General features: G+C 38.3%; 424 protein-coding genes, 16 pseudogenes and 5 riboswitches (2 of these 445 cut by a window edge). Of the genes and pseudogenes, 93 read left to right on the forward strand and 347 right to left on the reverse strand.

What is annotated here, in order from left to right; all coding sequences use genetic code 11:
• The 4 genes in view from ABOA58_RS14675 to ABOA58_RS14690 are tightly spaced (at most 22 nt apart) and all read right to left on the reverse strand, a layout consistent with a single transcriptional unit that may run on beyond the window.
• Positions 1-18, reverse strand: the 5' end (the start) of a protein-coding gene (locus tag ABOA58_RS14675; RefSeq protein ID WP_350298975.1) for a bifunctional 2-keto-4-hydroxyglutarate aldolase/2-keto-3-deoxy-6-phosphogluconate aldolase. The gene continues 603 nt to the left of window position 1, outside the view; the window shows 18 of its 621 coding nt (coding positions 1-18); the start codon lies at positions 16-18; its stop codon lies off the left edge, out of view.
• A 13-nt stretch (positions 19-31) separates the two neighbouring features.
• Positions 32-1,051: a zinc-binding alcohol dehydrogenase family protein gene (locus tag ABOA58_RS14680; protein WP_350298976.1), complete on the reverse strand. Its 1,020-nt coding sequence runs from the start codon at positions 1,049-1,051 to the stop codon at positions 32-34.
• Positions 1,048-2,070 (reverse strand): ureidoglycolate dehydrogenase, encoded by a 1,023-nt coding sequence (allD, locus tag ABOA58_RS14685; protein ID WP_350298977.1) that lies wholly within the window; start codon positions 2,068-2,070, stop codon positions 1,048-1,050. The genes ABOA58_RS14680 and allD overlap by 4 nt, the downstream gene beginning before the upstream one ends.
• A 22-nt stretch (positions 2,071-2,092) precedes the next feature.
• Positions 2,093-3,049 carry a sugar kinase gene (locus ABOA58_RS14690; RefSeq protein WP_350298978.1) on the reverse strand — a complete coding sequence of 319 codons (957 nt, stop codon included), beginning with the start codon at positions 3,047-3,049 and terminating at the stop codon, positions 2,093-2,095.
• Between the two features lie 382 nt (positions 3,050-3,431).
• Here ABOA58_RS14690 and ABOA58_RS14695 point away from each other — a divergent pair, with 382 nt between their 5' ends.
• Both ABOA58_RS14695 and ABOA58_RS14700 read left to right on the forward strand, forming a co-directional pair.
• On the forward strand, positions 3,432-4,349 hold the full coding sequence (locus tag ABOA58_RS14695) for a DMT family transporter (RefSeq protein ID WP_350298979.1): 918 nt from the start codon (positions 3,432-3,434) through the stop codon (positions 4,347-4,349).
• A 255-nt stretch (positions 4,350-4,604) separates the two neighbouring features.
• The gene (locus ABOA58_RS14700) at positions 4,605-6,341 is read left to right on the forward strand and encodes a methyl-accepting chemotaxis protein (protein WP_350298980.1); all 1,737 of its coding nucleotides are present in this window, start codon (positions 4,605-4,607) and stop codon (positions 6,339-6,341) included.
• 70 nt (positions 6,342-6,411) lie between these two features.
• Here ABOA58_RS14700 and ABOA58_RS14705 read toward each other — a convergent pair whose 3' ends face one another.
• From ABOA58_RS14705 to ABOA58_RS14735, 7 genes are all read right to left on the reverse strand, one after another.
• The gene (locus ABOA58_RS14705; protein ID WP_350298981.1) at positions 6,412-7,371 is read right to left on the reverse strand and encodes a DUF4822 domain-containing protein; all 960 of its coding nucleotides are present in this window, start codon (positions 7,369-7,371) and stop codon (positions 6,412-6,414) included.
• A 77-nt stretch (positions 7,372-7,448) separates the two neighbouring features.
• Positions 7,449-8,150: an ankyrin repeat domain-containing protein gene (locus ABOA58_RS14710; RefSeq protein WP_434547734.1), complete on the reverse strand. Its 702-nt coding sequence runs from the start codon at positions 8,148-8,150 to the stop codon at positions 7,449-7,451.
• A gap of 270 nt (positions 8,151-8,420) precedes the next feature.
• Positions 8,421-9,107 carry a response regulator transcription factor gene (locus ABOA58_RS14715; RefSeq protein WP_101225055.1) on the reverse strand — a complete coding sequence of 229 codons (687 nt, stop codon included), beginning with the start codon at positions 9,105-9,107 and terminating at the stop codon, positions 8,421-8,423.
• On the reverse strand, positions 9,104-10,552 hold the full coding sequence (locus ABOA58_RS14720; RefSeq protein WP_350298982.1) for a sensor histidine kinase: 1,449 nt from the start codon (positions 10,550-10,552) through the stop codon (positions 9,104-9,106). Before ABOA58_RS14720 ends, ABOA58_RS14715 begins: the two co-directional genes overlap by 4 nt.
• A 260-nt stretch (positions 10,553-10,812) precedes the next feature.
• The gene (locus ABOA58_RS14725; RefSeq protein WP_350298983.1) at positions 10,813-11,691 is read right to left on the reverse strand and encodes an AraC family transcriptional regulator; all 879 of its coding nucleotides are present in this window, start codon (positions 11,689-11,691) and stop codon (positions 10,813-10,815) included.
• A 284-nt stretch (positions 11,692-11,975) separates the two neighbouring features.
• Entirely contained in the window at positions 11,976-12,710 is a 735-nt protein-coding gene (locus tag ABOA58_RS14730; RefSeq protein ID WP_434547735.1) for an IS1595 family transposase, read from the reverse strand.
• Between the two features lie 305 nt (positions 12,711-13,015).
• Positions 13,016-15,274 (reverse strand): metallophosphoesterase, encoded by a 2,259-nt coding sequence (locus tag ABOA58_RS14735; RefSeq protein ID WP_350298985.1) that lies wholly within the window; start codon positions 15,272-15,274, stop codon positions 13,016-13,018.
• Positions 15,275-15,679: 405 nt separating this feature from the next.
• Between ABOA58_RS14735 and ABOA58_RS14740 the strand changes: the two genes are divergently transcribed.
• Entirely contained in the window at positions 15,680-16,135 is a 456-nt protein-coding gene (locus ABOA58_RS14740) for a DUF2690 domain-containing protein (RefSeq protein WP_350298986.1), read from the forward strand.
• A gap of 149 nt (positions 16,136-16,284) precedes the next feature.
• Here the strand turns inward: ABOA58_RS14740 and ABOA58_RS14745 are convergent, their stop codons facing one another.
• Complete coding sequence (locus ABOA58_RS14745) at positions 16,285-16,416, reverse strand: hypothetical protein (protein WP_350298987.1); 132 nt, start codon at positions 16,414-16,416, stop codon at positions 16,285-16,287.
• A 273-nt stretch (positions 16,417-16,689) separates the two neighbouring features.
• A riboswitch (Lysine riboswitch) is annotated at positions 16,690-16,868 on the forward strand.
• A gap of 135 nt (positions 16,869-17,003) precedes the next feature.
• On the opposite strand from ABOA58_RS14745, the gene dapA reads away from it, so the two are divergent.
• On the forward strand, positions 17,004-17,900 hold the full coding sequence (dapA, locus tag ABOA58_RS14750; RefSeq protein ID WP_350298988.1) for a 4-hydroxy-tetrahydrodipicolinate synthase: 897 nt from the start codon (positions 17,004-17,006) through the stop codon (positions 17,898-17,900).
• Between the two features lie 409 nt (positions 17,901-18,309).
• On the opposite strand, the gene ABOA58_RS14755 is transcribed toward dapA, so the two are convergent.
• Positions 18,310-18,780: an Lrp/AsnC family transcriptional regulator gene (locus ABOA58_RS14755; protein ID WP_350298989.1), complete on the reverse strand. Its 471-nt coding sequence runs from the start codon at positions 18,778-18,780 to the stop codon at positions 18,310-18,312.
• A 253-nt stretch (positions 18,781-19,033) separates the two neighbouring features.
• Between ABOA58_RS14755 and ABOA58_RS14760 the strand changes: the two genes are divergently transcribed.
• Positions 19,034-19,948, forward strand: coding sequence for a DMT family transporter (locus ABOA58_RS14760; RefSeq protein ID WP_350298990.1), 915 nt, complete (start codon positions 19,034-19,036; stop codon positions 19,946-19,948).
• A gap of 136 nt (positions 19,949-20,084) precedes the next feature.
• Here the strand turns inward: ABOA58_RS14760 and ABOA58_RS14765 are convergent.
• From ABOA58_RS14765 to ABOA58_RS14805, 8 genes and pseudogenes are all read right to left on the reverse strand, one after another.
• Positions 20,085-20,367, reverse strand: a pseudogene (locus ABOA58_RS14765) (DNA alkylation repair protein); the annotation flags it as partial.
• Positions 20,368-20,864: 497 nt separating this feature from the next.
• A complete protein-coding gene (locus ABOA58_RS14775) occupies positions 20,865-21,425 on the reverse strand; it encodes an HPP family protein (protein WP_350298991.1) in 561 nt (186 codons plus the stop codon).
• 183 nt (positions 21,426-21,608) lie between these two features.
• Positions 21,609-22,145 (reverse strand): GNAT family N-acetyltransferase, encoded by a 537-nt coding sequence (locus ABOA58_RS14780; RefSeq protein WP_350298992.1) that lies wholly within the window; start codon positions 22,143-22,145, stop codon positions 21,609-21,611.
• A gap of 111 nt (positions 22,146-22,256) precedes the next feature.
• Positions 22,257-23,018: pseudogene (locus ABOA58_RS14785) on the reverse strand (NAD(P)-dependent alcohol dehydrogenase); the annotation flags it as partial.
• 117 nt (positions 23,019-23,135) lie between these two features.
• Positions 23,136-24,314 carry a sulfate adenylyltransferase gene (gene sat / locus ABOA58_RS14790; protein ID WP_350298993.1) on the reverse strand — a complete coding sequence of 393 codons (1,179 nt, stop codon included), beginning with the start codon at positions 24,312-24,314 and terminating at the stop codon, positions 23,136-23,138.
• Positions 24,315-24,382: 68 nt separating this feature from the next.
• Positions 24,383-24,979 (reverse strand): adenylyl-sulfate kinase, encoded by a 597-nt coding sequence (gene cysC / locus ABOA58_RS14795; protein ID WP_350298994.1) that lies wholly within the window; start codon positions 24,977-24,979, stop codon positions 24,383-24,385.
• 12 nt (positions 24,980-24,991) lie between these two features.
• A complete protein-coding gene (locus ABOA58_RS14800) occupies positions 24,992-25,864 on the reverse strand; it encodes a sulfite exporter TauE/SafE family protein (RefSeq protein WP_350298995.1) in 873 nt (290 codons plus the stop codon).
• Positions 25,865-26,192: 328 nt separating this feature from the next.
• Positions 26,193-26,912 carry a glycosyltransferase family 2 protein gene (locus tag ABOA58_RS14805; protein ID WP_350298996.1) on the reverse strand — a complete coding sequence of 240 codons (720 nt, stop codon included), beginning with the start codon at positions 26,910-26,912 and terminating at the stop codon, positions 26,193-26,195.
• A gap of 288 nt (positions 26,913-27,200) precedes the next feature.
• Here ABOA58_RS14805 and ABOA58_RS14810 point away from each other — a divergent pair, with 288 nt between their 5' ends.
• Positions 27,201-28,982, forward strand: coding sequence for a glycosyltransferase (locus tag ABOA58_RS14810; RefSeq protein ID WP_350298997.1), 1,782 nt, complete (start codon positions 27,201-27,203; stop codon positions 28,980-28,982).
• A 256-nt stretch (positions 28,983-29,238) separates the two neighbouring features.
• On the opposite strand, the gene ABOA58_RS14815 is transcribed toward ABOA58_RS14810, so the two are convergent.
• From ABOA58_RS14815 to ABOA58_RS14850, 8 genes are all read right to left on the reverse strand, one after another.
• Entirely contained in the window at positions 29,239-29,667 is a 429-nt protein-coding gene (locus ABOA58_RS14815; protein ID WP_350298998.1) for a hypothetical protein, read from the reverse strand.
• A 705-nt stretch (positions 29,668-30,372) separates the two neighbouring features.
• Positions 30,373-32,352: a glycosyltransferase gene (locus ABOA58_RS14820; protein ID WP_350298999.1), complete on the reverse strand. Its 1,980-nt coding sequence runs from the start codon at positions 32,350-32,352 to the stop codon at positions 30,373-30,375.
• Positions 32,353-32,644: 292 nt separating this feature from the next.
• The gene (locus ABOA58_RS14825; protein ID WP_350299000.1) at positions 32,645-33,841 is read right to left on the reverse strand and encodes a glycosyltransferase family 2 protein; all 1,197 of its coding nucleotides are present in this window, start codon (positions 33,839-33,841) and stop codon (positions 32,645-32,647) included.
• Positions 33,842-33,888: 47 nt separating this feature from the next.
• Positions 33,889-34,788 (reverse strand): NAD-dependent epimerase/dehydratase family protein, encoded by a 900-nt coding sequence (locus tag ABOA58_RS14830; protein WP_350299001.1) that lies wholly within the window; start codon positions 34,786-34,788, stop codon positions 33,889-33,891.
• Positions 34,788-35,612, reverse strand: a complete 825-nt coding sequence (locus tag ABOA58_RS14835) for a dTDP-4-dehydrorhamnose reductase family protein (protein ID WP_350299002.1) — start codon at positions 35,610-35,612, stop codon at positions 34,788-34,790. Before ABOA58_RS14835 ends, ABOA58_RS14830 begins: the two co-directional genes overlap by 1 nt.
• Entirely contained in the window at positions 35,613-36,599 is a 987-nt protein-coding gene (locus tag ABOA58_RS14840; protein ID WP_350299003.1) for a polysaccharide biosynthesis protein, read from the reverse strand.
• Positions 36,592-37,683: a non-hydrolyzing UDP-N-acetylglucosamine 2-epimerase gene (wecB, locus tag ABOA58_RS14845; protein ID WP_350299004.1), complete on the reverse strand. Its 1,092-nt coding sequence runs from the start codon at positions 37,681-37,683 to the stop codon at positions 36,592-36,594. The genes ABOA58_RS14840 and wecB overlap by 8 nt, the downstream gene beginning before the upstream one ends.
• A gap of 405 nt (positions 37,684-38,088) precedes the next feature.
• Positions 38,089-39,804, reverse strand: coding sequence for an ABC transporter ATP-binding protein (locus tag ABOA58_RS14850; protein ID WP_350299005.1), 1,716 nt, complete (start codon positions 39,802-39,804; stop codon positions 38,089-38,091).
• A 218-nt stretch (positions 39,805-40,022) separates the two neighbouring features.
• Here ABOA58_RS14850 and ABOA58_RS14855 point away from each other — a divergent pair, with 218 nt between their 5' ends.
• The gene (locus tag ABOA58_RS14855) at positions 40,023-41,222 is read left to right on the forward strand and encodes an MFS transporter (RefSeq protein ID WP_350299006.1); all 1,200 of its coding nucleotides are present in this window, start codon (positions 40,023-40,025) and stop codon (positions 41,220-41,222) included.
• Between the two features lie 235 nt (positions 41,223-41,457).
• Here the strand turns inward: ABOA58_RS14855 and ABOA58_RS14860 are convergent, their stop codons facing one another.
• From ABOA58_RS14860 to ABOA58_RS14885, 6 genes are all read right to left on the reverse strand, one after another.
• Positions 41,458-42,720, reverse strand: coding sequence for a glycosyl hydrolase family 18 protein (locus tag ABOA58_RS14860; RefSeq protein ID WP_350299007.1), 1,263 nt, complete (start codon positions 42,718-42,720; stop codon positions 41,458-41,460).
• Between the two features lie 175 nt (positions 42,721-42,895).
• Positions 42,896-43,645 carry a (S)-benzoin forming benzil reductase gene (locus ABOA58_RS14865; RefSeq protein ID WP_350299008.1) on the reverse strand — a complete coding sequence of 250 codons (750 nt, stop codon included), beginning with the start codon at positions 43,643-43,645 and terminating at the stop codon, positions 42,896-42,898.
• 495 nt (positions 43,646-44,140) lie between these two features.
• Positions 44,141-45,598: a cardiolipin synthase gene (gene cls, locus ABOA58_RS14870; RefSeq protein ID WP_350299009.1), complete on the reverse strand. Its 1,458-nt coding sequence runs from the start codon at positions 45,596-45,598 to the stop codon at positions 44,141-44,143.
• A gap of 228 nt (positions 45,599-45,826) precedes the next feature.
• Positions 45,827-46,090 (reverse strand): metal-sensitive transcriptional regulator, encoded by a 264-nt coding sequence (locus tag ABOA58_RS14875; protein ID WP_034307218.1) that lies wholly within the window; start codon positions 46,088-46,090, stop codon positions 45,827-45,829.
• Positions 46,091-46,257: 167 nt separating this feature from the next.
• Positions 46,258-46,701, reverse strand: a complete 444-nt coding sequence (locus ABOA58_RS14880; RefSeq protein WP_350299010.1) for a CoxG family protein — start codon at positions 46,699-46,701, stop codon at positions 46,258-46,260.
• Between the two features lie 154 nt (positions 46,702-46,855).
• Positions 46,856-47,383: a DUF4309 domain-containing protein gene (locus ABOA58_RS14885; protein WP_350302882.1), complete on the reverse strand. Its 528-nt coding sequence runs from the start codon at positions 47,381-47,383 to the stop codon at positions 46,856-46,858.
• A 478-nt stretch (positions 47,384-47,861) separates the two neighbouring features.
• Between ABOA58_RS14885 and glpT the strand changes: the two genes are divergently transcribed.
• Positions 47,862-49,223 carry a glycerol-3-phosphate transporter gene (glpT, locus tag ABOA58_RS14890; protein ID WP_350299011.1) on the forward strand — a complete coding sequence of 454 codons (1,362 nt, stop codon included), beginning with the start codon at positions 47,862-47,864 and terminating at the stop codon, positions 49,221-49,223.
• Positions 49,224-49,502: 279 nt separating this feature from the next.
• Here the strand turns inward: glpT and aspA are convergent, their stop codons facing one another.
• Together aspA and ABOA58_RS14900 are read right to left on the reverse strand one after the other, a co-directional pair.
• Positions 49,503-50,933: an aspartate ammonia-lyase gene (gene aspA, locus ABOA58_RS14895; protein ID WP_350299012.1), complete on the reverse strand. Its 1,431-nt coding sequence runs from the start codon at positions 50,931-50,933 to the stop codon at positions 49,503-49,505.
• 23 nt (positions 50,934-50,956) lie between these two features.
• Complete coding sequence (locus tag ABOA58_RS14900) at positions 50,957-51,943, reverse strand: asparaginase (RefSeq protein WP_350302883.1); 987 nt, start codon at positions 51,941-51,943, stop codon at positions 50,957-50,959.
• Between the two features lie 230 nt (positions 51,944-52,173).
• Here ABOA58_RS14900 and ABOA58_RS14905 point away from each other — a divergent pair, with 230 nt between their 5' ends.
• On the forward strand, positions 52,174-52,548 hold the full coding sequence (locus ABOA58_RS14905) for a helix-turn-helix domain-containing protein (RefSeq protein ID WP_350299013.1): 375 nt from the start codon (positions 52,174-52,176) through the stop codon (positions 52,546-52,548).
• A gap of 401 nt (positions 52,549-52,949) precedes the next feature.
• Here the strand turns inward: ABOA58_RS14905 and ABOA58_RS14910 are convergent, their stop codons facing one another.
• From ABOA58_RS14910 to ABOA58_RS14940, 7 genes are all read right to left on the reverse strand, one after another.
• Positions 52,950-53,117, reverse strand: coding sequence for a hypothetical protein (locus ABOA58_RS14910; RefSeq protein WP_162878727.1), 168 nt, complete (start codon positions 53,115-53,117; stop codon positions 52,950-52,952).
• A gap of 247 nt (positions 53,118-53,364) precedes the next feature.
• The gene (gene mmuM / locus ABOA58_RS14915) at positions 53,365-54,327 is read right to left on the reverse strand and encodes a homocysteine S-methyltransferase (protein ID WP_350299014.1); all 963 of its coding nucleotides are present in this window, start codon (positions 54,325-54,327) and stop codon (positions 53,365-53,367) included.
• On the reverse strand, positions 54,324-55,712 hold the full coding sequence (gene mmuP / locus ABOA58_RS14920; protein ID WP_434547736.1) for an S-methylmethionine permease: 1,389 nt from the start codon (positions 55,710-55,712) through the stop codon (positions 54,324-54,326). Before mmuP ends, mmuM begins: the two co-directional genes overlap by 4 nt.
• A gap of 83 nt (positions 55,713-55,795) precedes the next feature.
• Positions 55,796-55,898: riboswitch (SAM riboswitch) on the reverse strand.
• Positions 55,899-56,126: 228 nt separating this feature from the next.
• Positions 56,127-56,735, reverse strand: a complete 609-nt coding sequence (locus tag ABOA58_RS14925; RefSeq protein ID WP_350299015.1) for a flavin reductase family protein — start codon at positions 56,733-56,735, stop codon at positions 56,127-56,129.
• Positions 56,736-56,752: 17 nt separating this feature from the next.
• Positions 56,753-57,361: an alpha/beta hydrolase gene (locus tag ABOA58_RS14930; RefSeq protein WP_137017487.1), complete on the reverse strand. Its 609-nt coding sequence runs from the start codon at positions 57,359-57,361 to the stop codon at positions 56,753-56,755.
• Positions 57,361-58,308 (reverse strand): ring-cleaving dioxygenase, encoded by a 948-nt coding sequence (locus ABOA58_RS14935; protein ID WP_350299016.1) that lies wholly within the window; start codon positions 58,306-58,308, stop codon positions 57,361-57,363. The genes ABOA58_RS14930 and ABOA58_RS14935 overlap by 1 nt, the downstream gene beginning before the upstream one ends.
• Before the next feature lie 24 nt (positions 58,309-58,332).
• Positions 58,333-59,310 (reverse strand): ring-cleaving dioxygenase, encoded by a 978-nt coding sequence (locus ABOA58_RS14940; protein WP_350299017.1) that lies wholly within the window; start codon positions 59,308-59,310, stop codon positions 58,333-58,335.
• A 245-nt stretch (positions 59,311-59,555) separates the two neighbouring features.
• Between ABOA58_RS14940 and ABOA58_RS14945 the strand changes: the two genes are divergently transcribed.
• Positions 59,556-60,155 (forward strand): nitroreductase family protein, encoded by a 600-nt coding sequence (locus ABOA58_RS14945; RefSeq protein ID WP_350299018.1) that lies wholly within the window; start codon positions 59,556-59,558, stop codon positions 60,153-60,155.
• A gap of 181 nt (positions 60,156-60,336) precedes the next feature.
• Here the strand turns inward: ABOA58_RS14945 and ABOA58_RS14950 are convergent, their stop codons facing one another.
• The 3 genes from ABOA58_RS14950 to ABOA58_RS14960 are packed head-to-tail and all read right to left on the reverse strand — an operon-like array spanning position 60,337 to position 62,667.
• The gene (locus ABOA58_RS14950) at positions 60,337-61,389 is read right to left on the reverse strand and encodes an alpha/beta fold hydrolase (protein WP_350299019.1); all 1,053 of its coding nucleotides are present in this window, start codon (positions 61,387-61,389) and stop codon (positions 60,337-60,339) included.
• Positions 61,382-61,882 (reverse strand): hypothetical protein, encoded by a 501-nt coding sequence (locus tag ABOA58_RS14955; RefSeq protein WP_350299020.1) that lies wholly within the window; start codon positions 61,880-61,882, stop codon positions 61,382-61,384. The genes ABOA58_RS14950 and ABOA58_RS14955 overlap by 8 nt, the downstream gene beginning before the upstream one ends.
• A 23-nt stretch (positions 61,883-61,905) precedes the next feature.
• Positions 61,906-62,667: an SDR family oxidoreductase gene (locus tag ABOA58_RS14960; protein WP_350302884.1), complete on the reverse strand. Its 762-nt coding sequence runs from the start codon at positions 62,665-62,667 to the stop codon at positions 61,906-61,908.
• A gap of 314 nt (positions 62,668-62,981) precedes the next feature.
• Here ABOA58_RS14960 and ABOA58_RS14965 point away from each other — a divergent pair, with 314 nt between their 5' ends.
• On the forward strand, positions 62,982-63,431 hold the full coding sequence (locus ABOA58_RS14965; protein WP_350299021.1) for an OsmC family protein: 450 nt from the start codon (positions 62,982-62,984) through the stop codon (positions 63,429-63,431).
• A 51-nt stretch (positions 63,432-63,482) separates the two neighbouring features.
• Here the strand turns inward: ABOA58_RS14965 and ABOA58_RS14970 are convergent, their stop codons facing one another.
• Complete coding sequence (locus tag ABOA58_RS14970; protein ID WP_350299022.1) at positions 63,483-63,734, reverse strand: YkuS family protein; 252 nt, start codon at positions 63,732-63,734, stop codon at positions 63,483-63,485.
• Positions 63,735-63,832: 98 nt separating this feature from the next.
• On the opposite strand from ABOA58_RS14970, the gene ABOA58_RS14975 reads away from it, so the two are divergent.
• Positions 63,833-63,967, forward strand: a complete 135-nt coding sequence (locus tag ABOA58_RS14975) for a YuzL family protein (protein ID WP_101225105.1) — start codon at positions 63,833-63,835, stop codon at positions 63,965-63,967.
• A 126-nt stretch (positions 63,968-64,093) separates the two neighbouring features.
• On the opposite strand, the gene ABOA58_RS14980 is transcribed toward ABOA58_RS14975, so the two are convergent.
• Positions 64,094-64,258 carry a hypothetical protein gene (locus tag ABOA58_RS14980; RefSeq protein WP_350299023.1) on the reverse strand — a complete coding sequence of 55 codons (165 nt, stop codon included), beginning with the start codon at positions 64,256-64,258 and terminating at the stop codon, positions 64,094-64,096.
• Positions 64,259-64,352: 94 nt separating this feature from the next.
• On the opposite strand from ABOA58_RS14980, the gene ABOA58_RS14985 reads away from it, so the two are divergent.
• Positions 64,353-64,544, forward strand: coding sequence for a hypothetical protein (locus ABOA58_RS14985; RefSeq protein ID WP_350299024.1), 192 nt, complete (start codon positions 64,353-64,355; stop codon positions 64,542-64,544).
• A 386-nt stretch (positions 64,545-64,930) separates the two neighbouring features.
• On the opposite strand, the gene ABOA58_RS14990 is transcribed toward ABOA58_RS14985, so the two are convergent.
• The 3 genes from ABOA58_RS14990 to ABOA58_RS15000 form a co-directional block, all read right to left on the reverse strand.
• Positions 64,931-65,869, reverse strand: coding sequence for a magnesium transporter CorA family protein (locus tag ABOA58_RS14990; protein ID WP_350299025.1), 939 nt, complete (start codon positions 65,867-65,869; stop codon positions 64,931-64,933).
• A gap of 319 nt (positions 65,870-66,188) precedes the next feature.
• On the reverse strand, positions 66,189-66,461 hold the full coding sequence (locus ABOA58_RS14995; RefSeq protein WP_350299026.1) for a hypothetical protein: 273 nt from the start codon (positions 66,459-66,461) through the stop codon (positions 66,189-66,191).
• 61 nt (positions 66,462-66,522) lie between these two features.
• Positions 66,523-67,602, reverse strand: coding sequence for a nitric oxide synthase oxygenase (locus tag ABOA58_RS15000; protein ID WP_350299027.1), 1,080 nt, complete (start codon positions 67,600-67,602; stop codon positions 66,523-66,525).
• Between the two features lie 265 nt (positions 67,603-67,867).
• On the opposite strand from ABOA58_RS15000, the gene ABOA58_RS15005 reads away from it, so the two are divergent.
• Together ABOA58_RS15005 and ABOA58_RS15010 are read left to right on the forward strand one after the other, a co-directional pair.
• Positions 67,868-68,191, forward strand: a complete 324-nt coding sequence (locus ABOA58_RS15005; protein ID WP_101225109.1) for a winged helix-turn-helix transcriptional regulator — start codon at positions 67,868-67,870, stop codon at positions 68,189-68,191.
• A 140-nt stretch (positions 68,192-68,331) separates the two neighbouring features.
• Positions 68,332-69,249, forward strand: coding sequence for an NAD(P)/FAD-dependent oxidoreductase (locus tag ABOA58_RS15010; protein ID WP_350299028.1), 918 nt, complete (start codon positions 68,332-68,334; stop codon positions 69,247-69,249).
• Between the two features lie 94 nt (positions 69,250-69,343).
• On the opposite strand, the gene ABOA58_RS15015 is transcribed toward ABOA58_RS15010, so the two are convergent.
• Positions 69,344-69,490 carry a lmo0937 family membrane protein gene (locus ABOA58_RS15015; RefSeq protein WP_106027466.1) on the reverse strand — a complete coding sequence of 49 codons (147 nt, stop codon included), beginning with the start codon at positions 69,488-69,490 and terminating at the stop codon, positions 69,344-69,346.
• A gap of 257 nt (positions 69,491-69,747) precedes the next feature.
• Here ABOA58_RS15015 and ABOA58_RS15020 point away from each other — a divergent pair, with 257 nt between their 5' ends.
• Both ABOA58_RS15020 and ABOA58_RS15025 read left to right on the forward strand, forming a co-directional pair.
• Positions 69,748-70,068, forward strand: coding sequence for a YckD family protein (locus ABOA58_RS15020; protein WP_350299029.1), 321 nt, complete (start codon positions 69,748-69,750; stop codon positions 70,066-70,068).
• A 169-nt stretch (positions 70,069-70,237) separates the two neighbouring features.
• Positions 70,238-72,211, forward strand: coding sequence for a S9 family peptidase (locus ABOA58_RS15025; protein WP_350299030.1), 1,974 nt, complete (start codon positions 70,238-70,240; stop codon positions 72,209-72,211).
• A 42-nt stretch (positions 72,212-72,253) separates the two neighbouring features.
• Here ABOA58_RS15025 and ABOA58_RS15030 read toward each other — a convergent pair whose 3' ends face one another.
• The 8 genes from ABOA58_RS15030 to ABOA58_RS15065 all read right to left on the reverse strand — a co-directional run bounded on the left by ABOA58_RS15030 (position 72,254) and on the right by ABOA58_RS15065 (position 80,847).
• Positions 72,254-72,685: a CBS domain-containing protein gene (locus ABOA58_RS15030; protein ID WP_350299031.1), complete on the reverse strand. Its 432-nt coding sequence runs from the start codon at positions 72,683-72,685 to the stop codon at positions 72,254-72,256.
• A gap of 80 nt (positions 72,686-72,765) precedes the next feature.
• On the reverse strand, positions 72,766-73,602 hold the full coding sequence (locus ABOA58_RS15035; protein ID WP_350299032.1) for an MBL fold metallo-hydrolase: 837 nt from the start codon (positions 73,600-73,602) through the stop codon (positions 72,766-72,768).
• A gap of 154 nt (positions 73,603-73,756) precedes the next feature.
• Complete coding sequence (locus ABOA58_RS15040; protein WP_350299033.1) at positions 73,757-73,933, reverse strand: hypothetical protein; 177 nt, start codon at positions 73,931-73,933, stop codon at positions 73,757-73,759.
• Positions 73,934-74,428: 495 nt separating this feature from the next.
• Positions 74,429-75,409: an ABC transporter permease gene (locus ABOA58_RS15045; protein WP_350299034.1), complete on the reverse strand. Its 981-nt coding sequence runs from the start codon at positions 75,407-75,409 to the stop codon at positions 74,429-74,431.
• The gene (locus ABOA58_RS15050; RefSeq protein WP_350299035.1) at positions 75,402-76,316 is read right to left on the reverse strand and encodes an ABC transporter ATP-binding protein; all 915 of its coding nucleotides are present in this window, start codon (positions 76,314-76,316) and stop codon (positions 75,402-75,404) included. Before ABOA58_RS15050 ends, ABOA58_RS15045 begins: the two co-directional genes overlap by 8 nt.
• On the reverse strand, positions 76,313-77,104 hold the full coding sequence (locus tag ABOA58_RS15055) for an SGNH/GDSL hydrolase family protein (protein ID WP_350299036.1): 792 nt from the start codon (positions 77,102-77,104) through the stop codon (positions 76,313-76,315). The genes ABOA58_RS15050 and ABOA58_RS15055 overlap by 4 nt, the downstream gene beginning before the upstream one ends.
• A gap of 344 nt (positions 77,105-77,448) precedes the next feature.
• Positions 77,449-78,645, reverse strand: a complete 1,197-nt coding sequence (locus tag ABOA58_RS15060; RefSeq protein WP_350299037.1) for an MFS transporter — start codon at positions 78,643-78,645, stop codon at positions 77,449-77,451.
• Positions 78,646-78,714: 69 nt separating this feature from the next.
• A complete protein-coding gene (locus ABOA58_RS15065) occupies positions 78,715-80,847 on the reverse strand; it encodes a PAS domain S-box protein (protein WP_350299038.1) in 2,133 nt (710 codons plus the stop codon).
• A 374-nt stretch (positions 80,848-81,221) separates the two neighbouring features.
• On the opposite strand from ABOA58_RS15065, the gene ABOA58_RS15070 reads away from it, so the two are divergent.
• A complete protein-coding gene (locus ABOA58_RS15070) occupies positions 81,222-82,136 on the forward strand; it encodes a YitT family protein (protein WP_260320902.1) in 915 nt (304 codons plus the stop codon).
• An 85-nt stretch (positions 82,137-82,221) separates the two neighbouring features.
• Here the strand turns inward: ABOA58_RS15070 and ABOA58_RS15075 are convergent, their stop codons facing one another.
• The 4 genes from ABOA58_RS15075 to ABOA58_RS15090 form a co-directional block, all read right to left on the reverse strand.
• Positions 82,222-82,416 carry a cold-shock protein gene (locus ABOA58_RS15075; protein WP_034307294.1) on the reverse strand — a complete coding sequence of 65 codons (195 nt, stop codon included), beginning with the start codon at positions 82,414-82,416 and terminating at the stop codon, positions 82,222-82,224.
• 843 nt (positions 82,417-83,259) lie between these two features.
• Complete coding sequence (locus ABOA58_RS15080; protein ID WP_061463486.1) at positions 83,260-83,466, reverse strand: cold-inducible protein YdjO-related protein; 207 nt, start codon at positions 83,464-83,466, stop codon at positions 83,260-83,262.
• A gap of 126 nt (positions 83,467-83,592) precedes the next feature.
• The gene (gene recQ, locus ABOA58_RS15085; RefSeq protein WP_350302885.1) at positions 83,593-85,719 is read right to left on the reverse strand and encodes a DNA helicase RecQ; all 2,127 of its coding nucleotides are present in this window, start codon (positions 85,717-85,719) and stop codon (positions 83,593-83,595) included.
• 156 nt (positions 85,720-85,875) lie between these two features.
• Positions 85,876-86,709 carry a LysM peptidoglycan-binding domain-containing protein gene (locus ABOA58_RS15090; RefSeq protein ID WP_350299039.1) on the reverse strand — a complete coding sequence of 278 codons (834 nt, stop codon included), beginning with the start codon at positions 86,707-86,709 and terminating at the stop codon, positions 85,876-85,878.
• 257 nt (positions 86,710-86,966) lie between these two features.
• Between ABOA58_RS15090 and ABOA58_RS15095 the strand changes: the two genes are divergently transcribed.
• The 3 genes from ABOA58_RS15095 to cotJC are packed head-to-tail and all read left to right on the forward strand — an operon-like array spanning position 86,967 to position 88,050.
• Positions 86,967-87,200: a spore coat associated protein CotJA gene (locus ABOA58_RS15095; RefSeq protein ID WP_048679115.1), complete on the forward strand. Its 234-nt coding sequence runs from the start codon at positions 86,967-86,969 to the stop codon at positions 87,198-87,200.
• Complete coding sequence (locus ABOA58_RS15100) at positions 87,201-87,467, forward strand: spore coat protein CotJB (RefSeq protein WP_063234474.1); 267 nt, start codon at positions 87,201-87,203, stop codon at positions 87,465-87,467.
• Between the two features lie 13 nt (positions 87,468-87,480).
• The gene (cotJC, locus tag ABOA58_RS15105; RefSeq protein WP_350299040.1) at positions 87,481-88,050 is read left to right on the forward strand and encodes a spore coat protein CotJC; all 570 of its coding nucleotides are present in this window, start codon (positions 87,481-87,483) and stop codon (positions 88,048-88,050) included.
• A 46-nt stretch (positions 88,051-88,096) separates the two neighbouring features.
• On the opposite strand, the gene ABOA58_RS15110 is transcribed toward cotJC, so the two are convergent.
• From ABOA58_RS15110 to ABOA58_RS15125, 4 genes are all read right to left on the reverse strand, one after another.
• On the reverse strand, positions 88,097-88,969 hold the full coding sequence (locus ABOA58_RS15110; RefSeq protein ID WP_350299041.1) for a CvfB family protein: 873 nt from the start codon (positions 88,967-88,969) through the stop codon (positions 88,097-88,099).
• A 121-nt stretch (positions 88,970-89,090) separates the two neighbouring features.
• A complete protein-coding gene (locus ABOA58_RS15115; RefSeq protein ID WP_350299042.1) occupies positions 89,091-91,925 on the reverse strand; it encodes an ATP-binding protein in 2,835 nt (944 codons plus the stop codon).
• Between the two features lie 28 nt (positions 91,926-91,953).
• Entirely contained in the window at positions 91,954-92,337 is a 384-nt protein-coding gene (locus tag ABOA58_RS15120; protein ID WP_350302886.1) for a response regulator transcription factor, read from the reverse strand.
• Positions 92,338-92,450: 113 nt separating this feature from the next.
• Positions 92,451-94,073, reverse strand: coding sequence for a GGDEF domain-containing response regulator (locus ABOA58_RS15125; protein ID WP_350299043.1), 1,623 nt, complete (start codon positions 94,071-94,073; stop codon positions 92,451-92,453).
• Positions 94,074-94,385: 312 nt separating this feature from the next.
• Here ABOA58_RS15125 and ABOA58_RS15130 point away from each other — a divergent pair, with 312 nt between their 5' ends.
• Both ABOA58_RS15130 and ABOA58_RS15135 read left to right on the forward strand, forming a co-directional pair.
• Positions 94,386-95,576 carry an alanyl-tRNA editing protein gene (locus ABOA58_RS15130; RefSeq protein ID WP_350299044.1) on the forward strand — a complete coding sequence of 397 codons (1,191 nt, stop codon included), beginning with the start codon at positions 94,386-94,388 and terminating at the stop codon, positions 95,574-95,576.
• A 371-nt stretch (positions 95,577-95,947) separates the two neighbouring features.
• A pseudogene (locus tag ABOA58_RS15135) lies at positions 95,948-97,245 on the forward strand (transposase).
• 119 nt (positions 97,246-97,364) lie between these two features.
• Here the strand turns inward: ABOA58_RS15135 and ABOA58_RS15140 are convergent.
• The gene (locus ABOA58_RS15140; protein WP_350299045.1) at positions 97,365-97,781 is read right to left on the reverse strand and encodes a hypothetical protein; all 417 of its coding nucleotides are present in this window, start codon (positions 97,779-97,781) and stop codon (positions 97,365-97,367) included.
• A gap of 77 nt (positions 97,782-97,858) precedes the next feature.
• On the reverse strand, positions 97,859-98,050 hold the full coding sequence (locus tag ABOA58_RS15145; protein ID WP_350299046.1) for a hypothetical protein: 192 nt from the start codon (positions 98,048-98,050) through the stop codon (positions 97,859-97,861).
• A gap of 140 nt (positions 98,051-98,190) precedes the next feature.
• Here ABOA58_RS15145 and ABOA58_RS15150 point away from each other — a divergent pair, with 140 nt between their 5' ends.
• Positions 98,191-98,712, forward strand: coding sequence for a GNAT family N-acetyltransferase (locus ABOA58_RS15150; RefSeq protein WP_350299047.1), 522 nt, complete (start codon positions 98,191-98,193; stop codon positions 98,710-98,712).
• A 40-nt stretch (positions 98,713-98,752) separates the two neighbouring features.
• Here ABOA58_RS15150 and ABOA58_RS15155 read toward each other — a convergent pair whose 3' ends face one another.
• Positions 98,753-101,011, reverse strand: a complete 2,259-nt coding sequence (locus ABOA58_RS15155; RefSeq protein WP_350299048.1) for a HelD family protein — start codon at positions 101,009-101,011, stop codon at positions 98,753-98,755.
• A gap of 323 nt (positions 101,012-101,334) precedes the next feature.
• Between ABOA58_RS15155 and ABOA58_RS15160 the strand changes: the two genes are divergently transcribed.
• Positions 101,335-101,574 (forward strand): hypothetical protein, encoded by a 240-nt coding sequence (locus ABOA58_RS15160; protein WP_350299049.1) that lies wholly within the window; start codon positions 101,335-101,337, stop codon positions 101,572-101,574.
• Between the two features lie 185 nt (positions 101,575-101,759).
• Here the strand turns inward: ABOA58_RS15160 and ABOA58_RS15165 are convergent.
• The 8 genes and pseudogenes from ABOA58_RS15165 to ABOA58_RS15200 form a co-directional block, all read right to left on the reverse strand.
• Positions 101,760-102,094: pseudogene (locus ABOA58_RS15165) on the reverse strand (RDD family protein).
• 332 nt (positions 102,095-102,426) lie between these two features.
• Entirely contained in the window at positions 102,427-102,564 is a 138-nt protein-coding gene (locus ABOA58_RS15170) for a hypothetical protein (protein WP_350299050.1), read from the reverse strand.
• A gap of 56 nt (positions 102,565-102,620) precedes the next feature.
• Positions 102,621-103,409: a glycerophosphodiester phosphodiesterase family protein gene (locus ABOA58_RS15175; RefSeq protein WP_350299051.1), complete on the reverse strand. Its 789-nt coding sequence runs from the start codon at positions 103,407-103,409 to the stop codon at positions 102,621-102,623.
• A gap of 12 nt (positions 103,410-103,421) precedes the next feature.
• Complete coding sequence (locus ABOA58_RS15180) at positions 103,422-104,108, reverse strand: LptM family lipoprotein (RefSeq protein WP_350299052.1); 687 nt, start codon at positions 104,106-104,108, stop codon at positions 103,422-103,424.
• Between the two features lie 127 nt (positions 104,109-104,235).
• Entirely contained in the window at positions 104,236-104,415 is a 180-nt protein-coding gene (locus ABOA58_RS15185) for a helix-turn-helix domain-containing protein (protein WP_350299053.1), read from the reverse strand.
• 767 nt (positions 104,416-105,182) lie between these two features.
• Positions 105,183-105,650, reverse strand: coding sequence for a hypothetical protein (locus tag ABOA58_RS15190; RefSeq protein ID WP_350299054.1), 468 nt, complete (start codon positions 105,648-105,650; stop codon positions 105,183-105,185).
• Between the two features lie 267 nt (positions 105,651-105,917).
• On the reverse strand, positions 105,918-106,334 hold the full coding sequence (locus tag ABOA58_RS15195; RefSeq protein WP_350299055.1) for a hypothetical protein: 417 nt from the start codon (positions 106,332-106,334) through the stop codon (positions 105,918-105,920).
• A 513-nt stretch (positions 106,335-106,847) separates the two neighbouring features.
• A complete protein-coding gene (locus tag ABOA58_RS15200; protein WP_350299056.1) occupies positions 106,848-107,372 on the reverse strand; it encodes a serine O-acetyltransferase in 525 nt (174 codons plus the stop codon).
• Between the two features lie 450 nt (positions 107,373-107,822).
• On the opposite strand from ABOA58_RS15200, the gene ABOA58_RS15205 reads away from it, so the two are divergent.
• Positions 107,823-109,442 carry an ABC-F family ATP-binding cassette domain-containing protein gene (locus tag ABOA58_RS15205; protein WP_241591034.1) on the forward strand — a complete coding sequence of 540 codons (1,620 nt, stop codon included), beginning with the start codon at positions 107,823-107,825 and terminating at the stop codon, positions 109,440-109,442.
• A gap of 570 nt (positions 109,443-110,012) precedes the next feature.
• On the opposite strand, the pseudogene ABOA58_RS15210 reads toward ABOA58_RS15205, so the two are convergent.
• From ABOA58_RS15210 to ABOA58_RS15220, 3 genes and pseudogenes are all read right to left on the reverse strand, one after another.
• Positions 110,013-110,444, reverse strand: a pseudogene (locus ABOA58_RS15210) (flotillin domain-containing protein); the annotation flags it as partial.
• Complete coding sequence (locus ABOA58_RS15215; protein WP_350302887.1) at positions 110,437-110,622, reverse strand: hypothetical protein; 186 nt, start codon at positions 110,620-110,622, stop codon at positions 110,437-110,439. The gene ABOA58_RS15215 and the pseudogene ABOA58_RS15210, both read right to left, overlap by 8 nt.
• Positions 110,623-110,744: 122 nt before the next feature.
• Positions 110,745-111,692: a PhzF family phenazine biosynthesis protein gene (locus ABOA58_RS15220; protein ID WP_350299057.1), complete on the reverse strand. Its 948-nt coding sequence runs from the start codon at positions 111,690-111,692 to the stop codon at positions 110,745-110,747.
• A gap of 41 nt (positions 111,693-111,733) precedes the next feature.
• On the opposite strand from ABOA58_RS15220, the gene ABOA58_RS15225 reads away from it, so the two are divergent.
• Positions 111,734-113,131, forward strand: coding sequence for a PLP-dependent aminotransferase family protein (locus tag ABOA58_RS15225; RefSeq protein ID WP_350299058.1), 1,398 nt, complete (start codon positions 111,734-111,736; stop codon positions 113,129-113,131).
• 221 nt (positions 113,132-113,352) lie between these two features.
• Here ABOA58_RS15225 and ABOA58_RS15230 read toward each other — a convergent pair.
• The 4 genes and pseudogenes from ABOA58_RS15230 to ABOA58_RS15245 form a co-directional block, all read right to left on the reverse strand.
• A pseudogene (locus ABOA58_RS15230) lies at positions 113,353-113,808 on the reverse strand (MarR family winged helix-turn-helix transcriptional regulator).
• 751 nt (positions 113,809-114,559) lie between these two features.
• Positions 114,560-115,270: a B3/B4 domain-containing protein gene (locus ABOA58_RS15235; RefSeq protein ID WP_350299059.1), complete on the reverse strand. Its 711-nt coding sequence runs from the start codon at positions 115,268-115,270 to the stop codon at positions 114,560-114,562.
• 87 nt (positions 115,271-115,357) lie between these two features.
• Entirely contained in the window at positions 115,358-115,996 is a 639-nt protein-coding gene (locus tag ABOA58_RS15240) for a LysE family translocator (RefSeq protein WP_350299060.1), read from the reverse strand.
• Positions 115,997-116,244: 248 nt separating this feature from the next.
• Positions 116,245-116,877 carry an FMN-binding negative transcriptional regulator gene (locus ABOA58_RS15245; protein ID WP_350299061.1) on the reverse strand — a complete coding sequence of 211 codons (633 nt, stop codon included), beginning with the start codon at positions 116,875-116,877 and terminating at the stop codon, positions 116,245-116,247.
• 134 nt (positions 116,878-117,011) lie between these two features.
• Between ABOA58_RS15245 and ABOA58_RS15250 the strand changes: the two genes are divergently transcribed.
• Positions 117,012-118,397 (forward strand): PLP-dependent aminotransferase family protein, encoded by a 1,386-nt coding sequence (locus ABOA58_RS15250; RefSeq protein WP_350299062.1) that lies wholly within the window; start codon positions 117,012-117,014, stop codon positions 118,395-118,397.
• 372 nt (positions 118,398-118,769) lie between these two features.
• Here ABOA58_RS15250 and ABOA58_RS15260 read toward each other — a convergent pair whose 3' ends face one another.
• Entirely contained in the window at positions 118,770-119,381 is a 612-nt protein-coding gene (locus ABOA58_RS15260; protein ID WP_350299063.1) for an FMN-binding negative transcriptional regulator, read from the reverse strand.
• Positions 119,382-119,946: 565 nt separating this feature from the next.
• Between ABOA58_RS15260 and ABOA58_RS15265 the strand changes: the two genes are divergently transcribed.
• The 3 genes from ABOA58_RS15265 to ABOA58_RS15275 all read left to right on the forward strand — a co-directional run bounded on the left by ABOA58_RS15265 (position 119,947) and on the right by ABOA58_RS15275 (position 121,982).
• The gene (locus ABOA58_RS15265; RefSeq protein WP_350302888.1) at positions 119,947-120,870 is read left to right on the forward strand and encodes a LysR family transcriptional regulator; all 924 of its coding nucleotides are present in this window, start codon (positions 119,947-119,949) and stop codon (positions 120,868-120,870) included.
• Positions 120,871-120,986: 116 nt separating this feature from the next.
• Complete coding sequence (locus tag ABOA58_RS15270; RefSeq protein WP_350299064.1) at positions 120,987-121,625, forward strand: HD domain-containing protein; 639 nt, start codon at positions 120,987-120,989, stop codon at positions 121,623-121,625.
• 210 nt (positions 121,626-121,835) lie between these two features.
• Complete coding sequence (locus tag ABOA58_RS15275) at positions 121,836-121,982, forward strand: hypothetical protein (RefSeq protein ID WP_350299065.1); 147 nt, start codon at positions 121,836-121,838, stop codon at positions 121,980-121,982.
• A 12-nt stretch (positions 121,983-121,994) separates the two neighbouring features.
• On the opposite strand, the gene ABOA58_RS15280 is transcribed toward ABOA58_RS15275, so the two are convergent.
• From ABOA58_RS15280 to ABOA58_RS15305, 6 genes are all read right to left on the reverse strand, one after another.
• A complete protein-coding gene (locus tag ABOA58_RS15280) occupies positions 121,995-122,132 on the reverse strand; it encodes a hypothetical protein (protein WP_350299066.1) in 138 nt (45 codons plus the stop codon).
• A gap of 345 nt (positions 122,133-122,477) precedes the next feature.
• Positions 122,478-123,521, reverse strand: a complete 1,044-nt coding sequence (locus ABOA58_RS15285) for an aldose epimerase family protein (RefSeq protein WP_350299067.1) — start codon at positions 123,519-123,521, stop codon at positions 122,478-122,480.
• A 254-nt stretch (positions 123,522-123,775) separates the two neighbouring features.
• Positions 123,776-125,170 carry a sugar porter family MFS transporter gene (locus tag ABOA58_RS15290; RefSeq protein WP_350299068.1) on the reverse strand — a complete coding sequence of 465 codons (1,395 nt, stop codon included), beginning with the start codon at positions 125,168-125,170 and terminating at the stop codon, positions 123,776-123,778.
• A gap of 310 nt (positions 125,171-125,480) precedes the next feature.
• Positions 125,481-126,905, reverse strand: coding sequence for an L-arabinose isomerase (araA, locus tag ABOA58_RS15295; RefSeq protein WP_350299069.1), 1,425 nt, complete (start codon positions 126,903-126,905; stop codon positions 125,481-125,483).
• Positions 126,906-126,957: 52 nt separating this feature from the next.
• Positions 126,958-127,653 carry an L-ribulose-5-phosphate 4-epimerase gene (locus tag ABOA58_RS15300; RefSeq protein ID WP_054395601.1) on the reverse strand — a complete coding sequence of 232 codons (696 nt, stop codon included), beginning with the start codon at positions 127,651-127,653 and terminating at the stop codon, positions 126,958-126,960.
• A 22-nt stretch (positions 127,654-127,675) separates the two neighbouring features.
• Positions 127,676-129,286 carry a xylulokinase gene (locus ABOA58_RS15305; RefSeq protein ID WP_350299070.1) on the reverse strand — a complete coding sequence of 537 codons (1,611 nt, stop codon included), beginning with the start codon at positions 129,284-129,286 and terminating at the stop codon, positions 127,676-127,678.
• 333 nt (positions 129,287-129,619) lie between these two features.
• On the opposite strand from ABOA58_RS15305, the gene ABOA58_RS15310 reads away from it, so the two are divergent.
• Positions 129,620-130,711: a GntR family transcriptional regulator gene (locus ABOA58_RS15310; RefSeq protein WP_350299071.1), complete on the forward strand. Its 1,092-nt coding sequence runs from the start codon at positions 129,620-129,622 to the stop codon at positions 130,709-130,711.
• Positions 130,712-131,533: 822 nt separating this feature from the next.
• On the opposite strand, the gene ABOA58_RS15315 is transcribed toward ABOA58_RS15310, so the two are convergent.
• The 12 genes and pseudogenes from ABOA58_RS15315 to ABOA58_RS15370 all read right to left on the reverse strand — a co-directional run bounded on the left by ABOA58_RS15315 (position 131,534) and on the right by ABOA58_RS15370 (position 143,687).
• Positions 131,534-132,499 carry a carbohydrate kinase family protein gene (locus ABOA58_RS15315; RefSeq protein WP_350299072.1) on the reverse strand — a complete coding sequence of 322 codons (966 nt, stop codon included), beginning with the start codon at positions 132,497-132,499 and terminating at the stop codon, positions 131,534-131,536.
• A gap of 117 nt (positions 132,500-132,616) precedes the next feature.
• The gene (locus ABOA58_RS15320) at positions 132,617-134,551 is read right to left on the reverse strand and encodes a glycoside hydrolase family 32 protein (RefSeq protein WP_350302889.1); all 1,935 of its coding nucleotides are present in this window, start codon (positions 134,549-134,551) and stop codon (positions 132,617-132,619) included.
• A gap of 78 nt (positions 134,552-134,629) precedes the next feature.
• A pseudogene (locus tag ABOA58_RS15325) lies at positions 134,630-135,673 on the reverse strand (glycoside hydrolase family 32 protein); the annotation flags it as partial.
• 46 nt (positions 135,674-135,719) lie between these two features.
• Positions 135,720-136,622 carry an ABC transporter permease gene (locus ABOA58_RS15330; RefSeq protein ID WP_225988884.1) on the reverse strand — a complete coding sequence of 301 codons (903 nt, stop codon included), beginning with the start codon at positions 136,620-136,622 and terminating at the stop codon, positions 135,720-135,722.
• A gap of 80 nt (positions 136,623-136,702) precedes the next feature.
• Positions 136,703-138,268, reverse strand: a complete 1,566-nt coding sequence (locus tag ABOA58_RS15335) for a sugar ABC transporter ATP-binding protein (protein WP_350299073.1) — start codon at positions 138,266-138,268, stop codon at positions 136,703-136,705.
• Positions 138,269-138,348: 80 nt separating this feature from the next.
• Positions 138,349-139,329 carry an ABC transporter substrate-binding protein gene (locus ABOA58_RS15340; protein WP_350299074.1) on the reverse strand — a complete coding sequence of 327 codons (981 nt, stop codon included), beginning with the start codon at positions 139,327-139,329 and terminating at the stop codon, positions 138,349-138,351.
• A 550-nt stretch (positions 139,330-139,879) separates the two neighbouring features.
• Complete coding sequence (locus ABOA58_RS15345) at positions 139,880-140,632, reverse strand: DeoR/GlpR family DNA-binding transcription regulator (RefSeq protein ID WP_350299075.1); 753 nt, start codon at positions 140,630-140,632, stop codon at positions 139,880-139,882.
• Between the two features lie 183 nt (positions 140,633-140,815).
• Positions 140,816-141,085: a hypothetical protein gene (locus ABOA58_RS15350; RefSeq protein ID WP_350299076.1), complete on the reverse strand. Its 270-nt coding sequence runs from the start codon at positions 141,083-141,085 to the stop codon at positions 140,816-140,818.
• Between the two features lie 259 nt (positions 141,086-141,344).
• Positions 141,345-141,632 carry a hypothetical protein gene (locus ABOA58_RS15355; RefSeq protein ID WP_350299077.1) on the reverse strand — a complete coding sequence of 96 codons (288 nt, stop codon included), beginning with the start codon at positions 141,630-141,632 and terminating at the stop codon, positions 141,345-141,347.
• Positions 141,633-142,127: 495 nt separating this feature from the next.
• Positions 142,128-142,568 (reverse strand): cell wall hydrolase, encoded by a 441-nt coding sequence (locus tag ABOA58_RS15360; RefSeq protein WP_034310898.1) that lies wholly within the window; start codon positions 142,566-142,568, stop codon positions 142,128-142,130.
• Between the two features lie 286 nt (positions 142,569-142,854).
• Positions 142,855-143,439: an NAD(P)H-dependent oxidoreductase gene (locus ABOA58_RS15365; RefSeq protein WP_350299078.1), complete on the reverse strand. Its 585-nt coding sequence runs from the start codon at positions 143,437-143,439 to the stop codon at positions 142,855-142,857.
• A 50-nt stretch (positions 143,440-143,489) separates the two neighbouring features.
• Positions 143,490-143,687, reverse strand: a complete 198-nt coding sequence (locus tag ABOA58_RS15370; protein ID WP_350299079.1) for a hypothetical protein — start codon at positions 143,685-143,687, stop codon at positions 143,490-143,492.
• A 150-nt stretch (positions 143,688-143,837) separates the two neighbouring features.
• Here ABOA58_RS15370 and ABOA58_RS15375 point away from each other — a divergent pair.
• Positions 143,838-143,978 (forward strand): annotated as a pseudogene (locus tag ABOA58_RS15375) (winged helix-turn-helix transcriptional regulator); the annotation flags it as partial.
• Between the two features lie 131 nt (positions 143,979-144,109).
• On the opposite strand, the pseudogene ABOA58_RS15380 reads toward ABOA58_RS15375, so the two are convergent.
• Together ABOA58_RS15380 and ABOA58_RS15385 are read right to left on the reverse strand one after the other, a co-directional pair.
• Positions 144,110-144,745: pseudogene (locus ABOA58_RS15380) on the reverse strand (IS110 family transposase); the annotation flags it as partial.
• A 166-nt stretch (positions 144,746-144,911) separates the two neighbouring features.
• Positions 144,912-146,171: pseudogene (locus ABOA58_RS15385) on the reverse strand (SPFH domain-containing protein); the annotation flags it as partial.
• Positions 146,172-147,256: 1,085 nt separating this feature from the next.
• Between ABOA58_RS15385 and ABOA58_RS15390 the strand changes: the two are divergent.
• Positions 147,257-147,625, forward strand: a complete 369-nt coding sequence (locus tag ABOA58_RS15390) for a VOC family protein (RefSeq protein WP_252266857.1) — start codon at positions 147,257-147,259, stop codon at positions 147,623-147,625.
• Between the two features lie 190 nt (positions 147,626-147,815).
• On the opposite strand, the gene ABOA58_RS15395 is transcribed toward ABOA58_RS15390, so the two are convergent.
• The 9 genes from ABOA58_RS15395 to ABOA58_RS15435 all read right to left on the reverse strand — a co-directional run bounded on the left by ABOA58_RS15395 (position 147,816) and on the right by ABOA58_RS15435 (position 157,949).
• Positions 147,816-151,151, reverse strand: coding sequence for a DEAD/DEAH box helicase (locus ABOA58_RS15395; RefSeq protein ID WP_350299080.1), 3,336 nt, complete (start codon positions 151,149-151,151; stop codon positions 147,816-147,818).
• Positions 151,141-151,986 (reverse strand): Hachiman antiphage defense system protein HamA, encoded by an 846-nt coding sequence (locus ABOA58_RS15400; RefSeq protein WP_252266859.1) that lies wholly within the window; start codon positions 151,984-151,986, stop codon positions 151,141-151,143. The genes ABOA58_RS15395 and ABOA58_RS15400 overlap by 11 nt, the downstream gene beginning before the upstream one ends.
• Positions 151,987-152,465: 479 nt before the next feature.
• Entirely contained in the window at positions 152,466-152,918 is a 453-nt protein-coding gene (locus tag ABOA58_RS15405) for a hypothetical protein (RefSeq protein ID WP_350299081.1), read from the reverse strand.
• A gap of 213 nt (positions 152,919-153,131) precedes the next feature.
• Positions 153,132-154,181: a stage II sporulation protein D gene (gene spoIID, locus ABOA58_RS15410; RefSeq protein WP_350299082.1), complete on the reverse strand. Its 1,050-nt coding sequence runs from the start codon at positions 154,179-154,181 to the stop codon at positions 153,132-153,134.
• A gap of 247 nt (positions 154,182-154,428) precedes the next feature.
• Positions 154,429-154,860 (reverse strand): hypothetical protein, encoded by a 432-nt coding sequence (locus ABOA58_RS15415; RefSeq protein WP_252266863.1) that lies wholly within the window; start codon positions 154,858-154,860, stop codon positions 154,429-154,431.
• Positions 154,861-155,235: 375 nt separating this feature from the next.
• Positions 155,236-155,448, reverse strand: coding sequence for a hypothetical protein (locus ABOA58_RS15420; protein WP_350299083.1), 213 nt, complete (start codon positions 155,446-155,448; stop codon positions 155,236-155,238).
• 144 nt (positions 155,449-155,592) lie between these two features.
• Entirely contained in the window at positions 155,593-156,261 is a 669-nt protein-coding gene (locus tag ABOA58_RS15425; protein ID WP_350299084.1) for a hypothetical protein, read from the reverse strand.
• A gap of 397 nt (positions 156,262-156,658) precedes the next feature.
• Positions 156,659-157,030 carry a hypothetical protein gene (locus tag ABOA58_RS15430; RefSeq protein WP_350299085.1) on the reverse strand — a complete coding sequence of 124 codons (372 nt, stop codon included), beginning with the start codon at positions 157,028-157,030 and terminating at the stop codon, positions 156,659-156,661.
• A 232-nt stretch (positions 157,031-157,262) separates the two neighbouring features.
• Positions 157,263-157,949 (reverse strand): DUF3888 domain-containing protein, encoded by a 687-nt coding sequence (locus tag ABOA58_RS15435; protein ID WP_350299086.1) that lies wholly within the window; start codon positions 157,947-157,949, stop codon positions 157,263-157,265.
• 190 nt (positions 157,950-158,139) lie between these two features.
• Between ABOA58_RS15435 and ABOA58_RS15440 the strand changes: the two genes are divergently transcribed.
• The gene (locus tag ABOA58_RS15440; protein ID WP_350299087.1) at positions 158,140-158,637 is read left to right on the forward strand and encodes a hypothetical protein; all 498 of its coding nucleotides are present in this window, start codon (positions 158,140-158,142) and stop codon (positions 158,635-158,637) included.
• Positions 158,638-158,934: 297 nt separating this feature from the next.
• On the opposite strand, the gene ABOA58_RS15445 is transcribed toward ABOA58_RS15440, so the two are convergent.
• From ABOA58_RS15445 to ABOA58_RS15455, 3 genes are all read right to left on the reverse strand, one after another.
• The gene (locus ABOA58_RS15445) at positions 158,935-159,324 is read right to left on the reverse strand and encodes a hypothetical protein (RefSeq protein WP_350299088.1); all 390 of its coding nucleotides are present in this window, start codon (positions 159,322-159,324) and stop codon (positions 158,935-158,937) included.
• 492 nt (positions 159,325-159,816) lie between these two features.
• Positions 159,817-160,485 carry a hypothetical protein gene (locus tag ABOA58_RS15450; RefSeq protein WP_350299089.1) on the reverse strand — a complete coding sequence of 223 codons (669 nt, stop codon included), beginning with the start codon at positions 160,483-160,485 and terminating at the stop codon, positions 159,817-159,819.
• Between the two features lie 199 nt (positions 160,486-160,684).
• Positions 160,685-161,245, reverse strand: a complete 561-nt coding sequence (locus ABOA58_RS15455) for a hypothetical protein (RefSeq protein ID WP_350299090.1) — start codon at positions 161,243-161,245, stop codon at positions 160,685-160,687.
• Positions 161,246-162,129: 884 nt separating this feature from the next.
• Here ABOA58_RS15455 and ABOA58_RS15460 point away from each other — a divergent pair.
• The 3 genes from ABOA58_RS15460 to ABOA58_RS15470 all read left to right on the forward strand — a co-directional run bounded on the left by ABOA58_RS15460 (position 162,130) and on the right by ABOA58_RS15470 (position 164,215).
• Positions 162,130-162,669 (forward strand): RNA polymerase sigma factor, encoded by a 540-nt coding sequence (locus ABOA58_RS15460; RefSeq protein ID WP_350299091.1) that lies wholly within the window; start codon positions 162,130-162,132, stop codon positions 162,667-162,669.
• Positions 162,659-163,591 (forward strand): stage II sporulation protein P, encoded by a 933-nt coding sequence (gene spoIIP / locus ABOA58_RS15465; RefSeq protein WP_350299092.1) that lies wholly within the window; start codon positions 162,659-162,661, stop codon positions 163,589-163,591. Before ABOA58_RS15460 ends, spoIIP begins: the two co-directional genes overlap by 11 nt.
• A gap of 273 nt (positions 163,592-163,864) precedes the next feature.
• Positions 163,865-164,215: a hypothetical protein gene (locus ABOA58_RS15470; protein ID WP_350299093.1), complete on the forward strand. Its 351-nt coding sequence runs from the start codon at positions 163,865-163,867 to the stop codon at positions 164,213-164,215.
• A 299-nt stretch (positions 164,216-164,514) separates the two neighbouring features.
• Here ABOA58_RS15470 and ABOA58_RS15475 read toward each other — a convergent pair whose 3' ends face one another.
• From ABOA58_RS15475 to ABOA58_RS15485, 3 genes are all read right to left on the reverse strand, one after another.
• Positions 164,515-165,102 (reverse strand): hypothetical protein, encoded by a 588-nt coding sequence (locus ABOA58_RS15475; protein WP_350299094.1) that lies wholly within the window; start codon positions 165,100-165,102, stop codon positions 164,515-164,517.
• A gap of 38 nt (positions 165,103-165,140) precedes the next feature.
• Entirely contained in the window at positions 165,141-166,169 is a 1,029-nt protein-coding gene (locus ABOA58_RS15480; RefSeq protein ID WP_350299095.1) for an IS1595 family transposase, read from the reverse strand.
• A gap of 309 nt (positions 166,170-166,478) precedes the next feature.
• A complete protein-coding gene (locus ABOA58_RS15485; RefSeq protein ID WP_350299096.1) occupies positions 166,479-168,218 on the reverse strand; it encodes a M3 family oligoendopeptidase in 1,740 nt (579 codons plus the stop codon).
• A gap of 286 nt (positions 168,219-168,504) precedes the next feature.
• Here ABOA58_RS15485 and ABOA58_RS15490 point away from each other — a divergent pair, with 286 nt between their 5' ends.
• Complete coding sequence (locus ABOA58_RS15490; RefSeq protein WP_350299097.1) at positions 168,505-168,786, forward strand: hypothetical protein; 282 nt, start codon at positions 168,505-168,507, stop codon at positions 168,784-168,786.
• A gap of 560 nt (positions 168,787-169,346) precedes the next feature.
• Here ABOA58_RS15490 and ABOA58_RS15495 read toward each other — a convergent pair.
• Together ABOA58_RS15495 and ABOA58_RS15500 are read right to left on the reverse strand one after the other, a co-directional pair.
• On the reverse strand, positions 169,347-169,514 hold the full coding sequence (locus ABOA58_RS15495; protein WP_350299098.1) for a hypothetical protein: 168 nt from the start codon (positions 169,512-169,514) through the stop codon (positions 169,347-169,349).
• A gap of 331 nt (positions 169,515-169,845) precedes the next feature.
• Positions 169,846-170,175 (reverse strand): hypothetical protein, encoded by a 330-nt coding sequence (locus ABOA58_RS15500; protein WP_350299099.1) that lies wholly within the window; start codon positions 170,173-170,175, stop codon positions 169,846-169,848.
• A gap of 423 nt (positions 170,176-170,598) precedes the next feature.
• Between ABOA58_RS15500 and ABOA58_RS15505 the strand changes: the two genes are divergently transcribed.
• Entirely contained in the window at positions 170,599-171,531 is a 933-nt protein-coding gene (locus ABOA58_RS15505; protein ID WP_350299100.1) for an ornithine cyclodeaminase family protein, read from the forward strand.
• A 334-nt stretch (positions 171,532-171,865) separates the two neighbouring features.
• Here ABOA58_RS15505 and ABOA58_RS15510 read toward each other — a convergent pair whose 3' ends face one another.
• From ABOA58_RS15510 to ABOA58_RS15540, 7 genes and pseudogenes are all read right to left on the reverse strand, one after another.
• Complete coding sequence (locus tag ABOA58_RS15510) at positions 171,866-172,015, reverse strand: hypothetical protein (protein WP_350299101.1); 150 nt, start codon at positions 172,013-172,015, stop codon at positions 171,866-171,868.
• Between the two features lie 1,278 nt (positions 172,016-173,293).
• The gene (locus tag ABOA58_RS15515) at positions 173,294-173,905 is read right to left on the reverse strand and encodes a hypothetical protein (protein ID WP_350299102.1); all 612 of its coding nucleotides are present in this window, start codon (positions 173,903-173,905) and stop codon (positions 173,294-173,296) included.
• Positions 173,898-175,535, reverse strand: a complete 1,638-nt coding sequence (locus ABOA58_RS15520; protein ID WP_350299103.1) for a hypothetical protein — start codon at positions 175,533-175,535, stop codon at positions 173,898-173,900. Before ABOA58_RS15520 ends, ABOA58_RS15515 begins: the two co-directional genes overlap by 8 nt.
• 6 nt (positions 175,536-175,541) lie before the next feature.
• On the reverse strand, positions 175,542-178,043 hold the full coding sequence (locus ABOA58_RS15525) for a hypothetical protein (RefSeq protein ID WP_350299104.1): 2,502 nt from the start codon (positions 178,041-178,043) through the stop codon (positions 175,542-175,544).
• Positions 178,043-179,272 carry a hypothetical protein gene (locus tag ABOA58_RS15530; protein WP_350299105.1) on the reverse strand — a complete coding sequence of 410 codons (1,230 nt, stop codon included), beginning with the start codon at positions 179,270-179,272 and terminating at the stop codon, positions 178,043-178,045. Before ABOA58_RS15530 ends, ABOA58_RS15525 begins: the two co-directional genes overlap by 1 nt.
• Before the next feature lie 388 nt (positions 179,273-179,660).
• Positions 179,661-179,939: pseudogene (locus ABOA58_RS15535) on the reverse strand (flotillin family protein); the annotation flags it as partial.
• A 22-nt stretch (positions 179,940-179,961) separates the two neighbouring features.
• Positions 179,962-180,480 carry an NfeD family protein gene (locus tag ABOA58_RS15540; RefSeq protein ID WP_350299106.1) on the reverse strand — a complete coding sequence of 173 codons (519 nt, stop codon included), beginning with the start codon at positions 180,478-180,480 and terminating at the stop codon, positions 179,962-179,964.
• Between the two features lie 315 nt (positions 180,481-180,795).
• Here ABOA58_RS15540 and ABOA58_RS15545 point away from each other — a divergent pair, with 315 nt between their 5' ends.
• Positions 180,796-181,368 (forward strand): biotin transporter BioY, encoded by a 573-nt coding sequence (locus ABOA58_RS15545; protein ID WP_230175713.1) that lies wholly within the window; start codon positions 180,796-180,798, stop codon positions 181,366-181,368.
• 282 nt (positions 181,369-181,650) lie between these two features.
• Here ABOA58_RS15545 and ABOA58_RS15550 read toward each other — a convergent pair whose 3' ends face one another.
• Together ABOA58_RS15550 and trhA are read right to left on the reverse strand one after the other, a co-directional pair.
• On the reverse strand, positions 181,651-182,136 hold the full coding sequence (locus ABOA58_RS15550; RefSeq protein WP_350299107.1) for a YusW family protein: 486 nt from the start codon (positions 182,134-182,136) through the stop codon (positions 181,651-181,653).
• A 99-nt stretch (positions 182,137-182,235) separates the two neighbouring features.
• Positions 182,236-182,880 carry a PAQR family membrane homeostasis protein TrhA gene (trhA, locus tag ABOA58_RS15555; protein WP_101225198.1) on the reverse strand — a complete coding sequence of 215 codons (645 nt, stop codon included), beginning with the start codon at positions 182,878-182,880 and terminating at the stop codon, positions 182,236-182,238.
• A gap of 160 nt (positions 182,881-183,040) precedes the next feature.
• Here trhA and ABOA58_RS15560 point away from each other — a divergent pair, with 160 nt between their 5' ends.
• Positions 183,041-183,628: a metalloregulator ArsR/SmtB family transcription factor gene (locus tag ABOA58_RS15560; RefSeq protein WP_350299108.1), complete on the forward strand. Its 588-nt coding sequence runs from the start codon at positions 183,041-183,043 to the stop codon at positions 183,626-183,628.
• A gap of 63 nt (positions 183,629-183,691) precedes the next feature.
• Here the strand turns inward: ABOA58_RS15560 and ABOA58_RS15565 are convergent, their stop codons facing one another.
• The 3 genes from ABOA58_RS15565 to ABOA58_RS15575 all read right to left on the reverse strand — a co-directional run bounded on the left by ABOA58_RS15565 (position 183,692) and on the right by ABOA58_RS15575 (position 185,416).
• Positions 183,692-184,291 carry a cell wall hydrolase gene (locus ABOA58_RS15565; RefSeq protein ID WP_350299109.1) on the reverse strand — a complete coding sequence of 200 codons (600 nt, stop codon included), beginning with the start codon at positions 184,289-184,291 and terminating at the stop codon, positions 183,692-183,694.
• 105 nt (positions 184,292-184,396) lie between these two features.
• Positions 184,397-184,972 carry a GNAT family N-acetyltransferase gene (locus ABOA58_RS15570; protein WP_350299110.1) on the reverse strand — a complete coding sequence of 192 codons (576 nt, stop codon included), beginning with the start codon at positions 184,970-184,972 and terminating at the stop codon, positions 184,397-184,399.
• A 39-nt stretch (positions 184,973-185,011) separates the two neighbouring features.
• Positions 185,012-185,416, reverse strand: coding sequence for a secondary thiamine-phosphate synthase enzyme YjbQ (locus ABOA58_RS15575; RefSeq protein ID WP_350299111.1), 405 nt, complete (start codon positions 185,414-185,416; stop codon positions 185,012-185,014).
• 187 nt (positions 185,417-185,603) lie between these two features.
• Between ABOA58_RS15575 and ABOA58_RS15580 the strand changes: the two genes are divergently transcribed.
• A complete protein-coding gene (locus ABOA58_RS15580; RefSeq protein WP_350299112.1) occupies positions 185,604-185,972 on the forward strand; it encodes a VOC family protein in 369 nt (122 codons plus the stop codon).
• A 44-nt stretch (positions 185,973-186,016) separates the two neighbouring features.
• Here the strand turns inward: ABOA58_RS15580 and ABOA58_RS15585 are convergent, their stop codons facing one another.
• The 11 genes from ABOA58_RS15585 to ABOA58_RS15635 form a co-directional block, all read right to left on the reverse strand.
• Positions 186,017-187,909 (reverse strand): PTS fructose transporter subunit IIABC, encoded by a 1,893-nt coding sequence (locus ABOA58_RS15585; RefSeq protein ID WP_350299113.1) that lies wholly within the window; start codon positions 187,907-187,909, stop codon positions 186,017-186,019.
• A gap of 4 nt (positions 187,910-187,913) precedes the next feature.
• Positions 187,914-188,834 carry a 1-phosphofructokinase gene (pfkB, locus tag ABOA58_RS15590; RefSeq protein ID WP_350299114.1) on the reverse strand — a complete coding sequence of 307 codons (921 nt, stop codon included), beginning with the start codon at positions 188,832-188,834 and terminating at the stop codon, positions 187,914-187,916.
• Entirely contained in the window at positions 188,834-189,586 is a 753-nt protein-coding gene (locus ABOA58_RS15595; protein ID WP_350299115.1) for a DeoR/GlpR family DNA-binding transcription regulator, read from the reverse strand. The genes pfkB and ABOA58_RS15595 overlap by 1 nt, the downstream gene beginning before the upstream one ends.
• 229 nt (positions 189,587-189,815) lie before the next feature.
• A complete protein-coding gene (gene odhB, locus ABOA58_RS15600) occupies positions 189,816-191,093 on the reverse strand; it encodes a 2-oxoglutarate dehydrogenase complex dihydrolipoyllysine-residue succinyltransferase (RefSeq protein ID WP_350299116.1) in 1,278 nt (425 codons plus the stop codon).
• Position 191,094: 1 nt separating this feature from the next.
• Positions 191,095-193,947, reverse strand: coding sequence for a 2-oxoglutarate dehydrogenase E1 component (locus ABOA58_RS15605; RefSeq protein ID WP_350299117.1), 2,853 nt, complete (start codon positions 193,945-193,947; stop codon positions 191,095-191,097).
• 376 nt (positions 193,948-194,323) lie between these two features.
• Positions 194,324-195,094, reverse strand: coding sequence for a dioxygenase family protein (locus tag ABOA58_RS15610; protein WP_350299118.1), 771 nt, complete (start codon positions 195,092-195,094; stop codon positions 194,324-194,326).
• A 74-nt stretch (positions 195,095-195,168) separates the two neighbouring features.
• Positions 195,169-195,936, reverse strand: a complete 768-nt coding sequence (locus ABOA58_RS15615; RefSeq protein WP_350299119.1) for a polysaccharide deacetylase family protein — start codon at positions 195,934-195,936, stop codon at positions 195,169-195,171.
• Positions 195,937-196,038: 102 nt separating this feature from the next.
• A complete protein-coding gene (gene metH, locus ABOA58_RS15620; protein ID WP_350299120.1) occupies positions 196,039-199,488 on the reverse strand; it encodes a methionine synthase in 3,450 nt (1,149 codons plus the stop codon).
• Entirely contained in the window at positions 199,481-201,328 is a 1,848-nt protein-coding gene (locus ABOA58_RS15625) for a bifunctional homocysteine S-methyltransferase/methylenetetrahydrofolate reductase (protein WP_350302890.1), read from the reverse strand. The genes metH and ABOA58_RS15625 overlap by 8 nt, the downstream gene beginning before the upstream one ends.
• A gap of 103 nt (positions 201,329-201,431) precedes the next feature.
• Positions 201,432-201,530, reverse strand: a riboswitch (SAM riboswitch).
• A 111-nt stretch (positions 201,531-201,641) separates the two neighbouring features.
• Entirely contained in the window at positions 201,642-202,292 is a 651-nt protein-coding gene (locus ABOA58_RS15630; protein ID WP_350299121.1) for an MOSC domain-containing protein, read from the reverse strand.
• Positions 202,293-202,784: 492 nt separating this feature from the next.
• Entirely contained in the window at positions 202,785-203,627 is an 843-nt protein-coding gene (locus ABOA58_RS15635) for a Ku protein (RefSeq protein ID WP_309077882.1), read from the reverse strand.
• Between the two features lie 150 nt (positions 203,628-203,777).
• Here ABOA58_RS15635 and ligD point away from each other — a divergent pair, with 150 nt between their 5' ends.
• Positions 203,778-205,625, forward strand: a complete 1,848-nt coding sequence (gene ligD / locus ABOA58_RS15640; RefSeq protein ID WP_350299122.1) for a DNA ligase D — start codon at positions 203,778-203,780, stop codon at positions 205,623-205,625.
• A 1,028-nt stretch (positions 205,626-206,653) separates the two neighbouring features.
• Here ligD and dapF read toward each other — a convergent pair.
• The 4 genes from dapF to ABOA58_RS15660 all read right to left on the reverse strand — a co-directional run bounded on the left by dapF (position 206,654) and on the right by ABOA58_RS15660 (position 210,738).
• Entirely contained in the window at positions 206,654-207,640 is a 987-nt protein-coding gene (gene dapF, locus ABOA58_RS15645; protein ID WP_350299123.1) for a diaminopimelate epimerase, read from the reverse strand.
• Positions 207,641-207,823: 183 nt separating this feature from the next.
• Positions 207,824-209,125 carry an NCS2 family permease gene (locus tag ABOA58_RS15650; protein WP_350299124.1) on the reverse strand — a complete coding sequence of 434 codons (1,302 nt, stop codon included), beginning with the start codon at positions 209,123-209,125 and terminating at the stop codon, positions 207,824-207,826.
• A 156-nt stretch (positions 209,126-209,281) separates the two neighbouring features.
• Positions 209,282-209,854: a beta-class carbonic anhydrase gene (locus ABOA58_RS15655; protein ID WP_350299125.1), complete on the reverse strand. Its 573-nt coding sequence runs from the start codon at positions 209,852-209,854 to the stop codon at positions 209,282-209,284.
• 89 nt (positions 209,855-209,943) lie between these two features.
• A complete protein-coding gene (locus ABOA58_RS15660) occupies positions 209,944-210,738 on the reverse strand; it encodes a hypothetical protein (RefSeq protein ID WP_350299126.1) in 795 nt (264 codons plus the stop codon).
• A 274-nt stretch (positions 210,739-211,012) separates the two neighbouring features.
• On the opposite strand from ABOA58_RS15660, the gene ABOA58_RS15665 reads away from it, so the two are divergent.
• Positions 211,013-211,147 (forward strand): hypothetical protein, encoded by a 135-nt coding sequence (locus ABOA58_RS15665; protein WP_350299127.1) that lies wholly within the window; start codon positions 211,013-211,015, stop codon positions 211,145-211,147.
• 103 nt (positions 211,148-211,250) lie between these two features.
• On the opposite strand, the gene ABOA58_RS15670 is transcribed toward ABOA58_RS15665, so the two are convergent.
• Positions 211,251-211,571 (reverse strand): DUF4870 domain-containing protein, encoded by a 321-nt coding sequence (locus ABOA58_RS15670; RefSeq protein ID WP_034311189.1) that lies wholly within the window; start codon positions 211,569-211,571, stop codon positions 211,251-211,253.
• 208 nt (positions 211,572-211,779) lie between these two features.
• Between ABOA58_RS15670 and ABOA58_RS15675 the strand changes: the two genes are divergently transcribed.
• From ABOA58_RS15675 to ABOA58_RS15690, 4 genes are all read left to right on the forward strand, one after another.
• Positions 211,780-212,559: an undecaprenyl-diphosphate phosphatase gene (locus ABOA58_RS15675; protein ID WP_101225332.1), complete on the forward strand. Its 780-nt coding sequence runs from the start codon at positions 211,780-211,782 to the stop codon at positions 212,557-212,559.
• 333 nt (positions 212,560-212,892) lie between these two features.
• The gene (locus tag ABOA58_RS15680) at positions 212,893-213,447 is read left to right on the forward strand and encodes a GNAT family N-acetyltransferase (RefSeq protein ID WP_034307447.1); all 555 of its coding nucleotides are present in this window, start codon (positions 212,893-212,895) and stop codon (positions 213,445-213,447) included.
• Between the two features lie 205 nt (positions 213,448-213,652).
• Complete coding sequence (locus ABOA58_RS15685; protein WP_101225222.1) at positions 213,653-214,045, forward strand: CidA/LrgA family protein; 393 nt, start codon at positions 213,653-213,655, stop codon at positions 214,043-214,045.
• On the forward strand, positions 214,020-214,703 hold the full coding sequence (locus tag ABOA58_RS15690) for an LrgB family protein (protein WP_101225223.1): 684 nt from the start codon (positions 214,020-214,022) through the stop codon (positions 214,701-214,703). Before ABOA58_RS15685 ends, ABOA58_RS15690 begins: the two co-directional genes overlap by 26 nt.
• Positions 214,704-214,747: 44 nt before the next feature.
• On the opposite strand, the gene ABOA58_RS15695 is transcribed toward ABOA58_RS15690, so the two are convergent.
• Positions 214,748-214,891 carry a DUF2639 domain-containing protein gene (locus ABOA58_RS15695; RefSeq protein WP_101225224.1) on the reverse strand — a complete coding sequence of 48 codons (144 nt, stop codon included), beginning with the start codon at positions 214,889-214,891 and terminating at the stop codon, positions 214,748-214,750.
• A gap of 52 nt (positions 214,892-214,943) precedes the next feature.
• Positions 214,944-216,032, reverse strand: coding sequence for an undecaprenyldiphospho-muramoylpentapeptide beta-N-acetylglucosaminyltransferase (locus ABOA58_RS15700; protein ID WP_350299128.1), 1,089 nt, complete (start codon positions 216,030-216,032; stop codon positions 214,944-214,946).
• A 193-nt stretch (positions 216,033-216,225) separates the two neighbouring features.
• Between ABOA58_RS15700 and ABOA58_RS15705 the strand changes: the two genes are divergently transcribed.
• Both ABOA58_RS15705 and ABOA58_RS15710 read left to right on the forward strand, forming a co-directional pair.
• Positions 216,226-217,338, forward strand: coding sequence for a mechanosensitive ion channel family protein (locus tag ABOA58_RS15705; protein WP_350299129.1), 1,113 nt, complete (start codon positions 216,226-216,228; stop codon positions 217,336-217,338).
• A gap of 963 nt (positions 217,339-218,301) precedes the next feature.
• The gene (locus ABOA58_RS15710) at positions 218,302-219,657 is read left to right on the forward strand and encodes an MATE family efflux transporter (protein ID WP_350299130.1); all 1,356 of its coding nucleotides are present in this window, start codon (positions 218,302-218,304) and stop codon (positions 219,655-219,657) included.
• Positions 219,658-219,720: 63 nt separating this feature from the next.
• Here the strand turns inward: ABOA58_RS15710 and ABOA58_RS15715 are convergent, their stop codons facing one another.
• Positions 219,721-220,494: an SDR family oxidoreductase gene (locus ABOA58_RS15715; protein ID WP_350299131.1), complete on the reverse strand. Its 774-nt coding sequence runs from the start codon at positions 220,492-220,494 to the stop codon at positions 219,721-219,723.
• 158 nt (positions 220,495-220,652) lie between these two features.
• On the opposite strand from ABOA58_RS15715, the gene ABOA58_RS15720 reads away from it, so the two are divergent.
• Positions 220,653-221,120: an Hsp20/alpha crystallin family protein gene (locus ABOA58_RS15720; protein ID WP_350299132.1), complete on the forward strand. Its 468-nt coding sequence runs from the start codon at positions 220,653-220,655 to the stop codon at positions 221,118-221,120.
• A 192-nt stretch (positions 221,121-221,312) separates the two neighbouring features.
• On the opposite strand, the gene ABOA58_RS15725 is transcribed toward ABOA58_RS15720, so the two are convergent.
• The 6 genes from ABOA58_RS15725 to ABOA58_RS15750 form a co-directional block, all read right to left on the reverse strand.
• Positions 221,313-222,050: a CAP domain-containing protein gene (locus ABOA58_RS15725; protein ID WP_350299133.1), complete on the reverse strand. Its 738-nt coding sequence runs from the start codon at positions 222,048-222,050 to the stop codon at positions 221,313-221,315.
• Positions 222,051-222,508: 458 nt separating this feature from the next.
• Complete coding sequence (locus ABOA58_RS15730) at positions 222,509-222,946, reverse strand: FixH family protein (RefSeq protein WP_350299134.1); 438 nt, start codon at positions 222,944-222,946, stop codon at positions 222,509-222,511.
• A gap of 19 nt (positions 222,947-222,965) precedes the next feature.
• On the reverse strand, positions 222,966-224,381 hold the full coding sequence (locus ABOA58_RS15735) for a sensor histidine kinase (RefSeq protein WP_350299135.1): 1,416 nt from the start codon (positions 224,379-224,381) through the stop codon (positions 222,966-222,968).
• Positions 224,378-225,064 carry a response regulator transcription factor gene (locus ABOA58_RS15740; protein WP_350299136.1) on the reverse strand — a complete coding sequence of 229 codons (687 nt, stop codon included), beginning with the start codon at positions 225,062-225,064 and terminating at the stop codon, positions 224,378-224,380. Before ABOA58_RS15740 ends, ABOA58_RS15735 begins: the two co-directional genes overlap by 4 nt.
• A 5-nt stretch (positions 225,065-225,069) precedes the next feature.
• Positions 225,070-226,032 carry a WD40 repeat domain-containing protein gene (locus ABOA58_RS15745; RefSeq protein WP_350299137.1) on the reverse strand — a complete coding sequence of 321 codons (963 nt, stop codon included), beginning with the start codon at positions 226,030-226,032 and terminating at the stop codon, positions 225,070-225,072.
• Positions 226,033-226,150: 118 nt separating this feature from the next.
• The gene (locus ABOA58_RS15750) at positions 226,151-226,417 is read right to left on the reverse strand and encodes a hypothetical protein (RefSeq protein ID WP_350299138.1); all 267 of its coding nucleotides are present in this window, start codon (positions 226,415-226,417) and stop codon (positions 226,151-226,153) included.
• A 110-nt stretch (positions 226,418-226,527) separates the two neighbouring features.
• On the opposite strand from ABOA58_RS15750, the gene ABOA58_RS15755 reads away from it, so the two are divergent.
• A complete protein-coding gene (locus ABOA58_RS15755; protein ID WP_101225235.1) occupies positions 226,528-226,770 on the forward strand; it encodes a DNA alkylation repair protein in 243 nt (80 codons plus the stop codon).
• Between the two features lie 57 nt (positions 226,771-226,827).
• Here the strand turns inward: ABOA58_RS15755 and ABOA58_RS15760 are convergent.
• The 7 genes and pseudogenes from ABOA58_RS15760 to ABOA58_RS15790 all read right to left on the reverse strand — a co-directional run.
• Positions 226,828-226,974, reverse strand: a pseudogene (locus ABOA58_RS15760) (DUF2188 domain-containing protein); the annotation flags it as partial.
• Positions 226,975-227,039: 65 nt separating this feature from the next.
• Complete coding sequence (locus tag ABOA58_RS15765) at positions 227,040-227,966, reverse strand: CobW family GTP-binding protein (protein ID WP_350299139.1); 927 nt, start codon at positions 227,964-227,966, stop codon at positions 227,040-227,042.
• Between the two features lie 1,058 nt (positions 227,967-229,024).
• Positions 229,025-229,558 (reverse strand): cupin domain-containing protein, encoded by a 534-nt coding sequence (locus ABOA58_RS15770; protein ID WP_137023436.1) that lies wholly within the window; start codon positions 229,556-229,558, stop codon positions 229,025-229,027.
• A 24-nt stretch (positions 229,559-229,582) separates the two neighbouring features.
• Complete coding sequence (locus ABOA58_RS15775; protein WP_350299140.1) at positions 229,583-230,212, reverse strand: methylthioribulose 1-phosphate dehydratase; 630 nt, start codon at positions 230,210-230,212, stop codon at positions 229,583-229,585.
• Positions 230,209-230,868 carry a 2-hydroxy-3-keto-5-methylthiopentenyl-1-phosphate phosphatase gene (locus ABOA58_RS15780; RefSeq protein WP_350299141.1) on the reverse strand — a complete coding sequence of 220 codons (660 nt, stop codon included), beginning with the start codon at positions 230,866-230,868 and terminating at the stop codon, positions 230,209-230,211. Before ABOA58_RS15780 ends, ABOA58_RS15775 begins: the two co-directional genes overlap by 4 nt.
• Positions 230,869-230,874: 6 nt before the next feature.
• Entirely contained in the window at positions 230,875-232,107 is a 1,233-nt protein-coding gene (gene mtnW, locus ABOA58_RS15785; RefSeq protein ID WP_350299142.1) for a 2,3-diketo-5-methylthiopentyl-1-phosphate enolase, read from the reverse strand.
• 104 nt (positions 232,108-232,211) lie between these two features.
• Positions 232,212-232,365, reverse strand: a riboswitch (SAM riboswitch).
• Positions 232,366-232,496: 131 nt separating this feature from the next.
• Entirely contained in the window at positions 232,497-233,669 is a 1,173-nt protein-coding gene (locus tag ABOA58_RS15790) for a pyridoxal phosphate-dependent aminotransferase (RefSeq protein WP_350299143.1), read from the reverse strand.
• 99 nt (positions 233,670-233,768) lie between these two features.
• On the opposite strand from ABOA58_RS15790, the gene ABOA58_RS15795 reads away from it, so the two are divergent.
• The 3 genes from ABOA58_RS15795 (at position 233,769) to mtnA (ending at position 237,118) form a co-directional block, all read left to right on the forward strand.
• Positions 233,769-234,551, forward strand: a complete 783-nt coding sequence (locus tag ABOA58_RS15795; protein ID WP_350299144.1) for a carbon-nitrogen family hydrolase — start codon at positions 233,769-233,771, stop codon at positions 234,549-234,551.
• A gap of 71 nt (positions 234,552-234,622) precedes the next feature.
• Positions 234,623-234,776, forward strand: a riboswitch (SAM riboswitch).
• Between the two features lie 78 nt (positions 234,777-234,854).
• Entirely contained in the window at positions 234,855-236,057 is a 1,203-nt protein-coding gene (mtnK, locus tag ABOA58_RS15800) for an S-methyl-5-thioribose kinase (protein WP_350299145.1), read from the forward strand.
• A 14-nt stretch (positions 236,058-236,071) separates the two neighbouring features.
• A complete protein-coding gene (gene mtnA, locus ABOA58_RS15805) occupies positions 236,072-237,118 on the forward strand; it encodes an S-methyl-5-thioribose-1-phosphate isomerase (RefSeq protein WP_350299146.1) in 1,047 nt (348 codons plus the stop codon).
• 91 nt (positions 237,119-237,209) lie between these two features.
• Here the strand turns inward: mtnA and ABOA58_RS15810 are convergent, their stop codons facing one another.
• The 18 genes from ABOA58_RS15810 to ABOA58_RS15895 form a co-directional block, all read right to left on the reverse strand.
• Positions 237,210-238,100 (reverse strand): LCP family protein, encoded by an 891-nt coding sequence (locus ABOA58_RS15810; RefSeq protein WP_350299147.1) that lies wholly within the window; start codon positions 238,098-238,100, stop codon positions 237,210-237,212.
• Positions 238,101-238,214: 114 nt separating this feature from the next.
• Positions 238,215-239,702: a S41 family peptidase gene (locus tag ABOA58_RS15815; protein ID WP_434547737.1), complete on the reverse strand. Its 1,488-nt coding sequence runs from the start codon at positions 239,700-239,702 to the stop codon at positions 238,215-238,217.
• A 259-nt stretch (positions 239,703-239,961) separates the two neighbouring features.
• Positions 239,962-240,666 (reverse strand): purine-nucleoside phosphorylase, encoded by a 705-nt coding sequence (deoD, locus tag ABOA58_RS15820; protein ID WP_230175687.1) that lies wholly within the window; start codon positions 240,664-240,666, stop codon positions 239,962-239,964.
• Positions 240,667-240,906: 240 nt separating this feature from the next.
• Positions 240,907-241,077 (reverse strand): YozD family protein, encoded by a 171-nt coding sequence (locus tag ABOA58_RS15825; RefSeq protein WP_064505166.1) that lies wholly within the window; start codon positions 241,075-241,077, stop codon positions 240,907-240,909.
• A gap of 178 nt (positions 241,078-241,255) precedes the next feature.
• Positions 241,256-241,963: a hypothetical protein gene (locus tag ABOA58_RS15830; RefSeq protein ID WP_214750321.1), complete on the reverse strand. Its 708-nt coding sequence runs from the start codon at positions 241,961-241,963 to the stop codon at positions 241,256-241,258.
• Positions 241,964-242,113: 150 nt separating this feature from the next.
• Positions 242,114-243,880, reverse strand: a complete 1,767-nt coding sequence (locus tag ABOA58_RS15835) for an ATP-binding protein (protein WP_350299149.1) — start codon at positions 243,878-243,880, stop codon at positions 242,114-242,116.
• Between the two features lie 14 nt (positions 243,881-243,894).
• On the reverse strand, positions 243,895-244,137 hold the full coding sequence (locus ABOA58_RS15840) for a YozE family protein (protein WP_350299150.1): 243 nt from the start codon (positions 244,135-244,137) through the stop codon (positions 243,895-243,897).
• A 425-nt stretch (positions 244,138-244,562) separates the two neighbouring features.
• The gene (locus ABOA58_RS15845; RefSeq protein WP_350299151.1) at positions 244,563-244,838 is read right to left on the reverse strand and encodes a YokU family protein; all 276 of its coding nucleotides are present in this window, start codon (positions 244,836-244,838) and stop codon (positions 244,563-244,565) included.
• Position 244,839: 1 nt separating this feature from the next.
• On the reverse strand, positions 244,840-246,243 hold the full coding sequence (gene ablA / locus ABOA58_RS15850; protein WP_350299152.1) for a lysine 2,3-aminomutase: 1,404 nt from the start codon (positions 246,241-246,243) through the stop codon (positions 244,840-244,842).
• Between the two features lie 119 nt (positions 246,244-246,362).
• Positions 246,363-247,742, reverse strand: coding sequence for a sigma-54 interaction domain-containing protein (locus ABOA58_RS15855; RefSeq protein ID WP_350299153.1), 1,380 nt, complete (start codon positions 247,740-247,742; stop codon positions 246,363-246,365).
• 82 nt (positions 247,743-247,824) lie between these two features.
• Entirely contained in the window at positions 247,825-248,673 is an 849-nt protein-coding gene (gene ablB / locus ABOA58_RS15860; protein WP_350299154.1) for a putative beta-lysine N-acetyltransferase, read from the reverse strand.
• A 78-nt stretch (positions 248,674-248,751) separates the two neighbouring features.
• Positions 248,752-250,023: a peptidase gene (locus ABOA58_RS15865; RefSeq protein ID WP_350299155.1), complete on the reverse strand. Its 1,272-nt coding sequence runs from the start codon at positions 250,021-250,023 to the stop codon at positions 248,752-248,754.
• A 9-nt stretch (positions 250,024-250,032) separates the two neighbouring features.
• A complete protein-coding gene (locus ABOA58_RS15870; protein WP_350299156.1) occupies positions 250,033-250,698 on the reverse strand; it encodes a 3-oxoacid CoA-transferase subunit B in 666 nt (221 codons plus the stop codon).
• Positions 250,665-251,303: a CoA transferase subunit A gene (locus tag ABOA58_RS15875; protein ID WP_230175994.1), complete on the reverse strand. Its 639-nt coding sequence runs from the start codon at positions 251,301-251,303 to the stop codon at positions 250,665-250,667. Before ABOA58_RS15875 ends, ABOA58_RS15870 begins: the two co-directional genes overlap by 34 nt.
• Positions 251,304-251,377: 74 nt before the next feature.
• On the reverse strand, positions 251,378-252,742 hold the full coding sequence (locus tag ABOA58_RS15880) for an aspartate aminotransferase family protein (protein ID WP_350299157.1): 1,365 nt from the start codon (positions 252,740-252,742) through the stop codon (positions 251,378-251,380).
• 181 nt (positions 252,743-252,923) lie between these two features.
• Complete coding sequence (locus tag ABOA58_RS15885; RefSeq protein WP_089364046.1) at positions 252,924-253,253, reverse strand: hypothetical protein; 330 nt, start codon at positions 253,251-253,253, stop codon at positions 252,924-252,926.
• A gap of 221 nt (positions 253,254-253,474) precedes the next feature.
• Positions 253,475-254,449 (reverse strand): S66 family peptidase, encoded by a 975-nt coding sequence (locus ABOA58_RS15890; RefSeq protein WP_350299158.1) that lies wholly within the window; start codon positions 254,447-254,449, stop codon positions 253,475-253,477.
• A gap of 282 nt (positions 254,450-254,731) precedes the next feature.
• Entirely contained in the window at positions 254,732-254,890 is a 159-nt protein-coding gene (locus ABOA58_RS15895; protein ID WP_101225277.1) for a YjcZ family sporulation protein, read from the reverse strand.
• Between the two features lie 305 nt (positions 254,891-255,195).
• Between ABOA58_RS15895 and ABOA58_RS15900 the strand changes: the two genes are divergently transcribed.
• Positions 255,196-256,284: a GDSL-type esterase/lipase family protein gene (locus ABOA58_RS15900; RefSeq protein ID WP_350299159.1), complete on the forward strand. Its 1,089-nt coding sequence runs from the start codon at positions 255,196-255,198 to the stop codon at positions 256,282-256,284.
• 51 nt (positions 256,285-256,335) lie between these two features.
• Here ABOA58_RS15900 and msrB read toward each other — a convergent pair whose 3' ends face one another.
• Entirely contained in the window at positions 256,336-256,764 is a 429-nt protein-coding gene (gene msrB, locus ABOA58_RS15905; RefSeq protein WP_101225279.1) for a peptide-methionine (R)-S-oxide reductase MsrB, read from the reverse strand.
• Positions 256,754-257,296, reverse strand: a complete 543-nt coding sequence (gene msrA, locus ABOA58_RS15910; RefSeq protein WP_350299160.1) for a peptide-methionine (S)-S-oxide reductase MsrA — start codon at positions 257,294-257,296, stop codon at positions 256,754-256,756. The genes msrB and msrA overlap by 11 nt, the downstream gene beginning before the upstream one ends.
• 188 nt (positions 257,297-257,484) lie before the next feature.
• On the opposite strand from msrA, the gene ABOA58_RS15915 reads away from it, so the two are divergent.
• Entirely contained in the window at positions 257,485-258,234 is a 750-nt protein-coding gene (locus ABOA58_RS15915; protein WP_350299161.1) for a DUF4397 domain-containing protein, read from the forward strand.
• A gap of 54 nt (positions 258,235-258,288) precedes the next feature.
• On the opposite strand, the gene ABOA58_RS15920 is transcribed toward ABOA58_RS15915, so the two are convergent.
• From ABOA58_RS15920 to ABOA58_RS15970, 11 genes are all read right to left on the reverse strand, one after another.
• Complete coding sequence (locus tag ABOA58_RS15920) at positions 258,289-258,873, reverse strand: YpmS family protein (protein WP_350299162.1); 585 nt, start codon at positions 258,871-258,873, stop codon at positions 258,289-258,291.
• Positions 258,870-259,712 carry an SGNH/GDSL hydrolase family protein gene (locus tag ABOA58_RS15925; protein ID WP_350299163.1) on the reverse strand — a complete coding sequence of 281 codons (843 nt, stop codon included), beginning with the start codon at positions 259,710-259,712 and terminating at the stop codon, positions 258,870-258,872. The genes ABOA58_RS15920 and ABOA58_RS15925 overlap by 4 nt, the downstream gene beginning before the upstream one ends.
• A gap of 278 nt (positions 259,713-259,990) precedes the next feature.
• The gene (locus ABOA58_RS15930) at positions 259,991-260,581 is read right to left on the reverse strand and encodes an SCO family protein (protein ID WP_350299164.1); all 591 of its coding nucleotides are present in this window, start codon (positions 260,579-260,581) and stop codon (positions 259,991-259,993) included.
• A 143-nt stretch (positions 260,582-260,724) separates the two neighbouring features.
• Positions 260,725-261,567, reverse strand: coding sequence for a DegV family protein (locus ABOA58_RS15935; RefSeq protein ID WP_350302891.1), 843 nt, complete (start codon positions 261,565-261,567; stop codon positions 260,725-260,727).
• Positions 261,568-261,796: 229 nt separating this feature from the next.
• Positions 261,797-262,060 carry a DUF2535 family protein gene (locus ABOA58_RS15940; RefSeq protein WP_306804680.1) on the reverse strand — a complete coding sequence of 88 codons (264 nt, stop codon included), beginning with the start codon at positions 262,058-262,060 and terminating at the stop codon, positions 261,797-261,799.
• A gap of 137 nt (positions 262,061-262,197) precedes the next feature.
• Entirely contained in the window at positions 262,198-262,944 is a 747-nt protein-coding gene (tatC, locus tag ABOA58_RS15945) for a twin-arginine translocase subunit TatC (RefSeq protein ID WP_101225286.1), read from the reverse strand.
• An 84-nt stretch (positions 262,945-263,028) separates the two neighbouring features.
• A complete protein-coding gene (tatA, locus tag ABOA58_RS15950; protein WP_034307557.1) occupies positions 263,029-263,220 on the reverse strand; it encodes a twin-arginine translocase TatA/TatE family subunit in 192 nt (63 codons plus the stop codon).
• Positions 263,221-263,414: 194 nt separating this feature from the next.
• Positions 263,415-264,683, reverse strand: coding sequence for a threonine ammonia-lyase IlvA (gene ilvA, locus ABOA58_RS15955; RefSeq protein WP_350299165.1), 1,269 nt, complete (start codon positions 264,681-264,683; stop codon positions 263,415-263,417).
• A 150-nt stretch (positions 264,684-264,833) separates the two neighbouring features.
• Positions 264,834-265,319: a dihydrofolate reductase gene (locus ABOA58_RS15960; protein WP_350299166.1), complete on the reverse strand. Its 486-nt coding sequence runs from the start codon at positions 265,317-265,319 to the stop codon at positions 264,834-264,836.
• Positions 265,316-266,110, reverse strand: a complete 795-nt coding sequence (locus ABOA58_RS15965; protein WP_350299167.1) for a thymidylate synthase — start codon at positions 266,108-266,110, stop codon at positions 265,316-265,318. The genes ABOA58_RS15960 and ABOA58_RS15965 overlap by 4 nt, the downstream gene beginning before the upstream one ends.
• A gap of 57 nt (positions 266,111-266,167) precedes the next feature.
• Positions 266,168-266,878, reverse strand: coding sequence for an anthrax toxin lethal factor-related metalloendopeptidase (locus ABOA58_RS15970; protein ID WP_350299168.1), 711 nt, complete (start codon positions 266,876-266,878; stop codon positions 266,168-266,170).
• 227 nt (positions 266,879-267,105) lie between these two features.
• Here ABOA58_RS15970 and ABOA58_RS15975 point away from each other — a divergent pair, with 227 nt between their 5' ends.
• On the forward strand, positions 267,106-267,348 hold the full coding sequence (locus tag ABOA58_RS15975; RefSeq protein WP_350299169.1) for a hypothetical protein: 243 nt from the start codon (positions 267,106-267,108) through the stop codon (positions 267,346-267,348).
• Positions 267,349-267,738: 390 nt separating this feature from the next.
• On the opposite strand, the gene ABOA58_RS15980 is transcribed toward ABOA58_RS15975, so the two are convergent.
• Together ABOA58_RS15980 and ABOA58_RS15985 are read right to left on the reverse strand one after the other, a co-directional pair.
• Positions 267,739-268,503: a TerC family protein gene (locus ABOA58_RS15980; protein WP_350299170.1), complete on the reverse strand. Its 765-nt coding sequence runs from the start codon at positions 268,501-268,503 to the stop codon at positions 267,739-267,741.
• Positions 268,504-268,704: 201 nt separating this feature from the next.
• Positions 268,705-269,322 carry a YpjP family protein gene (locus ABOA58_RS15985; RefSeq protein ID WP_350299171.1) on the reverse strand — a complete coding sequence of 206 codons (618 nt, stop codon included), beginning with the start codon at positions 269,320-269,322 and terminating at the stop codon, positions 268,705-268,707.
• 447 nt (positions 269,323-269,769) lie between these two features.
• On the opposite strand from ABOA58_RS15985, the gene ggt reads away from it, so the two are divergent.
• Positions 269,770-271,458, forward strand: coding sequence for a gamma-glutamyltransferase (gene ggt / locus ABOA58_RS15990; RefSeq protein ID WP_350299172.1), 1,689 nt, complete (start codon positions 269,770-269,772; stop codon positions 271,456-271,458).
• On the opposite strand, the gene ABOA58_RS15995 is transcribed toward ggt, so the two are convergent.
• The 9 genes from ABOA58_RS15995 to ABOA58_RS16035 form a co-directional block, all read right to left on the reverse strand.
• Positions 271,459-272,238 (reverse strand): class I SAM-dependent methyltransferase, encoded by a 780-nt coding sequence (locus ABOA58_RS15995; protein ID WP_350299173.1) that lies wholly within the window; start codon positions 272,236-272,238, stop codon positions 271,459-271,461.
• A 71-nt stretch (positions 272,239-272,309) separates the two neighbouring features.
• Positions 272,310-272,744: a BrxA/BrxB family bacilliredoxin gene (locus ABOA58_RS16000; RefSeq protein WP_350299174.1), complete on the reverse strand. Its 435-nt coding sequence runs from the start codon at positions 272,742-272,744 to the stop codon at positions 272,310-272,312.
• Between the two features lie 171 nt (positions 272,745-272,915).
• Positions 272,916-274,586 (reverse strand): dihydroxy-acid dehydratase, encoded by a 1,671-nt coding sequence (ilvD, locus tag ABOA58_RS16005; protein WP_034311212.1) that lies wholly within the window; start codon positions 274,584-274,586, stop codon positions 272,916-272,918.
• 302 nt (positions 274,587-274,888) lie between these two features.
• Positions 274,889-276,025 carry a conserved virulence factor C family protein gene (locus ABOA58_RS16010; RefSeq protein WP_350299175.1) on the reverse strand — a complete coding sequence of 379 codons (1,137 nt, stop codon included), beginning with the start codon at positions 276,023-276,025 and terminating at the stop codon, positions 274,889-274,891.
• Between the two features lie 130 nt (positions 276,026-276,155).
• Positions 276,156-278,033: an ABC-F family ATP-binding cassette domain-containing protein gene (locus ABOA58_RS16015; protein ID WP_350299176.1), complete on the reverse strand. Its 1,878-nt coding sequence runs from the start codon at positions 278,031-278,033 to the stop codon at positions 276,156-276,158.
• Positions 278,030-278,674: an HD domain-containing protein gene (locus ABOA58_RS16020; protein ID WP_350299177.1), complete on the reverse strand. Its 645-nt coding sequence runs from the start codon at positions 278,672-278,674 to the stop codon at positions 278,030-278,032. Before ABOA58_RS16020 ends, ABOA58_RS16015 begins: the two co-directional genes overlap by 4 nt.
• 53 nt (positions 278,675-278,727) lie before the next feature.
• On the reverse strand, positions 278,728-279,573 hold the full coding sequence (locus ABOA58_RS16025) for a DegV family protein (RefSeq protein WP_350299178.1): 846 nt from the start codon (positions 279,571-279,573) through the stop codon (positions 278,728-278,730).
• 139 nt (positions 279,574-279,712) lie between these two features.
• Positions 279,713-280,189, reverse strand: coding sequence for a glutathione peroxidase (locus tag ABOA58_RS16030; protein ID WP_350299179.1), 477 nt, complete (start codon positions 280,187-280,189; stop codon positions 279,713-279,715).
• 78 nt (positions 280,190-280,267) lie between these two features.
• Positions 280,268-280,801, reverse strand: a complete 534-nt coding sequence (locus ABOA58_RS16035; RefSeq protein ID WP_350299180.1) for a hypothetical protein — start codon at positions 280,799-280,801, stop codon at positions 280,268-280,270.
• 168 nt (positions 280,802-280,969) lie between these two features.
• Between ABOA58_RS16035 and metA the strand changes: the two genes are divergently transcribed.
• Positions 280,970-281,878 (forward strand): homoserine O-acetyltransferase MetA, encoded by a 909-nt coding sequence (metA, locus tag ABOA58_RS16040; protein ID WP_137017655.1) that lies wholly within the window; start codon positions 280,970-280,972, stop codon positions 281,876-281,878.
• A 107-nt stretch (positions 281,879-281,985) separates the two neighbouring features.
• On the opposite strand, the gene ABOA58_RS16045 is transcribed toward metA, so the two are convergent.
• The 4 genes from ABOA58_RS16045 to ABOA58_RS16060 all read right to left on the reverse strand — a co-directional run bounded on the left by ABOA58_RS16045 (position 281,986) and on the right by ABOA58_RS16060 (position 286,254).
• On the reverse strand, positions 281,986-282,681 hold the full coding sequence (locus ABOA58_RS16045) for an AIM24 family protein (protein ID WP_350299181.1): 696 nt from the start codon (positions 282,679-282,681) through the stop codon (positions 281,986-281,988).
• Entirely contained in the window at positions 282,681-283,376 is a 696-nt protein-coding gene (locus tag ABOA58_RS16050; RefSeq protein ID WP_350299182.1) for a class I SAM-dependent methyltransferase, read from the reverse strand. The genes ABOA58_RS16045 and ABOA58_RS16050 overlap by 1 nt, the downstream gene beginning before the upstream one ends.
• Positions 283,377-283,553: 177 nt before the next feature.
• Positions 283,554-283,982: a transcriptional regulator MntR gene (gene mntR, locus ABOA58_RS16055; RefSeq protein WP_063234342.1), complete on the reverse strand. Its 429-nt coding sequence runs from the start codon at positions 283,980-283,982 to the stop codon at positions 283,554-283,556.
• Positions 283,983-284,082: 100 nt separating this feature from the next.
• Positions 284,083-286,254 (reverse strand): DNA topoisomerase III, encoded by a 2,172-nt coding sequence (locus ABOA58_RS16060; protein WP_350299183.1) that lies wholly within the window; start codon positions 286,252-286,254, stop codon positions 284,083-284,085.
• A 505-nt stretch (positions 286,255-286,759) separates the two neighbouring features.
• On the opposite strand from ABOA58_RS16060, the gene ABOA58_RS16065 reads away from it, so the two are divergent.
• Positions 286,760-287,041, forward strand: a complete 282-nt coding sequence (locus tag ABOA58_RS16065; protein ID WP_350299184.1) for a hypothetical protein — start codon at positions 286,760-286,762, stop codon at positions 287,039-287,041.
• A 110-nt stretch (positions 287,042-287,151) separates the two neighbouring features.
• Here ABOA58_RS16065 and ABOA58_RS16070 read toward each other — a convergent pair.
• Positions 287,152-287,922 (reverse strand): annotated as a pseudogene (locus ABOA58_RS16070) (transposase); the annotation flags it as partial.
• Positions 287,923-288,197: 275 nt separating this feature from the next.
• Between ABOA58_RS16070 and ABOA58_RS16075 the strand changes: the two are divergent.
• On the forward strand, positions 288,198-289,631 hold the full coding sequence (locus ABOA58_RS16075; RefSeq protein WP_350302892.1) for a flavin monoamine oxidase family protein: 1,434 nt from the start codon (positions 288,198-288,200) through the stop codon (positions 289,629-289,631).
• A 241-nt stretch (positions 289,632-289,872) separates the two neighbouring features.
• Here the strand turns inward: ABOA58_RS16075 and ABOA58_RS16080 are convergent, their stop codons facing one another.
• The 14 genes from ABOA58_RS16080 to ABOA58_RS16145 form a co-directional block, all read right to left on the reverse strand.
• Entirely contained in the window at positions 289,873-291,075 is a 1,203-nt protein-coding gene (locus tag ABOA58_RS16080; RefSeq protein ID WP_350299185.1) for an IS110 family transposase, read from the reverse strand.
• A 286-nt stretch (positions 291,076-291,361) separates the two neighbouring features.
• The gene (locus ABOA58_RS16085) at positions 291,362-291,628 is read right to left on the reverse strand and encodes a hypothetical protein (RefSeq protein ID WP_249598207.1); all 267 of its coding nucleotides are present in this window, start codon (positions 291,626-291,628) and stop codon (positions 291,362-291,364) included.
• Between the two features lie 157 nt (positions 291,629-291,785).
• Entirely contained in the window at positions 291,786-292,328 is a 543-nt protein-coding gene (locus tag ABOA58_RS16090; RefSeq protein WP_350299186.1) for a DUF402 domain-containing protein, read from the reverse strand.
• Positions 292,329-292,495: 167 nt separating this feature from the next.
• Positions 292,496-293,050 carry a GNAT family N-acetyltransferase gene (locus ABOA58_RS16095; RefSeq protein ID WP_283906174.1) on the reverse strand — a complete coding sequence of 185 codons (555 nt, stop codon included), beginning with the start codon at positions 293,048-293,050 and terminating at the stop codon, positions 292,496-292,498.
• A 271-nt stretch (positions 293,051-293,321) separates the two neighbouring features.
• Positions 293,322-294,314: an NADP-dependent oxidoreductase gene (locus tag ABOA58_RS16100; protein ID WP_350299187.1), complete on the reverse strand. Its 993-nt coding sequence runs from the start codon at positions 294,312-294,314 to the stop codon at positions 293,322-293,324.
• 322 nt (positions 294,315-294,636) lie between these two features.
• Positions 294,637-294,912 (reverse strand): muconolactone Delta-isomerase family protein, encoded by a 276-nt coding sequence (locus ABOA58_RS16105; protein WP_350302893.1) that lies wholly within the window; start codon positions 294,910-294,912, stop codon positions 294,637-294,639.
• A gap of 28 nt (positions 294,913-294,940) precedes the next feature.
• Positions 294,941-295,642 carry an SDR family oxidoreductase gene (locus ABOA58_RS16110; RefSeq protein WP_247107469.1) on the reverse strand — a complete coding sequence of 234 codons (702 nt, stop codon included), beginning with the start codon at positions 295,640-295,642 and terminating at the stop codon, positions 294,941-294,943.
• Positions 295,643-295,933: 291 nt separating this feature from the next.
• The gene (locus ABOA58_RS16115; protein WP_247107472.1) at positions 295,934-296,512 is read right to left on the reverse strand and encodes a TetR/AcrR family transcriptional regulator; all 579 of its coding nucleotides are present in this window, start codon (positions 296,510-296,512) and stop codon (positions 295,934-295,936) included.
• Positions 296,513-296,877: 365 nt separating this feature from the next.
• A complete protein-coding gene (locus ABOA58_RS16120; RefSeq protein ID WP_350299188.1) occupies positions 296,878-297,204 on the reverse strand; it encodes a hypothetical protein in 327 nt (108 codons plus the stop codon).
• Between the two features lie 158 nt (positions 297,205-297,362).
• The gene (locus ABOA58_RS16125; RefSeq protein WP_350299189.1) at positions 297,363-297,974 is read right to left on the reverse strand and encodes a hypothetical protein; all 612 of its coding nucleotides are present in this window, start codon (positions 297,972-297,974) and stop codon (positions 297,363-297,365) included.
• A 283-nt stretch (positions 297,975-298,257) separates the two neighbouring features.
• Positions 298,258-298,479, reverse strand: coding sequence for a GNAT family N-acetyltransferase (locus ABOA58_RS16130; protein ID WP_350299190.1), 222 nt, complete (start codon positions 298,477-298,479; stop codon positions 298,258-298,260).
• On the reverse strand, positions 298,457-298,729 hold the full coding sequence (locus tag ABOA58_RS16135; RefSeq protein WP_350299191.1) for a hypothetical protein: 273 nt from the start codon (positions 298,727-298,729) through the stop codon (positions 298,457-298,459). Before ABOA58_RS16135 ends, ABOA58_RS16130 begins: the two co-directional genes overlap by 23 nt.
• Before the next feature lie 181 nt (positions 298,730-298,910).
• The gene (locus ABOA58_RS16140; RefSeq protein WP_434547738.1) at positions 298,911-299,099 is read right to left on the reverse strand and encodes a DUF2197 domain-containing protein; all 189 of its coding nucleotides are present in this window, start codon (positions 299,097-299,099) and stop codon (positions 298,911-298,913) included.
• The gene (locus ABOA58_RS16145) at positions 299,099-299,728 is read right to left on the reverse strand and encodes a TetR/AcrR family transcriptional regulator (protein ID WP_350299192.1); all 630 of its coding nucleotides are present in this window, start codon (positions 299,726-299,728) and stop codon (positions 299,099-299,101) included. The genes ABOA58_RS16140 and ABOA58_RS16145 overlap by 1 nt, the downstream gene beginning before the upstream one ends.
• A 634-nt stretch (positions 299,729-300,362) precedes the next feature.
• Between ABOA58_RS16145 and ABOA58_RS16150 the strand changes: the two genes are divergently transcribed.
• Positions 300,363-300,872 carry a DinB family protein gene (locus ABOA58_RS16150; RefSeq protein ID WP_057219379.1) on the forward strand — a complete coding sequence of 170 codons (510 nt, stop codon included), beginning with the start codon at positions 300,363-300,365 and terminating at the stop codon, positions 300,870-300,872.
• Between the two features lie 566 nt (positions 300,873-301,438).
• Here the strand turns inward: ABOA58_RS16150 and ABOA58_RS16155 are convergent.
• Together ABOA58_RS16155 and ABOA58_RS16160 are read right to left on the reverse strand one after the other, a co-directional pair.
• The gene (locus tag ABOA58_RS16155) at positions 301,439-302,890 is read right to left on the reverse strand and encodes a spore germination protein (RefSeq protein WP_350299193.1); all 1,452 of its coding nucleotides are present in this window, start codon (positions 302,888-302,890) and stop codon (positions 301,439-301,441) included.
• A 179-nt stretch (positions 302,891-303,069) separates the two neighbouring features.
• Complete coding sequence (locus ABOA58_RS16160) at positions 303,070-303,348, reverse strand: hypothetical protein (protein WP_350299194.1); 279 nt, start codon at positions 303,346-303,348, stop codon at positions 303,070-303,072.
• 404 nt (positions 303,349-303,752) lie between these two features.
• Here ABOA58_RS16160 and ABOA58_RS16165 point away from each other — a divergent pair, with 404 nt between their 5' ends.
• Complete coding sequence (locus ABOA58_RS16165; RefSeq protein WP_350299195.1) at positions 303,753-304,976, forward strand: IS110 family transposase; 1,224 nt, start codon at positions 303,753-303,755, stop codon at positions 304,974-304,976.
• Between the two features lie 149 nt (positions 304,977-305,125).
• Here the strand turns inward: ABOA58_RS16165 and ABOA58_RS16170 are convergent, their stop codons facing one another.
• The gene (locus tag ABOA58_RS16170) at positions 305,126-305,578 is read right to left on the reverse strand and encodes a GrpB family protein (protein ID WP_350299196.1); all 453 of its coding nucleotides are present in this window, start codon (positions 305,576-305,578) and stop codon (positions 305,126-305,128) included.
• 392 nt (positions 305,579-305,970) lie between these two features.
• Positions 305,971-307,359 (reverse strand): M28 family peptidase, encoded by a 1,389-nt coding sequence (locus tag ABOA58_RS16175; protein WP_350299197.1) that lies wholly within the window; start codon positions 307,357-307,359, stop codon positions 305,971-305,973.
• Between the two features lie 530 nt (positions 307,360-307,889).
• Between ABOA58_RS16175 and ABOA58_RS16180 the strand changes: the two genes are divergently transcribed.
• A complete protein-coding gene (locus ABOA58_RS16180) occupies positions 307,890-308,507 on the forward strand; it encodes a cell wall hydrolase (RefSeq protein WP_350299198.1) in 618 nt (205 codons plus the stop codon).
• A 706-nt stretch (positions 308,508-309,213) separates the two neighbouring features.
• Here ABOA58_RS16180 and ABOA58_RS16185 read toward each other — a convergent pair.
• The 6 genes from ABOA58_RS16185 to ABOA58_RS16210 all read right to left on the reverse strand — a co-directional run bounded on the left by ABOA58_RS16185 (position 309,214) and on the right by ABOA58_RS16210 (position 313,186).
• Positions 309,214-309,384, reverse strand: coding sequence for a hypothetical protein (locus ABOA58_RS16185; protein ID WP_350299199.1), 171 nt, complete (start codon positions 309,382-309,384; stop codon positions 309,214-309,216).
• A gap of 274 nt (positions 309,385-309,658) precedes the next feature.
• Positions 309,659-310,396 (reverse strand): polysaccharide deacetylase family protein, encoded by a 738-nt coding sequence (locus ABOA58_RS16190; protein WP_350299200.1) that lies wholly within the window; start codon positions 310,394-310,396, stop codon positions 309,659-309,661.
• 146 nt (positions 310,397-310,542) lie between these two features.
• Entirely contained in the window at positions 310,543-310,893 is a 351-nt protein-coding gene (locus tag ABOA58_RS16195; protein WP_350299201.1) for a hypothetical protein, read from the reverse strand.
• 404 nt (positions 310,894-311,297) lie between these two features.
• On the reverse strand, positions 311,298-311,690 hold the full coding sequence (locus ABOA58_RS16200) for a sigma-70 family RNA polymerase sigma factor (RefSeq protein WP_350299202.1): 393 nt from the start codon (positions 311,688-311,690) through the stop codon (positions 311,298-311,300).
• 345 nt (positions 311,691-312,035) lie between these two features.
• Positions 312,036-312,314 (reverse strand): YesK family protein, encoded by a 279-nt coding sequence (locus ABOA58_RS16205; RefSeq protein WP_350299203.1) that lies wholly within the window; start codon positions 312,312-312,314, stop codon positions 312,036-312,038.
• 437 nt (positions 312,315-312,751) lie between these two features.
• The gene (locus ABOA58_RS16210) at positions 312,752-313,186 is read right to left on the reverse strand and encodes an SMI1/KNR4 family protein (protein ID WP_350299204.1); all 435 of its coding nucleotides are present in this window, start codon (positions 313,184-313,186) and stop codon (positions 312,752-312,754) included.
• A gap of 208 nt (positions 313,187-313,394) precedes the next feature.
• Here ABOA58_RS16210 and ABOA58_RS16215 point away from each other — a divergent pair, with 208 nt between their 5' ends.
• Positions 313,395-314,852, forward strand: coding sequence for a S8 family serine peptidase (locus ABOA58_RS16215; protein ID WP_350299205.1), 1,458 nt, complete (start codon positions 313,395-313,397; stop codon positions 314,850-314,852).
• Positions 314,853-315,244: 392 nt separating this feature from the next.
• Here ABOA58_RS16215 and ABOA58_RS16220 read toward each other — a convergent pair whose 3' ends face one another.
• The 6 genes from ABOA58_RS16220 to ABOA58_RS16245 form a co-directional block, all read right to left on the reverse strand.
• Positions 315,245-315,511, reverse strand: coding sequence for a CPCC family cysteine-rich protein (locus tag ABOA58_RS16220; RefSeq protein ID WP_350299206.1), 267 nt, complete (start codon positions 315,509-315,511; stop codon positions 315,245-315,247).
• Positions 315,512-315,660: 149 nt separating this feature from the next.
• Entirely contained in the window at positions 315,661-316,158 is a 498-nt protein-coding gene (locus ABOA58_RS16225; RefSeq protein WP_350299207.1) for a hypothetical protein, read from the reverse strand.
• A gap of 670 nt (positions 316,159-316,828) precedes the next feature.
• Positions 316,829-317,536 (reverse strand): SDR family oxidoreductase, encoded by a 708-nt coding sequence (locus ABOA58_RS16230; protein ID WP_350299208.1) that lies wholly within the window; start codon positions 317,534-317,536, stop codon positions 316,829-316,831.
• A gap of 158 nt (positions 317,537-317,694) precedes the next feature.
• The gene (locus ABOA58_RS16235) at positions 317,695-318,864 is read right to left on the reverse strand and encodes an MFS transporter (RefSeq protein WP_350299209.1); all 1,170 of its coding nucleotides are present in this window, start codon (positions 318,862-318,864) and stop codon (positions 317,695-317,697) included.
• An 88-nt stretch (positions 318,865-318,952) separates the two neighbouring features.
• Positions 318,953-319,522 carry a cyclophilin-like fold protein gene (locus ABOA58_RS16240; protein WP_350299210.1) on the reverse strand — a complete coding sequence of 190 codons (570 nt, stop codon included), beginning with the start codon at positions 319,520-319,522 and terminating at the stop codon, positions 318,953-318,955.
• A gap of 407 nt (positions 319,523-319,929) precedes the next feature.
• Positions 319,930-321,015, reverse strand: coding sequence for an alpha/beta hydrolase (locus ABOA58_RS16245; protein ID WP_350299211.1), 1,086 nt, complete (start codon positions 321,013-321,015; stop codon positions 319,930-319,932).
• Between the two features lie 134 nt (positions 321,016-321,149).
• On the opposite strand from ABOA58_RS16245, the gene ABOA58_RS16250 reads away from it, so the two are divergent.
• On the forward strand, positions 321,150-322,058 hold the full coding sequence (locus ABOA58_RS16250; protein WP_350299212.1) for a LysR family transcriptional regulator: 909 nt from the start codon (positions 321,150-321,152) through the stop codon (positions 322,056-322,058).
• Between the two features lie 296 nt (positions 322,059-322,354).
• Here the strand turns inward: ABOA58_RS16250 and ABOA58_RS16255 are convergent, their stop codons facing one another.
• The gene (locus ABOA58_RS16255) at positions 322,355-322,900 is read right to left on the reverse strand and encodes a TetR/AcrR family transcriptional regulator C-terminal domain-containing protein (RefSeq protein WP_350299213.1); all 546 of its coding nucleotides are present in this window, start codon (positions 322,898-322,900) and stop codon (positions 322,355-322,357) included.
• Between the two features lie 188 nt (positions 322,901-323,088).
• Between ABOA58_RS16255 and ABOA58_RS16260 the strand changes: the two genes are divergently transcribed.
• Complete coding sequence (locus ABOA58_RS16260; protein WP_350299214.1) at positions 323,089-323,835, forward strand: SDR family oxidoreductase; 747 nt, start codon at positions 323,089-323,091, stop codon at positions 323,833-323,835.
• Between the two features lie 367 nt (positions 323,836-324,202).
• A pseudogene (locus tag ABOA58_RS16265) lies at positions 324,203-324,331 on the forward strand (MFS transporter); the annotation flags it as partial.
• 151 nt (positions 324,332-324,482) lie between these two features.
• On the opposite strand, the gene ABOA58_RS16270 reads toward ABOA58_RS16265, so the two are convergent.
• The 5 genes from ABOA58_RS16270 to ABOA58_RS16290 form a co-directional block, all read right to left on the reverse strand.
• Entirely contained in the window at positions 324,483-324,710 is a 228-nt protein-coding gene (locus tag ABOA58_RS16270) for a hypothetical protein (protein WP_350299215.1), read from the reverse strand.
• A gap of 238 nt (positions 324,711-324,948) precedes the next feature.
• A complete protein-coding gene (locus tag ABOA58_RS16275; protein ID WP_350299216.1) occupies positions 324,949-326,367 on the reverse strand; it encodes an aspartate ammonia-lyase in 1,419 nt (472 codons plus the stop codon).
• Positions 326,368-326,474: 107 nt separating this feature from the next.
• On the reverse strand, positions 326,475-327,677 hold the full coding sequence (locus ABOA58_RS16280) for a Zn-dependent alcohol dehydrogenase (protein ID WP_350299217.1): 1,203 nt from the start codon (positions 327,675-327,677) through the stop codon (positions 326,475-326,477).
• Complete coding sequence (locus ABOA58_RS16285) at positions 327,619-329,139, reverse strand: aldehyde dehydrogenase family protein (protein WP_350299218.1); 1,521 nt, start codon at positions 329,137-329,139, stop codon at positions 327,619-327,621. Before ABOA58_RS16285 ends, ABOA58_RS16280 begins: the two co-directional genes overlap by 59 nt.
• A 15-nt stretch (positions 329,140-329,154) precedes the next feature.
• Positions 329,155-330,522: a lyase family protein gene (locus ABOA58_RS16290; RefSeq protein WP_434547794.1), complete on the reverse strand. Its 1,368-nt coding sequence runs from the start codon at positions 330,520-330,522 to the stop codon at positions 329,155-329,157.
• A 223-nt stretch (positions 330,523-330,745) separates the two neighbouring features.
• Here ABOA58_RS16290 and ABOA58_RS16295 point away from each other — a divergent pair, with 223 nt between their 5' ends.
• Both ABOA58_RS16295 and ABOA58_RS16300 read left to right on the forward strand, forming a co-directional pair.
• Positions 330,746-331,540 (forward strand): IclR family transcriptional regulator, encoded by a 795-nt coding sequence (locus tag ABOA58_RS16295; protein ID WP_101222278.1) that lies wholly within the window; start codon positions 330,746-330,748, stop codon positions 331,538-331,540.
• Between the two features lie 333 nt (positions 331,541-331,873).
• Entirely contained in the window at positions 331,874-333,223 is a 1,350-nt protein-coding gene (locus tag ABOA58_RS16300) for an MFS transporter (RefSeq protein WP_350299220.1), read from the forward strand.
• A 401-nt stretch (positions 333,224-333,624) separates the two neighbouring features.
• Here ABOA58_RS16300 and ABOA58_RS16305 read toward each other — a convergent pair whose 3' ends face one another.
• The 3 genes from ABOA58_RS16305 to ABOA58_RS16315 form a co-directional block, all read right to left on the reverse strand.
• Positions 333,625-334,053, reverse strand: a complete 429-nt coding sequence (locus ABOA58_RS16305; protein ID WP_350299221.1) for a MarR family winged helix-turn-helix transcriptional regulator — start codon at positions 334,051-334,053, stop codon at positions 333,625-333,627.
• Positions 334,054-334,305: 252 nt separating this feature from the next.
• Positions 334,306-334,932, reverse strand: coding sequence for a fumarylacetoacetate hydrolase family protein (locus ABOA58_RS16310; protein ID WP_350302895.1), 627 nt, complete (start codon positions 334,930-334,932; stop codon positions 334,306-334,308).
• A gap of 418 nt (positions 334,933-335,350) precedes the next feature.
• Positions 335,351-335,986 (reverse strand): FMN-dependent NADH-azoreductase, encoded by a 636-nt coding sequence (locus ABOA58_RS16315; RefSeq protein ID WP_350299222.1) that lies wholly within the window; start codon positions 335,984-335,986, stop codon positions 335,351-335,353.
• A gap of 259 nt (positions 335,987-336,245) precedes the next feature.
• Here ABOA58_RS16315 and ABOA58_RS16320 point away from each other — a divergent pair, with 259 nt between their 5' ends.
• Both ABOA58_RS16320 and ABOA58_RS16325 read left to right on the forward strand, forming a co-directional pair.
• The gene (locus ABOA58_RS16320) at positions 336,246-337,064 is read left to right on the forward strand and encodes a histidinol-phosphatase (RefSeq protein ID WP_350299223.1); all 819 of its coding nucleotides are present in this window, start codon (positions 336,246-336,248) and stop codon (positions 337,062-337,064) included.
• A gap of 365 nt (positions 337,065-337,429) precedes the next feature.
• Positions 337,430-337,597: a hypothetical protein gene (locus ABOA58_RS16325; RefSeq protein WP_350299224.1), complete on the forward strand. Its 168-nt coding sequence runs from the start codon at positions 337,430-337,432 to the stop codon at positions 337,595-337,597.
• A gap of 177 nt (positions 337,598-337,774) precedes the next feature.
• Here the strand turns inward: ABOA58_RS16325 and ABOA58_RS16330 are convergent, their stop codons facing one another.
• The 18 genes and pseudogenes from ABOA58_RS16330 to ABOA58_RS16415 form a co-directional block, all read right to left on the reverse strand.
• Positions 337,775-341,701, reverse strand: a complete 3,927-nt coding sequence (locus tag ABOA58_RS16330; RefSeq protein WP_350299225.1) for a TIM-barrel domain-containing protein — start codon at positions 341,699-341,701, stop codon at positions 337,775-337,777.
• Positions 341,702-341,757: 56 nt separating this feature from the next.
• A complete protein-coding gene (gene nagA, locus ABOA58_RS16335; protein ID WP_350299226.1) occupies positions 341,758-342,906 on the reverse strand; it encodes an N-acetylglucosamine-6-phosphate deacetylase in 1,149 nt (382 codons plus the stop codon).
• A 25-nt stretch (positions 342,907-342,931) separates the two neighbouring features.
• Positions 342,932-343,348 carry a PTS sugar transporter subunit IIA gene (locus ABOA58_RS16340; RefSeq protein WP_350299227.1) on the reverse strand — a complete coding sequence of 139 codons (417 nt, stop codon included), beginning with the start codon at positions 343,346-343,348 and terminating at the stop codon, positions 342,932-342,934.
• Between the two features lie 46 nt (positions 343,349-343,394).
• Positions 343,395-344,210 carry a PTS system mannose/fructose/sorbose family transporter subunit IID gene (locus tag ABOA58_RS16345; RefSeq protein WP_350299228.1) on the reverse strand — a complete coding sequence of 272 codons (816 nt, stop codon included), beginning with the start codon at positions 344,208-344,210 and terminating at the stop codon, positions 343,395-343,397.
• A complete protein-coding gene (gene agaW / locus ABOA58_RS16350) occupies positions 344,200-344,976 on the reverse strand; it encodes a PTS N-acetylgalactosamine transporter subunit IIC (RefSeq protein WP_350299229.1) in 777 nt (258 codons plus the stop codon). Before agaW ends, ABOA58_RS16345 begins: the two co-directional genes overlap by 11 nt.
• 41 nt (positions 344,977-345,017) lie before the next feature.
• Positions 345,018-345,497 (reverse strand): PTS N-acetylgalactosamine transporter subunit IIB, encoded by a 480-nt coding sequence (gene agaV / locus ABOA58_RS16355; protein ID WP_251542738.1) that lies wholly within the window; start codon positions 345,495-345,497, stop codon positions 345,018-345,020.
• 566 nt (positions 345,498-346,063) lie between these two features.
• Positions 346,064-347,050, reverse strand: a complete 987-nt coding sequence (lacD, locus tag ABOA58_RS16360; protein WP_350299230.1) for a tagatose-bisphosphate aldolase — start codon at positions 347,048-347,050, stop codon at positions 346,064-346,066.
• A 13-nt stretch (positions 347,051-347,063) separates the two neighbouring features.
• A complete protein-coding gene (lacC, locus tag ABOA58_RS16365) occupies positions 347,064-347,999 on the reverse strand; it encodes a tagatose-6-phosphate kinase (protein ID WP_350299231.1) in 936 nt (311 codons plus the stop codon).
• Between the two features lie 330 nt (positions 348,000-348,329).
• The gene (gene agaS / locus ABOA58_RS16370) at positions 348,330-349,496 is read right to left on the reverse strand and encodes a tagatose-6-phosphate ketose isomerase (RefSeq protein ID WP_350299232.1); all 1,167 of its coding nucleotides are present in this window, start codon (positions 349,494-349,496) and stop codon (positions 348,330-348,332) included.
• 19 nt (positions 349,497-349,515) lie between these two features.
• On the reverse strand, positions 349,516-350,418 hold the full coding sequence (locus ABOA58_RS16375) for an ROK family protein (RefSeq protein WP_350299233.1): 903 nt from the start codon (positions 350,416-350,418) through the stop codon (positions 349,516-349,518).
• Between the two features lie 366 nt (positions 350,419-350,784).
• The gene (locus tag ABOA58_RS16380) at positions 350,785-351,543 is read right to left on the reverse strand and encodes a carbohydrate ABC transporter permease (protein WP_350302896.1); all 759 of its coding nucleotides are present in this window, start codon (positions 351,541-351,543) and stop codon (positions 350,785-350,787) included.
• 89 nt (positions 351,544-351,632) lie between these two features.
• Positions 351,633-352,553 (reverse strand): carbohydrate ABC transporter permease, encoded by a 921-nt coding sequence (locus ABOA58_RS16385; RefSeq protein ID WP_350302897.1) that lies wholly within the window; start codon positions 352,551-352,553, stop codon positions 351,633-351,635.
• Positions 352,554-352,640: 87 nt separating this feature from the next.
• On the reverse strand, positions 352,641-353,882 hold the full coding sequence (locus ABOA58_RS16390) for an ABC transporter substrate-binding protein (RefSeq protein ID WP_350302898.1): 1,242 nt from the start codon (positions 353,880-353,882) through the stop codon (positions 352,641-352,643).
• Between the two features lie 292 nt (positions 353,883-354,174).
• Positions 354,175-355,452: a Gfo/Idh/MocA family protein gene (locus ABOA58_RS16395; RefSeq protein WP_350299234.1), complete on the reverse strand. Its 1,278-nt coding sequence runs from the start codon at positions 355,450-355,452 to the stop codon at positions 354,175-354,177.
• Between the two features lie 85 nt (positions 355,453-355,537).
• Entirely contained in the window at positions 355,538-356,587 is a 1,050-nt protein-coding gene (locus tag ABOA58_RS16400; RefSeq protein ID WP_350299235.1) for a LacI family DNA-binding transcriptional regulator, read from the reverse strand.
• 397 nt (positions 356,588-356,984) lie between these two features.
• On the reverse strand, positions 356,985-357,716 hold the full coding sequence (locus tag ABOA58_RS16405) for a GntR family transcriptional regulator (RefSeq protein ID WP_350299236.1): 732 nt from the start codon (positions 357,714-357,716) through the stop codon (positions 356,985-356,987).
• 141 nt (positions 357,717-357,857) lie between these two features.
• Positions 357,858-357,967, reverse strand: a pseudogene (locus tag ABOA58_RS16410) (FMN-dependent NADH-azoreductase); the annotation flags it as partial.
• Positions 357,968-358,030: 63 nt separating this feature from the next.
• On the reverse strand, positions 358,031-359,020 hold the full coding sequence (locus tag ABOA58_RS16415) for an MBL fold metallo-hydrolase (RefSeq protein WP_350299237.1): 990 nt from the start codon (positions 359,018-359,020) through the stop codon (positions 358,031-358,033).
• A gap of 273 nt (positions 359,021-359,293) precedes the next feature.
• On the opposite strand from ABOA58_RS16415, the gene ABOA58_RS16420 reads away from it, so the two are divergent.
• Together ABOA58_RS16420 and ABOA58_RS16425 are read left to right on the forward strand one after the other, a co-directional pair.
• Positions 359,294-359,458: a hypothetical protein gene (locus ABOA58_RS16420; RefSeq protein ID WP_350299238.1), complete on the forward strand. Its 165-nt coding sequence runs from the start codon at positions 359,294-359,296 to the stop codon at positions 359,456-359,458.
• A 234-nt stretch (positions 359,459-359,692) separates the two neighbouring features.
• Positions 359,693-360,313, forward strand: coding sequence for an NAD(P)-dependent oxidoreductase (locus ABOA58_RS16425; RefSeq protein WP_350299239.1), 621 nt, complete (start codon positions 359,693-359,695; stop codon positions 360,311-360,313).
• Positions 360,314-360,401: 88 nt separating this feature from the next.
• Here ABOA58_RS16425 and ABOA58_RS16430 read toward each other — a convergent pair whose 3' ends face one another.
• Complete coding sequence (locus ABOA58_RS16430; protein WP_350299240.1) at positions 360,402-361,340, reverse strand: VCBS repeat-containing protein; 939 nt, start codon at positions 361,338-361,340, stop codon at positions 360,402-360,404.
• 200 nt (positions 361,341-361,540) lie between these two features.
• Here ABOA58_RS16430 and ABOA58_RS16435 point away from each other — a divergent pair, with 200 nt between their 5' ends.
• Both ABOA58_RS16435 and ABOA58_RS16440 read left to right on the forward strand, forming a co-directional pair.
• On the forward strand, positions 361,541-362,131 hold the full coding sequence (locus ABOA58_RS16435) for a TetR/AcrR family transcriptional regulator (RefSeq protein ID WP_350299241.1): 591 nt from the start codon (positions 361,541-361,543) through the stop codon (positions 362,129-362,131).
• A gap of 25 nt (positions 362,132-362,156) precedes the next feature.
• A complete protein-coding gene (locus ABOA58_RS16440) occupies positions 362,157-363,359 on the forward strand; it encodes an MFS transporter (protein ID WP_350299242.1) in 1,203 nt (400 codons plus the stop codon).
• A 156-nt stretch (positions 363,360-363,515) separates the two neighbouring features.
• On the opposite strand, the gene ABOA58_RS16445 is transcribed toward ABOA58_RS16440, so the two are convergent.
• From ABOA58_RS16445 to murQ, 10 genes are all read right to left on the reverse strand, one after another.
• A complete protein-coding gene (locus ABOA58_RS16445; RefSeq protein ID WP_350299243.1) occupies positions 363,516-364,241 on the reverse strand; it encodes a GntR family transcriptional regulator in 726 nt (241 codons plus the stop codon).
• Between the two features lie 115 nt (positions 364,242-364,356).
• Complete coding sequence (locus ABOA58_RS16450; RefSeq protein WP_350299244.1) at positions 364,357-365,223, reverse strand: MurR/RpiR family transcriptional regulator; 867 nt, start codon at positions 365,221-365,223, stop codon at positions 364,357-364,359.
• Positions 365,224-365,251: 28 nt separating this feature from the next.
• Complete coding sequence (locus ABOA58_RS16455) at positions 365,252-366,145, reverse strand: N-acetylglucosamine kinase (RefSeq protein ID WP_350299245.1); 894 nt, start codon at positions 366,143-366,145, stop codon at positions 365,252-365,254.
• A gap of 51 nt (positions 366,146-366,196) precedes the next feature.
• Complete coding sequence (locus tag ABOA58_RS16460) at positions 366,197-367,282, reverse strand: DUF871 domain-containing protein (RefSeq protein WP_350299246.1); 1,086 nt, start codon at positions 367,280-367,282, stop codon at positions 366,197-366,199.
• 15 nt (positions 367,283-367,297) lie between these two features.
• Complete coding sequence (locus ABOA58_RS16465) at positions 367,298-367,627, reverse strand: PTS lactose/cellobiose transporter subunit IIA (protein WP_101222292.1); 330 nt, start codon at positions 367,625-367,627, stop codon at positions 367,298-367,300.
• A 72-nt stretch (positions 367,628-367,699) separates the two neighbouring features.
• Positions 367,700-369,046 (reverse strand): 6-phospho-beta-glucosidase, encoded by a 1,347-nt coding sequence (locus ABOA58_RS16470; RefSeq protein WP_350299247.1) that lies wholly within the window; start codon positions 369,044-369,046, stop codon positions 367,700-367,702.
• Between the two features lie 35 nt (positions 369,047-369,081).
• Positions 369,082-369,366, reverse strand: a complete 285-nt coding sequence (locus ABOA58_RS16475) for a hypothetical protein (RefSeq protein ID WP_350299248.1) — start codon at positions 369,364-369,366, stop codon at positions 369,082-369,084.
• Positions 369,367-369,436: 70 nt separating this feature from the next.
• The gene (locus ABOA58_RS16480) at positions 369,437-370,726 is read right to left on the reverse strand and encodes a PTS sugar transporter subunit IIC (protein WP_350299249.1); all 1,290 of its coding nucleotides are present in this window, start codon (positions 370,724-370,726) and stop codon (positions 369,437-369,439) included.
• A 49-nt stretch (positions 370,727-370,775) separates the two neighbouring features.
• The gene (locus tag ABOA58_RS16485; RefSeq protein ID WP_061463755.1) at positions 370,776-371,081 is read right to left on the reverse strand and encodes a PTS sugar transporter subunit IIB; all 306 of its coding nucleotides are present in this window, start codon (positions 371,079-371,081) and stop codon (positions 370,776-370,778) included.
• A gap of 41 nt (positions 371,082-371,122) precedes the next feature.
• Positions 371,123-372,007, reverse strand: coding sequence for an N-acetylmuramic acid 6-phosphate etherase (gene murQ / locus ABOA58_RS16490; RefSeq protein WP_350299250.1), 885 nt, complete (start codon positions 372,005-372,007; stop codon positions 371,123-371,125).
• 349 nt (positions 372,008-372,356) lie between these two features.
• On the opposite strand from murQ, the gene ABOA58_RS16495 reads away from it, so the two are divergent.
• Both ABOA58_RS16495 and anmK read left to right on the forward strand, forming a co-directional pair.
• Positions 372,357-373,967, forward strand: coding sequence for a glycoside hydrolase family 10 protein (locus tag ABOA58_RS16495; protein WP_350299251.1), 1,611 nt, complete (start codon positions 372,357-372,359; stop codon positions 373,965-373,967).
• Between the two features lie 117 nt (positions 373,968-374,084).
• Positions 374,085-375,257 (forward strand): anhydro-N-acetylmuramic acid kinase AnmK, encoded by a 1,173-nt coding sequence (anmK, locus tag ABOA58_RS16500; protein WP_350299252.1) that lies wholly within the window; start codon positions 374,085-374,087, stop codon positions 375,255-375,257.
• Positions 375,258-375,349: 92 nt separating this feature from the next.
• Here the strand turns inward: anmK and ABOA58_RS16505 are convergent, their stop codons facing one another.
• From ABOA58_RS16505 to ABOA58_RS16550, 10 genes are all read right to left on the reverse strand, one after another.
• Positions 375,350-376,789: an NAD-dependent succinate-semialdehyde dehydrogenase gene (locus ABOA58_RS16505; RefSeq protein WP_350299253.1), complete on the reverse strand. Its 1,440-nt coding sequence runs from the start codon at positions 376,787-376,789 to the stop codon at positions 375,350-375,352.
• Positions 376,786-378,174: a hypothetical protein gene (locus ABOA58_RS16510; protein ID WP_350299254.1), complete on the reverse strand. Its 1,389-nt coding sequence runs from the start codon at positions 378,172-378,174 to the stop codon at positions 376,786-376,788. The genes ABOA58_RS16505 and ABOA58_RS16510 overlap by 4 nt, the downstream gene beginning before the upstream one ends.
• A 14-nt stretch (positions 378,175-378,188) precedes the next feature.
• Positions 378,189-379,340, reverse strand: coding sequence for an iron-containing alcohol dehydrogenase (locus tag ABOA58_RS16515; protein ID WP_350299255.1), 1,152 nt, complete (start codon positions 379,338-379,340; stop codon positions 378,189-378,191).
• A 133-nt stretch (positions 379,341-379,473) separates the two neighbouring features.
• The gene (locus ABOA58_RS16520) at positions 379,474-381,078 is read right to left on the reverse strand and encodes a sigma-54 interaction domain-containing protein (protein ID WP_350299256.1); all 1,605 of its coding nucleotides are present in this window, start codon (positions 381,076-381,078) and stop codon (positions 379,474-379,476) included.
• Positions 381,079-382,304: 1,226 nt separating this feature from the next.
• Complete coding sequence (locus tag ABOA58_RS16525; RefSeq protein WP_350299257.1) at positions 382,305-383,798, reverse strand: aldehyde dehydrogenase family protein; 1,494 nt, start codon at positions 383,796-383,798, stop codon at positions 382,305-382,307.
• Between the two features lie 51 nt (positions 383,799-383,849).
• Positions 383,850-384,791 carry a PDR/VanB family oxidoreductase gene (locus tag ABOA58_RS16530; protein WP_350299258.1) on the reverse strand — a complete coding sequence of 314 codons (942 nt, stop codon included), beginning with the start codon at positions 384,789-384,791 and terminating at the stop codon, positions 383,850-383,852.
• Positions 384,792-384,820: 29 nt separating this feature from the next.
• The gene (locus ABOA58_RS16535; protein ID WP_350299259.1) at positions 384,821-385,339 is read right to left on the reverse strand and encodes a hypothetical protein; all 519 of its coding nucleotides are present in this window, start codon (positions 385,337-385,339) and stop codon (positions 384,821-384,823) included.
• Positions 385,340-385,355: 16 nt separating this feature from the next.
• Entirely contained in the window at positions 385,356-386,342 is a 987-nt protein-coding gene (locus tag ABOA58_RS16540) for a heme-dependent oxidative N-demethylase family protein (RefSeq protein WP_350299260.1), read from the reverse strand.
• Between the two features lie 47 nt (positions 386,343-386,389).
• Positions 386,390-387,802, reverse strand: coding sequence for a purine-cytosine permease family protein (locus ABOA58_RS16545; protein WP_350299261.1), 1,413 nt, complete (start codon positions 387,800-387,802; stop codon positions 386,390-386,392).
• An 82-nt stretch (positions 387,803-387,884) separates the two neighbouring features.
• Entirely contained in the window at positions 387,885-388,094 is a 210-nt protein-coding gene (locus tag ABOA58_RS16550) for a hypothetical protein (protein WP_350299262.1), read from the reverse strand.
• A 189-nt stretch (positions 388,095-388,283) separates the two neighbouring features.
• Between ABOA58_RS16550 and ABOA58_RS16555 the strand changes: the two genes are divergently transcribed.
• The gene (locus ABOA58_RS16555; RefSeq protein ID WP_350299263.1) at positions 388,284-390,119 is read left to right on the forward strand and encodes a sigma-54 interaction domain-containing protein; all 1,836 of its coding nucleotides are present in this window, start codon (positions 388,284-388,286) and stop codon (positions 390,117-390,119) included.
• Between the two features lie 383 nt (positions 390,120-390,502).
• On the opposite strand, the gene ABOA58_RS16560 is transcribed toward ABOA58_RS16555, so the two are convergent.
• The 9 genes from ABOA58_RS16560 to ABOA58_RS16600 form a co-directional block, all read right to left on the reverse strand.
• Positions 390,503-391,279: a YibE/F family protein gene (locus ABOA58_RS16560; protein WP_350299264.1), complete on the reverse strand. Its 777-nt coding sequence runs from the start codon at positions 391,277-391,279 to the stop codon at positions 390,503-390,505.
• Positions 391,279-392,415: a YibE/F family protein gene (locus ABOA58_RS16565; RefSeq protein WP_434547739.1), complete on the reverse strand. Its 1,137-nt coding sequence runs from the start codon at positions 392,413-392,415 to the stop codon at positions 391,279-391,281. Before ABOA58_RS16565 ends, ABOA58_RS16560 begins: the two co-directional genes overlap by 1 nt.
• A gap of 611 nt (positions 392,416-393,026) precedes the next feature.
• Positions 393,027-393,365 carry a VOC family protein gene (locus ABOA58_RS16570; RefSeq protein ID WP_350299265.1) on the reverse strand — a complete coding sequence of 113 codons (339 nt, stop codon included), beginning with the start codon at positions 393,363-393,365 and terminating at the stop codon, positions 393,027-393,029.
• A gap of 255 nt (positions 393,366-393,620) precedes the next feature.
• Positions 393,621-395,036, reverse strand: a complete 1,416-nt coding sequence (locus ABOA58_RS16575) for an amino acid permease (protein ID WP_350299266.1) — start codon at positions 395,034-395,036, stop codon at positions 393,621-393,623.
• A 51-nt stretch (positions 395,037-395,087) separates the two neighbouring features.
• On the reverse strand, positions 395,088-395,849 hold the full coding sequence (locus ABOA58_RS16580; RefSeq protein WP_350299267.1) for a dimethylarginine dimethylaminohydrolase family protein: 762 nt from the start codon (positions 395,847-395,849) through the stop codon (positions 395,088-395,090).
• Between the two features lie 194 nt (positions 395,850-396,043).
• Positions 396,044-397,231 (reverse strand): amidohydrolase, encoded by a 1,188-nt coding sequence (locus ABOA58_RS16585; RefSeq protein ID WP_350302900.1) that lies wholly within the window; start codon positions 397,229-397,231, stop codon positions 396,044-396,046.
• 45 nt (positions 397,232-397,276) lie between these two features.
• Positions 397,277-398,620, reverse strand: coding sequence for a YfcC family protein (locus ABOA58_RS16590; protein ID WP_434547795.1), 1,344 nt, complete (start codon positions 398,618-398,620; stop codon positions 397,277-397,279).
• 163 nt (positions 398,621-398,783) lie between these two features.
• Entirely contained in the window at positions 398,784-400,400 is a 1,617-nt protein-coding gene (locus ABOA58_RS16595) for a M20/M25/M40 family metallo-hydrolase (RefSeq protein WP_350299269.1), read from the reverse strand.
• 337 nt (positions 400,401-400,737) lie between these two features.
• Positions 400,738-401,601 carry a dimethylarginine dimethylaminohydrolase family protein gene (locus ABOA58_RS16600; protein WP_350302901.1) on the reverse strand — a complete coding sequence of 288 codons (864 nt, stop codon included), beginning with the start codon at positions 401,599-401,601 and terminating at the stop codon, positions 400,738-400,740.
• A gap of 175 nt (positions 401,602-401,776) precedes the next feature.
• On the opposite strand from ABOA58_RS16600, the gene ABOA58_RS16605 reads away from it, so the two are divergent.
• Positions 401,777-402,517 (forward strand): IclR family transcriptional regulator, encoded by a 741-nt coding sequence (locus ABOA58_RS16605; protein ID WP_350299270.1) that lies wholly within the window; start codon positions 401,777-401,779, stop codon positions 402,515-402,517.
• Between the two features lie 75 nt (positions 402,518-402,592).
• Here ABOA58_RS16605 and ABOA58_RS16610 read toward each other — a convergent pair whose 3' ends face one another.
• The 4 genes from ABOA58_RS16610 to ABOA58_RS16625 all read right to left on the reverse strand — a co-directional run bounded on the left by ABOA58_RS16610 (position 402,593) and on the right by ABOA58_RS16625 (position 406,520).
• A complete protein-coding gene (locus ABOA58_RS16610) occupies positions 402,593-402,841 on the reverse strand; it encodes a hypothetical protein (protein ID WP_137019971.1) in 249 nt (82 codons plus the stop codon).
• 17 nt (positions 402,842-402,858) lie between these two features.
• Positions 402,859-403,149, reverse strand: a complete 291-nt coding sequence (locus ABOA58_RS16615) for an SAV0927 family protein (protein WP_350299271.1) — start codon at positions 403,147-403,149, stop codon at positions 402,859-402,861.
• A 34-nt stretch (positions 403,150-403,183) separates the two neighbouring features.
• Positions 403,184-404,461: a Glu/Leu/Phe/Val family dehydrogenase gene (locus ABOA58_RS16620; protein ID WP_350299272.1), complete on the reverse strand. Its 1,278-nt coding sequence runs from the start codon at positions 404,459-404,461 to the stop codon at positions 403,184-403,186.
• A 712-nt stretch (positions 404,462-405,173) separates the two neighbouring features.
• The gene (locus ABOA58_RS16625) at positions 405,174-406,520 is read right to left on the reverse strand and encodes an APC family permease (RefSeq protein WP_350299273.1); all 1,347 of its coding nucleotides are present in this window, start codon (positions 406,518-406,520) and stop codon (positions 405,174-405,176) included.
• 432 nt (positions 406,521-406,952) lie between these two features.
• On the opposite strand from ABOA58_RS16625, the gene speB reads away from it, so the two are divergent.
• Complete coding sequence (gene speB, locus ABOA58_RS16630; RefSeq protein WP_350299274.1) at positions 406,953-407,921, forward strand: agmatinase; 969 nt, start codon at positions 406,953-406,955, stop codon at positions 407,919-407,921.
• 688 nt (positions 407,922-408,609) lie between these two features.
• On the opposite strand, the gene ABOA58_RS16635 is transcribed toward speB, so the two are convergent.
• The gene (locus ABOA58_RS16635) at positions 408,610-409,674 is read right to left on the reverse strand and encodes a M14 family zinc carboxypeptidase (protein WP_350299275.1); all 1,065 of its coding nucleotides are present in this window, start codon (positions 409,672-409,674) and stop codon (positions 408,610-408,612) included.
• Positions 409,675-409,924: 250 nt separating this feature from the next.
• A complete protein-coding gene (locus ABOA58_RS16640) occupies positions 409,925-411,118 on the reverse strand; it encodes a M14 family zinc carboxypeptidase (RefSeq protein WP_350299276.1) in 1,194 nt (397 codons plus the stop codon).
• A gap of 247 nt (positions 411,119-411,365) precedes the next feature.
• Here ABOA58_RS16640 and ABOA58_RS16645 point away from each other — a divergent pair, with 247 nt between their 5' ends.
• Complete coding sequence (locus tag ABOA58_RS16645) at positions 411,366-412,124, forward strand: GntR family transcriptional regulator (protein WP_350299277.1); 759 nt, start codon at positions 411,366-411,368, stop codon at positions 412,122-412,124.
• A 38-nt stretch (positions 412,125-412,162) separates the two neighbouring features.
• Here the strand turns inward: ABOA58_RS16645 and ABOA58_RS16650 are convergent, their stop codons facing one another.
• The 10 genes from ABOA58_RS16650 to ABOA58_RS16695 all read right to left on the reverse strand — a co-directional run bounded on the left by ABOA58_RS16650 (position 412,163) and on the right by ABOA58_RS16695 (position 422,754).
• Positions 412,163-412,999, reverse strand: coding sequence for a PfkB family carbohydrate kinase (locus tag ABOA58_RS16650; protein WP_350299278.1), 837 nt, complete (start codon positions 412,997-412,999; stop codon positions 412,163-412,165).
• A 17-nt stretch (positions 413,000-413,016) separates the two neighbouring features.
• A complete protein-coding gene (locus ABOA58_RS16655; protein WP_241590391.1) occupies positions 413,017-413,823 on the reverse strand; it encodes a carbohydrate ABC transporter permease in 807 nt (268 codons plus the stop codon).
• A gap of 86 nt (positions 413,824-413,909) precedes the next feature.
• Complete coding sequence (locus ABOA58_RS16660; RefSeq protein ID WP_350299279.1) at positions 413,910-414,788, reverse strand: carbohydrate ABC transporter permease; 879 nt, start codon at positions 414,786-414,788, stop codon at positions 413,910-413,912.
• A 41-nt stretch (positions 414,789-414,829) separates the two neighbouring features.
• Positions 414,830-416,116 (reverse strand): ABC transporter substrate-binding protein, encoded by a 1,287-nt coding sequence (locus ABOA58_RS16665; protein WP_350299280.1) that lies wholly within the window; start codon positions 416,114-416,116, stop codon positions 414,830-414,832.
• Positions 416,117-416,230: 114 nt separating this feature from the next.
• A complete protein-coding gene (locus ABOA58_RS16670) occupies positions 416,231-417,217 on the reverse strand; it encodes an SIS domain-containing protein (RefSeq protein ID WP_350299281.1) in 987 nt (328 codons plus the stop codon).
• Between the two features lie 221 nt (positions 417,218-417,438).
• Positions 417,439-418,524: a GerAB/ArcD/ProY family transporter gene (locus ABOA58_RS16675; RefSeq protein WP_350299282.1), complete on the reverse strand. Its 1,086-nt coding sequence runs from the start codon at positions 418,522-418,524 to the stop codon at positions 417,439-417,441.
• A 13-nt stretch (positions 418,525-418,537) separates the two neighbouring features.
• Complete coding sequence (locus tag ABOA58_RS16680) at positions 418,538-418,771, reverse strand: hypothetical protein (protein ID WP_053535516.1); 234 nt, start codon at positions 418,769-418,771, stop codon at positions 418,538-418,540.
• Positions 418,772-418,777: 6 nt separating this feature from the next.
• On the reverse strand, positions 418,778-419,965 hold the full coding sequence (locus ABOA58_RS16685) for a Ger(x)C family spore germination protein (RefSeq protein WP_350299283.1): 1,188 nt from the start codon (positions 419,963-419,965) through the stop codon (positions 418,778-418,780).
• 25 nt (positions 419,966-419,990) lie between these two features.
• Positions 419,991-421,481: a spore germination protein gene (locus ABOA58_RS16690; protein ID WP_350302902.1), complete on the reverse strand. Its 1,491-nt coding sequence runs from the start codon at positions 421,479-421,481 to the stop codon at positions 419,991-419,993.
• A gap of 919 nt (positions 421,482-422,400) precedes the next feature.
• The gene (locus ABOA58_RS16695) at positions 422,401-422,754 is read right to left on the reverse strand and encodes a GNAT family N-acetyltransferase (protein WP_350299284.1); all 354 of its coding nucleotides are present in this window, start codon (positions 422,752-422,754) and stop codon (positions 422,401-422,403) included.
• A 795-nt stretch (positions 422,755-423,549) separates the two neighbouring features.
• Here ABOA58_RS16695 and ABOA58_RS16700 point away from each other — a divergent pair.
• The 3 genes from ABOA58_RS16700 to ABOA58_RS16710 all read left to right on the forward strand — a co-directional run bounded on the left by ABOA58_RS16700 (position 423,550) and on the right by ABOA58_RS16710 (position 425,831).
• A complete protein-coding gene (locus ABOA58_RS16700) occupies positions 423,550-424,278 on the forward strand; it encodes a GerAB/ArcD/ProY family transporter (RefSeq protein ID WP_350299285.1) in 729 nt (242 codons plus the stop codon).
• 384 nt (positions 424,279-424,662) lie between these two features.
• Positions 424,663-425,238, forward strand: coding sequence for a membrane-spanning protein (locus ABOA58_RS16705; RefSeq protein ID WP_350299286.1), 576 nt, complete (start codon positions 424,663-424,665; stop codon positions 425,236-425,238).
• A gap of 17 nt (positions 425,239-425,255) precedes the next feature.
• Positions 425,256-425,831 carry a hypothetical protein gene (locus ABOA58_RS16710; RefSeq protein ID WP_350299287.1) on the forward strand — a complete coding sequence of 192 codons (576 nt, stop codon included), beginning with the start codon at positions 425,256-425,258 and terminating at the stop codon, positions 425,829-425,831.
• A 456-nt stretch (positions 425,832-426,287) separates the two neighbouring features.
• On the opposite strand, the gene ABOA58_RS16715 is transcribed toward ABOA58_RS16710, so the two are convergent.
• Positions 426,288-426,758: a hypothetical protein gene (locus ABOA58_RS16715; RefSeq protein ID WP_350299288.1), complete on the reverse strand. Its 471-nt coding sequence runs from the start codon at positions 426,756-426,758 to the stop codon at positions 426,288-426,290.
• Entirely contained in the window at positions 426,748-427,128 is a 381-nt protein-coding gene (locus ABOA58_RS16720; protein WP_350299289.1) for a hypothetical protein, read from the reverse strand. The genes ABOA58_RS16715 and ABOA58_RS16720 overlap by 11 nt, the downstream gene beginning before the upstream one ends.
• 460 nt (positions 427,129-427,588) lie before the next feature.
• On the opposite strand from ABOA58_RS16720, the gene ABOA58_RS16725 reads away from it, so the two are divergent.
• A complete protein-coding gene (locus tag ABOA58_RS16725) occupies positions 427,589-428,035 on the forward strand; it encodes a DUF5392 family protein (protein ID WP_350299290.1) in 447 nt (148 codons plus the stop codon).
• 162 nt (positions 428,036-428,197) lie between these two features.
• Here ABOA58_RS16725 and ABOA58_RS16730 read toward each other — a convergent pair whose 3' ends face one another.
• From ABOA58_RS16730 to hmpA, 13 genes are all read right to left on the reverse strand, one after another.
• Positions 428,198-429,229: an aromatic ring-hydroxylating oxygenase subunit alpha gene (locus ABOA58_RS16730; RefSeq protein WP_350299291.1), complete on the reverse strand. Its 1,032-nt coding sequence runs from the start codon at positions 429,227-429,229 to the stop codon at positions 428,198-428,200.
• A gap of 64 nt (positions 429,230-429,293) precedes the next feature.
• Positions 429,294-430,736 carry an aldehyde dehydrogenase family protein gene (locus ABOA58_RS16735; protein WP_350299292.1) on the reverse strand — a complete coding sequence of 481 codons (1,443 nt, stop codon included), beginning with the start codon at positions 430,734-430,736 and terminating at the stop codon, positions 429,294-429,296.
• Positions 430,737-430,869: 133 nt separating this feature from the next.
• Positions 430,870-432,300 (reverse strand): amino acid permease, encoded by a 1,431-nt coding sequence (locus tag ABOA58_RS16740; RefSeq protein WP_350299293.1) that lies wholly within the window; start codon positions 432,298-432,300, stop codon positions 430,870-430,872.
• 69 nt (positions 432,301-432,369) lie between these two features.
• Entirely contained in the window at positions 432,370-433,539 is a 1,170-nt protein-coding gene (locus ABOA58_RS16745; protein WP_350299294.1) for a Glu/Leu/Phe/Val family dehydrogenase, read from the reverse strand.
• A 55-nt stretch (positions 433,540-433,594) separates the two neighbouring features.
• Positions 433,595-435,259, reverse strand: a complete 1,665-nt coding sequence (locus ABOA58_RS16750; protein ID WP_350299295.1) for a thiamine pyrophosphate-dependent enzyme — start codon at positions 435,257-435,259, stop codon at positions 433,595-433,597.
• A 79-nt stretch (positions 435,260-435,338) separates the two neighbouring features.
• Complete coding sequence (locus ABOA58_RS16755) at positions 435,339-436,832, reverse strand: sodium:solute symporter family protein (protein ID WP_350299296.1); 1,494 nt, start codon at positions 436,830-436,832, stop codon at positions 435,339-435,341.
• The gene (locus ABOA58_RS16760) at positions 436,832-437,023 is read right to left on the reverse strand and encodes a DUF3311 domain-containing protein (RefSeq protein WP_034307824.1); all 192 of its coding nucleotides are present in this window, start codon (positions 437,021-437,023) and stop codon (positions 436,832-436,834) included. Before ABOA58_RS16760 ends, ABOA58_RS16755 begins: the two co-directional genes overlap by 1 nt.
• An 86-nt stretch (positions 437,024-437,109) precedes the next feature.
• Positions 437,110-438,084 (reverse strand): hydroxyacid dehydrogenase, encoded by a 975-nt coding sequence (locus tag ABOA58_RS16765; RefSeq protein ID WP_350299297.1) that lies wholly within the window; start codon positions 438,082-438,084, stop codon positions 437,110-437,112.
• Between the two features lie 186 nt (positions 438,085-438,270).
• Positions 438,271-440,205: a sigma 54-interacting transcriptional regulator gene (locus ABOA58_RS16770; protein ID WP_350299298.1), complete on the reverse strand. Its 1,935-nt coding sequence runs from the start codon at positions 440,203-440,205 to the stop codon at positions 438,271-438,273.
• 669 nt (positions 440,206-440,874) lie between these two features.
• A complete protein-coding gene (locus tag ABOA58_RS16775; RefSeq protein WP_350299299.1) occupies positions 440,875-441,309 on the reverse strand; it encodes a general stress protein in 435 nt (144 codons plus the stop codon).
• Between the two features lie 80 nt (positions 441,310-441,389).
• Positions 441,390-442,637 (reverse strand): glutamate-5-semialdehyde dehydrogenase, encoded by a 1,248-nt coding sequence (locus ABOA58_RS16780; RefSeq protein WP_350299300.1) that lies wholly within the window; start codon positions 442,635-442,637, stop codon positions 441,390-441,392.
• Positions 442,638-442,672: 35 nt separating this feature from the next.
• Positions 442,673-443,761 (reverse strand): glutamate 5-kinase, encoded by a 1,089-nt coding sequence (gene proB, locus ABOA58_RS16785; protein WP_350299301.1) that lies wholly within the window; start codon positions 443,759-443,761, stop codon positions 442,673-442,675.
• Positions 443,762-444,095: 334 nt separating this feature from the next.
• A complete protein-coding gene (gene hmpA, locus ABOA58_RS16790; protein WP_350299302.1) occupies positions 444,096-445,304 on the reverse strand; it encodes an NO-inducible flavohemoprotein in 1,209 nt (402 codons plus the stop codon).
• 170 nt (positions 445,305-445,474) lie between these two features.
• Here hmpA and ABOA58_RS16795 point away from each other — a divergent pair, with 170 nt between their 5' ends.
• Positions 445,475-445,939, forward strand: coding sequence for an RrF2 family transcriptional regulator (locus tag ABOA58_RS16795; RefSeq protein ID WP_350299303.1), 465 nt, complete (start codon positions 445,475-445,477; stop codon positions 445,937-445,939).
• Between the two features lie 12 nt (positions 445,940-445,951).
• Here the strand turns inward: ABOA58_RS16795 and ABOA58_RS16800 are convergent, their stop codons facing one another.
• From ABOA58_RS16800 to ABOA58_RS16810, 3 genes are all read right to left on the reverse strand, one after another.
• Positions 445,952-446,929 carry an HD-GYP domain-containing protein gene (locus ABOA58_RS16800; protein ID WP_350299304.1) on the reverse strand — a complete coding sequence of 326 codons (978 nt, stop codon included), beginning with the start codon at positions 446,927-446,929 and terminating at the stop codon, positions 445,952-445,954.
• Between the two features lie 83 nt (positions 446,930-447,012).
• Positions 447,013-447,198, reverse strand: a complete 186-nt coding sequence (locus ABOA58_RS16805) for a zinc-finger domain-containing protein (RefSeq protein WP_101222353.1) — start codon at positions 447,196-447,198, stop codon at positions 447,013-447,015.
• A gap of 5 nt (positions 447,199-447,203) precedes the next feature.
• Positions 447,204-447,875: a ribonuclease H family protein gene (locus ABOA58_RS16810; RefSeq protein ID WP_350299305.1), complete on the reverse strand. Its 672-nt coding sequence runs from the start codon at positions 447,873-447,875 to the stop codon at positions 447,204-447,206.
• 220 nt (positions 447,876-448,095) lie between these two features.
• Between ABOA58_RS16810 and ABOA58_RS16815 the strand changes: the two genes are divergently transcribed.
• Together ABOA58_RS16815 and ABOA58_RS16820 are read left to right on the forward strand one after the other, a co-directional pair.
• Positions 448,096-448,509 carry a reverse transcriptase-like protein gene (locus ABOA58_RS16815; RefSeq protein WP_350299306.1) on the forward strand — a complete coding sequence of 138 codons (414 nt, stop codon included), beginning with the start codon at positions 448,096-448,098 and terminating at the stop codon, positions 448,507-448,509.
• Positions 448,493-449,401, forward strand: coding sequence for a DMT family transporter (locus tag ABOA58_RS16820; RefSeq protein ID WP_350299307.1), 909 nt, complete (start codon positions 448,493-448,495; stop codon positions 449,399-449,401). Before ABOA58_RS16815 ends, ABOA58_RS16820 begins: the two co-directional genes overlap by 17 nt.
• A 46-nt stretch (positions 449,402-449,447) precedes the next feature.
• Here ABOA58_RS16820 and ABOA58_RS16825 read toward each other — a convergent pair whose 3' ends face one another.
• From ABOA58_RS16825 to ABOA58_RS16860, 8 genes are all read right to left on the reverse strand, one after another.
• Complete coding sequence (locus tag ABOA58_RS16825) at positions 449,448-449,741, reverse strand: DUF6123 family protein (RefSeq protein ID WP_048688421.1); 294 nt, start codon at positions 449,739-449,741, stop codon at positions 449,448-449,450.
• A gap of 109 nt (positions 449,742-449,850) precedes the next feature.
• Positions 449,851-450,726, reverse strand: a complete 876-nt coding sequence (locus ABOA58_RS16830; RefSeq protein ID WP_350302903.1) for a 5'-3' exonuclease — start codon at positions 450,724-450,726, stop codon at positions 449,851-449,853.
• A gap of 85 nt (positions 450,727-450,811) precedes the next feature.
• Entirely contained in the window at positions 450,812-451,639 is an 828-nt protein-coding gene (locus ABOA58_RS16835) for a sulfurtransferase (RefSeq protein WP_350299308.1), read from the reverse strand.
• Positions 451,640-451,651: 12 nt separating this feature from the next.
• The gene (locus ABOA58_RS16840) at positions 451,652-452,413 is read right to left on the reverse strand and encodes a DNA polymerase beta superfamily protein (protein WP_350299309.1); all 762 of its coding nucleotides are present in this window, start codon (positions 452,411-452,413) and stop codon (positions 451,652-451,654) included.
• A gap of 15 nt (positions 452,414-452,428) precedes the next feature.
• Positions 452,429-456,142, reverse strand: coding sequence for a dynamin family protein (locus ABOA58_RS16845; protein ID WP_350299310.1), 3,714 nt, complete (start codon positions 456,140-456,142; stop codon positions 452,429-452,431).
• A 193-nt stretch (positions 456,143-456,335) separates the two neighbouring features.
• The gene (locus ABOA58_RS16850) at positions 456,336-456,500 is read right to left on the reverse strand and encodes a hypothetical protein (protein ID WP_350299311.1); all 165 of its coding nucleotides are present in this window, start codon (positions 456,498-456,500) and stop codon (positions 456,336-456,338) included.
• Between the two features lie 151 nt (positions 456,501-456,651).
• Positions 456,652-457,182, reverse strand: a complete 531-nt coding sequence (locus tag ABOA58_RS16855) for an isoprenylcysteine carboxyl methyltransferase family protein (protein WP_350299312.1) — start codon at positions 457,180-457,182, stop codon at positions 456,652-456,654.
• A complete protein-coding gene (locus tag ABOA58_RS16860; RefSeq protein WP_350299313.1) occupies positions 457,182-458,270 on the reverse strand; it encodes a type III polyketide synthase in 1,089 nt (362 codons plus the stop codon). Before ABOA58_RS16860 ends, ABOA58_RS16855 begins: the two co-directional genes overlap by 1 nt.
• Positions 458,271-458,625: 355 nt before the next feature.
• Between ABOA58_RS16860 and ABOA58_RS27770 the strand changes: the two are divergent.
• Both ABOA58_RS27770 and ABOA58_RS16865 read left to right on the forward strand, forming a co-directional pair.
• Positions 458,626-459,100 (forward strand): annotated as a pseudogene (locus ABOA58_RS27770) (transposase); the annotation flags it as partial.
• 131 nt (positions 459,101-459,231) lie between these two features.
• A complete protein-coding gene (locus ABOA58_RS16865; protein WP_350299314.1) occupies positions 459,232-459,684 on the forward strand; it encodes a chemotaxis protein CheX in 453 nt (150 codons plus the stop codon).
• Positions 459,685-460,058: 374 nt separating this feature from the next.
• Here ABOA58_RS16865 and ABOA58_RS16870 read toward each other — a convergent pair whose 3' ends face one another.
• A complete protein-coding gene (locus ABOA58_RS16870; RefSeq protein WP_350299315.1) occupies positions 460,059-461,372 on the reverse strand; it encodes a nucleobase:cation symporter-2 family protein in 1,314 nt (437 codons plus the stop codon).
• Positions 461,365-461,373: the end of a xanthine phosphoribosyltransferase gene (locus tag ABOA58_RS16875; RefSeq protein WP_350299316.1), read on the reverse strand. 591 nt of this gene lie beyond the right edge of the window; 9 of the gene's 600 nt are visible here — the last part of the coding sequence; its start codon lies off the right edge, out of view; it ends in the stop codon at positions 461,365-461,367. Before ABOA58_RS16875 ends, ABOA58_RS16870 begins: the two co-directional genes overlap by 8 nt.

Genomic DNA, 461,373 nt, shown 5'->3' on the forward strand with positions numbered 1-461,373 from the left:
GATTGAGTGTTTATCCATGATCCCTACCCCCTTAATTAAAAACGATGATCGCTTTTCGAACTTGTTCGGGATGATTTTCAACAAAATTAAATGCTTCCTGGATATCATCGAGCGAAAATGTATGGGTGACTAAACCTTCATGTCTGAGTTTGCCTTCATTCAAAAGTTTAACCACTTTTGGAAACTGGTTCGTTTGCAATCTAGATCCTTTCACTGATACTTCCTTTTTAGTGATCGGCAGCTGGGAAACCGCTGAAGGACGTTCATCAAAACCGAGTACGACAATCCGCCCCGCCGTTGACACGACATCGAAGGACAATTCAAATGTCATCGGCAAGCATACTGCATCAATGACGACGTTGGCACCTTCTCCATTCGTCCATTCTTTCACTCGTTTTTGAACATCTTCCTTTCCCGCATGGACAGTGATATCAGCGCCGCTTTCTTTAGCGAATTCCAAACGTTCATCACTTAAATCCGTTATCATCACTGAGGCCCCTTGAAGCTTTGCCATCTTTAATATGCAAATTCCAATAGGCCCAGCTCCCTGGATAAGCACGGTTTCCCCTTCCTCCACTTCGCCTCTCCAAACGGCCTGTGCGCCAATTGTGTATGGCTCAGCCAAAACTATTTCTTCCCAGGCTAAAGCGGAATCCACAACATGTAATTGTTTCTCGGGAAGGACGAACCATTCCCTCAACCCACCATCTTCATGCACACCAAAAACGGAAAGTTTTTCACAAACATTTTGGCGACCTTTGCGGCAGGCGTAACACTCCCCGCAATAACTGATGGGCTCAATAACAACGTGATCACCAACTTTTATGCCCGAAACGCCTAGACCTATCTCCACAACTTCTCCCGCTACTTCATGCCCAACGACCCGAGGCAAAGTTGCAAGGGGATTGGTACCATGGTAAATATGCATATCCGATCCGCAAATCCCGACGCTTTTTACTTTTACAAGGACATCCGTCGAGTTCGAAATCTGGGGTTTTTCCACTTCTTGAATGATAAGTTCATGAGCTTTACGTACTTGAACCGCTTTCATTTCCCCACCTGCTTTGTAAGAAATTCGTAAACACTTGATGCTATCGTAATACCTTGTTTCAGGTTTTTTTCTTCATTGATTTGTTCAATCTCACCCGGTACATAAACGCGATCGAACCCTGAAGCAGGTTCAACCTGTTGCAGCTCTTCGATCATTCGATCCATTTGCTCTAGAAATATATCAGTATCAGTAAAGAACGAAGGATTAATTACGCAAAAATAATGTCCCAGCTTCCGTTTCTTATCAAGATCGTCATACATTTTCCCAATGTGCGGGCCAAATGCAGCACCGGCCAATAATCCAGAAAACACATCTACAATTACGGATAGACCATAGCCTTTCGGGCCTCCGAAAGTGGAAAGGGAAACGACTTTATTCGGGTCTGTGACCGTAGCTCCATTTTCATCCACTCCCCATCCTTCAGGGATTTCCTTTCCCTCTTCGCGTGCCTGGAGGATTTTCCCCAGTGCAACATTGGATGTTGCCATATCAAGAATAAAGGGTTTCTTCGTTTTGGCAGGAACTCCGTAAGCGATTGGGTTGGTACCAAGAAATGATGTTTTTCCTCCGAACGGGACCACGATTTTATCAGTATGTGACATCGCGATGCCAATCAACTTTGCATCGGCAGCTTTTTGGACGAAATAGCTTAGTGCTCCGCAATGGCTGCTATTAAAAACAGTCACCATGCCCACGCCATTATCTCTGGCCATTTCGATTGCATGGTCCATGGCCACGTCGCTGATCACATGCCCAAAACCATCATCTCCATCAACCACACCGGTAACGGGCCCTGTCTTTTGAAAGGAAATCTGTGCATCGGGATTTATGCCTCCTGCCTGTAAACGGTTCACATAATGCTCTGTTCGCAAAACACCATGAGAATTGACATTTCTGAGATCGGCATGAACCAATACTTCCGCGATTTTCCCGGCATTTTCTTCATTTAAACCCACGTTTGTCAGCTGTTGTATGACTAATCTTTTTGCTTCCTCGGCTTGAATCGTAACTGTTGCCATTTCCTTCCCTCATTTCTTTCAGTCATCTTTCTATAACGGCCTCTTTCTGTATGAATGGCATTACTTCATCCAAATATGGTAATCCTTCATTGTCCCCTGCAACAGTTGTGACAAGAGCTCCTACACCATTTGCGAATGTCATTCTTTCTTCAATGGATAAGCCATGAAGATATCCGTAAATATAACCGGCATCATAACCATCTCCCGCACCAACAGTATCTACAGGTTTAACAGGGAAGGCTTCTTTTTCATGCCATTCATTTTTGGTATGAAGTTTTGAACCATGTTTCCCGTCCTTGATGACAAGCTGATCAATGTCATTCACCTTTGCGAATTTTGCCAAAGATTCTTTAGAGTCAGTTCCGATGATCAATCTTATTTCATCCAAACCTGTAAGCAAAATATCAACATATGGAAAAATATCACAATATACTGATCTTGCTTCCTCGATGGACCATAGCTTTAAGCGGATATTCGGATCAAAAGAAACAGGTATATTTTTTTGTTTCGCAATGTCCATTACCCTCTTGGCAATATCCACATTTTTGGGATCTATAGCCAAAAATACTCCAGTAAGGTGGACTATATCAATCTCTTCAAACATCTTTTCAGTTATATCTTCCGGTTTTAAAGTTAAAATGGGTGATTGATAGCGGTAATAAAATGTCTTTCCGGAACCATCCTCCCGGATTTCTTTAAAGTTAAGGGATGTTGGATATCCATCTACATAGGCAACATCACTCATGTCCACGCCTTCCCCACGAGCGAAATTATAGATAACTCTGCCGAACTCGTCCTTGCCTAAACGGCTTATCCATTTTGCCCGCATGCCTAGCCTTGCACAGCCAATTGCAAAATTCAGTTCAGCGCCTCCTACTTTTCGCTCAAAACGGGTTACGAATCTTAAAGGTCCTGTTTCTTCCGGATTTAGCGTAATCATGGCGTCGCCCAGCGTTAAAACACCATATTTTGATGACAATACAGTACCTCCTTCTTTCGAACAATCACAAATAAAAAGAAAAACATTTGATCATATCACTTTTTGCTAAATCGATTTAGTTAATTACTAAACCGGTTTGGTAAATCATAAGGAAATTGTAAATGAAAACCCTACCAAAAACAATAGAAAAGTTTGATAATTTGTAATTTTATTTTTATTTGCTATTTTTATATTATATTCCAGCTAAATTTACAATATTAAGGGAAATCAGAAGGAATTATTTCTTCCCTCTTTTTTTTATGATTAATAGTTTCTCATTTTTCATCCAAGGGCTTTTCAATCAAATTTTACTCTTTGCTATTAATTTGGAGAAAGTTGTATAATATATCAATTGTTAAATAAGTTTGAAAGGTTGTTTGGAATGAGTTTTTTGAAAATATACATCTTACTTACCGGAATAATGATAACTTGGGGGTTAAATGTCTCAGTTATTAAAATTTTAGTTGCGCATACGCAGCCCGTAACAATCACTTCATTGAGAATTTTCACTGCTTCTCTTGTCGTCATCCTTATCCTTTTCTTCTTTGGATTAATACGTCTTCCTAAAAAAAGTGAACTTTTTTACGTTTTTGGAGGAGCACTTTTGAGTGTCGTTTTTCATCATTATTTTTTAGCTGAGGGATTGACGAAGACTTCCGCTTCGAATGCTGGACTGATTTTGGGCATGGGGCCAATATTGACTGTCATCTTGACCATGATATTCTTTCGTAAAAAGCCCACTTTAATCCGGCTTCTTGGCTTTATATGCGGTGCTCTGGGCGTGAGTTTTACCGTTATGGCAGGAAGTGGAGGACTTCATTCTATTAATCTGGGAGATGTGGATATTTTACTTTCCATTCTTTCACAGGCATTGAGTTTCATACTCATTAATAAAGCCTCAAAAACCATGGATCCACGATTACTAACCGGCTACATGATGCTGATCGGGTCATTTATTCTTTTTGCCATCAGCTTATGGAAGGAACCAGAGGGCTTATCTTCATTGGCAACGGCACCGCCATCCATCTGGGGGGCTTTCTTGTTCTCAGCGATTTTTGCCACTGCCCTCGGGCACATGAGCTATAATTATGCCATTGGTAAGGTAGGCGCAGCCGAATCATCGATATTTCTTAACTTTAACACCTTATTCTCTTTGTTAGGTGCAGCATTTTTCCTTAATGAAGCCATTGTTCCTGCACATTTCATTGGACTTATCTTCATTGTTTCAGGAGTATTGCTTGGCTCCGGTGCAATAGAAATATGGATTCTTCAACGGAAAAATAAACGCATATCTTCATAACGGCTACAGCAAAACCTGACTTTCTTTAAAAAATAAAGGCCCTATGACACTACCATCTTTAAAAAATGGCTTAGCACTGTCATAGGGTCTTATTATTCCCCCCCTCTCCAATTCCTTCATACTCCTTTAGATTCTGCTTTAACATAAAAGTTTAAAAACTCCACCCGAAGCTTTTAAAGTCTCATTAAATATATTCAATTATTACCGATATATAAAACATGGTTAATATATAACACGGGGAAGGAATAAACAAAGATGAATAAACTCAGTACGAAAATAGGTTTTGTTCTTTTAACAGGCATGGTCATTACATTAATTGGAAGTTTACTATTGATGTATAAAAGTACAAATGATACGGTTGAGAAAACAATCGCTATGAGCAGCTTAGACATCGCAAGCAACATCGCCCAAGGAATAAATCCAACATCTTATGCCGATTTTTTAAGTAATCAATCCGAAACCTCTACATATTGGGAGATACGCGAACAGTTAGACGATTATAAACAAAAAACTGGAGCATTATATGTATATACATTGGGGATTGATGAAAGCAGCGAAAAAGTACATATTCTTATAGATGGAATGGGGAAGGAAGATAAAAAAGCATCTCCCATTTTAACCCCCACAACCGCAACTTCATATCAGGATGTAGAAAGCGTCATGAGGGGAAAGGTTTCTACCACTTCCATCGTTCACGATCCTGAATATGGTGACTATTTATCCGTTTTTGTCCCCATAAAGAAAGGGGACGAAGTCATTGGAATACTAGGGGTGGATATTGATGCCAGTAAAGTCGATGCTACGGCCAGCAAGGTACTGGGTGGCATCCTTCCCCTGATGATAATAATCAATGTAATTTTAATGGCAATCGTAGTGGGTGCATTAATATGGTTCTTGACTAGAAAGTTAAGCCCCCTTCTCAAGGTCAGCATGGCTGCAAAGGAAATTTCAAATGGAAATTTATTAACAGCCAATAAACTGATTAGCAACACAAGGGTTAAGGGGAACGACGAAATCAAGGTTTTAGTGAAATCCTTTGAAGAAATGATCACCAATACAACTATGATCGTCAACTCCATGAAAAGCTCGTCATTCCAGCTATTGGAGTCATCAAGTGATATCGAACACAAAATCAAAGAAATGGATACTTCCACACAATATATCGTTAAAGGCATTCAGCAAGTTGCAGGAGCTGCGGAAGTACAATTGCACAGAAGTGAAGAATCATCGAGGGTCATCGAGGAAATGACCATAGGAATACAAAAAATTGCCGAAGCTTCTTCAGAAGTCAGCGAACAGACAAATCATGTTTCAGCTAGAATGTCCATTGGAAATAAAGATATTAATGAACTCTCAAATCAAATTCTGCAAGTAAAAGATGTTATGCTGCAAACAAGTTCAGAAATTAAGAAATTGGACGAACAAGCAAATGAGATTGTGAATATTGTACATTTAATTACGGGAATTGCCGAGCAAACAAACCTGCTGTCATTAAATGCGGCCATTGAAGCTGCTAGAGCCGGTGAACAGGGTAAAGGTTTTGCGGTGGTATCGAACGAGGTACGGAAATTGGCAGTGGGCACGAAGGAATCTGCGATCAATATACAAGAGTCCCTACTTCATTTTAAATCCATCATAAATGAATCAGTGAAAATGATGGAAACTGGAACTAAAGAGGTGGAGGAAGGGACAAAATTTGTCCTGAATACAAGAGAAACATTTAAACAGACCATAAAATCTTTTGAGCATGTTAGTGATCAGATTCAAGAAATATCCGCCATTACAGAGCAAATGGCAGCAAGTTCTCAAGAAATCAATGCTTCGATAGAAGATTTTGCAGGGTTAACAAGGGAAACGGCAGTGGCTTCAAAGCAAGTGGCCCAATCAACCGATCAACAAGCGAAATCCATGGAGGACATCTCCTTCTCAACGTCTTCGATGGTAAAGCTCGCTAATGACCTGGAAACATCTGTTGAACAGTTTAACGCGTAATAAGCTTGAACTACATTCTATTACTATATCAAGAAAGGATTTTGCTATTAATGCAAAATCCCTTTTTTATTTACTTAGTTGATTTTAGCTTCAAATCACCTTCATAAGGTATATGTTCAACTGTTATCGTTATATCTTTGCCCTCTTTATCTTTACCGATTCGTTTATAAGTGAATTTATTTTCATTAAGCTCCGTAAGTTCAAGAACTGCACCATACTTATTTTCCCCTTGTGAAACATGGGCTCTAATCTTATTTCCATGAACAACATCGTAATAACCGTAATCACCACGGCTTTCACCGGTTTTAGCATCAAAAAATTCATACTTATTTGTTTTATCATCATATTTTGCCAGACCTAAATAATTCGAGTTATAGCTTGATACATCATTTCCCTTTTCATCCAATGCCACTGTACCTTTCCATGTGGTGCTTGATAAAATTTTGTCTCCATCAACGTCTGTAACTACATCTCCTGTGTAAGTTTCCAAATTTTTGTCTGGATCAGTAAAGGAAAGTTCTGTTTCAGTATAAGGAATATGATCGACAAACACCTCTACGTCGTTACCATTTGCATCTTTGCCCATTCTTTTATAAGTAAACATATCCTTACTCAATTCTGTTATTTCGACAACGGCTTGGTAACCCATCGATTCTGAAATTAACACTCGCATCTTCCCATTGGTAATAAAGAAAGTTCCCTTATCACCACGACTTTCTTTTGTATTTTTATCAAAAAATTCATATCTCGATGTTTCATCGTCATATTTCGCGAGACCAATAAAGTTAGCATTCTCCTTTGTTAAGTCATTATTATTCTTATCATAAACTTTTGTTCCTTGCCAATTCGTGCTAGTAAGAATTTTAGTCATTTCCTCTCCTGCGGTTAACTTATTTTCTTGTTTACTCTGTTTTGCAGTTTGTTCCTGCTTTTGAGCACTATTATTGTCTTGTGCGTTTGTGTTACATCCTGTTATGGCCAATGTTAACCCAAGTAGTATAGCTGATGAAATTTTTGCTTTTTTATTCATTTTTTTACGTCTCCTCATCATATTGTGTTTTTTTTGTAGTGCAATTGACATTACAAATTGAAAGTATAGGGATCTGGTTATTTTGCTCCTGCCGTAAGTAAAATTTGTTCGATTTCCTTAAACCCTTTCTCGCGGGCATGTTGTAAAGGGGTCATACTACTATTATCGGGGATGTTGACATCTGCCCCATGATCTATTAGCAATTGCACTGTTTGCTGCTGTTTTCCATCACCATCATTCAAAATGATAGCTTCTAGCAAAGCGGTCCAACCGAGATCATTCACATGATTCACTTCAATATCAGTTTTAGTAAGAAGTTCTTTAATAACCTCTACATAACCATGTTCAGAAGCAGGGATTAATGCCGTTCCTCCATAACGGTTGGTTATAGTGGGGTCTGCACCCGCTTCAATCGCAACTTTAAGTATTTCTATATAACCTTCAGCACCGGCATACAAGAAGGGGCTATTTTTCATGTCATCCTGTATGTTGACGTCTGCACCCGCTTCAATAAGGATTTTTGCCGTCTCTACATCATTGTTATAAGTCGCAATCATAGTGGCGGTTCGCCCTTCTGAGTCCTGTGTATTTATATCTGCACCTTGCTCAATCAAACTTCTTATTCTTTCCGTTTCTTTACGTTCTACAGCTTGAATCAATAGTTCATTCATTCCCTTTCCTGTCTCCTTTTCTTGTTTATTTAGCACTACTTCATTATCCAAGACACAGCATTGAAGGATGAAAAGGCTTCCGATGACAATCGTTAGCCGTCTCCACATGAAACACACCATCCTTTCCCTGTGTGTACTTCACAGCTGCAAAAGGATTTCCCGTCTTTCTTATGTAGCAAATCGACATGTTCTTTAGGTTCCATGATGTTTTTTCTCCCTTTTATTTTTAGTTGCTTACTTATTCCGTCTTCATAATGTTAATGCTTAACCTTAAACTCCCTCTAAACAATTTCTTAAAAAATGATTAACTTATTAATAAAATTTCTTAATGTTTATAAAAAAAACCGCCACCTTCGTGACGGGTCATTAACATGCTATTTAAACATTAAAGCGATACCCTGCTCCCCAAACGGTTTCCAAAAATTTGGGATGTGCAGGATTTCTTTCGATTTTTTCACGTAGCTTCCTGATATGGACGGTGACAGTCGAAACATCTGCAGCCGATTCCAATCCCCAAATATTTTCATAAAGCTGCTCTTTGCTTAATACTTGATTCGGATGCATGACAAAAAACACTAAAGTATCGAATTCCTTTGTTGTAAACGGGACCACTTCTCCGTTTATGTGAACTCTGCGTGCTGACTTATCTATTGAAATTCCATGAACATAGATTGAGTTAGATTTGGGGTGACTTCCTGATAAACGTTCATACCGCGCTATATGCGCTTTCACTCTTGCAACTAGTTCACTTGGACTAAATGGCTTTGTAATATAATCATCTGCCCCTAGACCAAGCCCCCGGATTTTATCGATATCTTCCTTTTTGGCGGATACAAGCAAAATCGGGATATTCTTGACAGCACGTATTTGTTTGCATATCTCAAATCCATTCAACCCTGGAAGCATGATATCCAAAATGATTAAATGATAATTTCCTTGAAGGGCCTGTTGGAGACCTGCATCACCAGTATGTTGAATATCGACACTAAAATCATTAATTTCCAAATAGTCCCTTTGCAATTCAGCAATACTGACTTCGTCTTCAATAAGTAATATCTTTTTCACATTTCCTCACCTTTCTTTATGGAAAAAAAGACACTTGTACCTTTTCCTATCTCGCTAGTAGCCCAAATATCTCCACCATGCTCGCCGATAATTTTTTTTGCAATCGCAAGTCCTAAACCACTTCCACCTGTCCGGGAATTTCTAGATTCCTCAGCACGATAAAAGCGGTTAAATATATAAGGCAAAGCAGAAGATTCTATTCCATAGCCATTATCCGCTACTTGTACAACAACATCATATAGTCCTTCATGCAGAGAAATGGAAATGTGTTTTTCATCTTTATTCATATACTTTACACAATTGCTGATCAGGTTGGCCAATACGCGTTTCAGTTTCTCTCTATCCGCTGTCACGTATATCGGTTTATTCACCTGATGAAGTTCAATCTGGATTCCTAGTTGAAGTAAATCCAGTTGAAGTTCTTCTACGTAGTCTTTTAAATACTTATCTAATCTGACCGTTTCAAAAGTAAATGGTTCTTTTTTCAAATCCAACTTGGAAAATAAAAATAATTCATCTATCAATGAATCCATATCTCTTGCTTTTAGGTATACAGTCGATAAATACTTGTCCATTTTCTGTGGGGTGTTTGCTACTCCGTCTTTAATCCCCTCAACATATCCCATAATCGAAGTGATCGGTGTCTTCAAATCATGGGAAATATTGGAGAGAAGCTCTTTGCGATTTTCCTCATACTGAAGCTGAATGTTTACGGACTCTTTTAACTTTTTTCTCATTTCCTCAAACGCTCTATTCAATTGTCCGATTTCATCATTCGAAGTCGCTTTGATTTCAAAGTTTAAATCTCCTGATTTTATCCGCTCTGCGCCTACTTTAAGAATTGAGATCGGTTTGATGATGCTACGTGAAACTAAATAATTTAATAGTCCAATAATCATTACAAACAGTAATAACAATAGAGCGAATAAAATGGGAAAGAGCTCTCGAGTCAGCTCGGCATATGAACTTGCCTTTCTCAATACAAAAATGCTTCCTTCACTTTTATCCGAAAAATAATAATCAAACTTCACATAAGTGAAAAAAGCGTCTTTCATTTTGATTGTGTCCCGCGTATTGATGTTCGTTTCTTCGAACTTGGGAAGTGATTGTAACAAGCCTAGCTTATCTAGTGTTTGAGACGCATACTCAATGTTTTTACCTTTTCTAACGACAATCTTTATATCTCCATGTTCAATCTTCTTCAGCTGTTCTTCGTTTAGAAGCTGCTCAGGGTTATTTTTGGCCAAAAGCTTTAAATCGAGGAACACACTTTCCTCTACTGCAGTCAAAGGTTTTTGGAGATAAGATTTTTTGTATAAATGCTCTATCGCTTTTACATCACCTGTTATCGCAAAAATAAGTAAAAATCCAGCTGCTAAAAACAAAGTGATGGAAATAAGAATTACGCCAACGTAGGACAACAGAAACCTCATTTTAATTGACAAATATTTTCACCCCGTATCGATCTTTCGTTTACTCTTTTATAGAAAAGTTGTTTATCTGCTGTTCTTGCATTAAAAAATGTTTCCCACGATAACTTTTCTTAGTATTTAAAAAAACATATCACACAAATCTTAAAATTTTCTAAAATACACAGAAAAAATCCTGATTTTCATCAAATTCAAAAAGACCAGTCAATATCTACTGACTGGTCTAATCTGGTTAATGAAGTTTTTACGGAATAACACTTCTGTAAATATCATAATCATCCGAGTTTATCGCTAACTTTTTTCTTTACTGGCATCCAAATTTCGCTATATACATTTTCCGATGTACCATTGTGCTTTGTAAAAGAAATTCCAGGTATATCTGCTACTTCATAATCTGAAGAAGGCAACCATTCAGAATAAATTTTTGCGGTAGTTTCTTGAAGCGTAGCAGGAAATGGTCCTTGATTAGGGAAAATTGCCCATAAACTTTCTTCAATAGAAATTTGCTCTAAATCATCGAATGGATTTTCTTTTGTAGTTGCAAAACCAATCATATGAGTTAAGTAGCCTTTTTCTTCCAAGAAACCATCATCAAAATCATAAGATACATTCAAGACTTGATGAGGATATAAATCAGCTAATTGATGCATTTCTTTTCTTTGTTGTTCGGTAATTGACTGGGCTAGTTCTAAGATAGCATTATTTTCACCTTCGAATTGAATTGGCACTCTTTTCGATACACCTACTATATTAAACTTCTCTTTTTTTTCAATTTTGAATTCCATGGATATTCCTCCTCTTATATCTATAAAGAATGAAAATTTGGGAAATGATTTTTGAATTTTGTTTTTAGCTACTTCTGAAGGTAAAAAACCACTCCATCCACGAAAGGCTCTTGAAAATCCTTCTATAGATTGATAGCCATATTTATAAGCAATATCTGTCACTTTTGCTCCGTTTATTAATTCAACATTCGCAACCGATAATCTCCTATTTTTGATATACTCATTCAATGACATTCCAGCCATATACGAAAACATTCTTTTAAAATGATAATCAGATAGCCCTACAATATTTGATATATCTTTTCCAGAGATTTCTTCCGTTAAATGTGTTTCGATGTAATCCATTAAATTATTGAATTCTTGTAACATTCATTTCCCTCCTTTACAAATACATATTATCGTTAAAATTTATTACTCACTCGATATTTTTTATACGGAATTTATCGGAACTTGTCTTCCATTATTATTATAGTCACTTAAACAATCATTTCATAACATTCTTTATTAGTCATCTATGTCGTCAAATAGCTATTAAACGTACTCAACTTGTCTTAAACGAATATCATTATTGGTATCAGAGACATTATTCATTAGCACATCCACTGCAAGCTCAAATCTTAGCTGATCAAGATAGTTGAACAATGTATGACCTTCTAGGTATTTCGTAGAAATACCATAGAAGCGATTGAGCCATCGTTAGAGTGATAGCTATTGAATTTTGGATATGGTAGATTCCTTTGACACGTTTCTCCAGTTTTGAACACATACTGTTGAATATGATGCTTCTTTGCAAGTAGTTTATAACCTCTAAGAGCATCGGAACAAAGAACAAAATCTGTTCCTAGCCGATTACCTAAATGGAGTTCTAAGCTATCTTTTGTAGGTTTTCCACGTCCAATGACTTTATAGAATGTATTTTTCTCTCGAACACGAGCAATCAGCACACAGATTTGTTCAGTGGAAAGACCTCTTTTTTTAGCACTTCCACCACGTTTTCGAGAAGATCGGTGTGTTGGGATTGCCCCTTTTTGTGATTCTAAAAAATAGGTTTCGTCAACTTCTACGATTTCATTTAGTTCTTTTGCATTGATTTGTGCAAGGGCTGTTAGGATTTTATGTCTCCAGTAGAATAGAGTGACGTAATGAACGCTAATTTCTTTGGCACTATCACGCAAGCTCATACCATCAATCAAGCATGATAAAAAGTCAATCCATTTTTCAGATTTTCGACAATGATAGAGAGGCGTATCAGCAGTTTCCGTAAATGTTTTATCACAGCATTTGCATTTATAACGTTGACGATCCTGTGCAGTTTTACCAAAGCGAACAATTTCATCCATTCCACAGTAAATGCAGCGAAATCCTTTATTAGCTTTCCGTTCATTCACTTCAAGAAATATGGATTTTGATTTAAATAATGGTGTAAGGGTAGTTTTTAACCACGCAAATACACGCTCCTTACCAAATTGGTCTAAGCGTTCAATATCAGTACGAATCTATCAAGCCATTGAAACCACCCCATAAAATTGAAGCATCCATACAATTATCACAGAACGTAAGTTCTCATTTTTCAAATATCAACACATTAGTTTCTATTTGCCCAGAGTTTGTGAGCCATAGAGAAAAAGCGAACGTCCCCATAAGGAAAGTCCGCTTTTTACAAATTTCAAAAAAAGTTCACCTGTTCTTCTCATTAATTTGGTGAAACGATCATTTGGTCATCCAATCTAATATCGTCAATCGACCAAAACCAATTATTTTTCGCATTATGCATTCTCCATTGTAATTTCATAGAAGAAGCATCTTCAGGAACCTTAATCGATTTAACTTCATACTTATTCAAAACATGTCCATTTTTATTATCCGAAGCAGCTTTATTGTCATAAACGAGAACTTGTTGTTTTTCCCCATTATCAAAGACAGCAGTTACTTCAGCTGTTTGCGTTCCTTCTTGTTTATAGTGGGATGCAAACCCTAGGTATAAATCTTTTGCATCATCAACTTTTACAGAAGGTGAAGTTAAAGTACTATCAAAAAAGCCTTTTGCTGCTGGTGAACCGTTATCATCCCATTCATCAGGATCCGCTACTGCTATAACACCTTTACCAAGTTCAAATTTATTACGCTCCTGGTCTTCTGCTTTTGTCCAAAAGTCCTTTGTTGTGAAGCTCCAACCTTGCCACTCTTCTGTACCAGCTGGCATATTCGAGCTATTTGTAACCGACCAGCCATTAGGAGCTGTATGGCTCCACCCGAGAATGGAACTTGGAATGTTTTCATTCACTGCTGGCTTTAATGCAGACTCTAATTGGTCAAAACTTTCTCCAAGCATCATGTTGACGAATACATTTATATTCTTGGAGCCAATTATTTGGCCTCCCTCGTAAGCAGTAATCTTGAATTGTGATGAACCCGAAATCTCCTTGCTAGGTGTAGCTTTTATTGGCAACATTTTTTCTTCAGTTCCTGATAGCTCATACTCAAGTTCATTGTGCTCCACACTCCAACCTTCTGGTGCATCAACTTTAATTTTCCCTTTCACACTTTTACTTCCATAATTTTTCATCTTCACTTGGAGTGCAGTCGATTCACCTTCCGTTACTAAAGCAGGAGAAGCTTGTGCCGAGACCATTTCCAGGGCTTTTGTCTGACCATCAGCCAGTAACACCCTTTTACTGCTATTGTTAAATGAATCTAGTGCTTGTACCTTAATTTCATAATCAGTACCTGGCTTAAGTCCAGCAACTGGGAACTCTAAATTCTTTGGCACAGGGTCATAATAGAATTCAGAAAATGCGGTGAAATCTGCGTCCAGCTCCCCTGTTTCCTTGTTTTTGGCGGTAATGTGATAAGAATGTACGAGTGCGTTATCTTTTGCCTGTGGAAATGTTACATTTAAACTTCTTAGTGTCGATTTTTCTTCTACAATCGAAGCCTTGTCTTTAACTGCAAAAACCGGTGGTAACTGATCTCGATCGTCTGTATATTTAAATTTATTTTTTTTAGAAGGATTTTTTATTCCCCATGGTTTTCCAGTCCAATCGTCTTTATGAAAGTCACGTTTTTTAATGACAACTTCATTATTATAAACTTCTACAATCATTCCTTGACTAATATCCCGATATCCTTCTGGATGGAACCCTTGAAGTTTGCCTGGCTCCAATTCCAAATAACTAACAGAAGACGTGCCAACTGACGTAAAGTCTTTTTGATGAATCGTTCTAGGGTCTTCAAGTGGATAATGAGAATGGCCTGAAAATGTAATAACCTGTGGATGTTTCTTTAAAGTATCATATAAAAGTTCTTTATTTTCCTGAGTTCCCCACAAGTCACTTCCATACACAGTGTCTTTAATGTGTTGATGAAGAAAAACAAAGATTGGTTGGTCCGGATTTTCTTTTTCTGCTGCAGCTAATTTTTCACCTAGCCAGTTAATTTGATTAACAGAATATAAACCATGCGTATTACCATTTTCCGGACTTAACGTAATAAAATCATATCCATTTACTTTTTTATGATAGTAAAGAGAATCCATTCCTGTTTTCTCGAGAAAACGATCTTGTGCCTTTTCAACGGAAAGTCCATTCCAATAATCATGGTTCCCCATTGTAAACATGGATTGGACATCACCTTGTTTCTTCTCATTATAAATGGAGAAGAACTTATCGTATTCAGAAGCGTATCCATAGTCCGTTAAATCCCCAACGACAACAAAAGCATCCTGTCTAGGCGCAGCTTTATTTAATTGATCCATGGCTGTTCTGAACTTGTTCATATCAGCTGTTGATCCATCATCAATATGTACATCACTGATTACTGGAAAAACGAGCTCTGGTTTACGTTTATTATCTGAATTTGAAGATTCCGAGAATGCTTGTACACTTGATAAAGATGTTGTTAATCCTACCGTTACAACTGTCAGCATCGCTGCAAATTTATATTTCCCTTTCAAAATCAATACCTCCTATTTATCGTTTAGCTAATTATGTATTTTTTTAACAGATCGACAAATATCCTCCTTGTTTATAAATTTTTATGGTGTTTACCAATTAAAATAGTAACTTTACATTATTAATAAAATATAAGACCAATGTAATTTATATATTAATAAATCCAAAAAAACTATGGCCAGTATTCGTTCCATTCACTTTTGTCTCGTTTTTGGTATTGATTTTCCTTTTCTTAATGGGAATGGGGTACTATCCCTTAACTACGTAGATACCCGTAAAATGGTAATATTTATACAGATGGTAAATGATTCCATAGTACATAGAAATACCAATTTTCATATGGTAAAGTCTAGAAGAAGGAAAGGAGAGAGGTTATTATAAAAAAATTATTAAATATTGTGATGGTAATGACTCTTGTCTTTGGAGTGTTTTTTGCGATTGCACCGATCAATAAAGCATTTGCCTTGTCCTACGATAATACAAACCCTTATTCGACAGGTTGTGCTTCTAAAAGCCCAATCACCTATGAAACAGAATATATCTATAAAAACGGTGTGAAAATTGGATATGTGCAACTAAAAGGAAGTGCGTATTGTCATACGGCGTGGGGTTACTTAAAGTTTTATTCATCTGCTCCTTACGATTATTATGCAAATGTTTGGGTTGACAGTTTTAATGGCACGACTAAGAGAGCATTTACAAGTTGTGCTAGTTCCGGTGGAAACGGATGGATAATGAAAGGGCAGACATCATGTTATACTGCACAATTATGGAATTTAGATCCGTATAATGCTTTGGCCAAAGCAGGTATTTATTCTTCAAGCGGGGCTCTCATTATTTCTGCGAACACCGGTCGTTATTAATGAGATACTAATGAAAACTTCCTGTTAACGACGGTTGAATTGCATTTTTGCCATCTTTCCCATTTTGCCTACTATGCACAATCCATTTCGCAGTTCAATGCGTGATCAATTTTCTTTGTTAACACCCCCACGAATCTTAATGGCTTTTTTCATTTCATCTCATGGATTTGGAACGAGATACGTATGCTGTTTATATGTATCTCGTTCCAATCCTGAATCAATGGTATCCTACTGACAATTGAAGCGATCGTTTTCTTGCTTCCTACGTCACGGATTTTCATATCTTGCTGTCCTCCCCCACCTTGATACCTTCTATAAGATATATCTATTGTCAAAACTGACTATAAAAGGTTGAAATCTTTCACACAGTTTGTTTTATAAATCTATAAATGTTGAGATTACATAATACTAAAAAAGAATCCAGCCCTATACCGTATCCATTTCCATTGATAATCCATGTATTCTAAAAATTATTTCTAAATTGGCCTTGCAATAGAAAGGATTCCTTGTTATATTACAGTCAATTAAATATTTTCTTACTTCATACTTTTTGAAGTGAGGATAGAGGAGCAAAGACCATTAGTACACATTTTGAGGAGAATGAGATCCTATGACTATTGTGGAAAGGGGAATTTGCCGAAGCGGAAAGAATCTCATGTTCTTGAAGCTGGTTCTGCTATTGAATAAATACAGGACTGTCATATAGGAAACTATATGGAGGGCTATCTTATGCGCGGAAACATTTTTTGGTAAATATTGTTTCTACTGCAGCAGCGAATCCTCGTTGTTGCTTTTTTGCGTTTACTCCTGAATGGCCCTAACCACCTCTGAATATTTTTTAAAAAATTATACAAAAGGGTGTGAAGTTATGAATTTTGGCCAAGTTTTAACCGCAATGGTTACCCCGTTTAATCATAATGATGAGGTTGATTTTAATGCTACGAGAACTTTAGTGAATTATTTAATTGCTAATGGTTCTGATGGATTAGTAATAGCTGGTACAACTGGAGAGTCCCCTACATTAACTCAAGAAGAGAAAGTAGAATTATTCAAATTTGTTGTAGAAGTTGTTGATGGAAGAGTTCCAGTCATAGCTGGAACTGGCTCAAATAATACGAAAGCTTCTATCAGCTTGACAAAGCATGCAGAGGAAGCAGGAGTCGACGGAATCATGCTCGTTACCCCATACTATAACAAGCCGTCTCAAGAAGGATTATTTCAGCACTTTAGCGCTATTGCCCAATCAACATCTTTACCGGTAATGCTTTATAATATTCCAGGACGAAGTGTTGTAAACATGTCAGTAGAGACGATTGTTAACCTCTCGAAAATCAACAATATCGTGGCAGTAAAAGAGGCTAGTGGTGACTTAGATGCCATGGCACAAATCATTAGCAAAACAACTAGTGATTTTACATTGTACAGCGGCGATGATGGGTTAACATTACCGGTTTTAGCCATCGGTGGAACAGGTATTATTTCGGTTTCTTCACACATAATTGGTAATGAAATGCAAGAAATGATCAATAGCTTTAAAAATGGTGATGTCCAAGGTGCTGCTTCTACGCATCGTAAACTTCTTCCAATCATGAAAGCATTATTTGCTGCACCAAGCCCGGCACCAGTAAAATCAGCATTAAATATGCGGGGGTTAAATGTTGGAGGTGTCCGCTTACCGATGGTCCCTTTAAACGATGAAGAAAAAAGAGCACTGCAAATAGCTTTACAACCTAGTAATGAAGAAGCTGTTTTGTTAAATAAATAAATAAAGATAATGATTCTTTCAGCTATACTTTAATACCGATTTTCTAATTAAAGACCATAATAAACGGGATAAAATTTTAAAAAGCAGTGCAACTCATAAAGAGTGCACTGCTTTTTAATCGATGCAAGGCTCATTGCTTAAACTAGTTGAGCAGAATGGATTTATATTTACTAATATAAATTGATAATGAATAAATAGCCTATGTTTCTCTTTAGAAAGGCTATTTTTTTCTCCAAACCCTTTTATTTCATGGCCTGATGTTGCTGTTCTTCATTTTGATCCTTGCTGCAGACTTTATGTTTCCAAATTTAAGGACTTCATTTTTTTATTCTTTCTTCTACTTCTCTCTTTCTCTTGTTCTATCAAAAACGTTCGATAATGTGTACTTTTACGAACGGGACTTTTCTTCCTATATGGGTAAAACTGTTGAATATTTAATTTCTCTGAGAGCTAGGCTAGTTTGAATTTTTGTTATACCTAGTTTATTTAACTTTCTAATAAATATTTCTAATTCCTTCCGATCTTTGTTAGCCACTTTTAGAAGATAATCATACTCACCTGTTAAACAATGACACTCTAATACTTCCGACATAGAAGCTAACGCCTTTTCCAAAACTTCCAGTTCTTCAGCTTGATGTATATTCGTACTAATAAAAATGAAACATAATAAATCAAAACCTAGCTTCTCCTGGTTTAAAATTGCTACTTGTGCATTAATAAACCCTTCATTTTCCAAACGTTTTATCCTTGAATGTATAGCTGGTGGAGATAATTTGACACGCTTTGCAAGCTCAGTATTGCTTAACTGTGCATCCTTTTGCAGTAAATCTAAAATTTGAATATCAACATTATCTAGAACCTTGCTTACGATAGATTCCACTTATAGTCACTCCTTTTACAAATGTTCCAAAAACGGTATCATCTAAAAGCCAAAACTTAATTTAATTCTGTATATCAGCAATATTTTTTAATATTATTTTAAGTTTCTTCTATTATACAAAATAACATATTAACTAACGAACTAAAATGTTAAAATTATTAGTAATTAATTATGAAAATTGAAATGTCATTGTGCACAATGGCTTCGATCTTTTTTCACTTAAACTGTGAAAGATGAAAAGGAGCAAAAAGATATGAAATATTATTATTTTTCGTTATTACTTTTAACAAGTTTATTATGGGGTGGAAACTTTGTCGTAGGTAAATCGCTTGTCGGTCATGCTTCTCCGATGACGTTGACAAGTTTAAGGTGGATCATTGCTATTAGTTGTCTTTGGCCAATTGTATGGTGGAAAGAAAAAAAGATATTTCCTCCTCGAAGTGCAATCCTTCCTTTATTTTTGATGGGAATTACAGGTGTGGTTCTATTTAACCTATTACAATTTGTAGCATTGGAGAAAACATCCGCGACTAATGTTGGATTAATATCAACATTAAACATGATTTCAATTGCTGTTTTTTCATTTTTCTTTTTAAAAGAAAGAATTAATATTCTACAAATGTTTTCTATGTTATTTTCGCTTATTGGCGTAATACTTGTACTTTCAAAAGGAAATATTGATCTTTTCCTTTCATTACGATTTAATACAGGTGATTTATATATGATGGCTGCTGTATGCGTTTGGGGAATATATTCCGTTTGTAGCAAATGGGCAATGATAACAACAACACCCATGATGTCTACATTATATTCTGGTATATTTGGACTTATAGTTCTTCTTCCGTTTAATTTTTCTAATTTTACAGTTTCTAATATAAATACTTCTTTCATACAATCTATTTTATATACAGGCGTTATCTCAACTGTAGCATGTATGGTACTTTGGAACATTGGTGTACAAAAATTAGGTACAACAACATCAGGTATTTTCTTGAATTTCAATCCTATTTTTACTGCAATTTTAGCCTTCCTATTATTAGGTGAAAAAATGACGTGGGTACAAGGAATTGGTAGTGGTATCGTGATTATAGGTTGTTATTTGTTCTCTTATTTTAAAGCGAAGGTGATTTTCAAAAAGAATTCTAGACAATCGCAGATTCAAGGATGATTTTTTTAAAAGTCTAAAAACGTAATATCTCTCGTGATTAATTTTCTATATATACAAACAAGCCTGATCCAAGGTGGATACAGGCTCATTTGTTCAAAAACTTTCCCGATAAGGAATTAATAAAAAAGTGCTTATTTTAACATCTTACATGCTTGCGTTTAAATCCAATCCTTCCTGTATCGACTTCTTTTTGAATACTTTCGTAAGCATTTAGAAAACTGCTTTTTTTCTTGTCCAATTTGACTATTCCTATTGCCTTTGCGGTCTCGACTGCCTTTTCATGGAGCGGCAAATATAAAATCCCCATTCATAGCGGATTTCGTTCGTTCTGGCGAATCGTGAATTTTATTTTTCACAAGGTCAAGCATATTGGAAATTTTGCTTTCTGAAAATTCATCGTCTAGTCGATTCCCTAAAAGCACCGTCTAGCTGAAGAGCTTTATTCCTCGGGGACCTACGATGCTATGTCCTATGAAGGCATTATTCGGATTATGATCGTTGGATGGATGCTGCGTATTTTTATCTGTCCGATTTAGTAGACGCTGTAACTTTATCAGAGTTAGATATTGCACAAGAAGTTGCTGATAAATGGAATTATTATTTTGCACTTCCTTCTTTTTGAAATTTTCCGCTGTGAGTGATGGCGAATATTTTACAAACTGATTTGATAAGAATCTCCTTTTTCTGGATCAGACATAACATTCACCTTTTTTACTGGGATTTCATCACTGCCCATCAAGCTTTATCAAATCATTATCATATGCTATTTTTTATGTAAATGTGATGGTAAGTAAGTTTTTAATTCTATTAGTAAGGAAAAGCCGCTCCTCCCCGCTTTTTGTAGTAAAGCAGTTATCAAATTAGTGAGGAGCTATAATACAGTCACAAATTAAGCGTTTGTTAATATATTAATTTTTCAAAACCAGTGCTTTGGATATTGTCTAGTTTGAAATAAGTTATTATAAATCATCGATATAAAAACTAATAATAAGGTACCTATTACAATTGAAATCAGGAATCCCCAACCAGCTTGGGAATTAATAGAAACAAGGGCACTTGCCGCTGCGGGGGGGTGAACAGTTTTGGTGAAAGTCATTATAATCAATACTATAGCCAATGTTAGACCGATAATGAGCAGGCTTTTACCAAAGATGCTCCAAATGATAAGAGCAGATGTAGTAGAGATAATATGTCCTCCAATAACATTACGTGGTTGAGACAAGAGACTTTTATGCGCACCAAAAACAATAACACAGCTCGCCCCAAGAGGAGCCAATGCCATAGGATATCCTAAATGGACAGATATGAAACTAATAATGATAATAGCAATGAGCCCACCTATAGCTGAAACAAAGGAATCCATATAATCAATTCTGTCTTTTTCTCTAGCTTCACCCTTCATTTTCTTAAAATATGCTGTTAAACCTAAATTTTGTTGATCGCTCCAACTTTTTTCAAGACTTTTTTCGAATTCCATAGTTTATGTTTTCCTCGCGTTTTCTAAGTAAGTCGACAGGGTTTTTATATATTGTTATCTTACAGGAAAACAATGAATTTTAAAATATATATCTGAATTTTCATTTTTTGTTTCCCATAAAACAGTTAACAATTTCCCTTATGTCTGTGTGCATGGCGCGAGTGTTCCTAGTACTTTGTTAATTCATTTAGGCTTTACCGTTATTAAAGAGTATAGATTAGTATCAAACGAAACATCATTTTGGTACATGTAATCTCTCAATATCCCTTCTTTTTTGAAGCCTAAATTTGTCAGCAACTTATTGGATGCTTTATTTTCAATAAAAACAATTGCTCCAATACGCGTTAAGTCAAGCTCTTTAAAACCATAAGAAATCACCTTACGGACAGCTTCTGTTGCATAACCGTTGCCCCAATATTTTGGTAAAAGTGCATAGCTCAGTTCTGCTCTCTTATGTTCATGGAACCATTCTTGAAATCCGATCGTTCCAATAATGCCATCCTTTCCTTTCAATTCAATTCCCCATTTAATACCACGTTTTTCATCGAAATTCTTTGAAAAATTCCTAATGATTTGCTTCACCTGATCTGTATTTGTTAATGGAGGTTGCCCATAATGTCGTAATACATCTGGATTGGAAAAACATTTTAATAAATCCAATGCATCCCCTTCAGCCAATTCTCTCAAGACCAACCGTTTTGTCTCTAATATCGGAAACATTTTTCCACTCCCTTTGCTAAAACTAGATTTATATCGTTCCAGAGGCACACCTCGATAATACCGTACGTACTACCGTGACATATATCAGATTTCCTTTTTTCAAAAAAAGGTCAACCAGTATACACCGGGTAACGGCTTGGCGACATTTAGATAAGTTCCGTCCTTCTTCAGCGATTTCATACAAGCTGAAAACGGACTCTTGTTTACCGCTTCAAAAATAACATCGTAGGTCTCACCATTTTTGGAAAAATCTTCTGAAGTGTAATCGATAACCTGATCGGCTCCAAGAGATTTTACCAATTCTATATTCTTTTTACTGCAAACCCCTGTAACTTTTGCTCCGAAATACTTTGCTATTTGCACTGCATAACTTCCTACACTTCCTGAAGCACCATAGACAAGAACCTTTTGCCCCCTCTGAATGTCAGCTTTTCTAAGATAAAACAATGCTGTACGTGCCCCAATTGGAATGGCTGCGGCTTCCTCATAGGATAAATTATTGGGTTTAATGGACACTGGCCCGTCTTCAGGCAGACACTTATACTCGGCATAAGCACCATAACCCACTTGGGAAGCTGCAAAAACCTGGTCACCTGCTTTAAACAGCTTAACACCTTTACCTACTGACTCAACTTCCCCGGATAACTCCAAGCCCAATATGGATTTCTTGGGACGTCTTAAACCCATTATTATCCGGGCAGGAAGCCAAACAGAGAGTGGAACTGTAAAGCTCCGTGACCGAATATCCCCCATTGTTACCGTTGTCGCTTTTACTTTTACCAGTATTTCATTTTCCTTAGGAGAAGGTTTTTCTACCTCTTTCAGTTGAAGAACGTCGGGGGAACCGTACTTGGTGTAAACGATCGCTTTCATTAATCCTCCTCCAATTCGTGATCTTCACTTAATATCTACGAATCTACAAAAACTGTACTCGGACTATACTGCTCCGCCAGTTTAAAAAATACTAAATCTAAACGCGTTTACAATAGCTTACTCGCCTTCATTTATTTTCATGCCTCTAATAAGAACTTCGGCCACTTCAGGACGTGTAAACTCAAGTGGCGGGACAAGGCCGTTCCGGAGCATTTCCCTCACTTTGGTCCCACTTAATATAAACCTATCTTCATCTTTATGGGGACATGTTTTCAAGGAAGCCATATTCAAACATTTTTTGCAGTAAAAGCTATGTTCAAAGAATAGAGGTTTTATGCCAATTTTCAGCGGATCAAACTGGTTAAAGATTTCTTGGGCATCATATGTGCCATAATAATTGCCTACACCCGCATGATCTCGGCCGACAATAAAATGTGTGCACCCATAATTCTTTCTGACAATTGCATGAAATACTGCTTCCCTGGGCCCAGCATAGCGCATTGCTGCTGGGTATATGGCAAGTAAAACCCTATCCATTGGATAGTAGCCTTTTAGTAAGGCTTGATAGCTTTCCATCCGAACATCAGCAGGTATATCATCTTTTTTCGTTTCACCGACAAGAGGATGCAATAATAGTCCATCAACGGTTTCCAATGCAGTTTTTTGCAAGTATTCATGTGCACGGTGTACTGGGTTCCTCGTTTGAAAACCGACCACAGTATTCCAACCTAAATCCGTGAACATCTTTCTCGTTTCGGAAGGGCTCATAAGAAATTCCCCGAATGGCTCATGCGATGACCCATTTATTAAATAAATTGGTCCGGCAACATAGATATCCCCTTGTCCAAACAGCTTTTTAACCCCAGGGTGATTGGGATCGTCTGTTTTATATACGAGTTTTGCTTCCTTCAGTTTATCGTATGCAAACGTTTCTTCCACCTGTATGATACCAGCAAGTTCCCCGTCATCACTGTATAAAGCGACCTCATCGCCAATGTTCAGCCGACTTGCCTCTTCCTTCGTGACAGGAAGAGTGATCGGTATCGTCCATGGCAAGCCATTTGCCAGATGCATATCTTTAATGACACTTCGGTAATCCTCTTTTCCCATGAATCCTACAAGCGGGCTGAACGCTCCGTTTGAAATCATTTCCAGATCGGAAATATTCCATTTCGAGATGGTCAGGGACGATAAGGATTTACACTTTTCCAAGTATTCCACACGGTCTTTTCCTGATAATTCACGTTGAATCAGTTTCCCGCCATGTGGATCGATACTGGTTCTTTGAACCTTCATTTATAACCCCTCACTCATTTGATTTGGTTTTTTTCATATTCTCTTTTTCAATTTCGGCCATGTAGATGTTAAAGATCATTATCCTTTAAATAGTTCATGACCTGCTGCACACATTCTTCAATGGTGTATTGACTGGTTTCAATTAGTATCTCCGGATTTTCCGGTTCTTCATATGGAGCCGAAACGCCTGTGAAAGAGGTGATTTCCCCACTTCTAGCTTTCTTGTACAATCCTTTGGGGTCCCGTTTTTCGCAGGCTTCGATGGGACACTTTACATAAATCTCAATAAACTCATCCTGTTGTACTTTTTTTCTTACATCCTCCCTGTCACTTGCATAAGGCGAAATGAAAGTGGCCAATACTACTATTCCACTATCCACAAATAGTTTGGTGACCTCTCCGATTCGCCTTATATTCTCTTTACGGTCACCAGAGCTGAAACCAAGGTCTTCATTTAATCCATTCCGTAGATTGTCTCCATCTAAAATATATGTCGATATTCCCATCGCATGCAGTCTTGCCTCGACCATGTTGGCGATGGTGGACTTACCTGACCCTGATAAACCAGTAAACCAAAGAATATAGCTTTTATGTCCGTGCTGAGCTTGCCTTAGCTCTTTCGTAATGGAAAAAGGATGTTGATGGATATTCTTTTGTCTACTCACGCTATCTCCCCTTTAATCTTTATGGAACCCCTTTTTGTTGTTCCGGATGACAAATACCAAAGAACCTGCCCACCCGATCAATATCAGCATATATATGACGGTGACCCAATGATCCTGAAGAGACCATGTGGCAAGCAGCGTTCGAGCATTCGTCAAAATGATAAAACCCCCGACAAGGACTCCCAATAAATAAGATGGCAATTTCGTAACGATCCATGCAGCAATCGGGGCAGCAATAATTCCTCCTACCATCAGGGAGGTTACCCAAAACCAGTTCACTTCCTGCCAACCTAATGCAATGAGAAACCCTAGGGTTGCGGAAACAGCAATTGCAAACTCACTAGTGTCAACTGTACCAACCACTTTTCTGGCAGGAACACCTTCTTGGGATAATAGGACTGGAGTTGTGATAGGACCCCAACCGCCCCCACCCGTTGCATCTGCGAAGCCCGCTATCAATCCCAAGGTGATCGATTTTTTTCTTGTAAGATTAATTGATTTCTTTTCACTTTTTGTCGTAGACGTTCTTAAAAAGCGGAAAAGTACATACACACCAAGAATCAGCAGAAATATCGAAATGTATGGCTTTATCAGATCACCAGGTAAGTTACTTAAAAAGCACGCTCCTGCAAATGCCCCAATAGATCCAGGTATGATTAATTTGAAAAGGGCCTGGCGGTCGACATTCCCGAACTTCATATGTGAAATGCCTGATGCGGCCGTTGTCACGACTTCTGATAGGTGAACGGATGCAGAGGCCACTGCCGGTGCGATTCCGAATGTCAGCAACATCGATGTGGATGTAACCCCATATGCCATGCCTAATGAACCATCGATCAGCTGAGCCAGAAATCCGATAAACGCAAATATAATGAGTTTTCTCATTTTCTCCTCCTACAAAGCATTCCTTTTTTTATAACGTACCTGTTGTCCCGTGTTATCAACCAATGCACTGACGCTCGTCCACTGTCGATTAACGCAATGAAGCCCTTCCTGACAAAAGCTTTAATTGGTGACAGTCCCTTTTTATTAAGGAAAAAAAATGATTTCTATAAGATATGCAAAGAGCTTTATGTATGTTATAGACTCATATATGAAATTGGAAATTTCATTTGGCCACCCTCCTGGTCCCGTGATGAAAGTCAGGCCCTTCCAACAACTAAAGGAGGTCCCTGTTTTGAAAAAACAGGGACCTCCTTTACATCATGCTCACCTATTGTTGTTTCCTAAGTTCATTTACCAATAATTGTTTCATTTTGGCATGATGTCGATTAACCACCAGCCTATTTTCCATTTTAATGAGGCCTTCATGCTTTTTAGAGCCCATTTCTGTATGAATCCTATATAGTAATAGCGGTTGAGGCACAAAGTGAAATTTGAAATTTTGCAAGATCCGCAACCATAAATCATAATCATGTGTGTATAGAAGTGACTCATCAAATATTCCGATGAGCTCAAATACCTTCCTGTGAATCATGACCGAGCAGCCATTAATAATATTTCCTCTGATCATTGCTTTAATAAGTTCAAGCTGATTAGGTGGGTATATCCCTATAATCGGAGTAATGATTTCGCCATTATCATCAATGCAGTAATAACTGGTATAACTGAATCGTGCATCTTCCCTTACCATTGCTTCCAACTGGATCTCTGTCTTCTCAGGGTAAAAGATGTCATCTGAACTAAGCCAGCATACATAATCACCTGTTGCATTTTTGATGCCGGTATTCAATGCACTGGCAGTTCCCCCATTTTCCTTTTTGATATATATTATTTCATCCAGAAACGGATCGATTTTTTCTGAATATAATGTAGAACCATCATTGACTACGATAATCTCAATATTCTTGTAGGTTTGGTTGAACAAGCTCTCCAAAGCTTTATCGATATATGGACAATTATAGAAAGGAACAACAATCGATACTTTATGCACATTCCCCCTCCTTCAAAGAACAGTGAACCCTATTTAAGGATGCATAGTTATACTCGTAATATATGAGCCCGATAAAGCGATTATTAACAGATTACGCTTTCCAATAATAACCAATAAATCCAGTCTCTTATCTGTAATACATTCTAAAAATTGGAAAAAGGACATATATTGATAAAAGCTTTCCACCATTTATAACAACTTAAGTGCTGAATTAATGTACATAAACTAGCCCCATTACATAAACATGCATTTGATTCTTTTTAAAAAAATTGCTGGAGGTTTTCAATTATGCAACACAACACTTTTCCTGCTTTCCAAAAGAATGGCACCATAACGACTAAAAAAAGACTATTCACAGAAATTCAAAATACATTTACCATAGAATTCTGGGCAAAACCAGAACTTCCTCATGAAGTCAAAAAAATAGCTACAAGCGGCTTCTCAAAAATTATTAACGAGCGATTTGCCATCGTACCGGTATTTGGAGCATACGATGATGGGGATGGTACTCGGGCAGGTGTTGGAGTATCGGTTGGAACAAATGGAATCTCAGTATATGAGCATACAATTGACCATTTACCTGCGACTTTAGTTCACGAAGCCCCAATAAATGATTGGACGCATATTGCTGTTGTATATACTAATAAAAAACCCACATTATATATAAATGGAAGATATACTAAAACGGGAAAAGTCAGTAGAAAAAAAACAGTAGTTCCTTCGGGAGTTTTTGCGGGAATGAAGGGTTTAAGCTTTTATGTTGGTGGTCTAAATGAAATACGAATCTGGAGCACAGCAAGGAGGCCCCATGAAATCCAACAAAATATGAGTAAAAAACTTACCGGGAATGAACCAGCTCTTTTTGGCTATTGGAAATTGGATGAAGGTACCGGTATAATCGCCCACGATTCAACCATTAATAAAAACGACGGGACGATTGAAGGAGCAGACTGGTACCCACCTGAAAATTCAGAAAAGCCGAAAAGAGACATGAATGTCTTGTTTACTTTTTTTGTTCCGAGCGGCGGAATTGAAACATTAAATAGACAACGCTTTTATGCACTTTCAAAAGAACAAATAAACTGTCACTTTTTATATACACAAAATGGAACGGGACTACAAAACAAAATTAATACTTCTATTTTTGTATCAAATAACGATGATGAAATTAAATCAATTATCCTAAATGGAAATTATGATGCTATTGTTGTTGCTTCCGATCTTGTGCTATTACAAACAATAAAGAATTTTGGGTACGAGGGAATTTTAATTTACGAAAATCAAGGGTTAGGTTTCAACAAAGAATATGCAAATAATTATTTACAAGTTCACGCAACCATAATAGATGATTATTGTGACGCAATTTTGTACCCCCAAACACCTCATCTTATTCAAGCATTTGAGACTTATTTTCCCAATAAGAAAAAATTTTGTTTTCATAATTGCTTCAATACAGATGATTTTAAATATCAGATACACAAAAAAAGGAAGAACCCCATTATTGGCTGGGTAGGAAGGTTGGAGGAAAATAAAAACTGGAAAGACTTTTTATCTATCGGGTCTAAATTAATCACTAAAAATCCTTCTATCCAACTTTGGATGTTTGAAGATGACACATTATCAAATCAAGAAGAGAGATTAGCTTTCGAAGAAAAAGTTAACGAATTAAACTTGAAGAGCAACCTTACCATGTATGTAAATCAGCCACATAGTAAAATGGCTGAATATTTTTCAATCATTGGTGACTCAGGTGGCTTTTTATGTTCTACTTCAAAAGTAGAAGGATTTGGATATGCAGTTCTGGAAGCAATGGTTTGTCGATGCCCTGTCCTATCAACAGACTCTGATGGGGTACGCAGTTTTATCAAACATAATCAAACAGGAAAATTTTTCGATCAGGGAAATATCGATCAGGCAGAAATAGAAGGAAATGAGTTATTGTCAAACATTCCCTTAAGAGAAGGAATTAGACGAAAGGCTGTCGAGCACATTGAAACAAACTTCTCTCCAGGTAAATACTCGGAAAACTTTATAAACATGATTCAAGAACTTAAAAATACAAATCATTGAGACCCATTCCACTTTCCAGCCTTTAGTTGGATTTAGAGGTGAGAATACACCATAAAAGGAATGACCGCTTCCATTCAAAAGGAAGCGGTTTTTCTACATGTTAATTTTTCTTTATTTATCCTGTTTTGCAGGGGCCATTAGAGCTGCCCCTAAAGAATTAACATATATTTATGGCCTCTTCAATTATATATTACGGTTCTCAATTCTCAATGTTTTATAAGATTAATAGTTTAAATCTATTTTGATATCGAATTATTTAATCTGAATATATTGTTGCATTGAAGCTTTCGGGGCCTACTCTTATAGTTCCTATTGCACTAGCTGTTATGAACGCCGTATATACAACTTGGTTATTAGCGGGAATGGGAACATTAAAATCAGAAGCTGAAAATGATAGTATCTGAGGTCCTAAAATTGATAATTCAAGATCTTCCCGTGCTGAATAAACAAGGAAATCGGTTGGATTATTTCCCCTCACTATCGTCATGGTAATAGACGTAGCAACAGGTAAAAGTGGAAGCTGAACCGTTACTGTTCCAGATATTTGAGTGCGTACAAGTCCTGTTGCACCCGCTGCATTAAGAGTTAGTCTAGCAAAAAGTTGAGGTGTTGTAGATACAAGAATTCCAATAGAGTTAGCATAACTAGCATTTTGGGAAGTTCTCGCATCAAGTAACTTAACCAATACTCATCATCCTTTCTTGATGGCTATTCAATAATATATGAAGACATTTCCTAAAATGCTTGTACATTTGAAGGATTTATTAAACAAATGTATCTTTTTGAATTTTAGCTTTAACCTCTCTTTTGATTATGATGACTGTAAATGTATTGCCTTACGAAAGAACATTTCCTCTCTTTCATACAAGGAAAACTACCAGCCCTCGTAGGAGCAATTAGTTACCTTCATTTTATTAACTATGAGCTTTAAAGCGTTTGGATAATCTATATTCTAACTAGCAAAGATTCGTTATTTATTTTTTTATGGCAAGATCCTACACCCATTTTTGTCCCCACAAGGTAATTTTCCTTTTAGCCATCGATTTTACAAATTACCCCACATATTTCTAGTAAGATATGTAGATTCTCCTTTCACACAATTTATTTTGTATGAGTAATGAAGATTCAAACACCCGGGCATTTTTAACCGATCTGTTAACCAAACAATTTTGAATCCCTATTATTCATACACTCAAAAACGGAAGCTTAATATTCAATTGGTTAAGAACATAAGCTTCCTGGAGTTTTTTGGTCATTATTCACTAAACAATCGGAAGCACATTTGCTATGTGTAAATATTCTCACTCTGAATGAGTCTTCCACAACGAAAAAACAAGTTCATACCGTTTCAAATTTCTGTCCTACTTATTTAGTAATCAGAAAATGATATTTACCAGTCATTATCTTTTTCGTATCCTAATTGAATAAGAATGTCTCCTGCGATTTCTTTAAAGGCTTTCTTATGTTCTTCATTAAACTCTATTTTCCAATCGCCTATTTTCCCTTTTCTAAATGTATCTGAAGCTTGATAATTAATATTTTGTTTCATCTTCTCTAACAGTTGTTGTTTTGTTAAATTTAATTGTTTTAGGTCTCCCCATAAAAAATTTATAATTTTCATTATCGATTCATTTTGTGAATGATTATTCCGAGTAAGTTCTTCAAAAGTAACAAAACAAACTCCTTCAGCTTTTGCCCATCCTAGAAATTGAATCGTAAATTCATAAATGCTAGGTAACATATCTATTCCATATTTCATTTCTTCTTCTTTGCTAAGCTTAACCCCTTTAATAAGTGCCATAAGTCGTTCATCATGGCTCTTTAAATGACTCTTCATATATGGATTCCAAGGGTGGTTATATTTGTTTAACATAACAAAATGAACAAGTGAAACAACAACGTCTCTCAAATCTCTACATATAAATATAGCTTTTATATCTGTTTCGCTAATCTTTTCTTCTCTTTCTGATGAATAGCCGAAATGCCCTGTGTTTACATATCCTGTTTCCATCTTTTCTAAATGCTGCTCTTCAAAGACCCAAAAGTTAGATCTTCTTATTCCAGGAATTCCAAGAATTATTTGTAATAACAGATGAGTTCCACTTTTTGGTACTGAATTCACTAATATCCTTGGTAAAAGAATGGTATTCGTATCCTTTTGTAATAAACTTTTTTTAAATATTTTTGTATCATAGAGCTCCCCAAAACCCGGTTCTTCTCCTAAAATAAGAGAGCGATAGCCTGTAAGGCGATAGCCCTTTTCGATAATTGCAAAAGGTTCCTTTTCTAAATCTAATTGTTTTTTTGTTTCAGAGCCTTTAATAATAAGATCATATAGGGAGAATGTTGATGAAGGGAAATTTCCTTTTCCATAAATCAGTGTGAAAGGCGTGTCTGCTATATTCAAACCTTTAAGAATGGCATCTTTTTCTGTAGCACCCGGTAATTTAATAAAGTAAACTCTCGGATCTTCTATGTTCTGAATTATCTTAACTGCAGAATGCTCTAAAGTTCTATCGATAATAATTAACTTATAATTACTAAATGATTGTTCCAACAATTGTTCTAACTTTTCAATTGTTTTTTCAGAACCGTCTAGAATAGGGTAAATAATTGTTAACATAAAAGGAATATTTCTTCGATTTCTGGCTTGCTGTCTAGCTAGGTTAAAAGCATATCTCCATCTACGATGTTGTGCTTTGGAATTTCTTAGCTGTGCCGACACGCTCAAAGGAGAGTCAGTTCTATATTCCATCAAAGCTTCTGCTATATAAACAATGTCACAATATTCTGTTAACCGAAGCCAGTATTCATAATCTTCAACTGGTTCTAACTTATAGCCCTCTATCATCGCGGCAATTTGTTTTTTATACATAAAGGAAACCCCTATAAAACAAACATCAAGTAAATTTTCTTTTGGTTGATCTTGGTATTTATAAAATTCCTCTAATTGAGGTTCTTTCAAAAAATGACCGTAGTGATCAATATGACGAAAGCTACTATATGATAAACCTACATTTTCTGGAGCTTTTTCCAATGCATTCCGAAGCTTTTCTACAAACGTAGGATAATAAATATTATCACTGGAAACCCAAGTGAAATATTTAATCTCTTCAACTTGCATAAAATAATCAAATCCTATATTTAATGTCTTTGCCACTCCCTCATTTTTTTCTTTCAAAATAAGGTGTACTCTATCGTCCCCTTTAGTTACCTTTTGGATTACTTCAACTGTATCAGATGGAGCCCCATCCGATACAATTACTAAGTAATAGTTTCCGTAGGTTTGTTGTAGCACCGAACGTAATGCTAATTCTAGATAATTTGGATCTTGCTTGTAAACTGGCATTACAATACCTACATCTCTCATTAAATCCACTCCCCATGCTTTTTTGAATGTTTTTCTAAGTCTTTTAATTTAGCGTTTATTTTAGCAATAAAAATATAGAATATCCTCTAAGGATGATTTTAATGAACGAACTGGTTTCAAACTTAAATTCTCTATTTCCACTGGTAAAATTTCAACCCTGTTTTCTTCCTGATCCTTTACTTAACAATTTAGGCATCAGGCTCATTTCTTTTCCATCCAACTTTTTAATTCTTTAGCATATGTTCATAAGTAGGAAACTAAAAGAAACCTTCCTTGTATTTTTTAAGGAGCACTACATTGACAGGATTTCCCTTAGCTTTTCCGTTTTATAAAGATTTCCAAAAACAGGTGCTTCTTTACTAATAATTAAACGTTTACCTACATTAAAGACATTATGATCAACAATGGCAATATCATTTACTTGTAGTTGTCTTCCTTGGATAATAAAGTTATTTAGCATTGATGGAGAGGAAGGGAAATTCCCTTTTCCATATATTAAAGCAAAAGGTGTATCGGCTTCTTTCATCCCCTCTAAGATAGATTCCCTCTCAGTAATACCCGGTAGGTTAATAAATTTTATTCTCGGGTCCTCAATATGCTGAAGTACGTTAATTGCAGATTTATCAAAGCTTCTATCAACAATGATTAATTTAAAATTACTAAATGTTTGTTCTAAAAGTTGTTCTAATTTTTCTATGGTTCCTTCCTTCCCATCCTGCACAGGGTAAATAATGGTTAGCAAAAAAGGAACCTTCCTTCGAGTTCTCGCTTCCTGCCTAGCAAGATTAAAAGCATATCTCCATCTGCGATGCTCTTCTTTTGAATTTCTCAGTTGAGCGGAAACACTCAAAGGTGAATTCGTTCGATAATGCATTAAGGCCTCAGGTATATAAACAATTTCACAATGATCTGTTAGCCGAAGCCAATACTCGTAATCCTCTACAGGTTCGAGTTTGTATCCTTCAATCTTGGCTGCAATTTCTTTTTTATACATAAATGATGTTCCAATGAAACAAAAATCTAGAAGGGATTCTTTAGGCTGATCCTGATACTTATAAAACTCCTCAAAATTTGGTTCTTTCAAAAAATCACCATTATCATCGATATGCCGGAAACTACTATAGGCCAAGCCAACATTATCTGGAGCAGTATTTAAAGCGTTTCTTAGTTTTTCTACATACGTTGGGTAATAGATATTATCACTGGAAACCCAAGTGAAATATTTAACCTCATCTAACTGCATAAAATAATCAAATCCAATATTCAGTGTCTTTGCGACTCCCTCATTTTTTTCTTTCAAAATGAGATGTACTCTTTTATCCCCTTTAGTTACCTTTTGGATTACTTCAACTGTATCGGATGGGGCTCCATCCGATACAATTACAAAGTAAAAGTTTTCGTAGGTTTGTTGCAGTACCGAACGTAGTGCTAATTCAAGATAATTTGGATCTTGCTTGTAAACTGGCATTACAATACCTACATCTCTCATTAAATCCACTCCTCAAGTGTTTATAATGTTTATATCTGTCTTTGAATTCAGGGTTTATTATTACGATAATAATAAAGAATATCCTCTAAGGATGTCTTCAATGAACGAAGTGGTTTCCACCCTAATTTCACGATTTCCAGTGGTGAAATATCAACCCTGCCTTCTTCCTGATCCTTTACTTTAGTCTTTATTTCAAAGTCAATAGTTGTTAAGTTTCTAAAACCGGTGATCACTTCTCCTAATGAGTGGCTATGCCCTGAAGCAATATCATAGATTTCCCCTGATTTCCCCTGGGTTAAAAGTATTTCATAAGCATTTACCGCATCTCTTACATCAACAAAATCCCGTTTTGCTTGCAGATTACTTACTTCAAGTACTTTTTCAGCTTTATTTTCTTCCATATCGACTATCTTTTTTGCAAATATGGAACAAACACCATTTGATATTCCGGGGCCAATCAAGTTTGAGGGCTTAGCTATAACGACATTCATGTTGTAAAGTACTCCCCATGATTGTGCAATAAGTACCTGAAGCGTTTTACTTAAACTATAAGGGTGTGTTAGAGTTGAAATATTTTGAGGGTCAAATTGCAGGGCTGAACCGACTATAACCACTTTACAGGCTGAATTTTCTTGCCTTAGTGCTTCAATTAAATAAAGCGTTGACATGGAATTTGCTTCCAGAGAAGAAACAGGATCAATCCATGATTTTCCTACATGGTTTTGCCCTGCTAAATGAAGAAGATAATCGGGTTTCACTTTCTTTATTAACTTACCTACATTTTCCTTGTTTGTTAGATCACAAAGCTCTGTCTCAACTTGACCATTTCCGAAACTCTTTCTAGACACAGCAGTAACAGCAAAACCTGCGTTTACAAAGTGATTACATGCATGCTGACCAGTGAATCCGCTTGCCCCCGTAATTAATAATTTAGGCATCTGGCTCATTACTTTTCCATCCAATTTTTTAATTCTTTTAGCATATGTTCATAAGTGGGAATCAGATAATAAAAATCGTTCCTTGTATTTTTTATTGTTCTATCCAGTACGATATGTGAGTCAGGTAAAATCTCAACATCTGTTTTATTAAAGGTCCTCTTGATTAATTTCAATAGATTATATTTTGACACTTTATTTTCAGAACCTAAATGATATAAGCCTGTTACGTTATTCTCAATCAATGCTTCAATGGCTTTAGCCAACTCAAGTGTTGTCACTCCATTCCACAGCACTTTCTCATAACCAATGATTTGATCTCTTTGCTTCATAAACCATTGAAACAACCCTATGCCATCTTCTTTTAGCTCTGGACCGATAATTGAGGTGCGAATAGTTAAATGTTTATCACTAATGATTTCTCCCAGTTGTTTTGATTGAGCATAAAAAGAAGTACCGTCAGGAATATCAACCTCCGTATAATTTCCTTTCGTTCCTGAAAACACGCAATCTGTACTAATATGGATTAATTTACCATTGTTCCGTTCAGTTAATTTGACCAGTTCATGTGGCAGTAAGCTATTTACCTGGAAGGCCAGCTTTGGATTATTGCTCGCATGATCATTTAATATACCAATACAGTTAACAATTATATCCGGCTTTATAGATTCAATGATTTCCTCCAACTTTGTTGGGATAGTAATATCTAGGTAGATACTATCCTTATCTTCGGGGTCCCTTGAAGTATAGAACACTTTATACTGTGGATTTTGTTGAAAATAAGCTGTTATTACGTGTCCTGCCATCCCTTTTCCGCCAAGGATTAGTACTTTCATTTAAATGAACCTGCCTTTTTGTAATATCTCTTTGATTTCGTCTTTACTCATCAATTCTTTGCTGGAATTGTAGTTCAATAAGTTTACAGGTTTATATTTTGAATAATGTTCCTTTAATTCTTCTGATTGGCTTGTAGGGAGAATAACAAAGTACTCATCATCAAAAGTAATCGTCGTTTTACTTTCGTATTCGGAGAGGAGGAGTTCATGCAATTTTTCTCCAGGCCTAATACCTAGGATATCCACGTCCACATTTTCCACATCAGAAGAATCAATCAATACTTGAGCAAGGTCAATAATTTTACAGGATGGCATTTTCATCACGAATATTTCTCCGCCAATGCTTTCAAAGGTTGCCTTAAATACCAATTTAATAGCTTCTTCAATGGTTAGAAAGAATCTTGTCATATTTAAGTCCGTTATACCGATTTTTCCCTTTTCTTTTATTTGCTTTTTGAATACATGAATGACACTTCCATTTGTGCCCAGCACGTTTCCGCCCCTGATACAAACAAATCTTGTTTTTGTGTTTAATGTATTAGCGTGTATGATCAATCTTTCAGCCATTGCCTTTGATAGACCATAAAAATTGGATGGATTCGAAGCCTTGTCCGTAGAAATGTTTACAACCGAGTGTACATTACAGCTTATAGCTGCCTCTATTACATTCTGTGTTCCAATTACGTTCGTCTTTAAAGCTTCAATGGGTTGATCTTCACATACAGGAACATGCTTTAATGCTGCCAAGTGGAAGATATAATCAACGCCTTGGCATGCTTCCAATAAAGCTTCCTTCTCTTTTACATCCCCGATTATGAAATTCAATTTCGGGTTATTATCAAACTCTTGTTTCATGGTAAATTGATTGGACTCATTTCTTGAAAAAATCCGTATTTCACGCGGTTCAAAATCCAATAACTGCCTTACCAATTCATATCCCCATGAGCCTGTACCGCCTGTTACCAAGATTGTTCGATTCTTAATCAATTTTATGGCCTCCCAGTATTATTTTAAGCACTTTATCTGAAACGTTTTTATGGTCGTAGCCTTCTGGAAAAGTCCAGTCTTTTTGCTGGTTAACCATAACCTTTACACAATTGACGATTTGTTTAGCATTAATTCCCGATAACATATTGCTGCCCGACTCAATTGTTTCTGGCCTTTCCGTTGTTTTTCGTATCGTAACGGTCGGTACATGGAACAAACAACATTCCTCTTGAACGGTTCCACTATCGGTCAGCACACAAAAAGCGTTTTTTTCAAGCTTTACGAAATCAAAGAAACCAAATGGCTCATGAAATTCAATTAATGGGTGCACTTCTAATTTGGGACTGAGTTCTATACGGGATTTTGTCCGGGGATGTAAACTGCATATGATTCTTTTTTGATAGGTTTCGGCAACCAAATTAATGCCGTTCATAATTTCTATCAAACGGTCTTCATAGTCAACATTTTCGGCTCGATGGGCAGTTACGAGGAAATAATCCTCCTTTTTCAAATTCATTTTATCCAAAATTCCACTTTGCTCGATCTCATTGTTATAATGGTTCAAAACCTCGAAAATAGGGTTTCCCGATAAATATATCCTTTTGCTGGGGATACCTTCTTTCAGAAGATTCTCTTTACTTTGAGGAGTGTAAGGTAAGTTCAAGCTTGATACAGCATCAATGATCTTTCGATTTTTCTCCTCTGGCACTTCCAGGTCAAAACAACGGTTCCCTGCTTCCATATGAATGACGGGGATGCCCATCCGCTCTGCTAAGATAGAGCTGAGCCCAGAGTTCGTATCCCCCAACACTAATACTTTGTCAGGCTTTTCCTTTAATATGATAGATTCTAAATTCTTATAAATGGCTGCTAACTGTTCTCCTAGAGTTTGCTGTTGATTCAACAAGACATAATCAGGGGTTCTAACCTGTAGCTGTTGGAAGAATATTTCACTTAAGGATGTAGTGAAATTTTGTCCAGTGTGCACTAGAATATGTGAATCAGCATATTGATCCAATTTCTTTATTATTAGACTTAATCTGATGATTTCAGGTCGAGTCCCTAAGATGGTCATTACTTTCACGATTTACACTCCTTACTCTTTTCTGGTTTATGGCCTCTCCGTCTACCCTTTATTGTATGCACAGCTAATCCTATTGACATAGGCTAACCTATTAGATTTCGGTCTATTTAACACAAGTAACCGCCTTTATAGACTGCACTTCCGACCATGGCCTAGACCCGTTTATAGACTTTTTTTCATAAAAAAAGACATGGAAGGACTCCAAGTCTTTTTTGGTAGAACATCTGCCTCGATAGCCATAAAGTTCGCTGAAGCATTATCATTCTTTGGAAAAGGTAAATGTTTCATCCATTTTTCAATTACCTTGTTTGTTACCCTTCGAACTATGTGAAATCATTCTGAATTGAATTCTACTCCAATCTATTAAAAAAGCTATATGTCCTTATGGGGACATATAGCTTTTTATCATTTTTGAAATTGTAATTGATGCAGATTGGCAAAAATGCCCCCCTGCTTAAGTAAGTCATCGTGACCGCCCTCTTCAGCAATTCCTTCTTCCGTAACAACCACGATCTTGTCAGCGTTTCGAATGGTTGCCAATCGATGTGCGATAATTAACGTAGTTCTGTTTTCAGCTAGTTCGGTAAGAGCCTGCTGAATTATTCTTTCCGTCTCAGTATCGAGTGCAGATGTTGCCTCATCGAGAATTAATATTGGCGGATTCTTCAAAAACATCCTGGCTATTGCAATTCGTTGTTTTTGTCCTCCAGATAATTTCAAGCCACGTTCACCTATTTGAGTTTCATAGCCTTCTGGAAGTCCTTCAATGAAAGTCTCCAAATGGGCTTTCCTTGCAGCATCTTGAATTTGTTCATCCGATGCACCAAGCATTCCGTACGCAATGTTCTCTTTTACTGTTCCTGTGAAAAGAAACACGTCTTGCTGGACTATGCCAATTTGTGAGCGCAATGACTTTTTCGTCATCTCACGAATATCAATTCCATCAATGGATATTGAACCGGTCTTAACATCATAAAATCTTGGGATCAATGAACATATTGTCGTTTTCCCAGCTCCTGAAGGCCCGACAAAAGCAATGGTCTCACCAGCTTTAATTGTAAGATCAATACCTTTTAAAACTGGCTTTTTGTCTTCATAGTTAAAAGAAACATCTTTAAAGGAAATATCCCCCAACAGGGTGGTTACCTCTATTGCATCCTTTTTATCGACGACATCAGGCGCGACATCCAGAAGTTCCGTAAAACGCTTAAAACCGGCCATCCCTTTTGGATAGAGTTCCATCAACGCACTGATTTTGTCGATTGGCTTAAACAATACGTTAACATATAAGACGAATGCAACCAGTTCACCATAAGAGAGCTGCCCATGAAAAGTTAGCCAAGCTCCAATCACCAACACGGCAAGGGTCATAAACCTCGTCATCATATAAATGCCTGATAAGCTAAAGGACATAACCTTATATCCAAGAAGTTTCGCTTTACGGAATCTGCGATTATTAGTAGCAAATCTTTTCATTTCATATGTTTCATTAGTAAAGGATTGTACAACCCTCACTCCTGAGACGCTATCTTCCACACGGGCATTTACATCTGCAACTTCTGTATACATTTTCTTCCAGGCTTTATTCATCTTTAAATTACTTATGACAATTAATAAAACGAGGAACGGTAAAATACAAACCGATACAAGTGCCAATTTCACATTGATTGTCAACATAATCCAAAATGCGCCTATAAAAGTCATGAAGGCAATGAATAAATCTTCGGGACCATGGTGAGCAAGTTCACCAATATCGAAAAGATCATTGGTTATGCGGCTCATGATATGGCCGGTTTTCGTGTTATCAAAAAAACGAAAAGATTGTTTCTGCACATGCTCAAATAATTCTTCACGCATATCAGTCTCGATATTGATACCCAATTTGTGACCCCAATACCCTACGATGAACTGTAAGAAGGTACTAATGATATAAAGGAGGAACAAACCGGCACTTACCGAAACTATTGCAGACCAATCGTCGCCAGGCAGCAGTGTATCTATGAACCACTGAACAGCTAGCGGAAATGCAAGTTCAAGTACAGCAACGACCACTGCACTGAAGAAGTCAATAATGAATAACCGCTTATGCGGCAGGTAATATGAAGCAAAACGTCGAATCATCAAATTTTTCTCCTTTTTTACATATATTAAGGAGTATAATTCCATATTCAATATTCAGCAAGCATTTCAGAACCCCCATGTTCATATTATGGTAAAATCATCTATAAAACAGCCCAACCCGGCTCAAGCAATCTAGTAAATTAAGGAGTGAATCCAGTGTAAAAATTATAACCATTCTAAATATCCAGTAACTTTATTTTCGCAAAAGGATGGTATATATGAAAAACTCATCGTTTCGATGCCTTTGGATCGGTCAGGCGTTTGCAAATCTAGGGGATATATTTTATGTAGTCGGGTTGATTTCATTATTATATACTTTGACGGGATCTGCCTTTTATTTGAGCTTGCTTCCGTTCACTACAACGATTTTTCGGTTTATCAGCAGTTTACTCTCCCCCCTTGTCATCGACAGGTTTCCTTTAAAAAGAATCCTTGTACAATCTCAATGGTGGAAGTCGATCTTACTCGTTGGCCTAGGAATATATATAACAAATTTCAATCATGGTTTTGCTGTTGCCGTCATTTGCTTCATTGCCTCCATTTCATTATTGGATGGAGTCGCTGCCCCGGTCAGCGCAGCTTTGGTTCCTCAATTAGTTCCAAAAGAAGAACGGATGAAAGCGAATGGTTTCTTGAATATGATCACCCAGACCATCTTTGTAACAGGATGGCCACTAGGTTCCGTCTTATTGATAAGTACCAACAGCAGTTTCATTATTTGGCTTACGGTCATACTTTTTGCCGTTTCAACGATCTATACAATGAGAATAGAAGTCTCAGAACGAACGACAGATTCTGTTGTTCCGTCAATCTGGGGTTCGGTTAAATCCGGATGGGTTTCGATTCGACAAATCCCAACTATCCGTACACTCATTTCCATTGATTTTATAACTACTTTGGCTTCAAGCGTGTGGGTGGCTGCCGTTATATATGTATATGTTGAACAGAACCTGCAACTGGGTGAGGAGTGGTGGGGCTATATTAACACAAGCTACTTTGTCGGCATGATATTCAGTGGATTGATTGTCATCCGTTTTGCCAAGTTACTAGAAAAATATATAGGATTCTTCATCACTTTCGGGCTATTTCTCAGTTCAATGCTAACCCTGCTTTTTGGAACTACCAGTATTCCTGCTTTGGCTTTGCTGCTGGCATGCCTGTACGGTCTCCCGGAACAAATCCGGGAAGTGATCTATACCAAGCTACTCCAAGACCATGCTTCGGAAAAGACTCTTGCAAAAATTCATGCCGTTTGGGGAGCAGTCATCAATCTTACATTTGCAGTCTCTGTCTTACTATTAGGCTATATAACGGAAACATACAATGTGAAAACAACGTTCCAATTTTCTTCCACCCTGATATTCCTTGCCTTTCTTTATGCAATTTTTAAAAAGAAAGACTTACAGGAAAAAAAATGAGCATTCGATGCCAAATCAGTCATCAAATATTCCGGGATGATGCATTCCATTCGGTTAACCGTTAAAGTAAAGGAGCCTTGGTTTTCCATGGCTCCTTTTTATTGATTCATTGCCATTCGAACGATATTGGCTCCCTTTAAATTCTTCTAGGTGTGATTGGCTTGGCCTGATAAAAGTTGCACATCCAAACAAGGGAAAAATATAACACTTCTATTAACCGCCTGCACCCATTCATCTATTTAATAATCAAAATATTCTTTTCTATAAACGCCCAATTCTGAGGGAATTCCAAACCAATCTGCCAATAAGTTGCACCTATCAGTTCATATGCATCAATCATTTCATATTTTGCGCTTATCGATCGAATATCTTCAAACCAAACCACATGATTCGAATTTTCTCTTTGATAAGTATAGGTAGGTGATGCTGCAGACGTGTCAAAAGTTATTTCAGCGCCAGTTGCTATGGCAAGATTTTGGGCATTTTGAGCTGACAAAGCTTTCGTCTCGTGGCTTGGTACTATCCAATCGTATCCATACATAGGAAATGCCGACTGCAATTTATATTCAGGTATATTCGTCAAAGCATAACGAAGAACCTCGCCCATCCACCAAAGTGGGGAAATTGGTTCAGGCGGTCCAGTAGGATACCCATAATCAATGGTCATCACGGCAACAAGGTCGGCTGCCTCTCCGATCCCCCGATAATCATGGCCGCCTACAATTCGATTATCAGGATTATCCGCTGTTTTTGCGTGTACGTTCACATGAAGGATCAGTTCGTCCAACCCCTCCTTTAATTCTTTTAAAAAAAGCACATAATCGGAACGCCGAGCAGGTGGGATGAATTCGATGTCCATACTGACACCCCCATACCCTTTCTCCCTAACGAAATTCAGCATACTATTGATTAAATTCGCTCTGTATACTGTACTAGCAAGGACATCACCCGCCAAATCAGCATCGAAATCACCATCTTGAAAGTTCCGGATCATCAGTAGGGGCGTCACCCCGGTTTGCTCGCATTTCGCGATAAGCGGGAGATCATCGCCATCAACGTATGCATTTCCTTCCCTTGTAAACGAATAAGCTACGATGGCTAAATAGGATAATTTATCACCATTCTCCTCAAGTGTTTCAAATACTGCTCCACCTGAAGTCGGAAAGGCAAAACCCAGTGTAATCAATTGATTTTTGTAAGGAGACGGAATCAAAATTTCCGTGCCGACTTTAAGCGAGTTTGCAACGATTCCAGGATTGGCTTCCATGATTGCCGCTGCACTCGTTCCAAAACGACTGCCGATTCTAGTAAGGGTATCCTGATTTTTAATTAGATACCTTCGATTCACCGCTTTTTCATCAGGTATATACAATGCCAGGCCAGGAACCAAAGCTGTTGATTCCAAACCGTTGACTTCAATTACCCTTGATGGTTCAACTTTATTTTTTCTGGCAATTTCCCAAAGGCTGTCACCTTTTTTCACAATAATGATCGTCATTCATAACCCTCCAAACTCCCTCCAAAAAAGTTTATGTTATTCAGGTAATTGGATAGAACGAATTATCATATTTCCTTGTTGATATCCTGTTTTTTTATATAATAAAGGATCACTTAAAAAAGAGGCTGTCCACAGAGACAACCCCACGCTATTTCGTTTCACATGCTTCCATTCATTAAAGTAAATTCTTAATATCGTAGAACTTACCATTCTCCAAATCTCCCGAATCAAGAAGCTGCAAAAGTTTATCTGCCACAAATTCAGGGCTTCTTAACATGCCCTTCTCTTTATATTCATGAAATTTGTCTCGATCGGAAAAGTCCCGTTCGTCTGCTGACCGGATTGTCCCTTGCATCTCCGTATTCATTACTCCAGGTGAAAAAGATATGAGAGACGTAGGGAAAGACGTTTTATCCTGCTCCACCCCTGCAACCCGTGTAAACATTTCTAGCCCCGCCTTAGTACTGCAATAAGCTGCCCAACCATGATAAGGATTTTTTGCTGCACCTGATGATATGTTCACCATTACCTTCTTTCTGTTCCAGTCCTTTGTCTGTTTAATGAATTCATCAGCCAATACGATGGGTGCCATGAAATTCACCCGCATGCTTGTTTCCAAATTTCCCATACCAAGCTTTCCTACCGGCTTTATCGGTTCAATAACGCCTGCATTATTAATGAAGTAAATGTCACTTGTATCATCGACAGCAGCAAAAATCTCATTGACTAAGGAAGGTAACTTTTCAGTTTCATTCAAGTCCATCGAAATAAATGTAAGTTTCTTCCCTGATCGGTCAGCCAGCCGCTGCATTTCAGGATTGGCTGTACGGGAAACTAAAATGCAATGATCACTCGTCTGCAAACATCCTTTGGCGATGGCAGCACCTAAACCTTTTGAAGCTCCTGTGATTATAAACGTTTTCACGGCTTTTCCCCCTTTTATGGATATAAACTATTGTACCAAAATCGAGTTCGGAATGGTCTCACCACAAACCGTGATTTTAATATAAGACTTGGTTATACTTTATGGTTTTTACTGTTTTATGAAATCAAGCTCCGTACTTGTTTTAAATTGCAGGAAACTCAATTATTGAGTTTGTGAACAAAAGAAGTTCCATCTAAATTAAAGCAATGTTGATTGGAGCGGATGTGCAAGACTCCTGCGGGAAAAGCGCATCCAAAGGAGACCCCGCAGGCGCAAAAGCGCCGAGGCGGACCCGCGGAAAGCGAGTGCCTGGAGAGGAAATCAACGATTTTTGCAAACTCAATTAATAACAATTTTGTCTACAACTGAAAGGAGCGGATTTCTGAAATCAAGCTCCGTAGTTTTTTAAATAAAAAGACTGCAGGCAAACTCCATTTCTCGAATTTGTCTACAGCCTGAGCAGACCATGTAGTAATGGTCCGTTTAGTTTTAAAATTATAATATCGGTGATACCAGCCTTGCAATGGACTCTTTAAAACGAATCCACTTTGAACGCTTTTCAAACTCTTCAATTGTAAGCTGCCTGCATACTTCGACATCCTTATAAAAAATCCTTGTCAGTGTTTCGGCCATTCCTTCATCATAAATGAAGGCATTGACTTCAAAGTTCAATTTAAAACTACGGACATCAATGTTAGCTGTCCCCACCGAGGAGACCTCTTCGTCCACCACGATCATCTTCGCATGAATAAATCCGTTATCATAGATGTATATCTTAGCTCCCGCTCTTAATAACTGCCCTGCATTGAAAGTTGTTGCCCAATAAACGAAAAGGTGATCAGGTTTATTCGGAATCATGATTTTCACATCTAACCCTGATAAGCTGGCGATCCTGAGTGCATCCAATAAACTTGCATCCGGTATGAAGTAAGGTGTTTGAATGAGAATCGATTTTTTTGCTGAAGAAATTAATTTAATATAGCCATTTTTAATTTGTTCCCATTCAGAATCCGGCCCACTTGTCACTATTTGCAAATCTATATTTCCTTGAGGCTTTACAATTGGGAAATAATGAGGCTGATAAGTTATATCATGGTGCTTTGATGCCTGATTCCAATCCAGGATGAAACGGGTTTGAATGGCTTTGACAGCCGACCCCTTTATTCGAAGGTGTGTATCACGCCAATAACCGAATTTTGGATTAAGCCCTAAATATTCATCACCAACATTAAAGCCTCCAACGTACCCTACTTTTCCATCTATGATGACGAGCTTTCGATGGTTACGGAAATTCAGTCGTAAATTTATGAATTTTAATTTGGATGGAAAGAATGCCTCCACTCGTCCTCCAGCCTGCCTAAATTCCCTGAAGAAACGTTTAGTCATCCCTCTAGAACCCAGCTCGTCATAAAGCAGCCGAACTTTGACGCCTTCATTTGCCTTTTTGGTCAAAGCTTCAATGAATCGTTTACCCAGGCCGTCCCTTTGAATGATGTAATATTGTATATGTATATGGTTTTCGGCCGCTTCAATATCTTTAAAAAGCTGGTCAAACTTATTTTTCCCTTCCGTAAAAATATCGACTTGATTATCTTCAGTAAGTACGGCATCATTGTTCCGGAGATGCATATAAATCAAATCACGATAATTACTCGAAGAAGCATTTCGAAAAGGAAAATGATTCGTTGAAAGCTCTTCCATCTGGTTATCAATGATTTCTTCGATCCCGATCTTCTTCTTATCCTCCCATTGGAATAAGTGTGCGTGCCTTAAACTTGTTCCAAAAAGCAGATATAAAATAAAACCGACTACAGGCAAAAAATATAAAACCAATAACCAAGCCCAGGTCGTGCTCGCTTCCCTTCTTTCAAAAAATATGACAATCGTGGCAAATAAAATATTTAGAATGATGACGAGGCCGAGCAAAACCGATGTAACATGCGTAAATTCCATAGCATACCCTCACTAAATTTTTATCCCTTTAAGGATACCATGCAAATTCTTTATATCAAAGGATTTGCCTATCAGAAATGAAAACAGAGAATTCACAAAAATGGACCTCTTCTTGTAGAGGTCCATTTTAAAAAATCCATCCACCCCGGACACTGAAATTTCTCAGATTGGTCAAGTTGTCTAATAATCTTTGTCTTAAAAATTCCTATTTAACAATAATATAATTGCTTACCGGCTTTTCACTAATAAATTCACAGCTTCTTTCACTAGCTCTTCGGGATTCTTTTCTCCGGATTCATTAGCCTCCCGGACGCATTCAACAAGATTGGAACTTACTATTACCCCAATTGTCCGATCGATTGCAGATCTGGTTGCAGACAACTGCGTTACTACATCCCTGCAATCTTTATTATCCTCCATCATTTTCAAAATCCCACGCAGCTGTCCTTCAATTCGCTTCACTCTATTTTTAACCTGCTTATCATATTCCATGTGAGGCCTCCTACCCTGCCTATTACTTATGAATCCGATCCAAACATCCATCATAAAACCCATTCAGTCGAAATGAAGGTTTGATAAAAATCTTACAATTTATAATACATACCACATAGGTATAATTGTCAAGTGCCAATATCCAATAAAACTCCAATATGTAATCCCTATTTTTGTACAAGGAGACTTTGTGCAACAGCCTCAGAAAACTCGATCGTCATTTGGGGAACGTAGGTTTTTAACAAAGCATTGACGATTGGGGCTTTGGCCCCTTTTGCCGTAATCACCAGGCAGCCAGTCATTTTAGTCTGTCCTATTCCGCACTGTTCCGCTAAAAAATAGCCATGCCCATCAAATTTTTCATTTAATCCCTTAAGACTAAATGTTACCTTTTCAGGTTCAATCCATTCCAATATATTCACTTCAAGTTTAATTTTCTTCTTCATTAATCCCAAATCGCTTTTAAACTCCCAAATAAGTGTCTCCTCATTAATCATCTCATGATTGATATATCCTGGGACAAGAGGTGCCCACCGGTCTATGCTACTTACAAATCCCCATACTGTTTTTATTGAAACAGGTAAAATGATACTATGCACACCTTCTGACAAAGCAAATCCCCCTTAATCATTCTACTTACATCTTTTTAATATATGGCTGAACAATATTGAATAGAACGGTAAGATTAGATTCTTAAACAAAATACTCCCGGTGGTAGTAAAAAATCGCCCCTCTGCAATAAAGGGACGATCCTTTTTTGACTTATTAATCTGACGCAAATTCAACCGTATACATATTCAATCTTGGATCTGGGTTAATCCAGGCGCTTTCAAACACGAAAACCACTTTGTAATTTGCGTAATCGGTATAAGTGACATAGTACATCCCTTCTTGCTCCACTTCACTTACAGGTTCACCGATCAATTCCTTCAGCATGGATAAATGGATGGTTTGCAATTGCGGATCAAAATCATCAATGGCGGTAATCGTCTTTCTTCCTGTTGAACCGTCATAGAGGAACCGGACATTACGGCTCCAATAATTGGCTGCAACGGTACTTAAATCTTCCGGTGCACCCCAGGCTTTTTCCACTTTCTTCAACGAATCACCTACAGAAAATGGTCCACTGCTAACGGATTGTTGGGATTCATAGGCTAAACCCATGATCTGCCTAATCAAAAGGTCTGGCGTGGATTGCGATGATATTGAATTTGATGAAGCAATTGCAGCCTGCCCACTAAACATGAGAAATGCCAGCATTAGAAATGTAACGCTTCGGATAAAACGATTCACTTGTTTCAAAGTTATCCTCCTTCTCCACCTGGAAATGACTGATTAAATTATATTAGAAGATAGCTTAATAAAGATAAAAAATTGCGAATGTCATTCCATTTGGCTTTACCTTTACCATTAATATTCATCGGAACTTTGGACACATACCATTCGTTCAAAAAAATCTTTAAAAGAAATATTAATACGGATTCAATTATTTCTATATTTATCTTGATTTTAAAACTGGTCCTAAAAATGACTTAGGCAGTTAATTTGATGGTGACTTCTTCCGTCCGAACGGGCAAAAAAAAATGTTGACAGCGTTTTCTTATGAAGATAGTATAATTATTACAAGTTAACGATGGTGGAGATTTGGAGACTCATGCTTTAATAGGACCTTTTAACATAAAGGGTTACTATTTTGGTATGAGTTTTTTTATGTATCATCATCAATACTTTACTTAAATAGTTCAAAAATATCATATTAAGGAGGAATTGGATGCTCAAATTTTTTAAGCCAGCTCTACCGGTTGAAAGATTACCTGAAGGAAAAATAGATTCTGAATATAAGAAACTCAGATTACAAGTTTTCATCGGTATCTTCATTGGTTATGCAGCGTATTATTTAATTCGTAAAAACTTTTCCATGGCGATGCCATATTTAAAGGAGGAAGGCTTTACAACTGGAGAGCTGGGTCTTGCATTATCAGCCATTTCGATTTCATATGGGATAAGTAAGTTTGTAATGGGAACTGTGTCAGACCGAAGCAATGCAAGGTATTTCTTGCCAGTTGGTTTGATACTTGCTGGAATCGTCAGCTTACTTATGGGCCTTGTTCCATTTTTCACATCGTCTGTTACGATTATGTTTATCATGTTATTCATTAATGGATGGTTTCAAGGGATGGGCTGGCCACCATCAGGCAGAGTGCTTGTTCACTGGTTCAGTGTGAGTGAAAGAGGAGGGAAAACGGCAATATGGAATGTTGCCCACAACGTGGGTGGTGGCTTAATGGCACCATTGGCGATTGCAGGTGTCTCCATCTTTGCAACAATAATGGGTCCTTCATATGCAGGTTATGAAGGGATTTTTATACTACCTGCTCTAGTTGCCATATTAATAGCAATCATTTCATTTATCTTAATACGTGATACACCACAATCAGTTGGATTACCACCGATTGAAGAGTATCGTAATGATTTTCCAAATAAAATGAAAAAAACGTTTGAAACAGAATTGACAACAAAAGAGATATTATTTAAATATGTATTGAATAACAAATGGGTCTGGGCGATTGCGATTGCAAACATCTTTGTTTATTTCGTCCGTTATGGGGTACTTGATTGGGCACCAACCTATTTAAGCGAAGAAAAAGGCTTTAACATGGACGAGTCCAGTACGGCTTATTTCTTATACGAATGGGCAGGCATTCCGGGAACTTTATTATGCGGTTATATCTCGGATAAGGTTTTTAAAGGACGTCGTGGACCGGCGGGGGTTGTCTTTATGCTAGGAGTATTAATCGCAGTCCTTGTATACTGGTTTAACCCTGCGGGCAACCCAATGATCGATATTATTTCCCTAATTGCGATTGGATTCTTAATTTATGGACCTGTAATGTTAATAGGTCTGCAAGCACTGGATTTAGTTCCTAAAAAAGCTGCAGGCACTGCAGCAGGACTGACTGGCTTATTTGGATATTTAGGTGGATCTGTAGCCGCTAATGCTATTATGGGATATGTAGTTGACTTTGCAGGCTGGAATGCAGGCTTTACATTAATAACGATTTCTTGTGTTCTGGCAGTAGTGGTATTTGCATTTACATGGAATGTTCGTGGACAGGAAGTAGTAAAGGGCTAATACAGGCATATTATTGAGCTAAAACTTCCCCATCCCCCCTTAGATATTCTAAGGGGGGATGGTTTTTTTATGAATAGTTAAACACCTACAAGATTAGATCGAGAATCAAAAATAACCGAATATTCAGTTTTTAGTACCCACAAGTAGTTGACAAACTGTTGGGGGTAACATTTCATATGTATATAATTAATGACTATGCCTAAAAAACCAACGGTCCTAAAGGCATAGTCATTACATCAAAAATCTTAGATAGATTAATGCTTTCTACTAATATACTGCTTATTGCCGATCAAAAAGAGAAGCTCCCGCTATGCCGGGCTTTGTCATCTCATAAGGATTTAGAATCAGATCCAATTCTTCCTCTGTCAGTACATCATATTGTAAACAAAGTTCGCGAACTGATTTGCCTTTTAATATCGCTTCCCGCGCAATACGTGAAACCACTTCGTATCCAAGGTGCGGATTGACTGCTGTAATCACTCCAACACTTTGTTCAACATAATCTTTTAAATGTTGCTCATTTGCTTCAATACCTTCTAAACAATAATCTGTAAAGACATTGAAAGCATTGTTCATAATGCTGATTGATTGCAATAAGTTGAATACAAGCACTGGCTCCATTACATTCAACTCTAGTTGTCCTGCTTCTGATGCTAAACAAATCGTATTATCGTTCCCGATCACTTGGAAAGCGACTTGGTTAATCAATTCTGGCATTACTGGATTTACTTTTCCTGGCATGATGGATGAACCTGGTTGACGAGCTGGAAGTGTGATTTCCCCTAATCCCGCTCTTGGTCCTGAAGCCATCAAACGTAAATCATTAGCAATTTTAGACATATTCATCATACATACTTTCAAAGAAGCTGACACTTCAGTATAAGCATCCGTATTTTGAGTTGCATCTACTAAATGTTCTGCTCCTACAAGCGGCAAGTTACTGATCTCAGCTAAATATGTAACAACATTTTCAATGTAACGCGGATCTGCGTTCAATCCCGTTCCCACTGCTGTTGCTCCCATATTCACTTCATATAAATGTTGACGTGATTGACTGATTCGTTTTATATCGCGATCCAACACACGACTGTAAGCCTCAAATTCTTGACCGAGGCGAATCGGCACTGCGTCCTGAAGATGTGTGCGTCCCATTTTGATAACATGATCAAATTGTTTTGCTTTATTCTTTAAGACCGTACTCATCTTGGTCATTGTTTGCAACAATTGCTCTAAAAGTCGTAGTGTTGATAAATGAATGGCAGTAGGGAATACGTCATTGGTTGATTGCGACATGTTAACATGGCTATTTGGACTAACATGTACATAATCACCTTTATTGTGTCCCATAAGTTCTAACGCACGGTTGGCAACGATTTCATTAATGTTCATATTCATCGATGTCCCTGCGCCGCCTTGAATTGGATCAACGATGAAATATTCATGCCACTTTCCATCGATCACTTCATCTGAAGCTTTAACGATAGCGTTTCCAATACCTTCATACAAGCGTTTGGTATCCATATTTGCTAAAGCGGCTGCTTTTTTTATCATAGCAAGTGCACGAATCATTTCTTCATTGACTTTATAACCGGTAATCGGAAAATTTTCTACAGCGCGTAAAGTTTGTATTCCATAATAAACATCTGCTGGAATTTCCTTTTCCCCAAGAAAGTCTTTTTCAATTCGGTATGTTCTCTCATCTATCAACATTTCCTCTTGCCCCTTTGTTTGTTCTAGAATGTAATGTCCTCTGCAATCGGTGTTTCCATCAATTCCTTCACCTTTTTGGGATCCTGTGTCTTTGCTAATATCCACATCAACTTAGGAACGATGGCTTCTGTATTCATATTTCTGGAACGAATGATGACATTCTTATTTACTTTACGTCCCACTTCGTATATATCCATATCCTCCCCTTCCTCTAAACATTGGGTAGTAATGACAATGGATATTCCACAATCGACCAACTCATTCAACTTCTCTAAAATATTTCTTCCTTGAAACGGAATACCCCCGCTCCCATAACTTTCAATTACAATTCCCCGGTATTGATTTTTCAGAAAATCAAAGAATTCGGGCTTAATCCCCGGATATAGCTTAACCAAAGCAACATCAGTACAAATGGAAGCATCTAACTTGGCTTCCTTATTCTTTGTTGATTGAACTGGCTTAAGATACTCAATTTTATCTTTTGATATGGAAGCAATATAAGGATAATTAATACTTTCAAACGAATCATAGCTTTTCGTTCTCAATTTAATGGCCCTTGTACCCTGGATGACTCTACCATCAAAAACTACATATACGCCTCCAATATCTTCACAAGCAAACCGAATCGCATCGGAGATATTTCTTTTGGCATCCGTCTTTTTAAAGGCAATTGGGATTTGAGAACCTGTAATAATAATTGGTTTCCCTAAGTCTTGTAACATATATGAGAGCGCAGCTGAAGTGTAAGCCATCGTATCTGTCCCATGGGTGATCACAAAGCCATCGTAATCATGGTAGTGCTCATGGATGGATTGTGCCATTTCTGTCCAATCTTCCGGCTGCATATTTGTACTATCGATATTCATCAAAGGCTTACTATCAATCTGACATAAATCTAATCCCGGAAGGTGACCTAAAATTTCGTCAGCTTTCATCCCTGGAACCAGTCCATTTTCCCCTTCTAACGATGCAATTGTACCACCGGTAGTAATTAACATCAACTTCTTAATTTTTGACTTCAATTTCTCCAATATACTACCCCCTATAAAACCTCCCTGTATCCCAATCATTCTAAGCATCTCAGAAAGGATGTATCCATTGTAAATGTTCATGTTACGCGTACATCACATGTAATTATAGTTCTGTTCAAGGTCGAAATCAAGCTAAAGTTATTCATTACGCGTACACTTTATTGTCATATGATGGTATAATGGATTTATATAAAAGGAGAGTAATAAAAATGATATTAAATAGATTAACTACATTAAGGAAGTGCAAAAGGTGGTCTTTGCAATATACGGCTGACAGGCTCGGAATCGCCAAGAGTACCTATGCAGGTTATGAATCGGGCCACCGCCGCCCTTCATTAGAAACGATTAGTTTATTGGCAGGCCTATATGATACATCCACTGATTACATTCTAGGTCGGGTAGATCATCCAGCTAAAGATATTACCACAGAGTCACCTCAAGTCATGGAATTAACGGATTTACCAAATATGGAGCTAGCCGTTGATGGAATCTCTCTTTCTGAAGAGGAGACGATTCAATTTATCGCTTTTATTAGAGCAAAACGAGAAGTGGAAATAAATCGCGATAAACAAAATGAAACATAGAAGAAATTGCGCTTAAGACTTAAATTTGGGGAACGAACCGTACTTCATCAGGTTCTTATAATATTCACGATGTACCTGGCATGTTTATTTAAAACTGTAAAATACCACGGCTTTCATCATTTAGGATAAGCCGGTTCTGATTAATTAAGATCGCCCTTTTTAGACATTACCCTTAATTTTTTCTGGTTGACAATGCAGATTATACTTACTAATCCGTCTTAGTGACTTAAGACTAATGAAGCCCTGAGCTGAGAAATTTAAGTTTTATTATTTATATAGAAGAAAGTCGGCTTATTATTTAGCATACTTCCTTTTCCAACAAGGTATGTATTAGTAATGAAAGAAAAAACCATAGCAAAAGCTCATGGTTTTCCCCCGTATATACATGAAATATCAATATATTAAGGCATCTCGTCTTCTTTTTCCCGATTTTTAAAAGCTTCATGTGTGACAATATCCTCGATTTGTTCATACTGCCGGCTGTGTTCCTTCTCTTCGCTAATTCTATTATTAGGTAAATTTCCTGGATGGCCTTTTTCTTTGTGATTAAAATTTTTCCCACGGCTCATACTCATTTCTCTCCTTTCTATTCATTGTTTGTTTAGTTTTCCCAAGCACACAAATATTATGATTTAATTTCTCCTATTACTGTTTTTGCAGCGGTTTCTTTTTCAGCTCAAGAGATAAGATAACTCGAATTTGAATAATGAACTCAAAAAGGAACAGGAACCGTCTGATTATGACGCTTCCTGTTCCTTTTAGTTAGGCTCTATATACTACCTACATACCTTATAACGTTTGATAACAGAACAAGGGCTAGGAGGATACCACCACGGAAGGTCGCCACTTTCTTGAAATGTCTCCGATATGATGTGGAGCCGTTCTGCAGCACCCTCCAATTAAACGCGCCCCTGCATGGTGCCATTCTTCAGATTTCAGGTCGAGCCTGTTACATGATTCTTGACCATGCCATGTTTTAGTTTCTGGATTATATGTTTCACCTGAATTCGGATAAACAATGATTGGTTTATCCGTGTTTGCGCGCAACACCTGGATGGCTTCCGTGATACATGATACTGGCGCACAGTTGATGCCGATTGCTGCAATTTGCTCACTGTCCCCAAACAATCTTGTACACACCTCGAGTGATGTACCGTCACTTATCGCTTTTTCATTTTTCAATGAAAAGGATAGCCAAGCATAAACTTCTGGATAATCCTTCAATAATGAATATAATACTTTTGCTTCTTGCAGGGAAGGAATCGTTTCAAATGCTAAAAGGTCAGCTCCTGCTTCAATCAACGCTGATATCCGTGAGCGATGAAATGCCGTTAAAGTTTCATCCGATACACCATAGTTTCCTATATACTCCGAACCATCTGCAAGATAAGCCCCATAAGGGCCAACAGATGCAGCAACCAATGGCTTAGGCCTAAGCGTTTGGTTTTCTTCCTTCCAAAAATCATCTCTTGCTTTTCTTGCGAGTAAAACCGTTTTCCGGATTAGCTCCAAAGCCTCTTTTTCTTGTATTCCGCGGAGGGCGAAACCTTCAACAGTGGCTTGGTAGCTAGCCGTAATCGCACAGTCCGCTCCAGCACGAAAGTAGTCAGAATGCACTTGATAAATCACTTCTGGATTTTCAAGTAATACACGTGCAGACCAGAGCGGGTCGTCCAAATCACATCCATGCCTCTCAAGCTCTGTAGCTAAAGCTCCGTCCAAAATCATGACTGAATGATCTCGTAAAATAGCGTCAATTGGGTTAGTTTTATTGTTCATGATCTACTCCTCTTTTCTTTATATGTTTTTGTCACATAATAACTTCCATAGCAAAACAAAATAAATGGAATGCCACAATATAGTGCAATTCGTTGTGTAGGATCAAATGCAATTCCTATGCAAGAAGCCAGGCATAGCATAAAAGAAACGATTGGTACGAGTGGATATAATGGCGTTCGATAAGCCAAGTCATTTACTGAATTTCCTTCTTTTATATATCGTCTGCGAAATAGAAACTGTGACACGCTAATACTCATCCAAACTACAACCACGGCTAGTCCAGAAATGGATACAAGCACTATGTAAACAGTATCCGGTGCAATAATACTCGAGAACAGGGCTAAGCAGCCGCCCAACATACTGAAAAGGACTGCAAAAATCGGAACTCCCCGTTTTGTCAATTTTGCAAATATTGGTGATATAGTTTCCTTATCTGCAAGTGACCAAAGCATTCTGGATGATGCATACAGTCCTGAGTTTGCAGCAGATAAAATGGCAGTTAATATAACAAAGTTCATAATATCCGCTGCATATGGCACACCAATCCGTTCAAGAACTGCCACAAAGGGGCTTTCTAATACGCTTGCATCCGAAATAGGCAATAATGCGGACAATACAACGATGGTTCCTACAAAAAAGATAATCAATCTCCATAATGTCATACGGATTGCCTTTGGTATCGTTTTTTCTGGATTCACAGTTTCTCCAGCTGCAATTCCGATTAATTCAGTTCCAGAGAATGCGAAATTCACCGCAAGCATCGTCATTAGAATGGCAAAAGCACCATTCGGAAATAAACCTTCACTTGTAAAATTGGAGAATAACGGAGCGGATTGTGAATGAATTATTGGAATAAAACCTAGCATTGCCGCTGCTCCCAAAATAATAAAAATTACAATGGCAAATACCTTAATAGACGCAAACCAGAATTCGGATTCAGCGAAAAATTTAACGGTCCACGCGTTTAATGCCAAGACCAATATGGCAAATAGTGCACTCCATATCCAGACATTGATTGATGGAAACCATCTCTGCATCAACAATCCTGCAGCCGTGAATTCCGATCCTAGTGCAACAGTCCAAGTTAGCCAATACAACCAGGCTACTGTATACCCTGTCCCAGGACCTATGTATTTAGCTGAGTAGCTATGAAACGCACCTGTCTCGGGCATATGTACTGCCAGTTCACCCAGACATAGCATGACTAGATAAACCACTAATGCCCCAATCAGATACGAAAGGATGGTGCCGAATGGGCCAGCCTGTTGAATCGTATAACCCGAACTTAAGAATAAACCTGTTCCAATCACCCCGCCAAGCGATAGCATTATTATATGCCGTGCCTGCATTTTCCTTTGAAAATCATGATTCCTTTTGTTCTCCATTCTTACTCTCCTTTATCTTGCACCCAGAAAAAACGAAAACGCACTCTAAAAAAGAGTGCGTTACTGACAAATAAACACGTACGGTCTTATCTATCAAGGTTTCACCCCCTGGAATTAGCACAGTGTCATTGCAGACCTGTTGCTGAGGTTTCATAGGGCCAGTCCCTCCACCTCTCTGGATAAGAAGTTATTTTTTTATAACTTTATCAATCTATGCAAAAATTGTCAAGTTTTGTTTCGGTCTGTAAAGACTTCCTTTAAAATCCATACGATCATCGCACCTTTGGCATAGATATGAACTTGTTTTTGGAACAGTCGCTTACAGTATTAGAATTGCAGATAATGCTAACCGGGAATAATTTTAAAAAAATGACGACACCTTAAAAGATGACGCCATTTTTTCTTTCTTATTCCTTAAGGTCGTTGTATTTCAAATAATTCCCCTAGTTTTGTATAAGTATGACCCGCTAATCTTGCTACAGGTTTTAGCCCATTCTGGTCAATCCGGCCATTATGGTAAATCTCCTGCTCTATATGATAGCAGACTATTTTCCCTATCAATAAATCACAACCAGGTTTATTCTTGGAACCTGCCAATGGTATCGCATGCTCCAATGTGCATTCAAAGCGTACCTTCGCTTCTTGCAATCCTGGTACCGACACCTTCTCACTAACAGCCTGAGTGAAATTGGTAAGACCCAATTCACTTTCGTCAGACGGGAGTTCCTTGGCCGTTCGATTTGCATCAGCAACATTATCTTCATCAGTGATATGAACAACGAATTCACCTGTTTGAATTGCATTTCGGGCAGTGTCCTTCGAAGCTCCTTCTTTCCGTTGAACAGAAATGGAAATCATAGGAGGATTGGAACTGACTATGTTAAAAAAACTGAACGGAGCTATATTGATTGTACCGGTTTCGGATTGTGTCGTAACCAGGGCTATTGGTCTCGGTATGATGCTTCCAGTCAAAAACTTATAATTCTCCCGTTCAGTAAGACTTTCAGGATTAACTGAAATCATCTTCATCCCTCCCATTCTTATAAAAAGTTCTTTTGAAACCATGAACTTGCTGCATCAACCTCTGAACGTGTTAACTGATGACCGTAATTTTCCCAGTGAACATCCACCGCAGCACCAGCTTGCAGTAAAATTTGATTAAGTTCATCAGTTTCTGCTGCCGGGCAAATCGGATCGTTTTTACCTGCAGCAATGAATACAGGTATATCCGAAAGGGACGGCAAAGCAATCCCGCGTCTAGGCACCATTGGATGATGAAGAATCGCTCCTTTTAATGCCCCTTCAAAATGGAACATCAAACTTGCTGCTATGTTTGCACCATTAGAATAACCTAATGCCACCACTCTGTCACGATCGAAGTCATATTGTCCGGACGCTGATTCCAAGAAGTCATAAAGCTCCTTCGTACGGAAAATCAAATCTTCTTCATCAAAAACTCCTTCAGCCAGCCGGCGGAAATAACGGGGCATTCCGTTTTCAAGTACATTTCCCCGTACGCTGAGTACGGATGATCCCGGTGAAACCATTTCCGATAATGGCAAGAGATCCGTTTCCGTTCCTCCAGTGCCATGTAAAAGCAAAAGCAACGGTGCATCTGGATTACTTCCTTTTTGAAAAATATGCTTCATCATTTATCCTCCTCTAGTACTCTCGGCACTGCCGGCAGTAACGTTTTCTCCATGATCTCCCTTTTTTCTTCAAGCCAGGGCGGCAGCATTAATTTACTACCCATCGTTTCCTTCGTTTCATCATGAGCAAAGCCAGGTGGATCTGTGGCAATTTCAAAGAGTATGCCTCCATCTTCCCTGAAATAAATGGCATCGAAGTATTGGCGGTCTGTAAAGGGTGTCACGCCATAGCCATGGTTTGCGATATGCTCCCTCCATTCTTTATGATCTTCATTATCGCTTGCACGCCATGCAAGATGATGGACAGTTCCCACTCCGATTTTCCCATTTGGCAAAACAGTTTTTTTAACATCTACCAAATTTCCGATGTCCGATGTGGATTTGAAGCGGATGAAATCACCCTCTTCCCCCATCTTTTGCAAACCCATCACTTCCTCTAATAGTTCCATCGTTTTGATCGGTTTCGACGTCAATAATACCGCACCGCCGAATCCCTTGATCGCCTTGTCAGCTGGTACACCGCCGAATGACCACTCGCTATTTTTACCTTCTTTACGCTCAACCAGTTCAAGTTGCAATCCATGTGGATCCTGAAATCCCAGATAATCCTCGCCGAAGCGTGAGATCTTTTCAAAGTCAATATTAAATTTACCCAAGCGCGTTTCCCAGAAGCCCATTGAACCTTCCGGAACGGCATATGTTGTAATCCCCACTTGTCCGGAGCCAATTGTCCCTCGGTATGCCCCAGGCCAAGGAAAGAAAGTGATGATAGTGCCCGGTGAACCTGATTCATCTCCGAAATATAAATGATAGGTGCCTGGATCATCAAAATTAACGGTTTTCTTCACCATACGCATTCCCAGCACTCCAGCATAAAAATCCACATTCTCTTGAGGATTGCCTACAATTGCGGTTATATGATGTATTCCTGCATTTTGCTTTTGCATGCCGATTACTTCCTTTCCCGTTGATTAATTTGTTGATTTTGTATTCAGTGGTTTTAAATTCGATTCAATATCCTTTCTTTTTGATTCTAAAAATGGCGGCAGGGCAAGGTTCTCACCTAGGTGCTGCTCTGCTTCATCCACTGCAAAACCAGGTCCATCAGTAGCTAGTTCAAATAATATGCCATTCGGCTCCCTAAAATACAGTGAACGAAAATAAAAGCGGTCCACATATCCAGAGTTCACGAATTTTGATTCACTAATTTTTTCTATCCATTTTCTCAGTTCTTCTTCATTATCCACCCGAAAGGCAACATGGTGTACTCCACCCCTCCCCAACCTTTCCCGAGGAATGTCATTCCTTTCTTCAATATGAAGTTCCGCTCCTGTTCCTCCCTCACCTGTCTCGTAAACGACAATTGGATTTTGCCCCCTAATTGAAGAAGGATATGTGCCTGATTTCCTGAACCCCAATACCTCGGAAAGAACAATTTCTGTTTGTTCAATATTAGGTACAGTAAGTCTTACCGGTCCTAACCCAAGGATAGAAAACTCTTTCGGTACCGGGCTTCCAACCCATGGTGATCCTCCCTGAACGCCGTTATTATCCTGATCGGAAACCAGAAGTAGCCTCTGCCCTTCAGGATCTTTAAAAGAAAGCACCTTCCTTTCAAAACGGCTCGATATTTCATCATGCTCAACATTGAATTCCACAAACCGTTTTTTCCAATATCCTAGAGCTTCATCATCTCTAACCCTTAAAGAAATTTCTGAAATGCTATTGTTTCCCTCATGAGTGCGGGCAGCATTGGGAATTTCAAAAAACGTCAATTCCGTACCCGGAGAACCAATTTGATCTCCATAAAATAAGTGATACACACGAACATCATCTTGATTCACCGTTTTTTTGATTAATCGCATCCCTAAGACTTTTGTGTAGAAATCAAAGTTATTTCCCGCTTTAGCTGTAATCGCCGAAACATGATGTAATCCTTTTAATTCCATCCTTACCACTCCTATCTTTATAAATCTCCCCTTACAGAGATGAAATAATCCGTAAATAATATCTCGAATTCGAGGTATTTAACCAAACATATAATACTTTTAATAAAAATATCTTGATTTAAAGATAAATGACAGCGATTAATTTGTCAACCATTTTCATTCAAATAATTTCACCTGTATACACTTTTCATAAAATAATAAAATCAGGTCAAAATAAGTCGGTATAATGAATGGAGGTATGATATATGGCTAAAGATTTTTTTAGCGCAATTGAAGATAGACGCTCTTATTATTCCCTTAGCAAGGAACGTGTTGTCCCTAATAAAAGGATTAAAGAAGTTATCGATCATGCCGTTCAATATTCCCCTTCCGCTTTCAACTCCCAAAGTGCAAGAGTGATTGTTTTAACAGGTCAAAGCCACGACCAATTATGGGACATCACGAAAAACACATTAAGAAAAGCTGTCGGTGACAAAGATTTTGAAAAAACGGAAGAAAAAATGAAGTCATTTATAAATGGTTATGGTACGGTTTTATTCTTTGAAGACCAGGCCATTATAACAAGGCTTCAAGAACAATTCAAAACGTATGCCGAAAACTTTCCGATTTGGTCGAACCAATCGTCTGCCATTTTACAATTTGTCGTATGGACTTCCTTGGAAATTGAGGGGTTTGGTGCAAGCCTTCAGCATTATAATCCTTTAATCGATGACGAAGTGAGAAAGACATGGGATATATCACGCGATTGGAAACTCATCGCTCAGATGCCCTTTGGAAAACCCACTGCAGAGCCTGGTGATAAAGACTTCACACCACTTGAAGAACGAGTGAAATATTATCAATGATACAATAGGGGCTGGCTCTACACACCGAGCCAGCCCCTTCATTTATTTCACTTTAGTAATCCGGAAATGTTGCAAAAAATTTTGAAAATATCAATGCCGCAAAGCCCATATATTCAACAACCGGCATAATTTTAAAATTCTCACTGGTGTTAAACACGTATATTTCACATCCCCCAGTAACCTATTGAATTGGTGATGAACGTCCTGGTAGCCATTCCTTCAAATAATATGGGAGTCCATCGGAATATTGTTTAGCCGCATGTCCGCTTTTCAGTAGGCTATATGTCTTATCCTTACAAGTTAAATGCTCCATTACCGGATAAATCATTTCCTGAGGGACCAATCGATCATACTTACTTGCAATGACCAAAACACTAGCATCAATTTTCGATAGCTTCGCTTTTTTCCCCCTTACCTTAAAGCCCCCATTAACCAAGCGATTTTTTATCAAAAGGTCTTTGGTTATTTGTTTGGCAGCTGCTCCGGATAACGGCACATGCCCATTGATCCACGCATTGAAGCGGCGCCAATTCTTAACGTATTCCTCATCATCCGCTTGATTCAATAATGATAAATACGGTGATATATAGATAGGAGATGTAATTAAACGGATTCCATATTTAACAGCACTGGCTGGAATCGTTTGATAAATATCAATCGTATCGTCGAAATTCACGGTACCTTCTTTTAATGCTTCCTGCCACTGATCAAAAGATTCCGAGGCACTGAAATCTACCGGTGTAACGGAAAGAATCAAGTTCTTGATTGGCTCGTCAGCAATGGCAGCATATATTGCGGCTATTGTACCGCCGATGCAAAATCCCATTACTGTAATTTCCGATGCCCCAGAGTGGCGCAATGCACGCTGCACTCCTTTTTGAATATAATCGACGATATAATCTTCGATCGATATTTCGCCATCTTCAAAACCCGGACTTCCAAAATCAAGCAAATATACATCAAAGCCTTCATTTACAAAAGATTCTATTAGACTATTCCCTGGGGACAGATCAAGAATCAAAGGAGTATTGATTAGTGAATATATAAGAAAAACCGGCACATCATATTTTTTTTTTGCCGACGGATAATACCAAAGCGATGATTTGTTTTTTTTCCACACCGATATTTTAGGCGTCAGTCCCATTTCAGGCATTGGCTGATTGGGAATATCCAAAAAATGTTTCCACTTTGGTATGGTTTCGGATTGATTTTTCGGCACTTTCCGTTTAGACATTAGAATTCCCCTGTCTAAAAGAATTGAACTCCAACTGTGAACTTATCAACAGGGAATCATTTAAGAAATTCGATATCCTTTTTTTACTCCCTTCCATTTCAATGGAATCCCATTTTGACTTCTTTTTCTTACTGCGAGATGAAAAAGCATTGCGTTTATTGCGATTTGAAGAATTACCTCTGAGATTTCCGCCCCTATCATCATCAAGTGTAGAGAGCAAATCTTCTATCCTATCAATTTTTTCTTCGAGCTGGATCACTAATTTCGCGATTCCCGCCACATCCTTTTTTGTTGGATAATTCATGATGATGGACATTCTTTCTGAAGCTTCCTGCATTCTATTTATTCTTGGAACCTGCATTTGGGCATTGTCGCTTACTGCTTCTATTAACTCACGATTATTTAGCAAATCCTTAATTTTATCATTAAGCTGTTGTTCTTTTTGTGCGCCTAGCAATTTAAGCCCTTTATAAAAATTTGATTTTTCCGCCATATATATCTTCCTTTCTCCTCCGTTTATACTAATGCCGATATACCTCCGTCTATGATCAAAACATGACCAACCATATAGTCAGAAGCCTGTGAGGCTAAAAATACGGCAGCCCCCTTTAAATCTTCTTCATCGCCAAACCTGCCAGCAGGAATTTTGCCTAATATGTCATAGTCGGACTTTTCAAGAACTTTCTTTGTGATTTTAGTCGGGAAAAATCCAGGTGCTATCGCATTGACTTGGATGCCGTATCTAGCAAGCTTAACTCCTAAATCCTTCGTCATTGTAATGATGGCACCCTTACTGGTGTTATAAGCTATCGTATCCAATAGCTCAGGAAACGTCCCGCCAAGACCTGTCACCGATGCAATATTTATGATTTTCCCTGAATTTTGCCGCTTCATGACCCTCGCTACAGCTTGTGAAAACAGGAATGTACCTGTAACATTAACATTCAATACTTTTTCCCACTTATCCTTAGGAAGATCCAAAAGCGGACCTGACCAGGACGTACCGCTATTATTGACAAGAATATCAATCGTGCCAAATTGGGCAACCGTTTCCTGGACGACACGGTCAATGGCACTCTCATCCGTGATATCACATTCAAAGGCAACGGCATTAACACCCATCGATTGCAAGTCTTCACATACCTCCTTACATACAGGAAGATTTCGTGAAGCAATGACTATATTAGCACCAGCCTCCCCCAACGCCATGGCGATCTGTTTGCCCAGCCCTCTGCCGCCGCCGGTTATGATAGCCGTTTTATTAGTCAAATCGAACATATTACTCAATGTAGTCAACTTTTCAGCCCTTCCTTAATGAAGTATTATTTATATTAAACCGTCTATATCATTATAGATAAGCCTATCCAATATTGTGCTTAAAATAGCCTGATGCCTCTGCCTTTTGTTTCATCAACAGTATCCTTTATATCAATAATGCCTATCCGCTCGACCGCTACGGTCGGCTTGCTGAATTGGCATACTGAAAACTTAATTCGACCCACTGCTGTATGATTACTCACCCGAGTGAGCAAAATCGAATACTTAGCCTGTTTTATCGTTTACACTATAGAAATGGTAAGGAGGTAAAAAAAATGACGATACATCACTTTCATTTAACCGCAGAGTGGCCAGGCGGCAGAAATGATATCGGCACAATTCATTCAGGGAATCTTCTAACACAGATAAGTATTCCAACTGAAATGGATGGACCAGGGATCGGCACTAATCCCGATGAAATGCTGCTTGGGGCGGCATCGACCTGCTATATCATTACCTTTGCTGCCATGTTAGAGCGAGCCCATATAGAAAAAGTGAGCTTGACCATGCAATCGGAAGCGTTAGTGGATGTTACGAATGGTGTATTCACCTACAAGAAAATCATTCATCGCCCTGAACTTATATTAATACCGGGGACTTCAGAAAAAGTGGTTGAAAAAGCGAGGAAACTTGCTGAAAAAGCTGAAGCCTCATGTATGATTTCCAAGGCGATCAAAGGGAATGTAGCGGTGGAATTGAATGCAGCAATTTCCATAGCACAGTAACCTTGAACAAAAAAAGTGCCTAACCCTATATCGGTTTAGGCACTTTTTGAACTATTGAATGGCGTTCATTTTATTTTCAACCTCGCGGCACACTTCATCAGCCGTTAAACCACTTGCCTCAATGATAGACGCTTTTAATGAAGTATCGCTTATACCCATTACATTACTTTCCAAACCTGTTACCACACAACAATCCACGTTTTTTGCGTCAGCTTCTTGTTTAATCTCCACAACATCAAAACCTTTTTCACGAAGTGCTTCCTGAATATTCGTTAATGATTCTTCAACACCGATTTTTGACATCAACACACACCTCCTCTACCTTCTAACCTGTCCTTTTCACCTTCAATATATGTATAGGATGCAAAGGAAAAAGGGAAAGTAATATCGAGGTGATAAACATGAATGGAAAAAACAAGAAAGATGCTTCACAAACCCGTTTAGGGTCTTCCCAGGTAGAAGGGCAAGGTACCACTACGAAAGAAACCGGGTCCTTCACTCAACCCTCTTCACTCAAAAAGCAAAAGCGTTCTTGATAAGAATTCTAAAACAACCATGGAATTCCGTCTTCATGATACGCAAAAAAAAAACGCTTGGTTTATCCGCCAAGCGTTTTCCTCTGCTTGATCCTTTTTGCTTAACTTTGAAGTCAGGGACTTCTCTTACATATTTTGCTTTCTGATTTCCTCTTGGATCTTTAGATCATTCAATTGATCTCCATCAATTGTTTTTGAATCCATTTTTCCTTTATCGGTTCCATCTGGGTTTAAATCACTTGCCCTTAAATTATTATTGCGAGCTGCTTGCTCGTTCCATTTGGTCATCATGATCTCCTCCTCAGTCCTTATCCTTCCCAATCCTAATAATATTCATGAATACACCCCATCCTTTATTGCCAAGATACAAATGGAGGTGGTTTAATTGGAACCAAACAGACCCGGCAATAAGAATATTCCGGATTTTAAAGAGTTGAACGACCGTATCATCAGAGAAGCATCACAGAGTCCCCGTTTAGTGATTAAAACAAATTTGGATGCAAAGAATGTAAAAGATGAGAACCCTTATACCGATCGAATTAACAGTGAAGGATTTGCTGATTTTTTTGAGGAATAAAACAAAACCGGCTTGGCAGCCTCAACCAAACGGTTCGGCACCAGTTGATCTATAGTAATCATTTCAAGTTGAACACGCTGAATAGAATCATGTTTAGAAAGCATCCTTATCACCTAAAGTTTTATTAATTCTATTTTAAAGCAATAAAGACTTTAGGCGTAAGGGTTCTATCTAAAAGTTAAAACAAAGTTGGTTGGAACGTAAGGTGCGAGACCCCTACGGGAAATGCGAGTCCAGGGGAGACCCCGCAGGCGCATAGGCGCCGAGGAGGCTCCCGGACCGCCCGCGGAAAGCGAGTGCCCTACGTTCCAATCAATGTCCAAATTACACAAACCCCTAATAAAAACTGTAGACAAACTGAAACCGGCTTAATAAGCCGGTTAATTTTAAAAATATTTTTTCTTCCAAAAAATGAATGCCGTCGTCCCCGCCAATGTGATGGCTATTAATAATGTAAAAATGAAAGCAAACCGATTATGTTCAAATGGCAGTTCCACATTCATTCCGTAGAAGCTTGCCACCATCGTCGGCAGCGTCAAAATAATGGTCACGGAGGTTAGAAACTTCATGGCATTATTGACATTATTGGAAATGATCGAAGCGAATGCATCCATCATACCGCTAAGAATGGATAGATACACTTCTGCCATTTCAATTGCCTGAGCATTTTCGATGATTACATCCTCAAGCAATTCTTTATCTTCTTCATACATTTTCAAATAATTAAAACGGAGGATCTTATCAAGTACTACCCGATTGGATTTTAATGATGTCGTAAAATAAACCAAGCTTTTTTCCAAAGACAGGAAAGTGTATAATTCTTTATTTTTCATGGACTGATGCAATTCACGTTCCGCTTCATTAGTCATCTTGTTGATTTGTTTCAGGTAACGTAAATAATAGGATGAAATCTCAAATAGTAATTGTAAGGCAAACCTTGTTTTCTTATTGGTGAAAAATCCTTTTATCTTATTGTTTTTGAAATTCGCCAATATCGGTGTTTCTTTCAAAGATACCGTAATGAAACAGTCTTTGGTAAAAATCATCCCTATAGGTATTGTTTCAAAAATCGGTAAGTCGGCCTCATCCCTGGTCAAATATGGGAAGTCGACAATAATTAAAACATTATCATCCTCTTTTTCGATTCGAGGCCTTTCCTCATCATCCAACGGATCTTTCATGAAATTTATCGGTAACTTCAAAGTCGTACATATATAATCTATTTCAGCTTCTGTGGGCGCGACAATGTTCACCCAGGAACCTTTTGTCATTTCCTCGATCTTGTTTAGGTGTCGGTTTTCATCCGTCTTGTAGATTTCAATCATTTCTTGACCTCCTCTTCTATAGAGAAAGCCTTATTTACCTTCTTCGAGCAGATACTCAGGGAGAATAACAGTCTCGACTTCTAGCATCATATTGGCTTCCTCTTGCTTTCTGGGTTCAGGATCATAAGAACTGCTGCTCACTCGTATCCACTTCCTTTCGATTCTTTAATCTTAATCCTTATTCTTTTAAAGCACAATAACGAATTTAATACCTTGGTTCCCTGTTTTGAATTCGAAATTATCAGTTTTTATCGCTTGGAAAATTTAATAAAAACTACCACAAAAAAAACACTTGGGTTTCCCCAAGCGTCTGATAACGTTATCCATGCTTAGCATTATTATAATAGTGAACACCATACATGGCGCCTTCATCTACCATTTTATTGTCGTCATGATCATATGGATCAGGGTGACCTGCCTTTTCAATTACAGGATCAAGCTCTGAAGCCGTCCTATTCCAAAAGCCTACTGTTTTTGCTTTTGCATTTGACCATATGTCCTTCATTTTTCCTCTGTTCGTTTTATTCGATAAAAATGAGAATCCGGCAACTCCGACTCCTAGTAATACCACGTTTCTTCCTAATGCCATCATTACCTTCCCCCTTATTTATTGGCTTGATATATATATACCCAACGCCAATTAATGTAAACCTTTATTTATATGGAGGAATTTGATAAAAGAAATTAGGTTTCATTATTTCATTATTATATGGCTGATGAAAAACGTGGGTTGTGGCTGGAGATACCGGCGGAATTAACCAGGTCCAGTCCCCAGTAACTTTCCGGTTACAAGTGGTTTCTTTTTCTTCGAATTTCTTGAATTGTTTAGCTGCTGTATGGTGATCAACAATGCTGACTCCGTGTTTTTTATACGAATGAAGGACTGCTTCATTCAGTTCGATAAGAGCTCGATCTTTCCATAAACTTGAATCACGTTTAATATCCAAGCCCATCCTCTCCCCAATTGCCGGCAGCATATTGTAGCGTTCTTCATCAGCAAGGTTCCTGGCACCGATTTCCGTTCCCATGTACCACCCATTAAATGGTGCAGCTGAATACGTGATTCCGCCAATTTCCAGCCTCATGCCAGATATGATCGGAACTGCATACCATTTGATTTGAAGATCTTTGAACCATGTCAGTTCAGGGTGGGTGATTTGAACTTCTTTAACGAGGCTCTCAGGTATTTCATGTAAACTAGGGGTTTTTCCGTCCAATTGGACTACTAGGGGTAAAATATCGAAACGCCCGAATTTCCCTTCCCATCCCAATGCCATACATTGCTTGGTGAATGCTATTGAACTTGAATCGCCGATTACGCCATGCTCCGTCTCATATCCTGCATATCGAATAAGCTGATGATTCCAAATATCCACTTTTTGATCATGATCTTTTTGTTTGAAAATTGTAATCACAGGCCTGATGCTCCCATTATTCGTTGCATATTCGATATGCTCATAGAGAGCCGATACAATTTCTTCTTCGCTTTGAATCATCCTTTTATCAATCACCCTCAGCGACTCCCAAAAAAAGCGCCCTATGCAACGATTGCTATTACGCCAAGCTAATTTAGCACCATAAACCAATTCTTCATATGTATGTTCATATCTGCCTGTTTCATCTATTTCCTTTTTGATTTGTTCAATCCTGCCATCTATGTCCTCTTCCGTTTTCGATAATTCCAGATAACTTGTCCTGATAAAGGATACGGCCTCTTGCAGTAAATCACTCATCTTTCCCACGAACCCTTCCATTTGTAAAACTTTGACTTCAATATTAAAATAACATATTTTTCACGGTATCCCTAAAGAACACATTTTTTAAAAGCGCATTTTTTTTAAAAATGTGGCAATTACGAGGCGAATTTCTTATCATGATACTTAAAGTAAGCACATAAATTTCTTATACTTTAATATCCTCTAGTAACTAAATAATTATCGGTAAAGTTGTTACATATGAGGTAAATGCATTATAATATATTAATAATGAGGTGATAAGATGAATAATACGACACTTTGTCCACGATTTGAAAAAGGAATGCAAATCTTGAGTAAACGCTGGACTGGATTGATTGTCAATCAATTACTTAATGGCCCTCAACGGTTTTGTAATATTGAATCTGCATTCCCGATAAGCGGCAGGATTCTTTCCGAACGTTTAAAGGACTTGGAAATTGAAGGTATTGTTAAAAGGGACGTATATCCAGAGACACCGGTCAGGATTGAATATTCTTTAACTGAAAAAGGCAAGGCTCTTGCACCGGTAATGAACGAAATTCAAAATTGGGCACAAGAATGGCTCGAACCAATACAAGAACAATGATACCGGCATTAACTGAAAAAGAGGAAGGTCCGCCAGCTGGCGGACTTTCCTCTTTTTTGTTTAAGCGCCAGCGACTAGTGGTATATTTTTTACAGATAGAATAACACTAGGTTTATTCCAAATTTATGGGCGGTGAATTCATGAAACAAGCAGATTGCATTATTATTGGTGGAGGTATAGCCGGTATTCAGGCAGCTATACAGCTCGGAAGGTATAAACATGATATTATCGTCATTGATTCTGCTCAAGGCCGCTCTTCCATTGCCAAGGCTTATCATAACATTCTTGGATGGCCGGATGGGGTAAGCGGTAAACAATTAAGGACGCTTGGCAGACAGCACGCTGAAAAATTCGGTGTCGAATTCTTGGATGATACTGTGACATCTCTTGAAAAAAAACAGGACAAGTTTTTTATCCAAACAAAGAATGACAGGGAATATCAAGCAAAAATGATTTTTCTCGGTACCGGCATTACCGATAACATTCCTCCAATCAAAAACATCTATCCAACTCTTGGGACATCCACATATATATGCCCTGACTGTGATGGGTATGAGATCATGGATAAGCAAACCGTTGTTCTTGGAGGCGGAAATACGGGTGCGGGCATGGCCCTTACACTTTTATATTGGTCAAAAGATATCATTTACGTAAATCATTTGAAATCAAAAATTGATGATGATTATAAGGAAAAATTGAAGGGAAATCAGATACCCGTAATCGAAGAAGAAGTTTGTGAGGTTCATGTCGACGACAAACAGCAGCTAACGGGCATACAATTAGTCTCCGGTAAAATAATCGAGGCTGAAAAAGCATTCACGGCGTTTAAAGGGAACAAACTAAATAATGACCTAGCCCTACAATTAGGTGTGCAAGTCAATGAAAACAATCATGTCGTGATTCATCCCCGGACTAAAGAAACGAATATTAAAGGAGTCTGGGCAGGCGGTGACCTCGTTGCCCATTCCGAACAAGTCACCATTTCGATGGGGGATGGCACCCAAGCAGCGATATGGATTCATAAGAGGTTGTTAGGCCAGCCACTTCCTTACGATTGACAACTTAATGGAAATGTAAAAGGCGGCCTGTTCACCAGGCCGCCTTTTACATTGGTATTTATAAGCTTTTCCACGTCAGCCATTCAATACACATCTACATTCGATTCCTTCCCTTAAAAACTTTAACCAAAATGAGAATGACCGCGATGATAAGCAAGATATGTATAAAGCCTGCAGCCACTTTAAAGACTAAACCAAGAACCCATAATAATATTATTACACCAATAATCGTCCAAATCATGATACTCCCCCATTCTTTAAGGATTTTTATTAATAAGAAGTTACATCAAAATATTTGCTTACATTTAAATTACCCATATCTTTCTTTAACAAACCCTTACCTATTTTTTTACATAAAACTGTAAATGCTGTAAATGATAATAAAGAAATAAGGAATCTTCCATAAAGAAAAACATTTTACAAGGAAGAGACTTTAAGGTTTTAAATGTTCTACAATTCTTCATAAGGCAAAAAAACAAAAGAAGGAGTCGTTCATTCATGAAAAAGTTTTTAGTCATCTGTTTAACAGCCTGTTCCCTATTCTTATTCAACCTCAACCACCCAGCTGCAGAGGAAAATAAAGCAAAAACGGAACGTGTACAATTCACTGATGCTCAAAAATCTGAAATCGGCAAGATCCAAAAGCAGATACTCGCTGACAAAAAGATATTGATCCAAAAATATGTCGAGTATGGAGCGCTTTCAAAAGAAGAAGCCGATAAAATGGTTTCACATTTTGAAAAACATTATAAAATGATGGAAGAACATAATTTCCAAATACCGCCGCACCGCCCACATACACGACACATGCATAAGTAGTTGTAAGTTTTTGCCTATATAACCTGATGATCCGACCTGATGAAAAGGCCGGATTTTTTTCATTTCTTTCGTCCTTGATAAATAAACCTTACGCGTTTACCATTTACTAAAGGAATTATATTTCTCTTTAGCGAAATACATAACTATGAGAAATGAAAGGGTGAAAAGGATGAACAAAATAGGTATAACAGCAAGAGACTTATTTCACTTGAAATCAGTGACCGATCCAAAGCTATCACCGGATGGCAGTATGGCGGTTTATGTCCAAACCAGAATCGATGAAAAAACGGAAAAATACATTTCCAATCTGTTTATGTTCAGCCTGATTACGAATGAAACAAAGCAATGGACGTTTGGGAATAATCGTGATACATCACCAGCATGGTCCCCCGACGGCAAGCATATTGCCTTTATATCAGGCAGATCAGGGAAAAAACAAGTCCACATCATTGGGAGCATTGGTGGGGAAGCTCGCCAGTTGACCCATTTCGTTAACGGCGCTTCAAAACCTATTTGGTCTCCTTGTTCCACCAAGTTGCTGCTTTCTACCGGGTTAAAGGAGGACGAAAACCTTAATACGGTTAAGGAAAATGATTTGACCAAAGAAGTTAATAGGTATGACCGGATTAAGTATAAATGGGATGGAAGAGGCTATTTTGATCAGTTATATCAGCAGCTGGTTATAGTGGACATTTTTCAGGGAGAATCCACATTGATAACGGAAAACAATGTTGATCATCAACCGAATGCATGGTCACCAGACGGACAGCATATTGCATTCATAAGCGGGGATGCAGAAAGAAGTGATGATGAACTTTTTTCCGATATTTTCATCATGGACCTTGAAACGAAATCTTTAGAGAAGATAACGGATAGTACAGGTTTCTTTAGAGATCCGAAATGGTCTCCAAATGGCGAATATCTATCTTTCATTGGCCATAATAAAGAATTTGCCGGTGCCACCTTTTCAAATATCTGGTTATATTCCATTTTCGATCAAACGACTCAGTGTTTGACCGATGGATGGGACGTCCAAATAGGCGATTCCGCAATTGGAGATTTCCAAATCGGAGCCGTAGACCCAGGTATTTTGTGGACAAACGATAGCCAAGGTTTTTACTTTTTAATAAGTGATTACGGAAATACTGGAGTATATTATGGTTCGATTGAAGGAGCCATGTATCCATCAATCCTTGACCCGCAGCATATATACGGCCTGACTATAGATCCCGAAAGCCACCGTGCTGTCGTGGCCATCAGTACACCTGTTCATCCCGGCGATCTCTTTGCTTATAACCTTACCAATGGCGATAAGGAACAAATCAGTTTTGTTAATGAGGATTTTTTGAAGGATAAACATTTGTCCACGGCTGAACCAATTACATTCCAGTCCGTTGATGGACTTACCATCCACGGCTGGATCATGAGACCGACCGATTTTGATGGTAATCAAAAATATCCGCTCATTTTAGAAATCCACGGCGGTCCGCATATGATGTATGCCAATACCTATGTTCATGAATTCCAGACCTTGGCTAATGAAGGCTATACTGTATTGTTCACTAACCCGCGCGGGAGTGTAGGGTATGGCCAAGACTTCGTAAATGCCTGCCGGGGCGATTATGGAGGCATGGATTATAAAGACTTAATGGCTGGAGTTGATCACGTTTTAGCTACGTATGATTTTATAGACCATGAAGATTTAGGGGTATCCGGAGGAAGTTATGGAGGGTTCATGACAAATTGGATCATCGGACATACCAACCGCTTCAAGGCCGCTGTCACTCAGCGTTGCATTAGTAACTGGCTAAGTTTTTATGGGGTCAGCGACATCGGCTATTATTTTACAGAGTGGGAAGTTGGCGGCGATATCGTTAACTCTGCTGAAAAATTATGGCAGCACTCTCCATTAAAATATGTTTCCGATGTGAATACCCCTTTACTTTTACTTCACGGTGATAAGGACTTCCGCTGTCCCATTGAACAGAGCGAACAATTTTTTGTCGCCTTAAAACGTCAAAATAAAGAAGCGGTACTTGTTTCCTTCCCAGAAGAAACTCATGAAGTATCCCGAAGCGGATCTCCAAAAATGCGCTTGCAACATGTTGAGGAAATCAAAGAATGGTTTAATAAATATCTTTAAAAATAAAAACTCTGTTAGCAAAAGCTAACAGAGTTTTTATTTTTAGTGTTGAATTTGGTCTCTGTCTTCGGAAATTGAACTTAATGCATTTCCCGCCATTGAATTTGTCTGTTGGTGTACAGCAAGATCACCTAATGCCACGACTCCGACCAGCTTGTCATTCTCAATGATAGGGAGCCTTCTGATTTGTTCGGTAGCCATTAACTCCTCAGCTTCCTCCACTGACATATCAGGCGTGCCTGTTACAAGATTGGTGGAAATGACATCGGTAATTCTAGTCGAATTCGGCTTTTTCTCGGCAACACAGCGAATGACGATATCCCTGTCTGTAATAACACCAATTAAATGGTTATTCTCCAATACAGGAATGACACCGACATCATCATTCTTCATTTTGACTGCTGCTTCATATATATTATCTTCCGCAGTGCAACAGTCCACGTCTGTTGTCATGATATCTCTTAATTTAGTCACGGAAATCCCTCCATTTTTCATAAGTTGCTTGTTTATTTTTGACTTCTGAAGAGAAATTATTCATGAAACTCGTTCACGCTTCATTCCACATATTTCCCGTGATCCGGTTTAGCTAATGAATCGAATTCCTTTGCAAGCTTCGCTAAACCCATTTCCAGTTCTTTCCCTTCAACAGGATAACCATGTCCCGTTATGGCAACAGTCGGCTTTAGACTTTCCAATAACCTTACCGATTCTTTGGCAGCCTCCCAATCGGTTGTCAAATACCGCGGTGGGCCTGCTATTTCTTTCTCCTGAGTGATAACCTTGTATAGGGAATCTTGCCTGACATTCACAAAAGCATCTCCAGCAATCAAACTTCGGTCACTTTCACGGAAAAGTGAAATATGTCCTTTCGAATGGCCAGGGGTGTGAACCCATTTCCAATCGTGAAGCCCGGGAACACTATGATCATCAGGCAATGGCTGAACTTTTTCATCAAGGTTGATTCCCTCATTCGGAAATACCCATGAAATTTTAGCGACCATTCCCCCTTCAACGGTAGGATCAGGTTCGGGGTAATTTTCCTGTCCCGTTAAATAAGGCATTTCTTTAATGTGGGCATAGACAGGAGCATCCCAATACTCCATTAACTCAATCAGTGCACCAACATGATCGAAATGTCCATGTGTCAAAATAATCGCGGCAGGTGGATTTTGCGGTCCGTATATTTCTTCAGCAGTTTTCTTTATTACCTCTGCTGAACGCGGCATCCCAGCATCTATCAATACCCATTTATCATCTTTGGGTGACCCTATAAAAATTACATTAACGATTTGGACGGACAGACAATATATATCCTCATTTATAATCTGTACATCTCCACTGGAAACTGAAGTCATTGGCATGAATTTTTCATTCAAATGATTATCATCCATTTATAATCCTCCTAATTTGAACATACTGTTTTTTAAAGGATACCCTGTACGAGAAAATAAAAAACAACCTATAATTTATATAGGCTGTTTCAGATGGTAAGAAAGATTCGAAAGCGAGTTTGCCTACAGTTCTTTTAAAAAGTTGCAGATGATTTCAAAAATCCGCTCCCTTTCCGCCGACTGTCTGCCAAACCTCCTCTCCGTAAGCATCTAGCGGGTCTCGACTAGCCAGTTCGGCAGGAGTGTCGCAAATTTCTTCAATCCAATGAGTTTTCAGTTCATATAAACAGTAAAAATATATGAGGATAACCAGGTCTTGTTTTAAATTCATGGTAATCTTCCCTTGATTAAATCGTGAAACTGATTCGAAATGAGACCATTCCGAACACCATTAGATCGACAAACTCGAAGAAGAGCAAGTGTGCCTACAGTTTTTTTATTTAAAAAAAGTTGCAGTTGATTCCAGCCGGACTTTTTTCGTCAGTCACGGCACCTTTTTTCGGCCAATCATGCAGTTTTTCGGCCTTCACCGCACTTTTTTCAACCGTCCACGCAGTTATTCGACCTTCATCGCACTTTATTCGACCGTCCACGCAGTTATTCGACCTTCCCTACACTTTATTCGACCGTCCACGCAAGTTATTCGATCTTCCCTGCACTTTATTCGACCGTCCACGAATTTTTTCGACCTTCACTTCATTATTCGGACTCCGAACCCCATTTTGTCGCCAAACTGAGGCATCTTTTATAATCATGTTGGGGTGCGACACTCCCGAACCATCTATGTCAACAAACTGAAACAACCTATAATTCATTAGGCTGTTTCTCAGTATACATCCCGCCGGGTAAATACTGTAAAAGATACGATTAAAGCTAGCGCCCACCAAACGAGCAGAGTAATGACGGAGGATAATAAAGTCATCCCTTCAATCGGTGGAGCCGTCCCGCTAATGTAAGCGGTCAATTTCAAATTCACCATAAAGAAATATTTCGCTGATTCCCATGATGAAACCATATTGTTCAATATAGCCCCGGAAATCAATGCAGCCAGCATGATGCCCATGCCTGCAGGGGTGCTTCTCACTAAAACCGAAAGCATGAAAGAAAGGGTACCTACAACAACCGCCACCAGCCAGACAAGTCCCAAATCCATCAATAGGAATTTCCATTGTTCCACTAACCTTACTTGACTGACATCCACGTCTGACCCATTCAATTCGAATCCGGTTATTACAGGGGCCCCCCATCCTTGATATCCGAAAATGACACCTGATAATAGGTAAGATAATAAGGCTGTCATCGCCACGATAATCGAAACCGATAATAATAATGTTACATATTTGCTCAATAAGATTTTCCAGCGCTCCACTGGCCTGGTCAACAAAAGCTTGATCGTCCCTTGACTGCTTTCGGAGGAAACCATATCACTAGCCACAATCATGATCAACAGCGGAATGAACAAATCGATTGCATTTTCCAAAAACATGCGTGTAAAGGTGGCTGCGCCTGGTTCTGAGGGATTGATATCATGATCTAGATAATATTGCTGCTGCTTCAGACTTACTTGCAGCTGTTCACGCCACTCATCGAGCATCCTATTCGAGCCCAATCGATTTTGAGTATCAATGATTTGCTGCTGAAGAGCTGCACGCCAATCATCAGTTCCCAACTTCTCCCGCTGCTCTTCCACTTGTTTGTATTGGGCATATGTAAACATCAGCACTAAAATTCCCACGATGATACCGATTATGATTAACCGTTTCTTTGCCAACAACTTCATCATTTCATTTTGAATCAAGTTATTCAATGCCTGCACCTCCGACACTGGTAACTTGCAAAAACAATTCTTCCAATCCCGCGAGCTTACGATTCATTTCATGGACCCTCACCCCTGCTTGGTTAAGTGCAGCATTCCATTCGGGTGTTTTTAGTTCATCATAGGCTGTAATGATATATTTTTGATCTATGGTAATTTCGGTGAAGCCGCTAAGAATTTCCGCTCCCTTTTGTATAGGTTCCACCCGCCAAAATATCCGCTCCTGAGTGGATAATAAGCTTTCCACCGTATCCGTTTTGATAATTTCCCCCCCTTTAATAATTGCGACCCGGTCACAAAGTTGCTGTATTTCACCTAGTAAGTGTGAAGAAACCAGAACGCTCATACCTTCTTCTTCAGCCAACTTTCTGATGAATTGCCGCATTTCACGGATTCCGGCAGGATCTAGACCATTGGTCGGTTCATCCAAAATCAAGAGCTTGGGACTGTTCAGCATTGCCTGCGCGATTCCTAAGCGCTGCCTCATACCTAACGAATAGGTCTTCACTTTATCGTGAATCCTAGCTTGCAGACCGACGAGTTCAACAACCTCGTTCATTCTTGTTTCATCAACTTCAGGTAACATTCTTGCAAAGTGGAGCAAATTATCCCATCCGCTCAAAAAAGGATACAACTCTGGATTTTCAACGATGCAGCCCATTTGCTTCATAGCCTTCGTAAATTCCTGACGAACATCATACCCGCATATATGGATTGAACCCGAAGTTGGCTTAATCAAACCGACCAACATGCGGATCGTCGTCGTCTTTCCTGCTCCATTCGGTCCTAAAAAGCCGAAAACCTCCCCTTCATTCAGTTCAAAATCAATTCCTTTAATAATTTCCCTTTTGCCAATCCTTTTTCTCAAGTCCCTGACAGACAATGTCACCTGTTTCATCGTTCCACATCCTCCCATTTTATTAAAGGAGCAACTCTATCAGCAATTAAACGATATCCCTTCTTATTAGGGTGAAATTTATCCGAATACAAATACTCATTTACCGACAATTGAAATAAATCAAAAGTTGGAACGAAAATTGCATTTTGATAAAGAGCCACGACTTCCGCCGTTTCATTATTCCAGTCCCGTACGATGCGGTTCGTATCAAAGTCTTCATCCAAATCTATAAACGGATTATACAGCCCAAGCAATAAAATGGTAGCTGTATCATTGACTTTATTGATATCTTTAAAAATTTCATGTAAATTTCCCAAGAAATTCTTTTGTGATACAGATATAGCTTCACGATCATATTCAAGCAGGGTCTGGCCTTTTTGAAATAAATCGTTACCCCCGATTGTAACTAAAATAACATCAGCTGCCTGGATTTGGCGCTTCACTTCCGGTTGTTTCACTTGCTGCACCAATTCTTTAGACACTTGTCCATTAATTCCGAGGTTATGAATGATTGGTTTTCTATTGTACTCACTCTTCAAATCTTCAACAACAAGTCCAACGTAGCCTTTCCCTGTTTCATCACCTGTGCCACGTGTCAATGAATCGCCTAATGCCACTACCGTAAAATCATCAGGAAGATCATTTTTAATGGGGGTTTCTTCAATTACTTCTCTATCGGAAGTTCCTTTTCCGTAATGGTCAGTAATCGCCCATCCAAGGCAAAATAAAAAAAACAGGCCGGTAAGAGCCGATACGATGGTAGCAGCCAACACTTTTGGTTTGCTCAAAACAATCACCCTTCCATTCATTCTCTACCTTCCATTAAATCATATTCTTTCCAAAAACAAAAAACTGATTGTTCTGGTTATAAATCCCAATTTATAAAAGCATCTCCTTTTTAAAATTACCAATAAAAAAAGGCGGAAAGGGATTACAAAAGGGGTTCTATCATACCCTAAAAAACTTTTAATCGAGTTTGTATACAGTCTGAGGGATTAAATGAATCCCATTCGGCTTTTAAAGAATGTTCAAGCTACTTGATCATTTAGCAGGCCTCTCAAACTTGTAGAGAGACAAGTAAAAAAGACCTCTTAACCATGAAAGGGTAAGAGGTCTCTCGTTATATTTTCCATCATTTTTCTATTGTACTTATGGGTTTTCCCATTACTTTTAATTTTATATCTAACCTCATGAGCCATATTGTAAGCAGCATCCCGATCAGCGTGAGTAAACCATAAAATAAATAGACAGCATATATTCCTGATTTATCCAAGATTATCCCGCCGCTGAAGGTACTGAACCAGTTACCCAATCCATTGCCAATGGCGGAATAAAGCGTTATTGCTGTTACTGTTATTCGTGCAGGGACAACTTCCCTGATATATTGTAAAGCTGCAGGAATGAATAAGCCAAGTGAAAACCCTTGAATGACCGAAGTCACATATACGGTAGCCAAACTTGGTTCGGTGAAGTACAAAACCCAGCGGACCAATGAGGCCGTTCCAGCCAATAAGGTAATTGGCAGCAGGCCTATTTTATGGATCCAGGTACCTGCGATTCTCATAAAGGGGATTTCCGATAATACAGCTAAAAGGAACGCAATGCCAATTCCTGTATATGTCCCACCCCTTGCCTCTACAAATAAACCATAGTATACATTATTTGCAAGATTAGGACCAAATAGCAGGAACGTTATGGCAAGAAAGATAAGAAATCGTTTCATGGTGATCAATTCTTTCATTCCACCGAAAAGCTTCACCTTTTCCCCAGGTGGCTCTTCAGGCAAACGAAGAGCAAGACTAGCCGCAATCAAAAGACCGAAGAAAAAGGCATAAAATATCACTGAAGGACCCATGAAGGATTCAGATAACCTTCCCATTACAAAAACGGCCACACCGTAACCAAGTGATCCGAATAAACGGATTTTCCCATAATTCGATTTGATTTTTGTTGTATATTGAAGGGTGATGCTATCTGAAACCGGTATTATCGCACTTTGAAAGATAGCCAAAGCGATTGCGACGGATACTATAAGTAAATAGTGTTCGAACAGTAAGTAGCCTAAACCGAATACACCAGCAAGCAACGATGTCATTGCCAGTATTTTTGCTGGTCTCCCGCTCCAATCACAGACAATTCCCCAAAAAGGTTGAAAAACGATCATCACTATCGGTCCAACAGACATGATCGTACCTATTTCAATACCGGACAAACCAGCCTCATTGGCCAAATAAACGCTTAATAGCGGTGTTAAACTTCCTACTGCAAAAAAAGAAAATAAGTAAAATACCTTCAAGCTAATAATATTGACATGCTTTTGTTTATCCAAATCCAGTTCCCCCACGCAGACAGCTTCTAAAAAGTTGTTGATTTAATTCATTGCTTCCTAGTATGGATATTAAATAGGGAGCACGATATTAAAGACTGTACCTTTATTGACCTCGCTCTCGACAAAGACATTTCCCAAATGGCTTTCTATGATTTTAAAGCTGATCATGAGACCTAACCCGTTACCAGTTTTTTTCGTTGTGAAAAATGGTTCTCCCAGTCTCTTAAGCTGCTCTGGCGGCATCCCAATTCCTGTGTCGGTAATGGATATATGCACTTTATCATCTTTAAGTTCAGTCATGACTTTTATGAACCCACCGTCAGGCATAGCTTCCATAGCATTTTTAATGAAGTTCAATATGACTTGTTTTAATCGATTCTCATCACAACGAACGAGGATCTCTTCTTCATTGCAATCCGAAATTATCGTGATGTTCTTCTTCCTGGCTTCAAAATCCGTCAAAGATACGACGTTTTGAATGATCGGCACAAGATTCTTCGATTCCAATATCAAGGCCTGTGGTTTGGCCAATTGCAAGAACTCTTCAACTATATCATTCACACGATTGATTTCGTCCATGATTATTTCCAGATATTCTTGTTTATTTTCGTCCGTTTCATCTAATTGCAAAAATTCCGTATACCCTTTCATGGAGGTCAGTGGATTCCGTATTTCATGTGCCACTCCAGCAGCAAGCTGACCGACAGCGGCTAATTTATCCTGCCGATTGAGCATCTCTTCCGATTGTTTACGCTCAGTTATGTCATATCTAATTGTTAAATACTGAAATGGCTTTCCTTCTTCGCTGAAAAATGGAACAATTGTTGTATCGACCCAATAAAAACTGCCGTCTTTCGCCTTGTTTCTAATTTCACCTTTCCAAACTTTGCGTTCACCGACGGTCTTCCACATATTTTCAAAGAATTCATTTGAGTGGTATCCAGAATTAACTATCTTATGGGTCTGGCCTATTAATTCACCTCTCCCATAACCAGAAACCTCCGAGAACTTTTCATTCACTTCGATAATGACTCCTTTATCATCAGTAATCGCCACAATCAAGGATTGGTTGATTGCATAATGCATATCTTCAAGTTCCTTAATTGACTCCTTTAAAGCATTTTCTGCTTTTTTACGACTGGAAATATCCGAACGGATGGAAATATATTGATATGGTTTACCCTTTTTCATAAATGGAACGATAGTTGTATCCACCCAATAAACATTACCATCTTTAGCCCGATTGCATATTTCACCATGCCATGTTTTCCCTTGGCTGATCGTTAGCCATAAGTCAGTGAAAAATTCTTTTGGATGATAACCAGAATTGATGATGGAATGATTTTTCCCTATTAGTTCATGTTTTTCATATTGTGATATTTCCAGGAATTTTTCGTTAACATATGTAATGATTCCTTTTGCATCCGTGATGGCAACGATCGCCGATTGATCTAAAGCATAACGGATATCGCTCACAGTATTGTCGCTTTTTGCCAACCGCCGGCCTACGATCGTACTTGAAGCGATCAAGCTGGCAAGGATGAATAATGAAACGAAGCATGTAAGATAAAGCATAAATGGGGTGAGTGGAACAAATTCACCCGTTTCATTTTTCGCGTTCATCGGTAACACTCTTACAAAAAGATAATAGCCTTCAATGATTGCCCCGCTCATCATGAGAGTACTGACTGGTTTTAGCGAGGATTGACTTAATTTATTAAAATAAAATAATATTGCAAGTGCTGCTACAAATAAAATAAAGATACTGAAAAGCATACTGAAGACCGACAATGGACTAAAGTGCAAAGATTGGTTTAATGAGGATGTTCCCATTATATAATTAGATAATATGGCCATCGTAAACATGAAGCCGCAAAAAACGATTTGCAGGACTTGTGTTTTATACGAAATGGCTAATAACCCAACCCCTGCGAGAGCAATCGCTAATGCTAAAGAAAAAATTATTGTAAAAAAGTTGTATGCTGCCATTCCTGAATTATCGAGGGTGAATATGACCACAAAATTAAGCGTCCAAATAGCCACACCCATAGAGCAGCTGCTCCCTATATACACAAGGCGTTTATATCGCTTTATCGTCAGTAATGTTGTCAATAAATCCAACGCCGTATAACAAGCCATTATTATCAAAAGTACTGCAATCATAAAGAGAAAAGGATTTGATGCTACAATTGATTGTTCCATTTTTTTACTTGATCACCTCAAACGTTCTATTCTCCTATATTGTAATGGAAATTCATAGTACCACAAAGGTTTTTTATTCCCTTACCCCTATATATTTACACATTGATTCTTTCGGTGCACCCCACATCTCAATAAAATGCAGGTTTCTTTCATAAAATCAATAAAATTAGAAATACTATTGTTTTGTAAGGAGTAGAATAGGAATACATGGTATTGACAAGCATTTTCAACCCTGCTTCATCATTGCAGGACATTATCAATAACAAAAATAATTATTCGGGAATATATTAATCAAGAATGTTAATTTCTTTATTTAATTATACCTATAGGTTTATAATTAAATAGAACCTATATAGAGAGAAGGAGTGGGGGGCATGATTATGTCAGACCTGGCAGGTGCAAGTACAACAGAAATTATGCAAAAGAAGACCCAGCATAAAAAATTAACACTGAGACAAATTTTACAGAGAGGTCTACTAATTACAATCGGTGCGGTATTGATGGCTGTCGGCCTCGAGATTTTTTTAGTGCCGAATAACGTAATCGACGGGGGCATAACGGGTATATCGATTATGTTATCTTACATTACTGGATGGAAGCTTGGAATCTTTCTTTTCATTTTGAATCTTCCTTTCTTTTTTATCGGTTATAAACAAATCGGGAAAACCTTCGCATTATCTACCCTTTATGGAATTTTAGTCCTTTCCATTACCACTACATTGCTTCATCATGTACCAGCTTTCACTCAAGATATCCTCCTAGCGTCCGCTTTCGGCGGAATGATTCTTGGCATTGGTGTTGGAATGGTCATTCGATATGGCGGCTCATTGGATGGTACAGAAATACTTGCCATACTCGCGAGCAAGAAGCTCCCTTTTTCCGTTGGGGAGATCGTCATGTTTTTTAATTTATTCATCCTTGGCAGTGCGGGCTTCGTATTCTCGTGGGATCGTGCCATGTATTCGATCATAGCTTACTTCGTAGCATATAAAACGATGGATATCGTCATCGCAGGTTTGGACGAATCCAAATTTGTTTGGATTATCAGTGATGAATTTAATGATATCGGTGATGCCATAATGAATCGCCTTGGACGGGGCGTAACCTTTTTAGCTGGTGAAGGTGCTTATTCTGGTGATGATAAAAAAGTCATCTTTTGTGTAATAAACAGACTTGAGGAAGCTAAACTTAAAGAGATAGTCAAAAGTTTCGATCCATCTGCATTTCTTGCCGTTGGGGATATCGCGGAAGTTCGAGGCGGTCGATTCAAGAAAAAAGATATCCACTAATCATTCACCTGCTTTTTGCTTGATCCAATTGGCAAAAAGATAAAAAAAGCTGAAGGGAGAATCCCCTTCAGCTTTTTTTATGACCTTAATAGTTTCTTGGATTGTTGATTGCTTGAAGCATTCTGGTGCCGGGTTTCATCTCGCTGCTACATAACGGACAAACGTGTTCATCATTACTTGTAAAGTTATCGCGAATCCAACCTTTGCAATCTTCTGATGTACATTCCCACACCTTTGTTTCTTCAGGAATGATTTCTTCCGTATTATTTCTTCTATACATGTATCTCACTCCTTAGAATTGAATTGACTCCGTCCTGCATAACAGATCACAAGCCATAAAGATAAAAGAAGAATAGATGGCGTTTAATCTAAATTGTGAGTAAATACCCATTCGCAAATCTAAGTATGATCATTGTTCTTTCAACCAAACTTTTTGAATGGTAAGAACTTGAGATTACGACATGAATTTTTCATATCTCAGTAACCATTATATCATATATATGCTTTATATATTTGAGGAAAGATTCTAAAAAAGAAAGTAGTCCCCAAAATGAAACACAGTCCCTGACTTACCCTTCAAGATAATCGAGACTGCGCTGTTTAAGAATCCATTCCATATGGTTCTTCCTGCTCGTTTGATGGAACATCGAGCATGAGAGTAATTTTTAATGCCAAAACCTAAAACAATGAAAGCCCTGCCTCTCTCCCATCCATACGGTTCCTAGACCGTGCCTGCGAGAATCAGATAAAAGCTTGTAAGTACATGTTTATTAATTAAAACCGTCCGTAATTCCAATTGGGTAGATTAAATTCCAAAAGACAAATGGTACATAGAAGTAAGTTAATGAAGAACAGAAATGGATCGAGGAAAATACTTGGTGATTACATGTATTTCTTTTTTCTAGATATGTTTAACTTGATTCTACTTCATCATGAAAATGATGAAAAATTATTTTATTAATAAAAATGTTACTTTAAATTACCCTCCAGTGCTTTCTTTTCATAACACTGAAATTTAATGATACCACACATATTTTTATATGTAAAGCATTAATCCAGAATAAAACCACTCCGCCCTACTTCATTTTAAAATAAAAAATAAAGAGGCTAAGATTCACCTCTTTTATTTAAACGCATTATACTCATTTTCAATTTTAGGAAGTTCCCTGACTTCCTCAACTAATTGACTTCCACACATTGGACAATCATAGTTTTCCGAGGCAAAGTCTTTTCTCATCCAACCATTACAATCTGCTGATCCGCACGCATATACTATCGTATCTTCCATAACGATTTCTGGTTCCTCTGAATTCTTTTTACCAAAATACATGAGCAACCTCCTCTTTTTTATATAAAGACTCTGATTAAAGGCGCGAAATTTCACCTTTTTATCATTCCTAGTATACGCATTAAACCATATTCTTATTTATTCAATGAAGAAATTATCCAAAAATCCTTAGCACCTTTCGTTTTCCAGTCCTGCTTTAACCAAGATCGCTTTAATCATAAAGTAGGAAATATGCTCAGGCAGTGCTTCTTTTAATGGTTTCAATTTTTCAGAATCCAATTGTTTCGCAGTTTCCAAAACAAGATCAAAATCTTTCTCCAAGAAAATCTCATCCCAATTGATATCCAAGTGTTCTTCTGCACACTTTAATAAATGATTTTCAATTGAAATGGAAGACAGTCCTCTCAATGTCCCTATTTCCTTGATGGATTTGCCTTCCTGATATAAGCGATAGCTTTCTAAGTGAGATGGTTTAGTAGCTCGCTTTACCGTTTCCTTTGTAACCATAGTATTCGTTTCTAATTCTGGATGTGCCTGTACATACTGGGAAATCCCTTGTAAAAACATGGCTCCGAAGCGTTCGAATTTCTGCATCCCCACCCCTTTAACTTCCAGGAATTCCTCTTCCGTCCTCGGCAGTTTGACGGCCATATCTTTCAAAGATGCATCGGAAAAAATAATGAATGGAGGTACATTTTCCTTAATAGCCAATTCTTTTCTTAACTGTCTCAACTCTTCAAACAACCCATGATCCGCACTGATGCTGCTTACTTTTTTTATTTCCTTACGCAGTACTTTTTTCTGTCCCAATAGAACTTCCCTGCCAGCATTGGTAACTTTAAGTACCGGAAACTGGCCGCCCGTCATTTCGATATACTGTTTTGCTGTCAGGAAATCAATGAAATCACCTACATCCTTCGCTGATTGATCATTGATGATTCCATAGGTTGAGAGCTTCTGGAATCCGAACTCTTCAATTTTCTTATTGCGTGATCCCGTAAGCACTTGGGAAATCATCGTTTTACCGAATCGCTCACCCATTCTCAACATGCATGAAAGAACCATCTGTGCCTGTGTAGTTACTTCAACAGAGTCACGTTTATCTGTACAATTTTCGCAATGACCGCAATCCTCGGGGTTTTCTTCTCCAAAGTATTGCAGAATAAAGGCTTGCAAGCACCCTTCGGTAAAACAATAATCCTTCATTCTGTTCAGTTTCTTCAATTCCTGGGCTTGCCACTCCTGCGAGGGATTTGATTGATCAATCAAGAAACGCTGTATCTGCATATCCTGAGGGGAATATAAAAGGATACATTCACTATCCAAACCATCCCTCCCTGCACGGCCCGCTTCCTGGTAATAACTCTCCATGTTCTTTGGAGTTTGGTAATGGATGACGTATCTAACATTCGATTTATCGATTCCCATACCAAAGGCTGATGTCGCTACCATCAAGGGTATGTCATCACGAATGAATTGATCTTGCTGTTCCGAACGGTCTTGTTCATTCATGCCAGCATGGTATCGACCTGTTTTGAATCCCGCTTTTATAAGCTTCGCATACAAGGAATCGACTTCTTTCCTAGTGGCTGCATAGATGATACCCGATTCATTTTTGTTTTTCTCTAGATAGCGCATTAAAAACCGGCCGCGATTTTCTTCTTTCACTACGGAAAAGAACAGGTTATCTCTGGAAAATCCCGTTGATATTGTATGCTGCTCTGATATTCCGAGCGACTGACATATATCGTCCGTCACATGCGGTGTGGCTGTTGCGGTTAACGCCAGTACTGTCGGAGCTGATGGCATGTTTTTCAATAAGGTTTGGATTTTTAAATAGCTTGGTCTGAAGTCATGACCCCATTGAGATATACAGTGGGCCTCATCGATGGCTACCAATGAAATATCCACATTAAATAAATCCTGTTGAAATGCAGGATTTTCCAATCGTTCCGGCGCCAAATAAACCAACTTATATCTTCCGTGTTTAATATCGTTCATTCTATTGGATGATTCCAACCCAGAAATGGAGCTATTAAGAAACGTGGCATCAATCCCAGTTTGTTCGAGGGCATCTACTTGGTCCTTCATCAAGGAAATTAGTGGGGATATAACGAGTGTTACACCTGGTAACAGAAGTGCTGGAATTTGGTAACATATTGATTTACCTCCGCCGGTAGGCATGATTCCCGCCGTGTTTATTCCTCCCAACACCTGTTCGATAATCTGTTCCTGACCTTTTCGGAATGACTCATAACCAAAGTATTCTTGTAAATATTCACGTGCTTTTTCCATCAATTTACTATTCCTCCTATTTATCTTCTAAGGATTTATAAGGATCTATTTCTTCCATTGTACCTGCTTTTCCCGACAACCTAAAGGACAAAAAAAGCAGACACATTATGTCTGTGTCTGCTTTATAAATATATAAACATGTTTTGCATGGTTAAATTAATTCAGGATTTGCACTTTAACGTTTTTAACGCCCCAATTCACGGCATCCTGTTCGTTTGGAACAAAAATGTCCACTCTGTTCCCTTTGATGGCACTGCCTGTATCGGCTGCCGTTGCGTATCCATAACCTTCAACATAAACCTTTGATCCTAGTGGAATGACTGAAGGGTCCACGGCAATCACCTTTGCATCAGGATTAGCTTTCAAGTCCACTCCTGTGGCTGTTGTTCCGCTGCAGCCTTGACAATCAGCCGTATATGCGGTTGCACTTACAGTAATCTCTTTTCCAGATTCTGCTTGATCTTGGGATTCATTATTTGTGTCTGCTGGTACCGATTGTTCAACTGGTTCTGATTGTTCAACTGGTTGCGATTGTTCAACCGGCTTTGTTTGTTCTGCTGGCTTGGTTTGTTCTGCTGGTTCGGATTGCTCTGCTTTCTGTGCAGGCTCTACACTAGCAGCTTCGACTTTGTTAGCTGCCGGTTTAATGACCAGTTCTTGACCAGGATGGATTGTATCTGAATTTAAACCGTTCCAAGATTTAATATCATTTACCGCTACATCATATTTGTGTGCAATTCCCGATAATGTGTCCCCTGACTTTACTTTATAATGCTCTTCTTGAGAAATATGTATGGTTTCTCCGGCATAAATCGCGTCTGAAGACAAATCGTTCCAAGACTTAATATCTTCTACTGATACTTTATATGTTTGAGATATCCCCCATAATGTGTCTCCATCTTTCACTTTGACATCTTCTGCTTGTACCGGAATTGTGAATGCACCGGATATAGCAGCCGCTGCCGCTAACGATAAGATTGATTTTTTCATATGTTGTTACCTCCTTGTGAGCTGCTTTATAAGCTACGAGTTAAATCTTAACATAGTTTTTTTCTATACAAAGAACAAACAGATAAAGAATAGATGACAAACATCACAGTAAGATAACGGGACTATAACAAGGTTTTATAATATTCTGAAAAAACATCATTTTCCAGATAATTCCCTTTCCAGACCAGAGGAGTCATATTATGCATTAACCAGGCATAAAAATTAGAGGCTATATCTTTACAAAGGAGGTATTTTTTGTGACTCGCGAAAAGACTTTTACCTTAGTTAAGTCATATAAACCTTTCCATAGTAAATTCGATCCGTGTCCGCCTATTGGGAGAAAGTATTACAGGACACCTCCTAATTTGTATATTAATTTTCAACCGCCTAATATGGAGCAGTTCACACCTGAGGAAGCTTTGAAATACGGTACACTTTGGAAATTCTTTTATGATTTTTATGATAATCCATATCGGGAAAGGGAGACGTAAATGAATAAGAAACTGGATGATGAATATTATCAGTTGCTTGAACAAATACAGGCTGCCGATTTCGTACTTGTCGAGTTGACTCTTTATTTGGATACACATCCTAACGACCAGCAGGCTTTACAGCAATTCAATCAATTTCATGAATACTCAAAACAACTGAAATCGGTTTTTGAGCCTAAATATGGTCCATTATTGGGATTTGGAAACAGTCCAGGCGGTGAAAATAAATGGGAATGGGGCCAAGGCCCTTGGCCATGGCAGGTATAAGGAGAGATGAGCTATGTGGGTTTATGAAAAGAAGCTGCAATATCCAGTTAAAGTAAGAGACTGTAATCCTCGATTGGCTAAATATTTAATAGAACAATACGGGGGTGCTGATGGTGAGTTGGCTGCAGCACTCCGTTACTTAAATCAACGATATACAATACCGGATAAAGTGATTGGTCTGCTGACGGATATCGGAACGGAAGAATTTGCCCATCTCGAAATGATCGCCACGATGATTTATAAGCTTACAAAAGATGCCACACCTCAGCAGATGGCTGCCGCCGGACTAGGGGACCATTATGTCAATCATGATAGTGCCCTTTATTATCATGACGCAGCGGGGAATCCATGGACCGCCACTTATATCCAAGCCAAAGGAGATCCGATTGCAGATTTATATGAAGATATCGCCGCTGAGGAGAAAGCCAGAGCAACCTACCAATGGTTGATTGACATCTCGGATGATCCTGATATCAATGATTCCCTCAGGTTTTTGCGTGAGAGGGAAATTATCCATTCGATGAGGTTTAGGGAAGCTGTGGAGATTTTAAAAGAAGAAAAAGGTAAAAAGAAGTTTTTTTAATGAAATTCACAAGAAAAAAGACAGCGGAGAAAATCCGCTGCCTTTTTCATTTACGGTCTGAAGAATATGTCCATCCATCTTCCTGGTAAATCTTTTCTTCTTTCATCAGTTTGCCGAGAGCACGCTTGAACGCTCCCTTGCTCAAACCGAAGTGAAATTTGATATCATCAGCTGGCGTTTTGTCACCATAAGGCATTGCACCGCCGCGATTCATTAAATAAGTGAAAATGACATCGGCATCTTCCCCCATTAAATCTTGTTTAAAGGGGATTAAAGAAACGTTAAGCGTTCCATCTTCTTTACTATCAATGACGCGCCCTTCAACTAATTCACCAAGACGGGGCTCCTCCTTGCGTTCACTTTCGTGAATGAAACAGCGGTACCCTTCTTGTGAAATAAAGAAAGATCCAACCATAAGCAAACGATAGACATTTCCCTTAATACTGGTGTTACGAATTCCTTTTAAAGGGGCTTTTACTGCAATCTCCTGAATGACATCTTCGGTTGCAAGTTTACCAAACAGGCGATCATGACGATCTGTCTTCAGGGATACATATAGACGATCACCAACCTCGGGCCATAATCGATCTATATTCGGAAGGTCGTCCAGAGATACAAGAATATCTTTGGAAAGACCGATGTCAACAAAAACACCCAGTTTCCTTTTCACATTGACAACTTCCGCCCAGCCATACTGATCAATCTGGATTTCGGGTATCTTCATTGTCGCTGTTAGCCTTGCTTGTTTGTCATGGTAGATGAACACAGTTACTTCATCGCCAATCTCAAGTTCCGTTCCTTCATTCATTTCATTATGATGAAGTAAGACATCTTCTGAACCATCCGTTAAAAACCATCCGAAATCAGCCTTACGTTCCACTTCTAACTCTACAGCCATGCCGGCCTGAATTTTTTGCATGTATAAAAATCCTCCTGTAACTTACCTTTACCTACAATTGTACCCAATTATTTATTTTTCCAACATATTTGAATTTATCATTTTTTTGTTGTTCTGTATACCTATTACGGTTTTTTATTTTTTAACCCTTGTTTTCTTCATGGAATGCCTGCGGAACCAGAATATGCCCTTGTTTACCGTTACTTAATAAAGTATGCATGATCACTTTGGATAATTGGCTCGGTTTATACGGTTTAACTAAATAATCCTTTGCTCCCAAGGAAATTCCCTTCTCCCTTTCGTCAAGAGCGGTCGATACAAAAACGGGAATCTCATTCAAGTCAGCGGAACCTTTTAATTCCCTCAAGATCGTCCAGCCGTCCATCTCACCCTCTTCAAGAAGGATATCCAGTACAATGGCATCAGGAGGTGAGCTTTTTAGCTTTTGAAATGCCTTTCTACCACTTTTGAAATAGCTGACGTGGAAGCCACTGTCCATCAATTCATATTTTAACAGTTCCGCTAAGTTAATATCATCTTCAATGACCATAATTTCATGGCTCAGTTTTCTTGACTGTCCATCATTGTTCAGTCCAACTTCTTTCAGAGTTACTCTGGGTAAGGATATGGTGAATGTACTTCCATGTCCATAATTCGAAACCACCGTAACATTTCCGCCGTGTGACTTTATGATTTCATCAACGATGGCTAATCCAAGGCCGGTTCCTCCAATCCGCCTGCGATCTGAATTATCTACCCTATAAAATTTCTGGAATAAATGCGGCAGTGATTCTTTTGGGATGCCTAACCCCTCATCCTGGATATCGATGGAAAGCATATCGTCCCTGCTATATACAAGGACAGAGATCCTTCCCCCATCCGGAGAATATTTGATTGCATTGCTTAATAGGTTGGAAAAGGCTTGTTCAATTTTTAAGCGATCTCCTAGAATCATTAAATCCGTGGTTTCAATATTGAGCCGAATATCATGCTGTGCTGTATTAATTTCTAAATGTTCAATTACCTTTTGAATTAATGGAATGATTTCCACATATTTTTTATCATATATCTGTTTACCGGACTCCATTTTTTGAACATCCAAGAAATCATTGATAAGTGCGGTAAGCCTTTTTGCTTCATTATAGATTGTCTGTAAATATTTTGTCTGCCTTTCGGGTTTCAATGTTTTGTTCAGCATCAGTTCGGTAAAACCAAGGACGCTTGCAAGCGGTGTCCTTAATTCATGACTTACTGTACTGACAAATTCGGACTTCATTTGATCCACTTCATATTCTTTTGTAATATCACGATAAACCAAAATTGTACCATAACCTTCTTCGCGATAATGCAGTGTCTCAAGATATACTTTTATTACCTGATTACTCTCTTCCTTTTTGAATGTAAAACTTCGTTCTTCATAATTTACCCCCTCCAGATTATCAATAGCTTCATCCATTGCATGTAAAAACCTCTCCCCCTCCATTTGACCAGCCATTTCAGCACTCCACGTTTCCCATGGCAGGTCAATTATTTGCTCAGGAAAAGAACCTGTTTTAAAAATATCGCAAAATGGCTGATTGACCTGAATGACCTTTCTTTCCTGATCAATCAATTGGATACCTTCCTGAATCGTGTTCAGGATGTCCTGATTCAGCCTCCTATTCTCTTCCGTCTGTTCGTAAAGCTTGATCTTGTCAAGCGACGTTGAAATTTGCTTAGCCAACGTTTCGCATTCTTCCACTTCCTGATCGGTAAACGGGGTCCCATACCTGCTGAAAACCATGATGGCATCCACTTCTTTAAACGTGGATAAAACCGGAAGATATAAATCATAACTGTAATTCTTATTTTCGTGATACCCTTTCTCAGCCACATCTTGTTCTCTCTTTATTGTGAAGGGTTTCTTCTCTTCAAGAAGACGATGATTCAAACCGCTGTGGATATTATTCCGGAATTGCCGTACGCCATTTTCAGATATTCCGAATGACGAGAAGGCATCTTCATGAACTAAAGCAATCATTCCCCGATCGGCAGAAATCAATCTGCTCATATTAAGGACAATGCTTTTTAACACTTCCTTTTTATCTAAAGTAGATGATATACCATTGATCAGTTCATTCCTCCTCGTGAGCTTCTGCTCATTATCAGTGATGATTCCAAGTGTTGCTTGAAGTTCATTTTGCTGGGCTTGAAGTTCATCCTGCTGTGCAAGGAGTTCTTCATTATGCGCCATCAGTTCCTGCTCTTTTTCCTGAACGCTTGTAAACATTTTTTTGAATGCAATTGACAAAACCCCAAGCTCATCCCTACGGTTTTCCTTGACGGAAATAACAGCCTCCCGTCCAGCTGCAATTTCATTCGCCGCTATTGAAAAATCCGAAAGAGGTCTTCCTATGTTCCTGATGATCGATCTGACAATGAATAAGAAGATGAATAAAAAAATAAGGACGAATCCGACAAAGGCTCCTTGAATAATGGACTGCTCTTTCGTGAGATCATTCACATTTTTATCGAGCCTTTCCGTTAAAGTGCCAGAGTAAGATTTAATAGTACTTCGAAGATTCGTAATTTGTGCCGTAATTTCAGTACTATCCATTTTTTCAACCTCTAACTCCCCCCTTTTTTCGGAATCAAAGAAGGATGGTAGAACTCCACTAAAATAATATTCAGTAAATGTCTCAAGCTCATTGGAGATATTCTTATCCTCCTTTGTATTAGCAATCTCCTTAAACGCTTCAATATTCTCCGAAATTGAGGTTTCCTCATTTAATGCCTTATCCTTCAATGCATCATTATCGAATGCTATATATCCCTTAATATCTAAAAAGACCGTATTATATTGATCGAATATTTCATCCATCAACAATTGTTTATCCACAATGCTTTGCCTCTGTTGGATATATTCTGCATTCAAAGACTGCAAAATATAAAACAAAATCCCTGTTCCGACAATAAATAAAATGATGCAACCCGTCATTAAAGAGACTACCTGCCTAGATAGGCTTTTAGTAAAGTAAGGATTCAGTTTCATGCAAAATGACCTCTATTTTTTCTATTAATTTTAACGGACTAAATGGTTTGGCCATGAAATAATCCGCACCAGCTTCCAATATCCTTTCTTGTTCAAATTGTTGGCTTTTTGCAGATAACATCAAGATTTTCCCTTGGTTTTTGATTTCAGAGGACTGGATTTTTTCAATGATTTCCAATCCGGTATATCCAGGCATCATATAATCTAGAATGATAAGATCATACGTATTGCTTTCGAGAAGCTGTACGGCCTCCATTCCATCCGCTGCTTCGTCAACCTCATAATCTTCATCCTCTAATGTGTCAACCACGAGCATTCGTAACACTTCCTCATCCTCCGCTAATAAAATACGCTTCATCATTCATCCTCCTAATTAACCTTCACTCGAATGGTGCCTTACCTCCTGAAGTATTTAGACACCATTTTGCAAATAGAAATCCATCAATGCATAACTGAAAATCCGTTTGCAATTTAAATTAACTTCGTCAATAGACGCTCTATTCTAGCCTCAAGTTCCCTAATGCTAAATGGTTTCGTTACATAATCATCCGCACCAAGTTTCAATGCATTTGCAATATCATCCATACTTTTTCTTCCAGTTAGCATTAAAACGGTGAAAAACTCCGCATTACTGCTTTGTTTCACTTTCTGAAGCACTTCTATTCCATCCATGATAGGCATCACTCCATCCAGGATTAAAAAATGCACTACATCTTCTTTGGCTCGATTGGATTTCAAAAAAGATGGACCATCTTCATACACCGCGATATTCAAATCAAAATGTGGAATCTGAAGCGAATGCAAGGCTTTAGTTAAGATGGTGCGGATAATGATATCATCATCGATAACGGACACATTGAGCGATTTCTTGTTATTTCCCACTTCTTGCATGCTTTCAACTCTTCCACGGCCTGAGCGTTTCGCCTCATATAAAGAAGTGTCAGCTTCCTCCAAAGCCTCCTTGGGCGTAACATTTTCATGTTCAACCGTAAAAACACCCGCAGAAAATGTAACCGAAAATGTGTAACCATTCTGGATGAATTTCTTTGCAGAAAAGTCCTTGATTAATTCTGTTAACTTGTGTTTAGCTTCATCATTCGAAGTATCCGGGAAAATAATGACGAATTCTTCCCCACCATACCGGCAGATTAAATCCGAACTCCTGATATTGCTTTTGATGAATTGTGCAAACTCAACCAGTACAAGGTCGCCCACCGAGTGTCCGTATTGATCATTCACCCTTTTAAAGTGATCTAGATCAATGATGCTTATCGTAAAATGACGCCCTGACCGCTTATAATCATTAAAATATCGTGGCAGTGTATCCTCAAGGAATCTTCTATTATATACCTGTGTCAACTCATCAATAAGGACCGATTGATCAAAGATTTTCTTCCGCTGTATATGCCTTTCCATCTTTACAATAAACTCATCGATATCAATCGGCTTACCAATAAAATCATCAGCACCCATCTTGAATGCTTTTATCCGGGTATGTTTATCGTTCTGAATGCTGATCATGATTTTCGGTATGAAATATTTTTCGTTATGCAGATGAATCTCCTGAAGAATTTGAAAACCATCCTTTGCAGGTAACTGAATATCAAGAATCACGCAATCCGGCTGCATTTCAAAATATTGATTTGTCGCTTTGACGGGGTCGGCATTCGTTATAACCATCCACCCCTTATCCTCCAATAGATCTTTCAATAAAATCAGCATGGAAATATCATCGTCAATGATCTGGATAAGCGGGGCTTGTGAATCGCGGACAGGCTTAGCTTTTATTTCAACTTCATCGAAATGCTCATATTCATATGTATGTTCAATGAGCTCAAAAAGGAAATTCCTAAGTTCCGTCCGATTCCAGACCCGCTCACTGTCTTCATCAATTCCAGCCAATAAATGTTCTGTGATGGCCGTAAGTCCACATAATTGCAGCGTTCCAGCCGTCCCTTTGACTGAATGCAGAAAACGGAATATCTCTTTAGCCGGAATGGTTTGCCCTACATCCAGCTCCAGCCAATCAGAAAGTTTGTTTTTTATATTCCCAAATAAGCTATTTTTGTATTTTTCCATATTTACAAGATTCACTTCATATCACTTAACCCTTCCCACTCAAATGATCCCATGGTCATCCTATTCCTAACAATCTTAACAGTGACCTTTTAACTACACAAATCTATTTAATTAGATTTTCATTAGGTCTAAAGTATATACTTTCAGGAATATTTTACATCATAAGGGGTAGTCTATAAATAGATTATTGCCATCTTGCACAATTTATTTAGGATTTGTCATAAAGTTTACTTATTTACCTGACTAATCTTCTAAACCCACGATTTCAAACTCTGGTATTTCGGTGATATAATTTAATGATCAATTGAAAGGAAAAAGAAATCATTCATGACAAAAAAATTGTATTACACGTCCACCAAGACTTCCCAATGGGATACCAAAATTCGGGAGACCATTGAAGAAAACGGCTTTTACTATATCACTCTTGAAGAAACCGCTTATTATCCCGAAGGGGGCGGTCAGCCTGCAGATACTGGTAAAATAGAAGGAATCACCGTTCTTGACGTTATAAAAGACAATGATGGAAAGATCCATCATAAGATGGAGAGACGGCCAGATTCAGAGATCGTTCACTGTGAACTTGATTGGTCCCGCCGCTTCGATCATATGCAACAGCATAGCGGCCAGCATCTACTCTCTGCTGTCTGCAGGGAACTGTTTGACTCTAATACGGTCAGCTTTCACCTTGGAAAGGAATATTTAACGATCGATATAATGGCAGGATTTCAATGGACTGAAGTACATACTGCTGCTGCTGAAAAGCTAGTTAATCAATATATCATCGAGAATCGCGAAATACTTATCTATTACGTGACAAACGAGCAATTACAGACACTTCCTGTCGTCAAAATGCCTAAAGTGTCTGAAAATATCCGTATTGTTGAGATAGAAGGAATTGAATATAACCCTTGCGGTGGAACTCATGTAGGGCGTACCGGTGAGATTGGCTTAATAAAAATTTTCAAAACGGAGAAGCAGAAAGAACTTACCCGTCTCTACTTTAAGTGCGGCTTCAGGGCATTGAATGATTATTCCGAAAGTCTAGGAATTCTTGCTGCATTATCGAATAAATTCAATACCGGACGTACAGAGATCCTGAATAGGGTGGAGAAACTTGAAAATGACTATAAGCAGCTGCTATCGGCAAATGAAAACTTAAAACTTGAAAATGCAAATTTTCTTGCCGACTCCCTGCTTGCAGAAAATGGAGGGGGATTCATCTCTCGTATTTTCGAAGATAGCTCAATGAAAGAACTGCTTTACCTTGCAGGTACGATTGTAAAAAAAGAAAAGGTTACCGTATTATTAGCATCACGTAAGGAGCAAAAGGTCATCCTTTCACACAGTGGGGATACCCCCTTTCATTGCGGACAATATTTTAAAGCGGAACTGGGCTCGTATAACGGAAAAGGCGGAGGGAACGAACAGACTGCACAAGCAGGTTTTGCGTCACAAAATGACTTAATTGCTTTTTACGAATACACAGTTGAAAAATTAGGCCATAATCCTGGTGTATAAAACCGATCCGTAATGAGGGCATACGTGATGAACATGGAAATCATGACTTCTCGGAATTAGAAAAGAGAGGACAAATTAAGTCCTCTCTCCAGACTGTAGACAAACTCGATGAAAATCGAGCTTGTCTACAGTTTTTTTTCGCTTGTACAAATTTGGACGTTGATTTCCACTTCAGGCACTCGCTTTCCGCGGGCGGTCCGGGAGCCTCCTCGGCGCTCTTGCGCCTGTGGGGTCTCCCTTGGACTCGCTATTCCCGCAGGAGTCTCGCACCTTCCGTTGCAATCAACTATGTTTAAAAATTTAGATAGAACTCCTTTTGCCTACAGTCTTTTTTGTTTTAAAATAGATCTATAAAACTTGAGGTGATGAGGATGCTTTCGAAACATTATTCTATTCAGAGAGATCAACTTGGAATGATTACTTTAGATCAACTGGTGCCTGCGAACCATTTGGTTCGTAAAATTGAGGCTTCCATTGGGACTTCACTTTCATTTACGACTTGGCGAAAGATATGTATTCAGAGGTAGGACGCCCAAGTATTGATCCAGTTTTTAGTTAAACTGACATTCATTCAATATACCTAAGGTATTCGTTCTATGCGTAAAATGATTGAAGAAGCTGAAACAAATATGGCTTACCATTGGTTCTTAGGCTCTGGTTTCCATGATAAAGCACCTCATTTCTCAACGTTCGGGAAAAATTATGAGCGAAGCTTTAAAGATACAGACCTGTTTGAACACATATTCGTCGATTCCACTCATGTAAAGCCAATGCGAATAAGCCCAAATTTGAAAAGGAAATCGTACGCAAAGAAACTCGAGCATAACAAGGACGTCTTCAAGATGAAATAAATCAAGATCGTGAAAATCATGGAAAGAAGCCTTTTCCACCAGATAAATTTGATAAGGAAGAAACCAGAGCAATTAAAGAAAGTACTACGGATCCGAGAGTGGCTACTATGTAAAGATTGACGAATAAAACAGTTTGCCTATTCATTCTACGCGGCCGCAGACCGAAACGGTTTTGTATTGGGAAGAATGTAACACTTGGTAATACACATGACAGTCATATTTTGGAGCCACTTGTTGAGCAATTGATTGAGAAAGTTGGAAAACCAGAAGCAGTTGCCGCATATGCAGCTTATAAAACACCAGCGATTACAAGCTACCTATTTAACAAAGAAATCACACCTGCTTTACCCTATACACATCACCGTACAAAAGAAGGATTCTTTCGCAAACATGACTATGTTTATGATGAACACTTTGATTGTTATCTTTGCCCTTCGGGTGAAACTTTAAAGTACTCAACAACAAATAAAGAGGGCTATCGCGAGTACAAATCGCCAAAACATATTTGTGCAACGTGCTCATTTTTATCACGGTGTACAGAAAGCAAAGACCATCAAAAAGTAGTGACACGGCATATCTGGCAAGCATATGTGGAAGAAGCAGATCATCTGCGTCATCAACAAGATGTAAAACCTATATATGCGAAACGTAAAGAAACGATTGAGCGTGTATTCGCAGATGCAAAAGAAAAGCATGGTATGCGTTGGACTACTTTAAGGGGACTTAAAAAATTGTCGATGTAATCGATGCTTACTTTCGCTGCCATTAATTTAAAGAAGATGGCCACGTGGACATTGCAAGGTCCTAAAATGGCTTAACATAGTGGCTCGAAGAACCCAAATCTCTTAACCTTTGGTCAAAAGGGGTTCGGAATTTTTTAATTCCGAACCCCTTTGTCTAAAAACTGAAGAGAGGACAAATTAAGTCCTCTCTCTTTTTATTCTTCCATTTTCAATTTCCCTAACCCGTGTTCTTCAATATGTAGATGATATTTTTCCTCGAGCTCCATGATGCGTATAAACGCTTCCTCCTGATTATATTCATGGTTTTCAGACTCCTCGGCAAACTCTTTTCTAGCCAAATGATAGGCAAGCTTATCCCTGAACACTCCATCTTCATACTCATTTATGACTGTTTGAAGTTGATCCTCCAATTCCCGGCTCAAATCATAAATTTCATATTCCTTCACAAACTGTACTCCTTCCATGCCGAAATCTTTGGCAAAGGAATTGAGATACTGTTCCATCTCACTAAATTCTTCTTTATTATCTTCAGTATCGGAAGCAACCCAATATCCGTACTGAACCATTTTGAATAATGTTTCATACTGTTTCTTGGTAAAATTGATTTTCATTGTCGATACTCCTTTTCCTGTTTCCTTACAACAAAAAGAATAAACCGCATTGAAACAAAAGTCCAATGCGGTTTATCTCAATCCGATATTTCCGTTACAGAAAAATAAGCTGCTTTTTCCGTATCTACTACATAATGGCAATCGCCTTTAACTAGATTATAATAACGGTGCTTTTGAATATTTGAAATCATTTGAGTTGAGTCATCGCCTTCTACCTCATGCTCTAGTTCTTTGCCGCCCGGAAAATAAAAACCAACTTTCAATTTCATCTTTCTCATCCTTCCCTTCGTCTGGTTAAATCACTCTTTTATTTCATATCCTTTCTCATGCAGTTATAAACATAAATAAAATGCTTATTCACTTTTTCCATGATATTCTAGGGAAAATACGAAATTCAGAAGGTGTTTTTATGAAGATAAGGAAAGCCATGGAACAAGATGTAAATGGAATAGCAAATGTACATATAAACAGTTGGAAAACGACTTATAAAGGAATCCTCCCGGATCAATATTTGTCTTCCTTGAATCTGGAAGCCAAAAAGAAAAACTGGCTAAGAAATTTAAAGATGCTGCATAATGCCACCTTTGTAGCGGAAAACGCCAATGGGGAAATCATCGGTTTCGCGGCCGGCGGCCCTGAACAAACGAATGATCCGCTTATTCAAGGTGAAGTATATGCCATTTATTTTTTACAAGAATATCAACGACAGGGACTCGGCCGAGAAATGATAAAAGCGGTCATACATGAGCTTGTGAAAATGGAACATCAGAATTTAATAATATGGGCATTAAAGGATAATCCTTCATGCGGTTTTTACAGAGCCCTTGGCGGTCAAGTGATAGCTGAAAAAACCGTTAAAATGGCAGGCATCGAGCTTATCGAAGTCGGTTTCGGGTGGGAAGACATTCAGGATATCCTTTTGCATTTGTAAGCATTCCCGAGGAGGGTGGTTACTCTCCACCCTCCTCATCTCATGTCTCGATAAGGAAGGCCTTTTTCTCATTACCTAAAAAATAAAGCCGGTGCAATGGCCTTGTCATTGTTACGTACAGCAATTTGATATCAAGTTCATTTCCATGGCAATACGCTTCTTCGAGGGATATTGCAAATACGACATCGAATTCGAGACCTTTGGCTTGATAGGAAGGAACAATCAATGTTTTATCTTTAGGGATGTTTCCCGCTTCATCTATTAAATGAAAGCCTTGATGGAATCCACTTAGTTTCTCGTTTGCCAGTTTGCAATCTTTCATCGTTTTAGCAATAACGGCAAACGTTTTAAAACCTTCTCCTTTAAGGCTTTCGATAAGATCGATCAGTTCTTCTTCCCAACCTTCCTTTTCAATGGAAATGAATTCTGGATCCTTGCCATGTCGAACTACAGGTTCAACTTCCGGGAAATCGTACGTTAACATCTGAAGTATTTCATTAGCTTGTTTCATTATTTCAACAGTTGTTCTGTAGCTTTTTTGTAATTCAGTATAAGTCGCCCGAGGGAAAATACGACTGTGAACCTCGTCCCACGTTTGAAGTCCGCGATATGAATGGATGCCTTGTGCAAGATCTCCTACAAGTGTGAACATATCGGTATCCACTGCCGTCTTTAGTGCCTGTAACTGCATGAAGCTATAATCCTGTGCCTCATCAATGACGACATTTTTTGCTTTGTTTTCTTTATCGACACCAAAAAGCCGCTCATGAAGATATAATAATGCTCCTAAGTCCTCCATCTCATAACTTTTAGCAGAGAATAATTTATGATTATACTCACATAAAACACTGGCATCCTCAACAGTAAGTTTACCGTTGCTGTACGAGGCGAGACGCTCAGGATCTTGGTATAATTCCTGATAGTAATCCAGGAGATCTTTTCTTTTGAATTGCTTAAAATACCCTTTTACCGAAGTACGGATAGCCTTTTGGACCTGCCCCATCCTTTCCTCTTTCTTATCGAGGCATTTTGTAACAAAGTCCTTGCGAATGACTGGATCGATATTCTTATAAAGAGCTTTCTCAATTTTGGCATCATAAAAATCAACAACACGTTCAAGAATTGTTTTCTTTTTCAATTTGACTTCATTTTGTAGTATGGCCTTCAGTTTGTCCAGCCTGCTGTATAACGGTAAATACCAATAATCCTCTTCCAATAATCTAATGAACTTCTTAGCGGAATAGAGGCGATATTTATCACAATAAAAATCAGCATCTGGATGAAAACCACTGAAAATATCCTTTACATATTCGTCCAATATATATTTAAAGGCAGGGGAACCCTTCAGACCTGATATCCAGACGGCTGAATTAATTTCTTCATCATCCTTTTCCAGCAATCGAGTTAATTTATCATCCGCGATAAGCTTCACTTGCTTTCCTATCGCTGCCTGAACATATTCGGAAAATGTGAATTGTTTTACCTTTTCGACACCCAATTCAGGTAAAGCTTCAGATATGTAATCAATGAAAACCCGGCTCGGAGCAAGAATCATTAATTGACGCGGATCGAACAAGTCTTTAAAGTGATAAATGAAATAAGAGATCCTATGTAAAGCAATTGTGGTTTTACCACTGCCCGCTGCGCCCTGAACAATGATAGGTTTATTCAAATCTGCCCGAATGATTTTATTTTGTTCTTCCTGGATCGTGGTAATGATATCTGTCAATCGATTGCTGGAACTTTTGGAAAGCGATTCCTGCAACAATTCATCCGTTGTTGTCAAATCAATGTCCCTTATCTCCTCCAGGACACCTTCTTCTATCATTAGCTGTCTTTTTAAAGTGATATTCCCGCTGAATGTCTCCCCTTCCGCTTCATATTCTATTTCACCAATCCGTCCCTCATAATACAGGTTTGCAATCGGTGAACGCCAATCGACGATGATCTGTTCCTGGCTTTCCCTCTGATAAAGCGATGTTTTTCCGAAATAAAGGACTTCGCCTCTATCACCGTCATTCCTTTCAAAATCCACTCTTGCAAAGTAAGGTTTTTTACTTGCTTTGCGTAAACTTTCTAGTTCGGTTTTGGACATCTCAAAAAAGTTGGCCGTCGTCAGCAGCTGTGAATATAAGGCTGATTCAGACCAATCGGCATCGCCAAAAGCTTCTTGCATATTCCTCTGAAATTGATCTTTGCTTGTTTCTGATGTTTTGATGACTACATCGATATAACGTTTCGTAAAATCCAGCCGCTGTCGTTCCTGTTCAAAATCAGGGTGATTACCCAATAAAATCACTTCCCCTTCCTTGTGTATTTATCAAACTTATTAAAATGCCGATGCTAAGACGAAATGGACATTTATACTACCAGAAAAGCCAATGGTTGACAAATCTGGAGACATAGAATTATATAGTTGAAATTTACAATCCCTGATATTTCATATAATTCGAAGAATACACTATATATTCCAGATTGATTTTAGCTATAATATGTTGACTTTTGAACTGCTATTGTCATCAATTCTTAACATAAATAACGCTAATTTAATGTTTTATTGGAAACTCTCATTATATACTTAAATTACAATTACATAACTTTTTTAAGAAAGTGGGTTCTGTCATGGAAATAAATGAAAGACAACCAATGCTATCCCCTAAATTAATCCATGAACTTGAAAATTTATCATCCAAAACAAATATGCCTATTTCTGAATTACTGGAAATATCTGTTGTGTCACTACTGGAAAAAGTGAATAATACAAAAGAACTCAATGTTGGACTTAATAATAAAGAAATGATTTTAAGAAATAAAATCATCATTAATCAAAATAAAGAGGTTTTGAATAACAAAAGCACTTGACCCTTAAGGTTAAGTGCTTTTCGCTTCCTAATTGCCAGTGTATTAATGGAATAGATAATTCTATCGTGGTTTCCAATGTAATATTTATACCTTAAATTGTAATTTACCCGCAAAAAAAATCGTATCGGATTTTAAATTGTAGATTTGCATAAAAAAAAGCAGCTATTAAACTGCTGATCCATTATTCATGGTTTATTTGATGTCACGTATGTACCTGCTATGAAATCATGTATCGCTCTATGGTCTTTCCTTATACCAACCATGAATGCACTAACAATAAACCCTATCCCTAATGTAATGGCATAAACCAAAGCAGCAATAGCATTGTGCCTATCACTGTATAGCCATACCATAGTATCGGGACAATCACCATGTAGAGAAAGTTAAAAAACGTTGAAAAATTTTCATTTTCCCAATCACCGGTAATCACCCCAAATATTATCGCTAATGGTGCTGATACAATTATGCCACCCAATACTCCTGCGAAAAGACGTTTCCAAAAACCTAATGAATCACTCATATATGATCCTACCGTTGTGTTAGTTACAGTTACCTATATTACCAATAATAAGGATGGTGCGTAATGAGTCTTTGTACCCGTAATTTTATTCTGCAAAAAAATAGTACTTACATTATAGGTGACAATTTATAAACAAAATTAAATCTCTGTGTAATTTTTGCTTATAAACGTTTGTTTTTGCTAATCTGCCTTTAATTTTCATTAGAAAGTAAGATACAATTTAAATGATGCACAGTTTAAAACATACAAGATCGTAAACTGCTGTTTGTATGAATCAGCGTAAAACTAATGAAACAAAGTGTTGAACACGTTGAAACAAAGTATTTTGCTGATTAAAATACTCTTTTAATAGTCAAAGTTTTGTTTAACTTGCTTAATCTTTTCTTGGTCACCATTTTCCATGTCAGGGATACAAATAAGGCTGCGAATCCACCTTCTTTTAATAACATGCTTAATATATCTGTTTCCAAACTTTCCTCCCCCTTTCATTGCATAATAAAAAGCCGCCCTTGGGACGACTTGATTTTTATTGGTGCTTATTAGCATTGTCTAAGTAATCGGTAAAGACTCCGTCAACACCGTAAGAAACCACTTCTTCAATTTGTTTTTTCTCATTTTTTTTATCGAAAAAAGTATGCACCACTAAATTAGCTTCATGCATCCTTCCTACAAACGCCTCATCAACCAGTTTGCCATTTAAACCAATTCCTATAGCGTATTGGTTAATTTCATTTAACTTTAGATAAGGCACTTCTGCATCTTTACAAAGCAGAACAAGAGGAATATCCTTATCCAATTTATGAACTAATTTCAAACTCTCTGATGAAAAGGACTGTATTACTACCTTATCCAAGAGTTGTCGTTCTGAAAGTATTTTAAGTAATTTCTTCTCCATAACGGTTTGATTATCGACTGTTCTGGTTTCAATATAATAGTTTGCATCAGTTTTAAATCTATCAAATATTTCTTCTAAGGTAACAACTTTTTCTCCTTTATAATCCTCATTAAACCAACTACCAGCATCCAATTTCTTTAGTTCATCTAAAGTGTATCCTGATACTTTGCCTATACCGTTAGTTGTGCGATCTACAGCTTCGTCATGCATGGCAATTAACTGATCGTCCTTTGTTATCCTTAAATCAATTTCAATAAAGTCGGCTCCAGAGTTAATTGCTTTCTCATATGACGGCATAGTATGTTCTGGTGCTTCAGAAGAATCTCCTCGGTGGGCAATGATTAACAACTCATTAGTTTCTGATACTTGAGTGGTACATCCAGTTAATAAAAGTGTGATTAAAATTAATGATTTTTTCATAGGTTCAGATAATTATAGTATAAATTCAGTTTTTTCATCTTGAACTTTAAGGTCGATACCTTTAGCGCCAGAGTCGTTAAGTAATTTTTGTTGGAAATCTTTTAATTTTTGGTATTCTTCTTTATCTTCAGTAATGTTTTTGTAAATAAGACCATAGTTAGTAGCGAAGTCTTTTCGTGAAACATTAGCTTTCGCCCCATCAGACAGATTATTATAGTATTTATTCATTAATTCTTCATTGAACGAATAATCCTTAAAGAAAAGCGCTTTTTCTAGCTCTATAAATAATGTCGCACCTTTACTCATATCTAATAAATCTTCGTTTCCTTCATTTCGTTCAACGAATGATTTATGAGATTCATCAATTGTCTCTTGAGATACCCCTGAGTATTTCATAAGTTCATTCCTAAGAATATACCTTTTTGCTACAGACTCTTTATCGAATTTTTTGGATTCGCCAAGACTCGACATATATTCATCAGCAAATTCTTTCAATTGTTTTCCGTTAACATCTTTACCTTCATAATTGAATACCACTTCACTATCTTTTAATTGACTCACTTGGTCCTTCTTATCCACTTTAGCAGGCGCACTTTGAGCAGTTGGTTGTTTAGTAGAACCAGCTTCCTCCCCTAATCCACATGCAGCCAAAACTAATATAGACAACGATAATGCAAAGCCTAATACGATTTTTTTCATGATGAAATTCCTCCTGATTTTAAAAAGACTTTAATATTTTAACATAAAAAAAAGGTAAAAATACCTACTTTTCCATAATAAACAAGAAGGTACAATTAACTTTAGAAAATTCATACTCGTATACGTTTTAATGTTCTTTACCAATTAGTGGATTAAATAATAAAAAGCCGCCCTGACAATTATATAAGGTTATTCTACTCACTCCGACTGTCTCAGCTATCTCTTTTTTCTCAATGTTACCAGTAGCTACCAACTCAGAAGCAGTCTGTTGTGCTTTACCTAAATTACTTACACTATCCTTATCCACCTCACTTCATCCCCCCTTTACACGTTAATCTACAATGGATAATTCATGTCCCACTTTTCCCATCACAACAATAAAAAAAAGACATCATAATAATTAATGTCTCTCGGAAATAATCCTATTCCATCCCATTAAGCGCATAAATTCTTCAACATACATATTATCAAAGTCGCTTAATTTCATATCATATTTGTCCATTAGATATTGTCTTGCTTCCTTAACAGATGGAAAATCCATTCTATAAACATTCCTAATTCATTAATAATGTAATTACATAAGCATTAATACTGGCTAATAACATAGACAATTCACGGTTTTTAACTTGATGGGCTTTACATCATTTAGCTAACAAATCAAAAGAAAAATTTACCAGCTTTTTCTTTTACTTACTTATGATACTATAAATTCCTAGGCGGATTTTAATGAGGTAAAGCAAATCCTTAAACACGTTTTATGATTTGATCAGGTAGCCGAGTTGTTTATTTTAATTAGCCTAAATTTAAAATAAGAGGCGCAAAAATGCATTTTCCAACTATTATATATGATGAATCTATCCATGCAATTAAAGACCAAAATAATAGTGAGTGTGGGTTGAAATACAAGGGCTTTTTTGTATTAACTAAGTACGATTTAAAAAAGATAAAATTTAGGCCACTTCAAGATATAACCTGTTCAAAATGTAAAACCATCATACATACGTGATGGTTTTTTATTAACTTCCTTCTCCAAAATTAAAAAGCATCCAAAGGATTGGATGCCTCATAAATTCATTACATGTCTATACGTGGAATAATATACTTCTGCAAAGTAGCTTTTCCTTTATAATCAACCAATGTATACACGTTAACATTTTCATCATTCAATGATATAAAGGTTTTTTCAATATTTAGTTCAGAAGGTAATGCAATACTACTCACTATTGAAGCTTGTTTTTTATTTAATATAGTATAACCTACTAAGTATTCACCATTTTCGAAAGAAATTGTATAAATTCCATTTTCAACATTAGTAAAGGCTTCAACTGAACCCTCAGCCAAATTATAACTCTTCTTAGTCTTAGTACCATCTTCATTCCAAATCAGATCCTTAGCTTTGAAATCGTAAGCCTCTGCTTCACTTGATCTTCCAAAGAATAAAACATCATTATGTAAAGTTGTTATAATAGGTATCCCAGAGTACTCTCCAAGATCTACAGCGTAATTGTCAATTGAATATAAAAGTTTTCCGTCTTTATCCATTACTCTTGATTTTGTTTCTTCATCTATAGAGATTGACTCAATAATATAAGTTTGTTCAAGCCCATCTATAAAATCATAACCTATACTTTTAGAAGTTTCATAGCTTTCATTGTTCGTCTCATCAAAAATTTTCTTATAGTGAGCTACACCGTCTTGAGAAAATGAGATCCGGTGAATTTGATTTATCGGGTCAACGTTTGAATTACTTTCAAATGTTGTATTAGTTTGGACAAAAAAGTTTGACCCACCCAGATGGGTATTTGAAAATCAATATTTAGCATTCAAATCCTTTGTGTTATATATCTCATTAGTTAAATCTGTTGTTTTCCCCTTAACTACCCATTTGCCATCTTTAATAACTGATACTTTGAACATGAACGATAAAGCACTTGAGTCCCTTACGTTATTGTCAAAAACCGGTTCAATAACATAGGTATATCCATCTTGTTCAGTAACGATTGTATTTAAATGGTCTGTTGGAAGACCACTCAGAGATTCGTTCCCAAGTTGATCAATCTTTTCTTTAACCTCAAATTGTTTAACCTCTTCTTCCAAAGGTTCCCCTGATTTATTTACTTGTTCAACAGAACCTTGCTCTTTACTTTCCTCTTTCTTTTCTTGACCACATCCACCTACAAGTAGAATGATAAAAATAACTAATGATGCCACTATTGAGTTTTTCATTGCTGCACTTCTTCTAAGTTATAAATTATTTAATACTACAATAGTTTTCTAATGCAGGAGCTTTTTACCACTTATTCATTAATTTCATCGAAAAATATTTATTTTTAGACAAAATATAAAAAGCCCTCAAAAAATGAGGGCTTCCTTTAAACTGGATATAGTTGAACCTCATTTTTAATAATGGTATCAACAATATATCCTCCTTCATAAGTCACAAGAGGTTTGCCATTGTTAATAAACTTAACTTCACTAATTGCTACTCCGCCATTTTTAATTCCTCTAGATACAGAAATGAGTTAATTTGTAATTTCAATAATAATTACCTTATTGAAAAGTGTAAAATGACCTATATCCTCATACACTCTTCCATCGATAATAATCTCATGAAATTTTTCCATCATTGCAGAATGCTCCCCTTTCGATTATCAATTCGATAATGTCAGAAGGATATCCTGCCAATAAAAATCACCCAATGAATGGATGCTTTCGTTTTATACATACTCTTTTACTGATTTAAGAAACCACTCTTGCCGGTATTCCTACAACTGTTACATCACTTGGGACATCTTTGTTTACTACAGCATTGGCACCAATCTTAACATTATCGCCAATTGTTATTCCACCAAATAATTTAGCTCCAGGTCCTATATAAACATTATTTCCAATTACAGGACATTTCCCTTTTTTAATTCCTATATTTACAGCAGAATGAATTTTACAATTCTTCCCTACCTTTGTTGATTTATGAACTACTATACTTCCCCAATGAGCCATACATAATCCTGGGCCAAAAACATTTCTTCCGATTGAAAACCCAAGCCTTATTCCTTGATTTATTAGAGTACCTTCAAGGAACTTTAAATAGATTCTACTAAAGGGACTCTTTTTACAATTCTTATAATATTCAACTTTCCTTAGAGTTCTTTGGTAATGAACAATAGGAAAACGATATCGTAAATACCAATTCCACTTTGCTATCTTATGTGCCTTTAAATCTTCATTTAAATAAAATCTATAATCCTTTTTCGACTTAATCATTTACCTTCTCCTTGTTGTGAAAACTCTAGATGAAATTTAAGATAATCTTAATAATTATTATGATTATATATCCTTAAACACATCATATAAAATTATCACAAATAGGAATAACTTACTATATAAATTTTGGTTATTTCATGCACAACTAAAATCCCTTCATAGACTTTATCTCTTCTGTTCAATTCAGGAACTTCATAATGTCCACCTTAATATTGTTCTCTTTAGCATGTTAATATTTAGTATCGAAAGGAAAACTTTAGAAATGTCACTGTGTTCACCTGTTTTTACTAATCCTCCTTTAACTTTTTGCAAAAATGAGATACAATTTAAATGATGCACAGTTTAAAACATACAAAATCGTAAACTGCTGTTTGTATGAATCAGCGTAAAACTAATGAAACAAAGTGTTGGACACGTTGAAACAAAAGTATTTTGGAGGAATGTAAATAAATGATTACAGTAAATAATGTTGGTTTACGTTATGGCGATCGTAAACTGTTTGAAGATGTTAATATAAAATTCACTCCTGGTAACTGCTATGGCCTGATTGGTGCGAATGGTGCGGGTAAATCCACTTTCTTAAAAATCCTTTCCGGTGAAATTGAAGCGCAATCCGGTGATGTCCATATGGGTCCTGGCGAACGCCTTGCCGTTCTAAAGCAAGATCACTTCGCTTATGAAGAGGAAGAAGTCCTTAAAGTAGTCATTATGGGACATGAAAGATTATATGAAGTCATGCAAGAAAAAGATGCCATCTATATGAAGGAAAACTTCACCGACGAAGACGGAATGAAAGCGGCCGAACTTGAAGGTGAATTTGCCGAATTAAACGGCTGGGAAGCTGAACCTGAAGCTTCAATCCTCTTAAAAGGCCTTGGCATCGCGGAAGACCTGCATACAAAGAAAATGGCTGAATTGAACGGTGGCGACAAAGTTAAAGTATTGCTTGCCCAGGCATTATTCGGTAAACCGGATGTTCTTTTACTGGATGAGCCTACCAACCACTTGGACTTAAAAGCGATCAAATGGCTGGAAGAATTCCTAATCAACTTTGAAAACACCGTTATCGTAGTTTCCCATGACCGTTACTTCCTTAACAAAGTTTGTACACATATTGCGGATCTTGATTTCGGTAAAATCAAAGTTTATATCGGTAACTATGACTTCTGGTATGAATCAAGCCAGCTTGCCCTTAAACTGACTCAAGATGCCAATAAGAAAAAAGAAGAAAAAATCAAAGAGCTTCAAAATTTCATCGCGCGTTTCAGTGCCAATGCATCCAAATCGAGCCAGGCTACATCCCGTAAGAAATTATTGGACAAAATCAGCTTGGATGACATCGAGCCTTCTTCACGCCGCTATCCATACGTCGGCTTTACTCCTGAACGTGAAATCGGGAACGACCTGCTTCGTGTAGACGGAATCTCGAAAACGATCGATGGCGTAAAAATATTGGATAACGTCAGCTTCACGATGAATAAAGGCGACAAAATTGCATTTGTCGGTAAAGATGAGATTGCTAAAACAACAATGTTCAAAATCTTGGCAGGTGAAATTGAACCTGATAGCGGCTCATTCAAATGGGGAGTTACCACCTCTCAGGCATACTTCCCTAAGGATAATGCTGAATTCTTTGAAGGTGTCGATTTAAATCTTGTCGATTGGCTCCGTCAATATTCACCAAATGACCAGAGCGAAAGCTTCCTGCGCGGTTTCTTGGGCAGAATGTTATTCTCTGGCGATGAAGTCACGAAAAAGGCAAGTGTACTTTCAGGGGGCGAAAAGGTCCGCTGTATGCTTTCCAAAATGATGTTAAGCGGTTCGAACGTCCTGATGCTTGATGAACCTACTAACCATCTGGACTTAGAGTCGATTACGGCATTGAACAACGGTTTGATCAGCTTTAAAGGATCTATGATCTTCTCTTCACATGATCATCAGTTCATCCAAACTATAGCGAACCGTATCATTGAACTTACTCCAAAAGGTACAGTCGATAAGCAAATGAGTTATGATGAGTACCTTGAAAATGGCGAATTGCAAAAACAAGTTGCTGAAATGTACAAATAATAATTTTATGAAAGCACATCCTTATTGGATGTGCTTTTTTCGTTCATGATTCTTGCTGCCTGCATTTATTTCATACCTTGAATGCATTGAAGGTATAAAAAACACGCTGCAATAAATATAATAATATTCCCTGAAAGATGAGCACTGAATAATTTCATCGATAAAAAGGTATATTGGTAAGGAAGGAGTGAGTTAGAATTGGATAGTCATACTGTGAAAAATATTTTTGATGATACAGGGAACCTTTTTTTATATGATAAATTCAGTTATCATTTTTATATATCCGGATTGTTCGATGTAGTGGAACAAGAAAAAGTAATCTCGGATTTTTTAAATTCTTATAGCTTCGATGATAAAAACCCTCTCTTTTTTGACGACTTTTCCTTTTACTTTAATTGCTTTCATTATTCCCACCAAAAACAAAGGATGATGAATTACTTGAAAACCGAGTATGACGAACATATTTGTTAAGTATAAAAGGCCAGATAAACTGATCATGCCTTTTATAAGCGAAAACTATTTAAAAAAAGGTAAGAGCATATTAGTGCTCTTACCTTTCTTCATTTTATTTTACTCTTCCTTGCCTGCTGCCATATTCATGATCGCCTCGGCATGCTTCCGTTTTATGGTGGAAAATGGTAAATTCTGCTTTCCTGAGAAATTCTCAAGCAAGTCTTTGATCAATTCCCGAAGATGCCTATAATGACTTCGGCAATGTTGCCATTAAACCCGTTGCATATCCAGTCACTTTATTAGCACCCCTATTCACACCGGTTCCACCTGTATCCACTACAGTAATCTTGTCGATATTACTGAGTGGGCTTGACACTTGTTTTGCATACTCCGGCAGCATTTTCAAAATCATGTCCATTACATCCGCTTGTCCAAACTGTTCAAAAGCTTCAGCGATCTTCTGCTAGGCTTCTGCCTCTGCTACCGCTTTTAACCGGATAATTTCCGCTTCTTCGTACCTTGTGACCTTTGTGCGTCCGCTTTAGCAAGATTCTAAGGCCGGCTCTCTATGTCCCTCATCAAACATAATGAAATTAATCTGATTCATTAATATTTCAAAGTGCTCAGGATTTTTCTTTTTTATAACAAGTTTTTGAATTGTAATTATCAAGACTTTGTTATTTTGATTATTTAATACATTATCTAAATAATCCGAATGTATCTCCATATTTTCCTTAGGTAGTTCTCCATTATATATCAAATTCCCTGCAGAAATCCCTCACAACAGGCAAAAACAAATCTGTCAAATTTAAATATACGGTAGAACAGAGACCTGTCCCAGTATCCCTCTCAGTCGCTCGATAACCAGTCTCCCTTTGCGACCAGTTGCACCTTCCCGCCAATCTGGATATCATATGTTCCATTTTTTAATTTGGCGGCCATATTCACATTTGAGGGACGTCCCATCTCGTAGCCCTGCTTGACACGAACATCGATCTTCTCCTTATCGAAGAACCGATATTTCAGAAGGTAGCCCGCCAAATTGCCATTTGCGCTACCTGTCGCAGGATCCTCATAAAAGCCTGTGTCGCTCATGAATACCCGCACACGAAGGCAGTTTGGGTCCCTGCTTTCCTCCTCAGAAAAAACAAGCAGGTTACATTTATAATAAGTTTCCAGAAAGCGTTTGAACTGTACAGGGTCGATGCTGCATCGTTGTACCCCGTCAACCGATTTCAGTGGGACAATGATGCAGGGCAGTCCTGTGGAGACCAGCTGGATTGGAAAATCTGTCCGTATGTCCTCCACTTGGATATTAAGCACCCTTGCGACAAATTCGAGATGGTCTATCTTCATGTCGAAGGAAGGTTCGTTTTGGCTCATGGTGAGAGTGTCGCCGTTGAAAACAACTGGAATCTGTCCGACAGGCAGGTTCAAGACGACTTTGGAAGCCTTTCCGTTTTCCATAATCCGATTGATGATATACGCAGTGCCCAAGGTAGGGTGTCCCGCGAAGGGCACCTCCTCATCTGGGGTGAAGATTCGAACATCATACCCGCCATTTTCCTGTTTATTGGACATGATGAAGCTCGTTTCCGAAAAATGAATTTCTTTGGCAATCTGCTGCATCTCCTTCCTTGTGAGATTACTCTCTGGCACTAGAACAGCAAGCTGATTTCCCTGATATTTTTCTTCAGCAAAGACATCTACGATATAAAAATCCATATCAATTCCTCCTTTTTGCTCCATTATAGGTGAAGGGGAATAGAACAGATGAAAATCATTAGACCAGATCAAGGAGAAATATGCTAAAATCAAAGGGGTTGGGAGGGAAAGAAATGAATGGAGATTACTTATTTAAACAAGTATACGATTATGTATTACACCGAATCGAACTTAATGAATGGAATGAGAATGAAAAGCTCCCTTCAATTAGAAATTTAGCTGCTAAGATGAAGGTTCATCGCTTAACCGTATTAAAGGCCTATCAGCTTCTTAAACAGGAAAATAGAGTCTATGTCAAAGATAAATCCGGCTATTATGTCCAATCCCGTGAAATTAATAAATTAGAAAACATGGAAAATCCGATCGTTTCTGCATATGTACAAAAAAATCATTTATCGGAAATCCATGAGACACCTGTTTCCTACCAATTTTCACAGGCATTAATTGACCCTAATCTTTTGCCAAATCGCTTCATATCGGACTATGTAAAAAAAGTTTTTGATCTCTATCCAAAGGTTCTCTCCACCTACTCCACCTTACAAGGCGATCATGAACTGCGTCAATCACTTTCTGACTATTTTAATCAGCAATATAAAACGATTACACATCCAGATCAGCTATTAATTACGACCGGTTCGCAGCAAGCCATTCATCTGATTGCCCAGGCCTATGTAAAATCAAGAGACACTATCCTTTTGGAGAGACCAACCTATAGTTCTGCCATTGATATTTTTCGAGCACAAGGAGCCAATATTGTAACCGTCGATATTCATCCGTACGGATATGATTTAGAGCAGATTGGATTCATCATGAAAAAACACAAACCTCGTCTGTTTTATTTAAATTCAACCTTCCATAATCCAACAGGATACACGGTCCCATCGGCTCAAAGAAAACAATTAGTCCAGTTAGCCGAGGACCACCGTTGTCTGTTAGTAGAAGACGATGTTTACAACGACATCTTTTTTGATCAGAAGCCTCCGCCGCCCATGTATACCTATGATACCTCCGGCATGGTGATATATATCAAAAGCTTTTGCAAATATGTATCACCGGGGTTGCGAATAGCCGTCATGATGAACTGTCAGTCTTCCGTGGTGAAATCATTGCTAGCAGTAAAATCATTGGCCGATAATGGATCACCGCTTTTAAATCAAAAGATTTTCCTGCATTACTTATCATCTCCAAGGCTGCAGCAACATGTTGAGAAACTGCGAATTGCGCTCCAAATACGAAAGGAAATCATGGAGGAAGAACTGTCCGTAACCGATTGGCGATGGACCAGCCCAAATGGTGGCTTGAATTTATGGGTACAGCTCCCAGGCTGCCTGTCAACAGAAGACTTATTGGTCAATAGTCTGGAGCAATCAATTTCATTTGTTCCCGGCCAAATATGTGACCCTTTAAAGGAGCCTTCCTCATGGCTCCGGTTAAGCTATTCCTATGCCAGTGAAGAACAAATCTCTGAAGGACTTAGGAAGTTTATTAATTTAGTACGCTCAACTCAATAAGGGGTAGCGTCAGGAAAATATTGTTTTACATTGTTAAGGAAACTTCAATACTAAAAAGCCCAATTTCTCTGTATTAAATTAGATAAATTGGGTTCTTATTTATTACTACATTAAAGCGCCCAATTGTGGAAGATAATGATTATGATTGATGTCTTTAACTTGTTGAACTTACGCTACTCGTTAATAGTATCAATATTCCATGATTTAGAGATTAATTGTAATTATCTTGGAGTTTTTGCACCAGAACCCTTTTTTATATGCCGCCAATCAATTTCAATATTTCCTCTTATTCTTTGAATAAGATTTAAAACTAATTTCTGTTCCTCAATATTAATACTCTGAAGAGCTGTTGCATTAAAGTGTTTCTCTTTTTTTCTATCAGTTTATATATTTCTTTTCCTTTTACTGTAGGGAATAGTTTTTTTATTTTTCTGTTCTCCTTATCACCCACTCTTTTTATAAATCCATTTATTTCTAACTTTTTTAGCGCGAACTGCTGTAGTTCTGTCTACTTTAATCACTTCAGCTATCTTTTCTTGAATCATTCCCGGGTGTTCACAGATTTGAATGAGATACAAGTACTGTCCCCTAGAAAGGTTAAGATCTTTATATACTATATTGTTGAGTGTATCTAAGCATCTTGCAATAACTTTAATCTCTTCAATAATTCTATCCATAATTCTTCTCCACTTATTTTTTCAAGATATGTTTATAAGGAGCGTTATCTAGAATTGCTTCTCTCTTTATCCAAGTAATGCTGAAAATCTATGAGCGTTAAGATTGTCGTAAAATATTGAATTGTTATTATTCAAATTAACTTTGTGCACAAGGAGGCGATTGCTTCACTGGGGATTCTTTACACATAAAGGCGATCAGGCGAAGTTTCAAGCGGTCATTTTTCAATTTGTTGCATCTGCGAAGACTATAGAATTTTCATGAGAACTAAACCCTAGTATCTTGCTTTAGTTAACAATTGACCAAACTGCTGATGAAAAAAAGCGTGCTTTAATGTAAATGTTGCTTTTAAATATCATGCAGAAGAAATCACTGTAAAAGGTATACGCTAATCCTGTTCTTTATCAAATACTCTTTATTTATCCGCTAACATCCTTCCCAATTGAAGAGTGTGATACCACCAGAAAACGCTGATTAACAATGTTCAGGATACTTCTGGGTTAAAATCCCAATCTCTCAGTATATAAATCAGAAATTGGGATTTAATTATTTATAAGCTACTCCCTCTTGTTGAATAAGGGTTATAACCTAGAAAGTAGTTATCTACTCTTGATATTATGTAGAAACGCGATTCATAAATTTACTGGTTTCATAGTTGGATTCACACTTATCTTAAGTATGGTCCGCGTTGAAAACATTTGATACATCGTACTATGAATTCCATAACATTTGCAGACAGAGTATGCTATTTGACTAATCAAAGATTGTAATTTCCCTATTATTAATATCTAATACTTCAATCTTCACAATACCACCAAGTTTATGTGACACTAAATCAGACAATTCTTTTAGCGCCATATGAAATTCATTACTTCTTGTTTCATCTAATAATTCAATGCAGAGGAATGCATTTTTTGTATTTTCTGTTAGCATCGTCCTCAGAGTTTCACGCCAATTCCAGCATCTGCATATTGCTCCGTCATCATCTTTATAAACAATTTCACCTTCATATGGTGAAGCATTTTCATCTTCTCCCAATGGGATAAACGGTTCGTTTCCATTTGCCTGCGTTAGCCGAATATCGCCTACGAAAGTGTCGATATCTTCTCCGCCGCATGGAAGCCCATAACGCAATGAAATTGAATTATAGATGTCAACAAGCGGGTTTATTGTTCCGATATGATTGCCATTTTTCACTCTTTTTAATAAAGCTTCAATGGAACACCTTGCCCCTTTCTTTGTCTTGAATTTCTGAAAAGCTTCTCGCCAAACGAATATGACTGGATTACTACTCAATTCCTCCAGACTGAGAAATTTATGTGCTTCTTTCTCTGCCTCCTGCAGCAGCTTCTCGCAGAATTCAACGTCCTTTATTGAATTGTCAATCCCCTGGCAAATAAGGGTGCCTATTTTTGCATGAGGGAATAACGACCAAAAATCATCTTCAATGATAAATCTAGGCATAAATTCTCTCTCCATTTCATTTTACTTATTGTCTTAGTGGAATCGCTATTTGTTGTGTAACAACTCGATAAATTTCATCAAACACTCTTATGTTTTGGAGGGACTCGCAAAGGCGGAGAATACCCCTAGAACAATATATAAATAACCAGTTATCCGATTCTGCAACTTAGAATTTACTTCACTACCCAGAATCCGCTTTCTAATACTTGCTGCAAGAACTGCATACAGACCATCACTAATAAAAGCTAGGATAATAAAAATAATTCCTAAAAGTAAAAATTGTATTGTGACTGATCCGGCCGAAGGTGATATGAATTGCGGAAAGAAGGCTAAAAAAAAGAGTGCTGTCTTAGGATTCATTACTTCTACGAGCGCAGATTCGTAAAATATCTTTAATAACTTTTTGCGAGGGGCTTTTGGAATTTCTGAAGCCGTTCGATCAGATGTAGAAAATAAAGTCCTACAACCCAGATAGATAAGATAAGCAGCACCTAAGTATTTAACGATATTAAAGGCCGTTGCTGATGTCATAAGGATTGCTGAAACTCCAATTGCTCCAGCTAAAACGTGAACAGAACCACCAAGAGATACACCAAGAACTGATACTATGCCCGCTTTCTTCCCTTGATCAATACTTCTTGCCATAATATACAACACAGCCGGTCCAGGTATTATTAACAATGTAGCAGCAGTAATTACAAATAGCCAAATATTTGAAAACTCCATAAAAAGCAACTCCTTGTTGTATTTTTGCATATGTTTTATTGGGCTCCTCCTCGATGGTGAAAGCAAGGTTACACTTTTTTAAGGTTCGCTTTCATCAAGGAGGCGATTTGTTGCTCATTTAGAAAAGGAATCTGTTCCAACAGTTTTATTATGAGCTCTTGTCTGTGTAAGGAATGGTTTTGACTTACCTTTGCTTTCCCTTAAAAGTGATAAACACCATTTTTGCTTTTAGGGGTGCCACTCAAAAATCATTTAATTAACCCATTCCTTTGCTCACGCATCCATTGAGCAACCTGAATTTCCCCTTGTTCATTTGATTTCTCAAGCTCTGTAACAATCGCTTTGTAATCAGTGTCATTACGATTTTGACTCATTTTGGCTGCAGCTTGAATAGATGTGATTTCAATTTCAAAGCCCACTATTCCTTTCATTTCTCTCTTAAGCAACTCTGGATCAAACGTTTCCCAGGTCCGACCATTTTCTCGGTGAGACTCATAGTGATTAAGCATGGTATCCAAGGAGGAAATCAGCTCGTCTTCAGTGATTAAACGTGCTGATCCATACGCATGTACAGCTAGATAGTCCCAAGTAGGAACCTCTTCGCACTGATACCAACTTGATGAAATGTAAGCGTGCTGCCCTTGAAAAATCAGTAACACATCACTATTATTGTCTAAGTTTTTTTTCTGCTTGTTTCCGTATGCAATGTGCCCAGTCGCATAGATTTTCCCTTCATCTTCCCGTATTTCCAATGGAATATGCGTAGCCAAGGGACGATGTTCATTAACAGTAATCAATAAGGCAAACGGGTTTGACTTCATAATTTGAACTGCCTCTTCATTTTTCATACGATATTGCTTAGGAATGTACACAATAATCATCCTTTCAAATTTGTATTAGAGTTTTTAAAAATATAAGCATTAAAAATAAATATCCGATAAAAAAATATTATTATACAAGTTGACATGAAAAAAGGTACAATAATAAATAAATATACATGTCAGAGGGAATGCAAATGAATAATACCATTTTTACTTTCAATGATAACTCCCCAAAATACAAACAAATCTACGAGAAATTTAAATCATATATTGAACAAGGAGACATATTGGCGAATGAGCAATTACCTTCCATTCGTCAACTTGCAGATTCCTTACATGTAAGCCGTAATACAACTTTACTGGCATATGAACAACTTGTTGCTGAAGGGTATATTCGTGGAGAAGGCAGAAAAGGTTATTTTGCAAATGAGTTAGAACCGCTAATATTTCAGGAGCCATTAATCTCTTATAATAAAAAGCAGACTGAGTCCAAGAAACTTCCGGTAGTTAATTTCAGGGCAGATGCCGTTGATCAAAAACATTTCCCGCTGAAAATTTGGAGGAGAATTGCTAATCAAGTATTAACTTTACAGGATAGCTTTCGATACGGGGAACCATTTGGGGAAGAATGCCTGCGCGAACAAATCTCCACATATTTATTCCAATCACGCGGAGTGAAAACAAATGCAAATGCAATTATTATCGGAAGCAGTACCCAACAAATGCTTGTATACCTTGGACATATAATGAAGGATGAATTCCAAAGCATTATAGTTGAAGACCCTGGTTACGACGGTGCTAGGGAAGCTTTTCAATTCCATCGTTTTATGTTTGAAACTTTGCCGGTTTATGAAACAGGTGCTGAACTTTCACAATTAGAACAAATGAAATCACGATTAATCTATGTAACCCCTTCCCATCAAAGTCCAATTGGAGTAAGCATGTCTATTCAACAACGGCAAATGCTTATTCATTGGGTTAACAAGATTCGTGGATATATTATTGAAGACGATTATGATAGTGAATTTCGCTATACACAAAAACCATTTCCTGCTCTTGCCTCCATCGATTCAGCAAGAGTCATTTATTTAGGGAATTTCTCGAAGTCCTTTCTTCCAGGAATTCGTTTAAGTTATATGGTCTTGCCACAGCCATTATTAAATCGTTTTAAAAATCAGTTTCTTCATTTTGAAGCTACTACCTCCCTGCTTAGCCAGCTGACAATGGCTAAACTTATGGAAGAGGGAGAATGGAGTCGACATATTAAACGCATGCGCCTTGTTTATAAAAGAAAAATGCAGCACTTAGTATCCGCATTAAAAGAGCAATTCGCTCAAAATATATCCATTATTGGTGAACAATCCGGTTTGTATGTATTAGTCAAAGTACATCTGAAGCATTCAGAAGAATGGTTAATTCAACAAGCTTCCTTTCATGGCGTTACGGTGTATCCTACGTCCCTCTACTTCATTAAAAATAACTCCGACGGACCAATGGTTAAACTAGGTTTCAGTAATCTTTCTTCAAATGAAATTGATGTGGGTGTGAAACTCTTAAAGAAGGCATGGTTAAAAGAATGACTCCACAATTCTTTTAACTAACGAATTGTAGCTGTTTTATTTGAATGTTTTGAGTGTTGCAATGATAAATAATCTTCATAGGGCCCTTAAATGGAAATATCCCCCTTATTAGTTATTGGATTTGGAGCGGGATTGGCGTTTCTTTCCACCCTTCCTATGGGGACAGCTTATGGAATATGGGATATGGGATAATCCGGAGATTGGAAGAACTAGTTTTTATTGTGATGACATTAAGTGCAGCTATAGATCTAAAACTTGCTTTTTTATAAATAAATTAGAGGATAATTTTAAGCCTAATTTCGATCTGAAATTAGGCTTAATTTTTTTAACAAATCTACCACATTAATTGAACAAGACAAAGTCGAATAACTTTTATTTTTGTAGATTTTTCTTCATAAGAGATGCTACTTGTATATTATCTTGTTGAGAAGTATTTTCTAGATGCTTAATAATTAATTCTTGACGTTCCACAGGGTGATTTTGACTTAATTTAGCTTTCGCTTCAATTTTTGTGATTTTTATTTTAAATGCTACAATCCCTTTACTCATTCCTTCGATAAAACTGGAATCCACATCACTTAAATTGTATGGGCTATCTGGATTTTCATATTTGTTCACCATATCATTCAGAGAATCGAATATGACTTTTTGATCTTTGACAATCTCCATCTTTCCATATAAATGGATAGAGACATAATTCCATGTAGGAACTGCCATCGTTGTTTCATACCAAGACGGAGATATATAAGAGTGAGGACCTTGGAAAACCGCAAGAACTTGTTGGTATTCTATATCCTTCCATTGTTCGTTTGGGCGGGCAAAATGACCATATAAAGCACTTTCACCTTTATTTAATGTGAGTGGAAGATGGGTAGCGTATGGTTCTCCATTGTGTTGAGAAAATAAAGTGGCAAAGCTGTACTTTTCGATAAAATCATAAATTATTTCTTCATCCTTGAGTTGAAAATGTTTAGGTATATACATGATTTAGCTCCTCCTGAAAAAGCCTTTGTCTTTTCGGCTATCCCCAATTTTAAAAACTAAGTATTATATGAGATATTTTATTATGTAAACTGACTTCTAAAAAGGTACAATTATTAATAATTGAACATGTCAACGGTGATTATAATTTTTCAAAGTTTAATTTTGCATTTAAGGATCCTTTTAAACCCTCTCCCCCGATATAGAAATGAAAGTTCATTGATTTCACCTTTTATTTTTGACGTATATAAACTTACATTTAGTGAATTAATTACATTTAAAATTAAATAACTTCCACCCGTATAAAATAAGGTATTTATGAGGAGCAATACTTCAATTTTAAGCAGTAATTAGATATGATTTCTGTTTAACCCGGCCCGTTATCCAACATCATAGTGAGTTATTTATGAACCAAAATAACAGATAGCTAATGGTGTTTTTTACCCAGCAATCACGCCAAATTATGGAATAATTCCTTCAAATAAAGTAACTTAATAACTAGATTATTTTATTGGAGCATACATACAGATAGCCAATAATTATTTTCATTAGAAAGGATTGAAATAGTATCGAATTAAGACATTTAGAATATTTTTTAATGGTCAGTAAAGAACTACATTTTACAAAAGCAGCTGAAAAATTAGGAATTTCGCAACCAACTTTAAGCCATCAAATTAAAATGCTTGAACAAGATGTAGGCTATGCACTATTTAACCGTATTGGCAAGAAGATTGAACTTACTAAGGTGGGTGAAATCGTACAAAAAGAAGCATTGAATATTCAAAATTCCTTACAAAGTATATCTTCTCAAATTAAAGCCCTTACAAAAGTAGAAATCGGGGAATTGAAAATTGCCGTGTTACCAGGAGAAATAACTGATTTGGTATCCACTTTGTGTATTAAATTCAACCAATTATATCCAAACATAAAAGTGCTTGTTCAAAGTACGGATCAAGTGGAAAAGGCTGTTTTAGAGAATCAAGCTGATTTTGGTATTGGTTTTGAATTCAATCGTGATGATATGTTGACGGTGACGAAGTTGTATGATGAAGAATTTTACCTGATTAGTAATCAAAGTAATGGAGATCAGAAGGTTTCATTTTCCGATGTTTTAGATAGTTCTCTTATTTTATTTCCAAATATCCATCAATGCAGAAAAATACTTGATAAAACGAGTCTTGAGGTTGGCAGGCAGTTAGAACCTATTGTCGAAACGTCTAGCATTGAATCTATCTTGAAGCTCGTTCGAAATGGGGTTGGCCGCAGTTTTGTTTCGCGGACATTATATGAATTTTATGATACAGAGGATTTATTTTTCCAACGTATTGAAAAACCCACTTTGACTAGATCTGTTTATCTCGTGATGAAAAAGAATCGTTTTATCAATTATGCAGCACGTAAGTATAATGAGTTATTATTATGTGAAATCGAAAGGCTACGTTTTCATACAGAAAAAGATGAGATAGCTTCTTTAAAAAGTTCTATATTATAGTTTTTATCTATTATTATCATAGAAATGAATGGATAGATAAATGATAAATTCCTCTTTACAATGAATACAAGTTCATGGGGATAAGAACTATCAAATTGTAAAGGGGATTTTCAATTATGTTTCAAGAAGTAGCAGGTATTAAAATTCCAGATTCTCGATTGGCTAAAGAAGCAGCAGATCTTTTACGCGTGCATGGGGACGACTTGTTGTGGAATCATTCCAATCGTGTATTTTTATTTGGCGCAGTTAACGGAAAAAAAACGAAGCAGAATCATGATTTAGAGTTGCTTTATGTTAGTGCATTATTCCATGATTTAGGTTTAACAAAAAAGTTCAGCAGCCCAGATTTACGATTTGAAGTAGACGGTGCAAATGCAGCGAGGAGCTTTTTACAACAGTATCAAATTCCAGATGAGTCGATTCGTCTTGTATGGGATGCTATTGCATTACATACGACACCTGGCGTTGCAGAACATAAAGAAGCTGAAGTGGCACTACTCTTTTCAGGTGTTGGTTTAGATGTGATGGGAGATGGCTTTGAACAATTCCCTGACGACTTGCGAGAAGAAATTATAAAAGCATTCCCACGTAACAATTTCAAAAAGGACATTATTCCAGCGTTTTATGAGGGCTTTAAGCATAAGCCAGAAACTACTTTTGGCAATATGAAGGAAGATATTATTGAATATTTTAGACCAGAATATAAAAATAAAAATTTCTGTGATTGTATTTTGCATTCTCCTTGGACAGAATAGGGTACAAAAATGACAACGTAACAGCGAATCGTGGTAGAAAGTTAAGACCAAAAGGAAATATCGACTAAGGAAGCTACCACTTTATTAAAGTTGGTCATTGCATGAGTATGAGTGGTGTTGTTGCCTTAAAAAGATTGATTAATTTGGATGAAACCATGCATACATTGATTAAAAAATGAAGCACACGGAAGTCACATAGGCGTAGTTATTATGCCAACAAATCCTGGTTGCCTATTACAGATGAAACTTGGTATTGAACGTGAAGGACTCACACAATCAATGCGTGCCCTTCATCTAATTGAACTTTTAGCTGAAGCTGCCATGATCGGGTTATTAAATTCCTTCATAATGTTTTGAATAGCACGTCATCTACACCGCCATAGAAGGATATTTCAGCGTTTGCCGTTTGGATTTTGCAAATGGGATCTTCTGAAGAGTAGATCGTATAGATTTTTTATTTTCGGCATGTAATGTAACGGGGACAATCGTTAATTTTTGTTGCGGCATAGGAAAAGCACCTCCTTTGATTGATACAAGTATCGTACCAGGAGGTGCTGCGTATTTAATATGCGCTGTTTAAATGGGGGCTTTCCTTTAACCGTAGTTTGCGACCCACTATCTAACTGTTTACGCTTAAAGATATAAGTTATCCTTTATCCTCTATCCTTCAAAACTCTGTTCGAGTGAGTGGCTAACTCTTATTCGGCGGGAATCCCACCCGATATATGTAACGGCCTATGCTCGATCGCTCTGACAGGCACCGGATGCTGATCCTAACTAGCAGCCGAATCGATGTGAAATTATCGAAACCAAATCCACCTGTTCGACGCTTTAACACACTGACTGGAAACTTCAGCTGAGTGGCGTCCTTACCTCAATTTTGTATTTTGTTTGGGAAGTATAATTTTCGCCTGCTAATAAAAGAATATCTCCAAAATCTTCAAACTCAATCGCTCCTGGAGCAGCTTGGGTTTCAAACGTTATTCCGCCGTGTTGAATTAATTTTTCTCCGTGCATAAGTGGCACACCTTTCACAAAGTTTGCAGTGTAAATGACAACCGCAGGCTCTTCTGTGTATACCTCGACTGTTATTTTCTGGTCAGGACTAATTAATTTGGCTGCAGTTTGATGAAGTCCTGAGCACGTAAGGAAGAATGGATGGTCGATTCCTTGAACCTTTTTAACTTCTGCGTCAATGGCTTCAAAGGTTGATTTTAATTTTTTCGGGGTTCGAAAATCATAAGGCGTGCCAATTGTGCTTCGCTTTTCCCCAGTTACCGTGGTATCGTCATTTACTGGTGCAAATTCTCCAGAAAAGATTTGTAAGAAATGATCATCGATTGGATTGCTTGGATGCCCTGTTAAGTTAAAATAGACGTGATTGGTTGGATTAAAAACTGTGTCTTTATCACTTATTGCTTGATAGCTCACTGACCAAATATTTAAGTTGTCTAATGTATAAATCACACTTACTTTCAAATTCCCCGGAAAACCATTCTCGCCATCAGGTGAGTGGGTTGAAAAGATGATCGATGCACTTTCATCCGTCTCCTTCACTTCATAATCCCAGATTTTTTCATCGAATCCAGGGCTGCCACCGTGTAATGTATTCCCCAATTGATTTACAGATGTTTGGTAACGTGATTCGCCAATTGAAAATTCGCCATTTTTTATTCTGCCAGCGACTCTTCCTATTGTTGCTCCATAATAAGTTTCTTTTTTGTAATCCTCAATTGAGTCAAATCCTAATACGATATTTTTACGACCCGATTCCGTTAAGACGAAAAGATTGACGATTCTTGCACCAAAGTTTGTTACTTCTATTCTTACTCCATGATCATTTTCTATAGTAAACAGCAAAACTTCATTTCCAAACGAGCTTTGTGATACTTTCACTTCTTTCGGCTCCTTTCCCTATTAAGTTGCCTTCATATAAATACAAGCTAAAACACCATGAATTGCACTAAAAGTTCAGCAAACATTTTAATAGTTGAAAAGCCGAAGTAGCAACTTCGGCCTTAAGAACGGGATTCATATGAGTAAATCAACATATTCTTGATGAAGTATTTTCCTTATGCCCCCTGATTTAAAATCTCTTCTATTCTCGTATAGCTTCTTTTAATTCCGCTCCAAACCTTAATAGGTCTAATTTAAGCACTTTTCCCCTTAGCTTGTCTACTTTCCCCAATTTTTTCAATTTCCTCCAAAGTATGACCTCTAGTTTCAGGAACGCATGTCCGGATAAATAAAACACCAAGTAAACAAATAGCACCGAAGATTGCAAAAACAGCTTCTTGAGACATCGAAGCAGTCATGATTGGAAATAGCAATCCAACCAAGAAAGAACCAATCCAGTTAAATGATGAAGCTAATCCTGACGCACGCCCGCGAATTACCAACGGGAAAATTTCTCCAACTATGACCCAAGTTAAAGGAGCCCACGTGAATGAATAAAGTGCTACATAGATACTTAAAAAAACGACCATCATCATCGGATTTGCATTAGGGATTAATAAATTCAATATTGCCGGCAAAATAAAGGATAGCCCCATGATAGTTCCGCCGATTGTTAATAAAGTACGGCGATTAAATTTATCAGCAATCATTAGGAATATTAATGAACCTAGTACGAGAATAACCCCTTGAATAATCGGCCACATCAATACTGAGCTGGCTTCATGCCCTGTTGCTTTTTCCACAATCATAGGAATGTAATAAAAAATTGCGTTCGCTCCCTGGAATTGTTGAAACGCAGCAACACCCACACCAGCCATTACTAAATAACGGTATTTGTTACTTAAAAGTGTACCCCATGATGCTTTTTGATTTACCTTTGCTTCCTCTTTAACAGTTTCTTGAATTTGCGTTATTTCAGAATCAATTTGTTCTTTGTTAGAGCGAATATAGCCCAACACCTTACGAGCTTCATCAATTTTATTGTTCTTAATTAAAAAACGTGGTGATTCGGGTAATCTTGACACTCCAATAAATAAGATCAAAGCAGGTACGGCAGCCAAACTAAGCATCAACCGCCAAGCCATTGTTCCTGGTAAGTCTTTCAATAAATAAGCGACAATGTACGAAAGCAACATTCCAGAGACAATCATTGTTTGATTAATTCCTGACAGACGTCCACGTAAACGTGCAGGCGCCATTTCCGACATATAGGCTGGGACCAACGCAGAAGCAGCACCAACAGCCAACCCTAATAAAATCCGGGCAACAATCATAAAAAGGAGCCCATTATGTGGGGATATTCCTGCCAAAATGGATCCAACAGCAAAAATGATAGAAGATATTAAAATCATTTTGCGCCGTCCTAAACGATCAGAAAGTTGTCCTGCCATGGCACCTCCAAAAATAGCTCCAAACATCAACGAAGAGGTAATCCAGCCAATAGCACCAGGGTTGTTTTGAAGGTTCCAATCATGTTGCAGAAAAGGCAAAGCACCCGTCATAACGCCGATATCATATCCGAAGAGAATGCCTCCAAAAGCCCCAAAAAAATAAATGAATCCACTTGAGATTTTCTTTTCATTAACCATTTAAGTTCCCCCCTAAAGGTTTTAAAATTATATTTAATCCCACCACGAAAAATATTGATTGCTTTTTGAGAAATAATAATAGTGTTTTCAAACTACAAATACATGCCAGTTTCCATCGTAAAAATTATTTATTAGGATGAATTCCGTGTCGTCATTGTCTATTAAAACGCTTTCATCTTTTCCCTAAAAAACACGAAAACGCTTACGAAAATAAAGGGATCATACTAATGGTCACTATTTCCATTCTTCAACTTCTGGATTACCTATTTTTTCCCTCCAAGGAAGCATAGCCTCCTTGGAGGGAGAGACATTACTTAATAACTACGTATTCCAAGCCAACAAGTTTGGCATAGGTTATGATTTGGTCTGTTGTTAAATTCAATGATACAACTGTATGGTGACCGCCACCATTCTCAAGCCAAGCTTTCACTCCATCTTGGAAGTTTGGCTTCACTTCCCAAAGTACACGGGCCACTGGCAGGTTTGGTGCTGGAACTGTTGGCTCGAATGCAGAAACCTCATTAATCAAAAGTGTATAGTTTGTACCAAAGTCAGCCATGGAAACAACGACACCGTCTCCTGCTTTGCCGTCGAATACTAAACGTGCTGGATCTTCACGATCACCTATACCTAATGGAGATACGACAATTTTTGGTTTGTTACTTGCTAAAGATGGGTCGACTTCAAGCATATGTGATTGAAGGATTGATTCTTGTCCAGCAGCTAATTCATATGTGTAATCTTCCATAAAGCCAGTTGATTGGTTATGGCTCATCACTTTCAGTAAGCGATCAAGTGCTGCCGTCTTCCAATCTCCTTCACCCGCAAAGCCATATCCTTGTGCCATCAAACGTTGAACGGCAAGACCAGGAAGTTGTTTCATTCCATATAAATCTTCGAAGTTCGTTGTAAAGGCCGTGTAACCGCCATCATCAAGGAAACGTTTAATCGCAATTTCATAGCTTACCTGTACCTTTACGCTTTTCTCCCAATCTTCCCTACTGTAGGTACCATAATCAAATTCATAAAGGCCTTCGTATTCTGCAAATAAAGCATCAATTTCTTCATCAGTAACAGCATTTACATATTGAACAAGGTCTCCGATTCCAAAATAATCAACTGTCCACCCAAATTGGATTTGCGCTTCTACCTTATCCCCTTCGGTTACTCCAACGTTACGCATGTTGTCTCCAAAGCGAGCGACCTTAATGTTGAAGCTTTCGTTATAAGCAACCGCTACGTCCATCCATTGTGCAATTTGCTGTCGCACTTCATGGCGCTCCCAATAACCTACAACAACTTTATTTTGTTTTTTCAAACGGGCATTGATAAAACCATATTCACGGTCACCATGCGCGGATTGGTTCAGGTTCATAAAGTCCATATCAATCGTTGCCCAAGGAATACTTTCATTGAACTGTGTAGCTAAATGAAGCAATGGTTTTTGTAATAATTTTGTTCCACGAATCCACATTTTTGCAGGTGAGAAAGTATGCATCCAAGTGATGACACCGGCAACTTCGTCACGATAGTTGACTTCTTTCATGATGCTTGTGATTTTATCTGCACTAACAGCTAAATCTTGCAATACAAGTGGATAAGGTAAAAAACCGCTTTCATTTAATGCATCGGTTATCTTTTGTGCATGCGCCTTGACCTCTGCTAACGCTTCTTCCCCATATAGATGTTGTGATCCTACGACGAACCAAAATTCCTTTTTTTCTGTTGTTAACATAATAATCCTCTTTTCTTAATTCTAATGGTTTGATAATTTAATAGAGTTGATCTTACTTTTGACCGTAATAAGCATATTTTCCATGTTTTCGTAAATAGTGTTTATCCAAAATATTTTGTGGTAATTCTTTTGCAAAATGATTTAAATCCCGTGTAAATAAATTCATTTTCGAAACTTCATCCAACACCACACTATTCATTACGGCGGATTTTGCATCTTTGCCCCAAGTAAACGGACCATGACCATGAAGTAAGACACCAGGAACGGCTAAAATGTCTAACCCACGCTCTTCAAATGTTTCGATGATTAACTTCCCAGTCTCCACTTCGTACCCACGATCAATCTCCTCTTGTGTTAGATAGCGGGCACATGGGACGGATCCGTAAAATGTGTCTGCATGAGTGGTCCCCATCGCTGGAACATCAAGGCCTGCTTGAGCCCAGATTGTCGCCCAAGTTGAATGAGTATGTACAATGCCGCCGATTTCTTGGTAATACTTATAAAGTACTGCGTGAGTCGCTGTATCTGATGAAGGCCTCAACTCTCCTTCAACAACATTGCCATCTAAATCAACAACGACCATATCACTGGCTTTCATCGTTTCGTAATCAACACCACTAGGTTTGATAACAAATAAACCGCTTTCACGATCAATGGCACTTGCATTTCCCCATGTATATTTCACGAGACCATATTTAGGCAAGTCCAAATTTGCTTGAAATACCTCTTCTTTCAGTTGTTCTAACACGTCAATCCCTCCAGTTTTCCACTCATAACATCAAATTGTCTACAGCAGCCTGCTCAATCACTAAACCCTTCCTGTATCTTTCAATAAATGCTTCAAATCCTTTAACATCTACTTGATCAGGATAAATTTCTTGTCCATAAACCTCTTCGAATACTTTTTTGTCGAGGAAGTCTTCTAAACTTTCTTTTTGATCTTTATTCATCATGTAAGATGCAAGAATCGCCATTCCCCACGCGCCGCCTTCTCCTGCTGTTGACATAACTGATACTGGAGTATTCATTGCAGCCGCAATAATTTTTTGTCCAACAAGAGGGGTTTTAAATAAACCACCGTGAGCCAAAATACGATCAATTGCAACATTTTCTTCTTTTGTCAAAATACCCATTCCGATTTTCAATGCACCGAAAGCAGTAAAAAGGTGAGTCCGCATAAAGTTTGCTAAATTGAATTGACTCTCAGGCGAGCGGACAAATAATGGTCGCCCTTTTTCTAATCCTGTGATATTTTCACCTGAGAAATAACCGTAGCTAAGCAAACCGCCACCATCTGGATCCGCTTCCAAAGCCTTATTCAACATTACTTCAAATAATTTATTTGTATCAATTTTTTGTCCCATTGCCTCAGAAAATTCACGGAACAATCCCAGCCAAGCATTGAGATCACTTGAACAGTTATTCGCGTGAACCATTCCAACTGGACTTCCGTTTGGTGTAGTTACCAAATCAATTTCTGGATATACTTTTGAAAGTTCTTTCTCTAGTACAATCATGGCAAAAACGGAAGTTCCCACTGAGACGTTGCCAGTACGTTTCCTCACACTATTCGTAGCAACCATTCCAGTTCCAGCATCGCCTTCTGGTGGGCAAATTGGAGTGCCTGGTTGTAAATTACTTGATCTATCCAGGATTTTCGCTCCAATTTCGGTTAATTCACCCGCTTGCTCGCCTGAAATGTAGACTTTAGGAAGAATCTCTTTTAGCTTCCAAGGATAACCTTTTTTCGCAATTAATGCGTCAAACTGCTTGACCATTGGTTCATTGTAATCTTGCGTTGATTCATCAATTGGGAACATGCCTGAAGCATCTCCAATGCCAATTGCTTTATTACCAGTCAATAACCAGTGAATGTATCCAGCCAAAGTCGTAATATAATCAATGCGAGGCAAATGTTTCTCTTCATTCAATATTGCTTGATAAAGATGAGCAATACTCCATCGTTCAGGGATATTAAATTGAAATTGATTAGTTAATTCATTTGCTGCAACTCCAGTTGTTGAGTTACGCCAAGTTCGAAACGGAACAAGTAGCTCCCCTGTACTGTCAAAAGCCATATAGCCATGCATCATTGCAGAAAATCCAATAGAACCTATTTTTCGAATTGTAATTCCGTAATTCCGTTCAACTTCTTCCTTCATTTCACTATAAGCTGTTTGCAAACCAGTGATAATATCCACTAAGTTGTACGTCCAAATTCCATCTTCCAAGAGGTTCTCCCACTCATAACTTCCAGATGCGATTGTTTCATAACGATTATTAATCAACACCGCTTTAATACGTGTGGATCCAAATTCGATTCCAAGTGAAGTTTCTCCCCCGGTAATCGCTTGTTTAATTTTTAATATATTCGTTTGCACGTTAATCCCCCTTCTGGCAGCGCTTTCAATAAAAGGAGGCGCTTAAATTTAGTAACAACCATATTATATTTTTTGTACGTACATTTGTCAACATTAAATATTATTTATACTTACAACTTTTAAGAAAAATCCTCAACCCTCACTTTAAAATTAGTAATAAAGGAATTTATATGACTAAGTGGTAAATAGGAGGAATTTATAACTTTTCGATAATTTATACAAAAAACTAAGGTGAGTTGTTTTAATTTATTCAAAACTATGTTAGAATATGTCCGCACAAATATTTCAAGCAAATAATTAGAATGCAAACAACTATGAAAGAAGTGAGATTTAATGAAACCAAAGTATCAGGTAATCATTGATGATTTAAAAAATAAAATCCTTACAGGTGAATATAGTGTAGGGGAACAAATTCCTACTGAAACTGTCATGCAAGAAATGTACAACGTTAGCCGACACACTGTACGAAAGTCCATTTTAGAATTATCAAACGAGGGATTCTTAAGAAGTGAAAAAGGATCTGGTACATATGTTAGTAACCAATATCAATCAAAATCTGGTGGCAATTCCAAAAATAAAACCATCGGTGTAATCACGACCTACATTTCTGATTACATTTTCCCTTCTATTATCCGCGGAATTGAAAGAAGATTGAATGAAGATAATTATTCGTTATTATTAGCCAGTACAAATAATGATGTCGAACAAGAAAAAAAAGCCTTGGAAATGATGTTGTCATTTGGCGTGGATGGTTTGATCATTGAACCTACAAAAAGCAATCTATACAATCCCAACATCGCTTACTACCTATTGTTTAAGGAACAAGAGGTTCCATTCATCATGATCAACGCTTATTATGAAGAGTTAGAGGTTCCTTTCTTTTGCCTAGATGATGTGCAGTCAAGCTATCTCGCAACAAAAGAATTGATTTCGAAAGGACACACCCAAATTGGAATCATTTCGAAGATGGATGATTTACAAGGAAAGTATCGAATGAAGGGATATATAAAAGCACTTGGAGAAGCCAAATTACGCTTTCAACCAGAGCAATTGCTTTCGTATACTACAGAAACGAAGCTAGACCTATACACGAACTTGAAAGGGTTCTTAAATGAAAATAGAGACGTGTTGACTGCCATTGTTTGCTATAACGACGAAGTAGGGTTGGAGGTAGCAAATGTATGCAGACAACTTGATATTTCTATTCCCGAACAATTATCGATTATTGGCCAGGACAATTCTTATATTGCGAAAAATGCTAATATCAAACTAACGACATTGACACACCCACAAGAACAAATGGGACATGATGCAGCTGATTGGGTCATTAAGAAATTACAAGGAAAGAAGGATTTACCAAACGAAACCTATTATCAACCAGTGTTAATTGAAGGTGAAACTGTCAAAGAGTTAGAAATACAATAATCTTAGTGTGTGATCAATCACTATATAAATGGAATTAGAGGTTTTTGGGAATGTTTGTCTAATTCTTATTAGGTAACCAATCATACCTATGTGGAGGTAGTCAAATGATGAAAACCATTCAAAAGGAAACCCTTAACCCAGAAATCCTAGAAATAAAAAAATGCTTGCACGGTTTAAAAGATTTAAGGATGTTTTAGCGCTACCAATGTATCTTGATGTAATTTAAAGGGTCGAAACTATACGGAAATCGCCGATATGATAGGATGTACCAAGCAAACGGTGTACAATTATATACTGGCTATCGAGCTAACCTGCCCCTTTAGTTGCATAAGAAAAAGGAGCTGTTGATCAGCTCCTGGTAATGAAGTAGCACCTGTTTGTAGAATAATCAATTTAAAATCCATTACCCTGGAATATTATTCTCATTAATTCTACGGCCATAAATTAAACTAAACCAACAAATATACTAAGACCTAAAGCTAATTTTCTCAGAAGTCCTTTCTCACTGAGAAAAGAGAAAGATATAATGATTCCACATATCATCACTACACGAAACGTTGTTACTCCAGGATCACTTTCGAAGATCGATTACGTGACTTTCATACACGTTTATTTGAAGTGGATTTCGAGATGCGGAGTCCATTGTTATTTGCTTTCCCATGCCCCTTCACCCGATCGGCTAGAACAGAACTCTATAACACTCTCTGCTAGTCTACTTTCCCCGGCTGTTAATACCGCCTCTGAAGTAGGATATTCCTTTAACATCAATAAAGAAACCTTCGAATGTAGATCCCAAAAAAATCCGAAACGATATGATGAAGACTAAATCTTATATATATCCTCTTCGTTTGGTAGAGAAGAAATCGCTCCTACCTTCGTACACACTACGGCACCTACTTTATTTGCAAAAAGAATGATCTCTTTAAGTTTACTAAAATCACTAAAAATTGTGTCATAGGACTCAAGATTTGCAAATTGAAATAAAGCAGCACCGACAAATGCATCACCAGCACCAGTTGAGTCAATTGACTTTACTTCGACACTGTTTATTACACTCATTCCACTTCCATTTGAAAGAAGAGTGCCTTCCCATCCAAGGGTAACAGCCACAATTTTTACCCCTAATTGATGGAGCATTGCTATTCCATCATATTTATCCATTTTTCCCGTGATTAGTTCAAGCTCTACTTCACTTACTTTTACAAAGTCAGCCATTGATATTCCCTTTCTAGCTAAACTAATAAATTCAGCCACTCTATTTTTCCATAAATCATGTCGGAAGTTAGGGTCAAACGATAGAAATATCCCCCTATTTTTTGCAAATTCCATTGCCTTTAAATAAGTTGTTTTAAAAGGGTTTTCCAGAAATGCAGTTGCAGATCCAAAGTGAATGATCTTTGCACCACTTAATCTATCTAGGTATAAGTTATCCTCTGTTAAATTTCGATCCGCTCCTCTATTGAATACAAAATCCCTTTCACCATTTGCTTGTAAAGAAACAAACGCTAAAGTAGTTGGTGCTAAATCGTCAGTAACAATCATCGATGTATCAACCCCTACCTCTTTTATCGTTTCTATTAAAAATAATCCAAATGGGTCATTTCCTACTTTTCCAATAAGACTCGCTTCCCCACCTAGCTTTGAAATAGTAGCTGCGACATTTGCTGGTGCACCCCCGGCTTTCTTTAGAAAATGATTACCTTCTATTAAATTAACATCAATATCTGTACAATAAAAATCGATCAAAAGCTCCCCAACGCATATGACTGCGCGGTTTGTTTTATTCATTTACATTACACTCTCCATTCTTGTGATTTAGGTAAAATGAAAGGCTATCGATCATTTTCGACAGCCTTCATAAACTCTTACTATCAACCCCTCTTTAATAGGATTGAAATTTAGTCTTTATCTTTTCCATATACTCTTTAAAGGGTATATTTTCAAAGACTTTAATGTAACTTCTCCACCCTTACTATAAATTTGTAATCCTTTACTTGATGGATCCGGGAAAATTTGATCAGAAATAACCGTTTCACCTTTGTTTCCAAACACTTCTACAGCAGATCGGTCAATGAAAATATGCATTTTCACAGTCCCATTTAATGCATTTAACGGTCCGTCATGCTTACCGACTACATTGTTCCCATAATCAAAGCTTCCTGAACTTGAACGGTCTACGAATAACTGTTTGGTGGCAACATCATAGCCAATAGTCGTATATTCAGTTGCTCCTTTACGAACTTGAAAGCCGAATTCAGTTGCTTTTATATCATCTACATCAAACTCAGCTATCATTTCAAATGTATCTTCTGATAGTTTAGATAGGAGATTACTTTCACCAGATATGACTTTATTTTTATATGAATTTTTTTCACTCTTATCTCGAATGGTTTTTAAAGAAACTGGTGTTTGTTTTAAACGTAAACCTTCATCTGTCTGAGTTAGCTCCATCTTTCTTGGCAATGTCGTTGAACTTCTCCAAGTCGAGGTTGGTGTATTATTTGCATATTGCCAATTACTCATCCAGCCAATCCAATATTTTTCGCCATTCTTACCTTCAATTCCGCTCCAATCTACTGCGGCATAATAATCTGCCCCGTAGTCAGTCCATAACACTTGATCGGAAGGATTTTCATTTTTAAACGTTTTCCCGTCAAAGGTACCTACAAAATATTGCATACCTGACCCGCCTGCAGGAGCGCCATCATTAATGCTTACCTGTAGTACCCATTTTGTTTTTGAAGGATCACCATCAATTGGTAATTCGATTAGAGTAGGACATTCCCAAATCCCTCCGTTACTACCATGAGTAGAAGGTATCCACTCTCCAGAAACAGCAGACCAGTCTGTAAGGATGCCGCTTTCTTTCGAATCGTCTTTCTCAGGCTCTTTGGCAACTTGGTCAACTTCATTTGGCATGGCCCCTTCATTATAAACATTAACATCATCCATGTTTAAATGACCCCAACCACCTGTAGCTTGGTCTACAGCTTTAATATATAACACTTCTCCAATGTATTTAGAAGCATCCCAGACGTATTTTTGATATTTTTCTTCTTTAAATTTGGTATTGGCTTGTCGAATTAATTCTTGATTATCAGAGGCTCTCACTAACGAAACATAGCGGTTGTTGATATCATTACCACCGCCCAACAGAAAGTTGATTTCTCCAGAGCCATCTAGTTTAAAATATGAGGAGTGTAGTTCACCTGTTGCGTCATCTCCCTTTTGAAGATCAGTAAACCCCCATAAGTGGTAGTTTCCTTGGTGGCCGAAATCCCCTCCCCAGTATGATGCTACATTTGTCACATGATCGTTTGTGAAAGCATTACCTTCGATTGTACTCCACCCAGTTAGATCACCTGTCTCAAAATCATGATTAGTAATTTCCTTCTCATTTGTCATGATGTTCTTACCAACTTGAACATTCTGGAATAACGTGGATGAATTCCAAACATTTAAGCCAAAATGCCCTGATGAAAAAGTTGAATCATTTACATCATGAATGAGATTACCATCTAAAGAAATTTTAATATTTTTCCCATGAGTGCTTGCTTTTAAATGGTACCTTTTATCTGTATCTAGATTTATTGTTTTTTCAGCTAGAATGGATATGTCTCCATTTTCGATTTTCATGAATTTTATTGTATCGTTTAAAGCATCGATATTCGCCATATAACCGTTTGTTGCATTAGGATCTGCACGAAAAACGAGCGAGCCCGCTCCATTGCCACCTTTTTCCCCAGATATCTCTATGTTTGCTTCATAAAAAAAGTTATCCCCTGTTTGACCACTCATTACAAAAGCATCCTCCGTAGATGTTCCACTTTTTCCATCCATCGTGTTCTCCCAGCTTCCGTTTACATCTGTCCATTTTGATAAATTGGTTTCAAAGTTAGATGTATTCTTGAACTCCACATTTCGAAAGGCAGCCGTTGAATTCCACGCTGACAATCCATAGTATCCATAATCGAATTCTATATCTGTTTTTTTTATAACAGATTGATCGTTTACAGAGACTTGAATTTGATCCCCATCTGTTTCCACCTTCACATGGTAGGTAGTTGAAGTTTTGAGGGTAAAAGGTTTTCTCGCAATTTCCTCGTTTGTTCCATCTACATTCTTACTTAATGTTATGACATCGTTTTTGGCATCTAAGCTCGCAACATAGCCGTTCTTTGCACTCCTATCTGACCGAAAAACTAAACCGCCTGCCCCTTCTCTCCCATTCTTCTCATTAAGGGTAATATCTCCCTCATAGCTAAATGATTCACCTGTCTGGGATGACATGGTATAAGAAGTTCTGTCTAAGCTATTTGCTTGTATTCCACCATCTTCGCCGAATTCACTTGCATACTCCCACTCTTTTAAATTAGGTGAGGTATAAAACATGATCTTATCCTTAGCCGCTAACGACATAACCCATTGGTTTGATTCTTCATGCCAAAATACTTTAGGATCGCGCCAATCTCGTAAAGGAGGGTCTGGCATTACGGGATTCCCTTTATACTTTTCCCAGGTTCTTCCTTTGTCTAGGCTATACGCTATACTTTGGACTTGCTTATCCCCTGCATGCGTAAAGATGGCAACCATTGCTTCTTTTCCAAAGCCAGCTGTATTGTTCCAATCAATAACAGCACTCCCCGAGAAAATCTGACCGTTTTCATCCGGCGATAAAGCAATCGGCAAATGCTCCCAATTAACAAGATCTTTACTGACAGCATGCCCCCAATGCATCGGTCCCCATGTCGTTCCATACGGATGATATTGATAAAACAAATGATATTCACCTTTATAAAAAACCATACCATTCGGATCATTCATCCAGTTAGCTTCAGGAGAAAAATGAAATTGATTACGGTATGGTTCATTATAATACCCAAGGTCTTCTGCATATGCACTATTAAATGGTAAACAAGTGACAGTTGAACATATTAGGAGAATACTAATAATCCTCTTCACTTTTATTTCACATCCCTTTTTTAAAATCTAAAATGACATGTGATCGTTATGCTGGACTATTTCCGCGCAATCGATCTAATAAAACGGCTGCTACAATAACTCCACCTTTTACAACTAACTGCCAATAATAGTTGACATCCATTAGAGTTAACCCATTACTGATTACCCCCATAATCAAAACCCCAATAATTGTTCCTATTATTTTCCCTTTTCCACCTGTTAAACTTGTTCCTCCTAGAATAACAGCAGCAATTGCGTCTAATTCATACATTTGACCAGCAGTTGGCTGTCCAGAAAACAACCTTCCCGCTAAAACGACTCCTCCTAAACCAGCTAGTAAACCACTAATCGAATACACATTGATTAAAGACTTTTCAACCTTAATTCCAGTTAACCGAGCTGCCTCTTCATTGCCACCAATCGCATAAATATGACGACCAAACATCGTATATTTAAGAACAAAAAACATCACAACATATACTAAAGACATGATATAAATAGGAGTGGGGATTCCAAAAATACTTCCACCACCGATGAATTTAAATGTTTCGTTTTGTAAAACAATTGGATAACCGCCACTAATGACATAAGCGAGTCCACGAACATATGTGAAGCTGCCTAATGTCACAATAAATGCTGGTAACTTTGCTTTGGCTGTGAGAAATCCATTAATCAGTCCTACTGCATACCCTACTAGTACGCCTGATAACATCGCAATAATAGGATTAACTCCTGCAGAAGAGACCATGACTGAGATAACGCCAGATAGAGCAACTGTTGCACCAACTGATAAATCAATACCACCAGTTAAAATAACAATTGTCATCCCAGCAGCTAAAATAGCAATAATAGAAACTTGTTTTAATACATTCAATAAATTGGCTGTATCTAAAAAATTTGGTGCTGTAAATGAAAGTACTACACACAATAATAATAAAATCATGATCATGCCAAGCCTATTCCATAAAGAATAAAGGACATTTCCTATATTTAGGCGTTGTGAATGTGTAATAGTTTGCGTATTCCCTCTCATTTCTCTCTCCCCCCTTTGGTAGCTAAACGCATAATTGTTTCCTGTGTAGCTTCTTCCTTCGAAAGCTCGCCTGTTAACCTTCCTTCACTCATGACAAGTATTCGATCACTTACCCCCAATACTTCAGGAAGTTCAGATGATATCATTAAAACGGCCAATCCTTCATCTGCAAGCTTTGAAACAATCTTGTGGATTTCAGTCTTGGCACCTATATCAACCCCTCGTGTTGGCTCATCGAGTAGTAATACCTTTGGTGCAATTGATAGCCACCTAGCAATCACTACCTTTTGTTGATTCCCACCGCTTAAGTTTGATACTTGCTGTTCTGGGGAAGCTATTTTTATATTTAAGTCTTCAATATATTGGTTAGCGCTTTCATTTGCTTGCTTCCAATTAACAATTCCTGCTTTAGCGTGTTTTTTCAATTCAGCCATTATGATGTTCTCTTTTACGGACATTGATAAAAATAACCCTTGTTCTTTCCTGCTTTCAGGTACATGTGCAATCCTATTCGCAATAGCATCTATTGAGGATTTGATTCTAACAGATTGACCATCAACCAATATTTCGCCACTTTTCAACTCGGACAAACCGAAAATGGCCCTAACCAATTCTGTTCTACCAGCACCAACAAGCCCCGCCAAACCAACAATTTCACCTGGGTAAATTTTTAAAGATACATTCTTTACAATTGTGTTATCAGAAACATTTTTCAATTCAAGTACAGGTGAAACTTCCTTTGGATTTTTTGCACCAAAAGCTTTTGACCGATTAAACAAGTCTTTTAAATCCCGTCCTACCATCAGCTTTACGAGATGATCAGGATTTGTCTCTTCAATCGGCCCACTTGCAATCCATTCACCGTCACGTAATACAGTGAACCTATTAGAAATTTTAAAGATTTCTTCCATTCTGTGAGAGATATATACAATAGCAACTCCCTGCTTTTTCAAATCATCAATAATTTCAAACAGCTTTTTTATTTCTTTATCTGTTAAAGAGGCGGTTGGTTCATCCATTATGAGTACCTCTGCATTAAAGGATAATGCTCGAGCGATCTCGACCATTTGTTGTTGAGCAACACTTAAGGTCGAAACCAATTGGCGTGGATTTAGATTCGACCCCATTGAATCTAACACCTCTTGGGCACGTTCATGGACCTCATCCCATTTCACCATTCCAAAACCATTTCTAGGAAAGGTCGAACCCATTAAGATATTTTCACTTATTGTTAAATTAGGAGAAAGGTTTAACTCCTGATGAATAACACTAATTCCTTTGTTCCTTGCATCAGTAGGGTCCTTCCATAAAATTGGTTGACCTTTTAAGTAGATTTTCCCACCATTGTCATCAGGTGTATGAATGCCTGCGAGGATTTTCATGAAAGTTGACTTTCCAGCGCCATTCTCTCCCATTAATGCATGTACTTCACCTGGATAAAGTTCAATTCTCACATTGTTCAATACGGTTACACTTGAGAACGTTTTACTAATCCCTTCCATATTCAACACTGGCTTTTTTAGACTTTGTTGGCCTTTAAGGGACATTTCATTCACAGCCATACCTTCATCTCACCCCTTATATTGATTTGAATAGGCTGATTAAAGGAGGAATCCTTATCAGCCCATTTATTGAAAGATTCTTACCAACCTTCGTAAGAATCTAATGTATCTTGAGTCACAATCTCAACTGGAACTTTAATAAGCTCCTCAACTTCTTCACCATTTTTCACTTTCATTCCGATTTCAACAGCTTTTTTGATCATGTTACTAGGTGACTGAGCTGAAGTTGCAGCAATTGTACTTCCTTCCTTTGCCATTGCTTCTGTGGCTTCAGGAGCACCGTCTACTCCGACAATGAAAAATTCATCTTTACGATTCGCTTGCTCTTGAGCAATTTCAACACCAATTGCTTCTGGATCATTAATCGCAAATACAGCGTCAATAGAGCCTGATGAATTAGCTTGTAAAATACTTTCCATCACCGTTAATGCCTTTTCGCGATTCCCTTCTCCATTTTGCTTCGCAATAACTTTAATTTCGGAATCCTTTATTGCATCTTCAAATCCTTGAATACGATCAGATACAGCCGAAACAGGAGGTCCATCAATAATAACTATTTTTCCTTTTCCACCTAATTGTTCAATCACATATTCTCCGGCCAGTTTACCAGCTTGATAGTTGTCTGAAGTAACAGTGGCATCGACACCACCTTCAGCATTAGTATCTACAGCAACTACTGGAATATCAGCAGCTTTGGCCTGTTGAACAGCTGCCGCAATTCCTTTTGTATCAACAGCATTTAAAAGAATAATATCTACCTTTTTTGTAATAAAGTTTTCAATTTGAGCTGCTTGTTTTGCTAAATCATATTCAGCGCTTTCAACTAGAACTTCAGCACCTAATTCTTTTCCTGCTTCTTCAGCACCTTTACCCATGGAGACGAAGAAAGGGTTTGCTAAACTACCCACCGCTACACCGATCGTTAATTGTTTGTTACCTTCTTGCCCTTCGTTACCGTCTGCTAATCCATTTGATGATTCACTAGCCCCACTACATGCCGTCATCGCGGCAATTACAAACGCCAAAACTAGTACTCCTAGTATTTTTACATTTTTCACCATATTAATCCCCCTAGTTTTTGAAGATGAAAATAATCAGCTACAGAACGAGAAATTGTTACCGCTCTCAATCTCTTAAACTAGATCACCTCCTTAAATGAATATTTTTGGTTGAAATAATGGAGATATGGTTGATTTTGATAGTTTTTCACATTGACATCTAATTTATTGATAACGCTTTCATCCTTTGTAAAACAATATAATTACCCCTTTCACATTAGAATTATAATTGAATGAATTTGGTTGGTTTTGATTGATTTTGATTATATTAAAGCTGCTTGTAATTGTCAATGGTTCCAATTATTACAAAAAGTATATTGATAACATAAAATATTAAACGTATCAAATGGAATGTTTAATACATGGAGCAGATTTTCCCTCATTGTTAATTGGCCACATTACAATAAATCAAGCATTCTTTATTATATTGATACAACAAAGGGGAAAATTTTTAATAAAATAATTTCAGAATATTCAAAAAAGCTCGTATTCTAAATGTCTGAATCAGACAGTTTGAATACCAGCTTTCCTCCAACGATAGCAAATTTAGTTTTTAGTCCCTCACAATAATTATCTCCGTTTTCTCCTTATATTTTCCTAACGTTATTGTACCTTCTTCATTCGTAATAACTTTTGTCTGGTTTAAATCTGCAAACTTAGAAAATGATACTTCTCCAAATTTTGTATGATCTGCTAATACAAAGGCCTCACGTGACAAAAAAATGGCTCTTTCTTTTATTTGCGCCTCTTCTGGATCTGGGGTAGTCAATCCAAAATTATAATGAATAGCGTTCGCACCCATGAAACACTTATCAAATCTGTATTTTTTTATACTTTCGTATGCATAACGTCCAACTGTTGCTTTGGTAATCTTTTTAACAAATCCACCAATAAAATATGTACATATATCATTTTCAAGTAATGCATCTAAATGATCAATTCCGTTTGTAATGACAACGATATCTTTTTGTCTTAAATGTTTGATCATCTGATACGTTGTTGTTCCAGCATCAAGATAAACACATTCGCCGTCCAAAATTAGTTCTGCCGCATATTTTGCTATCTTAGCTTTTTCCTCAAGGTTCTGCGTTATTTTCTCAAACACACTTGGTTCGTCTCGTTTACTATGTAAAAGTGAAGCTCCACCATGTACACGTTTTAAGTAGTTCTGCTTTTCTAATTGACCTAGATCACGACGCAAAGTAGATTCTGAAGTATTTGTTAATACTACTAGCTCATGAATCTTAACATTCTCCTTTTCTTTTAATAGCTTTAAAATTAATTGATGCCGTTCCGTAATAAGCATGATATCTCCTCCTCGTGTTTCACTTCTATTTAAAGGTTCTTCGTGTATTCTAGTTTAATTAATTTTAGTATATAGAATTTTGCAGTGACATGTGAGAACTATTAGGGGTACCCCCATAAGAAAAAGGAGCTGTTGATCAGCCCCTGGTAATGAAGTAACGCACCTGTTTGTTGAATAAACAATTTAAAATCCATTACCCTGGAATATTATTCTCATTAATTCTACGGCCATAAAGTAAACTAAACCAACAAATATACTAAGACCTAAAGCTAATTTTCTCCAAAGTCCTTTCTCACTGAGAAAAGAGAAAGTGAAAGAGATAATGATTCCACATATCATCACTACACGAAAAATTGTTACTCCAGGATCAATTACTTGTATTATAGTTCCAGCAAAGAAACAAATAATCAAGATAATTAAAGCAAACGAAATAACCCCTAAATATTTTTTCATAATTAACCACCCTTCTCCTCTAAATCATTTTACCAAATTGTAGTAAATATGAATTTTTTATTATTGGATTATCTTCCCCCTTTAGTTGTATAAAAAAAGAGCTGTTCATGAAGTGAACCCAAAAAGTTAGACACTTTATTTACTTAGGCAGCCTTGTGTATTGCCTTTTCCCCTAAATTCCAGAAGGCTATTTTCATGGTAGTTTAAGTGCATTTTTTCACAATCTTATGGTTTGAACATTAAACATTTAAGAAACACTTTAAAAATATAATTTCTTTTTAACACATAATTGAGGATTAGTGATTAATTTAGCTTTCGCTATTCCTCGCTTAAATCTTACATTGTTTAACCATTCAACAATTGCTTTTGCATCATAATTAGGGTGAATTCTTTCCCCATTTTCTAAAGCCCAATATTCTGTATTCTTTTCCTCGTCAAAAATCCAATTTAAAAAGTCCTCCTGAATACTGTTCATCTTCCTGCCTACTTTTGTTGAACAAGAAATGTATTGAATAAAATCGTCACTAAAGTCAATTTTTATAATCATAAGAGTTAACTCCTTAAAATCGTTTTAAAATTAAGGCTATTATAGCATTCCTTATTAAACTAACCTGACCCTTTAGCTCCATTAAAAAAAGCTGTAAACTGCCCCAATCAATCTACGTTCTTTAACCTAATGCGACGCGTTGAAGAACAAATCTAGTTTTTACTATTTCGACTATAATAAAAACTAAGATAATTCTAACCATTTTTAAGAATATATTCCCCCCTAAAAAATTAAGTTCTGAACTATTCTTTTACAATCATACCATTTAGCACCTTTTCATTTGTATGGAAAATGGAAATTCCTTCTTTCACTAACCTGCCCCGATAGTTGCATAAGAAAAAGCTGCCTTAAAGACAGCTCCGATCTTAAGCTAACGCACCCGTTAGCTTAAGTACAATAATTCACAATCTTACTTTTTTAGATAAAAATATTACTAAAAGTTTTATATTGTATAAATATTTTAAATATGTAAAAAAGCTTACTCAAAGAGTAAGCTTAACCTCTATAAACACTATCACATGTTCCAGGTTTTGGTTCATAAAAACAATGGTCTTTAAATTGACCAGTATGAGGTTGATCATACCATGTTGGAGGGCATGGAGCATATGGATTAAAATACCAAAGAGCATATCTAGCCGGATGCTGTCTCCAGTGCTTCAAATTCTGTTCTGCTAATCTTCTTTCAATACCTCTCGCTCTTTGATAAAATACATTCCCTTTTTGAACAGCTTCAAAAGAATAATTTCCTCCTTGTACTTGATAAATGACTTGTGGAATTGTTCTTAAACCTTTAAAGTCTAAACAATTAGCTACAAGACGATTCACAATTACATTTCCAACATATAACATTCCTTGTTTTCCTTCACCTTCGGCTTCTGCTCTCATCATCCTTGCCATTAAGTCAACGTCTGAACTTGTGTATTTTGCTCTTGTCATTTTTCCACCCCAAAAATATTGTATGAAAAATAGCCTACAGTCATGTCATTATTTATGTAATATAAATGCTTAGTTATAATTACTTACAGCTTTTAAGTAAAATGAAAACTATTGCATTCTTTTTTCCCTTTATTCAACTAACCTGCCCCGTTAGTTCCATAAGAAAAAGCTGCCTTAAAGACAGCTCCGATCTTCAGCTAACGCACCCGTTTGTGGAATAAGAACCTTTCAAAAATAATAAAAGACTACCCAGTTATGAGCAGTCCTTTTCAATATTTGTATATGTTTATGAGAAATGGGAATTAACTGTATCTTCAACTTTCTTTAACATTCCTTTATATGCTTCTTCATCAAGGTATCCAATACTTCCGAATAGTAAATGGTCCACAGGTTCAATTCCAGTAAAGTCCCATATTCCAATGTCAGAAGTGACTTTCAACCCTGCTGTCATACCGATTTCATCGTAAATCTCATTAGGAGTACCATGTGTATTGATGATAAAACCTTTTTTACCTTCTAATAACTTAATTACACCTTCTGGTCCAGCAGAATAAGCAAACCCAAATGCAAATACTCGGTCTACATATCCTTTAAGAATAGCTGGAAGACCTGTCCACCAAATAGGGTAAATAAATGTTATTACGTCTGCTTCAGTCACAAATTCTTGTTCCGTTTTAATATCATCAGGAGTTTTTCCTGCTTTCATAGCTGCTGTATCTTCTGGTTTCAGTACAGGTTGAAAATCAAGTGCATATAAATCACGGACGACTACTTCGTTACCATTTTTCTTTAATGCGTTGACTGTTGTTTCCATTAAAGAGTGATTTAAGCTGTCAGCGTATGGATGTGCATAAACAACAAGATGTTTCATTTTAAAAATCCTCCATAAGTTTAGTTTTTTAGTTATATTAAGGTTCAATATTACAAAGATTTATTAAAAAATTTTGTCATACTTTCACGGATTGATGTAGGCTTTCTACCAATTAGTTCTTCTAAATCATTAGAGGTATTTCCTTCATTTCCATTTGCTATTGAATTGTAAAGAGCAATTTGAAAATGAGCAATACCTTCAGGAACTCCAGAATTAACTACTCTCTCTAGAGCTTCAGAGCCTGGCATAGATGCTTTTACAAAGTTTCAAACGCTAACAGCGATTAGATTTGCAGGTACTTTTTCAAGTAAATGTGGGACAATCAATTGTCCTAATTCTCTCTTTGTTCCAGTAATTACAATGTTTGACATAAATAAGTCATCTACTATTCATTTTAAGAAGTTCCTCCAAAGGTAGAATATTCGCTAACATCTTTAGGGAAAAGTTTTATTCCTATACTAGATAGTATGGGCGAGTGGGGAAAAAAATATAAAGAATTAAGAAAAAGGCTGCCTCAGCAACCCCTGTTATTGAACTAAACCAGCTAATAGGATGTCAATATCTTTCTCTAAAATTTTCATTTCCCTTATGATATACTATTTTTGTTCATGACAAATACCCCTCCAAAACCCTTTTGGAAGGATTTTTCTCTGTTTCATAAAACCGTTAATCAGGATAAATCTAGGAAAGCTTCTTTTCTCTTTAATAAAGCGTAAACCCAATGAAGAAGTTTATTCATACAGGCAACGATCGCCACTTTGGCTGGCTTTCCTTCCGATTTTTTCTTATCAAAGAAAGCTTTAAGCTTTTTGTTCCTTGAACTCCTTATGCCGCATAGCACAGCAAGATACAGAGAATGACGTAGTCTGCTCGAACCTCTTTTAGTCATACGATTAATGGTTGCCGTAAACTTACCCGATGAGTGAACACTTGGATCTACTCCAACGAAGGCAACCAGTTTTTTCGGATGATTAAACCGATCGATTTCACCAATTTCAGAGATAATCATGGCTGCGATTTTTTCTCCGATACCCGGAATCGATTGGATGATCTTATATTCTTCCAGTTCATTTGCCAGGGCCACTATACGATCTTCCAAATCAGAAAGGTGTCCCTGGTAATGAAAAAGCAACTCAATATACATACGAAGATTGATTACGTGACTTTCATACACGCTTTTTTGAAATGGATTTCTAGATGCGGCATCCATTATTTTTTTTGCTTTTCCCCATGCCCATTCACCCGTTCCGCTAGAATAGAACTCTATAACACTCTCTGCTAGTCTACATTCTCCGGATTTCATTATTCCACCAATAACAAAGGATGATGAATTACTTGAAAACCCAGTATGACGTACATATTTGTTAATTAATAAAGGTCAGATAAACTGATCATGCCTTTTATAAGCGAAAACTATTCAAAAAAGGTAAGAGCATACAAGTAGCTCTTACCTCCCTTAAATTTTTCCCCTGTTACTCTTCCTTGCCTGCTGCCATATTCATGCTTGCTTCGACATTCTCCTGGCTGATGGTGGTAAATGGTAAATTTCGTTTTCCTGAGAAATTCTCAAGCAAGTCTTTGACATCAATTCCCGAAGATGCCTTTAATGACTCCTGCAAGGATGCCATTAAATCCGTTGCATACCCAGTCACTTTATTAGCTCCGCCATTCGCACCGCTTCCACCCGTGTCCACAACAGTAATTTTGTCGATATTACTAAGCGGGCTTGCCACTTGTTTTGCATATTCCGGCAGCATTTTCAAAATCATGTCCATTACGGCCGCTTGCCCAAACTGTTCAAAAGCTTCAGCTATCTTCTGCTTGGCTTCTGCCTCTGCTACCCCTTTTAACCGGATGATTTCCGCTTCAGTCGTACCTTGTGCCCTTTGTGCGTCCGCTTTAGCAAGACCGTCCATACGAACACGTTCCGCTTCCGCTTTCGCCATGGCTTCAATTTTATACTTATCGGCATCCGCTTCTGTAATCTGTTTCATCTTGTTGGCGGAGGCTGCCTGCTCTACCGCATAACGGTCGGCATCGGCCTTTTTCTTCACTTCTGAATCATATTGCTTTTCACGGCGAAGGATTTCTTTTTCCTCCAGCTCAATTTGCTTCTGACGTTCAATGATCCTGATTTGCATTTCCTGTTCTGTTACATCCTGTTTGGATCTGGCCGTTTCAAGATCGTAAGCTTGGTCAGCCCGTGCTTTGGCAATATCCTGCTCACGCCGGAATTCCGCAACCTTTAGCTTGTTGATTTTTTCGGCTTCTGCTATTTCGGTTGCCCTTTCAAGTTCGGCACGCTGGGCTTCCTTCGAAGCTTCGGCTCGCTTGATTCGCGTTTCTTTCTCTGCATCGGCGGTAGCTATATCGGCATCCCTCTTCACCTGGGCAATCCTTGGCTTTCCGAGCGATTCAAGATATCCATTTTTATCACGAACATCTTTAATCGTGAACGATACGATAATGAGTCCCATTTTAGCTAAATCCTGCGAGGCTACCCTCTGTACTTCCTGGGAAAACTTTTCACGGTTTTTATAAATTTCCTCGACTGTCATCGAACCAAGGATGGAACGAAGATGTCCTTCCAAGACTTCCCGCGCTTCCTGTTCACGGTCATCTTTTGATTTACCAAGGAATTGCTCTGCCGCTGTGGCGATATCGGTGATTGAACTGCCAATCTTGATTATCGATACACCATCTGCCATGACAGGAACTCCCTGTTCTGTGTATTATCTTTATAAAATCATTGTACATAATCATATTATCTTTAACCAACCATTGATATGTCTACATTTACCAAAAAATAAAATTGGACACAATGAAAGACTGTACATAATCTCAGCAAATTATGTACAATCTTTTATTTGCTTCTATCCCCCGTAACCGAGACCGTGACCATTAACCAATTTAATAAAGGCTCTTCCTTCATCATATGTGTTGGTCACTTTATTTATCTTATAAATGAACAGCCAGAACAAGAAAGGGTAAAATCAAATTAGAAGTTATTGTAAAGAAAAGAAGGAATCCTATTGTAACAGATTCCTGTACAGGTACATTAGTTAGTTTTAATAGAATTATTTAGCATTTTTATTAAATTCCTGTTTATTAACACCTTGAGCAATTGCCCCAAGTTCGCCTTTTAGATTATGTTTACCTGAATAGTTTCAATCAGTTCCTTCAGAGATTCTTGCAACCCAGTCATTAAACTTGTTACATTACCACTGGCTGATGAAATTCCTCCACTATTCCCAGAGTCAATAACTGTTACTTTATCTATATTGCCAATAGGCTCAGCAACAGCTTTTACGTATTCAGGTTTTTTATAATAATATCCATAAGTGCTGCAGAACCTAATTCTTCAAATGCTCGGTATTTATTGTTCCTAATATTTAAATATGGACTTCACTAATTAAAGAATGAGTATTTCCTTCTGTGTCTAAAAAAAGGGCATCCTAGTTTCAGTTTGTTCCATTTTTACTACTATATGTGGTGTTACTTGATATGGTATCGTTTTCTAGAAATAAATAAAAAATATCCTTCTAAAGGGAACGTAAATAATATGTTATTAAACGCTTGTAAAAAAGCAAGTTTCACAACTGTAATTGATATTAGAGATTTCTATTGATGATATTGAGCTAATTTAGATTATGAAACTTTCGGAATATCAGTAATAACATATTTATGATGAAAAAGTATTATTTATAAGTTGTTCTAATGTATATATATAGGAAATATAAAATCCACTTATTGAATAAGTATGATATTCTTAGAAAAGAGTATATTTGTAAAATTATGAAATTTCAGGAGTGGTCATATGATTAAAGGATTGCATCACGTTCAGATAACAATTCCAATGGGAACTGAAGAAGAGGGCAAGAAGTTTTATTGTGGTATATTAGGTTTACAAGAAATTGAAAAACCTGAATCACTCAAAGGACGTGGAGGTTTTTGGATAAAAGTCGGAGATAGAGACGTTCATATAGGAACAGAAGATGGTTTTGACAGAATGAAAACTAAAGCTCATATCGCTTACGAAGTAGAAGAAATTTCTTATTGGAAAACAAGATTATCAAAAGAGAATATTAAGATACTGGATGCCGTCCCGATTCCTAACTTTGACCGTTTTGAATTTAGAGACCCATTTGGTAACAGAGTAGAAATGATTCAAAATTTAAAATTATGAAGAAAAGGACTTTTAGCGAAGTCCTTTTCTTCATAGGAAAAGCAACAATCTTTTAGAACATAGTCATAGTTAAATACTTCCGACTTTCACTTCTCCCCCGCACACGTACTGATAGTTTCTTTCTAATTTTGACTAGAAGGATACCCTAGACCATATAGTGCTAAAAACCATTTGAATAAAAACTACAACACTAATCAATATTAGTAAAACTAAGGTATGGGTTCCTTAATTGAATAGACCATCGGTCATTCTCAAATTTAAAATAGACTCCAAAGTTTTCTGAAACTTTATCAAAAGGGAATTCTTTAGTGACATCCACTTTGATAAAAAAAGAATAATCCGGGCTACACAGAAAAGTAGCTCCATTATATTGTTTTGCATTTAATACTAAAATATCTTTATCAATAGAATGTTTTAAATAAAAATCTTGTATTTTAGGTAATTCATGCTCATTGGCATTATTTGTATTTTTCTTTAATAATGAGACCCAATTTAATGTGTTTTTGCTTATACCTTTTTCTAGTTCCAGCGAGCTAATATAGTCCCTTAAACGTTTGATACTTAATTCTTCCTGTTGCGGGTCTAATATTTTGCTTAATTCCGTTGCTGCTATCCGAGAATTGATACCTGCCAAATAAATTTTTGCGGCGAAAAAACTAGGAACCCCTATTTGAACCAATACAGCTAATGTTTCAAACTCCTTTGCCTCCTCTTCCAAATCTAATGTATTTAATAACCGAGCCATCGCATTAATTGCCCAAGGAAGTTTATAACCATAATAACTTTTGCAAATCTCCATCTCTTCTCCAGTTAGTGAACTAATAGATTGACCTGTTATCCAAGATTCCTTTCTATCGTCTGCTAATGCGTTAGAACCAAATTTATTAGAAGGCAACTTTGATACAAAGATTTCGATTTGTTTGGTGAATTCCACTAAATCCACTAGTTCTTTGTCGGAACTTAAATATTTCTGTAAGACTTCTAATACTGATGATATTTCATTTCTGATAAATATACCCGAGCGAAGTGGAATACTGGATGACACTAACCCTTTCCAATTAATGGGGTCTCCAGCCATTTTTAATACTCCCTTATTTCTAGCTTTCAAAAATGAAATAATGTCCTCACCCTCTAATTCATCAAAGTGTCTTTGTTGAATAAAGGCTAATGACTGTCTAAAATAATCATCAATCCATTTAGAAGGGTCGTCTTCCTGGTAGCTCTGAAATTCTAGATTTAATGCTAATAAAGTATCATCTAGCAAATCAAACATATCTGCGAAACCATTTACATGCACTCCTTCTATATTGGAGTAATCATTTTCTGCTATCATTTCTAACAATGTTTCAAATCCTAATCCTGCTGTTTTCGCTACCCTATAAACAAATTCCACAATATATAATAGACCACTTATAGCTTCATCTTGATTTCTGCTCTCAAAATATTCTTCTGCTAATTCCCTGCTTCTCCTAATACTCCACCGACTTTTATTTGCATCAATGACATAAAGGATTTTCCCTTCCCTATCAACAAAACTTCGACCGGCGCGACCAGCGATATTCCAAAAATCATTATTACTAATCTTGTTCGTACCGTCATACCATACATTTGAAAAAATTACGGTCGAGACTCCTATATTTACCCCTTGTCCTAATGTTGATGTTGCTACTATTATCTTTGGATTACCTTTTCTAATTAACTTTTCCATAGAGAGTCTTACTTCGGCGGATAAACCTGCATGGTGACACAACACGCCATATTGGGCACATTGATAAATTGATGAAGCTTCTCCGTATGCTTCTTCACATGACAATTTAAAAGTGTTCCATTCATCTACACAGGACCATACATGTTCTTCTTTTCCTTCCCCCATAGCTACTAGCAGCTCCTTCGCTTGAGGAAGAGCCATAATTTTTCTGCACACAAAAATCAATACTGAACCGGAAGTGCTTAACTTTAATGCAGCAGCAGCAACTGCCTGCTTTTTATTCTGTGGAAATACATATTGAGACCTTGGTCTTTTTACTTCAAACGGAGTAATAAAGTTCCTATTAAAAGAATTAATTTCTCCATTCCAGATAATGTTGATATTTGTATCCCGATATTCCATAATACCGATTCTCTGGGAAGACGGTCGCCAGCTTGAACTGACCTCAAGTGTTTCGTCTCCTGTAATCCAACTAGCAACTTCTGATGAGTTAGGTAATACTGCTGAAAGTAATATCATTTTTCCCTGGTTCTTTGTTAGGTGTATCCTTAATTCATCAATTAGAATCTCCGAAAGAATTGCTCTTTCATCAGGACCAATTAAATGACCTTCATCAATAATTACAAGTTTTATCATAGATTTTAATTCCGAGTTACTTCTCAAAATTGCTTTTGCCTTCTCCGGAGTTGCAATAACTATATTAGAATCCTTGATAATAGTTTCATCAAGTTTACTAAATTGTGAACCACCATATAGATGTGAAACTTCAAATCCCATTGGTTCTAATACTTTAGAAAGTGAATCTTCCACTTCAAAAGCTAAGGAACGAAAAGGTGCTAAATACAGGACTTTATTGCCGACTCCATTGACTAAACAATCTAATATTGCAATTTCTGCAATTCTTGTCTTTCCAGCACTTGTTGGTAAACTTACAACTGCTCCCTTTTCATTTAGAACTGTAGGCAAAGAAATTAACTGGGAATGAAACAACTCCACGACAGGATTTTTCTGAAATGCCATAGTTGATATATACTTTTTCACAATACCGTCTTCCTGCCCCAACAGAGGGGGGATAGTTCTCCATAAAGAATTCTCTTTAAAGCCATCTACAATAAGTAGCAATAACCTAATTCCCCACCAAAGAGATGGTTCTGCATCAATAGCTAATAGTTCTAATAAATCTTCAAGATATTCCTTTGCTTTCCCTAACCAATTATCATCACCAGAGTATATAAATTCTAGTAAACTAGCTAATGATTTAGAAAGTATTATTAAATATATTCTGTTTTTAGCCTCAACCTCGTCATTCAAAGAAGCTATAACTTCATCAGAATACATGTCGCTTAATAGAATACTTGAAAGTATTTTATCTAAATCCTCATATTTTTTACTCAAAAAGTTATGTAATAATTCACTAATTAAAGTATCCACGCTTATGTTTTTTAACAGAATAAAAGACTTCGAATATTGTTTAGCAGCATAATAAGCTAGGGCACCTGTAAGGTTAAAATAAACACTGTAATCATTTCTATTCTCTATTGGACTATGTATATTCTCTAATATCATTGCTCCTTTTTCTAAAGGAACAATTGACTCTGAAATATTCCCTTTTTCAGCGAAAGAACATCCAATAGACAAATAAGACATTGCTATGCTCGTTAATTTTTCATCTAAATCGGTTGAGTAATTAGGAAAATTGGAACGTGGTTCTTGAACGTTAAATAAAATATAACGTGAGTCACTTTGGCCGATATAGTTTTGAATTTGCTTATCCTCTTCTAAACGCTCCAACAAAGTTTTTGCCTTATCAATCCTCATTTTCTATTCCCCTTATTATTTTTTCATTTGCCAAGGCAAAACTTTTGGTGATTAACTCTTCAGGATTATCTATTCCCAAAGATAGAATAACAAAATGAGGATTCTCAGAGATTAAATGAGTTTCTACATTTGACGCTGTATTATGATTGCTCAATAGCAAGCCGACATTAATAACTGGAACATTACCATGTTGAACCTCTATATTTAATTCTTCTAACTCGTCTGCAAGGTCCTCTTCACCTTGTGCACTAAGAAGGCTAGCCACAAAAAGTATGGATAATGGCAGTTTTAACTTTTTTCCAAACTCATCTGTAATTTCCTTAACAACAGCCTTGTTTGGGGTTTTTCTAAACTTTGATTCTCCAATAATAACCTTGTCACGAAGGTTTTCCTTATTAAAAAGGAGTACATCGTCTCCTTTCATGGATTGATTTACATTAGGGTTATATTGCAATCTATATAATAAATTTTTTAGTTGAGTTGATTCCTGAAGATACTCTGCAAGAACTACCTCTGCACCATTACCTCTCATGGTTTTTTCAGCCACTGGCAGCATTTGCTGCTGCTTTAAATATTCTTCAAGCCCATACTTTTTTAAAATCTCTTCTTTTTTCCTTTTTAACCTAGATAGTTTTTTATCAGCAATATGATGCTTTATAATCCATTCTGCTATTTGCTCAATTGCATGGTTACGCATCCCACTTACTTCAATGAGTTTTCTATGAATCTTGTTATCCACAATTGGTATATCCTCGCATGACAACCACTCTGCAAAAAGTGACTGCCTAGGATGCTCTCCTAATAAACTGCATTGATTTTTAACGGATTCACTCATACGGATTCCCCTTTTCGAAAAACCAAAATATTCCACAGTAATTATAGCATTAATTTTTGGTCTGTTTAATGGGCTACTCCTAGAAAGTTCTTTATGAAAGATGAGGAGTGGGACGAGCAGTTATAGTTGCTTGTATAGACTTGGAGGTCGCAAGGGAACTAGAGTCTAATTTAAAATCTGGTACTTTACCTGAACATTGGATTCACGTTATTTCATTGGCTATGTTAAACAATGCTGTTGATATACTTATAAAAAGGGTGATTTAGTTAAAGAAGAACAGTAAAAGACTGCAATTATGAGCAGCAAATTGAGCAGTTGCAAGACCTAATCTAAAAAGCATCCGTTTCAAAAATAGAAAGAAGAACTACAAATAAAAAATCAAAGGAGGAATAGTCAATAGTCCTGATAAGAAAAAGGTTGCCGCAGCAACCTACCTTATAGAAGTAAAGCACCCGTTAGTTAAAAATGACTCCCTTTTACTAACATTCATCTGGCTTTTCATCAAGTACCCAAGAGATATCAGCCCCAAATTCCAACTGAACGACAGGATTAGAGAAGCCTTCTGGCACAAACTCTAGGTCGTAAGAAAAACCTATTGTGAAGTTCTTTATACGAACTGTATTAGTATCATTCCAGGTAGACATTGTACACAATTCCCCTTCTAACACTCTGCCAACTAAATGATAAATACCTATGTATGCACGTATTCCGCATTCATTTGTAGGATAATCAGAGAGATGTCCTGGTTTAGCAGGATTAATTCCTAGTCTACTGAATACATTTGCTACTGAAGTATCTATATACTTACAGGCTTCCACAAAATTGTTGCAGTATAGACAACTACATACCTCTATACCTTTGTTATAAAATTCTCGGGTCTTATCAATATCAACTTCTAATAACCAATTCGCTATTTTAATCCGTTGCAGCATTTTGACACCCACTAATGAAAATAATTAAGTTTATTTTACCATAAAAGACCATATTTGTTTTTCAACTACCCTGCACCGTTTGTTGCATAAGAAAAAGAGCTGAACGTCACAGCTCTTAAAAAAACTATTGCACCTATTAGTTGAAGAACAAACATTTCTCTAATCTATTTTAGTTTTATAAGGAATTACAAACCGTTAGCAATAGAGGTAATTTTATTTTTTTACATACATTTTGTTTATAAAGGGTTTAACTGAAGAAATGGTAACATCATGATAATAATAATTTACAATATCCTTATAATTTTTACCCTCTTGTGCTAATCCGTTAGCACCATATTGACTCATACCTACACCGTGCCCATTACCCTTAGTATAAATAATAACCTTACTTCCCTCTCTTTTAAATGTGAAATCGGATGAATTAAGTTTTAGCTTATCTCTGATGGTTTTCCCACTAAATTTCTTATCATTTATTTCAATAAGCTTTATACGATTCCCTGTTGATTTTGAGATAACGTTACCGATATTAACATCATTATTCAATTTAACTCCTAGCAACTCTTCAAATTTAGATACTTGAATTGTTGTTTGGTATTGGAACTTAGGAGATTTTATGTCCCAAGGACTTTCAACGCTTTTTAGATATGGAGTTTTATTACCCCAATAATCCTCTGAATTCTCCGTATATCCATTACTGGTCGAAAAGAAAGAAGCATCAATTGGCTTCTCTGCATAGGTTAAAATCTGACCTTTTGTAGCATCAACTGCTTTTTGAATTTTAGAGATATTTGCTTTATAATCTTCTCTCCACTGAATAGCTAGTTCTTTTTTATTTTTATAGACTTGATGGTATTGAATATTATCAGTTATATCAGTACCGTCTGGTAAATTAATTTTAGATTCAGAAAGCATCTGTTGAACTAAAAATGTTCTGGCTGCTAAAGATTGAGCCTTTAACGCTTCTAATTCAAAAGTAACTGGCATTTCTGAAGCAACAACGCCTACAACATATTCTTCTATAGGAATATTTTCAATTTCTTTAGTGTTTGTCCTATAAACTGACACTTCGATGGAAGGTTCTGGGGAATTTTTATCATTTTTACTTTCATTATTGTCAATTGATGAAACAGAATTCTGTTTTGATGAATCTACAATGTTCTGTTTAGTATTGTTTGAAAATGAAGCTACTAAAATAGAAGGTACTACTAATACTACAATAAATATTGTAAGAACTACCCATATTAATGGTTGGAATTTATTCATTATTCCTCCTTAATAATAAAATAAATCATTTTAAATAGGTTATGAATAAAATTCACCTTATATTACCAATTGTTAGGTTTTAAAAACGATAAAGCATTCCCTTTTACTTATATAGATAGTTAAGGGTTTATAACAATTTTAGTTCTTATGGAACTAACCTGCCTCGATAGTTGCATACAAAAAGCTGCCTTAAAGACAGCTCCGGTCTTAAGCTAACACACCCGTTAGTTCATTAAGAAATAGCAGTTTAATGGTATCGAAACCAAACAAACCATCCTTTTTCCTTACTTTTAGCTAAAAATATTTGACCTTGGGCTAAGTTAGCTCCAGGTGCTTTGGGGAAATCTAAACGTACAAGCCAGGATTTTTCAGCAATTTCTTTGCCACAAAAGGTCTTTGCCATTCCAAAATAATCTTCTTCATTTTTATTGCCAACTGTTTTAGGAAAAGGTGTGGCAGTTACTACATTCCACATAGTATATATGTCCGGAAATTCATTTAATTTTCCATAAGTTTTTGGTATTAAAGTATTTAACACTTTTATTACCTCTTTTTTATCCTTAATCGATGTTTTCTCTAATTCACTTAACACAGGACATTCTTTAGGTTGTGCGTATCCTTGAATTGAACCAAAAAACAACATCGGAATGGTCATAATCAATATATATAGCATTTTCATAAAACTCACCTCAGAAGTTATCTTTCCTCAATTTTAAGAAAAGTAGTCCGGTTTTTAGGTGTAATAGCTCAATTGTTATGCAACTAACCTGCCACGTTAGTGCCATAAGAAAAAGGCTGCCGCAGCAACCCCTATGATTGAAGTAAAGCACCTGTTAATTGAGTAAAAGGTAATAATTTTATTGAGACAAATGTTTGTAATCCAATATTTCTATCTTAAAACCATGATTACATTTCAGTTGATTAAGTTTTTCACTGTCACAGGATGGAGATATTCTTAATTTAACTTGGTCGTCTACATATTCAAATGGTTTATTACGTTCGGAAGAGACTTGAATTTTTAAATCGACATCGTAAGAATGATTTGCATTGTAACTTATGCCAACAATCCTTTCCATTGCCAACTCAAATTATGTCCGTACTCTTTTTTAATTTTCTTATCTAAAGTTGGAAACACAATGTCCCCCAAAATATCCTCTGTTGTGACATACCCACCTTCCACTTTTGGAACGGTTTCTGCATTAACATTTTGTAAAGGAGCAAAAGCAGCTAATAAAAATCCTAATAGGATTAAGTATTTTTTAATCATCCACATACACCTCATTTTATATTTACTTCTATTATTCACAATTTGTTCTTCTTTATTAAACTAAACCAATAAAAAAAGGAACTGCTGTTCAGTTCCAGTGGTTCAAAATAAAGTACACTTAAGTCGAAGCAAAAAATTGCAACCTCAATTATCAAGATAATATATATTTGGTTCCTTTTTTTTAGTTACATAAACGTTCATATTTCCTAAAGATTTATCATTTAAAAATAGTTGCAATTCCCAAATACCTGACTCGTTGAATTTAATTGAAGTGGATGATACAGATACAGGAAAATTAAAATTAATTTCTATATCTTTTTCTATATCTTCTTCATTATTTTCATTAATACTAACTGGCTTTGGGGCATAATTTTTAGGTAATTCTTTTATAGGTGTCTCTTTTTTAACTATCTCTCCTTTAGCTATAATACTCTTACCACTTTCATCTTGAACGGCTTTTACCTTTAACTCACCTAACGGAAGCTGTTCATCCATTGTCCAAAAAAGCCATTCCAACTTAATTTCTTTATCCATTATCAAAGGTTTATCGAAATAACCAAATTTCCGATTTTCACCCCTTATTTCATATACCATTATTACATCGTTTACTTTTTCATTTAGTGTGAATGTTGGTGTTTGTATTGAGTGTTGGTTAGGTGAATTAATGTTAGAACTTGAATTTGATTTAATACCTTGTTCCTTTAGGGCATCTTGTACTTCTGCTTTTGCAACATTGTCATTCTTTTGATTGGAAGAACAACCAAACAATAAAACTGACGAAAAAACTATAACAACAAAATAGTGTATTTTCATTATTTCTCCTTTCAGATTTAGGTTTAATATTATTGACGTTATAAGTCCACTATAGTTTCAATTTTATGGTATAAATTTACACATTAGTCCTCATTTCGTTATGGAACTTCCCTGCCCCGTTAGTGCCATAAGAAAAAGGCTGCCACAGCAACCTCTGTTAATGAACTAAAGCACCCGTTAGCCATCCATGAATCGTAAAAATCGGCGATTCACCACAAAGAATGAAAATAGTCAGGAAAGTCAATACTGATACTGACATTTATCCAGTCAACCCTAATACATAGACAAATTAATTAACTCTCTACGCTTTTTTTAAACGATTGAGCAAGGTCTTCTTAAGTATTGTCATTTTTCATTTTTAAAGAAACTTATTTTCATGGTAGTTCAACAAGATTTTTTAGTTCTCTTGTCTACATTGTATAAAGCTTTCTTTTTCAGAAATACCTTTTTGTATTGTAACTTTATTGATTTTTACATCATTTTCAGGAGTATCAGTCAACGTGATATTGATTTTATCATAGGGAACATCGCCATGATGCCCATTATAGTTTAAAGCACTTGCATAAACTTTATGTCTACGCGTGTCACCTTCTATTCTTTCGATTTTATCTATTTTTGGACACAAGATAAAATCCGAGTAAGTTTTGTCAAGGTTGAAATAGTACCGAGAATATAAAGTTTCTTCTAGCAATTCATTTTTTGGAGCTCCATACCACCCTACTAAGAATAATCCAATAAACACCATGACTAATATGACTAATTTTCCCACGAAATATTATCACCTCTGGATGTAAGTGTTATAGATATTTTCCCATCTTATTAAAATTAAATACCTTATTAACAGCTACAAACGAGTTAGTTTCCGATATAAAAAATATATCGTTTAACATCCTCATTGTTGAACTATCCTGTCCCCGTTTTGTTGCATAAGAAAAAGAGCTGAACGTCACAGCTCTTAAAAAAACTATTGCACCTGTTAGGTCTATAAGGTGTTTTGTATTTTAATGGGCTTCTAATGGTATTTTTCCAATATCCGAAACGTCGTTATGCTCGTACTTTATCACTTCAAAACCTGGGATTCGTAAAGTAATTGTATCGAAACCGTACGGTGGCATTTTAGGTCCTTCATAAGTAACAATCTGAATTGTTATATCGTATTTATCATCGAATTCATCACGAACAATATCAATAACTCTTTCCGAATCAAAAAGTCTTGATTCACCATAATACTTCTTTGTTGCATTGAGTATCTCTGTTCCGATAGCCCTCAAAAATGCCTGTTCGAGTATAACTTCACTACCGACCGTAGGAAGTTTCTTTTTCTCAGTTTTAACGACTTTCCAAACGGTATTTTCTTTTTTTAGTGTATATAACAGATTTAATCCATCTAACTTGACTGCATGTATATAAGCAATGTTTTCTTTAACATAAATCCTTGGCTCTCTAACCCATGTCCATATATCACCCTGTAATACGGATAATACTGCCTTACCTAGAAGTGAAACTTGTCCCTTATCATTATAGAAGGGAAATTCTCTGAAGAAATATATATCTTTAACCCCGTTTAAATCAATATCGAAATAATACTTATTAATAAATTCTTGACTTGGTGCTTCTTGCTTTGCAAAAACAGCAGTATTATTTATAAAAAACAAGATACAGAAAATTACAAATAGTTTTTTCTTCAATAAGAACCACCTACTTTTAATTTTGTAGGTATCTTTCCCAAAAGCTTCTTCAACTATCCTGCCCCTCTAGTTCCGTAAGAAAAAAGGTTGCCGCAGCAACCTTCCTTATTGACATAAAGCGCCTGTTAGTTCAAAACATATTCCATTCCATTTTGGGCAAAGTAACTGTAACTAAAACAAGGAGGTAGTTATGGTTAAGAAAACGATACTTGCTATATGTACATTATTTCTTTTGAACATAGTCCCACCAACTCTAGAGGCAAAAGCTTTAACCTTTGGTGAATTACCAACCAAACAAACATCGAAACAATGGTCAGTTCAAGTAGGCGAAGCTGAACAAGGTAAGGGGTTAGTAAAGCCCGAAAAGGGAAAATTTCATACTTACTCTTTAGAGGTTGATAACATTGGTAAGGATGTATTATCTGCTGAAATTAATATGTTTAGAAATGAACCTAATTCTACGACGAAGTTTTCACTTTTTAGTTGTCCTGGTGAAGAGGATTGTAATAAAAACAACTTTGAAGAAGCGATTTCTTTAGCAAAACAAATGAATGATGGGTATCCGCATAAATTCAGCAATTTCCTTTTGGCTGAAAAAGCAACCGAATTGGAAGTGGAAATTGTTTGGACTGAAAAGGGTAGCGAAGGTAGACCTTTAAAAGAAACATTTACATTCACTGCTGAATAACAAAAAGACAAAAAGACCAAAATAATCGGTCTTTTTGTTGTTGAACTAACGCACCCGTTAGCCATCCATGAATCGCAAAAATCGACGATTCACCACAAAGAATGGAAATGGTTAGGAAGTGTCAATACTGATACTGACCTTAATCCAGTCAACCCTAATCCATAGACTAATTAATTAACGCTCTCCTCTTTTTTTAAAACGATTGAGCAGGGTCTTCTTAATTATTGTCATTTTTCATTCTTAAAGAAACTTATTTTCATGGTAGTTCAACAAGAAAAGGATTCAAATAGGTTAGTTTTACCCTGTTACCACGGTTACTTTTGGTTCTTCACAAGAAATAACATCAATCATGTGATTTAAGCAGGGAAACTGATAATGGATGTAATTTTCAGAGGGACATAAATCTTCTCGTTCATTCGTGGCTATTTTTATAAAATCCAAATACCTTGACTTGGTATATATCCGAAATAGCTCTCCCTTTGATATTTCAGAGTTATCTATAGAATATGAAAAACATTCATCGATAACAGAATATGAAATATATGATTCAAATTCTAATTGCACCATAGGTAAATCGATGTTGAACGTGCTTCTATTAATAAGCAATCGTAATGAATTTTCTTTGGGTTCTATTATTTTTTCCAAATAAATATATCCTTTCTCTTGCATCAATTCCTTAAAATCCACTTCATTATCACTCATTTCTTAATTTGACTATTTAAATTATACTTCATTTCCCAGTCGTCTTAATAAACTATCCTGCCTCTTTAGTTCAACAAGCCTTATTGTAGAGCTGACATATATTGTGACTTAAAAAGAGTTATTTTACTATCTGGTTTTTTTTCTTGTTTTTATCCCGAAAATAAGAAATAAGTGCGTCAGCTATGGTAACAAAAATATAAAAAAACTCTAGGAATAGATTTAACAATTAACCAGCTCCTTTTAGGTTAATACTTAGTTGTTTAATAATGGTTGATTTTTAATAAATCTTTATAAACAATTTTATGGATTTGAGGTTGTTATTATGAAGATTCGCGGTAGGAAATTTTAGGTTAAATGAACAGTTTGAGTACACTTCGCTTGATGAACTAACCTGCCCCTTTAGTGCCATAAGAAAAAGAGCTGTTTCCAGCCCCATATAGAAGTAATGAACCTTTAATTGGATAAAAGATTTAAACCTCAATTGTCAAGGTAATATATATTAGCTTCATTTTCTTTAGTTACATAAACGTTCATATTTCCTAAAGATTTATCATTTAAAAATAGTTGCAATTCCCAAATACCTGACTCGTTGAATTTAATTGAAGTGGATGATACAGATACAGGAAAATTAAAATTAATTTCTATATCTTTTTCTATATCTTCTTCATTATTTTCATTAATACTAACTGGCTTTGGGGCATAATTTTTAGGTAATTCTTTTATAGGTGTCTCTTTTTTAACTATCTCTCCTTTAGCTATAATACTCTTACCACTTTCATCTTGAACGGCTTTTACCTTTAACTCACCTAACGGAAGCTGTTCATCCATTGTCCAAAAAAGCCATTCCAACTTAATTTCTTTATCCATTATCAAAGGTTTATCGAAATAACCAAATTTCCGATTTTCACCCCTTATTTCATATACCATTATTACATCGTTTACTTTTTCATTTAGTGTGAATGTTGGTGTTTGTATTGAGTGTTGGTTAGGTGAATTAATGTTAGAACTTGAATTTGATTTAATACCTTGTTCCTTTAGGGCATCTTGTACTTCTGCTTTTGCAACATTGTCATTCTTTTGATTGGAAGAACAACCAAACAATAAAACTGACGAAAAAACTATAACAACAAAGTAGTGTATTTTCATTATTTCTCCTTTCAGATTTAGGTTTAATATTATTGACGTTATAAGTCCACTATAGTTTCAATTTTATGGTATAAATTTACACATTAGTCCTCATTTCGTTATGGAACTACCCTGCCCCGTTAGTGCCATACAAAAAAGGTTGCCGCAGCAACCCCTATGATTGAAGTAAAGCAACTGTTAGTTTAGGTGTATTGTTTTACTAGCTATTTGAAGTGATTATTTTTCCGTTTTTCACTCCAACAAGATTTGCCATTGTCCCTAAAATACAAATAGAATAGCTTGAGTCTTCTGGAGATGTATAAGTAACTTTTAATTTATCATCAATAGACTCTGAATAAATGTTTTCTATTTCATAATTCTTATTAGAAGAATCTGGAGAATAATTTTTAATTATTCCTATAGTCATATGATTAAACGGACTATTAGCTTGTAATTGAAACTCAATAGACACTTTCTGTGATTTTTCTAAATACAAAGATTCAAATATAATAACTTCAGCATTATCTATTTCTAAATCAGGAAGTTTGTATTGACCTGTATCATTGTATTTTAATGGAACAAATGTGGAAAACCTAAAAAAATCCAGATTAAAATTTTCATTATCACTTTCATTTTGTTCAGGTTTTTCAGAATTCCTTACAGATGATTTATTATCATCTGAGTGTTCTATGTTATTTGATGACTCACTAGGTGAATTGTTTGTACACCCTACTAATAGAAAAATACTGAGAAAATAAATAACTACTGTTTTATTCACCATATGAGATTTTAACCTCCGTTTCCTTTTTTTTAAAATTTACATAATTACACCAGATTTTATCATTTATAGGTAGTTAATCCAACTGATAGACTGACTCCCTTATTAAAGTAACCTACCCCTTTAGCTCCAAGAAAAAGAGCTGCCAAAGCAACTCCATTAATGAAGTAAAGCAACATCTAGTTCATTAATGGAGTTGCTTTGTGCAGAGTTGACACAAACTGCTCTCTTGTGAAAAAAATAAGGACTAACCAAATTGATTAGTCCTCATGAAGAAGAAATTAATTGTTGCCCAGTTTTTCTTGGTAATAACTCCAAGCTGAAATTGCCCATGCCGTTGTTATTTCACCAACAAAAGTAAGTAGTCCAATAACAAGTTCCATAGTTATCAACTCCTTTAATATTATTATATGTGGTGTTTTATTTCGTTTCCTTTATTTATGTTTGTTTAAAAGCAAAAGTTATTGTGTCACAGTTCAGATAAACTATGTTTTTTAAACTAACCCGCCCCTTCAGTTAAGCAAAAAAATCAACAACACCCTTTAACAGAGCCTTATCTTTTTTAAAGGCTATGTTAAAAGTAAAGGTTGATTTATATAGCAGACAAGATATAAACTCAAAAGATGATGGTTAGATATGGAAACTTTGGTTAAATTGATGTGATAACGTGAAGTTTTCAACTTAATCTAACGGAGAGATTAATTCATTAAAGTTATGGAATGGTTAGTTACTAGTAAATTTATTCCCCCGAAATAATTCAACGCTATGCAATTATTTACAATTAATTCTAAATTATTTTAAATTAATATCTTTTTTTATTTTAAAATATTGTAACCTTTTGGATTCTTATTCGATTAATAATTGAACACAAAAAAGGAGGGGTATTTTTGCTTGATAAAGATAATTTAGACGAGAGTATCGAGATAATCTATAACAAGTATTATCGAGATGTTTATAAGTTCTTGATTTGTTTTACTGGGAACCAAAACGATGCTGAAGATTTAACCCAAGATGTTTTTATACGGTTACTACAATCTCAATCTAAATTTAACAAGCAATGTACATTAAAAACGTGGATTCTTTCCATAGCCAAACACGCTGCAATTGACTACCACAGAAAAAAAAGATTTTCTGCTGTATTTAAAGATAGCTTTTTTAAACAACTTGTTTCAAATAGGAAAATTCCTGATGAGATTCTACAAGATAATGAACGTACTAAAGTATTGCAACAGGCTATACAGTCATTAAAACCTTCGTATCGAAGTATTGTCATTCTAAGGGGAATAAATGAATTTTCGATTAAGGAAACCGCAACAATATTGCAATGTAACGAAGCAAAAGTCAAAGTCGATTACCATAGAGCCTTAAAAGTATTAAGAAAGAAACTTAATCTTTCAATAGAGGAGGTTTTTGAGAATGCAAAATGATAATGAAATTTTTGAAGAGATTAAACGCTCTACGAATTTAAATCCAAGAACAGAGTTTGTGAATGATACAAGACACTTATTAGTTAAAAAGGCTAACCATATAAGGAAAGTAAGTAAAATTAAGAAGCTTTCTTATTATTGGTCTGTAGTTATTGCAACAGTGGCTATGATTGCTTGGACTTCCCTTTTTGGAGGAAATCAGTACATTGTAAAATCTTATCATACTGTAATGTCTGCCATTCCTAAAAATAATGAGGAAAGCATGACTGCTTCAACTAAAAATCCTTCTGTATTTATTTACCACACCCATACCACGGAATCCTTTACGCCGTTACTTAATAATAAAAATCCAGATAAAGCATTAGATAAGAAAAAAAATATTACGATGGTAGGTGCAGAACTAACTAGTGAATTAAAGAAAAAAAATATTAATGTATTGCACAGCACCACGGATTTTGACAAAATAGTTCGTGACCGTGATTTAGATTACTCAAACATATACGATATGTCAGGGAAAGAAGTACAAACTGTTCTTGATAAAAATAAGAATTTAAAATTAATTATAGATATTCACAGAGATACTCAACTAAAAGATGCTACAACCGTTAGAATAGATGGAAAAGATGTAGCCAGTGTGTCATTTGTTGTCTCGGAAAACAGCCCTAATTTTAAAGAAAACCGAAAAATCGCAAATCTCTTTCATCAAAAATTAGAAAAGAAGTATCCTGGACTTTCTAGGGGAGTTTTACTGAAAGTATCACAAACAAGAAATCCTTATAAACAAAAATTTTATAATCAAGACTTATTTGCGAACTCACTCCTCCTTCAAATTGGAGGGGTAGAAAATACAATTGAAGAAGAAAATAGGAGCGTTGAATTATTAGCAGAAGTTATAGATGAAATACTAATTGAAATTGAGTAATATAAATTAAGCATACCCTACCTCATAAATCACAAAATTATCTCATTTACAACTCACTTTAAGTCTTATAGAACTAATAAGTGCTTTACTTCATTAAGGAGTGAAGCCTTTTTCTTATTCAACTAACGGGGCAGGTTAGTTGAAGGACTATTTTTTAGTATAGTGTAGTTAAACAAGGAGGAGAAATCAAAATGACTTATGTAAATTATCTAGGCTGTAATCAAAAATTGCCTATCGGTGATAAATTTGAAACTGAAGAATTAGGCTTGATTGATGAAACTTTTTTCAGTTCCTGCTGAAGGTATGGAGAATATAAGAAAACATATCTCTTCTAAATATATATACCAAGTTGATACTAATGGCGGGGGAGCTATTTTATTCGATGGATATTTAAAGGAGACATCACCACATAATTATCGAAAAACAATTAAGGATATGGAAGCACTATGTGCGTTTTTAAGGAAACACCTTGTAAGTGGAGACGTTTGTGAGATGTATACTTGTTTGGATGGTGAAGAATTGGAAGAAAGAGATATAGAATTAGATAAAACCATAACATTTAATAATTGTGATATGAACGATGTTGAAGTAAATGATAGACAACTTTTAGTAATAAAGATTTAGTTCTTAAACAAACTTGTGCGTTAGCTGAAGTTCGGAGCTGTCTTTAAGGCAGCTTTTTTATGGAACTAACGGGTCAGCATTTCTGTATTAACTGAAACACTAAAAAGTTTGTGAGGAAATCTACTTAAACTAACGGGTGCATTAGTTCAGTAAGAAACACAAAAATGAACAATCTTTCTTATTTAATGGTTCTGTTATATGTTAATGTTGAAATTTGAATATTAAATAGGGGAAACCCCTTTTATCAGGCTTGCCCCTATTATTGTTAAACTACGGGTGCGATTGTTTAACAAGATAACTTAATCTTCTTTCACAACTTTTAACTTTTCAGGAAGAACAGCAATCAATTCATCCATATTTTTCAATTGGTTTGTTACCAAATAGGTAGAGGGGATATCGTATTCCAATTTACAAAAAGTTGTAGATTCATTCATATTCAACTTTACACCGTCCTCTTGGTCAAACCTTTCACCAAATGTTACATTATTCTGATTTGAAATTATAAAGAGATGATATGGAATAAGGGATTTAAAAATAATTTCAGATAGTTGATTATTATCTTTAACCTCGACACTAAAAATCAATATATCGAAATGGATTTCTCCATATTCGGTCATTCTATATGCTGTTTTTTGAGGGACGAACTTATGTGTATAAATTACCCCAAGTTTATCTAACTGGTCTCTCATTCCATCAACATCCCAGTCATACCATTCAAAGGTAATAAACAACGGGAATTGATTTAAGCTTGAGAAAAATAGGATAAAGAATTCCTCACTCCCAATGTCTTCTGCATCAATTTCGTATACTGTCTTAGGTGAAGGATTTACCAAAAAGTCGTGTTCTTGATTAAAAGAATACACTTGTTCTCTAATATATATTTCCACTTTACCACTCCAAATGTACTTCGTTAGTCGAATATGGACTACAAATTGAATTTTGACAAGCGTAAACTATCATAAATATCTGTTATTTCAAATACAAATGATTTTAATAAAAATTCTTTGATATTATGTCTCGTACTTTCGTTACTACGACTATCAATAAACAAGAACCAAGCGAGGTAATTATCGAGGTATTTGGTAGCCACACCTTTAAATCGGTCTATCCATTGTTTCATACGAGAATGGAGACCATTGACATTTTGAATGTGATATAAGCCTTTGAGAACGTACTTACCATCAGTGGATTTAATTCTATAATGTTCTAATCCTTTTTCTTTCGCATACGTTTTATAGGCTCTCCAAGCATCTGTTACAAGTACGTTGTCAGCGGTTAACTTAGAACCAATCATTTTATCTACTTTATCTTTCACAACTCGCCCCATACAAGCAACTTTAGAAACAGTTGCTTTGGTACGGTCTCTGGCAACAAGAACGCAAACTTGCTCGTGGCTGATACCTCTATGTTTAGATTTTCCGCCACGCTTTCGAGGTTTTCGGTCTGTAATGCCTCGTTTTCCTTTTTCAGAGTATAGGAAATAGGTCTCGTCAATTTCAACGATACCTTCAAAATGTTCAAAATCCATTTGTTTGAGAGCGTTCAGCAACTTGTGTCTCCAATAGAAAAGTGTAACCCAAGTAACCCCTACAATTTCAGCCGATTTTCGTAGGGAATAACCTTTAAACATACATTCAACAAATGTAATCCACTCGTCTCCTTTTCGGGTGCGATATAAAACAGTGTTAGTCGTATCAGTAAAGGTTTTACTACAACATTTACAACGATAACGTTGGCGACCATTATATTTTCCGAACCGAACAACGTGTCCAGATGCACAATGAGGGCATTCAAACCCTTCTTTGAAACGAGTTTCTCTCATTTCGTTGATTAGACGACCACCGACAGAGGAAGAAGGCTGAACATAGCGTTTTACCCATTGATATACTTGTTCTTTTTTCGTATGTGGTAATTTATCAATGTGCTTTAATAAATTGCTAAACGCTTTGCTCATTTTTCGTTACCTCTAGAATATTTGTTCTTATATCCATAATACTAAGAATTCGGGTAAGTATCAAATAATCAACATTTTGCTTTAACAGAGCCTATTTAATAAAAATCCAATTAAATAGAAACGGCATGTTTTGATTAATCTTTCTTCAAAACATACCGTTTCTATTTATCATTTATCAAGGTTTGTTGTATTAATTTGAACAAACTTTGTTATAAAGCTACATATATAGAACAAACACAAACATAATTCTAAATAAGTTCAGACCCTATATACATAAAAATTATATTCTAAACGTTATTTAGTAGATAGCTATTTATCAAGTAGTTTTGTTACTGGCTTATTATTTTCTCTTTGTCTAAAAGTATTATCATCAATCTTATTTAGATAATCATCAACTACACCAACGAACGATTCGACAGAACCATCTTCAAATGGAGAAATAAGATTTGCTATTTTCACCAATTGTAAGAACGATTTACTTCCACCTTGCTCACAAATTTTTAGATAATCATTCCATGCTTCTTCATGGTTCCCAATCATTTTTTCCCAAAATTGAAATGCACAAATTCGAGCTAAAGCATAATCAATATAATAGAATGGGTGATTATAAATATGCCCTTGACGTTGCCAAAAGCCACCATTATTTAAATACTCATTGTCGCCATATTGGAGATGTGGTAAGTATTTCTTTTCAATCTCCCTCCAAATTGTATGTCGCTCATTTGGTGTTAATTCTGGTTGCTCGTACACACAATGTTGAAATTCATCAACTGCTACACCATAAGGTAAAAATAATAACGCACCACTTAAATGAGAAAAATAATATTTCTCCTTATCTTCTTTGAAAAATTTTTCCATCCATGGATATGTGAAAAATTCCATACTCATCGAAAAAATTTCAGCAGCTTCAAATGTAGGTCCAGCGTATTCTGGAATGTCAAAATGACGACTTTTATACTTTTGAAATGCATGACCTGCCTCATGTGTTAGAACTTTAATATCGTGTGATACGCCACTAAAGTTTGAAAAAATAAACGGAGCTTGATGACTTGAAATATACGAACAATAACCACCACTCGCCTTTCCCTTTTTAGCGGTTACGTCCATCAGGTCATTTTCTACCATATAGCGAAAAAAATCATTTGTATCTGGAGAAAGTTCTTGGTACATACGGATACCATTTTCTATAATCCAGTTTGCATCTCCCTTAGGACTGGCATTACCACTTGGAAACTCAAATCCTTCATCATAGAACATCAATGTATCTACATTAATACGTTCACGTTGACGTTCTTTTAACTTAGAAGCAATTGGTACAATAAACTGTTTAATTTGTTTACGAAAATTCTCTACCATACTTTTATCGTAATCAGTACGATTCATTCTCGCATATCCTAACTCAACAAAACTCGGAAACCCAAGTTTTTTCGCAACAGTTGTTCGTACTTTAACAAGCTTATCAAAAATATCGTCAAGTTCTTGTTTGTTATTTTCAAAAAAACTTGTATGCATTTTGACAGCTTCTTTTCTTACTTCTCTCTCGCTATGACCTATAAATGGTTGTAATTGTGCTAGTGTATATTCTTTTCCTAGAAATGGAATTTTCGCTGAGGATATAAGTTGTACATATTGGGAGGTTAAATGATTCTCTTGTTGGAGGTCTTTGATAACATCATCACTATATGTTTTCAATTTTAGCTCTGCAAGTTTAAAAAGCTGGGTACCATATTGTTTCTCTAATTCACTTCGAAATGGTGAAGTCAATAAAGCTTTATAAAAATCCGTTTCATATCCTTTGATGATTGGGAGAAAATCATGAAAAAAATTCAGTTCATTTCTATAAAACTCATTTGTCGTGTCAATTGAATGTCGAATGGAACAAATGCATCCCATTGACATTACCCCATTACGAATTTGATTAATTTCATTTATCATTTTCTCTTGTTCCTGTACAGTTGAGGAGAGTTTGAATTCTTTAATCATTAAATGAAAGTTTTTCTCTACTTCTTCTCTATTTGGGCGTACGTACTTGAAATCTGAAAATGCCATTAACATTCCTCCTTCTAAATAATATTTTTTTAAAAATTTCCTTTTATTAGTAAAATCATATCAATAAAGCATTTAAAGGTAAAGGTAAAGGTAAAGGTAAAGTTTAATAGAGAATATTTAATTTGAGGTGGTGCTTGTTGTTTGACTAACCGGTGCGGCGGTAGTTTAAGATTGGAGCTATCTATGCATCTTTTTCTTTATGCAACTATTGGGGCAGGTTCCAAGAAGGTTTTTACCAATATTTGTAGAAGGTTCTTTGTTATAAACAATTTTAGGAGGGGTTAACTTGAACAAAAACAAAGTAGGATGGTTATTTTTAGGGCTAGCAGGGTGCTTAGGCTTATTTTTTATTATGATGGCAGGGGAAGGTTACGGTTTATCTACTAGTAGCATAGACGGGAATATGCAGTTGAATTTTTTAGGGATAAAAATTGCTGACGGTATTACAACAACCGCAAAATGGAACCAGTATGGAACATATTTTAATCTATGGAGTTTAGTACCGTTAACATTAACTATTTTCTGTTATCGTAAATTTTTAAAACTTGTCCCAACTATTTCAAACTAATATTTATGATTAGCTGTCTTTTAGGACGGCTTTTTTTATTTATTGTTAAGATTGTGAACGAGCGTACTTAAACTAACGGGTGCGTAGTTCAACAAAAAGACCGATTATTTCGGTCTTTTTGTTTGCTTGTTATTCAGCCGTGAATGTAAATGTTTCTTTTAAAGGTCTGCCTTCGCTACTTTTAGAGTCCAAACAATTTCTCCTTCCAATTCCGTTGCTTTTTCAGCCAAAACGAAAATGCTAAATTTATAAGGATACCATGGAGAATACCGAGATTTCCACTTGTATAGTGCAAGAGTAATGGAAATAAGAAGAATTGGAGAAGAAGAGTTCCATTTTACAATAAAATTGGAAGTGGAAACAGAAAAAAACCTTACGATATAGGGCTTGAGACTATAACTCTTGAGATAACCCCGTTCACCACTGTTTTAACAGGATTTTCACACAAAACCATTCAAGATAAAAAAACTTAATGACCTAACGGTTGCTTTACTTCAATAAGGAAGGTTGCTGAGGCAGCCTTCCTTATTAAAGTAAAGCACCTGTTAGAAGCTAAATTGTTATTTTTGATTTTTTAATTTCCAAACCTCTTCTTCGAGATTACCTATTCTTTGTTGAAGTGCTTTCTTCGGTTCTGAAATCCTTCGAGCTAATATAACGATGAAACCTGTAATAGTAATAATTCCTCCAGCAAAAGCAATAATAAATAACAATGTAACATCAAACATAAAAACAACTCCTAATTTATCTAGGGATTTCAGATTGAAATAAATCGTCTCAGTATGCCACTAGAATAATAATAATAATTGTAGTAACAATAACAAGCATCTTTTTACTGTGATTTCCAACTTCTTTCTTTTCCTCTATTTCCTCTCTGTATTTCATTTGTACTTTTTTCTTTTTATCATCTAATTACATTGCAAGTAGACCCCTTAATGAAAATAACTTAAGTTTATTTTACCATAAAAAACCATATTCACTCTTCAACTAACCTGCCCTGATAGTTTTATAAAGAAAAAGGCTGCCGCAGCAACCCCTGTTAATGAACTAACGTACGCGTTAGTTGAAGTAGTGTGTTATGAATTTATTGTCATTTTTCTTTATAAAATAGAAACCTGGCCCATTTTTTTGTAAAAAAAGTCCTTGTTGAGCTGAACTATTTTCTACCATATTTTGCTCCTCTGCTGTTATAACTGTGGTAACATCTACTACTTCATTTACCCTACCTTCTCTACGGTCTTGTTCCTCTCTGGTAACAAGTTTATATGTATCTGTTTGTTTTGAGGAAACTTCTGCAAATGCTTCTGTCTTTTTCAAGTCTTTCGCGAAACCGATTGATACTGCTAAAACTACTGCAAAACCAAGGGTTAAAACTAATTTCCCTTTCATATAAAAACCTCCCAATAATTTCTAACTGTTCCAATAACATATTTTACCACATCTAAAACTATGTTACTTTTAATTTATTTCTTCAACTAAACTGCCCCTTTAGTGCCATAAAGAAAAGGATTACCTCAGCAATCCCCTTGTAAACTCAATAATAAGTTACTTAAATAGAGAAGAATTAATTGTGAGCAGTATTTCTTCTATACCAATCCTCTAAGTGAAGCGCCATTTTCTTATTCAACTAACAGGCCAGGATAGTTGAAGAGTGCTGTTTAATCTTTTTTCAAAAATTGGGCTAGATTTTTGTGTAAAGGAAAGGTTGATTTATGTTAAACTTAAAGGAAGGTAGGATTAGTTAATATAGTTAAAAATTGTAAATAACAGAGTTTTAGTCTAGGTTTCTAATGAAAGGTTGGTATATAAGACATGGCATATCAAGTTCTAACAGATTCTGACGTTTTGAGATTGACTAAAATGAAACCCATCATTGAGGCAATTGAGCGCGTTTTTTGTGAACAAGCAAACGCAACCCTTGTTTCACCACCTCGCTTTCAATTGGAGACGGAGGATGGAAACTTAGTTTTCACTGCCGGCGCCGCAACGGAGACTGAAAAAGTTATAGGCTTTCGAGTTTACGATACCTATTCAAACGAGCATTCGGGTCACGAACAATTGGTATCTGTGTTTGATTCCGTGACAGGTGTATTCAAAGGCGTTATTATTGGCAATTTACTTGGTGCCCTTCGCACGGGCGCAATCGGGGGAGCTGCCATTAATGCTATGTCTCGTTCAGATGCTAAACAGCTAGCGATAATTGGAACAGGTATTCAAGCTCGTACTCAGTTAGAAGCAGCTATAGCTATTCGTGATATTAAACGGGTTCTGGTTTACAGTCGCAATGATATAAATCGAAAAAAGTTTGCCGAAGAAATGTCTGAAAAACTTGATATGGATGTAATTCCTATGGATTCACCCAAAAAGTGTGTGGAGAAGGCAGATATCATCATCTGTGCTACAAATAGTCTTTCACCAGTGATTGATGCGGATTGGTTAAAACCGGGTGTACATATCAATACGGTTGGACCAAAATCGATGAAAGGACATGAGTTACCCATAGAAGTAGCTGGTAAAAGCTCCGTAATTACTACGGATTCCCTTGAACAGTTATGTGCCTATTCAACACCTCACTTCTTAGCCAATACTCCTTATGAACAGAATATTGTACAGCTTTCGGACATTATAACTGGAAAAACACCGGGCAGAACTTCAATCAATGATGTTACATTGTTTTGTTCCGTGGGACTTTCTGGCACTGAAGTAGTTGTTGCGCATGAAATTATGAAAATGGCTGAAAAGTAAGCGTGGATTTGAAATGTCACAAACCTATATAGGTTTAATGAATCTTTCATAATGGGCGTGTTTCTTTAATAAGAATCGCTTTTCTTAATGAACTAACGGGAGCTATACTTCAATAAGGGAGCTGCTTCGGCAGCTCTTTTTCTATGGCACTAACGGTGCAGGTTAGTTCATATATAAGCAATTTAATATAATTAGAAAGTCAATTTTTCTACGACTTTTGTGACAGTATTTCTAATGTGCTATGAAAATGAGGTTTACCGTGTGTAATTTCCAAAGAGTATGACTGAGACAAACTTATCGTTTTATAATCCACAAAAGAAGGAAGAAACGCGCTTTATTTTGCTAAACAGGGATTTGCCGTTGAGGGTATTGATATTTCGGAAACAGCAATAAAACGGTGTTTGGAAGATAAGGTACTATTAGGATTTAATCCCCATAAACTATCAACATTTTTATATTCTTTCTCCCATATATTTTGTTTCATTTTTGTCACCCTGCATTCCCAAGTAATTTCAAAAAAAACATCACATGTATTTTACCACAAATTCCATATTAACCCTCTTCAACTAACCTGCCCCTTTTGTTGCATAAGAAAATGGCGCTGTTTCCAGCCCCAAGTAAAGAGCCTGTTAGCTCAATAAAAAAGCTTTTTCATTTGAATTTGTTTCAAGATACAATCTCCACATCATAAATTTCAACCTCTCCAAGACTTAGTAAATGTGGTATGTACTGAAAAATACCAATTCTGTTACCCTTTTCAATTTCAATTTTGTAATATTCTACTGAAGCTGAGGGTATCTCTTTAAGTTCCTTATATGTCTCTATATTCAATAGCTTAATTTCATCTTCTTCAATATCTTCAGATGGACCTTTGTATTTCTCTTTTGTGTAGAGATATATAGCATTCGTATTATTTGTTAGTCTTTCAATTGGGATTTTTAAAAATTGTAGTTCTTTTTTGCAATAAAGTAAAGTATTGTATATAAAGTTTTTGGGTGGTGATACTGTTGACTAAAGATGAAATAATAGAAATTCTAATTGATACAGGAAACAAAGGAAATCGTTCATAAGCGAACATTTGTTAAGCCCCCCCTTATTTCGCCTATAAGCGTCCAATGTTATATATCCATTAATATCTTCGCAAGGGGACTTTAAAAAAGGCTATGTTAAATAAAATTGTTGATTTTTGACCAAAATTAAGGGAACTTCCTTGTTTAGAAGTTCCCTTGCTTCTTCCAATAAACCTCCTCTTAACGAAAAGCCGCCAGAAATGGCAGCTATAACCTACCCCGTTACTTAAAGTAAATTTCTTCAAAATATTGCTTATCTCCATATAATAAAAAGGGACCATCAAAAGATGGTCACTATTAATCAGATAGAAATAGTGCGAATAGTGGCTGTTTAATATTTACTCATATTTAAAAGCATTAAATCACACCGCCAGTAATTGACTTGAGTTACGGTTGTATACTTACCAAATTGCCATCTGGTTTTCCACTCTATGCATAGCTGCCTCTTGCCCATTAAAAAGCTTCCCTTTTTAAAGAAACCTCTTTATTATCATCATTATCAAATAATAAGTTGATTTTCTCACCTCTTATTAATTCTTCTTTCTTGACGAAATGGCTAATAAATGAACATAAGGAATCTTGGGTAATACGATGGAAATCAAAGCCGATGCCGATTCCCTAGGCGAAGTAAAAGTGGAACACGACTTGGGGATATGTTTTGAACAGCAATCAGCAGAGATGGAATATTTCGCTTATTCTCCAAACAGTGCAGGGAAATTATTTATAAAATCAGTTGATAAAGCCTTCTTTTGATTGCTTTTTTCTTTTAAGTCCAAAACATTATTAAGGTTTTGCTCAAGCCTATTGGTCGGGCTAATGGATTGGACAGAAACTTCTTGTAATTTTTTCTTATAAAATTCCACATCACTTTTGGCAATTTTAATTTCTTGCTCTAAATCGGAAATCTGCTTTTTTAGCTTTGCCACTTGTTCTTTCTGTTCATGATAAGCCTTTGCGTCTTCGTAGAACTTTTGAATGGTTTCTTCATACATTTGAAATGATGCAATCATTTCTCCTTTATTATTCCAATGAGTATCCACAATTTCTGATATATTTGGGAAAGGAACGTATTGTTTATGTCCTTTCCCACCCAAATTTGTTTGGAAGGAACTTTTTAATTGTTCAATTTTTTCTCCCATTCTTCTTCTCCATATTTGACGACCAATGCCAGTTTGCTTTTCAAGCTGGCTGGGGTTTAACTTGGTTAATGGGTTTTGTTTCAAAAACTGCTGTAAAATCTCTTCTAACTTTTTATCTGAAATCGTTTCAGGTGCTCCGACTTTTTTATCTTCTTTTTTACTCATTAAACTCATCCTCCAAAAAGCTGTCCACAATGGATTTTTTAATCATTATAGAAGAAATATCCCTAGAAAGCGTTTTGAGTTCTTCGTCTCCGACATTAAACCATTCAAGATTTGAGAAATCATACTCCATCCCTTTTGAAGCTGCTCTCATAAGTGCAATCTTTTCTCTAATCATTTTTCCAAGTGCACGGGAATAATCTTCGAACCACTTAATACACTCTGGGTCTTTAAGTTCTTCTTTCGATAGATAAAAATATTCTCCTCCACACTGACGACATTCCCCGCCATAGGGGCATCCATTACTTTCAAGGTCATATGTACAAGCACCATATGGGTCTAGCTTGTGAAAATGTTCAAAGTCATCTTCAGCTTTAATTCTGCTTTTAATTACTAAGGGATGGCTTTCATCAATATGCTCTTTTGGATTTGAATCTTGCTTTTTAAATCTTCTCAATTGCGTTAAGCTATAAACATATGAATCAGCAAACTCATCCATATGGTTTTGATAGTGCATTTGCGAATTAATTCTTCTATGTCCACCCAATCTAGCGATTGTCAATTCATTAATACCTTGCAACTTTAAATTCATAAAAGCATAGTGCCTTGTATCCATTGGTTTTATTCTTTCTATATTGTGTATATTACCATATTTCATAACCACAATATTATCGTAAAACCGCTTCAAAAGAGCGTACAATCTACTCTTATGCCAATAATCAGAGTAATCCTTGTTCTTTTCATTCGCTGCTATATAAGCTTTGGTTGAGAGCAATTGTTCAGAATCACCGTATTTGTCCGTTAAATGAATATAGTCTGAAATGAGGTCATAAATTGTTCTATTTATCGGAACCTTATCTTCAATTGGTAAATCTCGTTTATGAATGGCCTTTTGCTTTTCTCTCGGCAGCCGAATGAAAAACTTACCATCCTTTCTTTTTACCAGACAATCCCTAACAATATCGATAAACTCTTGAGTTCTCAGTGGGATAATATTTGTTAATCTCCACCATAAGATAATTGGGTAATAAAGCAGTTTTTCTTTTTCTGTCCATTCACTTTGAAAATCATCAATCGTTCTACCAAACAATAATAAATCTTCATATTTAACAAGCTTTCTTACCTTTGGGTCTTCAGGCTGAAATACACTCATTGACGATTTAATCTCATCCAATAAGGGATGGTTGATAAAGGTGGTAAATCCAATTATTGCCTTTGCCATATTGTATGGTTTTGTAGAATCCGAAACTTCATCTTCCAAGAAAGAAAGATATTTTTCATTAAAGCCATTTGAAGCAATTATTGCTTTTTTAATATCATCTACGTCGCTACGTACTCTAATTGGGTTAATACTTGTTCTTTTTATCATTGCATATGTTTTTAATGCTGCTTTTAATTCTTTGAACATATCAATATCAAATTTTAATCTAGTTGCATTGGACTTCTTCAAATCCTTCTTAAAATTCCAAATAGGTGAAGAATACTCGCAATCCACAATCCAGCCTTTATTTTTATATTCTTCAAAATATTCTTTCGCTTCTTGTTCAATGGATGGATTAAACTCACTTTCAACAATGGTATAAATCTTAGTTTTATTATTTTTGATTAATGTTTTTTTTACACTTAATGCCATAATTCTTTACCCCTTGTTTTCGTTCAAACGCTTTAAACTTTCCACTCTTATCATTGTGTTTGAAATCTTCAAACTTAGCTCATTTAAGTTTATAAATTCATTGACATACCCTTTATTCGTATCTACTGTAACTTCGCTTAAACGGTCTAATAGGGCGTTTAAAAGACTGAGTTCTTTTAGCACACTGCCCCAGGATTTAGCATTAGACAAAGAATAGATTTTTTCGTCTAACTCATCCTTTAATGATTGCATTACACTAGCCTTTGCAATCCCAATTATGCAAGTGGAACAACTTGGCGATTCAGGATTATGGCAATTCGGATAAGTTAAACAATGATAATCTTTATGCTTTGATGGCATTTTACCAAGATAAAATTTATCAATCATTTCATTTAATTTTTTCTTTGGTTTCAGCAGCAGCTCCTGAGCCAATGCTGCCTTTTGGTGTTGCCTGCTTTGCACGAACTTCACCATTCCTTCTAAAACCATTGGTGGATATTTTTCTTTGAACTCTTTAATCAAAGCTGTTTCACTCTTTAAAGTTAATTCAGCACCTTCCAATTCCTTCGTTCCGCGAAGAATCATTGAATAGAGATAGCCCATTTCACCACGCTCAAATAACTCCACTGCAATATCGTCAATAGGACCATTTTCATTATTTTGACGAATATAGATTTGTGTTACCTCCGAAAAAACTTTGTTAGGGGCAACTTTATGTGCTCGTACTCTTTTACTGAATTCATATGCTGAATAAGCAAAGCCTTTTTTCTTGTAAATACTGTAATATAAATGCTCAACAAGAGAGCGATTCATTTTTAAAGAAGAAAAATTTTTCAAGTCCTTTCTTTCTCCAAAAAATAAATTAAATGGTTTATCGTACGGAATGTTGTACTTTGTCTTAAAATTAATTAATATCCTGTCCTTTTCAGCATTACTATGAAGTTGAGCAATGGCATAAGCAGTAGCAATTGGAATGCGTAAACTTTTGTTAGCATAAAAGCTTCTTCTAAACTTTGTTTTCGAAACAATCAACTTGACCATTCTGTGCTTTTCAATTTGGGCAAGAATTTGCCCAGCTTGGTCATTAGTTAGTTTATTAAAGCGAAAATAATCTAAGCTTGTTATGCCCATTTCTTTAAGATTGATTTTTGGCAGACGAACGACATCCCCATGCCGCCAAGCATTAGTTAAATGAACTGCCACATACAACCACGTAATTGCATAATCTCGGCTTTCAATGGCTTTAGCAATATGATTATCATAAACCTTAACAAAGTAGTAATAGTTAAGAAATTGTTCAAACTCATACACCTTTTCCACTTCATCTTCAATATCATTGCTTTCGTCTAATTCCAATGTGTATGTCTTCTCGTATTTAGTGTCTTGAACAAATGATAAATGATTTAGAAAACCAACCAATAGCTCTTTGTCGCTCTGTATCAATTTATCACTTGCAAATGCCAACTCTATTTCTTTATCTGTATGGTCTGCTAATTCTTTGATGAAATATTGAATATAGCTTCTTAGTCTAATTACAAAAATTCTAGCTTTGGAGTTTAATGTTTTAAAACTAGCTTCACTACTGGCAATGTTATTCTGACAATAATCAATATACACCTCTGCCGTTTTTGCAAAATAGTTAGGAATGTTTAATTTTTGGACACCCTCATTAAAGATTTCCAGAGGTGTTTCAGCCGTTGAAAATCGAAAATCATTTAACCCATCAATATACCGTAAGACGCTTTCACGTTTGGCATAATTAACAGGTTCTTTTTTGAAGGAGTATTGTCTAATATATATATCGTCAAACGTTTTGGTTGAGAGTAACTTCCTAACGGTATCAATGGTCACATCGTAAGGGAACAGCTCTCTGATTTCGTTCGATGAAAGATAGTCATTCTCTTTTATAAACGAAACCTCTTCATCGATGTTTCGTTTCAGTTCTAAAACCTTGTCGATATGATTAGCAACAATGCTATCACCCTTTGGAGTTAATCCTGAATAGGTTTCACCTAATACCCCATCTTTCCTAAGATTTGTTATTACCATAGTATGGATACCATCTAATATCTCAATGATTTCATTAGTGCAAATAAAACCTTCTGGGACACTTCTCTGATTAATATAAGCTTCGGCAAACTTCTTAGGAATACGAACGGTTTTATCAAACCTTGTTGAAAAAACTCCTATCGGTTGATGTCGTACAAGTGCTTTGCTCCAAAAATTTTTTGAAAAGGTATATAACTCTGATAATTCCTTTGCCGTGTAGTAGTTCTCTTTTAATTCTTTTTGTAATGCTTTAAATTGCTTAACCGATTCCTTTATCAAGTAAAACACCTTGTTTTTTTCAGATGTATTAGGTCCTAAATAAAATTGAAATCCACAGAGGCTTCTTGTAAGGTATGAGTAAAGCGTTGGTGTTTTTAATCCCAATTCTTCAGCAGCATCTTTTAATGGCATTAATTGTTTTTTACTCTCTTCAAATTCCTTAATGCTTAATTTACTCACTATCTATCGACATCCTCATACATTTCTTCTAATCCTTGATTCATTTGATTAATGGAATTTTTCGTATTCACTAAATAAGGCAATGCCGATTCAGGAGAACTATCCCTTCTTGCCCTCATAAGTTCTATCAAGTGTTGACATTCTTCTGCTATATTGTTGGAGTATGTTCCCCTTCCAATATGGGTACTCCATTTAAGAGATTGATAATTAAGAGCATATAATTTATCATCAGGGTTATCTGATTCCTTCAACTTCTCAATAAACGCTTTCTTTACCTTTTTAAATTTTTGATTGAATGTTTGATATTGCATTGATGCTCCCCTTGAATTAACAAAGAGGCTATCGGAACCATCTTTGGGGGCAGGGTATCTATCTAAATGAGTTCGGTAAAGTTCTTGAAGTAAACCTTTTACTGCATCAATTGGTTGGACACCTGGGGATTTAACCCTATTGCCACTTCCTTTTGCAACTCTTGAATCTGTTTTTAATCTAACGATTAAGCCATTTTCTCCATATACACCTAATTTCTTAATTTCACTTCGTTTTACTGCCATTACCTCGGAACCTCTTAATCCCCCAAATATCGCTAGATACACACCTAATGCGATATCATTTGCAACTGTCATTGCAGTTCTAATAAATGCGATAACATGGTGTTCTTCCAATGTTCTTGCCTTGGTGTCATCTACCTTAACTGCAGGCAGCGATTGCATTTTAGGAATGAATAAGGATTTGAGGGTTTTCTTCTTGGTACGATAATTAATAGTCCATTCAAAATCTTCTTTCTTTAAATTCTTCAATTGCCCCTTATTAGCTAAATATTCATAAAAGTATATTATGGTTTTGTCATATGTCCTTAAGGTTTTTCTTGAACAGCCCTGTTCCTTTTTATGCTCCAAGAAATGTACCCCGTGTACAATATCAAGGTCAGATATACTTCTTACCTTGAATAAAGTGTAAAACTCTATTAATGTGTGGTTAAGAAATGTTGTTAAATGCTTTGCTCTTGCTAATTGGTTGTTATATCGTGAAAACCTCCACTTATCATATATAAAGGAAGTTAAGGGATGAGGGACTTCTCTCTTGTTCTCTTTGTTCACTAAAACAATAGTTGCATATTCATTTACTTCAATTCCCATCCTACCCTTATCTTTTTCTATCTTAGTGTTTCTGACTTCAAATCTTATATTCTCGTATGGATTGAATTCTAATACCTTATTTTCTTCCATATCTATCACTTCCATTGAATTTTTTCTTTCTTACATATTATTAGTGGTTAATCATAGTTTTTTAAGGTCCTCGAACTACGTTCTGCGGATACGCCTCCCGCTATGGGTTATGTCCCCTTACTATAGTAATAGCTGTATGTCCATCTCTCATTATCTATTTATTAACATATATTCCATTATAAGTATATCACACATTCCAATTATGTCCAATTTGATTTTAACGAAAGTTAACGGATATTATAAATTTTTATATTCAGGTTTATGTACATAGTATTTTTACTATATTCTTTTGGACAAAATAAAAAAACCTTATGATTATGAGGTTTTTGGTTGGTTAAAGATAATATGATTATGTACAATATTTTTATGTTCAATAAAATATAGATAACGTATATACTTCAGGAGTTGAGACCTCAAGCTTGCTTGATAACAAGCTTAGCGGTTCCGCTTGCTGGAACACCGGGAGAACGAATGCACCACCGCCGCGGACGATTTTAATTTTATTTCCTGATTCGTCGATGTGAACATTTTTGCTTCCTAAGTAGCTTCCGGTCACGATCAATGCCTCATCAGGACCAGCCGTGCGGTATTTCGTAATAAAGACAGCAATAAGTGCGATAAGTAAAAATGCAACAATGGCGACAACAATCCAAATCAAATCAAACATAACTTACCTCCTACCCTTTTTTTTAATCCTGGTGGGGTATAACATAGACAACCCCATTTTTAACTTCGATGATCAAGACCTTTGTATCCGAAACAATACCTTCATTCTTATAACCTGTCGCAGTTTTCGCGATGCTTCCGCTGATGCTTTCAATCAGGACTTCCCCAAACCCGTCAACCGGGATTGATGTCAGAACCCTGCCGACCCTCCCTCTCAGGTCATTATCATGAAATGTCAAACTTTCTTCCGCTGATGAGATGGGAATCAAAACAAATACATTCAGTAAAGTGACGATAATAAATGAAATGATCAGGGAAATGCCGGCACTCAATCCAGAATTAAGTCCTGATAGCGATTCAAGCAAAAACCCACTCGCAAAAAACACGGTAAAAAAGCTAAAAATGAGAGTTGGATTAAATATATCCGGTAATTCAAGGCCGGAAAATATATCATTAAACAAGATAAATAAGAATGTTAGCCCCCCGAATATAATTAATCCATATAAATAGACTGTTTCTAACGGAACCCCAAATAACTCCATCTCTTTCATCCTTTAAATTCGATTTTTCCAAGCCGCATACTACTTTAAGGACCTGGGATAAGCGTTTCTCCAACATTGATAATCTATGGTTATAATCCCCTCCATTTACTTTGCTTACCATTCATACGAATGAAGCATTCAAAAAGTTTCATTTATTTTCCAAGTTTTAAATTTTCTCCTCGGACAAACCCTGTCTTCTAAAAGTACATTATTGAAATAAAATTCATAATATCATTGACAGTGTTTACTTAACATATTAAAATTCTTTATATGTTAACTCGTTACATAACTAGGTTTACATTAGGGGGAAGCACGATGAAGGAACGTCATGAGAAGTTAAGAATGATGATGGTTACAGCTTTATTTGCAGCACTTATAGGAATACTTGCCCAAATTACAATTCCACTGCCGATAGTACCGATTACAGGACAGACTCTAGCTGTTGGATTGGCAGCTACGATACTGGGTTCACGTTATGGAACCTCTTCCGTTTTATTATACTTGTTCATAGGAGCAGCAGGAGTACCAGTATTCGCTGAAATGTCAGGAGGGCTAGCTAAGATATTCGGTCCGACTGGCGGTTATTTATTATCCTATATCCCGACAGTCTATATAACGGGTTTGATATTGGAAAAAACGCGTTTCTCAGTTGCGATGGCTTTCCTTGCAAATACAATCGGGATGATAGTCACTTTGGTCATCGGTACGGTTTGGTTAAAATATATGAGTTCATTATCTTGGCCAGTGGCATTTGCCAGCGGTTTTGCTCCATTTATAATCGTAGGCGTTTTAAAAGCATTCCTTGCATCTTGGCTTGGCATTACAATCCGTTCAAGGTTAGCGTCGGCTAATATGCTGCCAAAAAAAAATGCACCACTTTCCCAATGATGGCTATATGAAAGAGAGGGTACCGCTTGTGGTACCCTCTCTTTCATATATATTCAAATTCCGGAACACTGCATAAAAAAAAAGACTCTTAAAAAGAATCTTTTTTACAAGTATTTATTGCGGTCCTATCCCCATAAGTCCGAATATGAATAGCAAATGTATATTATCCCCTTTGCTAACCGTAATCATTTTACTATAGTAACAGTAATTTGACAACTATTGAGGACACAATGAACTTGCTACCATTTTATTACATAAGGAAGAATATAGTAACGGATTTTGTTACTTATTATTCACTTGATATTCTTTTTTCGTACCATCATCGAAAACGACCTCTAGATCGAATTCTTGATAGTCATCTTTCAAATTAAAAGCTTTTGTCACTTCTTGAATGACTTCCTCATCTGATGAATCTTTGGTGAATGTCAATTTTTCTAAAATCGGGGTCAATTCTTTCATTGCCTCATCACCGTGAACTTCATGTTTGTTAAGTTTGTCCTCGATCGAAGCTTCTGTTTGAGCTCCCATGGTATCATATTCAGCTTCGTATTCGTTATCATTGCCTGTATAATCCACTTCTAATTGAAAATCCTTATAAGTGAAAGGCAGTTTTTCATTATTATCCGTTCCTGTTTCAGGATTATTTTCCGCTTGATTTTCATTTTCCTGAACCGGCGGGTTTTTCACTTCATCGTTTTCTTCGCCGCATCCAGCCAAAACAAGCATAGCCGCAAACGGGACCGATAATATTTTGATTGATCTTCTCATTAGTTTTTTCCTCCTTTAGTTTGTATACGTTATTTATTTCCTAATAGGGAACATTTAAAACCTCAAGAATCTCTCAGATATATCAAATCAACCAAGTGATCATAGTGGAAGGATATAAAACAATACCGCAAAAAAGTGTGTGACAGACCCCCCAAGCACGAATACATGCCAAACCGCGTGATGAAACGGAAAACCGCGCCATACATAAAAGATGGCTCCAAACGTATAAAGCAATCCCCCTGCAATCAATAACTGGATACCAGCTGAAGGCATCGTTGCTGTAAGCGGTCCCCAAACGATAACGATCATCCACCCCATTGCAATATAGAGAATCGTCGAAAGGAAGAGGAATCTTTTCACATAGAAAGCTTTGAAGACGACGCCAATGATTGCAACTCCCCAAATTATCCCTAGCAGTGTCCAGCCGAGTGATCCTTGGATCACAAGAAGCATGATGGGCGTGTATGTCCCAGCAATGAATATATATATGGCTGAATGATCAAAGATTTCAAATATATCCTTCGTTTTTCCCTCTGGAAAACTATGCACTAAAGTGGAAGAAACATATAAAAGAAGCATGGAAACACCATAAATGACTGAAATGACTACATGCCAAGGCGATCCTGTTTGGGCTGAGAATATGATTAAAAACACAAGGGCGGCAATACTTAACAAAACGCCGATACCGTGGGTTATCGCATTGACCACTTCTTCTTTTTTTGTATAAACATGTGTATTAGCCATGTTACAGCTCCTTAATTCCGGCTTAATTTTTTTTGTATTTACCTAAAGTATACACCAGATCTTCCAAGCAATATAGAAAAGTGAATATTAACTTGATTAATACCCACTAATTAGATTATCATCTAATTAGATGATAATCTAATTAAAAAGGGGGATAAAAGTGCAATTAGAAAAATTGGTCGCTTTCCACAAAACAATTGGTGATGTAACCAGGATTAGGATTATATCCATCCTGGCAAATGGCCCAAAACACGGACAGGCACTTGCGGGAATATTAAAATTGACGGCCCCGACCATTTCACACCATTTAACGAAATTGAAGGACATTAATTTAGTGAAGGATCGCAGGGAAAAAAATACGGTATATTATTTTTTGAATGAAGATGTACTGAAGCATTATTCGTCAGCATTACCTAAAATGGTTTCAACTAAGGGGGACTCTAATAAAATGGATAATCAAAAGCTGAATTTAGAACACAAAAAGATCCTTGAAAACTTCTATACGCCAGATGGCCGACTAAAAACAATACCAGCACAAAGGAAAAAGAAAATGATCATCCTTCATCATATTGGCAGCCTTCTGGAAAAGGGACGTAAATATCCAGAAAAAGAACTGAATGAATTCATCCAGTCATTCCATGATGATTATGCAACGATAAGGCGTGAACTCATTATCGGAAGCATCATGTACCGTGAAAACAGCATTTATGAACTGAATCCCCGCGAGATGTGGGCTGACATCGTTTAACGGAAGGATTCTAAAAATAAAAAACCGGCCTCCCATTTGGAAAGCCGGTTCTTGAGATGCAGTTTATATGGCAAAATGGTGACCGCCGATGATTTTGATTACCTCTAATTGTTTCATCCATTCGCTATCCGAAATGCTAGGATTCCAAAAATACAATGCATCATTTGTGTAGCCATGAATCGCCAATGCTTCATTGACAGCTTTCTTGGCATCATCTCCTGCTGGTTTATTTATACTGCCATCACCAACAGGCGAGAATTGGTTTTTTTGATAGATGACTTCCCGTACTGTATCAGGAAATTCATCGCTATCAAGGCGATTCAAAACAACTCCTGCCACCTCGACCTTTCCTCTGTATGGCTCCCCTTTAGCTTCTGCATGCACAAGCCTTGCTAATAATTCTTTATCTTTTTCATTCATTGCATGTGGAATAATCAATGTTTTACCAGGCTCGGCAACATTATTTACATTATGATTGACTTCTTTCAACTTACCGATTGGAACACCGTGCTGCTTCGCAATATCCCATATCGATTCACCTTGTTTAATGACATGTTTGGTTGCTCCATCCGAAGCTTTACTGGTCGTTCCCTTAGGAAAAGCTATCCCAAGTATGATGACACTTAGAGTCATTATCACGGTTATTATAACTGATAATTTCATCTTGTAACCTCCTCGTTAAGCATCTTCCTAGGATAACAGACCATATGGGAGAAAACAGTGCTAAATTTTTTCCAAGGAAATGAAGGAAAATTTTTCACGGGTCTATTAACTTCGAAATTTTAATGATTCCCATTCTTCCCGTAGCATTCCCATTCTGATTGAATCATAATAATAACCTTCATGATAACGGCATTTTCTTATCCTTCCCTCCACTTGCATGCCTACCTTTTCTCCAACTGCGATCATACGTTCATTACCTGACCATGTCGTCAGCCCAACGCGCTCAATCTCCATTTTTTCGAATAAATAGCCAATGAACAACATTAACGCTTCTGTTCCGTAACCGCCGTTCCAATACTTGGGCTCAAAGATCGTAATTCCGATTTCAAGCCAGCGTGAAGGTTCATGTTCCCAGTAATATACAACAGAGCCTATTATTTGATCGTTTTTTTCCATTAATAACTCGGAGTAAGCCCCCATTTTCTCATCATAGGTTTTATGCTTCAGTTCTTTATCGATATACGTATGGAAATCAATGAGTTCTAGAGGATAATAAGGTGCATCCCATTTTTTCCATTCTGGATCGGCTTCTCCATATTTCAGGCTCCATAAACGTTTTAAATCGGCTTGTTTAACGTTCCTCAATATTACTTTGCTTCCTTCAATCCAAACATCGTCCAATCCGCTTCCTCCCACTTCATCCTTGCTTTACCTTCCATTTTACCGGTCGACACATAATTTTATAAAATATTGCCTTTCTCTGGGACCATCGAATTCACAAAAATATATACCCTGCCATGTACCAAGGATTAAGCTCCCTTTATGGATGATCACCTGTTGTGAAGAACCAACCGTACTAGATTTCAAATGGGCTGCCGTGTTTCCTTCCATATGTAAATCCAATGTATGGTTCCATGGGTATTGCTCATCCAGTCTTCTTAGCATATCCTTTTTGACATCGGGATCAGCATTTTCATTAATCGTGATTCCTGCAGTCGTATGTGGACAATATATAAGAGCTATCCCCTCTTGAATCCCATTTTCATTAATGAAGGTCTGCACTTCTGTCGTAACATCAATCATATCATCCCTTTTCGTCGTTTTTAAGGTGTTTTTCTTCAGCATGTAAGTTCACTCCTTTGTCATTTTAATACTCCTTTACCCATAAACATTACATTCATGCTTTGCTTTTTAAACAATTCAAAATTAAAACATAAGAAAATCTTATCAATAGCAATTAAAAAAATAACCTATTCTTATTGCTCTTTTTATTTTAAAATTGGATATATAAGGAATTAGGAGGAGTGGTAAGATGAGTTTCATTTTTAAGTCAATCGACCATTACCAATTAGCATCTCCCAAAAATACCGAGGACCAATCAAGGAAGTTTTTCACTGAGATATTAATGTTCAAGGAAGTGACTAAGCCTCGATCATTAAGGTCCAATGGCGGGTTATGGTTTGAATCGGGATCGATCAAAATTCATATCGGAACGGAGGATAATTTCATCCCCGCGAGAAAAGCCCATCCAGCACTTGAAGTTGAAAATCTTAATGACTTTAAACAACATCTAATTACTAAGCATATTTCTTTTACAGTAGACGAGAGGTTGCCCGAGGCGAACCGCATATATTTAGCCGATCCCTTCGGCAACCGGATCGAAATTTTGGAATGGATATAATAAAAAGCGGGTCCATTTATCTCGGACCCGCTTTTGTAGTAAATTTATTTTTGTTTCTTTTTCCAGAATCCCAATATTAAAGCGGTAATGAGGGCTCCTATTAAAATCGCCAGCAAATAGCGGAAAGGATGGTTGACTAGAGGGATGACAAATATTCCCCCATGTGGCGCTGGCAAAGTTACACTAAAAGCCATTGACAGGGCTCCTGCCGTCGCTGCACCAACAACACTGCTGACGATAACGCGCAATGGATCGGCAGCCGCAAAAGGAATGGCACCCTCTGTGATGAATGAAGCACCCATGAAGTAATTAGTGAATCCGGACTTCCTTTCCATTTCACTGAATTTACTTTTAAAGAATGTAGTTGCAAATGCGATTCCCAGGGGGGGAACCATTCCGCCAGCCATTACTGCAGCATGCGGTCCGAAACTTGATGCCTCAATGGCTGCAATCCCAAAAGTGAATGCTGCTTTATTTAAAGGTCCGCCCATATCCACAGCCATCATACCCCCAAGAATCAAGCCTAGGAATATTGCGTTCGTTCCGGATAAGCCCTGCAGCCAATTGGTCAATCCCGTGTTAATTGCTGTTACTGGTTCATTTATAAGAAATATCATGATAAACCCTGTAATTAACATTCCGAATACAGGATAGAGTAAAACCGGTTTAATGCCATCGAGTGTTTGCGGTAACTTGGAAAACAATTTTCTTAACAGTAAGACTACATAACCTGCAAGGAAACCGGCGATCAGTCCGCCAAGAAAACCGGCATTAGCCTGTGCTGCCAATAATCCCCCTACCATACCAGGAGCAAAACCTGGACGGTCGGCAATACTTGAAGCAATGAATCCAGCCAGGACAGGGATAAGTAAGAAGAAGGCACCATTTTCCCCGCCAATATCACTTAATGCTTTGGCAATGGGATTATACTCCGGATTTGCCGGATCTGCTGCCTCGATCCCGAAAAAGAAAGAAAGCGCAATCAGGATTCCGCCCCCGACGACAAATGGAAGCATATTACTTACGCCATTCATTAAGTGCTTGTAAATCCCCAATCCTCCTTTAGCTGAATCACCTTCATCACTTTTATCATTTCCAGTTCCTTTGTAAACAGGTGCATCCTGATTCACTGCTCTGGTTAACAGCTCCTCGGTCTTCCGGATCCCATGGGCAACAGGGACAATAATGACATGTTTTCCATTAAAACGGTCCATTTCCACCTGCTTATCCGCTGCGACGATTATTGCATCCGCGTCATCAATCTCTCCGGCGGTTAAACCATTTTTGATTCCTGTGGAGCCATTTGTTTCCACTTTGAAATCGATTCCCATTTCCTTCGCTTTGGCCTTTAACGCATCGGCAGCCATATAAGTATGGGCAATTCCCGTTGGACAAGCTGTAACGGCAAGGATTTTACCTCCTTTATTGTTACCACTGGCACCATTACTTGATTGCTCCTCTTCACTTTCTTCTTCATAAGCCTCCATTTCTTTTTGATTGATTATCTCCAACACTTCCTCACCAGAAGAAGCAGAAATCAAACGGGCTCTGAATTTATCATCCATCAGTAACGAAGAAAGCCGGGAGAGAGTTTCCAAGTGATCTGCATTCGCTCCTTCACTTGCTGCAATCATAAAGAACAAATGAGCTGGCTGCCCATCAAGCGATTCATAATCCACACCACTGACCGATTTGCCGAAGCAGATGGCTGGTATCCTTACAGCATTTGTTTTTGCGTGCGGTATGGCTATCCCTTCACCAATCCCTGTTGTGCTTTGCTCTTCTCGTTTTAAGATGGCTGCTTTGAAACCCTCCACATCGTTTAACCTGTCTGCCTCGGCTAACTTTCCTGATAGTTCATCAATGACTGCTTGCTTTGTAACGCTTTGCAAATCTATTATGATTGTATCCAATTTTAACAAGTCTGTAATTTTCATAGAGTCAGCCTCCTGTTAGTTGATTGATGGCAATTTGCGGTAATAACTCTTCAATTTTATCCAGTGTACCGAGATCGGATGAAAAGGCTGTAGCACTTCCTGCGGCAAGACTGAAGCGGAAAGCGGATAAAATATCCCCTGTCCTTTCATATGTCCCGATGAAACCTGCGACCATGGAATCACCGGCACCCACTGAGTTGATGACGTTCCCTTTTGGAACATTTGCGGAATATGAATTTCCACTGGTGCAAAGCACGGCCCCCTGTCCAGCCATTGAAACAATAACGTTTTGTGCTCCTGCTTCTACCAATTTAGTGCCATATTCTCTAGCATCATCAACCGTTCTTATTTCGGTGGAAAAAAGCTCACCCAGTTCATGGTGATTGGGCTTTATTAAAAATGGCCGGTGTGGAAGAACATTCAGTAATCCCTTGCCACTCGTATCCACCACCACTTTAATGCCGTTATCGGAACATGACCTTGCCATGGCTTCGTATACATCCGATGGAACGCTTGGAGAGATGCTTCCTGACAAAATGAGGATATCATTATTATTCAACTGTTCAATCTGACTAAATAATTGTTGATAATTCCCTTTTGAAATGACTGGCCCTTGGCTATTAATTTCGGTCTCCAGCCCTGTCTTCAATTTGATGTTTATTCTTGTATCTCCAGCTATCTCTGTAAAGTCCGTGAAAATCTCTTCCTGCCTTAAAAACCTTTTTACAAATTCACCTGTTTGTCCACCGATGAATCCTAAAGCTGTCGTATTATTTCCCAGCCTTTTAAGCACTCGGGAAACATTGATCCCTTTCCCTCCAGGGAATTTTGCATCATAACTGGTTCGATTCACCTTGCCCATTTGAAAACTTTCCACCTCGACAAGGTAATCGATGGATGGGTTGAGTGTCACTGTATAAATCATTAAATGGTCACGACCTTTACCTTTGGATTTTTATCGAGTTGCGCAACAGCCTCTTCATCATTGCTGTCAGTAATAATTATGGCATCGCTTACATCTGCTACCTTAGCGAAAGTAGCTTCATTCAGTTTTGAACTGTCAGCAAGCACATAAGTTTCGTTAGAGAGGCGTAATGCCATCTTCTTCAGTAGAGCTTCTTCCGGGTCCGGTGTTGTGAAACCCAGATCTTGATGGATGCCGTTCATTCCCAAAAAACATTTATCAAAACGGTATTCATTCAAAAACTGTACAGCATTACTTCCTATAACCGCATTTGTCGAAAATTTAATCGTTCCGCCAACTAACACTGTTTTAATTTCCAATTCGATGAGTTTTGGAATATGCATAAGACCATTTGTCAGCACCGTTATATTTTTATCCTTTAAATAAGGAATCATTTCCGCAGTTGTCGTGCCTGCATCAAGATATATACAATCATTTTTCTCTATGAATGAAGCCGCCAGCTTTGCTATAAGTTGCTTTTCAGCTCTTGCTTTGTTTTGCTTTTCCATAGTTGTTGGTTCAAGGCCTTTTCTTTGAAGTAAAGAGGCCCCTCCATGCACGCGTTTCAAGAGCTTCATTTCTTCGAGTTGCACTAAATCTCTCCGAATGGTCGACTCCGAGGCTTGTAGCTGATCTACAAGCTCCTGCAGCTTTACCGTACCTTGTTCTTTAAGGATCGATAAAATGAACTGGTGCCTTTCAGTTGTCAACAATTCGCCCACCTCACTTTAATATCATCATCATATATGAAAATGAAGGAATAATCAATCACAAACGTTTAAAAATACTCAAATTCATTCAAAAATACCTTCAAAAACATTCAATTTTAATTGAGATAACCTTTCTTGAACTCCATTATCTCTTTTTCTATGAAAATATCCTTTCAGTTCTTCACACAAAAAACCCCCATGTCATGATGACAGGGGGGTTGTTATTATTTTATTAGCCTTGAAGTAAAAGTTGTTCTGGGTCTTCCAGCATATCTTTGATAGCCACTAAGAAACCAACAGCTTCTTTTCCGTCTACGATACGGTGATCATAAGATAATGCCAGGTACATCATTGGTCTGTTTTCGATTTGATCTCCAACAGCGATTGGACGAGTCTTGATTGTATGCATGCCCAAGATCCCAACTTGAGGGGCATTCAAGATTGGTGTTGATAATAGGGAACCGAAAGTCCCTCCATTTGTGATGGTAAAAGTACCACCTGATAAATCTGAAAGTCCCAATTTGTTGTTACGCGCTTTAACAGCTAAATCCGAAATGTTCTTCTCGATTTCAGCAAAGCTTTTGCGGTCAGCATCCCTTACTACCGGAACAACAAGACCTTCATCAGTGGATACAGCTACACCGATATCATAAAAGTTCTTTTTCAGGATATGGTCGCCTTGGATTTCAGCATTCAATAACGGATATTTTTTCAATGCGCCAATGACCGCTTTAGTGAAGAATGACATGAAACCAAGTTTAACGTCATTTATTTTCACGAAAGAATCCTTATGGCGGTTACGCAATTCCATGACTGCAGAAAGATCGACTTCGTTAAAAGTAGTAAGCATGGCTGCTTCTGATTGTACTTGAACTAGACGTTTGGCAATGGTTTGACGACGGCGTGTCATCTTAACCACTTCAATGCGGTCATCATTCACTTCAACAGGAGCGGCTGCTTGTTTAGCTGCAGGAGCTTGCTTTGGAGCTGCCGCAGGTGCTGCAGGTGCTGCAGGAGCATTACTTGCTGCTTCTACGTCTTGTACACGTACACGACCTAGTGGATCTGCTACAGACACTTGAGTCAAGTCAATTCCTTTTTCACGAGCCAATTTCCTTGCAGCTGGTGAAGCAATAACTTGTTGAGTGGATGATGCTTCTTTCGCTTCTGCTTTAGGAGCCTCTTTAGCAGGAGCCGCTTGTTCAGCCTTAACTGGTTCTGCTTTAGCTTCTTCAACCTTAGGAGCTTCCGCTTTTGGAGCTGCTGCAGCTGATCCATTTTCATCAACGATGGCGATAGCCTGTCCAACTTGGACAGTATCGCCTTCTTCTGCTAAATGTTCCGAAAGTGTACCAGTATAATCTGAAATGATTTCCACGTTCACTTTATCCGTTTCAAGTTCAAGGACATATTCTCCTTTTTCAACGTGATCACCGGGTTGTTTTAACCATTGCGCAATAGATCCTTCAGAAATTGATTCTGCTAATTCAGGTACTTTTACTTCAGCCATTTTATTTCTCCCCCTCATTATTGCGTGTAATTGCTTGAGTCATAATCCGTTGTTGTTCATTTTTATGGACAAGTGGATCTCCCTCAGCCGGGCTTGATCTGCGCTTCCTTCCTATATATGTTACTGAAAGATTGCCAGGAGCCGCTGCATTTAAGCGAGGTTCAACAAATGTCCAAGCACCCATGTTTTTAGGTTCTTCTTGAGCCCAGAAGATTTCTTTAAGATTTGTATATTTTTTAAGGGCTTCCTGAACTCCAGTGAATGGGAATGGATAAATTTCTTCGATACTGATGATTTGCAACCAATCCGTATTTTTTTCAGTTGCCGCTTTTTCCCGAAGTTCAACCGCCAATTTACCTGTTGCAAAAACAATGCGTTCAACCGATTTAGGTTTTTTGCCCAAAGCTTTGGTTTCTACGAATGATTCAAATGCGCCTTCACTGAATTCTTCTGTTGTAGAAGCCATCACTTGATTACGAAGCATACTCTTCGGTGTCATGATGACAAGCGGACGTACTTGTTCTTGATCCAAAATCTTAGCTTGTCTTCTAAGGATATGGAAGTATTGAGCTGCCGAACTTAAGTTAGCAACTGTCCAGTTGTTTTCAGCTGCTAATTGAAGGAAGCGTTCCAGTCGTGCACTTGAGTGCTCTGGCCCTTGCCCTTCATAACCGTGTGGAAGCAGCATGACAAGACCTGATTTTTGACCCCATTTTGCACGGCCAGCCGCGATGAATTGGTCAAAGATCACTTGTGCTGTATTAGCGAAGTCACCGAATTGGCCTTCCCATAATACAAGTGTCTCAGGTGCAAAAACATTATAACCATATTCATAAGCCAGAACTGCCGTTTCCGTAAGCGGGCTGTTATGAACAGCGAATGAAGCTTTGGCAGTTTCAAGTGTGTGAAGTGGTGAATATGTTTTTCCATTAACACTATCATGTAACATGATATTACGTTGTGCGAATGTTCCACGCTCTGAATCTTGTCCTGTTAAACGGATTGGCGTGCCGTCACTTAAAATCGATGCAAAAGCCAATGTCTCGGCATGTGCCCAATCGATTTTTCCGTCAGGACCAAAGGAATCCAAACGACGTGATAAAATCTTTCCTAATTTTTTATTAGGGGTGAATCCTTCCGGCCACTTAACAAGCTCTTCGTTAATTGTAACAAGTTCTTGTTTCGGAACTGCCGTTTCAATGGCTGGAAGTCCTTTTTCAATAATCCCAGGAGGATTACACTCTTTGGAAGCTTCCGGTTTATTTCCGGAAATTTTCGCATATGCATCTGCAAGCCTTGTATCCACTTGCTCAGCAATCGCTTTAACTTCAGCTTCAGTGAACTCGCCGGATTCAATAAGTTGTTTCCCATAAAGCTCTTTTACGGTTGGATGCTTATGGATTAATGCATACATTTCAGGTTGAGTCACCAATGGCTCATCCATTTCGTTATGGCCGAAACGTCTGTAACCGATCAGGTCGATCAAGAAATCCTTGTTGTATTTTTCACGATATAGGTTTGCAAGGTTCACAGCAGCCATACATGCTTCTGGATCATCTGCATTTACATGCACGATCGGCACTTCAAAGCCTTTTGCCAAATCACTAGCATATAAGGTTGAACGTGAATCTTCACTTTCCGTTGTAAAACCGATCATGTTATTGGCGATGATATGGATTGCGCCGCCAACTTGATAACCGCGTAAACGGCTTAAGTTAAACGTTTCAGGTACAATTCCTTCACCTGGGAATGCAGCATCACCATGAATGAGGATTGCAAGGGATTTGGAAATGTCCTGAACAGGAAATCCTTTTTCTGTACGGTCTTCTTGAGCCGCACGAGAATACCCTTCCACGATTGGACCGACTACTTCCAAGTGACTTGGGTTATTGGCAAGTGTAATCCTTGCTTTTTGTATATTAGCTTTAGTAATCTGTTTGTCCAGACCTAAATGATATTTAACATCACCCGTCCATCCATTGTTAATGCCTGTCGAACCTTCGGAAGGAACCAAATCTTTATTCGGTGAATGTTGGAATTCAGAGAAAATGACCTCATAAGGCTTTCCTAATACATGTGCAAGCACATTCAAACGTCCACGGTGAGCCATGGCAATATTCACATTACCCGTTCCGTTTTGGACAGTTTGTGAAATCATTTCATCTAAAATCGGAACCATAGCATCCAGTCCTTCAATTGAGAAACGTTTTTGCCCTACATATGTGCGGTGAAGGAATTTCTCGAAACCTTCTACTTCATTCAATCGTTTAAGTAATAGTTCTCTTTTCTCTTTTCCCACTTCCGGGAACATGTTTCCAGATTCGACCATATCAGTAAGCCATTGCTTTTCATCCAAGTCATTAACATGATGAAATTCAAAGGCTATCGTTTTTGTATAGAGTTGTTTTAGGTATTGTACGGCTTCGTATCCGTCTTTCACGTCTTCAGGTGATTCCGGACAAATAAAGTCAGCCGGTATTTTCCTTAAATCATCTGCAGTCAAGCCATATTTTTCAAAGTGAATTTGTTCAGTGTCCAGAGCTTCTTCTTTTAAAGGATAAATATTTGCAGCAAGATGCCCGTATGCACGGATATTTTCAGCTAACTTCACTGCAGACATAATTTTCTTCATTGGAAGAACTTCTCCAGTTTGTACAGTTGATGCACTTACAGTCGTTGTTTCTGCCGATACATCGAATGAAGGAGGACCTGCTACTTCAAAAAAGTTTTTCAGTTCCGGATCCACTTCTTCCGGGTTGGCTAGAAATAAATCGTATTGCTCCATGACATACCCAAGGTTTGGACCCGAAAAAGCTTTCCAGTGGTCTAATACCTTAGAATCATTGATGGTCATTTTGTAAACCCCCAAATTTTTCTCATAATTTTTTTCATTACGTTTTATCCATCCCCAAATTTCTTTCTTCTAAATTTTCCCCAAATATATGATATATATAAGATATATAATAAATAACTTTGGTTATTGAATAATAAAATTTTAAAGGATAAAACGTTTTCAGATGTTATATTAACATGTTTTTGTCGAAATATCCAAAGGTTAAACCACTTTATACAACCTTTTTTCAACTATATTTCTGCTTAATTCGTCAAAAATCGCTTTTAACTGTCTTTTTTGCTCATTTAAGTCTTTTTTTCGCTAAAAAAAGATTTTTGTATTTTTGTATAATGATTATTTTTCAGGTAAATTTAACTAGTTTGAAAACCCTTTCACCTCAATCAAACTTCCAAGCTGTTAAACTCAGATTGCCATATTGAAAGCTTCTGTGCAGGAGAGCCGCTTTTTTATTGTCATCCCCTGTGCCCATTGCGATGACCAATGGAATGAAATGCTCTTTGGATGGCACAGCCTCTGTACTATAAGGGGCGATTTTTTCATAATTGAACAAAGATTGCAAATCCCATTTCATGATTTTCTCTTCGACCCAATTCTCAAACTCGATTGCCCATCCTTCTGCAACATGCATATCTTTCTGAATTTGGGTGAAATTATGGACAATTCCACCGCTTCCTATGATCAGGACATTACTTTCCTTTAATTTCCTCAATGCCTTCCCAATTTCATACTGCTTGTCCAATGGCAGCGCAGGACTGATGGACATGGATACGGTCGGGATGTCAGCTTCGGGATACATGATATGCAAAAGCCCCCATGCTCCATGATCAAGGGGGCGCCTTTCATCAAGTTCCCCCAATACACCTATCCTGGACAATAAGGTTAAAATTCGATCTGACAGCTCAAGGCAACCCCTTGCAGGATAAGTTATCTCAAATATTTCTTCAGGATATCCTACAAAATCATAAATGACTTCATGCTTCCCTACTGCAGAAATCATTTGATCTTCATTTTCCCAATGTGCTGACAAAATAACTATGGCAGCAGGTTTCTTCATAGCTTGCATATAATCCTTCAAAAAAGAAGTGTAACTATTCTTTTCCAAAGCTAATAGCGGTGTTCCATGTGATAAAAACAATGATGGCATCATAGAAACGATAAATCCTTTCACAATGTAATCTCTATACCTATACCTTAATTTACTATAGATAAACAATGTGTTCATCAATTAAATTGCATTTTGGGGGTTGTCTCATCAATAGTATCAAAGGTATACCCCTCTTTTTTTAGGAATTCAATTATATCAGGCAATGCTTTCACTGTATTTTTCATACTATTGATATCATGCAATAAGATATTAACATGCTTTTGATTTTTCGTCCCTTTTTGTACAGCAGAAATGATTTGTCGTTCACTTATTGACGGACTGAAGCCATCTGTCGAGTCAATGGACCAATCAAAATAAATATACCCTTTTTCCTTTAGTTGTTGAAGGATTCCATTGATAATTGGTTTCGTTGACGCCTGATGCCGCAGACGATTATTCGAGCCGCCAGGAAGGCGCACAATACGGCTTTTTATCCCATACTCCTCTTGCAGCATGGTTTCAAGCCTATTCAAATCTTGAAAGAAACTCTCAGTCGATCGATAAACGATGGAATAATCATGTGTATATGAATGAAGGGCAATCGAATGACCGCGGGAAATCATTTGCTGATAGCATTCCTTTGCGTATGGCTCTTCGTTGCCTTTAACGAAAAATGTGGCTTTAACATGATAGCGGTCCAAAATATCCAATATATCCATGGTATTCAAAGATGGACCGTCATCGAATGTCAAATAGGCAATTTTCTGATTTTCCTTACTTTTTAGGAGCGGTGTCATCTCTTCAGGAACCATTGCATGAGCTTGAATGTTTTGCACAGCCACAAGAAACAAAATAATAATGAAAGAACCCGCCATGGAAAGAAATAATTTAAGCTTATTCTTCATAGATGTTGCATCCCCTTCCTTTTGACCATTAAGATGTACCAATATAGCGGTTTCATGCGCAATAAGGCAGCGGTAAAAAATACCGCTGCCTTATAATATGAATTATCGATCGACATTAAAGTAACGAGCTTCAGGATGTGCAAAAACAATGGCCGAAACGGAAGCCTCTGGTTCCATCATGCATCCTTCAGTCAATTCCACGCCAATATCTTGAGGTTGTAACAGGCGGAATAGCTTCTCCTGGTCTTCCAAATTAGGACAGGCAGGATAACCAAAAGAAAACCTTTGTCCGGTGTACTTAGCGGCAAATCGCTCTTTCATGGACATTTCAATCGGATCGCTTATACCTAAATCATCACGCATTAATTGATGAATTCTTTCCGCGAACCCTTCAGCTGTTTCGAGAGCAAGTGATTGAAGGGCGTGATTTTTCAAGAAATCACCTTCAAGCTTAAGTTTTTCTGCCCATTTTCTGATTCCTTTTCCGGCAGTGACCAGGAAGAATCCTACATAATCCATTTGCCCGGAGGAGACCGTTTTCGCGAAGTCCGCTAAACAAAGATGCGGATTCGTATCTTGCCTTGGGAATTCGAAAGTTTCCAAAACCTCTTGATGATTGTCCGGGTTGTACACCAATAGCTTATCTCCTTCGCTCTGAGCAGGGAAAAATTGATAAACTGCATGCAAGCCATAATCCGGTTCCGTCTTTAGGAATTCGATCAATTCATCAACGAGATCATTGAGCTGCACTGCTTTTTCATTCCCTTGCTTAAGCAATTCGGAAACTTTCCCTTTTAACCCCAAATGATGACCAATCAGCATTTGCCTATTTATATATGGCTGGACGACATCCAATGGATAGTTCTTCAGGACGTGACGCTTGATGTCACGTGGCATTTGAACGGGAACATCGCTTAAAGGGGCAGCTGTGGACTGCTTACGTACAGGTTTTTCCAGCGTGGCGGCAATGGCGGCATTCGCTTTCGACCTTTCTCGTTTCTCGACTAACTCTTCCAAGTACACCACTTTTTTGTCAGAGTCATGTAAAATATTCGTTACAGCCAAACCATCCATCGCATCTTTGGAATATAAAACCGGTCCTTCATATTCAGGTGATATTTTAAAATCGGTGAATTTACGCGATAATGCTGCCCCTCCCACTAATATTGGGGTATTTATTCCCGCTTGCCTTAAATCCTGTGCGGTTAAAACCATTTGCTGTGCAGATTTGACAAGTAACCCAGATAGGCCAATGATGGTTGGCTCATGTTTTCGAACCTCTTCAATGATTTGTTGCGGTGCAACCTTGATCCCTAAATCAATGACTTCATAGCCATTATTGGATAGGATGATATCCACTAGGTTTTTCCCGATATCATGCACATCTCCCTTGACAGTCGCCAACAGGATTTTCCCTTTTTTAGCGCTATCTTCAGAGTTTTCCATAAGTGGTTCAAGGTGAGATACAGCCGCCTTCATCGCTTCAGCACTCTGAAGCACCTCTGCGACAATAAGTTGATTGTCATTAAACAACCGACCCACCTCACTCATGCCATCCATCAACGGTCCATTGATGATTTCCAATGGGGTATCACCGCGCTCAATCGCTTCATTTAAATCATCAACCAATCCTTCTTTCGTTCCTTCGATAATATAGTTACCTAGACGTTCGTCCAATGGCAGGATCACACCATTATCCTTCTTCTCCGCTTTTTTTCCACGATAAAATTCGGTAAAAATCGCTAAAGTTTCAGTTGAAGTCTCAAACAGGAGTGCCTCAGCCAGTTTCACTTCCTCTTCCGGAATCAGAGCGAAACGTTCAAGTTTTTCTGTATTCACGATGGCATAATCGAGTCCCGCTTTTGTACAATGGTAAAGGAAAACTGCATTTAATATTTCCCTTCCCCTCGCTGGCAGACCGAAAGAAACGTTAGAAATGCCAAGTATCGTCAGGCATTCTGGAAACTTTTCTTTAATAGCCTTTATTCCATTCACCGTCTCTAAAGCAGATCCGATATATTGTTCATCACCTGTGCCTACAGGAAATACAAGCGGATCAAAGATGATGTCACTTTTGTTTAGACCGTATTTATTGACAAGCAGATCCACAGACCGTGTTGCCACTTCCAATTTCCGTTCAGCATCGACGGCCATCCCGATTTCATCAATGGTTCCTACGACAACGGCAGCACCATATTGATGGACTAAGGGTACTATTTTTTCAAAGCGCTCTTCACCATCTTCAAGGTTTATGGAATTAATGATCGATTTTCCTTGTGAATGTTTTAATGCTTGTTCAAGTACAACTTCATCTGTAGTATCGATGACCAATGGGACCTTCACTTTTTTGACGACCTCTTCTACGAATTCCTTCATATCGCCAAGCTCATCCCCATCAGGATCAGCAAGACAAATATCAATGACATGGGCGCCTTTTTTCACCTGGTTACGTGCAATTTCGGCTGCTGGCTCGTAATGCTTGCCGCGTATCAGCTCCTTGAATTTTCGGGAACCGATAACATTCGTCCTTTCACCTACGAATAAAGGACGCATTGAATCATCATAAATGAGCGGTTCTATGCCTGATACGGCATGACCATGGGCAGTTTCCGTAATTGTACGGGGCTTCATGCCTTCGAGGACCCTGGAAAGTTCTTTAATATGCTCTGGTGTCGTACCACAACATCCGCCAATGATATTGATCCATCCCTTTTCGGCAAATTGCTTCATTTTCTCTGCCAGGGAAGTAGGTGACTCATGATAGTGGCCTTCTTCATCAGGGAGCCCGGCATTCGGATAACAACTGATGGCACTATTCGATATATCTGCAAGTGTCCTGATATGGTCTATCATGAATTCCGGTCCTGTTGCACAATTAAGGCCGACAGCTACGGGCTTCATATGTTCAACAGATAAATAAAAAGCTTCTATGGACTGGCCGGCAAGTGTCGTGCCCATCGGTTCGATTGTTCCTGATATGATGACAGGCACATCTTTTCCCGTTTTTGCGAATGCTGCTTTGATTCCAGAAAAGGCAGCCTTGACATTAAGCATATCCTGACAGGTTTCCACCAACAGCAAGTCTACACCGCCATCCAAGAGACCCAGTGCCTGTTCTTCATAAGAATCGGTTAAAATGTCAAAAGTCGTTCCGCCCGTTACGGATAGCGTTTTTGTAGTGGGGCCCATCGAGCCAGCTACATACCTTGGCCACTCCTCATTGGAATACTTTTCACAAGCTTTAACGGCAAGCTCAGCTGAAATTTTATTTAGCTTGTAGGCAATCGTGCTTATTTGGTATTCCTCAAGAACGATGCTGGTCGCTCCAAAGGTATTTGTTTCAATGATATCTGCGCCCGCTGCTAAATATTTTTCATGAATGGTTTGGATGATTTCCGGTTGCGTCAGTGATAAATATTCATTGCAGCCCTCGAATTGTTCCCCGCCAAAATCGTCTGCTGTCAAATTCTCCGCTTGAAGCATGGTTCCCATCGCCCCATCAAGTAGGAGAATCTTAGAATTTAACTGATCTTGAATCGCTTTTTTATTCATGTACTGCCACCTCTGATGTCTGTTTACTATCGACTTTTCTAATATATTTCGTAAGTTCCGCCGTCATTTCATAGCGAAGGAACGGAGTGATTAAATATATGCCCTTGAATTTTTCCCTTGCCGCGTCCACCAGTTCCCGCGCGATATTAACCCCTTCCATCCTAGACTTTACAGGGTCATCCCCCGCTAAAGCCATGGCCCTTCTTACGTTATCGGGCAATTTAATGCCTGGGATCTCATTATGGATGAATTCTGCGTTCCGGGTGCTTGTCAAAGGCATGATACCGATGAAAATCGGGGTTTCTAAATGTTTTGTAGCTTCATGTACTTCTTCGATTTGCTCCACCGAATAAATTGGCTGTGTCAAAAAGGATTGAGCACCGCAGGAAATCTTCTTTTCCATTCTCAGTACGGCTTTATCCAGATATTTCACATTGGGATTAAACGCTGCCGCAATTTTAAAATTCGCCCGTTGACCCAAACTTTGACCGGAATAGGAAAGACCTTCATTAAATTGTTTGACCATGCTTATAAGGTCAAAGGAAGATAAATCATAAACCGAAGTGGCACCAGGGAAGTCCCCTATTTTTGAAGGATCTCCGGTGATGATCAATAATTCATTCAGCCCCACCGTCTGCAGACCCATTAAATGTGACTGCAGGCCAATCAAATTTCGATCACGGCATGTTATATGCACCATCGGATTAATATTCAATTGGTTCTTTAGTAAGTTAGCCAGTGCATCATTCGATATCCTTGGTGAGGCAAGTGAATTATCCGCTAATGTAATGGAATCGACCCCTGCTTTTTTCAAAACCTCAGCACCGGTCATGAAGCTCTCTATTCCCAGCTTTTTCGGTGGATCAAGTTCAACTAGGATCGTCCTTTCCGTCTTGGCCTTTTCGTACAGTGGAAGTTCCAATTCTCTTTCGTTCACTTCAATTATTTCTATTTCACGGGGTTTCGTAATTTTCTCTTTTACAGGAGCAAAACTTCCAATTGCATTCTTTACAGCTTGAATATGCAGTGGAGTCGTTCCACAGCACCCACCTATGATAGCGGCACCTTGCTCACGAAGTTCCAGGGCACTTGAACCGAAATATTCCGGCACAGCTTTATAGACGAGCCTTCCATCCACATAATCCGGGAGGCTGGCATTAGGGTATATGGCAATCGATGCATCCTTCGGCAAGCTCACTTCTTCCAAGGCCCGGATCATATGATGTGGACCGAGACGGCAATTCACCCCAACAACATCGGCACCCAATTGCTCGAGTTTTTGAAAGGCTTCATTTAAATGGATTCCATTTTGAAGATTACCCAGTTCATGCATCGAAACATTTGCGATGATCGGCAATCCGGTTTCATTTTTTACGATTTGCAGGACGGTTTCCAGCTCTTCCAGGTCATAAAATGTTTCCAAGAGAATCCCATCAGGGTTTTCCATCAACAGACTGTATAGCTGTTCACGAAACCCCCGTTTAATCTCTTCCATGCTTAAATCCGATTTCCTGATACTCCGCTGTGCCCCTATGGTACCGAAGACATACGCATTTCCTTTTGCCGCTTTTTTAGCAAGAATGACTCCCTGGCGGTTGATTCTGCTAACTTCATCTTCAAGTCCATACCGTTTCAATTTGTTGAAATTGGCTCCGTATGTATTTGATTGAAGGATATCTGCACCAGCTTCGAGATAGGCACGGTGGATGGACTCTATTTGATTTGGATTCGTGCAGTTTAATTCCTCATAACATTGATCGATGCCATTTGAGTACAATAAGGTCCCCATTGCCCCTTCCCCAACCAACATTCTTTCTTTCACTTCTTTACGAAAATTCATCATTACACCCTCTCTCAAAAACAGTCCTGTTTTTGTCGTATTTTATGAGTATGAGAGAAAAGGAAAAAAACCTTCTCAAAGAAGAAGGTTTTTTGAAACATTCTCCTCATCTATCAAGCTCTGCTTGCTGGATTTAGCACCTTTGCCTAAGCTGGTTGCTGAGGTTTCTTCGGGCCAGTCCCTCCACCTCTCTCGATAAGATCCATTTATATAATTTTCACAAGATTTCAAAATTAGATTATATTTAATTTACATTAATAATCTGTCAATTTCAATACCTGATCGACATTTTTTTCACTTTTGCAAAAATGATTCAATCTTTTGCGGCTTTAACCCTCTTCAATATTCTTTGTTTCCAGTCTTCCGCTAACGAGTCTAGAGTAAGTAAAGCCTTAGCGCCTTCCAGGCCATCTCGTTTATGAAGGATTACCTCTGCTGCATAATGAACTGAAATTTTTTCTTGCAAACGATCTATCAGCACGATTTCGTTTTGCTTATTTATCGTTCCTTCTTGAAGTACTCTTGCAAAATATCCAGTGAAACTCGTTTTCAGCACGAGTTCCAAAAACTTAGGTTCTTGATTGAAGTGGGAAATGGTCGAACAAGGTATCCTTCCCTGGTTAATTTGAACAATCACTTCGCCTATTTGATAAATATCGCCGATATACGTGGCTTCTTCCCTCATCCCCGCTACAGTTAAATTTTCACCGAATGCTGGGATATCCATCTTTTTAGAGAATTTTTCATTCCATAATGAATAATGCTCAAAGGGGTAAAAGCACAAAGCCCTATCAGGACCTCCATGGAACTTTACATTACCTACCCCATCACCAATTATGCCTGATTTAGTCACTGTCACATTATCATGTGCTTGTTTATCCATGGCAGAAAAGATATCGACATTCGAAAAAATTTCCTGTTTCGGCTTTCCGGCATGAAGTGATTTGATTTTTCCATTTTTCATTTTGCATCTTCCATTCATATTTAATTTATATCATCCTATATGTATAAATTATACTAAAAATCCATTTATTCTGTAGCTTTTTATAAGTATATGAAGTGAAAAAGCCACATGAGCCGTTAAATGGGCGAAATATCATTGATTTCCAGAAAAATTCATAGGATAGTTTCAGTAATTTTGTTGCTATTTCAGAATTAAATATGGTAGAATATGAACACAATATATAGTCGAAAACTACAACCGTTCGCCTATATGTTGATTTTCACGATTGAATTCCTCATTGTCGCTCTTTAGGGAGCGAATTTTTTTTGCTTTCATTAATATCCACTAATTCCCTGTAATTCCATTCAGTTTCTTGCATCGTGATCGACTTACCTATTTGTACTTTCTTCCCTCCTTATCAAGTCCCTTTCATTTCCTTATTAGAAGCCTGATTCCTTGCAAAAACAAGCAGAAAGCCGAGCGACATCATGCGTCTTCCGCTCAGCTTCCTGTTTACGCTTGTTTCTTTTTTTTCGGTGCCGCTTTCTTTCGGGTCGTCTTTTTCTTTTCCGGTTCATCATGTTTTGTACGGTCTATGGATGCCTGTAATGCCTCCATTAAATCGGTTACATTGTTGGAAACTGGTTCTTTTGTTTTCGCTGTAATCGTCGTCTGTCCCGTTTTCTTTGATTCAATCAATTCTAGTAACGCGGTTCGATAGTCATCGGTGTATTTTGTCGGATCGAAAGTAGTCGTTAATTGATCTATCAATAATACGGCAGTATCGATTTCTTTTTTTACAATGGTATCATTGGCAGGGATATTCGGAACATCCGCTGTGGAGCGGACTTCATCCGGATAATGAATCGTTTCCATCACCAAGGTATTATCAACGACTCGGATAACCGCCATTTGTTCTTTAGAGCGAATGATGATTTTTGCCAACCCCACCTTATTCGATTCCTTGAGGGCCTGCCTCAAAAGGGAATAAGCTTTTATCCCCCCGTCATTAGGGGACATGTAATAACTCCGGTTAAAATAAATGGGATCTATTTCTTCAATTTTAACGAAATCCACGATTTCCACGGCTTTTTCTTCGTTTTGTTTTTTCAGTTGCTCCAGTTCATTGTCTTCCAATACAACAAACTTTCCCTTTGTATACTCAAAAGCGCGGACTATATCATCCTTCCCCACTTCTTTCTCGCATACCGGACAAACCTTTTCGTATTTAATCGGTGAATGACATTCCTTATGCAACGTCCTTAAAGATATATCCTTATCCTCCGTTGCAGCATGAAGTTTAATCGGAATGTTCACCAAACCGAATGATATGCTCCCCTTCCACATCGTATGCATATTCGTCACCTCATAACTTATTTTTAATGAGAAGAACAATTTTATTATTCCCCTTTGTTCAAAAAAAACCGAAAAAACAATTGCCAACTCTAACACTTCGTTTTTTTGGCAAAATAATGTTATCAATTATTTGCGGAGGTAAATACAAAAATGAAACCGATGCTGCCTACCTATTACCCTGAAGCCCCCAACTCCAAGGATTGGCGTTATGAAGTCAAATATGACGGCTTTAGGGCTATATTAACGATAGACTCCGATACCATAAGCATTTCGAGTCGGAATGAGAAGGAATTATCACCACAATTCCCAGAAATCATTGCTTACATCAAAGACCTGGGCCTGGAAGATTATCTCCCGCTTCAGTTAGATGGAGAATTGGTCTGGCTCACCAATCAGGCGAAAGCAGACTTTTTTCAAATACAGTGGCGAGGACGCCTTGGGAAACAATCCTTAATTTCAGAAAATGCCCGCTTTTCCCCATGTCGGTTTATAGCGTTTGACCTGCTTCGCATCAGCGGAAAAGACGTAGCAGCTAAACCTATGGTGGAACGAAGGGAATTGATGTTGAATATGGGGGAAAAACTCGGTCTTCCCATGCCTCCTAATCCCAACGATAAGGCTTTGATACAATTAATAGAGAGTTTTGACGTTTTGGATAATGCCTTGAATAAGGTCACCCTGTTAGATGGCGAAGGGGTTGTCGCCAAGGAAATTCGGGGTGCTTGGCAAGAAGGAAGACGTACAACAGCTTGGATTAAGGTGAAAAATTGGAAGACCGTTTCTTGTTTCATTACAGCATTGCACAAAGAAAATGGTTACGTTTCCCTCGCAGTTTTCAAAGAAGGTGCCGTAACGAAAATCGGAAGTGTCAAAAATGGACTGAGTGCTCGAGATAAAAGTATATTGCATCAATTGATCAAGCAAAATGCATCAGATGAAGATGCACAATTTTTTTATATCCATCCATCCATTTGCATCGAAGTTCAATTCTTACACGTATATGAGGAAAATGAATTGCGTGAACCTCAGTTTTCGCAATGGCTCTTGCAAACGACTCCCGATGAATGTACCTGGGAGAAATTTGTGCTAGGCCAATACACATTTCCAGATACGGTACAAATAACTTCCAGAGATAAACCGCTTTGGATAACAGAAGGTAAACAGGTGGTGAAAGTTGAATACCTTCATTATTTACGGGAGGTTTCAGCTTTCTTCTTACCATTCTTGAAGGATAAACTGCTTACGACGATCCGCTATCCACATGGCACTTTGGATAAAGAAAGATTTTTCCAGAAAAACAAACCTGATTATGCGCCGGCCTTTATTAAAACGTTCATGGATGAGGATATCGAATACATGCTGTGTAACGATATTGAAACGCTTCTTTGGTTTGGTAATCAGCTTGCATTGGAATTCCATGCCCCCTTTCAGAAAGCGGGTAAAACAAGACCCGACGAAATCGTCCTGGACTTAGATCCCCCTTCCATCGAATTTTTCTCCTTTGCGATAAAGGCCGCACAGGAAATTAAAAAAGTGATGGAATCATTAAGGATTAAAGCTTTTGTAAAAACTTCAGGTAACAAAGGACTGCAAATTCACATTCCATTGCCTGAAGACAGATTTACTTATCAGGAGACACGCATATTCACCGACTTTCTTGGTGACTACTTAACAAGTTCCAACCCAAATGATTTTACAACGGAAAGAATGAAAATAAATCGGCACAATCGACTTTACTTGGACTTTGTGCAGCATAGTGAAGGAAAAACCATCATCCAGCCTTATTCCCCACGGGGAAATTCTTTCGCGGGTGTGGCTACACCTTTGTTTTGGGAGGAAGTCGACGAAAATCTCCAGTTAAAGAACTATACGATTGAAACCATCCCAAACAGAATAAAAAGGGATGGATGTGCTTTTATGGATTATAGACTTGTCGATAATGGACCAGCCTTTTTGGAAGTTTTGTCGTTCCTAAAACAAAAAAAGACCAACAACTGAAGTAAACCCAAAGCGTTAGAAGTCGCTTTATTTTATTAGGCAACCTTGAGGGAGTGTTATATGGCGTTGATTGGAACGTAGGGCACTCGCTTTCCGAGGACGATCCGTACCGAGGGGATATTTTTTTTAATACGGGACTTGTTACACTCTTTTTTCTTTTTTTATATAGGATGAATCAGAGACACTACTGCCGAATAACTGGCTAGCGGAGATCCTTCTAGATGCTTGCTTTGATGAGGCTTGTCCAGACGGCGGAAAGGATCGAATTCAACGTGTACCTTAAATGAATGCTCCGGAATGCGAATAGTGAGGCGAAAATCGAAAAAATTTGTGAACGTCGAATAAATTGCATTGAAGGTCGAATAAAATCGTCAACGGCCTGATAATTTGCGGTGAAGGTCGAATAAAATCGTCAACGGCCTGATAAAGTGCAGTGAAGGTCCTGATAATTTGCGGTGAAGGTCGGATAAAATCGTCATCGGCCTGATAATTTGCGGTGAAGGTCGAATAAAATCGTCATCGGCCTGATAATTTGCGGTGAAGGTCGGATAAAATCGTCAACGGCCTGATAAATGGCGGTGAAGGTCGAATAAAATCGTTATCGGCCTGATAATTTGCGGTGAAGGTCGAATAAAATCGTCAACGGCCTGATAATTTGCAGTGAAGGTCGAATAAAATCGTCAACGGCCTGATAATTTGCGGTGAAGGTCGAATAAAATCGTCATCAGCCTGATAATTTGCGGTGAAGGTCGAATAAAATCGTCAACGGCCTGATAATTTGCGGTGAAGGTTGAATAAAAACGTCAACGGCCTGATAATTTGCGGCGAAGGTCGGATAAAATCGTCAACGGCCTGATAATTTGCGGTGAAGGTAAAAATAACTGGGTGGATTATCGAGAAAAAGCTCCGGAAAGGTACGGCGAAGGACGAAAAAAGTGCTCCGGCTGAAATCAACTGCAACTTATTTAATAAGAAAACTGCAGGCAAACTCGCTTTTTTTCGAGTTCGCCTGCAGTTTAAAAATTTCATTATAATTTTGTATTCAAATAACTTTGCACTTCATCCTGAAGCTTGGCATATAAGCTTGTTTCGAATTCAAAATCCTCTTTTTCAAGCATTTCAAATTTTTCAGGCTGATCTAAGTCTATTTCAATCGATACCTTGAATTCATAGGTTGCATTCCCGATTAAATCAATTGAATACTTTTGGCTTTCTTCATCATGATGGACAACGCATTTAACTTTTCCGCCGTTATTGTAGACAGATATTTCACTTTCCAATGCGTTTAAACCAACAGAGCATGTTACAAGGCTTGAAGCAGACATCGCCGTTCCACATGCATTCGTGAAGCCTACTCCCCGTTCGAATGTCCGCACATAAATGCTCCCTGGTTCCAGCTCTTTCACAAAGCTGACATTGACACCATCAGGGAAAAGTTCATTCGGTTGATTGACCTTTGTTGAAAGTTCTTCCTGCAAATCACTTTGTAAAACGTCACTATCAACGAGAGTGATCAAATGTGGATTAGGAACCGCCAATGCCGAAAATATCAGGGTATCATGAAGTTCCGGCATTGGTTCGTTTTGCAGCTGTTCTTTAGCCAATACAAGAGGTAGATCCTTCACATTAAAACTTACTGGTGAAATTTCCACCTTGAAAGTCGGAATGCCCTCATAAATATCTTCCGTTTTTTCCACGAGTAGATCCGCCTTCATGGTTTCCACGATCATTTTATCTAGCCCTAAAACGTCGTTCGCGTAACGTGCAACACAACGAAGTCCATTGCCGCACATCGAGGCTTCCGAACCATCCGCATTAAAGACACGCATCCGGCAATCAGCATGTTCACTTTTCATTACAAACAAAATACCATCCGCTCCAAGCTTCTCCCTATTGCATAGGGCCTTCGCGAAATTTTTCCGCTGTTCTTCAGTAAACGTCAGGGTTGTAGTCAATTCATCAATGATCAAGAAATCATTTCCTGAACCATGGCTTTTTAAACCTTCAATAATCATCCTGTCACATCCTCTAATATGCTGCTTGTCATTTATCATTTTTTTAATATTCTATATCATAGCATTTTAAAGATGGATGTGTCATCGCGTAAATCACAATAAATCCTTTTTTCGACGAAAAACCCAATAAGAAAAGCGGTTGGAATAAGAATTAACTCATACTCCAACCGCTCTTTTGAATTATTAACCGATCATACCGATGATGAAATAGACGATAAACATTCCGGCACTCACATACATCGGGGCTGACACTTCTCTCGCTTTTCCGGTTACAAGCTTCAAGAACGGGTACAGGATGAAACCGAATGCCATTCCATCGGCAATACTGTAAGTGAAAGGAATGATCGTGATGATCATGATTGCAGGTATGCTCTCGGTTAAATCGCTGAAATCCAGCTTTTTTATATTTCCGAGCATCAAAATGCCAATGATAATCAAGATGGGGGCAATGGCGCTATCAGGGATTACTTTAATCACCGGTATAAATAACAGTGATAAAATGAATAGCACGCCTGTCACCACTGAAGTAAAACCAGTCCTGCCTCCTGATGCGATTCCAGCTGCCGTTTCTACTGTAGCAACGGTAGGACTCGAACCGAATAAGCCTGATAATAGAACGGACACACTTGTCGCCTGGAGCGACTTTTTATAGGCATCCTGGCGGTTGATACTGTCTACATGCCCGTGTACAAGACCAATATTCTCAAAAACAAGAACCATCGTCATCGCAAATACACTTATCCAGAATTCAATCCGGTTTGCTTCCAGGAACGATAATGAAAAGAAAAGATCGCCGTAGGAAGCTGTGTCTATGCCTGAAAAATGGATATCCGATAGTTGAACCGTCCCAAACCAATAGGCAATGAGGCTGCCTGCCAGGATGGTAATCATGAAATTACCGGGGACATTCTTGATGAACAGCGTGATTGCCAGTAAAAAGGTCAACACCGTTGCACACACCGCTGGATCGCTTAAATCTCCGAGTGCGACGATTGATGATGAACCTCCTGTGATTATCCCGCCCTTTTCAAGACCGATTAGCATCAAGAATAAGCCAAGACCGACAGATATGGCTTCTTTTATCGAACTTGGAATCGAATCACTGATTAACTTAGAGTATTTTGTAAAAGCGATGATTACAAAAATTACCCCTGAGATAAACACAGCACCAAGAGCCGATTGCCAAGATAGACCCATTCCTTGAACCATGGTATAAGCAAATAGGGCATTTACGCCCATTCCTGGAACGAGGAGGATTGGGACATTCGCCCAAAGTCCAATCATGACACAGCTTAAAGCAGATAAAAGAATCGTGGCAATCACTGCACCATTAATCGGTATGCCCGCTTCCGATAATATCAGGGAATTCACGATGAGAATATAGACTATCGTAAAATAGCCGACCACTCCAGCAAGGATTTCACGTTTTCCATTCGTTCCATAATCGGAAAAATGAAAAAACGTTTCCAAGTTTAATTTCTTCATGTTGTATCCTTATTAAATTTATCCCTCGCCCACCCGTTTGTATTAGTGACAAACTACACTTGGCGATTTTAACAAAAAAAAGGATAAAAATAAATAGTAATGATAAAAATTTGAAAAAAACTGTCGGAAATGATCCCGACAGCCTCGATGAATATATTATTTTTGTTCTTGTGAATACCCATCGACTACCAATTCCAGCTTCCCTGTATCAGGCGAAATGATTAGACCATGTACAGGAATATTTTTAGGGATCAAAGGATGTCCTTTAATCACTTCGACGCTGTTCTTACAACTTTCATAAACATCATCAAATCCGCGAAGCCAACTGCGGATATCGATTCCTGCAGCTCCCAGTGTATCGATGGTGCTCTTTGGTATATCACGTTCGATCATCTTGTCCATTACAGACTCGGCATCGACTGATGCCATCCCGCAGTCATGGTGAGGTATGACCAATACTTCATCTGCCTTTAGCTCATAAATAGCAACAAGGATACTCCGCATGACACTTCCGAATGGGTGGGAGACGATTGCCCCGGCAGTCTTCAGGATTTTGACATCGCCATTTTTGACATTCAAGGATTTTGGCAATAGTTCAACGAGCCGAGTGTCCATACAGCTTATGATGACCATACGTTTCTCAGGAAACTTATCCGTTCTATACTTAACATATTCACCTTTTTCTACAAACTGTTCATTATAATCCAGAATCTCATTAAGTAAACTCATAATTTACCACCTTTTTATTATGTATTTAATCTATGTATTCCCTATTATTATATCAAATATTTAAAAGATTTGCTAAAGGTTAACCATAGTCAATTTGAACGATGATTCAGTGTGGCTGCACAGAACCCAAAGACAATGATTTTAGGAATTTCAGCAACATTTGATGAAAAAGAAAGTATGGGTGTATTTGTCTTGAATCGTTTACCCCACTCCAAAGGCATCCAGCCTTCTTGGTATGAAGCGATCTTTTCCCCGTCTTTTGTGGCAATCTCGAAAGATTTCACACTTCCCGGCGTTTCAATTGGCATCCATTCCGTACCGTCTTCCTTATAGATCATTCCATTGATCTTCACGAATGACCGATTTTCTTGATACGATCCAATAATGCCGCCCTGATCATCCATGATCGTCATTTTATTGAAAAGGCCCCTTTTGATATGGTACTTAGCCAGCAAACGCCCCTCATGGTCCACCAGTTCATATCGCTTGGTCATGAGCATCGACAAGAAATTGGGAATCATCCACATGAACCACTTCATATTCAAATCCCGTATCTCGCCCATTTGTGACCCATCCGGCGCAAAGAGAAGCAGGCGCAATGTCGGTGCTGGCATAAAAGTCAATAAAACATGTTCATTTTTTAATAACCCGGCATTCGTCCCGATGTGTTCATCAGGCAATTCCTTCATTCTATTTTCATATATACGATGACTGACAAATTGGGCAATGCTAAAGAAAATAAAAGGAGACGTTATCAATAATATATTGCCCGGTATCATTGCAAAAATATGGCAAATGAAAAAGACGACGGCCAAAAGAAGAGATATCCAAGATGCATTAAAATTTGAATTGCTCGTTTTCTGATAATATTCACGTATATTCATATCCCGCTCTGCTCCTCACTCCTTACAAGAAAGATTACCGCCTTAAGGGCGGCCATTGATTAGCAGTACCACAATCCGCCCGGCATCCGCTTCCTAAAAGTGCATGGAAGTAGTTATCATAATACTTTATTCGCTTTAATGTGATCTATTCCCTTTTTAATGAAAGGCAATTCCCAACACGGTCCAAATAAAAAAGGACTCCGAATTGAACGGAATCTTATTGTAGACAAAATGGGTTCCTACCCAATTTTAGAACAAGACTAGATTATTCTTAATGTTTTTCACTGTATTCCTTATTGGATTGAAGAAATTTGCGACACTCCTGCCGAATTACTGGCTAGCCGAGACACCGCAGCCGCAAGGCGAGGAGGCTTGGCAGGCAGTCGGTGGAAAGGGAGCGGATTTCTAAAATACGTTTTCTAAATAAAAAAACTGCAGTCAAACTCGCTTTTCTTCGAGTTTGTCTACAGTCTCAAAGGACTCCGAATTGAACGGAATCCTTTTACATCATTCTATAATATCCTGAAGATCAACGGGAACCTGTAATCCGTTCCTTCATAAGCCCTAACAGCAGCAATGATGGTGAATACGACTAAAGCTATCCCGATAACCGGCAATAGCAAGAATCCAACCAATACTATAGTGAGTATCCCTGCGACTATTGAATATACGGTGTAGGAAATGAAAAAATTCAAGTATTCCCTTCCGTGATAATCCACAAATTGTGACGAGTCCTTCTTCAATAACCAAATCACCAAAGGACCGATAAATGCTGTAAAAAAGCTGATCACATAAATAAGGGCAGCAAACACTCTTTCATCTTTAGTAGGCATAGTGTCTTCTCCTCCTTTCTCATATGAATAATTACGAATCAAATGAAAAATAGTTTCATTTTTCCTTTCATTTTATTCGAAACCAGGTAAAATTGGACTGCTTTTTCTTGATAAAGACAATAAAATCCGGACATGTTCATCCGTCTTGTGCATACAGTTTAAAAAATGGATTGTCCTATACCTTCTAGAATGGAGTGATGTTTTTTTGCTGAATGAATTTCAAGCCTTCATCCTTGGGATCATTCAAGGCTTGACTGAGTTTTTACCTATTTCAAGTACTGGACATTTATATTTAGGACGGCATATTTTCCATCTTGACGAGGCCGGCATTTTTCTGGATACCATGCTCCACATCGGAACATTGCTGGCGTTATTGGTCGTCTATAAGAATGACATCATCGCCATTTTGAAAAATCCTTTCTCCAAAATGACTCTGCTTCTCATTGCTGGGACGATTCCTGCAGTGATTGCCGGCATTTTACTCGGAGATTGGTTTGATGGCCTTTCAAAAACAGGTGTCACCATAGGCTGGGAATTTTTAGCGACCGGACTGATTTTATGGGTAGCGGACGGAGTGAAAAAAGGGGCCAAATCCCTTAATGAAATTTCCATTAAAGATGCCCTGATTATCGGTACCTTCCAAGCTGCTGCCATCATGCCTGCTCTTTCGCGCTCCGGCTTAACGATAGCCGCCGGCCTCTTCTGCAGATTGGATAGGGCCACTGCAGCCTATTTTTCCTTTTTGCTTTCAATTCCTGCCATTACGGGGGGGATCGTATTTCAGATGAAACCGATTTTTACTGGAGATGTTGAACGGCTTCCACTCACTGCGCTTTTCGTCGGAACCCTGGCCGCAGCAATCTTTGGTTATATAGCCGTAGTATGGATGATCGATTTCTTAAAAAAGCGTTCACTGAAAATATTCTCCATTTATGTGTGGGCCCTCGGCGCAATCATTTTATTCATGCAATTCACAGGTGAATTTTAAAGAAAAAAGCGGGCGGAAAAACCAGTTTTTCAAGGAAAAATGCAGGCGTTTGCATTACGATTTCACCCTTCGAAAAAAAGTTGAAATTTGACGAAAAAAAAAGGCAAAAAACCTATTCCCAAACCGTTTTTTTTTTAGTATTATACCTTCGTAAGGTTCTTTAGATTTGCATATTTTCTGACAATAAAAATAGGGAAGGCAAATGGTGCGCCACCGGTTTCCGGTTCTAGTGGGTTCGATTCCCACCCCGAAATTTTTTGATGAACGACTTAAAAAATTTCGAGGGTGGGCAGCGACTACGCATAAGAACTGCCCTCAAACGGAGGGACGGAAATGTTAAAAAAGAGAGATTTCACAGATTGTTTTTCTCTTTATGAACAAATGACGCATCCAGATGTCTTCCCTTTCGTGCGCCATAAGGTAGATTCATATGAAGAATATGTTTTCATCACTAAGCAAACGATCGAAGCCGAAGATGCTGGGCAACTCATTTCACGAACAATCTTGGATGAATGGGAAAATCCCATCGGTTGTATTTCTTTATATGATATTGAAAATGGTGCAGGTTTCTTAGGCACATGGCTTGGCAAGCCTTATCATGGAAAAGGGTATAATGCCATTGCAAAAGACGCTTTCTTCAAAGAGCTTTTTTTCGAGCTCGGTTTGGAAACGGTCTTCATGCGTATTCGCAAAAAAAATATCCGCTCTATAAAAGCCGCAGAAAAGCTTCCTTATGCCGTCAATGCCAACGAAACAAGAAAATCCCTTTATGATCAGATCAATCATGAAGGAGATATCTACGATTTGTATGAAATTCCTAAAGATTTATACACCTTTCATATCCTTAGACAGCATGATGATGACGAACAGCAGTTACTTGAAGCATAAAGCGAAGAACATTTCAACATGGCTTTGTTTATCTTTTCATATAATGGCCGGAGCTTCCAAACCTGGAAAGCTCTTTTTTCCATTTACATAGGATGTTTAAGATAGATTGCTGCAAATCCCTATTCTTTTTAGGGATATTTTTTTATAATGAATATAATTGACCAATTCATCAATATATTCAAAGCGTCATTGAAAGGACTTAATCATGAAAAAAACATTTGCTTTTATCGTGCAGCTTATCTTCCTGCTCATCATTTGCAAGCTCGGCTATTATTTAGCCAATTTACTTCAATTACCCATACCAGGCAACGTCATCGGCATGATCCTGTTATTCGGTTTATTACAGACGAAGGTCATAAAAGTCGAATGGATTGAACTTACTTCAGGATTTTTGGTAAAGCACCTAGCCTTTTTCTTCATCCCCATTTCAATCAGTTTAATGACAATGGGATGGCTTTTCATTAAATTCGGTTTGCCATTGGCACTTACATTGGGAGTCAGCCTGATATTTGGATTCATAGTTTCAGCTTGGACCGTTCAGAAGCTATCCCATAGAGGAGAGGTTAAGCAGCATGACAGCGCTCATCACAACATATAGCATCTTGATAACCATCCTTGCCTATTTCATTGGAAGGAAAATATATGCTAAACATCCATCACCTTTTACGACGCCCGTATTTTTCAGTACGGTTACAATAATTCTCGTACTGCTGATCAGCGGTTTGGACTTCGAAGATTATTCACCGGGAAAAGACATAATCACCTATTTCCTGGGACCGGCTACCGTTGCCTTGGCCGTACCACTTTATAAAAATAGAAAGATAATCGTTAAATATGCAATGCCGGCAATTAGCGGCATGATATTTGGTCTTATGGTTACATTGATCATTGCCTTCGCCATCGCTAAAGCATTTTCTCTTCCGCAATTCATACTCCAAGGATTGGCGGTTAAATCCATTACAGTGCCCATCGCTGTTGAAATCACGGAACTTTATGGCGGAAATTCCAATATATCAGCAGCCTTCGTCATTTTGACTGGGGTGCTGGGTACGATGATCGCTCCAAAAATGATGGATAAACTAAACATCACGATGCCCTTCGCTCGCGGTATCGCTTATGGTACGATCGCTCATGGTCTCGGAACTGCTCAAGCTGCCCAGGAAAGTGAGTTCACCGGGGCTGTCGCAGGTGCGGCAATGGCTATCGCAGGTATCCTAATTTCCTGTTTTTTTCCTTTTATAAGTAATTTCCTATAAAAAGAACCGCAACGTCAACGACGTTGCGGTTTCTTTTTTATGATTTATCTTTTTTGCAGATCGTCGTATAAACGCCTAAGAATATAGGTTTTATACAGCTCCAACTTTTTTTTCTCAATTGGATGATAGCTTATCCCTGCAGCTTTTAGCTGCTGAATGAACCATCCTTTGGAATATTCATAAGCCATTCTACCCCCTCCTCTGTTCGAAAAAGATATGCTGCATAGAGGGGATTGATACTTATTTTTTTGCAGCCATTACTTGAAGTAATAATTCATACATTTCAGCTGCCGTTTTAAATGGGCGTTTTTGACGCATTTTTTCCTGATATTCATTCGATTGTTCCAATAAATCCGCTAATGTAGCATTAAAAATCCGGTCATTTAACTCTTCTTCCTGAATGACTTTACAAAAGCCCTGTTTTTCAAAGCTTGACGCATTCAGGATTTGATCTCCGCGAGATGCATTGGCACTTAGAGGGATAAGCAGCATCGGCTTTTGCAAACCAAGGAATTCAAAGATTGAATTTGAACCTGCCCTTGACACAACGACATCAGCAGCCGCCAAAAGATCGAATAATTCTTCATGTACGAATTCAAAAGGAGCATATCCCCTTTGTTTCAATTCCAGTTTCACATTTCCCTTCCCGCAAATGTGTATAATCTGGTATTCCTTTAATAAAGCATCAAGGTTATCTGTAATCATATTATTGATTTTAACGGCCCCAAGGCTCCCGCCCATAACGAGTAACACCGGTTTGTTATTCGTGAATCCACAGAATGCCTTACCAGCAGAAGCGTTTCCCTTAAAAATCCCATCGCGCAATACAGCGCCTAGATACATGGCCTTTTCTTTCGGAAGGTCTTTTTCTGTTTCCTGGAAAGTAGTGAAAATTTTCGATGCAAGTGGCATGGCAATCTTATTAGCCAGACCAGGCGTATAATCCGATTCATGTATTGCAATTGGTATTCTTAGCATCCTTCCTGCCAAAACGACTGGAACCGAAACGAATCCACCTTTAGAAAAAATGAAATCCGGCTTGGTCTTTTTTAATATTTTTCGTGCATCAAAAATCCCTTTTATGACCCGGAAAGGGTCTTTCATATTTTCAACAGATAGATAACGTCGGAATTTACCAACGGAAATCGTTTCATAACGGACCTCGGGAAATTCCGTTTCGATGATATTTTTTTCAATGCCTTTTTTTGAACCAATATAAGTAACATCCCAATCATGCTTTAAAAATTCCGGGATGATTGCTGCATTAACAGATACATGACCGGCAGAACCGCCTCCGGTAAATACTATTTTCTTAGTCAATATTTCCACCTTCCAAACTTAAAAAATCACTTTGCATCCATATTACCATATATCCTTGCCATTAATAACTTGAAAAAGTATTCAGTGAACCGCAAAATCCCCGTGAGGAAAGTAATCATCGATTATTTTTCCTTTTTCAGCATGAATATATTATAATCTTAGTATTCTACAATACTACAAGATACATTGGAGGAGTAATACATTGCAAGAAGTTTCTGAATCACTCAATCAATTTGATGGGATCGAAGCCTGGACCAAATTAGGAATTTCCATTGGCATTTTTCTAATCTTCCTTTTGCTTCGGAAAGTATTTACTACATATATATTCAAGTTCTTTCTACGAATTGCAGAAAAACGCAAAGTAGAATTTGCAGCCAACTTAATGCTCGCAATAGAACAGCCGGTAAGATGGCTTATCGTTTTAATTGGTGTTATCATTTCACTGCACTATTTTCCGATCGACTCACCTTTGGTTGAATTAAGATCGAAAATATACAGATCGTTTTTTGTCTTCTTATTCTTTTGGACGATTTTCAATATCAGTTCAATCTTAACCATTTTATTTCCGAAATTAGTAGGTAAATTCGGGCTTGAAGTCGATCAAATCGTCATGCCGTTCTTTACGAAAATCATAAACATAATCATCATTGCTTTTGGTGCCTCCATCATTGCGGAAGAATGGGGATTTAATGTCGATGGATTCGTTGCAGGGCTTGGTTTGGGTGGGTTGGCTTTCGCTCTTGCCGCTAAAGATACAGTCAGCAATTTCTTTGGAGGAATCGTCATCGTTACCGAAAAACCTTTTACCATAGGAGATTGGATCAAAACTCCAAGCGTGGAGGGAACCATTGAAGACATCACATTCAGAAGCACCAAAGTTCGGACTTTTGCCCAAGCTTTAGTTACAGTCCCAAATGCGACCCTTTCGAATGAACCGATCATCAACTGGTCCAAGATGGGAAAAAGACAGATTGCCTTCCATCTAGGTGTGAATGTCACGACACCAAAAGAAAAATTGGAAAATGTCATTAAAGACATAGAAAGAATGCTGATTGATCATCCTGAAGTCCATCCGGAAACAATTTTGGTTAAATTTGATGAGTTCAGTCATTCCGGTTTCAATCTTTACCTTTATTTCTTCACGAAAGCGACGGACTTTGGAGGATATTTATCAATCAAAGAAGATGTGAACTTTAAAATAATGGAGATATTGGAACAGGAAGATGTACAAATTGCCATTCCGTCCCAAGCCTTCATTCTTCAAAAAGACTCAAATATGGAAGCCATGAATGATTTTGAATCCATGCGCGACTGACAAAAGGACTTGCCCAAAACGGCAAGTCTCAGACTGTAGACAACTTCGATGAAAATCGAGGTTGTCTATTTTTATGGCTTGTACAATTTGGACGTTGATTTCCACTTCAGGCACTCGCTTTCCGCGGGCGGTCGGGGAGCCTCCTCGGCTTTCGCCTGCGGGGTCTCCCCTAGACGCGCTTTTCCCGCAGGAGTCTCGTACCTTCCGTTCCAATCAACTTTGTCTTACCTTTTAGATCGAACACTTTTGCCTAGAGTCATTTTTGTTTTAAAATAGAAGTATTAAAACTTGAGGTGATGAGGATGCTTTCTAAACATGATTCTATTCAGCGAGATCAACTTGAAATGATTACTTTAGATCAACTGGTGCCAGCAAACCATTTGGTTCGTAAAATGGAAGCTGCCATTGACTTCTCTTTCATTAAGATTTGGTGAAAGATAGTATTCAGAGGTAGGACGCCCAAGTATTGATCCAGCTAAATAAGTTAAACTGACCTTCATTCAATATACCTTCAGTATTCGTTCAAGCGTAAAACAATTGAATTGAAAGAAGGTTGAAACAAATACGGCTTACAGTTAGTTCTTTGGCAAAGCAGCTGTCATTAAGATAGATAGAAATCTGTTCAAACAAGTCTGTATCTTTAAAGCGTCGTTTAATTTTCCCCGAACATTGAGATATGAGGCACTTTATCATGGAAACCATATCGCACTGACTTTCACATGTGTGGAATCCACGTATACTTGCTCTGCACTTATTAACTTAAATAAGCGAAAATTCAAAGGGAATTTCAAAAGGGGTTCGAGATTTTTTAATTCCGTACCCCTTTTGTCTACAAACTGAGACTTGCCCTAAACGGCAAGTCTTTTTTAGCTTTAAATAAAAACTCTTAAAACATCACATGCTTATGTGATATAATTCTTTCATTGTGTTGAAAATTCCAAATATTGATATTGAGGTACTTTAATGAATCAGACTTATACTAAATCACAAAAGATCCGCCTGTTATTTTATATATTGATACCTATCCTGATAACCCAAATCAGCATGTATGCCATGACCTTTTTTGATGTGATGATGTCGGGACAATACAGCACCCAGGACGTTGCTGGCGTCTCCATCGGCAGTTCGCTATGGACACCCGTGTACACGGGGCTGAGCGGGATATTGATTGCCTTAACGCCGGTGGTTTCACAGCTGGTCGGTTCCAGGCAGTCTAAATCCGTTTCCTATTCCGTGATGCAGGCCATTTATTTAGCTATCACTTTAGCCTTGTTCATATTAATCATTGGGGCGTTTTCTTTGAACCCCGTATTGAATGCCATGGACCTTGAAGATAGTGTCCACATGGTTGCTCATGATTATTTGATTGCACTTTCACTCGGTATCATTCCTTTATTCGTTTATAATGCGTTAAGGGCCTTCATTGATGCTCTGGGGCAGACCAGAATCTCCATGATCATCACCTTATGTGCACTTCCGGTAAATGTCCTTTTTAATTACCTGTTAATCTACGGGAAGTTTGGATTCCCCGAACTTGGCGGTGTCGGTTCCGGGTACGCAACTGCCATTACTTATTGGTTAATTGCCCTGGTGGCCATCCTTGTTGTAATAAAAATCAACCCGTTTTCGACATATAAGGTTTTCAATGAATTTTTCCGGGTTTCCTGGAAAGAATGGCGGGCTTTATTATTGATTGGGGTACCCATCGGGCTGGCTATCTTTTTTGAGACAAGCATTTTCTCGGCCGTCACCCTTTTGATGAGTAAGTATGATACCGTGACAATTGCATCGCATCAGATTGCCATGAATTTTGCGTCCCTGCTTTATATGATACCGCTAAGTATATCCATGGCTTTGACGATCGTCATTGGATTTGAAATTGGGGCAACCCGTTATAAAGATGCAAAAGTGTATAGCTGGATTGGCATATCGATGGCCTTGACGATGTCGCTCGTTTTGTCGACCATCCTATTCCTCTTCCGTGAACCTGTGGCTTCTTTATACACTAAAGATCATGAGGTAATGATGCTGACTTCACATTTTTTAATATATGCCATTTTCTTTCAGATATCGGATGCCCTCCAGGCACCCATTCAGGGTATATTGCGTGGATATAAAGATGTTAATGTCACATTTGCGATGTCACTGGTCTCCTACTGGATTCTCGGGCTTCCCATTGGCTATTTTTTTGCAAAGTATACCGATATGGGAGCCTTTGGGTATTGGATCGGCTTAATAACCGGCTTGGCTCTCGGAGCTATAGGCTTGGCGGCTCGCTTACGGTTCATACAGCAAGTGAAATATAAAAAAATGGCGTAAAAAAAGTGGGGCTGGATTACACCGGCCTCACTTTTTTTCATTCTGAATTCAAATTCTAAACCACTAGGCTTTATATATTTTCCCAAGAACATCCTTACCGCCTGTTACCGGTATGATGCTCCCGGTAATGAAATCTGATTTTTCATCACAAAGGAACGTGATGACCCTCGCTATATCTTCCCCCGTACCCGGTCTGCCAACTGGAACCGTATCATCCTTTTCTGCTCTCGCGACCCTAATTTCCTCCTCTTTCCAATCCCCTATGATATCACCAGGACAAACCATATTCACGGTGATTCCATGTGTAGCTTCTTCCGCAGCTAAAGTTCTTGTCAAGGAAGTCAAGCCGCTCTTTGCAGCGGCAAAAGCAGAACGATAGATCCAACCTGGTGCAGTTTCACACCGTTCAAACCCTAATGTAATGACTCTACCCCAGTTTCTACTGCGCATTTGTGGAATAAGTTCCTTCGCAAAAAAGAAAAAACCATTTAAATTCCCGTCCATGATGTACTTCCATTCATCGCTGCCATATTCAGTCATGGGTTTACGATCATGCATATATGGCCCTGCGTTATGAATGAATATATCAACATGGCCAAATGCCTCCAAAATCTTTTGCAAAATATTCCGGCAATCTTCCTCACTTGACGAGTCACCTTGAATCGCAAGTGCCTTAACATGATACATTTCCTGTAATTCATCCACTAATGCTAAAGCTGCCTTTTTACTTTTTCGATAAGTAATGATAATGGACATTCCATTATCCGCGAGTGAAAATGCCATCCTTTTGCCGATACCCGTTGCTCCACCAGTAATAAAAGCTACTTTTTCATCCACAGGCTTACCCTCTTTATCTAATGGATTTTACTTAATTATACATAAGTTTATTCCATTTTCTATAATTTAGTAATTATAAAAAAGAACCTCTGGGCTTTAGCTGCATAAAATATAACAAATAAACCTGTCAGACCAAAAGCAGGAGAGAGGAATTCAATATGTTTCCCTGGAATTCACTTTTTTCTTTTAAGAATAACCCGAACCAAAAGGAATTCATGAAAAATATGCAGCAAAGTGACGTTCAATCGTTCATTGAAAAGGTATTTTCACAAGTGATCCCTGACAATATGCAAGGTATGATGAACCAAAATGATGGCGGCTCACAAAAAGTAAATGCCAGATCTGAACATCCTTTACATGCCGAAGTATTTGAAACCCACTTATATGTCTTCGTAAGAATTCCAATAGACGATGAATCTTGGCTAAAGAAAATGAAACTTTACCATACATCTAACCAATCCATCATCGAGGGGATTCCTGAAGAGTCAGATCGGCATGTCATAACACTCCCCGCACCTGTAAAGAAAAAAGGGGCATCGGCCCAATATAAAGAATCAACATTGGAAATACGTCTTCAAAAAAGTTTCAATACACAGTATTCAGAAATCGATGTATCCGAGATTTAAGCGGCTTCACCGGGACCTCACTGATGTTAAGGTGCGGTTCCATTTATTTCTTGGTTCAATTCTTTTTAGATTTGGGTACATTATAGAGAACCAATCGATGTCACCATTGATTTTTTCCATGGAATGGAATGATCTATTCTCGCAAAAAAAAGCGCACCCCATGTAAATGGGATGCACTTTTCTATTAATCTATTATTTTCCGATGAATTGTTGAGTCCAGTAGTTACCAGATTCTACGTAACCTACTCCAATATGAGTAAAGCTAGAATTCATGATGTTTTCACGGTGTCCTTGGCTATTCATCCAAGCTTGTACCACTTCTTCAGGTGTTTGTTGACCTTGTGCGATGTTTTCGCCAGCTGTTTTATAGCTGATTCCGAATTGTTTCATCATATCGAATGGTGAGCCGTAAGTTGGGCTATTGTGATCAAAGTAGTTTTTATCTTTCATGTCCTGAGACTTGATACGTGCAACTTTGCTCAACTCAGTGTCGATTTTAAGAGCTGACAAACCTTGTTTTTCACGTTCTGCATTAGTTAATTTAACAACTTCTTGTTCAAAAGCACTTAATTCAGAGCTTGTCTCTTGTTTTTCATCAGTTGATTTATCAGGTGTCACTTCCGGTGCTTCAGGTTTTGCTTCAGCTTCAGGTTTTGCTTCAGGTTTTGCTTGGTTCGCTGCTCCAGCTTCTTGACCTGGTGTTTGAACTGGTTTTTGAACTGGTTTTTGTTGTGCCTGCGCTGCAGGTAAAGTGATATTGTATTTAGCTAGGTATTGGTCAAGGACTTTTTGCATATCCTCTTTATTCATAGATTTGTAAGTTACTTGTTTAACAGTATCACAGTTGGCTGCTTCAGCTTGGTTAGCTCCTACTCCTGTGAATATAATAGCTGCAGCCGCTGCTGCTGACATAAACATTTTCTTTTTCATTCGTATTTCCTCCTGTGATGTTCGTTTTGTGTTGTGCTTTGCTTCTGGAATTATCATAACATGCACTTTTTGTAATAAATGCACCATCAATTTCCATCGAATTTAACAGGATACGAAAGAGAAAATATTATTATCCTAGTTTCAGAGAAAGCTTGCAAGAATCCTTTACCTATCTATGTTTCTTTTAGTGGTATATATACTCATATTTTTCCAGCCCTTACTTGTCAATGGTAGTTACATAGAACCATTTCCATTGAATACTAATAACTTTTTGTTGACATATCGTATTTAACCAACATAATATGACTTTCTTTACTTTTATGTTACAAATTTTTCGATTCAACTTCAACACGCCGTCTTTTGTCCTGATTATTTCTACCCTATTGCCTTGACCATTTTTCAAATAAAAAAACAATCCGGATTCACTCCCGAATTGTTTTGGTTTTGATAGTCATTCATCATTTCATTTCTTCATCATCCATTTCGTCCATTTCCTTTTTCCCACCATTTTGTTCAGGAGTGCTTGGTTTCCCTATGACGAATTCTTTCTTTGGCATGTTGTGCATATCCCTTGCCGTTACATGGGCGTATACATAATAGGTTCCTTCTTCATCAAAAGTCTTTTCCAATTCATATATGCCGTTTCTTTTATGTTTTACTGCAATTTTGTCATGGTCATCGCTATTCGCAAGCCAAATTTCAAAACTGACATCATCTGCATCTGTCACAACTTCGTCCCCATAAGTCACTTTTGCCTGAAATTTCACAGGCTCATTCACTTTACCCTGAATTGGATCGACAGCTAAATCGACATTTAACATTTTCGGAATTTCCTCTTCCTTGCCGCATCCGGCCAAAAAAATTAACGTCATGCAAAATAACACGATTTTTTTCATTTTTGAACGTATCCCCTTTTTATGAATTCCATTCTTCTTTTATAACCGGTAGGATGACCCTGACTTTTGTTCCCCTTTTTTCCTTGCTTTCTATTTCGATTTTACCATTTTGCAATTCCACCAATTTTTTGACAATGGACAGTCCAAGCCCTGAACCGCCATCAAAACGGCTTCGTGCTTTGTTCACTCGGTAAAAACGATTCATGATATGTGGCAGATCCGCTTCCGGGATCCCGTTACCCGTGTCAGTAATCAGCAGTTCGCAATCATCTTTATGCTGAATTAGGGTAATATGGATCGACCCTCCAGGATCCGTGTACTGAATGGCATTATCAAAAATGTTATGCAGGATCTGTTCCATCCTTCCTTCATCCCCAAAAATAATCGGATCTGGATCCAGATCCAGCTGCAAGTCCAATTGCTTTTCTTTTATTATCGGTTCATATTTCACAAGTACGTCTTCAATGAATTGGGCATAGGCAATCGGGATTTTATTTAACAAGAATGGATCACTATCCATTTTTGTTAAGTCCATCAGATCTCCCACAAGCCGCTGCAGCCTAAGTGCCTCCCTTGAAATGAGATGAAGGTATTTCCGTTGTTCTTCATCATTTTTCACGACACCATCCAATATGGCCTGTGTGTATCCCTTTACGTAACTAAGCGGGGTTCTGAGCTCGTGTGCTACATTTTCTAGAAATTCTTTTTTTCTTTCTTCTTCCAAATGGATGGAATTGGCCATATCATTAAAGGCTATTGCCAATTTACCTATTTCATCATGGCTCCTTACATGGACCTGTATGTCATAATTCCCCTCTGAAACACGATGGGCTGCAGTCTCTATTTCCTTAATCGGACTGATTAGCCTTTTCAACCATTTTGTAGTAAAAAATATCGCGACTATCAAGAATAATAGGACCGCTGCCAACCATTTTGCAGCAAATTCCTTAAGTAAGACCGTAATGGAATCTACTGGAATATATGTATAGATGATACCTTCGAGGCGATCTTCGTCAATCAGGGGTATGATCGCCGCTACAATGTTCTTTTCAAACCTTTTCTCATATCCCTCTTTTTCAACGGCTTTCCCATCTAAAAGCATTTGCCGTTCTTCTTCAGAAATAAGGGTATCATAATTGATTTCAAAAGGCAGACAGGCACTCAATTCCCTGGGATTGTTGACGACAAAGACCTCGCTGTCATTCTTACTGTTAAACCATTCAACTTTTTCCTTAAAGTCATCACTGATTTCACCGCCGGTATAATCCGCCCCTAGCAATGACGCTTCATTGACTAAATCTGTTTTTAGCTTCTCCACATATAGATTTTTATAATAATATTGAGAAAGTGAGTAAGCGAACAGTACGGAAAGGATGATGGCGGTGATGATGGTGAGCCATAATTTAAATGAGAGGGTTCGCCATTTATTGATCATTTCTTTTCCTCTATCTTATAACCGATTCCCCAGACGGTTTGAATGTAATCGGCCGCTCTTAATTTCATTCGTAACGTTTTGATATGGGTATCCACGGTACGTAAAGATCCTCCATATTCCCCGCTCCATACATTTTCAAGCAGTTGTTCACGGCTGAGTGCCTGGCTTTTATGCCGCATGAGAAATAACAGCAATTCGAATTCTTTCAAGGTTAAATTGATTGCCTTCCCTTCAACCAAAACCGTTCTGGATTGTAAGTTCAAGCTAATTTTACCGAATCGGACATGGTTTTGATTCTCTTCATTCAATGATAATTTCCCTGTCCTTCGCAATACAGCTTCCACTCTTGCGACCAATTCTCCTGGATTGAACGGCTTGACGATATAATCGTCGCCGCCAAGCTTCAGCCCTTTCACCTTATCCCATTCTTCACCTTTCGCACTGACAAAGATCACAGGGATCTCCCAATTTTCACGAATTTCTTCACAAACGGAGAAACCGTCCATACCTGGCATCATGATATCCAATAGGATTAAATCCACTTCCTCTGTTTCAACCATCCTTATAGCTTCTCTTCCATTCGCAGCTTGAAGGCATCGATAACCTGAGTTCAGCAAATACATTTCAACTAGATTTCGCATATCTTCTTCATCATCCACGACTAAAATGGTGTAAGCATGCATGTCATCTACTCCCTCAACATCAATTGGAACGGACCTTCGCCGACTTTTATCGTTTTTTTAACATCGACTGTTTCAGCATCCATTACATACACTTCATCACTATCATATCCCGCCACGACCACATCTTCATTGAAGTTCGCCATTTCAAAGGGGTTGACGCCGACCACTTTGCTTTTCACTTCCTCATATTGATCATTCAATTTATATAAGGAGCTTGTACCATGACTAAGGACAAATATGCCTTCAGCATTCTCCAGGAACTTTATCGGCATGGTGGGGGCCTTCAGCTTCTTCTTCAACTCTCCTGTTTTTGCCGAATAAATATATAGATCTTCTTCCACTTGGTCCCCATCACCGTGTCCTCCGATCCATATTTCATCCTTTTCTTCCCTTAATAATGTGCCAGTGCTGGAACTATGTACGGGAAATTCGAAATCGACCTTTTTCGTTTCAAGATTTATCACTGAACATTTGGTATCACCAAAATTAATAACATACAAACGATTCGCTTGCTCTCCTTGAAGAACGGTCAAGGGGCTTTTACCAACCTTGACAATATCCTGTTCCTCCCCATCAGCATTTAAAAAATAAATGGAATGATTCGCTTGATTGACCGCCACGATGCTTTTTCCATCACGTAACAACTGCATATTGACGATTCCTTTCCCAATTTCCCAACTGTTTATCAGTTTTCCTGCTGATAATGAGTAAACTTGGACTTTTTTCATCTCTTTTCCATAAAGCAGGATAGTATCTTTGTCTGCCAGGAGCAGGGCTCCGGTAAATGGTTCTGAAATATCCCATTTTGCAAATGGATGATAGTTTTCATCTATAAAAGTCAGAGAAGTATCCTTGATATTGACAGTTGCCAGGAAAGGTTCACTTTTATTGATTTTAGTAAATGCATTACCGCTATTACACCCAGTAAGCAGTACGATGGCAAGAAAAAGCCCAATGCCCCACTTCATATTTTAAGCTCCTTATTCATTAAATATCTATTTTTTAAAAATTTTAACAATGATTTGTGAAAAAAGTATGAAGCGGATAAGAATATTTGCTTACAAGCATCCGTATCACACTCGGAAATCATAATCTTTCCAATTCAGTGATATAGAGCATGACGATCGCATTTTTCATTTCTTCTGAAAGCGTAGATTCCATCACGCGTTTAATGCAGAGGTAAAATTTCTCCAATACTGGTTTTCGGGCACGGGGATGGGCATTTTCATCCAAAAGCTCACGGCGGATGAGTTCCGACAAAACTTCCCTTCCACCTCCATCGGTCACCTTACGATTGTTCCATATGCTTAAATAAGCCACCAGTAATTCTTCTTGCCTGATATTTTCTTTCATAGTATCCCTTCCATCCATTACTAATTCATACATATTATTGATCAAGTTCGTAAAGACTATCTTAATAATACGATCACGCTTTTTAAAATTCAAAAAAAGGAGTGAGTACAGTGTCTCAAGTATACCGCTGTCCGAATTGCCGGACAAATAAATCTCGCTTCAATCTCATTCAGCAAGTAGCAACCCCCGTTAAAAAGGATCCGCAATCCGGTGAGATTGTTGAACAATATTCGAACGATTCCCTTCAGCCGTTCCATCTAGCATATAATGGTCCTGAAGTTCGGGTGCAATGTGCTGCGTGCGGATTAATAGAAGACGAAAAGACATTTGCCGCCTTTGGAATGCAAGAATAAAAATGGTCAGACCCACAAATGGGTCTGACCATTTTTTCAATCTTTTCCCACCGACATCTTAGCCCGGTCTATGGCAATTGGAATGGCTTTTCCATCCTCATATCCTTCATCCAATAATGCATTCGCGATTTCTATAGCCTTTTCCCTGACATCTTTATCTAGATTCTTCATCGAATTTGGGTAATCGTTCTTATTCCATGGCATTAATACCGCCTCCTTGATAAGAAAGTCTTCTTATATGTTTCCCTTCTTTTATGGGCGGTAAACGTTTATCGGGCCGCTCTCGCTTCCAAAGCTTGCAACTGACCGATCAACATTTCCTTATCCAACTTTTCCCCGATTATGACGATATTCAATGGCATTTTCATCATTTCATTCATATACATCGGCATTCCGTAGGAGTATTGAAATAAATGGGGGTATTGTGAATGTGTAAAGGAAATGTATCCTTTCATTCTATATACCGTTTCCGGCAGGGACCTAAGCCACTCTTCAAAGTCGGTTTGTGCCACGGCACCTTCAAATGTATGAACGACTGCAGTTAAATGCAAATGGTCATGTACATCAAGCTTTTGATGGCCATTTTGCCGATTTCTTTGCATCCCTTGCAATGATTTCAAGGAAACGTCCGCATACTCCGTCAATAAACATACAGCATCCGTATTCAGCGCCTGTATCGTATATATCAGCTGTGCGGCCTCCATCTCACTTACTAAATCCGCTTTATTCAATAGTATGAAATCGGCATGGTGGATTTGCTCGGCAAGCAACTGTCGAAGCTGCGGAGACAGTTCCTCGCGATCGCGCCACCTTAATAAATCGACCACCGTGATAATCCCTTTATACTCCAGCCTTTTGGCGAAAATCGGTGACATGATGCCGTCCAATACTTCAACTGGATGAGCAGCGCCCGTCGTTTCAATATAAACCGCATCCAGGTCATTTTCGGTTAGCAATTCATGAAGCTGAACCTCCAGTTTATCTTGAATTGTGCAGCAGATGCACCCGTCAAACAACTCCTTCAGAGGCACCCCATCACCAATGAGTCCGCTGTCAACCGATACACTGCCGAGCTCATTTAAAAGCACGGCCACTTTTCTGCCCGCGTCACTTTCCTGCTTTAATATATTTCGAAGAAGCGTCGTTTTCCCGCTGCCGAGAAAGCCGCCCAATATGTACACTTCGGTTGTTTTCATTCTTATCTGCTCCTATGATCCGGTTAAATTCGATTCGGTTAAATTTTATCATACTTATCTTACTAAAGCACTTGCCGGATTCACAAAAAAAACAGCCCGTAAGCTGGTTTCAGACATAGACAAAGTCGAAGAAAAGCGAGTTCGACTGAGGTTTTTTATTTAAAAACGTCCAGTCGATTTCAGAAATCCGCTCCCTTTCCGCCGACTGTCTGCCGAGCCTCCTCGACGAAAGCGTCTGTGGGGTCTCGGCTAGCCAGTTATTCGGCAGGAGTGTCGCAAATTTCTTCAATCCAATGAGGATTAGAGTATAAAACTATTAAGACCGGAGTACTATATTCGAGCGTTCGCGAGATTTTTTGACCTTCATCTCACTATTCGGACTCCGAACACCATTTTGTTGCCAAACTGAAATCACGGAGTCCATCTTCGTGGTTACAGACTGTAGGCAAACTCTATGAAAACTCAGTTTGCCTACAGTGTTTTATTTAAAAAGTTCAGTTGATTTCAGAAATCTGCTCTCTTTCCGCCGACTGTCTGACACGCCTCATCGGCGCAAGCTCCTATGGTGTCTCGGCTAGCCAGTTATTCGGCAGGAGTGTCGCAAATTTCTTCAATCCAATGAAGATTAGAGGAAAAAACCATTAAGGATAATCTGGTCTTGTTTTAAAATCATGGTTCGAGATGAGACCATTCCGAACGCTTTTGACTGCAAAATGAAACAAGCCGGATGGCTTGTTTCAGAATGAAGATAAACTCGAAGAAAAGCGAGTTCGACTGCAGTTTTTTATTTAATAATGTCCAGTCGATTTCAGAAATCCGCTCCCTTTCCGCCGACTGTCTGCCAAGCCTCTTCGGCGCAAGCGCCTGTGGTGTCTCGGCTAGCCAGTTATTCGGCAGGAGTGTCGCAAATTTCTTCAATCCAATAAGGATTACAGGAAAAAACCATTAAGGATAATCTGGTCTTGTTTTTTAAAATCCTGGTTAGGGATGAGACCATTCCGACTTCCCTTTTGTCGACAAATTGAACCAAGCCCGTAAACTGGTTTTTCAACACTGATTCATGCTTGAACTTCGTCTTTTTCGTAAATCGGCACCCATCCTGCCGCTGTAACGAAAATGCGGACAGCAACAGTTTTCCTATCTTCTGCAAGCGTAAAATAATGTCTTGTTGATTCTGGTACACTAATAAGATCACCTGGATTAAGGCGCACATCAAACCACTGTTTATCCTTGCCTTCGATGGCAAAGATACTCGTTCCGCCTGCTATGAAACGCACTTCATCATCTTCATGGTGATGTTCCTGCTTAAAGTTTTCAAGCATTTGATCCAAGTTCGGATTCGCATCGGATAATGTGATGATATCATGCGCTTTATAGCCTCTTCTTTCGGAGATTTCCGCTATCTCTGATTGGAATGCTACTAGGATTTCCTCCTTGTCAGCATCTGTTAGATCGTATTTTTCCACGAGATGGGCCGGTAATTTAGAAATGTCCCACTGCTCATAAATAACCCCTTGTGTTTCTAAAAATCCTTTTACCTGTTCACCGTTTTCAATAACCTCGTTTGTTTCATGGAATCTGATCGTCGCCATCATTCATTCCTCCTCTATGAGTGTTTATCTTAAAGAACCCGCAAACGCCTTTTGTTGATTAAGCAACAGTTGATATTGAAATAAAAATTCGCAAGCTTCAAGTATTCTCTTTGCTTCGAGTCCGCTTTTACCCCAAACCGTAATACCATGATTGCGGATCAGCACGGCGCCAGAGTCTTCTTCGACATGTGGCTCGAACTTATCGGATAACAGCGGAATGTCAGCATGATTATATATGATTGGAATCCGAAGTTCCGAATCTTCATCCCACCGACCGGTTGCTTTAATGATTTCATGATTACGAAAAGAAACTTGGCCTTCATCTCCGTACAATTCGGATATCACATTATTTTCAACTGTATGGACATGGAGTACACAGTTCGCATTCGTTTTCCGGTAAATGACTGTATGAAGTAAAGTTTCGGCCGATGGTCTTAGGTTCGTTTCTTCAACTGGCTTTCCTTTTAAATCCACCAGTAAAAAGTCCGAATCCGATTGCTTCCTTTTATCCTTACCGCTTGCCGTAATATAAAAGAAAGGGCTTTTGGGCTCCCGAATGGACAAGTTCCCGCTAGTTCCCATAAACCAATCCCTTTCGGCCAGTTCAGCTTTAATGTCTGCCAGCTCCTGCCATTCTTTAGAATGATTGTTCACGCTTTAACCACCTTCTGCTGCTTTAAAATATCAATTACATCAAAAAACGTTTCAAATCCTTGATGTGGAATCCCTTCCCTATCGCATTTTTCAAGCAGTATGTCACGGGCTATGACAAAATCGGCCTGTTTTGCAGCTTCAAAATCCGTTACCGAATCTCCAATAACGAATTTAAAATCTTCCGCACCCGTAATTTCCCTCATAATGGATGGCTTGCAGCAACCGCAATCATTATTACATTGATCATCACAAGTATGTGGCCACTCAATATAAATCTTTTCCTTATCAAAAAATGCATGGTTGCAATAAACGGACTCTGTTGGCAAGATATCATTTAAAAGCGGTGCAATGAAAAAATCCATGCCCCCGCTTACAATATATAAAGGGATGTTGGCTTGTTTCGTATACTCAACGAATTCATAAAACCCTGGACGAATGCCGGCCGTCTTTCTTACATATTGGATGATGTCATCCTTCAAGCCGCTATCAAGCAGGGAAAACATATCCCCTACTCCTGAAGATATACTGATTTTTTGCTGAAGGACACCGTCTTTCAACGCTTCCCATTCCGGAGGCGCAAATTTCTTCATGATGGAAATGATATTATCCGTGTTGGTGATCGTTCCGTCAAAATCACAAAAGATGATCGGTTTCATTATTTCTTATAGGCCTCCCCATAACACAAGAGCTTTTTTTAGTGTTTCATTCTCGAGCGCCGCTTCAGATAGGTCCTTTCCTGCCAGTACGGCTTCTACAGCAGAACGGAAAGCCTTTGCCCCGCCCTCTGCTCCATCAGGATGCCCATGAATTCCACCTCCGGCATTAATCACACTATCGATTCCAAAATCCTTGATTAGGTCCGGAACCATGCCCGGATGAATGCCAGCAGAAGGAACAGGGAAGGCTTTTTTCCATGAAAGTTCATCTTTTGTCAGAGCTTCAGCAATCGCCAAGGTTTCCTTTTTTTCAAGTGCGACACTTCCATAAGGGGATGGGAACAAGGATAAATCCGCACCTGATAACCTTACTAATTTACCAAGCAATAATGGATAGCCGACCCCATAAAATGATGAAGCTGCCAATGCCCCGCTATATGCGGGGTGCGCCATGATCGGCAGCTTGATACGATCATGTTCACTCAAGGCCTGCAATACATCCAAACCATATGTATGAACGTTGAACAACAAGGCATCTGCCCCTGCATCAGCCGCTTGCTCTGCTTTATCCAATAATTCAAATGTTTTCCCTGATAGATTGACAGCATATAAAGTTCGGTGGCCAGTGGTTTCATAGACTTCATTCAATATTCTTTTTCCCGTTTTTATTCTATCGAAAAATGGAGTCAGGTCCTGGTCGAAGAGGATCTCATCATCTTTAACTAGGTCGACACCTCCTAATGCTTGTTGCCTCAGTTGCTCATTATGGAATGTTAGGTCTCTTCCTAATACACCTTTAAAGATGCTCATCACCAGGGGCCGGTTATATACGCCAACCTTTTCCCTAATGCCTTCAATGCCAAATTGCGGCCCTGGAAAGGCTTTTTGAATATCACCGACAAAATCCAAGTCGATAAGTTTTATTTCTCCATCCAATGAAAGTTTGCCGAAGACCGTCGTGAGGATTGCAGGTAAATCATTGGAGAAATTCCTTGCCGGATAGGCAATTTTAATAAGCGAACGGTATGCTTTACGATTAAAGTAGCTGTTTGCCCTCTCTTCTTCAGAAAGTGGTGTCACCGATACGACGCGTCCCTTATGTTTTTCCAGTTGTTTCTGGACCAAATGGGGCAGGTCCGTCCATGTTCCGACAGTCAATCCCAAGGCAATGCTCTCTGCTTTTTTCTCATGATTTCCCTTAGAATCATGAATTAAATAAGTAGCGACTATCTCGCTCATTTGATCACTCCTATATCACGTTAGTAAACTCTCGATGTCATTAACCTGAACTGGTCTCAAAATGGCAAAAGCCCCTTCATAAAGAAGAGGCTTAAAAAGCCATCTTCTTATCTCCCAGCCATTGGCTGCAAGAATTAGCACCGTGCCTTGTGGATTTCAAGAAAAATCCGGCGAAGAATTCCGCCCCATTTTACAATGGAATTACGGTCGGTTGCTGGGCTTCATAGGGCTAGTCCCTCCACCTGCTCAAAATAAGAAAACGCTGATATATAAATTTGCATCCAAGTATCGAAAGATTAAGAATTTATTTTGTATTCTGACAGGTAATCCCTACTTTGTCAATAAGTTTTAACTATTTAAGGGTGAATTAATCGGATATATCATTGTGGTTAAAATAATTTTAATCTACTTATCCGTTCCACAGCCTCTTTCAGCCGATCTTCCGAAGTCAGCAGCCCTACCCTGACGTATCCTTCGCCAAATTCACCGAATCCATTTCCTGCAGCAACAGCAACGTGGGCATGCGTTAATAAATAGTCTGCAAAACGCTCGGACGTAAAACCTTTAGGTACTTTGAGCCAGGCAAAAAATGATGCCGCAGGAGCTTTGACATCCCAGCCGATTGCCCTCAATCCCTCAATGAAAACATTCCTTCGCCCCTCGTACATCTGCACTAACTGCTCTACACAGCTCTGCGAGTCAAGCAAAGCGCTTGCCGCAGCTTCTTGTATCGCAGGGAAGAGACTCACATAAAGATGGTCTTGTAATAGTTCAAGAGCTTCTATGACACTCTTATTCCCCACTGCGAAGCCGACTCTCCACCCTGCCATATTGTATGTTTTCGATAGTGTGTATATTTCTATTCCTATTTCCTTCGCTCCCTCTGACTGGAGAAAGCTTACCGGTTTTTTACCGTCGAATCCTATCGCTCCATAAGCGAAGTCGTGGACCACACAAATTGAATGCTCTTTTGCAAAAGAGACGGTCTCATCAAAGAAACTTTCAGTTGCAGAAGCACCTGTGGGATTGTTCGGATAGTTCAAGAACATCATTTTCGCTTTATCAAGTACTTCTTTATGTATGTCACTGTATTTTGGAAGGAAAACATTTTCTTCTGTCAAGGGCATGAACTCGGTCTTTGCCTGGGCTAAAACAACACCGGAAAGATAATCCGGATAGCCGGGATCCGGAACAAGGATCGTATCACCCGGATTCAATAAACACTGCGGCAGTTCGACAAGACCTGCCTTTCCCCCGAAGAGAATCGCCACTTCACTTTTCGGATCCAGCTTGACACCGTATTCACGTTCATAAAAGACGGCAGCAGCATCTTTTAAATATTGATGCCCCCGGAATGGCGAATATTTATGATTAATCGTTTTTTCAGCGGCAGACTGCAAGCTTTTTACGATATGGTCTGGTGTTGGCTGATCAGGGTTTCCCTGACCTAAATTAATGACATCATGTCCTTGCTCCGTGATGGCATTGACTTTTGCGACTAGTGAGGCAAAAAACTGCTTAGGCAGGTCCTGAAGCTGTCTGGATTTTTCGAATTGCACCATTTATACACCTTCTCTGAAATTTCTTGAAATTCTAGTCACAAATGATATATGTTTATCATAGTCTTGTAAAGCATTTTTTACATATGGGGGTTTTAAACGATGAAGTGGAAAATAGCTTGTATTCAAATGGATATAGCATTCGGGCAACCGGATATCAATTTTCAGGTTGCCAAACAATGGTTGGAAAAAGCAGCACGGTCGGAACCCGATATCGTCATTTTACCAGAGCTTTGGACAACCGGATACGACTTAAGCAGGTTAAATGAGATTGCTGATCAAGAGGCCGAAAAAACGATTGAATTTCTTAAAACACAGGCAAGGAAACACGAGATTCACATCGTAGGCGGTTCCATTGCGAAAAAAACGAGCAAGGGAATCTATAACACCATGATCATCATCGATAAACAGGGAAATCTCATAAAAGAATATGATAAGCTTCACTTATTTCAGTTAATGGATGAACATCATTTCCTGAAGCCAGGAGAAAAGGATGGTTTATTTACTCTTGATGAAAAAATATGTGCTGGTTTCATTTGTTATGACATCCGTTTCCCTGAATGGCAGCGAGCCCATACCGCTAAAGGCGCCGAAGTTCTATTCGTTACGGCTGAATGGCCAAAGCCGAGACTCGATCACTGGAGAGCCTTATTGATTAGCCGTGCCATCGAGAACCAAGCCTATGTTGTAGCCGTTAATCGCTCAGGCTCTGATGTCAATAATATATTTGCCGGTCATTCCTTGATAATTGATCCTTGGGGAAATATCATAAGTGAAGCCGGAGAAGGAAACGAACTCCTGACAGGCACCTTGGACTTCAATAGAGTTTCGGATGCACGTAACAAAATACCTGTATTCGAAGATCGCCGTCCTGATTTTTATTAATTTACCCATTGACAAACTATTTAAAAAGTTGATATTATTTTCCCGAAGATTAAAATTTCAGAAAACATTTACTCTTATCAAGAGCAGGCTGAGGGATAAAGGCCCTATGAAGCCCAGCAACCGACTGTAATACCATTGTGAAATGGGGCGGATTCACCGCCGGATTATAAAATCCACAGAGCACGGTGCTAATTCCACCAGAATTCATATTCTGGAAGATAAGAGGTCCGAAGCCAAAACTTCTGCCTCTTTCTATATGAAAGAGGCTTTTTTATTCTTATTTTGAATCCGGAGGGGAAAAGAATGACTCAAAACCATTCAAATTTTAAGAGATTGACAAACGAAACAGCTATAACCCTTGCAAAAAAACTTGGGTTGGTCAATGCGGATGCAAGTTTAACATGTAAAGAAATCGGCGATGGAAACTTAAATTATGTTTTTCATATTACAGACACAGTCACAAATAAAGGAATTATAATTAAACAAGCGGTCCCTTATGCCAAGGTACTTGGCGAAAGCTGGCCGCTGACATTGAAAAGAGCTGCGATTGAGGCGAATGCGTTGATTCATTTCAGAAGTTATTGCCCAGAATTCGTACCGCAAGTCTATTATTCTGATGAACAGCTTGCCATCACGGTCATGGAGGATTTATCGCACTTGAAAATCGTTAGAACAGGATTGATCGAAGGAGATTCATATCCATTGCTTTCTCAGCATATTGGTGAATATGTTGCGAAAACGGCATTTTATACATCCGATTATCATTTAGAACCCTCTGCGAAAAAGGAAGTGGCCCGACATTTCACGAATCCCGAACTCTGCAAAATCACTGAGGTCTTTATTTTCACGGATCCATTTTTTGAGGAACTCCCGGGAGATTTCGAGGTGGAATTGACAGATGCCGCCAAAAATATATGGAATGATAAAGAAGTGATCCTTGAGGTCGCTAAGCTGAAACAAAGCTTTGAAACCGAGCAGGAAGCCTTGCTTCATGGTGATTTACATACTGGAAGTATATTTGCAAGTGAAACTGAAACAAAGGTTATCGATCCGGAATTCGCTTTTTATGGTCCAGTTGGTTTTGACCTTGGTCAATACACCGCCAACCTTCTCTTTCAGGCAGTCACACGTAATAGCGCTGGAAAGGAAGAGATTTTCACACACCTTAATGAATTTTGGAATGCCTTTGAAGAAACTTATTCCGAATTATGGGAAGGCCAAAATAAAAGCCCATTTCGCCATGTGAAAGGTTATCTGCCTTATTTACTGACAAAATTCAAAAAAGATGCATTCGGCTTTGCCGGCTGTGAAATGATTCGGCGAACCATCGGACTTTCCCATGTTGCCGATTTGAATGTCATTGAAGATAAAGAAACAAGGATCGCTGCCAAAACGGCTACATTGGAAATTGGTGCTTTATTAATTAAAAAACGAGAAGAATTGGATGTTCCAGCTGTCATTGAAGCGTTGAAGCATCGTACACTGCCATCTTATTCAACCATTTAAAAGGAGACCTGCACATGACAAAGCTAGCACCATTACCTTATTCGGTACAATGGGCTGATTCCCATATTACATTATTAAATCAACAAGCCCTGCCTTCCATAACTGAATTTATTGAACTTCATTCTGTTGATGATGTATATGACAGCATTTTGACATTAAAAGTTCGCGGTGCCCCAGCAATTGGACTGACGGCAGCATTTGGTGTTGCACTTGGTGCCAAACAGGAAACAACCGCTGAATTAGCGGAATTCAAGAAAAATGTAGCGAGGCATATTGAAAAACTCGCCTCTTCACGGCCAACTGCTGTCAACCTTTTTTGGGCGTTAAGGAGGATGGAAAATACCCTGCAAGCTGCGCAAAGCATTTCAACTGCCAAGGAAGCACTTGTATCGGAGGCTAAAGCCATCTTTGCTGAAGATGAAGAAATGTGCAGGAAAATCGGGGAACATGGTTTATCCTTATTCACTAGAGGAGATTCCATTCTAACGCATTGCAACGCTGGGGGAATTGCCACGGCTCGGTATGGCACAGCCTTGGCTCCCTTCCACCTGGCTAAAGAAAAGGACTTTCCGCTAAAAGTGTATGCATGTGAAACAAGGCCTGTCCTGCAAGGGGCGCGTTTGACTGCTTGGGAATTGATGCAAGCGGGGGTGGATGTCACATTAATTTCTGATAATATGGCTGCCCATACGATTCACCAGAAAGGAATAAATGGAATCATCGTCGGTGCCGACAGAATTGCGGCTAATGGAGATACAGCCAATAAAATCGGGACATTGGGATTGGCCATATTAGCCAAGCACTTTGGTATCCCTTTTTACGTGGCCGCACCATCAACTACATTCGACCTTACTCTCGAGTCCGGTACTTCCATCCCGATCGAAGAACGGAATGAAGCGGAAATCACCTTTATTCAAGGTGTTAGGATTGCTCCTGAAAACGTGAAGACTTTCAATCCAGCCTTTGACGTTACACCGAATCATCTAATTACCAGCATCATTACCGAAAATGGCATCATAACACCGGATTTCATTAAAAACATCCCGCTTTTTGTTAAATGATCCAGGTTGCTTTATTGATGATAAAAAACGAGAAGGATTTCGTATCTCTCTCGTTTTTGTGATTATTCTTGCGAGGTCCACAATACAATTTTTATTTTTTGGAAAAGAACTCCTGAAGTGCCTTCTTATTTTTAGTGTAGTCTATTTCCAAAACGGCTCCGGACTGGGGATATATTTCATCATTAAAGCTTCCTTCCACTGGAACCCTTAAGGTTTCGACGGTGTCCGGTGAATGGAAGACGGCTTTTGGACCCATTTCCATTATTGTTTTCAGTCCAATATCTGTATCCAAGTACGAGAGTCCTTGTTCGATTATACTAGGAAGGGCTGCCATCCCTTCGAAGGATGAGATTTGATTTATAAACGCTGTTTTTAATTGAACCATTACTTCTTGTTGACGCTCAACCCTTCCAAAATCACTTTCATCGTCATGTCTAAAACGGACATATTTCAATATTTCCTCCCCATGTAAAACATTTTTACCGACGCTTGCTTGAATGCTCATATCATCAATGATTTCCTGGTCCACATTCACCGCTAGCCCCTCAGGTGCAAGTAAATCGACCATCTTCACGAATCCCTGAAAGTCAATTACCGCTACATGATCGACCTTGACACCAAAGTTTTCCTGTATGGTTTTCTTGAGAAGTTCCCTTCCACCATAATAATAAGCTGCATTTATTTTGTTATATCCTGATTTATTCCCGGGGATTTTCACATAACTATCACGCATAATCGAAGCCAGCTTCAGTTTTTCCTGCTCAGGAAAGTATTTTGCCAGTATAATCGCATCTGATCGAGATTTTTCCTCTCCCCTTGTATCAACACCAATTAACAGAAATGTTTTCACACTTTCCTGGTTCTCTTCTTTGGTTAGTTTTTTTTCCGTACCTGCATTTCCATTTTGTTTGGGTAAAGGGGCATAAGTGCAGCCTGCCAGAATCAAGATCAATAGATATATGAACAATACCTTTTCTTTCATTACCTCACCTCATCGGAAAATTACCCCTATTCTCTGCCTAATATTGGAATCCTATGCATTAAACGACAAAAAAAGCCTGCCAACGATAATCGCTGACAGGCTATTCGGGCAAAATCATTTATTGATTTCTTTCTTTAATACTTCTACCGCCTTTTTCACTTGTGTGTCATTCTTAAGGATTTTCTCCTGGATGACCTGCATCAATTTCACGGTAGTATCATCTTTAATGGTGCCAGTTTCTTTAATTTTTTGTTCCCTTTGGAATGCTGTGACCGCATTCGTTGTTGCTTCATCAAAGAATCCATCTACCTTACCCGGATCATGTCCCGCTTCCTTCAGCATCTCTTCAGCAGCTTTCACTTCACTCGAAGAATCAGATGCTTTCAATTCCTTATCGGGCGAAATGTACGGAAGGCTGGCATAACCAGGAAGCTTCACAGTAATATCCGGCTTGATCCCTTTTTTATGAATCCAATTGCCTTCAGGAGTCAACCATTTAGCTGCCGTATATTTGAAGTTAGATCCATCTTCAAAGTCTTCGGCAGTCTGCACTGTCCCTTTCCCAAATGACTTGACACCAATCAATGGAATGTCCGCAGATTCACTGACAGCCGCTGCAACGATTTCAGAAGCACTGGCACTTCCGTCATCAATCAACACGACTACCGGGATTTTCAGTTCTCCATCATTCTCCGATTTATAGACTTGTTTTTTCCCGCTGCGCTCCTCAACTTGAAGAACCACTTCCCCATTAGGTATGAACAGGCTTGCCATTTCTATTGCTTGATCAAGCAGTCCCCCCGGGTTTCCCCGCAAATCCAATACGAGACCCTTCATATCCTTCTTCGACATTTCTTCAAGCGCCGTTTTCAGCTCTTGGACTGTATGTTCGGAAAAACTGGTCACTTGAATCTTGGCAACTCCATCATCAAGCATTTCCGCATAAACCGTCTCAATCGGAATTGTGTCCCGTTTAATGGTGAGCTCAATCGGTTCCGACTCACCAGCTCTTGAGATGGATAGATCCACTTTCGTACCCTTCTCGCCCCTGATTTTCAGGACAGCTTCAGAAGAGCTTAGCCCTTCAACGCTTTTACCGTCCACACTTAAAATGATATCATTCGGCTTTACCCCCGCTTTTTCTGCTGGGGACCCTTTTATCGGTGAGACGACCATGATTTGTCCATCCTGCTCCTGAATCTCGGCACCGATTCCTTCAAAAGATGAAGAGATGCTTTCATGGAAACTCGATGCTTCCTTTTTATCCATGTAAGCAGAGTAGGGATCATCCAATGATTTGATCATTCCATTAATTGCGCCGTCAACCAGCTTTTCTTCATCAACCTCTTCATAATAGTTATCTTTTATCTTATCGTATGTAGTATACAGCTTTTCAAATTCCGCATGCTTATCCGGTGCTAATGACTCTACTTTTTCATCTCCAAAGGTCAAGGCTATTGTAGTAATCCCTGCAGTTAGAAATATGACTAAGAAAATCCCCATAATGAACGTAAACTTCTTTATTTTAATGAATTTCCCTGCCTCTTTTGGCTGTTCTTGATTTTCTTCTTCCACTGAAGCCTCACCACTTTCATTCTTCATGACGATATAAACGATTTCTTTCTATTTTAACAGCTTTCATGACAATCGAAAAATAATTGTTATCAAAAATAACAACTTATGACCATATGTATTTTTTTACGCCTCGCAAACGTTAAAACATAGAGAAAACTCCCTGGACTACAGGCATCTATTGACATTACAAAAATGGGGCTACCAAGGAATAACTGAGCCTGTATCCAACTGTCATTATACAGCTTCACTTATTCCTGGTCACCCGCCTGTCATTTACATCCAATTATCAGTCCTGGATAGCTGCTTCCAATGCCACTTCAACCATTTCGTTAAAGGTTGACTGGCGCTCATCCGCCGACGTTTCCTCACCGGTTAAAATGTGATCGGAAATGGTTAATACAGATAATGCTTGGCGGCCAAATTTAGCAGCAAGCGTATAAAGCGCTGCTGATTCCATTTCTATTGCAAGGATTTGGTATTTTGCCCATTTTTCCAAATCACTATTATCGTTATAAAACTGATCGGCCGTAAAAACATTACCGACCTTCAATTGCAAGCCCTTAGCTGTGCCGGCGTCATAAGCTTTTCTTAGTAATTCGAAATCCGCCGTTGGGGCAAAGTCCACCCCGCCGAAAGTCATGCGGTTCATTTGGGAATCGGTGGAAGCACTCATTGCAAGGATCACATCCCTGACTTTTACATCCTTCTGAATCGCTCCTGCAGTTCCCACACGAATCAGCTTCTGGACATTATAGCTATTCATCAATTCATTCACGTAAATCGAAATGGATGGGACACCCATGCCTGTACCTTGTACAGAAATTCGTTTCCCTTTATATGTCCCTGTATATCCAAACATGTTACGAACTTCATTATAAAGTTTAGCATCCTCTAAAAATGTTTCAGCAATATATTTTGCACGCAACGGGTCCCCAGGAAGTAAGACCGTTTCCGCAATTTCATTTTCTTTTGCACCAATATGTACGCTCATACGACTATGTCCTCCTTAACTTGTGATTGAAATGATATTCAAAAACTACTATACCATATCAACCACAAGTTAGGAAAATCGAACCTTATCCTAGAACTTGAAAAAGATAAGGAAACTGGAAGTCATGAAAAGACTTTGACACCCTTCCTTTAAACCGCAACAAAACGGCGGAGGTCCGCCGTCTTTTTTTAAGGTTAATAAAATTAAGGGATAGGAAGCTGTTAACCGTCTTATGACAGGTTACTCATCGACTTCTTCATCAATTATGCACTTTTCAAGAAGATATTCGAATGTGATGTCAGCAAGATCTTCAACTTCAGCTTCTGTTGGAAGATAGCCCCGTCTTATCAATTCTTGAAAAAAGAATTCCGCTATCTCTTCTGTATCAATAAAAACCTCAATTTCTCGCAAATCATCGCCCCCTTATTTAAAGGTCTATGAATGTGTAGAGACAAATATACCAGTAAGGCATCCCATTATGGAAAATCATTTGAAGGGCTTATATTTATCATGATCCATCCGTGTTCAATTTGAATGGAAGCTTCTATAGGGAATTTTGAAATTGCCCTTTAAAAATTCAGGATACCTTTCACTTCGTTTGCTTCTTTTTATGATCTGGATAAATTTCCTCTGCCGCCTTTTCAATTTTAGCAAGGGCGATCTTCATGATGTGACGATATTCATCATCGCCAAAATGTTCGTAGAGCTTACAATAATCATTATATAAATCCAACAGTCCATCAATCATTTCCTTTTTTTCATTTTTTGTCATTGTCATTTCTCGCTCACCTTTACCAGGGTTGTTTTGTTTAGCAATGATAGCAAGCTCATTTTTCTTTTTAGGAAGTAGCAGACCCAACTTTTTAATGATTCCATCTGCACGTTTAGCATCGGCTATCAAAGTTAGTTCTTCCTCATGCGCTTCAAGCCATTCACCATCAGAGATTCTGGATAACTCATAGATTACATCCTCCCAGGCATTTTCCTTATAGCGCCAAATTTCCGTTCGATAGCCGATAATCTTGAAATAATCCTGTTCATACCCATCCACCTGGACCAAGTCACCTAATAAATATTTATATTCAATATCGATTTGTTCTTTTTGATAAAGGATTTCACCTTCATATTCATTTATCGATTGCAATGTTTTTTCGATATAAAGACCTTCACTATAGTTCACTTCATACACATAAGCACCATCGAGAAATTTTACATCGGTTATATTCCCGACTGTCCCATACATTGTTATTACGACTGTATCGCCTAATTTAAATTTCGGCTGTTTTTTTTTGCCCATAAGAGACATCCCCCAATATGGTCCTTATCGTTTGATTAGTAAATTATATGCACAAACAAACATGGAGGTTAATGGAAAAGAGAGGGCATTTTGCTCATTTAGCTAAGTAACCGGCCCATTTATTAAACGGCACTACAACCAAAAACCGCCTCATTTAATGAGACGGTTCGTAGTGGGAATGATGAGCGTCACTTTCGTTCCTTCGTCGCGGACGCTTTCAATTTGAAATTTCCCTTTTAATTCCTCCATTATCTGAATGCACGTCGCCACACCTAATCCGTTTCCATCCGGTTTGGTGGTATAAAAGGGCATGCCGATATTTTTTAAATTCTCGGGACTGATGCCTTTCCCATCATCGCTGATCACTAATCTTACATAATGGGACTCGGAAGTATGATGCAATTCAATCTGCCCCCTTGCTTCGATGGCTTCACAAGAATTATTCAAGACATTCAAGAGAACCTGCCTTAACCGGTTCCTGTCTGAATAAACAACGACAGAGTGTGTCACTTCATTTATTAGTCTTACATGAGAACTCGGAATTGAAGGGATATAGGTATCTATTATTTCTTCAAGGAAATCCATTAAATCGATTTTCTCCCATTCCAGTTGATGCGGTTTTGCCAAATCAAGAAGTTGTGTCACGAATACATTAACCCGATCCACTTCATGAAGCATGACATCACTATATTTTTCTATTAATGTTTTATCATGATCCTGGCTCTTCAATAATTGGAAAAAGCCCTTTATTGTCGTCAGCGGGTTCCTGATTTCATGTGCGACACCGGCAGCAAGCTGGCCGACATATTTCAATTTTTCCGTACGGACGATTTCCTTCTCACGATCTTCTATCGTTTCCATCATTCTTAGAAAGGCTAGGTTCAATTTTTCCATTTCCTCGAAGCTTCTTTTATCGGAAATGATGAATTCCTTTCCTCCAATGAAATCCTCTGTCGCTTCGACAAGTTCTTGAACTGGCCGCACAAGGGTCTTTGTTAGTAAATAGACAGCCAGAATGATAGAAACAAAAACGATGCTGTAGATTGTCAAATACCGTGTTAAAAGGTCATTCAAAGGCTGAAAGACTTGTTTCTTATCTGCACCCACAACAACAAACCATTTATTCTCCGTTTTTGCAATCGTATGAACAGGCTGGATGGAATATATTTTTTCCCCGTTCTCTGCGCTGTACAATTCATCCGATAACGAAGCTTCCATCAGCTTACCTTTCGTTAATCCCATTTCTTTCAATGCAGAATCCTGCATGACTCCATGCGGGTCTTTTTTCGAAATCATGATGCCTTCTTGATTGATCATGAAAAAGTTCACTGGGTATTTATCGCTAATTTCATTAGCCTTTTTCTCCATCAGCTCCCAAAGTCCTTCCAATCGGAAAGCTGGAGATACGACACCGATCATTTTCCCTGCATTATCATAAACCGGCGCACTCAGAGCAATTATGGGTTCTGGGAAAGCACGGGTTTTATAAACGTCAGAAAGGAATTCACGACCTTCTATGGCCTCTTTGAACCATATTCTCTGCGCGAGGTTGTCCCCGATCATTTTATTGGATGTATCTGCAATGACATTGCCTTCCATATCCAAATGCAAGACACCGTAATAATATCCTTTTGCATCGATAAACTTTTTTAGTTCCTCTGACTTCTCTTCTTTTGAATGGCCAGGATTGATGATTACCGAATTTGCACTCATTAACCTCACATCACTGATCCGTTCGTTCAAATAGCTATATGTTTCATTTACAATATTCAGTGAACCTGCATTCAGGGCATTTTTTGCTTCCTTCTCAAGCAGGGACCGTTGTGATCCATAGGATATGATCCCCAATATCAGAAGAGGAACACTTGCAATAAGTAATGAATAAAGCAAAATTCGGGTTTGAAGGCTTTTAAGCATCCTTCCGATCCTCCCTATTCCTGATCTCCTAATAAGAGCCCTTCTTCTATTTGGACATACTGCTCCCATGCTTGATCGAATAGTGACATACTATCGAGATAGTATGCATTCAATTCCAAATAACTGCTCAGTTCATTATAATCAGTCGATTGTTTTGGGAAGCCATGATCCTCATAGGCATGATTGGCAAATTTAGTGATTGCATCAATTTCCTTTGGTTGTCGAAATTTCATTAAATATAAATAAAATGGTCTCATGATGTTGAGCCCCCCCTAAAATAACTATGATTTCTGCTTTAATATATCGGAAACTTTCGCTTCCGTCCACTTTTTTAAAGATGAATTTGGTCTATTCTTCCTCACTTTATAGATTTCCACGATTTTTCATCAAAAAATGCATTCATTTTCTTACGGAATTACACTTAAATATCGTACTCCCATCCTTTTAAGACGGAAAAACTTTTTTATTTATACGACTTGGTTCATGAATCGATAAAGGAATGAAGTGCTTCATTCTTGCTTAGCCCAATCTTTCAATCAAATGCACTTCAAAAACCTTATTATTTTCATTATCTGAAAAGGAAAATCCCCTTCATCTAAGATGGAAATAGTGGTTTGCACTAATTCTGTCCAAATGGGGGGATTTATTCATTCATATATGGAAATGTAAATGCATCATGCCGCTAAAAGTCAAAGTAATTACGTTTCAACAGCCTTTTCATGTTCATTAGCTCACTGTACGTCGTTTGTTTTTCAAGCTGTTTCGTATCAATTAAAAACAGTTGATTTTCGATTTCCTTCACTATTTCATCACTTTGAAAAAGAGCATCGCAGCTCTCACATCGAGATGAAGGGGTCTCCGTAATTTCAACTGCCCTCGTACCATCCGGCAGTTCCCAATACACAGTCCCATTTACTGAAGCAAGCTTCCCTTTCTCACACCAAGGACACGTCTCCATGCTATTCATCTCCCTTAGGTGTGCTCTTTTTTTGCTGTGCCTGGAATTTCTTTTCTTTTAACAAATCCCGCTTTTCACGTTGGTTTTTCAATGAAGCATGCTCTGGGTTGGTCACGTAATTTTCCCGTCGATTCATTCGCTTCAGTCCTTCAGGCACTAAATTGAATTGCTTGTCGTTCATTAAACCAGATACACCTATATCTGATTGTCTTTCTTCCATATCAGGATATACCCCTTTGAAGTAATCATCTGCAAGTCCTGGTGTATATTGCTCAGGTTCCGGATATGTGGTTATCACACCTTCAAAATTGCGCAGCACCGTTTTTGTTGGAGATTGTGAAAGGATATAATTCGGCTGCAGCGTGATTTTCCCTCCCCCTCCAGGAGCATCGACGACGAAGGTAGGTACAGCATACCCGGATGTATGGCCTCGGAGCCCCTCAATGATTTCAATGCCTTTTGAAATGGGAGCCCTGAAGTGACCGATGCCTTCCGACAGATCGCACTGATAAATATAGTAAGGGCGGACACGAATCTTAACAAGGTCATGCATCAGCTTTTTCATGATTGCGACACTGTCATTGATCCCTGCTAAAATAACTGCCTGGTTGCCCACAGGTACACCTGCATCGGCAAGCATCTCACATGCTTTCTTTGATTCCTCTGTAATTTCTATCGAGGTATTGAAATGAGTATTCAGCCAAACCGGATGATATTTTTTTAAAATGGTGCATAAATTTTCAGTGATTCTTTGAGGAAAAACAACCGGAGCCCGCGTTCCTATCCTGATTATCTCAACATGAGGAATTTCCCTTAAGTTCTTGAGGATATATTCAAGGATCGTATCATTGATCAATAATCCGTCCCCGCCTGAAATAAGGACATCCCGAACTGCCGGTGTGTCACGTATATAACCGATTGCAGCGTCCAATTGTTTTTTGGGCACGCCCATGCCAATTTGTCCTGAAAAGCGTCTTCTCGTACAATAACGGCAGTACATGGAGCACTGATTCGTCACCAAAAAAAGAACGCGATCCGGATATCTATGGGTTAGTCCCGGCACTGGGGAGTCCTCATCCTCATGAAGAGGGTCTTCCATGTCATATTTGGTTTTATGCATTTCTTCCGAGATTGGGACCGATTGCATTCTGATTGGACACCTTGGGTCATCTTTATTCATTAACGAAGCATAGTATGGGGTGATATTCAATGGAATGGTTTTTGTGGAAATCCTCACACCTTCCTCTTCATCCGGAGTCAGGTTTATCACTTTCTTCAAATCATCGACAGTTCGGATCGTATTCGTAAGCTGCCACAGCCAGTTGTTCCATTGTTCTTCGGTTACATCTTTCCATAGCTCTATATCTTTCCAATTGCGATCTGGCTTATATAAGTCAAATAACATGGTTATACCTCCTGAGTTATGATAGTAGTATTAAATGCAAGAAGGGTGCCAAAATGACCCAATAATTCGAAGGCCCATAAAAAAAACCGGACTGCAGGCTGCATCCGGATTTTTTCCATTCAAATATGCTTTTTAATTTTATATTGCAAGGTCTGCCTTGGAATCTGCAATAGCTTCGATGCCTGGAAAACGTTACCGTTCGTTTGAAGAAGGGCCTCGGTAATCAATTTTGTTTCCATTTCAATCATGGCCTCACGAAGCGGAAGTATTTTTTCAGATGGGGTGCGCTTTTTTAAAGACTGGGGCAAATCTGCAAGGTTCAAAACATCATTCTCCGTATGGTTCATCATGAATTCTACTGTATGTTTAAGCTCCCTTACATTTCCAGGCCAATGATATTCCCGAAAAAAAACCTTTGTCTGCTCATCCATGCCTTTAATGGACAATCCTAATTTACTGTTAAATATTGATATGAAATGTTCAGTAAGAAGCTCTATATCATCAATCCGCTCCCTTAGCGGAGGCAGCTCGTAGCTCAATACGTTCAATCGGTAAAATAAATCGGGCCTTAGCCTGTTATCCGATACCGCCTTTTCCGGATCTATATTCATCGCTGCCATGATCCTCACATCCACCTGTACACTCTTTGTACCTCCTATCCTCCTTATGAACCCATCTTCGAGCACACGCAGAAGCTTTGCCTGCAAGTCAATCGGCATCGATTGCAATTCATCCAAAAACAAGGTTCCACCATTGGCCAATTCAAACAGTCCCTGGCGTTCCACAGCACCAGTGTAGCTTCCTTTAGCCGTACCGAAGAGAAGCGATTCCAATAAATTTTCCGGTAAGGCCGCACAATTTTGCGCGATGAATGGTTCTTTACTGCGGCTCGAACCCTGGTGTATGCTTTGAACAAAAAGCTCTTTTCCTACACCGCTTTCCCCATAAACCAACACCGATGAGGAGGAGCGGGCAGCCTTTTTCCCTTGTGAGATCAGACCTTTAAATCCAGCATCAATAGTCAGGATTTCAATGAAAGAATATAATCCATCGGTTCCGGGCGTTTTCCTTTCAGGACTTTTGATCGTCTTGAGCGAGCTTTCCAGGTCAGCTAACCTTTCAGATAATTGCTTCAAGCTTGAATAATCCTTGGCAATCTCTATAGCGCCTATCATAAACCCATCTACATATATGGGGAGCGTCGTGTTTAACGTCTCAATGATTCGCCCATGTGCATTTACATACGATTGGCTATAGTTGTAGATTGGTTTTTCAGATTTAATGACCCGCAGCAATGTCGATGATTTGTGATTCAAAGAAGGGAAGGCTTCAAGCAACGGTTTCCCAAGCACCTCACTTCTTTTCATCCCATCATGATTGGCCGCCACTTCGTTATAAAAGATGGTCTGTCCTTTTGGATCTATCACATGAATGCCTTCATCAATGGTTTGTAATATTGCTTCCAATACTTCACTTGTATTAAAAAATTCACTTGGCAAGATATCCCTCCTCAAGACCTTCTTGCTAGATGTATATGAGGAAATGCCAAAAACTTGTCATGTACCGCCTAAAATTGAGCATTCAAGTGAAATTTTTCACCCAAAGGTTCATGTCTTCCAGTTTATCGTAAATGTAACAGTTATTGGCCAAACGTCCGCGGTACGAGTATCCATGCTGATGCAATGCAGCATTCATGCCGAATGAGAGCGACCTGGCAATCGAATAAATACAATAAATTCCATGTGAAATAAGATATTCTTCAAGCGCGGAAATCAAGTGTTTCATCAAGCCGTACTGCCGATGTTCCGGCAATGTCGCACAATCGGTGATTTCTGCGTTATGGTAAAAGGAATCAATTTCTGCTGAAGCAGCACTGACAATCCTGTCTTCATGGACATAAATATAAAAAACCGTTCCCTTTTCCATGCACTTTTTCACATATACCGGATCATTCATCGGTGTGGGATACACTTCGAAAACCTCCCCATACAATTGGGCCAGCTGAGGTGCATCGGTAACTTCCGCTTTACGGCCTTGATAGGCTGAAGGCGGATTATCTAATCCGGATTTTATCGGCAGCCTCTGTACATCGGTAAGGATTTGATCTTCCTTTTCCCATTCTGCACTGTTGCGCCTTGCATTCCGGTTATATTTAACAAGGAAGAAACAATCGCTTCCCAAAAAGAATTTATCGATGCTTCCTTCATATAGAAAACCCTGAGCAAGCAATGCCAGAACGTTTTCCTTGCGTGACTTGAAGATGATTTTTTCTGCTGAAATGTCTTTAGCCACCTTTAAAGATTCCTCCACGCATTCTTGAAAATGGCCTAAATAATCATCAATCCTGATTCGCTTATTAAAATGGTCAATCGTAATATGTATGGTGCACCTTGGCTTTTGAATCCTTTTTCCAATGATTCCAGCCTCCATTTGTCCCGCTCCCTTCAAAACTTCGAAATTGTTGCGAAAGGCCTGACCCTTCCTGGAATCAGACCTCCGGAAAAATGATTATTCCTGGTCCACCCCACACCATTCTATCATGGTCAATGCAATGATTTCCGCAACCTCCATCATTTTATCCACCTCTATATATTCGTTCGAATCATGGGCCATCTTCGTTTCCCCTGGTCCAAACACAACTACGGGGGTAGAGCCCACCGATGAAAGATACCCTCCGTCCGTCGCCCAAGGTGACGCTTCGACAAGCGGTTCCTCCCCTACCACTTTTTCATAATATGTGCCAATTGTCTTCATGAGCGGATGATCTATTTCGAGATTGCCAGGCAGCCATCTGGCCCCAAACCATTCTAATTCAATCGGTTTTTCTTTAAACCATGCATCACTCTCATTTAAAGCATCTATTCGCTCCATCAGCGATTTTTGTGCTTCTTCCATGGTTTCTGTCGGGGCGATGCCGAATCTACCTTCCAGAACGGCTGTATCCGGCACGGAGGAAGGCCAATTCCCGCTTTGAATGCTACCTATGTTGATTGGAATGGGGATAGGGACATTTTTATAGAGTGAATGACGGAGTGACTCATTCCGTTCTTGTTCGAGCAACTTGATTTCTTTCATTACACTAACCGCTTTATCTATTGCACTGATCCCTTCATACCTCGTGCCCCCATGTGCAGACTTGCCTTTTATTTTCAGTCGAAACCACATCGAACCTTGCTGTAAAGGGAATAGTTTCATATTTGTAGGCTCCGGAATGATTGCACCATCAGCTTTGTACCCCCGTATGACTGCCGCAAGTGTGCCGGCACCACCGCTTTCCTCTTCAATCACACTCTGGAATATCACATCCCCCTTCAATTTGATTCCGGATTCGACGATCGCTTCAATGGCCAGTAATAAAGATACATTGCCGCCCTTCATGTCCGTCGTTCCCCGCCCGAAAACTTTCCCGTCCATTAACTTGCCGCTATACGGTTCATCGTGCCATGCTGCAAGATCTCCTTCAGGAACTACATCAATATGTCCGTTTAAAATAAGGGATTTCCCCTGGCCCGTTCCTCTTTTAATAGCCACAAGATTCGGATTTCCTTTAAAATCCCGGCGGTTGCAATAAAAATGGGGATGTTTTCTTAATTGTTCATCCCCGATTTCCCAAAGATCTATTTCTAGACCAAGTTGTCTGCACTTCTCGACCACTATGGCTTGTGCACTTCCTTCTTGCCCCCTTTTGCTCGGTTCCTGAACCAGTTTTTGCAAAAGCTGAACCCCATTCATCCGATGTTCATTCAACCATGTTTTTATTTTTTCCTCATACATATCCATTCTCCTCTCTCATTCTTTTAAAATATGGATATTTTCAGAGACGGTAAACGAGGCTTCGGTCCGATTCCTGATTTCCTGAATGCTGGACGTATCAAATACATCAGTTAATAGGAGGCCCTCCGAAGTTACGGAAAACACGCCTAATTCAGTGATGATCATATGTACGCATTTCTTGGCAGTTAACGGTAACGTACATTTTTTGACTAATTTAGACATGCCCGCTTTATCATTATGTTCCATCAAGACAATGACCTTTTTTGCCTTTGCCGCCAGCTCCATGGCACCGCCCATGCCTGGCACCCGCTTTCCCGGGACAATCCAATTAGCGAGATCCCCCGCTTGACTTACTTGAAGGGCTCCCAGAATCGTGATATCCACCCTGCCACGCCGTATCATCCCAAATGCAACAGTACTGTCGCAGTAGGAGGCCCCGGCTCTAATGGTGATCGGCAGTCCGCCTGCATTGCAAAGATGCGCATCTTCCTTCCCCGTTTCAGGAGTATTGCCAATTCCCACAAGGCCATTTTCCGCATGAAACATAACTTTATGGTCATTCAAAAGATGATTTGGAACAAGTGATGGAATGCCAATTCCCAAATTGACCAGCATCCCATCGCTTATTTCTGCTGCTGCGCGTTTCGCTATTCTATTTCTATCTTCTGTTCCCAAACCCATTTCCAATCGACTCCTTTTGATGGAATGATATAATCCACAAAGGCACCCGGAACAATGATGTCCTCTGGATCCAAAGAGCCAAGCGGAACGATTTGCATGGCTTCGACTATAGTGATTTGTCCAGCGGCAGCAACGATTGGATTCGTGTTCCGGGCGCTTTTATCAAATATAAGATTTCCATAAGGATCTGCCATTTCTGCGTAAACAATGGCGATATCTGCAGTTAAAGCCGGTTCCACCAGATAATTTTTCTTCCCTAGTTTTACGGTTTGCTTGCCGTCCCGGACGATATCGGCCTCAATTCCAATATCAGTCAATATACCGCCTAGCCCCATTCCTCCGGCCCGGATGCGTTCGACAAGTGTCCCTTGCGGAGAGAACTCCACTTCGAGTTCTCCATTGTTCATTAATAGTCCTGCATTAGGATTGGAACCGATATGGGATACGATGATCTTTTTCGCCCGGCGTTGCGTGACCAGTTTTCCGATTCCGATATCGGGGAAACCTGTATCGTTCCCAATCAAGGTTAAATCCTTAATGCCTGATTCCAAAATCAGATTGATCAATCCCGGTGGCGTCCCTATGCCACCGAATCCCCCATACATGATGGACTGATGATCTTTAAAGTGATGGCGCACATCCTCCAAACGACAAATCTTCCGGAATGTATTTTCCACCACTATGACTCACTTCCTTGTTGTGATGAACGTTTACCTATCGATTCATTGAATTGCCTAAAAGTTATATCGACCCTCATTAACAATTCAGCACACTCCTCTTCCGATATCGTTAACGGCGGGGAGATGATGATGGCTGCCCCGGTTACACCGTCAAGGCCTGCGGCTGCGGGATAAAGAAGTATTCCATTTCTCATTCCCAATTCAATGATTTCATTGGTCACGTCTGCCTCCTTCGGAAATGGGGCCGATGTTGCTTTATCTTGGACAAACTCGATGCCAATCAATAAACCTTTCCCGCGTATATCACCGATAAAGGAATACTTCCCTGCCAAATTTTTCAGGCCCCTAATCAGGTAATTCCCTCTGTCGGCTGATTTTTCGACAAGTTCATTCCTTTCGACATATTCCAAAACGGCCAAAGATACCGCACACGATAACGGATTAGCACTAAGCGTATGACCTCCTATAATTGATTTCGAGCCTTTCATTATGGGCTCCATCACGTTTTTGGTCATTACTGCGGCTGCTATCGGGGTATACCCTCCACTCATGCCTTTACCAAATGTTACAATATCAGGTTCCACATCCCAATATTCGGAAGCAAGCATCTTTCCGGTACGTCCAAATCCGGTCATTACTTCATCCGCAATGAATAAAATATCATTCTCTTCGCATATTTTCTTGAGTTTTCGAAAATAACCATCAGGAGGAACGATGGCCCCTCCTGCAGCGCCGATAACAGGTTCAGCAATGAATGCAGCTATATTTTCACTGCCAATACGACGAATTGATGCTTCCAATTCCGAAGCACAGGCCATTCCGCACGAATGTGAATCAAGTTGAAGTGGACATCGGTAACAATATGGAGGAGATACAGAAGGATATGATTCAAGCATAGGAGTAAATCGTTCCCGACGAATCGGATGTCCGGACATTGAAAGTGCTCCCATCGTGATGCCATGGTAGCTCATCCATCTCGATATGATTTTCTGTTTCTTTGGCTTCCCTTTTTCCTGCCAATGCTGAATGGCAATTTTCAATGCCGTTTCAGTCGCTTCGGAGCCGCTGTTTACAAAAAAGCTGTAGGTCAGTTCCCCTTTGGTCAATTCTGCAATTTTTCCGGCAAGTTTCTCTGCAGCATCGCTGGTAAATTGGGAACGATACACGAATGAAACCTGTTTAGCCTGTTTGACCATCGCCTCAATGACTTCCTGGACTCCATGGCCAATATTGGCTGTAACAGCACCGGAAGAAGCATCTAGGTAATCCTTTCCATCTTTATCGTACAAAAAAACTCCCTGACCATGACTGATAGTCGGGTAGGCTCCTCCCAGGACCGGTTTGATCAATGAAGACTGCTCCATAAGCCTGCACACTCCTTCTCTTTAAAAACAAAGCAATATAATAAAGTGTATGTCCAGGTGAAGGCAATCTTGCTAAGGAAATTGGCCTAGGCATGTAATCGGATAAGTTTCTTGGTTTCATGAGAGATTGTCAAAAAAATGGCGACAAAAAAAGTGTATCCGCAAGAGATACACTTTTTTCTTACAATACGCTATTTAGTTTTTCTTCACGAATTGACTCCAAAAAACTTTCATCCTTTAAAACAGCCAGCACATTTTTATAAAAAGCAGTTTTATCGATAACTGAAGTATGTACATATTCATACTCTTTTAAAGACGGATGACGCAAAACATTTTTCATGCAGGAATGACAAACTTTTTTAGTTCCTAACTTATAGTAGTTCAAGTTACTTGCATCCCCATTAGAAGTGTCTTCGTTACATACGAAACATGTATGGCTCACTCGGCCTTTTTTATTATACTCGGCCAAAGCCCCTTCTAAACGAATGGATGCTGGAATTGTTAATAACACATAATCACCTTTTCTATTTTAAATCTCTTAGTATTATATCAGAAAAATAAAGAATTTGAACTATTAGACTCATATTCCCTAATAATGCTTGTAAAATAGGACAATTTCCAGGGCTTACAAGAGGAAAGATTCCTAAAATACACCAGAATGCAAAATATATTCATACATATCCGAACAGATTAAGACACCGTCCACTTTTTGAACGGCGTCTTCATAATATGTCATGAAAGGATCTGGATCGTCGCTTTTCCGTTCTTCACCTTCATTACTGCTTTTGAACCAACCGGCACCGTTACAAATGGATGGACATGACCGAAGTTGGCATTTGCGATCACAGGTATGCCATTTATCTCCTTTTTGGAGGTGATGATTTCCTGCAAGGCATATTCAGTCATTCCTGAATCCTTTTGGAAACGGCCGATGACGATTCCTTTAATCCCACTTGCACCTGGCTGATGGAGCAAGGATTGTAAATCCCGGTCAAAACTGAATGGGTGGCTTTCTTCGTCATCTTCTATGAAAAGGATACTGTCCTTTAAAGATGGCATGAACTCTGTCCCTTGTAATAGATTGAGTGTACAAAGATTACCTCCAATGATTGTCCCAGCCGCTTCACCTTCCTGAATGACCATATATCCACCATTCGGGTGGAAAGTTCGGTCATCCTGTTCTAAATGCCAGGAATCATCACTCCACGTTTCACTTGGCTCAAGATAAAAGCCTGCACTTTCAATTACAGCCTTTTTAAAATATTCCATCGTATATTCCAGACCAGCCTTCATCCCGAACGTCGAGAAATGAGGACCTGAATATGTAGTTAAACCTGTTTTATTATAAATGGCCAATAAAATTGCGGTTATATCACTATAACCCATCAACACTTTTGGATTTTCCTTAATCAAATCATAGTCGATATACCGTAACAATTGGTTAGCGTTATACCCCCCGATGGCTGTAAAAATCCCCTTCACATTTGGATCCCTGAACGCCTCATGCAAATCCTCGATCCGGTCTTCGATCGAATTCGAGAAAAAGTCATCATGGAACAAAGCCGTTTCACCATATGTCACTTTAAAACCAAGGTCAGTCAACCTTTCTTCTGCCAATCTGCGTTGTTCCCCTTTGACAATCGCCAAGCTTCTTGAAGGAGCAATTACGCGAATTTCATCCCCTGCTTGTAAACGGGAAGGTTTCATATCTTTATCCCCCTAAATTAATTACATTCTGTCGTTATTTTAGCAGAAATGGTGAACAAAGAAAAACCCAGAACCTTTATGGTATGTCCTTCACACAAGTTATTTTCTTGCAAATTGGCCATGCCGGTATCAGGATTGGAAATAAGATTGGTTATGTATCGCCTGTCCAACTTGGATTTAACCTGCCTTTTCAGTCGACAACCATGGAATTTAAAAAGGTCCACCCACATTCCTTACATAAAGAAAAAACCAGCTTTATCAGCTGGTCTTTAGGTTATTGTATTAGCAGCAGAATGAAGCGCCGATGATAATCAAAAGAATGAACAAGACAACGATTAATGCGAAGCCTGATCCAAATCCGCAGCAACCGCCGCCGCCGCCGTATCCACCGCCACCATAACCGAATCCTGGTCCTGCAACATTTCCACCATATCCGTACATTAAGTTTCACTCCTTTTAGAATTCTTATTTCTCTTTACACCTTACCATATGTCAATACGCCCGCCTTGGTCTGTGCATTTGCCTATTTTTCTGAATTTAAGAAAAAACTTCAAGCAACACCATCTTCACCGTTATTCATTCAATGGCTGTAATACCGCAAGTAACCATGAAAAATGTCAAAAAAAACGTTTCATATTTATTGTGTTACGTTAAAATTGGGATATAATAAGGAAAAACAATTCTTAGCCTCTTTAAGCTATCTCATACCTACATGGATACATAAAAGGCAATACGGGGGAACATAATTGAAAACGAACGCAAAATCCTTCATCCCTTTCGCTGCAATCGCCACGATCCTTCTAATCAGCTATATCCTTCAAAAAGTCCCTAAAACATATGGATCAGATGATTCTATAAATGTTTATCAAAAATTCCAATCAGGCCAGCCCATTCAATATCTCGTCATTGGTGACAGTATCGGAAGAGGGTCGGGAGCTGAAAAGCCTGATCTAACATGGTTCAACCAGTTAGAAAATAAGATGAATGAAGCCAATGATATTTCTTTACACGGTGACTACGTGGTCCAAAGCGGAGCCACTGCTTTTGAAGGCCTATTCAAGCTTTCCCAAAAAAGGGAGCATGATCACAAAGATCTGATTTTCTTCGTTTTTGGTGAGAATGATCGCAAATATATGAATGTCGATGATTTTACCATGACATATGAAGCATTAATGAGAAAGGCGAAACGGCTCCACCCTAATGCTGAATTATTCACAATAACAGAGAGTTCCTTGAAATATGATGAATTTGCGTCAGCCATCGGACTTTTATCCAAACATTACGGTGCAACCAATGTGGATATGCGACCTATATTCAAGGATTCAGGATATACGGAAAAACAGCTGACAAGAGATTTGATTCATCCAAATGGGCTGGGTTATAAATTATATGCTGATGCAATTTATGAACGGTTCCTGGATAACATCAAACGGGAAAAGACTGTAGCAGGCCTTCCATCTAAGCTGCATGCCCGTTCTGGATTTGAATTATCTGAAATTGACCACTATGGAAAAATGAGCGGTTTCCGTCCAAGGGGTGGCTATTTCACTAGCAGTGAAAAGGGCAGTGTGATTGAATATAGCTTCAAAGGAAGTATGCTTGGTGTGAAACTGCTTAGAAGTCCTGATGGCGGGGAAGTGAATGTATGGATTGACGGAAATGAAATCACGACTTTAAATACGTGGTGGCCATTTGCCCGTGAAAGATATTTATTTATCACAAATGGGCTCCGTCCCGGTTCACATACTGTCCGTTTTGAGGTGACTGGCAGGACTAAAGCAATGGAACTTACCACCATTCCATATGTCCGGATCGCGTCCATCATCACAGATTGAATATTACCCAATAAATAACCCCCTATCATTAGCTGATAGGGGGTTTTGCATTCAATCAAACAGCTTTTTGTATTCTCCGTATCCTTCTTTTTCAAGATCTTGGAGCGGGATGAACCTTAATGATGCAGAATTGATGCAATAGCGTAATCCCGACGGTCCCGGCCCATCATTGAAAACATGACCCAGATGAGAATCGGCAGTTTTTGAGCGAACCTCTATCCTTCTCATACCATAACTCGTATCGAGGTTTTCCACTACTTCCTCTTCTTTAAGCGGTTTAGTGAAGCTTGGCCAACCGCAGCCTGAATCGAACTTTTCCTTTGAAGTGAAAAGAGGATTTCCTGAAACGATATCCACATATAATCCTTCCTCCTTCAAGTTCCAATATTCATTGTTAAAGGCTGGTTCCGTTCCATTATTTTGTGTGACTTCATATTGAATCGGAGTGAGTTTCTGTTTTAATTCTTCTTTACTTTTCATTTTTTTCCCCCCAGTGATGTTGTATAAATGCTTTCCTTCCTGAACCAATCGAATATCTTTCATAATGCTCAGGTTGCTTTTTATAATAATGCTGGTGGTATGTCTCGGCTGGATAAAACGTTTTGGCCGGTATAATCGGCGTTACGATCGGTCTTGAAAATTTCCCGCTTGCCTGCAGCTTAGCTTTGGATGCTTCTGCAATTTCACGTTGGTTTTCGTCATGATAAAAAATGGCCGTTTGATAAGAACTTCCCCGGTCATAAAATTGCCCGCCAGCATCTGTCGGGTCAATTTGCTGCCAGAATAACTCGATTATCTCCTCATATGGATATACGCTTGGATCAAAGGTTATTTGAACTGCTTCATAATGGCCAGTGGTTTCAGAGCAAACTTCTTTGTACGTAGGGTTTTCCGTAGTCCCGCCCGTATAGCCGGAGATAACGGATTCGATGCCAGGCTGTTCATCGAACGGTTTCACCATGCACCAGAAACATCCGCCTGCGAATGTTGCCTTCTCTAACTGCTTTGTCAAATGAAAATCCTCCTTTTTTACAAACAATCCATTGAATGAATTTTAACGCTTTTATATGACCCTGTAAAATAATATGCCGATCGACCCTTTTTAAGAAAAATCGTCTCTCCTCTTTTTAAACGGGAGACACACGCCCAAGCATGACAACATATAATAATAACATACTGGAAAAATGAGAGGTGTCGGAAATGAGCGATAAACAATCATATTCACAAAAATCTCTAAGATATGATTTACTATCGTCTTATTACAAAAACAGCGATCCGCAATTGCATGATTATTATTACCATAAACATTTGAAAAGTCTCGAAAAATCAACACAACAATTGGAATATGAACAAATGAATGCCCTGCTGCCTGCACAAGTACGCTTTTTACATGCTGCTCCAACAGCTCCCTCATTTGATGTTTATGTAAATGAAATGCGTATTCTTAAAAATTTCTCATATAAAGAGAACAATGGTTATTTACCACTCCCCCCTGGCAAGTACCCATTGGAAATATACTGCAGCGGACAAAGCGCCTTACCCCTTTTAAGCTGTAAAGTGACACTCGAAAGCGGGACTTTCTATACCATTGCTCTTGCATCTGCCCTGGCTAATGAATCATTGAACATGTTATCTTTCGAAGATGATCCATTTGTTCCTCCAAATGAAGCAAAGGTACGATTCATCCAGCTTTCACATGATTTACTCTCGGTGGATATTGCCGTCAAAAATGGAGATGTCGTTTTTGATCAACTCCATTTCAGGAAAGCAAGCGAATATCTTAATATACATCCCATGATAGTAGACTTCGAAGTGCGGATAGCTGGGACAAAAGAGATCGCACTCCCTTTGCCAAACAAAGCCTTCCAAGTAAATACTCCCACAACCATTTATTTAATTGGTTCGAATCGGCAGTCATCCTCACTAGAAACCTTAACGCTATCTCCATAAATGGATAAAAAACCAGGATGCATCGATCCTGGTTTTTTATCCATCTATTCACTATCACTGTAATGATGATGGGATGGTCAATAAAAATGAAATATCATCATTTTTTAGATCGAATTCATTCGCCTTAACCCTAATATCGCTTTTCAGTTCCATATCCTGTAATGACACATAAATACTTTCGTCATTGGGACTGATGCTAACCCAATCCGGCATATTATAACGCTCATTAATTAAATTCATTACATATGAAACAGGAAGGTTCATTTTACCGACTTCAATTGATTTTTGCTTAAGAATCAAATCCCCATTCTTTTGGGCAATTGGTTCAAAAGTCAATTTCATTTCCACTTCACGGTTGAAAAATGGCATTGTTCCGTATAGCTCCACCTCATCCGTTAAATACACTTCGTAGTGAATGGATCCCGTCAACCCCTCTTTATCCAGATACTGGTTGATTAATCTTGTCAAATCTTCCCGATTCGTGTGAATTTGAAATTGGATATCTTCTTCATGGCTTACTTTGGGTATCAGATCTTTATCTTTAGTCGGCAGATTAACTAAAATCGTTACAAACAAGATGACCAGGATGTTTAGGGCTAATAGGGAAATAAACAAAGTCTTCCATTTGACATTTGTCATTCTTGGTCATCATCTCCTTTGGCACTCGCTTCCAATGTGTCCTTTCCGATAGTGGTAATATCCATATCATTATAGATTCTTGTCGCGATTAATTCATATCCGCGGTCATTTGGGTGAAAATAATCCTCGGCATACAGCAAATCTTCTTCGGAATTCTCGAAAATGTCTGCTATTTCAATAAAATAGGCTGAATCATATTCTTCAATGATCTCTTTTCCACTTTCATTCCAATCATTCATGATCATATCAAGTTCATAAAAATCTCCGAACCATTTGGAAAATGGATTATAGACGCCTACAAGGTAAATTTGCGCAGAATCATTTTCGGAACGAACCTTATCAAGTATCTGCCTTAATCTTTTTTCATACCCTATTTTTGCCGATTCAAACTGATTCAGCTCCAAGTTGGAGAAATTCTGTTTAAAGACCTTCATGATATCATTTCCACCGATTGTGACGACAATCGAGTCAGCTTGCTTTATGTCTTCTTTAATCCTAGTCTTATCCAGTCTTTTCAATAGTTGGTCGGTCCTATTTCCACGTATGCCATGATTAATCATCTCAACTGAAGTAATCGATGGTTCTTTTTCCAGCTTATTTTGTAAATAAGGCAGATACCCGCCATTATCTTTACTATCACCGACACCTTGAGTCAAGGAGTCGCCAATCGATACGATTTTCACTGGGTCCGGAAAAAAGCTGGCAGGAATGGTTTCCTTTTTACTCAGCTCAACTATGCTTTTCTGCTGAACAGATGGCTGATTTGAGGCTGTTTCACTTTGGCTGCAGCCTGAAATCCAAACTAGGCATATGAAAAGACAGGTGATTTTGTACCTCATGACCCTCACCTTCCTACCCATATATTATATCATGCAGAAAACGAAAGATTGCAAACAATATACCTTCATTGTACTTCCGGAATTGAGCATTCCTTACTATACAATATGAAAAATGCAGTGAATTAAAGCTAGTCCTATAAAAATTAGCATGTACTGAGCATGTAAAATCATTCTTTACTACCGCTGTTTCTTCAAAAACTTATTGCTCATTTTCATTAACGTTAAAGCTCTATAATAAAGGATGGATGAAAACAGAAAGAACAGGTCATTTAACCTGTTCAATAATTCTGTAAAATTTTAATATGCTTAATGATTTCATCAAACGGAATATCCTGCAGACCTGTATAATCCATGATGATCTTTCCCTCTTGATCAATCAGAAAAAAACTGGTCCCATGAATCACCTGATCTTCTGCTTCTGGTTTTTTGACAATTGTTTTAAAGTTATCCAATGCAAACTGCTCGATTTCTTCCTGTCCATAACCGGTCAGAAAGTGCCAGTTGCCGTAATCCACATTAAATTGGTCACCAAACTTTTTTAAAACATCAGGTTTGTCAATTTCCGGGTCCACTGAAAATGAAACGAACTCTACATCTTTAATACCTTCATCTTTCAATTGCTGCTGCAGCTTCGTCATATTCGAAGTCATTGGGAGACAGACCGTCTCACAGCTTGTGAATATAAAATCAGCTACCCAAACCTTTCCTTTTAGATCGCTTTTTGAGAAAGGTTTCCCCTCCTGATCGATATAACTGAAATCTTCAAGGTCCCAATTTTTGGCATCAGGTACTCCAGTGGAACCGCATGCTGTCAACAGCAATAAAATCGATGCTCCCATAGCTGCCATAAGCAATTGCAGCTTTCTCATCTCTACCCCGTCCTTTATGTATAAAATATTCTGTTACTTCATTTATTCTAACAGACCATTCGAAATGAGAACAGCAACTATTTCTACGAATTAAAGGCAATTGTAAAAGTGACAAAACCGCAGTTTCATATGGTATATCCTTATCAGTCCCAATAATACATGATCGCCATGGCGCCTTCACCTGTATGGGTACTGACAACGGCAGTCGTTGCTTCTATCTTTATGTCTTGATATCCTGTTAAGTCTGCAATGGCGTGGCGGACTTTATCCGCTATTTCAAGGCCATTCGCATGTACAAAACCAATGCCTCTAATCTTTTTGCCCTGAGTATCTTCTTTGAATTTCTTGATGATGAACTTCACGACCTGTGACTGGCTCCTAGCTTTGGATACAGGATTCAGTACACCATCATCAAGAAGTGCAATCGGCTTTATGTGCAGCAATGAACCGATAAAAGCAGAAACTTTGCCAATCCTTCCACCCTTAACGAGGTTATCAAGTGTTTCTATGACAATGATTAAACTTGACTGCTTTTTAATATGTTCCAGTCGATCAATTATTTCAGCTACGGATTTCCCTTCCTTCGCCATCTTCGCTGCCTCGATCACCTGGAATGACATCGCTTTTGAAATGAATTTCGAATCAAGAACGGTAACCTTCGTTTCGGACATGGTTGCTGCGCTTTCCGCTGAGCGAACTGTGCCGCTCATGCCACCTGTCATATGTATGGATATAATCTCGCTGCCGTCTTTTCCTAGTTCATCATATACCTCCACAAAGGTACCTACGGCTGGTTGTGAGCTTTTTGGCAGTTCTTTTGACTGGTTCATTCTTTTCAGGAATTCTTCTTGTTCGATTTCAACCTTATCCAAAAAAGTCTCCCCATCTATAAAAATCGATAAAGGGACCATTGTAATATCATAAAATTCCAGTTCCTCAGGTGTCATATCTACTGTCGAGTCTGTTACTATCTTTACTTTATTCATCATTACACATCCCTAAATTAACATATCTATTGTATTATACCTATTCAAGGTACGCATTCAAACCAAAGGTTTTCTTTTTTTTCAAGTGAAGTGATACTAGTCTTTTGAAATGATCGCAAAAAAAAAGACCGTCCCATGAGCTAACTTGAACACATGCCGATTTATTCGATATTACATGGCATTCGTGTCATCTCTTTTAACGGAGAAGTTAGCTATGGAACAATCCGCATTAAGCATTATTTAGTAAACTTCCAAAAAAAAGCTTGTTATAAACGGGCCATTTGAGTACGGATGCTAAATAATGCTTAAATGAGTAATTTTCTTTATGATCTTTATTGGCAAAAACCTTCTTTACAAATACTTCCAAACGCACGGTCAACATAAAAAAATTCGGATCACTAGGCAGTAAGACAGGTATTTCTGAAATTGTGACCTTATGTCCAAAACAATCTTTGAATTCCAAGCATTTGAACATCAAAATATCAATCCTCATTTTTCACCGATTGCTTACATTATACACAATAAATCCAAAAGTATAAATATTCAAATGTGTAAAAAAACAGACAAATCAGATTGACTTTCACAAAAAAAAAGACCCATAAAGGGCAAAATGCCTTTATGGACCTCTTTTTATAAACCTTCCTCGTAGGTGCCTTCCCGCAAGCTTTCACGTTTCACCCTTCGTTTATAGACGACTTTAGATAAAGAAATACTGATTTCATATAATAACAACAGCGGAACCATCACCATAAAGTCTGACATAAAGTCAGGCGGCGTAATCGATATCGCTATGACAACCAGTACAAAGTATGCATACTTCCTTAACTTTTGAAGCACATAAGGATTAATTATGCCAAGGGAGGTCAAAAACATGGTAACGACGGGAAGCTCGAATAAAACAGCAAAAGGTATCGTCATATTAAATACGAATGAAAAGTACTTATCCGCTGTAAAACTGGTTATGAACATCCCATCGCCCAATTCAATCAAAAATTGAAGAATGGTCGGGAAGATGACAAAATAACCGAAAGCAAGCCCTCCGATAAAAAGCAGGAAAAGTGCCGGAATATAGGCAAGGGTCGCCCTTACTTCATTTGGCATCAAAGCGGGTTTAACGAATAACCAGATTTGCAGGGCAATTACCGGTATCGTTGCCGCAATGGCTACGACACCTGCAAGCATAAAGTAAATCCAGATTATATCGCTCGGTCCCAATACCATCAGTTCAAAATCGAGATCCTTCACGAACCAATTATAAATCTCCTCAACATAAATAAAACTGGCGATAAAAAAGATGACAAAAGCAACAGCTGTAATGATGAGCCGTTTTCTCAATTCATCGAGATGATCGATGATATTTAATTCTTTATCTTCCAAAGTTGATCACGCCTTCATCTGAAAATCCGTATCTTGTTCCAGCATAAAGGCGCAAGACGATTCCATCTTACGCCCAGCATTCAATCATTCATGATTTTTTTGTTGCAGCTTCTTATCTTCTTCATAATCACCTTTTGTTAAATCACTCGTGGATTTTTTAAACTCACGAAGCGTTTGTCCAAAAGCACGGCCAATTTCTGGAAGTTTCTTAGGACCAAAGATAATTAATGCCAATATTAAGATGAGAATTAGACCAGGTACTCCAATGTTCGACATGGATACATCCCCTTTGGTGTTGTAATTAGACCTACTCCGATTATAATACCATTTCCAACCAATTGAAAGGGAACTGGCAATTCGTCATAGAATGGTAACAATTATCGACAGTATGCCCATATACGACTGGGCCGGCAGAATAAAATGTAAAAACATAGGTATTATTCTATCCTAATTTAACATTTTGTCCATGATTAAATCAATAAGTGAAATAAATTACTGTCTTTATTGACCTCTACAAAAGAGAATCCTTTCTTGTTCATCCTTTGAATGAGCCCTTCATAATCATTTTTATCTTTTAGCTCAATACCAACCAGTGCCGGCCCGCTTTCTTTATTATTTTTCTTCGTATATTCAAAACGGCTTATATCGTCATTCGGTCCTAACACCTCATCAAGGAATTCCCTTAAAGCTCCAGCACGTTGCGGAAAATTCACGATGAAGTAATAAAGCAGCCCTTCATATAATAAGGATTTCTCCTTAATTTCCTGCATACGCCCAATGTCGTTATTTCCTCCGCTGACCATGCAAACAACCGTTTTGCCTTTGATTTGTTCTTTATATAAATCCAACGCGGCTACAGATATAGCTCCTGCCGGTTCAGCTACGATAGCATGCTGATTATATAAATCGAGAATCGTCGTACAGATTTGGCCTGGAGGGACGACAATGATATCTTCCAGGTTTTCCTTACAAAGCTGATATGTCAACTGTCCCACACACTTGACAGCTGCTCCGTCAACGAATGTATCTATGTTTTCAAGTTCAGAAACTTTTCCTTCCTTGAAGGAGTATTCCATCGAAGCAGCACCTTGCGGCTCCACTCCAATGCATTTCGTTTTTGGGGAAACCGATTTGAAATAACTTGATACTCCGGCCATTAATCCGCCTCCGCCCATAGCGGCAAATACATAGTCGATTCCATCTTCACAATCATTCAGGATTTCTACAGCCGTTGTACCCTGCCCGGCAATTACCTTTTCATCGTCAAATGGATGGATAAAGGAACGGCCTTCTTTTTCACAGCATTCCATCGCCATGGCAAATGCATCATCGAATGTATCCCCGACAAGGATGATTTCCACATTATCCCTGCCGAATAGCTGAACTTGATCGACTTTTTGCCTTGGAGTTGTAGCAGGCATATAAATTTTCCCGTGGATACCCAATTGGCTGCAGGAAAACGCCACTCCCTGTGCATGGTTTCCTGCACTGGCACAAACCACTCCATTCTTCGTCTCTTCAGCGGTCAGGCTTTTCATTTTATAGTAAGCCCCTCTTAATTTAAAGGAACGTACGTGTTGTAAGTCCTCACGTTTTAAATAAACATTACAATCATATTTTTCAGAGAGTCTCTGATTTTTTTGTAAAGGAGTATGCAAAACGATTTCTTTCAGTTCTCTATAGGCAATTAGAATATCTTCCAATTGAATCCCCCTATTCTTAGATGCAGTCTGATTCATAACAATCCCTCATTCCTTCCTAATGAATTCAATCATTATAGCACTTTACTGTTATTAATGTAATTGATTTTTCTAAAAATTCTTTCTTTTGTTTGTTTCATACCAAAAAAAACCCGATTATGGTCATTTCCCCATAATCGGATTAGCACTTTATTTTTTTTGCAGAATAATAAAATCATGGGCATATCGATTTTTTTCATCGATGCTGCCTGGGTTTGAAGAGATTTTATCCCATTCATTTTCATCAATCACGGGAAAGAAAGTATCACCTTCAAAGGTTTCATGGATTTCCGTTATATACAAGCGGTCGGTAAAAGGAAGGATTTCCTTGAAGATTTCAGCTCCGCCAATCACGAAGACTTCCTCATCTCGGTTATCTGCAAACATTTTGATTTCTGCTATATCATGTAAAACTACGCAGCCTTCCGCTTTAAAATCCTGATTGCGGGTAACGATGACATTTTCGCGGCCAGGCAGGACCCTGCCAATTGATTCAAATGTTTTTCGGCCCATGACGATCGGATGGCCCATCGTCACTTTTTTAAAATACTGCAAATCTGCCGGTAAATGCCACGGCAGTTTATTGTTATTACCTATCACACGATTTTGATCCATAGCCACTATCAATGATATCATATGCTAACCTCACCTTTTATATGGGGATGGGCTTCGTAATTTTCCAAAACGAAGTCGTCGAAGCTAAAATCAAAGATATTTTTCACATCCGGATTGATTTTCATGATTGGCAATGGTTTGGGATCACGAGTCAACTGCAGTTCCACTTGTTCAAGGTGGTTAGAGTAGATGTGGACATCCCCGAAAGTATGTACAAATTCGCCAACTTCCAAATCACACACTTGGGCGATCATCATCGTTAAAAGCGCATATGAAGCTATATTAAAAGGAACACCTAAAAAGACGTCCGCTGAACGTTGGTATAGCTGGCATGAAAGCTTGCCATCAGCGACATAGAATTGAAAGAAAGCATGGCAAGGCGGCAAGGCCATTTCGTCCAGTTCACCAACATTCCAAGCACTGACTATCAGCCTTCTTGAATTTGGATTCGTTTTGATTTGTTCAATCAATTCACTGATTTGATCGATTTGCCTTCCATCTGCCGTTCCCCAAGAACGCCATTGATGACCATAAATCGGACCTAATTCTCCCTTTTCATCAGCCCATTCATTCCAGATGCGCACGCTATTTTCCTGAAGGTAGCCAACGTTCGTATCACCCTTCAAAAACCACAATAGTTCATGGATAATCGCTTTTAAACTAACCTTTTTCGTTGTTAGTACAGGGAATCCATCTTTTAAATTGAATCTCATTTGATATCCAAAGGTACTGATCGTTCCTGTTCCCGTACGATCACCCTTTTGCGTTCCATTTTCGAGTACATGCTTACATAAATCTAAATATTGCTTCATGATAAACCACCTTTTCTACTTTCATTCTCCTTATTTTAACGTATTATTGCCCAATGTTTAATCTAATTGTTTAATAAAATTATAAGTCTTGGGTGCTTTTTGTCTAAGCAATTGATTTTGTTCATCGTTCACATAAAACATGGCAAACGTTTCTGCAAAGTATTCCTCAGGGTAATTGGAAAAATACGTAATCCCTGGAAACAGCCCATCCACTTCCTTACCCCAAATCTTCAAATAATCCATGTCTTCACGGATTCCATCAAACACTATATTATCAATTGAATGCCCCAGCTCATGCAGTTCCAAATTAACGGAGCCATGCCCGTTGCCCTTGTCACTTGCCCCGATTTTAACCAGTACCGTATGTGATCCGCCCATACCAGGCACATCATCCCAAGTTGTTTCTTTATTCAAATAACCACGCGGGCTTTTCCCCTTTAATTTTGCCGCGGATTGATTTTCTGTTAAATCACCATCGAATAGTTTGATCCTCACACCACTTTCAGCAGTTTTCACCAAAAGGGAATGAGGCAGTTTATTTATGGTACCAGCAATTTTAAGTGCTTCCCTTTCATCGTACTCCTCTTCTGGAAATAAAAATATTCGTTGCAATTCTTTATTGCCTTTAAAAAGTTCAGCTTGTCTTAAAAGATTATCTTTGGGTAAATTCCGCCATTTCACCCCTTCATCCTTCGCTAATGAATAGGAGAGCATTGAGAATGAAAAGACAAATAATGCAAGTATGGATAACCATTTCTTCCTTTTCACACGCCTCTCCCCCTTCTTCATCCATTCCTCATTTATGTTAAGTAAATATATGTTATTTAAATTCTCTAATCCTTTGATACTATTATATTAGTATAACATATTGCCCTAATGTAAAAACTCTATGTTTTTTTGGTAATTTGGGTTGCACATTCATCATTAGAAGAACCATTGATCCGCACTTTTCATATATCAACAGTATATAATCGTAAAAGGTTTAAGGTGATTGCATGGAAACCAATAATAAAAAAGCCATCTTGAATGAGCACCGTGAACTTGCTGAAGAAGTGCTTGATATTTACAGTTTAAGAGTGTTCATCATTCTCGACCTTTTTTTGTTCTCCATCTTATTTGGCATACTGCTGCATCCGCTACTGTCTTCACTTTGGCTTAACTTTTTATTGCCATTTCTTTTTTTCACAACATTTACAGCCCTTCTTCAAATACTTGATATTTATCAAAATAAAAGCTGACATCGTATTTGATGTCAGCTTCAAACGGGTAGGCAACCTCGATGAAAATCGAGTCTACCTACAGTTTTTTTATAGGTGTACAATTTAGACGTTGATTTCCGCTCCAGGCACTCGCTTTCCGCGGGCGGTCCGGGAGCCTCCTCGGCGCCTTTGCGCATGCGGGGTCTCCCCTGGACTCGCTTTCCCCACAGGATTCTCGCACACCCGCACCAATCAACTTTGTTTTAAATATGAGCTTTTTTATGGAAAGATCAAGAAATGGTAATATTCGTAATTGGGGAAGTCTAATTAAGAACAAAAAATCTTAAAAGAGCTTCGGGATGATACCATCTGAAACTTTTGCGACAAAAAGCTGCCATCATTTTAGATGACAGCTTTTTTATTTAGTGCTCAACCATGTTCCTTGAGCTTTTTCCCTTTCTTCAAATGGAATATGATCGTGGTGCCGAAAATCAGCAAAATAAAGGCAAAAAAGATCGCCGGCGGAATTTCTATCCTTGCAACGGCCAATAACATTTTTATAGCAATGAATCCGATAAGGACATATGCGGCAGTTTCCAATTCAGGAACCTTATCTATCAATTTTAGAAATAATCCCGCCACTCCCCGCATCATCAAGACCCCGATCATTCCGCCTGTCAAAAGCACCCAGACTTTTTCACTCACCCCGAATGCGGCCAAGACACTATCGACGGAAAATGCTATATCCATCAATTCCACTGCCGCAACCGTTCCCCATAAGGTACCAAACATACGGATCAGTATGCTGTTTTTACTCATTCCCTGAATATCTTCATCAGCTTGTTTTTTTCTTTTATCCCTAAAGTATTTAAATGAGAGCCAACCAAGATAGGCGGCTCCAATCACCTTCACCCACCAAAGCTTAATGAGGAAAACACCGATTCCAATCGCTATAAATCTAAAAGCGTAAGCACCTAATAAACCGTAAAAAAGTGCTTTTTTCCGTTGTTTTTCCGGAAGGTGCCTGACCATTACAGCTAATACCAAAGCGTTGTCCGCTGATAGCAACCCTTCCATTAATACGAGCGTTCCAATCAACCCCCAGCTCACCGGGTCGGATAAAACCTCCACCCACATATGCCAGTCAAAAAACTGCGCATACGTTTGCATGATATTATTTAACAACTCTGACATGATAAAGACTCCTCTGCTACTATAACAGCAAAATTAGAAAACCTTTTAAAATAACATTGTTCCCCGTTATTATAAAAACTCTACTTATATTTCAACACAAAATAAATACGTTGCATGACAACGTATCATTTCGATGCTATTAGAAATTCATTTCATTTTCATCATACTCTTACACTTACATAAAATCAACGAAACCAACCGCTATGAGATCCTTTGTTTACTCGTCCACTCTGGCGGCGTATTTTTATCCCAATATATTTTCCCTATATTATAATGGGTGGCAAATGAATCATGATGGGTATGATAATGAAAATCGAACCAATACCCTTCCAGTGGAGGGTTTTCCTGCCTGACATGGAATCTGATGATATCCTTGCCGCTGTTTGAATCATAAATATGAAAGATTTTTTCGGCCCTGCCCGCACTCGGCTGCTCAGTGATGGTTAATTGCTGTAATTTTCCATCTGGAAATTGGGCAGCCATTTCGGTAATGGCTTCTTCGATTTTTGGTAATATGGCAATTTTGAACTCATCACCAATTTTAGGATTGATCTTATCGCCAAATTTCACAAATGCGTTTTCCTCTGCCTTATTCATTATGCCCGATAAAAATTCTTCCCGGTTGAATTCCTCTTCCAGTTCAGTTGAATTTTGCGAAGGAAGATAGGATAATCCCTCTTCTTCCACTAACCCTTTTTTAGTATCCTTTAACGAATCGGCTTCCGCAAGCCACGCCAGATCTGAAGGAGTGACAAGACCAAACGTCAAAACGGATACTAAAATGACGAGACTTTTCCTGAACCAAACCGCCGCTTTCAAATCACACTCCCCCTCCTTTTTTGTATTGTCTTTATATTTAGTATACTTTTATTTTTTGGTAATTACGAATATATAGTTACCCATGTTTTAAAAATCAAAAAAAAGGATAAATACCTATATAAAGTTTATGAACTCGAAATGAACCCGTACTTTTTTATTAAATATCAATAAATTTACATTCAAATGAAGGGTTTTGACGATTTTTGGAGAACTTAATTAGATTCAAGTCTTTTTAAGGAGGGGTCTTATATGGCTTCGACTGCCATGGTGGCTTTATGTCTTGTAACATTAGCATTTTTCGTATATTTATCATTTGCTGATTAAGAATAAATGAATACCTACGAAAAATCTCCTTGTCATTCTTCTACAATGACAAGGTTTTCTTTTCATTCAAACATAAGCCTTACCTTTTGGCAGATAAAAGGACTGAATAATGGAGGAATTATTTTGGAAAACAACAATGAGATCATTAAAGATAAGGATTACAAAAGGGAAACAGCTAAAGGGGACGCCGGAATGGTCGTTACAGCTCATCCGGTAGCCACCTCCATAGGGGAAAAAATATTACGTGAAGGTGGAAATGCTGTCGATGCGGCGGTCGCCATCCAATTTGCCCTGAATATTGTGGAGCCCATGATGACCGGTATCGGCGGAAGTGGTTTCCTAATGGTATATAACGCTAAAGATAAAGAAACGAAAATATACGATGGCCATGTAAGAGCACCTAAAGCCGCACATCGAGACATGTTTCTTGATGAAAAAGGGGAAGTCATCCCATTTAAAGAAAGATCAATCAAAGCCACAGCGGTAGGCATACCCGGAATACTGAAAGCTATGGATGAAGCACTCGCTGAAAATGGCAGTAAGCCATTAGCGGACCTCATCGAACCATCCATTGAATTTGCAGAAAAAGGAGTTCCCGTCAATTGGGTTCTTTGCGACGCTCTTAAAAATTTTGAATATCGATTGGGCGATGAAGCTCGTAAGTTCTTCATGCCAAACGGAAAACCCTATCAGGATGGCGATTTGCTAATAAAAGAAAAACTGGCGAATACCTATCGGATCTTACAACGTGAAGGAATTTCCGCTTTTTATGAAGGTGAAATCGGAGAAGGCATCATTTCCTGTATTCAGGAGCTTGGAGGGTTCATGGAGCTTTCTGATTTAAAGGACTATAAAGCTACAATCGATGTACCAATGTATGGGACTTATAAGGATTATCTAATTGCGTCATCAAATGCCCCAAGTGCTGGCGGATTCACGGTCATCCAAATCCTGAAAATATTGGAGAGCTTCCATATAGAACAATATGACGTCCGTTCTTGGGAAAAATATTATTTAATAGCAGAAGCGATGCGTCTGGCATTTACAGACAAAAAGGCATTTCTCGCTGATCCCGAATTTGCCGAATTGCCATTGACGGGTCTCATGCATGATGAGTATATAGCTAAACGCCGTTCATTCATTAATTTCAAAACAAGAAATAATGCCATTGACTTCGGAAACCCTTGGATTTATGATTCAGTGAAGCAAAGGGAAGTCATTCCACAGCCTAATGAAGAGGATATCAGTGAAACCACACACTTCACCGTCCGTGACAGATGGGGGAATATCGCAGCATGCACGTCTACAGTGGAACATCCATTCGGTTCAGGCATCATGGTTTCCGACTATGGTTTCATGCTGAATAACGAACTGACTGATTTTGATTCCATTCCAGGCGGCATGAATGAAGTGCAGCCCAATAAACGCCCAGTCAGCTGTAAAAGCCCGACCATCATCTTTAAAGACGGCGAGCCGATCTTGACGCTGGGTTCACCTGGAGGACCAACCATCATCAGTTCAGTCGTGCAAACGATCATCAATGTACTCGATATGAAAATGGATTTGAAAGCAGCCATCGAAGAACCTAGAATTTTCACTCCAATGGGCCCTCATATTGAATGGGAACCAGGAATTGATATGACCAGCAAAGGCCACTTGGAATCAATGGGCTTCGCCTTTAATGAAGTTCCCCACTCCATAGGGAATGTCCAAGCGATTCAAATCAACCCTGATGGCTCTAACTATGGTGCTGCCGATTCAAGCCGAGAAGGCTGTGCCATGGGCCTGGACGAAACAGATTATAAATCCTGATCACTGAATGGAAATGAAGCCAAAATGAAATTTGGATGTTTTTCTCTTTATTACGTCAAATCCAAATTCCTCAAAGCGGGAGCTGCGAAAATGGTCTTTCAACACGACTCTCTTTCGCGCAACCCGCTTGGCTTCTTTCATTATTTCCACAGATAAATCCTTACCTTCCGCAAAATGAGTCAGTCCCCTGATCCCATTCGATTCTTGAATCGTTTCTTCAAACATGGGATCGAAATATACGACATCAAAATGATTATCAGGCAATGTTTTCAAAATTTCGTAATGATCACCTTGCATGACCTCTATTCTTCTCATCGCAGAAATCATCGTTTCTTCTGCATCCTCCCATGTCTTCATCCCATGTTCCACGAGCAAGGCCAAATATTGATTTCCTTCCAGTGCGACAACCTGTCCATGTTCACCCACTTTGAAACTTGCGACAATCGCATCAGAGCCCAAACCCAAGGTACAATCAAGCACAGAGTTCCCTTCATTTATATCTCCGGCAATGAGAAATGGATCACTCTCTCCGCGCATTATTCTTTTTATACGGATCATCGCTAGGTTCGGGTGGAAAAAGAATGGTTCTTTTTCCTGGTATCGATATAACTCCATCCGCTTTTTACCAAAAACAAGACAATCATCTTCACCCTGTTCCGCTTGGATATCTCTCACCGATCGTTTTCTTCGGGCTATAAAGGGGATATGTAATTCTTCAGCTAACCCTTTTGCTAATATCATCGTTTCTTTATCGGCTCTTCCTACTGTTGTGACAAACATGAATCCTACCCCTTCATACTCTCTTAAATTTGAAAAGAATGCCCTGTTTCCAGGACATTCCGCTTTATCACTTATTTTACTTGATTGAACGCTGCCAATAAATTTTCCATGATAGCTTCCATTGGCTGTCCTTCTATATCATGGCGTGGAATGAAATGTACGACCTCGTTGCCCTTTAAAAGAGCCATTGATGGTGAAGAAGGTTCTATTCCATCGAAGTATTCCCGCATTTTAGCAGTCGCTTCCTTATCTTGGCCGGCAAATACAGTTACTAAATGATCTGGCTTATTGTCTGCTTGCAGTACGGCTTGAGTAGCAGCTGGACGGGCTAACCCGGCAGCACAGCCGCAAACGGAATTCACGACCACTAGTGTCGTACCTTCTACCGATTCCATAAAACTTTCAACCGCTTCAGCGGATTCCAACTCATCAAAACCTGCTTGCACCAGTTCCGCACGCATTGGTTTCACCATTTGTTTCATATATTCATCATATGCCATCGACATAAAAAAAACCCCCTTGGTTACATTTCTTCAATTAGAGTAATCATACTATATTGTTAAGTGCATATGCAAAAATGACGCTTAAAGAGTTGTGAAATTCATTGTTCCTCACAAAGAGACATGGTGACAGAATCCACTTTCATTCTGCCACCATGTTTTAGTCTTCCTTTTAACTTAAACTTTCATCACTCCGCCTGAGCTGGCATTCGTTACAAGTTTGGAATAACGTGCTAAATAGCCTGTCCTGACTTTTGACTCGAAGCCCTTCCAATTCGCTTTGCGTTTTTCGAATTCTTCATCGGAAATTTCCAATTGGATTTTGCGATTATTCAAATCCAATTCGATGATATCACCATCTTCAACAAAGGCAATCGGGCCTCCCTCAGCTGCTTCAGGGGATATATGACCAATGCTGATGCCTCGAGATGCGCCTGAAAAGCGGCCATCAGTGATCAAACCGACTTTCGCTCCAAGTCCCCTCCCGACGATTTGGGAAGTTGGTGCCAACATTTCCGGCATACCCGGCCCACCTTTAGGCCCTTCGTAACGAATAACCACTACATCCCCTTCCTTAACCTTTCCGGTAATGATCCCGGAAAGTGCATCTTCCTGGGAATCGAAACAAATGGCAGGACCCCTGTGGTAGCCACCAACTGATGCGTCAACGGCGCCCACTTTTACGATGGAGCCTTGAGGAGCAAGGTTACCGAACAATACCGCAAGCCCGCCACGCTCAGAATGCGGATTATCCAATGGATGGATTACATCCTTGTCCAATATTTCACAACCTGCAACATTTTCGCGGAGCGTTTTACCTGATACAGAAAGGCAATCTCCATTAAAGGCACCTGGTTTTTTGAGTAACTCATTAATGACGGCACTTACACCACCGGCATTATGTACATCTTCAATATGATAATCGGATGCTGGTGCGATTTTCGCTAGATGCGGTACGCGGTTAGCTATTTCATTTATACGTTCCATCGGATATTCAAAACCTGCTTCATGTGCCAATGCAAGTGTATGAAGAACGGTGTTGGTCGAACCGCCCATCGCCATATCCAATGCAAATGCGTTATCAATTGCATCAATCGTTACGATATCACGAGGCTTGATATCCTGTTTGATTATCTCCATCAACTGTTTAGCGGATTTCTTAACGAATTCCTTACGTTCTTCGGCTACCGCCAGAATCGTTCCATTTCCCGGAAGCGCAAGTCCCAATCCTTCAGCCAGGCAGTTCATGGAGTTTGCAGTGAACATTCCTGAACAAGAACCGCAAGTAGGGCATGCAACCTGCTCGATTTCCTGCAAATCCTCTTCATTGATATTACCTGCTTGATAAGCACCCACCCCTTCAAAAACGGATGTTAATGAAAGAGATTTACCATTTTTATCTTTACCTGCTTTCATGGGTCCGCCGCTTACGAATATTGTAGGAATATTGACACGAAGTGCTCCCATCATCATTCCCGGCGTTATCTTGTCACAGTTTGGAATGCACACCATACCGTCAAACCAATGTGCCGATACAACAGTTTCCACGGAATCTGCGATGATTTCACGGCTTGGTAAGGAATAGCGCATACCAATATGACCCATTGCAATTCCATCGTCTACCCCGATCGTATTAAATTCGAAAGGAACACCGCCCGCTTCGCGAATCGCTTCCTTCACTATTTTTCCGAATTCCTGAAGGTGGACATGACCTGGAACGATATCGATGTATGAATTACAAACCGCTATGAACGGTTTACCGAAATCTTCTTCTTTAACCCCTGCTGCCCGCAGCAGACTTCTATGTGGAGCTCGATCGACCCCTTTTGTAATCATGTCACTTCTCATATTTGATGTAGACATTTGTTGTACCCCCAATTCCCACTAAATGTTTAATGATTCAGAATAATATAATTTTTAGTATACTCTAAAAATTCTAACATATTTATATACAAATGCAACCATTCAACACTAAATATCTACAAAAATCATTTTACTAAAATAATAGAGATCAATTTTATATCTTAGAAACTAATATTTTGGGATTCGCCCTGAGGGGAACTTATGTCAAACGACTGGAAATGTCCCGCAAAAATAAAAAGGCATGCGGATTAAATCATCCGCATGCCTTTTGCCTGGGTTATTCCAAATCACTTGTCATTCGCTTGCCTTGATTCTGTCATTTGCTTCCAAACCGAACCTTTAGCTTCTTCCCCATTTTCTATACGGTCAATGGCCATCTTGACCTGAAGGGCCACTTCGAATTCAGGATCCTGTTCCGCTTGTTTAAGATAAGGGAGGGTCGTTTCATTTCCCACTTCGTATAAAAACATCGCCGCCCTCCATCTAACCAATTTATTTTTATCCGAAAGTGATTGAGCCATTTCTCCCATCGCTTCTTCAAAGCCAAGATCTGATAAACAATCACCAGCCGTTCGTCTTACGGCCGCACTTTTATCTTTCATTGCTTTATACAAGCTCGGGAGCACTTTTCTATCCTCGATCATACCCAAGTATACGACCGCGAGCCTTCGAATGGAGACCTTACTGTCGGAGAGTGCCATGTCCAATACGGGTATATCATCAACCGTTGGATCTTCCATTTGTTCTAAAGCCTGATAACGCTTTTCCCAGCTTTCGTCATTCAGCATTTCTGCAGTAAGTTTAATTTTTGGCCGTTTCAGAAATGCTTCCTTCGTATCCACCATTTCATTTGCAGCGGCTACTAGCCGATTAATTCGTTCTTCCGGATAAGCTGCAATCAGCTCGTCCGATACTTCCTTCACGATATCTTCCATATCACCATATCTTACGCCATAATCCTTCCATTTTCGAAGCAGGACTACATTGTCATCTTCTTTTTGGGCAGCTGCAATGCCCTTTATGAAATATTCCGGTAAGGCAAAACGTTTTTCGTGTAAGCTATCACTAGCTTTAATTTGCATCGGAATGCCCTTGAATTGTTGAATGGCAACAGTTACTTCTCCGTAATGTTCATTTAATGTTGTTTGTTGATTTTGTTCTTCGGTTTTTTCCCCGAAAACCTGACGGATTTGGACCAAGATATCTTTCCAATCATATTTCGCATTCCGCTCAACGGCTAAGAAATCCGCAACATGATATACCCCTTTCACTCCCTCGATCGTAAATAAATCTTTGATCAGCTGGGGTGCCTGATCAGCTTGATCTTTCTTATAATTATTGCTTTTACCAGCTAATAGCTCTTCAGTTAAATTGATTTTCATTGTATTCGGACTTGGTGTAGGTTCTATCGACTTAATTTTCAATGCATTTCTCTCCTTTTACAAGACGTTTCCATGTACTAGATATTATCACATCGGCAACAGATTCTCATGCAATTGAGATTGGCAAAAAAAAGACCGATCCAAGTTTGCTCCCTTGGACCAGTCTCCACACTCATTCCTCTTCCAATTTTTCCGCTAAATACGTCCATCTTTCCATCAAATGCTCTAATTTATCCGTTAGTTCCTTTTCTTCTTCGAGCAGCAGGCGGACTTTTTCAAAATCGCTTCCCGCCGCTGACATTTCTGATGTTATGTCTTTCAGGCGCAGCTCGGCCCTTTCCATGTTCCCTTCGATTCCTTCCCATTCCTTACTTTCCGCATAGGTCAGTTTTTTCTTTTTCTTTTCGGTCCGGTTCATCTGAGGTTCCGGTGCTTTTACCGGCACGGCCTCTTCCGTCTTTTCTTCCAAGAACTCTGAATAATTGCCGTAATAGAAATCAATTTCACCTTTATTCTTGAAAACAAGAAGCTGATGGCACGTCTTATCCAGGAAATACCTATCATGTGATACGGTAATGACCACACCTGAAAACGTTTCTAAATAATCCTCCAGAACGGTCAAGGTTTGCGTGTCCAAATCATTCGTCGGTTCATCCAAAAGCAGGACATTAGGTGCCGACATCAATATGTTAAGGAGATATAATCGCCTTTTCTCCCCACCGGACAGCTTGCGGATTGGCGTTCCATGCGATCCCATAGGAAACAAGAACCTTTCAAGCATCTGCGCAGCCGATATGAAACTGCCATCTTTAAGGGCGATGGAATCCGCCGTTTCACGAATATACTCTATCATGCGCAAATTCTCATCCATATCGACGCTTTCTTGCGTATAGTAGCCTATTTTCACGGTTTGACCTTTTTCCAGGTTACCTTCATCTATGGATTCCCGTCCGGCCAGGATATTTAACAAGGTTGACTTTCCACTGCCATTATTACCGACGATCCCAATCCGATCACCAGGTTTGAAGAGGAAGGAGAAATGGTTGATGATGGTTCGATCACCGAAGGATTTAGAAACATCCTGCATCTCAAGCACCTTTTTCCCAAGACGGGCACCGCTTAATTCCATTTCCAGGTTCTCGGTTTTCTGCTTATCCTTTACACCTGATTCCAATGTTTCGAAGCGTTGGATCCTGGCCTTTTGTTTCGTTGTACGGGCCTTGGCTCCTTTACGGATCCAAGCCAGTTCTTTTTTGAATAGACTTTCCTTTTTCGTTCTTTCAGCTGACTCGTTCTCTTCACGAATGGCCTTTGATTCTAAATAATCCGCATAGTTTCCTTTGTATTCGAAAAGCTGAGTTTGGGCAATTTCCCAAATCTTATTGGACACACGATCAAGGAAATATCGATCATGGGTTACAAATAAAACGGACTTTTGATATTTCCCCAAATATTCTTCAAGCCAAGTGATGCTTTCGAAATCGAGATGGTTTGTAGGCTCATCCAAAATCAGTAAATCAGGGGTCTCAATCAAGGTTTTTGCCAGGGCCGCACGTTTTTTTTGGCCGCCTGACAGTTCCCCCAATTTCCTTGAGTGATCAGGAAGACCAAGCTTGGTCAAAATCGTTCTGGCATTGGCACTTGTATCCCAGGCGCCAAGCGTGTCCATATCCTGCTGTTGTTTTAACAAACGGTCCTGTACTGCGCCATTCTGCGGATCTACCTGGAGTTGAACGAGCGTCTTTTCATATTCTTTAATCAACGAAAATACAGGAGTTGAACTTTCATACATATATTCCATGATGGTCAATTTCTCATCAAAATGCGGGTCTTGGGATAGATAGGAAATCGTGTAATCATTCGGGTGATCCTTCGTTCCTAAATCACTGTCTTCCAACCCTGCGATAATATTCAATAATGTCGATTTACCGGTGCCGTTTATTCCAACGATCCCGATTTTCTCCCCTTCGGTAATGGAAAAAGAGACATCTTTAAAAAGCAGCTTTTCCCCTTGGGTTTTCATTACATGTTCCATGCTAAAAACTTTCATAATCGTACATCCCATTCCTTATTAAATTCCTCTAAAAATCCAATCATATATTCATGCCTTTCACTTGCAATCTTCTTGGCTGTACAAGTATTGAGCATATCTTGCAAACGCAATAACTTTTCATGAAAGTGATGAATGGAAGAGCTTTTGCCATCCCTGTATTCCTTCTTGGTCATGTTTTCCCTTATCGGCAATGAAGGATCATACATAAGTTGTCCCTTTTTTCCGCCAAATGCAAATGTCCTGGCTATACCAATGGCACCAATTGCATCCAAGCGGTCCGCATCCTGAACAATTTCAGCCTCGATCGAGGGAAGCTTCAACTGCCCTGCACTATATGAAATTGTATTGATGATCTGTTTGATGGCATCCACACTATCAATATCCAACTTTATTTCATCAAACCAAGCATCAAGCTTTTTCCAGCCTCCATCGGCTTCCTGGTTTAGTTTATCATCCGGGATATCATGAAGCAGAGCTGCCATTTCAATGATGAACACATTTCCTTTTCTTTCTTCTTTTGCAATATGTAAAGCCAGCTTACGAACCCGATCGATATGAAACCAATCATGGCCGCTGGCATCAGAATTCAATTGGTCATATACATACTTCTCCGTTAATTCAATCATCGTTTGTTTCATTTCACCACTCCATGTCCTTTCTATTTTACCATGGTTCTCAATAATGGTGTGCTTTAATCTTCATTGAACCAACTGAGTCCAATCGTCTGTTCGCCGGTATGCACCCCGATGGCACTGCCCAGTGGGGATACATGGGTCAACACATGAGGAAATTCTTCGGAAATCATCTTTTTCCATCTATGTGTCTGCTCCGACACTGCACCATATAATATGGTGCATTCTTTTACTTTGCCCGCTTCGACTGATCTGCGAAAATCAGTGAAGATCTGTTTTTCCGCTTTTTTAAGGTTCCGGGGTTTGGATTTAGTATGAAGCAAACCGTTTTCGATTGAAATGATAGGTTTAAAGCTCAATAGGCTACCTAGAATATACTGGGCGTTTGTTAATCTGCCGCTGCGGTGCAGCTGATCTAAAGAACCTATTAATACATAGGTTTCATGGTTATCCGCATACATTCTCGTTTTGACGAAAGCCTCATTGACGGAATCGCCATTATCCATATGATGCATGAGCCGTTTCAAGATTAATAGCATCGGAAAGGAAATAAGTAAAGTATCAAAAACGTCAACGGGAATCGTAACCATTTGTGCCGCTTGCCTGCTCGCGGAAACGGTGCCGCTCAATTCGCTTGAAAGGTGTACGGCTATGATTCGATCATAGCGTTTTTCAAGCTCCTTATATAACTCTTGGAATTTGCCGACCGACGGCTGTGACGTAGTGGCGGTGATTTTTTCCTCACTCATCCGCCGGTATAATTCCTCAGGTAATAGGTCGATGCCATCTTCGTATTCCTTCCCATCGATGATGACGACCATCGGAACGACGTATACATGTTCATTCAATGATAATTCTTCGTCTAAAGTTCCCGTACTGTCTGTTACCCATGCAATTCGTTCCATGTTTTCCCCCCTCATTTGTGTCTTTTATTATATTCAACATCCCAACCTTCTGTCCCATCAAAAAAACGGATGCATGCAATAAATTTCTTACCTTAAAAAAGAGCCCAACAGAAGCTTCCGTTGGACTCGATATCATTGCTCATAATAATTTTTTTATATCCTCTTCCATTTCCAGAGGTTTTGTTTTAGGCGCATACCGGCTGACGATATTTCCATCTCGGTCAATCAAGAACTTTGTAAAATTCCATTTTATTGATTTGGACCCCATCACTCCAGGAGCATTTTCAGTCAAATAGCTGAATAAGGGATGGGCTTCCTTTCCATTAACATTCACTTTGGCAAACATCGGGAATGTTACTCCATGATTCAATTTGCAGTATGAATCGATTTCCAGATCATCACCAGGCTCCTGATTCAAAAACTGATTACACGGAAAACCAAGTACGACAACCCCATCCTCTTTATATTGCACATACAGGCTTTGCAAATCATCATACTGTGGCGAAAAACCGCATTTGCTTGCGGTATTCACTATGATCATCACTTTCCCTCTATATTCCTCAAGCGAGATGGTTTCGCCATTAATTTTATTGACTTCAAATTCGTAAATGGACATATATGATCTCTCCCTTTAGTATGATGATTCATTTTACCGTATTTAAAGGTACGTTTACCAACTTTTATCCTTTGCCTATCATCCAGGAATCTTCACTGCTTGGATGGATTGAATCAAATACTCTACCATGTCTTCCAAATCATCCATTTGCTCTTCTTTTACAAGCCTTCCAAATGATACTTTACATATAGATGAAGTAACTGGCTGCATTTTTTTACTGACCGTATCGTTGGTCGTCACGGTAATGATTCTTTGATCTCCCCAAATTTTTTCCAGGTCGTTCAACAATTGTTCTGCATTCACTCCATCAAGCTTTTTTGGAAAAGAAATGTAAATATTGACCGTGCAGCCCGTATGCGCATCATCAATATCGGCATCCAGTAATTCCGAACTTAGGTTCTTGAGTGAAGCGTGTAACTCGATGGCACCGCTAATCGAAATAGGCGCGATTGTTTTTTTCAATTCCATCTCAATCTTATATGATCTGGACATGGTTGAGAGATTCACTATATCATCACGGTTTATGACCAATATATCTCCAATGAAGTCACGATCGTAAACCGCTCCTTCCAATACCACCTTCATGTTCTCAAATGCTGTAGGATCAAACAATCTCCAAACACCTCTCCAACTTATAAGTTTATGTATTCATGATCTTCCCATTTTACCATTCCCGGGCCATTTCCTTCGGGATTTACAAGAAATTATTAAAATAGCTTTTCTATTCAATAATTTTCTATATAATTAAAATATTATGATTTTTGAAGAAGGAGGCTAATCATGCCAATCAGAATTCCGGAACAACTGCCAGCAAGGGAAATTTTAGAACAGGAAAATATCTTCGTTATGGATGAGGAAAGAGCTACCAATCAGGAAATCCGTCCATTGAATATATTAATTTTAAACCTAATGCCAGAGAAAGAAAAAACGGAGGCCCAGTTACTGCGCTTTCTTGGCAATACTCCCATTCAAGTAAATATATCATTCCTGCGCTTGAGCACACATGAATCAAAAAACACAAGTAAATTTCATTTAGATCAATTTTACAAATCATTTAATGAAATTCGCACGAAGAAATATGACGGCTTGATCATTACAGGCGCTCCAGTAGAAAAGCTGGAATTTTCAGACGTCAATTATTGGGAAGAGCTGCAGAATATCATGAACTGGTCAAGCGAAAATGTCACATCCACCCTACATATCTGTTGGGGGGCACAAGCTGCCCTGTACCATCATTATGGAATAGGCAAATATGAACTTCCAGAGAAATGCTTCGGGATATACACCCATGAGGTCCTTGAACCGAATGAAAATCTAGTCCGCGGATTCGATGATTATTTTATGGCCCCTCATTCTCGCCATACGGATATTGACTATCAAAAGCTAGTTAACCATCCCGAACTGAAGGTTCTCGCACAGTCCGATCAAGCTGGTGTATTGATCGCTGCTTCAGTAGATGGAAAAAGAATTATGGTAACCGGCCATTTTGAGTATGATGCCGATACCCTCGGTGAAGAATACAAGCGCGATAGGGAGCGTGGAATCAATACGCAGCTCCCTGAAAATTACTTTCCTGATAACGATCCGACCAAGGTGCCTCTTCACCGCTGGAAGAGCCATTGCAGCTTGATGTTCTCGAATTGGCTGAACTATTATGTCTACCAATCAACCCCTTATGAGTGGGATTGAAAGGGTAAGAAAAAAGAAGCGTTCACTCTTAAGTGAATCGTTTTCTTGAGAAGCCACTTCGGATTATCATGGGAAACAACCTGAGTTACTGACTCAGGTTGTTTGTTTCATGATTCTTTATTACCGAAGTACACCTCTTCAAAAGGTTGGACGACCACAAATCCTTGACCTTCGAATTTCATTTGAACGGATTCGCCGCTTCCCCTTCCAAAGAACGACTTCAATGAGACATCCGTTACGAATTCAGGCTGCAATTCCCCTGACCAAGCTACTGTGGCATTCGGGTCCGTATAGACCGGATTCCCAGGTTCCACCATTAAAGTAAGCGGCTCATAATGAGAAGTGAATGCGACCATGCCTCTCCCCTCGAGCCTTACGTTGAACAATCCCCCTGCCAATAACCCGGCAATGCGCCGCATCATTTTTATATCCCATGAAATCCCCGGCTCAAATGCAAGTAAGTCATTTCCGTTAACACAGATCGATTCACCATTTAACTGTAAAATAGAAATCTTCTTCCCTTGATCCGCGACGTATAGCTTGCCGCTTCCGGTCGCTTTCATCAATGATGCACCCTCACCAGTTAAGGCTTTTTTAAAGAGTTTACCAAGACCATGCTCCAAGATGCCTTCCCGCTCGAATTTAATATGGCCGCGATAAGAAACCATCGTCCCCATTTTTGCCCAGATCTGCTTTTCCAAATTAATCTCCAGGATTCGTTCCGTTTCAAGTTCGAATAATCCTTGCCCTTTATCCTGCTGCTTCGTCTTTTCAACGAATTGATCGATTTGATACTTCTCCATCACTGCCCCACCTCTTTTTGCAGGAGGAACAGCCACATGAACGATACAGCTTGCTTTAATTCCTTTGAAAAATGTCCCAGCTTTGTAAAGTCCACCCCTCTCTTTGCAACCCCGGTATCAGCTACTGCCTTCCACCCCGTTTCTAAAGCCATTTTTTCAAATTCCCAAGGCTGCATTGTATTCATGATGACTTGGTCTCCTAATAACCGTTGAAAACTGAATTTTTTTCGTGGTTCAGCTGTTGGACCAAGTATTCCAAAACAGACATAACCTCCAGGCTTTAATACCCGTTGGATTTCCTTCATCACCGTTAATGGTTCACCCGTATATTCCAAAGAATTAATGACCATTGCCGCATCCATTTCTACATCTTTGAATGGAAGGTTATAAAAATCTCCTTGCAGGAAAGAAAGTCCTGTTTGTTGAGCGGTTTTTCCCTTTGCATATTCAATCATCACATTGGATAAATCAACTCCGGTTACTTCATATCCCGCTTCGGCCAATTTTAAGGAACCAACTCCATCTCCACAGCCTATGTCAGCCACCTTCACTCCCGAAGGTACAAATTCAGAAAAGAAAGGAATAATGTTTTTCCGGCTCCCCGATTCCCACATTTCTTGCGAATTCTTCACCCACATAGGTGCAAAAACATCCCATTCCTTTTTCGACTCTTCATGCCATGTATGTAAATTCATCTCAACATTCATCCTCCCATTTAACCTCTAACTAAATAAGTTCCTGAAAAAAATTTTCCCGAATCAAAATACCGGGGCTTCCCTATAGCTATTCTGCTCTTAATTCAAAAATCCTCTTTTAAAACGTCACCCCCTAGTGATTTTCAAATACATAAAAAAAAAACTGCCAGCGGCAGCTTATTTTGAATTTTCTTCATTTCTTTTTTGTATCTTTCGTAAATCCTCGACACGGTCAGGAGATTCTTCAAAGAATTCAACCAGGTCTCCAATCCTATCGATGGCATTCCAACTAAGGTGGTGTTCAATCCCCTCTACATCATGATAAATATTTTCTTCCTTGACCCCAATCAACCTTAGCATCTGTTCTAAAAGTTCATGACGGTAAACGAGCCTTTTACCAACTTTTTTCCCATTTGCGGTTAAAACGAGACCCCGGTACTTTTCATATATCAAATATTTTTCCTGATCCAGTTTTTGTACCATTTTTGTAACAGAAGATGGGTGGACGGAAAGATTTTCGGCAATATCGGAAACTCTTGCATATCCTTTTTCTTCAATAAGTAAATAAATTTGTTCTATGTAATCCTCCATGCTCGGTGTAGGCATTCGGAATCCTCCCATTCAAACGCATATCTAAAAATTTTACTATATAAACCGCCCCGAAACAAGAAGATATAAGTCTCAGGGCGCCTTTAATGATGTTTCTTCAAGATTGCTTGACGTTTTGTTCTGTTGGGAATGTAAAACTGATCTTCTTTTCAGAATCGGACCACGATAAAATGGCATCAAAGGTTTTTTCCCCTTTTTTAAAACCGCTTATCAAATCCGTTTCACCGCTCGCCAACAGCTTTTTTATATTAGCTTGACTGATTTTCTTATTAAGGATTTTTTTGGAGATAGTGAAGTTACACTTTGTTTTTTGATAACTTACACATCCATAGAATTCCCCTTTATCGACAATCTTAGAACCGCATAGTTTACAGCTGCCCACAGATGCCGAGCTTCTTTTTTTAGGGCCGCTCCGTTGAATCGACTCGGTGTCCAGCCCTTGAAAATCCCAGTTTTCCGATGATTCCACGGCATCACTGATGATTTTTGCTGACATCTTTTTAACAGCTTCCATAAAGCCGCCAGCTGAAGCCTTTCCTTCACCGATCTCCCTCAAACGCTGTTCCCATTTGGCTGTCATTTCAGGTGAAGCCAGGATTTTCTCCCCGATGGCAGTAATCAGCACTTTCCCTTTATCTGTCGCAAAAACCTGATTTTTTTTGACATTGATGTATTTACGGTCTTTGAGCATGGTAATGATGCCAGCTCGAGTTGCTTCGGTTCCGAGACCCTCGGTTTTCATCAGCACTTTTTCTAACTCTTCATTATCCAGATGCTTTCCGGCTGTTTTCATCAAAGTGATCAGCTGACCTTCTGTATAGCGCTTAGGAGGTTGGGTTTTTCCTTCTTTCACCTTTATATTGGCGACCTTTCCAGTATCCCCTTTGGAAACGGACGGCAAAATGATATCATCATCCTTGTCATCTTGGAATATCACTTTGCGCCATCCCTCTTGGATCTGCTGCTTGCCTTTAGAAATGAATTCGGCACGCTTATCGACAAGCGTTTTAATGGTGGTGTAATCGAAAATGGCTTTCTCATAATGGGCCGCAATCAACCGGCGCACCACCAAGTCATAAATATTCCGTTCTTCGGCGGAAAGCCGCTTCGGGTCGGTTACCTGCTCCGTCGGGATAATTGCATAGTGATCAGTCACTTTTTTTTCATTTACAAACCGTTTATTATTCATGATGTTCGGTTGTGGCAAAGGAAACAGGGATTCATATTCTGAAAATCCGCTTAGTTTTTGCAAAATATCAGGAAATGTTTCGGCTTCCCCCTCCGTCACATAATTGGAGTCTGAACGTGGATAAGAAACGATCCCTTTTTGATATAAACTTTGTACTATATCAAGCGTCTGTTTCGGTGAATATTTATAAATCTTGTTTACTGTCGCTTGCAATGACGATAGATTAAATAACAAAGGCGGCTGAAATTCTTTCCTTTCAGTATCCATTTCAACTATTTCAGCTTCCTTACCCTTGCAAAAGGCGGCAATTTTATCAGCCATTTCTTTTGTCTTTATTCTCGGATCATTGTTCTGCTGCCATTTCCCCTGATATTTCTTTCCATCCATCTTGAAGTCAGCGAACACTTCCCAGAACGGTTCAGACTTGAATTGCTCAATTTCTATTTCCCGCTTCACTATCAAAGCAAGAGTCGGTGTCTGAACCCTACCAGCTGAAAACACATCCGAAACGCCCCTTTGTTTCAATAAAATGCTATACGCTCTCGACGCATTCATTCCCACAACCCAGTCCGCACAAGCTCTCGTATACGCTTCATAATAGAGCGGCCTGGTTTTTTCCTCGCTCTTCAAATTTTGGAATCCCTCATAAATCGCTTTTGGGGTCAAAGAGGAAATCCATAAACGTTTCATCGGTTTATTGACATTGCATAGTTTGACGATATTGCGTACAATCAATTCTCCTTCACGCCCGGCATCACCTGCATGAATGATTTCATCGACTTCCGGTTTCCTAAGCAAGGTCTTCACAACATTGAATTGCTTTGCCTTTTGTCGGGTCACTTCATATTGAAATTTCTCAGGAATCATCGGCAACGTTTCCATCGACCATTTTTTCCATTTTGAATGATAGGTTTCCGGTGAAACAAGTTGACATAAATGCCCGACAGCCCATGTTACATAAGCTCCATCAGGAAAAAGTTCATTCGGCATGATTTCTATATAGCCTTGCTGTTTCTTCGTTTTAAATTGAGCCGCTAGCGTTGAACCTTGATCTGGTTTCTCCGCAATGATTAGCTTCATGATCATCTTCACCTAATCCGTTACAAAATATCTTTCCCCTATCATTATACCTTAATTATCACAATCGGCTAGATATGACTTCGTTTTTACTGAACTGATAGTAGAAAGCATGAAATGATTGATTATCTTCGGTGAACTAGTAGAGATTTCAGGGAGATGAAAAAATCCGCCCAAAAATTAGGAGGTTAATAGGCAAAAACTTCGGATTTGGGTGAATCGGAGTATATACAAATAGTGCAATATTAAATGTGTGTACATTACTTTTCACTGTTTAGATGAAGAAATTAGTTCGATTGCAACACAGCTAATTATTGCCCCAAACAGCCCCTTGTATAATAAAGGAACGTTAATTGGCAAAAGAACTAAAGAAAAGCATATTACTTTACAAAATGTATATAACTTTCTTTTGTTATTAATTAAAAATACAAAGATTGCCGAATTACCTAAGGAAAAAATACTTAATAAATTCTTACTTATTTTAATTGTATAAAGGAGTTGTTACCTGTTGAATGGAGTGATTATAAGCAATATAGACCAACCATATAGTTTGTTTAAATGCTTTGCTATAGCCGGCAATAAAATTATTCCTTCAAATTATAATTTTGTTTCTAACCAGTTAAACATTAAAGAAGTAAATAAAGGAATGAGCAGTATAAAGATATTTGATTGGTCTAGTGAAGGAACATTGAAATATCTAAAAGGTGCTAGTGGTTCTAAACTGTTAGCTAAAAGATATCATTGCATCTGTAGAAAAATAATTCTTGAATTCCCCATTTTCAAATATTAAAATGGCCGAATAATCTCTTTGGAGGGAACTTTCCAGCTCAGTTTATGTATGTATTGTGCTAAAACATCTGTTAAAAAAAGAATCAACTGTAGCTTTGAAAAAAAGACTGATCAAAGTTTATTCATACAGGCAACGATCGCCACTTTGGCTGGCTTTCCTTCCGATTTTTTCTTATCCAAAGAAAGCTTTAAGCTTTTTGCTCCTTGAACTTCTTATGCCACATAGTACGGCAAGATACAGAGAATGACGTAGTCTGCTCGAACCTCTTTTAGTCATACGATTAATGGTTGCCGTAAACTTACCCGATGAGTGAACACTTGGATCAACTCCAACGAAGGCAACCAGTTTTTTCGGGTAATTAAACCGATCGATTTCACCAATTTCAGAGATAATCGTGGCTGCGATTTTTTCTCCGATACCGGGAATCGATTGGATGATCTTATATTCTTCCAGTTCATTTGCCAGGGCCACTATACGATCTTCCAAATCAGAAAGGTGTCCCTGGTATTGAAAAAGCAACTCAATATACATACGAAGATTGATTACGTGACTTTCATACACGCTTTTTTGAAATGGATTTCGAGATGCGGAATCCATTATTTTTTTTGCTTTTTACCTTGCCCATTCACCCGATCGGCTTGAACAGAACTCTATAACACTCTCTGCTAGTCTACTTTCTCCGGCTGTTAATACCGCCTCTGAAGTGGGATATTCCTTTAACATCAATAAAGAAACCTTCAAAGAAACCTTCGAATATAGATCCCCAAAAACCTTCCGGTATTCAGGACGATTTCCTGTTGTCTGGACAAATTCCGAAGGTCTAATAGCTGAATTCCTCTAATTTTATGGCTAACATGTCTTGCAATGATAAAAAGATAACAAAAAAATTAAAAAACGTTACAACCATAATATCACCTTGCTTCATTTTTCTTTTATTGTAACATTCATCTTCAACTCCCTCAGTGGGGTCTCCTTTGCTTTATTTTAATAATTTTATTTGTGCCCCAGCTACAAAAGTTGAATTTATCTTTACTTTATTTATCCGTAAATAGAAGGAACACATATTCATCTTTACAAGTGAATAAGATGTAAAAATCTATTCAATGGGGGAGAAGGTTTGCCTAATAACATAAATTATCAATTAACGACTCAACAAATGATTAGCATTATTAGAAATGGTCTTAAAAAGTCGCAAGTTCCCAAACATATTACTATTGTTGGCGCAGGACTAGCAGGACTGGTTGCGGCTTCTCTTTTGCAGGAGGCCGGGCACAACGTCACAATCCTTGAAGCAAACAACAGGGTAGGCGGACGTGCCTATACCATACGCTCCCCCTTTAGTAATGGGCTTTATTTTAACCTAGGCCCAATGCGTATTCCTGATGTTCATTTTTTGACCTTAGAGTATATTAAAAAATTCGGGCTAACCCTAAACCTGTTTATTAACCGAACTCCAATGGATATTCTTTATCTCAATGGAATCAAAACACGTCTTAACATTTTTGAACGTTCTCCTGGTATTCTAAACTATCCCGTTGCCCCAAATGAAAGAGGTAAAAGCGCAGAGAAGCTGGTGAAATTAGCTACACAGCCAATTCTCGATTTTATTAAACAAGACCCAACGAGAAATTGGCATCTCGTAGAAAAAGAATTTAAAAACTACTCACTAGGTACTTTCTTAAACTCTTACCATTATCAATATGGAACGACTTTTTCAGATGGCGCGGTTGATATGATCGGTGTACTCCTTGACTTAGAAGCATATATGGGGATGTCATTTATTGAAGTTTTGCGAGAAGAAGCGTCCTTCAGAGCAAATCGTTTTTATGAGATAACCGGTGGTATGGATCTGCTGCCAAAGGCATTTCTCCCGCAAATAAAAGATGTTATTATGTTCAATCAAAGGATGACGAAAATTGTCCAACATAACAACAGAGTAACCATCCATTCCACCCATCAGCACACCTTAGAGGATTCAACCATAACTGGTGATCTTGCCATCATAACCATCCCCTTTTCAGTGTTACGATTTGTGAAAGTTGTACCATACCATTCTTTTTCCTATTATAAACGGAGAGCGATTCGTGAACTGAACTATATGAGCGCAACAAAAATCGGAATCGAGTTTAAAAGCAGGTTTTGGGAAAGACACCATCAATATGGTGGTAAATCCATAACTGACCTTCCGATTCGATTCACTTATTATCCAAGTCAGGGGATTGGTACAAAAGGACCTGCTGTGGTTTTGGCAAGCTATACATGGGCGGATGAGGCTTTAACATGGAACGGTCTATCCAACGAAAATCGCATTCAATATGCTTTAAAGAACTTAGCTGAAATTTACGGAGACCAAGTCTATTCTGAGTTTGTGTCAGGAACTTCCTTTAGTTGGGTCGATAATGAATATTCTTCTGGTGCTTTCACTGCTTTTGAACCAGGTCAGGAAACAGATTTGCATCCTTATATCCCTATACCTGAAGGAAGAGTGCACTTTGCCGGTGAACATACTTCGCTTACCCACGCTTGGATGCAAGGGGCGATTGAATCTGGAATACGGGTTGCATATGAAGTGAATGACTTGCCAAAATAAACAGGAAAAATAGATAATTTAGGACTTATAGAAATTTTTTATACAAATAAACTGCCTCTTTAGGTGCATAAAGAAAAAGCTGCCTTAAAGACAGCTCCGATCTTCAGCTAAACCAGCTAATAGGATGTCAATATCTTTCTCTAAAATTTTCATTTCCATTATGATATACTATTTTTGGCCATGCCAAATAACCCTCCAAAACCCTTTTGGAGGATTTTTCTCTGTTTCATAAAACCGTTAATCAGGATAAATCTAGGAATGCTTCTTTTCTCTTTAATAAAGCGTAAACCCAATGAAGAAGTTTATTCATACAGGCAACGATCGCCACTTTGGCTGGCTTTCCTTCCGATTTTTTCTTATCAAAGAAAGCTTTAAGCTTTTTGTTCCTTGAACTCCTTATGCCGCATAGTACAGCAAGATACAGAGAATGACGTAGTCTGCTCGAACCTCTTTTTGTCATACGATTAATGGTTGCCGTAAACTTACCCGATGAGTGAACACTTGGATCTACTCCAGCGAAGGCAACCAGTTTTTTCGGGTAATTAAACCGATCGATTTCACCAATTTCAGAGATAATCGTGGCTGCGATTTTTTCTCCGATACCGGGAATCGATTGGATGATCTTATATTCTTCCAGTTCATTTGCCAGGGCCACTATACGATCTTCCAAATCAGAAAGGTGTCCCTGGTATTGAAAAAGCAACTCAATATACATACGAAGATTGATTACGTGACTTTCATACACGCTTTTTTGAAATGGATTTCGAGATGCGGAATCCATTATTTTTTTTGCTTTTTCCCTTGCCCATTCACCCGATCGGCTTGAACAGAACTCTATAACACTCTCTGCTAGTCTACTTTCTCCGGCTGTTAATACCGCCTCTGAAGTGGGATATTCCTTTAACATCAATAAAGAAACCTTCGAATATAGATCCCCAAAAACCTTCCGGTATTCAGGAAACACTTGATCTAAAATGGTGTGAAACTGAAGTTTAGCTTCCACATACATATTCGTTACGATTTCCTGTTGTCTGGAAAAATTCCGAAGGTCTAATAGCTGAATTCCTCTAATTTTATGAGGTTCTAAATCCTCTTTGTAATACAGCACACACAACTGGTACGCATCGATAGCGTCTGTTTTTACCTTCCGTAAACTGGACTTCTTTGCCTGATAAGAAATAATCGGATTTAGTAAGATATATAGAATCCCTTGATCCTCCAGGTATTGAATAACGGGAGAATGGTAATGCCCTGTAGATTCTAAAATGACCATAGGCATCTGCCCTGTCACCTCTTCAATTTCTTTTAGAAATTCTAAAAAATGATCTAACTCCTCTTTGATATGCTTCATTGAAAAGCTCTTCCCATACGGTTTAGATTGATCTAAGAATGCCTGAACTTGGCTCTCTCCTTTTGCCACATCCAGACCAACAACTGGATTCATTATCTTTACCTCCTCTACTTATTAACCAGTACCCCTAGTCCTCCATGTAGTGTCATAGCTTCGCTTGTTATTCGAGATCTGCGTCCCAACCAGCCTCAAACATGTTTCTACAAGTAGGGGGCGGACAGTTTAGTTCACGGGATCAAGTCCCACGCACCCGTACGTCCTACCCTGGCTACTGATATAATAGATTCTATTAAAAAAAGGTCAACCAGTAATTTTTACTGGTCGACCTTTTAATACGAACGCACCCGTTAGTTCATTAAGAACCTTGATACTATGTTAATTAGTAAATACTTCCGTATTTGGAACGTTCATCGAGTATTGCATAAGCTATAAACAGTACGTAATAACTTATATTAAACAATGCAAGCATAAAACGTTGCTTATTGTTACTTGCACCAAACGCAATTATAAACCCTGCAAAAGGCCCGATTTGCCCAATCATCCAAATAGGATTAGCCGAGCCGCCTATTTCTAACGTAGCTTCATTCAATGCGGTTAAAAAGGCAAAAGGCACCCACGCTAATGATAATTTAGCCCATTTATTCAAAATGTCACCCCTATTCCATCTCCAAAAGTCCCCAATAAAATTGACCATAATTATAACGTATCTCTCTTGAAGTATCCTGCCCCGATAGTTTCATAAAGAAAAAGCTACCATAAAGACAGCTCTAATCTTCAGCTAACGCATCTGTTGCTTAATAAAGTTATTTTAATTCATTGACTAAGAATTCCTTATGAAAATGGGATAAATCAAGCAATTCAAAGCTTCGATTATTTATTAACTTAGTAAGGATGTTTACTTCATCCCAAGCTGAATCATAAAGAGATTTATCAATAATTCCATTAAGAAAAGCCTCTTCAAGCTCATCAGCATCTTTTTGAATTACTTCTCCAGAAGGTAACAAAATAATATCTAAATACAAATCATCCAAATAGGGAATATCATTATCTACTCCATTGCCTAGGCAAACATCAATATACCATTGCACTATATTCCCATTATTATCAAACATTGTTGTTACTGAATGCTTTTTTTTTACGGGAAATTGTTGAAGCCACATGTAACCATTATCAACAATACATATATTCTTATCCTCATACCAAACGGATAATGGTTTAGCAACTTTAATTGTATGTAATAAAGTTATATAACCCTTAAATTCTTTAGTATCAAGAAACGCTTGTGCATATTTTCTATCCAAGACACGTTTCCATTCTGAACGGTTTCCATATTTTCTCTTTAGCATCTTCATCCCCCAAACCGAAAATTATTTACCTAATTATAACATTCGAATTTAAGTGAATTGCTAAAAAATGGGTGATTTCTTCTTCAACTAAACTGCCCCTTTAGTTCAAAAGCCACCGAATGGTAGCCCCTGATCTCAACTACCGAACCTTGTAGTTGTAGAATTTTCTATTTGGAATTTATGTAATAAACCAGATTATCAGTCCATTCACCAAATTCAAAAATAAATCCTTTTCTTATGCATTCAAACTCCATTCCTACATTCTCTGCTAACTTATAAGAAGGTGTGTTATCAACGTTTATATGAGCCTCAATTCGGTGGAAATTCAAGTCTTTAAAGGCGATATTAAGGGCTTCTTTTACTGCCTCTTTACAATAACCATTTCTCCAATATTGATTATGGATATTGTAACCTATCCTACCCCATTGAAAGTCACTTCTCTCTAAGGTGGAAAAATCTATCGTTCCAAGATGTGTACCGTCTTCTTTCCTAAAGACACCAAAAACATATGCTATATCATCCACTGCTAATTCTTGATGTTTTCCCACTAAGTTGGTAAACCATTCCTCTGAACATTCACTCATATCAATCTTCCCTTGATCATACCTGTGTTGAGATGGAAGTCTATTTTTAAATTCGCTAAGCCAATTTTTAAAATCATTTTCCTTTAATGGTCTTATTACTAATCTTTCTGTTTCTGAAACGCTGTCAAATTTGTTCAAATAAAACAACCTTTCTATTTAGGTCTTTTCTTAACTCTTAAAATCTCTCCATTTCAAAATAAATCCAATTATTAACTATTCGCCTTAACAGTATTAATCCCTTTTTGTAACGTATTCAATCTTCAACTAACCTGCCCCGATAGTTCCATAAGGGGTACCGCCAACATTTCGGAAATTTTGTACGCTAACTGAGCAAAAAAAAGTCGTATTCCTCTAATGCTAAGGAATCGACTTTTTAATTTAGCTTGTACAGCTAACGTCCCCTTTTAGTTTACTTTAGCTTGAGAATTATTTTCCCTTTAGCTTTTCCATTCTCTGAATATACCAATGCTTCGTTCGCTTTGTCAAAAGCGAAAACACGATCTATAATCGGTTTAATTTTCTCGGTTTCAAGTAGTTCAGATAGAATCTTTAATTGCTTTCCACTATGTTGCATAAAAAGAAATGTGTATTCTATATCATGTTTCTTTTCTAATTTCGTTATTTTTGAACTGACTAATGAGAGAATTGTTTTCTTAATTAGACCAAGTCCCATTTCTTTTGCGAAACGACCATTCGGAGTTCCAGCGATAGAAACAATTTTACCCCCTTTTTTTACTGTCAAAAATGACTTCTCTAATGTTTCACCTCCAACACTATCAATTACTGCGTCATAATCTTTTATGACGTCTTCGAAATTCACAGATTTATAGTTAATAATTTTATCTGCTCCAAGTGATTTGGTTAATTCAATTCCTTCGCTAGAAGTTGTTGCAACATACGCTCCCATTTCTTTTGCTAATTGGATCGCAAATGTTCCTACTCCACCAGAACCAGCGTGAATGAGGATTTTTTGCCCTTTTTTTATACTCAATATGTCATGAAGAGCTTGGTAGGATGTTAGTCCAACTAGTGGAATTGAAGCAGCTTCTTCAAATGTAAGATTTTTAGGTTTCAAGGCAATATCTTCTTCATGAACAGAAAAGTACTCCGTAAATGTCCCCATGTTCTCCGCACGAGGACGACCGTACACTTCATCCCCTACCTTAAACTTATTTACATCTTTTCCTACTTTGGTTATTATCCCACTGAAATCATTTCCCAACGTCAAAGGCATATTGTATTTTAACAATAATTTTAGTTCTCCCTTCCGCACCTTTGTATCAAGTGGATTAATGCTTGCTGCATGAACTTCAACTAGAACTTCGCTGTTTCCAACTTGTGGTATAGGTCGTTCAATAAAGGTAGGGGATTCATTATATCCTTTTATTGCAAATGCTCTCATTATAAAACACCTCATTATTAAATTTCGATAATCAAAATTGTTTATCTAATTTCTCTTTATTCGTTAATTGTAGCTTTGGAATAAAGTTTGATCAAAATGGATGGGGTTGGTTTTGAGATAGATTTAGTTTTTATAAAAAAGATTGATCAAAAGTTTCCATAAGCCTTGCTACAACAATATTTTTTTAGAATTACCTTACTAAAACGGTGCAACTTTTTTGCAACCGGTATAACTTTATTGTAAACGGTACATCTTTTTTGTAACCGATACAACTTTATTTGTAATTAACACTTTAAAAGACCTGTTTCGGTACTACTTTTGTTTATGCCTGGTTCGCATCGTCGACTAGTTGGGTGTATTCTATTTTCATGTATTTATATAACGGCAATGATTCCAAAGCCGTTTTTAATTCGTCATCGCTGTCAGCAATACAAAGAGACCAATGCTCATCTCTAGTGTGGGAAAGGTAAAAAGTGTTGATCAAACCCTGTTCCACTAATTCAGCAAATCGTGTTTGTTCCGCAGGTAACAATTCAGCAATTTCTTCCTCAGTTGCTGATGGATCAATTTTAATATGACCGAGAAAACGCAGTTTAATCCCTCCTAAACATAATTAATCGAAAATTTTATTGAAACAATTGTGGGTACAGGGAAGGGACTCCCCCTGCAAGGCCTTGTTGTAGATTCCGGCTTGTATCATCAGCAATAATTTCGTAGAGGCCAGTTTCGATTCCATCAATCGCGATCTTGGCGATTTCCTTTGGACTAGCCTTAGGTGCTTCGATACCAGCTGTCAAATCCGTGTCCATGAACGCTACATGCAATCCGGCAACCTTAATGTTTTTAGGGGCCAACTCCAATCGTAATGCATTTGTTACTCCCCACTGAGCAGATTTTGCTGCTGAATACGCGCCTGAATCACCGGTATTGAACCAAGATAATGCAGATAGAATATTTAGGATCGAGCCTCCTCCATTTTTTTCAATAACTGGTGCAAAAGCACGAACCATTGAAATTGTACCGAAAACATTGGTGTTGAATTCAACATGAATATCTTCCAGTTCTCCTGCGAAAAGGGATGCACCTGTTGCGGTACCAGCATTGTTAATCAGGAGGGTTGCATCCCCAGCTACCTCAGCCGCTGCCATGATGGATTTCGAATCAGTAATATCGAGCTGCAGCGGTATAGCACCTGGTAGGTCGATTGATGCTGGGTTTCTTGCTCCAGCGTATACTTTGGCTCCTCTTGCTAGAAGCTCAAGAGCCAATTGTTTACCTAAACCACGATTTGAACCACTGACAATAGCAACTTGTTTTGAAATATTCATTTTTATTTCTCCCTTATTTTAGAATTATCGTTCTTGAATTTTTGCGCACGCAGTCATTTTTTACATCTGAGTGCTTTACCACACAAGTAAATTACTTACCAGACATCATATCGTTAACTTGATTTACAAGAATGTTCTCGTTCGGACCCGGATTGTTACGATCTAATATATAATTTGAGTTTCACAACTGAAATAACGTTGAAGTAGGAGTGCAAAGAATGAGAGCATTATCAAGAACGCTCATTCTAAAATTAATAAAAAAATGCAATTTGATACTAATTTGTTAAAAAATTAGTATCCTTTCAGCAGTCTTATTGAAGTATTCACCAAGTTATTTAACTTTTCTTTTGAAATCGATGTTCTTGCCATGACTCTTACACCAATTGAAAGAGCGTTCAGATATTCAGCCATTTCTTTTGCATCTAAATCACTAGAAAACTCTTCATTTTGCTGTCCCCAAATAATAATCTTCTGAAAAAGTTCCTCAGTCGTGATAAAAGATTCTACAGATTTAGTATCTACGTCTAAATCATGAGCAGCTAATTCTGTCGATGAATTAACTATTAAACAGCCCGAAGGCTTTCCTTCCTCATCGACAATCATAAAATGGAGAATAATCTCAATAGCTTCCCTTGCAGTATTTGTAATAATTTTTTTTGAAAGGGCTGTTTCAACTTTGTTACAATAACGATCCATAGCCTGTATAAAAAGTGAACGTTTATCACCAAATGTATCATATATACTTCTACGGTGAATGCCCATCTTCTCAACAAGGTCACTCATTGATGTCTTCTCATAGCCTAGTTCCCAGAAAAGATTCATTGCTTTATCTAGTACTTCGCTCACTTCAAACTCTTTACTTCTAGCCATCTAGTTTACCTCCTAACTTCAATTTAACATAACTAGAACGTTCAGTAAAGTATTACTAAAAAAAGGAAAATGTTTAAAATTAGTTTCAATCGATAGTTTGGGCTTATTTCGTTAAAAGTATGTTCAACTTAGTTTAAGATAAGTAGGAATAGGCTACTTTAATTGGTTTTAGTGAGATTTAAAGACAAGGGAATGATTTAGACAATCTAATTGATTCTCTTCTTTTAATAGTAGACGAACAGTAAGAATAATCATTAAAAAGGTGGTAATAATTTTGAATGGAAACGTAGTATTGATGGAGAAGTTTAACAATCCAGAATTAGATAAGGATTTAAAATGGTTCTCTCCACCTGATAAGTGGGAAGTCAATTCCGAAATGTTGGCGGTACCCCTTTATTAGAAGATTCCTTACTTTGCTCAATACCAATTAGCAAATATTTATCGTCGCTATCCATATAGTGCAATCTAAAATTAGTTATTTTGTCCTTTTCATCCCAGGGGTATGTTTTTATTTCCAACGTCCAATCATTAGGAATATTTTGAGGAACAACTACTTTAAAATCAACTTTCCTTTTGATTTCAGAAAGAGTTATACTGTCGTGATTATATTTGATTTCTTTAGCTTGAACTATTAGTGGAATGTTTTGAATTAAAATAAATACAACTAATAAACGTATAAAAAGTAATTTCAATTTACTACCTCTTCCTAATTGGTTTTTACATAGGTAGTTTTACCAATTTGATGTTTCTTATTAAACTAATCTGCCCCGTTAGTGCCATAAGAAAAAGAGCTGCCTTAAAGACAGCTCTGATCTAAAGCTAACGCACCCGTTAGTTTAAGTACATCTCTTCACATTCCAAAAGATTCACTTCTATCATTTCTCTTCACAATCACTAAATAAATAAGAATGCATACAATCATTAGACAAAAGGTAACATTTTGTGCAATACCAATAATGTCACCCCAGCTACTTGTACCGTTTACAAACAACTGCAAGATTAATCCTACAAGTAAACTCAGTAATGCAAATGGTGTTTTTTTTACTAAGTATCCAACAACCCCACCCAGGATACCACCAATGGTTGACGCCCCATACCAGTTCACATATGTCATCGCCAGTTCTTTAAATGATATCGTTACTGTTACTGGTATATCCGTATAAAAATGTCCAATCACGAAATAAAACGTAATTGCAGTGATTGTATAAATGGCCCCAAGTAACGCAGCCTTCTTAATGTTCCTCGCAAATATATAGCCAACAAGCATTGCTACAATAAACCACATTGGTAAAGAATTAATCATTACCGCTAAATACGCAATGACGAATTCAAGAACTGTTACACCGTCAACTAAAAATGATAAATTATCAGAAATAACTGAAAAAATTGCAACAATTAAACCAATGATAAATGTAAAGGTAACAAACTTCCAATGCACTATATATTCTTGGTTCTCCTTCAAAAAAGCACCTCCCTATTCATCCAAACAACTCCTATTGTTCCTCTGACATCCGATGTATGTACTAAGTAGTTCATACACCTTATAGATGTACTATACCCATAATACACATAACGTGTCAATATGGTTTAGAACAAATTCTTGTTTAAATAGTTACACTATTAGTATGCAAATCCACTAACCTGCCCCTTTAGTTCCATAAGAAAAAGCTGCCTTAAAGACAGCTCCGATCTTCAGCTAAAGCACTCGTTAGTTGAAAATTTCTAACTGGAAGAGATGTTATATATCATGTCCAAGATGTTCCTGATGAATCACATTGTTCAAATCCAAGTTTCTTATAAAGTTGTACAGCCTGAGTGTTTTTAGGGTCAACGCTAAAAGATAGTGATGTGTAACCATCTCTAGAAGCTGTTTCAAATAACTTTTCCATAAGCAGGTTACCTATTCCCTTACCTCTTACTTTATTAATTACAGCTATACCCAGTTCAGGGAGTCTTATCATCAACATATCCATAACCTTTTTGATTTTCTGCAAATAGGCGATACCATGCAGCACCAACAGGAAAATTATCCTCAAAAGCAATTATTGCTCTATCACCTTTTCGTCCCCACCCCTCACTATATTTTTTTATATGTGGTAAATTTAACAGTTCTTCTTTAGATGGCTTATTTTCAGGAATATGAATAGCTTCATACATCATATCCGTTAAAAAATCTAAATCATGCTCACTTTGTTCCAAACTTTTTACTTGTATCAAAATTAATCACCCCATTTGTTACTAATTCGACATAGAAATTTTATTACCTGTTCTTCAACTAACCTGCCCCCCTTTAGTTCCATAAGAAAAAGAGCCTTATAGACAGCTCTGATCTTCAGCTGACGCACCCGTTAGTTTAAGTACAATCCTTCACAATCTATTAGTAGGACTCCCCAAAAAACTATCTAAAGAAATTTTTGATTGCTTCAATGCGTATTTTATGACCACAATCATCGCAACAAAAAGTCCTACTCTTTCTTTCCTTAAATTGTTTATATTTTAGTGAACCTTCGTATACTCTGAATATTTTTTTACAACTATAACAAAGTACCTCGTAGTAAATTATTGTTATCACTCCTATGTGACACATTACTTTTTAGTTGATTTACCGAAGATTGTAACCAGTTCTCTAGTATACTCCTGAACATCTAAATGTGGCTTTCTCATTAATTCAATGGTGAACCCGTCAATGGCATTTCTTATTGTTAACGCCATCACCCTTGCCGATGATCTTGTAAATTCTCGGAAAATTCCTTCTTGCATCCCTAGGGTGAGAATATTTTCAATTGGAAGTAAAATAGTTTCATCATGGTCTGCTGCAAACCGAAGTTTACCATCAGCAGTTCTCTGATTAGAAACCGTTTCTATAACAGCGAAAACATGCTTCCGATTTTCATCTACGAATGTAAGATTGGATTCAATATACACCCGAAGCATTTCTTTAGGAGATTTTTGAGCTTCTATTCGTGGAGCAATATATGATTGCCAAGCCATATAGTATTCAATAGGTATTTGCTCCAATAATTCCTCTTTATTTGCAAAGTGATAAGAAATAACCCCCTTACTGATTTTTGCACGTTTTGCAATTTGTCCTAAAGAGGCTTGAGCGTAACCTACTTCTGCGATTGTTTCAATCGCACATTCCACAATTTGAGCTCTACGAGCTTTTTCGATGAATGACATTTGTTTTTGGTTAGTTGGATTATTTTTTTTACTCATGTTCTTATTTTAGTACAGTCGTACAAAAAAACAAACAAAAAAACATTTAGGTGAAGATTATCTAAATGGGGTAACACCAGCCAAACGCGAAAAAACCACGCTAAGGATTAAGTTCAATCAGAAAAGTTATTTCAAAAAGTCCTTTTAAAGAAATGACATATGTCAAAATGAGTTAATTCACCTTTTGACATACAGATTAGAGCTATCTTTCTACGTGTCATAAAGTATGCTTTTTGACAGTAGCTACAACATGAAAAAAACCTTACATTTGTTTAAAAACGTTAGTCATGTTATTCCATTAAAGGGCCATTATATTGAATAACTTATTGTGGAAATTATGAAAAATTGAGATGATTATTATTAAGTTAAAGGGCAGTTTAGCGTGGCCACCGACCAACTAAGTGGTTACTTACACTCAATTATTGGAAGGAAAGTTTTATCCTTTCGCGAATTCATTATACATGCCGAAATTACGAAATTCGCAAAAAAATCGCGGTAGAGCATTGGAAGGAAAGTTTTATCCTTTCGCGAATTCATTATACATGCCGAAATTACGAAATTCGCAAAAAAATCGCGGTAGAGCATTGGAAAGAGCATTTTAATTTTCTATAACTCCATAGAGAGGTGATTACGCATGAATCAAAGACCGTCAGAAGAAGAATATGCTGGGGACTTCGGAGAGTATATCCGGTTGGTGCCGGATGGCAACATCATCGACATTCTGCTCGCCCAGGAAAAGCAAATGACTGAGCTGTTGGCATCGTTGACCGAAAGCCATGGCGCGTATCGGTATGCGGAAGGAAAATGGACGCTGAAAGAAGTCGTGGGCCACATCGCAGACGGAGAACGCGTCATGACCTACCGCCTGCTCCGGTTCGCAAGAGGGGACCAGACGCCTCTGTCCGGTTTCGACCAGGAATTGTTCATGCCTCCTTTCGGAAGCTGGACAACCGCGCAATTGGCCGAAGACTACCGGGCCGTACGGCAATCGACGATCACACTGCTGCGCGGGTTACCGGCGGAGGCGTGGTCCCGCAAAGGCACAGCCAACAACGCAAGCATTACGGCGCGTGCCCTCGCGTACGGCATCGCAGGACACGAGATTCATCACATGGGGGTCATCCGAAATCGGTATTTGAGTTAGTTGTCCGGAAGATCGGGACGGAAGCTGCGCGGAAAACGCGGCTTCCGTTCTTTCTTTATGGCAGCCTTCCCGCCCCGTTCATAGACTGATATGAAGAGAGGACAAGACGGGTTGAAAAAAGCAGCAGCGATTGGTTACAGACTGGATTTTGTCTAAAAATGAAAAGCAAATAATAATCTCAAACAAGAAAAAATCAAGGCCTCTTCGTTAAGCTAACGAAGAACGAGAGCTCAATACATCATACGAATGACAAATAAGGATTGGTGTTTATTCCGCAAAAGGGCGCAATTGTTGAATAATTGAATCCCAATTTCTCATTTATATCACTGAGAGATTGGGATTTTTAATGCTGGAATATCCTTAACGTTGTAAATCCGCGTTTTGCTGGTGGTAACCCTAAATGTTTTTGAACCCCTTTATACAACTATCCTGCCCCTTTAGTTCCATAAGAAAAAGCTGCCTTAAAGACAGCTCCGATCTTCAGCTAACGTACCCGTTCGTTCAACAAGGGACCAACCAACATATGTTTTCGCACCTGCATTTATTTTCGAAATTGGAACAAAAAATTAATCATCATCCTCAGTATAAGTATGTTTGCTATTAATTAGTGTCTGTAAATCTCCCCTATATATTGTATCTTTCAATTCCTGTATCCTAAACGGAATCAAAGGCGAAAGATAGGGAACACCTAAAGATTTAAGGCTTACCATATAAATTATTTGAATTGTTGCAGCGATGATTAATCCGTTAAATCCAAAAAAATAAGCAATAATCAAAAAAAGAGGTCTTAATGTATTTTCAGCAGCAAGCAGTCCTCTGTTAGCGAGTAGAAAACTAGAAATAGTTGTTATACCTACTATTATGAGACTAAGTGGATGAATTAGTTTTGCAGTAACAGCTGTTTCGCCTATTACGATTGTTCCGATTAAGGAAAGCAAAATCACTGAAGTTTTCGGAATACGATATGAAGCATCTAATAATATTCTTATGATAAATAAAAGAATAGCAATTTCCCAAAAGGTTGGTAATAACTCACTTTTAGATATAAGTGTCTTTGAAATTTTGTTAGTTAAATCTTCTTTATGAAAATTTGCTATCGCAATATAAATACCAGGTAAGTATACAGCTAAGAAAAAGCAAATCATTCTTATTATTCGATTTGAAAACCGACCCATTTTTACGTGATATTCATCTGGTGCCTGTAATAAATCCATAAAAAGTGTGGGTGCAATGATAGCACTAGGGAAACCATCTACTATTATTGCTACTCTTCCTTCATATAATGAGGATACAACTCCATCAATTCGTCCTGAAGGTCTTGCTAAATTGAAAATTGTTCTTGGTTTTCCTTCCAATACATCTTCCACCACTTTTGAATTTAGTACATACTTTATTTTTAGACTTTTTAGCCTCTTTCGTACTTCTTTTAAAATTCCTTTATCAACAATGCCTTCTATAAATAATATTGAAACTGCTGTTTTTGAGATTGTCCCAAATTCCATTGCTTCTACACAGAGATCGGGAGTTTTTATTGTACTTCTTAACAAATTAATATTTGTTTTCATTTGTTCTGTTAGCCCAATAACTGGACCCTTTTGTGACCGTTCTCCTAAAGATTCTTCAAGGCTTCTTTCCTTCCAATTGGCTGATGGTATGATAATTCCTTTTCTATACCCATTAATCAATATAATGGTATTTCCTTGTACGATAGCTTCTATTAAGTCTTTGTACTGAGTCGTGATTTTCACATCTGCTGCTTCAATCATTCTTTCGATAATTTGATCAATAAATGATTCATTAAACTTTACAGTCTTGAACGGCTCTAATAATGGTTTGACAACATATTCTTGTATGCGGTCTGTATCAATAATTCCATCCAAATAGACAATGTTGACTTCGAAAGAACTTTTAAAGCCCGTTTTTATTTTTCTAACGATAAGGTCAGATGTATGATGAAATGTATTCTTTATATTGTTAATATTTTCTTCAGAGCATTCCTGCAATTCTTTTTTAATCATTCTATTTCACCCTTAAAGTATTATTCACTTTAGTTTGAGGAAATATCGAAAATTTTATCCGTATTCAACTATCATGACCCGTTAGTCCCATAAAAAAAAGCTGCCTTAAAGACAACCCCGTTCTACAGCTAACGCACCCGTTCGTTCCTTAAAAAATGTTCCGAACCACCATATAAATGCTATATCAAAAATACTATGAACCACATAAACGCAATACCAAAATTTAATAACATCTGCCTCTTATTTTCCTTTTTTAAAAATCTTTCAAATCCATCTATTATTGAACCAATTCCTAATAAAAGATATATATTTTTTATGAAATTAAAATCATTAATTATACATAATATTAAAATTAAGCCCATTGCTATTATCATTAAATATCTAATCAGTATAAATGGTTTAGTACTTTCTCTTTTTTCAAAAAACAATCCCATTACATATTTCAACTTATTTGACACTAAATTTCCCCCATAAATTACAAACTGAATTTAATAAACTATACCATTAAGCAAACGGGTCGTCTTCAATTAAACGGCCCCGTTCGTTCCATAAGAAAAAGCTGCCTTAAAGACAGCTCCGATCTTCAGCTAACGCACCCGTTAGCCATCCATGAAGCGCAAAAATCAGCGCTTCACCACAGAGAATGAAAATGGTTCAGAACGGTCAATACTGATTCTACGGCTGGGAGAGGAAGGTCGATGAACTATGGTGCGTTAGAGCCCATCCGTTAGTCTGACTCCAACGACCAAGGTGCACCACTGACTGTCGCTCCCTTACGGGAAGCACACATGGTAGATTAATCCTATTCTGGTTTTTGCACCAGCCTCCAATTATATTGAGAGCCGTAGAAAGGATGTTTTCAATGGAAGTAGTCATTGAAAGAGCATGTGGTATGGATGTCCATAAGGACAATATTACTGCATGTATTATGACACCAGAAGGAAAGGAGATTCAAACGTTTTCAACAAAAACTGTTTTTCTAATTCAGTTAGTGGATTGGATTAAACAGAATAACTGTACTCATGTTGCCATGGAGAGTACCAGTGTATATTGGAAACCTATTGTTAATTTATTAGAAGCTGAAGAGATTGAGTTTTTAGTTGTGAATGCTCAACATATGAAAGCAGTGCCAGGGCGTAAAACAGATGTTAAAGATGCAGAATGGATTGCCAAACTTCTTCGTCATGGACTTCTAAAAGCTAGTTACATTCCAGATCGAAATCAACGGGAACTACGTGAACTAGTTCGGTACCGTAGAAGTATCATTGAAGAACGTGCTAGACAACATAATCGCATCCAAAAAGTGTTAGAGGGCGCAAATATTAAGCTAGGCTCAGTGGTTTCAGACGTTATGGGTGTTTCGGCTCGTGACATGCTTAACGCAATTGCCGAAGGTGAAGAAGACCCTGAAAAACTAGCAAACTTTGCTCGACGCACAATGAAAAAGAAGAAAGATGAACTAGAACTCGCCCTTAAAGGTTATATCAATTCGCATCAACGCCTCATGTTAAAAACCATTTTAAAGCATATTGATTTTTTAACAGAGCAAATCGAGATGCTCGACCAAGAGGTCGAGGAAAGAGTAAGCTCCTATCAAGAAGATGTGGAACGATTAGACTCTATTCCTGGCATAGCTACAAGAATGGCTGAGCAAATTTTATCTGAAATTGGGACTGATATTAAGAAACAGTTTCCAAGTGCAGCTCATATGTGTTCTTGGGCAGGACTAGTTCCTGGGCATAACGAAAGTGCGGGAAAAAGAAAATCGGCTAAAACAAAAAAAGGAAACAAGTATTTGAGATCAGCATTAACAGAAGCAGCTCATTCTGTAAGAGGATCTAAAAACTATCTCGGAGCACTGTATAGGCGTACAGCATCACGAAAAGGTAAGAAACGAGCAGGAATAGTAGTCGCTCATGCCATGTTACGTATCTCCTATTATCTCTTAACTCGAAAAGAAATGTATGTAGACTTAGGCGAAGACTACTTTGATAAGCAGAGACAACAATCAATTTTTCGGCACTCACTAAGAAGACTTGAAAGTTTAGGATACACAGTTACGTTACAAGAACCTGAAGCATCTTAAATTCAGTCCACTTACCTACAATAAATCAGTAAATTAGGCGCTCTCCCCTTTTTAAAAAAACAATGAGCTGCGTCTTCTTAAGTATTGCCTTTTCCCCTAAATTCCAGAAGTCTATTTTCATGGTAGTTGAAGATGAAAAAAGCAATTTATCACAGATTATTAAATTCAGGAGACTTCATTAATCTTTGGAAAAATTCGTTTTTGGCTTCCCTGTATTCATCCATCTTTTTGCCTTCATACTTCCTCTTTAGCTCATCATATTCCATCCTGTAAGCATCACTTCGTAATAAAACATCTCTGAACTTCCAAATATAATCATATTCAGAATCAATGACACTTAATTGTACTCCTAAAGGAGGAATTTTTGTATCGTCTTTAAATGAACTGAAGAATGAAGTTTTTACACTGCCATCATTAAGTTCATATAATTGTGAAAGTGCTTGTACGGCTTTAGAGAAGTGTTCAGGAATTACACGCACTTGTATATCTAAATCACCCTTTGTAAGGCAATTAGGTATAGCTGTACTTCTTATGTGCTGGATATCAGCTTCTGCCAGAAGTTCTTTAATTATTTTTTTATGCACTAAGAAAGCTTTCTCCACTTCTCTATTACTTGCGACTTAGAAAGCGATATGAATTTAGTTTGTAACCTAAAATTTCAAAAAACAGCTCATCCTTTAAAGTTTGAGCTGTTTTTGGATTTCTATCTATTGATTGTTGAAATTATTTCTGTGAAGTAGTATTGGAGAGGTACACTGATAATATTGAGTATTTATAGTGGGAATGGGAATGGTATTGGAGTTGGATAAGCATGTATGTTTTATTACATATTTCATATAGGATTTTCACTAGACTTAGAGCTTAGAAATAGTGAAAAAATTAAGCACGAGGCGCTGGCCGATAAAAAGAAGAGAGCATCTGTAAACTACACAGCTGCCCTCCTGATTTTCTCCAAGATCCATTATTAATCTCGTAATTCTGTACAATGAAATATTTAATCTACCGGACGGTCATCAAAATCATAGTCTACCGGGCCAGGAGCTACACGTGCATTTGTTAATGCCGGAGTTTCCGGACGGGCAATTTGATACACACTGGCACCGACAATTTCAGCTGCTTGCTGCAATTTTTCTTTCGATATCTTATCCAGTGTATCTGTAGGCTGGTGATACCAAGGCTCTACAGGGGAATGGATAAACAAGGCGGATGGAATGCCAAGCTCATGGAATGGTTGGTGGTCACTCCTGCCCAGCTGTCCATAAGGAATCGCAACATCCATCGTTCTGGCCCCTGCTGAGGAACCCAGGTCCGTCACAAGGTTTTTCATTCCATCAATGGTATACATAATCAAACCACCTGCAGGATTATCCTCGCCAGCATCACGTCCGCCTATCATATCCATTTGGAAGTGAGCCACCATGCGGTCTACATCCTCTTTGGGAAGGGAATCTGCATAGAAGGATGATCCAACGAGCCCTCTTTCCTCAGATCCGAACGTGAGGAAGCGAATTTCAGTGTCAATTGGCGTTTTGGCCAGGATCCTTGCCAGTTCCAGGACAGCTGATACACCCGAAGCATCATCGTTTGCACCAGGGCCGCCCGGGACAGAGTCATGATGGGCTCCAACAGTCACGATTTGACCATTATCCTTATTGGCTTTTGGTTTTAGGGAAGCGATGACATTGTAGGATGTCTTTTCGATTCTTTCAGCTTTTCCCACTTCCAGAGTGGACGTGATTTGTTTAGTTTTAAGCTGTTCGACCAACTCTAACCCTTGGGCTTGGGTAATGGCTACAGCAGGTATATTTTGCCCCGCTGATACTTGTCCGAAATTATTTCCTGATGGTGAGTTGTTGTACATTAAAACGCCAACCGCTCCTTTATTTAGGACATTCTGAACCTTTTCAACAAAGGTAATGTCCCCACGTTCAACTAGTGCAATTTTCCCAGATACATTTTCTCCAACTTCCTCTGGCTTTGCTTTTCCAACATTAACAAGTTCGGCCGTTACCTTCCCGCTGATACTGCCGCTAATGGCACGCGGTGTTCCCCCTAAATCACTGTCACCAATTTTCACTTTTACATTTTGCACCGTATCATAGATGGGAAAAGGCTGAATCTTTGTTTCAAAACCAAGACTCTTAAACTGACTTTCTATGTATTTGACTGCACGGAGCTCCCCTTCTGTACCAGCAGCCCTCGGTTGCTCTGATAGATAGGCAATCGTATTATACATTTTGTCCGCACTAATTTTTTTGATAACTTTGTTATCAAAAGCTGTGTCAGACTGGGCATTTGTTGCCCCGTTTGTTTGTGCAAATACTGTACCAGTTGATAGAACCATACCCGCAGCTAATAGTACTGTTAGTGATTTTCTATACATATATTCCCTCCTTATTCATAATATTCCTAATTATGTATTTAACTGAATAGTTTGTAAATGAGTCATTAGTCTTTAAATTCCAACTATCAATCGGTGTCTGACACCCGCTCTCTTTGAATCGAACGATTTTTCTCTTTCCCATTAAAATTCTATATTAATTCATATTTAATCATATCATTTAAAACTTTTCGTTGTCTGAAGAGATTGAAGTTCATCTTAAACTAAACCGCCCCGTTAGTTCCATAAGGGGTCTTACCACATGCCCATCAAGTTAAAATTTCTTTATAACCCAAAACGAAAAAAGCTATCTTCAGCAGCATTTACAGAAAGAATAGCTTATTTTTTCGTTTTGGGTATAATCCTTTTTCTTAGCTTGATGGCGATAGGCGGTACCCAAATAAACAGACAAATTTATCTGAAAACTTCTTCGATTTTTGGTTTAAAATAGGAATAATGTAAGATAAATCTATTTTTCTTGTATGATAAAGTAGAATAGTAGGAAAATGAATCGAAGGATGTGGTATTATTTTATGTTAAATGTAAAAAAAATGTCGTTTGTTGTTTTTATTTGTTTCATGTTTTTTATACCCAATTCAATCTTTGCTCAAGAAATTTTACACAATGGAAGTCAAGGACAAGCAGTTTATGACTTACAAGAAAATTTAAAGAAAATGGGTTACTTTAACAGTCAACCAACAGGGTATTATGGTTCAATTACTGATCATGCAGTGAAACAACTTCAACTAGATTCTGGACTATTACCAGATGGAGTTTTTGGATTCCAAACACAACAAAAATTAAATAGTATTGAAATGATGGCCAGGGTTGTTCATGGAGAAGCTCGAGGAGAAACTTATAAAGGAAAAGTAGCTGTCGCTGCAGTAATTTTGAACCGAATGTCAACGCCAGGTTTTCCTAAAAATACTTACGATGTTATTTTCCAGACAAATGCTTTTACAGCTGTACATGATGGGCAATATTATTTGACCCCAAATAGCTATTCTTATCGAGCTGTTATTGATGCATTACAAGGTTGGGATCCTACTCATGGTTCTGTTTATTATTATAATCCGTTCTCGGCAACAGATGAATGGATTTTCACTAGGGAAACAGTCATTAGAATAGGCAACCACTTATTTGCAAAGTAAAACTAATATCATACATATTGAGGAATGATATTTTTATAGTTTCGAATTATAAATATCCCATTAACTATGTAGTGGGGTATAGTCGAAAGGTCGGGCAGTAGTTGCCCGACCTTTTTGGCGGTACCCCCATTAAAAAAAGCTGCCTTAAAGACAGCTCCTATCTTCAGCTAACGCACCCGTTAGTTGAAGATAGGAGCTGACAAAACAAACCGTGAAACAAAAAAAGCCTCTATTAATTAGAGGTTTTTTTAGAACTATCTTGCATAACTTTATCAATAGCTGAGATAGCAGATTCTATATCGTCACAGGTTTCGATAATTTTTGTATCCAAATGTGTTAATTCATAACAATTATTGTCATAGCATACAGACATTAACGGTATACCATTTTTGTTTTTGAAAGTTAATGTTATTTCACAGTTATTATACTGGTTTAAGGTTTCTAACATTGTTTTAATGTGGTCTAAGGACATATCGTCTTAGTCTCCCTTCTATTACAGAGGGAAGATGACTAAGAGAAGTCTGGAGGTGCCCCATATAATTCTAATTTTAACTCTAATTAACTATAACATACTAATGATTAAAAGTATTGTTATTCGATGTAGCTATACAGTACGAATACATCACAATTGTAACAAACCTGCCCTTTAAGTGCATTAAGAAATCCTGTATGGAAACAAATAAAACAATTAAAGAGCTAACAATGCTCATATATCCACAAAGCCTTTTCTGTCTTTTTGAAGTTCTGCTAAACCTATTACCAATATAAGTGTCCCTAAGAAAAACATACAATACGGCATTAAATCGGTTTTAGATTCAGTTATTAGTCTATAACTTGATAGAACAATAACAACTATTGCTAAGATAATTCTAACCATATAATCCCCCAATTATTTTTTTCATTAAAACACCCTTTATTTAATTGTAACATAATGGATAATTCAATTTGCCTCATAATTCGAATAAACTACGCTACTTAAACTACCCTTTCCCCTTTAGTTGCATAGCAAAAAGGTTGCTTCAGCAACCTCCCTTATTGAAGTAAAGCACCCGTTAGTTTAAGTACAAAACTTCGCATACTTTTTGCAGTTAAATTACCCTTTGCTTATAAACAATATTAAGTACTTTTCCCTTGGTTCAAAAGAAAAAGCTCTAGGAACCGCCTTCAACTATCTTTGCAAAGTCATCAAGAGTAGTTGAATACTTGATATAAATTCGTGGTAAAAGATAAAGTTCGTCTTTAATGCCCTTCTCAGAAAATAGTTCAGGAGTTGTCGTAAGTCCAAACAAATAATATTTCTTCGTTTCTTCTACGACCTTGCCATTGAAATTTCCGTATGGATACGCAAGAGCATTTACTGGTTTGCCTGTTATTTTTTGAATTTTATCTTTGGACCCTTTCAGTTCATATTCATAATTTTTTATTTCCGTCAAATCAGGATGTGTAGCAGTATGAGACTGGATTGAGATTATACCCGAATCAGCCATCATTTTTAAATCCGATTTCGATAATCGGTTTGAACGACCGATAAAGTCAGAAATAACAAAAATGGTACCACTTGGTTTAAAACGTTCGTTTTCAAGTTTTTGAAAGATAGCAAATGCATTCAGATTGTTTTTGTATCCGTCATCAAAAGTAATGAAAATGGGTTTATTTTCTTTATCAATATCTTGCCAACGATCAAAAGTTAATAATGTGTAGCCATGGTCTTTTAAATAAATCATTTGTTTCTGGAAATTATCAGGAGTTACATATAGCTCCTTAGAACCCTGCCCAGTAAACTCGTCAATCGAATGATAAATTAAAATAGGTACTTTTCGTTGAGCAAAAACTTGTGATGGAAGAATTAAGATAAGAAGACATAGGAAAAACATTACAACCTTTTTCATAAAATTCCTCGCTTTGCATCCTTTTTATATCTTTACAATTTATTGTGCCTCAAAAGCATAATTCTATTATGATTTCTCCCATATTTGATTCTATCTCCCATTGATCATCAATGGTGACTTTCCTTGAAATAAGCTACTTTAATTGTTTATTCATTCCCCACTGGAAGTACAACAGTAAATGGTTTTAATTCCTTAGCTGGGACCAAGCTTGAAAAATCAAATAGCAACATTGTATTTTCCAGCTTAAAATTCTCATTCCTTTCTTCTCCGTTTAAGTCAAAAGTAGATTGGTAGTGTACTGTTGCCTTATCAATCATTTTTACTTTATTAAAGGGAATACCGTGGTTTTTAGGAGGCCATGGATTTTCCGGGTCGATCTTAGTTAAATATTCCTTATCAACCAACCAGAAAAGGTATTTCAAATTTTGGTTAATTATTTCAAGTTTACCTTTACTCAAATTTTTCGGAAGCCCTGTAAGTTGATAATCTATTACCAATTTCCCACCTTTTTGAGTAACATCATTTGCCTGCAGGCCTAAATTGAACCGTGTGCTTTTTAAGGTGAAAGATTTAATATTTTTTCTTGTTGAATTGGAATATCAAAATTCCATTCACCTTTTATCCCGTTGATATTATGAATCGTTATGGGAAGAGTAGAATTCTCCTTAAATGATTTATAAGGATATACCATTTTCCATTGAAAGTTATATCCATTTTCCACTTTCTTAATGTCATTTGACTTTCCATTTAGCCAAGGGGTCATGATCTCCTTTATTGTGTTCAAAGTTTACATCAAAGCTTACTTCTCCTTTTTCGTTATACACCTCTTCAACATCTTCATCTACAAATCCTGTAATTGATATTACATTGCCATCAAAGTAAGCGCTGGTCAGTTTTACAGTTACCCCATTTTTAAATTCTCTCTCAGCTGTTGAATTGCATCAATCAGCAATAATGATTCTTCAATGTTTGGATTTACCTGACCCGGCAGGTTTGACAATATCTCATCACTCAAAGGAACAACATTGCTTTTTCTCTTTAGGACATGCCCCGAACATCGTATGACAATCCTGGTGAGCCAGGTCATAAAATACTCCGGATTTTTTAACGAATGGATAGATGTAAAGGCCTGATAAGTTGCTTCTTGGACAACATCCAACGCATCTTCTTCGTTATGTACATAAAGATAGGCAGTACGGTAGATTCTTTCATAATGTTGTTGAACTAACTTTTCAAAGGCGCTTTTATTACCTTTGATTGCTTTTTTAACTAGCCGGTGGCTTTCTATTTCCATCTTATTTGACCCCCTTTACTAATAATTAGTGGAATCTATACTCAAAAAAGTTTCAAAAAGTTAAAGTATTTTAAGAAAAAGCATAACATGCAAATAAAAACCTAAGTTAAAAAAAATAAACAGAAACCGCTTTGCGATTTCTGCTTTTTTAAACTGTTGCTTTTTTTTGATAGCTTTTGAATTTGTTGAGTGTATTCTGCGACTCAAAGGTGTTGTGAGTTTACACTTTATTCTACAAAATCGCTTATTGTAGATATGACACAAACTACATAAAAAAAACGGATTTACCGTCTAATGAATTGTATAAGATTTTTTTGGTTTAATTACCTGTAGCTATTTTAGGATTTAGGAATTATTTTTTGTCCTGTAAATAATTAGACTGTTTATAAGTTGTGTAATGGCTCCTAACCCTAAATAAACAAAACCTGATATGGAAACAGCCATTCCTTCAAAACCTCCTACAACTAAAGGGCCAGATACGATACTAATAATGCCTAAAAAGATGAAAATAAGTGGACAAACAATTGCTATTCCTTTTTTGTTCTTTCTAAGAGCTATTACAAAAGTAACTAGAAGTATAAAGGTAATCCCGTAGCTTGCATAAGGAGAGAATAAAATATCCATTAAATCACCTCGTTCATAACAACAGTTTAAAAACCTATTTTACCATAAAAATCCAATAATTAGATTTAAATATCATTTTTCTATTCTCATTGTTCAGTATTTATTGCACAGTTCGAATACAATTTGCGTGTTGAACTATCCTGCCGCTTAAGTTCCATAAGAAAAAGCTGCCTTAAAGACAGCTCCATCTTCAGCTAACGCACCCGTTAGTTCATTAAGATTTATTGTAGAGTTGAAATAAATAGTGCAGTAAGGATTAATGCCAAAAGAGAAAAAAATTAATTTTTCTTATCATTTTCAAGTAAATCAATAATTCTATTGTAAATTCGTTTTATCAATAATCTTATGGAACTATCCTGACCCGATAATTCCATATGCAAAAGCAACTCCCTTATTCAAGTAAAGCACCTATTAGTTCAACAAGATTAGCTTATTATTTATTCACCCTCATCAATCTCATCTTCAAATTCAGAATTCGATACAATAAATTCTTTTAAGCTAGAAGCTAATTCTTCTAATTCTTCGGTTTCGTGATACCAAATATAAATTTTACCATCCATTACCGTATCAACAATCCGAAAACATAATATGTCCCCTGTACCATCTTCACCAATAGATATTAGGTCATCAGCCATTCTTTCATCTCTCACATCTTGATTTTGTCTTACAATATCATCCCAGGTTCTCTTTAAGTTTTTGGAGTCTTTAATAGGAAACAGAGTCCATACATCAATCTGAGCATTGTTAGATAGTTTAAAAAGTTCTTTGAATTGTTTGGGAAATACAACTCTTAATTGTTCTTCTGCTGATTTTATATCTACATCCGTAACACCAGGTTTTCTTGTGTCAATCAAATCGATTACATCATTCATTTAATACGTACCATCCCTTCAAATTCTTTTACATAAAACTTCTTGATTTTTCTTCAAAAACCTTATTCAGCTATCCTGACCCGATATTTCATAAGAAAAAGAGCAGCCAATTTCAAGAATATGAGATTAATTAGGAAAACTTGGAATTTAAGTTGTTGTATATTAAGATAGTATATGATGAATAATTTCCATAAATAGGAGGAGACATATGAAAAAGAAAATTCTACATACGGTACTTTCGATTGCAGTAGGAGCAGGGATACTATCCGTTGGTGGTGTTCCCGCCCAAGCTAAGAGTCAAAATCAGGAGATGAATGACACATACGCAATAGCTTTTAAAAGTGGATTACCAGAGAATTATCAAGAGGTAATACGGAAAGCTGGTGGTAAAGTAACCAAAGTTCTTCCCGAAGTTGGAGGAATAGAAGCTCAATCTGACGAGCCTTCTTTTCTTAAAAACCTAAAAAGTAATTCTTCAATTGAGGCTGCTAACAGAGAAATTCCCCTAACGTTAAACAAAACAGCAGTCAGCCCTTATAACTATGAGTCTAGTATCATCAGCCAGCAAAAATCAGAGAGTTATTGGGACTCCCAATGGGATATTCAAAGGGTGACCAACGACGGGAAATCATATGATTTAGAAACAGGCGGATATAAAAATAAAGATGGCAGTATTACTCATAAAGCAGTGGTGGGAGTGATTGATACTGGAATTGATGAGTCTCATCCTGACTTAAAGAATAATATAATAGGTGGACGTAATCTTGTTCCTGCTGGAATGGATGAATCTGAAACAGGTGATCCCACTGATATAAAAGATCGCAATGGGCACGGTACCCACGTTGCCGGGATCATTGGAGCAAATGGTAAAGTAAGCGGTGTAGGACCAGATTTAGGAATCCGATCCTATCGCGTATTATACTCAGAGCAAGCCCTTGGATTACCCACTTGGATTATAGATGGAATTATTGCAGCAACAAATGACAAGGTAGATGTTATTAATATGTCTCTTCGTTTCTATAATAATACCAAAATGACAATTGAGGGAGAAAGTTATAAATCAGTCGCTGAAACGTTACTTTGGAAGAGAGCAATTCAATATGCAGTAAAGAATGGAGTAACTGTAGTAGCCGGTAGTGGTAATGAAAGTTTAAATTTAGATGACAAGAAGGAAGTAAACGAATTTTTAAATAAAATGTATGAACCATATGGAATGAGCGTGAAAGGGCCTGCAACTGTGGTACCAGCACAAATGCCAGGAGTTATTAATGTGTCTGCCTCCACAAAATGGTCCACTCAACAGCTTGCTTTCTACTCTAATTATGGAAACAGTGCTATTGACGTGGCAGCTCCTGGAGGAGATTACGGGCCTAAATATGCAGAAACCAATGATCCTGCGACGGCTGATCCTAGTAACTTAATCCTAAGTACTTGGCCTACCTATTTAGGTACTCCATATGAGTTTAATGCTGGCACTTCTATGGCCACTCCTCAAGTAGCTGGAATTGCAGGAGTTATTAAGGCAGCTCATCCGGAGTATAAACCTGCCCAAGTAACAGCACGTATTAAGCAAACAGCTATTGATTATGGAAAGAATGGACAAGATGCTTTATTTGGTTCAGGAGAAGCAAATGCTTATAGAGCATTAGAAAATATAAAGAAGTAGCTTATGCTTCTAAATAAGATGTAATATTAAAAGTACAAGGAAAGATTCTTGATCAGAAACTGCAACACGAACAGTAATTGGAAAAAATATATCCATAAAAAAACGCTTCTTTGCTCAACAAAGAAACTATATGCCCGAAATATAAAAAACAGAAACACATAAAATGCGTGAAGCCATATTCTAATTAACACAACTCACCAGTTAAAATTCATTCCCAACTTAATTGTTGGGATTTTTTTGTTTTATCTTAATTACAATTTCTAGTCCAAGTAAAAAAACATTTTCCAATTTGTGTTATGGAACTATCCTGCCCCGTTAGTTGCATAAGAAAAAGCTGCCTTAAAGACAGCTCCGATCTTCAGCTAACGCACCCGTTAGCTAAAAAACTTTCTCTAAATAAACGGATTCCAATCAGGGTCTATTATATCTTTCCCATTTGGCTTTCTTACAAACCCAATACAGCCTTCTTCGCATGCCCCAAACTTAACGAAGTTTTTTTGTGCTTGCCTTAATGAAACTTCATTAGCCCCGCCTTCGTAATCAGGGTCTCGAAATTGAACACCATCATCTTCCCAAAAGCATATTTTGCAAATTGCATATGTATCGGTAGGTTCTTCATCTAATGTTTTATATCCACAGCAAGGACAAGTATATTTCATACAATCACCTCGATCTTTTTATGAATTTTTACCATGCTTTCTTTTTCCACTATCCTGCCCCGATAGTTCCATAAGAAAAAGGCTGCCTTAAAGACAGCTCCGTTCTTCAGCTAACGAACCCGTTACCTGAAGAAATACATTGTATAAAACTACCTCATTGCACTTCCCAACATAACCATGCCAATAAATCCATATACAACTGTAACTCCCAAACCATACAAAACTAAGTTATCTTTTTTAACTAGTCTGATCAGTTCAAAGAAAGAAATTACAATCCGTATAACCAACAACAGTCCAAATATACATAAAAATGACATCCCGATAGTCATTGGAATCTCTGTCACTAACCTCATACCATCTGACTCATCATTTGAGATTACCCCGATCCCCATTCCAATATAAATCCACAAAAATGATCTCAATATCAATGTAAAGAATAAAATGTAGTAACGCTGAACATTAGGTGCTAAAGAAGAATCCACAGACGTTATCCATTTTATAAAATACTTGATACATAACCTACACGAAATAATAGGATGTAACCAGGCAAATATAAAATCTGTTTCATCGTCCTTAACATAAGAATTCTTTCCAAATGTCATTTTAATTATATTTGATTCGTTTTTCTTCTTTTTCTTCTTTTTCATCTTCAACAACCAATCTAATAGTCATAGTATAATTCGATATTCTTCAATCGAAATTATATCATAAACGAGAATAAAACTTTTCTGTGTTAAAGGATCATATATGTATAAACCAACATTAAATCACTTTTTTCCTTATTCAACTAACCTGCCCGTTAGTTAATTAAGGATAGTTTTTCACATTCAAAAGGCCACCAAATGATGGCCTTTTTTAAACACAGGTGGTGAAATAAAAAATGTTAACCTATTTAAAACTTTTGTGACATTACTTCTAATTTACTATGAAAATGAGGTTGACCGTGGGTAATGACCAAAGAGTAAAATGAAGACAAGCTTATGGTATTATAATCCGCCAAAAAGTCCTCTAATTCACTTCTAATACTATGGACAAATTCTTCGTTTTGTTCTGCCTGGATTTACGCCAATGTGTACAGAAGGAAGATAAGGACAAGTATCTTACCATTGAAATATCAGTTTACTGCTCCTTACGTTTATGAGGTATCAAGTCATTGGGGAATTGAGATTTCAGAATATTAGCTTCGCTTATTTTCGACATAAGCACGCGACTATAGACTTAAGTGAATTTTTTAAGTTAACAGAAACACCTTTGTACTCAAGGAATATGTTACATTTCGAGTTCTTACTGAAAGGAATTTCTTAATCAACACTAATGTTACCAAGGAATTTGTTTTCCATCTCTAAAGAACCCTCCGGAAGGTCCTTCAGGTCCGATCGTCGCTAGCCAAAGGATAGACTCCGCCGCTTGCTTTGGCGTTCTTGGAGCCGATGGTCCACCCATATCTGAGCTTACCCATCCCGGATCGACCGCGTTTATTTTGATATCATCTTTGATTTCTGCCGCTACCAATCGCGTCAATCCATTTATGGCAAGTTTAGACAACTTATATGCGCCTACTCCTTGATATGACATTTCACTCATCGATCCATATTCTGAAGAAACATTAATAATTCTCCCATAACCTTGCTTTTCCATGAGTGGAATAAAGGAATGAATCACATGGTAAACCCCAAAGAAATTAGTTGCCATCGTCCCCTCTAGAATTGAAGGTTCCATATTCAATAACTTTTCATTTTCACCCAAATAAACGCCACCATTATTTATCAATACGTCTAATCTTCCATACTTCTCATTTATTGCAACCGAAGCTTGATGGATGCTTTCTTGATTGGTGACATCCATCTCTACACACGAAACATCCAGATCTAACTCCTTAAGTTTTTGCGTAGCTTCATAACCTTTCATTGGATCCCGACTTGCCAAAATGACCTTAAAACCCTTCAACGCCAATTGCTTGACCAGCTCATATCCAATTCCCCGATTCCCGCCGGTGACAAGTGCAACTTGTTTATCGTGTGACATTTAACTCCTCCGTTTCTCGCCTAATAATAACCTTGGCTATAGGCTAGGTTAAGTTTTAGATTTGCTTTTTAATTAAAGTAACACCTGGAAATCCAATTGGACAGGCATGATAATTCAATAATGATCGAAAAATTGTTATACATTGTTGAATGAATACCTTATCTAGAAAGTTGTTTTATAGGACTGTACATGTAGTTTCTTAGTAAAATAAATACTACACTCAATAATAACGATAATAACCCCACTAGTATGACGTATTGTGTACCCATTTCTGATATAAATAATCCACCTACAGCTGTACCGATTGTTGTTCCTAAGTTAACGGATGATAAAAATAATCCATTAGCGAAATCGGGAGCTTCTGGGGCTGCAGACGTAATCCAATATTGATTAATATTAGTTCCTATACCAGCCAAAATTCCCCAAACTAAAGTAATGATACCCATAGGTAAAGTAAACTGTCCTAATAAGAATAATATGATGTAAACGGCTCCCAATGCAAAAGGAAAAGATACTACAGATTTGATGGCATCTTTTGTAAGTAAATTCCCCGCCATAATGTTCCCAATAATATTTGCCCCTCCGAATATGACCAACATTAAACTAATTGATTTCCCAGAAATATTCGTAACAGTTTTAAGATACTCAGCAAGATAACTATACACCCCAAATACTGCTGAATTCAGTAAAATGACAGCAACAATGGAAAGCCATATAATTGGGTTTTTTAATACCGATAATTGAGCTCCGTAAGAAAGTCTTTCTTTAACAGGCATAGAAGGGAATAATACTAATGTAGCAATAAATACTATAGCGTTCACGATGGCGAAAAATGCCATTGATATTTGAAACGAAACTGTACTAGCAAGAAAACTTGCGATTGGTACACCGAGTACCATTCCCGCAGATACTCCAATAAAAACTTTTGAAACAGCTTTTGGAGCTTCTTCCTTGCTAACTGAGTTAGCAGCCATTGTAAAAGCTGCTGAAAAATAGATTGGATGAAATATGGCTGGAATCACACGCGCAATTATTGCAATGGCAAAGTTAGATGTAAATATAGAAACAATGTTACCTGTAACGAAAATACCAAGTACTAGTAACATTGCCTTCTTTCGATTTATCCCCGAAAATAATAGCGGCATAGTTGGACCAGATACAGCAACAACAAGGGCAAAAAGACTCACCAGCAACCCTGCTTTTGATACACTGACATGAAAGTGATCAGCAATATAGGGTAATATCCCTATAACCCCCATTTCAGTATTTATGATGCCGAAGGCCCCTATGGTCAATGTGAATATAAGTAAATTATTTCGTTTAGACATAAAATAGATTTCCTTCTTTCTTTCTTGAAGTGTTATCTTCTAGTTGCGTAAAGGTGAGTTATTTAGGGAGCTATCTTGCCTTAATCAGTTAGTCAACTTTTTCAATTGTAACTGTAAAATCACTGTTGATATCTTGAAATTTCTCTACTCCAGATTCGATCTTCCCTAGTTTAATAAGCCCATCTGAATATCTAAAATCATTATAATATATAGCTAAATTTCCCCATGGAGCATAATAAGTGAAGTCTCCAGCTGTAGGGTCAATTCCTGATGGTGCCCCTTCAGTTGATAATTTATTTGATGGATAACTAATTTTTTCCGTACCTGCATAATCTTCAAATGTTAATGTAAGTGGGAGTAATGATAAAAAATCCTTACTTGTTTGATTATCATCCATGTTGACAATGACTTCTTCGTTGTTAAATGTTAATTTTATTCGTATATCTCCCATAGCATCTGCCCCTTCATTATCAAGTGTAGAATCCTGGCTATCCCCGCTGTTTGATTCATCAGCTGTCACTCCTTGTTTACTGCTTTGATGGATAGCCAAACTTTCTTCGCTACTTGTATTTCCTTCATTGGTCCTGCTATTGCAAGCTGTTAAAAACATTGAAGATACTGTGAGTGATAACAGTATCTGTTGGACGGTTTTATTCATTAAATTCCCCCAGTTTACTTATAAAAAAGTTCCGTATACAAATTAGTTCCTTTGTTAAAAAACGGCTCTTTGATTTGAGGCATTTTAAAATTTCATCAAAGCGTTTTTCTGAAAGTGGAGCAGTTGGCATGACTCCAGCATTTCTCAAAACGGTTAAATGAATGCAATTTTTTGATTATTGAGCAAACCAATTAAAAATGTTGATTATCTTTAGGGAAGTTAGGTGACCTAAATATGTAGAAAAAAGATAGAAGAATACCCAAAAGCCAAGAAGCCACACTAAAAAGGCTTTTATTGAACTGAAAATCCAAGTGTGAATCCCGACAAGAGTAGCGGGATTCACGCAGTGGATTTCACTCAAAGTACCATTAGCATGCAAAGCTACCTACGATCTTCCAACACAAGCCTTATTTTTTTTTCAGATTTTCTTTGAAGAAGGACCCGAGCTTGTCAAAGGGGATCAAATTCACACGGTCGTACAGATCCACATGACCTGCGCCCGGAACAATGTAGAGTTCCTTCGGTTCACCCGCCAGCTTGAAGGCGTCTTGGCTAAACTCTCTGGAATGAGCGTTTTCACCCGTGATGAAAAGCATAGGACGAGGAGAAATCGTCTCTATGTCTTCGAACGGGTAAAAATTCATGAACTTGACGTTACTGGTCAGCGTTGGGTGTGTCGTGAGTTCAGGTGACGAGTCCTTTGGAGTGAATTCACCTCTTGGAGTGCGGTAGAAGTCATAAAACTCACGTTCAATGGCAGTAGAGTTTTCATTTAGTTCATGTACTGTCCCACTTGTGTATTTGGTTTTACCGCCTGTGAACTCCACATAGCGTTGCTCCGCTGCCTCTTCGAGAATCTTCTTTCTCTGCTCGAGAGTCTGCGAGTGTTTAAGCCCGTTACGGTTGGCGGCACCCATATCGTACATACTGACAGTCGCAATGGCTTTCATGCGCGGGTCGATCTTGGCTGCGCTGATGGCAAAGCTCCCGCTTCCACAAATCCCGAGAACACCAATCCGATCCCTGTCAACAAACGACCGGGTGCCTAGGAAATCCATCGCAGCACTGAAATCCTCCGCATAGATATCCGGGGAAACCACGTTGCGAGGCTGACCCTCACTCTCTCCCCAGAAAGACAAATCCAAGGACAAAGTAACGAATCCCCGTTCAGCCATTTTGGTGGCATACAGATTCGCACTTTGTTCTTTTACTGCGCCCATAGGATGCCCGACAATGATCGCGGGATTTTTGGTGTTCTTCTTCAAACCTTTGGGAATAAAAAGATTCCCTACAACATTCATGTTGTATTGATTTTTAAACTCAACCTTCTTTATGGTTACCTTGTTGCTCTTGTAAAAGTTGTCTGCTCCATTGGACATGTCCGGCGTGTATGCAGCGCCAACGCCTGTCGTGGATGCAACGATGGTCGCGGATAAAAGCAAGCCCAGTGTTATCACTGTGAGTACACGCGTGCTAATAGATTTTTTTTTCATTTTAAATTACCTCCCTTGTTATTTATTCTAGCGTCCTTTTTTCATATATCAAATACTCATATCTCATATCAAGATATGCTTTATAAGCATTTCTCAAACGGTTATACTATAACATTATAAAGGAGGAGTGCTATATGGAATTTAGAGTTTTGCGATATTTTCTTACGGTTGCAAGAGAAGGAAGCATTACGGGTGCTGCTGATTTTTTGCATGTTACACAGCCAACCTTGTCAAGACAATTAAAAGACCTTGAACGAGAGTTGGGGAAAAAATTATTTAATCGCAGCAGTCACAGTATCATCCTCACAGATGAAGGAATGCTCCTGCGGAAGAGAGCAGAAGAAATCATTGATATGGTCGATAAATTAGAGGCAGAATTTAGTTCAATGGAAGAAACAATAACTGGTGATGTTTATATAGGTGGTGGGGAAACAGACGCTATGAGAGAGATTGCACGAGTAGTAAAGGATTTACAGATAAGTTATCCAAATATTCGGTATCACCTCCACAGCGGAAACGAAGACGATGTGACTGAACGGCTTGACAAAGGATTTCTTGACTTTGGTATTTTAATTCAACCAGCTGATTTATCAAAATACAATTATATCGATATCCCAGTCAAGGATGTTTGGGGCGTTGTTATGAGGAAAGACAGTCCTCTTGCTTTCAAAGATACAGTTCAAGCAGTGGATTTATTAAATGTTCCGGTAATTTGTTCGCGACAGGTTATGAAACAGACATTTTCTAAAAATGAATTTGCGGATTGGTTTGGTGAAGATTTTGATAAATTAAATGTTGTGACTACATACAATCTTGCATATAATGCTGCCATTATGGTTGATGAGGGCATTGGTTATGCAGTAGTCCTAGATAAAATAGTGAATACGTCTATTCATAGTAACCTTTGTTTTAGACCGCTAGCGCCAAGACTTGAATCTGGCTTAAATATTGTTTGGAAAAAGCATCATGTTTTTTCCGCTGCTTCTGATATCTTTTTAAAAGAAATTCAGGAGAAATTTTCGAATTCTTTATCAGATATATAGTGTTTTCAGAACTAATGGTCCCTTCTTTGCAGCTGGTTTGAAAAAATAAATCACACAAAAAAGGGACAATACCATGAAAAATAGGTACTGTCCCTTTATTATTAATAGGCTTATAAAACTAAACTGCCCCTTTAGTTCCATAAGAAAAAGCTGCCTTAAAGACAGCTCCAATCTTCAGCTAACGCACCCGTTATTTTAAGTGAAACCCTCACATACAACATTCTTATTGAAGAGAGAAGGACACATCACCCTCCTCCCTCCTTAATAAATAAGATAGATTTTTCATGCGATAAAATCTATAAAATCCTCTCTAATAAATCCCCCACTTTTTTTGCCATTTCCTCTGGTGGATAAGGCATACCATTTTTCAGCCACCATTCCACTACACCTACGTAAGCATTTGCAACAAATTCGACAACTACATCTTCGTTTTGACCAAAATTTTTGCCTTTTGTTATATCCACGTCTTTTTTGAACTCTTCGATATTATGCTGAACAAACCGGCTGCGAAAGTACGGAGCTCCTTCACTCACCAACATCGTCGAAAAAAATAAATAATTGCTTTCAAGATATTCCATGCAGTGTACAGTCGATTCAATCCAATCCATTTCAGCTTCCGACTCACAAAGGTTAACCATGTTATTGATATGTTCTTCTATGATCTTATCCAACAGATCAAATTTATCCAAGTAATGAAGATAAACAGTTGCACGGTTAATATTTGCCCTGTCAGATATATCCTGAATGGTAATGCTATCGAAATTTTTTTCTGACATCAATTCAAGAAATGCATTTTTAATTGCATTTTGAGTTCTAACAATTCTTCTATCCACTTTTGCCATGTTATTAACACCATACTTTCCCTGAGATAGTCGACAATTTTTATTGATTTGTTGTTTAAACATCAAAACTGATTAAATTAACGATTTATATGCCTTGTTTTGTTTATATTTATATTTTAAATTATAGACAGATGTCGAGAAAACATCAATTGTAGTTTTATTTTAATTTGAAAGGATGAAAACTCGAAATGACAATTGAAAACAAAGTAATTATAATCACTGGAGCCTCATCTGGAATTGGTGAAGCAACTGCAAAATTATTGGCCAGTAAAGGTGCTAAAGTTGTTTTGGGCGCTCGTCGCGAAGACAAATTAAAAGCATTGACTGAGGAAATTCAAAAAGCTGGTGGACAAGCTGCCTATCGCGTCACAGATGTTGTTAATCCTGATGATAGTCAGCAGCCTGTTCAACAAGCTAAAGAGACTTTTGGTGGTGCCGATGTAATCTTCTTGAACGCTGGAATAATGCCTAATTCACCACTTTCCGAATTAAAAACCAACGAATGGAACAGTATGGTTGACGTTAATATTAAAGGTGTATTGAATGGTATCGCCGCAGTATTGCCAACATTTACATCGCAAAAGTCTGGACATATCATCACTACTTCATCAGTAGCTGGGCTTAAAGCTTACCCAGGCGGTGCGGTTTATGGCGCAACAAAGTGGGCTGTTCGTGATTTAATGGAAGTTTTGCGTATGGAATCTGCCCAAGAAGGTACTAACATCCGCACAGCTACTATTTATCCAGCAGCGATCAACACGGAATTGTTGGATACGATTACTGATAAGAATATTTCAGAAGGTATGACTGATTTGTACGAAAAATATGGTATCGCACCTGATCGAGTTGCAAATATTGTGGCATTCGCGATTGATCAGCCAGAAGATACTAACATTAATGAGTTTACAATTGGACCAACAAGTCAACCTTGGTAAAAATTACAAGATGAGATAAAACTAAGAGCTATTCATTTTCTAAAGCTTAGGCTGTCGAGTAGACCTCGACAGCCTAAGCTTTATACTTTGAAATTTATTCAGAGGCAGGAACAAAGAGGAGTTCAAAAAAACTGATATCGTTTAAAAGGTCTGGATATTAATGGAGAAAACAGCCAAATGAAAACTGTAATCACTTATTGAAAAAGTTATCTAAATGATAGGTAAAGGCCTTAAATAACTCCCCTTTTACGAAACTACAAAATGACACTGTACTGAAAGAAGGAGATCCATTTTATGACTAAATGAAATAACTTGCTGATTTTCATATTGACCATAGGAGTTTTCGGCATCATAAATACCGAAATGGGGGTTATTTATATCAGGACTGGGTACACAATACGTCGTATTAGTGGGAATCCTATCATTGATTCTAAGTTTGGCAACTATCTTACTTAGAAACTACATGTTTACTCCTACACAACAACTATCTAGATAAGCGATAAAGTAATTACTAGGAGCCATTAAGATATTCTTTGTTTTGTTTTTGCAATCATTTTTTCCCACTTCATTATCTTTTATTAATATAAACAAGGCTAAATTTTTCTTCGATTAAGAAAATGACAAAAAAAAAGATCTAGTACAAATGACTAGATTCTCTTTTTAATTTCTTCCCTTATTGATTCAATGATAGTACCTGATAAATTTGCTGGAAGAGATGAATTATCCTCAAAAACCCATGTATTAATTACTTCAAGATCTTCTTTTTTAAAAGTAATGCTATAATCTTTATATTTGTGAGTAAAATCAGCTGTAACCGATTCTTCACCATCAAACTCGTCATCAATAATCATATTTTTTATTTCATATGGCTTCACGATGTACTCTCCTTTTTATCATTCTTGTATATAGAATTGGCTTTATATGATTGTTTATTCATTTTTTTCACGCTAAACCAATTCATAAATCAAAAAGTCGATACCATCATTAACTTTGTGGTTATCTATAAGGGAGTTAAGTAGGTATAGTTGAGCATTCTTATTTTCTCTCCCTCACACTTCTTCATTATTCAGATAATAATACTTAAAAGGCGTCGTTTTTTACCCCTAGTTTCAGCTATTTATGTAATCTGGAGTTTAACAAATGTTGCATCTTTACAGAATCAATTAAGTTTGCAGGATTTAGTAACTCAGCCGCTTCCGCTTCACTTAAAAGTCCTTTTTCAACTGCTACTTCTCTTACTGTTAGTTTTCTTTCGTATGCTGCTAAAGCTACTTCGTTTGCTGCTTGATACCCGAAAAGAGAAGAAATAACCACGGACAAAGATAACGAACTTTCCGCATTATTCAAACAAACCATTTTATTTGCTTCAATACCATTTAGGCACTTTTCAGTAAACAGGGTAATGCATTTGGTCAAAATAGAAAATGAATCAAATATATTTTTTAAAATAATCGGTTCCCAGATGTTCAAATCCAGTTCGCCACGATCTACAGCGAAGGTAATTGCTTGATCATTTCCATAGACATCAAAACAAACTTGCATCATCATTTCAGGTATACATGGATTGATTTTCCCAGGCATAATGGAAGAACCGGGCTGTACCGCCGGCAATATGATTTCAGCGAATCCCGCCCTTGGTCCTGATGAAAGTAACCTTAAATCGCTAGCCATTTTTGATAATCCACTCGATAATCCTTTTAAACAAGAAGATATCTTTATATAAATGTCTGCATTTTGCAGTCCATCGAAAAAATTATCCATTTTGATAACAGCTACCTGTGATATCTCTGGTAAATACTCGTACATCTTTTCAGTATAGCCAGGCGCTACTCCGATACCTGTCCCCACTGCAGTTGCACCTATTACAATAGACAAACAATCTTTTTGCCGTTTTTTCATTTCTATTATTTGTCTCTTGATAAAAGAATGATACCCGCTAAATTGCTGTCCTAGAGTAATTGGTACGGCATCTTGGAGACAAGTTCTTGCTATTTTTACAACACCTGAAAATTCATCCGTTTTATTCGCCAATGTTCGTTCGATTTTATTTAAACTGATTAATAAATCATCTATATAGAAAAAGCAAGCCATCTTCATTGCACTTGCAAGCACGTCATTCGTAGATTGAGACATGTTAACATGTTCATTTGGATGTATACAATCATATCCTTTATAACCAGTGAGTAATTCATTTGCCCGGTTGGCTATTACTTCGTTTACGTTCATATTTATTGAAATTCCTCCGCCAGCGTGATAAATGTCAACAGGAAATTGATTTTCCATTTCTCCATTCACTATTTCGTCTATCGCTTGGCATATTACATCTTTCTTCTCAGGATCAAGAGCTCCTACACTATGGTTAGACAATGCAGCTGCTTTTTTTATATAGGCCATGCTTTTTATTAAGTGGGGGTATAATTCTATCGTCAATCCGGAAATTGAGAAGTTCTGACAGGCCCGCGCCGTTTGTATTCCATAATAAACGTCTTCATCAATTTCCAATACTCCGATTAAATCTTTTTCAACTCGCATTTTATAATACTCCCTTCATTAACTGTCAGAACAAAAAGAAAGGTGTTTAAATAGATTAATAATAGCAATTTAAACACCTTTCACTTATATGGAATTAAGTATGAAAATTAATCGTTAAACTCAATCACTGCTCTTCCCACGTTGACACAATTGCAGTCTTGGAAAGAGTTAAACGCTTGGTTAATATTTTCTAATTCAATTCGATCTAACACTAGCTCATCTAATTTAAATTTTCCATCTAAATACATTTGCGCAATCATTGGGAAATCGCGGAATGGCTGGGTATCTCCATAAAAACTTCCTTTTAATACCTTACCGACTCTGTGGAATCCTCCAGCTGGAAGGTTCAATGTTTTTTCTGGATTAAATGCGCCAACGACAACCACGGTTCCACCTTTTCTAGTGCTCTTCCATGCACTTTCGGTCGCAACAGTATGACCCGAGCAATCTATAGCAAAATGAACACCTAAACCTCTTGTCAGTTCTTTCAGCGCAGCTTCGACATCCACTTCAGCTGAATTAATCGTATGGGTTGCACCAAACTGTTTGGCAATTTCCAAATTAGCAGATTTCACATCACAGGCAATAATTTTAGATGCACCTGCTATATGCGCTCCTTGAATTGCATTTACACCCACGCCACCAATACCAAATATTGCAACAGTGGAACCAGGTGTAACACCTGCTGCATTCACTGCGGCTCCAAAACCAGTTGCCACTCCGCATCCGATTAACGAAGCTTGTGCAAAAGGCATTTCATCTGGCAACTTTACACATGCCATTTCGGGAACAACCGCAAATTCTGCAAAAGTGGATAATAAAGAGTTGTGGTAAACTTGCTTACCATCTTGACTAAGCCTTGTAGTGCCATCAAGCAGTGTTCCATCAAACATTGGTCCAAATGCAGCCTCACATAAATGCACATCTCCTGTTACACAAAATTCACATTTCCCGCAATATGGAACCCAGCTTAAAGCTACTCTATCACCAGCTTTGACACTTGTAACATTAGAACCTACTGCCTCGACAATTCCTGATCCTTCATGACCAAGAATAGTAGGTGTTGGCGTCGATTTATCATTCAAAGCATTTAAATCGCTATGACATACACCTGTTGCTTTGATTTTCACAAGTACTTCATTCGATTTTGGTTCACTAAGATTTACTTGTTGAATGGATAATGGTTTACCTACTTCAGTCATTATAGCTGCATTTATTTTCATTGTACGATTCCCTCTTTTATGTGAATTTTCAATACGCGAACCAAATAGCTTTTGTTTTTGTGAAAGCCTGTAATGAATGAATGGCATATTCTTTGCCCCATCCGCTTTGCTTCAGACCTCCAAATGGGCTAGCAAAGTCATAGCAACCATATTTATTAACGAAAACCATACCCGCCTCGAGCTGGTTTGCTACGCGATGAGCACGGGATGCATCACCTGTCCAAAGTCCTGCCCCAAGTCCATAAATAGTATCGTTTGCCTTCATGACAACTTCTTCTTCAGTTTCGAATGGGATGATGCAGAGTACGGGTCCGAAAATCTCTTCCTGTGCAATTTTCATTTTATTATCAACATCAGCAAAAATAGTCGGTTGAACAAAATAGCCTTTCCCATTTGTTCCCGTTGTATCTCGTTCCCCTCCAGCTACGATTCGGGCGCCTTGATTTTTACCACTCTCAATGTAATTTAAGATAGACTCCATATGCTCCTTGGACACTTGTGCACCTTGATCGCTCCTAGGATCGAATGGGTCACCACATTTATAATTTTTAGCGTACTCGGCAATTTTCGTGACAACTTCATCATAAATTTCACGTTGGGCAAATAAACGGGTTGGTGCAGAACATTTCTCACCTTTATGTGTAAATAACCCATAAAATGAACGTTCGATTGCTGCATCCAAATCCGGGAAATCACTAAAGATGATGTTAGGTGACTTACCGCCAAGTTCTAACGTTACAGGTTTTAAATTGCTATCAGCTGAGTCGTGGATTAATTTTTTTCCGATATTCGTACTGCCTGTGAACGATAATTTATCTATATCCATGTGACGACTAATATAAGAACCAACCTCACCATCTCCGAGAACTAAATTAATTACACCCTTCGGCAACACTCCTGCTTCATCAATAATTTCAAACAACCGAATAGCAGAATATGAGGTTTTATCCGCTGGTTTTAAAATAACCGTGTTTCCCATCGATAAGGCAGGTGACAGTTTTAAAACAGCCATTTGAATCGGAAAGTTGAAAGGTACAATTTGTCCGCATACACCGATTGGATCTCTTGTGGTGACACTTAAGAAATTACCTTCAACCGGATTGTTTTCACCATAATATTTATCTGTCCACCCAGCGTAATATTCAAATAAATCTGCTGCTTCCTGTACATCATCGTTATAGGCTTCTGTATATAATTTTCCGTTATCAAGCGCTTCCAATGTTGCAAGCTCTGCATGATGATCCTGAATAAGTTCGCTGATTTTCCGTAATGCCTTTCCTCTTTCCTTTCGGCTCATTTCTTTCCATGATCCCTGTTTTAAAGCAGTTTTGGCTGCTTGTATCGCTGTATCGACGTCCTGCACTTCTGCTTGTTGAAAGTCACCTAAAATCTCTCCATTAGCTGGGTTGATTGATTCGATCACTTTATTGCCTGTGCTATCTACCCATTTTCCATTTATATATAGTTTTTTCGTTGTTTTAAGCCATTCATGGGCCCACTCCAGCTTTGGCTGTTCAATTCCTTCAAACGGTTTGTTTTCTAGTGACATGAGTCTATACCTCCATTATTCTAGTAATTTTTTTATAGATTCCCGATCATGTTCAATCATTAATTTGGAAACTGCCGAATAACCCAATCGTTCCTTCAGTTCCGTGATCACTGGAATAAAGGTATTTGAAAGTTCTCTACATCTTTCTTCATTGGATGTAATGTCCTTTAGACATCGCTCCGTAAAAGAATGAGCAGAGTTTGTTAGCATAGTTAGCCCATTCAATATATTGGCGCCAGCCATTCCTTCAAAAACATTTAAGTCTAGTTCACCATGTTCCAATGCAGCTTGAACAACCCGGTCACAACCTAGGACTTGAAAACAACTTTGAATCATCGTTTCAGGAACGACTGGATTCACTTTTCCTGGAAAAAAGGAAGAGCCGGCCTGAACAGATGGCAGGTTTATTTCTGAAAACCCTGCTTCTGGACCAGATGAAAGTAATCTTAAATCTTTAGCAACTTTAATTAGAGATGTTGCTAATAAACTTAATTGCTTTGACATATTGGCCAAGTCATCGATGTTTTGAGCTGCATCAAATAAATTATCACGTAATTCTACATTCATATTGGTTACTTCACGTAATTTCCCAATGACCACTTTTTTATATTTTTCCGGTGCACCCACGCCATTTCCAATGACAGTTGCTCCAAGATTAACAGTAAGCAATGACTTGATGGATACTTTTAAAGAATGGTGACGTCTTTTGAGTACCGATGCATAACCACTGAAAACCTCACCTAGTTGAACGCGCATTGCATCCTGTAAACAAGTTCGTGAGATTGTCGTGATTTCAATAAACTCTTGTGATTTTTTTTCCATCGTATCGTGCATCTTTGTTAATTCATGATCCAATCTTTCAAAACAGCGTACGATTGCCAGACGAATAGATGTATGACATACATCCGATGTGGACTGTGAAGCGTTTACATGTTCAATGGGATGAACAGGCGTATAAGAACCTAAAGCTACTTCTAAAGATTCATTTGCTAAATTGGCTAACACCTCATTTACATTCATATTCGTACCTATCCCACCGCCTCCATGCAAAATATCTACAATAAAGTGGTCTTGATAGTCCCCTTGAATTAATTGATCACAAGCATTTACTATTGCAGTCCCAATAGAAGGGGCTAAAATACCAGCCTCCAGATTAGCTGATGCAGCCGCTTTCTTGACCATGGCTAATGACACGATATATTCCGGAAAATTCTTTAATAATTGACCCGAGAAAGATAGATTTTTTACTGTTCTCAATGTTTGGATACCGTATAAAGCATTTTTGGGGATATCTAACTTGCCAAAGCAATCTCTTTCTATACGTTTGTCAAACTTATCATTCTGACTTATTGAAATCCCTCCTACTATTTTAATAGCTTTTATCCATGTAGCCTCTATTCTACAAAGACGGATGCATATTTGTTCACATAACGAACATTAAGTTCACATAAAGAACATATCGCTATTATAGAACCAAGTACATTATCAGTCAATGATAATTAGTGAATTTTTAGATTTATTTGATTATGGTGAAATCACTGATTTTTTTATTACAACAACCAGAAATGATTGACATTCCATTATTCCGTTGCGCTATAATAAATAAATGGAAAATAATAATCAGAACACAACAAAACAAACCAGTAATAAAGAAAGTTCTTCTGTACAGGCCGTTGAACGCGCTCTATTGCTTTTGAAGTTTATCGGAGAAAGTCCATCACCCATTTCAGTCGGTGATTTGGCCAAAAAGGCAGAGCTGAACCGTACCACGGCCTGGCGTTTGATCGGAACACTTGAATATCAAGGCTTTGTGGAAAAGGATCCTGTTTCAAAAGGCTATCAGCTCGGATATGCCCTTTATCAATTAACTTCTCAACATGATCAATATGGAGCTCTCATACGAAGAGCTCGAAGAACGCTAGTAGAATTAAAAGAAGAAGTCGGTGAAACTGTACTACTTAGTGTTCCTAAGCATGATGGAACTCTAACTATTGATCAAATTGATACCGATCATAGTGTTAGGCTGGTTGACTATTCAAATACCACATCACCTTTACACTGCACATCCAACGGAAAGATTTTATTAAGTTTGCTACCTAAAGAGGAGTTGAACATTTTATTAGAGCAGACTCTTAAACCATTTTCCAAATATACAATTACGGATCCAGAAGAACTGCGAAAAGAACTTGAAAAAATTCATATTCAAAAAGTTGGAACATCAATTGGAGAATTTGATGAAAATGAAAATGCAATTTCAGCTCCTATCTTTGACAAAAAAAAGAATCTAGTTGCTTTCATCACACTAGGTGGACCGAGTTTTCGCTTAACAGAGGAAGCTTTATTACAATTAAAGGACCGGATGCTAGACGCTGCTAAAAAAATCGAAGACCAGTTAGAATGAGCTATAATATCTTATAAAACCGCATTTGAAATAAAAAAACGATGCTGTCATTTTACGGATTGTAAATGATGGCATCGTCTTTTTGTGTGTGGGTTCTCTACAACCACCTTATTTAAACGGAAAATTTTAAATATTTTAAAAGAGTTTGACAAAAACTTAAATATACAATTATAATTCAGTTATATTCATATAACGCACCTAAAGTTCATATTATGAACAAACCACAATCCCCTATAATGAAAACGCTTCCCTCTATAAGCCGCTTCATATACCACTTTTAATTCTCAAGTAACCGTCACGGTCTAGCACAATTTTTAATCAGGAGGAGATTCAATGGGAAACAATAATGCAGCACTCAATGATAATGTCGGTGTAATTAAATTAGATGATGCACCATTAAACAAATTTCATATTAAAATTGCAGGTCTTACGTTCGGGGCTCATTTCACTGATGGATATATTTTAGGGATTATTGCATTTGCTCTATCTTTGCTGACACCTCAAATGAATTTAACGCCATTTTGGATCGGGTTAATCGGAAGTTCTGCTTTAATAGGGCTTTTTCTAGGAAGTTTGGTTTTAGGATGGATATCTGATTATGTAGGAAGACAGAAAATATTTGTTTTTAGTTTTATCGTCATTACCGCTGCATCCATTTTACAGTTTTTCGCAGACAGCCCGATGGAACTTGTATTTTATAGAATTTTGCTTGGAATCGGACTTGGAGGCGATTATAGCGTAGGACACACGATGTTAGCTGAATTTTCACCGCGTAAACATCGAGGTGTGTTATTAGGATCTTTTAGTGTAGTCTGGACATTTGGATACGTAGCGGCAAACTTGATTGGCATACTCGCTGTAGACTCCGCACCAGATGCTTGGCGATGGATGCTTGCTTCGTCTGCGATTCCAGCTGTAATCATTTTGATTTTGCGAATGGGTACGCCTGAGTCACCAAGGTGGCTGATTAGTAAAGGACGGATTGATGAAGCCCGAGAAATTGTCAAGAAGCATGTCGGCCCCAATATTGTACTTGATGATGAAAGACCAGTACAAACGAATAGCAGTATTGCAACTTTATTCCGAAAAGATATAAGAAAACGCACTGCTTTCAATTGTATATTTTTCGTTTGTCTCGTTATCCCATACTTCGCCATTTACACATTTTTACCAAGTATTCTCGATGCAATCGGACTGAGTGAAGGCTATGGCACAGATTTCCTATTAAATGGTCTACTTATAGTAGGTGCAATTTTAGGTATTTGGTTAACGGTTAAATTTTCCCGTAGAGGATTCTTAATTTCCTCTTTTATTGTTTTGATCGTCACTCTTTCTCTATTAAGTGTTTTACCTAGCAGTGCAACAGTACTGATGATAATTTCTTTTGCCGTCTTTACCTTGATTATGTCTGCTGTCAGCAACTTGGTTGGGGTATTTCCAGCCGAGAGCTTCCCAACAGAAATCAGATCTACTGGTGTTGGACTTGCAACATCAATAAGTAGATTAGGATCAGCAATCGGTACATTCCTACTGCCAATGGGGATAGCAAATTTCGGAATCCAATTTACAATGTTTTGTCTCACAGCTGTACTTATTATTGGAGCAGTTGTATCAATAGCTTGGGCTCCCGAAACTAAATCCCTTACACTTAGTGATGCAAGCAATACCGGAAAGAAAGTTTAAAGGAATGACGCATTTTTAAAAAACAACAGCAAGTGCCAGCTAGAGGAACAGATTGTGACTGTTTCTAGCTGGCTATTATGCTGCAGTACCTTTCCTCTATCATGCTTTCATGTACAAATGGGATACATATACATAGCAACTGTTTAACTACTCTTAAATGTCCTAACTCTTAAACAAATTCACTCTCTACTCTTAAATGTCCTAACTCTTAAACAAATTCACTCTTTATATGCATGCGCTTACATTTAACCACCAAAATGCATGCGAGTGCATTTAAATAAGCTTAAACAACTTCTCAACCGATCAGATCTTATTTACCTTACTGGGCTAAAGGTATATTCCTATCTAAGCTATATAGAAATAACCGCCTTCACTTATCACTTAAAATTATAAGAACCATATTATAATTTCTGGATTAAGGATTGTAATTCATCTTGAAGATTTCCTTTTGAAAGAGCAGAGTGTAGAATTTCATGAACAGTATTTAAGGAAATTTGTAGTTTTTCTTCACCTAATGTGGTTAAACGTGTGTAGATGCCTCGTCGATCATCTTCGCATATTTGCCTTTGTAATACGCCGCAGCTTTTTGCTTCTAGCCTGACTACCAGCCTGGATATAGCACTTTGACTTAATCCTACCATCTCCTGTAATTGTTGTAGCCTCAATTGTTTATCGCTTGTTTTCGATAAAAAGTAAAGAACGTAAAACTCTTTTAACGACAGGTTATGCTTTTTTTGCAAAGCACTTTCCAGCTCATTCGTAATGCTCATTTGAATACTAGAAAGAGATAGCCAATTATCTAAATACTTCTTTTCTTGGTTGTTTTTCATGCACATTCCACCCTGTTCTATCCTATATAATTAAAATATGGCACTTTAATTGATTTTCATAAGGCATATAAATAGTTCTAAAATACTCCAAAGCCAGAATTTAATGGTCAAACTTATTTGAAAAAGTGCGTGCCATATTGGCCGTTTCCATCTATGTTATATGGTTCTTCTCATTTTAGACGAGTTTCTTCTTTTTGTCTAAGATTGAGTTATTCCATAAAAAAAAGCAGTCAAAATGACTGCTTTTTTTCATTAACGCATTGTAACTAAACAGGATCCTATTTCATTTCCACCCCAGTTAAGTGAAAGCTTGTCTTGATCTGAAAGAGGACCGACGCCACTTGGAGTACCGGTAAAAATTATATCTCCCTTCCCGAGCCCAAAATGCTCTGCTGTAAATTCTATGATGGTTTGCAAATCAAAAAGTAAGTCTTTAATATTTCCGACTTGTACACGCTCTCCATTTTTTAAAAGGGAAAAGTCGGATTGTTCACAAGCTTCGACACCTGGAAACGGAATAAAATCACTAACAACTGCCGAATTTTTGAATCCTTTAGCCAAAAGCCAAGGATGCTGTTTTTGTTTTAACTGTGATTGAACATCTCTAAGTGTTAAATCCAACCCAATGGCCATGGAATCTACTATTTCATCTACTTTCATTCCTGAGTCGAACTGTTTTGCGATATGTATGACAAGTTCAGTTTCAAAGTGAACGGAACCCTGATTACCCGGCAACGTAATTGACTGACCGTTTGCTTCTACGAGCGAATGAGTCGGTTTTGAAAATAAAAAAGGGGAAGTTGGTATTTCATTATTCAATTCTTTTGCATGCAAGGCATAGTTTCGACCTACACAATAGATATTTTTAATGTCTTTCATCATAAAACTCACTCTTTTCTTAATAATTTAATGATTCGAAATGTAGTTGTTTTATAGTCTCCAAAATTACAATTTTATGATTGTTTCAGTAAATGAAAAAAAACTCTTATTTAAATACATTTTATATTTTTCTGATTTTTTATACAACCGTTATACTTATTATAAAGAAATCCAAATTGAAATGGTATACCCCTCAATCACTGCATTATCCTCTAATTTGGCAACTCCAGATGCACTGCCAGACCAGTCAAATGGACTTTCTCCCCCAATTCTTTCATCGTGATTCGACTTTTTGGATAGTTAATGCAAGATACTCCTTTTTTAGAGAAATGCGCCATGATTGGTGAAGTAGAATAAATCCACATAATTATATTTAATTATGACAAAAAAAGAGCCAACAAATTGTTGACTCTTTGATTTAAAAAGTAGAAGCTAAATCTTTTGAACGTGCTATAGCATTTTCTTTAATTTCTTGTGCTTTATCAGGCATTGCTGCATGTCCTTCAACGAATACACCTTCAAAGGAAGGCACTCCGAAGAATTGCATTATGATATTTAGATATCGGTGACCCATTTCCATTTCAGCTGCCGGTCCTTCTGAATAAATACCACCACGAGCTTGAATATGCAAGGCTTTTTTATCCGTTAAAAGTCCAACTGGACCTTGTTCGGTGTATTTAAATGATTTACCTGCAACAGCTACGGAATCAATATATGCTTTCAATACTGGCGGGAATGAAAAATTCCATAAAGGCGTTACAAATATATATTTATCGGCAGCTATGAATTGCTCACATAACTCTGAGAGCCGACTTACTTTCGCTTTCTCTTCCGACGAGAGTTCTTCAAAACCCTTGCCAGATTGAAGTTTCCCCCAACCACTGAAAACATCTACATCAATTTCAGGAATATTTTCTTTATAAAGGTCAATATTCACAATTTCATGGTTAGGATTTACTTCTTTATAAGTGTCAATAAATGCTTTTCCGACGGCCATACTGTAAGATTGCTTGTCATCATGAGGATGAGCCGTGATGTACAATACCTTTGTCATTTTGTATCCTTCCTTTCCTTTTACATATTTGATCATTTAAGTTTGCCTAGGATATTCAACATTTATACAATCACTCGAACTAAAATATCTTTAATTGGTATGTATAAGATTAAATTGTTAAAAAGAAATTTGTTTGGAGGGGACTTACAAAACTTTTTTCATATTTCCTAGGCAATTGAAATTCAATTCGTGGGAAAGAGTGTGATTTTTGGATATGATAAAACAAAACAATCTGGTTCATTTTAGGAGGCTTAAGGAAATGACGAATTCAATAAAATTTGATCTGCACACTCACCATCAACGCTGTGGACATGCTATCGGTACAATTGAGGATTATGTAAAGAAAGCCATTGAATACGGCTTGCAATATATTGGGATTTCCGATCATTCTCCATATTTTCACAGCGAGGACGATCATCTCTATCCGACGATTGCAATGGCAAAAAGTGAACTTGTCCCTTATATTGAAGAAGTACTTCGCTTAAAAGAAAAATATGAAGGCAAAATTCACGTGTTATTAGGAATGGAAAGTGATTTCTTCCCTGATCACATTGAGGTCTACCGTAATCAATATCTTTTACACCCTTTTGACTACATAATTGGATCTGTTCATTATGTTCAAGATATTAGCATTTTTAAAAGAGGGCGTTGGAATGGTTTGACCTCTAAAGAACAGTCAAGAATAAAGGATGAATACTATGAATTAATACAGAAATCTGCAAAAAGCGGAGTGTTTCAAATCTTAGGCCATATTGATGCAATGAAAGGGTTTTACCCATCCTTTTCTTCCATTGAGACAGACAGTATTGAAAGAACGTTAAAAATCATTAGTCAAGAAGATATCGCCATTGAGATCAATACCTCTGGTAAAACAAAAGATTGTGGTGGATGGTATCCAGCAGATGACATTTTAGAACGAGCTCTTTTCTATAATGTGAAGGTAACATTTGGATCAGATTCGCATACACCTGAACGTATTTGTGATGAATTTGAACTAGTAAAAAAAAGACTAAAGGAAATCGGCTTTTCTGAGTGGGCTTACTTTGTTAACAAGCAAAGGATTCTCACTCCACTTTGATCTTCTTTGTCAAAAGGAATAGAACTTTTCCAATAGCTTGAGAGTCCTGTAACAATGTGTATCGGAGGGAAGGAATGATGTTTTTCAACCCTTTTGCTACTAAGAAGGGCGATGCACTAAAAAATAATGTACAGATTTCAATAATGATCCTGCTTGGAATTTCATTACACTTAAAGAATCGGTACCAATCTTTTTTTTGAACATAAAATAATCATTATGCATCCTAATAAACGATTGGTTACAAGTTTTACCCGTTCATTTCAACGAATCCCAGTCATCGCAATATTTTTTAGCATAAAATCAATATCTTTAGGGAATTAATAACTTACCATTCGTTAATCTTATTAAAAGGAGTTGATTTGGGTATGATCGATAACCCATTGTATAAAAAGAATGACGAAAACTCTGTAGAGTCAGATGAAGGTAAGCCTGTTTTCAACTCTTCAATAGGGCGATCCGAAGCCCCTCCAATAACTCCGTCAAAAGATCCTGAATTCGATCTTTTTGGCACAGTATTAAATGGGTATCTTTAATTTATACTTCCTTATTCAATATACCTTCAGAACATGGTTTAATGCATTAGATTTCAAGACCTAAAACATTATAAATTCCTAAAAAGAAGAGCACATATTAGTCACGTCTAATATGTGCTTTCCTTTTATTAAATTCAAGCGCCCTTTTCGTTAATGATATTCCTTTGGCTCTTCAGGTTAGTCTATCTCACCAGGTTCTTCTGGAATTAACACTTCTCCAATTTTATCAATTGAGTCAAAAGCTGTATTAACCAGTAAGGACCTTGTTATTGACATATCAAAATCAATATCTTTTTTAGCCTTAAGCCTTATGGTGGCTAATGTATTTCTACCCTCTAATGTTTGTTGAGATCCTTTATGGGAAAATGCCGCCATAATCCGCTGCTCTGTATTTCCTATACCTGCAAGTATAGAGTAATTTAACATACCCTTAGTTACATTGGTTGGTTGAACAATACTTGAATCACATGTACCTTCTGGTTGACATTCTTTAACCAATTCATACTTAGTGGGATCTAGCTTCAACTCTAAATTAAAGGCATTGATATCCTTCAATTCCGCTCCAATTATTTCCACTAAAAATTCTTCTCCTGCCTTTAACTGTTGTTTATTAGGTCTAATATCCAGTAAACCAGCAATTGACCTACCAGTTGGTATAAGTGGTGTTTTTCCTAGCTGTCCTGCTACATACATTAAATCATAAGCATCAATTACCCCATTGTAATTAATATCAACCTTCGATACCTGATTCCATGCTGTATCTGTTGTATCAACACCCATGTAGCTAGCAAAGAATAGTAGATCTTCATCATCAATTGCACCATTTGGTATATTTTCACCCACAACCGTTCCAACTGTTTTATCTTTTTTATATGGTCTAAATTCTTGTGCAGAACCAAATTTCCCTACAGCATCATTAATTGTCAACTTGATGTATCTAGCTGTCACATTATCGTTAAAGGAAATGGTTTTAACATCTTTATTTCTTTCGAACGTTCCATTAGTGATAATATTTTTGTACGTTTTACCATCTAAACTGACATCTAAATTATATTTTAAGATGGTTCCATTTCCAGCATCAGGTCTTGGAAGATACTCTAGCTTATCTAATTGGTAAGCTAACTTCATATCAATTTCATAGGTATGAGGCAATACATTTCCATCAGACCATTCAGTATGCCATAAAGTATTATCGTCACCATCCACAGCTTTAGACCCTTCACTGCCCGGTTGTTCACTACTTACTTTTGCTGTCATATTCTTAGGTACGTTTCGATATCGATCAAGCTTTGTTCTAGCTTTAACTTCATCACTCCAATTTGATACTCCCTTTGAATTTGCTGCTCTAACTCTGTAAGAATATTCTGTATCAGCTGTTAAACCTGAATGAACATAGAAAGGTACTTGTTCACCATCGGTTGCCTTAAATACATTTGTATAGATTACACCATTAATCAATAAATCATAAGTATTGTTACCATCAACTTCATCCCAATTTAATTTGATACTTTTATCCGTAATATTTTCATCTTTTGCTCCCAGGCCTGTTGGAACATTTGGTACTGCTTCATCCACTACATCCTTAACTTCGGTATTATTGAAACCATCTACTATTAATTTAATGGTATTTGCTGAAACATTAGTTTTCCCAACCTTAACATAGAGTTTAGGTGATGTAGTAATCTTCGTTTTTTCAAATTCTGAACCCTTTGTAGAAAATTTATTAAAGGATGGATTTTCATTAAAGAAATATACATTATCAGAACTTTTGTATTCTTCTTCAGTTGTGACTTTTCTTAATACAACATCTTTACCTCCAACTTTAACAGATATTTTCTTTGGATTTTTACGTGTATTTACAATGAATTCTGTACCTTTATTCCTGACTATGCCAGTATATCCTTTTCCTTTTGCCTTCCCAACAGTTATAACAACTCTTTCACCTTTAACATCTGAAGTGATATTGGTTCTAGTGTTTTTATCCTTTTTATATTCATTGGTTTCCCCATCATCCTCATATAATGTGAATTTTGATTTACCCGATGGGTACACGTCAAATATTCTATTATCAGAGCCATCCAATTGATTAATGGAATTGTTTTCAGGTGACATTGGAATAATAGCACCAGCCTTAACAAATACAGGGGTCTTCCATAATGGAGCACTAAAATTATTGATGACTGACCCACCCTTATACTGATCACCTGTAAAATAATCGATCCAAATTTGATTTTCATCTGGAAGGTAAATTCCGTTTCTTACACCAGCTCTATGATCATTTTCATTATATACTGGTGCCACTAATAAATTAGGTCCCCACATATATTGATATTGTGTTTCTGTACCATACGTATTTGGATCATCAGGGTATTCTAACATCATCCCTCTAATCATGGGCATTGATTTTGATGTTGATTCTTCTGCAATCGTATAAATATACGGCATCATTTGAGCTTTCAATTTTAGATACATTCTATTAATGGATGCATATGGTTCTCCATAATTCCAAGGATTTTTCGATTTACTATAATCGTCACCTGACGATGCCCATCCATCCATATCTATTTGAATAGGAGTGAATGCCTTCCATTGGTAATCTCGTGTCTGGATGACTTTATCTCCGCCAAATATACCATCCATATCTGAACCGACATTCGGATTACCTGATAAGCCTGCTCCAATGTAAGTTGGGATATGCATCTTAATATATTCCCAATCTCCTCCATATTGGTCACCAGACCATAATGATGCATAACGTTGCGTACCTGCCCATCCATCAAGAGAAATGACGAAAGGACGTGCCCCTTGGGAGTTTTCTGCTTTTTGTATTCCTTCTGCTGCTTGACGAGTTGCATTTAAAGCCATTGAATAACCTTGTCCAACCCATGCAACATCAGTCTTTATTGCTCTTACACCAGCTTGAACTTCACCGTCAAGATCTCTGCGTAAAGGGCTATCCTCTGGTAATCCGGGATCTGGATATAGATTACTTTGTGTCCATAAACCTACCTCAACATCTTTCGCATTAGCTTCTTTGACAAAACTCTTTAAATTATCTAATCCGCCATAACCGCAACCATACCCATCATTTGGTAAAAACCAACCTAAAGGCATATCATTACTGCCATATTCATTTAAATTATTTAGTCCATTTTTTAATAGTGTTCTTTGGTCCTTATGACCATTATGAGTTCCATTAAAGCAATCCGCCTTTCCTAAATAAAACCCATATTTCGGCATAAGAGCAGCTTTACCGGTTAGCTCCGTATATTCACCAATGATCTCTGGAATTGAATCTTCGACAAAATAATAAGCATCAAATCTTTTTTCATCATGAGAAAAGGTGGCTGTCTTTGAAAAATTATAAACTCCTGGCTTAAACGTATTACGCATTACACCATATCCTTCAGTACTTAAATAAAATGGAACTGGACTGGAAGCAGCACCTGCATCCCAACCGCCACCAATCGCAATATTTATTGAAGTATTTTTATGGGAATAGTATCCATTTTGTTGTCCGCCACCATAAAAATATTCATTCTCTTTTGTATCAAGAGTTTGCAATGTTTTTTCATCATTATATTTAAGCGGCTCTTTTTCACTCCAAAGAACTTGGGATTTTGTTTTATCATATAAGCTCATCTTTGAAGTAGCAATTTCAATTCTTAACTCTACAGATTTTGTAGAAATCTTATAAAAATTGGCATTGCTTTTATTAACCTTCACATTTATTTTTCCGTATTCTTTATTGTAATCGCGCACACTTTTTTCAATTATTTTTGTGACGTGATCAGGTTTATTTGGAGTCGGATATTCTGGAAAATCTCCTGCTGGGTCCAAGTGCAATCTAAATAGGTTGTCCTTAAGGAAACTAATTTTTATTTTTTCACCTGTTGAAAAATCAAGATAAACATCATTTCCGTCTTTTAGGATTTTCGTTACCAGGCCAATTTTCTTATACGTTTCATTAGCAACAGCCGAATTATTTAAGATTTTATCGTCCGAGGCTTTACCAGTTAAAGGAACTATTATTAAACATAAGATGACTAATAAAAACAAGCTTGCAAATTTTTCAAGATTAGCAATCTTCATTTTTCTTTTCAACAAAATATGCCTCCCTTACAAATTAATGATTCTCTTATTTTTTTGTCTTCTTCATTTCAACCTCTTCTATACTTGACTACACCATCAACAGCTGTGGCTAGAACATCTAACTTCTCATTCAGGACTACGTAATCAGCTATTTTCCCACTTGATAGGCTACCGAATTCCATATCTTTTCCTATGCTTGCTGCTGGTGATAATGAAGCACTGTGCCATATTTTATATAGCGGCTCACTGCTCCAACTTTTTAAATTTTTCACTCCATCTATTAGTTTCAAAGTGCTGCCAGCTAATGATCCTGTTTCTGTTCGAGCCATGCCATCTTTCATTACAACAGTGAATTCACCTAGTTGATATTCTCCATCAGGCATTAACCCTGCGCGCATACAGTCCGTAATTAGTACCAGCTTGTCCCCTTTAACACGTAACGCCAATGTTGCAATGTCTGGATGTACATGAAAACCATCACAAATTAATTCAGCAAAAGTGTTAGGATTCGTTAATGCCGCACCTACCACACCTGGGTCACGATGATGTAACCCTGACATCCCGTTAAATAAATGGACAAAGTTTTGGGCACCCGCATTAATGGCCCTCTTACAGCAAGCATGACTTGCGTCCGTATGTGCTATGCATACAAATACACCATCTTTACTTACATTATTAATAAACTCCAACGTGTTTTCTCGTTCAGGTGCCAGGGCAATTTTTACAATGGTTCCTTCTGAAAGTCTCTTTATTTCTTGAAATTCCTCATAATCTGGATCTCGAAAGTAAATAGAATTTTGGGCTCCTTTATGTTGTTCAGAAAAGTAGGGGCCTTCCAGAAAAATTCCTTCTGATTGTGCGCCAGCCAGTCCTTGTCTGACCGCTTCTGTAATCGCTAAAATAGCTTGATTCAAATCTGTTTTAGACGATGTCAATGTTGTTGGCAAAAAACGCGTAACACCAAGTTGTAAAATCGCTTTCGAAATTTCATTAACTGCTTCCGCAGTTCCGTCCATTATGTCATACCCCTTAATCCCATGAATATGGGTGTCAAATAAACCCGGGGCAATTATATGTCCACTCCAATCGATAACATCGGAACCTAAGGGAACCGTCTCTGAAAATCCACCAAATAATCCATTACACACTAGCAAATATCCACCTTGTTTTTCTTCATTCTCCATTAAATATCGCTCTGCTTTAATATAATATTTCACCTTGAATCCGCTTCCTTTTTTACGCTTATATTCCAGCTACATCTTCTTCTGTTTGTTGCTGTATTTTTTTAAATTCCTTTATATTCTCTTTACCATCTTTTAAGATTTTATCGATAAATGCATCGAGACTGAGTTCTCGGTGAAAAAATCCGCTCAACAACATAGGTAAGTTTGTTCCAGCTACTACCCGAATATTATCTTTATCTGAAGCAATCCTAGAACACACATTAAATGGAGTTCCACCCGCTAAGTCTGTAAAACATACCACTCCTGCTCCTGTTTCTACATTGTCAATAGCTTTAAATAAAACTTGCTCTAAAATTGTTACATCTTCTTCAAATGGAATAACCTCTACTTGCTTTATTTCTCCAGCAATTAACTGGACCGACTCAAGCATTCCAGTTGGAAAAGAACCATGTCCTGTTAGCACAATTCCAATCATTCATTTCATCCTCTCTTATCAGTATTTTTTGTGTAAAATATTAAAATTATAAGATATTAAAGTAAGATCCTATTAAACCGACTACAACAGTTAGGCCAATCAGCATTAAAGGAGAACGCCCCTTTTTAAGTAACCAGTACATTAGTAACGTATATAATAACGGCAGCATCGCTGGCATGATCATATCTAATACATCTGATTGGATATTTAATTTTGCGTCTCCGGATTTCCAAACATATTTAACGTTAAATGCAACATAAGTGGCAATTAATCCGCCAACTACTGTCAAACCTACAATTGATGCAGCGCGGGAAACGAATTTTGTACCATCTTTTAATTTCACAATTGCTTTAACACCTGTTTTATATCCATAGTTCATTAATCCGAACCGGACACCAAAGTGAATAATATTAAATGAGATTAGAAATACAATCGGTCCAAGGGGGTTCCCTTCTACCGCTAATGAAGCACCTATTCCCGCTGTAATCGGTAATAAAGTAAGATAAAACAATGCATCCCCTATACCACCAAGTGGACCCATCATAGCAACACGAATACCACGAATAGCCTCTCTATCTTCTTTCTTTTGTTCCATTGCTAAAATCACACCCATAATAAATGTTACTAAAAACGGATGCGTATTAAAGAATTCCATATGGTCTTTCATTGATTTACTTAAATCTTTTTTATTTTTATGGATATGCCTTAGACCTGGTAAAATGGAGTAAAGCCATCCGGCCGATTGCATACGTTCATAGTTAAAAGATGCTTGTAATAGTAAAGAACGCCATACTAGGATTCGTAATTGCTTCTGTTGTAAATCCGGAGCTTCAGTTTCATCTTCATAGTGATTAGATGCCATCGGTGATTTCCTCCTCACTAGGCTGATATTTATCTGGACCTTGTTTTTCTTTGTTTTGGTAAAAATCATACAAGGCGATTGCCAAACCAATTAATGCGATTGCCAAAATTGGCATTTCTAAATAAGCTGCTGCGACAAATCCTATAATAAAGAACATGATATATTCGACTTTCATCATAATTTTCAATAACATCGCAAATCCAATGGCTGGCATAATCCCTCCGGCTATGGACAATCCGCCAATAATCCATTGTGGTACTGTTTCAACAAATCCTGATGCTTTTTCCGCTCCAAAGAAAATGGGTAAAAACGCTATAACTGCATAAAATGTAAACAGAATGAACAAGCCTAAATAATTTATTCGTTCAATCCCTTTATAATTTGCTTCTAGTGCATATTGATCGGCTTTGTGCATCATTGGTGCAAATAATGTGAAAAACAAGGTAATTAACCCTTGTACTGCTACAGCAAACGGTATTGCCACCCCAACTGCAACTTTTGGGTCCTGACCAGCAATAATACCAAATGCTGTTCCAATCACTCCCCCAATAACAACGTTCGGTGGCTGTGCACCAGCAAGCGGCACCATACCCATCCATATTAACTCCAAAGTTCCTCCAACTATTAAACCAGTCTGAACGTCCCCTAAAATTAGACCAACTACAAGTCCCGTAACTACCGGACGGTGAATATGGGTTAATCCATTAAATAGATCGACACCGATAATCCCAGCCCATAAAGCAATTAATAATGCTTCGACTAACATAAGTTATCCCCCCCTAAAATTTACTTTAATCCGCTATTCTTTTAAAATAAATCTAATATATTTAGTCCCTTTTCGCTTGGTACTCTTCTTAAATCTAACTTCACGCCTAGTTCTCCCAAACGTTTAAATGCAGCGATATCTTTTTCATCAACAGATACAGTAGAGGAAATCTGTTTTTTCCCTTCTTCATAATGCATATTTCCAATATTCAACTGCTCAATTTGCACTCCGCCTTCCTTTAGCGCCAATGCATCATGCACATCTTTTACAACTAAGAATATTTTTTGACGAGAAGACGCTTTATGAATGACGTCAATCGTTTTTTGTAATGAAAAATAGCGTGATTGAATAACATCAGGCAATACCATATCCATTAAATTTTGTTGAATTTCATCTGTGGATACCTTGTCATTTGCAACGACAATTAAGTTTGCCCCCAGATGGTTGACCCATGTAACCCCCACTTGACCATGTATTAAACGATTATCGATTCTGGTTAATAAAATATTTGGAGCTGACATAAAATTTCTTCCTTTCATAAATGAGATTTTACGACATTTTAAGATTTGAATTCCAATTGGCTTCAAAGTACGAATTCTAAGAGTTAAAGAAGAAAATTGCCTCAATACTTCCTGTTATAGAATCTACTAAACGCTCATCATTACCAATAATATCCCTTAACAATTGAAAGCGTTTGCAATGCAAATGAAAAAAAGCAGTCAATGAACTCATGGAAATACTGGGTTGCAGACCCCGGATTCTGTAGATATATTTAATAAAAGGACGAGTGGCCATATACATTAATAAATTTCTTCACATCAAAATTATCTTTCATGATCCCTGAGCACACGCATGTTCAATCATTTTTCCTCGAGTAACTCAGGGATTTCACGGTAAGCCCCCTCGGCAGCTTCAACTTCGTTAAACTAAAGCAGGAGCGACAGGATTTGATTGAAGGCATTGAAACTTTCCTTCAATTAATTGAGTGACAACCGCTTGATTCATTATTTATTGACCCAGTTGATGAATCACTTTTTTACCTCTAGTTCCTGTTTTCATTAAAAAACACGGAGCTTATATTGAATCCTTATTTTACTTTCTCGAACCAGGAACTGGCTGTCTCTTTCAATACTACATTCAGTTCTTCAATATTTCTTTTACCTGTATCTTGTAACCAGGCACGGCCTGCTTGTTCTCCACTAATAGCAAATGATGCCACACCATCTTTCCATGTTGCCCGGCCACATAACACACCGTTAAAGGTAGAACCGGATTCTCTGGCAAATTTCAATGTTTCTTGGAATAGTTTTGCACTTACACCTGCACTCAAGAAAATAAACGGCAGTTCTGTTGCTTCACTCTGTTCTTTGAAAAGAAAGGCAGCTTCTTCTTTACTATAAACAGTTTCGCCTTCTGCATAACCTTCCACAAAGTTCATATCTATCGGAACTTCAACTTTCAACACATCAACTTGATATTGAGGTTTGGAGAACTCCTTCATGGCCCTGATCACTTTATTCGGTTTCACTTTTGCGTACTCTTTACTTTTTACATCATTATTTTCCGCATCATAAGTGACAATTTCCAAGAAAAATGGAAGATCCTCAGCCGCACACTCGGATCCAACACGTTCCATATAGACATGCTTATAGTTATTAATTTTCTCTTCTTCATCTACATCATAATAAAGTAAGAATTTGATAGCATCAGCACCGGCTTCCTTCAAACGTTTTACTGAACATTCCGGTAATAAATCAGGCAACCGGCCCACTTCTGAGGCATCGTAACCGGTTTTTTCATAGGCCACTAATAAACCTGCGTTCTTATCGCGGACCTTTGCTGCCGGCAGACCATATTCTGGGTCCAAAAGTATAGCGGTTGCAAATGGTGTTAATTCCTCAGAAACCAATTCTTTGAAACGGATGATACCATCATCTCCCACTAGATTTGCATCGCCAGACGCAATCATTTTTTTCAAAGAGCCACGTTGATCGATGGCTAATGCTCCAATCACGCCATTTTCATCCGATAAGCGTTTAAGAGCTTCTAATTTATTTTTGGTGAGATCTAACATTGGCATTCTCCTATCAATCTATTTTTTTAACTTTTACGCAATCATAGTACTTTTTAAATTTTCTTATATTTACAAAACCAGTTACGGCTTCCATTGCATTCAACATTCCTGTGGTCATAGCCGTTTTCAGTACAGACTCCACCGTTTGATTTCGGTTCAGTGCCACAGCTAACCCAGCAACGGTCGCATCTCCGGATCCTACAGGATTAACCACATCTATTTTTGGAATCGTAACCTGATAATAATCATCCCCATGCCTGACAAAGGCACCTTTATCACCCTCGGACACGACAATCCACTCAATCCCCTTAAAAATCTCATGGTTTAACGTTTGTTTCAAATCGATGTTTCCAGTTTCAGTTTCGAAGTCCAACAGCTGAGACAATTCCGCAGTATTCGGCTTGATGGCAAAAGGTTTTTTCTCATGTTTCAAGACTTGTTTTAACTCTTCCCCTGACGAATCAACAATTACGGGCTTTCCCTTATTACAACTGATTTCAACCATTTTACGATAAAAGTGGGTTGGTAACCCTTTCGGTAAACTTCCTGAAATCGTAACCAGGGAAGCGGTTGTGAGCAGGCATTCGAATTTCTCTAAAAAAGCTGTCCCTTCTTCTTTGGATAACGTCGGTCCAGATTCTAAAATCTCTGTTTGCATTCCCTCATGAAGAATGGCGATACAATTTCTTGATTCTTTTTCGATTCTCAAAAAGTCATTGGGAATATTACTATCATTTAATTCCTGAACAATGTAATCACCAATCGTTCCGCCTAACACACCTGTCGCCAAGACCTCGCCTTCCATTTGTGAAATCACTCGGGCAACATTCAAGCCTTTTCCACCAGCCGTTTTTCGTACCGTTTCCACCCGGTTGACATCATCAAACTTGAATGCATCAACCGGATAAGAAATATCGACAGATGGATTCATTGTTACGGCTAAAATCATCGTAATCACTCTTTCTGGTTGTTGTTTAGGCTTGACCATCCATGTAAGCCATGATTAAATCAAGCTCAGGACTAACTCGATAAAGTCAGCAGCCTAAGCAATTTTCCACAATTGTTTTCGAACTGAACACTCCTAGCAAGTGCATTACATGCCATATAAATGGTTTTGCCGCAGTGGCATTACCTCATTGCCGACATCGGGTCTTTTCTCTTAATAAATATCGGCTCAAAACAGGAGCTACCACCTTATCCTCAAGAAAAAACCAAATCTGCAAAATACATATTGATATGCTTGTTTCCCCTTCATTACAAAGCGTTCAAATACCTTCTTTTACTTATATTCGTATAGGGTTACTCCCTTCACCACACGGTTAACCGTTCCTGTCGGTGAAGGTGAATCAGGTGTATTACCGACTTTTACGGAAGCTAGCAGTGAGACAGTTTGCCCAACCATGACAAAGGGTAATGCCAGGTAAACATCCGGTACGGATTGAGCATCACTGCCAAATAAAAACGTGTTCCCAACAAATCTGGATTTGCCATCGACTTCAATGGCACAAATATAGTTGGCAATGTTATCTCGCTGCAATTCATTTAACATATCCAAATCATATTGACGTGTATAAGGGTGATTGGAAACAAAAACAAAAACCAACGTTTTTTCATTGACAAATGATTTAGGCCCGTGTCGGAATCCCAATGGCGAATCAAATGCTGTAACAATTTTTCCCGCCGTTAGCTCTAATACCTTTAACTGCGATTCTCTCGCTAAGCCTTCAAAACTTCCTGAGCCCAGATAAATGATCCGGTCAAAATCACGGTCGATGATTTTTTGGATATCCTCTTCTCTAGGAATAACACTTTCACCCATTTGGCGAATCTTCTGGACAATTAACCCTTTTTCCTCCAGTGGCAGCGGATCAAAAATGAGTAATGTTGTTAGTGTCATGCATGAGTAGCTGCCGGTCATGGCAAAGCCTTGATCATTGGCTTTTTCGGGCATCAATAACAAAAGATTGTGTTCATCACCTTTGGCCCTTTTCGCTAACTCGCCATCATTAGCACAAGTAATCGTTAACTGGTAGAAGTTCGTTACGATTTGTTCTGCTAATTCAACGGCTGCTACACTTTCGGGACTATTGCCGCTTCGAGCAAATGATACCAACAAGGTTGGGAAATCTGCTTTTAAAAATTCATAGGGGTTTGACACCAAATTGGTAGTCGGAACACTCAGCAATTCCCATTTTTTTTCATCCACTTTTCCTTTTAAATAAGGTGTGACAGTATCACCGACATAGGCAGAAGTTCCGGCACCTGTAAAAATGACACGTATTCGTTCATGTTGCTCAGCCAGTTTTTGCAAAAATGCTTGAATCTCTACGTGTTTCTTTCTATATAATGAATAGGTTTCATCCCATAAAACAGGTTGTTGCTTGATTTCCTCTGTTGTAATCGATGCACCTAACGATACTAATTTTTCTTTATCAAGTGTAAACATCTCCAACACTTCTCCTTTTTTATAATCTCTCGAAAACTCGTAAACCTGCACCAACAACGCCGTTATCTTGCTTCAATGTGCTGATGCTCATTTGCCCTAAAATATGTTGTTGTTCAGGTAATTGGTAGCTTTTTAGCTTTTCTTTCATTAACTTAAGCAGAAAAGGATTATTTACGATGACACTGCCTCCGAAAACCATTTTATGTGGATCCAATAAACAGGAAATCGAATAAAGTCCTTGAGCTAAGTTGTCAGTCACATCTTCAATGATGCGATATTCACATGTCCCATTTGCATAGCCTGCAAAAACTTCTTTAGTGGAAATATTTTCAACTTGCAATTCCTTTTCCGCCAACTTTTCGATGGCAGGCCCAGCAGCCACTTTTTCCAATCGCTTAATTCCCTTATTGTCTGCCTTCGAAAGTACCGGTATCAACCCAAGTTCCCCGGCGAATCCTGCCCCCCTGAAAAATGAACCATTTTGAATGATGGAACAGGAGATTCCGGTACTAATAGTCACATAGACAAATGTCTCGTTCCGCTTTACCTGAGCTGCCTTCCACTCGGCAAATGCCGCCATATAAACATCATTGTCAATACTAATTTGTTCGAGTCCGAATTGCTCCCGTAAACGGGCAGTGATGGGGAACTGTTTCCAAGGTAAATTATTTTGAAAAATAGCTACGCCATTTTCACAATCAACTTTACCTGGTACACCCACACCGATGCCCTCTATGTCATCTAGGGAATAAGATGATTTTTCAAGAACTTGTTCCACTGCTTCTAAAACTCTGGCAAACATTTTTTCCCGATCTGAAGGATCACTTTTTACATCCACGCGCTTCAGCAATTCTCCCGATTCCGTAATGATACCCGCTGCAATTTTTGTCCCTCCAATGTCAATGCCGATTGCATTTTTCATTTTCCTGCACCTCTTATTCCTCTCCATCGTTTACTTTTTGAACAAACGATTCCGAACACTTCATAGTCTTTCCCCACTCCCAAAAATAGTCAACTAATTCAGAATTTTTATACCACCTTTATATAGTTGGGTTGTTGGTACAAGTTTATTTTAATAAAAACTCATAGCCAAAATACTATGAGCTTTTTTAAAACGTAAGTTCAGGATTAGAGTGTCTAAATAAGCCTGCCTTCCAAAAACCATACTTACAATCTATACTTATTTATTTTACACCATCACAACTTGTTGGGTCAACCCAACAAGTTGTGATGTCCTAGAATTAATTTTAGGTTTAAGTCCCCTATTGAATCGTGTACATTTTTCTATTTATTTTCCGCCTGTTACTGCAATTCCTTCAATAAATTGTTTTTGCAAGAAGATAAATAAAATCAGCATTGGCAGTATCGCTAAAAAGGAGCCTGCCATAAGTATAGGATAGTTTGTTAAATATTGACCTTGAAGCGATGACAATCCGACAGAAAGTGTCATTGCTTCAGGAGAACTATTTACGATCATTGGCCACATCAATTCATTCCAGCTCCAAAGAGTAGTGAAAATGCCCAAAGCAATCAACCCAGGTTTCGCGAGGGGAAGCATTACTTTCCAGTAAATTTGAAAATGGTTACAGCCATCAAGTCTGGCTGCCTCTTCTAGTTCTTTTGGAAGTCCCATAAAGAATTGCCTTAACAGGAACGTACCGAATGCACTAAACAGACCTGGTACTATTACCGCCTGTAATGTATTTAACCAGCCAAGATCCACCATAATCATATATTGCGGGAGTAAAAACACTTGCCCTGGTACCATTAATACCGATAAAGCTAACATGAACAGAATGTTCCTGCCTGGAAATTCAATTCGAGCGAATGCATAGGCGGCTAACGAACACAAAAATAGCTGGCCTGCTGTCCGGACGATCGTAATTATAAAGGTATTAAACATAAATTTGAAAAAAGGCAGAAGTCCAAAAACCTCTATATAGTTCCCCCATTGGAAATCCTTAGGAATTATAACAGGCGGAACATGAATAGATTCAGCATAGGTTTTTAATGATGTTAAGATCATCCATAAAAAAGGCATGACCATTGCCACGGATCCTATAATAAGGACGAAATGGATAAGGAATGTCTTACTTGTTACAAACTGTCTCGTTCTTTCCAATGGTTCTCCCTCCTTTAGTCATAATGAACCCATTTTTTTTGTAAGACCATTTGGATTGCAGTGATAATTAGGATAACTATTAATAGTAGAACAGCGATTGCTGCTGCATATCCCTTATCGTTTAAAACGAAAGCGTGCTGATAGAATAAATAAACAACCGATTGAGTGCTTTCCAAGGCTGTACTACTTTTTCCAATCATCATGAAAATTAAATCAAACACCTGAAAAGCACCAATTAGAGAAGTGATGCTTACAAAGAAAATAACAGGAGAGAGCAGTGGCAGTGTAATTTTAAAGAACACACTGATCGGCCCTGCTCCATCCATTTCCGCCGCTTCATAATAGGACTTTGGAATTCCTTGAAGTCCGGAAAGGAAAATGACCATATTATAACCAATTCCACTCCAGATTGCTACCACAATAATCGAATATAAGGCAATTTTCGGATCACTTACCCACTGTGGACCCTTGATCCCAAATAAAGACAAAAGATAGTTTAGCAGTCCGTAATCAGAATTATAAAGCCATTTCCAAACCATTGCGATGGCTGCAGGCATTGTAATTACGGGTAAGAAATATAATGTGCGATAAACGGATTTCCCTTTAATTTTCTGGTTTAGGAGTACCGCTATTATAATAGAGAAGAAAATCCCGATTGGCACAGTGATAATAATATAAATCCCAGTATTCTTAAATGATTTCAAAAGGTTAGTATCCTCAAGCATCCGCTTATAGTTATCTAACCCCGTCCACTCATATTGACCAAATGCTCCCCATTCGGTGAAACTAAAATATAAGGTCTGAAAGATAGGCCACAGGTAAAAAATGAACAAACCGAGCATGGTAGGGGCAATCATGAGATAAGCCCAAAAGAAGTCTGAACTTTTCCTTGTCTTCGTTAAGTTGGAAACCTTAAGTTTTGCTTTCGTATTCACTTCAACCTGTAGAGGATGTTCCTTCACTGTATTCACTCCTTTTAAGGAACGAAGAGAAGAATCATCTTCTCTTCTTCATTTTTTTTACTACTTGGATAGCGCCTCATTTGCCTTTTCTGTTAACTCTCTTACAGCGTCGTCCACACTTTCTTCTTCACTCCAAGCCTTTTTAAGAACGTCCGTTTCATACTGCCAAATTTCTCCTGTCCTTATAACACTAGGCAGTGGAACAGAATAATCGACACCATCAATAAAGGCCTGAAGATTTATATTTGGAACGGCTTGTATCCAAGCATCCTGTGTATCATTATAAGCTGGAATAACCGTCCCTGTTTTCGCAAATATATCTGCGGCTTCTTTAGATCCTAGGAACTGGACAAACTTCCATGAAGCGTCTTTATGCTTTGTGTTAGCCGCAATAACATTGGCTAGCCCATGAATGGCAACCGCGCGCTGTTTTCCTTTTGGTACTACAGCAACATTTATATCAGGATTATTCTTATACTCTTGTACCATCCAAGGACCATCAAACATCATCGCTACTTTTCCTGAAGAGAATAATTCAGAAGCGGCTGTTTCTGTCATTTGAGCCTGTGTTGGAGATAATCCCTCCTTAATGAAACTAATATTATAATTAAGCGCATCAATGGCCTCCGGCTGATCAAAACCTACAGACTTACCATCGTCAGAAATAATATAACCGCCATTTTGCCAGATAAAATCATAATAGCCACCTTGGTTGCCCATTAATGCAGCATAGCCCCAAATACCTTTGTCTTTATCTGTCAGTTTTTTAGCGACTTCCTTTAACTTACTCCAATCCCAAGTGTCATCTGGATATGGTACACCTGCTTCATCAAAGATTTTTTTGTTATACCATAAGCCCGTTGTATCAAAGTCTTTTGGAATACCGAATATTTCTCCTTTTACGGTATAAAGGTCAATTAAAGATTTCGGATAATTATCTAAGTCATAGTTTTCTTTTTTTGCAAGGTCAGTAAGTGGGAGGATTACCTTTCCTTCTGCATATTTCTCAACATGGGCACCATTCATCCACATAACATCTGGCAACGCCGCCCCAGTTGCAGCAGTTTCAAGTTTTTGAAAATACTGGCCATAAGGAGTCATCTCCGTTTTTACTTTAATGTCCGGATATTTTTCGTTAAATAATTTGATGACTTCATCAATGGCAGTGACTTGCTTCTTATCCCAAAATCCATAAGTAATTTCAACCTTTCCGTCCCCTGATGCAGTGTCATCATTACTACATCCAGCTAATCCTATTAATCCTAAAATTGTGGTTAAAAGCATTATTAGCCATTTTTTCATCATGTTACCTTCTTTCAAATAAAGTTTTGTAGATTTCTAACAAAATACTTCTTGAACACGAATGGTTTTGTGACAATTTTCACCATGATAACCCTTACATTTATTTATTCCATGAAAACTTTTACTACAGCATAAATTAGAAATACGTACGAGTGCGATTTGTATTGGGCTTACCACCTCCACAAAATAAAATAGGCTCGGAAAATAAAACCAGGATGTGAACAAATCTTCTTTGTTGAATATACACTCCAAAGAAAATGGTAGATGGTACCTTTCTCTTAATATACGGAAATTACTTACCTCTTGGTTTTTCTTTTAAACTATTATAATAATCGTCAATATTAATGGATTGACCCTGTTTTAGCCTTGACTCTTCAGCAGCAAATGCCATTAGGTGACTTCTTACTGAAGCAAGTACGGAAGAAACGCTATCTTGTTTATTTCCATATTGAATTTCTCTCAAGAAAGTCCTAATGATGCTGTTATCTCCACCACCATGTCCACCAATGGGATTGTCAAATCTTATTATCGTTTCATGCTTGGTGAGAAAATTAAAAATCGAAATACTATTTTCCTCCATATTCCCACGTATTTCTCCTTTTGTTCCCATTATTTGAACAATACGTGTTTGCTCCCTTGTGAACCCGCACATACTAAACGTCGCTGTTGCTCCACCCTCGAATTCCATATTTACAACTTGATGATCCACCACATTATTATCTGAGCGATATACGCATTTTCCAAATGGTGTTTCATTTAATGCTTTTATTATTCCTTCATTTGTATAGTCCTCTGTAAATTTCCTTGCCCATCCTTTTCCTTCCCCTAGATAATACCTTCCAGCATGAAATGGGCATTCATGTTCAACAGGACAGCCATCTAAACATCTTTTCGGTGCTCCAATTGGTGCATTTTCTTCCTTAAAATGCATAAGCGAACCATATGAACTAATGCGTTTACACTCCTTGTCTATCACGAAAGAAATAATATCCATATCATGACATGATTTTTGCAGAATCATCGGACTTGTTCGTTCTTTATTATTCCAATTGCCACGTACAAAGCTATGCGACATATGCATCACTTCTACATTTTCATTTAATTGAAGCGAAACTACCTCACCAATTTCTCCTGATGAAATGATCTTTTTAATTGTTGCCCAAAATTCTGTATACCTCAATACATGGCATATTGTAAGATGTCGATTATACTTTTGGGCTGCTTGTTCCATCGCTATGCATTCCATTGGATCTGGGGACATAGGCTTTTCCAACAAAACATGATAACCCAGTTCCAATGCTTTCATGGTCGGTTTAAAGTGATTGCGATCAAGTGTACAAATAATAGCTACATCAGCAATTTTTCTTCCTGAATTGAATGCATCTTCCCAAGCTTCATAACTATTTTCGTTGGAAATATTATGTTCTTGTTGAAATTTAGTTCTTCTTTCTTTATTCGGCTCAGCCACACCTGTGATCTTTAATTCATTAGGGTATTCTAAGGCATAAGGTGCATAAGCTCTTACCCCTCTGTCACCTGCCCCGATTATTATTGCTGTCATTTGTTTCATGGTTTACTCTCCTATCTTCCATTTTTCCGATAGTTTTCCTGATTTACTCCAAACGTTTTCCAACAAATTTCAAAAAAAGAACCGCTTAGGTTCGTTTTATATTAGATGATTCCCGAAGGACTAATTCAAATGGCAATATGATTTTTATCGGAAGTTTAATCTTCCCTTCTACCATTTCCATAATAGTTTTAGCTGCAATTCTTCCCATTTCATATTTAGGGATGTCTACCGTCGAAAGCTGTGGAGACGAATATTTCCCCATTTCAATATTATCAACCCCAAAGAAAGCGATATCCTCTGGAATTCTAAGTTTATTTTCTCTGACAGCTCTCATGGCAGGGATGGCCATCAAGTCACTAGCACAAACCATTGCTGTTGGCATATGCAATGGATCACTTTTAATTAAAGTTTTCATTTTCTCATAGCTGTTTTCCATTTTCCACTGTGTATTCATTACCCATTCAGATTGGATGGCTAGCCCGGCTTCTTCCATGGCATATTGAAAACCTTTAAAACGATGTTCAGCATACAAATTTTCAAAAGTTTCATTAGCACCTCCACCAATAAAACCTATGTCCCGGTGCCCTTGCTTAACTAAATACTGAACCACCATTTTAATAGATTCCTCGCGATCGTAGTCTACGATTGCTATATTTTTATCTGTATAAAAAAAGTCCAATCCTACTAGAGGTATATTTTGTTGAATATATTCAATAATGCTGTCATTAATCTTATCGATAAGAAGCAGTCCTTCAATCCCCGAATCATGTATAGTCTTAAGAAGTAGCGTCTCGTTCTCAAGTTCATCCCTGGTAATACTAATCAAGTTGTAATCATGATCTGTTAATACATCACGAATACCTGTATAAATATTTGCAAAGTAAGGGTTAATTTCCGCCTGTTTTGGATTGGCTACCCATCCAATTTTCATTGTTCTTATCTTATTCTTTCCTTGCTTGTTTGCAACTAAATTTCGAGCATTTTGATTTGGTATATACCCTAACTCCTTAACAGCCTCCCAAATTTTCGCTTTTGTTTCCTGGTTAACATTTCGTGTCTGATCATTTTGAATTACTCTAGAAACAGTAGAAATGGAAACACCTACACGTTCAGCAATATCCTTTAATCTTATCACTAATAAAACACCTCTTAATTATGTACTTAAGCGCTTTCTTATAAAGGATAACAAATATTTTTATCCTTTATAAGGAAAACATTTTGAATGTTTATAATGTTTTTAAGAGTAGTTTTATTTCGTTCACATTTCCGCTTAACACTTAATGGGTTGTTGGTACAAGTTGTATTAAAAAAAAGTTCCAATAAACTGTTTTGTCGACATAACCCTGTAGTTGACTGAAAATTATGACTAAATTAAATATATACCCCATCCGTTAACCTGTCAACCCAACAACCTAAATAAATAAAAAAACTGATTCCTTTATATTGAAATGTAATTATCTCTTACATTTCATGTTAGCGGGTTTTTGGAACTTAAAAAACTCATAGACATAATGCTATGAGTGATTCAACCTTCATGTTAGTTCGGTGTAAAAGCGGCAGCGATCTCCTCGTACAATGGATATACAAAACTCAACAGGCATTCCATTAATATCATAGGCTGTCCGTTCAAGCAACAGTGCCGGAAGGCCTTCTTCCGTTTGAAGGTACTCACTTTCTTCAGCACGAATGAGGACGGGTTCAAATGCCTCTTTTGCTCTGGTTACTACGATATTAAATTGTTGTGAAAATAAATCATATAATGAAATTTCGCCAACTTTTTCAAGTTGCTCCGTATCTGAAACCACGTTCTTCGGGATGAAAGAAGATTCCAGAATATACGGTTCATCGTCGGCACAACGAAGGCGTTTCATTTCAATGACATTCTCATCTTCTCCAAGCTGCAGCGCATCCCTGATTTTTGCCGTTGATTTAACTTCCTCTATTTTTAGAATGATATCTTTAGGGTTCATTCCTTTTTCTTTCAATACTTTGCTAAAGCTGTAAAAACCCATCAATGACTGTTGCAATTTTGGTTTTGCCACGAAGGTACCTTTTCCTTGAATTCGGTAAAGGATGCCTTCCTGTACTAGCTCCTCAATTGCTTTTTTAGCTGTGTTCCGGCTCACACCGAATTGGTCCATCAATTGATTTTCAGATGGGATTTTGTCACCATGTGTCCAATTCCCCTTTTCAATAGAACCCTTCAGCCTCTCCATCAATTGGTGATAAAGTGGAATTACACTTTCGTGCTGCAGTGGTTTCATTATAATAAGCCTACCTTCCATCCTTACTTACATTCTTTTAACAAATTATATCACTTATAGTGTCAACCCAACAAGTACAGTTAGGTTAGGAATTATTGCTATATGATAAAAAAGGAGCCAACAACTTGTTGACTCTTTGTTTTAAAAAGTAGAAGCTAAATCTTTTGATGTGCTATAGCCTTTTCTTTTATCTCTTGTGCTTTATCAGGCATTGCTGCATGTTCTTCAACGAATACACCTTCAAAGGAAGGTTTCAAACTCTCATCACATTAATTAATAGGAGTAACGCATTTGCTCGCTGCAGCCCTGTCTGTTTAGTTCCCCGAGTTCGCCTCATTGCTCCGCTGCTGTACTTGTACCTTGTCCCCTATTTCAATGGACAACAAATCCTCACCTACTAAAACAGTTCCTCCATATGTTTTTTTAGTTCTTTCGAGCAAATTAGCTTTTTCTTCTGTTAATCCACCCAATAATACTATATGTGAGTACACAGCAAGTTTTGGTTGTAATTGTCTAAAGACTTTACCTGCTTCCTCCGGTGTAGTGTGAAGATCAAGTATATTGGCGATTGATTCTGATTCATTATCAGGTTTTGCCGCTGCAACCTCATGAATAACTACGTCAGCACCTTTAGCAAATGTAATTAGATTTTCATTATAGCGGGTGTCACCTGAGATAACTACTGAATGCCCTTTGTAATTAACCCGATAACCAAAAGCAGGCTCAATTGATTTATGGTCTACCTTGAAGGCTATTACTTCAATCCCCTTTTTGTTATAGACAACGCCCTCCTTGATATCATTTGCCATAATACTTGCTCCTTCAATGTTTCCATTTCCTGAGTCATCCCTTGCATCCAAATCGGCTTTAAATGCTTTATGCATATGTAACATCATTTTCTCGGTTCCCTTAGGTCCCCAAATGTTAAATGCTTGCTCCCTTTTCCCTCCTGTTGGTAAAGAACCTGTAAGCCATACGTCCGGTATGCCGATAGTATGATCCGAATGCAAATGAGTTAGAAATAACTTATCTACACTGCCTGGTAACATATTCGCTTTATATAATTGTAAAGCAGTTCCACGTCCAGCATCAAAGAGGAGTTTTTCATTACCAACTTCAACAAGAGTTGCTGGACCGGAGCGGGATGTACTTAAAAGTGGAGAACCTGTTCCTAATAGGGTTACTTTAAAGTCGGTTTGCTTTACAGCAGTTTGGCCAAAAGAAGGAAGTAATAATGATAATGATAGAATTATTGATACCACCAACCAAAAACCAAAAGAAGTATACCTTATTCTTTTCTTCATAACAAAAACCTCCTGTCAGATTATTGACTTTACACAAGAAAAAACTACTTGTTTCGAATATAAAACTACGTTTCAAAAAAACATTAACGCGAGCTAAATATTACAATATTTTTAATATTCAGTCAACGATAACCAAAATAAAACATGTATGTTGTTTCAAGTTTCCATCCAAACAACAGGACTCAATTTGGGAAAGAAGCGGAAATTATCTTAGTGAATATTGGATTAATCGTTCATACTAAATAAAAAATAACTGTTCAAGAAGGAGTTTATATGCCAAAAGAAAAAAATAATCCAGCTCAGCTAAAAAGTCAGGTTAGTCGATTAAACGACGTGATGGAAGTGGATACAGATGTCAATGAAGATCCTAATCGGGAAAAATTATTGGATGAATCCGTTGATGCTTTTCTAAAATCGAAAGAAGGACAGGAATATTAGGGGCGGAATTGTGGTCGCTATTGTCTTGTTTTAAAGCGTTTTTTATATTTTCTCTACTTTAAATGGGCCCCTCATGAAGCTTTTGAGCGGCGCGTTTTATATCTTAATACATACAGTTTCCATGCAAGCATAACGCTGGATTATAATGATTTAATGCACAAAACTCCCCATTAGTCGAAAATAACGATACAATGTTAGTGGAATGATTGTATTCGAAAAAAGGAGGTCGTTTCCATGAATATTTTAATTTTGGGTGCAACTGGACGAGTTGGGGGTCAATTAGTTATTTATGGTCTGCAAGACAATCATCATGTTACTGTTTTAGTTCGCACTCCAGAGAAGATTGGAATAAACAATGCCAATTTAACCATCATTCAAGGTAATGTTTTAAATAAAGATGATATTGTACGTGCCATGCATGGAATTGATGTAGTTATTAGTGCACTGAATACTGATGGGACAACGACTTTATCAGCAAGTATGCCACTAATTATCGAAGCTATGGAAAACGAAGATATACAACGAATTATTACCATTGGAACGGCAGGTATCCTCCAAAGTAGAACAACCCCAAATTCTTTGCGTTATCAGACAAGTGAATCAAAGCAGAAGTCTACTCGTGCAGCGAAAGAACATCATGAAGTTTTCGATTTGCTTAAACAATCAACACTTCAATGGACAATTGTCTGTCCTACGTATTTGCCCGATGGAAAGAGAGTTGGTATATATCGTATAGAAGGCGACTTTTTGCCGGAGGATGGGGTTGAAATATCCGTTCCGGATACAGCAGAATTTGCATTTAGCCAAATAAAAAGTAGCGATTATTTAAAATCACGGGTAGGCATTGCCTACTAATAATTCTAATTCCCCTTTGAAAAAATTTGTTTAATCTAGGGCGAAGATTTCGCCCGTACCTTGTTCATGGACCTTCTATTCCATTATGCTATATTTCCTCGCCAAAAATAGCCACATTCTGCCGGTCAGGAGCAAATGCTTTCCCGTTCCATTTCAATACGGTCTGTACAAATCCCAGTGAGTCGGCATTGTACCTCCCTGCGATCCTCTGATACGCTTCGAGCTCATATATGCCATCCCTATTGAAATCAACCGGATATAAACCAGATAAAGGATTGACCCATCCTTCAATCGACGCCTTCAATATACCATCCTTGTTATAAATTTCAGATAAATATTCCTGATCCTTATAAGTCAGGTCAAGAATGTACCTTTCTTTTAGGTAAGTACTGTTCACCTTTACTTTATATTGGTTTTCATAATGAACATCGTATTGAAAGGATTCATTGAATGAATCTGAATTAAAAATGGTCATGAGTTGACCGTTAAGGTAGGAAAAAACATACGCATAGATGGAACCCCCGCTTCCTCCTGTATCAATGACCACTAAAATGTCATCCCCCTTATTACCTGTAAAATCACCAAGAAAAAGGGTCGGATTATATCCTGCGTTATTCTTCATCGGAACTTGTTGATATTGATTAGTCCTCCCATTTTGGATAACCAAAGTTATATTCCTCCAAAAGGGACTATCAGGGGTTTTGTTTGCGGTTAGAAAAACATTGTCCTTTATCCCGTCCCCATCAATATCTCCCTGTTTTGAGGTCACTATGACTGTTCTGTTGGAGTTCATTTGTCTTGAAAGAACGGTTTGGAGGTTCAATTGTATGTCCAGCAGTTCCTGTTTGGAAGGATAAGGATTCTGAAACGACAAGGCGTTATCTATCGTTTGCAGTGCTTCATTTGTTAATCCGGCCCTACTTTGGGTCTCAGCCAAACAGTACCAATAATAAGGATGATTCGTTTCTTGTATTTTTGTGTAATAGTAATGAATCGCATTTCTGATGTCATATGGTTCCAACTTCATCCCACCTGCCTCTTTATTATCCATATAGAATTATATGCGGGAATTTTGTGAATAGCCTTGAGTGCATATCTATGTCCTTTTCAAATATAGCGCCATAATTATCAATGATTTCGGGAATAATACCTTTTTATGAACATATTCGCTTGCATATATTTATGTAATTTGCTATTATAACTGACGAACGTTCGTTAAATTATGAGGTGATATTATTGAAAAGTAATGAAATTAAGGACGCCGCTCTAAAATATTTCACGATTCATGGTTATGAAGGAGCGTCGCTTTCTCAAATAGCTGATGAAGTCGGCATGAAAAAGCAATCCATTTACGCACATTTTAAAGGCAAGGATGATCTTTTTCTGCAAGTTTTACGTGATGCGAAAGAGACGGAGCTATCTTCGAAACTCCAATATTTCAGTAAAGTTGATTCAAAAAACCCTGAAAAAGATTTATTTGGATTCCTACAATTGGTCATCGATCTTTTCCAAGAAAATGAGCATATAAAGTTTTGGCTACGTATGTCCTTTTTTCCGCCAGCGCATCTTGAAAAAGAAATCGGGCAGGAAGTGATAGATATTGAGGAAAAAGTGCAGGCGATCCTGGAATGTAAATTCCATGATTGGATCAATGCCAAATTAATCGTCGAAGATGAAGCCATAACGCCGACCTATGCATTCTTGGGAGTCGTGGATTCCATTTTGCTTGAGCTTGTATACGGAAATGATGAGAAACGGCTGAAGGATAAATTAGCAGCCTCTTGGAAAGTGTTTTGGAGAGGTATTTCACAAGAATGATTCACAAAGAAAGTGGTGTTAAAACATGAATAAACCAATTAAAGATCAAAAGGCGGTATTAATTATTCTTCTAAGCAATATATTCATTGCTTTTCTGGGAATTGGACTCATCATCCCCGTTATGCCGTCATTTATGAATATCATGCATTTATCAGGAAGTACGATGGGCTATCTGGTTGCCGTATTTGCTGTTTCACAGCTTGTTATGTCTCCATTCGCAGGTCGTTGGGTTGACCGTTACGGCAGAAAGAAAATCATCATCATCGGCTTATTCCTTTTTGGTGTTTCGGAACTAATCTTCGGTGTAGGGACAAACGTGTCGGTGTTTTATTTATCAAGGATCCTAGGCGGAATCAGTGCCGCCTTTATCATGCCAGGTGTTACTGCATATGTTGCAGATATTACATCCGTTCAGGAAAGGCCAAAAGCAATGGGCTATATTTCAGCCGCCATTAGCTTGGGCTTTATAATAGGACCTGGAATCGGTGGCTTTGTTGCAGAATATGGCATACGCTTGCCCTTCTTCCTTGCGGCGGGCATTGCTTTTATAGCTTGCCTTTCATCAATATTCATTTTAAAAGAACCGATGACAAAGGAACAGCTTGCAAAAGTTTCTGCTAATACAAAGCAAACAAACTTTATGGGCGATTTAAAAAAATCACTAAATCCGCTTTACTTTATTGCGTTCATCATTGTATTTGTACTCGCTTTTGGCTTATCAGCATATGAAACGGTTTTTAGCCTATTTTCTGATCATAAATTCGGCTTCACGCCGAAGGATATTGCCATTATCATTACAATAAGCTCCATTTTCGGAGTTGTTGTGCAGGTATTTATGTTTGGAAAGCTGGTAGATATTCTCGGCGAAAAGAAGCTTATCCAATTATGTTTAATCGTTGGTGCCATTTTTGCGGTAGCATCCACTATGATTTCTAGCTTTTTGGCAGTACTAGTGGTAACTTGCTTCATATTCCTTGCATTTGACCTGCTTCGTCCGGCATTGACGACATTTTTATCAAAAGCTGCCGGGAAAGAACAAGGATTCGTTGCTGGAATGAACTCCACCTATACGAGCTTAGGGAATATCGCCGGACCATCTATAGGAGGATTGCTTTTTGACGTAAACATCCACTACCCTTATCTTTTCGCGGCTGTCATTATCGTCATTGGCCTTGGCATTACAGTCATTTGGAAAGAAAATCGATTGACAGAAAGCTTAGCGAAATAATTAAAGTCCCGGATTGTTATTTGTATCTTTCCTTTTCGAGCTGAAAAACTCCCAAACTTGAAAATGATATTCTACTAAAAAACCCCCTTGTCCATATTGGGCAAGGGGGTTTTTTAATCTTTTGAGGACGGGTTTATTAATACATTTTATTTTTGCTCATGATAACCGCTCCAAATTGATTTTGAATGTATATCGATCTGCCCGGTAGACGGATGTGACAAGCCCAAGTGGTTGATTGGAATCCAGGGTACTTCTTCGTTCAATCAGCAATACAGGGGCACCTTCGACTACCTCGAGCATTTCCGCCTCTTTTTTTTGAGCGATGGCGGCTTCAATTACCTGGTCATGCTGAATTTTTAAGCCAAACGTTTTTTCTACATAGTCATGAATGGAAGTTACGGCTATTTCTTCCGTTAGATCCAGGGCAAGATCTTTTGAGATAAATAGCCTTTCATATGCCATCGGCAATCGATCAGCAAGCCTAACACGTTTAAGCTCGAAAATAGGAGCACCTGCTTCAACCTCAAGCTTTGCAGCAAGATCATTATTTGCCTTGACCTCCGTAAAACTGATAACTCGTGTACTTGGTTCAAGTCCTCTTGAAATCATATCCTTCGAAAAGCTTGTTAAGCCTAGCATGGGTCGCTCCAATTTTTGTTGGGCAACGAATGTTCCTTTTCCGCGCTGCCTATATAAATAACCGCCATTCACTAGGTTAGAAATGGCCTGTCTCACCGTCATCCTGCTTATTCCATATTTTTCAGTGTATTCTTTTTCTGAAGGAATCACCTCTCCTGGCACCAATTCAAGATTTTGTATCGCTCCTTTAATCTCCTCTTCAAGTTGATGATAAATGGGACTGGGAGAATTCTTTTGGATCATTCAGCGTACATCTTCCTTTCATCGTGATGAAATTTCACAAGGCATCCTGATTGGAAACATACCGTTCATCAATCTTATCCATGCATATGAACACGATAAGATATAACTCGCCTTTCTAAGTATCCAAATTCCTTTTTGTGAATTTCAACACCGATTCCCTTGAACGTTCAATTTCATTTTTATTTTCATTATAGAATTTAGAAACATATGCATAGAAAATGATGCTGACCGTTAGAAATTGTGCAAAAAGCGAACTTGTTGCAGCACTTCGGAATTTAGCCTCCGGTGCACGTACATGATTTAGGGACATATCAACTTTTTTAGTTAGGCCATTGTTCCCCAATCGCGATAAGCCTATTGTTTTTATGCCATATGCTTTAGCAATATCAACGAGTTCCAGGACTTCTTCAGTTTCGCCACTATTGGAAATACAGAAAAAAACGGTATTCTTTGATGATGCAGCCAGTGCAGTTGCCGTAATATGCGGGTCTTGATTGGCACTTACAATCTTTCCTAACCGTAACCATTTCTGTGTAATATCTTCAGCAACCAGCCATGATGCCCCTAAACCATAGACATAAATTACATCTGCACTCCTCATGGTTTCAATGATATTGTCAAGAACGGCCTCATCCAAATAATGTGCAGTTTCTTGTATAGCTTGGACAGAGTTGGACACTATTTTATTTTTAATGGACGCTATTGTTTCGTTAGGCTCAATGTCATGGAACCCTTTTTTCTCAGGTTGGGAAATCAGGGATGATAGGGATACCTTCAGTTCTGAAAAGCTGTTAACTTTTATAGAATGACAGAACCTCGTTACGGCCGAACTGCTGGCATTGGCATGATCAGCTAATTCATGTATCGTCATTCTTATAATGTCGTTTGGATTTTCTAAAATATATTGTGCAATTTTCCGTTCTGATTTAGGCAACTGGTTCAATAAGCTTTCAATTCTCAATATAATATTTTCGACGTGCATATGATTTACTCTCCTTGATCTATACTTACTATAAATGCTTCATTGCTATGTAATAACAACCCAAGGTAGCTGATACGTCTTCTAAAACAAATTTCACATTTGGGTTTTCAAGTTTAATATGATTGATGAAAGAGCTTTGCACCAATGGTATATTTGTCAAGATGCTACCTTTTATTGCAATTGTAACATTCTTACTTAACTTTAACTTCTTGATAACCTCAAGCGTTTGTTTTGAAAGGTGGTACCCAGCCTGATTTAGAATATTTTGCGAGAAACCATCGCCCTTAACCGCATGTTGAACAATCAGGGGAACAAATGAGGCAATCTCGGATTTCGTGGCAGAATAAATGAATTTCTTCAGTTCCATAACACTGTTGTAGCCAAGTTTTTGAAGTATTGACTGTGATAGCTGGCTATAGATATACCCCTCATCCTCTTCTTTCGTCATTTTTATAAAAGCCTGCATGGCGATCCAATAGCCACTTCCTTCATCCCCAAGGATGTGTCCCCAGCCACCTGCCGATTTCTCGATTCCTTTATGGATGCCGATACTTACAGATCCAGTTCCGGATATGGTCAAAATGCCATCATTTCCTTTAAGCAAAGCAGCATGAGCGATAATTGCATCATTTACAATGGTGAACGGGGCCTTAAATGCCCTGCTTAATGCACTTTTTATGCCCTGCGGATTTTCAACTCCTCCATACCCGGCTAAGCCTAAGCAAATGTAATGGCAGCTTCCATTGTTAATGGGCATTACGCATTCTTCAATTGCCTGAATAATGTTAGCGATGGCTTTTTTTTCATTAATAAGCAGGTTTCCAAACCCCGCTATGCCATCACTAATTTTATTTCCATCTAAATCATAAGCCACTGCTTCAGTTTTAGTGCCTCCGCCGTCAACTCCGATAATATAATTCATATTATTCTCCTATTCAGTAAAAAAGGAAGGAATATCACCTTCCTTCCCTGATCAATTAATATTGAATTGGAATTTCCCCCATGGTTCCAAATAATCGAGAAGAAAAATTTCCTCTTCTGTTATTCGGCCAACTACATTCGTTTTCCCCGAATTCTTCATTTCCTTTAATGCAATCTGCAATTCCCCTTTATATTGTCCATAGAGCTCATTTTCAATTAAAATATCACCGCGCCGAATATCAGGCGTATATGTTGGTTTAAATTCTTCGCTCTTATATTTCACGCGTGATTGAGTCGAGCGAATTAAATAATCGGAAACATCTCCACGGTAAAAATGGAATTCTTCCAATACTATTTTTTTCTCTAATGCTGTAATGGTTTCGTGAAGGTTAACATTAAATGTTAACAGACCGCTGTTTAACAGGCTAAGCTGCTTCAATTCATCTTCAGATGCGTAAGCATTTGCAATTATTACATCATCAATCAACCCTGTAGCATACAAATGTTTCGCTTGTGTTGTAATGGGCAATTCCCGGTGCATTTCTAAAGTACATAATCCTTCCGTTACAGGCCAAGGACCGTAAGTTGCTGCATGTGAGCTGATGAAAGCTGCCGTGCGGATATTATGCTTTTTGAATGACTCACAGCATTTTATAAAATGAGGATAGCTCAATCCTGCATAGCGATGCGGATAGAAGTTATGCGATCCAACTAAATTCTCTTTATTTGGTTTGTAATCCATAATATTATCTAAATATTTTGTTGCATTGCTCATGTTTATTTCAATTTTTAGATCATATGAATTATGTGTCATAATCGACTCTTCGTTACCTGTAAAACCCATGTCCAGCCTGATTCCATATGCACCTAATTCTGCAAAAAACGATAAGTCATTATAAGAAATGCCTAGCGAACCGAATACTCGGGGAGCAATATCGACCATCACTTCCATATTCAATTGATTGGCATAAACTATCGTTTCTTTAAATTCTTTTAATATCTTCTCTTTGTCACCTTCGACAGAAAGCAAGCAAGTAAAGATCTTTTTGAATCCATATTTGTGTGCAAGTGCAATGTATTCCATGTCTTTTTCAACGGTTGAATGCTCTGGATAGATAGATATACCAAGTTTACCCATTATTTAATCACCTCTTTACTGTTGTGGGGCTAGCTTTTTTACAATGCGGATCATATGTTCAATTAGTTTTTGTTCGCTCATTGCCGTCATCAAGTGATCCTGAGCATGAATCATCAATAAAGTTTTCTCACTTGGAACTCCATTCAATTCTGCTTGAATTAGCTTGGTTTGTGTCTTATGTGCCAAGTTCAATTCTTCTTGGCCCTGTTTAATTAGTTCCTCTGCACTCTCAAAATTAAATTCTTCCGCTTCTTTCAGTGCTTCGAATGCTAATCCCCTTGCATTTCCGCTATGTGATATTATTTCAAAAATCTCCATTTCATTATTGTTCATTTCAGTTGACATATCATTACACTCCTATTTTAAGTTAGATTATGAAGGTTCATTGGTTTACTGTAATCCAAATTAATACACCATTCACTTGATGTTCTGTACGGCACTTTCACTGAAGAATCGCGGTAAGTATTCTTTATGCGCTTTTAAAAGTTTTTGTAAAACAATTTCCGCCAGGTCATCACTTGGAATAAGCGGGTTAATCGTTAAAGCCAATAATGCTTTATCATAAGAACCTGTAACGGCTGCCTCTGCACCAATTCTTTCAAATGATTTAATTTGTTGGATTAAGCCATGCACTTGTATGGGTAATTTACCCATCGCCAAAGGAATTGGTCCATTCTTCGTGACGATACAGCTTACTTCTACTGCTGAATCATAATCAATATCAGTAAGCGATCCTTTGTTTTGTACATTTAGCACTTGAATGTCTTTTTTATCATTATAAATAGAAGAAATGACGTTACACGCTGCATCGCTATAGTAAGCTCCACCGCGCTGTTCTAATTGTGGAGGCTTGATGTCAAGGGTTTCATCCTTGTATAGGTCAAACAAACCTTCTTCTAATCTTTTCACAATTTCAGCTCGAGTTTCCCCTGATTTGAATGCTTCCAATTCTTCTTCTAAAATCGTTTTCGTTTTGTAATAATAACGATGGTACGGGCAAGGCACCACTCCTAAGGATTTCAAAAATCTTCTGTTCCAGGCCAATGGGGCAATATTCTTCATCGTCAGCTGAATCTCAGGATTGCCAAGCATTTCAAGCACTTTATCTGTTACTTCTTGATCATCAACGAACACTTGCATCCCGAATACCATGTGGTTTAACCCGGCGAAATCTATGTGCACTCTCTTCATATCCACACCAAGCATGCTAGAAATAGACATATGCATATTAAATGGAACATTGCATACCCCAATGACTTTTTTATGCTTACTGTAGCGGAGAAGGGCTTCCGTTACCATCCCCGCTGGGTTTGTGAAGTTAATTAACCAAGCATCAGGGCAGAGCTCCTGCATTTCTTCTGCAATTTCCAGAATAATGGGTATAGTTCGTAATGCTTTGGACAATCCTCCTGCACCGTTTGTTTCTTGACCAATAAATCCTAATTCCAACGGGATGCGCTCGTCCTTGATTCGTGCATCAAGTAATCCCACTCTCATTTGCGTCGTGACAAAATCAGCATTTTGCAAGGCTTGCCGGCGGTCTAACGTTAGATGTATTTCCATTGGAAGTCCTGCTTTTTCAACCATCCGTTTTGCTAAGGTTCCTACAATTTCCAGTTTTTCTTTTCCTGCCTCAATATCCACTAACCACAGTTCCCTAATTGGCAACTCATCATATCGTTTAATAAAACCTTCTATTAATTCTGGTGTATAACTAGAGCCTCCACCAATTGTGGCAATCTTCAACCCTTTTTTCATTTCCATTCCCCAAACACCTCATTGTTAGCTAATCTGAATTTTTATTTATATATTATTGCATAGCAAACCAGTGCGCTCACCGCTAATAAAGACAAGAATAATAGTGATGCATGTTTCTTGTTTTTAAACTTACCTTCAACAAAACAAACAACCATCGTCAATCCTGCGCTTATGGCAAAGGTATTTCCCAAGTACAGTGATAATTGTTTATTAATCTCAAAGGCATCCATTAATCCGTTAAAGATAAAATTAAAAACAAGAATGAAGCTAAAAAATAGAAAGGCACTTTTGTAACTAAAAAAGTGAATTCTGGATGTTGAATTCATATCCTTTCCCCCTCTCAATTTATAAAAGGAGTTTGGAGCATTTAGTCCCAAACTCCCTTTTAGGTATTCCTTATAAAGCGATATTTTTATTATCCGTTGTTTCTACCACGTTTTCCTGCGCTAAAAGCTTTTTATCGTACATCTTAAAGAATGGCAGATAAATAAGGACCGAAATTGTTAAATTCACCATCACGAGAACAACGGCTCTCCAATCACCGCCTGTTGAAAGGTAGGCACCTATTGGAGCGGGCAATGTCCAGGGAACCATTACATATGTCGGGTTCACAAGTCCAATGGACGTTGCTATATATGCAAGTGTTGCACCAATTAGCGGTGTAATGATAAATGGAATAATAAGTACCGGGTTTAGTACAATTGGCATCCCGAAGATAACAGGTTCATTGATGTTAAAAATGCTTGGCACAATTGTTGCTTTCCCCATTGCTTTACTATAGGTAGATTTTGCCGTTAAGAGCATGGCTATTACTAAACCCAATGTTGCACCAGACCCACCAATCCAAATAAACCATTGGAAGAATGTTTCAGGAGCTATGTGGGGAATTGCCTTTCCAGCTGCAACCGCTGCCGAGTTATTCCCCAAATATACTTCCCATACCGGACGAGCTACGGCACCTACTACTGATACGCCATGAATACCAAATGACCAAAAGAATGTAATCAAAAATACTGGAATTAATACACCTGGCAAAGTATCGCCTGCACTGATGAGTGGTGCAACCGCTTTATCAACAAGTGAATGTAAATCAACAGCAAAAACGACTGTAATTAAAGTCATAACAAGCAGTACAATTGAAACTGGTATTAATGCTTCAAATGAACGGGCTACTGAGGTTGGAACAGAATCCGGCATTTTAATTGTGATATTTTTTGTCTTACAAAGCCGTAAAATTTCGACAGCAAAAATGGATACAAGCATTCCTACAAAAAGACCATGGCCTCCGAGATTTGTCATTGGCAAAACAAACCCCACATCATCCATCATCTTTACACCAATTGTGAACAAGAAGGCTGCTAATGATAGTAAACCTCCAGATAGCGGGTCAAGTTTATAGCTTTGAGATAAACTGTAGCCTATACCAAAAGTAATATATAGCGTCATGATAAACATCGTTAATCGATATGGTATTAAAATTTCAGCGATATGTTTTGCAGACCATTCACCTAATGCAGTATCTGCTGCAACGGGCGGAAATGCAATGATCAAGAATAAACTTCCAAAGATGATGAAAGGTAACGCAGAAACCACACCATCCCGAATCGCGCGTAAATGTTTTTGCTCAGACAATTTAGCCATAGGTGTTGAAAGATTATTTTCTAAAAAAGCTACAAACTTGTCCATTCGTGTTTTCCCCTTTTACGTTTAGTGAAAAGAAATAGTAATTAGTTTATTATTTTGCTAGTTCCGTTACCAGTTTTAATAGTTTAGGTCCGCCAAGAGGGCTGTAAGCTTGGGCTGGAATGGCTTCACATGGGACGCCCGCTTCATCTGCCGATGCCTTAAAGCCATCGAAACGATGTTTGACTTGCGGAGCTACCATTGCAACATCCCAGCCATTTCGTACTTCTGCATCAAATTCTTGAGTGCCGACTGCCAATACTTCTATGGTTACACCCTGTTTTTCCCCTTCCTTTTTTAAAGCGCTTACAACGATTGCACTAGACATTCCACCTGAGCATACGAATAATACTTTCATTCTTTGTTCCTCCAATTTTTTTATTTTTTTTATTAAAAGCGTTAAATCGTTTTTCTTATGAATCCTTGTGCTTTCACTAAACGATTTGAGGCTTCTTCATATGATACATTCGTTAAAATCATGACAATTGCAATTTTAGGCTGGGCATGTGCCTTTTCTAAGTATTCATCTGCAATTTCATAGCTACAGTCAGTAGCATCCATGATAATACGTTTTGCACGTTCAACCAGCTTTTCATTAGTTAACTGTAAATCTACCATTAAATTACCATAAACTTTTCCAACTCCAACCATTGAGGCGGTGGAAAGCATGTTGCATACTAACTTTTGCGATGTTCCAGCTTTTAAACGTGTAGAACCAGTCAGGACTTCAGGCCCGTTTACAACTTCAATCGCAACTTTTGCAATCTTACCTATCTCAGAACCTTTGTTACAGCTTATCGACACAGTTCCTGCACCAACATGATTGGCATATTCCAATCCAGCAATAACATATGGAGTGCGTCCACTAGCTGCAATGCCCACTACGACGTCCCTGTTTGTTAATTCGATTTTCTTCAAATCCTCAGGACCTAATTCAAAACTGTCTTCAGCACCTTCAACCGCCTTAATGAAAGCCTTTTCCCCACCAGCTATAAGACCCACTACTTCACTCGGATCGGTATTGAATGTTGGGGGACATTCTACTGCATCCAATAAACCTATGCGCCCGCTTGTTCCTGCACCCATGTAAATTAATCTGCCGTTTTTATTCATGGCTTCAACGATCATCTCCACGGCTTTAGAAATTTGCGGAAGTTCTTTTTTTACACAATGGGCAACTTTAATGTCTTCTTCGTTCATCACCTCTAAAAATTCCAGTGTTCCCATTTCATCTAAACTCATGGTCTTTTCATTACGACGCTCTGTCGTTAAATGCTCAAGCATACATATCATCCTTTTTTATTTCAGTGGTGAAAGTGGTGAAACTTTATTTGCTATAGAGAATATATCACTATTAAAAATTAATTTCAATATTGTATATACATTTTTAAAATTTAATTTTAAAATAAAAGTAAGATACCTAAATTGATTGATTGATTGATTGAATGTTAGCTTTCTACTAAAAATAGAAAATGTAAACCGAGTAGCCATTTAGTGAACCAAACCTACGATTCTTTTTATTGTTAGATCTTATCTAACTATTCATAGATGACAAATTCATATATTCATTATTTGTTAACGCTTACAAATAATTAAATATAAATATTAGTAATGAAATGAGGTTGTACTATTGATGAATGAAAGAATTACTAAGAAAAAATTGGGTTCATTGGCTCTAGCCGCTTTGGTGGGGGGATCACTTCTCCTTCCAGCTGATTTGAAAGCAAATGCAGAATCTGGGACAATTCCTCAAACAACGACTTATGTAAAACAGGAACTTCGCGCAACTTGGATTGCAAGTGTGTTAAATATTGACTGGCCGTCCAAACCTGGTTTATCCATATCAGCACAGAAAGAAGAATTCATAAAATATTTGGATGAACAAAAAGCGATGGGAATGAATGCTGTCGTTATGCAAATTAAACCCACTGCGGATGCTTTTTATCCTTCTGAATACGGTCTTTGGTCAAAATATTTAACAGGAGTCCAAGGAAAAGATCCCGGGTATGACCCTCTTGCATTCATGGTAGAAGCAGCACATGAACGTAATATGGAATTTCATGCGTGGTTTAATCCTTACCGCATTACTATGCCTTTAGGTAAAACCGCTGAAATATCGGATATTGATAATCTTCCAGAATCTCACCCTGCCAGAAAGCACCCGGATTGGGTCATACCATATGGACAACAATTGTACTTTGATCCAGGCATTCCTGGCGTACAACGGTTTGTGATTGATGGAATAATGGAAGTTGTTAAGAATTATGATATCGATGCAGTCCATATGGACGATTATTTCTATCCTTACAAGATTGCAGGAGTACCTTTCCCAGATGAAATTTCCTATCAAAAATATGGAGCAGATAGATTTACAAATGTTGAAGATTGGCGCAGGGATAATGTAAATAACCTTGTTAAGAATATAAATGAAGAAATCAAGGCAGAAAAATCATATGTGAAGTTTGGTATAAGTCCATTTGGAGTTTGGCGCAACAAAGCAGTTGATCCCACAGGATCTGACACTGCCGCAGGACAAACGAATTATGATGATTTATATGCAGATACCCGAACGTGGATCAATAATGGATATATTGATTATATTGCCCCTCAATTATATTGGAATATAGGATTGCCAGTAGCTGACTATGCCAAACTTCTAGATTGGTGGACAAAAGAAGTCGAAGGTAAAAATGTTCAACTCTATATTGGACAAGGAGACTATAAAATTAATACAGAGTCCAACGGTGTGCAAAACTGGTTCAATCCTGAAGAAATGCCAAACCAGTTAAAACTGAATCGAACATATAAGGAATTTGATGGAAGCATGCATTTCAGTGCCAAAGATTTACGGAAAAACCCCCTTGGGATAGCAGATCGGTTAAGCGAGGATATTTATAAGCATCCCGCATTGGTCCCAGCCATGCCTTGGATTGATGATCAAGCACCAAAGGCCCCAAAGGTGATCAAGGCCACACAATCAGGAGATGGGATACAATTTGAAATTCACGATCAAAAGAAATCAGATGCATCTTATTATGCCATTTATCGTTTTGATGGGAAGAAAAAAGGAAACATTGAAGATTCAACGAACTTACTTGCCACAGTGCATAAAGAAAATACAAGTCAATTGTTTAATGATGGCAGTGTAGAAAAAGGCAAGACTTACACATATGTTGTGACAGCATTGGACCGTACCCACAATGAAAGTAAACAAACTAGGCAGATTTATATAAAAGTAAAATGATCTTCAAGAAATAGCTTTATAGCTTAAGTGTTATATCTCAGTGAACAATGGCAGCATACACTGCTGCATATGATGCTAAGTCAGGATTATAAAAGAATTGAAGTAGGTGGAATGACGATGTACATAGTTGGATTAATGTCCGGAACATCACTGGATGGAATTGATGCTGCACTTGTTCGGGTGAATAATAGTGGACTCGAGACTGAAATGGAAATGATTGAGTTCATGACATGCCCTTTTCCAAAAGATATTGAAAAAGAAATTATGCAGTCTTTATCTGCAGAAACATCCAATGTGCAGTTAATATGCAGTTTGAATTTTAAATTAGGAAAATTATTTGCCAATGCAGTAAAGGAAGTTTGTCATAAAGCTGGATTTCCCATAAATAAACTGGATCTTATTGGATCCCATGGACAAACCATTTACCACCAGCCTTTAAAAGAACAAAATTATATACCCTCCACTTTGCAAATTGGGGAAGCTGCAGTAATTGCTCACGATACAAACACACTTGTAATCTCTGATTTTCGTACGATGGACATGGCTGCTGGTGGACAAGGAGCTCCTCTTGTTCCTTTTACCGAATACATTCTTTATAGAAGTGAAACGAAGGGAAGATTACTTCAAAACATAGGGGGCATTGGAAATGTAACCGTCTTACCCAAGCAGGCATCTCTGAATGACATGTATGCCTTTGATACAGGGCCTGGGAATATGATCATTGATGAAGTATGCCGCCAATTGTTCAATATTAGCTATGACGAAGGTGGTAACATAGCTAAACAAGGACAAATTAATGACGAACTTTTATCTTATTGTATCAGCCATCCTTATATTATGAGCCCTCCGCCAAAATCAACTGGCAGGGAATTATTTGGCAAGCAATATGTAGTAAAACTATTAAAGATGTTTGAATCACTTCCCAGTCATGATATTTTAGCTACAGTAACGATGTTTACAGCAAAGTCGATTGTGGAGAACTATCGAAAATTCATCTTTCCAAAAACCAATATTGAAGAAGTGATAATTGGCGGCGGAGGCAGCTATAACAAAACGTTATTAAATATGATGCAATCACTGCTTGGAAATTCTATTCAAGTTTTGACTCAAGAAGAGTTGGGGTACTCTTCTGAAGCGAAGGAAGCAGTGGCCTTTGCATTACTTGCAAATGAGACTTTCCATGGTAATACGAGTAACGTCCCCAAGGCTACCGGTGCTGACTTCGATGTCATCCTAGGAAGCATGACCTTCCCTTCTTCATATCTGAAGGAGCATAAAAATACTTTTTAACCATTTAAAAAAGTGGAAGGCACATCGATATTTGATGTGCCTTCCACTCTTTTTTGAACCTGAAGAATCATCGCGGACTCTTCTGTTTTATTTTACTGGCCAAGCTGCATGGATACATACTTCACTTCTAAATATTCATCCATGCCATAGTGTCCCCCTTCCCTGCCTAAACCACTTTCCTTCATGCCTCCAAATGGTGCTTGGGCAGTGGATGGGGCACTGTCATTAATACCGACAATCCCATATTCAAGAGCATCCGAATAGGCAACTGCCTTATTTAGTGACTCGGTATACACATAAGCTGCCAAGCCAAAATTCGTGTTATTGGCTCGATCTATCGCTTCTTGATCGGTTTTGAATGTACTGACTGGCGCAATTGGCCCAAACGTTTCTTCCTGCATGCACAGCATATCATCCGTTACATTGGAAAGTATGGCTGGTGCGATAAAATGGCCTTGTTTTCCATCGACTTTTGAGGTGTTATGGATGATGGCCCCTTTACTTGCAGCATCCTCCAATTGAAGCTGAACCTTTTTAACTGCGGCTCCATCTATCAATGGACCAAGATCATTTCCTTCCATTCCATTTCCAACCTTCAAAGTTAAAACGGCTTCTTCAAATGCTTGTAAAAATGGCTGTTCGATTGTCTCATGGACGAATATTCGATTCGCACAAATACATGTTTGTCCAGCATTCCTGAATTTCGATTGAATTAAACCATTTACAGCTTCTTCGATATTCGCATCCTCAGCAATGATGAACGGAGCCAATCCACCGAGTTCAAGCGAGACTTTTTTTACTGTTTCTGCGGCTTTTTTCATTAGATGTTTCCCTACAGGAGTGGAGCCGGTAAATGTGATCTTTTTAACACGTGAATCATTCATCCACACGTCGGATACATCTCCCGGTTTCTGTGTAGTTACAATATTTATCACACCTGCCGGAATGCCTGCTTCATGGGCACTTTCAACCAATAGCAAAGCGGTCAAAGGCGTTTGTTCCGCGGGTTTGATGACCACGGTACATCCTGCGGCAAGGGCTGGCGCCACTTTCCTCGTGATCATGGCAGCAGGAAAATTCCACGGGGTAATGGCAGCAACGACACCGACTGCCTGCTTTTGCACTAAAATACGCTTTGATGCAACGGAGGCTGGTATGATTTCCCCGTAGTTGCGCTTTGCTTCTTCAGCGTACCATTTCACGAAACTTGAAGCATATTTCATTTCACCTTTTGCCTCTGCCAATGGCTTTCCTTGTTCCAGTGTCATGATCGTTGCGATTTCATCCAGCCTGTCCTCAATGATCGTGTACCACTTCTCAAGTAATTCCGCCCTCTGGTATGCACTTGTTTTCGACCAAGTCAGAAAAGCAGCTTGAGCTGCATCCACTGCAGCCTTTGCCTCTTTTTCGTTAGCGTCCGGAACATAGCCCACAGGCTCCAATGTTGCTGGATTTTCCACTACAAAATGACTTTCTGTATGAATAGGTGCGCCGTTTATATAAATTGGCCATTTTTCCACTACTTTTTTCATCCTGCTTTAATCTCCTCTTCTTCTTCATGATCTGTAAATGTCTTATCATTCTCTCCTTTGAAAAAGTCCTTGCCATATAAAAGGGCACATAATAAAATTCCTGCTGCAAACGCCATTCCAGCACCTTTTATAACAAGGATGGCAGCCACGACCCCTGCAATTCCCAGGTCGCGTTGGCTCTTCGCCTGCATCACGCCTACGCGTACGCTGACATATCCTTGAACCAAAAGCGTCAAGGCCAAGGCGACACCGAGAATTGGTTCCACCAGGCTGACTACCGGCAATAAGAATAATCCTGTATTCGTACCCCAACGGAACGAGCCGGCACCGCCGAAGAAAGAATCCATGGCTTTCTTGCCATTCTTGAACCGTTCCACAACCACGACCTGCATGGCTGCCCACAACGGACCGCACATTGTTATATCGGGTCCGATAAAACTCATGATCACATTTCGGCCACCAAAAATTAAATGAGCTCTGTTTGGATTATAGTCCACTTTTTCATCTTCCCTGACCTCATCGGATTCAGAAAGCAGCGCTTTCGTTTTGAGCACATCCCCGAATACGACTAAATAAGTAGCAAAAACAGCTGGGATCGCACTTAAAAAGAAGGTCAAGGCAGGAAAACCTAAACCGAAAACAGTATAGTCTGACCAAAGCGTAGCAAAATCCGGACTGCTGAATCCCCATTGGATATCAGGCCATTTTGCTTCTCCAAAAATTGGGGCTACAAAGACCGCAAGCAAGATTGCTGGCAATATCCCTAAATTGCCTATGAATATCCAAACTTTATTTCGCATTTTCAATTTTCCGAAACTTTTCGAAAAAAGCAGATAAAAGGCAAAGCCGATACAAATGCTTATTGTATAAGGAAATAAATCAAACTTTCCACCCACTTCAAAAATGGAAACGACAGCACCAATACCCGCCCCTAAAATAATGCCTGATTTGATTGCGTTCGGCACTAATCGCACGACCTTACTGGCAAGTCCGGTCATTCCAAGCAATATCGATAAAATACCTAATGTTAGTTGAAATGCAACGAGTGCATAGACCCGATCAGGTCCTTCGGGAAATTGCCCTACGAACAATACAAGCAATGGAACCGCAGGTGTAATCCAACCTGGTATAACCGGGTCCCCGAGTAAATGATGTGCCAAGTATAATAATCCATTCAAGATAACGACGGCTAGAGCCACATCAAAAGGCATACCGAGATGGTCTGCAAGCAGTGTAATCGCTCCAAGATCAACTGCACACATCAATAAGCCTTGAACATAGTCAGGCCACTCAAAATGATAATGGACAAATGGCAGTCTAATTTTAAAAGGTCCCGCAGGTATATACGATGTCTCTTCTCCATAGCGACGGTTTTTCCATTTCATATTGTTTCCTCCACTTAAAAGCCATAGGCTGAACGGTAAATTTTTTCGATATCCCGGACGCTTAATGCACGGGGATTATTGCGAAGTAAACGGACTTGTTTGATGGCCTCGGCAGCCATTTCACTTATAGCCGATTCAGGAATGTCAAATTCACTTAGTGACTGTGGTATATCAACATAACGGCATATTCTGGTCATCGCTTCTATAGCCTTTTCCGCTGCCGCATCATCATTTAAATGATTGACTTTCTCTCCAAGTGCTTCAGCAATCTCGCGGAACCTTTCCAAACATGCAATTTTATTCCACTTCATTACAAATGGCAGTAATAATGAATTGCTGACTCCATGTGATAAATGGAAGCGGCCTCCAAGAGGATAAGCTAAGGCATGAACAGCTCCAACACCAGCATTGCCAAAGGCTAACCCTGCCATTAGGCTTCCAGTGATCATCGCTTCCCGTGCTTCCAGATTATCTGGCGCAGCATAAGCCTTTGGTAAATTTTTTGCGATTAACTTCATGGCCCCAATTGCCAAAGCATCCGTAACTGGCGAAGCAAATTTGGAAATATAAGCCTCGACCGCATGAACAAGTGCATCCACTCCACTCGCAGCAGTCACACTTGGCGGGCAAGTCAGCGTCATGACGGGCGATACTATCGCTACATCCGGTAAAAGATACGGACTTACAATTCCCTTCTTAACCTGTTCTTTTTTGTCCGATAAAATCGAAATATTCGTCACTTCTGACCCGGTCCCTGCCGTCGTCGGTATGGCTATTAAAGGTAGACCAGGAACTTCAATCAAGTTCGTACCGAAATAGGTCTCGATGCTGCCCGAATTCGTAGCCATGACGGAAGAGGCTTTCGCAATATCCATCGCACTTCCTCCGCCTACCGCAATCAGTCCATCATGTTTTCCATCATTGATTGACCGTACACATTGCTCAACGATTTCAATTTCCGGCTCTGGATTCACATCCGAAAAAATACCGTATGCTGATGAAAGTAAATCCTCAACCATTTGCACAACCCCAGCACCCACTAAAACTTTATCTGTAACTATCAACGGATTCTTCATCCCTAATCGCGTAACCTCATCAGTCAGCTGCTGTAAAGAATCTGCTCCTGTCACCAATTTGTTAGCCATAGAAAAAATAGAAATATTCATGGTTATCTCCCCTTTCATGTATTTACTAATGCAGGAATCATGCCAAAGTGTGAAAACGCTTAATTCATAAGGGGGATAACCTTTTTTTCATGGGTAACAGTATAAATAATGAGTAGAAATCAAATCAAAAAAACTAATTCGATTCGTTTTCTAATCGCATGTGAAATTTTTTCATTTTTTGCACCAGAGCGCTTTGACTGATATCCAAAGAGATGGCAGCGGCCCTTGTAGTCCCATATTTTTTCATCGCATTCAGGATCAGGGAACGCTCCAGCTCGGAAACGGCTTCCTTCAAAGAATGTGTTGTCGTTTTTTTGGATAAGACCGGCTGGATGAAAGATGGTAAATTAGGCAAATCGATCGTATCATCATAAGTCGTGACGACCAGTCGCTCCGCAAGACTCGCAAGCTCACGTATATTGCCAGGCCACGAATAGTTCGTCAGCCATTCAAAGCATTCCGGTGTCATCTTTTTCTTTTCATTATATTTTTCATTGAATTTTTTCAAATACATTTCTAAAAGCGGGATCGTTTCTTCCTTTCGCTGGCGTAAAGGCGGGACTTCAAAGGAAACGATATTAAGCCGGTAATAAAGATCTTCGCGGAAAGATCCTTCTTGCACGAGGGAAGCCAGATCGCGATGGGTGGCTGTAATTAACCTGACATCCACTTCTTTCATTTCGGTAGAACCTACTCTCATAAACTTGTTTTCTTCTACCACCTTCAAAAGTTTTACCTGTAACTCTAAAGGTAAATCCCCAATTTCGTCCAAAAATAACGTGCCACCATTCACTTTCTCAAAAATCCCCATTTTCCCATTCTTAAGGGATCCGGTAAATGCCCCTGGTTCATATCCAAAAAGTTCAGATTCCACCAAGTTCGCCGGGATGGCTCCACAATTTAATTCCAGGAAAATTTTTTCCTTCCTGGAGCTTTTGGCATGTATGTACTTGGCAATTAAACTCTTCCCTACTCCCGTTTCCCCCTGTAACAAGATCTTCGCATCCGTTTTAGCTACTTTATCAGCCAGTTTGAATAAAGGAGTTGTAGAGGGACCAATGATTATTTCCTGTAAATTCACCTGTTCCGAGCCAGGCAATAATTGAGAAATAGGTTGGAAAGATAACTTTTGGCTGTCAATCGTATACTTCATCCGGATTAATTCAGTAATATCCCTAACACTATTAATGACAAATATGACTTCATTCTGTGGCGATAGAATAGGTGTGGCCGATACGATAATCTTTCTTCCATTTCGAATTCTCTGTGTCAGGGTAACTTGATTCTTCGTTCGAATGGAATCCAATGAAGCTGAAACGGATATCATGCCTTGCTCAATTAAATAACTCATCGGTTTTCCGATGATTTCCTCTTCTCTTATTCCAGTAATACGCTGATAAGCTTGATTGATAAATAATGTCGTTCCATCACCATCCGTGATATACACGCCATCATACAGGGCATTAAATACTACCCTGCATAAATCACCCTCAAAGAATGCTTGAAATTGTTCATATGGTATTGAGTAATTCCGTAAATTTTGCAGCGGTGCATTCACAGTAATGAAATGAGAAATTGGCTTCGTCAAATCACTCTGCTGCACTGCCGCAGATAACGCCTCTATAGTCAAAAATCCGATGAAATCCTCTGAATCATCCAAAACTTCCACTTCAGTGCTTCCTATCGGGAAACATGATATCGCTTCCTCCACTGTCATATCCGAATAAAACTTAGTCATCAATCTTCACTCCTAACGTGTTCCCTGACTGGTCTTAACATTGATAGAAAACTTCTTCCTTGATTGAAGTACTCTTTGATAGTCAAGTCTACTTCCTCTCCTTTTCATATTAAAGAAAGACAATGAACATCATTCTTATTAACTTATTTTGTGAGCATTATGTAATGTTTTTTCCTTTTTAATGATACTATGTACGACAATCAACGACACCAAGAATAAATGCTGCACCGGTAAAAACGATTCAATCTCAATATCCTATTTCTGATTAAAACGATAAATAGCATTGGTATGTTACTTTTATCATATCAATGGTGTTTTTTATGCTCAAATCCATTTTCACTCATCACAGGAAAACTTGTCCTTTTGTTGCATAATAAAAATGCCTGCGAAATGGCTCATTCCTTAAGATTGTTTAATTCTCAGTTACTTTAAGCTTAAGAACAATTTGTTAAGTGCTTTAAAAAGTTTCTCGTCAGTTTGAAAAAACCTAATCCGTATTTGGATTAGGTTTCAGACTGTAGACAAATTGAACGTTGATTTCCTCTCCAGGCACTCGCTTTCCGCGGGCGGTCCGGGAGCCTCCTCGACGCCTTTGCGCCTGCGGGGTCTCCCTTGGACGCGCTTTTCCCGCAGGGGTCTCGTACCTTCCGTTCCAATCAACTGGAATTTTTTTTAGAAAAAATCTAAGTGAACTGACTTTTCTTCGAATTAGTTTATTGTCTGGCGGGGCCGAATGCTCTCACTCTGACCCATGGTTTTAAAAGAAAATTTGGTTATACTACATGATTTTTTATTTTTTTATAAGTAATGAAACCTTACTGGATTTCTGAAATCATCTGGAACTTTTTTGAGGGTTTATAAAATCTGATCTGTTTTCCTCTCCAGGCACTCGCTTTCCGCGGGCGGTCCGGGAGCCTCTTCGGCGCTCTTTGCGCCTGCATTGTCTCGCTTGGACACGCTTTTCCCGCAGGAGACTCGTACATTTCCTCTCCAAACAACTTTGATAGAACTCTTTTAGTAGGATTAAAGCTTAAGGTGATGAGTATGCTTTTTAAACATGATTCTATTCCGAGCAACTTGAAATGATTACTTTAGCCAGCGAACCTGCCATTGATTAACCTTGGACAAAATTTCAAAGGAAATTTCATAAGGGTGCGAAATTTTTCACTTCCGCACCCCTTTGGTTTAATTATGGTAAGTAGTTTGTCTCCTCTCTAATCATATGATTATTTTGGAAACCAGCCGACCGGTTTTACATCGAGATTAATGTTGATTTGTTTAATTTCCTGGTATTCATCCAAGCCGTATTTTCCTAAACTGCGTCCAATCCCGCTTTGTTTGTAACCGCCCCATGGCGCTTCGACATATGTTGGATGATAATCATTTACCCATGTAATGCCTGCCCGTACCTTCTTGATCACTCGCAATCCTTTTGCCCCATCGTTAGTGAAGACGCCGCCTGCAAGCCCGTAGTCTGTATCATTTGCAAGTTTAATAGCTTCTTCTTCATCTTTGAACTTTTGAATGACAACGACTGGACCGAAGATCTCCTCCTGTACGATGCGCATGTCAGGTGTTACATCGGTGAAGACAGTCGGTGCAATGAAGTATCCTTTGTCAAGACCGTCATCAACAAGACGGTAACCGCCTGCTGCAAGTGTCGCACCTTCCTGTTTGCCGATTTCAATATAGTTCAAAATGCTATTCATTTGCGCTTCGCTGACAATTGCCCCCATGTTGCTGTCTTCCGCAAGGCCAGGTCCTACTTTGATTTTATTTGCGCGGTCCACATAGCGTTTTACATATTCATCATAAATACTTTCCTCAACCAGGATGCGGCTGCCTGATGAACATACTTGGCCGGCACCGAAAAAGATGCCGAATAATCCGTAATCCACGGCCGTCTCTAAATCTGCATCTGCAAAAACGATGTTAGGTGATTTACCGCCAAGCTCAAGGGAAATTTTCTTTAAGTTGCCCGCGGCCGCCTTCATGATTGTTCGGCCAACATCCGTACTTCCTGTAAATGAAACAATGTCAACATCGTTGCTTTCCGCAATGGTTTGACCGACAACAGTGCCGCGGCCCATCACCATGTTAGCCACACCTTTAGGGATGCCTACTTCCTCCAGGATTTCAAATAATTTCATTGCTGTTACAGGTGTCACTTCAGCCGGTTTATATACAATGGTGTTACCTGCCGCAAGCGCAGGTGCGATTTTCCAGACACTCATTAGAAGAGGGAAATTCCAAGGTACAATCAAACCGGCTACACCTACTGGCTCACGAACAACCATCGCTTGCACGGGAGCGGGAACTTGATAAGTTTCCCCTTCTGGATGAAGGATCAAACCAGCGTAGTAACGGAAACACGCGGCGGCATCAGCAATATCGAAACCTGCCTCTGCTTTAAGTTTCCCGTTGTCCATTGTTTCAAGAATCGTTAACTCTTCGGCACGTTCATCAATTTTATCAGCGATTTTATATAGATACGAAGCGCGCTCCTGTGCTGTTAGGCCTGACCAGATTCCACTTTCAAAAGCTGCCTTCGCAACTGAGATTGCCCTTTCTGTATCTTCCTTGGTGGCACGCGGAGCTCTTGCAATGATTTCCTGTGTTGCAGGATTGATTACAGGGATTACTTCATTTGAAGATGCGGTCTGCCACTTACCGTCGATGTAATTTTTAAGTTCCAAAACTGCCGTTTCTAAAATTGTCATGTTTCATTCCTCCGGTTTTCATTATTTTTAAAATTTCACCTTACGAAATCGTTAAAGTTTTATTACAAGTCTGTCGTCCTTCGCACGTGAGCAGCATGTCAGGATTGAGTTGCGTGTTTGACGGTTTTCTTCGCTAAGGAAGAAATCCCGGTGATCCACTTCACCTTCTGCAACATCCACCTCACAACTTCCGCACCCGCCAACTTTACAAGAATAAGGCGCATCGATTCCTTCCCTTAAAAGCGCATCAAGTAGTGTTTCACCTTCATGAACGTGGATGGACCGATCGCTGTCTGATAGGTCGACAATGAAAGGTTCTTGCGGCCCGTCATGTTTTGTCGCAAATAATTCAAAGTGGATCGAATGTTCCGGATAACCATAGGAACTGGCAGCTTTTCGATACTCTTGCACCATATCGATTGGTCCGCAAAAATATACATGAGTGCCTATGCGATGATCCATCATCGTCTCAGGCACCATTCTGCGTTTGTCTTCTGCCTGCGAAAAATAAAAGGTGCATTGATCAGGGTATTTGGCTTTCAGCAGATCATAAAAAGCACATAATTCCGGTGTTCGTGCTGCATAATGGATTTCGAAGGTTTGGCCTTCGGCAGCCATGTCTTCCATCATTGCCAGAAATGGGGTGATGCCGATTCCAGCTGCATAAAATGCATGATGCTTAGCTCGAAAGCTGAGAGGGAAGTTGTTTTTAGGGAAGCTGACTTCCAATCTGGAATCTATCGTTACATGATCATGCCAGAAAGCGGAACCTCCGCGTGACGCCTCATCACGCCGAATGGAAATTGCATATTTTTTACGGTCCCTTGGGTTGCTGATAAGGGAGTATTCTCTCTCGATTATCGTATCCCCGGCCGGCATGAAAGTGGTCAAATGCGAACCGCCAGTAAAAGCAGGCAATGGTTTTCCATCAACTGGAATCAATTCGAACTGTTTTACGAATGGAGTTTCTTGAATGATCTTGTTTACTTTCATTTGAATATTTCCTACTACCCGCATGATGATCAGCTCCCTACTTCTTCTTTTCCGATTGGGATGAATGGGTAACCAATATAACCTTCCCGTACGATTGAATAAAAAGGTCCTATTTCAAGACTGGCCCTGCAATGGTCACATTCTGCAATCTCTGCTTCTTCTGCGATTTCCGACACTTCGAAACATTTCATGCAATATACGTACCGCCGTTTAGGGCCGATAATCACCGTCTGGATCTCAGCTTCAGATAGACCGGCTTCCACCCCGAGCGAGAAGATCATTACGGCATTGTTCCAAGCAGCCGCAATATAAAATTGGGTGCCCATCTTTTGTGACAAGATGACTCTCTTAATCTCCTCTTTATCTTCCATTCCATTAATGGAAAGACATTCAACAGGCACTGTTCCTGCGATTTCAGAAGTGAAACTTTTCGCCTTTTCATATCCGGCTAGATCAGAAATGACGACGAACTTTCTTCGTTCATTCCGAGGAGTAAATTTATTTACGATCGTAATGGATTTATCAAACAATACTGGACTATTGTACAAGGCCCTATCCTCCTACTTATTGTTTATCTTCGCTTTTTTGTTTTTCATCAATACTCCTCAAATATTCGACCGATTGCGGAAGAAATGGGGCAATTCCTTTGTATTCAGCCATAGGTTCCGGAATATCCTGCAGTACGCTATATGTCAGATCAAACCACTCCTGGCGCAATGCCAAATCCTCCAGCGGCAGGAACTGAGTATTCAATACGAATAGAATGGCGTTGCTTCGTGGCATGCGATAAAATTTTTGTTCTTCAACACGTAAACGAACAAGTTTACCTGCATTTTCCGGTGTTATTTCAGAACGCTGCGGTCCCCATACATCCATCGTTTCATAGTTGACATCCCAACGGTCCGCCATCAGGTTCCAGTTAATGCGTGTCCATGGCTTTCCTGGCTCGATGGATAATAAAAACTTACGAACGCGATCTGCCAGTTCATCACCTTTCCGTGATACAAATGGAACAGGAGCATGGATCTCATCAAAGGACATGCCTTTATTCCAGTTAGCCGAGAAGAGTGCGGCGTATGAAACTTGCCCCACTTCCAAATAGAAATTACTATCGCGATGAACCATTAAAACAAAATCATTATGGAAATGGCGGCCTATATAATCAAGCGGCTCATTTGGAAGCGTGCTGGCATCGCCATACACGAATGAATCGGATTCCCCGAAAATGTGGTTCTTGAAAGTCCAGTTGTCACCCTCTTTAATGACCTCGAAATGCTCCGGATAGCGATCAGCTGCCATGTCGATGAGCATTTCCAACACTTCCCATTGCATTTCCATTGTGTGTGAAAAAGATTGAAACCTTATATGCGGCTGTTCTTGAAGGAGACGACGCTTCGTTTCCACTTGGAGTTTGTATTCTGGTGTAACTTCAATACAGTTAACGTTTGAGAGTTTTTTCAAGTCGTTTGAATAACGATAGTTACCTGAAGTGAATGGAAATGGGAATGTATCTAAATCTGTTGTTTTGAAATCTAAACTTTGTGTAAACATTGAACAATCTCCTCTCGTTCCCTAGATTCTTTAAAGTGAGTTTTCTTCTATTTAGCTTCCTTTAATTCAACGGATGGACGCTCCTTGTCAACTTCAAAACGGAAAATGTATTTAGATGAAACATAGTAGGTGACTAAAGCGACAAAGTATGTTGGAATTCCGGCAGCTGTATAAAGGAAAAAGTCACTTGCTTCAAAAGTCAATGGATTATAGAGTGCCCAGTAAACGATCGTTCCGATAACCACCGTGAGAACGGCCGACGGGTTAATGCCTTTCCAATAGGTATAAGAGCCTTGTGTGTCATACAAATCCCTTATTGAAATGCGTTGGCGCTTTACAAAAAAGTAATCTGCAACGACAATCCCGCCAAGAACAGCCATAATAAAAGAAATGACAGCAATGAATGAACCAAAGGCATCGTAGAACGTTGAGCTTAGAAGTAAGAATATAGTCGGTACGGTTGTTCCCATCGCAATCATCCATGACTTTTTCGGGAATACAGTTTTAAAGCTGACAGCTTGTGAGTACATAAGGAATATGGCTGCACCGACATTCCCTACCGAAAGTAAAATCAAGCCAATGAAGCCGCCCCAACTTCCTGCGATGGAAAACATCCAGTCAGAAGGATTAAGAGATCCAGTTACTAATGCAGCAAGGGCCCCAACTAACGCGGCGATACAGACGATGATTCCATAGCTGTAGAAGCCTGCTTTAAATGCTCCTCCTTCTGTTTTAGATAAACGGCTGTATTGGCCAAGGTACGGAAGCCATGAAAAGCCGAGACCGATGTTTAACTCCAGGGCTGTCGCGAATGAACGAGAACTCGTTTCAAATGGCTCAGAAGGAAGTATATGAGCAACTTCCTTGAACCCCTGTCCAAACAAGACTATTGCGAGCAGGCCAAACATGAGAACCATAAAAACCGGAACGGCTACTGCGGTATATTTTTGAATCGCTACCGGTCCCCTCACCGTTACAAGAAATGCACAGATGAAGAGCAAAATCGAGAAAAACGGCGCTCCCGTTGCTTGGCTTGAGAAAATCGCGGGCATCCCCATCCAATTAGCCGCCTCTGCTAACGCCTGGCCGGACATAAATAGCGCAATGGAAATATAGCCGAGAGTTAAAATAAGAAAAACAAAGAAAAAGATATTCGATCCTAAATACCCAAGTGAACTTCGAAACCCTACAAAGGTGTCTATGCCATAACGCGCAAAATAAAGGGTAATGGGAACTATCAACAGCATCGGGAAGGCGTTACCGAATAAAATCGCTGCAAGTGACTGCTTCGCGTCAAGCATTGTACCTGTGTATCCACCAGTTAACAGCCCAAAAGATGAGAGGCCAATAACAACTTGAACTAAAATTAAATCCCGAAGGTTAAAAATCCGGTCATTTTTACTTGCCGGTAAAAACCCAAAGGCCACATCCTTTGAAATGGAGGAATTCTCTTTGCTCACACGCTTCTCTCCCAACTATAGAATAATGATTGTATTGCTTGGTATAAGGCTGATATAGTTCTGGGTGATCGAAACAACTAAATTAGACAAGTGAATAGATTAGGTAGGCGATGATTAAAATCATGAAAAGAATAGAACCTGTCGCATCACTCCATTTCATTTTGTCGATTTTCACGGCTTCTTCCTGCTCATACGCATTAATCCGCTCATTCAAATCTGAATATAGATTTTTAATAAAGGGGTCTTCTGAATTGATATTCTGTTGAAACTGATTCTCTTTATTCAAAATCACTTCTCCCTCCTTTGCAATCATGCTTTCTAGTCCCTTCTCTTTACTTATTGCAAAAACCATGCCAATCAGAAAACACTATGCTAAAAGGGTTTTCAATAGGAAGAATATTCATTTTTGAAACTATTGAACAATTGTGAAATTTCTGTAATATGAAAACTAGGAAGTTAAATGAAAGGCAGGTAGACATAAATGGATCACTTCACCTCTGCACTCTTGTCTATTTACGATCAGCTTATTGTGACAGATAAAAATGGCACCATCCTGAATTCGACCGGAACAGGGAATTCCTTATTCCATACAGTCAAATCCGCCAATGTCGGTGGTTCCATCAAGGATGTTGAACAAGATTTATTTTCTACAAGCTTGGCAGAAGAGATAATGGGCAAAAATGAGAAAAGATCTTTCATGCAGTCCTCATGGCAAGGGCATGAGCTGCTGGTGACGGCATACCCGATTGAATCCGGGGCATGGGTCTGGGCTTACAAAGAAATTAAAGACTCTTATCCAGATACATCAAGGGGGCAATCGGGGCCTTTATTGGAATCGAAGAAGCCATCTTTTCCATTTGTGATCCGCAGTAAACCGATGCTTGATGTTCTGCATAAAATGCAAATGGTTTGTGATGTCAGTGCAACCGTCCTGTTATTGGGGGAATCCGGGGTAGGAAAGGAAATAGCCGCCAGGGCCATACATAATATGGGTAATAGAAGCGACGGTCCATTTATACCTGTCAATTGCGGCGCCATCCCGGAAAACCTGATTGAAAGCGAACTATTTGGCTATGTAGAAGGGGCTTTTACCAGCGCACGGAAAGATGGCGCCAAGGGAAAATTCACACTGGCCCATAAAGGAATCTTATTCTTGGATGAAGTGGGCGAGTTACCGCTTAACGTTCAGGTAAAACTGCTTCGCGTCCTTCAAGAGCGCATTGTCACACCAATTGGCAGCACGGCCTCACACCCTGTTGATATTCAAGTGATTGCCGCAACAAATAAATCGCTCGAGAAAATGGTGAAAAAAGGTGAATTCCGAGAAGACTTATATTATCGTCTTCATGTCGTGCCTATCCATCTTCCGCCGCTTAGGAATCGTGTAGATGAGATCCCCTACCTGGTTCAGTTTTTTTTACAAAAGTACAATACACTATACAATCGAAAGGTCGCTTTCACACCGGATGCAATCGACTTGCTTTGTATCTATCAATGGCCCGGTAACGTGCGCGAACTTGAAAACACAGTTGAAAGGCTTGTGATTACTAGCGGAATACCGGAAGTGGGTGTTGCATTGGTTAGAGAGGTGCTTCCTTTTAAAGGGCCCAACAAACCCCCTTCACTACCTGTCATCGATTTCCTAATGCCTTTGCAGGAAGCAGTCGACCTTGTGGAGGAACAGCTGATCAACATGGCGATGGAACAATACAAATCATTAAAACTAGCGGCAAAGGTATTGGAAGTCAGCCAGCCGACGATGAGCAGGAAATATAAAAAATTACGAAATAAATTTGAAGAGGCAAGCTTTTCACCAGTGGATAAACGGGCCATTTTAGAAGAACAAATAAACCAACGGCTACGATCCATTGCCGTTGTAACCGCAGCTATCATTCCAGCTGAAGAGGTTATCAGTCTACAAAAAAATATGAACCGGCAAACTTCCTATTCCCAGAAATTAAAACAAAAACTTACCATGATTCAAGAAAAGGAAGGCGTAATTGAATGGGTCTTTATATTTATCATGACGGATGATGGACGCCTGATTCACCTCGTTGCAGACAAGGGCTTTGTAATTGAACCGGGGGAAGAATATATGGGCCCCCCGGAAATGGTTAATGTCGCTTACCAGGCGTTTAATGGTAAAGCGGGTGTTACTCCCATATACGAAGACAGGTACGGTGAGTGGAAAACAAGTTTTGCGCCAATCATTGATGATGACGGCAATATCGTTGCTATTGTCGGATGTGATTACAGCAAAGCCTATTTCAATTCGGAAATGCAACGTCTCCGTAAGCAACTCAATATACATGTTTGATTTCGAAATGCAGTCATGCAGTGAGTCTATTAAACCGACTGAATACTAGAGTAGAAAAAGAAAAGCTGATTACAAGAGCCGTCTTGAACGGTCTTTTGCAGTCAGCTTTTTCGTTATTACCTTTACCATATACATCATGAACGTTATGAAGAAATTAAAATGGCATTAACGCCACCATTTTTTGATCTAACTATTTTTTCATATGACCACACTTATATAGGCAATATTATATCTTGTTCCTCCACTAACCTGCCTCAAATATGAAAATGTTTAAGAGGATTTAGCAGACCATATGGATACTCGTTGCAATGATTTTAGGTAACAACCCGAAGACACATTCCTATTATACAAATGAGTGCACATAAGCCTTTTTGCCATGAAACCTATATAACTTTCTCTTTATTTTCTCTTTTTTTCACCAAAAAATAAGCAGTAATCAAGGCTGTAATTGGAATTATCAGGGCTACTCCTGTTCCAGCACAAAATATAGTGATCATTTCAGCACTAAATATTTTTGAGTTTACAATTTCTCCAACAGAATAGGATAAATCCTTAAACCATATAAGCAATGCCAAATAGCCTCCAAAGAAGGCAAAAAATAATGTATTCGTAGATGTTCCCAAGATATCCCTCCCAATACTTAATCCAAATGTGAATAAATCTTTCTTGCTAATGGATGGATGGTGAAGAAACATTTCTCGCATGGGAGATGAAATGGCCATGGCTGTATCGATAATCGCGCCAATAGTACTCATAATAATCACTGAAGCTCCAATTTTAACAAAATCTACTCCAATATATAGGGAAAAGACGCTAAGCTCTTCTATTTCTTCTTCACCGAAACCTTGTATCATCGCATTTTCCGTCACAATGACAATAAAAAAGAGTACAATAACAATCGTGATAATAGTAGAAATGAATGCTGTTTTTGTTGTACTGTTCACCTCGTTAATAAAAAATAAATTAATATAACTAATCACCGTACATGCAATCAATGTTACGATATACGGATCATTATTTGGATTTGTCATAAAAATGATGGTGAAAAGTAACACCCCAAAGTTTAGGAATAAAGCAAAAAATGAACGTGCCCCTTTTTTTCCGCCAATCAAGATCATCAATATTAATAGTATAAACGCTAGCAACACTAATACATTCATTATCTTTCCCTCTTTCGATTAATGAAAAAAATGGAGACATATAGACCTATTGGAATAGTTAACACGATTCCAATACCACCAGCTAGGGCACGGGCCAATTCCAATGTGAGGTTCATGGAAAGGGTAAATCCCAATGCAGAATCATTATTCAAATACAAAATAATCATAGGTATGGAGCCACTTATATAGGCAAAAAACAAAATATTTGTCATGGTTCCCATTATGTCTTTTCCAATCTCTAATCCTGAAGTTTTAAGTGCTTTTACTGATATTTGGTTATTCTTTTCATACAACCCAAAAATCGAAGAAGACATGGTAATGGCTATATCCATTACGGCTCCTAAAGAACCGATAAATAAACCTGCCATAAACACCATTTTATAAGGACGAGTGATAAATTGCATCTCTTCATATCGAAGGCCATTTTCGGAAGTCAACCACATAATAAGATAAGTAATGAACAGCGATAAAAAAGTCCCTAACAGTGTCGCAATGACCGCTGCATAGGTTTTTTCATTAAAACCGTTAACGAGTAAAAGGGAAAGGACCGTAAATAGTATGATACTTATACTGCATATCAATACCAAACCAATGTCTGATGTATTCAAATAAAAATCTAATGCATATGACAATAATATGGCATTGACTGCCAAACTTATAATTGAAAACAGGCCTTGCTTTTTTCCAACGATAAGTAATGTCAAGATAAAAACCCATGCTACAATCAACACAAATTTATCCCGTTTTACGTCTTTTATGGTTCCAGTCAACTCTGAATTTCCTTCTGTCTTCGTATCAATCGAAACAAATAAATCATTTCCAACTCGATATTCTTGATCAAAAGCTCCGGATGAGGAATATTCATTCTTTAAATGAATAAGTTTTCCTTTTTCTTCTCCATTCTGTAATTCGGCTATTATACTCTGGGTAAATAGTCGATCTTCATTTTGATACATATCATCCAATTCAGTTGTATTTTCAAGATTTGTTTTAATGACTTTGGCTATTGGAAGTTCATAGAATGAATAATTGTGATGAACAAAGAAAACAGAAGCGAAAAAACAAAGTGCTATGACGGCGTACAAAGAAACATGCTTGTAACCCATTTTTTTAAATTTATTTACGATAAAATTCAAAATAAAACCTCCAAATATCGGGTGGGCAAAAAAGGCAGGGAGGAGCCAGAATTGACTGACTCCACCCCGCCTTACTAGTATTTGATTGATTGATATATCTTATCATGAATGGATTTAGTTTGCGAAAACAAAGTCCGATTTACCTCCTTTACGTCTCCCCCCCGGTAAAACGGGAAAAAGAGATTGAGGTGACATCTGAGGAAAAACAAGCAGAGATTACAATACAGATAATGAAGACAATCTTACCAGTAACAATCCGCTGACCCAATACTCATTCACGCATAAATGGACATAGAATTTTACCAGATGTTTTGTCTTAACTCTTCTGTTGTCTAGACTTAGCACTCCGTACATATTTAAATTCCACCACTTTGAGTATAATTGAATTAAAATATTCTAGCGAGGTCTATATCTAAATACTATTAGGGATAGCTTCAGGGCCGTTAAGAAAAAGCCCAATTTAAAAAGCCCAATTTCCCACCAAATAAATGAGAAATTGGGCTTCTTATAAAGCGCCTGATACTGAAAAACTTGGAAATATATCAGTTGTTAAATGCTTAACTTGTGATACGGTTCACCGTACCTCACTGAACTGCGTTTTTCACTCCAATTTAACACAGTACTTCAACATTAAATCCTCCGGGCGCTTCTACGTAGAAAGTATATCTGTGTAAATGTTTTGGAGGTTTTACCATGAAACCATCATCCTTCAACTTCTGATTGATCCTGTTAACTTGTTCTTCATTTTCTTGTATGAATCCAACATGAAAAGTCTTGGGGTAATGTACATCGCTTCCTTTCATTAGTGTCAATATGGAACCATCATCATCTTTCATTGCGGCGAACCCATCTCCTCGACTTCCTGCACATGATAAACCAAAGTATGTTTCTAAAAACTCACGTGAGGCTGTAACATCATTAACAGTTAAATTTATGTGATTGATCTTCATTACTTCCCCCAATTTTGGTATTATTGTTTTCTCTCGGTAAAAAAGTTAATTTTCCACAGGCTCGTTGTGATGTTGTTAGTCACTTTGTAATCGGACTTGTTATTTCTCCCTCCCTATTTTGTAAGGTATTCCTTCTTTTTAGTGAAAATGACAGTATCATCTTTCCGATTCAGTAAATAATCATCCAAGTTACCGCAATTACAAGATTTAAAAAGGCCAACCAGTAAAAACTGGCTAGCCTTCGGTGCAACTCAATTACAATATTTTTTCATTTTCAAAGCTAGTGTTTGACTCTACTTTCTTCGCCAATTTAAATTTATAGAATAATATACAGGCTACCAAAAATCCTATTCCATAAAACAGTCCAACTCGTTGAGTAGGGTCAAAGGCAAGGAATACTAGAATCAGCAAACAAAAGCCTAAACAGAATAACGGGACAAATGGGTAAAATGGTACTATGTATTGTAAATCTTCCGTTTTACCACCCGCTTTTATAAACTTCCTTCTAAACATATATTGCGATAAAGCAATTCCCATCCAAGAGATCGTGACGGAAATTCCCGCTATGGACATAAGTATCACGAACACAGTATCCGCCGCAATGAAGCTCGTCAATAACGATAGAAGCGAAAAGCATATCGTAAAAAGAAGGGCATTCAATGGCACTTTCCTTTTGGACAATAGACCAAACACCTTAGGTGCCATTCCATCATGGGCCATCGACCAAAGCAAACGCGTGGAAGCATACAGACATGAATTCCCTACAGAAAGAATGGCTGTCAAAATAATGAAATTCATGATACTTGCTGCATAAGGTATCCCCGCTATCTTCATTAAAGTTACAAAAGGACTTTCCAATAAGCCTAATTCCGAAGCAGGGAATATGGCGGAAAGGATGATAATGGACGAAATGTAAAAAACAATGATTCTAAATAGTACGTTTCGAATGGCTTTAGGGATGTTCTCTTCAGGTTTTTCACTTTCCCCTGCCGCAATTCCTATTAGTTCTGAGCCTTGGTAAGAAAATATTACATTCATCATTGTCACAAAGATAATTGTAATCCCGCCTGCTGGAAAAAGACCAGAAGGAGCCAAATTCTCAAAGAATGGGGTTGGACGATCAGATAAAGAGACAAAACCAAAGATGCCAGCGATTCCAATCAATATAAACAAAATCACTGCAACGATTTTTATTCCAGCAAACCAATATTCCGCCTCTGCAAAACCTCTTGTCGTTAATGCATTCAATGTAAATAAAAGCACTATGAACACAGCACACCAAATCCAGGTAGGACTATGGGGGAACCATTGTTTCATCAATATTCCTGCTGCCGTAAACTCAACTCCTGCAGTTGCGGCTGAACCTACGAAATACATCCATCCTAGAGAGAAACCAGCGGAAGGCCCAATATATTCGGCAGCATATTTTTGGAATGATCCAGTAACCGGCATATGAACGGCTAGCTCGCCAAGGCAGACCATGACCATATACAAAATAAGACCGCCGGCTAGATAACCGATCAGGGCTCCTCCTGCCCCCGCTTGGTTAATTGTATAGCCTGCATTTAAAAAAAGGCCTGTACCAATTACGCCGCCAAGTGAAAGCATAAATAAATGGCGTCTTTTCATCGAGCGTTGCAGCTGATCATTATTCTCCAGTCCATACCCCATATAATCACGTCCTTATTTTATCTATTAGCCTATGCCTTCTCCCAAACCATCTTAGAACCTCAATGAGAGACAACTAAGGCCGCCATCTTGTTTTTGAAATTCCGACATTTCCACTTCAATTACTGTGTATCCCAAATCTTCAATTTTTTTCTTTGTACCATCAAACCCTTTTGGGACAATAACGCAGTCGTTCATTCTGACGCAGTTACCCGAATATTCTTCTTCCTCTTTTACGGTGATTTGATTAAAGCTAGAAAAAGCTTCGTGATTAATGAATTCCCCGGCCACTAATAAATTATTGTCTCCCAGGTAATTGACACCCGTTTTTAAATGAAAGAATTTCTTAAGGGGAATGATGGTCGTATCATAACCATACTTACCCATGATATCTTTGAACTGCAGAGCACCTGCTTCATTCGTTCTGGTTGAAAGGCCAACATAGAAGTGATTTTCAACTTGCATTACATCTCCGCCATCCAACATACCCGGTGATTGAATATATTCGATTGTTTCATAAAAGTCCTTTAAAACTTCTTTCATTTCAATAATTTCACCATTACGGCTATCTGCACCAGGATTGGTTACAAGTGCACATTTTGGGGTCAACACTGCAGTATCTTCTACAAACGTAGAATCAGGGTATCTTTCATCCGATTCGAGAACGGTCACTTTCACACCGCAGCGTTTTAATGCTTCTACATAAGCTTCGTGTTGTACAAGCGCTTTTTCATAATCCGGGTTTCCTAAATCCGATGTTGTTAAGCCATTTACAAAACTTTTTCCAATCTTTCTTACAATCGCGTGATTAAACATATATATTCCTCCTAAATAGGTAGTTTATCTTTTTAAAATGTGGAAAATTAACTTTTTTGCTCCTGCCGTACTTTAAATGAAGTTTCTTGTATTCCAGAAGCGGAAATTATAGATATATAGACATGATAGAGAGAAGAGACAACCGAATTCCTCTCTTAAACTATAACGGGTGCCTCTTCTTAGCCCATGCTTTCTCAATTATTTGAATGACTGCACAATTTATCCGCTATTCCTACAAAATATCTTACTCCATACCCTAAAGCCCTCTCATCGATTTTAAATTTAGGATGGTGTAAAGGATAAGCTTTTCCAAACTCATTATTATGGACGCCTAGAAATTGCATGGAAGAGGGAACGATTTCGGAAAAAGCCGAAAAATCTTCTGTTCCAAACATGGGATCATCAACCTTGATGATGTTATTCTCTTCAAAAATGCCTTCCATGACCGTTATTGAAATATCAACAGCAGCTTTATCATTTACCACTGCTGGATACCCTAAATACCAAGTAATTTCACATTTTGCCCCATGCGCTTCCGAAATTCCCTTAACGATTTGCTCAAGATGCTCCCTTGCTTTCACTCGGCTATCAGAGTCCAAGGAACGAATGGTACCACCGATTTCCGCATATTCTGGTATGACATTGAGCGCACTTCCGGAATGGAACTGAGTGACTGAAATGACTGGTGTCCTAAGTGCTGAAATTTTTCTGGAAACGATATGTTGAATATTCGTCGTAATTTCTGCACCAATGATCAGCGGATCTACCGTTAATTCAGGAGTCGACGCATGACCGCCCTGACCAATAATTTTAATTTCAAAATCATCGGCGGCAGCACAGAATACCCCTTCCCTTACACATATTGTTCCTGTTCGTTCATAAGGAGTAACATGCAGTGCAAATGCATAATCCACTCCTTCCATGACCCCTTTTTTCACCAATTCCTGAGCTCCCCCAGGAAGTACCTCTTCTGCGTGTTGGAAAATAAACCTGATTTCTCCATCAATTGCATCTTTTTTCCCGGAGAGGACTCTAGCAGCACCTAATAACATCGCAGCATGTGCATCATGTCCGCATGCATGCATAACCCCAGGATTTTTTGATTTGAATTCAATTTCTGCTTCCTCTTCAATCGGGAGAGCATCAATATCTGCACGAAAAGATATGGTATTCGATTTTCGGGCAGATTTTTTTGTTCCTTTAAGAACCGCTAAAACACTCGTTTCGGTTGGTCTCGTCACTTCCAATCCTGAAAAGGTTTTTAATTTCCTGTAGATAAATTCAGAAGTCTGGTGCTCCTGATATGAAAGCTCCGGATTTTCGTGAAAATGACGTCTCCATGAAATCACTTCATCCACAACCGTCTCCTGTATTGTCTTCATCATAAACGCCTCCCTGTAGTGCCAATATTCAGATTTTTCAGATCCTTAAAAAGGGCCATACTGTATGCTTTGAGCAATGATCAAAAAGATAATCGCTATCGCAAACTGAATCAGAAGATATGGAAACACCCATTTTACCCATTTCGTAAATGATATGCCTGCTACTGCCAATCCAGCCAATAGCACTCCAGAAGTCGGAAATATCATATTCGATATCCCATCCCCTAATTGGAAAGCTAATACTGCTGTTTGTCTTGTCACACCCATTAAATCCGCTAATGGAGCCATGATCGGCATCGTCAATGCAGCTTGCCCACTTCCGGATGGTACAATGAAGTTAAGAAATAATTGGACAATGAACATTCCGATTGCATTTATGGCGGGAGGAAGTTGTTCAACCAATCCTGCAGCATAATATAAAATAGTATCCAGCAATCCGCCACTTGTAATGATGACTAGGATTGTCTGCGCAACTCCTATTATCAATGCCCCGGAAACCATATCGCCTGCTCCTGAAATAAAACCATTAGCCATCTTGGATGGAGTTAAGCCTCCAATTATGCCCATAATGATCCCGCTTAATAAAAACAAGCCGCCAATTTCACTTATATACCATCCTAATTTAATAACTCCATATACTAATAGGATGAAATTCACCAATAAAATAATTAAAGCGGCGCTATGTCTTTTACTTATCCTAAAGTTTTTATCAAAATGTGCATGATCTTCACGCCTGAATTTCCCATACTCCCCCAGTTCAGGGTTTCTTTTAACCTTCATTGCATGGAAATAGATGTACAATACTGTAACGACATAAAACACTGCAAGAAGAGCGATTCGCAACCCCATTCCCGAATACATGGGCAGTTCTGCAATGCTTTGGGCAACTCCTACATTAAAAGGGTTCGTAATGCCCGAAATGAATCCAGTCGCCAATGTCCCAAGCATGACGATCGCAAAACCCGTAAGTGCATCAAAGCCTAATGCAATCGTCATCGGAACAATGATTGCGATATAAACTAATGCATCTTCAGCAGATCCGATCAGTGTCCCTAATGAAGCGAAGATCAATACCATCAACGGAATAAGCAATTTCTCTTTTGTTCCGAATCGGACAGCCACAAACTTAATGAAAGCATCCAGTGCTCCTGTTGCCTGCATGATTCCCAATGCTCCGCCAAACAAAAAGACGAACAAGATAATTGATGCTCCTTCAATCATCCCTGCGTGAATACTGCTGAACATTTCCAATAATCCCACTGGTGTTGATTCAACGAATTCAAAGGAAGTTGGATCGACTACACTTCGGCCATCCTTTTCAATTCTTTCATATTGTCCTGCAGGTAAGATATAGGTTAAAACCGTCACTATTACAATTACGATAAACATTAAGACAAAAGGATTAATCCCTTTTTCCGGTAACTCCGTTAGTTGGTTAAGTGGCTTATTATTCTGATTAAGCGGCTCGGAAGTGATTTGACCATTAGGCAGGTCATTCATATAAATACCCCCAGTTAAAGTTTTATATTAATCCAGTTTCCCTGTCGGACCATCACTTCTCAACCAAACACTTAAACATACTCTTTACTAACTTCTCCAGCATAACGGGCGTATGGACGAAGGCACTATCGATGTGAAGGCGCTCAGTACGCTGGTGGGCATCCTTGCCGAATGGACCCACATTAAGCACGGGTGCCTGAAGTTTTTGCATATCAGCAAAAGGAATGCTGTAAGTATCGCCCCAGACCGGTGTATTTTTTTCAAAAGCCGTCCAGCCATCAGATTCATCAGTATATTGAACATAGCTTAAATCGCAAAGGCCATTAAAATAATGAATTTGGCTGACTTCTTCATCAAGCATGTTGGCAGTTTCCTTCATTAATTTCACAGATTCGATGATAAGCGGATCATCGGACGTATTGACGGCTGGATAATATGGCGGTGCGAACAGCAATACAATGGCGGGTGAAAGCTCCTGACATTGTATCATCAATTTTTCAGCAATCCTAAATGATTTTTCCCGCTCATCCAAATCCATGTTTCCTTTAACTTCACTCTTTATTTGCTCAACAAAACTGCCGCCAAATTTGCCCTCCGCATATGAAAGTAACTTTTCGTAGCGCAATACTTGTACGTCACCTACACCTTCAATATGTTCACGCAGACAAAGAGCTTTATAAGATTCATTGCATTTCATCGCTGCTTCGTTTGCAACCTGCTCGAATAAATCCATTATTTCTGCAGCTGTCCTTTTCATAATGAACACATTATAAAGCGCTGCTGCACGATAAGGTGTCTGTGTTGAATATTGTAGTTTCAGATCTTTTTGCTGTAGCGATACTGGTAAAGGTGTTTCCTCGCCAAGATCACTTTCCTGAAAAAGAGTGTTCCACTCCATGAGCTGCGTGAGGAATGAGGCTATATAGTTAGCCGTTATGCCCTTTAATGGCTCACCCACATGAGTTTCTTTCCCATAAAAAAGGGCAGCGGGCATGATTTTCCCCAAGGTTCCGGAATAAATATAATGGCTATTATCGCCCGGCTTCTGTGAAAAGGAAGGTTCACTATTAAAAAACATTTTATAGGAAAGGTCATATTTATCACGTAAAGACACAAGTTCTTTAACTGCAGCCCTCATTCCCGCAGAATTCACTTCCTCATCAGGAACGGTTAACAGCAGGAGATTGATCGGCCATTTTTCAATGCTTGCCTTTTCGATGATAGCCATATGAAGGGCAAGCCCCATTTTCATATCCATTGTTCCTCTACCAAACAAGTACTTTCCTGATTCAAGATCAATGCGCGCTTCCTCCGGCAGATCATCTTTCCGGTCATGAAGTTTTTTTGTGAGCTCCTCCGGCTGAAATGCAAGAGTCTCAAGATCACCGTATTCTTCAGTATGAACCGTATCAAAATGGCTGATTAATACAACGGTCTCCTTGCTATCGGGATGTTTATAAAAGGCATTGACAAAATTCCTCCCTAAATCAGCCTCGTGAAGCGATAAGTACGCCGGATTCCTTTTAAAATATTCAAGCTCCCTCAATTTCTCTTGAACCTTATAAGGAAACGTGCGTTCCCCCAATGTAAGAGTACGGCTTTCCCAGCTAACAAGTTCACATAACAAAGCACGGAGCGTTTCTGGAGTACCCCATAGTAATTGACTCATTGAAATCCCCTTTCCGATTTTCATCAAATATTAGAGTAATAACAGGAAGGAACACTTAACGGAAATTCCCGATATATAAAACCGCAGTGACAAACAGCTCAATCCACCGTCCTGATTTTGTAAATACGGCATTTTCAGCTCAATCGTTTTTTTATCCAGCTTCATTCAATTGACGGGCCGGGCCGTCTCTTCATATCCCTTCGGAACAATCACAAAGTCATATTTCCAAAGCTTTCACGTAGACGCATCTATTTCATTACTTTTCCATAATCAGGCGTGCAAAGGTCGGATGCCGTTAATCCATTTACATAGCTTTTTCCTGGTGTTTTTACAATTATCAATCCCCCTTTGTACGCACCACCGGGCAGGTTAAACAAGTTGGACCGCCAGTGCCTTTGTAACTGATTTCAGTTCCTTTGTATTCATAAACCGTTGCCCCGGCATCAAGAAGCTGTTGCTTCGTGTAAGCGTTACCAGAAGATATAACGCAAACCCGCGGAGCGATGGCAAGCACATTACAGCCCAAGTTCAAGTACTCATCAACCGGCACTTCGATAAGCTGAATGCCTCGTTCAATAAGCAGTTTTCTGAAAAAGACAGGCATAAGGCGGGAATGAACTACGGCTAAATCATGGTCGACTAGGCTGATGAAAGACATAAGATGGAGACACTCCGCCTCTCCTTGATCATGCGGCAGCTGAACTACGATGAAATCATCCACAAGATGTGCGGTCATTTCCTTTAATTGCCGAATGGCTTCTGCGTTTGTACGATAACCATGTCCGACAACCAGGGTTTTATCATCAAGCCAAATGATATCACCGCCATCCGCGACCGCATCACCCGTTAAATACCCTATAATCGGGATGTTCTTTTCCTTACAAAATTCCTTGTATACATTAGCTTCAGGCTGCCTCAATTCTTTCCCTGACTTTAAAATAATGGCCCCTTGGCTTGTGAATTTGACCGGGTCATGCGCATATAAGGAGTCAATCCCGACTACCGAAGATGCTGGCAAATAATCGATGTTTGGAACATATTTCTCTAAAATGGTAATAAAGTCACCATACTCTGTTAGCGCTTCGTTGAAATCTGGCTCTTCCGCAAAGTTGAAGTTCCGCCATGCTTGGCTTAAATGCTCTTGACTAATAAAAGCTTCTTTCGGATGTTTTACAATGACACGTTCCAATGGTTTGTACATGGACGAACAATATGTCACTGCCTCCCCCTCCTTTTCCGCATAGCGGAAAATGTTTCCGCCAATAGGAATTTTTCTTTTATTATAAAATTAGTTTTGGTATAATGTCAATATGTTTTAAATATTCAAATAAATCAGCGTTATATACAACTTGGAATGAAAGATAGGTGGTTTGTTTATGCAATCGATCGACCGTGCCATGAACGTTATAAAGGTGCTCGTTTCCAATTCATCGGAAAACTGGCTGTCAATTACGGAACTTTCTCAAGAGTGTGATCTTCCTGTCAGCTCCATGCATCGTTTGTTAAAAGCGATGTCCTCGCATGGATTAATCCAACAGGACGGGCAATCCAAACAATATGGTTTGGGGAATATTTGGCTCGAATACGGTTTACGTATGTATGACAAAATGGATTACATCAGCCAAATAAGGCCTGAACTGGAAAGACTGATGAACAAAGTGGAGGAAAGCGTCTACCTTAGCCAGCCAATCGGAATGGAATCACTCGTTATCGAACGAATCGACAGTGAAAAAAGCCAAATCCGGGTTTATGACCAGCTTGGCTCACGAGTTCCTATGCATATTGGGGCCGCCAATAAAGCGATGCTAGCCTATATGCCATATAAACAAGCGAAAAAAATTGTAGATGCTCTTCTGCCAACTCAAGAAAGAGCAGCTTTTTGGGATATATTGCAAGAGACTAAAATGAAGGGACATGGAATCAGTCACAGTGAACGAACAGAAGGAACATGTTCTGTTGCCGTGCCGATATTGAACCATTTTGGGGAAGTTCACGGTGCGGTGAGCATAGGTTTTGTCAGCTTTAACCTGACAGAAGAAAGACTTGATTTCCTCATTAAGAATGTGATGGAAACTGGCAATCGGGTTTCTGCAAAATTAGGGTATAGGGGATCATGAATAAGCGAGCAGTGGTGGATTATCGGATAAGCCGAAAAAGAAGATGAATCATTTCATCTTCTTTTCGTTTTTATATTAATCGCTGCCGGTCACGAATAAATCTTCCCTGAAATAGGCGAGGACCTCGCCGGCCACCACAGGTTCGCCCTCCAATACCTCCAATGATTCTATCTTTCCGCTGACACCAATATCAATGATTTCCACACATCCATCTGCCTTCTTAATCTGAAATAATTGTTCCCATTCGTAAAATCTGGAATTTTTGGATATTGAAATTTTTTCAATCCTGCCATCACAAGGGCTTAGAATCACATCTACGTACATTTACATCATTCCTTCCTTCAGTATTCTTCAAAATGAAATGGGGATTGTAACACTAGCTTGAGAAAGTTTTGAAACTCATGTATATCCTCTTGTTCAATGCCCAGGGTCGGAGCCCAGTATTGATCTAAATTAATATCATTGGCACAAAGCAGGATCATTCTTCCGCTTTGCATGGAAGTCACCATTGCTTTACCGAAAAACTGGCCCGAATATACAATGGTCACATCATATCTATAATCTTGTGACAATAAGCAATAATGATGAATAGCCTGGTTTTCTTTATTTTCGGAAAGAATATCAAAATTCAACGGATTGCCTCCTTTCTAGTAAGCCCTAATTCGTTCAGAACCTGACCCAACCTCGAAGCTGGGATGCTTCAGCTATTTTGCGAATCCCTTCAATATAAGCCGCCACTTTCATGTTCACGGAATATTTTTGTGAAGTATGGTAGACATTCAAAAAGCTGGCCGTTATCTTTTCCTTCAATCGTTCATCTACAAGCTCTTCCGTCCAGTAATAGCCTTGGTTGTTCTGGCACCATTCAAAATACGAGACTATCACCCCTCCTGAATTCGCCAAAATATCCGGGACTAGCACTATACCTTTATCATCAAGAATCTTGATTGCTTCCTTTGTGGTCGGACCATTTGCTGCTTCAATCAGGATTTCACATTTTAATCGTGTTGCATTATCTTTATTCACCACTCCGCTGATGGCCGCGGGAATCAGCACATCACACTCTTTTTCCAATATTTCTTGATTGGATAACGAATCTTTGTATAAGTTCGAAACGACCCCAAACGAGTCCCTGTTCTCCAAAAGGTAAGGAATGTCCAAGCCATTCGGATCATATAAACCTCCAAGCTCATCCGCTATTCCGACAACCTTAGCCCCCATTTCATGTAAATACATGGCCAAATGACTGCCAACATTCCCGAATCCCTGAATGATCACACGCATGCCTTCAATAGGAATCCCCTTTAAATCACATATCATTTGAAGTGTGTACAATACTCCTTTGGAAGTGGCCTTTTCCCTGCCCTTCGATCCCCCTAACCTCAGAGGCTTTCCTGTAATGAAGCCGGGTGAATCGAATTCCCTGATGTGATCGTATTCATCCAGCATCCAGGCCATGATTTGTGAATTCGTATACATATCAGGTGCAGGGATATCTTTTGTAGGTCCCACTATTTGACTTACTGCCCTGACATACCCTCGGCTTAATCGTTCAAGCTCAGATGAACTCATCTGTCTGGGATCACACACAATGCCGCCTTTCGCCCCTCCATATGGAAGATCGGTTATTCCGCATTTCAAGCTCATCCATCCGGCCAATGCCTTAACTTCTTCGGGAGTGACATCCGGGTGAAACCGAATCCCCCCTTTAGTTGGACCGGCTGCATCATTATGTTGAGCCCGATACCCTTGAAACATCCTTGTCTCCCCATTATCCATTTGAATAGGAATACAGACTTCCAGAAAACGCATTGGCGCTTTTAGAAAATCAAAAACCTGATCAGGATAGTTCAAAACATGAATCGCTTCTTTTAAGATATCCTGGAATTCTTGCAGTGGATTATCCAATTGACGTTTTTCTATTACCTTAATTTTCTCTGGCATTTTAGCACCTCACTTATATTCTTATAACTTATTAAGCAACTTTCGTGCCAGCTTTGAGGATATTATGTGGATGGCAATATACCGCCATTTCCCAATCATCAACATCATCATGCAATCATCAGGAAATATGTATTAATTCATAAGCAATTCAGATTTGCATATATAACAGTGATGATTAAATACATAAAAAAACGCATCCTAATCGGATGCGTCAGTCGGTGACAAACTAGATGAAAATAGAGTTTGTCTACAGTCATTTAAGGGGTTGCACTAAGTTCATCGCACATTCAACAATATTTTAAGTCCCTCGTTGTCCGGGGTGAGAGTAACCTCCTTTGCCGACTGTCTGCCAATCCGCATCAAAACAAGTGTCTCCGGGGTCTCGGCTAGCTAGTAATTTGGCAGGAGTCTCGCAAATTTATTCAATCCAGCGAGTTTTCATCATATAAAACAGTAAAAATACATAAAGGATAACCAATGATTTTGTTTTAAAAATGCGGTAAAAATCCATTTGCTATTAGTTTGTAACAAAAGGAGTTCTATCCAAATTTTTAAACATATTTGATTGGAGCGGGTGTGCGAGACTCCTGCGGGAATAGCGAGTCCAAGGGAGACCCCACAGGCGCAAATGCGCCGAGGAGGCTCCCGGACCGCCCGCGGAAAGCGAGTGCCCTACGTTCCAATCAACGTCCAAATTTGTACAAGTAAAAACTCATAGCTGAATTTCTTCAACTTGGTATTGGGGCGGTGCCTTCCTGAATGCCTTTGTGATATATAATAGATAACAAAAACCAATAATGAACCAGCTTGTCCCCATTATTAGGGAACTTGTCTCAAGGTTGACCCAAAGAATTCCAATTGCGATAGCTCCAATTAAAGGCATAATTAAGTATTTAATACACCCCTTTATCGTTCGATGCTTCTTTTCCCGAATGATAAAATGGCTGATCACTGACAGATTTACAAAGGTAAATGCCATTAATGCACCAAAGTTGATCAGTGACGTTGCTGTCACTAAATCAAAGAATAAAGCCGACAATGAAATGACTCCGACTATGAGTACATTAATGGCTGGTGTTTTCCACTTAGGGTGAATAAATCCAATCCATTTTTCCGGAAACACTTTATCGCGGCCCATAACATACAAAAGACGGGAAACGCTGGCATGCGATGCTAGTCCCGAGGCTAGCGTATTTACGAAAGTCGTACAAAGAAAAATGGATTGAAATAGCTTCCCGCCTACATAAAGGGCGATTTCCGGTAATGCAGCATCCGGTTCCTTAAAACGGGATATATCCGGAAAAAAGAGCTGAATAAAGAATGATGCGGTAATGAAGATGATTCCACCCCAAAGTGCAGTTAAAAATATCGCTTTTGGTATTGTTTTTTTCGGATCCGGCGTTTCCTCAGATAGTGTCGTTACCGCATCAAATCCCAAAAAGGAAAAACAAAGGATCGTAGCCCCGGTTATTATTGCCGAAAAGTCCATTCCTTCTTTTACGAAAGGCATTAATGTAAACACTTCTCCTGTACCTTCTCCATTATTCAAACCTTTGACAACAAGAATGATGAACACTGCCATGATGGCAATCTGAATTAAAACAAAAAGCGCATTAAAGTTAGCAAGTACATTGACGCTCCTGAGATTGAGAATGGTGACGATTGCCACGAACACAACTACCCAAATCCATGTAGGAACTCCTGGAAATAATGCTGTCAGATAAATTTTGGTTAACAATGCATTGACCATAGGTAAAAACAAATAGTCTAACAACGAAGACCATCCTACCAGGAATCCTAAATGCGGGTTTATGGCCTTTTGCGTATAAGTGTAGGCAGAACCTGCAGCAGGAAAAACCTTTACAAGTTTTCCATAGCTGGCAGCTGTAAAAAGCATCCCCACCAATGCAACGATATAGGCAGTCGGCACATGGCCTCCCGTAATCCCAGATACAATGCCGAATGTATCAAATACGACCATGGGGGTCATATATGCTAACCCCATCATAACGATTTGCCATAATTTCAGTGATCTTTTCAATGTAACCTCATTTTCCACCTATCATTCCTCCTTGAAACCGCTTTCAAACTTGTTGGTTCAATTTCTTTACTAGATTAATCTCATGCCTCCCTCTTTTATAAAAGTTTTACCTGTATACCTTAATGCAATTTATGTGCCACATGATTTCGGTTTACTTTGACAAACGAAAAACGCCAAAAATGCTACTTAATTCCTGTATTCTTACCGGCAAATGATTGATTTATAGAAATGAATCTTTCAGCATCTCTTCCATCGGCGATTCAATTTCCCATAAATTATTCGCCTTTGCATACACAAAGCCAAAGTTATCTGGTAAAACCCCTCATTAAATCACTTACCGTGACTTGGCATGATAATTGCAAGATTAATTAAATATAGGAATTCATTTATATGAGTTTCAAAATGAGTTTCACAACTATTATAGTTATAAGAAAATGGAGGAATAGAAAAATGAAATATCCTTTATCACCTGATGTTAAACCAGAGTTTTGTACCACAGGATCGTTTATGCGCTTACCTTCTACAAGAGAAAATGCCAAATTGGCAGTGGTAGGTATGCCTTTTGATACAGCTGCTTCATTCAGGGTAGGAGCCCGGTTTGCTCCACAGGCAGTCCGCCAAGCATCCATGACGTTGTTTCCCTATCATCCCATTCACAAGGTATTTCCGTTTGACGAATGTAATGCAATTGATATTGGGGATGTTTCGGTGATTCCCCATAATATACATCGAAGCTATGAGTTAATTGAAAAGGCTATGTCAGACTTGATGAAAAACGGGATCATTCCAATAGGCATCGGAGGAGATCATTCAGTAACATTGGCCAATCTAAGAGCAGCCGCAAAAATACACGGTCCTGTTGCACTTCTTCATTTTGATTCACATACAGATACCTGGGATACTTATTATGAAGAAAAATACTGGCATGGTTCGCCGTTTATCCGTGCATATGAGGAAGGTTTGCTCCAAACGGATAAAGTTTTCCAGATTGGCATCAGAGGTACGCTCAATCATCCAGGAGATTTAGATTCCAGTACAGATCTAGGCTACAATGTGATAACAACGCCCGAGCTGAAGAAGAGAGGAATCGAAGATGTCGTGAAGGAAGTCAAGAAAACCATTGGGGATACACCATGTTTCTTGACCTTTGATATTGATTTTGTTGATCCATCCTGCGCTCCTGGAACTGGCACATTGGAGGTCGGCGGTCTAAATAGCTTTGAAACCCTAGAGATGATACGCTCTCTGCAAGGATTCAACTTTATTGGGTTCGACCTGGTGGAAGTCCTCCCGCCGTATGATCCAACACAAATTACATCACTATTGGCAGCCACCATCATTCATGACTTTGCCAGTTTAGTAGCCTTACAACTAAAAGAAGAACAAAAAAAGGAGGACTCAACCGAAAAAAGCTTATAGGACAAACACTGGCCATACAGGCCGATACTGTTAGGCGGTCAGAAAGATCCAAGCTAAAGATATAAATGTCTAAGTACAAAATAAAAAAGTCCTGAAATTCAAAAAGCACCTGTTTATGAAAACAGATGCTCAGACTGTAGACAAATTCGAAGAAAGCGAATTTGCCTACAGTTTTTTTCTTTAAAAATGTTCCAGCTGATTTCAGAAATCCGCTCCCTTTCCGCCGACTGTCTGCCAAGCCTCCTCGACGCAAGCGTCTGTGGGGTCTCGGCTAGCCAGCTATTCGGCAGGAGTGTCGCAAATTTCTTCAATACATTGAGGGTTTCATAAAACAGAAAAAAACATTAAGGTCATCTAATCTTCCTTTAAAATCATGGTTCGATGTGAAATCATTCCGCCCCCCTCTGCCTACAGTTTTTTTCTTCAAAAAATGTTTCAGCTGATTTCAAAAATCCGCTCCCTTTCCGCCGACTGTCTGCATCCCGAACCCACTTTTGTCGACAAACTGAGCATCTTCTTAGGTGAAAGCAGATGTTTTTTTCCTATGTCATCTTTTACTATAGTACTGCTATTTTCACTGTAAATAATGTCATATCGGGTTGGAAAAATTGTCTCCTCATCCTGTTTCCGATGGCATAAGGAATCAAAAAAACACATCCCATCTGAAAGAATGGAATGTGTCTTCATTTTATTCGTCCGATTCTATCCCGGGACGATTGGATTGTGTTGGCAGGGTGTCCCAAAAGCTTGCATCAGCAGTTTCAATTGAATCATCGGCAATGGCTCTGACAGCTGCATCCAAAGTGGTTACCGTTTGCTTTATTAGATAGCCATTACTTTTTTGTCCAAGCGCTACTGACTCGACATTGTGGTCCGACATACCTCGCATCTCAAAGAGCAGTGTAGCAATATCATAACGAACGGCTGCACCATTACGGCCTATATTTTCTCCAGAACCGCCATCATACCTACCAATATGCCCCCAACCAGTTGGTTCAATGGAGTTATATACAACAGCACCCAGTTTTTTTGACGCTTCTAACACCTCAGGCTTTACGTTTGCGTTTGTAGGATAAAGAATTGAACCTGAAACAAGTTCACCGTCCGTTTCGCTTAGCGTCCCTTGATGATGTAAATCTATCATGTAGTCTATATCGTATTTCGCAAATACATTTTCATGTAAAGCCTTTACCTCTACTTGCATGGAATCAGTTTTTTTATCATGCTCACGGTTTAAGTCGATCCCATTTGCATTTGCCCGTGTTAGATGCCGATCACCTTTTGCTAAATAGTCATCAAGAGGGAAATTAACATCTCCCATGGCCCCATCTGCGTTTAACATGGGAATGATCAGTATATTAACATTTTCCAAAATACCTTTAGTCTTGTTCGTGCCTAGATGTTTAATGAATTCGAGTGCACCCTCAGTAGTCAGTTGTTCATTTCCATGCTGTTGAGTTAAAAATAGTATAGTAGGATTCTTAGGATTTGACATGTACTTCGCTAGGTAAATATCCCTCCCTTTTACCGTTTCCCCGATTACTTCCAATGCCAGCCTTTCTTGTTTTGCATCCTGCGTTTCAAGATAGCTTACCAGGCTTTCATATGTATGAAGATTTGAAGTTGTCACTTGTCCATTTCCAGCACTGGGGCCATTTCCAACCGCTCCGACTGGTAGCGCAACAGCTGTTACTGCGCTTAAGGTCATTAAACTAGATAATGAAACTGATAGAACTTTCTTTTTAAAATTCAATAAAAACCCTCCTTATCAAATATAATAATCAGAAAAATAACTATTAATAATATTCTGACATTTTTACTACTTTATGTTAATAGTGAAAAATAACTATGTTTCCAAATAGTTTTCTTCTACACAATATAACTTGAAAGGAATTACTTCTACAAAGGCGATATTCAAATGTTCCAGATGAAGAAAAACCAGGCGGACACCCGTCTGGTTACTTCAATCTAGGCAGGAAGTTGATACACTCACCAAATATTTATTATTGCCTGCCCTCCGTCAATGGAATTGACTCGTATTGTTCCGGATTGATTTTATATACAGAGCCATCAGTAACTCCATCAATTATTCCATATAATCCTCTTTCAACTGCTTTAATGAGCATGCCTTTTTTCTTTTGGCCAAAGGACTGTGTTTGACCTCTAACTTCAAAGAGCACTGTCCCGCTTCCGTTCAAAGCAAAGGCTCCTAAAGCCGTTCCAGGAAGGTTTTGGTTTTGCGGATATAAGGATATATTTCCATATGGAGAATTACCTTGTTCTTTCATTGCATTATATACCGCTACATTCAATTGTCTGGAAAAATCATAATTATAGTTTTTTGCATATTTGGCATAATCTTGTCCTGAAGGCGAGCTTGGATCTGGAACAAATTGAGCGGAAAGCGAGTATGTGACTAAATCATCCGTTCCATCAACTTCATAATAGGGAGCTTGGTGATGCAAGTCCACAAAAATCTCCACCTTTCCGTATTGCTTCAATAGAGACTTGTAAACATCACGTGTTGTTTGTGATTCGGGTGTTATGAACCAGCCAGGGGTGGATGATTTTCCAGGGAAGTCTTTAGCTTGGGGAATATAATTTAAATCAGGATTAAAGTCACGATTCACATCGAAACCAGGTTTGGACTCATAATCGAATGATTCATTTTTGTATGTATAATAGTTCCAAGATGGACTCGCTCCTCCTAACTGTGGAAACTGTTTCACGACCTCTGCCCAGGTCATATCATTTCCCCGACGGTTCAATTCAGCAGCATCCGGATTCATTTTAGGCAAAGCGACAAGGGTAATTTCTTTACGAATTTTCTCCGCTTCAGGAGAGTTGGTCCCCAAAAACTTCAAGATATTCAAGATGGCATCCGTACCGGTTTTCTCATTTCCATGGATCTCACTTTGAATGAAAACGACTTTGTCGCCTGTTCCCACGGTTGCTTTATAGATTTCTCTATTTCTATTTGAATATCCGGCTACATCCACTTTTACTTTACCTTGGCTATCACTCGCAATTTGTTCTAGCTTTTTCCCTAGTTCAGCATGATCTGTAAAACCTGAAACCGAATAAGTTTGTTGAATGGGTGTTCCCGGTGATGTTTCATTAGCTGCAAATGTTGGTGCAGCAATGCTCGCCGATAAAACGGCAACTCCTAGAGTTGAAATAATTTTCCTGTTTTTCATAATACAACAATCACTCCCTTAAAATATTTTTCTATCTCATTATACAAAATGGAAAAGTAGAAATATGTTGGAATTTGATGTCGTATTATGGCTATTTTATGATTTGGGCATCTGCTTTAAGTTCACGCAAAAAAAAAACGTGACATTTTTATCGAGGATTGTTGTTCGCGGTCTGTCGAATTGATGATTTGTACTATAACATCACATTACGTTATAATTAGAGGAAAAATACGAGAAAGGGGAAAATATGAAACTCAACACTAATAGTTCTACGCCATTATACATGCAATTAAAGCAATCTATCATCGAAGATATAAACAAAGGTATTTACTCTTCTGGCGAAAGATTACCAACCGAAACAGAATTATGTGACATATATGGAGTAAGTCGCATTACTGTTAGAAAAGCGGTTTTGGACTTGGTGGAAGACGGGCTGCTAATACGCCAACAGGGAAAGGGAACATTTGTCCAATATCCTAAAGTAAAAAGAGAATTATTTGCTGTTAATGGTCATGCTGAATATATGTCGGAATTAGGGAAGATACCTCAAACTAAAATCCTTTCATTTGGGATACTGCCTGCACCGGCTAATATTTCCAAATCCTTGGAGATTACTCCTGAAAGTGATGTTCTTGAATTACAACGAATCTTATACTATGATAATCAACCTCTCACCTTAGAAATTTCTCATTATTCCTTAAAGATTCTGCCAAATTTAAATCAACATGTCCAAAACTCTGTTTCCATGTATGACATCATAAAGCATAAATATAATATAACACCTGTTCATAACACGAAACTTTTAAATATGGTATTGGCAAATGCAGATGAAGCAAAATATTTAGAATGCGAAGTGGGAGATCCCCTTTTCAAAGTGGAGAAAGTGGCATATGACGCTAAGAAGCAGCCTATCCATTCATCCTTCCTATATTATCCTGCCAATCGCGTGACCTTTACGATTGATAGTTCAATATCGCAAGAAAAAGGTAACGAATCCCCCTCTTAATCCGGGATCTCGTTACCTTTATTCATCCATGCATCATTTTAAACCATCATATGATCAGGATCATATACTTTGCCATACCCAAAAGCACCATAATCCTGACAGGTTTGGGAGGCGACTAATGCTCCTTTTTGTAAAGCTTTATATACATCTTGTCCTTGGACGTACGATGAGAGAAAACCAGCAATAAAGGAATCTCCCGCCCCCAACGTATCTACAACTTTAGTTTGGATAATAGCTTGTTCATATATTTGATTTTCAGTTGATAAAAGTGATCCCTTTTCCCCACGAGTAACACATATCACCTTTGTGCCGAACGAATGAACCTTTTGAATCAGTGCATTGCACTCTGCCTCGTTTAAATTGCTTCCGGAAAAAAATGCATAATTCACAAATGGACAAACCTTTTGTAAATAGTGATCCTCTTGATTTGTCGAAAAATCAAAAGAAATGTCAATGAATTGGCTTAATATTGGAAGGTTATGCTCTATACGGCTATATACACTTGTATGAAGAAGGTCATGTTGCCGAATATAATCCAAATCATTGTCATTCAGTACAATCCCCAACCTGGATTGGATTCCCCCTTTATTGGAACCAATAAAAATTCGGTCACCGCCCTTATCCAACGCGACGACTGCCATACCATTCTCTCCTACTGCTTGTCTTACTCTACTAATCTCTATCTTTTCCTTTTGCAATACCTCTAAAACATGGTCTGCTGCCCCGTCATTTCCTACAATGCCAATATATGAAGATTGCTCATCATTTAAACGATTGCACAATACTGCCACGTTTAATGAATTGCCGCCAGGATATATCTTTCCTTGATCTTTATAAAAATCTACTACGTTATCTCCAATTCCAATTAATTTCATGCCTGTTCCCCCTGTTATCATTTTACACTTCCACTAGCAATTCCACGGATAAAGTACTTCTGCATGAATAAAAATAAAATGACGATAGGTGCCGCTGAAATCGTTAATCCAGAAAGTAACACTCCCCAATCGGTTTGCAGTGCATCTCGAAATTGCATTAAACCGGCAGGTATCGTACGTAAACTATCATCGTCTATAAAGATGATCGCGAACATGAATTCATTCCATGTATAGTAAGCTGTTAAAATTGTCGTCGTTAATAAAATAGGCTTACTCATGGGAATGAAAATTCTAAAAAGGATTCCAAGGTTTGTGCATCCATCCAACCGGGCAGCCTCTTCCAGTTCTTTCGGAATGGACAGGAAGTAGGCCCGAATCAACAAGATGGTTAGCGGAATTCTGTATGCTACATAAGGTAAAATTAACGCCCAATGGGTGTTATATATACCTAGCTTCTGAATTATATTATACAAAGGGATCAGGCTTACTTGGGGAGATAGCATCAACCCCCCTAAGCATATGACCAAAATGAAAGCCTTTCCACGAAAATCAAAGCGAGATAATCCGTAAGCACCTAACGCACTTACTAATACCGTTAGAATACAGGTCAAACCAGTAACCATGACACTATTTAAAAAGTAGGAAGAAATCCCACTATTCCAGGCTGTTACATAATTTTCAAACAACCATGTATGAGGGAGGGACCAACTATGGTTAAAAATTTCCTCTGTGCTTTTAAAAGAACTGATGACCATCCATAATAAGGGATAGGCAACAACAAGAAAGTATGCGATCAAACCTGCATAGACTAGTGCTACTCTCATATTATAGTCTTTTCTTTTCCTTGCATATTTTAGATTTTTCACAATTAATTCCGGTACTCTGATCGTTGATTTAGGCATCTCCATTATTAGTCCTCCTTTCCTGTTTTAAATATTTTCATTTGAACAAGAGAAATAAGTAACGTAATAATTAAGATAACCGTTGCGATGGCTGAAGCATATCCCATCATATCTTTTGAAAAAGCCGTTTTATATAAATAGGTACTTAGGACTTCCGAAGAAGTCCCCGGCCCCCCTCCGGTTAAGATATATGGCTCATTAAACACTGTAAAAGCACCTGTCAGTGTTAAGATTACGGCTACGAATGTCATTTCCTTCGTTTCTGGAACCGTAATGTGAAAAAACGTTTTTATTTTATTCGCACCATCCATTTCAGCTGCTTCATATAGCTCAGGTGAAATTTTTTGAATGGATACGATATATAACATGGCAATATAACCAATCGATTGCCACTGTGAGACAGCAATGACCGCATAGATTGCCGTATCACTATCGCCCAACCATGGCAGTGCTAAATTATTCAATCCAATCATTTTAAGAAACTGATTTAACAACCCCACTTCCGGGTTGTAAAAAAATGAAAACAGCAATGCTATGACTGTCATTGAAACGACGACTGGTAAAAAATAGACTGTACGAAAGATGGGTGAAAATTTACGGATTAATTTATCTTCTAAAACAGCTGCAACAATTAACCCTCCAAATACCTGGAAAACAATTGAAATGACTGCATAAAGAATATTATTTTTTAAAGCTTCATAAAATACGGGATCATTAAACAAAGTAAAGTAGTTGTCCAACCCTACAAATGCTTTATTTGGTGAAAAAGTACTCCAATTATACAGACTGTCGCCAATATTCTGGAAAATGGGGATATAAACTAGCAGTAAAAAAACTAAGGCTGGAAGAAGATATAGATAAGGTACAAATTTATCGAGTTTTATCATTAAAAGATCACTCCCTTAATAAAACGGAAAAATGATTCCCCTTATTTCCCCGCTTCGATTCTAACAGTATCGGCAGCTTTTTGAACATCACGCATGATTTGTTTAGGTGTTTTATCTCCATTTAACATCATTTGTGCTCCTGTTAAATAGGCATCTGCAATACGCGCATCAATGCTCATGTCAAACCATGGGGCCATTTCCTTGGCGTTTAATATGCTTTGAACCGCTTCCAGCTGTTCCGGGGAAGAATTATTTTCATTCACTGTACCTTCAACTGCACTATACTTGCCCACATCAGTGACTAGTTTCTCTCCCATCTGTTTAGTGGTTAAAAACTTTAAAAACTCCATCGCCTCTTTAGGATGCTTTGTCTTGGAAGAAATCATAAAGCCCTCAGGCGAACCCGTTAGATTTGTTTGATTGCCTTTTCCGCCTTCTACTTCGGGAAAGTTAAACATTCCAAGTTCAAACTTAGTGGGTCCAAATAGCTTGATTTCTGCCGTTTCTGCATAAATCATAGGTGCCTTACCATTTGAAAATTGCTGCCTAGCATATTCGTGATCTATTGAATTCGTATTCTCATTAAAATAAGGTAACAACTCTTGGAATTTTTCAAGCGCTTTTATGTAGTCGTCATCCTTGAATTTTCCGGTTTTTCGATTATAATCCATCGTCAGCACTTCCGGTCTAACAAGGCGTTGATTCAATGTGCCCAAATAATGTGAAATTGTCCAAGTGTCTTGACTGCCGAATTGAAGGGCTGTGTAGTTATTCTTTTTTAACACTTTTAACACGTCGATTAATTCATTCCAGGTTTTAGGCGGGTTTATGTTCAATTTTTCGAAGACATCCTTGTTATAGAAAAACATTTTCCCATCCATTGTTACGGGGACACCATACACCTTATTATTAAATGTATACGGTTTGACTTGGGATGGAACGAGTTGAGAAGACCATTCCGGATCGTTTTCATAATAAGAAGTTAAATCCAAAGCTTTATTGCCTCGCACAAACTGACTGGCAAATTCATCACTCCATGAGAAATAAACATCCGGCGGATTATTTGTACCTGTCATTACTTTAATTTTGTCTTTATACGAATCGTTTAGCACTGCTTCGGTTTTAATATTGATATTGGGGTTTTGTTTTTCAAAGTCTTTTACAACTTCATTAAAGTACGTTTTTTCCGGTTCCTTTGGCCACCTATGGAAAAATGTTATGGTTGTTTTTCCAACATCTGATTCTGAAGATGTTTTTTCACCAGAACATCCCCCAAGCATTAAAGATAAACTTAAAAATGATGCGAATATAAGTTTTGTTTTTCTCATGAATACCCTCCTTATTATAAATGCTTTTATCATCAGGAAATTATACTATAATGTTATAAAACATTATAGTATAATTCGTAAAAAATATACAGAATATTAAGTTTTCTCTAACTATTAGTATTCTACTTTCCACATATAACGCCTTTTGCTTAAAGGATGATTACGCGCTTCCGCTAATTCTTCTGCATATTGACGCAATACACGATTTAAGATAAGCGGTGCAATATATCCTTTTACTTCTTCATCGATACCATCAAAATCATACTGTTTTGCATCTAGCACCGTTAGTTTTTTGCCATAACGCTGAGAAAAAGATAACGCTCTTTCTTCTAATGGTCTTGTTTCATCCAATCCCAATAGAATGATAAACGGTACATTTTCGTCAATAATTTCGAATGGTCCATGGAAGTACTCGCCAGCATGAATGGCATGTGAGTGTATCCATTGCATTTCCATTAAGATACAAATACTAAAAGAATAGGCTGTCCCATAGTTGGAACCACTTGCCATTGTATAGATAACAGGTTCTTTTGCATGAGATTGGGCGAATACTCTTGCATTAGAAGCTTCTTTCTCCAGGGCTTTTTCATACACTGGCTGTAAATTCTCTAAACTTGATACAAGTTTTCCAAACTTCTCATTGTTTTCCGCTATATGAAGTACACCAAAAACTAGTTGATATAAAACACTCAGGTTTGTATCAAAGGCGTTTACACCGTTACCCCATTCATATTTAATGAAAAGGTCCGCATTTTGGGCTAATGGTGATCCTGGTTCGTTCGTTAATGCCACAGTAAACGCACCTTTACTTTTTGCAAACTTAGCCGCTTCTGCCGTTTCGGGAGTTGTTCCGGACATAGAGCATAAAATTACTAAGGATTCCTTCCCTAGTTGTTGTGGATTACGATGTATAAACTCATTTGAACTATATAGATCGGAAGTTATATTTTCAGCTTCACGATCCAGTATATATTTAGCTGAATACATGATGGCAGAAGATCCCCCGCATGCTACCAAATAAATATTGTTAATTTTCCTACCCTTTAATTGATCCAATACTGTTTTTACATCACTTTTTACATTAATAACCGATTTACTCATTTTCCCACTCCTTTAATATTTGATATACAACATTATGTAATGTTATATATTGTTATATTAAAACATGAGCTTTCTTTAGTCAATACATTTGTCAGAATATTTCACTTATTTATTTCCCTTGAATCAGTTAGGTACTATATCTCAGATCTTTTTCCCTTCTAAATTTTCATGATTTACAGACGTAATAAACGTCCACTTGAACATCTAATGTGATACACTTCTTATTTTTTTCTGATTTTCCCAACCAGTAATAATAACAATGGCAGAATAAAACAAATCGTTAAGGATAATGGTGTCCAAGCTGTAGCCATAAAGTTTTGATAATGCACGATATCGGGATGCGAAAAGATGGTAAAAGTGAGAATTAGAAAAGCTAATGGGAATAGAAGAATTTTGTAATTTTTTAATCCTAGCAATTGAGCTATCCCTAAAGCGAGTCCATAAAAGCATATGGTCAACTTAAAATACTCTGTAAAAACCCAAATGAAGGCCACAATGACCTCGACCCTTTCAAAAAAATTACCGATGCTTATCCTCATCCCCAATTTATAAGAAGGATAGGTCAATCTCGCTGTATTATCAGCACCCAATACGAGGATACTGAAAAGGATCACCAAGAAAAGAGCGCCGCCACCTAACAGAGTCCCTAAATAAAAGTTTTTCTTCACTTTAGCCTTTTCGTTTACATATGGAGTGATCATCAAAAAGAAAACGAGCTGAACATAAGGCAGAGCTAAAGAGTGATATGATCCCCTCATTATCGGTTTCATGCCTTCTTCAAATATAGGTTGCAAATTTTCGATTTTGATATCCGGGATAAGAAATACGAATAATATGAAAAGCAGCAGAACAAGCCAAGGAAAAAAGATTAATGCAGTCCGGCAGATAACTTCCAATCCTAGCCGTGCACCAAATAAGCTTGTTATTATAAACAAGATCATAATCATTTCCATAGGTGTCTCAACCAGAACCTGTGATGAAAAAAAATTCCCAATTTCACTAAGTAACGCTGAAGAAAGGTAATATAAATAAAATAAGAATAGCAGTGCCGAGATCTTCCCGATCCATTTTCCAAATATTTTTTCATTAACTTCTATATAAGTCATGGATGGGTAAAGTGATGCGAGCCGGGTAAATAGGAAAACGAAACATAAACCGATGAGAGTAGCTAAGATATAGGCAATCCAGCCATCCTGCTTTGCTAAAGAGACAAGTACGGAAGGTAAAGTAAGTATCGCTCCTCCTATGGTGAATATGATAACCATTATAAGAAATTCACCAGAGCTGATTTTTCCTTTTTCGAGCATATTTAATACCTCCCTAGGATAAAATACGATCCATGAAATGAGCCAGTGGACTATATATTTTCGTTATCCAGTCTATAGGAGTGGGAATGGTAATATCCTTGATAATTAAAATACTCAACGTCATGCCAACTAAAAGCAATAAAATGAAAATGACAATTTCCTTCCAGCATTTCTTTTTAATAAGGGGTGGTATTTCGAAAAATGAAATAATAGCTCCAGTACACACTGTTCCAATAATTGCCCACATTGACCTTTACTCCTCGATTTCTTTTTGAAAGGATTCTGATATGGTGCCTAAATTGCGAATCTTTGCTTTAATGGTTACATTCACGTCCAAATTTGCGAATTCCTGATCCCAATTTCCTTCTAAACGTTTCCATGCTTTAGGATCGGTTCTATGAATTTCTTCACCAAAACCGAAAATGTCACTTTGATACTTCTCTTGAAGCGTTTTTATCGATCCTTCTATTTTATCCTTAATGTCTTTTGCGTATCTTTTATTCAATTCTTCGATTTTTTCAGGTTTAGTTAAATCGATTGTGCATTCTACTTCACCTATACTCCCTTCTGAGGTGACATTTATATCTATTCTCGGATTTCCTTTTTCCATTTTCCCCTTGATTTTCGTTTTTGAACTAGTCGTGTTGACCGTAATTTGCTCACCTTCACATGGAATATTTACCGCAGTGGACTTAACATGATCTGTAATGTAACTAACACCTTTACTGTCGTTCCTGTTTAACCAGCCGACAAGTTTATCCTTCTTGAATACTCCAAGATAATCCAAACGCAAGCCGGATTTCGGGGAGATATTTTGTGCATTCGTAACATTGCTTCCTGATTCGGGATCACCATAAACGAGAATCCCCGTTAGCATGGCCTGTCTCCCTTTGCTGACGATACTGCTGACCAGCTCATCCAAAGTGACCGTCCTTGTCGGTGCCCACCTTCTCTCTGAATTTTCCAAGGCATCAAAAACTTTATTAGCCGGTATTTTTTCAAGGGCCGTTTGCACATTAAGCGTTTCATAAGCAGTTGCCCCCTTTGCAACGGTCATATAGAAATCCGAACGCAACTCCTTTTGCCGGGAAAGGACATCCAGAGGTTTTGCAATTCCTGCCCTGGCCATTTCCTCACCAAAGACGATTTCACGAAGATGTGCGACATATAACCTCCTTGGTACATCAGTTGATAGGCTTCTAATTGCTTCAGCAATGGTTGCACCGCTTTTCCTGAAGGTTACAACTTCCGTGCGGCCAGAACGGGCATCACCTGCCAGCTCACTCGAATTTAGAACTTGGACGGTTACAAGATACCCATCTTCTTTTTTATCAATTCCCATGGCAGTAACGATGGCAAGTTCGTTCAACTCAATGCTGCTCCAACAGCCGGATAAACAAATTATAGGTAACATTAAAAATACCTTTAGCATTTTTTTCATAGTGAACCCTCATAATCTCATCATTTTATCTAGGTGGTTTAGGAGAACTTACATCTCCTCTGTCTGTATCATTTTTACTGATCAAACGAGGCCGCTTTAATAATGACCAATGCGGCATACGAATGATGTTGTCTTTTTGATCTTGTAAAATGAATGGTGCATTTGGAGCTAAATATGGTAAACCAAAAGATCGTATGCTATTTAAATGCAGGACCATCACGATTAGCCCCAAAATGATCCCGTATAACCCAAATGTAGCGGCAAGGATCATAAACAAGAATCGAAGCATCCGAAAAGCCATGGCCATACTATTGGCTGGGAACACAAAGCTGCAGATGGCTGTTAAGGACACGATGATAACCATTGTTGCTGAAACGAACCCTGCTTCGACAGCAGCCTGTCCAATAACTAATGCACCCACGATGGAAATGGATGAACCGATTGCCCTAGGCATCCTCACACCTGCCTCACGCAAGATTTCAAATACTACCTCCATCAGCATCGCCTCTACAAAAGCTGGAAAAGGAACACCCTCTCGCTGTGAGGCTAGACTTATGAGTAAAGGAGTAGGAAGCATTTCTTGATGAAAGGTTGAGACAGCGATATAAAGTGATGGTGTAAGCAAAGCAAGGAAAAAGGATAAATACCGTAATACTCGAATTAATGTTGCAATGTCTGCCCGTTGATAATAGTCTTCACTGGACTGGAAAAAATGCACCATCAATGCTGGAACGATAAGGACAAACGGAGTTCCGTCAATTAGTATCGCAATCCTTCCTTCTAAAATGGCAGCGGCTACAGCATCAGGACGTTCCGTATTATAAACGGTTGGAAAAGGAGTGTATACTTCATCCTGAATAAGCTCTTCAATGTAACCACTCTCAAGAATCGCATCTATATTGATTCGATTTAACCGGCTTTGCAATTCTGAAACCGTTTTATCATTGGCAACACCTTTTAAATACATAATCGCAACGTCTGTTTGCGTTTTTTCTCCAATCTGCTTTGTTTCAAGCCAAAGGTTTGGATCTTTTATTCTCCGTCGTATTAAAGCAGTATTTGTTCGCAGCGTTTCAGTAAACCCATCCTTTGGTCCTCTTACTACTGTTTGGGAGGAAGGTTCTTGAACTCCGCGATCGGCCCAATCTCTTGAGCCGAGTGCCATTCCTTTTGGGGAGCCGTCCATCAATAACATCGTGTCTCCCGATAAAACATGGTTAAAAAGCTTTTGAAAATCAGTTATTTCCACTATTCCCCCTACAGGAAGAGTATTTGATTTTATTATTTCAAAACAATCAGGGACTGCTACGTCCAAGTCAGCGTTCCGAATTTCAACCATCAAAGTGTCGAGGATTAAATCTTGGATGGAAGCTGAATCCGTTAATCCATCTGTGTAAACGATACCTAACTTAATTTCCCCATTTTTACCTGCTTGAAAATCCCTTATAACTATGTCTGAACTATTTCCTAACGTTTTCTTAATATGGTCTAAATTATATTGAAGATCAGAGGATATAAGTTTTGTTTGATGATTCTTTGAGTCTTTACTTCGGTTTTGGGCTTGAACCGGATTTTGGTTTTGATTTTTAGTTTTGCTGGAGTTTGGATGTTCGCTTTGCTTTAGGTCTACTTCTTGTTTTTTACTTTTCACTGATTGTTTATCTTCAATTAACTTCCTCAATGGAATAGGAACTCGAGATTTCAATGCTAACCCCCTCATAACCAATAGCCCGTTAAAATTATGTTTTCACCTTGGCTGCAATTATATCCATCTAAGTAAAATAAATTGCAATTAATTTTCAAGAGCAAAATTCAATTAAAAGTTGCTGAAGATGGCTCGGATATTAACATTTTTGGACCTGTTTTTTCCACATAATTGAATTGCAATTAACCACTTCCTTCCATCACTGTAAACTCGGAAGCAACCTCTCTTTTGGAGTCAGTTCAATAGGTATAATATTAAAAATGGATTTACTAGGCACCTGAAGCACAACTAATCAAATTTATTGGAAGTTATGTTTAAAAGTATCCTATGAGTAACTGCATAGATTGCCAATATTCGCATAATCTATTATCATTTTCGAGAGCAACGACTTTAATGTTTTCTTGTTTGATAAAGTGGAATGAAGTTGGTCGGTTTAAGGGCACGAAAAAAGATAAATGAAGAAAAACCCTGCAGAGATTTCTCTCCACAGAGTTTCTATAAGCTTTCAACTAATTTTTTGGTGCAGGGCACCTTGCCTTTGAATATGCGAATCGTTTTTTTCGTTTGTTTAATCCCAGGTTTATAACCTGGTTTTTCCCACCTTAACTTCTTCATTAATAATGTTTTTTACCCACTTTTTCCTCACTCTAGAAGTGAAAAAAGGTACTATCAACAGCTAAAAAAATTGTACATGAAACGACGAAAAATATATGGTAACAAGGCACCGAATTCAAGATTCCAATGTAATATATTCAGCTCCCTGGTCTTTTGCCCAATTATGTATATAACTTAGCAGATTATAACCAAGGCCACTAGGACGATGATTTTCATCAGTAACCAAATCTTGCACATAAACATAGCGTTCATTGTATGAATCTTCACGCCAGCTAATACCTGCTAACGCTACGATGCTCGTATCATGATATAAAGCAAATAACTTTTTACCCTCCTTACGCATTTCATTTAATAATTCTAGATATTCCTTAAAAGTCAAATCAGTACGCAACTGACTTAATATTGGATAAGCCTGTAAGAATTGATGTTCTACAGTTAACTCTACTATATTTTCCACTGGTATTTTCATTCTAATATTCCCCTACCTTTTTTAAGTTTTATGGCTTCGCCTTCCCTTTATGAATCCGGATTAAATTTCTGACATATAACCAAGGGCAAATTAAACATCAAATAAATGTTTTCAATAATTGTGTGTCTAACAGTTTCCCATTCTTCTCCTTTCTCCATATTTATTAGATATACACACATAGATATACACATAAATAATATGCAAGAATCGCGCCAACTCAAATCTATTACAAATAAAAATATTGTTGCATCTTTACCTTAATTGACGTAACGAAGCAGGTTAATCAGAAAATCTCACCAAATGAAATTTGATGAAAAATCAGTTAAATCAAATATTCAGTTCCTAAAACATTATGATGTGGGGGAATTTAAATACTTTCTCTTGGACCATTAGGAGAAGCTACATAATGGAAGTGGGACAAGTAAAATTATTCTTCTATTATCTAAAGTATGTATGGCCGTTTCTCAAATCCGAGACAAAATATTCAATTGTCAAACACATAGGAAGATAATTTATAAACGAGTGATGGGTAAATTCGCACGACAAAACATGGCGTGTGATTTCCGAAATAAGAAATAAGAATAATATAAAAAGCAGCAAAATCGAGCCCGAATAATGAAATGGGAATCGACTTTCGAAGAAAAGCCAAGACGATTCAAATTAATTTCCGTGTGAATAACTTGAATATGAATAGCCAAAACTATGGAGTAAAGAAGGAAGGAACAAACATAAAGGAGAAAAAAATGCCTGGTAGTTTCAAAATTTCTTCACATCAAATGATGATTTTTTATTCTTTTGTACTCGGTAGGAACGGTTATTTTACATACTCCTTCTCCTTTAGCTGGTTTTGCAAAGCAGGATGCGTGGCTTGCTGCATTATTTAGAACAGGAATCGCATTAATTTTTGTATGGTTCCACATCAGGGTTGGAAATTTATATCCTGAACTCCCTTTAGATCAAATAAATGAAAAGGTTTTCGGTAAGTTAGTCGGAATGATGATCAATTTCACATTTTTTATCTGGTCTTTTTCAACTGCTGCCGAGACAATTTATTATATGGGGAATTTCATTGAAACTTTTTGGATGCCGGATACTCCACTTGCAGCATTAAATATAATGTTAGCTGCAGTTGTGATCTTTACAGTTCGCCTTGGTATTGAAACTTTTACACGTACGTTGGAAATATTCTTCATACCCGTATTAATATTACTGACTATTTTTTTGGTATCCATCATTCCTCAAGCCAATATCCAAAACATTCAGCCAGTATTTGAAAATGGAGCCAAACCTGTCATACGTGCGACACTTTTTTTCATCAGCGTGTTCACGCTATCTCCTGTTATGTTTTTAATGATTTTCCCTTCAAAAGTCAATGAAAGTAAAAAAGGGGGTAAAGCTTTTTTTATCGGCACATTGATCGGAGGAATCATTTTAATTCTGTTTATCATGCTGGATATTTTGGTTCTTGGACTCGATACCACAGCAAGAAATATCGCTCCAAGTTATACGATGGCAAAAAAATAAATATAGGGAATTCCTAATGCGGGCACGATTTGGATTTTTACAACCTATCGGTGATGTATTTTTATGTATCGGTTGTTGTTTTTTCAAACATATTCAATATAAAAGATTATCGTCCATTTACTACGGCTTTAGGGATGATAATGGTTTTGATTGTTTTTCCGATGGTACCATCATCCGGGGAATTTAATAGAAATATATGGTTATTCTATGCATGGACTTATGGTCTGGTCATGCCTTTATTATTGATTATCACGGCTAAATTTAATAACGCCATTAATAAGCACCATGGCAGCCAACAATGATAATGACCAAAACGATTAAAAGAACATCATAAAAATTCCAGAAGTCCGAAATTGTCGGGGTTAATGAATATTTACGAATGAGGTGAGTATATTGAAACATAAAATAATCATCATTTTCAGTCTGGTTTTTATAGCATTCATGACTGGCTTACTCATCTTTTACCTCATAAAAGATGATTCTTCCCGATGGATGGTAGCCCTTGGGGGAATATTGGTAAGTGCCTTGCCCATTTTATTACTGTTTGTAAAAAATAATCCTTTTAACATTCCAATCATAATCGGTTACTATGTTTTTATTTTCTGTACGACATTTTTAGGGTCTATCGCAAATTTTTATGTGGATTTTAAATGGTGGGACTCTGGCCTTCACTTCTACAAAGGTATTTTCGTGGCTTTTGTTGGAATTGCTCTTTATAAACAATTCATTCCTCCAAAAGCGAGAAAAGATGTTTCAAGGTGGGTCATCTTTCTATTTGTTCTCTCACTTTCAGTCATTGCCACTGTTCTTTGGGAAATATATGAGTTCGTAGGAGATATCACTTTTACTCATACCATGCAGCGAGGCGGTAATAAAGACACCATGTACGATATAATTTACGGTCTTACGGGCGGCCTGCTTATCTCCATTTATTCTATTGTACAAAAATCAAAATTATAATTTATAGAGGTATTCATATGAATCGGAAGCTAGTTATTTCATTAAGTTCAGTGTATGTACTTTTCATGGCAGCTTTATCTATTTTTTACTATACATCCGATGAAACTTTTAAATCACTCGTTTCGATAGGCGGTGTGGTATGTGGAGCAATTCCCCTTTTATTGGCCCTATTTACCAAGCTTCAATTCAATCTGCCAATAATCATTTCCTATTTAATCTTCTTATTCGGTTCACAATATTTAGGATCTATTTTAGGTTGGTATGGACTGGGATGGTGGGACACATTCTTACATTTACTAAGCGGTTCCCTTCTCGCTTTTACGGGAATCGCTTTATATGAACGATTGATATACAGAAATGCAGGCAAAGAAATATCCCCTTGGTTTGTCTTTTTGTTTACTCTCTCCTTCTCAGCACTTGGTGGTGTCATATGGGAGATTTACGAATTTAGTTCTGATCAATTATTCGGAATGACACTTCAAGGCGGGGGAAATAAGGATACAATGATAGATTTAATTGCGGATACTGTTGGAGGTCTTATCATTGCAGTGTGGGCCGGAGTGCGGACAAAGATTAAGTTAAAGAAAACATGAAAAAACCCTTTTCTTTTATCTTATTGTAAAATAACAGCAAACCATATGATATTTTGAGGGTTGACTGCATTAAAAAAACGTTCCAGTTGATTTCAGAAGTCCACTCCTTTTCCGCCGACTGTCTGCCGAGCCTCCTCAACACAAACGTCTCCGGGGTCTCGGCTAGCCAGTTATTCGGCAGGTATGTCGCAAATTCTCAATTTAAAGAGGATTTCATCCGTATAGATAACCAATTTTTTCGGAGTGAAAGCATTTCGAACCTTTACCGACATGAGGGGTTCTATCTAAATTTTAAAACAAAGTGATTGGAGCGGGTGTTCGAGACTCCTGCGGGAAAAGCGAGTGCCTGGAGGCAGCGTTCATTGTACAAACCATAAAAAAACTGTAGACAAACTCGACTTTAATCGAGTTTGTCTACAGTCTGAAACGACCCTCTTATCGATGGTCGTTTTTAGTTCATTTAAATATGATGGAAATTATTTTTTCCGTCGTCATCGCACTATCCACCACATATGTTCCAGGTCGTAATCCGTTGGCCTTGCCTTTCTTTTCAACCGCGTCGGAAAACTCATTTGCATTTTTAATGACTTTTGCCTTTTGCAGGGTTTTCCCCACATCGATGCTTGTCGAGCCTTTAGACACAGAAAGAACTGTACGGTATATGATTTTTTCTGTTGGTTCTTTTACCGTTTCTTTTTCCGCTTCCGCTTTATCTTTAACCGACTGTGCTTCAGCAATCTGTTCTTCCCATTCTTTTTCGGAATGTATGACATACCCTTCTGAAGCCAGAGACTCTTTCATTTCATCTTCTGATAGTTTCTCCGATGTGCCGGTCGCTTCACCTGGACCAAAGAAGTACACTGCACCGCATAAGCCTGCTGCAACAACAATGCCTCCGGCAAAGCTGCGCATTGATTTAGATGTCATTGGCCACATTTCTCCTTTCATTCTTCGTTATTATGTAAGGAGTAAGCATGCGTTCTATTTCATCTTCCGGCTGTTTTGTCTTCAGTGCGATGCTTTCAAATGAATAGCCTCGCTTATGTAGGTCGAGTACTTCACGCAACAAGACCCGCTTTTCGGAAGACATTGCTAGAATGCCTGCCTCTTGCACCGTAATTTCAGCATCTATCTCGATGTTTCTGATTTTTTCCTGTAATACATTCATTTCATCTCCAAAAGTGATTGCAACCTGTTCCAATTGACTGTCCACTTTTACAGAATCCTTTTTAATAAACGATAAAATGAACAGTAATACTGCTGCAGCAAACAAAATGATCAGAGCCCATTCCATCATTCTATGTCCCTCCTTAATCTTTGAATCTATTATCTCGCTTTCTAATTATATATTGATTTGTTCCAAAACTCGATTTAAAAGAACAAAATACCACAATAGTCACGTATTTATGACAAAAAAAGGCGCGGCAAGGCCATCCATAACTATTAATAATCAAAAAACGAAAAAAACAGCTTCCATTTGAGGACCATTTTACCATAATCCATTCATCATTAATACCATTGTTAGTATATTAAGGCAACATACTGCAAGAAAGCTGTCTAACTGGGTTATCAAACGTATAAATGGCATTCTTATTCACATCACCGCTTGTACTTCTCCCTTTAAAAATCCAAGGGTTATATTAAATGACAAACACGTTTCCAAACGATAAGATATATATTATTAGGTTTCTTTTCCTGTTTCAGTGAATAGGTACGATTTCCCAGTGCCATTTTCGAACAATATTAAGGAGGATACAATGAATATTAAAATAAATAATATACCTAGTTTCATGCAAGCCGAAATCGAACAACTTCAATCAAAATTGTCCCCCTTGTTGAAGAAAAATATGAAATACGGTTTTTTTTCGACTGTGATGATAGGCTTTTCCGTCATTAATCTTTTTTTCCTTTTATTTAAGAACGAATCTTTACCCATCTCGAAAATTGCACTTGGAATCTATGCATTGGTGGGAGCTGTTGGATTTGCTTTATTAAAAGAAAACAAACACAACCAAAAAGAAATAGTGAAAATGAGTCAACAATATATGTTGGATAGAATTAAAAAAAGCAGCTATATAACAGATGCCAGAAAAAGTAATTACTTTAAAAGAGTAAATGAGCATCCGCTTACTGCCATGAATGTTTTTTTTGAGTTTCTTGCTGAAGAACAACAATGGAAGAACAAATCCTCTCACCCTGATTAATTTCAGTCGTTGAAATAAGCAAAAAACTCAGCACTAAAAAACAACTCAACCAGTGTGATCCAGTAAACTGCCGAATCACACTGGTTGGTTGCTTAGCTATTAAATTCAAAAATTCTCTGTATCACGTTTCTTTTAAGTGCATTCCAATTGGCAGCTCAGTTGTTAGTTCTGGAGCTTTTTATGAATAAGTTCATGAAAATAGACTGCAGCATGTTCAGTTGGAGAAAAGATACCATTTGTAAATGCCTCGGAACTTAATCCTTTTTGCAGTTTTTCCACCAGTTCAAAATCTTCCTGCCGTACTTGGTCAACAAATTTAAAATATTCTTCTTTTTCTATGGTTGTTTTTTCATCGAGGGAGTAATCACGATAAATACCTAAAGACGTCACGGCATCAACAGGAATTACTTGAATAGTATTCACATTCCCGTCTCCAGGATAAACGTTAATCATCATATTTGGCCAAACCCAATAAAAACGCGCTTGATCACCTTCGCCATTCTTACTTGCTGTCATATATTGATAGGTGAATTTGTCGTGTGTCGTTGTGCAAAAGTTTGATAAATCAAAGGATTTTGCAAAGCCAGGATGAGCAATGGAACAATGATCACATTCAAGGTAATTGTCAACAACGGCTTTCCAATTAGCTTTTACTACACGCCTGGTTTCCCTAACTAGTTTCAGTGAATCAAAGAAGGGATACTCTTTCATTTCCTCTAAAAATTCCTGATATGCTTCTGCCATAGAAGGTGCATTTTTATCTAGATTGACAAAAATCATAGCATTCTGAACTTCTAAGCGAATGGATTTCATACAGCTGTGTATTCCCAGTTCATTCGTTTTAAAATTAGGAGCTCTATGCACACTTCCATCTAATTTGAACGTCCATCCATGGTATCCGCATTGTAAAATTTTCTTATTTCCTTTATCGGAGTTTTCTACTTTCATTCCGCGATGAGGGCAAATATTGTAGAAAGCACGAAGTTCACCATCAGTACCGTGAGAAACGATAATAGGCTCTCCGGCGATGTCTATTGTCATGAAATCGCCTACTTTTTCAACTTGGCTTGCATGCCCAGCTAATATCCAACTCTTTCTAAAGATTTTTTTTCTTTCTTCATTGAATACCTCTGGTTCGACATACCGTGAATAAGGGAGTGTAGGGCTGAACTGTACATTTTCTTTAATAGACATATTGAAAATCCCTCCTGATTATCATCTAATTTAAAAGTTCAAAAAATGCTTGGTACCATTTTAGTTATACCCGATCCATATAGACTGTCTTGACCTCAGTATAGAATTCAACGGCACTCTTCCCTTGTTCACGGCTGCCTGCACTTGAATTTTTACATCCGCCAAATGGCATTTGCGGTTCGGTTCCTGCTGTTTCCGAATTGACATGAACAAGACCCACCTCCACATCTTCAATAAACCGTTGAGCCAACGTTAAATTGTTTGTACAAATTGATGCGCTCAATCCATACTCTGTATCATTTGCCATCTTAACTGCTTCCTCATAATTTCCGGCCTTAAAAAGGGCGATGACTGGTCCGAAGATTTCTTCACGTGCAATGCGGGCATGTTGTGGAACATTTTCAAAGATAGCCGGCCGGACATAAAAACCGTTCGCCAATTCCTCTTCTGCCGGAATCTCCCCTCCACACAACAGCGTAGCTTCTGATTTCCCAACATCGATCATTTCAAGCACGCCATCGCGTTGTGATCTAGAAACAGCGGGACCGATATATGATTCTTCTTTGAGCGGGTCGCCCACTTTTAATTCTTTCGTACGCGCGACAAGCCGTTCCCGGAATACTTCATAAATTCCTTCTTCGACAATCACCCTGCTAGTGGCTGTGCATTTTTGCCCTGTGGATTTAAAAGCTCCGCCTATAGCTATTTCCACTGCTTTTTCAAGATCAGCATCGGCGAGGACGACGAGCGGGTTTTTCCCTCCCATTTCCGCTTGCACTTTCTTTCCATGTTCAATGGCTTGTTTTTGAATTTGTTGACCTACTTGATTCGAGCCTGTAAAAGATATGGCCTTCACATCCGGATGTTCCACTAATGCAGCACCAATGACGGAACCCCTTCCGAATACACAATTGATGACACCAGGCGGAAGACCCGCCTCATCAAATGCTTTCATCACATGATAGACCGACTTAGGTGTAAAATCAGCCGGCTTAATCACGACTGTATTCCCGTAAATCAGGGCCGGCGCCAATTTCCATACAGGGATGGCGATAGGAAAGTTCCATGGTGTAATCAACCCCACCGGACCTAGCGGGGTGCGGATAGTGTATAAAAATGTATTGGCATTTGCTGAAGGAATTACTTCCCCGATTGGCTGCCGGGCTTCAGCAGCATAATATTCAAGTATGCTGGCGGCACGATTGGCTTCCCCCATCCCTTCCAAGAATGTTTTCCCTTCTTCCTTTATCAAATCTTGACCTACTTCCTGAATATTCTTTTTTAAAATATCAGCTGCTTTCTGCAAGTATGAAGCCCGTTGCTGAAACGACAGCTTTTTCCAGTCAGGAAATGAATTTTTTGCGGCTGCCACTGCATCATGTAAATCAACCACAGCACTTGATGGAAATTCTCCTAAATTTTCTCCATTATGGGGACTAAGATTTTCCTTATACTCCCCTGTAGTGGGTTCTTTCCATTTTCCATTAATATAATTTAAGTAACGCATACGATTTCCTCCGTATTCTATTTTTCTAATTTTAAATAATAGGTTTGCTTATACCGGAAACTTCTAAATGGATACTTCAGCGATTCCTGCATACCCAAACGTTTTCTTTTGTCGGGCACATTAAGAATAATCACTATTGAACAAAATCATTGGGCTGATCATTTGTTAAGGCTGGCACCTCCACTTTCCTTCTCGCATATCTGAAATAGTAAAATATATAGCAAGCAACGACGAAACCTAACCCCCAATACAACGAAGTGCGCTGTGTCGGATCATAAGCGGTGAACACGAAAATACCAAGACACATAATGATGCAGAGAATCGGGGCAAACGGGAAAAAAGGTACTCTAAACTTCAGATTTTCAACCTTTCCGCCTGCTCTGATATACTGCTTACGGAATCTGTACTGTGCGAACGCAATCGCCATCCAAGTAAGCACCCCTCCAACCCCGCTTATGGAAAGTAGCACAACGAATAACGTTTCTTCCGCTACTACACTAGTAAGTAAAGACAGCAAGGCAAAGACCATGGTGACGAGTAAGGCGTTCATAGGTACACCGCGCCGATTGAGCTTTCCAAATGCAGAATGCGCCATACCGTTTTGAGAAAGGGAGAAAAGGATCCTTGTACAAGCAAACAGACCCGTGTTTCCTACAGAGAGGACCGCCGTCAAAATTACGAAATTCATAATGTCAGCTGCATAAGGAATGCCTACCATTTCAAACACGGTAACAAATGGGCTTTCCAATACCCCAACTTCTTGCCACGGGACGATGGCCGACAGAACAAAGATTGCCAGTACATAGAAAAGCAGCACACGTATTACGATATTTCGAATCGCTCTCGGAATGCTTTTTTGCGGGTTTTCCGTCTCTCCTGCTGCAACACCCATGATTTCCGATCCCTGGAAAGCATATACGACTGTCATCATCGATATAAACACACCCGTGAATCCTGTAGGGAATAGTCCATCTCCTATAAAATTGGAAAAGAATGGGGCAGGTTGTGCATCCTCCATATGAATCAATCCAAACATCGCTGCAGCACCGATAATTATGAATAGAATGACGGCAAGTACTTTAATCCCGGAGAACCAATACTCTGTCTCAGCGAAACTTCTCGTCGTTAATGCATTTATAGTGAATAAAAGTATTGTAAATATCACACACCATATCCATACTGGTATATCGGGAAACCATCTAGTCATGAGCAAACCGGCCGCTACAAATTCCAGGCCTACGTAAAGTGCCCAGCTCAGCCAGTAAATCCAGCCAATGACAAATCCAGTGGCGGGACCGATAAATTTCGTTGCATGGACCTGAAAGGATCCGGATACCGGCATCACTACCGATAATTCACCGAGACAAATCATCGCCAAGTACATTAATAAACCACCGACCAAATAGGCAACGATCGCTCCTAAGGGTCCAGCTTCACCGATTGCATATCCTGAGCCCAGGAAAAGACCTGTTCCAATTACCCCACCTAAGGAGAGCATGAATAAATGTCTACTCTTCATTGAACGCTGTAATTCTTTTGGCTGATTTTCATGTTCCGTTTGCATGAATTCCCCCCGTTCCTGATCGATAAACTGCCTGAACACTTTTACGATTAACACAAGTTAACGAGAGTTTCACGATAACGCTTCGGAAGGCACTGTATATTCTGGAAGGTCGCTGATTGTCGGTTTAAATATTTCATAAGCTACTTCTCTTTGATATTTTTTTTGTTTTTTTGCTTGTGTAAACAAATGAAACGTATTTTTCCTGCATAGTTTTTCTATATCATCAACGACAGCTTGTGGATTTGGTTTAACTAATCCGAAAATAACCACATCATAAAATCTTATCGCCCCAAGGTTGGCAACGAAATCATTGACAACATCTATTCCTCTCTGTTTTATGATTTCGTCTCCCTCGGGAGAAAGGGGAATGTTCGCCGCCTCAACGATCAAGCTCGCTTTTACGCTTTTGGCATTGGATATGTGGATGACATCCTCCAATGCGGACGGAATTAAAATGTCGCAATCTATGTCGAGCCATTCCGTGTTTGGCCTTACATCATAATGCGGTTCAAAAAAGGCTTTATCCATTTCCCCGTACATATTCTTATGATCAATAAGCTTTTGGACATCCAATCCTTCTTCACATGTAACCAAAAGGGCTGCATCGGAAATTCCCACAACTTTATAACCTAACTGGGACATTTTCAATGCGCAGCTTGCCCCTACACAGCCGAATCCTTGAATGACAACTTTCGCTCCACCTTTTCCGCTTTTAAATTTCCATGCCTCATCTGCGGAAAAAGCCACACCATAGCCTGTTACGACATCGTTTAAAAACAACCCGTCGATTTTTGTCGTCAACAGTTCATCGAAGTCTTTTATCCCTTGCAGAACATTCGGATTCTGCTTCATTGATTTCGTTAGGGGGATATCAATGCCAAATTCATTAAATATTTTGAGCACATCTTCATATTTGGTACCTAAATCACTGCCTAACGATACCCCTATATCTATATAAGGCATCATCGCAATCAAAAATCTTCTTAACACTGCATATGCGTCTGGCGCTTTATAATCATAGGCAATGCCCGCTTTACAACCGCCAGTAGTCCCAGACTCACAGGCTACATACTTATAAGCCATAGCTTCGGCCAACCTCTCGACCTCTTCTCTTGTAACCGTTGGGTGCATTCTAGTACCGCCGCCTGTGTAACCTTTGACAAAGTTATGGACGACCAGCCAGCCTTTAGCATCTGTTTCCGTATCATTCCATTCCACAACTAAATATGGTTTTAACAACTATGAAACCTCCCTTAAATACTTTCTTTTTATTGGTTCCTGCTAACTTCCAATGTTAATTGTTCGACACTAGCTTTTCGTGGACTTCCTTCTTGTCTTGGCCTACAGATAGAATCTTTGGATTTACTGCAACTTCGATTACAGCAGGCAGCCCTGAAGCAATCGCCCTTTGCAGCGCTGGCGCAAAATCACTATTTTTTTCAACCTTTTCACCATGTGCTCCAAATAAGCGCGCCAATTCGGCAAAATCAGGATTAGACAAGTCAGTTCCAACGACCCGATTTGGAAAATGCCTTTCTTGATGTACACGAATTGTTCCGTAAATATTGTTGTTCACAACAATTGATATAGTCGGAATTTTATACCGTACAGCGGTTTCAATCTCTTGGAGAGTCATCATAAAGCCGCCGTCTCCTGAAATAGAAACAACATGTTTGTGAGGCTGCGCCAGCTTTGCCCCAATAGCAGCAGGCAGTCCATATCCCATCGCACCCGACGTTGGCCCCACGTATGTGTTTTCTTGTTCAAAACGATAATATCTGGATAGCCACCCAAAAAAGTTTCCTGCATCATTTGTAATGATGGTATCCTTCGGCAGACCGACGGCCAGATCATGCATCAATCCGTCCATATCCACGAAATCTTCTGTATAGTCGGCCTTTGGTTCAGAAAATTCCATATATTTATCGTGCAATCCCTTCAAATGATCCTCGCATGAAATAAAAGATCCTGATTCTGGTGCTTGTAGTGCTTGTTCCAAGAAGCTCTTGGCATCTGCTTCAATGGCAAGGGAAGGAGCATACACTTTACCAAAAATTTCTGGACAAATATCCACATGGATCAGTTTTGTATTTTTAGAAAGCAAGGTGTAATCTTGGGTTCCTACTTGAGAGAATCGTGTCCCTAATGCCAAAACTACATCTGCATCACGGATTGCATCAAGTAAATATTGAGGTGTCCCAAACCCAAGCCATCCTGCATAGCTAGGGTGTGAGTTCGGAAACGCGTCAAATCGACGGAAAGCTGTAACGACAGGAAGTTTCATTGTCTCCACAAATTGTACAAGCAGCCTGTTGGCCTTAGCATGAATCACACCTCCTCCTGCAATCAATACGGGGCGCTCCGCGTTTCGTATTGTATCCATCGCCTGCTTCACATCTTCCATATGTGGTTGAGGAGGAAGCGGGCGATAAGAAGGATTAATGTTCAACTCTGCCTCATCTTCTAACATGTCATGCGGCAAAGCCACTAATACAGGGCCCGGACGACCCGATCGCGCAATATGGAAAGCCCGTTGCAATAATTCCGGGATTCTTTCCACACGATCGATCTCTACCGTCCATTTACATAAATGACTGAAAAAACCCGTCAAATTCACTTCCTGAAAGGCTTCCTTCTCTTTAAAAGGGCGTTCGACTTGGCCAATAAGCGCAACCAAAGGGGTTGAATCCTGAGCAGCAGTATGAATGCCGATAGCTAAGTTTGTAGCCCCCACTCCACGGGTTGCCATACAAACTCCTACCTCCCCTGAAGCCTTGGCATACCCTTCCGCCATAAAAGAGGCACCTCCTTCATGCCTGGCGGAAATAAGTTCTATTTCAGGATGTTGATATAGCGCATCCATTACACTAAGATAACTTTCACCTGGTACACAAAAAGCTTTTTTTACCCCTTCTTTAGCCATTACTTCTACGACTGCTTTTCCTCCACTGACTTTCATAATCAAGCCTCCCGCTTTCAAGTACGTGTTTTTGTTCTCGTAATTTATGATTATATTAATATTGAACTCATTCCCACTATCATTTAATAAGTTTTTCCATTCCGGAAACTTGTTTTTTCTCTTCCATCCGAATTGAAGTTTTTCTAGTAACGGCACTCACTCCCAAAGTTACTGCAATATTGATGAATAATACAGCTAACCCCACATCAAGATCTTGTATTCCTTGCGGTAGAGATGGAAATAAAGTAGCAAGCGTCGTACCTGAAGTAGTCGAGTATATGACAATTAGGATTCCAACGATCATTCCGGCAAAAGCTCCTTGAACGGTAACAGGATTCTTTTTCCACAGACTGAAAAATAGTGCTGGAAACAACTGTGCCATGAAGCTATATGCCATAAGATATAACGTGAAAATCGACTCCCCGCCATTGAACGTAAAATATAGAGTCACTATAGAAATGACAGGTACTAACATCCTGCTCAATCTTTGAAGCTGTTCATCTGATGTATTCGGCTTCCACACCTTATATACATTTTTTGAAAGGATCGTGGCCGTAGCTGTCAACACTAGTGAACTGGGTATAAGGGCTGCCATCGCCCCTGATGCTCCAATAACTCCGACAAACCAGGGATCAAATGACATCTTCGCCATTTTAAATAAAGCTAAGTCTGCTTCTGCTCCCTGTAAATTCGGAACTTGGAGAATCGCAGAAAAACCAATAAATAACGAAAAAATGATGATTACTTGATAAATTGGCATAATCCCAGCATTCCAACGGAGTGATTTGGGACTTTTTGCAGAGAACACACCCGCTAACATATGAGGAAACATATAGAATGCCAGTGCTGTCATGATCGTAGCTGAAATAAACCAAGAGATACTCAAACCTTGTTCCGGGAATATCAATAAACCTTGTTTTGCTGTATTGATTGCTTCAAACATCGGCTGTAAACCACCGTAATAATGAAGTGGAAAATAAATCCCCATAAAGACGACAACTGCCAGAATCATGATATCTTTAATGACCGCGGTCCACGCTACTCCATGCATCCCAGAGGCAGTTACATAAATTGTGATCGCAATTACACCAACAACTATAGCCACATTTGGAGAGATGGACCCATAGGAGGTTTCCGATACGATAATACCTAACCCTTTCAACTGCATGATCAGATATGGAATAATTGAAATGACGCTAATTACCGCCACAAGAACACCTAAAGCCGGGCTGTTGTACTTTTTGTCATAAAAATCAGATTGAGAAATGACATTATTTTTTTTGGCATACCTCCAAATAGGCGGCAACAGCCAATATGCGATTACAAAATAGAAGCAATTGAAAGCATATAAGGCAGGAGGCATACCCGATCTATAAGCTCCTCCGCTCGCGCCCAAAAACGTATAGGTCGTAAACATTTCACCTGCTATCAAGAAGAAGAGCAAAAAGCTGCCGAAGCCTCTTCCGCCTATAGCCCATTGTTCCAAACTCATATTTTTACCTTTTCGAGCTTGAAGCCCTAACCAAATACACAGAACCAGAAAGAAAAGGATAACAAGCAGGGCTTCATTCATCAGTCTTCTTCCTCCTCGGTTGCAGGATCAAGTTTATTAGCAATTATCAAAAAAACCGATGTAAGACAGACCCATAATATGGCCCAAAAAAGAACAAATGGCATCCCTAACACATAAGGTTCAATTCGATTGATAACCACAAGCGAGCCAAGTGCCGGTATTGCACTTATCACATAGATTATTTTCTTCATTTGTTCACCATCCTTATCAACAAATGCCAAACTCGAATTTTTCAAACCTCATTTTTCAGAAAAAACAGATAATTATTGCTGTATTATTACATTGACACCCCTTTAGTTAAGGGCTCATTTACAGCCCAGTTCGGTTTCACGCCAGTAAGAACTTGTTCCACTTGCGTTGCTGCATGTATAGCCATGCGTATCGAACCTTCCTTCGTCAATGCCGCATTATGAGGGCTGACAATCACATTATCCAATTTAAAAAGGGGATTCCATTTATCAGGAGGTTCAACTTCAAAAACATCTATTCCAGCGCCGGCAATCTCACCCGCTTGCAAAGCGTTTACTAAATCACTTTCCTTCACCACACCGCCCCTGGAAGCGTTTACAAAAAAGGAGGAAGGTTTCATCCAGGAAAACTCACGGCTTCCTATTATTCCTTTTGTTGTTTTCGTTAACGGCAGATGTAGACTAATAACATCAGAATACCTGAATACCCTTTCTAAATCTGTTGCTATCTCCAACTCAGAATTCGGGTTGGCTGTAACATAGGGGTCGTAGCCAATCACTTTCATATCGAAGCCTTCGGAAGCCTTTTTTGCCAGTATTCTACCGATTCTACCCAGTCCAATAATCCCCAAAGTCTTGCCTTCCAAGTCCATGCCAAAAAGTTGATTACGGATAGCAAAATTCCCGCTGCGCAGCTCTTTATCAGCCAAGTTTAAGTTTTTGGACAATGATAAAATTAATGCCATTACATGTTCAGCTACAGAATTCGCATTCGCCTCTGGGGTATTTGTTACATAAATGCCACGCTCTGTAGCGGCTTCGATATCGATATTGTCCAAGCCCACTCCATACTTAGCTATTACTTTGAGGTTTTCAGCTGCTGTAATAACTTCTCTATTTATTACAGCCGTTGATCTCGTTAATACTGCATCACATCCCTTGATTTCTTCCATAAGAATTTCTTGCGACAGATCAGACCCTACTTTAATCTTAAAGCCTTTTTCTACTAAATAACTTTTCCCCTCTTTCTCAATATCTTGAGGAATATACACTAAATGACTCACATTCCCACCAACCTTTCATGTTAACCTTGAAGGAAAAATCTTTCCTACTCCATTGTTTATATACAATTATTGTGCCAACATAAAAAACATCCGTTTATTCAAGAAAGAAGCCAATTAGTTCTCATATTAAGACATAAATAAAGTAAACAAATTGTTTCATAATGAATTAATGTGTTTCACTACGTTTCAATTTGTTTCAATATTCAAGTTTTTTATCTTTCTCCATAATGTCGTGCGACTCATGCCTAACTCAAAGGCAGCTTTTCCTTTATTAAAATTCACCTTTATTAACGTTTGAACAATTCTTTCACGCTCGGATAAATGTATTCCAGGTGACATATCGCTCTCTCCGTCTTGTTGCGACAGCGGTATTTTCTTTTTACTTCTATTCGGAAAATACATTTCGATATCGTACACATCAATTAATTTGTTCTTATAAAGAGCACATAATCGCTCGCAAAAATTTTGCAATTGGCGAATATTCCCTTCCCAATTCCCTTCACTCAGCTTTTTCATGGCACTATCCGTAATCTTGATTTGTTTTTGATCTGAATGACCTTTCCGAATAAAAGCATTCACCAATAACGGAATATCTTCTCTGCGTTCCCGAAGCGGAGGCAATACAAGGTCCAGCACACTCAAGCGATAATACAGATCCTCCCGAAAGTCATTACTTTTTACCATTTGCATGAGGTTTTTGTTCGTTGCCGACACAATTCTCACATCGACCGGAATTACTTTATCATCACCGATGCGCATGATTTCCCGCTCCTGCAGGACACGTAGCAGCCGGCTTTGCATTTTTGGGGAGATTTCTCCTATTTCATCTAAAAAAATCGTACCTCTATGGGCCAGTTCAAAAAATCCTTGCTTTCCGCCTTTCATGGCTCCCGTGAAAGCTCCCTCTGCATATCCGAAAAGCTCACTTTCCAATAAATTTTCCGGAAGGGCTGCGCAATTAATGGCTACAAACGGGTTATTTTTACGGTTGCTATGATTATGTATGCTTTGGGCGAATATTTCCTTGCCCGTTCCAGTTTCTCCAATTATAAGAATGTTTGAATCTACTTCACTATAACGTTGAGCCGTTTCAATCGTCCTCTTGATTTCCGAACTCCGATACAATATATCATCAAATGTGTACTTCGCCACATGTCCACGTGAATGAAGCTTTCTAAAGAACTTCCCTTCCATCTCCTGAATGCGTGTAACATCTTGAAAGGCGACCATATCCCCCACTTTTTTACCTTTTAAAAATATCCCAACTTTTTTTACCGATAATTGAATGGATTGGTAAGCAACCGTATCTTTTTCGTATTCATCCTTGCTTAAAAGCATATTACGAAATTTCCCGGGCTTTATTATATCGTATATAGAATTTCCAATTAAGCTCCCCTTGGCAATGGACAAAATCTCCTGAGCCGCCGTATTAAATACGGATATTTGTCCCTTTAAATCTATAGCAATAACCCCTTCATAGGCATAATTAAGAATCGTTTGGTAACGCTTGGTCTTCTCCTGTTCCCTTCTGCTGACAAGAGCTACTCGTTTCGCCTCAATCAACGCCTGCCGAAATGATTCCTTTCCAGTATCAACCAGAATGGCTCCCAACCCTATTTCTTCGGCATATTTACAGGTACTTAAACCACTTAACACAACCTCACAGCCATCTCTGGCTGCTAAATCCACTAAACTGACTGAGGACTCGATATCATTTAATATATAGGACTGAATTGGCAAATCAACGATATCCGAAAGGTTTTCCACGCCATAAATCATATTTAACGCACCTATGACGGCCACTTTTTTATTGCCAAAACGAGCCTTGCAATCATACAGGGAACGAATGAGATCAATACCCTGTACTGGTATATCAACGATTGGAATGAATTCATTGCTTTCTTTTAAAAGTTTCGTAATTAATCCCCTTGAGATGATTACATCAGCATCAAGCTTCAGCTTCCCTATCTTATCGGCATCCTCAACTACCTCCTCTAATACAAACTTAACCGAACCGTTATCATTGTTTTCCGATGCTTCCAACTTGTTGAATTCCTCAAATCTTTCAAAAGCGTCCGTAATATACCCTTTTCGAGGAACAACGAGTTTTATTTTTATCAAAACACCCACCTCCAGCAAGAATCATTTCAGTTTATTGGATATAAGCTCAAGGCCCTGGTTATACAAGGTCTTGATAAGTTCGAGTTAGCTAAGAATGCCCCAAAGTATTTCATTCAAAGCAGGAATATGAAAAGTAAATGCCTTAAGTACGCTTGAGATTAATTCCCCGTTTTATTAAGATATTCCATCTTTCACTTTGAAAAATAAAAAACCCTGTTATCGTGGGTTTTTTCATCACAAGGATTTCGATTGGTATTAAATATCACAACAGAAATGGTCATTCAAATCTTCTCAATAAAACTTGCTTTTCATCACTGGAAAACGCTTTTTAACATTATCATCAGTATAATGATTCTCAAGGGGAAAATCATCATGAATAAAATCATCTATAATTTCTTAAAGTGGCATCGGCTTCTACTTTTATACCATAATTCCCCTCCTTTCACGCTAATAGGACTATATTCCTTTAATTCTTCATACCAATGTGGAATTCCTTTTGTTTTTATCGTGAGTGACAATAAAATTAGCCTACAAACAGATTACCCCGTCCAAGAAATCCTGAACGGGGTTTTTCAATAAATAAGACCTGTTTAATTTTGAGTTTTTATTGAGTTTAGTTGAAATCAAACATCGTAAGTCTGTTCATTCTAGGTGGTTTTACTTGCGAACTTAAAAAGGATCGGCTATGACAAGGATTTTCCCTGCTTTAATATCCTCCATATATTGATCGACTTCGGCTTCCTCCAGTCCAAGATCCAATAATGGCTTCCTCAATCCGCCTGCACCCGATGCGGCCCCGGCTGCGGCCCCGCCAAAAGTGGTGAAAATCGGTCCTGCTGCCAATATCGGACCAATTCCTGGTACGGCCAATGCACTCATTCCAATAAGCAGGCCTGTCAATCCGACAGCTCCGCCGGCTGCTGCCCCAGCTACTAATCCATCAGTTTTTGCCGGGCTGACTTCCTCTGCTTCAGTTGGTAATTTATCGATGTTTTTTGCCACTACTGATATTTGATCGGATGTATATCCTTGTTGCTTTAAATTTTTGACTGCTGAAGTCGCTTCATTTTCATTTTCATATATTGCTATAAACCTCTTGTCCATGGTATCTGCTCCTTTAAAAGTAATGTATTGTACAATACCCTTAATTGAGCTTTAATAACCTTCCATGAAAGAAATGAATTTCATTCCCGGATTTGCCCCTGGCCGTATATGAAGTACTTGCTTGATGTTAAGGCCGGTAACCCCATTGGTCCACGTGCATGCAGCTTTTGCGTGGAAATGCCGATTTCTGCGCCATAACCGAATTCAAAGCCGTCGGTAAAACGGGTGGAAGCATTGTGATAAACTGCTGCGGCATCTACTTTATTCAAAAATGCGTAAGCGTTTTGTTCATCCCTTGTTAGGATTGCTTCAGAATGCTTGGAACCATATTGGTTTATGTGATCAATGGCATCGGATACACCTTTTACAGTTTTCACGCTGAGTTTTAAAGCCAGGTACTCAGTTGACCAATCTTCCTCTTTAGCCGTTTTCGCTCTCGGAAAGGCGCTGCAAACCGCTTCATCTCCATATAATTCAATACCCTTTTCATCCAGGAGTTCCAGAATACGCACTCCATTTTCTTTAAACCATTCTTCATGGATTAGAAGCCCCTCAATAGCATTGCATACGGATGGACGCTGAGTTTTACCGTTTAAGACAATTTTCTCGACCATCGTGATATCTGCGGTCTGATCGATGAAGATATGGCAATTGCCTGCTCCTGTTTCAAGGACGGGAACAGTTGACTCCTTAATGACCGTTTCAATTAAATTCTTTCCGCCGCGCGGAATCAAAACATCTAAATACTCATTAAGATGAAAAAGTTCCTTAGCGGTTTCTCGACTCGTATCCTCGATCAACTGAACAGCTTCTACAGGGATTTCCGTATTCTCTAATGCTTTATGAATGGAAGAAACTAGTGCCATGTTGGAGTATTTGGCTGACGAGCTGCCTCTTAATAGGACAGCATTCCCCGTTTTCAAGGATAATGTAGCTGCATCGATGGTCACGTTAGGCCTTGCCTCATAAATCATCCCGATTACCCCGATTGGCACCCGTTGCTTTTTAATCAATAAACCATTCTCTTTTTCGATCGTCTCCAATTGTTCCCCAATCGGATCATTTAAACCGATTAAAAGCATAATGGCCGCTGCCATGTCCTCAATACGGTTAACATTCAGCATAATTCGATCTAGTATAGACTCGCTTAAGCCTTTTTTCCTGCCATCTTCCAGATCCTTTTGGTTTTCCTTTATCAAAAACTCTTTATCAATAATCAGTTGTTTAGCAATTTTTCCAAGTGCCTCATTCTTCTTTTCCGTACTCAAACCGATTAGCTGATAGCTGGCTTTTTTGGCTGCCTTTCCTTTCGCCGTCACTTCACTCATTTCTAAATTCCCCCTTTTTTCTTGAAATTGAGTTTTTATGCTTTCACCCATTTATCGCGATGGATAACTTCTATGGAAGTGATTATAAGCTCGGATGTCCTCTTTCCCATCGCCTGTTTTAATTCTTCGTCGGAATAAAGGACCTCACCCCGCCCTAATAACCCATTTGCACCAAAGACTTCGACAACATCACCCTTATTGAAGACTCCTTTAATTTCATAAATTCCAGCTGGCAGCAGACTGCTGCCATTTGAAACCAAGGCCCTTTCGGCACCTTCATCAACGAAAATTTTCCCGGATACTTGTGAATGAAGGGATATCCATTGTTTGTTTTTCGTTACCGTCGTCAAGACATCATTCCCAATATACGTGCCATCACCATTGCCTTCAAGGATTTTTAGAAGTTTATCACTTCCCAAACCAGAACCGATGAATACTTTCACCCCTAGAGACAATGCAGTTTGCGCTGCAATCAGCTTCGATTTCATCCCACCGGTTCCGACATTGGATCCTGCACCTTCTGCCATTTGCAATAAATCCTCCGTTATTTCGGATAGCTTTTCAAATCGTTTAGCCCCTGGATTTGTCTGTGGATTGGAATCATAAAGCCCATTAATGTCCGTTAATATGATCAAGTTGGTCGCGTGGACAAGCCCGCTTACTAAGGCGGATAGCATATCATTATCACCAAAAGTCAACTCCTCGACCGATACTGTATCATTTTCATTTATAATCGGAAGGATGCCGCGTTCAAGCAATTCCATCAATGTGGCATATGCATTTTTATATCTATCTTTTTTCGAGAAATCTTTCCTTGTTAATAAAATCTGTGCCGGAACGATTCCAAAATGCCCTAATTGTTCCATATACGATTGAATCAATAGGCTTTGACCTACAGCTGCAGCAGCTTGTTTTCCTTTGAGAGTGACAGGTCTCGTCGGATAGCCAAGCTTGCGAAAACCTGTCGCTACAGCACCTGATGAAACAAGGACAACTTCATGTCCGGCTTTCCTTAATGCTGCCACTGCCTGGATATGATCGGAAAATTTATTCTGGTCGATTTCACCTTGTGTGTTGGTCAAAGAACTACTTCCTATCTTTACAACGATGCGTTTCTTTTCCATCGATTACTTCCTCCAATAAATATCTAAGACATGAAAAAAAGCCCTTTTCATCCTCGAAATAAGGACGAAAAGGGCTGCTCTCCGTGGTACCACCTTCATTGAATGCAAGTTCATGCATTCCACTTTGCCTGATAACGCCAGGATTTGCGCCTATGTTTTGCATAGGACTCAAGAAGCAGGTTCTGCGCTTTCCTGTCGCGGGTCTTCCAGCAATTGACGCCGCTCTCTGTCACAGTGATTCTCGCATACTAATCTTCTCTCAACGTTCATTGTTTTAATATAGTATGCAAAATTATCTTCTTGATGTCAATAACATTCCTTTTATGAATGAACCTTATATCGCCATGGCTGGGCCGAAGAACTCATAGTGAATTTTATCCATTTCTACCCCAAGCTCTTTAAGGTAAGTGATGATGGACTTCATGAAAGGCACAGGGCCGCACACATAATAATCAGCTTCAGGTTTAACAATACTGCTCAATAATTCCTTATCAACATACCCTTCCTTTGCAAAATTCGGCAGGTTCTTATCATCCTCACTCGGATTTTTAAAGACAAAGGATAAATGATAACTGGCAAGCTTGTGCGTTAGATCTGTCAGTTCCGTTCTGAACGGCTGTAAAGTGCCTTTATCGGATGCGTGAATGAATTGGACATCACGCTCAGGTGTTTGTTCAGCTACTGCATGAACCATACTCATGAAAGGCGTTATGCCAACGCCTCCGCTCAAGAATACTGCCGGAGTCCGTTTTCCCAAATCAATGGTGAAATCACCTGCAGGAGCCGTTACGTCAATACTGTCACCCATCTGAATGGATTCATGCAAGTAGTTAGAGACCCTTCCATCAGGAGAGGTTCCAGGCTTTTCTTTTTTAACGGAAATCCGGAAGTAATCTTTTCCCGGAACATCAGACAAACTATACTGACGGTTGAATAAATAACGTTCACCCGGTATCTCGATGCGAACCGTAATATATTGTCCTGGAAGAAATGCAGGAACCTTGTCTCCATTTGCTGGCTTTAAATAAAAGGAAGTGATTACGTCACTTTCCCGTACTTTTTCCACCACTGTGAATCGTTTGAAATCAGACCATCCGCCGACCTGATTGGAAGCTTCGTCGTACATTTCCTTTTCGATGCTAATGAAGACATCGGCAATGACTCCATAGGCCTCTCCCCAAGCTTGGAGGATCTCTTCTGTAGCCGAATCTTGTAACACTTCCTTGATTGCACCTAATAGATATTCTCCAACAATGGGATAATGTTCAGCTTTAACTGCAAGACTTCTGTGTTTTTGTGCTATTTGCTTCACGGCAGGTAAGATCGTTTCAAGTTGATCTATATGTTTAGCCGCTGCCAAAACCGTGTTGGCAAGTGCAGTTTGCTGGCGCCCCTTTTTTTGATTGGCGTGATTAAAGACATTTAACAATTCAGGATGTGCTTCAAAAAGATTTTTATAGAATACAGTTGTGATAGTTGCACCATGCACTTCTAATACGGGTACGGTTGATTTGATAACATCGATAGTTTTCTGGGATAGCATAGGTAAACCCCTCTTCATAAACAAGTATTTTAAATACATGTTTATATTAGAACTTAAATGCATTAAAAGCAATATTTTTTATACATCTTTTTAAATAATAAGTTTTCATGTTTATAAAATGTTCACATTTATGATATAGTCTAATGGGGATAGAATGTGAGGCGATAAACATGAGGTTGACGAGTTATTCCGATTACTCACTTAGAGTGTTGATTTACCTGGCTTCCCACGACCAAAGCAAATTGTCAAATATTAAAGAGATATCTGAAGTTTATCAACTGTCTAAAAATCACTTGATGAAGATTGTTCATAATCTAGGTAAATTAGGCTATATTGAGACGATACGTGGAAGAAATGGCGGTTTCCGGCTTGCAAAATCACCCGCCGAAATAAATGTAGGGGAACTGGTACGGAGAACCGAAGAAGATTTTTATTTAGTGGAATGTTTTAAAGATCACGATAACTGTGTGATTTCTCCCGTTTGTTCATTGAAATTTGTCCTTAATAATGCCTTGGATGCTTTTTTAAAGGTCCTTGATCAATATACGATTGCAGACTTCAGCGAAAATAAAGTGATGCTCAAAACTTATTTCGATTCAGTAAAGCAGAATGACGAAAAGCCCGATTTTTTATAATCGGGCTCTTTTTTATCCGATGATTCGTTCAATCTGCCATTCTTTTTCCATTCGCAAATCCATGATCCCTGAACTGGTTTTCAATAGGACTTTAAGGGGATCGTATGGATTGATCATGATGATCGTCCCGATGCGTCCATTGGTAAGCGCGACTTCTTTTCCGACTAAAGTGGACATTAATCGGTTTACAAACTCCAGCAGTATTTCTGGATTGAATTTACCGAACATATCGCTGTTCATTTGCTCAATCACCTTATAAAACGGCATGGCCTGATGATATACACGATTTGAAGACATCGCATGGAATACATCGGCTATTGCGACGATTTTCGAATGATGATGGATATCATTCCCCATCAGACCAAGTGGATAGCCTTTCCCATCTTCCCGTTCATGGTGCTGAAGGGCTGTTAATGCAATTGATGATGGGATTCCAGGGATATTTTTAAGTAATTCATAACCATAGATGGCATGTCGTTTCATTTCTTCATATTCTGCCGCAGTCAGTCTACCCGGCTTTTCCAATATACTATCCGGAATCCTAGTTTTACCAACGTCATGCAGCGTGGCTGCCAGTGTCAGTGCTGAAAGGTTTTCTTTCGATAATCCAAGCTTCATCCCTAGATAAGTGGCAATGATTCCGACACCGATATTGTGCTTATACGTATAGTCGTTGTTTGCTTGCATCTCTTTGAAAAGGTAATAAACATCAGGGTTCTTTGCAGCTTGTGCAATGACAGGTGCTACCTCAGCTTTAATCACTTCAACCTTTTCAAGCTGTATTTTTCCTTCTTTACGTATATCTTGAAAGATGTTTTTGATTTGAATAGAAGCTTTGTTGATTCTTTCATGAATCTTTACTATAGGTTGTACATGATCATCAGTTAAAGTAGATTCACCTTTTTTCAATTCTTCCATCATGAAATCAATTTCAGGTATGGTAAGAGGCGGATTCGCTTTATTAATCAGCTTCCCTCTTCTATTTTTCATTGCTCTCACACTTTTCTCTATTTTTTACCTATAATACCATATCCTTCATGACATTGTGTCTTAATGTAAACAATTTTTGGCACTTAAGTTCGGTCACTAAGTTCATTGCCCAGCCGTTTTAATTTTTCACCAACCGTACATTCTGAAATACAAAACTGATGGGCATATGTACGCCCCTTCTCTTTTCGAAAATGCTTTCGTAAAAAACAATCCTGACAAAATGAAGCGAGAACATCTTCCACTTCTTCATATATTTTTTTCCTGTTCATTGTTGTTATGGCTCCTTTGGCTCAGCAATCTCTATTTTGCTGAAAATGGCTTTTCCCTGCAGTGCAAGTGTTGCCAGGCGATCAGCTTCCTGATTTTCCTTCCGAGAAATTGGCTTGCAGACCGGAATGATCTTTAATTTATCCAGTTTCGCTTCAATGCGGTCCAGCCATTTATTTAAGTTTTCTTCCATACAGGGCCATTCACCGGAAAGTTGATTTAAGACAACTAGAGAATCCCCTTTAAAGACACAGCTTTGATGGTGGACCCCAAGTTCTTCCATCTGTTTGACCGCTTCATGAAAGGCCGCATATTCAGCTTCATTATTGGATTCGAATTGGTCCAATTTCACGTTGGTGCGTAACCGCCAGAACTTCTTACCTTGACGAAAATAAATCGCTACACCGAGTCCTGCCACCTTTTCACCTTTTTGAAAACCGCCATCAAAAAAAACCGTCACATCCTGCGGCTCTTCCTCAACTTCCGTCAGGAGTTTCTTTAGCTCTTTCTTCGTCCATGTTGTATCGAATTCATCCTTGAATTCCACTTCTTTCAGCCTTCCTGCCTTTTCAAGGTCTTCCGTAATGACCAGTGCAGTCCCGGCATCAAGCCAATCCGAAACGAAATCGGCAGATGGTTTTTTTGAAGCATGATATGTCCATTGCATAATTACCTTCAAAGATTTCCAGCTCCTTATCCATTCACCATTCATGAAGAACAGCTTACAATTTTCATACCTTTTTTTCGTCATACCCTTTATAATATATTGTAAGCATTTGAATCACTCTTTTTAATTATAGTTCCCATATCAGCCTGAAATTCTCATGTTTCAATCTTATTTTATATGAAACGTTTTTTATTAAGGCATATTGACAGTTAAACTCGAGGAGGAGCATATATTGATCGAAGTGTATATTGATGGTGCCAGTGCGGGCAATCCCGGGCCGAGCGGCGCAGGTGTTTTCATAAATAATAACGGTGTGGTCGAGAGGCATTCATTTCCGCTTGGAAATATGGAAAACCATGAAGCGGAGTACCATGCTTTAATCAAAGCATTGGAAATTTGTGTAGCCAATAAGTATCAAATCGTTTCTTTCCGTACTGACTCCCAAGCCATCAACCAGGCCATTGAAAAAAGATTTGCAAAAAATAAGTATGCGATATTGCTGGAACGGGCGCTAAAGCTTTCCGACGAGCTTGAATTATTTTTCATTAAATGGATTCCAAACCTCGAAAACAAGTCCGCGGATGAATTGGCGAGACGGGCCATTCGCATGAATAAGGCTGAGGAAATTCATGAACAAGACAGCTGATTTTTCGTTATTATTCGTTGTATTCATCTGGGGTGTCACTTTTGTCATGGTTCAAAATGCCCTATCATTTCTTGACCCATTCACGTTTAATGCCGTCCGTTTCTTCATGGCCTTCGTTTTCTTGCTCATTCCTTACATATCGACTTTACACAAAAAGGGGAAAACTTGGAATAAGGGCCTCATCATAGCCGGGTTTCATATTGGGGTTTGGCTTTTTCTGGGATATGGGCTTCAAACGATCGGATTGAATTATACGACTCCTGCCAAGACAGGCTTCATTACAGGATTAAGTGTCGTCATGGTACCTGTTTTTTCCTTGCTGCTTTTAAAACATCGGCTTTCCCGCAATACAATGATCGGTGTCGCAGCGGCAACCATTGGGCTTTATCTAATGACTTTCGCTGACCGCTCCAATTTGAATATCGGTGATTTACTGGTATTTTTATGCGCAATCAGTTTTGCCATGCAGATCATTACTACCGCTAGATATGCCAAGACCCTACCCGCCTTACCGTTGACGCTGATTCAGGTTTCGACCGTATCTTTATTATCATTTGTTTCAGCCTTCATTTTCAACGAGAATCATTCCGTCATCTTCAGCCCAGAGGTCATGTTAAAGAAGGATGTATGGACTGCTTTATTGGTTACTGCAGCCCTTGCCACGGCGTTCGCCTTTTTCGCTCAAACCTTCTTCCAAGCCTATACGACACCTACAAGAGTGGCGCTGATCTTTTCAATGGAACCGGTTTTTGCTGCGTTATCCTCATACATATTGATAGGGGAAAAATTGACTACCGCCTCCATCATCGGCTGCGCATTCATTTTCTTGGGAATGATATTCGCTGAACTGCCTGTTAAGAAAAAGAAACAGGTGACACAGGAGCTTTCTTAAAATAGCCCAATAAAACAAATCGGACTTCTAAGTTATGAAGTCCGATTTATTTTAGCAGCCCCTGTTCTTTTGCAAACGATACCGCTGCACTACGCGTTTCAATGCCATTTTGTTTTAAGTTTTCCAAAAAGGAAATATAGAAGCTGCCATCAAAATTCTTTTGTACCTTCAATGTCAATTCTATTGCTGCATTGACTAAAATATCACTTGCATCCGTGTAGCGCTTACCAAAATAAATAAAACCAATAGCGTCATTACCAAAAGTGAAACCCTTACCTTCTAAAAAACTAACATACTCTTCAGTTGATTTCGCCACTTCTGCATCCACTCCATACTTCATGCCTTATTTTCATCTTACCGTATATCAAAGATTTTGACTATCCATTTTTCGACAAAAAAATCACCGTACAAAATAAAGGAGCTCCCATTGGGAAGCTCCGCTTGTTTGTTTAGATCATTCGCAGTAAAGCCCTGAATTCATGATCCCTAGCCAGATTTTTGACCTTCTCGCGATCATACTGATAGACCGCATCGTCCAAAGAACATGAAATTGGTACATCACATTTTATTTCTGCTAGCTTTCTGGATAAATGAAGCATATCGACGGCGGATTCAATTTTAGCCCTCTGCCCATTCGTCAATGAAGCAACATTTTCAAGAATCCCTTCGATACTTTGATACTGGATCAATAATTTCAACGCTGTCTTTTCCCCAATTCCTTTAACTCCGGGATAGTTATCAGCTGTATCACCCATTAAAGCTTTTAAATCGATCATTTGTCTTGGTGTGATCCCTTTCCATTCAAAAAAGCTATCGGGATTATGCACCTCATAGTTACCATACCCTTTTTTTAACAAAAGTACGGAAATGTTTTCATCTATTAACTGAAGCATATCTTGATCGCCAGTCAATATACCCACCCGGCTATGTTGGGCAGATGCCTTGGCAATTGTCCCGATACAGTCATCCGCCTCATATCCAGAGAGCCCTATGTTAGGGATATCAAATGCTTCAACCGCTTTTTTCGCCAGGTCGAATTGAGGTATCATTTCGACTGGAGCTTCTGATCGATTAGCCTTGTATCCATCAAATAATTCATTTCTGAAGGTCTTGCTGCCCATATCCCAGCACACCGCTACATGACTGGGTGAAAAGTGATTCACCGCCGTCAGCATATGCTTCAAAAAACCTTGAACGGCATTGGTTGGTATGCCTTTCGAGTTAATCATGAATTGACCAGTAACAGCCGTTGCATAAAAAGCTCTAAATAAAAGCGCCATCCCATCGACAAGCATAAAGGAAGTATGCTGCTCGTTTTCTTTCATTAACACATTATCACCTCTATCATGATGTACTTCCATTTTAACATAACCGTCCCCTTTTTTAAGGATCGTTTAATTGGAAAAAATATTATTCAATTGGATTATCATCGTAGGAGATCCAGTCACTGAAACTGCCAATATAAATCTTCACATCTTTAAAGCCCGCTTCTTTCAGAGCGATATAATTTGGTGATGCCGTTACACCTGAACCGCAGTACACAATGATTTCCTTATCATTACCGATGCCTGTGAAATTTGACTGAAGATCTTCCTTCTTTTTAAAATAGCCATTTTCCAGAACGTTCGTCCACACCTTATTTACGGCACCAGGTATACGGCCGGCTTTTTTATCTATCGGCTCTTCAATTCCCTCGTAGCGTTTAGATTCCCTTGAATCGATTAAAATGACATCGTCTGGCCTATTTATTGTGTAATTCTTTACTGTTTGAAAAGAAGCAAAAACGGACTCATTTAAATCGATATGATATTCTGCTGGCACATAATTCGTTTGATTCGAGTCAATGGGATAGCCTGCATCACTCCAGGCGCGATATCCCCCGTTAAGAACAAAAACTTTCCGATGCCCAAGGTAGCTCAGCAGCCAAGCAAACCTGGAAGCAAAAGAACCTTCGCCGCCATCATAAGCAATAAGTACCGTATCGTTGGTGATTCCATTTGATTCCAGTTTACCTTTAATGGTTTCCAGGTCAGGAAGAGGATGTCTACCGCCATGTTCTTTAACCTGACCCGATAAGTCCTTTTCTAGATCGAAATAAACAGCGCCGGAAATATGGTCTTTTTTGTATGCCTTATACCCTGCATCAGGAGTGCCTAGCTGAAAGCGGCAGTCACAAATTCTAATATCATTGGAATTCAACAACGGCAACAGCTCTTCTTTTTCGATTAATAAACTCATCTGTATAACCCCTTACTTCAAAATGGCCCAAATTAAATCATTAAGCTCCGTTTCCATGCTCTTCCCTTGATGTAGCTTAGTTATCTCATTCTTTAAGGAAATTGATTTCCCTTCTAATAGCGAAAGATTCTTTTCACTTTCATTGTCGCTTATACATTCTTCCATTTGTTTTGCCTTGAATATCCGGGTCATCCCGGTTTTCAATTCTTGATCAATTGAAACCAAATCTAGTAATTCCCACACCGATAAAGGTGGCAGCGAACCCCGTTGGATGATATATTCCAAGATTAAATATGAACGGAATACTTGTACCCATATTTTTAGTTCTTTTCTTTTGGATTCCCTTGTTTTTGTCAATTGTTGAAGATTGTCGCTCATCATCCGATAATAATGATGCCCCAGTGCCTTTTTGGAATAGCAATCCGCTATCAAACCATTCATCTTCCTATAATAATCGGGATGCATAATCAACTTGATTTGCGACTGAAATAATTCAAATAAAGCAGGATTACTCTTTAAGGTAAGACGTGATGATTTAAATAGATCCCAGCCTTCCATGTCAAATTGGCCTTCTTTCAATTGAATGACTTCAACTGGCTGACTTAAGCTGAGGTATGCTCGCTTATCATTATGAACATATATAAATCGAACATCATAATCAGATTGGCCTGATGATAAACCAAAAGAATGGCTGCCAGTAACAGCAGCCATCAAAATGGTCATATCCTCATTCTTTTCCAGGTATCTCAATTCTGAAATAAGGTTTTCTTTCATGAATGAACCTCGTTTCTATTTCGAATGCATTTTTGCCAATTCAGCAACAGCATTTTCATAATACGGTAAATCGACCGTTTCCTCCAATGCTGCACGTAAGCCTGCAAAGATATCCGATATTTCCGTCTTAAACTCTTTTTGAATCGCGAGTAACTCTTGATCGAGGACTTCATTATACATTTCGAAAATCCGCTCACCCTGTTCTTTAACATAAATAAGGGCAGGTTCATCCAAACGCTTCTGAAGTCCTTCGCTCATTTTCGCTTTCTCATTTTTTTCAAAGAAAGATTTTGGATTTTTAAATAATGCCAATTCCTTTTTGAATTCCCCCGTATCCAATTGGGCAAAAGCTCCTGTAAATTCAATGGACTCCCTCTCATTAGGTTCATATGGCTGCAATGAAAGGGTTCTTCTTACTTTTTGCATTTGCTGAAGCAAACTTCCCTGTTTCTCATTCAGTAATTTATTTACGAACATTTCCGTCCTTAATGCCGTTGCCCGCATTTCCTGGGCAAGGTCAAAGCCTAACGCATCCATTAAGTTCTTCATCGATTGCTTTAGGACAATTTTCAGATCGCCTCCATCATCTTTTAAAACAGCCGGATTGAACGATTCTTTAAAGAAATCATTAAACCGGAAGAAGACTCGTTGTTTACTATAGAAAGTCAATTCGTCGACTTCTTTTTTCAAACGTTGCTTTTCTGCATCCCCTTTAATGACTGAGAGGAGTTCCGAAATGGACTGTGCCTCTTGAGAAAGGGTCTCAAGGGCTTTTTGTTTCGCTTTCTCATCTTGCCTGGAAGCTGTAATTACATCTCGTAGCAGTTCTTCCGTTCTTTTTACTGCCGCTTGAGCCGATTCAATTGCAAGTCCAGTTAAATCGTTTTCTATGAAAGAATCGAATTGGCCTTGGAATTCCGAGATTCCGCTATTAGGAAGGAACGAATGCTTAAATGAACCAGGCGTTTGTTTTTCCATCAACGCTCCCTTACTCGTAAGCGGGAACAGTTTTGGAAAACGGATTCCGAATCCATTCAATTGATCTGTGACATAATCCATCACTTCGTCCAATTCGTCAGTGGTTTGTGCCAGATCGACGGCATTGACAATGAAAAACATCTTATCCATAGCGAATGAATCTTTCACACGTCCAAGTTGTATCAAGAACTCCCTGTCTGCCCGTGAGAATGGGTGATTATAATAGGTCACAAAAAGGATGGCATCCGAATTCTTAATATATTCGAAAGCTGCTCCTGTATGTCGTGCATTTATCGAATCCGCCCCAGGCGTGTCAACAAGGACCATCCCCTGCTTAGTCATTTCACAGTCATAACGCAATTCAATCAGATCAACAAGACATGACTTGGACTCTTCTGCAGCAAAACGTTTAAATCCTTCAAGATCTACCGTAACCACATTTCCTAAATCATTTTGGTACTCAGGCAGTCCTTGATGAAACGCCCTTAGAAAGGATAAATGAGTCTTCCCCTTATCAACTTCCCCAGCCTTCGCAATGATTTGCCCTGCTAGTTGGAGGGCTTCATCTAGAGTCTTTGCCGATTTATCAAAAGCTGCCAAGGCCAGGCTTACATCTTCCAACAGCATCGCTTCGGTCTTTAATTTGACGGTTGCCGTTCCATGTGGATGCTCAGCGTCCGAAGACATGATTTTGTTGATTGCCGCAGTTGTCGGATTTGGTGAAACAGGAAGGACGCTTTCTCCCATCAACGCATTGGCGAAGGAAGATTTGCCCGCACTGAATGCACCGAAGAGGGCAACCGTGAACGTCTGCTGTTCCAAGCGATTTGCCTTCTCTTTCAATTCCTTATAAAGTGATTGAAATCCTCTCAAAGGTTGTATCAGCTTGGCCGCCTGATTCAAACTCGCTGCAGTCTCCATCAGCTTTTCTTTTCCGCGTAAATCAGCAGCATCAGATGAAGAAACTGTCACGGAAGGTACAGCTTCCTTGTTTTCTTTATCATGATCACTTTCAGGTTGTTCGTTGACAGACCTTGAATTACTTCCTTTATCGGTTTTCATGATTTTGACCGTAATATTTTTTTCCTCTTCATTCCATTGAGTTAAAAGCATATCAATATCGCGTTCATCGACTAATGATTCAGTTTGATTTGCAATGGCCTCTAAACGCTCCGTTTGGTAAACGATTTCCGCGTTCATCGCAGCAGTAACTTTAAGTGCTTCCGCAAATTCAGAATAACCTTCAAGCTCCTTATCGATGGATATAGACTGCTGTTCCACTATTCCTTCCATAACGGTAACCATTTCATTCAAAAATCCTTCAGATACATCACGTGCTTTCTTTTTGATGGCTGATGCCAAATCATTCGTATAGTTTAAAACGTATTCACCCGTAATATCGACTTGAGGCCTCAAAGAGTTTTTTATGTAAGATTCCGTTACCTCGATCTGAAGTGCCTGAGCCTTACCTTCAAGTGTTGAATCATGGATCTCCGCCTGATTAAGCATTTTAACGGCTAATTCTTTAAGATGCCATTCAAGCTGGGTTTTCACCTTTTCTTGTAGATCGTTCAAGAACGCCTTGATACGCGCCTCACGTTCGGCATCCGTTTTTTTCTTGGCAAATAATAATCCCATTTTAAAGTCGGGCTGAGCGGATTCCAAGAAAGATTTACCTAGGTCCCGTGTTGCCGCGGGCATGATGTACGCACCTTTCAAAATCGTTTCTAATGCATCAGCATATTGGACCTTGATGTCCTCTATGCGTCCCGTTAATGATTTTTTTTCTTTCAATAGGCTGTCCACTTGATTCGTCAGGTGTACTCGTTCTTCATGAGGAAGTTCTGACAATACTTCAAAATCATCGGCATGTTCCTCTTCATACTGCTCCTTCAGCCAATTAAGATGCCTTTCGACAAGGGCATTAGCCGATTGCATGATGGCATCTTTGCCATCATTTAGACCTTTTCCAGCCATTTCATATATGAATTGCTTGACCACTTCTATTTCATTTTCACTATTGTTCAAGTCTCTTACGGAAGTATAAAAAACCCCATCAGGATATACATTCCAGTTCGCAAATGCTTCAGAAACGGAAAGCTTGAAGTCTTGAAAGCTAAGCTCGTTCTCATCATGCTTATCAATCATATTGATAATTAAGTATGTCGGTTTTTCAGCCTCTAACAATTCTTTCGTGAATAGGAAGTTCACCTCTGATTGGACGTGATTGTAGTCCATGACATAGAAGACAACATCAGCTAGATGCAAGGCAGATTCCGTAGAAACTCTATGTGCATCATCGGTTGAATCAATCCCTGGCGTATCCATGATCGCACATGAATCCGGCAGTGAAAAATCATTGGAGCTTATCGTTATTGCCGATACTGAGTCTCCATCCTTGGCAAATTTCTTGACCTCTTTAAAATCATAAGGTGCAGGAAATAATACTGGTGGCTGATGATGGTAAAAGACCTTGGCATAGTCTTCCCCTTTTTGGACTTTTACCGTATTTGCACTCGTTGGAATCGGACTTGAAGGCAGTACTTGATCACCAAGGAAAAAATTGATCATACTGGATTTCCCCGCTGAAAAATGCCCGCAAAAAGCAATGATGAACTCCTCATTATTCACTTTCATGATTAACTGTTTCAGTTTATCGGCATTGCCTGTATCACCTGCCGATTGAAATTTCTCATACATGGCAGTCAAAATCCCCAATTTGGACTGTTGCTTTAATGTTTCTTGAATCATGAATCCATACCCCTTAATCTATCGTCATTTTGATATTCTTATTGTAAACGATTTCGTTTGTTATTCATACCATCAGCTTTATTTTTACTATATGATTCATTACAGTCCATGTTCAAAAAAAAAAATCCACCGATTGGTGGATTCATGCTGTTTGATTCATATTGACTTGGAATGCAAAAAAAAAACAGGATGTTTACCTGGTTGTAGGGGTGGGGTTAAAAGCAGCTCGGTTTTCAATTGGTGACTCAATATAAGGTTTTACTGCCTTTGCCGGTTTTTGAATATTATTCAATACATGTTTCATCACAAAACCATATGTAGCGATTGTCAATAAAATGAATACCCAAACCATTACCAACACCATCCTCTTATATATTGTTTAGCTTTTAGTTATTAGTTATTAGTTATTTAAATAAAATTATCGAGATCCGAATGAGAATAATTTTCATCTTCATTTAGAATCTTATCACGAACGATAATCATTTTCAATAAGAAATTAAATTTTTTTATTATTTTCCCTTAAAAACCGTAGAATATTCCGTATGTTCCTTTAAAGCCTTTTCTTCCAGCGGGATTCTTACCGTCATCATCCAAACATTCAATAAACTAAAGATGATAGCAGTATAATATGCATTGAATAATAAGGAAATAACTAAAATCTCAGTTGCGACTATGATATAGTTCGGATGTTTGAAATATTTATAAGGACCTTTAATGACTACATCGGCATCGGGAACCACTATGATTTTTGTATTCCAATGTTTTCCCAATGAACGGATTGCCCAAATCCTGCCTGACTGCGCAATTAGAAAAAGGGTCAGCCAAATTGGCCAAAGTCCAGACATATCCCTTTCAAGCGCGACTACTTCAATAATGAGAACAATAAAAAAACTAATATGCATTAGAACCATCCATCTGTAATGGGACTCACCGTATTCCAATGCTCCTGCAGCTTTCAGCTGTTTTTCGTTTTGTTTGGCGATATATAATTCAACCAGGCGTTGTATTGCGATCAAGATAATGAAAATGGCAAAGATCATCACTTCCACCTCATTAACACAAGTTCAGATGAAAACCCAGGCCCTAATGCAGCAGCCAAGCCCACCTCACCTTTATTCCCGCCCCGCTGCATGAACCTCTCAAGGACGTACAAAATAGTTGCCGAGGACATATTTCCAAATTCCCTCAATACGCTCATTGACTCTGCCGTCATGCTTTCATCGAATCCGAGGGCTTCGTGATAAGCATCGATTACTTTTTTGCCTCCAGGATGAGCGATGAAATCTTTTATGTCACTTAGATCGAATCCATTCTCCATTAAGAACTCTTGAACATTCGGTTTAAGCCAATCCTTGATGATTGTAGGGATATCTTTCGAAAAAATCACGTATAATCCTTGATCTTTAACATCCCACCCCATTACATCCAATGAATTCGGCATAAGCGTAGATTGAGAATCCAAAAATTGCAAATGTCTTACTTTTTTTGAAAACTGTTCATTCGGCACTTCATCACCGCAAACCAAAATACAGCTTACTCCATCAGAAAATAAGGAAGTTCCAATTAAATTACTTTTGGAGATATCGTTCCTTTGAAATGTCAGACTGCATAACTCCACGCTTAAAACAATGACCTTTGCCGTCGGGTATGCTTGGCAATATTCAAAAGCACGTGATAGGCCACTCGCTCCCCCTGCACAGCCAAGCCCCCAAATCGGAATCCTTTTAGTATGCGGGTTAAATGGAAGTTCATTCATTATCCTGGCATCAATGGTCGGGGTAGCAATCCCCGTGCTTGAGATAAAGAAGAAAGCATCTAGCTCGTTTGCCTGCAGTTCTTCTTTTAAAAATTCTCTGTTGGCTAAGCATTTTTCTATAGCTTCTTTCCCAAACTTGACTGCCTGCTCAATATATAAATCATTCCGCTCGGCAAAAGAATGATCCTCTTTAAACCAATCAAGATCATTTGAAAAATACCGATTTTCCACTTGCCCATTCTTAAAAGCTTTTAGTAACCGTTCTATATTTTTAAATGATGCCCCAAATATTTCTCTCGAAAATTCCATGATCTTTTCCTGTGAGAGTAAATGTGGCAGCTTTATATGTGATGCAGATAATAAATATGGCATGATTCCACCCCTGATTATTCATGATATGGTTAATATACCCACCAGGATATCAATTATGCTTTATAGCTATATGGCAGACTGTAGACAAACTCGATCAAAATCGAGTTTGTCTACAGTTTTTTTATGGCTTGTACAAATTTGTTGATTTCCACTCCAGGCACTCGCTTTCCGCGGGCGGTCCGGGAGCCTCCTCGGATCCCTTGCGCCTGTGGGGTCCTCCCTTGGACGCGCTTTTCCCGCAGGAGTCTCGCACACCCGCTCCAATCAACTATGTTTAAAAAATTTAGATAGAACTCTTTTTGCCTACAGTCTTTTTTGTTTTAAAATAGAATGATTAAAACTTGAGGTGATGAGGATGCTTTCTAAACATGATTTTATTCAGCAAGATCAACTTGAAATGATTACTTTAGATCAACTGGTGCCAGAGTTATATTAGTTAAACTGACTTTTATTCAATATACCTACGGAAGTCGTTCCATGCGTAAAACAATTGAAGAAGCTGAAACAAATATGGCTACCGTTGGTTCTTAGGCTATGGTTTCCATGATAAAAGTCCCTCATTTCTCAACGTTCGGGAAAATTTTTGAACGACGCTTTAAAGATACAGACCTGTTTGAATGAACAAATTTGCTATCGTACCTTAATGACAAGCTGCTGATAGAAAGTTAATAAGTGCAGAGCATGTATTGGTCGATTCCACACATGTGAAAGCCAGTGCGAATAAGTGGAAATTTGAAAAGAAAATCGTTCACAAAGAAACACGAGCGTATCAAGGACGTCTTCAAGATGAAATAAATCAAGATCGTGAAAACCATTACAAACTGTCATTTATGCTTTATAGCTATATGGTTATATTTATTGGGATTTTAAAATATTTTTTCTTTTTTTCTTAATCAATAGGTAAAAAAGACTATAAATTTGATAAAATAGAGAACATACCCATACAAGCGGAGGAACGAAATTGGAAATCAACACTATAATCACAAAATTGTTAAATGGAACCATCCAGGCCGTTAAGTCCGTTATTCCTTTCACTTTGGACATTCAAAAGCCTTACCTCATAAGACAGCCTTTCGAACAGGAATCCATTAGCGTCCTTATTGGCATGACAGGAGATATCCGTGGGAGAATAATGATTGAGGGGACTAACGGATGCATGAGTAAAATAGGTGAAAGTATGTTTGGCATGCCGTTAGAAGGTGAAATGCTTGAATCTTTTGCAGCAGAGTTCGGTAACATGCTTGCCGGTAATATTGCCACCTCCTTAGCAGGAGAGAATGCATTGATTGATATTACACCGCCCACCGTCATTGTGGGCAATACCAAAATGTATGGGTTTCATGAAGCAATCCATTTACCCATTTCATTGGAAGGCGTTGGTACTCTTCAGATCATCTTTATGATCGAAATGTAATCACGAAACAATAAAACCCCCTTACCTATAATCGGTAAGGGGGCACTTTCATTCTTCCTTCTTTACTGAAGATTGATTTTGCACTTGTATAATGATATTTTGAAACTCCTCTTTTCCACACACACTGCACCTATATTCCTGGCTTAGAATGGTCCGACAATGAATACAATATTTTTTCTCCATCCCTATCACTACTTTCCTGAACATATACTATCAATATATTCAAAAAGTGAAGAGAGTTTCCTTTTATCTGACAAAACGCCAATTTCATTATCAAAGATATCCTAAATGAAAAAATGCCCAAAATCCTCATCACCTGAGAAATTTGGGCATTTAATGGGTGAATCTATCAAGTATACCGAAACTATTTTTAATCAGGCTACATTTTGCCCTTCAATACGCGTTTCCTTCATTTTACCTTTTGTAGGGACGATGTTAAAGACAATATTCAAGAAAATGGCTGTCAAACTTCCGGCTACAATACCGTTTTCCGTTAAGATTTGAAAGCTTTCCGGAATTTGCGCAAATAGCTCAGGAACGACCGTCACTCCAAGTCCCATACCTACTGAACAAGCGATGATCAATAAATTTTCTTGAGAAGCAAAATCCACTTTGCTCAACATCTTAATTCCAGCGGCAATTACCATCCCGAACATCGCAACCATTGCACCGCCAAGCACGGATGAAGGGATAATTGTCGTGAATGCACCAATTTTCGGAACAAAACCTATGAAAATGAGAATGCCGGCTGTTGTGTATATGACATTCCTTGTTTTAATGCCTGACAATTGAATCAAGCCGACATTTTGTGAAAAAGCTGTATACGGAAACGCATTGAACAAACCGCCAATCATGATGGCAAGTCCTTCAGAACGATATCCGCGAGCTAGGTCGTCTTCTGAAATCTCTTTGTCCGTGATTTCACCAAGGGCATAATAAACACCAGTCGATTCCACCAAGCTTACGATCGCCACCAATGTCATTGTAATGATTGCCGTGACGTTAAATGTCGGAGTTCCAAAGTAGAAAAAATGTGGCATATGCAGCCAATTGGCACTGACCACTGAGCTAAAATCCACTTTTCCAAGGAAGAAGGCCGCAAAGGTTCCGACTAACAGCCCCAATAAAATAGAAATGGAGCGTAGGAATCCCGTCGAGAATTTATACATGAATATGATGAATAACAAAGTTCCAAAACCAAGAGCTACATTGTTCAAGTCTCCGAAATCAGCAGCTCCCTGGCCTCCACCAAGGTTGTTGATGGCAACAGGAATGAGCGTAATGCCAATAATCAAAACGACCGATCCAGTGACAATGGGCGGGAAGAACCTTGCCAGTTTTCCGAAGAACTTACTAATGATAATGACAATCAATCCCGACGCCAAAATAGATCCATAAATGGAGTTGATTCCATATTGCGTACCAATTGCAATCATCGGGCTAACTGCTGTAAATGTGCAGCCTAGGACGACCGGAAGCCCTATTCCAAAGAATTTATTTTTCCACACTTGCAATAAAGTTGCTATCCCGCACATCAAAATGTCTATCGAAACTAAATAAGTTAACTGCGCTGCAGTCAATCCCAGCGCCCCACCGACAATCAATGGAATGACGACTGCACCGGCATACATGGCGAGAACATGTTGTAATCCTAAGGAAGCAACTTTTAATGGTGATTGATTAGACATT

Origin of the sequence: Peribacillus frigoritolerans, assembly GCF_040250305.1 — a bacterium.
Taxonomy (GTDB): domain Bacteria; phylum Bacillota; class Bacilli; order Bacillales; family DSM-1321; genus Peribacillus.

What these genes read in the sequence shown, in the direction of transcription:
- ABOA58_RS16470 (WP_350299247.1), bottom strand. Translation starts at nt 369,046, where the DNA reads ATGGAAATGAAAAAAGGGTTGAAGATTGCCACAATTGGTGGAGGCTCT.
- ABOA58_RS16750 (WP_350299295.1), bottom strand. Translation starts at nt 435,259, where the DNA reads ATGAAAGTCAGTGGAGGAAAAGCAGTCGTAGAAGTAATGGCTAAAGAA.
- msrB (WP_101225279.1), bottom strand. Translation starts at nt 256,764, where the DNA reads ATGAAAAGTAAAGAAGAATTAAAACAGAAACTCACTCCGATTCAATAT.
- ABOA58_RS15920 (WP_350299162.1), bottom strand. Translation starts at nt 258,873, where the DNA reads ATGACAAATGTCAAATGGAAGACTTTGTTTATTTCCCTATTAGCCCTA.
- ABOA58_RS15425 (WP_350299084.1), bottom strand. Translation starts at nt 156,261, where the DNA reads ATGAAAATACACTATTTTGTTGTTATAGTTTTTTCGTCAGTTTTATTG.
- ABOA58_RS15315 (WP_350299072.1), bottom strand. Translation starts at nt 132,499, where the DNA reads ATGAATAAAACAAACCGCGCAGTCATATGCGTTGGGGAGCTTTTGATC.
- ABOA58_RS16475 (WP_350299248.1), bottom strand. Translation starts at nt 369,366, where the DNA reads ATGAATTCAACATCCAGAATTCACTTTTTTAGTTACAAAAGTGCCTTT.
- ABOA58_RS15835 (WP_350299149.1), bottom strand. Translation starts at nt 243,880, where the DNA reads ATGCTTAAAAGCCTTCAAACCCGAATTTTGCTTTATTCATTACTTATT.
- ABOA58_RS14830 (WP_350299001.1), bottom strand. Translation starts at nt 34,788, where the DNA reads ATGAGCCAGATGCCTAAATTATTAATTACGGGGGCAAGCGGATTCACT.
- ABOA58_RS16245 (WP_350299211.1), bottom strand. Translation starts at nt 321,015, where the DNA reads ATGAAAAAAAAATCTATTAGCACGCGTGTACTCACAGTGATAACACTG.
- ABOA58_RS16730 (WP_350299291.1), bottom strand. Translation starts at nt 429,229, where the DNA reads ATGTCTATTAAAGAAAATGTACAGTTCAGCCCTACACTCCCTTATTCA.
- ABOA58_RS16760 (WP_034307824.1), bottom strand. Translation starts at nt 437,023, where the DNA reads ATGAAGAAAATAATCTATGTGATAAGTGCAATACCGGCACTTGGCTCG.
- ABOA58_RS16260 (WP_350299214.1), top strand. Translation starts at nt 323,089, where the DNA reads ATGACAATTGAAAACAAAGTAATTATAATCACTGGAGCCTCATCTGGA.
- proB (WP_350299301.1), bottom strand. Translation starts at nt 443,761, where the DNA reads ATGGAAAAGAAACGCATCGTTGTAAAGATAGGAAGTAGTTCTTTGACC.
- ABOA58_RS15335 (WP_350299073.1), bottom strand. Translation starts at nt 138,268, where the DNA reads ATGGCTGTGAATGAAATGTCCCTTAAAGGCCAACAAAGTCTAAAAAAG.
- ABOA58_RS15115 (WP_350299042.1), bottom strand. Translation starts at nt 91,925, where the DNA reads ATGACGGGTTGCATCATTTTATTTATTGTCGGAACAGGGATTTTGTTT.
- cls (WP_350299009.1), bottom strand. Translation starts at nt 45,598, where the DNA reads ATGGAATTTACGCATGTTACATCGGTTTTGCTCGGCCTCGTCATCATT.
- ABOA58_RS15320 (WP_350302889.1), bottom strand. Translation starts at nt 134,551, where the DNA reads ATGGATGGAAAAAGTGGAACATCTACGGAGGATGCTTTTGTAATGAGT.
- ABOA58_RS16825 (WP_048688421.1), bottom strand. Translation starts at nt 449,741, where the DNA reads ATGAAGTATGGAGTGGATGCAGAAGTGGCGAAATCAACTGAAGAGTAT.
- ABOA58_RS15565 (WP_350299109.1), bottom strand. Translation starts at nt 184,291, where the DNA reads ATGAAATTATCAGTTATAATAACCGTGATAATGACTCTAAGTGTCATC.
- ABOA58_RS16870 (WP_350299315.1), bottom strand. Translation starts at nt 461,372, where the DNA reads ATGTCTAATCAATCACCATTAAAAGTTGCTTCCTTAGGATTACAACAT.
- ABOA58_RS16685 (WP_350299283.1), bottom strand. Translation starts at nt 419,965, where the DNA reads ATGAAAAAAATGCTAAAGGTATTTTTAATGTTACCTATAATTTGTTTA.
- ABOA58_RS15585 (WP_350299113.1), bottom strand. Translation starts at nt 187,909, where the DNA reads ATGAAAATTACAGACTTGTTAAAATTGGATACAATCATAATAGATTTG.
- ABOA58_RS15975 (WP_350299169.1), top strand. Translation starts at nt 267,106, where the DNA reads ATGGAAACCAATAATAAAAAAGCCATCTTGAATGAGCACCGTGAACTT.
- ABOA58_RS16275 (WP_350299216.1), bottom strand. Translation starts at nt 326,367, where the DNA reads ATGCGAGTTGAAAAAGATTTAATCGGAGTATTGGAAATTGATGAAGAC.
- ABOA58_RS16660 (WP_350299279.1), bottom strand. Translation starts at nt 414,788, where the DNA reads ATGATAAAACTCGATAAATTTGTACCTTATCTATATCTTCTTCCAGCC.
- ABOA58_RS15745 (WP_350299137.1), bottom strand. Translation starts at nt 226,032, where the DNA reads ATGAAGTGGGGCATTGGGCTTTTTCTTGCCATCGTACTGCTTACTGGG.
- ABOA58_RS16450 (WP_350299244.1), bottom strand. Translation starts at nt 365,223, where the DNA reads ATGCACGTCGAAAATATTATATTGAGAATTGAAAGCTTATTGAACCAG.
- ABOA58_RS16155 (WP_350299193.1), bottom strand. Translation starts at nt 302,890, where the DNA reads ATGATTAAAAAAGAATTGCAGGAATGCTCTGAAGAAAATATTAACAAT.
- ABOA58_RS14705 (WP_350298981.1), bottom strand. Translation starts at nt 7,371, where the DNA reads ATGAATAAAAAAGCAAAAATTTCATCAGCTATACTACTTGGGTTAACA.
- ABOA58_RS16590 (WP_434547795.1), bottom strand. Translation starts at nt 398,620, where the DNA reads ATGTTTATCGTAATTGTAATAGTGACGGTTTTAACCTATATCTTACCT.
- ABOA58_RS15070 (WP_260320902.1), top strand. Translation starts at nt 81,222, where the DNA reads ATGATTATGTCAGACCTGGCAGGTGCAAGTACAACAGAAATTATGCAA.
- ABOA58_RS15930 (WP_350299164.1), bottom strand. Translation starts at nt 260,581, where the DNA reads ATGAGAAAGCTGCAATTGCTTATGGCAGCTATGGGAGCATCGATTTTA.
- ABOA58_RS14850 (WP_350299005.1), bottom strand. Translation starts at nt 39,804, where the DNA reads ATGATTCGACGTTTTGCTTCATATTACCTGCCGCATAAGCGGTTATTC.
- ABOA58_RS15415 (WP_252266863.1), bottom strand. Translation starts at nt 154,860, where the DNA reads ATGAAAATGCTATATATATTGATTATGACCATTCCGATGTTGTTTTTT.
- ABOA58_RS15130 (WP_350299044.1), top strand. Translation starts at nt 94,386, where the DNA reads ATGACAAAAAAATTGTATTACACGTCCACCAAGACTTCCCAATGGGAT.
- ABOA58_RS16485 (WP_061463755.1), bottom strand. Translation starts at nt 371,081, where the DNA reads ATGAAAGTATTATTCGTATGCTCAGGTGGAATGTCTAGTGCAATCGTT.
- ABOA58_RS16515 (WP_350299255.1), bottom strand. Translation starts at nt 379,340, where the DNA reads ATGAATATTTCTATTTTTTCTATGGCTAACAAATTGGTGACAGGAGCA.
- ABOA58_RS15865 (WP_350299155.1), bottom strand. Translation starts at nt 250,023, where the DNA reads ATGGATATGTATGAGGAAAAAATAAAAACATGGTTGAATGAACATCGG.
- ABOA58_RS16305 (WP_350299221.1), bottom strand. Translation starts at nt 334,053, where the DNA reads ATGAAAAACAACCAAGAAAAGAAGTATTTAGATAATTGGCTATCTCTT.
- ABOA58_RS16100 (WP_350299187.1), bottom strand. Translation starts at nt 294,314, where the DNA reads ATGAGAGCATTTGCAATAAAAGGATATAATGAATCCCCTACCTTTATT.
- ABOA58_RS14680 (WP_350298976.1), bottom strand. Translation starts at nt 1,051, where the DNA reads ATGAAAGCGGTTCAAGTACGTAAAGCTCATGAACTTATCATTCAAGAA.
- ABOA58_RS15540 (WP_350299106.1), bottom strand. Translation starts at nt 180,480, where the DNA reads ATGGAGTTATTTGGGGTTCCGTTAGAAACAGTCTATTTATATGGATTA.
- agaV (WP_251542738.1), bottom strand. Translation starts at nt 345,497, where the DNA reads ATGTCAGCTCCAAATATTTTATTAACCAGAATCGATAATCGTTTAATA.
- ABOA58_RS16285 (WP_350299218.1), bottom strand. Translation starts at nt 329,139, where the DNA reads ATGTCACTAGAAAACAAACCGTTTGAAGGAATTGAACAGCCAAAGCTG.
- ABOA58_RS16735 (WP_350299292.1), bottom strand. Translation starts at nt 430,736, where the DNA reads ATGCGTTACTTAAATTATATTAATGGAAAATGGAAAGAACCCACTACA.
- ABOA58_RS15005 (WP_101225109.1), top strand. Translation starts at nt 67,868, where the DNA reads ATGAATAATACGACACTTTGTCCACGATTTGAAAAAGGAATGCAAATC.
- dapA (WP_350298988.1), top strand. Translation starts at nt 17,004, where the DNA reads ATGAATTTTGGCCAAGTTTTAACCGCAATGGTTACCCCGTTTAATCAT.
- ABOA58_RS15650 (WP_350299124.1), bottom strand. Translation starts at nt 209,125, where the DNA reads ATGAAGAAATTAAACTTGGAAACGTTTTTTCATTTTTCCGATTATGGA.
- ABOA58_RS16190 (WP_350299200.1), bottom strand. Translation starts at nt 310,396, where the DNA reads ATGAAAAAGGTTGTAATGTTTTTCCTATGTCTTCTTATCTTAATTCTT.
- ABOA58_RS16375 (WP_350299233.1), bottom strand. Translation starts at nt 350,418, where the DNA reads ATGAAAAATGCAATCGGCATTGACATTGGAGGGACAAAAATTGCAGCG.
- ABOA58_RS14855 (WP_350299006.1), top strand. Translation starts at nt 40,023, where the DNA reads ATGAAAAACTCATCGTTTCGATGCCTTTGGATCGGTCAGGCGTTTGCA.
- ABOA58_RS16015 (WP_350299176.1), bottom strand. Translation starts at nt 278,033, where the DNA reads ATGAAAGTTTTTAGCATGGAACATGTAATGAAAACCCAAGGGGAAAAG.
- ABOA58_RS15940 (WP_306804680.1), bottom strand. Translation starts at nt 262,060, where the DNA reads ATGAGGATTGATATTTTGATGTTCAAATGCTTGGAATTCAAAGATTGT.
- ABOA58_RS15040 (WP_350299033.1), bottom strand. Translation starts at nt 73,933, where the DNA reads ATGAATTTAAAACAAGACCTGGTTATCCTCATATATTTTTACTGTTTA.
- ABOA58_RS15200 (WP_350299056.1), bottom strand. Translation starts at nt 107,372, where the DNA reads ATGATTAAGTCGAAAAAGGATTATAGATTTTATTTAAATGAAGATTTA.
- anmK (WP_350299252.1), top strand. Translation starts at nt 374,085, where the DNA reads ATGTACATAGTTGGATTAATGTCCGGAACATCACTGGATGGAATTGAT.
- ABOA58_RS16505 (WP_350299253.1), bottom strand. Translation starts at nt 376,789, where the DNA reads ATGAAAAAAGTAGTGGAAAAATGGCCAATTTATATAAACGGCGCACCT.
- ABOA58_RS15225 (WP_350299058.1), top strand. Translation starts at nt 111,734, where the DNA reads ATGAATGGAGATTACTTATTTAAACAAGTATACGATTATGTATTACAC.
- allD (WP_350298977.1), bottom strand. Translation starts at nt 2,070, where the DNA reads ATGGCAACAGTTACGATTCAAGCCGAGGAAGCAAAAAGATTAGTCATA.
- mtnK (WP_350299145.1), top strand. Translation starts at nt 234,855, where the DNA reads ATGACTCAAAACCATTCAAATTTTAAGAGATTGACAAACGAAACAGCT.
- ABOA58_RS16860 (WP_350299313.1), bottom strand. Translation starts at nt 458,270, where the DNA reads ATGCCATATTTATTATCTGCATCACATATAAAGCTGCCACATTTACTC.
- ABOA58_RS15685 (WP_101225222.1), top strand. Translation starts at nt 213,653, where the DNA reads ATGAAAAAAACATTTGCTTTTATCGTGCAGCTTATCTTCCTGCTCATC.
- ABOA58_RS16240 (WP_350299210.1), bottom strand. Translation starts at nt 319,522, where the DNA reads ATGAATAAAACCGTCCAACAGATACTGTTATCACTCACAGTATCTTCA.
- ABOA58_RS15080 (WP_061463486.1), bottom strand. Translation starts at nt 83,466, where the DNA reads ATGTATTTTGGTAAAAAGAATTCAGAGGAACCAGAAATCGTTATGGAA.
- ABOA58_RS16775 (WP_350299299.1), bottom strand. Translation starts at nt 441,309, where the DNA reads ATGGACAAGAGGTTTATAGCAATATATGAAAATGAAAATGAAGCGACT.
- ABOA58_RS14995 (WP_350299026.1), bottom strand. Translation starts at nt 66,461, where the DNA reads ATGATGGCATTAGGAAGAAACGTGGTATTACTAGGAGTCGGAGTTGCC.
- ABOA58_RS15280 (WP_350299066.1), bottom strand. Translation starts at nt 122,132, where the DNA reads ATGCCGCAACAAAAATTAACGATTGTCCCCGTTACATTACATGCCGAA.
- ABOA58_RS15160 (WP_350299049.1), top strand. Translation starts at nt 101,335, where the DNA reads ATGGAAATAAATGAAAGACAACCAATGCTATCCCCTAAATTAATCCAT.
- ABOA58_RS15395 (WP_350299080.1), bottom strand. Translation starts at nt 151,151, where the DNA reads ATGAGGATTGATAAGGCAAAAACTTTGTTGGAGCGTTTAGAAGAGGAT.
- ABOA58_RS15470 (WP_350299093.1), top strand. Translation starts at nt 163,865, where the DNA reads ATGAAACTTTTTTCAGTTCCTGCTGAAGGTATGGAGAATATAAGAAAA.
- ABOA58_RS15440 (WP_350299087.1), top strand. Translation starts at nt 158,140, where the DNA reads ATGGTTAAGAAAACGATACTTGCTATATGTACATTATTTCTTTTGAAC.
- ABOA58_RS15890 (WP_350299158.1), bottom strand. Translation starts at nt 254,449, where the DNA reads ATGAAACCTTCCCGTTTACAAGCAGGGGATGAAATTCGCGTAATTGCT.
- ABOA58_RS16205 (WP_350299203.1), bottom strand. Translation starts at nt 312,314, where the DNA reads ATGGATATTTTATTCTCTCCTTATGCAAGCTACGGGATTACCTTTATA.
- ABOA58_RS15915 (WP_350299161.1), top strand. Translation starts at nt 257,485, where the DNA reads ATGAGCGATAAACAATCATATTCACAAAAATCTCTAAGATATGATTTA.
- ABOA58_RS15795 (WP_350299144.1), top strand. Translation starts at nt 233,769, where the DNA reads ATGAAGTGGAAAATAGCTTGTATTCAAATGGATATAGCATTCGGGCAA.
- ABOA58_RS15580 (WP_350299112.1), top strand. Translation starts at nt 185,604, where the DNA reads ATGAGTTTCATTTTTAAGTCAATCGACCATTACCAATTAGCATCTCCC.
- ilvA (WP_350299165.1), bottom strand. Translation starts at nt 264,683, where the DNA reads ATGAATCAGACTGCATCTAAGAATAGGGGGATTCAATTGGAAGATATT.
- ABOA58_RS16090 (WP_350299186.1), bottom strand. Translation starts at nt 292,328, where the DNA reads ATGCTAAAGAGAAAATATGGAAACCGTTCAGAATGGAAACGTGTCTTG.
- ABOA58_RS15750 (WP_350299138.1), bottom strand. Translation starts at nt 226,417, where the DNA reads ATGAAAGAAAATATCAGGCAAGAAGAATTACTGGTGGCTTATTTAAGC.
- ABOA58_RS16320 (WP_350299223.1), top strand. Translation starts at nt 336,246, where the DNA reads ATGACGAATTCAATAAAATTTGATCTGCACACTCACCATCAACGCTGT.
- ABOA58_RS15355 (WP_350299077.1), bottom strand. Translation starts at nt 141,632, where the DNA reads ATGATTATAAAAATTGACTTTAGTGACGATTTTATTCAATACATTTCT.
- ABOA58_RS15790 (WP_350299143.1), bottom strand. Translation starts at nt 233,669, where the DNA reads ATGGTGCAATTCGAAAAATCCAGACAGCTTCAGGACCTGCCTAAGCAG.
- ABOA58_RS16600 (WP_350302901.1), bottom strand. Translation starts at nt 401,601, where the DNA reads ATGTACAAACCATTGGAACGTGTCATTGTAAAACATCCGAAAGAAGCT.
- spoIID (WP_350299082.1), bottom strand. Translation starts at nt 154,181, where the DNA reads ATGAATAAATTCCAACCATTAATATGGGTAGTTCTTACAATATTTATT.
- ABOA58_RS16030 (WP_350299179.1), bottom strand. Translation starts at nt 280,189, where the DNA reads ATGTCCATTTACGAATTTGAAGTCAATAAAATTAATGGCGAAACCATC.
- ABOA58_RS14955 (WP_350299020.1), bottom strand. Translation starts at nt 61,882, where the DNA reads ATGGCGGAAAAATCAAATTTTTATAAAGGGCTTAAATTGCTAGGCGCA.
- ABOA58_RS16220 (WP_350299206.1), bottom strand. Translation starts at nt 315,511, where the DNA reads ATGAAATATACTTGTCCTTGCTGTGGATATAAAACATTAGATGAAGAA.
- ABOA58_RS16455 (WP_350299245.1), bottom strand. Translation starts at nt 366,145, where the DNA reads ATGAATTATATTATCGGAGTTGACGGCGGAGGCACTAAAACTGAAGCA.
- ABOA58_RS14965 (WP_350299021.1), top strand. Translation starts at nt 62,982, where the DNA reads ATGACGATACATCACTTTCATTTAACCGCAGAGTGGCCAGGCGGCAGA.
- ABOA58_RS16200 (WP_350299202.1), bottom strand. Translation starts at nt 311,690, where the DNA reads ATGGAAATAGAAAGCCACCGGCTAGTTAAAAAAGCAATCAAAGGTAAT.
- ABOA58_RS15175 (WP_350299051.1), bottom strand. Translation starts at nt 103,409, where the DNA reads ATGAAAAAATCATTAATTTTAATCACACTTTTATTAACTGGATGTACC.
- ABOA58_RS16830 (WP_350302903.1), bottom strand. Translation starts at nt 450,726, where the DNA reads ATGAAAGAAAACGAGCAGCATACTTCCTTTATGCTTGTCGATGGGATG.
- ABOA58_RS16725 (WP_350299290.1), top strand. Translation starts at nt 427,589, where the DNA reads ATGAATATTAAAATAAATAATATACCTAGTTTCATGCAAGCCGAAATC.
- ABOA58_RS16650 (WP_350299278.1), bottom strand. Translation starts at nt 412,999, where the DNA reads ATGAAATTAATTGGAATTGGAGATAACGTAGTAGATTTTTATAAAGAT.
- ABOA58_RS14695 (WP_350298979.1), top strand. Translation starts at nt 3,432, where the DNA reads ATGAGTTTTTTGAAAATATACATCTTACTTACCGGAATAATGATAACT.
- ABOA58_RS14860 (WP_350299007.1), bottom strand. Translation starts at nt 42,720, where the DNA reads ATGACGATCATTATTGTGAAAAAAGGTGACAGCCTTTGGGAAATTGCC.
- ABOA58_RS14990 (WP_350299025.1), bottom strand. Translation starts at nt 65,869, where the DNA reads ATGATTGAAATCTACAAGACGGATGAAAACCGACACCTAAACAAGATC.
- ABOA58_RS16620 (WP_350299272.1), bottom strand. Translation starts at nt 404,461, where the DNA reads ATGCCAGAGAAAATTAAGGTAATAGAAAAACGTCAATTGGATAATCCA.
- ABOA58_RS16695 (WP_350299284.1), bottom strand. Translation starts at nt 422,754, where the DNA reads ATGAAAATACCAGTGGAAAATATAGTAGAGTTAACTGTAGAACATCAA.
- ABOA58_RS15245 (WP_350299061.1), bottom strand. Translation starts at nt 116,877, where the DNA reads ATGATTATTGTGTACATTCCTAAGCAATATCGTATGAAAAATGAAGAG.
- deoD (WP_230175687.1), bottom strand. Translation starts at nt 240,666, where the DNA reads ATGAGCGTACATATTGGTGCAAAAGAAAATGAAATTGCGGAAACGGTC.
- ABOA58_RS16800 (WP_350299304.1), bottom strand. Translation starts at nt 446,929, where the DNA reads ATGAAAAATAGAAGAGGGAAGCTGATTAATAAAGCGAATCCGCCTCTT.
- ABOA58_RS16795 (WP_350299303.1), top strand. Translation starts at nt 445,475, where the DNA reads ATGAGGTTGACGAGTTATTCCGATTACTCACTTAGAGTGTTGATTTAC.
- ABOA58_RS15995 (WP_350299173.1), bottom strand. Translation starts at nt 272,238, where the DNA reads ATGTTTGTCACAACAGTAGGAAGAGCCGATAAAGAAACGATGATATTA.
- ABOA58_RS15000 (WP_350299027.1), bottom strand. Translation starts at nt 67,602, where the DNA reads ATGAGTGATTTACTGCAAGAGGCCGTATCCTTTATCAGGACAAGTTAT.
- ABOA58_RS16110 (WP_247107469.1), bottom strand. Translation starts at nt 295,642, where the DNA reads ATGAATATTTCAAAACAAGTTGCTATTGTCAGTGGTTCAAATCGTGGT.
- ABOA58_RS15780 (WP_350299141.1), bottom strand. Translation starts at nt 230,868, where the DNA reads ATGAAACCGATCATCTTTTGTGATTTTGACGGAACGATCACCAACACG.
- ABOA58_RS16150 (WP_057219379.1), top strand. Translation starts at nt 300,363, where the DNA reads ATGAATCAAAGACCGTCAGAAGAAGAATATGCTGGGGACTTCGGAGAG.
- ABOA58_RS16060 (WP_350299183.1), bottom strand. Translation starts at nt 286,254, where the DNA reads ATGAAGCTAATCATTGCGGAGAAACCAGATCAAGGTTCAACGCTAGCG.
- mmuP (WP_434547736.1), bottom strand. Translation starts at nt 55,712, where the DNA reads ATGGAGAACAAAAGGAATCATGATTTTCAAAGGAAAATGCAGGCACGG.
- ABOA58_RS15870 (WP_350299156.1), bottom strand. Translation starts at nt 250,698, where the DNA reads ATGGGTTTGGGAACAGAAGATAGAAATAGAATAGCGAAACGCGCAGCA.
- ABOA58_RS16605 (WP_350299270.1), top strand. Translation starts at nt 401,777, where the DNA reads ATGCAATCGATCGACCGTGCCATGAACGTTATAAAGGTGCTCGTTTCC.
- trhA (WP_101225198.1), bottom strand. Translation starts at nt 182,880, where the DNA reads ATGGCTAATACACATGTTTATACAAAAAAAGAAGAAGTGGTCAATGCG.
- speB (WP_350299274.1), top strand. Translation starts at nt 406,953, where the DNA reads ATGAAATATCCTTTATCACCTGATGTTAAACCAGAGTTTTGTACCACA.
- ABOA58_RS16165 (WP_350299195.1), top strand. Translation starts at nt 303,753, where the DNA reads ATGGAAGTAGTCATTGAAAGAGCATGTGGTATGGATGTCCATAAGGAC.
- ABOA58_RS16845 (WP_350299310.1), bottom strand. Translation starts at nt 456,142, where the DNA reads ATGATTCAAGAAACATTAAAGCAACAGTCCAAATTGGGGATTTTGACT.
- mtnW (WP_350299142.1), bottom strand. Translation starts at nt 232,107, where the DNA reads ATGAGCGAGATAGTCGCTACTTATTTAATTCATGATTCTAAGGGAAAT.
- sat (WP_350298993.1), bottom strand. Translation starts at nt 24,314, where the DNA reads ATGAAGGTTCAAAGAACCAGTATCGATCCACATGGCGGGAAACTGATT.
- dapF (WP_350299123.1), bottom strand. Translation starts at nt 207,640, where the DNA reads ATGATTATTGAAGGTTTAAAAAGCCATGGTTCAGGAAATGATTTCTTG.
- ABOA58_RS16345 (WP_350299228.1), bottom strand. Translation starts at nt 344,210, where the DNA reads ATGGCATCTAATCACTATGAAGATGAAACTGAAGCTCCGGATTTACAA.
- ABOA58_RS15480 (WP_350299095.1), bottom strand. Translation starts at nt 166,169, where the DNA reads ATGAGCAAAGCGTTTAGCAATTTATTAAAGCACATTGATAAATTACCA.
- ABOA58_RS15670 (WP_034311189.1), bottom strand. Translation starts at nt 211,571, where the DNA reads ATGCCTACTAAAGATGAAAGAGTGTTTGCTGCCCTTATTTATGTGATC.
- agaS (WP_350299232.1), bottom strand. Translation starts at nt 349,496, where the DNA reads ATGTTTACACTTGATAAAGAAAAATTAGTATCGTTAGGTGCATCGATT.
- pfkB (WP_350299114.1), bottom strand. Translation starts at nt 188,834, where the DNA reads ATGATTTATACAGTGACACTCAACCCATCCATCGATTACCTTGTCGAG.
- ABOA58_RS14700 (WP_350298980.1), top strand. Translation starts at nt 4,605, where the DNA reads ATGAATAAACTCAGTACGAAAATAGGTTTTGTTCTTTTAACAGGCATG.
- ABOA58_RS16575 (WP_350299266.1), bottom strand. Translation starts at nt 395,036, where the DNA reads ATGGGGTATGGACTGGAGAATAATGATCAGCTGCAACGCTCGATGAAA.
- ABOA58_RS16835 (WP_350299308.1), bottom strand. Translation starts at nt 451,639, where the DNA reads ATGAGTTTATTAATCGAAAAAGAAGAGCTGTTGCCGTTGTTGAATTCC.
- ABOA58_RS15665 (WP_350299127.1), top strand. Translation starts at nt 211,013, where the DNA reads ATGTTTTTCACTGTATTCCTTATTGGATTGAAGAAATTTGCGACACTC.
- ABOA58_RS16680 (WP_053535516.1), bottom strand. Translation starts at nt 418,771, where the DNA reads ATGTGGGCAATTATTGGAACAGTGTGTACTGGAGCTATTATTTCATTT.
- ABOA58_RS14745 (WP_350298987.1), bottom strand. Translation starts at nt 16,416, where the DNA reads ATGAAAATCCGTGACGTAGGAAGCAAGAAAACGATCGCTTCAATTGTC.
- ABOA58_RS14775 (WP_350298991.1), bottom strand. Translation starts at nt 21,425, where the DNA reads ATGGAATTCGAAAAAAGTCTTGAAAAAAGTTGGAGCGATCAACAAAAT.
- ABOA58_RS16645 (WP_350299277.1), top strand. Translation starts at nt 411,366, where the DNA reads ATGAAACTCAACACTAATAGTTCTACGCCATTATACATGCAATTAAAG.
- ABOA58_RS15500 (WP_350299099.1), bottom strand. Translation starts at nt 170,175, where the DNA reads ATGAAAGGGAAATTAGTTTTAACCCTTGGTTTTGCAGTAGTTTTAGCA.
- ABOA58_RS16510 (WP_350299254.1), bottom strand. Translation starts at nt 378,174, where the DNA reads ATGAAATGGAAAAACCGTCGCTATGGAGAAGAGACATCGTATATACCT.
- ABOA58_RS15020 (WP_350299029.1), top strand. Translation starts at nt 69,748, where the DNA reads ATGAAAAAGTTTTTAGTCATCTGTTTAACAGCCTGTTCCCTATTCTTA.
- ABOA58_RS15145 (WP_350299046.1), bottom strand. Translation starts at nt 98,050, where the DNA reads ATGAAATTGAAAGTTGGTTTTTATTTTCCGGGCGGCAAAGAACTAGAG.
- ABOA58_RS15075 (WP_034307294.1), bottom strand. Translation starts at nt 82,416, where the DNA reads ATGTATAGAAGAAATAATACGGAAGAAATCATTCCTGAAGAAACAAAG.
- ABOA58_RS16805 (WP_101222353.1), bottom strand. Translation starts at nt 447,198, where the DNA reads ATGAACAGGAAAAAAATATATGAAGAAGTGGAAGATGTTCTCGCTTCA.
- ABOA58_RS15720 (WP_350299132.1), top strand. Translation starts at nt 220,653, where the DNA reads ATGTTTCCCTGGAATTCACTTTTTTCTTTTAAGAATAACCCGAACCAA.
- ABOA58_RS15735 (WP_350299135.1), bottom strand. Translation starts at nt 224,381, where the DNA reads ATGATCAATAAATGGCGAACCCTCTCATTTAAATTATGGCTCACCATC.
- ABOA58_RS14960 (WP_350302884.1), bottom strand. Translation starts at nt 62,667, where the DNA reads ATGTTCGATTTGACTAATAAAACGGCTATCATAACCGGCGGCGGCAGA.
- ABOA58_RS16380 (WP_350302896.1), bottom strand. Translation starts at nt 351,543, where the DNA reads ATGGTCATGCCTTTTTTATGGATGATCTTAACATCATTAAAAACCTAT.
- ABOA58_RS15015 (WP_106027466.1), bottom strand. Translation starts at nt 69,490, where the DNA reads ATGATTTGGACGATTATTGGTGTAATAATATTATTATGGGTTCTTGGT.
- ABOA58_RS16715 (WP_350299288.1), bottom strand. Translation starts at nt 426,758, where the DNA reads ATGACATCTAAATCAATGCGCAGCTTTGCCGGAGGCATTGTTGTTGCA.
- ABOA58_RS15110 (WP_350299041.1), bottom strand. Translation starts at nt 88,969, where the DNA reads ATGCAAAAAATTCAGGCCGGCATGGCTGTAGAGTTAGAAGTGGAACGT.
- ABOA58_RS16115 (WP_247107472.1), bottom strand. Translation starts at nt 296,512, where the DNA reads ATGGCTAGAAGTAAAGAGTTTGAAGTGAGCGAAGTACTAGATAAAGCA.
- ABOA58_RS15370 (WP_350299079.1), bottom strand. Translation starts at nt 143,687, where the DNA reads ATGCCAGGCTCTGAAGCTCTAGAGAGAGTAGTTAATTCTGGAGTTCCT.
- ABOA58_RS14710 (WP_434547734.1), bottom strand. Translation starts at nt 8,150, where the DNA reads ATGTGGAGACGGCTAACGATTGTCATCGGAAGCCTTTTCATCCTTCAA.
- ABOA58_RS14760 (WP_350298990.1), top strand. Translation starts at nt 19,034, where the DNA reads ATGAAATATTATTATTTTTCGTTATTACTTTTAACAAGTTTATTATGG.
- ABOA58_RS14875 (WP_034307218.1), bottom strand. Translation starts at nt 46,090, where the DNA reads ATGGAATATGATAAGCAGGTTAAAAATAGAGTGAAGCGAATTGAAGGA.
- ABOA58_RS15240 (WP_350299060.1), bottom strand. Translation starts at nt 115,996, where the DNA reads ATGGAGTTTTCAAATATTTGGCTATTTGTAATTACTGCTGCTACATTG.
- ABOA58_RS16585 (WP_350302900.1), bottom strand. Translation starts at nt 397,231, where the DNA reads ATGAAGACAATACAGGAGACGGTTGTGGATGAAGTGATTTCATGGAGA.
- metH (WP_350299120.1), bottom strand. Translation starts at nt 199,488, where the DNA reads ATGAATAAAAAAGCGATTCAAGATCAGTTAAATTCTAAGATTCTCCTA.
- ABOA58_RS16855 (WP_350299312.1), bottom strand. Translation starts at nt 457,182, where the DNA reads ATGATCTTTGCCATTTTCATTATCTTGATCGCAATACAACGCCTGGTT.
- hmpA (WP_350299302.1), bottom strand. Translation starts at nt 445,304, where the DNA reads ATGCTATCCCAGAAAACTATCGATGTTATCAAATCAACCGTACCCGTA.
- ABOA58_RS16675 (WP_350299282.1), bottom strand. Translation starts at nt 418,524, where the DNA reads ATGCTCGAAAAAGGAAAAATCAGCTCTGGTGAATTTCTTATAATGGTT.
- ABOA58_RS15695 (WP_101225224.1), bottom strand. Translation starts at nt 214,891, where the DNA reads ATGGCTTATGAATATTCCAAAGGATGGTTCATTCAGCAGCTAAAAGCT.
- ABOA58_RS15250 (WP_350299062.1), top strand. Translation starts at nt 117,012, where the DNA reads ATGAATAATACCATTTTTACTTTCAATGATAACTCCCCAAAATACAAA.
- ABOA58_RS14925 (WP_350299015.1), bottom strand. Translation starts at nt 56,735, where the DNA reads ATGATTTCAGTTAATCCTGAAAGTCTTACTGAACGGGAGAATTATAAG.
- ABOA58_RS15875 (WP_230175994.1), bottom strand. Translation starts at nt 251,303, where the DNA reads ATGTATGGGGGATTCGGTGGCATAGGGACGCCACCGGGATTGATCAAT.
- mntR (WP_063234342.1), bottom strand. Translation starts at nt 283,982, where the DNA reads ATGCCTACACCGAGCATGGAGGATTACATAGAACAAATTTATTTACTT.
- ABOA58_RS16460 (WP_350299246.1), bottom strand. Translation starts at nt 367,282, where the DNA reads ATGGGTAAACTTGGTATATCTATCTATCCAGAGCATTCAACCGTTGAA.
- ABOA58_RS15635 (WP_309077882.1), bottom strand. Translation starts at nt 203,627, where the DNA reads ATGCATACGATGTGGAAGGGGAGCATATCATTCGGTTTGGTGAACATT.
- ABOA58_RS16300 (WP_350299220.1), top strand. Translation starts at nt 331,874, where the DNA reads ATGGGAAACAATAATGCAGCACTCAATGATAATGTCGGTGTAATTAAA.
- ABOA58_RS15025 (WP_350299030.1), top strand. Translation starts at nt 70,238, where the DNA reads ATGAACAAAATAGGTATAACAGCAAGAGACTTATTTCACTTGAAATCA.
- ABOA58_RS16665 (WP_350299280.1), bottom strand. Translation starts at nt 416,116, where the DNA reads ATGAGAAAAACAAAACTTATATTCGCATCATTTTTAAGTTTATCTTTA.
- ABOA58_RS16525 (WP_350299257.1), bottom strand. Translation starts at nt 383,798, where the DNA reads ATGACAATTTTAGAAACGGCAGTTTTGGAACTTAAAAATTACATCGAC.
- ABOA58_RS15420 (WP_350299083.1), bottom strand. Translation starts at nt 155,448, where the DNA reads ATGATTAAAAAATACTTAATCCTATTAGGATTTTTATTAGCTGCTTTT.
- ABOA58_RS15655 (WP_350299125.1), bottom strand. Translation starts at nt 209,854, where the DNA reads ATGAGTTTACTTAATGAGATTCTGGATTATAATGAACAGTTTGTAGAA.
- ABOA58_RS14910 (WP_162878727.1), bottom strand. Translation starts at nt 53,117, where the DNA reads ATGAGCCGTGGGAAAAATTTTAATCACAAAGAAAAAGGCCATCCAGGA.
- ABOA58_RS15310 (WP_350299071.1), top strand. Translation starts at nt 129,620, where the DNA reads ATGAAACCAAAGTATCAGGTAATCATTGATGATTTAAAAAATAAAATC.
- ABOA58_RS16420 (WP_350299238.1), top strand. Translation starts at nt 359,294, where the DNA reads ATGCCAAAAGAAAAAAATAATCCAGCTCAGCTAAAAAGTCAGGTTAGT.
- ABOA58_RS16610 (WP_137019971.1), bottom strand. Translation starts at nt 402,841, where the DNA reads ATGTACGTAGATGTGATTCTAAGCCCTTGTGATGGCAGGATTGAAAAA.
- ABOA58_RS15810 (WP_350299147.1), bottom strand. Translation starts at nt 238,100, where the DNA reads ATGAAAGAAAAGGTATTGTTCATATATCTATTGATCTTGATTCTGGCA.
- ABOA58_RS16395 (WP_350299234.1), bottom strand. Translation starts at nt 355,452, where the DNA reads ATGAAACAAATGACAGCAATAATAATCGGGGCAGGTGACAGAGGGGTA.
- ABOA58_RS16130 (WP_350299190.1), bottom strand. Translation starts at nt 298,479, where the DNA reads ATGTTGATGATAAGACTCCCTGAACTGGGTATAGCTGTAATTAATAAA.
- ABOA58_RS16075 (WP_350302892.1), top strand. Translation starts at nt 288,198, where the DNA reads ATGATTAGCATTATTAGAAATGGTCTTAAAAAGTCGCAAGTTCCCAAA.
- ABOA58_RS14800 (WP_350298995.1), bottom strand. Translation starts at nt 25,864, where the DNA reads ATGAGAAAACTCATTATATTTGCGTTTATCGGATTTCTGGCTCAGCTG.
- ABOA58_RS15515 (WP_350299102.1), bottom strand. Translation starts at nt 173,905, where the DNA reads ATGAGTAAAAAAGAAGATAAAAAAGTCGGAGCACCTGAAACGATTTCA.
- metA (WP_137017655.1), top strand. Translation starts at nt 280,970, where the DNA reads ATGCCAATCAGAATTCCGGAACAACTGCCAGCAAGGGAAATTTTAGAA.
- ABOA58_RS15770 (WP_137023436.1), bottom strand. Translation starts at nt 229,558, where the DNA reads ATGGCGACGATCAGATTCCATGAAACAAACGAGGTTATTGAAAACGGT.
- ablB (WP_350299154.1), bottom strand. Translation starts at nt 248,673, where the DNA reads ATGGAGGCTGGAATCATTGGAAAAAGGATTCAAAAGCCAAGGTGCACC.
- ABOA58_RS15765 (WP_350299139.1), bottom strand. Translation starts at nt 227,966, where the DNA reads ATGAAAACAACCGAAGTGTACATATTGGGCGGCTTTCTCGGCAGCGGG.
- ABOA58_RS15630 (WP_350299121.1), bottom strand. Translation starts at nt 202,292, where the DNA reads ATGAAAAATGGAAAAATCAAATCACTTCATGCCGGAAAGCCGAAACAG.
- ablA (WP_350299152.1), bottom strand. Translation starts at nt 246,243, where the DNA reads ATGTTATTTGACTTATATAAGCCAGATCGCAATTGGAAAGATATAGAG.
- ABOA58_RS15575 (WP_350299111.1), bottom strand. Translation starts at nt 185,416, where the DNA reads ATGCTGAAGAAAAACACCTTAAAAACGACGAAAAGGGATGATATGATT.
- ABOA58_RS16465 (WP_101222292.1), bottom strand. Translation starts at nt 367,627, where the DNA reads ATGTCAACTGAAATGAACAATAATGAAATGGAGATTTTTGAAATAATA.
- murQ (WP_350299250.1), bottom strand. Translation starts at nt 372,007, where the DNA reads ATGCTTGAGCATTTAACGACAGAGCGTCGTAATGAAAAGACCATGAGT.
- ABOA58_RS16780 (WP_350299300.1), bottom strand. Translation starts at nt 442,637, where the DNA reads ATGAGTGAAGTGACGGCGAAAGGAAAGGCAGCCAAAAAAGCCAGCTAT.
- ABOA58_RS16560 (WP_350299264.1), bottom strand. Translation starts at nt 391,279, where the DNA reads ATGAATGTATTAGTGTTGCTAGCGTTTATACTATTAATATTGATGATC.
- ABOA58_RS16315 (WP_350299222.1), bottom strand. Translation starts at nt 335,986, where the DNA reads ATGACAAAGGTATTGTACATCACGGCTCATCCTCATGATGACAAGCAA.
- ABOA58_RS16820 (WP_350299307.1), top strand. Translation starts at nt 448,493, where the DNA reads ATGAACAAGACAGCTGATTTTTCGTTATTATTCGTTGTATTCATCTGG.
- aspA (WP_350299012.1), bottom strand. Translation starts at nt 50,933, where the DNA reads ATGTTGATAGATGAGAGAACATACCGAATTGAAAAAGACTTTCTTGGG.
- glpT (WP_350299011.1), top strand. Translation starts at nt 47,862, where the DNA reads ATGCTCAAATTTTTTAAGCCAGCTCTACCGGTTGAAAGATTACCTGAA.
- ABOA58_RS15405 (WP_350299081.1), bottom strand. Translation starts at nt 152,918, where the DNA reads ATGCTGCAACGGATTAAAATAGCGAATTGGTTATTAGAAGTTGATATT.
- ABOA58_RS16520 (WP_350299256.1), bottom strand. Translation starts at nt 381,078, where the DNA reads ATGACTAAGTTTTATTCGGATATGACAGTGGAGGAAGCGATATCATGT.
- ABOA58_RS14905 (WP_350299013.1), top strand. Translation starts at nt 52,174, where the DNA reads ATGATATTAAATAGATTAACTACATTAAGGAAGTGCAAAAGGTGGTCT.
- ABOA58_RS16440 (WP_350299242.1), top strand. Translation starts at nt 362,157, where the DNA reads ATGAATAAACCAATTAAAGATCAAAAGGCGGTATTAATTATTCTTCTA.
- ABOA58_RS15035 (WP_350299032.1), bottom strand. Translation starts at nt 73,602, where the DNA reads ATGGATGATAATCATTTGAATGAAAAATTCATGCCAATGACTTCAGTT.
- ABOA58_RS14780 (WP_350298992.1), bottom strand. Translation starts at nt 22,145, where the DNA reads ATGTTTCCGATATTAGAGACAAAACGGTTGGTCTTGAGAGAATTGGCT.
- ABOA58_RS15270 (WP_350299064.1), top strand. Translation starts at nt 120,987, where the DNA reads ATGTTTCAAGAAGTAGCAGGTATTAAAATTCCAGATTCTCGATTGGCT.
- ABOA58_RS14835 (WP_350299002.1), bottom strand. Translation starts at nt 35,612, where the DNA reads ATGAAAGTACTAATCCTTGGCGGAAAAGGGATGGCAGGACACGTAATA.
- ABOA58_RS15450 (WP_350299089.1), bottom strand. Translation starts at nt 160,485, where the DNA reads ATGAAAATACACTACTTTGTTGTTATAGTTTTTTCGTCAGTTTTATTG.
- mtnA (WP_350299146.1), top strand. Translation starts at nt 236,072, where the DNA reads ATGACAAAGCTAGCACCATTACCTTATTCGGTACAATGGGCTGATTCC.
- ABOA58_RS15050 (WP_350299035.1), bottom strand. Translation starts at nt 76,316, where the DNA reads ATGAAACAGGTGACATTGTCTGTCAGGGACTTGAGAAAAAGGATTGGC.
- ABOA58_RS15090 (WP_350299039.1), bottom strand. Translation starts at nt 86,709, where the DNA reads ATGAAAAAATCAATCTTATCGTTAGCGGCAGCGGCTGCTATATCCGGT.
- ABOA58_RS15730 (WP_350299134.1), bottom strand. Translation starts at nt 222,946, where the DNA reads ATGAAAAAAATCGTGTTATTTTGCATGACGTTAATTTTTTTGGCCGGA.
- ABOA58_RS16025 (WP_350299178.1), bottom strand. Translation starts at nt 279,573, where the DNA reads ATGGAACGAATTGCATGGGTAACAGACAGTACGGGAACTTTAGACGAA.
- ABOA58_RS16145 (WP_350299192.1), bottom strand. Translation starts at nt 299,728, where the DNA reads ATGAGTAAAAAAAATAATCCAACTAACCAAAAACAAATGTCATTCATC.
- ABOA58_RS15610 (WP_350299118.1), bottom strand. Translation starts at nt 195,094, where the DNA reads ATGATGCCATCATTGTTTTTATCACATGGAACACCGCTATTAGCTTTG.
- ABOA58_RS15215 (WP_350302887.1), bottom strand. Translation starts at nt 110,622, where the DNA reads ATGGAGATACATTCGGATTATTTAGATAATGTATTAAATAATCAAAAT.
- ABOA58_RS15455 (WP_350299090.1), bottom strand. Translation starts at nt 161,245, where the DNA reads ATGGTGAATAAAACAGTAGTTATTTATTTTCTCAGTATTTTTCTATTA.
- ABOA58_RS15520 (WP_350299103.1), bottom strand. Translation starts at nt 175,535, where the DNA reads ATGGCATTAAGTGTAAAAAAAACATTAATCAAAAATAATAAAACTAAG.
- ABOA58_RS16655 (WP_241590391.1), bottom strand. Translation starts at nt 413,823, where the DNA reads ATGAGAGTAGCACTAGTCTATGCAGGTTTGATCGCATACTTTCTTGTT.
- ABOA58_RS15010 (WP_350299028.1), top strand. Translation starts at nt 68,332, where the DNA reads ATGAAACAAGCAGATTGCATTATTATTGGTGGAGGTATAGCCGGTATT.
- ABOA58_RS15100 (WP_063234474.1), top strand. Translation starts at nt 87,201, where the DNA reads ATGAATAAGAAACTGGATGATGAATATTATCAGTTGCTTGAACAAATA.
- ABOA58_RS15340 (WP_350299074.1), bottom strand. Translation starts at nt 139,329, where the DNA reads ATGGTGAAAAATGTAAAAATACTAGGAGTACTAGTTTTGGCGTTTGTA.
- ABOA58_RS15510 (WP_350299101.1), bottom strand. Translation starts at nt 172,015, where the DNA reads ATGAAACAAAATATATGGGAGAAAGAATATAAAAATGTTGATAGTTTA.
- ABOA58_RS16020 (WP_350299177.1), bottom strand. Translation starts at nt 278,674, where the DNA reads ATGAAACAAACGATGATTGAATTAACGGAGAAGTATGTATATGACCAA.
- ABOA58_RS16405 (WP_350299236.1), bottom strand. Translation starts at nt 357,716, where the DNA reads ATGAAACCACTGCAGCACGAAAGTGTAATTCCACTTTATCACCAATTG.
- spoIIP (WP_350299092.1), top strand. Translation starts at nt 162,659, where the DNA reads ATGCAAAATGATAATGAAATTTTTGAAGAGATTAAACGCTCTACGAAT.
- ABOA58_RS15660 (WP_350299126.1), bottom strand. Translation starts at nt 210,738, where the DNA reads ATGAATATACGTGAATATTATCAGAAAACGAGCAATTCAAATTTTAAT.
- ABOA58_RS15180 (WP_350299052.1), bottom strand. Translation starts at nt 104,108, where the DNA reads ATGAAAAAAATCGTATTAGGCTTTGCATTATCGTTGTCTATATTAGTT.
- recQ (WP_350302885.1), bottom strand. Translation starts at nt 85,719, where the DNA reads ATGGAAAAAGCACGTGAATATTTACAAGAATACTTTGGTTATGAGTCA.
- ABOA58_RS15545 (WP_230175713.1), top strand. Translation starts at nt 180,796, where the DNA reads ATGAAGGAACGTCATGAGAAGTTAAGAATGATGATGGTTACAGCTTTA.
- ABOA58_RS15195 (WP_350299055.1), bottom strand. Translation starts at nt 106,334, where the DNA reads ATGAAAAACTCAATAGTGGCATCATTAGTTATTTTTATCATTCTACTT.
- ABOA58_RS16840 (WP_350299309.1), bottom strand. Translation starts at nt 452,413, where the DNA reads ATGAAAGAAAACCTTATTTCAGAATTGAGATACCTGGAAAAGAATGAG.
- ilvD (WP_034311212.1), bottom strand. Translation starts at nt 274,586, where the DNA reads ATGAGAAGTGACATGATTACAAAAGGGGTCGATCGAGCTCCACATAGA.
- mmuM (WP_350299014.1), bottom strand. Translation starts at nt 54,327, where the DNA reads ATGAACAATAAAACTAACCCAATTGACGCTATTTTACGAGATCATTCA.
- ABOA58_RS16710 (WP_350299287.1), top strand. Translation starts at nt 425,256, where the DNA reads ATGAATCGGAAGCTAGTTATTTCATTAAGTTCAGTGTATGTACTTTTC.
- ABOA58_RS15845 (WP_350299151.1), bottom strand. Translation starts at nt 244,838, where the DNA reads ATGGAGACGTGTCCTTGGTGTGAGAAAGGGAAGCTTGCTTCAGTAAAT.
- odhB (WP_350299116.1), bottom strand. Translation starts at nt 191,093, where the DNA reads ATGGCTGAAGTAAAAGTACCTGAATTAGCAGAATCAATTTCTGAAGGA.
- ABOA58_RS15710 (WP_350299130.1), top strand. Translation starts at nt 218,302, where the DNA reads ATGAATCAGACTTATACTAAATCACAAAAGATCCGCCTGTTATTTTAT.
- ABOA58_RS15725 (WP_350299133.1), bottom strand. Translation starts at nt 222,050, where the DNA reads ATGAAAAAGAAAATGTTTATGTCAGCAGCAGCGGCTGCAGCTATTATA.
- ABOA58_RS16530 (WP_350299258.1), bottom strand. Translation starts at nt 384,791, where the DNA reads ATGAAAGTAAACAAGATCATTCAAGAAACTCCATTCGTAAAACAGTTC.
- ABOA58_RS16390 (WP_350302898.1), bottom strand. Translation starts at nt 353,882, where the DNA reads ATGAAAAAATGGCTAATAATGCTTTTAACCACAATTTTAGGATTAATA.
- ABOA58_RS14940 (WP_350299017.1), bottom strand. Translation starts at nt 59,310, where the DNA reads ATGGAATTAAAAGGATTACATCATGTTTCGGCGATTACAGCTAAAGCG.
- ABOA58_RS16555 (WP_350299263.1), top strand. Translation starts at nt 388,284, where the DNA reads ATGGATCACTTCACCTCTGCACTCTTGTCTATTTACGATCAGCTTATT.
- ABOA58_RS14980 (WP_350299023.1), bottom strand. Translation starts at nt 64,258, where the DNA reads ATGATGACCAAATGGAACGAGCAAGCAGCTCGCAATAATAATTTAAGG.
- ABOA58_RS15625 (WP_350302890.1), bottom strand. Translation starts at nt 201,328, where the DNA reads ATGAATTTTCGTAAAGAAGTGAAAGAAAGAATGTTGGTTGGGGAAGGG.
- ABOA58_RS16210 (WP_350299204.1), bottom strand. Translation starts at nt 313,186, where the DNA reads ATGAATGATGTAATCGATTTGATTGACACAAGAAAACCTGGTGTTACG.
- ABOA58_RS16540 (WP_350299260.1), bottom strand. Translation starts at nt 386,342, where the DNA reads ATGTTTACACAAAGTTTAGATTTCAAAACAACAGATTTAGATACATTC.
- ABOA58_RS14975 (WP_101225105.1), top strand. Translation starts at nt 63,833, where the DNA reads ATGAATGGAAAAAACAAGAAAGATGCTTCACAAACCCGTTTAGGGTCT.
- ABOA58_RS16720 (WP_350299289.1), bottom strand. Translation starts at nt 427,128, where the DNA reads ATGATGGAATGGGCTCTGATCATTTTGTTTGCTGCAGCAGTATTACTG.
- ABOA58_RS16140 (WP_434547738.1), bottom strand. Translation starts at nt 299,099, where the DNA reads ATGTGTCACATAGGAGTGATAACAATAATTTACTACGAGGTACTTTGT.
- ABOA58_RS15815 (WP_434547737.1), bottom strand. Translation starts at nt 239,702, where the DNA reads ATGAAGAATGAAAGTGGTGAGGCTTCAGTGGAAGAAGAAAATCAAGAA.
- ABOA58_RS16000 (WP_350299174.1), bottom strand. Translation starts at nt 272,744, where the DNA reads ATGTCGATGGCATATGATGAATATATGAAACAAATGGTGAAACCAATG.
- ABOA58_RS15330 (WP_225988884.1), bottom strand. Translation starts at nt 136,622, where the DNA reads ATGATCATGATTTTATTATTATTGTGTGTAGTACTTTCATTTACAGCA.
- lacC (WP_350299231.1), bottom strand. Translation starts at nt 347,999, where the DNA reads ATGATTTTAGCCGTAACAATGAATCCATCTGTCGATATTTCTTATCCG.
- ABOA58_RS15680 (WP_034307447.1), top strand. Translation starts at nt 212,893, where the DNA reads ATGTTAAAAAAGAGAGATTTCACAGATTGTTTTTCTCTTTATGAACAA.
- ABOA58_RS16180 (WP_350299198.1), top strand. Translation starts at nt 307,890, where the DNA reads ATGTTAAATGTAAAAAAAATGTCGTTTGTTGTTTTTATTTGTTTCATG.
- ABOA58_RS15605 (WP_350299117.1), bottom strand. Translation starts at nt 193,947, where the DNA reads ATGACCATCAATGATTCTAAGGTATTAGACCACTGGAAAGCTTTTTCG.
- ABOA58_RS15150 (WP_350299047.1), top strand. Translation starts at nt 98,191, where the DNA reads ATGAAGATAAGGAAAGCCATGGAACAAGATGTAAATGGAATAGCAAAT.
- ABOA58_RS16325 (WP_350299224.1), top strand. Translation starts at nt 337,430, where the DNA reads ATGATCGATAACCCATTGTATAAAAAGAATGACGAAAACTCTGTAGAG.
- ABOA58_RS15495 (WP_350299098.1), bottom strand. Translation starts at nt 169,514, where the DNA reads ATGTTTGATGTTACATTGTTATTTATTATTGCTTTTGCTGGAGGAATT.
- ABOA58_RS15400 (WP_252266859.1), bottom strand. Translation starts at nt 151,986, where the DNA reads ATGAGTGAATCCGTTAAAAATCAATGCAGTTTATTAGGAGAGCATCCT.
- ABOA58_RS15935 (WP_350302891.1), bottom strand. Translation starts at nt 261,567, where the DNA reads ATGAATAAAGTAAAGATAGTAACAGACTCGACAGTAGATATGACACCT.
- ABOA58_RS14970 (WP_350299022.1), bottom strand. Translation starts at nt 63,734, where the DNA reads ATGTCAAAAATCGGTGTTGAAGAATCATTAACGAATATTCAGGAAGCA.
- ABOA58_RS16445 (WP_350299243.1), bottom strand. Translation starts at nt 364,241, where the DNA reads ATGATCCAAAAGAATTCTCCCAGTCCCATTTATCATCAACTTGAAGAG.
- ABOA58_RS16230 (WP_350299208.1), bottom strand. Translation starts at nt 317,536, where the DNA reads ATGTCACACGATAAACAAGTTGCACTTGTCACCGGCGGGAATCGGGGA.
- ABOA58_RS15120 (WP_350302886.1), bottom strand. Translation starts at nt 92,337, where the DNA reads ATGAAGCGTATTTTATTAGCGGAGGATGAGGAAGTGTTACGAATGCTC.
- ABOA58_RS16295 (WP_101222278.1), top strand. Translation starts at nt 330,746, where the DNA reads ATGGAAAATAATAATCAGAACACAACAAAACAAACCAGTAATAAAGAA.
- ABOA58_RS16280 (WP_350299217.1), bottom strand. Translation starts at nt 327,677, where the DNA reads ATGCCATTCATTCATTACAGGCTTTCACAAAAACAAAAGCTATTTGGT.
- ABOA58_RS16415 (WP_350299237.1), bottom strand. Translation starts at nt 359,020, where the DNA reads ATGAAGAAAAGAATAAGGTATACTTCTTTTGGTTTTTGGTTGGTGGTA.
- ABOA58_RS14725 (WP_350298983.1), bottom strand. Translation starts at nt 11,691, where the DNA reads ATGTTACAAGAATTCAATAATTTAATGGATTACATCGAAACACATTTA.
- ABOA58_RS14950 (WP_350299019.1), bottom strand. Translation starts at nt 61,389, where the DNA reads ATGTCTAAACGGAAAGTGCCGAAAAATCAATCCGAAACCATACCAAAG.
- ABOA58_RS15895 (WP_101225277.1), bottom strand. Translation starts at nt 254,890, where the DNA reads ATGTACGGATATGGTGGAAATGTTGCAGGACCAGGATTCGGTTATGGT.
- ABOA58_RS15740 (WP_350299136.1), bottom strand. Translation starts at nt 225,064, where the DNA reads ATGCATGCTTACACCATTTTAGTCGTGGATGATGAAGAAGATATGCGA.
- ABOA58_RS14945 (WP_350299018.1), top strand. Translation starts at nt 59,556, where the DNA reads ATGGCTAAAGATTTTTTTAGCGCAATTGAAGATAGACGCTCTTATTAT.
- ABOA58_RS16755 (WP_350299296.1), bottom strand. Translation starts at nt 436,832, where the DNA reads ATGAATGAAGCCCTGCTTGTTATCCTTTTCTTTCTGGTTCTGTGTATT.
- ABOA58_RS15530 (WP_350299105.1), bottom strand. Translation starts at nt 179,272, where the DNA reads ATGGAAGAAAATAAGGTATTAGAATTCAATCCATACGAGAATATAAGA.
- araA (WP_350299069.1), bottom strand. Translation starts at nt 126,905, where the DNA reads ATGTTAACAACAGAAAAAAAGGAATTTTGGTTCGTCGTAGGATCACAA.
- agaW (WP_350299229.1), bottom strand. Translation starts at nt 344,976, where the DNA reads ATGTTAGTCGAAGCATTATTAATTGCTTTATGGGCTGGGATTATCGGT.
- ABOA58_RS16310 (WP_350302895.1), bottom strand. Translation starts at nt 334,932, where the DNA reads ATGAAAGACATTAAAAATATCTATTGTGTAGGTCGAAACTATGCCTTG.
- ABOA58_RS16080 (WP_350299185.1), bottom strand. Translation starts at nt 291,075, where the DNA reads ATGAATCCAGTTGTTGGTCTGGATGTGGCAAAAGGAGAGAGCCAAGTT.
- ABOA58_RS16225 (WP_350299207.1), bottom strand. Translation starts at nt 316,158, where the DNA reads ATGAAAAAGAAGAAAAAGAAGAAAAACGAATCAAATATAATTAAAATG.
- ABOA58_RS15345 (WP_350299075.1), bottom strand. Translation starts at nt 140,632, where the DNA reads ATGCTTATTACGGAACGGCATCAATTAATTTTAAAGCTATTAAAAGAA.
- ABOA58_RS15925 (WP_350299163.1), bottom strand. Translation starts at nt 259,712, where the DNA reads ATGAGGTACAAAATCACCTGTCTTTTCATATGCCTAGTTTGGATTTCA.
- ABOA58_RS14740 (WP_350298986.1), top strand. Translation starts at nt 15,680, where the DNA reads ATGACTCTTGTCTTTGGAGTGTTTTTTGCGATTGCACCGATCAATAAA.
- ABOA58_RS15550 (WP_350299107.1), bottom strand. Translation starts at nt 182,136, where the DNA reads ATGAGAAGATCAATCAAAATATTATCGGTCCCGTTTGCGGCTATGCTT.
- ABOA58_RS16340 (WP_350299227.1), bottom strand. Translation starts at nt 343,348, where the DNA reads ATGATTGGAATTGTGCTAACAGGACATGGTTCTTTTCCAACTGGAATG.
- ABOA58_RS15260 (WP_350299063.1), bottom strand. Translation starts at nt 119,381, where the DNA reads ATGTATATACCTAAACATTTTCAACTCAAGGATGAAGAAATAATTTAT.
- ABOA58_RS15235 (WP_350299059.1), bottom strand. Translation starts at nt 115,270, where the DNA reads ATGCCTAGATTTATCATTGAAGATGATTTTTGGTCGTTATTCCCTCAT.
- ABOA58_RS15690 (WP_101225223.1), top strand. Translation starts at nt 214,020, where the DNA reads ATGACAGCGCTCATCACAACATATAGCATCTTGATAACCATCCTTGCC.
- ABOA58_RS16640 (WP_350299276.1), bottom strand. Translation starts at nt 411,118, where the DNA reads ATGAAAAACAGGAAAATTATTTCAACTCTAGGAGTTGCCGTTTTATCG.
- ABOA58_RS14935 (WP_350299016.1), bottom strand. Translation starts at nt 58,308, where the DNA reads ATGCAAAAGCAAAATGCAGGAATACATCATATAACCGCAATTGTAGGC.
- ABOA58_RS15140 (WP_350299045.1), bottom strand. Translation starts at nt 97,781, where the DNA reads ATGAAAATCAATTTTACCAAGAAACAGTATGAAACATTATTCAAAATG.
- ABOA58_RS15350 (WP_350299076.1), bottom strand. Translation starts at nt 141,085, where the DNA reads ATGAAAAAATATTTAGGGGTTATTTCGTTTGCTTTAATTATCTTGATT.
- ABOA58_RS16595 (WP_350299269.1), bottom strand. Translation starts at nt 400,400, where the DNA reads ATGAGTCAATTACTATGGGGTACTCCAGAAACGCTCCGTGCTTTGTTA.
- ABOA58_RS16670 (WP_350299281.1), bottom strand. Translation starts at nt 417,217, where the DNA reads ATGAGTAAATCGGTTATTAATGTAAAAAGTGATGTAAAAACAGTATTG.
- ABOA58_RS15365 (WP_350299078.1), bottom strand. Translation starts at nt 143,439, where the DNA reads ATGAAACATCTTGTTGTTTATGCACATCCATACGCTGACAGCTTAAAT.
- ABOA58_RS16215 (WP_350299205.1), top strand. Translation starts at nt 313,395, where the DNA reads ATGAAAAAGAAAATTCTACATACGGTACTTTCGATTGCAGTAGGAGCA.
- ABOA58_RS14825 (WP_350299000.1), bottom strand. Translation starts at nt 33,841, where the DNA reads ATGAGAGATGTAGGTATTGTAATGCCAGTTTACAAGCAAGATCCAAAT.
- ABOA58_RS16430 (WP_350299240.1), bottom strand. Translation starts at nt 361,340, where the DNA reads ATGAAGTTGGAACCATATGACATCAGAAATGCGATTCATTACTATTAC.
- ABOA58_RS15980 (WP_350299170.1), bottom strand. Translation starts at nt 268,503, where the DNA reads ATGTCAGAGTTGTTAAATAATATCATGCAAACGTATGCGCAGTTTTTT.
- ABOA58_RS15485 (WP_350299096.1), bottom strand. Translation starts at nt 168,218, where the DNA reads ATGGCATTTTCAGATTTCAAGTACGTACGCCCAAATAGAGAAGAAGTA.
- ABOA58_RS14810 (WP_350298997.1), top strand. Translation starts at nt 27,201, where the DNA reads ATGCAACACAACACTTTTCCTGCTTTCCAAAAGAATGGCACCATAACG.
- ABOA58_RS15960 (WP_350299166.1), bottom strand. Translation starts at nt 265,319, where the DNA reads ATGATATCATTGATAGTGGCTATGGATCAAAATCGTGTGATAGGTAAT.
- lacD (WP_350299230.1), bottom strand. Translation starts at nt 347,050, where the DNA reads ATGTTAGATCTCACCAAAAATAAATTAGAAGCTCTTAAACGCTTATCG.
- ABOA58_RS15390 (WP_252266857.1), top strand. Translation starts at nt 147,257, where the DNA reads ATGATTAAAGGATTGCATCACGTTCAGATAACAATTCCAATGGGAACT.
- ABOA58_RS15290 (WP_350299068.1), bottom strand. Translation starts at nt 125,170, where the DNA reads ATGGTTAATGAAAAGAAAATCTCAAGTGGATTCATTTATTTTTTTGGG.
- ABOA58_RS16045 (WP_350299181.1), bottom strand. Translation starts at nt 282,681, where the DNA reads ATGGAGAAGTATCAAATCGATCAATTCGTTGAAAAGACGAAGCAGCAG.
- ABOA58_RS16250 (WP_350299212.1), top strand. Translation starts at nt 321,150, where the DNA reads ATGGAATTTAGAGTTTTGCGATATTTTCTTACGGTTGCAAGAGAAGGA.
- ABOA58_RS15615 (WP_350299119.1), bottom strand. Translation starts at nt 195,936, where the DNA reads ATGAAGAATAAGCTTAAATTATTTCTTTCCATGGCGGGTTCTTTCATT.
- ABOA58_RS16255 (WP_350299213.1), bottom strand. Translation starts at nt 322,900, where the DNA reads ATGGCAAAAGTGGATAGAAGAATTGTTAGAACTCAAAATGCAATTAAA.
- ABOA58_RS16175 (WP_350299197.1), bottom strand. Translation starts at nt 307,359, where the DNA reads ATGTATAGAAAATCACTAACAGTACTATTAGCTGCGGGTATGGTTCTA.
- ABOA58_RS15360 (WP_034310898.1), bottom strand. Translation starts at nt 142,568, where the DNA reads ATGACAAGAGCAAAATACACAAGTTCAGACGTTGACTTAATGGCAAGG.
- ABOA58_RS15505 (WP_350299100.1), top strand. Translation starts at nt 170,599, where the DNA reads ATGGCATATCAAGTTCTAACAGATTCTGACGTTTTGAGATTGACTAAA.
- tatA (WP_034307557.1), bottom strand. Translation starts at nt 263,220, where the DNA reads ATGTCGAACATTGGAGTACCTGGTCTAATTCTCATCTTAATATTGGCA.
- cotJC (WP_350299040.1), top strand. Translation starts at nt 87,481, where the DNA reads ATGTGGGTTTATGAAAAGAAGCTGCAATATCCAGTTAAAGTAAGAGAC.
- ABOA58_RS15205 (WP_241591034.1), top strand. Translation starts at nt 107,823, where the DNA reads ATGATTACAGTAAATAATGTTGGTTTACGTTATGGCGATCGTAAACTG.
- ligD (WP_350299122.1), top strand. Translation starts at nt 203,778, where the DNA reads ATGAAACCGATGCTGCCTACCTATTACCCTGAAGCCCCCAACTCCAAG.
- ABOA58_RS16050 (WP_350299182.1), bottom strand. Translation starts at nt 283,376, where the DNA reads ATGAATTTACATACATGGCATGAAGAGTCGAAAAAGGAATGGGATGTT.
- ABOA58_RS14930 (WP_137017487.1), bottom strand. Translation starts at nt 57,361, where the DNA reads ATGAAGCATATTTTTCAAAAAGGAAGTAATCCAGATGCACCGTTGCTT.
- ABOA58_RS16740 (WP_350299293.1), bottom strand. Translation starts at nt 432,300, where the DNA reads ATGCAAACGGAACATGAAAATCAGCCAAAAGAATTACAGCGTTCAATG.
- ABOA58_RS16570 (WP_350299265.1), bottom strand. Translation starts at nt 393,365, where the DNA reads ATGAAGATCAATCACATAAATTTAACTGTTAATGATGTTACAGCCTCA.
- ABOA58_RS16235 (WP_350299209.1), bottom strand. Translation starts at nt 318,864, where the DNA reads ATGTCTAAACGAAATAATTTACTTATATTCACATTGACCATAGGGGCC.
- ABOA58_RS14820 (WP_350298999.1), bottom strand. Translation starts at nt 32,352, where the DNA reads ATGAGAGATGTAGGTATTGTAATGCCAGTTTACAAGCAAGATCCAAAT.
- ABOA58_RS15840 (WP_350299150.1), bottom strand. Translation starts at nt 244,137, where the DNA reads ATGAGACCATTTTATTTATATTTAATGAAATTTCGACAACCAAAGGAA.
- ABOA58_RS15880 (WP_350299157.1), bottom strand. Translation starts at nt 252,742, where the DNA reads ATGGAGCAGTCTTCATTGATCAAACCGGTCCTGGGAGGAGCCTACCCG.
- ABOA58_RS16480 (WP_350299249.1), bottom strand. Translation starts at nt 370,726, where the DNA reads ATGGACAAGTTTGTAGCTTTTTTAGAAAATAATCTTTCAACACCTATG.
- ABOA58_RS15190 (WP_350299054.1), bottom strand. Translation starts at nt 105,650, where the DNA reads ATGGATAAAGACGGAAAACTTTTATATTCAATTGACAATTACGCTGTA.
- ABOA58_RS16425 (WP_350299239.1), top strand. Translation starts at nt 359,693, where the DNA reads ATGAATATTTTAATTTTGGGTGCAACTGGACGAGTTGGGGGTCAATTA.
- ABOA58_RS15065 (WP_350299038.1), bottom strand. Translation starts at nt 80,847, where the DNA reads ATGGAACAATCAATTGTAGCATCAAATCCTTTTCTCTTTATGATTGCA.
- ABOA58_RS16185 (WP_350299199.1), bottom strand. Translation starts at nt 309,384, where the DNA reads ATGGTTAGAATTATCTTAGCAATAGTTGTTATTGTTCTATCAAGTTAT.
- ABOA58_RS16580 (WP_350299267.1), bottom strand. Translation starts at nt 395,849, where the DNA reads ATGTTTAATCACGCGATTGTAAGAAAGATTGGAAAAAGTTTTGTAAAT.
- ABOA58_RS15275 (WP_350299065.1), top strand. Translation starts at nt 121,836, where the DNA reads ATGCCAACAAATCCTGGTTGCCTATTACAGATGAAACTTGGTATTGAA.
- ABOA58_RS16495 (WP_350299251.1), top strand. Translation starts at nt 372,357, where the DNA reads ATGAATGAAAGAATTACTAAGAAAAAATTGGGTTCATTGGCTCTAGCC.
- ABOA58_RS15965 (WP_350299167.1), bottom strand. Translation starts at nt 266,110, where the DNA reads ATGAAGCAATATTTAGATTTATGTAAGCATGTACTCGAAAATGGAACG.
- ABOA58_RS15830 (WP_214750321.1), bottom strand. Translation starts at nt 241,963, where the DNA reads ATGGGCAAAAAAAAACAGCCGAAATTTAAATTAGGCGATACAGTCGTA.